Origin of the sequence: Bradyrhizobium sp. 27S5, from assembly GCF_037217225.1 — a bacterium.
Classification (GTDB): Bacteria; Pseudomonadota; Alphaproteobacteria; order Rhizobiales; family Xanthobacteraceae; genus Bradyrhizobium; species Bradyrhizobium septentrionale.
The window spans coordinates 8383372-8839453 of record NZ_CP147714.1; the positions used below are offsets into that span (position 1 = coordinate 8383372).

The following is a 456082-nucleotide window of genomic DNA, read 5'->3' on the forward strand; positions in this document are numbered from 1 at the left end:
TCTACGGCGGCAACGGACAGACCACCTTCGGGCTCCCCAATCTGCAGGGCCGCACCCCGATGCATGTCGGCAACGGCCATGTGCTCGGTGAACTCGGCGGCGAGCAGGCACACACGCTTTCGATTAACGAAATGCCGCAGCACACCCACATCGCGAACGCCACCAACACCAACGGCGCACTTCTGGTGCCGGCCAACAACGTTCTCGGCGCCTTGAACAACGCGTACGCCGCGCCCACGGCGCTGACCGCGCTCGCGCCGGGCAGCATTTCCACGGTCGGCGGCAGCCAGGCGCATCAGAACATGCAACCTTTCCTGACGGTCAATTTCTGCATCGCCCTGCAGGGCGTCTTCCCTTCGCAGAATTGACGGAGACCTCTCATGCCACAACCCTTTATAGGCGAAATCAAAATGTTCGCCGGCAATTTCGCGCCGGCCGGCTGGCAGTTCTGCGACGGCAGCCTGCTGGCGATCTCCGAGAATGACGCGCTGTTCAACCTGATCGGCACCACCTATGGCGGCGATGGCCAGAACACCTTTGCCGTCCCCGACCTGCGTGGCCGGCTGCCACTTCATATGGGCACCAACGCGGGCACCGCGTTCACGATCGGCGAAATCGGCGGCGCCGAGCAAGTCACCCTCACGACGCAGACGATCCCGGCACATACCCATACGATGCAGGCGTCAACGAACACCGGCAGCGGCTCGAATCCGCAAGGCAACGTGCTCGACCAGATGAGCGGCGCGCTGCTGCTCTACAAGGAGCAAACGCCGACCACGCCGCTGAGCCCGGCGGTGATCGGGCCCGCCGGCGGCAGCCAGCCGCACAGCAACATCCAGCCCTTTCTGTGCGTCGGTTTCATTATTTCGCTGTTCGGCATCTTCCCGAGCCAGAGCTAGGAGCGCGACACCATGGCTGACCCCTTCGTCGCCGAGATCCGCATCTTTCCGTTCAACTTCGCCCCCAAGGGCTGGGCGTTCTGCAACGGTCAGCTTGTGCCGCTCTCGCAGAACACGGCGCTGTTCTCGCTGCTCGGCACCACCTATGGCGGCAACGGCACGTCGAACTTCGCGCTTCCGAACATGCAGGGCAACGCGCCACTGGCGCCGGGACAGGGACCCGGCCTCTCGCTGTACGACCTTGGCGAGAACGGCGGCTCCGACACGGTAACTCTACTGCAAACGGAACTCGCCGCGCACCCCCACGACATGATGGCGATCAACCTGCAGGCCGACCAGGCCGCACCGACACCGACCCGAGGCATTGCACGATCATTGAACGGCGCGGCCTATGTCGTCGGCACTCCGACGCCCACGCTGGTGCAGATGAGCACCAACATGATCGGACTGACGGGCTCCGGCCTGCCGCACAATAATCTGATGCCCTACCTCACGCTGAATTTCTGCATTTCGCTGCAAGGCGTCTTCCCACCACGGGGCTGAGGTCGTTTTGGCGCTCCCCGCTTCCCCCACTGACGCACCTGCATTCGGCTGGGCGCGCGCGGCTGAATCCGGTTGCCGGTTTCGCCGCCTGTCGGGGGCCGATCTGCCGTTCCTCGGCCGGCTCTATGCCTCGACCCGCGCCGAGGAACTGGCGCCGGTGCCGTGGAGCGAGGCGGACAAGGCGGCCTTTCTCGAGCAGCAATTCCAGGCCCAGCACGCACACTACCAGCAGTTTTATCCAAATGCCGACTGGCTGGTGATCGCGCGCGACGATGAGGACATCGGCCGGCTCTACATCGAGCGCTGGCCGAGCCAGCACCGCATCATCGACATCGCCTTCATTCCGGCCCATCGCGGCAACGGCTACGGTGAGGCGCTGTTGCGCGACGCGATCGACGAGGCTGCTGCAGCCGGCAAGGATGTCTCGATCCATGTCGAGAAATTCAACCCGGCGATGCGGCTCTACCGCCGGCTCGGCTTCACCACCGAGGAAGACAAGGGCGTGTACGATCTGATGCGCTGGCGCGCCGCAGGAATATCCGGTCGTCAGGTGAAAATGGCCTGATAGCCGTTGCCGTCGGCGACCGGCCCGATCGGCACCAGGAAGATCTCCATCATGCCGAGCGCCGGATGCTGCACGGAGTAGATCGCCTGCGGCAGCCAGGCTCCCTTCGGGCCCGCGAACAGCAGCGAGAACGCGCCGCCCGGCCGGCCGCTGCTGCCCGCGGGCTCGACCTTGGCAAGCTTCAGCGCCACGACGCCTTCCGCCGCCTGCATCTCGAACTCCGCGTCCTGGTGCGGCGTGAAGTCATCAATCTGCAATGCCGCGAGGTCGACGGTGGATGTCATGCGCACGTTCCCAGTTGCATGCGACGTGTAACACGCCGCGCGATATTGCCGTCAAGGTTTCCGTCAGTCATCCAACTCGAAGCTCTCATCGTCATTTCCCGGTGCGCAATTGCGCACCTGAGGGCTCTCGCTTCGCGAGCCCCGGGATGACGTAAGGTGAGCACACTGGCAAGGCTCCCTCCCCCCTTGCGGGGGAGGGTTGGGGAGAGGGGTGGCCCCGGGCTAAACTGTTCGATGAGCGCACCGCCCTCGCAAAATTTCGTTTGCTGTCGCCGTGACAGATACGGAGAGAGCGCGTCGTGTGGCACCCCTCTCCCTAACCCTCTCCCGCAAGGGGAGAGGGAACCCTGCCGCCGATGTGTCCCTCACGCGCGCGTGCCACTGAGTTGCCCGACGGCGCAAGCCCCTTCAGCGAAAATATTTCCGTTTACCGGAACTGCAACTCGGTGTATGGTCCGCCCGTCTCACCCGATCGAGGGGCGCTTCGCGATCGTCACGAACGCGGTGTGGGATGCGGTGGACGCTGATCATGCAAGCGACGAACGCATGTGATGCGGACGGTGAAGTCGTGTGGTCCTGACGCCCTCGCGGCAGGTGTCCTCTCGTAAAGCGCGTAGCGCTTTGCGAAGGCGGTGACAAACAAGCCCAGTCTCGCCGGGGAGAGCGCGAAGTAAGCCGTAACCCATCGCGCAGGGAAAGCCGGAGTGTTTCCGGTTACACCTGTGGTCCTACCCCCGAGCTTTCTACCTTTTGCTCGGGGCCCATGGGTGCGATCGGCACCCGGCTTTCCCTGCGCCCTCTGTCTTAAGAGAGGGCAAGTAAACGCAAGACTCGGACGCAGCGCGCCGCGAGGATGCGGAAGCGCATGCTTTTCGCTGTCGGACACTTGAATCAGCCAATACCGTCATCCTGAGGTGCGAGCCTTGCGGTGCACTTGCACCGCTGGGCGAGCCTCGAAGGGTGCACGGCCCGGCTAGCGGCCGTCGATCCTTCGAGACGCGGCTGGCGCCGCTCCTCAGGATGACGGTTCGCCCACTTTCGCCAGGACGACGCGGTGGATGCGGCGCCTCCGATCGGGCGCCCCGGAGGACCTGATGACGACCCCGATTTCCTCCGCTAACCTCCCCGCAGAGCGCCGCCAGCAAGGCGGAGCATCTTAGGGGAGGACAGGCGCGTGCATCGAGGCCGTGTCGTATTCGGCGCCATGGACGAGGTCGTGTTCGGGCGCCCCGCCGCTGAGGCGATCGTCGAGCAGCTCGACCGGCTGGGCGCACAGCGCGCCTTCCTGATGGTGTCGGGGACGCTGAACCGCGAGACCGACGAGATCGAGAAGGTCCGCCAGACGCTCGGCGGGCGCTGCGTCGGCACCTTCGACAAGATGCCGGCGCACACGCCGCGTGCCGCGGTCATCGCGGCGACGGAACAGGCGCGTGATGCGAAAGCCGATCTGATCGTCACCATCGGCGGCGGCTCGATCACCGACGGCGCCAAGGCGGTGCAGCTTTGCCTCGCCAACAACGTCACGACATCCGACGGCATCGAGGCGATCCGCACCCATGGCGGCGTTTCGCCCGAGATGAAGCCGCCTGTCGTGCGCCAGATCAGCGTGCCGACCACGATCGCCGGCGGCGAGTTCTCCTCGATCGCCGGCGTCACCAACGAGGCCAAGCGGCAGAAGGAGATGCTGCGCCACCCGCTGGTGATGCCGCGCGCGACCATCCTCGATCCTGAACTCTCGGTGCACACGCCGGACTGGCTGTTCCTGTCGACCGGCATCCGCGCCGTCGACCATTGCGTCGAGGGCATCTGCTCGCGCGAGGCGCATCCTTACGGCGACGCGCAGGCGCTGAAGGGACTGGAGATGCTGGCGCAGGGCCTGCCGCGGGTGAAGGCCGACCCGAAGGACATTTCGGCGCGGATGGATTGCCAGATCGGCACCTGGCTCTCGACCGGCCCGCTCGCTTCCGGCGTGCCGATGGGTGCGAGCCACGGCATCGGCTACGTGCTCGGCGCCGAGTTCGACGTGCCGCATGGCTATACGTCATGCGTGATGCTGCCTGCGGTGATGCGCTGGAACAAACGTGACAATGACGACCGGCAGGCGCTGGTCGCGGCTGCGATGGCTCACCCCGGCGCGGACGCCGGCGACGTGCTCGACCGCTTCATCCGCGACCTCGGCATGCCGCGCAGCCTCCACGAGGTCGGCGTCAGCCCCGAGCATTTCGACCGCATCGCGGCGGGCGCAATGCGCACGCCCTGGGTGCCGCGCAATCCGCGCAAGATCGACGGTCCCTCCCAGGTCCGCGAGATTCTGATGATGGCCGCCTGAAGCATGATCACGTCGCGAGTGAGGGGGAAATAAAGTTCGATGTATACCGGCACGCATGCTTACCTGCGCCCGCTGCAACCCGCCTTCATCATGGCCGGGACCGGCGAGATCGTTACCTATCGTGAGCTGGAGGCGCGCTGCAACCGCCTCGCTCATTTGTTCCGCAAGCAGGGCCTGCGACGGCTCGACCACTATTCGATCTTCATGGAGAACAACAACCGCTACCTCGAGGCCTGCGGCGCCGGCGAGCGGTCGGGCCTGTACTTCACCTGCGTCAACTCCTTCCTCACGCCGGGCGAGCTCGCCTACATCCTGACCAACAGCCAGTCGCGGGTCCTGATCACCTCGAGGCTGAAGCTCGACATCGCGCGCGAGGCGCTGAAGGAGTGTCCGCAGGTCGAGCTCTGCGTCGTGGTCGACGGCGACAGTGAAAGCGATCGCATCGTCGGGCTCGCGCAGGCGACGGCCGGCCTGCCGGCAACCCCGATCGCGGACGAGGCGCTGGGCACCGCGATGCTGTATTCGTCCGGCACCACCGGCCGGCCCAAGGGCATCGTGCGGCCGCTGCCGGAAGAGCCGCCGGGGCAAAACCTGCCGCTGTTCGATTTCCTGATCAAGCTCTGGCACTACCGCGAGGGCATGGTCTACCTCTCGCCGGCGCCGCTCTATCACTCCGCGCCGCAGGCCGCGGTCAATCTCACCATCCGCATGGGCGGCACCGTCGTCATCATGGAGAGTTTCGATCCGGAGCGCTATCTCGAGCTGATCGAGAAATGGGGCATCACCCACAGCCAGCTGGTGCCGACCATGTTCTCGCGCATGCTGAAGCTGCCCGAGGAGGTTCGCACCCGGTACGATCTGTCGTCGCTCGAGATCGCGATCCATGCCGCGGCGCCCTGTCCGGCACTGGTCAAGGACGACATGATCAAATGGTGGGGCCCGATCATCCACGAATATTACGGCGCGACCGAAGGTCTCGGCTTCACCGCCTGCAACAGCCAGGAATGGCTCGCGCATCGCGGTACCGTCGGCAAGGTGCTGCTCGGCGACCTGCATATTCTCGACGAGAACATGCAGCCTTGCCCGAAGGGCACGCCCGGCACCGTCTGGTTCAAGACCGGCTCGCCCTTCGAGTATTTCAACGATCCGGCAAAAACCGGCGAAGCCCGCTCGGCGGACGGCAGCATGAGCACGGTCGGCGACGTCGGCTATGTCGATGACGACAACTTCCTCTATCTCACCGACCGCGCCACCTTCATGATCATCTCCGGCGGCGTGAACATTTATCCGCAGGAGTGCGAGAACCTCCTGATCACCCATCCCAAGGTCGCCGACGCCGCGGTGTTCGGGGTGCCCAATGTCGATCTCGGCGAGGAGGTGAAGGCGGTGGTGCAGCCGGCCGACGGCATCGCGCCGGGGCCTGAACTCGCCGAGGAGCTGATCGCATTCTGCGCCGGCGCGCTGTCGCGCCAGAAGGTGCCGCGCTCGGTCGATTTCGAGGCCGAGCTGCCGCGGCTGCCGACCGGAAAGCTCTACAAGCGCCTGCTGCGCGACCGCTACTGGGGCAACAAGACCTCGCGGATCGTCTGAGCGGGCGATGCGGCGGACCGGAGCGATGCTGCGAGGCAGACCGGAGGGCGCAACGGACTCGCCCGTCGCGCGGATTTCGCGCTATGCTCGGTAATCGCAAGCCAGCTTCGCCGGAGGCCGCCATGCCGTCGCCCCAGCCGCGCGAGCCCGAGCCGGTACAGGCCGGAAAGCTCGAATTCACCGCCGCCGAGATCGGTGCTCTCGCCCACCTCTACCGCGGCGAGGTCTACCGCAGCACGGTCTGGCGCACCCGCCTCGACAGCTCGACCAACTGGGCAGTTGTCACGACCGGGATCGCGCTGTCGGCGACCTACAGCAACGCAGAGGCCTCACCCCTGCCGATGGTGCTGGTCGGCCTGCTGGTGACCGTGTTCCTGTTGTTCGAGGCGCGGCGCTACCGCTACTTCAATGTCTGGCGCGCCCGCGCGCGGCTGCTCGAAACCGATTTCTACGCGCCGATGATTCGCGGCGAAGGCCCCTCGCCGAACTCGGCCTGGACCGAGCTGCTGGCCAACGACTATCGTCACCCGAGCTATCATATCAGTTACGCCCGTGCGATCGGCCGGCGGCTGCGCCGGACCTATGGCTGGATCTTCGCGATCCAGGCCATCGCCTATTACGGCAAGCTCGCAATTCACCCGCTGCCACTCAACGCAATGGCGGAGATTTGGGACCGCGCCTCGATCGGTCCGATTCCGGGAACCATCGTCGTTCTGGCCGGCGTCGCTTTCCATTCGAGCTGGGCACTATTCGCCTTCGTCACGCATCGCATGGAGGTCGCCAGGCGGCGCACGCGTCACAACCTGATCGCGATGGGGTGATGTGCCGCGCCTCGCGTTGTCGCTGGCGGGCTTTTCCCCTAACCTCACCACAACAAGAAAAGTCAGGGAGGATGAACCGATGGACGTGATCCCACTGCGTCAGGGGTTTGGAGCCGAACTGCGCGGCGTCACGCTGTCAGATGTTGCCGCCAGCGATGCCGCCTATGCGGCGGTGCGTGCGGCGTTCGAGGAACACTCGGTGCTGGTGTTCCGCGGCCAACAGGTCGACGACGACATCCAGCTCGCCTTCTCGCGCCGCTTCGGCCCGCCCGAGGTGACCAAGGTCGGCTCGATGGGCACCGGCTCGCATTTCGTGATCCTCTCGACCTTCGGGCCCGACGGCAAGGTCGTTCCGTCCGATCACCGGCAGCAGCTGCGCGCCAGGGCCAACCAGCTCTGGCACACCGACTCCTCGTTCAAGCGCGTGCCGGCGCTGACCTCGATCCTGTCCGCGCGCATCATCCCCGAACATGGCGGCGAGACCGAATTCGTCTCGATGCGGCTTGCCTTCGAGCGGCTCGACAAGGACGTGGCGAAGCGGCTGGAGAATTCGTTCGCCTGGCACTCCTACGCGCATTCGCGCAGCAAGGTGGCGACGGGGCTCGCAACGACCGAGGAAACCGATGCGCTGCCGCCGGTATGCTGGCGCATGGTCTGGCGCAATCCCGTCAACGGCCGCGGCGCGCTGTATCTCGCCTCCCACGCCTATGGCGTCGAAGGCATGGATGCCGAGGCCGGCAAGGCGCTGATCGAGCAATTGACGGAGGCTGCGACCGCGCCCGGCGTCAGCTACCTGCACCAATGGAAGCAGGGCGATGTCGTGATGTGGGACAATCGCGCCACCATGCATCGCGGCCGCCCCTGGCCGGCGCATGAGGGCCGCCTGATGATCCGCACCACGATCTCCGCGACCGAGGCCGATGGCGTCGCGAGCGTGAGCCCACCCTCGTCGCAGGCGGCGGAGTGAACGTAATACGTTTCCCCGTCATCCCCGCGCAAAGGCTTCGCCTTTGTCGCTGGAGGTGCGAGCCTTGCGGTGCACTTGCACCGCTGGGCGAGCCTCGAAGGATGAATCGGCCACCAGCGGGGCCGTGCATCCTTCGAGACGCGCGTTCCGCGCTCCTCAGGATGACGGGTCAGCACCGTCATTGGATCGGCGACAAACTGTCGCTGATTGCGGGGCGCTTCACGCTGCGCGCCTCGCCATTAGCGATCAAATTCGAACGGAGATTCGCCGCCACATAGCAAAACAACCTGAGTTCCCCGTAATCACACGCATTATTCCCGGTCCCTGGATATTTTTGATGCTCTGGCGTCATCCGAATTGCCAATCCCTTCGCGAGCCTCGCTGGTTGCCCGGCAGCCTCACCGTGGTATCGTCGATGCCAATCGGCCATTGAGACCGAAATGTGGGAGGGACCATGCGGAGCGTGCAAGCGCTGGCCGTCGCGGTGTTGTCTGTGCTGACCATCAGCGGCGCTTCACTCGCAGCCGAACCGAAATCAGGCGGCATCTTCAGGATCTATCACCGCGACAGTCCCGGCCGTGCCTCGATCCATGAGGGCGCGACCTATTCGCTGAACGTGCCGTTCATGCCGATCTTCAACAATCTCGTCAATTTCGACCAGCACATCGCCCAAAACAGCGCCAGCACGATCCGGCCCGAGCTTGCGGAGAGCTGGGCCTGGAGCGGCGACAACAAGACGCTGACCTTCAAGCTGCGCAAGGACGTGAAATGGCACGACGGCAAGCCATTCACCGCGGCCGACGTCAAATGCACATTCGACATGCTGATGGGCAAGTCGCAGCAAAAATTCCGGCAGAATCCGCGGAAATCCTGGTACGACCAGGTCGACGAGGTCACCACCAACGGTGATCTCGAGGCGTCGTTCAAGCTGAAGCGGCCGCAGCCCGCGCTATTGTCGCTGCTCGCCTCGGGCTATACGCCGATCTATCCCTGCCACGTGTCGCCAGGCGACATGCGAACCAAGCCTGTCGGCACCGGCCCGTTCAAGTTCGTCGAGTTCAAGGCCAACGAATCGATCAAGCTCACCAAGAACCCCGATTACTTCAAGAAGGGCCTGCCCTATCTCGACGGCATCGAGTTCACCATCATCACCAACCGCTCGACGGCGATCCTCGGCTTCGTCTCGGGCAAGTTCGACATGACATTCCCGACCGAGGTCTCGATCCCGCTGCTCAAGGACGTCAAGTCACAGGCGCCCAATGCCGTCTGCGTGGTGGAACCGAACAACGTCTCCACCAACATCATCATCAATTCGAGCGGACCGCCATTCGACAACATCGACATCCGCCGCGCGCTGGCGCTGGCGCTCGACCGCAAGGCGTTCATCCAGATCATGTTCGAGGGCCAAGGCGATATCGGCGGCACCATGGAGCCAGCACCGGACGGCCTGTGGGCGATGCCCAAGGACATGCTTGAATCGATCCCCGGCTACGGCCCCGACATCGAGAAGAACCGCGAGGAAGCCCGCAAGCTGATGCAGAAGGCGGGTTACGGCCCGGACAAGCACCTGCAGATCAAGGTGTCGACCCGCAACATCGCGGTCTACCGCGATCCTGCGATCATCCTGATCGACCAGATCAAGAGCATCTATATCGACGCCGAGCTCGACGTCGTCGACACCGCGCAGTGGTTCCCGAAGATCGCGCGCAAGGACTATTCGCTCGGCCTCAACCTCACCGGCAATGCCGTCGACGAGCCCGATCAGTCCTTCTACGAGAACTATGCCTGCGGCTCGGAGCGGAATTACACCAATTATTGCAACAAGGACATCGAGAAGCTGTTCGACCAGCAGTCGGAAGAGACCAACCTCGACAAGCGCAAGAAGCTGGTCTGGGAGATCGACAAGAAGCTGCAGGAAGACGTCGCGCGTCCAATCATCTTCCATGCCCGCACCGGCACCTGCTGGCAACCCTACGTGAAGAATGTCACGATCATGTCCAACAGCTCCTATAACGGCTATCGTTACGAAGACGTCTGGCTGGACAAGTAGCGCGAAGAAGATTCGAGACCGGGGAGAGAGCCAGGGTGTTTGCCTATATCGTGCGGCGGCTATTCCTGATGCTCGTGACCCTGTTCGGGATCTCGGTCATCATCTTCGTGCTGCTGCGGGTCGTTCCGGGCAACATCGTCGACATCCTGTTCGATGCCGCGGGCTTCGTCGATCCCGCCGACAAGGCCAATCTCGAGCGCGAGCTCGGCCTGAGCCAGCCGATCGTGATCCAGTACCTGCACTGGATCGGCGGCCTGCTGCGCGGCGACCTCGGTTATTCCTATGTCTCGGAAAAACCGGCGCTGGAGGAAATCCTGCCGCGGATTCCGATCACCGCGCGGCTTGCTGGGCTGGCGCTGCTGTTCTCGGCCTCGATCGGCATCCCGCTCGGCGTCATCAGCGCCGTGCACCAGGGTTCAAAGCTCGACTACGCGCTGCGCGTGGTCAGCCTCAGCGGCCTGTCGCTGCCGTCGTTCTGGCTCGGCCTGCTGGTCCTGATGGCCTCGGTCTCGCTGTTCGGCACGATGCCGATCTTCAACCCCAACCCGAAAACCTGGACCGAGGCATTCGCGATCTATGCCGTGCCGGCGATGGCAGTCGCCTTCCGCAGCGCGGCACTGACCATGCGCATCACCCGCTCCTCGATGCTGGAAATCTTGCGCCAGGACTATATCCGCACCGCGCGCGCCAAGGGCGCCTCCGAGGCCTCCGTGAACTATCACCACGCGCTGAAGAACGCCGTGCTGCCGGTCATCACCGTGATCGGCATCGAGGCCGCGTTCCTGATCGGCGGCCTGATCGTGACGGAAACCGTGTTCAACATCCCCGGCATCGCCCGCTTCCTGGTCGAGGCACTGCGCTGGCGCGACTACCCGATCGTGCAGAACCTTGTGATGTTCATCGCGGTGGTCGTGGTTGTGGTGAATTTCATTGTCGACATGCTCTATGCGGCGATCGACCCGCGCATCCGGTTTGGGGACTAGCATGATCCGGAAAAGTGGGAACCGGCTTTCCGATAAGATCATGCTCAAATAGAGAGCCCGATGGCGACGATCAATTTCGAAAGTGAACTGCGACGCGCCGGGGCCAACGCCACCGGCGGCTGGGGGCGGCTTGCCTTCCTCGCGCAGCGCCACGTGCTTGGCACCATCGGCCTGATCATCATGCTGCTGTTCGTGCTGACCGCGATATCAGCCAACGTCATCAGCCGCTACGACCCGCTCAGCGTCGATTCCGCGCACCGGTTGGCCGCGCCCTCCATGCTGCACTGGTTTGGCACCGATTCCTTTGGCCGCGACGTCTGGAGCCGCATCGTCCATGGCGCACGGATTTCGCTCGCGGTCGGCATCGGCTCCACGACCCTGGGCGCCACGCTTGGCGTGATCGTGGGTCTCACCTCCGGCTATCTTTCCGGCTGGGTCGACCTCGTGTTCCAGCGGGTGACCGACATCCTGCAATCGCTGCCGCTGCTGGTGCTCGCGCTTGTCATGACCGCGGCGCTCGGTCCCTCGCTGCCGAACGTGATCCTTGCGATCGCAATCCCCTTGATCCCGACCGTCGCCCGGGTGATCCGCGCCAACACGCTGGCGCTGCGCGAGCAGCCGTTCGTCGAGGCGGCCAAATCGATCGGCATGAGCGAGACGCGGATCGCGTTGCGCCATGTGCTGCCGAACACCATCGCACCGCTGATCGTGCTCGCCACCGCGCAACTCGGCTCGACCATCCTGACCGAGGCGTCGCTGTCATTCCTCGGCCTCGGCATCCCCGAGCCTTATCCCTCCTGGGGTCGCATGCTGTCGGAATCCGCCGCCGAATACGTCCGCACCGCGCCGTGGCTGGTGATCTTTCCTGGCATTGCCATCAGTCTCGCGGTGTTCGGCACCAATCTGTTCGGCGACGCGTTGCGCGATATCCTCGATCCGAGGCAGCGCGGCTGATGAGCGAGGCTGATACGGCAGACACGGTTCTCGATGTGAAGAACCTGCAGACGGTGTTCTTCACCAATTCCGGCCTGTTCCGCGCGGTCGACGACGTCTCGTTCTCGGTCGGCCGTGGCGAGACGCTGGCGATCGTCGGCGAATCCGGCTGCGGCAAGAGCGTCAGCGCGCTCTCGATCATGCGCCTGGTGCCCGATCCGCCCGGTCGCATCGTCGGCGGCTCGGTCACGCTCGAGGGCACCGACCTCTTGAAGCTCGACGATGCCGCGATGCGCGACATCAGGGGCAACCGCATCTCGATGATCTTCCAGGAGCCGATGACGTCGCTCAATCCGGTGATGCGGATCGGCGACCAGATCATCGAGGCGGTGCGCCTGCATCAGAAGGTGAGCAGCAAGGAGGCCTGGAAACAGGCCGTCGACATGCTGCGGCTGGTGCGCATTCCGGAGCCGGAGCGCCGCGCGCAGGAATATCCGCATCAGCTGTCTGGCGGCATGCGCCAGCGCGCCATGATCGCGATGGCGTTGGCGTGCCGGCCGGCGCTGTTGATCGCGGACGAGCCGACCACGGCGCTCGACGTCACCATCCAGGCGCAGATCCTCGCGCTGATCGTCGATCTGCAGAAGCGGCTCGGCACCGGGCTGATCCTGATCACCCATGACCTCGGCGTCGTCGCACAGACCGCGCAGCGCGTGATCGTGATGTATGCCGGCAAGAAGGTCGAGGAGGCTACCGTCGAGGCGCTGTTCGAGACACCGCTGCATCCCTACACGCGCGGCCTGATGGCCTCGATGCCCGCGGTGATCGCGCTCGGCGCGAAGACCGATGCGCGACTGACCGAAATTCCCGGCATGGTGCCGTCGCTGACCAATCTGCCGCCCGGCTGCGCCTTCGCGCCGCGCTGCAAGCTCGCGATCGACCGCTGCCGTCAGGAGTATCCGCCGCTCGATGAAATCAAGAGCAAGCACTGGGCGGCATGCTGGCGCGCCGGCGAGATGGCGGAGGCGTCATGACCGAGCAGCGCCCGCTCCTCGAGGTCACCGATCTCGTCAAGCATTACGCGGTGCGCGGCGGCGTGCTGCGCCGCCAGGTCGGCACCGTGCATGCGGTCGACGGCGTCAGCTTTTCGCTTGGCGCGGGCGAGACGCTTGGCCTGGTCGGCGAATCCGGCTGCGGCAAGTCGACGGTGGCGCGCACCGTGCTACGGCTGGTCGAACCGACCAGCGGCGCGATCAAGCTGGATGGCGAGGACATCGCACCGCTCAGCAAGACCGCGCTGCGGCCATATCGCCGCTCGATGCAGATCGTGTTCCAGGACCCGTTCGCCTCGCTCAACCCGCGCATGACGGCCGGCGACATTGTCGGCGAGCCCCTGATTGTGCATGGCTTGGCGACCGGCGCGAAGAAGCAGGAACGCGTCGCGGAATTGTTCCAGCAGGTCGGCCTGCGGCCCGACCAGATGAAGAATTTCCCGCACCAATTCTCCGGCGGGCAGCGCCAGCGCATCTGCATCGCACGCGCGCTGTCGCTTGGCCCGCGGCTGATCGTCTGCGACGAACCGGTCTCCGCGCTCGACGTTTCGATCCAGGCGCAGGTGATCAATTTGCTGATCGACCTGCAGCGCCAGCAGAATTTTTCCTACCTCTTCATCGCGCACGATCTCGCGGTCGTCGCCCATATCAGCCACCGCGTCGCGGTGATGTATCTCGGCCGCATTGTCGAGATCGCCGACAAGCACGAGTTGTTCGCCAATCCGCGCCATCCCTACACCCAGGCGCTGCTCGCCTCGGTGCCGATCGCCGACCCCAAGGCCAAGCGGCTCGCACCGATGATCGACGGCGACGTGCCGAGCCCGATCAACCCTCCCTCGGGCTGCGCCTTCCACACCCGCTGCCGCTACGCGATCGATCGCTGCAAGACCGAGCGCCCGGTGCTGCAAACGGCGGGCACGGGTCATCAGGTCGCCTGCTGGCTGAATGACGGGACCGGGTGGATTGATCAGTAACTCAGTGTCGTCCCGGCGAAGGTCGGGACCCAGAGCCACAAATGCTAGTTGCTGCAACGAGCTGCGGCCCCAGCGCGCTTTAACAATCAGCATCGGTGGTTATGGGTCCCGGGTCGCGCTCCGCTTGCCCGGGACGACGGACGGTTATGCGGCCGCCTCGATCTCCACCACGATCTTCCCTGACGTCACCTGCTCGCCCTCGGCAACGTCAATCGACGACACCGTGCCCGCGACGCCGGCGGTGTGGACGTGCTCCATCTTCATCGCTTCCAGCGTCATCACCGGCTGGCCGGCCGCGACCTTGTCGCCCGCCTTCACCAGCACCGCGACGACCCGGCCGTTCATGGCGGCGCGGACCTTGCCATCGCCTCCGGCGGCCGACGCGCTCTCCGGCGGGGCGAGCGTGAGATCGCGGGCCGATAGCGTGACGCCACGGTGCAAGATGTAGAGCCGATCGCCCTCGCGCAGGAACTTGGCCTGCTCCATCAAGCCATCGTGATGGAAGCGGATGCTGTCCTGATCGAGCTCATCGATCTCGAAGCTGAAGCGATCGCCGTTGCGGGTCGCGACGTAACCGCCGTCGCGCTCGCGGAAAATCTCGATCTCCTGCGCGCCGTGGCCGAGATCAATCCGCAGGCCAAGCGGGAACGTCGCCGACAGCGACCGGCCACGCTGCCAAGGCGGTGCGTGCGGATTGGTGACGTAGAGCAGCAGCGCCGCCAGCGCGAGGTCGCTGCTCCGATCCGGCCGCGGCGCCAGCAACACATCGCGGTTGTTGCCGATGAAGGCCGTGGTCGCCTCGCCCTTGGCAAAGACCGGATGACGCAGGCAGTCGATCAGGAAACCCTGATTGGTGGTGACGCCGAAGGCCGTGACCTGTTCCAGGGCGCAGATCAGCTTGCCGCGCGCCTCGTCCCGGGTCGCGCCATGGCTGATGACCTTGGCGATCATCGAATCATAGAACGGCGGAATCTCCGAGCCTGATTGCAGCGCGTGCTCGACGCGGATGCCATCGGGCATCTGCCACCGCGCCATCGTGCCGGATTGCGGCACGAAGTCGTGCCCGGCGTCTTCCGAGCACAGCCGCACCTCGATGGCGTGACCGGAGAAGGTGATATCCTCCTGCTTGAGGCCAAGCGGCTCACCGCCGGCGACGCTGAGCTGCAGCTCGACCAGATCGAGCCCGGTGATCGCCTCGGTGACGGGATGCTCGACCTGAAGCCGCGTGTTCATCTCCATGAAGTAGAAATTTCCGGCGCGATCGAGCAGGAATTCCAGCGTGCCGGCGCCCTCATAGCCGATCGCCTTGACCGCCTGCACGGCGACCGCACCCATCCGTGCGCGCAGCTCCGGTGTCACCGCCGGCGACGGCACCTCCTCGATCAGCTTCTGGTGCCGCCGCTGCACCGAGCAATCGCGCTCGCCGAGATGGATGGCGTTGCCATAGCGATCGCCGAACACCTGGATCTCGATGTGGCGGGGATCGACGATCGCGCGCTCCAGGATCACGGTGGGATCGCCGAACGCGCCCTGCGCCTCCGACCGCGCGCTGCGCAGCGCGTCCGGAAATGCCGCGGCGTCCGCGACGAGCCGCATGCCGCGGCCGCCGCCACCGGCGACCGCCTTGATCATGACCGGAAAGCCGATTGCCTTAGCCTCCGCCAGCATCGCGGTATCGCCCTGTTCGGCGCCCTGATAGCCGGGCACGCAGGGCACGCCGGCCTTTTGCATGATCTCCTTGGCGCCGGCCTTGTTGCCCATCGCACGGATCGCTTCCGGCGACGGGCCGATGAACACCAGCCCGGCATCGCGGCAGCCCTGCGCGAAATCCTCGTTTTCGGCGAGGAAGCCGTAGCCGGGATGCACCGCGCCGGCGCCGCTCGCCTTGGCGGCTGCGATGATCGCGTCCATCTTCAGATAGGATTGGGCCGGCAGCGCCTCGCCGATCCGTACCGCTTGGTCGGCCTCGCGCAAATGCAGCGCGTCGCGATCGGCGTCGGAATAGACCGCGACCACGCCATAACCGAGCCGCCGCGCCGTACGCATGATGCGCAGCGCGATCTCGCCGCGGTTCGCGATCAGGATCTTGAAGAACGGTGTCCGCTTCACAATTGCCCCGCTCATGGCCGCGCCACCGAGAACTGCATGCGCTGCGGGGTGCGCGCCTCCGCCTCGCGGCAGATCGCCAGCACCTCGGCGAGCACGCTGCGGGTGTCGCGCGGATCGATCACGCCGTCGTCGAGCACGCGGGCGCTGGTCGAGAACACGTCCATCTGGCCGTCGAATACGCCGGTGATCTGCGCCTTCATCGCCTCCAGCTTCTCCTTCTCGATCGGCTTGCCGCGCCGCGCGGCCGCCGCCTCAGTGACGATCGCCATGGTTTCGGCGGCCTGCTCGCCGCCCATCACCGCGGTCTTGGCGTTGGGCCAAGAGAAGCAAAAGCGCGGATGGAAGCCGCGGCCGCACATGCCGTAATTGCCGGCGCCGAACGAGGCACCGCAATACAGCGTGATCTGCGGCACCGTTGCCGACGTCACCGCCTGGATCATCTTGGAGCCGTGCTTGATCATGCCGGCCTCTTCATAGGCCTTGCCCACCATGTAGCCGGTGGTGTTGTTCATATAGAGGATCGGCGTGCGCGACTGGCAGCAGGCCTGGATGAAATGGGTCGCCTTGTTGGCGCCGGGCACATCGAGCGGGCCGTTGTTGGTGATGATGCCGATCGCCTGCCCTTCGATGCGGGCATGACCGCAGACCGTCGCCGGGCCGTAATTGGCGCTGAATTCGGTGAAATCGGAATCGTCGATGAAGCGCGCGATCGCCTGACGCATGTCGACGGGACGCTTGTGGTCCATCGGCATGATTCCGAGCAGTTCTTCGGCGTCATAGCGCGGCGGCTTGAACGCGCCGGGTTCGGACGCCGGTCGGTCCCAAGGACCATCCCATGGCAGCTTGGCCATGATGTCGCGCGCGATGCGCAGCGCATCGCGGTCGTCCTCAGCGAGATAATCGCCAAGGCCGGAGATCGAGGTGTGCATCTCGGCGCCGCCGAGCTCCTCCTCGGTCGCGATCTCGCCGGTGGCGGCCTTCAGCAAGGGTGGCCCGGCCAGGAAGGCGCGGGTGCGGCCGCGCACCATCACGATGTAATCGGAGAGACCCGTCTGATACGCGCCGCCCGCGGTCGAGGAACCGTGTGTCACCGTGACAACGGGAAGCCCCGCCGCCGACAGCCGCGCGAGATTGCGGAAGATGTTGCCGCCGCGGACGAAATCCTCGACCCGATAACGCAGCAGATTGGCGCCGGCGCTCTCGACGAGTTGCACATAGGGCAGCTTGTTCTCCAGCGCGAGCTCCTGCACCCGCAACGTCTTGTCGAGGCCATAGGGCTGCAGCGCGCCGGCATCGATGCCGGCATCGTTGGCGCTGACCATGCAGCGGATGCCGGAGACGAAGCCGATGCCGGCGACCAGCCCGCCGCCGGGCACGCTCTTGTCGGCGTCAGCCACGTCGAACATGTAGCCGGCGAGCGTCGACAGTTCGAGGAAGGGCGAGCCGGGATCGAGCACCAGCGCAACGCGCTCGCGCGGCAGCAGCTGGCCGCGCTTGTGGAAGCGGTCCTTCGCCGCGGCGGAGGCCGCGCGGGTCCGCTCCTCCAGCCCCCGCATCCGGGCGATCAGCGCCAGCATGCCGTCGCGATTGCCCTGGAAGCCGGCGCTGCCGGTGGCGATGGTGTTCTCGATGATGGCCATCAAACTTGCTCCGTCATTCCGGGGCGATGCGAACGCATCGAACCCGGAATCTCGAGGTCGTTACGCGAGATTCCCCGATGCGCAGTGCGCATCTGTGGTTCGCGCTGCGCGCGCCCCGGAATGACGAGGGTGGGGATAGCCATCATCATGCACTCTTTCCGTCGAAATGCCCGCTGTATTGCTGCCGCAGCTCGACCTTGCGCAGCTTGCCGGTCGCGGTCATCGGCATTTCCTCGAGGATACGCACCAGCTTCGGCACCTGGAAGCCGCCGAGATGCTTTCTGCAATGCGCTTCGATACCGGCCTCGTCAGCCACCGCGCCGGGTTTCAGCTTGACGAAGGCGGAAACCGCCTCGCCCCATTGCGGATGCGGCAGGCCCACCACGGCGGCGTTCTGCACGGCGGGATGCGCGAGCAGCGTCTCCTCGATCTTGACGGAGGCGACATTCTCACCGCCCGACTTGATCATGTCCTTCTTGCGGTCGAGGAACAGCACCTCGCCATTCGCATCGATCAGGGCCAGATCGCCGGTATGGTGCCAGCCGAACTTGCGCGCCTCCTCGGTCGATTTGGGATCCTTGTAATAGCCCATCATCACATTGGGCCCGCGATGCACCAGCTCGCCGATCTCGCCGCGCGGCAGCAGGTTGCCGTTGTCATCCATGATCGCGGTCTCGTTGACAACAAGCGACTCGCCCCAGTAGTTGCCGAAACGGTCGAGCTGCACCTCGGGCCGCGACATCGTCGTTGCCGGATACATCTCGGTCTGGCCGCTGGACAGCACGAAGTTCGGGCACATGTCCGCCATCGCGCGCTCGAGCAGCGGCTTGCCCATCGGCGCCATGGTGTAGATGCAGCAGCGCAAGCCCGACAGGTCGTATTCGCGCCGGCGCGGGTGATCGAGGATCGCCTGGTACATCAGCGACAGGCCGACGAACACGGTGAGCCGGTCGCGAACGATCGCCTCCATGCAGACGACCGGATCGAAGCCGCGCATCAGCGCCATGCGGCCGCCGACCGAGAGGTAGCTGAGCAGCAGCACATGGCCGGCGCAGTGGAACAGCGGAAACTGCCCGGTGATCCCGTCGTCGCGCGAGAGCTGCATCTCGATGCAGTTGCTCATCACGGCCATGACCACGGCGAGGTGGCAATGCATCGCGCCCTTCGGCCGCGAGGTCGTGCCCGACGTGTAGATGATCATCGCAAGATCGCGGTCGTTGATCTCGATCTCGGGCTCGATGTCGGATTGCCCTTCCACGAGCTCGTTGAAGCTTTGCAGTCCGGTCCTGCCGGCATTGCCGGTCAGGTCGATCGCGATCATCTCCATGCCGCGCGCTTCCAGCGCGGCGCGCCGGTCAGCCTGGGCATGGAGATTGTCATCGATGATGGCAAAGCGCACCTCGGCATGGCCGAGGATGTAGTCCATGTCAGACGGCCCGAGCATGGTGTTGATCGGCACCCAGACCAGGCCGGCGCGGTGGATGCCGAACAGCGCTTTGACGAACTCGACGGAATTGTTGCTGATGGTAGAGATCTTTTCGCCCGGCTTCAGCCCGCGCTGCACCAGATGATTGGCAAAGCGATTGGCGTCGCGCTCGAGCTCGGTGAAGGTGACTTGCCTGCCGCCGTCGGTCAGCGCGACGCGATCCGGAAACCGCCGCGCCGCGCGCTTCAGCAGGTCGCCGATCGCGACCCGCCCGATGCGGCCCGGCCCCGTGACGCCGCCGGTTGCTAAGAGGTTGTCCATGTGTTTCCTCCTCCATCGTCATTGCGAGGAGCTCGCGACAAAATTGCAAAGCAATTTTGCGCTGAAGCGACGAGGCAATCCATTCTTCCCGCGCGGCAAGATGGATTTCTTCGCTCCGCTCGCAATGACGGCGGGGTTGACGATTAATGCCTGACCCCAAAAATCTGCCGCGCCTCCGCCGGGCTCGCGATCTCGCGGCCGGCACGGCGCGCACAGGCGGCGAGCCCTTCGACGAGCTGCCCGTTCGAGGTCACCTTGGTCCCGTCGCCGAGATAGAACGTATCCTCCAGCCCGCTGCGCAGATGGCCGCCGAGATCGGCGGCGCGCTGGTGCAGCGGCCAGATCTCGCCGCGGCCGATCGCGGTGACCTGCCAATGCGCGTCCGGCACCTTCAGCTTCAAGAGGATCGGCAACAGCTCCGGATCGGCCGGCATGCCCGAGGCGACACCCATGACGAAATTGTATTCGAGCGGGCCGGAATACATGCCGGTCTGCCGGTACATGCCGACGCAGCGCACGATGCCGACATCGAAGCATTCGAATTCGGGGATGGTGCCGGCGACCTTCATCACGTCGAGATAGTCCTGCACCTTCTCGACCGCGTTATCGAACATCATCGGCGGCCAGGCCCAGGTGTTGTCGGCCTTGACCTTCAGATAGTTCAGCGAGCCGGCGTTGCAGGCGGCGATCTCGGGTTTGGTCTCGCGCACGCAGTCGAGCGCGCCCTGGTAGTTCGGGCCCGAGGTCCCCGTGGTGTGATTGATGATCACGCCCGGGCAGGCCTCGCGGATCGCCTGCTGGATGTCCTTGCTGACATTGACCTCCCATGACGGCAAGTGACCCTTGTTCGGCTCCTGCTGGCGCAGATGGATGTGCATGATGCTGGCGCCGGCGTTGAACGCGGCCCTGGCCTCGCGCGCCATCTGTTCCGGCGTCACCGGGACGTTGTGCTGCTTCGGGTCGGTAAGCACGCCATTCAGCGCGCAGGTGATGACGGCCTTGTCGCTCATGGCGTCTCGCTTGTCCGGGTTGCAGCGCACATGCGCCGTTGGTTTTCCCATGATGAGAAATTTGCCGGCGCGCCATCTTGCGTTGACTGGCTAAGTCGATGTGTCCACGCCGGAATCCGTCGCCAGCTGGTTAACACAAGACGCAGAGCCCGCGTGACGCATAGGCTCTGCTTGCCAAGCAGAAGCGGCACAACAAGCCGGCACCACGGGGAGAACGTCATGGTCTCGATCAACCGGCGCACATGGCTCACCGGCGCAGCAGGCGCTGGCCTTGCCGCAGTCGCGGGCCTGCGGCCTTCGCTCGCCGAAGACACGCCCGGCGTCACCGCGACCGAGATCAGGATCGGCAGCACCACCTCGCTCAGCGGCCCGGTGTCCGCGCTCGGCGTGCAGGCGCGCTGCCAGGAAGCCTACTTCAAGATGCTCAACGAGCAGGGCGGCATCGCCGGCCGGCAGATCAAGTACATCTATTACGACGACGCGTTCAATCCGGCGAAGACGGTCGAGCAGGTGCGCCGCCTGATCGAAAGCGACAATGTCGCCTTCCTGTTCAACATGCTCGGCACCGCGCCGAACTCGTCCGTCGTCAAATACATCAACGCCGCGAAAGTCCCGCATCTGTTCCTGTCGGTGAACGGCGACAAATGGGGCGACTACAAGAGCTATCCCTGGACCATGGGCTTTGCGCCGAGCGCACGGACCGAGGCGCAGGTGTTCGTCAAATACGCGCTGAGCCAGAACAAGGACGCGAAGTTCGCGGTGCTCTACCAGAACGATGATCTCGGCAAGGATTTCGTCGCCGGCGCCAGGGATGTGCTGGGCGAGCGGTTCGCTGCTGCAGCCGTGGTGGCCTCGCACGAGGTCACCGATCCCACGATCGATTCCCAGATCGTGACCCTGCGGGGCGCCAATCCCGATGTGCTGATCTCGGGCACCACGGCAAAGTTCTGCGCGCAGTCGATCCGCAAGATCTACGAGCTCGGCTGGAAGCCGATGCATTTCATCGCCAGCGGCGCTGCCTCGATCTCCTCCACCATCGCTCCGGTTGGTCTGGACAAGTCGCAGGGCACGATCTCGTCGGCCTATGTGAAGGACGTCGCCGATCCAGCCTGGGCCAATGATCCCGGTGTGAAGACTTTCCTCGCCTTCATGGAAAAATACTTCCCCGACGGCAATCCGAAGGAAGGCTACAATCTCTACGCCTACACGGTGGCGCAGGTGTTGAAGATCGTGCTCGAGCAATGCAAGGGCAACTTTAGCCGCGACAACATCATGGCGCAGGCGAACAATCTGAAGGACATCGAGGTCCCGACGCTGTTGCCCGGCATCCGCGTCAACACCAGCCCGACCAATCATCATCCGCTGCAGCAGCTTCAGCTGCAACGGATCGAGGGCCCGGGCTGGCTGCGGTTCGGCGAGGTGATCCAGGGCGCGAACCTCTAGCCGTCGTCCCGGGCTAGTGCGCAATTGCGCACGGGGGCCGGGACCCATAGCCACAGCCGTTCATTGCATCAAGAGATCTCTGCCATCCCGCATCACGGATAGATCACGCGGTATGGGTCCCGGCCTTCGCCGGGACGACAGTCTACGTTAGCGCGCGTTCACTCGCCGCCTGCCCGGTGCGGTAGATCGCGAGATCGCGCGAGCCGGAGAAGATCGCGCGCGGCTTCAGGCCATAGAAGCGGCGGATCGAGTGGCTGAAATGGGTGCTATCGGGATAGCCGATATCCTGCGCAAGATGCGCGAGGTTGATGTCCTGGTTGGCGAAGTGCAGCAGATGCCGCGCACGCTTCCAGGCGCGGAAGGAGCGGAACGAGATCCCGGTCTCCTCCTTGAACAGATGCAGGAAACGCGAGGGCGATAGACCGGCGTCAGTGGCGCAGCCCGCCGCGGTCACCGGCTCGCCGGAGAATTGCCCGATGCGGCCGATCGCGCGCACAACGCGCGGATCGAGCGCGCGCTGCGGCAGCGCGTCGCCGAAGCACATCGTGTCGAACTCGGCATTCGCAATCGCGTCGCGATGCTGCATCTCGGCAAGCGTCGCGTAGGCGGCGCGGATGCGACCCGCGAACAGATGCGAGTCCGATCCTTGCAAGCGGCGGGCGACCGCCTCCAGCGTGCCGTCGGGCACGCTCTCCGGCTCGATCGCGACGCAGATCGCCGAGCGATATTCGCTGGTGATGGTGTGGCGCAGGTTCGGCATCGTCACGGCGAGCTCGCCATGGGACTCGCGGCCTTCGCTGGTCGACAGATGCAACCCGTCGCGGATCGCGACATAGACATGGAATGCGCCGGGACAGCGTTCGCGCGGGCGGCCGAGCAGCCCGGCATAGAACACCCGTTCCGGCGTGATCAGCATCCGGTGGCCGGATTGCTCGCCCTTTGCGTCCACGATCGCGTCCATGGCGGTTCCTCCTCGCGCGGCTCTTTGGGCCGCTGCGGCGGGAGCTACCATAGCGCAAATTCGCAACCTGTCACCGACGCTGAACGTCGTCATTCCGGGGCGATGCGACGCATCGAACCATGGTGCGCCCTTGCGCACCGGGGAATCTCGAGGTTCCACAATGCGCAATTGCGCACTGGGGTTCAACGCGGAGCCTGTCATCGGGCCGCGCTTTGCGCGGACCCGTTGGCATCGCCCCGGAACGACAGAAGGTCAAGGCCGCGCGCGCGGCGCAACGTTCTGTTCCTGCCCGGCTTTTTGCTCCGCCGCCACCGCGCGCTTGTAGCCGTCACGCTGCTGCAGCCGCGCCCAATAGGCCGCGACATTCGGCCCGAAATCCTTGGCAAGGCCGATATTGCCGGCGAGCCGGAGCGCGTAGCCGTTGGCGATGTCGGCGGCGGTGAAGCGTTCCGCGCAGAGGAATTCGGATTTCGCCGCTGCCGCCTCGACCGCGCGCAGCCGGCCAAGGAACCATTTTGCATAGTCGCCCGAGACCTGCGGGTTGCGCCGCTCCTCCGGCTCGAGCTGGCTGTAGCGGAGCACCAGCGTCTGCGGAAATGTCAGCGTCGCATCGGAAAAATACATCCAGTTCAGGAATGCGCCATAGGCCGGCTCGTCGGGGCCTACGATCAGCGGCGTCGGGCCGTATTTGGTGCCGAGGTAATGGCAGATGCCGGACGATTCGGTCATCTTCGTCTCGCCATCGATCATGAACGGGATGGTGCCGAGCGGATTGATGCCGAGATATTCCTTGGCGAACACGCGCGGCGGGAACGGCAGCATCTTCAGCTCATAGGGAAGCCCGAGCTCCTCCAGCATCCACAGCGGACGGAACGAGCGCGCGGCGTCGCAGTGATACAGCGTGATCATCAGGCGTTTCCCTTTTGCTTGAGGCCCGGCAGCGTGCCCATCATCTTGCACAATACCATGAGCATCACCTCGTCGGCGCCGCCGCCGATCGAGGTCAGGCGGCTGTCGCGATAGGCGCGGCTCACCGGCGTCTCGTTGGTGAAACCCATGCCGCCCCAATATTGCAGGCAGGCGTCGGTGAGCTCGCGGCCGAGCCGGCCGGCCTTCAGTTTCGCCATGGTCGCGAGCCGGGTGACGTCCTCGCCGGCGACCAGCGCCTCGCCGGCGCGGTAGATCAGCGAGCGCAGCAGCTCAATCTCGGTCTGCATCTCCGCGAGCTTGAAGTGCACCACCTGGTTGTCGAGGATCGAGCCGCCGAACGCCTTGCGGTTGCGGGTGTAGTCGATGGTCTCGTTGATGATGTACTCATGCGCCTTCAGGCAGGCCGCCGCGCCCCACAGCCGCTCCTCCTGGAACTGGATCATCTGGTAAGTGAAGCCCTGCCCCTCCTCGCCGATCCGGTTGCGCTTCGGCACCCGGACATTGTCGAAGAAGATCTGCGCGGTATCGGACGAGCGCATGCCCAGCTTGTCGAGTTTTCGCGCGACCTGCACACCCTTGGTCTTCATCGGAACGCAGATCAGGGACTTGTTGCGATGGACCGAGCCGTCGCTGGTGTTGGCGAGCAGGCAGATCCAGTCGGCTTGGGTGCCGTTGGTGATCCACATCTTGCCGCCATTGATGACGTAGTCGTCGCCGTCGGAGCGGGCATTGGTCTTGATCGAGGCGACGTCCGAGCCGGCGCCGGGCTCGGAGACGCCGATGCAGGCGACCTGGTCGCCCGCAATCGCCGGCGCCAAAAATTCGCGGCGCACCTCGTCGGAGCCGAACCGCGCCAACGCCGGCGTCGCCATATCGGTCTGTACCCCGATCGCCATCGGCACGCCGCCGCAGGTGATGGCACCCAACTCTTCGGCCATCATCAGCGCGTAGGAATAATCCAGCCCCTGGCCGCCATATTCGACCGGCTTGTTGAGGCCGAGGAAGCCGAGATTGCCGAGCTTCTTGAACAGCTCATGCGCCGGGAAGATATCGGCCTTCTCCCATGCGTCGACATGCGGATTGATCTCGGCCGCGATGAATCTCTGCAAGACCCGGCGCGGTTCGTCATGGTCGGCGGTGAAGAGCATTTTTGCTTCCTGTCATTCCGGGGCGACCGCGCAGCGGGCGAACCCGGAATCTCGATCCATTCAATCTCTGGGTTCCGGGTTCGCGCTGCGCGCGCCCCGGAACGACGGCATGTCACTCACAACCCCATCTGCCGGCTCGCCAGATCCTTCATGATCTCCTCCGTGCCGCCGCCGATGGCGTTGACCTTGACCTCGCGGTAGATGCGCTCGACCTTGACGCCGCGCATGAAGCCGGCGCCGCCGAAGATTTGCACCGCCTCGGAAGCGCAATGCGCCATGGTCTGCGTCGCCTGGTTCTTCATCATGCAGATCTCGGCGACCGGGCTTTCGCCCTGGCCGAGCCGCCACGCCAGCATTTCCAGCATCGCCTGCGAGGCCGCGACCTTCTGCGCCATGTCGACGATCTTGTGCCGGATCACCTGGTGCTGGGCGATCGGCTTGCCGAAGGTCTTGCGCTCCTTGGCATAGGCGATCGCCTCATCGAGGCAGACCCGCGCATAGGCGGTGCAGCTTGCCGCCATGCCCATGCGCTCGCTGTTGAAGTTCTGCATGATGATCTTGAAGCCCTGGCCCTCCTCGCCGATCAGGTTCTCGACCGGCACGCGGCATTCGTCGAAATGAAGTGTCGCGGTATCCGACGCCCACCAGCCCATCTTCTTCAGCCGGGTGCGGGAGAGGCCGGGCGTGTTGCCCTCGATCAAGAGCAGGCTGACGCCGCCCGGGCCCTCGCCACCGGTGCGCACCGCCACCGTCAGATAGTCGGCGCGCATGCCCGAGGTGATGAAGGTCTTCTCGCCAGAGACGACGTAGTGGTCGCCGTCGCGCCGCGCCTTGGTGCGGAGGTTGGCGACGTCGGAGCCGCCGCTCGGCTCGGTGATCGCGAGCGCGGAGATCTTCTTTCCGGCGAGCACCTCCGGCAGCACCCGCGCCTTTACTTCTGGCCGCGCGGCGCGGGCGATCGGCGGCGAGCCGATGGTGTGGCTCATCAGGCTTGAGGAGACGCCGCCGGCGCCGGCCCGCGCCAGCTCCTGCGACGCCACGATCCTCATGAACTGGTCGGCGGCGATCCCGCCATATTCTTCCGGGAAGCCGAGACCGAGCAGCCCGATCTCGGATGCCTTGGCGTAGAGCTCGCGCGGAAACTCGCCTTCCTCGTCCCATTGATGGGCATAAGGCTCGATTTCCCTGGCAACAAAGCGCCGCATCACCTCGCGAAAGGCCTCATGCTCGCTGGTGTAGAACGGGTTTGCCATCCGCTTGCTCCGTTGATTCCCGCCTCCGACGATGTCCGGATTCTTCCCTGTTCACTTGCGTCGAGTGGCTGCCTGCCGGAGCGGCTTTCCATCCCGGCACAAGCCAGCCAGTAAACGCAAGACAGTATCCCAATACGCCCCCTCCACTGCCAATTCATGGCATCAATTGAGCCAGGAACAGGCGGCGCAAGACTGCCGTTCCGGAGGAGGGAATTTTGCCGGTTCGTTACTACGACTGGATCGCGCATCATCGCCGGCGTACGCCGGACAAGATGGCGCTTGTCGATCTCGCAAGCAATCGCCGCTTCAGCTATGCGGAGCTCGACGCCCGGGTGTCGCGGCTCGCGGGCTATCTGCGCGACGCCCTCAAGGTCGCCGGCGGCGACCGCGTCGCGGTGCTGGCGCTGAACACCACCGATACGCTGGAGGTGCAGTTCGCCTGCTTCCGGATCGGCGCGATCTTCCTGCCGCTCAACACCCGCCTCACCGTTCCCGAGCTGCGCTACATCACCGGCGACGCGTCGCCCAAGGTGATGATCCATGACGACGATCTCGCCGAGACCGCGCTTGAGGTCGCGAAACTCTGCAATGTCGCAGCGACCGTGAGGCTCGGCCCCGGCGGCGCCTATGAGGCCGGCATCGCGGCGGCCAAACCGCTCGAGCGGTTCGAGGAGGTCATGCTCGATGACATCTCGACCATCATGTACACCTCGGGCACCACGGGCCAGCCCAAGGGCGCGATCATCACGCATGGGATGACGTTCTGGAATTGCGTCAATCTCGGCGGCCCCGCCTATATCTCGCCGGCGTCCGTACTGCTGACGGTGCTGCCGCTGTTCCACACCGGCGGGTTGAATTGCTACACCAACCCGGTGCTGCATGCCGGCGGCACGGTACTGATCATGCGCGCGTTCGAACCCGGCGAGGCGCTGAAGCTGATCTCTGACCCGGCGCAGGGCGTCAACGTGTTCTTCGGTGTGCCCGCGATCTACCAGTTCATGGCGCAGCATCCGGCCTTCGCGACCGCGGACTTCAGCCGCCTCGTCATCGGCGGCGTCGGCGGCGCGCCGATGCCTGTGCCGCTGCTCAAGACCTGGGAGGCGCGCGGCGTCGCGCTGCAGCAGGGCTACGGCATGACCGAGACCTCGCCGGCGGTGATGGTGCTCGACCGCGAGGATGCCGCGCGCAAGGCGGGCTCGTCCGGCAAGCCGGTGCTGCACACGGAAGTGCGGATCGTGCGGCCCGACGGCAGCGATGCCGCGGTCGGCGAGCTCGGCGAACTCTGGGTCAAGGGCCCGAACATCACGCCGGGCTACTGGAACCGGCCGGACGCCAATGCCGCCTCCTTCACCGACGGCTGGCTGCACACCGGCGACGCCACGCGGATCGACGAGGAGGGCTTCTACTACATCGTCGATCGCTGGAAGGACATGTACATCTCCGGCGGCGAGAACGTCTATCCGGCCGAGGTCGAGAGCGTGCTGCACCAATTGGCGGCCGTGGCCGAGGCCGCTGTGATCGGCATCCCGAGCGAGCAATGGGGCGAGGTCGGGATGGCGATCATTGCCGTGAAACCAGGCCACTCGCTGACGCCGGCCGAGATCCACGCGCATTGCCAGGCCAATCTGGCGCGGTTCAAGTGCCCGCGCCTGATCGAATTCATCGATGCCCTGCCGCGGAACGCGACAGGCAAAATTCATAAGCCGACGCTCCGGCAGCAATTCAGCCAGCCGAAGCCAACCGATACCGCGGCGTGATCTCAAGACGCGCGTGACGCGTTTCTGGTTTCGCCGCGACAACAATTGCCCCATAGCCGTCTGCCGGGACCGGCTGCGGGTTCGTTGCGTAAGTCCCCAATCAAAATCAATCGAGGAAATTGTCTTTATGAAAACAACAAAACTGTCGCTGCTGGCCGCCGCCACGGCGCTCTGCCTGCTCTCCACCCAGGCCGCCTTTGCACAAAAGAAGTATGACACCGGCGCCTCCGACACCGAGATCAAGATCGGCAATGTCGAGGCCTATAGCGGTCCCGCCTCCGCCTACGGCGTCATCGGTAAAACCGAAGAAGCCTATTTCAAGATGATCAACGATCAGGGCGGCATCAACGGCCGCAAGATCAACTGGATCTCCTATGACGACGGCTACTCGCCGCCCAAGACGGTGGAGCAGATCCGCAAGCTGATCGAGAGCGACGAGGTGTTCCTGGTGTTCAACGCGCTGGGCACGCCGACCCAGACCGCGGTGCAGAAGTATCACAACGCCAAGAAGGTGCCGCAGCTCTTCCTCGCCACCGGCGCCAGCAAGTGGAACGATCCGAAGGATTTTCCGTGGACGATGGGCTTCCAGCCGAGCTATCGCGTCGAGGCGCGGATCTTCGGCAAGTACATCCTGAAAGCCAAGCCGGACGCCAAGGTCGCGATCTTCTACGCCAATGACGATTTCGGCAAGGACTACCTGATCGGCCTGAAGGAGGTCCTCGACAAGTCGTCCGCCAAGATCGTCGCCGAGGAGAGCTACGAGACCACCGAGCCGTCGATCGATTCCCACATCGTCAAGCTGAAAGACACCGGCGCCGACGTGTTCGTCAACATCTCGACGCCGAAGTTCGCCGCGCAGGCGATCAAGAAGATCGCCGAGCTCAACTGGAAGCCGATGCACGTGATGACCGACGTCTCGATCTCGATCGGCGCGGTGATGAAGCCCGCCGGGCTGGAAGCCTCGGAAGGCGTGCTGTCGGCCGGCTACCTCAAGGACGCCTCCGATCCGCAGTGGAAGAACGATGAGGGCATGAAGAAGTTCATGGCCTTCGCCGAGAAGTACATGCCGGGCGCCAACCTGTCCGACGCCAATCTGGTCTATGGCTACGCCGCGGCGCAGACCATGGCGCAGGTGCTGAAGCAGGCCGGCGACAACCTGACGCGCGAGAACGTGATGAAGCAGGCCGCGAGCCTGAGGGACTTCACGCCCGACACCCTGATCCCCGGCATCCGGATCAACACCAGCGCGACCGACTTCGCCCCGGTCGAGCAGCTCAAGATGATGCAGTTCAAGAACGGGCAGTGGGAGCTGTTCGGCGACATCATCAGCGCGGAGACCGGCGGCTAGTCGAGTCCGCTCGACGAGTGAACTTTTATCGCGAAGCCGCCCATTCGGGCGGCTTCGTTGTTCTTGCGGAGTGATAGGCTGGATGAAATCCGGCAGGGCGATGCGCGCCCCTATCTCACCGTCACCCTGAGGAGCCGCGAAGCGGCGTCTCGAAGGGTCGACGGCCCCGCCGGTGGCCGTGCATCCTTCGAGGCTCGCAAGAGCTCGCACCTCAGGATGACGGGACTGGTATCCTTGAGTTGGTTAGTTGCGCAGCATTGAGCGCGTGGTGGCATCCGCGCGCGGCGTAACCTGCGACTATCCCGGCAGGAAGATCGCGAACGGCTCATCGATCGTGCGGCGCAGGTGCTCGCGATAGACGGCAAAGTTGGCGTCGTCGGACGACACCCGCCCGACGCTCGGCTTGGGCACGTTCTTCACCGGCAGGAACGCGATCGGCGCGGCGACCGGCGTCAGCAGCGAGCCGCGGCCGGCGAGCAAGGTCGTGATGATGCCGTACATCTCGCCGGAATTACGCGGACGCGAGACCGTGATCACGCGGTGCTGGCCGTGCCGGTTGGTCACGAGATAGACGAAGCCGGATTCGTTGGGCACCGCCACCTCGCCATACTGGGTGTAGTCGGTATCCTGCCGCTCGCCCTCGCGAAAGCCGAGCGATGATGCCGCCTCGTCCCAGGCGATCTCGGTGCGGTAGGCGTAGATCGCGCCCTTCTCGCCGAACGACGGACGCACCGTGATGTAGGTCCCCTCGATCCGCGCCACCGAGCGGCGGGAATAGGATCCGAGGCTGTCGGGCGCGATCCCGCCATTGGCAGGCGCGACCACGCTGATCGCCTCCGGCAGCTTGCGCAAGGACACGCCGAGCGCCTGCTCCAGCCGTACGGTGGTCGCCAGCGTGAACGGGCGGCGACCGCCGAGCACCTTCTCCAGCGTCGACAGGCTGAGCTTCGCCTGCTCGGCCAGCGTCTGCCGCGAGATGCGGCGGCGCGCGATTTCCTCGCGAATGGTCTCCGCGACCTGCTGGCTCTGCTCGGCGGAAAGCTGCTTGTCCGGCGTCGGCATCGTGATTCCTGCCCGATTCCCATGAGTCTGGGCAGTCTAGCAGACCGGACAATCCATCACAAAACCGCACAAACCCGCCTCGGCCGCCGGCGGGCCGCGCCGGACCGCGGCCAATCATTGCCGATCATTCTGCTCGCGCCAAAACCGCCGTTCTCCATGATCGCGAGGCAGCGAAAGCCTCGCTCGGGAGTGACGAAAATGACGATTTACGATGCATGTGAGAGCAGCCCGCAGATCCGCCTGTCGCGCCGGATGCGCATTGTGCTGTTCTTTCTGGTGGAAGGTGTGGCCGCGCTGGTGATCGGCTTTGCGGCGCTGTTGGTGAGTTTCGATCCGGTGTGGTCGGCCGAGCTGCCGCAACAGGCGGTGCTGCGGCCGGGCGATGCACGATCCGGCTCGCTGCTGTTCAAGACCGACGACGGCTATGCCGATGCAACCAGGCTCGGCATCGATGTCGACCTCACGGTGTCGGGCCCGACCGTCCGCGCCCGCGTCACCCAGATCTTCCGCAACCCGACCAAGGACTGGGTGGAAGCGACCTATGTCTATCCGCTGCCGGCGGGCGGCGCGGTCGACACGCTGAAGATGGTCGTCGGCGACCGCATCGTGGTCGGCGACATCAAGGAGCGGCAGCAGGCCCGCGCGATCTACGAGCAGGCCAAACAGAATGGCCAGAAGGCCGCGCTCACCGAGCAGGAGCGGCCGAATATCTTCACCAATTCGGTCGCCAATATCGGCCCCGGCGAAACCGTGCTGGTGCAGATCGAATATCAGGAGCCGGTGCAGCAGAACGGCAACGAATTCTCGCTGCGGGTGCCGATGGTGGTCGGCCCGCGCTACAATCCACGTCCGGTGGTGCAGAGCGTCGACCTCCGCGCCGATGGCAATGGCTGGGGCGCTACCTCGACCGATCCGGTGCCGGACCGCGACCGTATCGCGCGCGAGGTGCTCGATCCCGCCGAGAATGCGCCGGTCAATCCGACCAACATCACGGTGCACCTCAATGCCGGCTTCCCGCTCGGCGAGGTGAAGAGCCACTTCCACCAGGTCAAGCTAGAGAGCCCCGACAGCACGACGCGCATCGTCAAGCTCGCCGAGGGCCCGGTGCCGGCCGATCGCGATTTCGAGCTGACCTGGACGCCGGCCGCCGAAAAGGCGCCGTCGGTCGGGCTGTTCCGCGAGCATGTCGGCAATTCCGACTATCTGCTGGCCTTCGTCACCCCGCCTTCGGTCGAGCAGGCGCAACAAAAGCAGCTCGCCCGCGAAGTGATCTTCGTGATCGACAATTCCGGCTCGATGGGCGGCACCTCGATGATCCAGGCCAAGGCAAGCCTGCTGTATGCGCTCGGCCGCCTGCAGCCGGCGGATCGTTTCAACGTGATCCGCTTCGACGACACGATGGACGTGCTGTTCCCGACGCCGGTCGCCGCCAACAGCGCCAATATCGGCAACGCGACGTCGTTCGTCAGCGCGCTGCAGGCCCGCGGCGGCACCGAGATGGTGCCGGCGATGCGCGCCGCGCTGTCGGACACCAACCATGACGACGCCAACCATGTCCGCCAGGTCGTGTTCCTGACCGACGGCGCGATCGGCAACGAGCAGCAATTGTTCGAGACCATCAGCGCGCTGCGCGGCCGCTCGCGGGTGTTCATGGTCGGCATCGGCTCGGCGCCGAACACCTATCTGATGACGCGCGCCGCCGAACTCGGCCGCGGCACCTTCACCCATATCGGCTCGGTCGAGCAGGTCGACGAGCGCATGCGCGACCTGTTCGCCAAGCTGGAGAATCCCGCGGTGACCAACCTCGCCGCGAAATTCTCCGACGCGACCGCCTACCTGACGCCGTCGGCGCTGCCCGACGTCTATCGCGACGAGCCGCTGGTGCTGGCCGCGAAGCTCGACAAGCTCGCCGGCTCGGTCGAGATCAAGGGCCGCATCGGCGACCGTCCGTGGAGCGTGACGTTGCCGCTCGCCGGCGCCGCCGAAGGCAAGGGCCTCTCAAAACTGTGGGCGCGCCGCAAGATCGCGGATGCCGAGGTCGCGCGCACCACGCGCCAGGAGAGCCCGGAGGATGCCGACAAGACCATCCTTGCACTGGCGCTGGAGCATCAGCTTGTCACCCGGCTGACCAGCCTCGTTGCGGTCGACAAGACGCCGAGCCGTCCCGAAGGCGAGCCGCTGAAGCTCTCCGAGCTGCCGCTCAACCTGCCCGCCGGCTGGGATTTCGCAAAGGTGTTCGGCGAGCGTCCGCGCCTGCCGGCTGCGCCGACCGAACGCCGCGCCGAAGCAGGCGACGGCAAGGTGCAGTTCGCTGTGCTGAAGCGGTCACCGGTCGCGACGCAAGGGCCCGGCACGGTCCAGCTGCCGAAGACCGCAACCGATGCCGAGCTGAAGATGATCGCGGGCGTGATCCTGCTCACGGTCAGCCTTCTCCTTCTGGTGTTCAACCGGCGTCAGACGTCGCCCCAATGACGTCGGATGAAAGGAGGAGGTGCCCCCCGACCTCCTCCTTCAAGAGCGCGCGCGGCCTTCCCACCCGTCCCCCAGGGGCCGCGCGCGCCACCAGACCCGGAATCTCGAGATTCCGGGTTCGCTTCGCGCCACGGAATGACGGAAGGCTCAACAATGCGCCGCTTCCTTCTCCCGCTCGCCTTCGCCCTCATCGGCCTGATCCTGTTCGGCCAGGGCGCCTATATCCACGCCAAGGCGCTGCTCGCGCAGGTGCTGCTGGAGCGCGCCTTCGCGCAGAGCATCGCGACCGGCCAAGTGGTGAAGCCGTGGAGCTGGGCCGATACCTGGCCGGTGGCCCGGATCGAGGTGAAGCGCCTGCACGCCTCCGCGATCGCGCTCGCCGGCAGCAGCGGCCAGGCGCTGGCGTTCGGTCCCGGCCATGTCGAACAGACCATCGATGCCGGCGAGCCGGGCGTCGCGGTCTATTCCGCGCATCGCGACACCCATTTCCGCTTTCTGAGGGATGTCGCAATCGGCGACGAGATCGACGTGACGCGGAGCGACGGCAAGATTTTTCGCTATCGGGCCGACCGCAGCGCGGTGGTCCGCTTCGACCAATCCGGCATCGATCCGCTCACCGACCGCCATGAGCTGGTGCTGTCGACCTGCTGGCCGTTCGACGCGCTGACATCGGGCCCCGAGCGCTATCTGTTGCATGCGACCATGATTGGACCGGATTCGAGCCCGCTCGAATCGGGTTCCTGACAAGCATGAATTTTGCGTGTGCCGGGATATCGCGCGCGATGCCCTGACTTGCGTCAGCGTGAGTTGCTACCCCCTTCCATCAGCCATAAAAACAATGAAAATCGCGGACCTCGCGGTGATCGACCGTGGGCCAAAGGAAACAAGCAGAACAAGGATAAGGGCAGGCTCCATGGAAGCTCTCGCAAGCGCCGCATCTCATACCTCCCAGAAATGGGCGCCGCCCGCTGACGCCAGCGACATCGTCAAGAGCATCCACGCGATGCTGCATCCGCGCAACATCGTGCTGGTCGGCGCCACCGACAAGCCCGGCAACTACGCCGAGCGGATCTGGAACAATCTGATCAAATACGGATATGCCGGCGGCCTGTTTCCGATCAACGCCAAGCGCGAGACGATCTGGGGCGTCACCTGCTACAAGGATTTTGCCAGCCTTCCCAAAAAGCCCGATCATGTGCTGGTGCTGGTGCCGGCGCGCTTTGCCGTGCAGGTGATCCGCGACGCGGCCGCCGCCGGCGCGCGCTCGGCGACCATCGTCACCTCCGGCTTCAGCGAGCTGCAGGATGAGGAGAGCCAGCGGCTCGCGGTCGAGCTGAAACAGGCGATCAAGGAGACCGGGCTTGCGGTCACCGGCCCGAACTGTCTCGGCAATCTCAGCGCCGGCGAGAACCTGTTCACCAATATCGACGACCGCATCGTCACCATGGAGCAGGGTGCGGTGGCGATCGCCGGACAATCCGGCGCGATCGTGATGGCGATCCGCCAGGCACTGGAGGATCGCGGTGTCGGTGTCGGCTACATGGTCACGACCGGCAATGAATCCGGCCTCGAGACGCCGGACCTGATGAGCTATTTCGCCGCCGATCCGAGCATCCGCGTCATCGTGGTTTATCTCGAAGGCGTCAGGAACACCAAAGTGTTCCGCGACGCCTGCAAGGCCGCGCGCGCCGCCGGCAAGCCGGTGATCGCGCTCAAGCTCGGCGCCTCCGAAGGCGGCCGCGCCGCCGCGATGGCGCATACCGGCGCGCTCGCCGGTTCGATCGAGACATTCGATGCGATCTCGACCCGCGAGGGCGTGATCCGCGTGCGCGGGCTGGATGAACTGATCGAGACCACCGAGTGCTTCGTCCACGCCGATCCGCCGAAGGGCAACCGCCTCGCGGCGGTGTCGCTGTCGGGCGGCAAGCGCGGCCTGCTGATCGACGCGTTCTATTCGGCCGGGCTGAATTTTGCGCCGCTGAGTGAGAGCGCATCGGGGCAGCTGGCCAAGATGCTCGGGCCCGGCAGCATCGTCGGCAACCCGCTCGACGCCGGCTTCGCCGCGGTGGTCGATCCCTCCGTCTACATGAAGTCGATCGAGATCATGATCGACGACCCCGATACCGACATCGTCATCATCGATGCCGAGCTGCCGAAGGCGCCGCATGAGCTGCGCGAACGCAATCTGCGCATCGTCAACGAGATGGCGGGCCACGCCAACAAGCCGGTGATCTATATCAGCGCGATGTCGATCGGCTTCACCGAATTCACCAAGGGACTGCGCAAGTCGCTGCCCGATATCGCGGTGATGCAGGGCCTCGACCGCGCGGTCGGCGCGATCAAGTCGCTGATCGAATATGCCGGTCTGCGCAAGGCGGTGCCCGACATCGCGTCGAGCTCGAAGCCGTCCGCGCGCGCGGTGCTGGAGAAGACGCTGAAGGCGGCCAACGGCGCCGCCGCGCTCGACGAGGTTGCCTCGAAGAAGCTGCTCAAGGCCTATGGCATTCCGATCTCCAAGGAAGAGGTCGCGCAGACCGCAGCCGAAGCGGTGAAGATCGCCAAGTCGATCGGCTTTCCGGTGGTCGCCAAGGTGGTCAGCCCCGACATCCTGCACAAGTCCGACATCGGCGGCGTGGTGCTGAACCTCGCCAATGCGGCCGAGGTGAAGAAGGCGTTCAACGACATCACCGCGCGGGTGAAGAAGCTGAAGGGCAAGCCGAAGCTCGAGGGCATCCTGATCGCGCAGCAGGTCAAGGCCGACCTCGAGCTCGTGGTCGGCGCCTCGCTCGACGCCGAGATGGGTCCCGTGGTGCTGTTCGGCACCGGCGGCGTCGATATCGAGCTGATGAAGGACGTAGCCCTGGCCGGCGCGCCGCTCGATGCCGCCGAGGCGAAGGAGCTGATCGCGAAGACGAAGGCCGGCGTCAAGCTGAAGGGCTATCGCGGCAAGCCCGCGCTGCACGAGCCGTCGGCGGTGAAGGCGCTGGTCGGGCTCTCCAACCTGATGGCGGATGCCAACGGCCGCATCGCCTCGATCGATGTCAACCCATTCCTGATCAACAGCAAGCTCGGCGTCGCCGTCGACGGCCTGATCGTGCTGAACAACGCCGCCGCCAACAAGGCGGCGGGGCATTAAGCGAAGTTGGGCTCGTCAACTCTCTCGGCCCGTCATCCTGAGGTGCGAGCCTTGCGGCGCTGGGCGAGCCTCGAAGGATGAATCGGCCACAGTGGGGCCGTGCATCCTTCGAGGCGCGCAAGAGCGCGCACCTCAGGATGACGGGACTGGAGCCGCGCTAAAAGCTCGCGCCCCATTGCCGCGCGGTCTGCATCACCCAATCGCGGTAGAGCGTCAGCGGCGTGACGCCGGTAATGCCGCCGCAGCCGTCGGTACCGTTCGGCCCCGTCGACCAGCTCACCACGCCGACGATCGCTGGCCCGTTTGGCTTGTCCTCGAACACCGGCGCACCGGAATCGCCGGTGCATGCGCCGAGCCCGTCGCGCGCGCCCTGCCCGACCGGATCGACGAGACGAATCTGCAGCGTGCCGGGCTTGCCGCTTGCGATCAGGCCGGCGACACGAATGCTGCCGCCGCTCTTGCCGTCGCCGCGCACGCTGACGCCGACGCCTGCGATGGTGAAACGGCCGCCGACCTGGATCGGAATGTTGGGCATGCCGAGCGTGGCCGGCGCCTTGCCTGCAGCAGGCGCTGCGAGTTGCAGCAGCGCGACATCGGCGGTCGCGACATGGCTGGTCATCGCCTGCATCCGAAAGCCAGGATGGATCGCGACCGTCCTGACGTCCTGCAGCTTCGGTTGTCGGTCCGCACCGTACTCGACGATCTTGTAGTCGGCGCCGGGCTGCACGCAATGCGCAGCCGTCAGCACCACTTTCGGCGCGATCAGCGCACCGGTGCAGAAATTGCCGCGCGAGCCGACGATCGTGACGACGGCGCCCGCCACGCCATCGGTCGACGGCGCGCCGCCACCGACGATGGCGAATGCGGGAGCCGACACCAGCGACACGAGAACCGTGAGGATCAAGCGATATGTCTTCATCGGCGAAGCAATAGCCCGCTCCGCGCGGGCCGCCAAGCACTGGATCAAGCACCGGATCAGGCTGGCCCCGGCCGCCGATCCGTGTTAGCCGCTGCTCAAGCAACGCGTCATTGGGCAGGAAAGTATGATCGAGGCAGTGATCTGGGATTTCGGCGGCGTCTTGACCACCTCGCCGTTCGAGGCATTCGCACGCTATGAGACCGAGCGCGGCCTGCCGATCGACATCATCCGCCGCACCAACGCCGCCAACCATCTCGAGAACGCCTGGGCCAAGTTCGAGCGCGCCGAGATCGATATCGACGCCTTCGACGATCTGTTCGCCACGGAATCGAAAGCACTCGGCGCCGAGGTGCGCGGCAAGGACGTGCTGCCGCTGCTCTCGGGCGACCTGCGCCCCGAGATGGTCGAGGCACTGAAGCGCGTCAAGGCGAAGTTCAAGACCGGCTGCATCACCAACAATCTGCCGGCGAATGCGATCGGCAGCCGCAGCGGGCGCTCACTCTACGTCGCCGAGGTGATGGCACTGTTCGACCACATCATCGAGTCCGCGAAGATCGGCCTGCGCAAGCCCGACCCGCGCATCTACCAGATGATGGTGGAGACGCTGCAGGTGAACCCGAAGAACTGCATCTATCTCGACGATCTCGGCGTCAATCTGAAGCCGGCGCGCGAGATGGGCATGACCACGATCAAGGTCGTGAATTCAGCGCAAGCGATCGCCGAGCTCGAAGCCGCGACCGGCCTTACGCTGAGGTGAAGCGGTTTCCCCCCTATTCACTTCGCAATCAGGCGACAGCTTCTAATCCTCGGCCTCCCCACGGGTCACGGCACGATCGCGAAATCGCACCGTGATCCCTTCCTTGTCCGGACTGCGCTTCTGCGTATTGCGCTCGGCGGAAATATCCCGGGAACCATGCGCTAACCCCATGCCATTACGAGCCAAACGAGCCTTGTGCTTTGCCCGCAACAGGCGCAAAACAGGTCCGAGTTCAAGGCAAATCCGGAGCTGACCCTCGTGGCTGACACCAGGCCCACCGCCTCGATCGAGGCCGTGGAAAGCGGCCTCGCCGCGCAAGGCTATATTGCGAGCCGGCAGATCGCGACCGCGGTCTATCTGTCGCAGCAGATCGAAAAGCCGATCCTGGTCGAAGGCCCCGCCGGCGTCGGCAAGACCGAACTGGCGAAGGCGATCGCCGCGTGGCGCGGCCTGAAGATGATTCGCCTGCAATGCTATGAAGGCCTAGACGAGGCCAAGGCGCTGTATGAGTGGAAATACGCCAAGCAGCTGCTCTACACCCAGATCCTGAAGGACAAGCTCGGCGAGGTGCTCGGCGGCGCGCAGACGCTGGCTGCCGCGCTCGACCAGCTCCACACGTTCGGCGACGTGTTCTTCTCCAAGGAATTCGTCGAGCCGCGCCCGCTGTTGCAGGCGCTGGAGCAGCCGGCCGGCTGCGTGCTGCTGATCGACGAGATCGACAAGTCGGACGCCGAATTCGAATCGCTGCTCTTGGAAATCCTCTCGGACTTCCAGGTCACGATCCCCGAGCTCGGCACGGTTTCGGCGGTGGCGCCGCCGACCGTGATCCTGACCTCGAACAGCGAGCGCGACCTCGGCGACGCCTTGAAGCGGCGCTGCCTGCATCTGCATATCGGTTTCCCCGAGCAGAAGCTGGAAGAGCGCATCGTCGAGAGCCGAGTGCCCGGCATCTCGCAGACGCTGCGCAAGCAGATGGTCGGCTTCATCCACGAGATCCGCACGCTGGACCTGAAGAAGCTGCCCTCGGTCAGCGAGGCGATCGACTGGGCGCGCGTGCTGGTGCTGCTGCAGGCGAGCGAGCTCGACCATGAGATCGTCAAGGACACGCTCAACGTGCTGCTGAAATACGAGGCCGATATCGAGGCCGCGACGCCGCAGATATCGTCCTTCATCGCCAAGGCGTCGCGCCAGGGCGTGTTCAGCTAGACCAAGATGCGCGAGAACCTGCATCGCTTCTTTCGTGCGGCGCGGGGAGCCGGGGTCCGGGTCTCGCCCGCCGAAAGCATCGATGCGATGCGCGCGGTTGCCCAGGTCGGCTTTGCCGACCGCGACATCCTGCGCGACACGTTCCTGCTGACGCTTGCCAAGACGCAGGACGAGAAGCGGGCGCTCGGCGACTGCTTTGACCTGTTCTTCAGCCAGCCCGAGCCGCAGCAGGAGAGCACTGAGCAGAGCAAGACGGACGACAACAGCGAGCAGGGCAGCAATCCGTCCGCCGATGAGCATGGCGACACGGCCGCCGGTGCCGCCAACGAGAATGTCGGGCCGCTGGCGCAGATGCTGCTGTCGCAGGACCGCTCCGCGATATCGACGGCGATCGCCAATGCCTCCGGCGCGGCCTCGCTGCCCGACATCCGCTACTTCACCCAGCGCGGTATCTTCCAGACCCGCATCCTGGATGCGATTGGCATCCAGCGCCTGCGCGACGATATCGACGACCTGACCACGCGCAATCCGGGGCTCGCTGAGCGGCTGCAGGAGGCGCTCAACGGCCTGCGCGGCACCGTGCGCGACACCGTCTCGCAAGCCCTGCTGCTCTACGGCCGTGAAGAAGCGGAGAACCTGCGCAACGAGATCCTGCGCAACGCGCCGCTGGCGCGGATCGAGCCGCGTCAGGTCGAGCAGATGCGCGCGCTGATCCGCCGGATCGCACGCCGGCTGCGCGAGCGTTACTCCAAGCCGCGCAAACGCCAGCGCCGCGGCCATCTCGACGTCCGCCGCACGCTGCGTCGGAACGCAGCCTGGGGCGGCGTGCCGTTCCTCACCGCGTGGAAGCGCAAGCATCGCGATCGGCCCAAGATCGTGGCGCTGTGCGACGTCTCGGGCTCGGTCGCACGCGTCTCGGACTTCTTCCTGCTGCTGATCCACAGCCTGCACGAGGTCGTCGACGACGTCCGCTCATTCGCCTTCTCGGGCCATCTGATGGAGGTCAGCGACATCCTGGAATCGAAATCGCCGGAAGAGGCGATGAAGGAGATCATGTCCAAGGTCGGCTTCGGCTCGTCCGACTACGGCAATTCCTTCGCCGATTTCGAGGACAATTGGATGAGCGCGATCACGCCGCAGACCACGGTAATCGTGCTCGGCGACGCCCGCAGCAACAATCTCGATCCGCGCGCCGACATCCTGCGCCGCATCGGCGAGCGCTCCAAGCGGTTGGTGTGGCTCAACCCCGAGGGCCGCATGGTCTGGGGCTTTGGCGATTCCGAGATGCCGCGCTACGCGACGTTCTGCACCGTGGTGCGCCAATGCGCGACTGCGCAGCAGCTCGAGCGCGCCGTCTCCGACATCGTGGCGACGTATCAATAGGCCGCTGGCGGCCTAAAGCATGCCCCGGAAAAGTGCGACGCGGTTTTCCGGGAAGATCATGCTTGTCGCGCTTTAGAGCGTTTTCGAGCGAAGTGGACACCGGTTCGCGTGAAGAAAACGCGTCAAAACAAAAGGCTAGAGCTTCGGTTCTGATTCAATCAGAACCGAAATGCTCTAGAGACGAAGCGCGTCGCCGTGGAACAGCCACCCGGCGAATGCAATCAGCGTCAGCGCGACCGACGCCGAGATACTGACAAGCTTGATCGTCGTGATCGCCTTCAGGATCGAGGCCGATCGCGCTGCTCCATGCGGATCGCCGCGCAGCAACAGCCAGCCCAGCAGGAAATCCTCGATCAGGTCGCTCAGCAGATAGACCGCCGGGACCACGAGGCCGAGCCACGCCGCCGGCGGGTAGGACAGGTTGAGCCAGTACGATGACGCCGCCCCCATCGCGCCGGCCAGCGCCAGCATGACGGCGAGATCGAGCGGGAACAGGATCGGGAAGACATACTTCATCCGGAGATCGGACTGGACCAGCTCGCCGAGCTGGTCGCCGCTGTAGCTCAACGTCTTCTCGGGAAAGCGGCTGCGGAATCTGTTGGCAAAGACGCGATCGGAATAGCTGCCGACCCACCAGAACAGTCCGAACGCAATCACCACCAGACCCGCGAGAATGACCGTCACGAGAGCTTGATGGCTCATGCCGATCCGCTTCTGTCCATGGTGAGGACGCTGCGCAAAGCCGCAGGCAAGACGATCGCGCGCACCGGTGAAATCCCCGAAAGGGAGAAAATATCGACGCAATACTGTAATGATCAGGAGGCAGATTCCCACCTTTTCCAAAGTGTTGCAATTGAATTCTGCGGATCGTCCTCAAGCGCCAGTATGCAGCTGATGCCAATGGCGGCCAGAGGATTCGGGTTGCGCGGCGGCCGCGTTCACGCCGGGTACACAGAACCGTATTCTATTGGAGATTGAATCTTGCCCGCGTTCTGCCGTACATTGAGGCCGCGGATTTTCACGGCGACCGCGGGGGCAACGGATGCCGAAGGATATTGTGATTTGTTGCGACGGCACCGGCAACGAGATCGGCGCCAATATTTCCAATGTGCTGAAGCTGTTTCGCGTCACCGACAAGAACGAGCGCGAGCGGGTCTATTACCATCCCGGCCTCGGCACGATCGGCCTGCAAAACACCTGGGGCCGCTTCAAGCAGCAGGTGCGCGGCCTGCTTGGGCTGGCCTTTGGCGCCGGTCTCGACAAGGACACGCTCGGTGCCTACCAGTTCCTGTGCCGGACGTGGGAGCCGGGCGACCGGGTCTGGATGTTCGGCTTCAGCCGCGGCGCCTACACCGCGCGCGTGCTGGCTGCCTTCGTTCGCGTGATGGGCCTCTTGCCGGTCGACCAGCTCGACATCGCCGGCTACGCGTTCAACACCTACAAGAAAGCCAGCTCCGACGCCCAGAAGCCGGACGGCACATTCGACGATGCCCCGCTGAAGGAAGCCTGGCACTTCAGCCAGATCGCCGGCGGCCGCAACATCGATATCGAGTTCGTCGGGGTCTGGGACACCGTGGCCTCGATCATCGTGCCGCGGCAGGACAACTTCCTGTTCGATCTGCAGACGCTGCTGTTCACCCGCACCAATTCGAGCGTCAAGCGCTTCCGCCAGGCGATCTCGATCGACGAGCGTAGGCGCATGTTTCGTCTCAACCGCTGGATCGAGCCGCAGAAATTCCGCGCCGATCCGTTCGATCCGTCGACCGCGGTGGAGCAGGACATCCGACAGGTCTGGTTCGCCGGCGTGCATTCCGACGTCGGCGGCGGCTATCCGGAGGACCAGAGCGGGCCGTCAAAATTTCCGCTGATCTGGATGCTCGAGCAGGTCAAGGCCGCCGGGCTAGCTATGGACCAGGCGCTGATCGATCATCTCGCCTGGGGGATGCCGCTGCCGCCGCGCACGCACGCCTATGTGCCGCCGAGCGCGACGGCCCCATTGCACAATTCACTGACGGGCGCCTGGGAAATCCTGGAATGGATCCCGAAGAGCGACAAATGGAAAGAATGGCCCGCGCGCAAATCCTTCCTCGGCTTCTATCTGCCGATGGGCGAACCGCGGCCGATTCCGAACGACTCCACCATCCATGCTTCGGTGCTGGAGCGGATGGAGAAGGATTCGACTTACCGGCCGATCAACATGCCTAAGGCCTACAAGGTCGAGCCGATGACGCCGCCGCCACCTGCTCCGACGGTGTGACGTCGCTGCACGTCGATCGACTGCGCCCGATCCGCTTGCGGCCGCGGCTCGGCCGCTTGCAGGTGACACAGACGTACAGGCGACAGGCAGCCAACGCCTGAATTGAGTTTATCGCAGGAGGGTGTATTAACATGTTCTGTTCCGGAATCGTTCGACCACGGAACTCGAAACACCCTATCTCGGATCATGACTGCCCAGCCCGCCCTCGACCACGCATCCACGCCGCCTCGCGACGCGCGCGCCGTGCTCAGTTCCGTGTTCGGCCTGCCGGGCTTCCGCGGCGCGCAGGAAGAGATCATCGGCCACGTCACCGATGGTGGCAATTGCCTGGTGCTGATGCCGACCGGCGGCGGCAAGTCGCTGTGCTACCAGCTGCCGTCGCTGCTGCGCGACGGCTGCGGCATCGTGGTGTCGCCCCTGATCGCACTGATGCGCGACCAGGTCGCCGGCCTCACCGAAGCCGGCGTCAACGCCGCGGTGCTGAATTCGACGTTGTCCTATCAGGAAGCCTCCGAGGTCGAGCGGCGGCTGCTCGCCGGCGATCTCGATTTGCTCTATGTCGCGCCGGAACGGCTGCTGACGCCGCGCTGCCTCAATCTGCTCGGCCAGGCGCAGATCGCGCTGTTTGCGATCGACGAGGCGCATTGCGTGTCGCAATGGGGCCATGACTTCCGACCGGAATATATCGGGCTGTCGGCGCTGGCCGAGCGCTTCCCCAATGTGCCGCGCATCGCACTCACCGCGACCGCGGATGCGTCGACGCGGAAGGAGATCGCCGAGCGGCTGCAGCTCACCGACGCGCCGCAGTTCGTCGCGAGCTTCGACCGGCCCAACATCCGCTACGAGATCGTCGACAAGCAGAACGCGACCACGCAGCTGAAGAACTTCATCAAGGAGCGGCATGCCGGCGACGCCGGCGTGGTCTATTGCCTGTCCCGCGCCAAGGTCGAGGACGTCGCGGCGTCGCTCAGCGAGGCCGGCATTCCCGCGCTGCCCTATCATGCCGGGCTCGATGCGTCGGTGCGCGCCCGGCATCAGGACCGCTTCCTCAACGAGGACGGCATCGTAATCGTCGCGACCATCGCCTTCGGCATGGGCATCGACAAGCCGGACGTGCGCTTCGTCGCGCATCTCGATTTGCCCAAGAGCATCGAGGCCTATTACCAGGAGACCGGCCGCGCCGGCCGTGACGGCAAGCCCTCGGCTGCGTGGATGGCCTATGGCCTCTCCGACATCGTGCAGCAGCGCCGCATGATCGACGAATCGACCGGCTCCGACGCCTTCAAGCGCGTCTCGATCGGCAAGCTCGATGCGCTGGTCGCGCTGGCTGAGACCGTGCATTGCCGGCGGCAGCGCCTGCTCGGCTATTTTGGCGAGGCGCGCGCGGAGGAAAGCTGCGGCAATTGCGACAACTGCCTGACGCCGCCGCGGGTCCGCGACGGCATGGTGCTCGCGCAGAAGCTGCTCTCCTGCGCCTATCGCACCGGGCAGCGCTTTGGCGCCATGCACCTGATCGACGTGCTGGTCGGACGGCTGACCGAGCGCGTGAAGCAGTTCGGCCACGACCAGTTGTCGGTGTTCGGCATCGGCCGCGAGCTCAACGAGAAGCAATGGCGCGCGGTGCTGCGCCAGCTGGTGGCGATGGGCCATCTGCGCGCCGACAGCGACGCCTTTGGCGCGCTGAAGCTGACGGACAGCGCGCGCGGCGTGCTGAAGGGCGAGACCGCGGTGATGTTGCGCGAGCAGCCGGAAGGCGCACGCAACCGCGCGATCCGCGGCAAGTCGCGCCGCGGCGAGCTGGCGCCGGCTACCGACGGCAAGGGCGCGGCGGCCAACCCCGCGCTCCATGCAGCGCTGCGCGCCTGGCGCTCCGAGGTGGCTCGGCAGCGTGGCGTGCCGGCCTATGTCGTGCTGCACGATTCCACCATCGACGGCATCGCCGCGATGCGGCCGGACACGCTGAATGAGCTGCGCAACATTGCCGGGATTGGCGACAAGAAGCTCGAGCATTATGGCGACGAGCTGATCAGGCTGGTGAAGGCGAACGACGGCTGAACCTTCCTCACGAGGTCTTCTTCGACGTCAGCAGCTTGATAAAATTCCGCTTCGCCTTGTGGCGCGTCATGAGATCGGCGAGGTAGGCCGAATGCTGGGCGGCTCCGTCAAGCCGCCGCATCCGCTTGATCATGGCGTGTGCGTCGCCGTAGTTGCCCTGGCCACCCAGCCGAACCTTGCGCTCTACCAATTGAGCATAGGCCTTCAACGCCTCGGCAGGGAGATCCGCTTCGCTCGCCTTGGCAAGTTCTTCCATCAGAATTTCGCGGCATCCGTGCTTGCCGGCGGCCACCCATGCGTCCGCCAGCAGTCCCTCCGCCATGAGCACTCGAACTAGAACGTCGGCTGCTCCGAATACGCTCCATTCCGATTGCGGGCCCGAGTTCCCAGCCCGGACGCTCAGCGCAGCGATGGCCTTGTCGCGGACGAGGATCTGGGCCTTGTCATCGCCGGCGGCAGATTTCAATCGCAAGTACAGTTCGACGCTGGGTTCCCGACTGAACAGCTTCCAGAGCCGTTCGTTGGCGTCTTCATTTCGTCCGCTGCGCTGAAGCAGATCACAAGCAAAGAGAACCAGATGTTTGTCGGGCTCATCCTCGAATTTCCACAGCCCCTCTTCGGCCCATTTCAGCGCTTCCTGTTCCCGCCCGTTGTCGAGACAGAGCTGAGCAACGCCGAGATAGTGATACGCGGTCGACAGATCATTCGCCCGAATGGCGATGATCCCGTCGACATCATCGTCTCGTTCAGCAAAACGCTCCATCATGGCTCGAAGCGCATATTCTCCGCCGGGCTGGACCTCTGTTCGCCTCCCTCGCCTGGATTTCACCTTCTGCCACGCTTCGGTTGCCAGCCTGCGGTATTCGGCGAGCCCCGCCGCACCGAGGACGTCAGCATAGGTCTCGCTCGCGCCAAAGAAGAACTCCCAGTCGGAATTGACTTCGCGGGCAAACAACACGCGCGCCAATCCGATGGGATCAGGCTTTGCCTGCTCGCAGGCAGCATGATGAATTTCGCAAGCCCGTGCGTAGCAGGCCCCTCCGCCGCCATCGGAATCATCGACCTTGGTCAAGGCCTCGTCCATTCGCGCGAAGAAATGATCCAGCAGCGCAAGGACAAGCAACGCTCTCCCGCCTTCGAGCAGAACCGAAATGCGATCAAGGGCGCCATCAATCTGACGAGCCCAGTCGCGCATATCGCGATATTCGATGTAGCCGCGGACTCGGGTCGCGTCAGTGATGGCTTTCTTGAGTTGCGCGCTCAGCGTGGCATCGTCTGCCGTGTCGAGCGCGGCCAAGAGTTGCAGTTCTTCAAGCAACTTGGGATCGCGCTCAGCGAGCCCAATAACCATCTCGACAAGGCGATCGATACCCTTCGCGCGTAGATGATCACGTATCTTGCCAAGCCGGTTCGAGGCCTGCCCCAGTTCGCCCGGCCCCAGATTATTGACGGTCAAGGCTACCGCTGTCAGATGCTTGCAGAAGCCCCAATCAGCGAAGGCCTGACAAGTACAATCGCCGGAAAAGCTCTTGCCTCGCCCGGTCAGTTCACAGCGATAGATTTCGGTACCAGCCACCCGCGCAACCACGCGGGCCTCGCCGATCGTCATGATCTCCACCCGGCCATCCGCTTGATAAGCGCTGCCGCGAGCAAAGGTTTTGTCACCAGCGATCTCCCGCAACACCGCAAGATCGAATCGGTCGGTCCGAACCACGGCTTCAATGTCGGAGGCGGATCGCTTTCGGGCTTGCGCCATGTGCATGCCTATTGCTCTCAGGAGGTTCGATAGCCCGAATATATCCGACAGCGCCGGCCCCGACGAGATTCGAGGGTCTCCAGATCACAGAGATTGACGACCGTCTCCTGTTCCGCCATCCGTGGCCCATGTCCGCGCAATCCGAGACCGCGTCCGCCGACCTGCTCCGTCACCCGCCACTGCTGCTGTTCGTGGCCTCGCGCAGCTTCTCCGAATTCGCCTACCAGATCGCCACCGTTGCGATCGGCTGGCAGGTCTACGCGCTGACCGGCAGCGCCGTCTATCTCGGCCTCGTCGGGCTGGTGCAGTTCATCCCGAACGCGTTGTTGGTCTTCATCGCAGGCCACGCCGCCGACCGCTACGATCGCCGCCGCGTCGTTCAGGCCTGCCAGATCATCCAGGGGCTGGCCGCCGCCTATCTCGGCTGGCGCAGCTTTGCCGGCGATCTGACGGTGCCGGAAATCTTCTCGGTGCTGATCGCGTTCGGTGTCGCCGGAGCATTCGGGGACCCGGCCGCCTCGGCGCTGCTGCCGGCCGTGGCGCCGGAGGGCCAGCTGCAGCGCACCACCGCGCTGTCGACCGGCGCCTGGCAGGTCGCGATCGTCACGGGTCCGGCGATCGGCGGCCTCACCTACGCGATCTCGCCGGCCGTCCCCTACGCCGTGATGGCGACGTTCTGGCTGCTCGCTGCCGTCTGCTGTGGCGCGATCCGGCTGGAACGGCCGGCGGCCGAGCCGGACCCGCCGTCGCTCGGGCAGTTATTCGCCGGCGTCAAATTCGTTCGCGGCAATCCGGCGATCCTCGGCACCATCTCTCTCGATCTGTTTGCGGTGCTGCTCGGCGGCGCCAGTGCGCTACTGCCGATTTATGCGCGCGACATTCTGCAAGCCGGCCCCTGGGCGCTCGGCGTGATGCGCGCCGCGCCCGCGGTCGGCGCGCTCGTGATGACGGCCGTGCTGACGCGGCATCCGATCGCGCGGCAGGTGGGATTGCGCATGTTCCAGGCGGTGATCGCCTTCGGGCTGGCAATCTGCGTATTCGCGCTGTCGCGGCAGATCTGGCTGTCGACGATGGCGCTCGCCGCGATGGGCGCCGCCGACACGATCAGCGTTGTGATCCGCGTCTCGCTGGTGCAGCTTGCAACCCCGGACGAGATGCGCGGCCGCGTCGGCGCCGTGAACTATCTGTTCGTCAACGCCTCCAACCAGCTCGGCGAGTTCGAGAGCGGCATCACCGCCGCGCTGTTCGGTGCGGTGCCCGCCGCCCTGATCGGCGGCCTCGGCACGGTCGCGGTGGCGCTGCTCTGGATGAAATTGTTCCCCTCGCTGCACAAGGTCGAGCGGCTGGAGTGAACCGGCGCCCGGATACCGCTGCTGTCAACGCAGCGGCATAGGAGCCATACCCGGCGCGGCAACGCATGCGCTTGCGGGCCGCGCCGCGCTCGCCCTAATGTTTGCCTCGCCCGTCCAACGAGGCGCGGCCGAGTCAACGATACAACGACAAGCCATAACGACAAGACATAGGGAAGAGACGGGCCATGGCTCAGGAGAGCACCGCGCGCAAGACTGCGCGCCCTGCCGAAACCGGTTCATTTGATGCCGTGGTAATCGGCGCGGGGTTTGCCGGCATGTACATGCTGCATCGGTTGCGCGGGCTCGGCTTCACGGCCCGGGTGTTCGAGGCCGGCGGCGGCGTCGGCGGCACCTGGTACTGGAATCGCTATCCCGGCGCGCGCTGCGACGTCGAGAGCCTGCAATACTCCTTCTCGTTCTCCGAGGAACTCGATCAGGAGTGGAGCTGGTCGGAGAAGTATTCTCCGCAGCCCGAAATTCTCGCCTACGCCAACCACGTCGCCGACCGCTTCGACCTGCGCAGCCAGATCGTGTTCGACACCCGCGTCACCGCGGCGACCTTCGACGAGACGGCCGGCAGCTGGCTGATCGAGACCGACCGCGGCGACAGCGTCAACGCGAAATTCTGCATCATGGCGGTCGGCTGCCTGTCGGCGCCGAACCGTCCGGCCTTCACCGGGATGGAGGATTTCCGCGGGCCGATCTATCACACCGGCGAATGGCCGCATGAGGGCGTCGACTTCACCGGCTTGCGCGTCGGCGTCATCGGCACCGGCTCGTCCGCAATCCAGTCGATCCCGATCATCGCGCAGCAGGCGTCCGAGCTCACGGTGTTCCAGCGCACCGCGACCTGGTCGGTGCCGGCGTGGAACGAGCGGCTGTCGGCGGAGTATCTGAAGGAGGCCAAGGCGCATTATCCGGAGCTGCGTGCCAAAGCCCGCGCGCGCCCGACCGGCTTCTATTTTCAGTTCAATGCCCAGCCGGCTTTGCAGGCGAGCGAGCAGGAACGCGAGCGGCTCTATGAAGAAGCCTGGCAGCGCGGCGGCCTGCCCTTCCTCGGCGCGTTCGGCGACCTCCTGTTCGAGCAGGCTGCCAACGACACCATCGCCGATTTCACGCGGGAGAAGATCCGCGGCATCGTCAAGGATCCCGCAACAGCCGAACTGCTGTGTCCGCAAAACGTGTTCGGCTGCAAGCGGCTCTGCGTCGATACCAATTATTTCGAGACCTACAATCTGCCGCATGTGAAGCTGGTCGACGTGTCGAAGACACCGATCCAACACATCACGGGCGATGCCATCGTGGTCGACGGCACCGAGTACAGGTGTGATGCGATCGTCTCCGCGACCGGCTTTGCCGCGATGACCGGCTCGTTCGACAAGATCGCGATCACCGGCCGCGGCGGGCAGACGCTCGCCGAGAAATGGCGCGCCGGCCCGCGCGCCTATCTCGGCCTCGCCTCGGAAGGCTTTCCGAACCTGTTCATGATCACCGGACCCGGCAGCCCGTCGGTGCTCGCGAGCATGATCCAGGCGATCGAGCAGCATGTCGACTGGCTGGCGGATTGCATCAGTCATATGCGCGACATCGGCGCCGGCACGATCGAGGCGGTGCGCGACGACGAGGACGCCTGGGTCGCCCATGTCAACGACGTCTCCACGGTTTCGCTGCGCTCGACCTGCAGCTCCTGGTATGTCGGCGCCAACATCCCGGGCCGTCCCCGCGTGTTCATGCCCTATATCGGCGGCTTCCCGATCTATGTGCAGAAATGCAATGAGGTGATGAATTCAGGCTATGACGGCTTCGTGCTGCAGGGCGGCCGCAACGGCAACGCGCCGCCGCAAGTGCGCTTCACCGAGCGCTGGCAGGTGCCGCTCGACATCGAGGTGATCTCGCCGGCCGCGGTCGCCGCCAGGCGCGTTCCCATGGTCTGAGCAGCAGTGGTATCCCCACCGGGATCGCGCATGATAGTGTCGTCCCGGCCCGCGCTTCGCATCGCGGGCCGCACGGGGGACGATGGCCGACACGGCACTGCAGGGATTGGTCGAGCGGATCGGCGCACATCACGTGGTGCGCCGGCTTGCGATCGAGGCCGCGCACGAGAAGCAGCTGTTCGGCCAAGGCACATTGGTGTTCAATGTCGAGAACTGGAATCTGGCGCCGCGGATCGTCACGACCGCGCTCAAGGCGGCTGGACTCTACGGCCGCGCGCGGCGCAACGCCGACCGGGTCGAGGTACGACGCAATCTGGTGACGTCGGCACGCCTGCCTGCAGCCTTTGACGGCTTCACCATCCTTCAGCTCAGCGATCTCCACGCCGACATCAGCGCCGGCGCGATGCAGCATCTCACGGACATCGTGCACACCATCGCCTGCGACATCTGCGTCCTGACCGGCGACTATCGCGGCAAGACGTTTGGCTCGTTCGAGAAAAGCCTCGCGCTGATGAGGGATCTCTGCGCGCGGATCAAGCTGCCGCGCTATGGCATCCTCGGCAATCATGACAGCATCCGCATGACGCCGGCGCTGGAGGCGATGGGCATCAGGATGTTGTTCAACGAGCAGGAGCCGATCACGCGCGACGGCGCGACGATCCATCTCGCCGGGATCGATGACGCGCATTTCTATCGCACCGACGACATTCCGAAGGCCGCAGCGGCGATCCCGCGCGCTGCGTTCTCGATCCTGCTGGCGCACACGCCGGAATCCTATCGCGCGGCGGCGGCGGCCGGCTTCGACCTGATGCTGAGCGGCCATACCCATGGCGGCCAGCTCTGCCTGCCCGGCGGCATCGCGATCAAGCTGGAGGCGCGGCTGCCGCGCCGCATGGGCAGAGGCGCCTGGCGCTTCCATCAGCTTGCCGGATACACATCGGCCGGTGCCGGCACCAGCCTGGCGCCGGTGCGGCTGAACTGCCCGGCCGAGATCACGGTGCACACGCTGCGCCGCCTCGGCGATTGACGCCGCAGAGCGCAGCGCCACCATCAAGGCTTCTTCGCGCCCGCGCTTTGTTCGTTCACCTTGCAAACGATCAGGAGCGTATAGCCGCGCGCGTCCTTTGCGATCTCGGAGGTCTCCCGCTTTGACGCATCATGCCATTCGGCGATCTGGTACTGCACCGCGCTGTTGTCGAGGAAATCGCGCAACGCGCCGGTCTTGATCGCGAAATTGATGTTCTCCGGGATGCTTCCCGTGGCCCGCGCGACCCTGACCGCGTCGAGCTTCGCGGCCACGACGCCGACCACACCGCCGCCGAGATCGAACAGCGGCCCGCCGCTGTTGCCGGGCTGCACCGCGGCGCTGATCTGCAGGAAACGGGTGTCGTTGAGGATGCCGCTCAGCGAAGAGACGATGCCCGTGGTCACGGTGAAATCGGACGTCAGCAGCCCGTGATAGGGGTAACCGATCGCCACGACGCCGTTGCCGACCGGAATGGCATTCTGCCTGATCTTGGCAACGTCCTTGAACGGCGATGGCGCCTGCAGCAGCGCGAGATCGTTGGTTTCATCGCTCGACACCAGCCGCAGCTTGACCGGCGCCTCGCCGCTCAGATTACCCGTAATCTCGCTGCAGCCGTCGATGACATGATGGTTGGTGACGACATGGCCGGTGCTGCTGACCACGAAACCGGTGCCGGTTCCGCCCCTGGCCTGCTTCTGTGGCGGGTTCGGTGCAGACTGCGCCTGTGCGCAGCCTGCGGGGCCGCCACGGGCTTCGCCGCGACCGCGAATTCCCCGGCACTGGCGACGCCGTTCTTCTTCACCGACATGACGCAGTTGAGCAGCGCCGGCAGCAGTTGTCCGGTCTGATTCAGGTTGAACTGAAACAATTGTCCCTGCGCGAATGCCGTCATCTGGCGCGCCTTGCGGAACTGATTGATCAGGTTGGAGTTCACCGGCATCTCGACATTCACGAGCGTGGTGCCGAGCGGCATGCCGTAGACATTGAACGCCGGCTGGCCGTCAAAGGTCAGCGCAAGCGGAAAGGCCTCGCCCGGCGTCAGACGCCAGCTCTCATGGGCAAAGCCCAGCCGCCAGCTGCCATTTTCGGCGATCGCCACCATGAAGAAGATGCCGCTCTGGTAGGTCGACCCCGCCGAGCAATGCGTGAACGCGCCGCTCTTGTCGTCCGTGAAGGCGCCGCCCTTCCAGTTGCCGACCGTGATCGAGCCGTAGGGGCCGCGGGCGCTCGACGGAGCTGCAGACACAAGCAGGCAAGCGGCCGCAACGACCGCCCAGATCACAACTCTCATGATGCGCACTCCCCAGCCACAACCCCATCATAGGAGGCGGAGAAATTCATCCGCAAGTGGTGCGCGGCTTGGTCTTCGGTCCTGCGGCCACGCAATACCGCCGCGGATGCGGCGTTCGCCACACCCTCAGGTTACAGGGCGACATGTTCCTATTTTGTTCCTAAGATGTCAACCCGGACATGATCCAGCGCTGCCAGGGCGGATGCTATTGCGGCTCCCGAACCGAGGACTGCGCCGGCGGATCCGGATCGCTGAACCAGTACCAGGATGCGAGGGCATGCACGCCGACGCCGATCAGGAAGATGCCGGCATAGAGCTCGACCTCGCTGTTCAGCGCCAGCAGGCGGGTGCGCGGCATATAGCCATGGTTCTGGTAGACCCAGAACCAATGTCCCACGGCGACGATGCCAATGCCGAGCGCGGCGATGGCTCGGCCGGCCGCATTCATCATCCTCACGCGAAGGTCTCCCGACTCGCCCGGCACGATGAAACTACCGGGCGAAGCTGACGCGGACCTGACGCGGCAACGCAGGGGGCTTGTAACCCGGATGGAGCCAACGGGTCGCGCGAACGCGCGCCCGATGACAGGATCCGCGAAATCCGGGACGGTATTTCCGCAGAGGGTGCTGTCTTCTCCTTCCCCCTGAAAGGGGGAAGGTCGTGATGGGGGTCAGCCGCGGGCGACGCTACAAGCGGAGAAAGCAGATCCCCACCCACTTTGCTCTGGCGAGCAAAGCGACCTCCCCTTTTCAAGGGGAGGTTTGGAGCAGCGTAGCCGCCTCAGCCGTTCCTGAACGCGTAGGCATAGCCGTTGAGCGCCGGTGCGCCGCCGAGATGGGCGTAGAGCACCTTCGATCCGGCCGGGAAGAAGCCCTTCTGCACCAGATCGATCATGCCCTGCATCGATTTCCCCTCATAGACGGGGTCGGTGATCATGCCTTCGAGCCGCGCGCTGAGGCGAATCGCCGCCTTCGTCTCTTCCGACGGCACGCCGTAGGCGGGATAGGCGTAGTCCTCGATCAGCACGACATCGTCCTCGACGATATCGCGGCCGAGCTCGATAAGCTTCGCGGTGTTCTGCGCGATCGACAGCACCTGCGCCTTGGTCTGCGCGGGCGTGAACGAACCGTCAATGCCGATCACGTTGCGCGCGCGCCCGTCGGCGGCGAAGCCGACCAGCATGCCGGCATGGGTCGAGCCGGTCACCGTGCAGACCACGATGTAGTCGAACTTGACGCCGAGCTGGCGCTCCTGCGCGCGCACCTCTTCGGCGAAGCCGACATAGCCGAGCCCGCCATATTTGTGCACGGAGGCGCCGGCCGGAATGGCGTAGGGCTTGCCGCCCGCGGCCTTCACCTCCTCGATCGCCTGCTCCCAGCTCTTGCGGATGCCGATGTCGAAACCTTCGTCGACCAGACGCACATCGGCGCCCATCACGCGCGAGAGCAGGATGTTGCCGACACGGTCGTAAACCGCGTCCTCGTGCGGCACCCAGCTTTCCTGCACCAGCCGGCACTTCATGCCGATCTTGGCCGCGACGGCGGCAACCATGCGGGTGTGGTTGGACTGCACGCCGCCGATCGAGACAAGCGTGTCGGCGTTGGAGGCGATCGCGTCGGGGATGATGTATTCGAGCTTGCGCAGCTTGTTGCCGCCGAAGGCGAGCCCGGAATTGCAATCCTCGCGCTTGGCATAGAGCTCGACCTTGCCGCCGAGATGCTTTGACAGCCGATCGAGCTTCTCGATGGCGGTCGGTCCGAAGGTGAGCGGATAGCGCGCGAACTTCTCCAGCATACTGGTATCCTCTTTGGTGGTCTGGAACGGCGGCCACACCTATCACCCCAGGCGCGAAAGGTGTTCTCTAACTCAGCCCTCGCAGCTACTGATGATTACTGATTTTCGCGCAGATGCTATGTTTTCTTTCATAAACCAGCCCAATAGTGAGAGATTCTTCCATGTCGGCCCGGCTCGATCGCATTGACCTCAAGATGTTGAGATTGCTGCAGAAGAACGGCCGGCTCAGCAATGCCGAGCTGGCCGATCAGGTCGGCGTCAGCCCCGCCACCTGCCATCGCCGGACGCAAGCGCTGTTCGACGAGGGCTATGTCAGCGGCGTCCGCGCCATGGTGGCGCCGCGCAAGCTCGGTAAGGGCACGCTGGTGATGGTCGGCGTCGTGCTCGACCGCTCGACGCCGGAGAGCTTTGCGAGCTTCGAGCAGGCGGTGGCGAAGCTCAAATGCGTGCTCGACTGCCACCTCGTCGCCGGCGATTTCGACTACTTCCTCAAGATCCGCGCCGGCGACGTCGACGACTTCAAGCGCATCCATGGCGACCAGCTGATCGCACTGCCCGGCGTGCGGCAGACCCGCACCTTCTTCGTGATGAAGGAGGTGGTGGACAATGCGGCGCTGGAGTTTTGAGCCGCTAAAGCGCGATGAGATTGGGTTGAATCGTCATCGCGCTTTAGCTCGCTGTTTGAGCATGATCTCCGCGCAAATGCGTTCCGCGTTTGTCGCGAGGGAAAACCACTTCGCACTTTTCCGGATCATGCTTTAGCTCCGCTCGGCAACTTACTTCGATGCCTTGGCGATCTTGTGCCCGAGATGGCCGGTCTGATGATCTCTGCGGAGTTGGCTCAGCGACGTCTCATTCAGTGCGGCCAGGACATCGCTCAGCTTCTCGGTTTCGGGATAACCCGCCGCGAAACCCGGCCCGTAAACCTTGCGCAGGGTGCGCAGCAGCGTGTCGCCGTGCTTGCCGCTGATTTCGCCGTCCTTGTTGGGATGCCGATTGTCGAGACCTGGCTTGCTCATGCTGCTCTCCCTTGCGCTTTTTGCTGGCAGCATCTGCCTGCGGAGACCAAATGGCAATTGAGGCCGCAAAAACGACCGGGGAACCCCTTCCAACGCCCTCATACAGCCTTCGTCGAAGGCGAGTATTCGGTGGCTATTTGCGGCGTATTCGGTCAATGTGACTTACGTGCTCCTGCGGACTCCGGAGAGGCCTGACGCGGCAATCGTAGCAGCAAGTTGCGTCGATACGGGAAGCCACAGCTCCATTGCGTCACAGCCCAGTCCTGCGTTAGAGCGTTTTCGAGCGAAGTGGACACCGGTTCGCGTGAAGAAAACGCGTCAAAACAAAAAGCTGGAGCTTCGGTTCTGATTTGATCAGAGCCGAAAATGCTCTAGAGCACCCCCTACACTGCAGAGGTGGACAGATGTCATATGCCTACAAGCTGAATGAAGACGTTCACCACCGGGCCCAGGGGCCGCAAGGTCGTGCCGAGGCCGATCAGCCGGCGGTCTACACCATCGTTCAACGCATGCCGATTGAAGCAGACGGGCGGCTTCGATACCGCATCAGGAGCAAAGCAGGCAACATCGAGCGCGTGGTGACGGAAGAGCAGCTGTCGTACTCTCAATAGGCAATGCGCAGCCGTCGAAAATCGGCGCAGGTCGACGGCTTCAAGCGCCTCCATGGCAACCGGTTGAGCGCGCCGTCCGGCGTGCGGCAGACCCGCTCCTTCTTCGTTATGAAGGAGGTGGTGGACCATGCGGCACCGGAGTTTTGAGCCTGACTGATCAATGCCGCAGAGTGGCGGTGAGCTCGGTCGGCCGGGCGGCCCGGGGGGAGTAATCCTCTCATTCGACTTGATGGGCAGCGCAAATCGGCGCAGTCTCACCCGGAATCCCCTCAGGCTGCAGGGGCGCGCGCGGACGCGCGGGGACATCCGCGGATGACGATCATGAACGTCACGGCGATCAGACTGGTGATACCGTTGCTGGCACTTGCCGCCGGCGGCACGGCGGCGCTCGTCTACGGCATCCACCAAACCCAGCAAATCCTCGGCGTGAGCACGCCTTTGATGGCGACGGCGCCATCCGCGCCGGCGGTTCCCGCGCAAGACGAGGACAAGACGCCGCTGGCAAAGGCGCAAACCGAGACCGCGGCGCTCGCCAACGCGCTGGCAGGGCCGCCGCCAGCACCGGGCGGCGATGCGGTGCCGGAGTTCGACGTTGTCAGCATCGAGCCGACCGGCGAGACCGTTGTCGCCGGCAGGGCAGCGCCGGGCGCGACGGTGGAATTGCTGCGCAATGGCGAGGTGCACGATCGCATCGTGGCTGATGCATCCGGCCAGTTCGTCATGGTGCCGCGCCCGCTTCCGCCGGGAAACTATGACCTGACCCTGCGCATCACGCGTGACGGCAAGCAGGTGACTTCCAAGCAGAGCGTGGCCGTGGCGCTCGAGGCTGCGGCAAGGGAGCGGCCGATGGTGGCGCTGATGGCGCCGGACAAACCGATCCGGGTGCTGTCGCAACCTGCGGCCGCGGCGCCTGCGGCCGGAAAGGTGGCTGTCGAGGCCGTCGAGACCGAGCCGGGCGGCAAGCTCCATGTCAGCGGTCGGGCAGCTCCCGGCGCGACCGTCAGGCTCTATCTCAACGACAGCTTGATCACATCCGCCACGGCCGACGAGGCGGGGCACCTCTCGGTCACCATCAACAAGGGCGTAGCGGCCGGCGATTATCGGGTCCGGCTTGACGACGTCGATCCCGGCTCCGGCAAGGTCCGCGCGCGCGCCGAGGTGCCGTTCAACGTTCCCGATGCGACGTCGACCGCGTCGATCCCGGCGCCTGCAGCGTCGTCCGGCCGCGCGGATGTGGCCACACCGCAGCTCGCGGCGGCGACAACCACCGCGGCAGTGAGCTCGCCCTCCGCCGTGATCGTGCCGAAGATCACGACAACGACCGTGGCCCGCGGTGACAGTCTGTGGCGGATCAGCCAGCGCGCACTCGGCGCCGGACAGCGCTACGCGGTGATCTATCGGGCCAACCAGCAGCAGATCCGCAATCCGAACTTGATCTATCCCGGCCAGGTTTTCGTCCTGCCGGCGCGGTGAGATCGGCATTCCGCCGGCGGTCATTTGCCCGGAGATTTCAGGAAGGCCACGATCCCGGCGCGATCCTCCGCCGAACGCACGCCGGTATACGGCTTCATGCCGTTGCCCGACACCACGGCTTCCGAATCCTCGATGAAGCGCAACAGCGTGCGCTCATCCCAGACGATGTCGGATGATTTCATCGCCTCCGAGTAGGGAAAATTCGCCACCGATCCGGCCTTGCGGCCGATGATGTTGTGCAGGTTCGGGCCGGCGCGGTTATCGCCGTCCTTCACCGTGTGGCAGGTGCGGCAGGAATTGTTGAACGCCTGCTCGCCGGACACGCCCGCATCCTGGCCATGGGACCGCCGCAGCGGCAGGAACGCCAGTGCGCAAAGCAGGACGATGAAAAATCTGGGCCGCATCGATCACTCCGTCGGCAATTGCGCAAGCTCGCAACACCGCGTCGCTTGTGCCATGCCGTCAACGCAGAGGCCGCATGAAAGGTCCTCGCGCGCCAAGCCCCTGCATCTGGCGCACGCCCAGCCGCCACACTAGATGTGCTGCCATGCAGCACCCCGCTCTCCAGAATTTCATTGCCAGCCATCAACGCCTGTTTGTCCTGACCGGAGCCGGCTGCAGCACCAATTCCGGGATTCCCGACTATCGCGACAGCGACGGCAACTGGAAGCGGACGCGGCCGGTCACCATCCAGGCATTTTTGGGCGAGGCGGCGACGCGGCAGCGCTATTGGGCGCGCAGCATGGTCGGCTGGCGGCGGTTCGGCCGCGCGATACCGAATGGTGCGCATCGCGCGCTGGCCAAGCTCGAGCAACAGGGCCGCTGCGAGCAGCTCGTGACCCAGAATGTCGATCGTTTGCACCAGGCCGCGGGCAGCCAGCGCGTGATCGACCTGCACGGCCGGCTCGATGTGGTCCGCTGCCTCGGCTGCTCTGCGACGATGCCGCGCGAACAATTTCAGGGCGAACTGGCGCGGCTGAACCCGGCCTGGCTCGCGCTCGATGCCACCGGTGCACCCGACGGTGACGCCGACCTAGAACAGGATTTTTCATCGTTCGTGGTGCCGGCCTGCGAGGCCTGCGGCGGCGTGCTGAAGCCTGATGTGGTGTTCTTTGGCGAGAACGTGCCGGGCGACACGGTCGCTTCGGCGCAGACGCATCTCGAACAGGCCGACGCGCTGCTGATCGTTGGCTCCTCGCTGATGGTCTATTCCGGCTTCCGCTTCGTGCGGATGGCCGAGCAACGCGGGTTGCCGATTGCCGCCGTCAATCTCGGGCGCACCCGCGCCGACGACCTGCTCACGCTCAAGGTCGAGGACCAGTGCGAGACCGCGCTGTCGTTCCTGCTGTAGATCAGCGCTCGCTCGCCGGCGCTCTACGCCCGATGGCGCTGCGATTTGGCCATCGGCATGTTGGCGTTCCAATGCGTCCAGCTCACGCTGGCGAGGCTGCGCTGGTCCGTCGCCAGCGGGCGACGGGTGCGGCGCTCATACTCGGCGATGCAGCGGCCTGACTCGCCGATCTTGCGCTGCAATTCGTCGATCGTCATCTGCGTGGCGCGGCCGCAATTGGCCTTGCCGAGCTGATCGGCCTCGATCGCCTTCAACGCCGCGCGGAGCTTTTTGAGCTGCGCGCGCTGCCAGGCAATATGGCTGTCGCTGTCTGCCGTCATGAGGCCGCCACCATCTTTGATCGTTGCACGCCGTTGGGAACCTCGATGTCGACCTCGAGCATCGAGACGAACTTGCCGCGATCCATCCGGATCACGATCTTGTCGGGATCGAGATCGACATGTTTGGACACCACGCTCAGGATTTCCGAGCGGAGGGTCTCCAGAAGATCGGGCGCACCGCTCCGGCCACGCTCATGCGCGAGCAGGATTTGCAGCCGCTCCCGTGCCACGGGGGCGGACCCTGCACGGCCGCCAAAGAGCCGCATCAGGTTCATCACGCAGCCCTCCGTCGCAGCAGCCGGTCCATGAGCCCCTTTCGCTCGATCGGCACCTTCATTTCGATCTGCTCGCCCATCAGGCGCCGCACCGCGTCGCTATATGCGCGCGCCGGCGCGCTGCCGGCATTGTTCAGCGTCACCGGACAGCCGACATTGGAGGCGCGCAGCACGTCCTGGCTTTCCGGGACAATGCCGAGCAAGGGGGTCGCAAGGATTTCCAGGATATCGTCGATCGACAGCATCTCGCCGCGCGCGGCACGACCGGCATCGTAGCGGGTGACCAGCAGATGCTTCTCGACCCGCTCGCCGCGTTCGGCGCGGGCCGTCTTGGAATCCAGCATGCCGATGATGCGGTCGGAGTCGCGCACCGACGACACTTCGGGATTGGTGACGATGATGGCCTCGTCGGCGTAGCGCATCGCGAGCGTCGCGCCGCGTTCGATGCCGGCCGGGCTGTCGCACAGGATCCAGTCGAACTTGGTCTTGAGGTCGGCGATGACGCGCTTGACGCCCTCTTCCGTCAGGGCGTCCTTGTCGCGGGTCTGCGACGCCGGCAACAGCCAGAGGTTCTCCAGCCGCTTGTCGCGGATCAGGGCCTGCGGCAGTTTCGCAACCCCTTGCACCACGTTGATGAGGTCGAATACGACCCGGCGCTCCGCGCCCATCACCAAATCGAGGTTACGCAGGCCGACGTCGAAGTCGATGACGACGACGTTCTGGCCCATTTGCGCGAGCGCCGCGCCAAGCGCGGCGGTGGAGGTCGTCTTGCCGACTCCTCCCTTCCCAGACGTCACGACCAAAACCTTGGCCATTTCTCTCTCTCCTTGTGGTCGGTCAGTTCAAAGCGGTGATGCGCAGCATTTCGCCCTCGAGCCACGCCTGGGCGGGCCGGTTGCGTAAGCTGTCAGAGATTTCTTCCGCGGTCTGGTAATAGCCGTCGATGGCGAGCAGCTCGGCCTCTATCCTCTGGCAGAAGATTCGAGCCGCCGAATTTCCGTTGATTCCCGCCATCGCGCGGCCGCGCAGCGTGCCGTAGACATGGATCGAGCCGCCAGCGACAACCTCGGCGCCGGAACCGACCGAACCGAGCACGGTGACGTCGCCCTCGGCAAACACGATCGACTGGCCGGAGCGGACCGGGCTCTCCAGCAGCAGCGACGGCAATTTGCTCTTGTCCTTGTTTTTTTCCTGCACCTGCGGCGTCTTCGGTTCGACATGGGTGATCGCGCAGGCCCGGCCGCCGGTCAGAAGCGGCGGCATGTTGGCGGCGAGCTTTGATTCGTCGACACCCTCGATGCCGAGGATGCGGATGTTGCGTTCCCCCAGGCTGCCGACCAGATGCGCGATCGCGGCCTGGCTGAGATCGACGGCCGACAGATCGAGCACGATGGGCTTGCCGGTGAAGAAGCCCGGCGATTTCGCCAGTGTCGCATCAATCTCGGCAAGCCAGGACACGACCGGCACGACGGGCGAGAAAACGAACGCAACATAGGAACGGCCGCGCATGCGGACCTGCTGACGTGCGACCTGTTGAGTTGCGTCCATCGACCCTGACTCGGCTGTCTTTTCGAATGGTTAACAATCGGCCCGCATGGTTAATCAATGGTTAACGAAGCTGGGTGTTTTCACGGATTTGGTTGGGAGGGGCTGACGGGAGGAACCCCCGCGAACGGACCATGACCGGCAACGCCGCGAACGGCCAGCTCTAGCCACTCTCCTCGCAACAGCCGACGGAGGCGGCAGCTCAGTTGCGTGGCGCTATTGGTTTGCCCCGCGCGGCTGCTGCGACATTTGCCGCAGGAAGTCGGCGGTGTCCTTGGTCAGGCCATAGCCTTGCACCTGATTCGGCCTGACGGCAGTTGATGGCGCGGACACTGAAGCCGGAGGGGCCGGCGGGGATGACAGGGCCTGGCTTGCGTGCTGCTGCGGAAACAGCACCAAGACGACGACCAGCCCAACCACCGCGAGAGCGAATACGGCGATGGCCCCGATCACCATTGGATCCGCCTTACGCGGCTCGGCGGCAGCGACGGGGGCCGTTAGCGACGGATCAGGCTCGACCGCGGCTTGCACCGATTCGACGGCGGGAGCGGTAGCAGCCGCAGCGGGCTCCTTGCCCGGCATCGTGCCGGCAACGACCAGCAACACAAAATTTGCAACCCCGACCACCAGTCCGACCGGATTCATCAACGCCATGAACTGATCCGGCGGAAGCTTGTTCGTGATCGCGTAGGCCGCGACCAGGATCGGGATCACCAGCATCGTGCCGAGCATGAATGTTGGACCGATCCAGCCCGGCCACCCGATATCCTTGAACCGCCCTCCAACCACTGCCGCGAGCGCGATGATCACGACGGTATCGATCCCGCCCAACCCACCATTGCTGCCCTTGGTGAGGATAAAGCCCAACGCGAGATGCGCGAGGACCAATGGGACGGCATACAACCAGAAGGTTGGCTGGTCAGTTCGCTCGGGTAGTTTCATCGCCCGCCCCAGATGTCGAGCCGGTTCGGCCACTCACGTTTGCAACCTGTAGGAGACGGGACGAAGCGGGTCAACGCGTCGCTGGATGCGAAGGGCGTTGCTGGAAATATCAAGAAACGCACACGCGACCTTCACGAGGATCGCATGGCTATTCCGCCTTGATATTGGCGGACTTGACGATCGGCCACCATTTCTCGACCTCGGCAGACTGATGGCTGCGCAGCGCCGCGGGGGTCTGCCTGTCCGGCGGCGGGATCTCCTGCCCGAGTTCGGCGAAGCGTTGCCGGACGGCAGGTTCGGCCAGCGCTGACATCACCGCCTTCGACAGCGTCGACACGATCTCGGCGGGCGTGCCGTTCGGCGCCCAGATGCCGTGCCAATAGGCGATATAGAGACCCGGCAATCCGGCTTCATCGACCGTCGGAATCTCCGGCGCCGATGCGAGGCGCGACGACTGGGTCACCGCAAACGCCTTCACGGTCCCGCTCTTCACCTGCGGCAGCGAGTTGGAGGCCTGATCGAACATGATGTCGATATGTCCGGCCATCAAATCGTTCAGCGCCGGACCGGCGCCGCGATACGGCACGAAGGAGAAATTCGTCTCCGTGAGCTGCTGGAAGAACACGCCTGCAACATGCGCGCCCGATCCCGGACCTGCGGTGCCCGATGTCGCCTTGCCGCCATTGGCCTTGAGCCAGCCGATCAACTCCTTCAGATTTTGCGCCGGCAGATCGGGCCGGCCGATCACGAGCTGCGGCCCGCTTGCGATCAGCGCAATCGGCGCGAACTCGCGCACGTCATATTGCAGCTGATAGATCGCGCCGTTGAGGCAATGCGTGCCCCAATGCCCGATCGTGATCGTGGTGCCATCAGGCGCCGCGCGCGACGCGCGCAGCCCCGCCACCGTGCCGGAGGCGCCCGTGACATTCTCGATGATGACGGGATGGCCGAGCGTGTTGCGCATATATTCGGCGAGGATCCGCGCCAGCACATCGGTCGGCCCGCCGGCGGCGAACGGCACGATCATCGTGACCGGGCGCGCAAGCGTTTCCGCGCCTGCGCCGGGCGAAGCAAGCGGCAGCGTCGCCGCGCCGAGTGCGAGTTGCAGCAATGGGCGGCGAGAGATGTTGGGCATGTGCGTTCCCCCTCGTGCTGTCATAGAGCCGGCATCGCCGCACGGTCCAGCCCGAAGACGTCCCTAGAAGCTCCAGCCCTTCGACGTGCCCCAGTCCATCATGAATTGCTCGGTCTCGCGACCGGCATCGGCGAGCCATGCGGTGAAGTCGGCGATCGCGCCGGCGCTTTCATTGTCGGCTAGATAGAACGAGCGGTATTCGCGCTTGCGCAAGCCGAGGCCGCCGAACGGCAGGCAGAGCTGGCCGGCGATCAATTCGTCGATCACGAGGAACAGCGGAAACAGCCCGATGCCGATGCGCTCCAGCGTCGCCTGCAGCGCGAAGAACATCTGCTCGAACCGCAAGGTCTCCTGATCCGCGCTCATCTCGGCGCCGGCCTGGGCCAGCCAGCGCGGCCAGTCGTAGGGCTCGGTCAAATAGGTGATCAGGGTATGGTGCCGCAGGTCGTCGGGAGTGGCGAGCCGCCCGCGCGTCAGCAGATCGACATGGCAGACCGGCGCGATCAGCTCGGTCATGAAGTGCTGCGACATCCAGCCGACCGGCTCGCCGACATTGCCGCGGATCGCGACGTCGAACGAGCGGTCGTTGACGTTGAGCGGCCCGATCGAGGTCAATAACCGTAGCTCGACATCGGCGCGCATGCGCTGGAACGAGGAGATGCGGCGGATCAGCCAGCGCATCGCAAACGTCGGCGGCGCGCTGACGCGCAGCACCGACGGCGAGCCGTACTGCTTCATATCCATCGAGGCGAGCGCAAGCCGATCGAGGATCGCCGTGACCTCGCGATAGTAGATCTGCCCGGCTGCGGTCAGCGTCAGTTGCGAGGGCGCGCGGCGGAACAGCTTGACGCCGAACCACTCCTCGAGAAGCGCGACCTGGCGGCTGACGGCGCCGTGGGTGACGAGCAGCTCTTCGGCGGCCTTGGTGAAGCTCACATGCCGCGCCGCCGCCTCGAATGTTCGCACCGCATTGAGCGGTGGCAACTTTCTCATGATCGTGTCGCGTCTCCGGAAGGCTCAGGAGGATAGCGTGGTGGCGTCCGGATTGTCGAGGGCGCGGACGAACTGAGCGCGGTCGAGGTCGCCTTCCCAGCGCGACACCACCACGGTCGCGACCGCCGTGCCGATGAAGTTGGTCAGCGCCCGCGCTTCGGACATGAAGCGGTCGATGCCGAGCAACAGCGCGATGCTCGCCACCGGAACATGGCCGATCGAGCCCAACGTCGCGGCCAGCACGATGAAGCCGCTGCCCGGCACGGCGGCTGCGCCCTTCGACGTCAAAAGGCAGACCACGACGAGACCGATCTGCTGGACCAGCGACATCGGCGTATCGGTGGCCTGGGCGAGAAACACGCTGGCCATGGTCAAATAGATGCAGGTGCCGTCGAGATTGAAGGTGTAGCCCGTCGGGATCACCAGGCCGACGATGGATTCCGCGCAGCCGGCGGCTTTCATCTTGTCGATGAAACGCGGCATCACCGATTCCGAGCCTGATAGTCCGAGCACCAGCAGCAGCTCTTCCCGGAGATAGCGGATCAGCTTGAAGATGCTGAAGCCCGCAAGGCGCGACACGATGCCGAGCCCGACGATCACGAACAGCAGGCAGGTGAGATAGAACACCAGCATGAAGTGCGACAATGCAACGATCGAGCCGACGCCGTATTTGCCGATGGTGAAGGCCATGGCGCCGAACGCGCCGATCGGCGCAATCCGCATGATCATGCCGATCAGGATGAAGAGGATCTTCGACAGCCGCTCGATCGCCTGCAGCACCGGCTTGCCGCCTTCGCCATAGCGTTGCAGGGCAATGCCGAACAGCACGGCGAAGAACAGCACCTGGAGCGTGTCGCCGCTGGTGAACGCGCCGCCGACGGTCGAGGGAATGATGTTCATCAGGAAGCCGACGACCGTCTGGTCGTGCGACTGGGTGACGTAGGAGGCAACGAGGCGGGAATCCAGCGTATCCGCCGAGACATGCATGCCGACGCCGGGGCGCGCCAGATTGATCACGATCAGGCCGAGGATCAGCGCCGCGGTGGTTGCGATCTCGAAATAGATCAGGGCTTTCACGCCGATCCGTCCGGCCTTGCGCATATCGCCGAGGCTCGCAATGCCGTGCACGACGGTGAGGAAGACGATCGGCGCGATCGCCATCTTGATCATCTTGATCAGCGCGTCGCCGAGCGGCTTCAGCGCTGCGCCGACATCCGGCCAGAGATAGCCGACCAGCGCGCCCAGCGCGATGCCGATCAGCACCTGGACGTAAAGACGCGCATGCCAGGGCGTTGCGACGGCGTCGAGACGGGTGGCGCCGTCATTGGTGATGGTGGACATGGGCGTCGATCCTCGGGACATCTTGATGTTGGCCGCGCGAGTGACTTCATCGGCAAACGCACCGATGCGGCAGCGGCGGGACGTTGGCGGGCGATTGCGTAAAGCGCAAACGAGTTAAGCTCAGGCAGCGTGACCTCAGCTCACAGGCCGGAGTCGGCCTGATTCGAAGGGCGCGCGGCCGACGGCAGGCCGCGTGAGCCTACCTCACGCTCCGTCAGCATTACTCGTTTGCGGGCGCCTCCCCGTTTGACCGACAAGGATGGGGAAGCCGGCCGTCAACCGGCGCAAGGGACGAGGAGCAACAATGAGCAGACTTTCGGTGGCGGTGATCGGCGCCGGCATGGGCGGGCTTGCCTCCGCCGCGGCGCTGACCCGCGCAGGGATCGATGTGACGGTGTACGAACAGGCCCAACGCTTCACGCGGCTCGGCGCCGGCATCCAGATCGGCTGCAACGCCATGAAGGTGATGCGGGCGTGGGACCTGGAGCCGGTACTGCGCCGCGAGGCGTTCTATCCGCGCTCCTGGAACAACAAGGAATACGACACCGGCGCGGTGCGCTTCGACATGGTGTTCGGTCCCGTCGCCGAGGAGCGCTATGACGCACCCTATCTGCTCGGGCATCGCGGCGACCTGCATGCGGCGCTCGCCAGCGCCGTGCCTGACCACCTGATCCGTCTCGACCACAAGCTGACCGCGATCGAACAGCGCGCCGACCGCTCGGTGGCGCTGACCTTCGCCAACGGTCACACCACGACGGTCGACGCCGTGGTGGCCGCAGACGGCGTGCATTCCTTCGTCAAGGAGCGCCTGTTCGGCCGCGACGAGCCAAACTTCACCGGCCGCATCGCCTATCGCACCGTGTTCCCGGCGGCGCTGCTCAACGGCTATCCGATCGACGATTGCACCAAATGGTGGGGGCCGGATCGCCACATCGTCATCTATTACGTCAAGCCTGACCGTAGCGAGGTCTACTTCGTGACCAGCCAGCCGGAGCCCGGCTTCACCGTGGAATCATGGTCGGCCACCGGCGACGTCAGCGAATTGCGCAAGGCGTTCGACGGCTTCCATCCCCAGGTCCGCCATGTGCTCGAGGCCTGCCCGTCGGTACACAAATGGGCGCTGGTCGACCGCGACCCGCTGCCGCGCTGGAGCGACGGCAACATCACGCTGCTCGGCGACGCCTGCCATCCGATGACGCCCTACATGGCGCAGGGCGCGGCGATGGCGATCGAGGATGCGGCGGTGCTGTCGCGCTGCCTGAAGGGCGTCGATCGCGACGGCGTCGCCGAGGCCTTCCGCCGCTTCGAGGCGACGCGCAAGCCCAGGACCTCGCGCGTGCAGTCGAGCTCGCGGACCAACACCTGGCTCAAGAACCCGACCGATCCGGACTGGGTCTACGGCTACGACGCCTGGACCGCGCCACTCGCCGAGCCGGCGCTGGCCTGACCACAGCTCAACAGGAGAAGACGATGACCGACGCAAATCCCCGCGGCGAGAAATTCGAGCGCGGCCTCAAGACCCGCCGCACCGTGCTCGGCGACGCCTATGTCGAGCGATCGCTGAAGGCTGCCGACGATTTCAACTGGCCGATCCAGAAGCTCGCGACCGAATATTGCTGGGACGAGATCTGGAATCGCCCGGATCTCGACAAGCGCGGCCGCAGCCTGCTCAACCTCGGCATGATCGCGGCGCTCAATCGGCCGCACGAGCTCAAGGTACATATCCGCGGCGCGCTCAACAACGGGCTGAGCAAGACCGAGCTGCGCGAGGTGTTCCTGCAGATCGCGGTTTATTGCGGCATGCCCGCCGGGCTCGACAGCTTCCGCATTGCCAAGGATGTCTTCGCGGAGATGGGTCTTGTCGACTGAACCGGCCCCGATCGTAACAGCCGCATGGCAGGGCTTTGTCCGGCTCGATGTGCAGGGCAAAGCCGGACGGCTCAGCGTCCGTGCCGGCGGCCCCGAGCGCGGGGCGCCGGTGCTGCTCTGCCATTCGATCCTGACCAGCAGCGCGATCTGGCATCGGCAGGCGATCGCCCTTGCCGGGCGCGGCTATCGCGTGCTCGCACTGGACAGCCGCGGTCACGGACACTCGGAAGCGCCGCGCGGCCCCTACACCATGGATGATCTGGTGGCGGATGCGGTCGCGGTGCTCGATCACTTCGGCATCCGGCAAGCTCATGTGATCGGCGTCTCGCAGGGCGGCATGACGGCATTCGGTCTCGGCGTGCGTCATCCCGACCGCCTGCTCAGCCTGTGCGCAATCGCCGCACGCGCCGATGCGCCGCCGCCGTTTGCCGCGGCATGGGACGACCGGATCGCGCTGGTGCGCGAGCGCGGCATAGCGCCGCTGGCCGCGCCGACCGCCGAGCGCTGGTTCGGCTCCGCCTTTCTCACGGCGCATCCGACGATCACAGCTGCGCTGCTGAACTGCATCAACGAGACCGATCCCGAAGGCTTCATCGGCTGCGCCCGCGCGATTCAAGACCTCGCCTATCTCGACGGTGTGAAGACGATGCGGCTGCCGCTTACGATGATCGTGGGCGCGCGCGACCAGTTGCTGGTGCAGCCGATGACCGAGCTAGCGGCGATGCTGAGTTGCCGGCTGACGATCATCCCCGGCGCCGGGCATCTGCCCCAGGTGGATCACCCGGACGAGGTCGACGCTGTGATCGACGGGCACTTGCGCGAGCTGGCTCGATTTGCATAGCGCAAAGTAGGAATTCTCAACCCGGTGATAGCTCTTATCGAAATGCGACCGGGCTGGCTGCGCCGCCACCCTGTCGGGCTATCGCTTGGTCCTTTCCATCCGTGGAGGAGATATGTCGGCACCGACTGCTGGCCGTCATCTGCACCTGATTCCCGCATAGCAGGCCTCTGCCAGCCCCTTTGTGGCGGTTCTCGCCCACCGATGACTCCCAACCCGGTGGCGACAGCGTCGTTTCCTCATGCTAGAGTACAGAGAAGGTCACAACGCGCCGGTGTATCGAGCATGGCAGTGCAGACTGACCCTGTCTTGTCCCCTCAAGTGACGCCTCCCTTTGAGCGGGCTTATCGCGCTGTCCTTGCGGCTGATGTGGTTGGTTATACCCGGCTGATGGAAGCGGCCGAGTTCGAAACCCATCAACACCTTCGGACTCTACGTGTCGAAATCACCGATCCGACCATCGTCTCCCATCGCGGTGAAATCGTAAAGAATACCGGTGACGGGTTTCTCGCGGTATTCGAGAGCCCGTTGGATGCGCTGGAGTGCGCGACCGAGTTGCAGCAGGAAATCCCGGTTCGGGAAAGCCAGCATTCTCCCGAGCGTCGCATCGCATTTCGAATTGGTCTTCATTGGGAGCCCGTCATATTCGATCTCGATGACGTCTACGGAAGCGCCGTCAATATCGCCGCGCGCCTTCAGACGGCTGCGCCGGCGGGCGGAATCGTGGTGTCGTCGGCCATGCTCGATAATCTTGATGGCGTCGGAGAACTGAAATTCGACAGTCTTGGCGACCTTCGGCTGAAGAATTTGACGCGGGCCGTCACCGCGTTCTCGTTACGATTGCCGGGGGTGGATCGCGGTGCGGCAGTCGGGTTCGCGGGCTCGCCTTCGAAACGCGCAAGACTGCCCTCGATCGCGGTCCTGCCATTCGTCAGTCTTTCAGACGACGCCGACGACAATTATTTCGCTGAGGGATTCGTCGACGATATCATCGCAACGCTCAGCAATATTCGTCATCTTCTGGTTGTTGCTCGCGGATCGACCATGATGATCGATCGCCGCGCCGTCGATCACGGAACGGTGGCCGGCGAACGGCTTGGCGTGCGATATTTTCTCAGTGGCAAGATCCGGCGCGCCGGCGGTCGAATTCGGCTCTCTGTCGAGCTCGGGGACTTATCGACGGCATCGGTCATATGGGCGGAAAAATACGAGACGGATATCGAGCAGATCTTCGGGGTGCAGGACGAAATCGCCCTCATGATCGTGGGTCGCATCTCGGCGCATGTGCAACAGGCCGAAGTCAAACGCGCGATGCGGAAGCGTCCTCACAATCTGAACTCGTACGATTATTTTCTGCGCGCCCTTGACCTCCTCTACAAGCTGGACTTCGCGAGCTTTTCGCGGGCTCGGACCCTGTTGGAGCGGGCGCGCGAGGAGGACGACGGCTATGCGGCACCATATGCATTTTCTGCGCGTTGGCATATGCTGAACATTGCCGAGGGCCGATCGACCGATCCCGACGCCGAAGTCGCCGAGATCATTCGGCTCTCGAACTGCGCCATCGAACGCGATCCATCCGACGCACTTGCTCTTTCACTGCAAGGGCACGCGCGGAGTGCATTCCATTTTGACTATGACACGGCTTTGGACTGCTTTGATCGTGCGCTTGCGGCGTCGCCAAACAATCCCTGGGCATGGATGTTCAGCAGCGCAACATACGGCTTCATCGGCCAGGCAGCGTCGGGAATTGAGCGGGCCGAACGGGCCATTCGGCTGTCCCCGCTGGATCAACAAGCCTTCGTCAATTATTCACGACTCTGCCAAAATCATTATTTGAACGGCACCTATGAGGAAGCCATTCGCTGGTCGCGAAAGGCACTCAGCCTCAATCCACGGTATGGAAACGCGATCAGGATCGCGGCGGCAAGCCTGGTGGCCGTCGGCCGGGATGAGGACGCCTCGCTGATGGCGAAGCATCATCGGTTGGTCTTGCCGCAGTTCACTGTATCTCACTATGCGCCGCGTTGCCCTTTCAAGGCGGAGCAGGCCTCACTTTACGTGCAAAGACTGGAAGCCGCAGGACTTCCTGCGTGAATTGGAGTGACCCGATTTGACAAAATGATCATTGGAGCTGGGAGGTTGCAATGCAATTTCATTTGCGTGATGGCGGCGGGGACGGTGGCGGCGACGGCGGCGGGGATGGCGGTGGCGGCGGTGGTGGCGGTCAGAGCTATGGTGCAGGCGGAGCCTATGTTGGTTCGCCACCGCCGCAGGGCGCACCTTTCCTGATCTTCGATCCGCTGGGCGGTGAAATCCGTGAGTCGGAATTCAATTTCAATGCGGTTTTCCCTTGGTCGGGGTGGCAACCCGACCTCTTTGGCGTGATCGCCCTGGCGGAGTTCGGCGAGACCAATTGGCGCCGCTATATTCAGCACGATGGTCCGCCAACGGATCATGCAAGAATTGTTGTCGAAATTGATCAGCTGGCCGCCATGGCTCGCGACGAGCGCCCGCGCCTGATCGGGGAAATTCTCGATCAAAATGCGAGACTCCGCGGCTATTTTGCCGAGGTCTTGATGATGTCAGCGTGGTCACATCCCAACACGCTCAAGATCATTGAGATGGCGATCCGGGTCGCTCAAATGGTCGCGATTCACTTCAAGCTCAAATTCAATCGGGCTCGACCGCAACAGATCTGTCCTGCTCTCGTTCCGTTGATCAATTCGCCGGGGCACGCCTCGTTTCCGAGCGCGCATTCGCTCGAAAGCCACCTGATCGCGCTGTCGCTTGCGGAGATCGATCCTCAGCATACCAAAAGGGCACTCGTTGCATTGGCCGATCGCATTGGCCGCAATCGCGAGGTGGCGGGCGTCCATTATCCGAGCGACACGGCTGCGGGGAGGGACATTGCACGCCAGGCGTTCGATATCCTTAAAACTTGTCCGACATTCAAGACGACATTGATCGAGGCCAAACGCGAGCCTGGCGGGGCCGGGACGCTGGCCCTGCCTTCCGGATATCCGACCTCCACAGCGAAACCGGAGGAACGATCGTGACCTCAACAGCAGACGAAACCGTTTCTCTCGTGAACGCAACCTGCGTCCCGATTGAATTGCCTCCGCTCACGCAATCGAGATGGCGGCTGCTCGACTTCAAGAACCTGCAGCAGGAAAAGTCAAACTGGTGCTGGGCCGCGGTCGCGGCCAGCGTCGCCCATTTTTATCGGCCCTCCAGCACAGTAACCCAATGCGACATCGCGAACGGGCAACTCGGCCGGGATGATTGCTGCGTGGGCGGCAAGGAGACATGTAATGTCTACGGCTACCTGATGTCGTCGCTGTTCCGCGTTGGCCATTTCAGCAAATGGACGGCGCGCCGACCCGCGTCCTTTCAAGAGACCCAGGAAGAGATCGGCGGCACCCGCCCGCTATGCATGCGCATCGTCTGGAATGGCGGCGGGGCCCACCTTGTCACGATCAAAGGCTACACCGGTGAATCCGCGCCCGGTGCGCAGCAGCAAGATGACCGCGGCCTGGCGATCGCGGACCCCTGGTGGGGCCTCTCGGACATCGACGCCGAGGAATTCCCGCGCGGTTACATCAACTGCGGCACCTGGACGGACACATACTACACCAAGGGGACAGCGCATGCCGATCTCAGCAGCTGATCTTTCAGATGGGGCCCGCAACGCCGTCCTTGCCGGCATGATCAAGCGAGCATCCACGCGGGGCTTTGCGACGCCCAAGTTAAGCTTCGCGCACAGCGACCATCCCGAAGGCCTCCAGCTTTGCGCACCGCATCGCATTGCACTGCTGCGATTGAACACGTTGCGTCGTCTGATCCGGCCCAACAACGGCGCCAAGGCTCCCGCGTCAATTGAGTTGCCCGCGCTCGATTCCGTAGTGACTATCCTCGGTTGGCGGTTTCTCATCTATGACAGGAACGACGCTCTCGAGCCGATTGCTGCGGCTCATGCTGTGTTGACAGATCACGGAGGTTACCGCCTGGCCGAATTGAACGAGGGGCCATACGTCACCAGCTCTCTCAAAGCGCTTCAGACACCCTCGGTCCGCGAAGCGATCTCGTCCAGCATCGACGATGGCAACTCTTGCGAGCCAATGCTGCTGCTTGCGCCGGCAATTTACTTTGCCGGATTGTGGATCCGATATCAGGACAGCCAAAAAGACTTCATCCTGCCGATGGATTCGAACCTTCTGCCCGCCTTCCGTGACGTGAAGCCCGCACAGCTGCTTGCTGTCCTGTTTCAAGCATCGCTTGCGGTTCCAACCGACAGCGCTTCGGCAGGGTGACACAAATCGGTGCCCCAAACTGCCGGGGCACCCTTCAAAGAAACAGCGGGAGCCCTCAGGCCGATCCTGCTAGCTCCCGCGAATTGCTTCGTTGGTGGCATCGAGGGCGCCAAGCCGCACGATGGATTCTAGCACCAGAGTGTTTTCGAGCGAAGTGGACGCCGGTTCGCGCAAAGAAAACGCGTCAAAACAAGAAGCTAGGGCTTCGGTTCTGATTCAATCAGAACCGAAAGTACTCTAGAGAGCCCGCGCGAAATTGGCGAAGAATTCGTCCGCCATCTTCTTGGCCGTGCCGTTGATGAGCCGCTGCCCCAGCTGCGCGAGCTTGCCGCCGATCTGGGCATCGACGTGATAGCTCAAAAGCGTGCCTCCCTCGCGTTCGACGAGATCGACCTTGGCGCCCCCTTCGCGAAGCCCGCCACACCGCCCTCGCCTTCCCCTGAAATCTTGTAGCCGTTGGGAGGATCGAGATCGCTCAAGGTGACTTTCCCGCGAAATCGAGCCGACACGGGACCAACCTTCATCCGGGCGACGGCGCGAAAGCCCCCCTCGTCGGTTTTCTCCAATTCCTCGCACCCCGGGATGCAGGCCTTCAGGATGTCGGGGTCATTCAGCTTTTCCCAAACCGCCTCCCGAGGCGCCGAAAGTTGAATCTCTCCAGTCATCGTCATCGCCATGGAACGTCTCCGGGCTTTCGGGAATGCATAGCGAGCATCAATTGCGAACCGGCGCGAACACCCGCGCCATGTAGGTGGACAGGTCGTTCGATATCTGCGCGCGCGAGGCGTCGGCGACGCCGGCCAAAGTCTTCGCCAACGTCTTCTTGAACTCGATCTGCATCGAACGGGCGATCTGGATCCGCTGCGCCTGAGGTGATCCCGCGCCGTGCATGGACTCGGTGAGATATCCCACGGCGTTCCTGCCGAGCGTCATATTTTCCACCAGGCGCAGGACCCGGATCCTGTCCTCGGTCGAGACCTCCGGACGTCCCTTGAGATATTTTTCGATCAGGGGGCCGACCGTTTCGTGCCTTAGCTCGCGCTCAGAAGGAAGGGTGACCATCAATCCGCCGGCAAGATCCTGCGCCAGGCGGCCGATCTCGTAGGGAAAACGCGTGACGTGGTGTTTGCACACATTCGCCAGCATCTCGTCCGGAAGATACGCCCCGGACTTCATCGCGATCCCCTGATGGCTCGCGGCGACACCGGTCCCATAGATCGTCTCGTTGAGATGGGTCATCTCGACGAGCTTGTCGCGTACATGCGAGACGTGCTCGACACCGTTGTAATCCGCGACCGCGGCGGCCGCGCCGATCAGCACGTCGCCCACGCCCGTTTTGCACACGTAGCTGCGGCGATGGTAGCAGGTGAAGCGTTCGACCAGCGTGGAGGCAAACTCGAACTCCCCGTCGAGGAAGACGAGTTCATTCGGAATGAACACCTCCTCGAAGACGATTATCGCTTCCTGGCCGGAGAACCGCGCGTTGCCGGCGTCGATGTCGCCCTCCTCGGCGCTGCGCGTATCACAGGATTGCCGGCCATAGATGTAGGTGATGCCGTCGGCGTCCACCGGGATGGCGCCGGCGATCGCGTAGTCTTTGTCGGCAGCCTCCAGCCGCATCGTCGGCATCACGATCAGCCAATGCGAATTCAGGCAGCCCGTCTGATGCGCCTTCGCGCCGCTGACATAGACGCCTTCCGACGTGCGGCGCACGACGTGAAGGAAGAGATCCGGATCAGCCTGCTGCGAGGGCGATCGCCCGCGATCGCCCTTCACATCCGTCATCGCGCCGCCGATGACCAGGTTCGCGCGCTGCACGCGCGCGAGGAACTGCTTGAACCGCGCGTGATAGCCGGTGCTGTGCTTCCCATCCAGATCGTATGTCACCGAATGCAGCGAATTGAGCGCATCCATGCCGACGCAGCGCTGGAAGCACGTACCCGTCAGTTGCCCGAGACGACGCTGCATCTTGTTCTGCATGACGAGATCGCCGGGGCTCGCAGAGATGTGGAGGAAGCGGTTCACGCGGTCCCCGGTCAGAGGCGAGATAGCGGACGCCAGTTCGGGATCCTCGTTGGCGAGGTCGTAGGTCCTCGCGACCGCGTTGATCGACGGCCTGATGATCGGATGGTCGACCGGCTCCTCGACCGCCTCACCCATCAGATAGACCTTCAGCTTCCGCCCTCTCAGGCTCTCGATATATTCGGAGCCGGACCGGATCGGATTGCAGAACTGAGCCGAGCCGCCGGCGACGACGTCCTGATCCATCACGATGCCTCATCGGTGCGGGGCCGCAACGCAACGGCATCGCGGCCCCTGTTATCGATCTGTGTCAACCTTTCTTCACCAGCGGGCATGCGCTGTCCTTGAGCGGACGAAACGCCTGATCGCCGGGAATAACTTCGCGAAGCTTGTAGAAATCCCAATCGCCCTTCGACTCCGACGGCTTCTTGACCTCGTAGACGTACATGTCGTGGACCATGCGGCCGTCCTCCCGGATCCTGCCGTTCCTGGCGAAGAAATCGTTGATCCGCAGCTCGCGCATCTTGCTCATGACGGCCTGCGCATCGTCGGTGCCCGCGGCCTGGACGGCCCGCAGATAGTGCATGGTGGACGAATAGTCGCCGGCGTCGCCCATATGCGGCGGCCGCTTCATGCGCTCGAAGAACCGCTTCGACCACGCCCGCGTCTCGTCGTCGCGGTCCCAGTAGAAGGCGTTTGTCAGCACCAGCCCCTGCGCCGCGCTGAGGCCCAGACTCTTGACGTCGGTGATCCAGACGAGCAGCCCCGCGAGCGACTGTCCGCCGTGCTGGATCCCGAACTCCTGGGCCGACTTGATCGAGTTCACCAGCACGTTGCCGGAGCCGGCCAGCGCAACGACCTGTGCTTTCGACGACTGCGCCTGGAGCAGGAAAGAGGACTGGTCGAACGTCTCGGGCGGATAGCGGGTCGCCCCGACGACTTCGCCGCCCATCGCCTTCACGACCGCCGAGGTATCGGCTTCGAGCGCGTGCCCGAATGCGTAGTCGGCGGTCAGGAAGTACCACGACTTCTTGCCCTCTTTGGCGAGCGCTGTGCCCGTGCCGCGCGCGAGAGCGTAGGTATCGTACGCATAGTGGACGCTATTCGGCGTGCACGCATCCCCGGTCAACCGGGATGATCCGGAGCCGTTGATGATGGCGATCCGGTTCTTCTCCTTCGCCAGTCCGGAGACCGTGAGCGCGATCGAGGAATTGATGAGGTTGCCGATCATGTCGACGTGATCGACGTCGAACCATTTGCGCGCCAGCGCGGATGCGGTGTCGGGCTTGTTCTGGTGGTCGGCGACGACGACCTCGATCGGCTTGCCGAGAACCTTGCCGCCGAAATCCTCGACGGCCATCTTGATCGCCGTAACGGCTCCTTCGCCGGATTCGTGCGAGAACTGTCCGGACATATCCGTCAGCACACCGATTTTCACGCCGCCGTCCGAAATCGCCGCGGTCTGGGCGACGGCGCCGCCATTGATGACCACCAGCGTCGCAACGGATGCGACCAGGACGCTCGCTATTTTCAGGTTCATGACGTTCCTCCCCGGGGTCTCATGCCGCCGATTTCTATATTTCTTTAACTAGCATAACTAGACTTACATTACATGCATAACTAGACTGATTTTTCGGGCGAGTCAATCGCGCCGATGTGCTAGAGGTGCGCTACTTTCGGGGCCGCCGCACTCGCGGTGGCTGCATGGATGGACTTTCCGGAATGCCCGCCGCCGCCAAGATTCAGAGCACCAAAGCCTCGGCCAAACCGAGGTCACCGGCGACTGCGGACCGGACGGCCGCCGGTCGAACCGAACGCAATTGTTCGGTCGCGCGCACGCTGGACATCGTCTCCGATGCCTGGGCATTCCTGATCATCCGCGAAGCATTCTTCGGAACGCAGACGTTTGAAGCGTTCCGCTCGGCGCTCGGCATCCCGCGGGCCACGCTCACCGACCGGCTGAGGAAGCTCACCCAGCTCGCCATCTTCCGCCAGGTCGCGCCCGGCTCCTCGCAACGCAAGGAATACCGGCTGACCAAGATGGGGTTCGATCTCTATCCGAGCTTCATCGCCCTCATGCAGTTCGGCGATCGTTGGCTATCCAAGGGCAAGCCCCCTCCGCTGACGCTGATCCACACCAATTGCGGTTGCGACAGCCACCCCATCGTCACGTGCTCCCATTGCGGCGAAAGCGTCGGCGCGCGCGATGCGACGTACCGGGACGGCCCCGGCGCCGGACGACGCCCTGCCAAGCCGGGCCGCAACACCAGGCGGGCTTCCGACGGGAGCCGGTTCATGCTCGGGCGCCCGAGTTCGGTCTCGCGCGCCCTAGAGATCATCGGCGACAAGTGGAGCTTCATGGTCGTTCGCGAAGGATTCTTCGGTAACCGCCGCTACGACAAGATCCTGACCGAGCTCGCGATCGCGCCGAACATCCTGACCGATCGGCTCAACCGCCTGGTTGCCAACGGCGTCTTCTACCGCCGGCAATACCAGAGCTCCCCCGACCGCTACGAATATCTTCTGACCGAGATGGGCCTGGATCTCTATGGCCCCTTCATCGCGATGCTGCGATGGGGCGACCGCTGGCTTTCCAAAGGCAAGCCCCCGCTGCTGCTCACCCATCTCAAATGCGGACACGACTTCAACGCTTCGGTGGATTGCGACCGCTGCAAACGGCCGATCGTCGCCGCGGATATGCGCTACCGGCTGACCTACGATCCCAAATCGTTCGGCGCTTTGGGGCCGCGATCGGTGGACTGAACGGCGTCCCTCCGTTCACGCCTGGCTCAACGTTTCGACCAGCTTGAAGCGCATGATCTTCCCGGAGCCGGTCCTTGGAATTTCGCCGACGAGATGGGTCGCCTCGGGAATCTTGTAGGCCGACAGATGCGCCCTGCAATGATCCAGCAGCGCAACCACATCGAGTTCGTTGTCCTTCGCAACGACGAAGAGGCAGGGCACCTCTCCCAGCGTCGCATGCTTCACGCCGACCACGGCACAGTCCTTGACCTGGGGATGCCGGACGACGACCTCCTCAATCTCGGCGGGCGCGATGTTCTGACCGCCACGGATGATCAGCTCCTTGATCCGGCCAGTGATCGTCAGATAGCCCGCCGGGTCCGACTTCGCGAGATCACCGGTGTGATACCAGCCCTTGCGCAGCGCAGACGCAGTCTCCGCCGGCTTGTTGTGATAGCCCTGCATCAGGTTCGGTCCGCGGACGATCAACTCGCCCTCCTCGCCGAACGGGACGTCCTCGGCGGACGACGGATCGACGATACGTACGGCGAGCCCGGGCACCGGCAGCCCGCACGATCCCATCGGTCGCGCGCCGTGCAGCCAGTTCATCGTCACCATGGTGGCGGTCTCGGTGATGCCGTATCCGTCGAGCAGCCGCGTCTTGAAGCGATCCTCGAATCCGCGGTTGAGGGTCGCCGGCATGATGGCGCCGGCCGAGATGCAGAGCCGGACCGCGCCGAGGCGCTCGACACCGCTCTCCTGGGCACGCAACAAGAGATAATGGAACATCGTCGGCACGCCCGGCAGCACCGAATACTTTCCCGTCTGCAGCAGGTCGAGCGCCTGCTGAGGCGAAAACTTCTCCATGATGTGCTCGCTCGCGCCCACGGCGAGCACGCCGAGCACGGACAGATTGAGGCCGTAGGAGTGGAACAGCGGCAACGGCGACAGCACGATGTCCTTCTCGTTCAGTTCCGCAATCGGTGTCCAGCACGACGCAGCGATCCAAAGCATGCTGCGTAGCGACAGCAGCACGCCCTTTGCCCGTCCAGTCGTCCCCGACGCGTAGATGATGAACGACGAACGATCGATGTCATTGGGATCGGAGGGCGCTGCGGCATCGTCAGTCGCAAGGCGAGCCAACGAAACGCTTTCCGTTTCGGCATCCGCCCCCGCGAAGATCACATCCGGCGCGATGGAGGAATCGCGGCAGACCTTGTGAATCGTTTCCTTTCTGGCAGGTGTTGTGACGATGAAGCCGCATCCAGCGTCGATCAGCCGATAGCTGATCTCCCCCTCCGCCGCGTCGTAGCTGATGGGGACAACGACCGCGCCGGCACGCAAGGCGGCGAAGCATGCTTCGATCCAATCGACGCCGTTCGGCAGGTAGATCGCGATCCTGTCGCCGTCGCGCAGACCGGCCTTCGTCAGGTTGGCCGCGATCGACGCGGTCCGCCTGGCGAGAGCCGCGTAGGTGACGGACCGCGACGAATCCCAGTACGCTATTTGGCCCGGGCGTTGTTGCGCGTGACGCTCGAGAAGCGTCGCAATCGGCGCGATCAGATCGACGTGAAGCATGCCTCCCTCCCTAGACCATACTGTATCCGCCGTTGACGCTGATCACCTGCCCGGTGATCCAGCTTCCGGCATCGGAGGCGAGCAGGGTGACCAGCGGCGCGACGTCGGAGGGCAGTCCCAGACGACGGATCGCGTAAGCCTTGACCAGCTTCTCGCGGTTCGCATCGACCCAGGTCTTGTCGTGCGCGGTTTCGATCAGGCCGAGCGAAATCGAGTTGGCGGTCACGCCCGAACGGCCCCATTCGCGCGCCAGCGACTTCATCAGCGCGATCGTGCCGGCGCGCGCCGCGGCACCAAGCGCCAAGCCGGATTCGCCGACCCTGGAAGAGTCGCCCATGATCGAGATGATCCGTCCGTGGCCCGACGCCTCGAGCAGAGGGCCTGCGCTGTGGGAACAATTCAGCGCGCCATAGAGGCAGGTGTCGATCTGCTTCTTCCAATCCTCCGGCGTGCTCTCGCTGAACCGTTTGCGGAACACCAGGCCGGCGTTGTTGACCAGGATGTCCAATCCGCCGAAATCGCTCTTGATGTCCGCGATCATCTTCTTGACGATGTCGGCGTCCGCGATGTCGGCCTGGTAGGCCTTCGCCTTGCCGCCGGCCTTCCCGATCTCGGCGACCACCGCTTCGGCATCCGCCTTCGAACTGTGATAGTTGACGGCGACGCTCGCGCCGCGTTCTGCCAGCATCAGGGAGATGGCTGCGCCGACATCCCGTCCGCCTCCAGTCACCAGGGCAACGCGTCCTTTCAAGTCACTCATCTGCTTTTCCTCTCGATTTGAGCTTGGCTTGTTCCATCAGTTTGAAAATGCGCTCCGGCGTCATCGGAAGGATCGCGACACCGACACCGAGCGGCGACAGCGCATCGGCGATCGCGTTGGCGATCGCCGCCGGCGCGCCGATCGTGCCGCCCTCGCCCATGCCCCGGAAGCCGCCCGCCGCGGCGGATTCGCTCTCGACATGAACGACGTCCATGAACGGTATGTCCGGCGCGGAAGGGATCATGTAGTCGACGAGGCTCGCAGTCAGGAGCTGGCCGTCTTCGTCATAGATCAGCTCCTCGAGCAACGCGGCGCCGATGCCCTGCGCGACGCCACCATGCACCTGACCATCGACGATCATCGGGTTGATGAGGCGACCGCAGTCTTCGGCGACGACGAATTTGAGGATTCGCACGAAGCATGTCACCGGATCGACCTCGACCACGGCGATGTGCGTGGCGGCCGCGGTCGTCCCGTTGATCGGATCGTAGGTGTAGGTGGCGCTCAATTCCTCACGTGCATCGACCGGCAGCGTCTTCATGTCGGAATAGACCGCCTTGGCGATCTGCTTGAACGTCACGGTGCGGTCGGTGCCGAGCACAACGGCTTTGCCTTCGCTCACCTCGATGTCGTCAGCGTTGGCTTCGAGAAGATACGAGGCCACCCGCTTGATCTTCTCCTGAAGTATCCTGGAGGCATGCTTCGCGGCACCGCCCCCGAGCACCGCGCTGCGGCTTGCGTAGGTCCCGGTCGACATCGGCACCTCGTCGCTGTCGCCCTGGATGACGCGGACGTCCTCGAACCGGGCTCCGAGATCGTCGGCGACGATCTGGGCCAACGTGGTCTCGAGGCCTTGGCCATGCGAGGCGACGCCAAATGCCGCGGTAATGGCTCCGGTTGAGTCGATCGTGATCTTTGCCGTTTCGGAGCCGGTGTTGATCGGCATGCCCGGCGCCACCGCGATCCTCGACCCGATGCCCGTCAACTCGGCGTAGGAAGCGATACCGATGCCGAACAGGCGCCCTTGCTTGCGCGCGTCGGCCTGTTCCTTGCGAAGCTGATCATAGCCGGCCGCCTCCGCAGCGGCTTCCAGACATTCGATGAAGCCGGTCTTGTCCCAGATAATTCCGGACGCGATCCGGTACGGAAACTCCTCTGCCCGGACCAGATTCCGGCGCCTGATTTCGAGCGGATCAATGCCGAGCGCCGCCGCTCCGAGGTCCATCAGCCGTTCGGCGACGAAGGTCGAGATCGGGCGGCCGACGCCGCGGTAAGGGCCGGTCGGCGGCTTGCAGGTCGCAACGCCGCGCACGGTGCCCCTGTAGGATCCGATCTTGTAGGGCCCCGGAAGGAAACTCACGACCTGAACGGGTTCCAGACCACAGGTCCATGGATAGATCGAGAATGCGCCGACGTCCCCGATCACGTCCGCCTGCAGCGAGGTCGCGATGCCATCCGCGTCGAACCCCATCTGCGCATCGACGATTTCGGCGAACGCCTGGCTGCTGCTGCTGACGTCCTCGAGCCTGTCCGCCGTCCACTTGACCGACCGACGAAGCCTGCGCGCCGCAATGCAGATCAGGAGTTCCTCGGGATAGAGCGATCCCTTCGACCCGAAGCTCCCGCCAACATCAGGTGCGACCACCCGCAGGCGATGCCCCGGCAGGTCCAGCGATTCCGAGATCGCGTCGCGAACGATGCCGGGGATGTTCGACGACGTGTAGAGCGTGATGGCATCACGGCGCTTGTCGTACTCCGCGGCGTAGCTTCGCGGCTCCATCGCCAGCGGCGCCTTGCGCGTCATCTCGAAACGGCCGCCAACCTTGACAGCGGCGGCCTTCAGATCGGCTGCAACATCGCCCTTCTTGAATTCGCGGGCGATCAGCACATTGGTGCCGGCGGCTTCGTGCAGCAGCGGCGCACCATCAGCGATGGCTGATTCAGCCCGAGAGATCGCATCGAGCGGTTCGTACTCGACGTCGATCAATTCGAGCGCGTCCTCGGCCAGGTACCGCGATGTCGCAACGACCGCGACGACGGCCTCCCCGACATAGCGGACCTTCCCGGAAGCAAGTGGCACGATCGGCGTCGCGTAGTAGTTCGGCATCCGCGAGAACGGGATCACCGGCTTGAAATCGCCGGCAATGTCCTCCGCTGTGAGCACAGCGACCACGCCCGGCGCAGCCTGTGCCGCCGCACTATCGATGCGGACGATAAGCGCGTGCGGCTGACCGCTGCGAAGGAACGCCAGATGAAGCGGCCGGTCCGGCTTCCGGTCCGACGTGTATTCGCCGTTCCCGGTCAGAAGACGCGGGTCTTCGGTGCGCTTGATCGGCGCACCGACGTTCCGCGGCCTCAGGACGTCGGAGGGACCTGCGCGCCGATCGCTATTCATAGCCTTCGGATCCCTTGCGCAAGGTCCGCCACTGCGCGTCGTCATGGCCACAGATGATCGTGGCTCCGCTCTTCTCGATTCGCCGGATCTCCTGGAAGGTCTTCAACTGCTGCTCGACGTTCCAGGTATTTCGCGGAGCTTCGTCTGCATCGAGATTCTGCCGCAGACTGACCGCGTCGGACGCCAGTAGAAACCAGCCGTCGCGGTCGAGGCTGACGAGCGCACCGAGCATCCCCGGCGTGTGGCCCGGCAACGGCACCAGCACGACGCTGGAGTCGCCGAACAAATCCTTCTCTCCGCTTACGGGCTCGATCGGCTGTCCGTAGTCCCAGTCGTCCCTGAGATAGCCGACCGCCTCGGCACGCGGCGCGTTAGCGGCTTCGATCTCTTTGGCGTGGGCCAGGATCGTCGCCTTCTTGAAGAACTGGTTGCAGCCGCAATGGTCGGGGTGAAAGTGCGAATTCACGACGATATCGATGTCGCCGGGTTCGAGGCCGCTGCATGCGAGACTCGGCAGCAAGGTCTCGCTTGCGTTCATCGTTGGCTTCATGACTTTGGCAAGCGGTCCCCACCGGCCCTCGGCATCGTCGACCACGGACGGATGACAGCCGGTATCGAACAGCACGTTGCCCTGCTTGTGCCGGATCAACGCGCTGCTGACGGGAAGATCGATGGTTTCGCTGCGGTCGGCGTCCGGCACGTAGATGCTCTTCTTCATACGGAGGCGCCCCGCGGCGAGGAAGTTCAGCTTCATGACGCCTTCTCCGTGCGCTTGGCGGCGGCGCTTCGGATCGCCGCGACGATGTTCTGATATCCGGTGCAACGGCAGAGATTGCCCGAGAGCCCCTCCCGGATATCCTCGTCGGTTAGGAGCGGATACTTCCGGAGCAGGTCTTCGCCGGTCATCAGCATACCCGGCGTACAGAAGCCGCACTGCAGCCCGTGGTGCTCGCGGAACTGAGCCTGCAGCTCATTGAGCTCTTCCGGCGATCCGAGCCCTTCGACCGTAACGATCTCCGCGCCGTTGGCCTGGACGGCCAACATGAGGCAGGATCGCGCGCTGTCGCCGTTCACTAGAACCGTGCAGGCACCGCACACGCCGTGCTCGCATCCGACATGCGTTCCGGTCAGGCCAAGCCGGTCACGCAAGAAATCGGAAAGCAGCATGCGCGGCTCGACATCCGAGACGTCGTAGCTCTCGCCGTTCACGGTCACCGATACGCTGCTTGTCATCCGATCAGCCCCTCATCGCCAACGCCGTCTGCAACGCCCGTTTCGCCAGTTGTGCGAGCAGATGCCTGCGGTAGTCGGCCGATGCATGGAGGTCGTCGTTCGGCGAGACCTGGGAGACGACGATCTCGGAGAAGCGATCGGGCATCCGGTCGTCGAGCTCCAACGCGATGAGTTCCTCCTCCGCCTCTTTCAGCCGCCGCGGCGTATCGGCCACGCCCATCACCGCGACGCGCGCCGCCGCCAATCCGGACGGGCCGCGGAGCACGGAGACGGCGATGCTGGCGAGCGCAAAATCGCCGAACCGGCGCGCGACCTCCTCGAACGCCCAACCGTCCTGCTTCAGGATCGGAAACGCGACCTCCACCACGATCTCTTCCGGCTCAAGACAGTTCGTCAGGGCGTCGACGAAGAATTCCTTTGGGGTGATCCTCCGGCGGCCTGAAGGCCCCTGGACCAGGATCTCGGCGTCGTAGAATGTCGCGAGCATCGGGAGTTCGGCAGCGGGATCCGCATGGGACAGACTGCCACCGATTGTGCCGCGGTTGCGGATCGCAAGATGCGCGACGTGACGCATCGCCGCCGCAATCACCGGCAGCTTCGCGGCGATCAACGGTGAATGTTCCAGCTCGCGATGGCGCGTCAGCGCGCCGATGGCGATGCGGTCGCCGCGGTCCTCAATGTAGGACAATCCCTCGATGCGATTCAGGTCGACGAGCACGGTCGGACGCGCCATCCGGAAGTTCAACAGCGGCATCAGGCTTTGACCGCCGGCCAGCACCTTGCCTTCGCCGTTCGCGGCAACGAGCGCTTCGACGGCGGCTTCCACCGTCGACGGCACGACGTAGTCGAATTGGGCAGGCTTCATTGGGTGCCCTCCAAAGCTGTTTCCCTTCCGGACCTACGCGCCGCGGAACCGCGGCGACCGCTTCTCCGCGAACGCACGGCGGCCTTCCTTGAAGTCCTCGCTGTCGGCGGCTTCGTCGATGAGCCGCTGCGCCGCGGCCGGATCGAGCGCGCCGGCGCCCATCGAAAGCCGGTTCAGCATGTACTTCGCGCCGGCGATCGACAGCGGCGCATTGGCCGCCAACCGCTGCAGAAAGCCCTCCGCCGCGAGGCCTGCGTCTTCGTGCAGTTCGTCGATCAATCCCATCGACAGCGCCTGCTCCGCTGGGTAGCGGTCCGCTGAGTAGAGGATCCGCTTTGCGTTCGAAATTCCCGTCAGGGCCAGCAGGCGTTGCACGCTATGCAGGCCGTAGACGATCGAAAGCCTGGCTGCGGGGATGCCGAACGTCGCGGTTCGATCGCCGAAGCGGAAATCGCACGCCAACGCGAGATGGCAGCCGCCGCCGAGACAATAGCCGGAGATCGCGGCCACCACCGGCTTTCCGAGCACCGCAATCGCACCCGAGCAGGCGTCGACAGCAACCTCGTAGGCGGCGCTTTGATGCCTGTCGTCCCTGATCTCTTCGAATTCGGAAATGTCGGCACCGACCGAGAAATCCTTGCCCGCTCCCCGAAGGACGATGCCGCGAACCTCCCGGTCTCCGGCAAAGCCCGCGAAGATCTCGGCCATTTCGCGCCACATCGCCAACGTCACGGCATTCTTCACGGCAGGCCGATTCAGAATGACGTGAACGATGCCGTCGCGGCGCTCGATGTGGATGTCCTCCGACACGTAACCTCCCCGGCGCCCAGCCGATGAATCCCGGAAACTTTCCGGCGGACAGCCGGTGCTCCCTGTCACTTGCATAAGTAGACTAATTTATTCGGCCGCGTCAAGCCGCAAGAGCTTTTCGACGTTCTTTCCTCGTAAGTGGATGATCGGGAGGCCGGAATCGCCAAGCGAAGCGCGGCCGCGGCGTGCAGCGCCGGCTATCGCTTTCGGGAGCGATCGATCGCAGCGCCGCGGACCATGAGGGCGATCTGGCGGCCGACTTGGTCGACGCTGAGCGGGCCGCCTGCCTTGAACCAGAACACGGTCCAGTTCATGGCGCCGAGCATCGACAGGCGGAAGGCATGCCGGTCGCAGTCGGGATTGAGCGGAAGTTCATCGATCAGGCCCGCGAAGATCTGCTCATACTCGTCGCGCTGACGAACCAGCTTCCGGACGCCTCGAAGATTGTAGTAGCGCGGCGGGGTGAGAATGGCGCGGGTGACGCTGCCGCCGAGCAGGATACGGCAATGCGCGACGATCGCTTCCTCGAGCCGCGCCCACGGATCGGTAACCCCGGCGATCGCAGTTTCGACCTCGCGGCGCATCGCCGTCAGGCTCTCCTGATGCACCGTGAACAGCAGGTCTTCCTTGGAAGGAAAGTGATAATACAGCGAGCCTGACAGCACGCCGGATGCCGCGGCGATCTCCCGGATCGACGTGCCCTCGAATCCCTTGTGGGCGAACAGCCCGGATGCGGCAGCGATGATCTGCCGGCGACGGTCGGGCCCTCTCCGCAGCGATTTCGGCTTCTTCTCGCCGCCCTTCGCGCGCCCTTTGGGCTTCGTCATTCTCTTGTCAGCCGTCAACGGAAACAACCAGCCTCGCCGCTTTCGATTGCCGCCCATCTACACTTTTGAGCACATGTTGTCGAGAATTGTAGCCGGGCGCGACTGGTCCGTTGTGCGGCCTTCCGGACTTCGTAGCCGTCGTCGGCCCGCGGCGTCTTCCCTTGAACCGCAAGCCGGGCTCGCCGAAGGCGATGGCGGAGCAAAGCATCTGGCCCTTCGGCAGATGGTGCTCCTCCGGCGCGTCTTGCCTCCCGGCTCCGGGCGGCCGGGCATCGCGGTCTTCCCGGACAAGTCGTCCCCGATTCGGGTTTCTGACGGAGCATCATCCGCCGACAAATCGCGACGACTTGCTATTCAATCAAGCGAGCGATAGAATAAGAAAATGCGTCGCCAAGCGGCATTCCCCGGAGACTTTCGGCCTCGGGTGAGCTTACGGCGAAAGCGATCGGCAGGACAACGATCCGCCACCAGGAGGAGCGCCGTGAGCCACGGGACCAATCCGGATTTCGGATACGTTTGGCGCGACCTGCGGCGCCAACGGGAGGATGCGGGCCATTCGCCCGGCGCCGATGCCATCAAGGCCGCCGGGTTCGGCCAGGCGACGAACCGGATAACCAATCTCTCGCGGCGCAGAACCTGCTCGCGCAGACCTTCTCCAAATATCTCGCTGCGATGAACCTGCCGGCGCAGGCCAACGCCTTCCAGATCCCCGGAGCGCATCATGTCCGATTTCCTGATCGAGCATACGCCATCAGCCTACAAGTATCCGCTGCTGATCAAGCACCTGTTGCACGCTCCGATGACGCAAGCGGCAGACCAGGAGATCGTCTATCGCGACATCAGTCGCTACACCTATCGCGACCTTCACGAACGGATCGGCCGGCTGGCGGGCGCCCTGACGGCGCAGGGCGTCGTGCGCGGCGACGTTGTCGGCGTGTTGGACTGGGACAGCCCGCGTTATCTGGAGTGCTATTTCGCGATCCCGATGCTGGGCGCGACCTTGCAGACGGTCAACATCCGCCTGTCGCCGGAGCAGGTGCTGTTCACGCTCAACCATGCGCGTCCCAAACTGCTGCTCGTCAATGTCGAGTTTCTGCCGCTTGTCGAGCAGCTGCGCGACAAGCTGGAATCCGTCGAGAGCATCATTCTGATCTCCGATGACGGCAGCTTCCCCGCGGCGGCCGGCAAGGTCGCCGGTCGCTACGAGGAATTGCTGGCGAAGGCGTCGCCGGATTTCGCGTTCCAGGATTTCGACGAGAACACGCGCGCCACGATGTTCTATACGACCGGCACGACCGGCGTTCCGAAAGGCGTCTATTTCAGCCATCGTCAGCTCGTCCTGCACACGCTGATCGACCTGGTCGGCTTCGGCTCGCCGGCCCGGCAAGGCCGCTTCCACCGCGAAGACGTCTACATGCCGATCACGCCGATGTTCCACGTCCATGGCTGGGGGCTGCCCTATGCCGCGACCGCCGCCGGCGTGAAGCAGGTGTATCCGGGCCGCTATCAGCCCGACCTGCTGCTCGATCTCATCAAGACCGAGGGCGTGACCTTCAGCCATTGCGTGCCGACCATCCTCCAGATGCTGCTCTCGGCGCCGAACAGCAACGACGTCGACCTGTCGAAGCTCAAGATGGTGATCGGCGGCTCGGCGCTGTCGAAAGCGCTGGCCAAGGCTGCGATGCAGCGCGGCATCGACATTTTCGCCGGTTACGGCATGTCGGAATCCGGCCCGATCCTGACCATCGCGCAACTGCGCGAGCATGAATTGACCGGCAATCCCGACGCGGAGGCCGAACTGCGGACCAAGACCGGCACGCCCGTCCCGCTGGTCGATCTCCGCGTTGTCGACGACGCGATGAAGGACGTCCCGCACGACGGCAAGACCTCCGGCGAAATCGTGGTCCGCGCGCCCTGGCTGACCATGGGTTACCTCGGCAATCCCTCCGCATCCGAGAAGCTCTGGGAAGGCGGCTATCTTCACACCGGCGACATCGGCACCATGTCGGCCCATGGCGTGGTCCAGATCACCGATCGCATGAAGGACGTCATCAAGACCGGCGGCGAATGGATTTCGTCGATCGAGCTGGAGGATATCCTGATGCATATGCCGGGCCTCAAGGAGGCGGCGATCATCGGCGTCGCCGACCCGAAATGGGGCGAGCGTCCGCTGGCGATCCTGGTGACGGGTTCCGCCGACAGCATCGACAAGAGCGCGGTGCAGGCGCACGTCAAGGGCTACGCCGACAAGGGCGTGATCTCCCGCTTCGCCATTCCGGACCGCATCCTGTTCGTCGACGCGCTCGACAAGACCAGCGTCGGCAAGATCGACAAGAAGGCGCTGCGGGCAAAATACGGCGACGGCTGAGGTCGCAGATCGGCCTGACGCAACGCAGCAAAAACACCGATCGCAAGGAGGGAACAATGGCCGAGAAGACGATCATGGATATGTTTGCCGAGATCGGCAAGCAGTTCAACCTGCCGAAGATCGATTACGACGCCCTGCTGGAGACCCATCGCAAGAACGTCGAGGCGATGCAGGCATCGACGCTCGCGCTCTCGCAGGACGGTCGCGCGCTGCTCGCACTGCAGCAGGACATTCTCACCGACGTGACGCGCCAGAGCCGCGAGCTGATCGCCGAATTCAAGCCTCAAGGGTCTCCGCAAGAGGTTGCGGCCAAGCAAGCCGAGCTCGCGCGGCGCGCCTTCGACGCGGTGGTCAAGAACACCAAGGACATTGCCGAGCTGGTGCAGAAGTCGGGCGCCGGGGCGTCGACCACCATCATGAACCGGATCCGTGAAAGCATCGCCGAGGCGCGCGCGGCGATCGACGGCAAGACCACCTGATTTCTGATCTCAGCGTTCGCGCCAGCCGACGCCGGCGGCTGACCGGATGGACTCAGCGGCAAATCTGGCCGATCTTCGTGCCGGGAAATAAGACAGGAACGCGAGACACGGCCGACACCGACTGACGCACCGGAACTCAGGAACGGACATCACCATGAAAAAGGAAGACGTTCTCAGGCAGTACACCACCCCAACCGGCGCGCCGGCCTTCGTTCCCGGCCCCCATCGCTTCACCTCGCGCGAATATCTCAACATCACCTATCGCACGGACCGCGAAGCACTGGTGAGGCAGGTCCCGGAGCCGCTTGAGGTCGACGAGCCGCTGGTCCGCTTCGAGGTGATGAACATGCCTGACACCACCGGCTACGGCTCCTATGTCGAATGCGGCCAGGCCGCCGTGGTGCGTCACGGTGAGGAGAAGGGCGAGTACATCATCGGCATGTATCTCGACAATCTGCCGGCGATCGCCGCCGGCCGCGAGCTCAGCGCCTTTCCGAAGAAGCTTGGCTCGGCGAAACTGTTCGTCGATTCCGACACGCTGGTCGGCACACTGGATTACGGCGTGCTGAGCGTGGCGCGTGCCACCATGGGCTACAAGCACAAGCCCTACGATTTGGAGAAGGCGCGGCAGGAAATCTGCGTTCCGACCTACATGCTCAAGATCCTGCCGAGCTACACCAAGCGTCCGCGCATTTGCGAACTGGTGCGCACGCAGATCACCAATATCGAGGTCAAGGGCGCGTGGCGGGGCCCGGCGCGCCTGCAGCTGTTCGAGCACGTGCTCGCCCCGCTGGCCGATTTGCCGGTGCGCGAGATCATATCCGCCACCCACATTCTCACTGATCTCACTCTGTCGCCGGCCGCGGTCATCTACGACTATCTGACCGACACTGCGCCAGCCGTGGACAGGGGGTAAGGCCCATGCCCAACTCCCAGCAAGACATCCTCAACCGCTATCGCAAGACGGCGATCATCGGCGCCGGCGTGATCGGCGCGTCCTGGACGGCGGTGTTCCTGGCGCACGGATTGGAGGTCGTCGTCAACGATCCGCGCCCCGACGTCGATGGGTTCGTCCGCGACTATATCCGTAACAATCTGTCGACGCTGGAGGCGCTCGGACTTCCGACCGCGAACCTCGAGGCAAAGCTGCGGTTCGAAGCCGATCTCGACACCGCCGTCGCCGGCGCCGACCTGGTGCAGGAGAACGGCCCGGAGCGGATCGAGTTCAAGCAGGATCTGTGGGCACGCATCAGCAAGGTCGTCGGCGACAAGGCCCTGCTGCTGTCGTCGAGCTCGGCCAAGACCGCGACGGAACAGGCGCTGAAGTGCTCACGGCCGGAGCGGCTATTGGTCGGCCATCCCTTCAATCCGCCGCACCTGATCCCGTTGGTCGAGGTCGTGCCCGGCGAGAAGACCAGCGAGGACGCGGTCGCCGACGCCGTCGCCTTCTACACCGCGCTCGGCAAGGTACCGCGCGTCGTGCGCAAGGAGATGCCGGGCTTTGTCGCCAACCGCCTGCAGCGCGCGATCTTCCGCGAGTGTTGCTATCTCGTGATCCAGGGCGTCGTGAAGGTGGACGAGCTCGACGACATCGTCACCAGTTCGATCGGCCTGCGCTGGGCCGCTGACGGCCCGTTCCGCTCGTTCCACCTCGGTGGCGGCGCCGGCGGCTTCAGGTCGTTCTTCAAGCAGTTCGGCCCCGGCCTCAACGAGGCCTGGAAGAACATGGCGCCTGTCGATCTGAACGAGGCGGCGCAGGACAAGATCATCGCTCAGGCGGAAGCCTCGTTCGCGGCACGCCCGGCGGAGCAGCTGGAAAACGAGCGCGACGCCAAGCAGCTCGCGATCATCCGGGCACTGCGATCGGTCGCGACCGACCAGTAGCGCGCGATGCCATCGCGTCATCCGGGCAAAGCGGGACGTGAACCAGGGGAGGAACGAGATGGGACTTTTGTTCGAAGGCCTCAAGGTGATCGATTGCGGCAGCTTCATCGCGGCGCCGGCGGCGGCCACGGTCCTGTCCGACTTCGGCGCTGATGTCATCAAGATCGAACCGCCCGGTTCAGGCGATCCCTACCGCCATCTCACCAAATTGCCGGGCCATCCGAGGAGCGACCAGAACTATGCGTGGATGCTGGGCTCGCGCAACAAGCGCAGCCTCGCGGTCGACATGGCCAAGCCCGAGGGCCGCGCCGTGATCCAGCGCCTCGCCTCGCAAGCTGACGTCTTCATCACCAACTATCCTGCTTCCGCGCGCAAGAAGCTCGGCATCGGCTACGAGGCCTTGGCGGGGCTGAACGACCGGCTGGTCTACGCCTCGTTTTCCGGGTACGGCGACAAGGGCGCCGAGGCGACCAAGCCCGGCTTCGACGTCACCGCATGGTGGGCGCGTTCCGGCCTGATGGATACGGTGCGCGCCTCGTCGCAATCCGTGCCGGTGCGTCCGGCGAACGGCATGGGCGATCACTCCGCGGGCTTCACGCTGTTCTCCGGCATCGTGATGGCGCTGTACCAGCGCCAGCTCACCGGCAAGGGGACCGAGGTCAGTTCTTCCCTTGTCGCCAACGGCCTGTGGGCCAATGGCTACAACGCGCAAGCCGCGCTGTGCGGCGCGACCTTCACCGACCGCCCCGCGCGCGAAGTCGCCTTCAATGCGCTGACGAATTATTACAGGTGCCGCGACGGCCGCTGGCTGATCCTCACCATCCTCAACGAGGAGAAGCAGTGGCCGGACTTCATGAAGTGCCTCGACCGCGAGGACCTGATCGAAGATCCGCGCTTTGCCAAGAAGGTGGACCGCCTGACCCGCTCGAAGGAGCTGATCGCGCTGCTCGACAAGGAGTTCGAGAAGCACGACCGTGCGGAATTCCGCAAGCGCCTGACCGCAGCCGGCATCGTGTTCGACGTGGTGGCGACGCCCGAGGACATTCCGACCGACCAGCAATTGCTCGACAACGACATCCTGGTGCCGTTCTCCGGAAGCGAGACCCGCACCATCGACAGCCCGATCTCGCTGCGCGGCGTGGACAAGGTGCAGCCGCGGATGCCGCCCTCGGTCGGGCAACACACCGACGACGTGCTGAAGGAAGCCGGATTCGACGCAGCGGCCATCGCGCAGATGCGCGCGGCGGGTGCCGTCGGCTGACGGCCATCGACGCCAGGGACGTTTCAGTTTTCAGGAGCGACGCATGAAGATCGAAGAGCTGTTTTCCGTGAAGGGCAAGATCGCGGTGGTGACCGGCGGCAGCCGCGGCCTGGGGGAGATGATCGCCCGCGCCTATGTCGAGAACGGCGCCAAGGTCTACATCACCGCGCGCAAGGCCGACGCCTGCATGGCGCTGGCCGAGGAACTGTCCAAACATGGCGAATGCATCGCCATTCCGGCCGACCTGTCGCGAATGGACGAGATCGAACGGTTCGCCGCTGAACTGCGCAAGCGTGAAACGAAGCTGGACATCCTCGTCAACAACGCCGGCGCGAGCTGGGGCGCGCAATTCCACGAATTTCCGGAGAACGGCTGGGACAAGGTCATGGACCTCAACGTCAAGTCGGTCTTCTTCCTGACGCAGAAGCTGCTCGATCTGTTGGAGGCGGCAGGATCCGAGAAGGCCTATTCGCGGGTCATCAACATCGGCTCGATCGAGGGCATCCGCACCACGCATCTCGAAGCCTACTCGTATGCCGCGTCGAAGGCCGGGGTCAATCACCTCACCCGCATCATGGCCAAATTCCTCGCGCCGAAGCACATCGCGGTCAATGCGATCGCGCCCGGCTATTTCCCATCCAAGATGACGGATGCGATCGACGAACACGGCTCCCGCCAGGTCGTTGACGACGCTCCGATGAAACGCATGGGGGCGCCGGAGGATATGGCGGGGATCGCGCTGTACCTGGCGTCGCGCGCCAGCAGCTTTGTGTGTGGCGCGGTCATTCCGGTCGACGGTGGGCTCGCCACGACTGCGTAGGGTTTGCCTGACGCAACGCGAAGGGCGGCACACCAGCGGCGTCCGCCCTTGCCGGCGTCAGGACTTATCGTCGGTCGGATCCGCCACCTTGACGATCGCCAGCAGCAGCAGGCCTGAGAGGATATACGCCGCCACGATCAGGTAGGTGCTATAGAGCGAAGAGTCGGTTTCCGCCGTGATGTAGCCGGTCACCGACGGGGCAACTGCCGGACCGAGATTGCCGAGGCTGCTGATCAGCGCGATGCCTCCCGCGGCGCTGGCCTTGGACAGGTACTCGGTGGTCGTGGTGAAAAACAGCGGCGTCGCGGAGACGAAGCCCAGTCCCGCCAAGGTCAGACCGATCACCGAAGCCAGCAGATTGCCGTGGGAGAAGGTGATGGTCATCAGTCCCAGCGCCGCGACCACGACGCAGGCGACGTAATGCCAGCGCCGCTCGCGCGTCTTGTCCGAATGGCGCCCCATCAGCACGGTGCCGATGATGCCCGCGATCTGCGGCAGGGTGGCCAGCAGCCCGACCTGGAACAGGTCGGCGACGCCCCAGCTCTTGATGAGCGAGGGGATCCAGAACACCATCGTATAGGTCGCGCCCAGCAGCAGGAAATAAGTGAACGCCAGGCCGTAGACCTTCGGATCCCTGATCATCTGCCAGAAGTTGGCGTGAGACGAGGACTCGACGTCCTTGTGATCATGGTCGAGTTGGTAGCGGACTTTGGCCTTGTCGTCGGCGGTCAGCCACTTCGCATCCTCGGGTCTGTCAGGAAGATAGAAATAGGCGACGAGGCCGAGGATCGAAGCAGGCAATCCTTGCGAGATGAACAGCCACTGCCAGCCATGCCAGCCATCGATATCATTGAGATACTTCATGGTCGCGCCGGACAGCGGACCGGCGATCACCGAAGCGATCGCCGTCGCGGTCATGAACATCGCGATGATCTGACCGCGACGGGCCGAGGGATACCAGTAGGTCAGGTACAGGATGATACCCGGGAAGAAGCCGGCTTCGAGCACGCCGAGCAGGAAGCGCGCGACATAGAACTGCGTGGGTGTCTGCACGAAGGCCATGGCGACCGCGACGATGCCCCATGTGAACATGATGCGAAGCAGGGTCTTGCGGACGCCGATGCGCTCCAGCAGCAGGTTGCTCGGCACCTCGAACAGGAAGTAGCCGACGAAGAAGATTCCCGCGCCGAAGCCGTAAGTCGCATCGCTGAAGGTCAGCGTCTGCTTCATCTGGAGCTGGGCGTAGCCGATGTTGATGCGGTCGAGAAACGCGACGACGTAGCACAACATCAGGAATGGCAGGATGCGCCAGCCGATCTTCGAATACAGCTGCGCGAGAGCACCGCTCTGCCCCTGGCTGTGAATGCTGTCGACGCTCGTCGTGCCTATGGACATTCGTCACTCCCCTGGTTGGCATTCGCCTGGAGTCTGCGCCCCAGTTGAGAATGGATTTGCCTGGACGTGCGGGTCGACGCCGCTTCCATCGTGTTGCGACGCGGCGGAATTCACATTCTTGTTATTCTAACAGTTGCTTGATTGATTAGCAATCAACGGCTTCAGGCCGGCCGCGCGGCCAGCTCGGCTTGAGCGCGCTGCGCTGCGATGGGCAAAGGCTCGATCAATTCGACCCTTCTGGGCCCCAACCCACCGTTTGAACGACGGCCGGAAAGGTGTGGCTTCGCCTCCGGCGTTTGCGCCTCAATGCCGTGAGGAGTTTTGGGGCTCAAGTTAACCTGGGAATGAAGATCGTTTGCTACACGGTGGGCTCGATCCGGAACCCGACATCGAGTCGCGGCTGATCGTGGCGAGTGCAAAATGATCGAACTTCGCGTTGGAGACAGCCGGGCGTTCTTCGAAGCGCCGTTTCACGCCTATCGCCCCGGCGATGGTTACGTATCTCCGTTACGCGGCGATATCCTGCGCATGCTCGATGCCAAGGCGAACCCGCTCTGGCTTTCGGGCAATCCGTTTCGCTTCTGGACCGCACACCGACAGGGTCGCCCGGTCGGGCGCATCATCGCGCACGTTCATGGCCAATCGAATACGCGACACGGGACCAATCGAGCCCAGTTCGGATTCTTCGACTGCGCCGACGACGCGGAGGCTGCGGCTGCCTTGCTCGACGCGGCCGCCTCGTTTGCCCGCCAGTCAGGCAAGACGGAACTGGTTGGGAATTTCAACCTGACGGCCATGCAACAAGCCGGTGTCGTGACCGACGGGTTCAGTGCGCGCGCCTATACGGACATGGTCGTCAATCCGCCGCACATTCCGGCCTTGCTTGCCGCCAACGGCTTCGAACCGTTCTTTCCGATGACGACCTTCGAACTCGATATGCGGACTGTGGCGCCACAGACGCGCGCGCTCGACCCTTCCGCGGGATTCAGCTTCGCGCCGATCGAACGGCGCAGCTTTCCGGAACGGATGGAGCAGGCGCGTCTGGTGCTCAACGGCGGCTTCGATAAAAATCCCATGTTCGTGCCGCTGACACCGGACGAATTCCAGTTTCAGGCTGGTGAGATGATGTCGATCCTCGATCCCCGTCTGTCTTCGGTGCTCTTGAAGAACGGCCGTCCCGTCGGAACGATCGTGTGCATTCCGGACCTCAACGGCTTGCTTGCCGCCACGCGATCGCGGATCGGCCTGCTGACGCCTTTTCATTATCTGCGCTATCGGTTACGCCGCCGCCGCGCGGTCATCATCTTCTATTCGGTGATCCCCGATCTTCATGGGCAGGGCGTGATGGGCGCGATGCTGGCCCGCACGGTGACGGCCCTGAAGGATGCCGGCTACGAATCGCTTGGCGTCACCTGGATCAGCGACGTCAACGCTGCGAGTCTTCGCCAAATGGAGCGTTTGGGTGCGCGCCCGTTGCAGCGCCTGCACCTGTTTCGCAAGGGATTGTCATGACCCGCGACGATGTGACGGTCTGAACCAGAGCGTTTTCGAGCGAAAGCCTTTCCCGGACTTGATCCGGGATGGCCCCCGGTTCGCGTGAAGAAAACGCGTCAAAACAAAAAGCTAGAGCAGTTTCAGATACTCGATAAGATCGCGCTTGTCGCCTGCATCGAGCTTCTCTCCGAAGCGATGCCCACTATTGTTCCTGCCTGGCGTCGCCGTGTCTATCAAGGCCGGCATCGAAAAAGGTTTGTAACCGCCGGGATAGTTGCCGGTCTCGTCGAGCTTGAGCCCGACTTGCTCGAAATCAAGCGCATGACCGCCGACATTGAATCGCCGGGGTCGCGTATCCGGAGACAGCAGCGAAGTGAGCGTCGGCACCGAACCGTTATGCAGATAGGGCGCTGAGGCCCAGATGCCGGTCAGCGGAGGGGCCGCATAGTTGCCTCCGCGGGCCACCGCGATCTTCGATCCATAGCCGGTCCGGGTGATCGCCGCTGCGAGCGGCTCATCGAATAGTTTGGCGCGCAATCCGTCGGTGCCGACATCGCCGATCCAGTTGGGAAATTCGACTGCGTGGCATAGAGCTGGCGACCGTGTTCGGCACGATCCCTGTCGATGGCGCCGGGGAATGGCTGCGGCCTGTAACTCTTGAGGAAGGCCATCACGTCGACGGCCTCTCCAATATTGCCGAGAGCGGCATCGGGATGGACGCCCATGCTCGGCACGGTAAAGAAAGTCATGATCGTCGCAAGCGACTTCAGATGCGTATCGTCGAGCCCGCTTGCCGTCATCGGCATCTGACGCGCCGGGCCGGGCACGGTATAGGCTCCGTCCGCGAGCAGGCTTGTCCGCCATACCCGACTGCCGAGGTCGGGAATCGAAACGACCCCTGCATCGTCGGCGCCATTGCCGGCGAGGGGAACGCCGAGCGCAAATTTGAGCGCGGCGACGCCATTGGTGCTGCCCGGCGTGCCGTTCGGAAACGGCAGCGGCTTTTCGATGTTGCCGAGATCGGCAATACGCCGCTCGACCAGCGGCAGCACAAACCAGCGCAGGCTTTGTTTTTCGCCCCAGCTCATATCCGGAAAAAGGACGTCGACGGCGGCAATCAACTGTTCGGGGCGTTTGATCGCGTTGCGCGTGGCACGGAAGACCGCGAGCGTGTAGGCCTCGATATCCAGGGAAGTATTGGGCATGCCAAGCCATGTCCGGCGCGGATCAGGCGTTCCGTCCGCTCCGTAGGTGACGCCGGCGTGGCATGCCGCGCAACCGAGATTGGCCACGCGGATTTTTGTCCCAGCAAGCGGAGCCAGATCGCCGTAGGAAAATCCAAGCGGCAATTCACTGGAGCTTTTCGAAACGCCGAGGGGGCGATTGGCGACCTCGGCGCCAGGAAAAAAGCCAAAGCCAGCCAGTGTCGCATCCAGTGTTGATCGAGCCAACGTCGCACTTCTATCGCGCGCCTGGGCGTCGAGCACCAAAGCGGCAGCGACGAGCCGCCAGGGCAACGCATGCGTTCGCAGCGCGTCCAGGCCTATTCCGCCGAAGCCTGCGCCCTCAAATGCCGCAGCGCCTCTTGCCTCCGCGGTAGCGTCGGCCGAAACCGAAGGGCGGGAAAGCGATTCGGTCGTCGTACGCGCCGTCGCCCAAAGCAACGAAGCGCCTGCCAGCGCGACGGCGATAGCTGCGAGGACAAATGAGCGCCGTCTCATGGCCGCATGGCTCCCGTCATGACGTGCCGAGATCAACGAACGCGTCCGGCTGCTCCCATTGCGGATAGTGGCCGCAGCGATCACTCAGCTCAAGCTTGGCTTGGCCCAGTGGCATCATGACCCGTTCGCGATGAAGCGTGGAAAGAACGATCCTGCTTGTCCAAGCTGGTCTGTAGAAAGCGCCCATTTTGGAGGACATCCAGCCGGCTGGCGGAGAGAGTGGGATTCGAACCCACGGTACGGTTTCCCGCACACACGCTTTCCAAGCGTGCGCCTTAAGCCACTCGGCCATCTCTCCGGGAGGCCCTCTCTTGAAGGGCCGGGGCGGATTTTGCAAGGGAGCGCGGGGCCGGAGCGCGAAATTTCCCCAATGGATTGAAAAGATTGGGTAAATTTGCGGTGACGGCAGCCGCGCACCGCGGCCTCACGTGCCTCTGCGAGAGATTTTGGCCGGCTGCGGGTCAAAGACCGGCGCAAATCAATTGATACAGCCGACCGATCCGTCCTCCGTCATTCCGGGGCATGCGAAGCATGAGACCGTAATCTATTTCGCCGCTTGTTCCGTGCTCCGATGGATTCCGGGCTCAACCCTGCGGGCTGCCCTCAGATGCGCAATTGCGCGCCCGGGAATGACGGGTCGATAGAGCCGCAGCCCCCCGCCACTGAGTTGCCCGACGGCGCAAGCCCTTCGCGTAAAAATATTTCGCTTTATCAGAAATGCAACTCAGTGTATGAATCTCCCGTCTCACCCGATCGAGGGGCGCTGCGCATCGTCACGGGTGTTGCGGTGAGATGCGGTGGACGCCGAGCGCGCAGTCGACGAATGCGCGTGAAGCGGACGGTGAAGTCGTGTGGTCCTGACGCCCTAGCGGCCGGTGTCCCCCGCGAGATGCGAAGCATCTTCGCGAGGCGGTGACAAACAAGCCCAGTCTCGCCGGGGAGAGCGCGAAATAAGCCGTAACCCATCGCGCAGGGAAAGCCGGATTGCTCCGGTTACACCTGTGGTCCTACCCCTGTGCTTTTTTGTTGCACAGGGCCCATGGGTGCAATCGGCACCCGGCTTTCCCTGCGCCCTCTGCTCAACGAGAGGGCGGAACGAAATGCAAAGCTCGGGCGGATCATGTCGCGAGAACGTGAAGCTGCGTCCCCACCACAGCCATCATCGCCCGGCTTGACCGGGCGATCCAGTACGCCGCGACCTCTCGGTTCAAGCACCCCTGTCTCTGGAATACTGGATCATCCGCATGCGCGGGTGATGACACCGAACATGCTGTTTGACAGTTGAATCGGACGACGACGATGCACGAGGACGGGCAAGCGCAAACGTGCCCATCCTGCTATGCGATGCGACTAGTGATATCGCGCGGCAAGATCCGCCGTGCGGCGCGGCCACAGGCTCGGTGGCTCAGGCAGCGCCGCGTTTCCCGCACTGTGCGTATCCTGCAGCGCCTCGATGAAGTCCGCGAACCATTGCTGGATGGTGCCGCTGTTGAGCTTCTCCATCATGGCTTCCCAGCGCATCCGCCGCTCGGTCAGCGGCATCGCGAGCGCCGTCGCCAAGGTGCGCGCCATACCGTCGATGTCGTGCGGATTGACCAGCAGCGCAGCGTCGAGTTCGTTCGCCGCGCCGGCGAATTTCGACAGCACCAGCACGCCGGGATCCGCCGGATTTTGGGCTGCGACATATTCCTTGGCGACGAGGTTCATGCCGTCCTGCAGCGGCGTCACCACACCGACCTGCGCGGTGCGGTAGAGGCCTGCGAGCACGCCCTGGCCAAAGCCCTTGTTGAGGTAGCGGATCGGGGTCCAGTCGACCTCGCCATGCTCGCCGTTGACGTCGGTGACGAGCTTTGCCACCTCGCTCTGCAGATTGCCGTAAGCCTCGATCGCGCCGCGCGAGGGCGTTGCGATCTGCAGCAGCGACACCGAGCGCTTCAGCGCCGGGTGCAGCGTCCACATCTTGTCGAACGCCTTGATGCGGTTGACGAGGCCCTTGGAATAGTCGAGCCGGTCAACGCCGATCGCGAGCTTCTCGCCGTTGAGGCTGCGCCGCAGCCGCGTCACGTCGGGATGCATCATCGCCTTGGTCGCCTGCTGCGCGAATTTGCCGGGATCGATGCCGATCGGAAACACCGCGGCGCGGGTGTGGCCGAACGACGAGTTGATGACGCCGTCACGCACCTCGAACGCAAGCTCGTGCTGCACGTAGCTCAGGAAGTTCTCGCAGTCCTCGTCGGTCTGGAAGCCGATCAGGTCGTAGGACAGCATCGCTTCGATCAGCGCGCGATGGTTGGGCACGCCTGCGATCACCGCGCGCGCCGGCCATGGCGTGTGCAGGAAGAAGCCGATCGGCTGCGTGACACCGAGATCGCGCAGCTCGGCGCCGAGCGCGAGGAAATGATAGTCCTGGATCCAGAACACGGAATCGTGCTTGCGGAAGCGCAACAGCGCGCGCGCCATGAACGCGTTCACTTCGCGATAGCTCGTGTAGTCCTCGTGCGAGGCGCGAATCAGATCGGCGCGCGAATGCATCGCAGGCCACAGCGCCGAATTGGCAAAGCCTTCGTAATAGCCGCCATAGTGCGCGGCCGGCAGATCGAGCATCGCCAGCGCGCCCGCACCGAGAGCTTCGACCTCTGCGAAAGGTTCCTTGTGGTTCCCGTCGCGGACACGTCCGCTGGAACCGACCCATATTGCCCCTGTCTTTTCCACCACCGGCAACAAGGCCGCAGCCAGCCCCCCCGTCATGGGTTCATTGGGTTTTCCGCGCGAGACGCGGTTCGATACGACGACGAGGTTCACCAGGTCCCCTCCTGTTGGTCAACTCGCGTATTAACAACCATTCATCAAGATGGTTCCTGATCAAGGAATCTCCCAATTGAAACCAAATTCTGGCGAACGCGCACGGAACTCGCGGGAACTCGCGAAAAGAAAAATTCATGCGAGATGCACGTCACGACGCAAAACAACTGCATTCAGGAGTGCGCGACGCGACGTGCGATGCAGATGATTTGGTTAGGACAGGCTGACGTCCCTATCGTCTTCGAGCAGACGCGCGAGGAATTCGCGCACATCGCTCGGCCGGTCGAAATGTCCGGCGACGCCGGTTGCGCGGCGGCCGACGGAGAATGCGAGACCATTGAAATCGGGCATGATGCCGAACACGGTCTCATCGGTAACGTCGTCGCCGATAAAGAACGGGCGGCGTCCCCTGAACGGCTCATGCGTCATCAGCTCGAGCACACCGGTCGCCTTGGTGAAGCCGGAATTCTTGATCTCGCAGACACTCTTGCCCGGCAGCACCTCGATCGGCGCATTCGGCAGCTCGGCGCGGATCAGCGACACCGCTTCATAGATCGCCTTCTCCGCATGCGGCGCCAGCCGATAGTGCAGCGCCAGCGAATAGCCCTTGTCCTCGAGCAGAATGCCAGGGCTGAGCTTGGCGATCGCGGCGAGACGGCGCTTCAATTCCTTGTCCAGCGGCGGCGCGTGCGCGGCGACCGCCTCGCTGTCCGGCTGCAACCGCATCTCGGCGCCATGGCCGCCGATCGCGGGAAACTGGTCGGGCGCGAAGATCAGGTCGATGTCGTTGAGCGAGCGGCCGCTGACCAGCGCCAGCGCGCCGTTGGTGCGCTCATGCAATCGCTTCAGCGTCGTCGACAACTCCGGCGGTACCCAGACCTCGCGCGGCGTCGGCGCGAAATCGAGCAGCGTGCCGTCGATATCGAGCAGCACCGCGGTCTGTCGCAGCGGCGGGATCAGCGACGCCGGCGCCGGCGCCGGCACGCTGTCGGTCGCGTGGTCAGGGGTGATATCATCATCCACAGGCATTTCGGCCAAATCATGCTTCATCCTAGTCTACTCCACAAATGCCAGTGGTCGCGCGACAGATTCGAGCGATTTTCGCTCGGCCGCGACGGCATAGCGCCACGCGACGGCTGCGGCGACCATCATGAGTGCCGACCCCAGGAGGTAGCCGGCGAACACGCTGCTGCGCGATCCGGTGTCGATCAGCGCGCCGAACAGCGCCGGCCCGATCACGCCGCCGATGCCGGTGCCAACGGCATAGAAGACGGCGATCGCGAGCGCGCGGACCTCCAGCGGAAACGTCTCGCTGACGGTGAGATAGGCGGCGCTCGCCGCCGGCGACGCAAAGAAGAAGATCACCATCCAGGCGATGGTCTGGGTCTGCGCGCTCAACACGCCGATCGAGAACAGATAGCCGGACAACGCAAGCAGCACGCCGGAGATGCCATAGGTCAGCGTGATCATGGTGCGGCGGCCCACCGTATCGAACAGGCGGCCGAGCAGCAGCGGGCCGAGGAAGTTGCCGGCAGCGAAGGGCAGGATGTACCAGCCGACATGGCTGGCGGCGATGCCGAAGAAATCGGTCAGGATCAGTGCGAAAGTGAAGAAGATCGCGTTGTAGAAGAAGGCCTGCGCGGCCATCAGCGTCAGCCCGACCAGCGAGCGCTGCCGATAGGTATAGAACAGCGTCACCGCGACCTCACGCAACGGCGTGTGATCGCGCATCCGAATCTTGATCTTCTCAAAACCCTCGCTCGACTGCTCGTGGCCCAGCGCGGAGGTCTCGATATCGGCCACGATCCTGTGGGCTTCTTCGGGGCGGCCATGGATCATCAGCCAGCGCGGACTTTCTGGAATCCACATCCGCATCAGCAGCACGAAGAGGCCAAGCACCGCGCCGGTGAAATAGGCGATCCGCCAGCCGTGGTCCGGCGCAAGCAATGCGGGATCGAGCAGGACGATCGCGCTCAGCGCGCCGATCGCGGCGCCGATCCAGAAGCTGCCGTTGATGACGAGATCGGTCCAGCCGCGATAGCGCGCCGGCACCAGTTCCTGGATGGTCGAGTTGATCGCGGTGTATTCACCGCCGATGCCGGCACCGGTGAGAAACCGAAACAGCGCGTAGCTCCCGACGTTCCACGACAGCGCGGTCGCAGCGGTCGCCGAGAGGTAAACCGCAAGCGTGATGAAGAACAGCTTCTTGCGCCCGATCCGGTCGGTGAGCCAGCCGAAACCGAGCGCGCCGAGCACGGCGCCGGCGAGATAGGCGCTGCTGGCGAGGCCGACATCGGCGTTGGTGAAGTGCATCGTCGGGCTGTCCTTCAGCGCGCCCGACAACGCACCGGCCAGCGTCACTTCGAGCCCGTCGAGAATCCAGGTGATGCCGAGCGCGAGCACGACGCGGGTGTGGAAGCCGCTCCAGGCGAGATTGTCGAGCCGAAGCGGGATCGAGGTCTCGATGACGCGGTCGTCGCTCTGTGCAACTGGCGACGCAGTCCCGTCCGTCGTTTTCGCAGAGCTCAATTGTGTCCGCTGCAAGTTCATCAGATTGGACCAATGAGAAAAACCCCGGAACGATGTGTTCCAAGGTTCACTCTCCCAGGATTGCGGCAAACGGTGTGCCCGCCACGCGACGTCAACGCCGCAGGCCGGCCAGGGTTCCCGCAATGCGGAAAAGCAAGGAAAACAGCCGCATCGCTGAAAACAGTTCGGGCGGGATTGATTTCGTCTCCCTGGCAGAAGCAATTAATTTCGTCGTCCCGGCGAAGGCCGGGACCCATACGCCGCGGCCATGGCAATGGGCGCGCGGCGAATTGCACGTACAACAATAATGAGTGGTGGTTATGGGTCCCGGCCTGCGCCGGGACGACGATAATTGATAGGCCAGCGCGCTTACGCCGCGCGGATATTCGCCATGAAGCGGTCGAGCTCCTCGCGCAGCCGCGAGCTTTCGACCGACAGCAAGCGTGCCGAGTTCAGCACCTCTTCGGAGGCCGCTCCCGTCTCGGTGGCGCCGCGGTTGACCTGGGTGACGCTCGATGCGGTTTCCTGGGTGCCCTGTGCGACGTTCTGCACGCTGCGCGCGATCTCCTGCGTTGCCGCGCTCTGCTGCTCGACCGAGCTCGCGATGTTGGTCGCGATCCCGGAGATCTGCCCGATGGTGCCGCCGATCTCCTTGATCGCGGCGACCGATTCCTGGGTTGCAGCCTGCATGCCCGAGATGTGGCTGGAGATCTCGTCGGTGGCCCTGGCGGTCTGGCTCGCCAGCGACTTCACCTCGGAGGCGACCACCGCGAAGCCGCGGCCCGCATCGCCCGCGCGGGCGGCCTCGATGGTGGCGTTCAGCGCCAGCAAATTGGTCTGCTCGGCGATCGCCGTGATCAGCTTGACCACGTCGCCGATCTCCTGCGCAGCACGCGAGAGCTTGCCTATCCGCGCATCGGTCTGCTCGGCTTGACGCACGGCGGAATCGGCGATCTGGCTGGATTCCTTAGCGCGGCGGCCGATCTCGTCGACGGATGCGGACAATTCCTCGGTCGCCGAAGCCACCGACTGCATGTTGCTGGAGGCCTCCTCGGAGGAGCCGGCGACCTGGCTGGACAGGTTCTGCGTGGTCTCCGCAGTCCGGGTCAGCGTGCCAGCGGCCGACTCGAGCTGCACGGCGGAAGCCGACACGTTGGAAACGATCGCGCCGACGGCGGATTCGAATTCGTCGGCAAACCGAATCAGCTCGGTGCGCCGCGCCGCGGCGCTCGCCTTGTTCTGCGCTTCCTGGGTCGCGGCATCGCGCTCGGCCTTGGCGACCGCCTGAACCTTGAATTCCTCCACGGCGCCGGCCATCTCGCCGAGCTCGTCACGGCGGCCGAGGCCGGGCAGCACGACATCGAAATTGCCCGCCGCAAGTTCGCGCATCGCCGCACACATCGCCGCGATCGGCCGCGAAATGCCCTTGCCGAGCAGGAACGCCCAGACCAGCCCGAGCACGAAGCTGCCGGCGGCGAGCATCAAGATCAGCTGCTCGGTATCGCCGATCATCGTGTGCGATTCACTTTCAAGCCGCTTCTGGTCGGCAAACAGATCGGACTTCATCGCCGCCGCGCCCTGGCTGATCGCGGCCGCGGATTCCGTCATCTCGATGGTCAATTCGTCGATCGACTTCGCATTGGCGATCAGCTTGGCGAGCGCCTCGCGATATTCTTCGAGCAGCGCAGTGATTTCCTTCACCCCTTGCGTGATCCGCTCGTTCTGCGAGGTGATCCCCTTCACCAGATTGTCGGCGAATTTCAGCCGGGCCAGCGCGCTGGAGGCGACGGTCTTGTCGCCGTTGACGACGAAGGTGTTGACCGCCCCGGTGATCGACTGCAGCTGGTCGGCCACCTTCTTGGCGCCGAACTGGATCGACTGCAGCTCGGAATCATCGGCATTGCTCGGGAGGTCGTCGAGCTTGTAGCGCATCGAGGTCGCGCTGCGGACCAGCCTGTTCTGCGCGGTCTGCGCGCTCTCGTCCTTGATCCGGACGATCTCGGCAAAGATCTTGGTGAAGGCGCGGAATTCACGCTCCAGCTTGGTGATCTGCTCGAGCCGGGCCGGGTAGGTGGTGCCCTTCATCGACGCCATGATGGCGTCCTTCAGGCTGGCTTCGGCGGCGAGCGCCGCCTTGGCGTCGTCCTCCTTGCCGGTCGCGACGTAGTAGCGTGCCAGCGAGCGATAGGAGATCAGTTCGCGGTCGATGTTGCGGGCGAGATCGGCTTCCGCGACGCTCTGGCGATAGGAGCCGACGCCGGCGGAGACCCGCTCGAAGCCCATATAGGCGAAGCCCATGGTGGCGGCCGAGAGCGCCAGCGTGACGGCAAAGCCGAGCATGATCTTGGCGCGGAATCTGAGGGTCGGGAACCTGATCGAGAGCGATCTCTTGAGTCCCGGCATTCCACCCCCCGTCTTCATTCTGAAAACCACGCGGGGTCCGGCAGCAACCCGCCCCAGACCCCGGAGGGCAAAACTAAGGCAGAATCGATAAGGCCCGGTAAATGGGCAACAAGTTCGCCTGAATCGGCACGCTACTACCTTGGTCGGGCCAGGAGGGTGGGCTTGGTGATTGACGCGCGGGACCGGCCCGATAGTTTAGAACCGATCAAACCTGTCCCTGCCCGGGCCAGGAGAACACATCGGGAGGTGTCCCATGTCATCGCGTCGACCGGCGCCGTTGGCGCTTGCGGCGAGCGAAGCTGCCGGCAAAGTCCGGCCAATGACATTCCCCCTCACGACCTAGAATTTATCGGCGGGCCTGACCGCAACCAATCGCGGCATGGCCCGTATGCCCTTACGACCCGCGCTGCCTCAACCGGCCGCGCCAAGAAAAGCAAAAGATTCTGGTCAGGGAGAACGCCTTTGGCGAAGGAGTACGGCAGCGCCACCGACAGCATTGTCGTGGTGCAGGCAAAGACCGACGGGCCGCGGCAAGCAGCCGACGAGATCGCGCGCCAATTGGCGTCAGCTGATCTCGCGATGCTCGTGGTGTTCGTGTCGCCGTTCTATGACCCGCAGGAATTCATTGCCGAACTGTCCCGCCGGATGCCCGACGTTCCGATCTTCGGCTGCACCACAGCCGGCGAATTGTCGCCCGGCGGCTGGGACGAGGACAGCGTCGTCGCGATGGGCTTCAACGCAGCCGATTTCGTCATCGCGGCGCGGCCGCTGTTCGACCTCGCGACCTTCAGGGTCGATCATGGCCGCTCGATCTGCACCGAGTTGCAAAACGAATTCGCGCAACGGACCGAGCATTGCGATCACACCGAGGATTCCTTCGGACTGCTCTTCATCGACGGCATGTGCCAGCGTGAGGAGACCATCATGTCGGCGATCTATGCAGCGCTCGGTGACATTCCGGTGGTCGGCGGCTCCGCCGGCGACGGCCTGCGCTTCGAGAAGTCCTGGGTGTTCCATGGCGGCGAGGCCCATACCGACGCCGCCGTCCTGATCCTGATCCGGACCCGGCTGCCGTTCCGCCTGTTCAAGTGCGACCATTTCGAGCCGACCTCGACCAAGATGGTGGTGACCGAGGCTGATACCGAGCACCGTATCGTCAAGGAATTGAATGCCGAGCCGGCCGCGCTGGAATATTCCCGCGCCGTCGGCCTCAGCGACAGCAAGCTCGAATTGTTCTCCTTTGCCGCGCATCCGGTCCTGGTCCGCGTCGGCGGCGCCTATTACGCGCGGTCGATCCAGCGCACCAATCCGGACGGATCGCTGCAATTCTTCTGCGCCATCGACGAGGGCATGGTGCTGACGGTGGCGCGCGAGCGCGATCCGATCGACGTGACCAGCCGCCTGCTCGAGGAGCTGACCGAGGATCTCGGCGAGGTTTCGATGTTCATCGGCTTCGAATGCGTGCTGCGCCGGCTCGATGTCGAGCAGCGCCAGCTGTCGCGAGAGATGTCGGAGCTCTATCGCCGCAACAAAGTGATTGGCTTTCAGACCTATGGCGAGCAGTATCGCTCCATGCATGTCAACCAGACGCTGACCGGCATCGCCATCGGCAAGCGGGCTGTCGCGCCGCAATGACCGACACCAAGACCACGCGAATTGCGACGCTCGAACGCGAGGCCGAGAAGCTGCGCAAGATCAACGCGGCGCTGATGTCGCGCGTCGAACGCTCGACCGATCAGCAGCTCAACGCGTTCTCGCTGTTCGAGACCGCGATTGCGCTCGATCAGCAGGTCCGCGACCGCACCAAGCAGCTCAAGCAGGCGCTGCAATCGTTGGAAAAGACCAATGGACGCCTGCTGCAGGCCAAGCAGCAGGCCGAGGCGGCAAGCTCGCTGAAATCATCGGTGCTGATTTCGGTGACCCACGACCTGTTGCAGCCGCTGAACGCGGCACGGCTGACGCTGTCTGCGCTCACTGAAATGGCAACCGAGCCCAAGGGCGTCGCGCTGACCGACCAGATCGACCGTTCGCTGGCGACGCTCGAGGACATGCTGCGGACGCTGCTCGACATCTCGAAGCTCGATGCGGGCGTGCTCCGGCCCGAGTTCGGCCCGGTCGCGATCGCCTCGCTGTTCGAGCCGCTGGAGCAGGAATTCGTGGCGACCGCCGCCAAGCGCAACCTCGGCTTCCGGATCATGCCGTCGTCCGCGGTGGTCCGCTCCGATCCGCTGATGCTGCGCCGGATCCTGCAGAACCTTGTGGCCAACGCGCTGCGCTACACCCAGCGCGGCACGGTGCTGATGGGATGCCGTCTCAAGGGCGACGATATCTGCATCGAGGTGCACGACACCGGGCCGGGCATCCCGGAAGCCCAGCGCGAGGCCATCTTCGTCGAGTTTCAGCGCGGCGAAGCCAGTGCCGGCGACAAGGCGGGTATCGGGCTCGGCCTTTCGATCGTGCGGCGGTTTGCCGACCTGCTCGGCCATGACATCAGGCTGAACTCGCGCGCCGGCAAGGGCTCGGTGTTCTCGGTCACCGTGCCGCGCACCCTCGATCCGGTTGCGATCCCGGTGCGCGAGCAGGCCAGCGTCGACTATCGCTATGGCGGCATGGAGGGCGCAAAAATCCTGCTGATCGAGAACGACCTCTCGAGCGCCGAGGGTCTCGCCCACCTGCTGGAGAAATGGGGCTGCGACGTCGCGGTGACGATCTCCAAGACCGAGGCGCTGGAGCGCATCCACGCGCTCGACGGCATTCCCGACGCCATCATCGCCGATCTGCACCTCGACAATGGCGAGACCGGCATCCAGGCCGTCGACGTGATCCGCGGCGAGATCAACGCCAAGGTTCCGGCGATCATCGTGACCGCCGACTACTCGGCCAAGGCCGCCTCCGACGTGTCGGCCTACGGCCATGAGCTGTTGAAGAAGCCGATCAAGCCCGCCGAGATGCGCTCGCTGCTGTCGTTCCTGCTCGCGGCGGAGCAGTCGGCGGCGCGGCTATGAGGAGGCATCGCGCGACGGCGAGGCCGTCACCGGCGCGTGGTCGTGCTTGCCGAAGTCGAGCTTCGACATCGCGATGATCGCCTCGGTCCGGCTCCGCACGCCGAGCTTCCGCAGGATCTCCGAGACATGCACCTTCACGGTGGTCACCGAGATATCGAGCTCATAGGCAATGTGCTTGTTCTGCAGCCCGCGGCAGATCATGTCCAGCACGCGAAGCTGCTGCGCGGTGAACTGGCCGAGATGCTGCATCAGTTCGCGCGTCTCGGCCTGGCCCTTCCGCGCGGCGGCGGTGTCGCGGAAGCGGGTTGGCAGGCACACCGCGCCTTCGAGGATGCCGCGCAACAGCCGCGCCAGCTCGACCTTCGGCGTCGACTTCGGGATGAAGCCGGAAATGCCGAGCGAGATCGCCCCGCCGATGATCCGGGAATCGTCATGCGCCGACACGATCACCAGCGCGCTGCGCGGCGCTGCGGCACGCACCCGGTAGGCGCCGAGCAGGCCCGTGGTCCCGGGCATCGACAGATCGAGCAGGATCAGATCGAGGCCGTCGCGCGCGGCAATCACATCCAGCGCACCGTCGATCGAGGTCGCCTGCAGCACCTCGGCATCGGGAAACTCGGCCCCGATCACGCCGATCAGGGCGGCACGGAACAGCGGGTGATCCTCGACGATCAGCAGTCGAGGGGCACCCGCCTTGCCGAGCGGCGGCTCGTCCGCCAGGGGCGCGGTCGTGGTCAATGCTGCGCCGTCCTCCCTCGGATCGCTGATGACAGCCATTGTGCGCACGAGGTTATCCCAAAGCCGACCGGCAGCCTATAGGGGCGACCTTCAATGCGCGTGCCTCGCAGTGCAGCAAGCCTACTAGGTGGTGTGGACACTTATCGCATCCATAAGACGATGGCTGCGAGAGTGACGACGGCCAGGTAATTTCGGGCGGTCTTTTCGAAGCGGGTTGCAACGCGGCGGAACTGCTTGAGCTTTGAGAAGCAGCATTCGACGAGATGACGCTGGGCATAGAAATGCTTGTCGAGTGGATATTTGAGCGCCCGTGACGGGTTGTTGGGGATCACGGCGAGCGCGCCTTTGGCGGCGATGGCTTGGCGCAAGTGATCGGCGTCATAGGCCGTATCGGCCATGACGACCTCGGCGGATAAGCCTTCGATCAATGCGGCGGCTTGCGGTGCATCGCCCTTCTGACCTGCGGTAAGCGTGAACCGCACCGGACATCCCAAGCCTCGAACGGCCATATGTATCTTGGTGCTCAGGCCGCCGCGCGAGCGGCCGATCGCTTGATCTTCCGCTTGATCTTCAGACCCCCCTTTTTGGCGCCGGCGGCGTGCTGATGCGCCCGAACAATGGTGGAATCGACGATCAGATATTCGAAGTCCGGATCATCGGACATCGCCTCGAAGATCCGCCACCAAACACCCTTGATGCTCCATCGACTGAAGCGCCGGAACACGCTGTTCCAGTCCCCAAACACCTCCGGAAGATCGCGCCAGGGAGACCCCGTACGCACGATCCACAGCACACCTTCCACGAACATCCGGTTGTCGCGCCCGGTGGAGCCCTTCTGATCGGGGCGCCCTATGATCAGCGGCGCTATCCGCTCCCACGCCGCGTCGCTCAATACCAAACGGTCCATCACACCCAAGGCGGCCTCCCCAAAAGCAGCCTTGAATCTGATTTGCTCCTAAAAGGGAATCCTTAGAGTCCACACCACCTAGGGCGCCTTCTCCGCCTTCGTGCCCACGCAGGTGTCGGGGACGGGAAGCGGGATCTTGCCGAGCTCGATGATCGCCTTGTTGCGGCTGAACAGCTTCAGCTTGCGCAGGATCTCGGTCACATGCGCCTTCACGGTGGATTCAGCGAGCTTGAGCTCGGAGGCGATCTCGCGGTTCTGCAGGCCGCGGATGATCAGATGCAGCACGCGAATTTGCTGCGGCGTCAGCTTCTGGATCCGCTCGCGCAGCGTCCGCGCCGTCTCGGATTGGTCCAGCGCGCCGACCGCGACGAAATCCCGCGGCGCCGAGACCGACCCGCTCAGCACCCGCGCGATCGCCTGCGAGAGCTCGCCGAGCGAGGTCGACTTCGGCAGATAGCCGACCGCGCCCATCTCCAGGGCCTCGCGGATGGTGTGCTTGTCCTCCTCGCTCGAGACGATGGCGATCGGCAGCCGCGGATAGCGATCCCGGATCTTCTGGAAGCCGGAGAAGCCGACCACATCGGGCAACAGCAGATCGAGCAGCGCCAGATCGATATTCGGCTCGCTGGCGAGGACGCCGAGCGCCCCCTTGATCGAGGTGGCCTCATAGATCCGGGCATCCGGGTGCGAGATGCGGATGGCATTGCCAAGCGCCTCGCCAAACAGAGGGTGATCGTCGATGATCAGGAACCCCATCATGAGGACCCTCGCACTGCTAGAGCCATTTCCGTTCCGATTGAATCGGAACAGGGCTCTCGATTCATGTTCTGACGCGTTTTCTTCACGCGAACCGGTATCCACTTCGCTCGAAAACGCTCCAATCGCCGATGGCCGCGGCTAGTTCGATCCGCCGGTATCCTGCACGCTCTGCAGATAGGCATATACGTTTCTGAGCTCGTCGTCGCTGAAGACGTCCTTCCAGGCCGGCATGCCCTTGGCTGGCCGCCCGTCATGGACCGTCTTCCAGTAGGTCGATTCCATGTCGTCAGCATAGCGCTTCTTCAGCAGCCTGAGGTCGATCTTCCGCTCGGCCTGCACCGCGTCCGGGCCATGGCAATGGGCGCAGGTGCCGTTGAAGACCTCCCGCCCCGCCGTGGCATCCCCCTTGGCGTCGCCGGCGACAGCCGCGGTCTGAACCGGTTTCTCGGCCGCGGCCGCCTGCCCGACCGTGACGGGTTCGCCCGCCCCGACAGACGACGTCGTCGCCGGGGCCGCCTCGCCGAATTTCACCGGAGCACCGTTCGGCACACCATATTTGGCAAACAGCGCGGAAATCTCCGGCTGCAGCGACGGCAGCACGCCGTCGACCTCATCGCGCAGGGCGCCGGACGCCTTGGCGAAGCCGATCGCGGTCGCCCACACGAGGCCGTCGCCCTCGGTCGCCACGATCTGATATTTGTCGCCATAGCTGGTCTTGTTGAGCCAGCCCGCCACCGGCGCCCAGATGAAGGCGATGTCCACCTTGCCCTGGTCGAGCGCCGCCATGCCCTCCTCCGGGCTCAGCACGGTGACCTTCTGGATATCGTCACGCAGCGCGAGCAGGTTCTGCGGCGTCGACTGATACTGCACCGCAACCCGCAACCCCCTGAGGTCGTCGATGCCGGCCAGCTTGCGATCTTTGGTGCCGACCAGCGCATAGCCTTCATGGGCGATCGGCTTCGAGAAGATCACCGCCGGGCCCATGAAATCGTCGATCAGCGGCAGGCCGACCATGGCGTCGCACTGCTTGCTGAGCAGCGTCTCCCGCACGGTGCGCTTGCCGAAATAGGACTTGTACCAATTGGTGCTCACCGTGCGGCCGAGCTTTTGCGCCACCGCCTGGCCGATCTCGAGATAGAGGCCCGGCTTGCCGGGATCGTCGCTCGAGAACGGCAGATTGGTCGGGTCGGCGCAGAGCCGCAGCGGCGGCCTGGCCTCGTCCGCGCCGGCCGACAAGGCCGGCGCGAGCAGCGCGGTGGAGAGCAGCACGGTCCGGATCGCCTTTCCCAACTGGGCACTGCGCGCACATTTGGGCACTTCGTTCCGATTGATACAGGACACGGACAATGCTGCCTCCCTTGGACGATGCGTTACTGCAGGGCGAACACGAACAGCGAGCCGCCTTCGGGTGCTGCGGCAACCATCTTCTTGCCGATGTCACCGAGGAAGGCCGGCAGCGCCGCGGTGCGGCCGACCACGATCGCGACATACTGCTTGCCGTCGACCGAATAGGTCACCGGACCCGCGCCGATGCCGCTGCCCAGGTTCTTGCTCCACACGACCTTGCCGTTCTTGGCATCGATGGCGCGGAAGTCGCCGTGCAGATTGCCCGAGAAGACGAGATTGCCGCCCGTCGTCAGCGTGCCGCCGTTGAAGGGCAGGTCTTCCTTGATGCCCCACACCTTCTTGTTGGCGACGGGATCCCAGGCCACCAGCTCGCCGAGGAAGCCGCCGGGGCCTTCCTTGGTCGGGAATTCGGCGCCGAGATAGAACACGCCACGCTTGTAGTTCACGTCGCTGACCGACCAGTCCATGCAGACATTGTTGGTCGGGATATAGACCAGGCCAGTCTCCGGGTTGAACGACATCGGCTGCCAGTTCTTGCCGCCGATCAGGTTCGGGCAAATGTCCTTGGCGGGATGGCCGGGGCCCGGACGCTTGTCCGGATCCTCTTCCGCCCGCATCGTGTTGATGTCCCACTTCTTGGCCCAGTTGGCGAAGACATACTTCTCGGCCGAGATCATCTTGCCGGTTTCGCGGTTGGCCACGAAGAAGAAGCCGTTGCGGTCCGCCTTCATCAGAACGGGCGTTTCACTGCCCTTGATCTTCAGGTCGGCGAGCAGCAGCTCGTTGACGCCGTCATAGTCCCAGGCGTCGGCCGGCGTGCCCTGGATGTGCCACTTGATCTTGCCGGTGTTGGGATCGATCGCCAGCGTCGAGGCGGTGTAGAGGTTGGTCAGCTTGCCGAAATTGCCGTCGCCGGTGGAGCGCACCGCGGTATTCCACGGTCCCGGATTGCTGGTACCCCAGTAGACCGTGTCGGACTTGGCGTCGTAGGAGCCGACCAGCCAGGCGGCGCCGCCGCCATGCAGCCCGGTGTCGCCCTTCCAGGTTTCGCTGCCGGGTTCGCCGGGCGCCGGCACCGTGTAGGTCTGCCAGAGCAGCTTGCCGTCCTTGAGCGAGAACGCCTGCAACGAGCCGCGAACGCCGTATTCGCCGCCGCCGAAGCCGGTGATCACCTTGTCGCGAACCACGAGCGGCGGCGAGGTGATGACCGAGCCCTGCTTGTAGTCGACCACCGTCGAGGTCCAGAGCTCCTTGCCGGTCTCGGCGTCGAGCGCGGTCAGCTTGCCGTCGAGCCGGCCGACGAAGATCTTGCCGTCGGCGTAGGACACGCCGCGGCTGTTGACGTCGCAGCAGGCGTATTGAAGCACGTCATCGGGAATATCGGGCTGCCAGGTCCATTTGCGCGCGCCGGTCGCGGCATCGATCGCATAGACGTATTTCGGACCCCACGAGGTCGACACGTACAGTGTCTTGCCGATCACGACCGGCGAAGACTCGTTGGATCGCAGCGAAGCCAGCGACAGCGAGTAGACCAGCTGCAGCTTGCCGGCATTCTCGGAATTGATCTGCTTCAGCGGGCTGAAGCGCGTATTGCCGTAGTCATGGCCGGCGATCGCCCATCCGTTGGGATCGGACGCCGCCTTCACGACGGAATCATTGGCTCTCGACGCACCAATGCCTGCCATCACCATGGCGACCAGCGACACACCGGCAAAGAAAATCCCGCTCCTCAGCTTCATTGGCTTCCTCCAATATGGTTTCGTTGCCGCGATGGATGCATCGCGCGCGCGGATCGCTTCCCAATTTCATGAACCAGCGATCTCTGTCGCTGCGTCGGCGATGAGAATGACAGCAACGCTTTTGCGCCGTTATAGGCGGAAGGTAGTAGCAATCACGGCGACGATTTTCGGCACGTTGCGAGCACCGTCAGCCTGCCGAGAATCGCTTGCGCCGCAGCGCAATTTGATCGCGAAGGAGCGCGTCGCTGGCAGCTTGCAAATTGCTCATTGAACGGCCGCCTGCTAGGATCGAAAACACAGCCCGGCGCCTTCATGACAGGGCCGCGACTACGACTTTGATCGCGGTTACGCCCCACATGAAGCGTGATCTACTGGGCCCATAACGAAGCTATTGGGAGAAACGCGTGTCTACAGTCAAATTGACGGTAAACGGCAAGGCGGTCTCGGTCGACGTTGAGGACCGAACCCTCCTCGTGCACCTCTTGCGCGAAAACCTGAACCTCACCGGCACCCATGTCGGCTGCGATACCAGCCAGTGCGGCGCCTGCGTCGTCCATGTCGATGGACGGGCGGTCAAATCCTGCACCATGCTGGCCGGCCAGGCCGCGGGCTCCAACGTCACCACGATCGAAGGCCTCGCCAAGGGCGACGAACTGCACCCGATGCAGGCGGCGTTCCGCGACAATCACGGCCTGCAGTGCGGCTATTGCACCCCCGGCATGATCATGTCCGCGGTCGATATCGTGCACCGCCATGGTGGCAAGCTCGACGAGGAAACGGTTCGCCACGAGCTAGAAGGCAACATCTGCCGCTGCACCGGCTACCACAACATCGTCAAGGCGGTGCTCGATGCAGCCGGCCGCATGAAGGTCGCGCAGGCCGCCGAATAGCCGGCCCACGCAGCACACACGATCAAGCTCATCACCGCCAGTCTCGATGGAAACGGCGGCAAAACGAATCTCCGGTCGGGAGGACCAGACCATGGGTGTTGAAGGAATTGGCGCACGCGTCGTGCGCAAGGAAGATCGCCGGTTCATTACCGGCCAGGGTCGTTACGTCGACGACGTCAAGATGGTGGGCATGAGCTACGCTCACTTCATCCGCAGCCCGCATGCACATGCCAAGGTCAAGGGCATCGATTCAACCGAGGCCATGAAGATGCCCGGCGTGATCGCGGTGCTGACCGGGCAACAGATCGTCGACGACAAGGTCGGCAATCTGATCTGCGGCTGGGCGATCACCTCGAAGGACGGTTCGCCGATGAAAATGGGCGCGTGGCCGGCGATGGCGCCGGAAACCGTGCGCTTTGTCGGGCAGGCCGTCGCGGTCGTGATCGCCGAGACCAAGAACCAGGCCAAAGACGCCGCCGAAGCTGTCGTCGTCAATTATGAAGAGCTTCCCGCCGCAGCCGACATCAAGGCCGCGATCAAGCCGGGCGCACCCCAACTGCATCCCGAAGCCCCCGGCAATATCATCTATGACTGGCAGATCGGTGACGAAGCCGCGGTCGGCGACGCCTTCAGCAAGGCGGCCAATGTGGTGACGCTGGAACTCACCAACAACCGCCTGGTGCCGAACGCGATGGAGCCCCGCGCGGCGGTCGCGCATTACGATCAGGCCGAAGAGCACTACACGCTCTACACCACGTCCCAGAACCCGCACGTCGCCCGCCTCGTGCTGTCGGCGTTCTACAACATCGCACCGGAACACAAGCTGCGCGTGATCGCCCCCGACGTCGGCGGCGGCTTCGGCTCCAAGATCTACATCTATCCGGAAGAAATGGTGGCGCTGTGGGCCTCGAAGAAGGTCAACCGCCCGGTGAAGTGGACCGGCGACCGCTCCGAAGCCTTCCTCACCGACGCGCATGGCCGCGACCATGTCTCGAAGGCGGAAATGGCGTTTGACAAGGACAACAAGATCCTTGGCCTGCGGGTGAAGACCCATGCCAATTTCGGCGCCTATATGTCGCTGTTCTCTTCGGCGGTCCCGACCTATCTCTACGCGACGCTGCTGTCGGGCCAGTATGTGATTCCGGCGATCTACGCTGAGGTGATCGCCGTCTACACCAATACCACACCGGTCGACGCCTATCGCGGCGCAGGCCGCCCCGAGGCGAGCTTTCTGGTCGAGCGGATGATGGAGACAGCGGCGCGGCAATTGAAGGTCGATCCGACCGAGTTGCGCAAGAAGAACTTCATCACCACGTTCCCGTATCAGACGCCCGTCATCATGGCGTATGACATCGGCGACTTCCACGCCTCGATCGATGCCGCAATGAAGGCGATCGACTATGCCGGCTTCCCGGCCCGCAAGGCCAAGGCGAAAGCCAGTGGCAAGCTGCGCGGCATCGGCGTCTCCTGCTACATCGAGGCCTGCGGCATCGCGCCGTCGAAGGCGGTCGGCAGCCTCGGCGCCGGCGTAGGATTGTGGGAGTCGGCGGAGATCCGCGTCAATCCGGTCGGCACCATCGAGGTGCTCACCGGCTCGCACAGCCACGGTCAGGGCCACGAAACGACGTTCGCGCAGCTGATTTCAGAACGCCTGGGCGTCCCGATCAGCCAGGTCTCGATCGTCCATGGCGACACCGACAAGGTGCAGTTCGGCATGGGCACCTACGGCTCGCGCTCGCTCGCGGTCGGCGGCACGGCGATCGTGAAGGCGATGGAGAAGGTCGAGGCCAAGGCCAAGAAGATCGCGGCTCATGCGCTCGAAGCTTCCGAGAGCGACATCGTGATCGAGAATGGCGAGTTCAAGGTCACCGGCACCGACAAGTCGATCGCGCTGCCGATGGTCGCGCTCGCCGCCTACACCGCGCACAATCTGCCCGATGGCATGGAGCCCGGCCTGAAGGAGACGGCGTTCTATGACCCGACCAACTTCACCTTCCCGGCCGGCGCCTATATCTGCGAGCTCGAGATCGATCCCGGCACCGGCAAGACTTCCTTCGTCAACTTCGTGGCAGCCGACGACTTCGGCCGGCTGATCAACCCGATGATTGTCGAGGGCCAGGTCCATGGTGGCCTCGCGCAGGGCATCGGCCAGGCGCTGCTCGAAGGCGCGGTCTATGACGACACCGGTCAGCTCGTGACCGCGTCGTTCATGGATTACACCATGCCGCGCGCCGACGACCTGCCGTCGTTCCAGCTCTCCCACACCACGACGCTGTGTCCGGGCAACCCGCTCGGCGTCAAGGGCTGCGGCGAAGCCGGCGCGATCGGCGCCTCGGCTGCCGTGATCAACGCGATCACGGACGCCATCGGCAACAACAAGCTGGAAATGCCGGCGACGCCCGATCGCGTCTGGCACGCGATTCACGGTTGAGGGAGGAAGAGCCATGTACGAGACAAACTATCACCGCGCTTCCTCGGTCGCCGACGCCGCAGCCACGTTTGCCAAAGGCACGGAATCAAAATTCCTTGCCGGCGGACAAACTCTGCTTCCTGTGATGAAGCAGCGTCTCGCCGCCCCTTCCGACGTGATCGACGTCTCGAAGGTGCAGGAGATGATCGGCATCGAGGTTTCGGGCGACACTGTCACCATCAAGGCCGCGACGCCGCATTACGACGTCGCGCAAAGCGACGCCGTGCAGAAGGCGATCCCCGCGCTCGCCAATCTGGCGTCGATGATCGGCGATCCCGCCGTGCGCTATCGCGGCACGATCGGCGGCTCGCTCGCCAACAACGACCCGGCGGCGGATTATCCGGCGGCGGTGCTGGCGCTCGGCGCGACCGTCAAGACCAACAAGCGGTCGATATCGGCGGAAGACTTCTTCAAGGGCCTGTTCACGACGGCGCTCGAGGATGGCGAGATCATCACCGCGGTGTCGTTCCCGGTCCCGGCCAAGGCGGGCTATGCCAAGTTTCCGAACCCGGCCTCGCGCTTCGCGCTGACCGGCGTGTTCGTCGCCAAGACCAAGTCGGGTGACGTTCGGGCCACGGCAACCGGTGCGTCGCAAAGCGGCGTCATGCGTGTGGCGCTGATCGAGCAGGCGCTGAAGGCGAACTGGGCGGCCTCGGCGCTCGACAGCGTGACGATCCCGGCGAGCGGCCTGCTCGCCGACATCCATGGCTCTGCCGATTACCGCGCCAATTTGGTCAAGGTGATGGGACAGCGGGCCGTGACCGCGGCCGGCTGATAGCGCTTAAACACAAGTCGAGGGGCGGCGCGCAGCGATGCGCGCCGTTTGCGTTTTACCGGCGCTCCGTTTTACCGGCGTTCCAAGGCAAAAGGGCTTGCCACATCCCGCATTAGGCGAGACAATTTAGCTAATCAGCTAATTAAAAATACCGTCCCACGGACGGCTGGGAGAATGCATGAAGTGCGGCACCAAGCCCGCCGCAACAGCTCAGCCGCTTAACGCCCCACAACCAACGGAACAGCAACGTGCTCGATAAACCTGCCTCCCAGACCGCCGCTCGCGCCTCGGGCCCGCTCGCCGGCTTCCGCATCGTCGAATTCGCCGGCATCGGCCCCGGCCCGTTCGCCTGCATGCTGCTCGCCGACATGGGCGCCGAGATCATCACGCTCGACCGGGTCGGCGCGGGCAAGAATTTGAAGGCGGTGGCCACCCGCGGCCGCAAGGTGATCGAGCTCGACCTCAAGAACAAGGCCGCCATTGCCGAAGTGCTCGACCTGCTCGGCCATGCCGACGCGCTGATCGAAGGCTTTCGTCCCGGCGTGATGGAGCGCCTCGGGCTCGGCCCCGAAATCGTGCTCGCGCGCAATCCCAAGCTGGTCTATGGCCGCATGACCGGCTGGGGCCAGGAAGGCCCGCTGGCGAACGTCGCCGGCCACGACATCAACTACATCTCGATCACCGGCGCGCTGGCTGCGATCGGCACCAAGGAGAAGCCGGTGCCGCCGCTCAACCTGGTCGGCGATTTCGGCGGCGGCGCGCTCTACCTCGTGGTCGGCGTGCTCGCTGCGCTGCTGGAAGCGCAGAAGTCCGGCAAGGGCCAGGTGGTCGATACCGCGATGTGCGACGGCGCGGCGTCGCTGATGTCGATGTTCTACGACATGAGCGCGCAGGGCCGCTGGAGCGGCGGCCGCGACCAGAATTTCCTCGACGGCGGCGCGCATTTCTACGGCGTCTACGAATGCTCCTGCGGCAACTTCATCTCGATCGGCTCGATCGAGCCGCAGTTCTACGCGCTGCTGCGCAAGCATGCCGATCTGACCGACGCCGACTTCGACGCGCAGATGGACCGCAAGGCCTGGCCGGCGCTGAAAGAGAAGCTGGAACTTGTCTTCAAGAGCAAGTCGCGCGCCGACTGGTGCACGATCATGGAAGGCACCGACATCTGCTTCGCGCCGATCCTGACCATGGAGGAAGCCCCGAAGCATCCGCATATGGCGGCCCGCCAGGTGTTCGTCGAGCGCCACGGTGTCACCCAGCCCGCCCCCGCGCCGCGCTTCTCGCGCACGCCGTCTGCGATCCGGGAGCCGGAATTGGCGAGCATTGGGGATGTGACGGCGGCCTGGAAGGCGGGGAAATAATCTCGCTGTCGTCCCGGACAAGCGAGCGTAGCGAGCGCGGATCCGGGACCCACAACCCCGGAACGTCGTGGTGGCGCACGACCGTTCCGCGCGGGACTGCCCCCCGGAATACGCGATCAATTCCGCGGTATGGGTCCCGGCGTTCGCCGGGACGACACTATTGGCTGTGCGCTAGCGTGGCACGCTACGCTGTACCTACGCCGCGTGATCGACCTTCAGCACGCCGCGGCGGATCTGGTCTTCCTCGATCGATTCGAACAGCGCCTTGAAGTTGCCTTCGCCGAATCCGTCGTCGCCCTTGCGCTGGATGAATTCGAAGAAGATCGGCCCGATCGCATTGGCCGAGAAGATCTGCAGCAGCACCTTGGTCTGGCCGCCTTCGACCACGCCCTCGCCGTCGATCAGGATGCCGTTGCTCTGCAATCGCAGGACGTCCTCGCCGTGCTTCGGCAGGCGGGCGTCGATCCGCTCGAAATAGGTCTCGGGCGGCGACGGCATGAACGGCAAGCCGGACGAACGCAGCGTCTCGACCGTCGCATGGATATCGCGCGCGCCGCAGGCGATGTGCTGGATGCCCTCGCCGCGGTAGACGTTGAGATACTCCTCGATCTGCCCGGAATCGCCGGCGTCCTCATTGATCGGAATCCGGATCTTGCCGTCCGGGCTGGTCAGCGCGCGGGAGAACAGGCCGGACGCGCGGCCCTCGATGTCGAAGAAGCGGATCTGGCGGAAGTTGAACAGCTTGGCATAGAAGCCGGTCCAGACATCCATGCGGCCGCGATGGACGTTGTGGGTGAGATGATCGACATAATAGAGACCGGAGCCCGCGGGGCGCGGGTTGGCGGCCCCTAACCATTCGAACTCGGCATCATAGGCCGAGCCCTTGGCGCCGTAGCGATCGACGAAATAGAGCAGGCTGCCACCGATGCCCTTGATCGCGGGCACATCGAGCGTCTTCTCTGCGGATGAAACATCCGCCGGCTCCGCGCCGAGCGTAATCGCGCGCTCATAGGCCTGCTTCGCATCGACCACGCGGAACGCCATCGACGGCGCGCAGGGGCCGTGCGCGGCGACGAAGTTGAAGCCGTGGGTGCCCGGCTCCTCATTGACCAGATAGTTGATGTCGCCCTGGCGATAGACCGTGATCCTCTTGGTCCGGTGGCGAGCCACCGCGACAAAGCCCATCAGCTTGAACAGGGCGTGCAGCTCGCCGGGAATGGGGTGGGCATATTCGACGAACTCGAAGCCGTCGGTGCCCATCGGATTGTCGGCGCTGATCTCGGCTGGCGGCGCATCGTGCGGAAACGGACCCATGACGGTAACTCCCTGATTTGTCTGGAGATCAGTTTCCGTCATCTGCTGCGCAACGTGCGTGCAAAATGACCTTCGTTTTGCTAGGATCGCGCACGATCTGTGCATGAATTGGACATTTCACGCATGCCTGAAGTCGACGCCTTCGACCTCAAAATGCTCGCCGCGCTGCAAGATGACGGCCGGCTGACCAACCAGCAGCTCGCCGACCTGGTCGGGCTCTCAGCCTCGCAATGCTCGCGGCGCCGGATGCGGCTGGAGGAGGAGAAGGTCATCGCTGGCTACCATGCCGACCTCGCCGGCGAGGCGCTCGGCTTCGGCCTGATCGCCTTCATCCACATCACGCTCGCGACCCATTCGCCCGACAATGCCAAGCGGTTTCGCGAGCTGGTCAACCGCGTCGACGACATCCAGGAGGCCTACGCGCTGACCGGCGATGCCGACTACGTGCTCAAGGTGATGCTGCGCGACCTGAAGAGCCTGTCCGACATCGTCAACAACGTGCTGATGCCGCACCAGAGCGTCGCGCATGTGCGCTCCTCGATCGTGCTCGACCGGTTGAAGGAGAGCACCAAGCTGCCGCTCAAATCGCTACAGACGTGATGGCGCAAATCGAGGGAAATACGCCGTTCGCTTCTGTGGCGCGACTTGCGATTATTCCTTCAAAATTGAGCAAGAGAGACGATCATGGCGCTGCAGCTGCGACCGAACTGCGAATATTGCGACAAGGACTTGCCGCCGAGCGCTGTGGACGCGCGGATCTGCTCCTATGAATGCACGTTCTGTGCGGACTGTGCCGAGACCAAGCTCGGCAATGTCTGCCCGAACTGCGGCGGCGGGTTCGCGCCGCGGCCGATCCGCCCCGCCAAGCCGTGGCGGCCAGGCGTTTGCACGGTGAATCAGCCGCCGTCGGACAAGCGGGTGCACCTGAAATACAGCCTCGAGGATGTCGCGGAGAATACTTCACGGTTGAGGGATATCAGGCCCGAGGAGCGGTAAGGCTGCCCTGCTCTCGGGCTCCTTCCCTCTGAAAGGGGGAAGGTGGGATGGGGGTCAGCCGCGGGCGCCGGCGTCCGTGGAGAGAGCAGATCCCCGCCCGGTTTTGCCGCGCAAACCGACCTCCCCTTTTCTAGGGGAGGTGAAGCAGCGCCCGTGCGAATTACTCCGCCGCGACGATCGTTCCTTCGACCTCGCCAAAACCGACGCGATAGCCGTCGCCCTGGCACCAGCCGCGCATCACGAGCGAATCGCCGTTTTCGAGGAACGACCGCGTCACGCCGCTGGCAAGCTCGACCGGCTCGGTGCCGTTCCAGCTGATTTCCAGGAGACTGCCGCGCTGATGCTTTTCGGGACCGGAGATCGTGCCGCTGCCCAAGAGATCGCCGACATTCATCGCACAGCCGCTCGAGGCGTGATGCACCAGCTGCTGCACCGACGACCAGTACATGTATTTGAAGTTGGTGCTGCAGATCGTCTTCGCCTCGTTCATGGCGCCGGCGCGCAGCGCGACGTCGAGCTGCATGTCGTAGTTATTCGGCTGGGTCTGCTTCAGGTAAGCCAGCGGCTCCGGCTGCTGTGCCGGGCCCTGCATGCGGAACGGCTCCAGCGCCTCGCGCGTCACCACCCACGGGCTGATCGAGGTCGCGAACGCCTTGGCCTGGAACGGCCCGAGCGGCACATACTCCCATTGCTGAATGTCGCGCGCGCTCCAGTCGTTGAGGATGACGAAGCCGAAGATCATCTCCTCGGCCTGCTTCTCGGTCAGCATCTCGCCCATCGGCGATGCCTGCCCGACCACCACGCCCATCTCCAGCTCGAAGTCGAGCCGCTTGCACGCGCCGAAGCTCGGCACCTCAGCGGTCGGCGGCTTCAGCTGGCCGCGAGGGCGCCGGACCTTCGTGCCACTCACCACCACCGTCGAGGCGCGGCCGTTGTAGCCGATCGGCATGTGCAGCCAGTTGGGCTGCAGCGCATTGTCCTTGCCGCGGAACATGACGCCGACATTGGTGGCGTGCTCCTTCGACGAATAGAAATCGGTGTAGCCCGAGACGGCAAACGGCATGTACAGCCTGACGTCGGCCATCGGCACCAGCGCCCGCGCCCGCAACTCCCTGTTGTCGCGCAGCTCCGGATGGTCCGAGCGCAACAGCTCGCTGATCCGCGCCCGGGTCGCCGACCACACCTTTGGCCCGAGCGCCATGAAGGCGTTGAGCGAGGGCTGCGAGAACACGCCGAGCGGCCCGACATCGAGCCGGGAATCCTGCTCGAGCTCCCAGAGGTCGAGCACGAAGTCGCCGATCGCGACACCGACGCGCGGCGCGAGGCCGTCCTTCGACGAGAACACGCCGTAAGGCAGGTTCTGGATCGGGAAGTCCGAGGTGGGTGCGACGTCGATGAAGGAGCGGAGTTTTGGGTCGTTGGGGTGGGGCATCGCTTAGGCTCGTCCTTTCTTCCTTCTCCCCTTGTGGGAGAAGGTGGCGAAATCGACCGGAGGGAGATTGCGCCGGATGAGGGGTTTGTATCCGCGGAGACAGACCCCTCACCCGTCTCGAATTCGCTGCGCTCATTCGAGCCACCCTCTCCCACAAGGGGAGAAGGGAAGCGCGCTCGCCTCATCACCCTGGACCCGTCATCCTGAGGTGCGAGCCCTTGCGAGCCTCGAAGGATGCACGGCCCGGCCGGTGGCCGTCGATCCTTCGAGACGCGCTACGCGCTCCTCAGGATGACGGTCGGGCAGCGTGGCCGCGATCAGACCCCCTACTGCGTCTTCGCCACGCGCGGCGGCGCGGCGGTGGTGACGAACGAGGTGGCTTCCAGCATGGCCTGGCCGAGCGGGGTCGGGATCGTCATGCGGAACGGCACCAAAAGGCGGGTGCCCGCGATCGGCACGAAGGCGATCTCGATGTTGCGCTGGGCGGCGAGGTATTTGATGACGGGGCGATCCGGGATGTAGCCCGAGACCGGCACGAAATAGAGCGCGCAGACCAGCGCCGGGCCGTGATAGCCGCGCTCGGCCTTGACGATCTCGACCCGCTTGAAATCGAGCTTGAGGTCGTAGCGCATGCGGCCGTCGAACACGCCGGCGCCGGTGCGGCAGACATCCGGGCTCATCAGTTCGGCATTGCCGGGCGCGCGCAGGAACGAGCCGGTCATCGGATCGAACACGCCCTTCTTCTGCGCATCCGACACCGGCAGGCGGTCGGCATCGACCGGCGGCTCCGGCTCGATGGTGGAGTCCTTGATGGCGCCGTTCGCCAGCACCATCCGGATCGTCTCGGATTTCTTCGCGGTGGTGGTGGTCGCGGTGTACGAACTGGCGACCAGCGACCCATTGACGACGCGGCCCTGCGAGGCGCCCGAGCCGCTGCCGCCGGAAAATGCCTTCAGAAGGCCCGCGGTGCCGCCCTGGGCCGAGGCCGAGAAGCTGTCGTCGCCGATTTCAATGGTCCAGGCGCCCTTGCCGACCGGGATACCGGCCAGCGTCGCCTCATACTGGGCGTCGAGCCGCCCTTGGGCGCTGGCGCGCTCGGCGCAAAACAGCAGGAGGGCACCCGCGCACAGGCCGATGAGCCGGCCGAGCGGGGGCAAAAGGGCAATCGTGGTGGTCACTTACGTACCTGACGGTCCTGCTATCGGCGCTCTGTGCGTTGTCCATCTTTGGCAGTCACATCGGCCGGACAACACGCGCATCTCTTATGGAACCAAGACTTGCAGCCGAATACGCCCTTTATATGGTTGCGATATCCGCCGGTAAGTGGCTGGAACGGCTTATGAACCGCCATTTCCCGCTGCGCCCATGCGGCGATATAATCTTGACGCTTGGGCGATCTGCCCCTATACACCCGCGGTTCCTGGAAAATGGACGCGAATTCAAAACCCCCGCGCGGGCCGCGTGATCGCACGCGCCGCCAGAGGCGGGGATGCAATAAGGATTTTGGTAATGTCCCGGCGCTGCGAACTGACGGCCAAGGGCCCCCAGACGGGCCACAAGGTGAGCCACTCGAACATCAAGACCAAGCGGCGCTTCCTGCCGAACCTGGCCAACGTGACCTTCATCTCGGATGCGCTCGGCCGCAACGTGCGCCTGCGCGTCTCGACCAATGCGCTGAAGAGCGTCGACCACAATGGCGGCCTCGACGCCTATCTGATCAAGGCCAAGGCCGAGGTGCTGTCGCCCCGCGCGCTCGATCTCAAGCGCGCGATCGAGAAGAAGGTCGGCAAGCCGGTGTTCGTGAAGAAGGCGAGCTGAGCTAGCTGCAAGCGCGAAAGCGCGGAGAGAGTTTTGAACGGCCGGGTCGGATGACCCGGCCGTTTTTGTTTTGGGCGAGCTTCCCCAAGAGTTAGTTAGGCCCCAAGGACCTCACCTCCCTCGGCCTCTCTCTTTGCGCTAACTCTTGCAGATCGCTTCTTCGCTGCAGCAGACGGGCTCCCGAGCTTAAGTTGATCGAAGAACACCTTGTTTCTGGTCTCGGCATCGCGAAGCATCTTCCTGTAGGAGATGACCCGTATGTGAGCGTTGTGGGGTGTGGACCAGCCGTAGTACCCATCACCATCTGGCGTTGGATGTTGAGCCAACGATCGTTGGAAGAGCCGTCTAGCTGACGACGTAAGATCGCAGACAATGATGCATTCGAACGGCGTTTGACTGCTAATTTCTGACACAACGGCCCCATCAACGTCACGCACAGTTGAGCCGCGCAAGTCATCTATATATTGGAGCACCTGGTTGACGGGATCCTGGCTCAACTGTTCATCACCTGGTCGCTTAAATTCAACGATGACAATTGGATCATTTGTACCCTCACGTCTAAAGCCCAACGTAACCGGCATGAGGCCTCCACCTCGTCATGGCGCGGTTCGCTTGGGATACAGCCTGGGATGAGCGGATGGGTGGAGGTGAAGCGATGGCAAATGCCATGCTTGATGCCAGGCAGGAAGGTGACTCTTATCGCCGCGTTGAGGTGATCACTGGGGAGCGCCGGCGGCGACGGTGGACGCGCGAGGAGAAGGCCCGGATCGCGGCGGAGAGCTTTGAGGAGGGGACGAACATCTCCGAGGTGGCGCGGCGCAATGGTGTTTCCCGCGGACTGCTCACGGTGTGGCGACGCCAGGTAGCGGCGGCGATGGCCGGCAAAGCCCAGAACTTCGTGCCTATCCAAATTGGCGCCGAGAGCGATGGCGGGAGGGCTGGCGAGTCCGAGTGTATTTCGCCGGGTAAGATGAAGCCCTTGGAGATTGCCGCGCCGCCGGCCAAGGTCTGTGGAGCGGTCGAGATCGAGGTGAACGGGGCGCGCATCCGCGTCGAGCCGGGCGTGGAGCTGGCGACGCTTTCGATGGTGCTATCGGCGCTTCGAGGGATCCGGTGATTGCGCTACGGTCAGACCTCAAGGTGGTGCTGGCGGCCCAGCCGGTCGACTTTCGTAAGTCGGTGCATACGCTGTCGGCGCTGGTGAGCGAAGCACTGCGCGCGAACCCATATTGCGGCGACGTCTTCGTGTTCCGCAGCAAGCGCATGGACAGAGTGAAGCTTCTGGCGTGGGACGGCAGCGGCATGGTGTTGGTAACGAAGTGGTTGCACCAGGGGCGTTTCACCTGGCCACCGATCCGCGACGGCGTTGTGCATCTCAGTGCGACGCAGCTTGCGATGCTACTCGACGGCCTCGAGTGGACGCGTGTGTCGCCCAAGCCTGTGAAGCAGCCGGTCATTGTCGGCTGAGAAGTGAGGATTTCGCTGGAGCGTGGGTCACACGGATGTATCGTCTGATCATGGCGATTCGCCCCGACGCTCTTCCGGCCGATCCAGCAGCTCTGACCGAGATGGTGCTCGCGCTTGACGCTGAGAACGAGAAGCTGCGCGTAGCAATGCAGACGTTCAAGGACATGATCTTCGGGAAGCGCTCGGAGCGGCTTGCCGCGCTCGTGGCCGAGCAGCTCGCACTTGAGCTTGGCGACCTTGAGACCGGCGTCACGCCGCCTGCAGCTGCCAACGACGATGCAGCCGCGGCAAAGCCGCCCGGCAAACCACTGCGGAAGAAGGCGCGCCGCAACATCGGCGCGCTGCCCAAGCACCTGCCGCGCTGCGAGCAGGTGCTGGAGCCGGAGGCGACCGCATGCCCGTGTTGTCAGGGCCAGCTTCACAAGATCGGCGAGGACGTCAGCGAGGTGCTGGACATCATCCCGGCGATCCTGCGGGTGTTGCGGACGGTCCGTCCCAAGTACGGCTGCCGCCGCTGCACCGATGGTGTGATCCAGGCGAAGGTGCTGCCGCGCCTAATCGAGAGCGGCATGGCCTCGACGGCACTCGTGAGCCACGTGGTAGTCTCGAAGTTCGCCTGGTATCTGCCGCTTTACCGACAGGTGCAAATTCTGGCCGGCCAGGGTGTCCATCTCGACCGGGCGACGCTCGCCGGCTGGGTGAAGCGAGCGGCCTGGTGGCTCAGGAGCCTCTATGAGCTCCAGCTGCGCACCATCCAGGCTGCGCCGCGCCTGTTCTGCGACGAGACGCCGATGCCGGTGCTCGATCCCGGACGACATCGCCCGCGCATCTGCCAGTTCTTGGCGCATGCGATGGATGACCGGCCATGGGGCGGCCCCTCGCCGCCGGCGGTGGCCTACGTGTTCGCCGACGGCCGCGGCACGGCGGAGATCGCCAGACAGTTGACGGGCTTTTCCGGCATTCTGCAGGTCGACGGTTATGCAGCCTACAAAGCGCTCGCCCGCGATCATGGCGACGCGATCCAGCTCGCCTTTTGTCTCGCCCACGCCCGACGCAAATTCGTCGACGTGTATAAGACGACCCAGTCGCCGTTCGCTCGCGAAGTGATCGAGCGCCTGCAGGCGGTCTATGCCATCGAAGCAGAGATCCGCGGCAGCAATGCCGAGCAGCGGCTGGCCACCCGCCGCACCAGGTCCGCTCCATTGATGGAGGCGCTCAGGACGCGCCTGACCACAATGGTCGGCCAGCTCTTCTCCCAATCGAAGCTGGCGGAGGCCATCAACTACGCACTCAATCACTGGGACGGGTTGACGCTGTTTCTCCGCGACGGCCGTGTCGAGGTTGACAGCAACACAGTCGAGCGTTCCATGCGCCCGATTGCGATGGGAAGACGCAACTCATTGTTCAGCGGCAGCGAAGGCGGCGCCGAGAGCTGGGCGATCCTGGCGTCGCTCGTGAACACGGCAAAACTCCATGAGCTCGACCCGCAGGCCTACCTGGCCGATGTGCTGGAGCGCATCGTGTCCGGGCGAACCAAGAGCCATCAGCTGCACGAGCTGCTCGCCTGGAACTGGAAGGCGGCGCGCCGGCGCACACCGCAGGCAGCGGCATGAGCCCACGTCGCCATAAAGCAGCATCGTCGATGCCGTCAGCCGCGATGCCGCTTGCGGACCTCGAGCGATGGCTCCAGGCTCGCATCGATCGCCATCCTGCCGCCACTAGCATTCCCATGCTCGACGGCTATGCTGCCGCGATCGTAGCCGGACCGGTCTCGATGAGCCCGCTCGATTGGATCTGCCCGCTGCTCGCGATCGATGCCGACGCGTTCAACCATGGCGGCACGCCGGAGTTCGCCGCGATCTCCGCCGTTGCGCTGCGCCACAACGACATCAGCAACACCCTCTCGACTGCCCCCGATCGGTTCGAGCCGATACACCGGCGCAACCCCAATGGCGACGTCGATCCGCGTCCCTGGTGCCAGGGTTTCCATGCCGCGATGCGGCTCAGGCTGTCGGCGTGGGCGCCGATGCTGGACACCAGCAATGTCAATCACGGCCTGCTTCTGCCCATTCTGTTGCACTGTCGCGACGATCAGGGGCAGCCGATGCTCGGATCCCCCCGAAGCGGCCGCGAGACTGCCGACTTTCTGCGTAACGCCTACGCCGATATTCCAGCGGTCGTCGAGGCCATGCGCCAATATTGGATGCCGATCCGCTACCCACGCGCCCGCTGATCTCCGCAGACGTGGGAGCTCATACCGGTTACAGCCCAACGGATTCACAAATACCAAATCAGGCTCTTTGGCGGATTTTGCGCCTGGAGCAATGGTCCGGATCGGCTTGTCGGAAGAGAAGAACTGATATGTGGCCAGCGAGTCGTCGATCAGCCATAGATTATGGTCAGCATAGTCTCCCGAGCTGTACATCTCGCCCATGGGGCAAATCAGCTCGTGAATAACACGTTCATACCGGTACGCTCGCTTTTCGCTGTCTTCATATTTCAGGAGCAGGTTTGCGAGTTTCAATACCTGGTTGCGCTTAACCACTAGCTCGGCAAGGCGGTGCTTCTCTTGATTTGAAATCTCGCTAAGCACCTCCTCTGCTTGCTTCCTGGCCTCAGGCTCCAGCTTATCTAGGTGATCAAATTCATCGATACGCTTCCTCAACTCCCGTTCGTCACGATAAAGGAGAACAAAGAGATTCTGAGCGATCTGCTCGTCGTCCATACTCGGAGCTAAGCTCGTCACGTAATCGTCGACTTTTGTGATCTGCGTGGCGAGCTGAGGATGTTCCTTAAGCAGAGACTCGACCGTATCTTTTTGCCGACCTCGAAGCTTTCTGATGTGTTCGCCGAGAAAACTCTCGGAGGCTTGAAAGATCGCGTCTTCCAATTTCTCTCGCTGCTCGCGAGTCAGTTTAAAATCAAGCCTCTCTTGGTCCACGCGCTCGTCGAGAAAATCTGAGCTTACAATCGCGACGTAAGCCTTACCATTTGGAAGGTCCTTCAAGGCGTATTTGCGTTCTATTGATATTGGATCACCAACCAAGCGTCCGTGCGCCGTTAGAAGGTATGAATTGCGCAGATTCGTCGAAATAGACGCTTCGACAAACAAGTGATCCACCACGACGTCCGTTTTTCCTTCTCCGAAATCTACCGACACTACTGTCCGCACAGGCTCGTCTACCTGATCGGCAATAAAATCATTCAAGCTCGAAGTCTCGCCCCTGTAGGTAATGCTGATCTTGGGCAGTGTCTTCGCTATGAACTGGGGAAAGAAATGCAGGGCCAAGTCTTTCAAATAAGAAGTGGGCCTGACTCTGCCTCTCTGTTCTGGTCTCAGATCGGACAGTGTGATCTTGGTTTCAAGCGGCGCACCGGGAGCAGATACAACGCGCTTGGCGACGATTGAATTTTGCTTCTCTGGAACGAAGCGAAAGCTCACTCGTTCATTTGATTTTCCCTTCCTATAGACGCTATCGACTTTGATTGTTTCAAACAGCTTGATCCAGATGAATCGGCCTACTCCTTTTCCACCGCGTTGATACTTGAATCGACTATCGCTCGTTTCGAAAGAAGCGAGATTGTCGTCCGTAAAGCCTATTCCATTGTCAGTGACCACAATCGACGAGACGTCGCCCTCGCTGTCAACTTCGATCTCTACGTTCACCCAACCGTTGTCAGCGGCCTTGGCTTCCGTAAACCGATCATTGATTGCATGTATCGAGTTACTGACCGCCTCGTAGACGGAATAGAGCACCGCCGTCTTCCCGTCCGGTAGACGCATATTGTTGATGCGACCCAGTACATCGAACTTCATTCCGTCCCGAGTTTTCACCCGCCTCCAGTTTGACGGCGAGTTGGTCGAACTGCGAGAAATATGTCAATCGGCCTTTCAACCTATGGTTGGCTGCAGCGTAGACGACTGATTTCCCTTTGGTGCCCCCTGTGCCAAAAATCTAATTTCTCCAGAAATTTCAATACGACACACCCTGTCCAGTCCTCGCAGAGAAAATATTCCTCTTCCCCGGCACCCCAACTCAGCACTACAAACAGCGCGTCCCGCCTCCTCTGAGAGGGGCGTATCGCGATCGTCACGGACGTTGGGTGCGGGATGCGGTGGACGCTGTGGGTGCGCTTGACGAGCGCGCCTATCTGCGGACGGTGAAAGCGTGTGGTCCTGACGCCCTAGCGGCCGGTGTCCCCTCGCGAAACGCGCAAGCGTTCTGCGGAGGCGGTGACAAGCAAGCCCAGTCTCGCCGGGGAGAGCACGTATAAGCCGTAACCCATCCGCGCGGGGAACGCCGGGATCGCCCGGCCGTACCTGTGGTCCTACCTCCCGAGCTTTTTGTTGCTCGGGACCCATGGGTGCGTGCTGGCACCCGGCGTTCCCTGCACCCTCTGCTATCGAAGCGAGGGTCACACTGCCGCAAAGCTCGGGCCGATCCGGCCGCGAGGCTGCGTGCGCTCACCCCCTCCTGCTGTTTGACAGGTGAATCGATCCGAACGGCGCGCATCCGTGGCTGCGCGTGAGTGGATTCTTCTTTGTGTGATTGGACGTGGAGTAGAATTATCCATCGCATCGAGTGAGAAGAGATGGATCGCGCTGCCTCGCCAAAACTTCCGCCTTCGCCCAAAGGCTTCGGCGGACAAGACGGCGCGACAAGCCTCGCAATGACGGCGCTGCCAATGGCTGAGAAACGTCCGCTGACAGCTGTTGCCAATGACAGCGGTGTCATCACGCGAATCCATTCTGATGCTTGGAGTGCGCGTGAAGAAAGCCTTAACGCGCCGACGTTAACCGACAAAGAAAGCCTATAAATCACGGCAAAAAGCGGCTTGTCACGCCGAAGCCTTGGCGAAGGCGGATTAATCACAAACTCATTCGCATCATCACGAGCGCATGAGGCGCATGCAAAACGCCACGATCTCTTCCAAGTGTTAGTGTGCAAACAAGCCGTCCGACACGATTGCGATTCGACGCGGCCACGCCGCGCGGGTTTGAAAACCGTGAAGGACATCACGACCGGCACAACTGATTGTGAGGCATGTGCGCCGCACTCTTGGGAACAAGCCAGGCCGTACTTACATCACGTCCAAAGAACGACTCAGTACAAGGAATTGATCAATGCAAGTTCGCGCAGTCGATACGCGCGGAAGACTGGTGCCTGCGCTCGCAACCGCCGCCGTGGCGGTGCTGGCCACCGCCGCCCTCGTCGTCCTCGAATTCCACCCGCCCCGCAATGTGCTGAAGGGCGAACCCGGCATGATCACCTCCGCCGCCGCCAGCCGCGCCGGCGCCACCGTGCTGCCGACCGATCCGATCACGACCGGCAGCGTGCGGTATCGTTGAGCTAGAAGTTCTCCCTCGCCCCGCTCTTGCGGGGAGAGGGTTGGGGTGAGGGGCCTCTCTCCACCAGCGACACTCGCGAACGTACCTGTACCCCCTCACCCGGATCGCATTGCGCTACGCTCCATGCGATCCGACCTCTCCCCGCAAGCGGGGCGAGGTAAGAAGCGCCCGGCACGCGGGGAGAGATTTTGATAGTCATTCCACTTTGCGGCAAACCACCGCACATTGGCTGAGTTTTCCAGCCGACCATCGCGCCCCGCCGCATTTTCGCATCCCTGCCCCGGCGTCTCGCCACAAGCCCAACGGTTGCGGCCTCACGTAAGCTCTCCCCCGAGAACAATAAGAACGCCACAGGGAGGCTCACGATGACATCGAAGGCCATTTGCAAGGCCATCACGGCTCTGGCCGCGCTTGCGCTCGCGACACAGGCGCACGCCGCCGAGAAGAAGTATGGCGCGGGTGCCAGCGACACCGAGATCAAGCTCGGGCAGACCTCGCCATTCTCCGGCGCGGCGTCGGCCTACAGCGTGATCGCGAAGGTGCAGGCGGCCTACTTCAAGATGATCAACGACCAGGGCGGCGTGAACGGGCGCAAGATCACCCTGATCACGCTCGACGACGGCTACTCGCCGCCGAAGACGGTGGAGCAGACCCGCAAGCTGGTCGAGCAAGAAGAGGTCGCCGCGATCCTCAATCCGCTGGGCACGCCGACCGGCCTGGCCGTGCGCAAATATCTCAACGACAAGAAAGTCCCGCAGCTGTTCGTCGGCGCCGGCGCCACGCTGTGGGGCGATTACGCGCATTATCCGTGGTCGATCGGCTTCCAGCCGTCGTACCAGGCCGAGACCGCGGTCTACGCCAAATATGTGCTGACCAACAAGCCGGACGCCAAGATCGCGCTGTTCTACCAGAACGACGACGCCGGCAAGGATTACGGCAACGGCTTCAAAAAGGGCTTGGGCGCGGAGAACACCGCGAAGATGGTGGTGGCGGAAACGACCTATGAATCGACCGATCCGACGGTCGACAGCCAGATCGTGAAGCTGAAATCGTCCGGCGCCAACGTGCTGTTCATGCACGCGATCCCCAAGCAGGCGGCGCAGGCGATCAAGAAGATCGGCGAGATCGGCTGGAAGCCGGACCTGTTCTTCCTCGCGGCGACCTCGACCTCGGTGTCCTCGGTGCTGAAGCCGGCCGGCTTCGACTATTCCAAGGACATCATCTCGTCCTACTCGCTGAAGGATCCCAACGATCCGCAGTGGAAAGACGATAAGGATGTCATCGCCTGGCAGAGCTTCATGAAGAACTACTTCCCCGAAGGCAATCTGCAGGACCAGCTGATCGTCTACGGCTATGTAGTGGCGGAGGCGACGGTGCAGGTGTTGAAGCAATGCGGCGACGACCTCACCCATGAGAACATCATGAAGCAGGCCGCCAACCTCGACATCGCGCTGCCGATGTTCCTGCCCGGCATCAAGGTGAAGACCTCGCCGACCGACTATTTCCCGGTCGAGGCGATGCGGCTGCAGAAGTTCAACGGGGAAACGTGGCAGCTGTTCGGGGACACGATCGGGAATGATTGAGGGGATCTGAGGGGGGAAATTGTAGAGCGCGAAGCCATCCACACCGTCGTCCCGGCGCAGGCCGGGACCCATTACCCCGACTGGATGGTGTGGCGCGACGCTGTGGCCGCAGCCTGCTCCCACAATAAGCTGCGGTGGCTATGGGTCCCGGCCTTCGCCGGGACGACGCGGAGGTTGTTAGGCCGCCGGGACGACGGGAGGTTAGACTCCCCGCTCCAGCAACGCCCGAAAATCCGCCCGCGCGCGCTGCGCCTCCGCCCGCGCGGCCTCCGAGGCATCGCCGAGGCCAAAGTAGCCGTGAATCAGCCCCTCGCCGGCATGATACGTCACCGGCACACCGGCGGCCTGCAACGCCTTCGCATAGGCATGGCCCTCGTCGCGCAGCGGGTCGAACCAGGCGGTGGTCACCACGGCCGGCGCGACACCGGCGAGGGACTTCGCGCGCAGCGGCGAGACCCGCCAGTCGGCGCCATCGGCCGGGTCGGCGAGATAATGTCCGCAGAACCACTGCATCGTCGCACGCGTCAGGAAGTAGCCCTCGGCATTCTCGGCGCGCGACGGAAATCTGGCGTTCTCGGCTGCGTCGGCAAAATTGCCGACCACGTCTGTAACGGGATAGACGAGCAATTGCCCGGCGAGCTTGATGCCGGCATCGCGGCAGGCGAGCGCCGACGCGGCGGCGAGATTGCCGCCCGCGGAATCGCCGGCGACGCCGACGCGGGAGAGGTCGCCGCCGAAGTCAGCGATGCGCGCGACGACGTCGCGAATCGCGGCGAACGCATCCTCGAACGCGCCGGGAAAGCGCGTCTCCGGCGGGCGGCGGTAATCGACCGAGATCACCACCGCGCCGGTCTCGATCACGAGGTTGCGCGCCTGACGGTCATGGGTCTCGAGATCGCCGGCAACCCAGCCGCCGCCGTGGAAGAAGATCACGGTCGGCGCCAGCCCGCTGCCGCTCCGATAGAGCCGCGCGGCGAGCTTCCCCGCGGCGCCCTGCACCTCGATATCCCGCGCGACATCGACCGGCGGCGGCGGCACCGCCTTGCGCGCCTCGGCCAGCGCGCGCAGCGAGTCGCGCGCGCTCTGCGGCGTCATGACCGTAGGATCGCGCAACGGCAGCAGCGGAATGATCTTCTCAATGACGGGATCGAGCGGAAGCGGCATGATCGTGCTTTCTCGGGAGCAGTTGCCGTCTATCTGACAACATGCTCCCGAAAAGCACAACCATCATGCGACGTGTTGCGCGAGCTGCTCCGGCGCAGCCTCGCCCTCCTCGCCGGCGGGCTCGGCCTGCGCGGCGGGCGCAGCGGCCAGTTCCTTGGCCAGCGCGGTGGCGCCGACATAGTCGGTCTTGCCGGTGCCGAGCAGCGGCACCTTGTCGACGACGCGGATGTCGGCGGGCACCGCGAGTTCGGAAGCGCCGATGCTCTTGGCCTGGCGCTGCATCGCGGCGCGATCGGCATCCTTCTGCGTGGTGAGCAGCACGATGCGCTCGCCCTTGCGCTGATCGGGAAGCGTGACCGCAACCGACATCGCCTGCGGCCACAGCGCGGTCGCCATGGTCTCCACCGCCGACAGCGAGACCATCTCGCCTGCGATCTTGGCGAAGCGCTTGGCGCGGCCCTTGATCGCGATAAAACCCTGCGCGTCGACCGTGACGATGTCGCCGGTGTCGTGCCAGCCTTCGGGCAGCGGCTCGAGCACGCCGGGATTTTCGGCGCGGAGGTAGCCGATCATCACGTTCGGGCCCTTCACCGACAGCCGTCCGCCTTCCTCGATGCCGGGGACCGGATCGAGACGGTACTGCATCAGCGGCGAGATGCGGCCGACGGTGCCCTGGCGGTTGGCCATCGGCGTGTTCATCGCGAGCACCGGCGCGGTCTCGGTGACGCCGTAGCCTTCGAGGATGCGGATGCCGTAGCGCTCCATGTAGATCTGCCGCGTGCGCTCCTTCACCGCTTCTGCACCGGCGATGACGAGCCGCAGCGTGCGGAAGTCATAGGCATGCGCCGAGCGGGCGTAGCCGGTGAGGAACGTGTCGGTGCCGAACAGGATGGTCGCACCGGTCTGGTAGATCAGCTCGGGCACGATCCGGTAATGCAGCGGCGACGGATACATGAAAATCGGGATGCCGCCGAGCAGCGGCATCATCATGCCGCCGGTCAGGCCAAACGAGTGGAACACCGGCAGGACGTTGAACACCTTGTCATTGGCATTGGCATCGACCCGTGCCAGCGCCTGCGCTGCGTTGGCGAGGATGTTGCGGTGGGATAGCACGACGCCCTTCGGCGTGCCTTCCGAACCCGAGGTGAACAGGATGACCGCGGGATCGTTGGCGTTGCGGGCAACGCGCGGCGCGATGCCGGCGCGGAAGCCCGCGATCTTGTCGGCGAGGCCGATGCCGGCTCTGACGTCCTCGAGATAGACGACGCGCGCCTGGCCTTCGATCGCCGCGATCAGCTTGTCGAGCTTGCCCTTCTCGATGAAGGCCTTCGAGGTCAGCACGGTCTTGACCTGCGCCGCCTTCATCGCGGCCAGCACGTTGACCGGCCCGGCCGAGAAGTTGAGCATCGCCGGCACGCGACCGACGGTCTGCAGCGCAAAGAAAACGACCGCAACGCCGGCCGAATTCGGCAACAGCACGCCGACATTCTCACCGACCGCAGTGCCCTGCTCGAGCTTGCCGCTCAACACCTGCGCGCCGAGGATCAGCTTGCGATAGGTCAGCTTGGTGCCGAGCGCGTCCTCGATGATCGGCTTGCCGGTGTCGCGGTCGCGATAGGCGTGGCCGAGGCCATCGAACAGCGTCTGGTCGAGCATCGCGTTCTTGACCATGGCGTCGATCATGACGTCCTGCAGCGCGGCACCGGCGGCATTGCGGCGCGCCTTGCCGCGCAGCGACTGGTCGACCGGCAGCTTCACCGGCGGCAGGATCGAGATCGTCACCTTGGGGAACCAGGAGCGCTTGATCTCGCCGTTCTTGAGATAGCTGAGATGCGAACGCTGCGCGCCCTCGATGCGGACCGGGACGACGACCGCATCGGCCTTGTCGGCGATCATCGCAGTGCCGTCATAGACCTTCATCAGCGAACCGGAGACCGTGATGCGTCCTTCCGGGAAGATCACGACCGGCTCGCCGGCGGCCACCAGCTTGATCAGGTCGCGCGCCGCCAGCGGCTTGGACGGGTCCATCGTGTAGTGCTTGATCATCTTCAGGAACGGCTTGGCCCACCACGCCTTGGAGATGCCGGTGTCGACCGCGAAGCTCGCATCGATCGGCAGCGTGGCGTGCAGCAGCGGGCCGTCGACCAGGCTGACATGGTTGGGCGCGATCAGCATGCGCGTGCCCTCGGGCGGCAGGTTCTCCATGCCGCGCACCTCGACCCGGAACAGCGCACGGAACAGCAGCGCGCCGAAGTCGCGCACGCCCTCCTTGCCCCACTTGCTCAGCACGAACCAGACGGTGCCGAAGCTCGCGATGGCGAGGCCGAAGAATATCCAGGCGATCGCAAGCCCCGCGGCCTGCAGCGCGCCGACGAACACCGCGCCGGCGACCATGAAGCCGGCCTGCAAAATGTTGCCGGCGGCGATGATGCGGGCGCGTTCGGACGGCGCGGTCCAGGCCTGCACGGCGGCAAACGAAGGCACCACGAACAGGCCGCCGCCGAAGGCGAACAGGAAGAAGTCGGCCAGCATGCGGAAGCCGCCGAACGAGCTCGCAAACGCAGCCGCGGTGACCTCTTTGCCGAGCGACGTGGTTGCGATCGCCCAGGCGAGGTCGAGGCCGATCACGCCCATCACAATGGCGCCGATCGGCACCAGCGCGAGATTCGGACGAACATGGCTCAGCTGCGCCGCGAACAGCGAGCCGGCGGCGATGCCGATCGCGAACACGGCGAGGCACAGCGTGACCACGCCCTCGGTGCCGCCGACGCCTTCCTTGATCAGCGCAGGCAACAGCGACAGCACGATCGCGCCGACCATCCAGAACCAGGACACGATCACCATGCCGTCCCACAGCCGCGGTTCGGCATAGAGCGACTTCAGCAGGCGCACGGTCGAGGTCCAGGGATTCTTGGTGATCAGCAGATCGGGCGCGGAGGGCTGCGTCAGGGGGATGCGCGACGCGAACGCCCAGGACAGCACGGAGAGGCCGACCACGGCGGCGCAGATCCAGCCCATATGGCTGGCGCCGGCGACGAACATGCCGCCGGCAATGGTACCGATCAGGATCGCCATGAAGGTTGCGCCCTCGACCAGCGCATTGCCGGTTGCAAGCTCGGAAACCGAGAGCTGGTCGGGCAGCACCGCATACTTCACCGGACCGAACAGCGCAGCGACGATGCCGAACAGCGCCAGCGCGATGAACAGCAGCGGGATCGAATGGGTGAAGAAGCCGGCTGCGGCGAACGCCGCGGCGAAAATCTCGAAGAACTTCAGCCGGCGGGCGACGACGGACTTGACGTAGCGGTCGGCGAGCTCGCCGCCGAGCGCCGACAGCACAAAGAACGGCGCGATGAAGACCGCGCCCGCGAGCTGAACCAGCGCCGGCCCCTGCTCGTTGGCGACGCCATAGAGCAGCATGATGACCAGGGCGTTCTTCAGCACATTGTCGTTCAACGCCGAGCAGAACTGCGACCAGAACAGCGGCGCGAAGCGGCGGGACGACATCAATTCCTTGATCATGACCGTTTCCTTGGGTTAGCGCGCGAGGCGCTGGCAGGTCTGCGAGTTCGCGTGGCAGAGAATGGTGAGCGTGGTGAAATGACGGAGATGCCGCAGCCTTTAGTCTTTTCCGCAACGTATCGGTTCGAACCGGCGCACATCCGCTGGCGCCGGAATACCGGGACATTGCCCGCCAGAGATGTACGAGACCTTATCCAGACCTGGGGTTGCTCGGCGCCGAGGCGGGTTCGCGGGGGACATGGTGAGCGCTTTGTTGAGGTTTCGGCGACAATTGCCGCCGGTACGGTTCAGGTCAGTTCACTCAACCCGCTGAACGGCGACCACCGGCAGTGGCGCGGCTTGCACCCGCGGCCGCCCGAGGCCGCCCGGCGCGGCGCGCGCCGGTCCGCGCGCCGCTGCTCCAGGACACCTGCGACGTCGCAGGCACGGGCGATCCGCTCGATCGGCTCCATCGCCGGGGAGAGGATGGCGCGGCCAAAGCCCTTCACGAGCTCGATCGCGTCATCGACAAGGGTGCTGGTCAATTGAAGTGCTAGGGTCTGCATGTGAGTGGCCTCCTTAGCCAACTTGAGCAACGCTCAAATTAGTAGTACGAAAATGAACATTGTTCAAGAAGAATCGCGACGAGATCGAAAAAAACTTCAGCGGCGGACCCTGCTGATCGAGATCGCGCGCCGGTCGATCGCAACTAAGGGATTGAGATCATTGAAGGTTCGAGATGTCGCCGAAGCTGCCGGTTGCTCCATAGGCAGCGTCTATAACGAGTTCGGCGACTTCGACGGCCTGATCCTGACGGTGAACCGGGAGACCGTTGAGGCCCTGACCACACGGCTGAAGGCGATTCCAGCCGACGATCCGCTGCACCAGCTGCACGGGCTCGCCGACGCCTATCTCGGCTTCGCGACCGAGCACGCCAATCTGCTGCGCTCGCTGTTCGAGCACCGGATGGAGGACGACCGGCCATTTCCTGAAGATATCCTCGCGATGGTGATGGACGCGTTCGCGCTGATGCACGCGCCGCTGCTGCGGCTGCTGCCCGATCGCGATCCCGACGACGTTGCGCTGCTGTCGCGGATGATGTTCTCCGCGGTCCACGGCATCATCTCACTGGGCCTCGAGGAGCGCATGGTCGCGGTGCCGCCGGAGCGGCTGCGCGAGCGGCTCGCGCAATTCGTCGACACGCATCTCGCGGGATTGGGCGTAACCCGTAGGCCGTAGTCAGGCTCGCGTGCCCGCGATCATGTTTGATTGCGTGCGACGCGCCCTGAGCGGCCGAGCGTCCAGAGCGGCTCAAGAAATACCACTCCGGTGCCGCCCTCCCGGAAGATCAGCTTGAACTCGATCCGTCCGTCCGCGGTGATGGAGGCCGAATGCAGTCCCGCATTGCCGTCGTATCGCAAGGTGTCGTCCAGGACATGCCCGGTGAAGCCGCCGGAAAAGCCAGGTCCGGGTGTACGGCTGTGCGGCATGGCCGGTCCATTCACGAGATACCCGGTCGCGACACCATCCCGATCGACGCTCGTGACGATCATCATGAACTGGCGGTGCGAGTTGATCCATCCTTCGTCGCTCACCCACACGCCGAGAAAGCGGCGGACACTGTCCGGCACGTCGTTTGCCGGCGCGTGAACGCGAAAGGCCGGAAGCGGCAACTGCTTCTCGACGGCCAGCGCAGTGATCCGTTCGACATCAGGGTTCGGTACAATGCCGTGATCCTGCGGCGCGAACCAGTTCGCCAATTCCGCCAGGGGATGCCGCATCCCGTTTGCGATCGGCGGCACGAATGCGAGTGCGGCGAAGGCGATCACCGACAGGCCGGCGACAAGCAACCGTCGGGGCAACACGGCCAAGCGTCCTGCAACGGCGCGCGGAGCGGATGTCGCGCCCGCGGCATCCCGCGGTGCGTGTTCGTGCGATGCCGAACTCGGCTTAGCATCGAGGCGATAACCCCGGCGCGACACCGTCTTGATGATGCGGTGATCGTCATCCCGCAGTTTCAGGCGCAGCTCGCGGATGCATTGAACGAGCGAATCGTCTGAAACGGCGACGTGGCCCCACACCGCCTCGTGCAGATCCCGCTTGGAGACCAGCCGCCCGGCATTTCTGGCGAGACAGCCGAGCACCGCGAACGACTTCGGCCTGAGATCAAGTTCGACGCCATCCGCGCGCGCGACGCCGCGGGCGAAGTCCAGCTCAAAGGCATCAAATATCAATACGGAATCAGTCGCCGGGTTCATAGAGGTCACTCCATGCCCACAGACGGCACCAATCCGGGAAATTTAGCAGGAAAATCGTCGTTCTGTCACTTCTTCATCAGGACTTCCCCGTGGCGTGGACGATAGTGGCGGACCGGCCCGGCATCATTTCCAGGCACGCGGGAGGTTGACCATGTCGAGGGCACCGTTGGCCGCATTGGTCGGGGGGATTGTTGCGCTCGCGGCGGCGCAATCGGGAAACGCCCAGGCGCAGGAGGTCGTGAAGGTCGGCCTGGTGATGCCGTTGACCGGCGTTCTGGGGCCGGTCGGCAAGCAGGCGGTCGCCGGGGCAAGGCTCTACATGGCGCAACACGGCGACACGGTCGCCGGCCGCAAGATCGAACTGATCGTCCGGGACGACGCGAGCGTGCCCGACAATGCCAAGCGCATTGCGCAGGAGCTGATCGTCAACGACAAGGTCGCGATCCTCGGTGGCGGGCTGACGCCGAGCGTGCTGGCGCTCGCACCGCTGGTCAATGAGAGCAAGACCGCAACCGTCGTCATGGTCTCGGGCACGTCGATCGTGACCGATCGGTCGCCCTACTTCGTGCGTACCAGCTGGACGCACGCGCAGCAGGCCAGCGTACTGGCTGATTGGGCGGCCAAAAACGGATCGAAGCGGGCCACCATCATCGCGTCCGACTGGGCACCCGGGCACGAAGCCGCCGGCGTGTTTGCGGCGAGCTTCACCGCGGCAGGCGGATCGATCGTCGAGGCGTTGAAAGTGCCGCTGGCCAATCCCGACTTCGCACCGTTCCTGCAGCGCGCGCGGGACGGCAATCCCGACACTTTGTTCATTTTCGTTCCGACAAGCCAGGCCGGCATCCTGGCCAAACAGTTTGTCGAGCGCGGGCTCGACAAGAGCGGGATCAAGCTGATCGGCCCCGGCGACATCGCCGACGACGAGGACCTGCCGGGGATGAGCGATGCCATGATCGGCACGATCACGGCGGGGTTCTACTCCGCCTATCATCCGTCGGACCTGAACCGCGACTATGTCGCCGCGTTCCGCAAGGCCAACGCCAATGTCCGCCCGAACTTCATCAGCGTCAGCGCCTATGACGGCATGCATCTGATCTACCAGGCGCTGCAGGTGACCAGCGGCAAGACCAACGGCGACGCGCTGGTCGAGGCCATGAAGGGCATGGCCTGGGAAAGCCCGCGCGGCCCGATGTCGATCGATCCGAAGACCCGCGAAGTCGTCCACAACATCTACATTCGCAAGGTCGAGAAGATCGGAGGCGAGCTCTACAGCGTCGAGCAGGAAACCTTCCAGGCGATCAAGGATCCCACCAAGGTCGCGAACAGGTAACTGGGACGGAACGGCAACCCTTCCGGCGCGGCGTCGCTTCGACGCCTAGACCCGGGTGCGCGCGATCGTGCCGGCGACGATCTGCATGGCGACGCCGAGCACCCAGCCCGCCATGATGGTCGCGGTCCAGGCGATGTCCGGCTCGCTGCGCAGCACGACGACACCGACCGAGAAGAATGCAACCATGGTCGCGAGGAAGGTGCCCACCGCGCTGAGCAGCTCAGCCGCGTCGATCTTGCGCGTCGAATTCGAGTCCTTCGGATGGAAGAGCTTTGGCGGCGTATCGATGCCGACATAGAAGCCGATCGCGCCGCCCAGCATCATGAGCAGCAGGAAGGCCTGCGAGGTCAGCGCCGACACGCTCGAGCCGACATGGATGGCGACGAACAGACCGCTCGCGGCTCCCGCCAAAGCAAGGCCGAAGCGCTCCAGGATATGGGCAAACTTTCTGACGCGGCTGCGCATGGCTTTGCCTCATCAATGAATTGCACCGCCGGCAGGCTAGGCCTTTTCGCAGCATCGCGAAAGCCGCCGCCGCTCACATGGCTGCGACCACGCGACGCTATTGTGCGCCAGTTCACATCTATCGTGGCACGGAATGACTAAACATCGATCCAAAGTAGCAATAGAATCCGCTACTACTACGTTGCGCGATCCGCTTCATTCTTTTCAGCGAGCGTCTTTCAATGCCGAGTCCCAAGATCATCATCCTGTCCGATGGCACCGGCAACGCCGCCTCCAGCGTCTGGCGAACCAATGTCTGGCGGATCTTCCAGTCGCTCGATCTGCAGGGCAACAGCCAGGCCGCCAAGTATGATGACGGCGTCGGCACGTCGTCGTTCGTCCCGCTTGCGCTGCTCGGCGGCGCCTTCGGTTACGGCCTCAAGCGCAATATCCTGGATGCCTACAAGTTCATCTGCCGAAACTACGACCACGAGAACGATTCGAAGATCTACCTGTTCGGATTCAGCCGTGGCGCATTCACCGTGCGCACGCTTGCCGCACTCATCCTCGATCAGGGCCTGATCGTCGCGGACACCGAATCCGAGCTGCATGACGGCGCGGTGAAGGCCTATCGCGCGTACCGGGCCGAGGGCTACCACTCGATATGGCGCATCGAGGTGCTGTTCCGCGCGCTGCGCGACTACATCCTTGTGCCGGTGTGGGATCGCCTCCGCGGCAACAAGTCTTATGCAGAGATCGCCCGGAAGCAGGTCGCCGCGATCGAATTCATCGGCATCTGGGACACCGTCGCAGCCTATGGCCTGCCGATCGACGAGATGACCCGCGGCATCTCCAACTGGGTGTGGCCACTCGAACTGCCGAACCGCATTCTCAGCCCGAGGGTCAAGTGGGCGCGACATGCGCTGGCCCTCGACGACGAACGCACGACATTCCACCCAGTGCTCTGGACCGAGCACGAGCCTGGACAGCCCGCACCCGCCGTGCCCGCGACCATCGATGGCGAACGTCTGGTCCAGGTCTGGTTCGTCGGCATGCATGCCAATGTCGGCGGCGGTTATCCCGACGATGCCGTCGCGTTCGTGCCGCTGGCCTGGCTGGTCGACGAAGCCGTCAAGCGTGGCTTGGTGTTCAAGAGCGCGCCGACTGCCGATCCTGATGCGATCAAGTCTATCAGATCGTCCGAGGACAAGGACGGCCGCCTCTATGATTCGCGCGCGGGCCTCGGCTCCTACTACCGGTATGGACCTCGCAAGGTCGCCGAGCTCTGCAACGATCGTTATGCCCGTGTCAGCGTGCCGACGCCGAAGATCCACGAAAGCGTGTTCGAGCGGATCGACAGCGGCGCCAATGCCTATGCCCCGATCGGACTTCCGCCGAACTACGTCATTGTCTCGCGAAGCGGCCAGATCACGCCGCTGGGCGAGACGACGTTCGAGACGCCGGCGAGCGCACCGGCGCGTTATGCGGCGCAGGAGAAGCTGTGGAATTATGTCTGGATGCGCCGGATCGCCTACTTCGCCACGCTGGCGGCGTCGCTGCATCTGGCCGCGTTCTGGCTGTTCCACAATCAGCACAAGGAGCACGAATTCAGCTCCTGGTTCAGGATGATTTCGGAGCTGGTGCGCTTCGTCCAATCGTTCCTGCCCGATTCGTTTCACTGGTGGACGGATTGGTATGCCGGCAACCCGGAATGGTTCGCCGGCGGCCTCATTGCCGTTTTCCTGCTGATGAGCGTCGGCACCTCGCTCAGCGCCGCGATCAGGGACAGGATGCGGATCATCTGGCGCGACCGCGCGAACCCGACGCCGCTCTCCGGAATCGTTCACAATGCGATCTATCGATTCCGCACCAGCGCGATCTATCAGTGGATCCTCAACTTCGGGAAGCGACACGCCGTTCCGTTCCTGCTGACGGCCTTGCTGGTCTGGTTCAGCGCGACACTGCTCAGCCATTTCCTGTTCAATGCCGCTGACTCGATGGGCGCTTTCTGCACGGGCACCGCGGCCGACAAGCTTGTCGCCGTCGACAAGGGCGTCCCGCAGGACGCAGCCGACTTCGATACCAGCGCGATCTGTGCGCCGACCGGTCTCAAGGTGCGCACCGGGTTCAAGTACGAGATCGCGATCACCATGGCGGAGCCATGGGAGGACGCCGGACGGGCGGTGACACCGGTCGGATACCGCACGTCGACAATCGAGGCCGCAAAACGCTGGCGTGGTTACGCCACGATCTTCCTGCGGCGCGTCCTGTTCCGGCCGTGGTTCAGGCTGATCGCACGGGTCGGACAGACCGGGGTCGACGAGTATTTTCTTGATCCGGCGCCGGCGCCCAACACCGATCCGCAGGTCTACAAGGCGCGGTTCACGGCTGATCGCAGCGGCGAGATCTTCCTCTACGTCAACCAGGCCGTCATCGGCCTGCCCTGGGTCTACAAATGGTTCTACGGCGATCACAAGGGCAAGGCGAAGGTCACGGTGCGGTTGCTGTAGGGGGTCGAGCCGCGCCCACAGGATCGCGACCCGACACGGAGCCGCCCGGCGTGATCCATCTGTGATCCAGCCGACAGTTCGGGTTGTAGATCAGCTGCTATGCTCCCTTTGCTAGATGGGCTGCCAGACGCCTGGAACGATCCGACGCGACCCCACGGATCCCCGGGGAGTGCTGACGCGCCAGTTTCATATCGACCGGCTATTTTTCACCAGCGATTTGGAGGCATCACCATGATTTCCCGAATTCAGGCGTTTCCAACCACAGACGGCATCTTTGTGGTCTGGGAAGTATCGGCAATGATCCCGAACTGTCTGGGCTTCGCGCTGTATCGCCAGCAGCAGGGCAAGACCGCGACCGTGGTCGACACCTGGGTCGGGTTCGAGGATCAGGCGCAGGGCCACAAGTCCGGCGAGCATCGGCCGAGCACCGAATGGCCGGTGCAGAAGACCAACTGGACCGATTTCCTGGCGCCGGCCGATGCGCCGGTCCGCTACGGCGTGGTGCCCGTCCTCAAGGACGGCGATACCAAGGTAAAGCCTGCGGCCAACGCGCCGTCGACGTGGACTGACTACGTCTCCGCCACGCCGTCGGGTCCACTGAAGCCATGGTTCAACCGCGGCACGATCTCGGCGCAATGGCTGTCGCGCGCGATCGGCAAGGACAAGAAGCCGGCGCAGACGCTGGAGAAGGCGATCTCGACCAAGGGCAACAAGATTCGCGACTTCCTCAAGGGACAGCTTGGCGCCCGCCTGCTCGCGTTACTGGCCGATGCCAAGAAGAACAAGCGCGACGTCTATCTCGCGCTTTACGAGCTCAACGATCCCGAACTGATCGCGGCGCTGAGCGCGCTGAAGGGCAAGGCCCATGTCGTGCTCGGCAACAGCACCGGCAAGTCCGACGCCACGGCAAAGGACACCGAGAAGAACGCCGGCGTGCTGAAGAAGGCCGGCGTCGACATCGTTCGCCGCAAGATCGCGCCGAGCCGCTACGCGCACAACAAGTTCGCGGTGTTCTGCGACGGCGCGCAGACACCGAAGGCGGTCTGGACCGGCAGCACCAACTGGACGCGCACCGGACTGTGCACCCAGAACAACAACGGGCTGGAGATCACCGACGACAAGATCGCCGCGGCCTATCACGACCATTGGAAGCTGATCTACGCCGACGGCAGCAAGTCGCCGAAGGCGCTGGCGGTGGCCGGCGATAAGGAATGGCCGTTCACCATCGGCCCGTCGAAGGTCAGCGTCTGGTTCACGCCGACCACCAAGAGCGGCGATCTCAAGGAAGCCACCAAGATGATCGAGGACACCGAGCATGGCGCGGTGTGCCTGATGCTCAATCCCGGCAACAAGGGCCTGCTCGGCCCGATCCTGAAGAAGGCGCAGGACAAGAAGCTCTATGTCCGCGGCGTGCTCAACAATTTCCCGGCGCAGGGCAAGGACAGCCCGATGGATCAGCTGCAACTGCTGGCCGGCGACGGCCAGCAGCAGGTGTTCAAGGGCAAGCAGATCGCCGACGTGATCCGGCCCGCCGGCATCGACAAGACCGCCGACTGGTGGGAGCACGAGATCAAGAACACCGGAAAATTCATGATCGCCGTGCACAGCAAGGTGATCGTGCTGGATCCGGCCGGCAAGAATCCGGTGGTCATGACCGGCTCGCACAATTTCTCTGACCGCGCCAGCACCAAAAACGACGACAATCTCGTCATTATCAGAGGCGATTCGCAGCTCGCGCTAACTTACGCCGCGCGCATCGTCAGCATCTACGGTCAGTATCGCTGGCAGGCCTGGCGCAACACGCCGGAGGGCCAGAAGGACAAGGGGCTGAAGCGCAGCGATGCCTGGCTGAGCAACCGCATCGGCAAGGGTTGGGCGGAAACCGAGACGCGGTTCTGGCTCGGCACGACCTGACTGCCTGATCTCCTATCGGGGGTCATGACATGAAACACAGGGCAGCGTTGCGGCTGCCCCGCGTTCTTCCTCACGCGCTACGCCGCGCGGCCGACCGAGGCGTCGAGATGCTTCAGCCGCGGCAGCACCTCCTGCTTCAGCAGCCGCAGCGAATTGTGCCAAGCCTCGGGCTTGTGCTTGTAGTCGAAGCCGAACACCAGCAGCACGCCGAAGCCGCCGACCTCCTGATAGATCTTCTCGATCTTCTCGGTGACGGTCGCGGGCGAACCGACGATCCAGTTGTTGCGGGCGCAATATTCGACGGTGACGTCGCTGTCAGGCACGTCGGGCGAGGCTTTCAAATAATCCTTGAAACCGAAGTGACCGAGCAAGGGGAGAAAATACTCACCCATCATCCGGCCCATCATGTCGCCGGTCGAGAGCTTCCACGCCTCCGCATCAGTGTCAGCGACGAACACCTCGCGCACCATGCGCCAGTCCTTGCGGCTCGGCTTGCGGCCGGTCTTGGCTGCGCCGGCTTCCACTGAGTCCCAATGGCTGCCGACATAAGCAGGATTGAGGTTGAGGCTCATCGGAATGAAGCCGCGCTCGCCGGCGAGCTTCAGCGTGTCCGAGTTCTTCGACAGGCCTGCAACGCCGATCGGCGGATGCGGCGCTTGCTGCGGCTTGATGTGGGGTTTGAGGAAATCGAACATCGTGTCCGGCTTGGTCACCGTCCAGAACTTGCCCTTGTGGGTCCACGGCGCGGGCTCGGTCCACATTTTCAGGATGATCTCGAGCGCTTCGCGGGTCATGTCGCGGTTCTGGCCCGACATGCCGTCGACATTGAACATCGCCCAGTCGCTCGGCAGCCCCGAGGCGGCGACGCCGAAGTTCAATCGCCCGTTCGAGATGTGATCGAGCATCGCAACGCGGTTCGCGAGTTCAGCGGGGTGATGATAGGGCAAGAGGAAACCGCCGGGGCCGATCCGCAGATTCTTGGTCTGCAGCAGCGCCTGCGCGACCAGCAGATCAGGCGACGGGTGCGGCTCCCACGGTGCGGTGTGATGCTCGCCGATCCAGGCTTCCTGGTAGCCGAGCTCGTCAAGCCAGCGCAGCACCTGCAGGTCCCAGTCGTGGCCCTCCTTCAATCCGCACTCCGGCGGATGCGACGGCATCGCGAAGTATCCGAGTTCCATGGGTTTCCTCTCTTTGTCTGATGCGTGTCTTCCGCACGCGATGGAAGAGTACCCGCCATGGCCGCGGCAGAACAATGGCCTTATCGCACGCAGCCGGGCCGGGATTTATGCGTAGGGCGTATCCTTCAGCATGGCCGCGATCCCCGAAAAGCTTCGCTCCATGATCTGGAGGAAGGCCTCGCGTGACGATGCGGCCGATCTGCGGGCCTTGTGCGCGCGGAGCCCTTCCGCATAGGCGACGGTGATTGCGGACACCACCATCGAAGCTGCCAGCCGGGCATCGGCATCGGCGAGCGGCCGCTTGATCGCACCCGCCAGCACGCTCGCGAGATCGTCGATGAACTCGTCACGCATCTCGCGCGCCCGTGCCGCGAGCGCCGGGCTCTCTGCGACGGTGCGCCAGAATTTCGCCGTTGCATCGGTGAATTTCGCGAACGGATGCGCCCGATCCGCCAGGCTCTGCACCAGCCTGCGCAGGGTCACGAGCGGCGCTTCGCCGGGCGCTCGCCCGGCGAACGCTGCCTTCAGAATCTGGCGGCTTTCCTCTTCGCGGTCGAAGAACAGATCTTCCTTGCGCGGGAAGTAATTGAACACCGTCATCCGGGAGACCTCGGCGGCCTCGGCAATTTCGGCCACCGAAACATTGTCGAAGCCGCGTTCCAAAAACAGCTCGGTGGCGACGTCCGAGATCGCCTGACGCGTCGCCTCCTTCTTCCGCTCCCGCAATCCATCCCGATTTGACATGCGGAAATTTGTACCATACTAAATATTATACTGAGTATAAAAATATGGTGACGGCGTGACGGCGTGACGCGTGAACGAACGGATGTGGTGGTGGTCGGCGCCGGGCCGACCGGACTGCTGCTGGCGATCGAGTTGACCCTTGGCGGCGCCGACGTGGTCGTCATCGAGCGGCTGATGGAGCCCGACCAGACCATCAAGGCCGGCGCGATCGGCGCCCTCGCAGGCGAAGCACTGGAACGCCGCGGTCTTGCCGATGCGATGGATGCGGTCGAACGCGCCATGGCGGAGAGCATGTCGACGCTCATGAAGGGCGCGGACGGCCAGAGCGAACTTCCGTTCAAGAAATTCGGCGGTCACTTCTCCGGCATTTTCCTGATCGACCAGACACGGCAGCACGAGCCGAACCGGCGGCTGCGCGACGTGAACCAGCAAGCCCTGGAGAAGATGCTGGGCGAGCGCGCCCGGGCGCTCGGGATCGAGATCAGGCGCGGCTGCGAGCTGATCGATTTCAGGGATCACGGAGACGGCGTCGTGGCGCGGACGAAGGGCGCGTCCGGCGAGATCGAGCTGCAGGCGGCCTATCTTGTCGGCTGCGACGGCGGACGCAGCGCGGTGCGCAAGCGCGCCGGCTTCGAGTTTCCCGGCACCGACCCGACCCTCACCGGACACCAGGCCATTGTCGACCTGGATCATCCGGATCGGCTGCTGCCAGTCGGCTGGCGGCGAACGCCTGTCGGCATGATGGCGTATGGACCGATTCCCGGCCGGGTGTTCCTCGCCGAGTTCGACGGACCGCCGGCCGATCGCAGCGCGCCCGTGACGCGCGAGGAGATCGAGAGCACCCTGCGCCGGATCAGCGGCGCCGACGTCCGCGTCACCGCCGTCAAGACCGCCACGCGTTTCACCGACAATGCGCGGCAGGCCGCCGACTATCGCAAGGGACGTATCCTGTTGGTGGGCGACGCGGCGCATGTGCACTCGCCGTTCGGCGGACAAGGCTTGAATCTCGGCCTGCTCGATGCAGTCAACCTCGGCTGGAAGCTTGCGGCGGTTGTCTGCGATCGCATGCCGGACAGCTTGCTCGACAGTTACACCGAGGAGCGGCATCCGATCGCGGCGAAAGTGCTCGCCAACACCCGCGCCCAGGTCGCATTGATGCGGCCGGATGTCATGACCGACGCCTTGCGCGACATAGTCGCCGACCTGATGAGCCTCGACGAGGGCACGCGCTACTTCGGCGAAATGATCAGCGGCATCAAGATCCGCTACGACCTCGGCAGCGATCATCCGTTGGTCGGCCGGCTCGCCGGCAATTTCGCACTCGGCGACGAGGGCGCCGAAACGACGCTGTTCGATCAGATGGAGGACGGCAGGGCCGTGCTGGTCGATGCGACCGGCGGAGCTGCGTCAGCGGTCGCAGCTCGCTGGGACATCTTTGTCCGATGCATGCCAAGACGCAGCGGCCCTTCGTTGCTAATCCGGCCGGATGCCTGCATCGCCTGGGCGGCCGACGACACCGACACAGCGGGCCTCGACGCCGCGCTGGTGCGCTGGTTCGGGCCCGCCACGCATCATTGACCTCGCTGGCGAGGCGCGCTGTCAGCGCGCCCCGAACGTGGTCTTGCCGAACAGCGCCTTCTGCGTCGAGGGCTGCGAGCGCCAATATTGCGGCGGCGCGTTCACCTCGCCGCCGAGCTCGGCGGCGGCGTGCCAGCCCCAGCGCGGGTCGTAGAGCATGCCGCGGGCGAGCGCGACCATGTCGGCCTTCCCCGAGGCGACGATCTCCTCCGCCTGCTTCGCTTCCGTGATGAGGCCGACCGCCATCGTGGTGACGCCGGTCGCCTCCCGCACCGCCTGCGCCGCCGGCACCTGATAGCCGGGTGCGAGCGGGATCTTCTGCAGCGCCGAGACGCCGCCGGAGGAGACGTCCATCCAGTCGACCCCGCGCTTCTTCAACTCCTTGGTGAACTCGATGGTCTGCGGGACGTCCCAGCCACCCTCGACCCAATCGGTCGCCGAGACCCGGACGCCGACCGGCTTGCGATCGGGAAACACGGCGCGCACCGCATCGAACACTTCCAGCGGGAAACGCATGCGGTTCTCGAGCGAGCCGCCGTAGCGGTCGGTGCGCTTGTTGGCGAGCGGCGACAGGAACTGGTGCAAGAGATAGCCGTGCGCACTGTGCAGCTCGAGCGCGTCGATGCCGAGCCGGTCGGCGCGCTTCGCCGACGCGACGAAGGCCTCGCGGATGCGCTTCAGGCCGGCCTCGTCGAGTGCCACCGGCGCGGCCTCGCCTTCCTTGTGCGGGACCGCCGACGGCGCAACCGTCTGCCAGCCGCCTTCGGCAATCGGGATCAACTGCCCGCCTTCCCAGGGCCGCTGGCTCGAGGCCTTGCGGCCGGCATGGGCGAGCTGCATCGCGACCGCCGCCTTCGAATGCTTGCGCACCGAGGCCAGGATCGGCTTCAGCGCCGCCTCGTTGGCATCGCTGTAAAGCCCGAGGCAGCCCGGCGTGATCCGCCCGATATCCTCGACATGGGTGGCCTCGATACAGAACATCGCGGCGCCCGACAGCGCCAGCATGTTGATATGGGTGAAGTGCCAGTCGTTGGCGGAGCCGTCGATCGCCGAATATTGGCACATCGGCGCGACCATGATGCGATTGGAGAGTTTCAGACCGCGCAGTTCGATCGGGGAAAACAGGGTGCTCATGTGGACGGTATCCGGGATCGGGGAAAGGGCACGGTTAAGATAGAGGCGGCGGCCGCGATCACCAACCGTCCGGACGGCCACGCGGGCCGGGACGCAGATCAGCAATGCGATAGCGCCGCCCCTTGGGCGCGGCAGATCAGTCCACCAGCGTGAACTGCAGCAACAGGTTGCGCTGGATCAGCGAGAAATTGTCGTCCGAGATCATGGTCAGCACGGTCTCGCCCTCCGCGGTGACATGGGCGTCGATGCCTTCCATGTTGTCGATCTCGTTGCCGAGATCGGCGTTGAAGATCGCAGGGCCGTCGACGACGGCGCCGGGCGCGATGTCGGACAGCACGAGGCGGCGGATGCGGATGCCGACGCCGCCGAGCCAGGAGAACTTCCGCTCCAGGATCAAGAGATCGCCCGACGGCAGCAGCACCGCGTCGCTGATGTCGAAATTCTCGGTGCGGCGCACGCTGAACTGCCCCGGCGTCTTGCCGCCGACCAGGAAGGCGATCAGATTGCCGCCGGCATCGAGCCCGCGCTCCGAGAACGCGATCAGCGTGCCGGCAAGCGGCTGGGCTTTCGGCATCACCTTGGGCACGAAGACCAGCGCCTCCAGTCCCTTGTTGTTGGGAAACTTGCGCGCCGCCGCCGGCAGCGGCACCACCTCGCCGCGCGACCGGGTAAAGCCCTTGGAAAAATCGTAGCGCAGCACCTGGTTGACCCGCTCGAGCCCGACATAAGCGAACGAGCCGTCGAGTGCGAGCGATTCCGAATCGTACCAGCCGCGCGTCGCGGTGATCGGCCTGCCGTCGGCCCCGAGCAGCGGCGCCGCCTCGACATCGTCGAGCCCGGCCATCTCGCGGCCGCGATAGACGATGCGACCGGTGAACCAACTGCCCTGATCGCTGACCGCGATGAAGCGCTCGCCCTTGGGATCGAGCCGCAGCGCGGAGAGGCCGCCGAAGCCGGAAAACGACGAGGTCAGGATCAGCCCGCTGCGATATTCCAGCGCGCCGAACTGCGTGCGCGCACGATCGCGGATGTCGAACGACGGCAGCGGCCGCGCATTGACCTCGACCGCGACAGGTTCGTCGACGCGATGACGGCCCGGCCTGCCGGCCGGTCCCGGCGTCAGCGGCGGCTCGGTGGCGCTCTGTGCCTGCGCGAGACGCGGCAGCGCGGCCGCCGACAGTCCCGCCGCCATATCTCGAAGGAAACGGCGGCGGCTAAGGGGTGAGCGCATGTCTCACGAGTGGAGGCGGCGCCGGGTGCCTTGGGCGGGCGCCGAGCCGTGGGTCTCGCTGAACAGTTCGGCGAGCTTTTCGGTGATGGCGCCACCGAGTTCTTCGGCGTCCACGATGGTGACGGCGCGGCGATAGTAGCGCGTGACGTCGTGACCGATGCCGATCGCGATCAGCTCGACCGGCGAGCGGGTCTCGATCTCGTCGATGATGTGACGCAGGTGCCGCTCCAGATAATTGCCCGGATTGACCGACAGCGTGGAATCGTCGACCGGCGCACCGTCAGAGATCATCATCAGGATGCGGCGCTGCTCGGGACGCGCCAGCAGGCGCTTGTGCGCCCAGTCGAGCGCCTCGCCGTCGATGTTCTCCTTGAGCAGACCCTCGCGCATCATCAGGCCGAGATTTTTCCGCGCGCGACGCCACGGCGCGTCGGCCGACTTGTAGATGATGTGGCGCAGATCGTTGAGGCGGCCAGGATTGGCCGGCTTGCCGGCGGCAAGCCACGCCTCGCGCGACTGCCCGCCCTTCCAGGCGCGGGTGGTGAAGCCGAGGATCTCGACCTTGACGCCGCAACGCTCCAGCGTGCGCGCCAGGATGTCGGCGCAGGTGGCGGCGACCGTGATCGGGCGGCCGCGCATCGAGCCGGAATTATCCAGCAGCAGCGTCACCACGGTGTCGCGGAAGGTCGCCTCCTTCTCGTGCATGAAGGACAGCGGGTGATAGGGATCGGTGACGACGCGCGACAGCCGCGCCGGATCGAGGATGCCCTCTTCGAGATCGAACTCCCAGGCGCGGTTCTGCTGCGCCATCAGGCGGCGCTGCAGGCGGTTGGCGAGCCGCGCCACGATGCCCTGCAGATGCGCAAGCTGCTTGTCGAGATAGGAGCGCAGCCGCTCCAGCTCGTCATGATCGCAGAGATCCTCGGCCGCGATCACCTCGTCGAACTTCGGCGCAAACGCATGATATTCCGGACCGCGCGGCTCGTTCTGGCCGCGCGAATTCGGCCGCGTCGCCTCGCCCGGCGTCTCGTCGTCGCCGAGCTCGCCGTCGTCGAACGTATCGCTGGTGGAGGCCTGCGCGCTCTCCATCGCGCTTTCGCTCATCTCTTCTGCCGTCGTCTGCGCCTGGTCGGCGCTCATCTCCTGCGCGGCATCGGAATCGGGCGAACCCTCGGCACCGGACTGATCGCTCTCGCCGTCCTGGTTCTCGTCCTGGTCCTCGTCATCGTCGGAATCCATGTTGCGGTCGTCGCCGAGATCGAGCGCCGACAGTAGATCATGGACGAGGTCGCCGAACTTGGCCTGGTCCTCGGTGAAGCGGCTGAGCTTGTCGAGCCGCGAGCCGATCTTGTCCTCCAGCGTCGGGCGCCAGAGATCGACCATCTTCTTGGCGGCCGCGGGCGGCGCCATGCCGGTCAGGCGTTCGCGCACCAGCATCGCCAGCGCATCCGACAGCGGCGCATCGGCGCGGTCGGTGATCTCGTCATACTTGCCGCGGTGGAAATGATCGTCGAGCATCGCGGTGAGGTTCTTGGCAACGCCTGACATTCGTCGCGAGCCGATCGCCTCGACGCGCGCCTGCTCGACCGCTTCGAACACGCCGCGCGCCTGCGGATTGCCCGGCATCAGCTTGCGATGCACCTTGGGATCGTGGCAGGCGATCTTCAGCGCGATCGAATCGGCGTGGCCGCGCACGATCGCCGCGTCGCGCTTGGTCATCTTGCGCGCCGGCTCCGGCAGCCGCGCCTTGCCGGGCGCAAGCCCGGGACGTTCGGCGGCGAAGCTGACTTCGAGCTCCGGCTTCTTGGCGATCGCCTTCAGGCACGCCGACACCGAGCGCTTGAACGGCTCGGTCGGTGCTTCCTTCGACCCGGGACGGAATTTGATGTTGGAGGTTGTCATAGTGATTTCGTAAGCCAGTGGCGCGTGACGCCGCCGGGATACCCCTCAATCGAACCGAACTCTTTATATCCGTTGGCGCGGTAGAAGCCCGGCGCCTGGAAGCTCATCGTATCCAGATAGGATCGCGTCGCCCCGAAGCGCCGCGCCTCGTCCTCGATCGCCTTGATCAGCTTCGCGCCAAAACCCTTGTTGCGAAACTTCTGCTCCATCCAGAACAACTGGATGAACAACACCGCGGTCCAGACCTCGCCGACGATGCCGCCGACGATCTCGTCGCCTTGCCGCAGCGAGATGGCGAAGCGCTTGTACTTCTGCTTCCCCATCTTCTCGTTGTTGTAGCGGAGCAATCCGCCGAGCACCGCTTTCTTCGTCTGTGTGACTGTGCGCTCGACGGAGATTTTCGGCATGGACTAGCTGAGCGCCACGTTGACCGAGGATTCCGGCAGCTCGACGTTGAAGCAGCGCTGATAGAACTCGGCGACCAGCGGCCGCTCCAGCTCGTCACACTTGTTGAGGAAGGTGACGCGGAACGCGAAGCCGATGTCGTTGAAGATGTCGGCGTTCTCGGCCCAGGTGATCACCGTGCGCGGGCTCATCACCGTCGACAGGTCGCCATTGGCGAACGCGTTACGGGTGAGGTCCGCAAGCCGCACCATCTTGTTGACGATGTCGCGGCCTTCTTGCGTGCGATAGTGTTTCGCCTTGGCCAGCACGATCTCCACTTCCTCGTCATGGGCGAGGTAGTTCAGCGTGGTGACGATCGACCAGCGGTCCATCTGGCCCTGGTTGATCTGCTGGGTGCCGTGATAGAGGCCGGACGTGTCGCCGAGGCCGACCGTGTTGGCGGTCGAGAACAGGCGGAACGCCGGATGCGGCTTGATCACCTTGTTCTGGTCGAGCAGCGTCAGGCGGCCGGAGACTTCCAGCACGCGCTGAATCACGAACATCACGTCCGGGCGGCCGGCGTCGTATTCGTCAAACACCAGCGCGATGTTGTGCTGCAAGGCCCAGGGCAGGATGCCGTCGCGGAATTCGGTGACCTGCTTGCCCTCCTTGACCACGATGGCATCCTTGCCGACGAGATCGATACGGCTGATGTGGCTGTCGAGGTTGACGCGCACGCAGGGCCAGTTGAGGCGGGCCGCAACCTGCTCGATGTGGGTCGACTTGCCAGTGCCGTGATAGCCGGTGACCATTACGCGGCGGTTCTTGGCGAAGCCGGCGAGGATCGCAAGCGTGGTGGCGCGGTCGAAGCGATAGTCGCTATCGACTTCCGGCACGTGCGGATCGACTTCGGAATAAGCGGGCACTTCCAGATCACTATCGATCCCGAAGACCTGCCGCACCGACACCTTCATGTCGGGCATTCCGACGGGTTCTTGCGCTTTGGTCTGGACGGCGGTCGTCATTCATCCTCCGAGGTCCCGGGCATTCCCGAAACCAGATTAGGTCATTTGGCTGCGGATGGGGTGCTTCGCACAAGCCTAGCAGAGAGCAACGGCCGGCAGAAGCCCGCGGGCAAATCAAAGTTTCGTTGTTCTATCATAAAGATAGGAGTGAAACTCGGTTTTTGGAAGGCTGCCCTGCAAATCCCGCCGTACTTTCGCCGCAGCGCCAATGCGGCCTGCCCGGCCGGGCACTTTTCAGCCCGGCGGGGAGTTGGTAGCTCTCAGATCTATATCACCGCCACATGGGAATTTTGTGACTTCATTCCTTGACCCCTTGATCGCGTTCGTTTCGGCCCATGCCTGGCTTGCCTATCTGACGCTGTTTCTGGCCGCCTTGCTGGAGGCGGTGCCAGTGGTCGGCTCCCTGGTGCCGGGCTCGACCATCATCCTGGCGCTGAGCGCACTGGTGCCGGGCGGCGAATTGAAGCTCTGGCCGGTGCTCGCCGCGGCGGCCGCCGGCGCGATGCTCGGCGACGGCACGGCCTATATGATCGGCCACCGCAGCCAGCGCGAGATCCTCTCGGCCTGGCCACTCTCCAACTACCCGCGCGTGGTCGCGCAGAGCGAGGCGTTCTTCAACCGCTGGGGCGTGCTCGCGGTGTTCTTCGCCCGCTTCGTGCCGCCGATCCGCGCTTTCGTGCCGCTCACGGCCGGAGCGCTCGACATGCCGCCGGCGCGCTTCTACGCCGTCAACATCCCCGCGATCCTGCTCTGGGCGCCGGCGCATGTGCTGCCCGGCGTGCTCGCCGTCACCGCGCTGCACGACTATGCCGGGCTGCCGCATCACGGGCATGTCGGCAAGCATCTCTGGATGTTTGCGGTGGCGGGCGGCGCCGTGATCCTGGCGCTCGCGATCTGGACCATCCGCCGGCGGCATGGCGGCAGCCTGATCGAACCGGCCAAGCCGGCAAAATAGCGACTACAGACTGTTCGTCGTCGTGCTCCGCCCGGGCGCCGGGCCGACATAGCGCGCGCGAGGCCTGATCAGCTTGCCGAGCTGTAGCTGCTCGCTGGCATGCGCGATCCAGCCGACGCTGCGGGCCATCGCAAACAGCGCGAGCTCGCTGCCCGCAGGCATCCGCAGCGCATGCACCAGCACCGCCAGCGCGTAATCGATGTTGACGAATTCGCCGGTCGCCTCCGCAATCCGCTCCGGCACCTCCCGGGTGAATTTGCGCGGCGCGCCGGCCCGGCTCAGCGCCTCGAGCAGCGAGATCGCGCGCGGGTCGCCCTTCTTGTAGACGCCGTGCCCGAAGCCGGCGAACCGCTCGCCCAGCGCGACGCGCTCGCGAACCACCGGCGCAACGTCGTTGTCGATCATTGTCCTGACCAGGCGCGAAGCGAGCACGCCGGCGCCGCCATGCATCGGCCCCTTCAGCGCAACGAGCCCCGCAATCACCGCGTCGTACAGATTGAGCCCGGTCGATGCCGCGCAGCGCGCGGTGAAGGTGGAGGCGTTCAGTTCATGTTCGGCGAGCAGCACCAGCGCGCGGCGGATCAGATCGGGCGCGTGCTTGTTGTCCGATGTCCAGACCCGCGCCACCTGCTCATGCAACAGGTCTGCCGATGGAGCCGCGTTCAGCATGGTCGCGACCAGCAGCCGCAGAATGCGCCCGCCGACCATCGCGCGGCCGTCGGGCGCACGGGTGAAGGCGCCGGGGTCGGCACTTGCCGCCAGCGCCAGCACGGCGACCGTGCGGTCGATCGGCTGGGCGCGGCGCGCGGCCTCCGCGATCGCGCGCATTTCATCGGAGACATGCGGACAATTGTCCGAGGCGAACGGATCGACGCCGGTGACGTCCCAGAGCAGCGTCGCGGTGTGCTCCAGCGTGTCGCGCTCGGCGAGATCGACGCAGTTCACGCCGCGATAGATCGGACCCTGCTCGGTGATGGTGGCGATCGCCGAATCCATCACCGGCAGGTCGGCGTCGAAATTGCGCAACCCGCGCGGCTCCGGCGACGGCACGCGGCGTTCCTTCAAGCCCCTGATGTCCTCGGCCCGGTAACGGTGGCTGCGCGAATCCGGTGACGGCTCGGAGCGGATCAGGCCGCGGCTGACATAGGCGTAGAGCGTCGCCGGCGAGATCGCGAGCTCGGCGGCGGCCTCCCGGGCGGACAGGTAGAGCTCGGCGGATTTTTTCATATTGATTTATATAATCAAGATTGATCAACTCGTCGAGAGGCCCGACCTTGAAGGCGTGAAGCAAGGAGATCGGGCCATGAATGTGCATCTCACCAAGAGTCAGATCGGTCTGGACGGCGTTCCCGCCGCTGAGACCGTGTTGAGCCATGTGGACGGCGAGCGCGGCGAACTAATCATCGCGGGCGAGCACGTCGCCAACCTCGCGGGCAAGTCGAGCTTCGAGGGCGTCACCGCGCGGCTGTGGAACGGCGCCACCGGCAAGTCGCTGAGCGAGGCCAATGTCCGCGCCAGCCTCGGCGCCGCCCGCGAACGCGCCTTTGCGCGGCTAGAGGACCTGCTGCCGGCGACCCGCGGCATGTCGATCGTCGACGGCTTCCGCGCCGCGATCGCAGGATTGCGCGGCGAGAACGGACTGGAGCACGAGGCGACCATCGTCGGCGCCTTCCCGGTGATCGCCGGCGCCCTGGTCCAGCGCGCCCGTGGCAGCGACCCGATCGCGCCCGAGGCGAATGCCAGCCACGCCGCCGACACGCTGCGGATGCTGCTGGGCCGAAAGGCCGCACCGCGCGAGGTCGCCGCGCTCGACGCGTACTTCGTCACCGTCTGCGACCACGGCATGAACGCGTCGACCTTCACCACAAGGGTGATCGCATCGACCCAGGCCGACCTGTTCGCGGCCATCACCGGCGGCTATTGCGCGCTAACCGGTCCGCTGCATGGCGGTGCGCCGGAGCCGGTGCTGGAGATGCTGGATGCGATCGGCACGCGCGAGCGCATCAAGCCCTGGGTCGACGACGCGTTGGCGCGCGGCGAGCGGCTGATGGGGTTCGGCCATCGCGTCTATCGAGTGCGCGACCCGCGTGCCGACGTGCTGAAGGTCGCGATCGAGCGCCTGGAGGCCGACGGCGCCGACCTGCCGTTTGCCGGCGAGGTCGAGGCCTATATCCGCGGGGCATTGCGCAAGAAGAATCCGGAGCGGCCGCTCGAGACCAATGTCGAGTTCTTCACCGCGATCCTGCTCGACGGGCTGAAAATCCCGCGGCAGGCGTTCACGCCGATCTTCGCCGTGGCCCGCGCCGCGGGCTGGACCGCGCACGCGCTGGAGCAGCGGCGCACCGGACGGCTGATCCGGCCGAGTTCGTCCTATGTCGGGGCAGTGCCGAAGGGCTGAGTGCTAACGGGCTACGAGGCTCTTCTCCTTCCCCCTGAAAGGGGGAAGGTCGGGATGGGGGGTCAGCCGCAGACGACACTGTTTGTGGAGGGAACAGATCCCCACCCGCTTTGCTCTCGCGAGCAAAGCGACCTCCCCTTTTCAAGGGGAGGTGCGGAAGCTCCGCATCCTCGCGTAGGAGCGGCGAAGGCCAGAGTTCAGGCCTCGCGCACCACGGTCTTCAGATAATTATACGCCTTGATGATCTCGATCAGGCGATCTTCGGTGGAGCGGTCGCCGCCATTGGCGTCGGGATGGTGCTGCTTCACCAGCGCCTTGTACTTCGCCTTGACGTCTTCCAGCGTCGCGCCGGCGCCGAGCCCCATCACCAGAAGCGCCTTGCGCTCGGCATTCATGACCTTGCGGGTCTCGGGCTTGGGCTCCGCGCCGCCCGGTCCGGGGCGCCAGCGGCCGCGGCCGTTGAGCTCGGAGAAGACGTGGAACGGATCGGAGGCGGCGTCGAGGCCATCGTCGCCCTTCTTGCCGCTGTTGGCGCCCATCTTCCAGGTCGGACGATGGCCGGTCAGCGCGTCCTTCTGGTAGCGCGCGACGTCGTCGGGATTCATGCCCTGGAAGAAATTGTAGGACTGGTTGTACTCGCGGACGTGATCGAGACAGAAGTGCCAGTACTCGCGCGAATTCTCACGGCCCTTCGGGGCGCGGTGCGCACCCTTGTTCTGGCAACCCGCCCATTCGCAGGTCACAGCCTGCTCGCCTGCCTGCGCCGTGCGCTTCGCACTCACCTTGGTCGGCTTGATGCGAATGGAGTCGAAGAATTTTGATGAATCGATCGGCATGTTCTCTTTGACTACGCAATGCACAATTCTTCAAGTCTTGACATTGCGCAGACCTCGTTTCCCGCTTGCACCATTGACGAAAAGCCGACGCGGACCTAACTCCGCCGCCATGAGCACCAAAGACACTATCATAAACAAGTTGCGTGAAGCTTTCTTGCCGGAAAGCCTCGACGTGGTCGATGAGTCACATCTGCATGAGGGCCACGCCGGGCACAGGCCAGGCGGCGAGACGCATTTCCGTGTATATATTGTGTCTCCGGCCTTCGAAGGGAAGAGCCGGATCGAACGCCATCGCATGATAAATGCGACGCTGGCGCAGGAACTCGCCGGCTCGGTGCACGCGCTGGCGATCCATGCACACGCCCTCGGGGAAAAGCCGCGCTAGTTCGCGCTGGCCTCAAGACGCCGCCACAGTTTTCCTTTATTGAGGACGGATACTCGGCGACGGACCTGCACCATATGCGGGCAGGTCAGCGTATCGCATCGCCACCGATCTATGTGGGGCCGTTGATGATCCCTTGCTGGCCACGCCTCCGGTCGATCGCAACCGCCGCCGGCCTGCTCCTGATCTGTGCAATCCGCCCGGCCGCGGCGCTGGATATGCCGAGCCCGTTCGTCCAGGAGGTGCTGATCAAGAGCATCCTGGTGTCGCTCAACGATGCGGTGGCGGCGAATAATTTCTCCGTGTTCCACGCCAAGATCTCAAAACCGTTCCGCGACCAGTTTCCGCCCGACAAGCTGAAGACGATCTTCAAGGACCTGGTCGACAAGCACGCCGTGTTCGACGCCGTGGTCGCCAGGCCGATCGTGCTCGATGAGGACGCCAAGATCGACGACAAGGGCGTGCTGCGGCTGAAGGGCCATTTCGACACCACGCCGAAGCAGGTGAAGTATCAGCTCGGCTTCATCGCCTCCGACGGCGCGTGGAAGTTGTCGGGCATCTCGATCGATATCGAGTAGCCGGCGCGCCTATCAGACCCGTCATCCTGAGGAGCGCGTAGCGCGTCTCGAAGGATGCACGGCCCGGCTGGTGGCCGTCGACCCTTCGAGACGCCGCTTCGCGGCTCCTCAGGGTGACGGGGATAGGCCTGCGTTAGCGGTACCAGGACTAAAACGCCGTCCCCGCCCGCTTCGGCTTCTTCTCGTCGTGCTCGGCCTCGCGCGGGACCGCGACGATGCGCAGTGCCGTGATGCGGTTGCGCTCGCGGCGCAGCACGCGGAAGCGGAAGCCGTGGAAGGTGAAGCTCTGGCCGCGATCGGGAATCGAGCGCGCCTCATGGATCACGAGGCCGGCGACCGTGGTCGCCTCCTCGTCCGGCAGGCGCCAGTCCATCGCGCGGTTGAGATCGCGGATCGGCACCGAGCCGTCGACCACGACCGAGCCGTCCGGCTGCGCACGGACACCGGCGACAACGACGTCGTGCTCGTCGGAGATGTCGCCGACGATCTCCTCCAGGATGTCCTCCAGCGTCACCATGCCTTCGACCTCGCCATACTCGTCGACCACGAGGGCGAAGTGGGTCTTGCGGCGGCGGAACGCCTTCAGCTGCTCGGAGACCGGGCGCATCTCCGGCACGAACCACGGCGGCAGCGCGATCGCGGAGGCGTCGATCGCCGACATGTCGCCCTCATTGGCGCGGATCGCGCGCAGCAGATCCTTGGCGTGCAGCACGCCGACGATGTTCTCCGGCTTCTCACGCCACAGCGGGATGCGGGTGTATTCGCTGGCCAGCACCTCGCGCACCAGCTCCTCGGGCGGCAGGTCGGCGTTGACCATGGTCATCTCGGTGCGGTGGACCATCACGTCGGAGACCTGCAGCTCGCTCAGATCCAGGAGGCCGCCGAGCATGTCGCGGTCCTGCTTCTCGACCTTGCCTTCGTGATGCAGCAGATCGACCGCGCCGCGCAGGCGTTCGGTCGGCGAAAGCACCGCCTGATGCGTCCCGACCTTGATGCCGAGCAGCTTCATCAGCGCCAGCACGATGGTCTCGATGATGGTGAGCAGCGGCCCCAGCACGAAGATCGTCAGCCGCATCGGCCGCGCGACCAGGAGCGAGATGCGGTCGGGCGCGTTGATCGCGATGGTCTTGGGCAGCACCTCGGCGAACACCACGACCATCACGGTCATGACCGCGGTGGCGTAGAGCACGCCGACATCGCCGAACCAGGCGGTGAACACGCCGGTCGCCAGCGCCGAGGCGCCGATATTGGCGATGTTGTTACCGAGCAGCAGCGCGCCGATCATGCGCTCGCGCATGTTGATCAGCTTCGAGACCACGCCGGCATCGCTGTTGCCCTGTTTCGACAGCCGCAGCATGCTGGCGCGCGAGGCGCCGGTCAGCGCCGTCTCGCTCGCCGCGAAGAACGCGGAGATGAAGAGACAGACCAGCACGATCGAGAAGGTTAACCAGCCCACTGGCTTGATCCGTGGTTTAGGCCTTCAGCTTGGCTTGCAGGAAGTCGCGCACCAGCTGTGGCTCGACATTGTTGGCGATCACGGCGCGGCCGACGGCCTCCAGCAGGATGAAGGTGAGCTTGCCGCGCTTGACCTTCTTGTCCTGCGCCATCAGCGCCAGCAGCGCGTCGGCGTCGGCAAGACCTTCCTGCGTGAAGCCTGCGATATCCTGCAGCCGCGTCGGCAATCCTGCCGCGGACAGATGACGCGCGATACGCGTAGCATCGTCGGACGAAATCATGCCGAGCTGCGCCGAGAATTCAGCGGCAAGCACCATGCCGACCGAGACGCCCTCGCCATGGAACAGGCGGTCGGAGAAGCCGGTCGCGGCTTCCAGCGCGTGGCCAAAGGTGTGGCCGAGATTGAGCAGCGCGCGCTCGCCTGTCTCGCGCTCGTCGCGGGAGACGATGGCGGCCTTGGCGCGGCAGGAGGTCGCGATCGCGTGCTCGCGCCCGACGCCGCCTGCGACGATGTCGGCGTGGTTCTTTTCGAGCCAGGCGAAGAAGGCCTCATCGCCGAGAATGCCGTATTTCGCGACCTCGGCGTAGCCGGCGCGGAACTGGCGCGGCGACAGCGTGTCGAGCACCGACGTGTCGGCAATCACCAGCACCGGCTGGTGGAACGCGCCGATCAGGTTCTTGCCCTGCGGCGAGTTGATGCCGGTCTTGCCGCCGACGGAGGAATCGACCTGCGCCAGCAGCGAGGTCGGCACCTGCACGAAATCGACGCCGCGGCGCAGGATCGCGGCCGCAAAGCCGGCGAGATCGCCGACCACGCCGCCGCCGAGCGCGATCACCAGATCGTTGCGCTCGATCTTCGCTGCGACCAGCGCTTCGCTGACCTGCGTCAGGGTGGCATAGCTCTTCGAACTCTCGCCCTCCTCGACGACGATCCGCGACGTCGGCACGCCTGCGGCTTTGAGCGAGGCTTCGGTCGGCTCCAGCCAATGCTTCGCGACGGTGCGGTCGGTGACGATGGCGGTGCGCACGCCGGGCCGCAGCGCCGCGACGCGCTCGCCGAGCGACTGCAGCACGTCGCGGCCGATGACGATGTCATAGGCGCGTCACCGAGCGCAACGTCGACGGTAACGGAGGCGGAATGTTTCACGGGCGCAGTCATGAGGTCGCGTTCAATCCATCAGATGGTGGCTCGTCGGCCGGGCGCACGCCGCACAGATGCGCATGCAGAGCCTCGAGGCATTCGTCGACGATGCGGTCGTGCGGCACGTCGCGCGAGGCAATCGTCAGATCGGCGTTTTGGTAGACCGGCTCGCGCTCGCTGAGCAGCCGGTTGACGGTCGCCTCGGGATCGGCGGTGTGCAGCAGCGGACGATCGGCGCGGCGGCGGACCCGGCGCATGATGATATCACTGTCGGCCTTGAGCCAGATCGAGATCGCGCGGTCGCGAATCCGGTTGCGGGTCTCCTCGCGCATGAAGGCGCCACCGCCGGTCGCAAGCACGATCGGGCCGCTGTCGAGGATGCGGGCGATCACCCGCGCCTCGCCGTCGCGGAAATAAGGCTCGCCATGGGTCTCGAAGATCTCCGGGATCGTCATCCTCGCCGCCGCCTCGATCTCGGTGTCGGCGTCGGCGAACGGCAGCTTGAGCCGCGCCGCCACCCGCCGTCCGATGGTCGACTTGCCGGCCCCCATCATGCCGACCAGCACGATCGACCGCGTCCCCAGCGCGGCCGCAATGTCGGCCTCCAGGGTCGGGTGGGTGGGCGCCGGTACGGCTGCGTCGGACATAAAAAGCTCGGATATCGGGACGAATTGTTCAGAATTCGAGCCACCTATACTACCCCCGGCGACACCGTTACCAGCGACTCTTGCAACGGCGCGGGGAACATGTTGGATGATTTCATTGGTTAATTCGCTCCCTGAGTCGCCTCCATGCCCAGCCTGTTCCGCTTCCTGACGGTCGTCGCCGTGATTTTCGGGATCGGCTACGGCGTCATCTTCGCGCTGGCGAATTTCGTGACCCCGAAGCCGCGGGAAATGTCCGTGACCATCCCGCCGGATAAGTTCCTCAAGAAATAGGCGCTATGAGTCTTGGCATGCCCGCTTCCGCCAAGATCACCAAGACCCCCGCACAGGCTCCGGCCAAGACTGCTCAGCCGAAGTCCTCCGACGCCAAGCTGACCGCGTTGTTCCTCGACATGCTCGCCGCGGAACAGGGCGCCGGCGCCAACACGCTCGACGCCTACCGGCGCGACCTGACCGACTTCTCCGACTACCTCGCCCATGCCGGCACCGATTTCACCGGCGCCGACACCGAGGCGCTGCGCGGCTACCTTGCCGACCTCGATACCAGGGGCTTCAAGTCGTCGAGCGTGGCGCGGCGGCTGTCGGCGATGCGGCATCTCTATCGTTTCCTGCTCAACGAGCGGGTCCGCGGCGACGATCCGGCCGCGATCCTGTCCGGGCCGAAGCGCGGCCGCGGCCTGCCCAAGGTGCTGTCGATCGCCGACGTCGACCGCATGCTGACCCGCGCCAAGGAGCTGACCCAGACCGACGTCTCGCCGGCGCAGCGGCTGCGCGCGCTGCGGCTCTATTGCCTGCTCGAGGTGCTCTACGCCACCGGCCTGCGCGTCTCCGAGCTGGTATCGCTGCCGGTCTCCGCGGCGCGGCGCGATGCGCGGATGATCGTGGTGCGCGGCAAGGGCAACAAGGAGCGGCTGGTGCCGCTGAACGACGCCTCGCGCCAGGCGATGGCGGACTACCTCGCGGCGATCGAGGTGATGCAGCCGAAGGCGAAGAAGGCCGCGCCGTCGAAATGGCTGTTTCCGTCCTCCAGTGAGAGCGGCCATCTGACCCGGCAGCATTTTGCCCGCGACCTCAAGGAGCTCGCCGCCGCCTCCGGACTGGCGCCGCGGCTGGTCTCCCCGCACGTGCTGCGCCACGCCTTCGCCAGCCATTTGCTGCATAATGGCGCGGATCTGCGCATCGTGCAGACCCTGCTCGGCCACACCGACATCTCGACCACCCAGATCTATACCCATGTGGTCGAGGAGCGGCTGAAGAGCCTGGTCCGCGACCTGCATCCGCTGGCCGAGAAATCGTAAGCCGTCCGTAGCCCGGATGCAGCGCAAGCGAAATCCGGGGACGCTCCACCCGCGGGTCGACTTGTCCCGGATTGCGCTTCGCTTCATCCGGGCTTCTGTAACGGGCCTTTGTAAGTCAATCCCTTTTTGCGTGATCCACTCGCCGGGCACTTGCTTCTGTACGGGATCGGCGCGAAGGCCGTCGCCTGATGGGGTGCATTGAGGAGCCGGCCGGCCAATCTACGGAAGCGTGGTTGTGAGCCACTTCCCGGATGGCGGCCTGACCGGATCCATCGTCCCGGCGCAGGGACCTCGCTCAGGGAGAGCCTGGTGTCGTGGCCCGCCCAGAACCGATTGCTGCTCCTTGCTTAGGTTGCCGAGGCCTTGGCCATCGGGTTGAACGGTTTGGCGTCGGCGAGCATGCGATGCAGAACGACGGCGAGCTTGCGTGCGAGCGCCACCTTGGCCTTGCGCAGGCCTGCGCGCCGGGCGATCCGCATCGCCCAGCCTTTCAGCGCCGAGCAGTTCCTGACCGGCTTGGTCAGCATGACGTGAGCCGCCTGATAGAGCGCCTCGCGCACGGAGGCATCGCCAATCTTGCTGATGCGGCCGGTATAGTCGGTTTCGCCCGATTGGTACTTCTTCGGGGTGAGGCCAAAATGCGCTCCCGTCGCCTTCGAGGACCGGAAGCGCTTCGGGTCGTCGACCGCCGCGGCGTAGGTAAGCGCCACGATCGGGCCGACGGACGGTGTCGTCATCAGGAGGCGGGCTTGAGGGTGCGACCTGGCGAGCTTTTGGGTGTGCTTATCCAGGCCATTGAACTCGCGCCGCAGCACGGCGTGGGCTTCGAGCAGCGCCTGTGCCACGATCTCAAGTCCGGGATGGCCCGCTACGAGCTCCCGGATGCGTTCGGCGAACGTGCGCTCGGTGGTCGTGCCGACCTTCAGACCGAAGCCGCGGAGCACGCCGCGCAGGCTGTTCTCGATGTCGCGCAGCTTGGACTGCAGCAGCTTGCGTGCCGTCAGAACCGCCCGCGTCTCCTGCGCTTCGATCGACTTGCAGTGCACCGGCCGGAACCAGCCCAGCCGCATCAGTTGCGCGATCCCGCGGGCATCGTTGCGGTCCGACTTCACCGGCATCGCCTTGAAGGCATCGCGGACGTGCCGCGTCTCCAACAGTTCGACTGCCAGGCCCGCATCCCGCATCGCTGCGTAGAGCCATTGCGACAGCGGACCAGCCTCCAGCCCGATCCGTTCCAGCACCAACCCCAGCGACCGCAACCAGGTGATCAAGGCCTCCGGCTCACTCGCAACCCTCGCCTCGCGCAAAATCTTACCTGTCCCATCGACAAGGCAGACGCTCGAGCATTCCAAAGACACGTCGATTCCTGCATAGTGGTACATGGTCGTCCCTTAATGATGCTTGGAGCGGGCTTGCCCGACTCCGTTTATTGACACCATCAGTTTGAGGGACGACCGCCTTCCAACCAACAGGCCGCTCGCGAGCGCGCTTCCAAATCGCGCCGTAGCGAGCGGGCGGCCGGCCCGTTACCCCATCTACATGGACCGGAGACATCGATACCGTCATCTGATCCGTCTTGACTTCGGCGGCATCTCCGCAGAAAGAGCGTCACCTGCCTGCGATCCCGAAGCGTGCATTCTGCCCGGATGCGCGTTAACCGATTGAAGTTACAAAACTTCTCTTCTCTACGCCGAAACCGCTTCGCCCCTCGCACCCTTCCTCCCTATATTGAGTTGATGCCCGACCCGATGCGCAGCTATCTCGACTTCGAAAAACCTGTCGCCGAGCTTGAATCCAAGATCGACGAGTTGCGCGCGCTTGCCGCAAGCGGCAGCGACATCGGCGACGAGGTCGCACGGATCGAGGACAAGGCGGCGCAGGCGCTCACCGAGCTCTATGCCAACCTGACGCCATGGCAGAAGACGCTGGTGGCGCGGCATCCGCAGCGGCCGCACTTCACCGATTTCATCGGCGGCCTGATCACCGAATTCACGCCGATGGCCGGCGACCGCAAATTCGCCAACGATGAGGCCCTGATCGGCGGCTTCGGCCGCTTCCGCGGCGAGAGCATCTGCGTGGTCGGCCAGGAGAAGGGCGCCACCACCGACAGCCGCATCAAGCACAATTTCGGCATGGCGCGCCCCGAAGGCTACCGCAAGGCGGTGCGCCTGATGGAGATGGCCGACCGCTTCGGCATCCCGGTGCTGTCGATCGTCGATTCCGCCGGCGCCTATCCCGGCATCGGCGCCGAGGAGCGGGGCCAGGCCGAGGCGATCGCGCGCTCGACCGACGCCTGCCTGTCGCTCGGCGTGCCCAATGTCGCGATCGTCACCGGCGAAGGCATGTCGGGCGGCGCCATCGCCATCACCACGGCGAACCGCGTGTTGATGATGGAGCACGCGATCTACAGCGTGATCTCGCCGGAGGCGGCATCCTCGATCCTGTGGCGCGACGGCACCAAGGCGCAGGAAGCCGCCAACAGCATGAAGATCACCGCACAGGACATGCTGCGCTTCGGCGTGATCGACCAGATCCTGAGGGAGCCCTCGGGCGGCGCTCATCGCGACCCCGCCGCGATGATCACGACCACGGGCGACGCCATCGCCCAGGCGCTCAACGACCTACGAAATCTTGATCCGGACGCGATTCGCAAACAGCGGCGCCAGAAGTTCCTCGATATCGGCCGCAAGCTCGGCTGAGGCGCCCAAACCGCCGGATTTTTCGTCCAAATCGCCTGATTTTGCCGTAATTGGGCCCCGAGCAGGGTCTTTAACGTTCCTTGAACCATGCCTGCTACCGTGAGGGCCGTCAGCCCCTGTTCAGGTTGCGAGCTGGGGGTGTCGAAGGCTAATATTTTAGACAATGGCTTCAGGGCATATTCGCCGTGTTGGGGTCGCGAATAACGCCCGGTGGGTGTGGAGCTTCGGACTTGACTCATCGCACGCTCGTACGCGCGCTTCTGACTTCGGCGGTGCTCGCCGCGGGTATCTTGCTCGCCGGTTGTGACAGCGACCAGATCTCGCTCGCGCAGAACGCCAAGGCCAACCAGCCGGTCACGCCAAAACTCCTCGCCGCCATGGTCGAGAAGGACATGGATCTGCAGTCGCCGATGCTGGTCCGCCTGTTCAAGCAGGAGGCCGAGCTCGAGGTCTGGAAGCAGGACCGCTCCGGCCGTATGGCGCTGCTCAAGACCTATCCGATCTGCCGCTGGTCGGGCGATCTCGGTCCGAAGGTCCGCGAAGGCGACCGCCAGGCGCCCGAGGGGTTCTATTCGATCAACCCGAGCCAGATGAACCCGCAGTCGGCCTATTACCTGTCGTTCAACACCGGCTATCCCAACGCCTTCGACAAGGCGCTCGGCCGCACCGGCTCGCAGCTGATGGTGCATGGCGACTGTTCGTCGCGCGGCTGCTACGCGATGACCGACGAGCAGATCGCGGAAATCTATTCGCTCGGCCGCGAGTCGTTCTTCGGCGGCCAGAAGGCGTTCCAGCTGCAGGCCTACCCGTTCCGGATGACGCCGGTGAACATGGCCAAGCACCGCAACAATCCGAACATGCCTTTCTGGAAGATGATCAAGGAAGGCTATGATCATTTCGAAGTGACGAAGCACGAGCCGAAGGTCGACTTCTGCGAGAAGAAGTACGTGTTCGACGCGGTCAAGGCACCGAACGCGACACGAGATCCGGTGTTCGATGCCTCCGCGAAGTGCCCGGCCTATGTGATCCCCGACGAGATCGCCAGCGCCGTGCGCGAGAAGGAGCAGCAGGACGCCGCCGAGACCGCCAAGCTCGTCTCCAAGGGCACGCCGGTGGCGCGCCTCAACACCGGCATCGACGGCGGCATGAACGCGATCTTCGCCTCGAAGATTCCGGAAGGAAACACCGGTCTGTCCGAAGGCGGCGACAGCCAGTCGCTGCAGTCGATGTCGCTGGCACGCGCGCCCGGCACGATCCCCGGCACGGTCAATCCGCCGCGGCCCAATCTGGCGGTCCAGCAGGAACAGCCGGTCGTGGCGACGACGTCGTCGACCACGCCATCGCCCACCACCCGTGTTGCTTCGGCCAACGCGTCCGACAAGTCCGAAGGCTTCTTCTCCAGCTTTGCCCGTAAGGTCGGGATCGGCGGCACCGCTGATGCGACCCCGGCAGCCGCGACCAAGCCGCCGGCTGCAGTCGCTGCCGCGCCGGCCAAGCCGAAGGTCGCCGAGGCCAAGCCGCAATCGGTGGTTCGCGTCGCACCGAAGGCGGAGCCGAAGCAGGCCGCCAAGCCCGCGCCAAAACCGTCGGTCACCGACACTGCCGCAGCCGCGCCGGCCCCCGCAGCCACCGGCACCCAGCTCGCCGGCTCCGCGCCGGTGGTGCAGTCGAACTCGTTCGACACCCGCTTCTCGGCGGTGAAGTAAGCGCGGCGCGACTGCGTCGCGACGCCGGTCGGTACCGATCAACTTTCCAGACAAGACAGTGTCGTCCCGGCGCAGGCCGGGACCCATAACCACAGGATTGAGTTGGTGAGGAAAGCTGTGGCCCCAGCGTCGCAACAATCACCTTCGGTGGCTATGGGTCCCGGCCTGCGCGGGGACGACACCGAATTTGTTGCGCCACTTGTGGCTCACACATGGCTCACACATCCGCATTCTCGCGACATGATTTGTCCGAGTCGTGCTTTTCGTTCCGCCCTCTCTTGAACAGAGGGCGCAGGGAAAGCCGGGTGCCGATCGCACCCGTGGGCCCCGAGCAATGGGTAGAAAGCTCGGGGGTAGGACCACAGGTGTAACCGGAAACACTCCGGCTTTCCCTGCGCGATGGGTTACGGCTTATTTCGTGCTCTCCCCGGCGAGACTGGGCTTGCTTGTCACCGCCTTCGCATCACGCCTTCGCGTGTTGCGACGAGACACCTGCCGCTAGGGCGTCAGGACCACACGACTTCACCGTCCGCTGCGCGTGCTCTCGTCAGTCACACGCTCGGCGTCCACCGCATCTCACCACAACACCCGTGACGATGCGCAGCGCCCCTCGATCGGGTGAGACGGGCAGACCATACATCGAGTTTAATTTCTGATAAAGAGAAATATTTTTGCGGCGAGGGCTTGCGCCGTCGGGCAACTCAGTGATTGGCGCGTCAGGGAAGCACCGGCGGAAGGGTTCCCTCCCCCCTTGCGGGGGAGGGCTAGGGAGAGGGGTGCCACACGACGGACTCTCTCCGAACTCGTCAGGACGATAAGCAAACGCATTTTGCGAGCGCGCCCCCTCATCGCTCATCTCGCCCCGGGGCCACCCCTCTCCCCACCCTCTCCCGCAAGGGGAGAGGGAGCCCGAAAAGCGTGCTCACCTCACTGGCATTCTAGGAGCCACATAGCCGCAACATCGCCGCCCCTCGCCACCACATTCCTCTTGCCTATCGCGCGGAGGCGATCGTGAATGGCACACGAGGCACAGCCGGGAGGTAGCGATGGATGATCGAGCCGTGCGGGCTGCGCTGCAGCGCCATTGGGAGGCGTCGGACGCGAGCGATTTCGCGCGCGAGCATGAGATCTACCACGAGGATGCAGTGCTCGATTATCCGCAATCGGGCGAGCGGATCCGGGGCCGGCGCAACATTCAGGAGAGCCGCACGGTGCAGCCGAACAGGAAGCGCTTCACGATCCAGCGCATGATCGGCGGCGGTGACCTCTGGGTCACCGAATTCGTGCTGACCTATGACGGCATCCCGTCCTATACGGTGAGCATCATGGAATTCCGCGACGGCCAGGTCGTGCACGAAACGCAGTATTTCGCCGACCGGTTTGAGCCGTCGCCATCACGCGCACACCTTGTCGAGCACGTCGGCGGAACACCGTCGCACTAACCTGGCAAGGACATTTGCGACCGCACCGGCCGGTGATCGCTACATGCCGTGGCTTTCAAAGACCTTCTTGCAACTGGAGCTCAAGCTGGCCCGCTTCATCTGCAGACAGTTTTGCACGGCTCCGTCATTGCCGAGGTCCTTGCGGCAGAAGCGCTGCGCATCGCGCGAGCACGCATTCTGTTCCGCCTTGGTGCCGGAATGCTGCGCCAGCGCGACGCCGCTGCTCATCATGGCAACAGCACTAAGGATTACGATCGAAAGATAACGCATGGATGAACTCCTCCCGCTGCCCAACGGCAGCCGGAGCCGTTCGTTCCTGTGGAACCACGGATTCTACGGCGCCAGATACCGCAGCAATTCCGGATCGTTGCGCACCTCGCCCGCCCCGCCCTGCAGCGCGACGCGGCCGCGGTCCAGCACATAGGCATAATCGGCGACGCGCAGCGCGAGGTCGAGATGCTGCTCGACGATCACGACCGAAATGCTCTTGGCGAGTTCGATCAGCCGCTCGGTGATCTCCTCGATCACGCCGATCCAGACGCCTTCGGTCGGCTCGTCCAGCAGCAGCAGTTTTGGATTGCCGAGCATGGCGCGGCTGATCGCCAGCATCTTGCGCTCGCCGCCGGACAGCGTGCCGGCCGGCTGGTCGAGCCGCTGGCCGAGCTTCGGGAAGATCGCGAGCACGCGATCGACCGCGCTGGCATCCGAATTGGTCAGCGAGCCGACCGCGAGGTTGTCGCGCACCGACAGGCGGGCGAACACCGAATGCTCCTGCGGCACATAGCCGATGCCGGAGCGCACCCGCTCCTCGGTGCGGCGCCGCGTGATGTCGCGGCCGTCGAAGAACAATTCGCCCTGCGAGCTCGCGAGCTCGCCGACGATGGTCTTCATCAGCGTGGTCTTGCCGGCGCCGTTGCGGCCGAGCACCGCGACGCCGCCACGCCAGGGAATGCCGATGTTGACATCGAACAGAACCTGGCTGCGGCCATAACCGGCATCGAGATGCCTGATATCGAGGAAGGACTGGTCAGGCACGGCGAAGATAAATCTCCTGGACGCTCTTGTTGGCCTGGATTTCCGCGACGGTGCCCGACGCCAGCACCTTGCCCTGGTCGAGCACGGTGAGGCGGTCGCAGATGTCGCGGATGAAATCGAGGTCGTGTTCGACGATGACGAGCGAGCAATGCTGCTTGATCGGCTGCAACAGCTCGCCGGTGACGCGGCGCTCCTCGAGGCTCATGCCGCCGGTCGGCTCATCCAGCAGCAACAGCCGCGGCTTGCCGGCGAGCGCCATCGCGATCTCGAGCCATTGCTGCTGGCCGTGCGACAGCGCCGCGGCCGCGTCATGCGCGCGATCGGCGAGACGGAACTGGGTCAGCATCGTCATCACCTGATCGTGCAGGCTCTTGCGGGTGCGCGAGAGCACCAGATCGAACAGCGAGGACTGCGCCTGCAGCGCCAGCAGGATGTTATCGTACAGCGTCAGCGTCGGCAGCACCGAGGTGATCTGGAATTTCAGGCTCATGCCGGCGCGGGCGCGCTCGGTCGGCGTGAACGCGGTGATGTCGGTGTTGATGAAGGAGACCTTGCCCGTGGTCGGCACCTCGGCGCCGGCGACGCATTTCATCAGCGTGCTCTTGCCCGAGCCGTTGGGGCCGATCAGGCCGTGAAACTCGTTCTCGCCGACGGTCAAGCCTGCGCCGTCCAGCGCGGTGAGCTTGCCGTACACCTTGCTGATGCCTGACGCCTCAAGGAGCGGCATTGCCGGTCTCCTTTGGCGCCTTGTTTGGTCCCTTGCTTGGCCCTTTGCCGAAACTGCCGACCCGCTCGCGCTCGCCGAGCACGAAGGAGATCAGCCCGAGCGGACGGAACATGATCACGAGCAGTAGCAGCACGCCGAGGATGATCGGCCAGACGTCGCGGTAATTGTCCGACAGCCAGAAGCTGACGCCCTCGATGATCACGGTGCCGATCACGGCGCCGATCAGCGTGCCGGAGCCACCGAACAAGACGTAAAGCACGACCTGGGTCGAGAACACGACGCCCAGCATGTTGGGCCAGACGAACCCCTCGTGGAAGGCATAGAGGCTGCCGGCCAGACCGGCGATGGTGCCGCCGACCGCGAAGATGATCGCCTTCAGGTGCTGCGCCTTGTAGCCGAAGAAGGCGATGCGCTGCTCGTTCTCGCGCAGGCCCGCCAGCGCCAGCCCGAATTGCGAACGGACCAGGAAGCGGCTGAGCAGGTAGACGACGACCAGGATGCCGAGCACCATGTAGTAGTAGACTGGCCCCTCCTCGAACTCGTAGCTGCCGAGTGTGAGCGGCGGGATCGACGGGATGCCGTTCTGGCCGCCGAGATAGTACCAGCCGCGCGCCAGCCGGTCCGCGGCATAGGAGCCGGTCAGAGTGCCGAGCGAGACGAAGATCACGCTCGAGGGATAGCGTCCGAGCAGGAGGAAGCCGCCGAGCAGCAGCGACGCGGTGAGCCCGATCAGCGCGCCCGCCGGCAGGATCAGCAGGATCGACGTGACGTTGAGGTCGCGCGCCATCAGCGCCACGCCGTAGCCGGCGGCACCAAAGAACAGCGCCTGGCCGAAGCTCATGATGCCGGCATAGCCCCACACCAGGTCGAACGACAGCGCGAACAGCGCGAGGATCACCACGCGGGTGGCGAACACCGTGAGATAATCCTGCAGCACCCACGGCAGGACCAGTGCGATCAAAAGCACCAGCCCTTCCACGATCGGCAGGACCTTCCATCCTGCCGATGCCTGTCCCGCCGGCGCGCCTGCGGCCGGTGCACCCTCGCCCGTCACGACATCTGGCTCCTCGCCGAGGCGTGCGACGGCCTGCTTTGCTCTACTCATCGATCGCTCAGCATTCCTTGGGATCAACGAGACCGTTGCTGCGCGCCACGATCTCATAGTTCCCGCCTTTGGCAACAGCCGTGTACATTTTCATCTTGCAGTGACGCTTGCCGGGAACCATCTCGGCGGGGCCGCCGGGCCCTTCGGCGATCTTGGCGTGGTCGAGGGCGGCCGCGACCGAATCGCGGTCGACCTTGCCGGCTTCCTTGACCGCCGCTTCCCACAGCTTGAGGCCGCGATAGGTTCCGGTCGCGGCGCTGCCGGCGGCGAACAGGATGTTGCCGGGAAACTCCTTATCATAGGCCGCCTGGAGCTTGGCGTTGAACGGATCGTCCTTGGTCAGCACCTTGAAATAGTCGAGGCAACTCGCCAGCCCCTCGATCTCGTTGGCCTGATTGATGTTGAGCGTGTTCTCGTCATAGTAGACGCAGGCGAGCCGCCCGCCATTCTTCAGGAAGCCGGCTTCATAGAGCTGCTTGAAGAACGGGCCGACGCCCGGCGGGATCACGGTGTTGAAGACGACGTCGACCTTGTTGGAGACGATGCGGTTGACGGTCGACGAGAAGTCGACCTGGTCGAGCGGGTAGTATTCCTCGAACACGACCTCGCCGCCGTTCTGTTCGATCACCTTGCGGGCGTAGACGTTGAGCGTGTGCGGCCAGACGTAGTTGGCGCTCGGCAGCGCGAACTTCTTGCCGCCGTTCTTGATCAGCCAGGGAATGAACTCGTCGCATTGCTGCGCCGGCGTCGGCCCGGTGCAGAACAGATAGGGCGTGCACTCCTTGCCCTCGTAGAGCTGCGGATAGATGTAGAGCGTCTTGCCGCGCGCCACGATCGGGTCCTTGATCGCGTTGCGCATCGACGAGGTGATGCCGCCCAGCACCATGTCGACCTTGTCGCGCTGGATCAGCTTGCGGACATTGCCGACCGCGACCGATTCGTTCGAGGCGGTGTCCTCGATATAGAGCTCGAGCGGCCGGCCAAGCAGGCCGCCGCCGGCGTTGATCTCCTTGATCACCATCTTGGCGACGTTGGCGTCGGCATTGCCGGCATAGGCGATCGGGCCGGTCAAATCGGTCGCGATGCCGACCTTGATCGGGCCGTCGGCGGCGTTGGCCCAGTCGGGCCTGACCACCCAGCTGCCGACCCCGGTTGCGAGCGCGCCGGTCGCGAAGGCAAAGTTGCTCATGAAGCGGCGGCGGGTGAGATTGGTGCGGTCGATGGACATCTGTCTAAACCCCTTTTCCAGCAATGAGGCCCTGCGGCCGGAATTTGATGAAGGCAATCGCGAGCACGAAGACGAGGACGTCGGCGACGACGGGCGACATCACCCATGGCAGCGCCGCGCTGAGCGTGCCGATCAGACCGGCGCCGGCGACCGGACCGATGAAGGAGCCGACCCCGCCGACCATCACGGCGACGAAACCCTGGATCAGGAATCGTATGCCGAGATCGGCAAAGAGGCTAAACACCGGCACGATCAGCGCGCCGGCAAGCCCGGCCAGCGCCGCGCCGAACGCGAAGGTCGCGCCGTAGATCAGGGGCGTCGAGATGCCCGAGGCGCGCGCCAGCGCCGGGTTCTCCAACGTGGCGCGGACCCGCAGCCCGAAGCTGGTGCGCGCCAGCAGTAGATAGCAGCCACCCATCACCAGGAGCGTGATCACAATGATGGTGAAGCGCCAGGCCGAGATGTGGATCGAGCCGAGGTCGATCGAACCGCCGATCGGCTCCGGCACCGTGAGATAGAAGCCGCCGATCAGGCCGCGCACGCTTTCGCGGATGATCAGACCAAGCGCATAGGTGCCAAGCATCGCCACGATCGGCGCCGCATAGAACCGCCGGATGATCAGCGCCTCCAGCACGAAGCCGAGCGCACCGACCACGAAGGGCGCGGCGATCATGCCGGCCCAGACCGGCGCCCCGTGGGCGTAGGCCAGATAGGTCACATAGGCTCCGAGCAGGACGAATTCGCCCTGCGCGAAGTTGAAGATGCCCATCATGCTGGCGATGATGCCGAGCCCGAGCACGACCAGAACGATGATCGCGCCGAAGCTGATGATCTCGAACGCCGCGGCGAAGCTAGTGGCCATGGCGTCCGATCCGTACCCTGTGCGTCTGCGACAAGCGGTGCCTCACATCTTCTTCCAGTCGCCGGCCTGCTCGAAGGCGTGCGCGGCGCGGTAGATGGTCTGCTCCTCGAACATCCGGCCGACCAGCATCAGGCCGACCGGCAGCCCGTCGACCATGCCGCAGGGCAGCGACATCGCCGGGTGATGGGTGATGTCGAACGGCGCGGTGTTGGAGATCATCTCGAGCGCGCGGGCGACATATTCCTCGCGGCTGGCATTGGCCTCGGGCAACTTCGTCGCCTTCATCGGCGTGGTCGGCATCAGCAGCAGATCGTAGTCCTTGAACGCCTTGTCGTAGGCCGCGGCCAGCCGGCGGGAGATGTTGAGCGCCTTGCCGTAGAAGCGCGGACCGAAATTGTTGTTGATGTAGGTGCCGAGCATCATGAACAGCTTCGTGGTCTCGGACAGGGAATCCGCCTGACGGCGCCAGCCGCGATGGAAATCCATCAGCGAGGTCGAATAAAGGTCGGAGCGGCTGAGGCCATAGCCGTCGCCGAACATCATGGTCTGGGTCAGGCCTTCGGTGCCGATCGGAGTCCAGATCGCGCCGCCGGCCATGTGCATCGGGATCGACACGGTCTCGACCGACGCGCCGAGATCCTTGAAGCGCTTGGCCGCCTCGCGGACACTTTCGTTGACCGCGGCCTCAGCGGTCGGCTGCTCAAAGCCTTCCTTCAGGATGCCGATCTTCATGCCCTTGACGCCGGCCCCGAGCGCCTTGGTGTATTGCTCGACCTTCGGCGCCTTGATGCGCGGGTCGTAGCCGTCGTCGCCAGCGATCACTTCCAGCAGCAGCGCATTGTCTTCCACAGTCGCGGTCATCGGGCCGGTGTGGTCGACGTAGATCTCGATCGGCATGATGCCGGTATAGGGCACGAGGCCCCAGGTCGGCTTCATACCGTAGGTGCCGCAGAACGAGGACGGCATGCGGATCGAGCCGCCCTGGTCGCCGCCGATCGCCATGTCGACCTCGCCGAGCGCGACCACGACGCCGGAACCCGACGACGAGCCGCCGGCCGAATAGCCCATCTTGTGCGGATTGTGCACCGGCCCGTAGGAGCCGGTGTGGCTGCCGCCGGACAGGCAGAAATGTTCGCAGTGCACCTTGCCGGCGATCTCGGCGCCGGCGTCGAGCATGCGCGTGACGATGGTGGCGTCGAAATCGGGCATATAGCCTTCCAGCGTCGACGAACCGTTGGTCATCGGCACGCCGGCCAGCATGATATTGTCCTTCAGCGCCACCGTCTTGCCCTTGAGCTTGCCGGAACTCGCGCCCTTCACGGTCGACTTGCGGTACCAGGCGTTGCGCGGGTTTTCCTCCGGGCTCGGGCGATAGCCCGGCGTGCGCGGATATTTCACCACCGGCAGTTCGTCCGGCATCGCGGCCACGACGTTGTAGGCGTCGATCGAGCCCTGCATCAGGCCGCGGAACGAGGCCACGTCCTCATCGGTCAGGGACAGGCCACACTGCTCGGCGACGGCACGAAGTTGCGTTGGCGTGGGAAGGACGACGGTCACGGCGCTCTCCTGAAGCTTTTGATCTTTGGAATTGATCCAAGGGCAGCAGCGTCGCGTTGGCACGCGAACTGCTCACCCCGTCGCTGTATTCAAAACGGAAATATTTTCCTTTTCAAGTATTATTTCGCAAAACTGTCTGACGAGGCTGCCGCACCCCGCCTCAGATCGCCCTGACCACCCTGAAGTCGAGGCCGTCTGCTTCGGCAAGATACATCGGCATCCTGGCATGGCCACTGCGAACCGTCACGGGCCCGCGCGGGCCGCGATAGACGAGGTTGTCAGCTGCCGCGAGCAGCGGCCGCATCTCCAGCGTGCCGGCGCGGCTGGCGGCCGCCTCGAGCAGGCAGAATCCTTCATAGGCGGACTCGCTGCACGACCCGACCGGCGGCGCGAACGGACCGAACATCGCGCGATAGCGGTCCCTGAAATCGTCGCCGGCCTGCGAGCCGACGCCGGGGAAATAGCCGGAGGCGCAGAACAGGTTCTCGGTCTTGTCGGCGCCGATGCCGAGCAGCGCCGTTTCGTCGAAACAGGTGGCAAAGCGCAACGTGGTGGCGGCGAGCCCGGCATCGGCGAAGGCGCGGTTGAAGGTCACGCTGTCGGTGCCGATCAGCGAGATCAGCACCACATCGGGCTTCGCCGCACGGATGCGCGCCAGATGCGCCTCGTGATTGTCCTCGCCGACCGGCACGAACTCCTCGCCGACAACCTCGCCGCCGGTCTCCTTGATGTAGCGCTTCACCGCGCGATGCGACTGCCACGGCCAGACATAATCGCTGCCGATCAGGTACCAGCGCGAGGCGCGCTTCGCCTCGGCCAGCCAGTGGATCGACGGCCGGCTCTGCCAGCGCGGCGTCTCGCCGATCGCGATGACGCCCGGCGTCCGCTCGCCGCCTTCATAGACCGGCGTGTAGATGTAGGGGATCCGGCTGCTTGTGATGAGGTCGCGCAACGCGACGCGCACCGCACTGGTGTGCAAGCCCATGATGAGATCGACTTCGTCGGACGCGATCGCCTGCTCGGCGCGGTCGAGCACGTCGTCGAGCGGCCCGCCGGCGTCGTAGACCGAGAACTCGATCTCGCGGCCGAGGATGCCGCCGCGCCGGTTGATGTCGGCGACCGCAAGCTGCGCGATCGAGGTGGCAGCTGGACCCCACATCCCGGGCGAGCCGGTGCAGCAGACGAAGCCGCCGATCCGCAGCCGGTTCCGCGCACCGCGCGGACCGAAACCACCGCGATCCATTGGCGCAAACACGCGATCTGACGCCCCCGACGCCAGGTTCCTGAACAGCAGGGATGGCGGGAACGGGAGGCCTCCACCCCTGTAATTCAAGGTTCTTGCCATGACGTTGAGCCTCGAATGCACACCTGCTCCTGTCTGGCACCGGCCCGCCGCAGCGACGCGGCATCGCCCTCACCGGCGACGGTACCATTCTAGATCGTCTTGATCACATTGAAGTCGAGACCGTCGGCTTCGGCAAGATAGATCGGCATTTCGGCGCGGCCGTCGCGAATGGTGACGGTGCCGCGTGCGCCGCTGTAGACGACGTTGCGCCCCGCAGCGAGCAAGGGCCCCAGCGACAGCGAGCGGGCGTGGCTGGCCGCCGCCTCGAGGAAGCGCATGCCCTCGTAATTGGACTGCCCGACCGAGCCGATCGGCGGCGCGTGCGCCCCGAACATCGCACGGTAGCTGGTCCGGAAGTCGTCATTGGCGCGCGAATCGACGCAGCCGAAATAGCCGGAGGCGCAGAACAGGTTCTCGGTCGCGTCGGGGCCGATGCCGAGCATCACAGTCTCGTCCATCGCGCCCGCATAGCGCAGCGTGGTGGCGGCGAGCCCGGCGTCGGCAAAGGCGCGGTTGAAGGTGATGCTGTCGGTCCCGATCAGGGTGATCAGCACGACATCGGGCCTGGCGGCGCGGATCCGCGCCAGATGCGGCTCGTGATTGTCCTCGCCGAGCGGAACGAATTCCTCACCGACCACCTGGCCGCCGGCTTCCTTGATGTAACGCTTCACCGCGCGATGCGACTGCCAGGGCCAGACATAGTCGCTGCCGATCAGGTACCAGCGCTGCGCCTTCTTGACCTCGGTGAGCCAGTGGATTGCGGGCCGGCTTTCGGCGCGCGGCGTCTCGCCGATCGCCATCACGCCGTGCGTCCGCTCGCCGCCCTCATAGACCGGCGTGTAGACATAGGGGATACGGCCGCGTGTGACCTTGCGCAGCGCGAGGCGGACCGCGCTGATATGCGAGCCCATGATCACGTCGATCTCGTCGAAGGCGATCGCCCGCTCGGCGCGGCGCACCACCTCCTCGATCGGACCGCCGGCGTCGTACATCGACAATTCGACCTCGCGGCCGCGGATGCCGCCGCGCTTGTTGATCTCGGCGATCGCCAGCATGACGCTGTTGGCCGAGATCGGGCCCCAGATTCCGGGCGCGCCCGAGAAGGTTATGAAATTGCCGATCCGGAGCTTGCCGTCGGTACCGCGCCGGCGCGAGGAGCCCGGCCGGACGGTCAAAGCAAGATCGGCCGCGCTGGATGACGGGCTTCGAAACAGGTGCGGCGGCGCGACGGGCATGCCGCCATACGCCTGGAAAGAGACCGTCGAGAGCACGCCAACTCCTGTCTGGGAAGCAGTACGCAACGCAGCCAGCGGGCGGTCGCGGCATCCGCCCCTTGGTTGGGGGAATATTCTAGGGGAAAATATTGAATATTCAACAATTGAAGTGCATATAGAAACGGCATGCGTTGCCGGACATTCATTCACCGGGTCAGGAACCAGGTCTCACGCCGTGGCTAAACCGCCGAAAGAAAATTCCCCGATCACCGAACATCTCGCCTACCTGCTGGCGCAGGCCAACCGGGAGATCAACCGGCAGTTGGAGACGCGGCTCGCCAAGGAAGGCGTGCCGGTCGAGCAGTGGCGCATCCTTAAAGTGCTGTCCGATGGCAACGGCCACTCGATGGGCGAGCTTGCCGACGCGGTGCTGCTCAACCATCCGACGCTGACCAAGATGATCGACCGCATGGTGTCGGACGCCCTGGTCTATCGCGTCCAGGACCCCAAGGATCGCCGCAAGGTGCTGATGTTCGTGTCCGACCGCGGCAAGGCGCTGTGCCGCCGGCTGAACTCGCTCGCGGTGAGCCAGGAAGAGCACATCGTCGAGAGCTATGGCGACAAGTCGACCACCGAGCTCAAGCGCCTGCTGGAAAGCCTGATCGGCAGCGCCAACTGACGCCGCGCCGGGCTTGACGCGCCGACTTGGCGTGCCGCTCTCGAACCTTCAAAAAAGACCGGCTGCAAATGTCGGGACGCGGCGATCTGCTGCGTCCTTTGGGCGCGCCCGCAGCGCAGCCTTCGCGCCCGAGCGCTTGAGGTCCACCCGATCCACAGATAGCGAGGACACCCCGTCATGCCTTCGATCACGCCGTTCCTCTGGCTCGACAACAACGTCCGCGATGCGGTCGCGTTCTACAAATCGGTGTTTCCGAACGCCGAGATCGAGACCGTCAGCGACTTCATGGCGAGTTTTGAGCTCGAGGGGCAGCGGTTCTACGCGCTCAATGGCGGGCCACAGCACAAGTTCAACGAGGCGGTGTCGTTCTTCCTCAGCGTCGAGACCCAGGAGCAGGTGGACTACTTCTGGGAGAAGCTCACCGATGGCGGCCAGGAATCACGCTGCGGCTGGCTCAAGGACCGCTTCGGCCTGTCCTGGCAGGTGATCCCGACAGCATTGAGCCGCTACCTCAGCGACCCCGACCGCATCAGGGCCGACCGCGTCATGCAGGCGATGCTGAAGATGCAGAAGATCGTGATCGCCGACCTCGACAAGGCTTACGCGGGCTGAGGGCAATACGCGTTCGACGGGCGGGCAGATCGCCCGCCGCGTCTGTGCTTGCGGCGGCTTACGCGTAGCGGCCGTGGCAGTGCTTGTACTTCTTGCCTGAGCCGCAGGGGCAGTCCTCGTTGCGGCCGACCTTGCCCCAGCTTGTGGGGTTGTTCGGATCACGGTCGGCGGCGGACATTGCCGGCGCCAGCGAGGCCTGGGCGTAGGTGGCTTCGGTCAGGCGGGCCTGGGCGAACTCGTCCTCGCCGGTGTTGGGGTCGAGCTTGTGCGCTTCCATCGGCGGCAGCGGCTGCGGCGGCTCCTCCGGCGGGACGATCTCGACCCGCATCAATTGCGCGGTGACCGCCTCGCGCAGGTGCGCGCTCATCTCCTGGAACAGGTTGAAGGCTTCGGTCTTGTACTCCTGCAACGGATCGCGCTGACCGTAGCCGCGCAGGCCGATCACCTGGCGCAGATGGTCGAGCATGATCAGGTGCTCGCGCCAGAGATGGTCCAGCGTCTGCAGCAGGATGGTCTTCTCGACGTAGCGCATCACGTCGGGCCCCCATTGCGCGACCTTCGCCGCCATGCGCTCGTCGACATGGTTCTCGATGCGGTTGAGCAGCTCCTCGTCGGCGATGCCCTCTTCCTTGGCCCATTCGTCGACCGGCAGGTCGACATCGAGCACGCGCTTGAGCTCTTCCTTGAGGCCCGCGGTGTCCCACTGCTCGGCATAGGCGTGCTCGGGGATATGCTTGGTGACCACGTCCTCGACGAAGGCGTGGCGCATGTCGGTCACGGTCTCGACCACGCTGTCGTCCTTCATCAGGTCGATGCGCTGATCGAAGATCACCTTGCGCTGGTCGTTCTGGACGTTGTCGAACTTCAGCAGATTCTTGCGGATGTCGAAGTTGCGCGCCTCGACCTTCTGCTGCGCCTTCTCGAGCGCTTTGTTGATCCAGGGATGGATGATGGCCTCGCCTTCCTGCAGGCCGAGCCGCTGCAGCATGCTGTCGAGCCGGTCGGAGCCGAAGATGCGCATCAGATCGTCTTCCAGCGACAGGAAGAATTTCGAGCGGCCGGGATCACCCTGACGGCCGGAACGGCCGCGCAGCTGGTTGTCGATGCGGCGGGATTCGTGACGCTCGGAGCCGATGATGTAGAGGCCGCCCGGCTTCTTGACGGTCTTGGCGGGCTTGTTGCCCTTGGCGGGCTCGACCTCGAAATCCTCTTCCGCCTTCAGCACGAGCTCGCGGAAGCGTTCGATGTCGGCCTTGATTAGCTCGATCTTCTTGGCCTTCTCGGCCTCGTCGGTGATTCCTACGGTCTCCTGCTGGATCCGCATCTCGAGCGAGCCGCCGAGCTTGATGTCGGTGCCGCGGCCGGCCATGTTGGTCGCGATCGTGATCGCGCCGGGCACGCCGGCTTCCGCGACGATATAGGCTTCCTGCTCGTGGAAGCGCGCGTTCAGCACCGCGAACAGTTTTGCCGGCTTGCCCGCGCGCGCCGCGGCGTAAAGCTTCTCCATGCCGGATTCGGCGCCGAAGTCGATCTGCTTGTAGCCGTGCTTCTTGAGATACTCGGCCAGCACTTCCGATTTCTCGATCGACGCCGTGCCGACCAGCACCGGCTGCAGCCGCTTGTTGGCGCGCTCGATCTCGGCAAGGATTGCGGCGTATTTCTCGTTCTGGGTGCGGTAGACCTCGTCGTCCTCGTCGAGACGCGCCACCGGCAGGTTGGTCGGGATCTCGACGACCTCGAGCTTGTAGATGTCGAACAGTTCGTCGGCTTCGGTCAGCGCCGTGCCGGTCATGCCGGACAGCTTCTGGTACATCCGGAAATAGTTCTGGAAGGTGATCGAGGCCAGCGTCTGGTTCTCGGGCTGGACCGTGACGTGCTCCTTGGCCTCCAGCGCCTGGTGCAGGCCTTCCGAATAGCGGCGGCCCTGCATCATGCGTCCGGTGAACTCGTCGATGATGACGACCTCGTCGTCGCGGACGATGTAGTCCTTGTCGCGGGTGAACAGCGTGTGCGCACGCAGCGCCTGGTTGACGTGATGCACGACGGAGACGTTCTCGACGTCGTACAGCGACTCGCCCTTGAGCTGGCCGGCGTCGCGCAGCAAGTTCTCGAGCTTCTCCATGCCGCCTTCGGTCAGCGTCACCGTGCGCTGCTTCTCGTCGACCTCGAAATCGGCGACCTTGGTCAGCAGCGGCATGAAGGTGTCGATGGTGTTGTAGAAATCCGACCGGTCGTCGAGCGGACCGGAGATGATCAGCGGCGTGCGCGCCTCGTCGATCAGGATGGAGTCGACTTCGTCGACGATCGCGTAGAAGTGCTCGCGCTGGACCATGTCCTCCAGGCGGTACTTCATGTTGTCGCGCAGATAGTCGAAGCCGTATTCGTTGTTGGTGCCGTAGGTGATGTCGCAGGCATAGGCCGCCTTGCGCTCGGCATCGTCGAGGCCGTGCACGATCACGCCGGTGGTCAGCCCCAGGAACGAGTAGATCTGGCCCATCCAGCCGGAGTCGCGGCGGGCGAGGTAGTCGTTGACGGTGACGACATGGACGCCCTTGCCGGCGAGCGCGTTGAGGTAGACCGCGAGGGTTGCGACCAGCGTCTTGCCTTCACCGGTCTTCATCTCGGCGATGTCGCCCTCGTGCAGCACCATGCCGCCGATCAGCTGAACGTCGAAATGGCGCTGGCCGAGCGTCCGCTTGGCCGCCTCCCGCACCGTGGCGAAGGCCGGAACCAGGAGGTCGTCGAGCGTCTTGCCGCCGGCGAGCTGCTGCTTGAATTCGGCGGTGCGCGCCTTGAGCTCATCGTCGGTGAGTTTGACCAACTCGGGCTCGAGCGCGTTGATGGCGTTGACGCGGGACTGATACCCCTTGACCCGACGGTCGTTGGATGAGCCGAAAAACTTGCGGGCGAGCGCGCCGATCATGCGAAATTCCTGTTCTTCGGTCTTGAGTTAGGTCTCGAATTTAGGTCTTGGATTACAGCCTGAGATGGTCCGCCAGATCGCCTATCAACTCACCGTGACGCGCTCCGGTTCGAGCCCCGACCCGGGGCTCCTCCGCCAATTGAGTGGGAAACAGGCCATCCTGGGTTCAACGGCGAAAAACGCAGCAAAATAAGCGCTCTCACCGCCGACACGGTTGGCCAGAGATATGGCCCGCTTGGGGGGTTGTCAACGCTGGCAAGATGTCAAGGAATTCATCATTTTGACAAGACTTTCGCGTTGCCAATGTAACACGATTGGGCGAGTGTCCGCCCCGCTCGAGCTCCCCCCCTTTGAGACAAGGATTTTGCATGACCACCTCGCCTCCGGAAACCAAAACCGGCCTGCGCCTCGGCCTCGCCACCCTGGCCGCCACGGGCTGTCTTGTCGCAGTGCTGGCTGCCGGCCTTCCGGTCCGCGCCGCGGAATCCGACCCGGTGCTGGCGAAGGTGAACGGTTCCGAGATCCATGCCAGCGACGTGGCGCTCGCCGAGGAGGAACTCGGCCCGAGCCTGGCCCAGATGGACCCCGCGACCAAGAAGGACAACGTGCTGTCGTTCCTGATCGACATGAAGATCGTGTCCAAGGCCGCCGAGGACAAGAAGATCGAGAACAATGACGACTTCAAGAAGCGCCTCGCCTTTACCCGCAACCGCCTGTTGATGGACAGCCTGCTTGCCAGCGAGGGCAAGGCGGCGACTACCGACGACGCCATGAAGAAGGTCTATGACGAGGCCGCCAAGCAGATCACCGGCGAGCAGGAGGTGCGCGCCCGCCACATCCTGGTCGAGACCGAGGACGAGGCCAAGGCGATCAAGGCCGAGCTCGACAAGGGCGCCGACTTCGCCGAGCTCGCCAAGAAGAAGTCCAAGGACCCCGGCGCCTCCGACGGCGGCGACCTCGGCTTCTTCACCAAGGAGCAGATGGTGCCGGAATTCTCCGCGGTCGCCTTCTCGCTCGAGCCGGGCAAGATCTCCGATCCGGTCAAGTCGCAGTTCGGCTGGCACATCATCAAGGTCGAGGAAAAGCGCAGCCGCAAGGCGCCCGACTTCGAGCAGGTGAAGGCCCAGATCGAGACCTATGTGACCCGCAAGGCCCAGGCCGACTACGTCGCCAAGCTGCGCGAGGCCGCCAAGGTCGAGCGCCTGGACAAGCCGGCCGACGCGGCGACCCCGCCCGCGGATGCGGCCAAGGACGCGCCGAAGCCAGCCGACAACAAGATGGCGCCGGCGAAGAAGTAAGCTTCGCTAAGCCGACAGTTTCAATGTGCGATGGCCGGGCATGTCCCGGCCATTTGCGTTTTGGGATGCACTCGGCTGATCGCGTCGTCCCGGCCTAGTGCGCAATTGCGCACGGGGGCCGGGACCCATAATCCGCGGCGGAGCCTTTCTTGCCGTGGCAGCAGTTTCTTGAACAATTGATGACGGTGGCTATGGGTCCCGGCTTTCGCCGGGACGACGCCGTTATGCGTTCGCGCCCGAGCCCTCTCCCGCTTCTCACGGCGAGATGTTATGCAGCGCTTCCCTCCCCGTAGCCGGAAGCTTGCCGATGTCCACCGCCGTCTCCCCCCTCGCCCCACCAGACGTTCCCGAGATGCCCGTGATCGCGGGTGTGCGGCTTGCGACCGCTGCCGCCGGCATCCGCTACAAGCGGCGTACCGACGTGCTGCTCGCGCTGCTGGACAAGGGCACCACGGTGGCCGGCGTCTTCACCAAGTCGAAATGCCCGTCGGCGCCGGTCGAATGGTGCCGTGCCAAGCTGAAGGGCGGGAATGCACGCGCGCTGGTGGTCAATTCCGGCAACGCCAACGCCTTCACCGGCAAGACCGGCAAGGCGTCCACCACGCTGACCGCGCAGATCGCGGCGAAGGCGGTCGGCTGTTCGACGTCGGAGGTGTTCCTGGCCTCGACCGGCGTGATCGGCGAGCCGCTCGACGCCACCAAGTTCGACGGCGTGCTGGCGCAGCTCACGGAGGCCGCGACGGCCGATCGCTGGATGGACGCCGCCAAGGCGATCATGACCACCGACACCTTCCCGAAGGTCGCGACCGCGACCGTGAAGCTCGGCAAGGCCAAGGTGACGATCAACGGCATGGCCAAGGGCGCCGGCATGATCATGCCCGACATGGCGACCATGCTGTCGTTCATCTTCACCGACGCGCCGCTGTCGGCCTCGGTGCTGCAATCGCTGCTCAAGGCCGGCGTCGAGGACACCTTCAATGCGCTGACCATCGACGGCGACACCTCGACCTCGGACACGCTGCTGGCGTTTGCGACCGGCACTGCCGCCGCCAACGGCGCGCCAAAAATCTCGCGCGCCAGCGACCCGCGCCTGAAGGCCTTCACCAAGGCGTTCCAGCAGGTCCTCGCCAATTTGTCCGAGCAGGTGGCGCGCGACGGCGAAGGCGCGCGCAAGCTGGTCGAGGTCGTAGTCGAGGGCGCGACGACAAAACCGTCGGCGCGCAAGATCGCGATGTCGATCGCCAATTCGCCGCTGGTGAAGACCGCGATCGCCGGCGAGGACGCCAATTGGGGCCGCGTGGTGATGGCGGTCGGCAAGGCCGGCGAGCCCGCCAACCGCGACAAGCTCTCGATCTCGTTCAACGGCATCCGCGTCGCCAAGAGCGGCGCGCGCGATCCGTCCTACAACGAGAAAGAGGTGTCGGAGGCGATGAAGGCGCCGAAGATCCAGATCAAGGTCGCGCTCGGCCTCGGCAAGGCTAGAGACCGCGTGCTGACCTGCGACCTCACCAAGGAGTACGTCGCGATCAACGGCGATTACAGGTCGTAAACATCGCCGTCATCGCGAGGAGCTCGCGACAAGCTTGCAAAGCAATTTTACGCTGAAGCGACGACCTGTCCGCCGTAGCTTTAGCGAAGGCGGAAGCAATCCATCTGTCCGCGCGTGCAGGCAGAGAGATGGATTGCTTCGCTTCGCTCGCAATGACAGAATCTCCGCCAACACCGCATCTGGACCTTGGCCCCGCATGGCTGACATCAAGCTGACCCTCGTCGTCGCCTGCGCGCTGGTCGATGCCGACAAGCGCGTGCTGCTGGCGCAACGCCCTGCAGGCAAGGCGCTGGCCGGCCTGTGGGAATTCCCGGGCGGCAAGATCGAGCCCGGCGAGCGGCCGGAACAGACGCTGATCCGCGAGCTGCACGAGGAGATCGGCATCACCGTGAGCGAGCCGTGCCTCGCGCCGCTGACCTTCGCCAGCCATGCCTACGAGGCCTTCCATCTGCTGATGCCGCTTTACATCTGCCGGCGCTGGGAGGGCATGGTTGTGGCGCGCGAGGGCCAGAGCCTCGCCTGGGTGCGCGCCAACAAGCTGCGCGACTACCCGATGCCGCCCGCGGACATCCCGCTGCTGCCGCATCTGATCGATTTGTTGCTGTGATCTTCTTCGCCTCTCCCGCTTGCGGGGGAGGCGCGCTGCCAAAATATCGAAAACAACCCCATGCAAAGTAGCCGGCGGTGGCCGGCATTCGACCAAGCGACTTGACACGTCGGGCAACTCAGCGGTATTCTTCTAATATTCCGAAATCGCGTGGCCGCACGCTCGCCCCCGGCGTCCCTAACGCTTCACCTGCTTCACCGCCGCTTCCAGACTGGCCTTCGCCGAGCCCGGCCGCAGCGGTTTCGGCTGGCTGTCATGCGGTGCCCAGCCGGACAGCCAGACGATGTCGAAGGTGGCGCGGATGCGGCCGTCGGGATCGGCGAAGCGTTCGCCATAGATTTGCGCCATCCGCAGCATGGTGGCGCGGCGGGTCGGGGTGTGACGGCGCTCGCGCAGCACATTGGTCGCGCCCATGCGCCTGAGATCAGCCATCAGCGCGAACGCGCTGGCGTAGCGCACCACGACGCGGTCGACGTCGGTGACCGGCAGCGCGAAGCCGGCCCGCTGCAACAGCGCGCCGATATCGCGCAGATCGGCGAACGGCGCGACGCGCGGCGACAGCCCGCCCTCGCATTCCACTTCCGCCGCGGCAAAACTCTGCCTGAGCTCGGTCAGCGTGTCGCCGCCGAGCATCGCGGCGAGCAAGAGCCCGTCCGGCTTCAGCGCGCGGCGGATCTGCGCCAGCACGCCCGGCAGGTCGTTGACGAACTGGAAGGCCAGCGCGGAGACCGCGAGATCGCGCGACTCCGGCGGCAGGCCGAGCGACTCCGCCTCAGCAAAACCGATCTCATCAACCGAGGTGACCCGCCCGCGCAAGGCGTCCGCGAGCCCGTCGCCCGGCGTCCAGACGTCGACGCCTGAGGAAAAGCTGCGCGACACCGCCTGCAAGCGGTCCGCCATGTCCTCCGTGGCGCGCTCGAGCAGAAATGTCACCGCCCCCTCGCGCCGCGCGCGCGCAAGCCGCGCACCGAGCAAGGCGCGATCGAACAGAATGGGGGCAGTTGCCGGGGTCGGTGCCATGCCCGCTCGTTACGCCGGACCGCGGTCGCAGGCAATGCGTTGCTTGAGGCCCGCAGGGCTAGCGGCTAGGCTCGCTTGGCCGATATGCAACAATCGGCCATCCGCTACGGAAGGATAACGGATTTCGCCATGCTCGCGATTCACCTCCGGGACATCAACGCTGGCGTGGTCGAGGCTTGGGAGCTTGCCTTCGCCGACCTACCCGAGGTGCGCGTATCCCGTGACGACATCTTCGAACACAAGGCGGACGCCATCGTCAGTCCAGCGAACAGCTTTGGCTTCATGGATGGCGGCATCGACCTTCTGTACTCGAAGTTCTTCGGATGGACGCTGCAGACAGACCTGCAGGCCGCGATTGCGAAACATCACTATGGCGAACTACCGGTCGGGCAGGCGGCCATCCTTGCCACCGGCAACGACTTCATTCCATTTCTGGTCAGCGCACCGACCATGCGGGTCCCCTCGGACATCAGCACGACAGTCAATGTTTATCTTGCGTTTCGGGCGGCGCTGATTGCCGTGCTGGCCCACAATGCTCGCACAAAACCGCCTATCCGGACCCTGCTAGCGCCGGGACTCGGGACGGGAATCGGCGCCGTCACGCCCGCGGCGGCTGCCCGCCAGATGCGCCTTGCCTATGATGCGATCATCACAGGCCAAGGCGTCGAGAATCGTGGCGCGCGAGCAATATTGCGCCAACACCACGACATGCTGTCCTGAATCGGCGACATCTTTGCGCCTTGAGCCTCATCGGCCTCGGCGCTAGCCTCGCCTTCCATGGACGCCGAGGCATCCCCCCCACGCTCCATTACCGGTCACGTCCAACGCGCGCTCGGCGCGGTCGGGCGCGCGTGGCTGCGCACCGCGCGGCTCGCGCTCGACATCGCGCTGCCGACGCTGTGCGTGTCCTGCCGCGAGCCGGTTCACGGCGAGGGCGTCTGCGCGGCGTGCTGGGCCAAATTGTCGTTCATCGCGCCGCCGTTCTGCCCGCGGCTCGGCATTCCCTTCGTCTACGATCCCGGGCCCGAATTGCTGTCGATGGAGGCGATCGCCAATCCGCCGTCCTACCAGCGTGCCCGCGCCGCGGTGCGCTATGACGACGTCGCGCGCACGCTGGTGCACGCGTTGAAATACCAGGATCGCACCGATCTGGCGCCGACAATGGGCCGCTGGATGGCGCGTGCGGGGAAGGAATTGCTGGAGGAGGCCGATATGCTGGTGCCGGTTCCCCTGCACTGGCGGCGCGGCTGGAGCCGGCGCTACAACCAGTCCGGCGCGCTCGCCAAGGTGATCGCGCGCCAGAGCGGCGTCAAAATGGTCTCCGAGGCGCTGCGGCGCGTCCGCGCCACCGAGCAGCAGATCGGGCTGTCGCGCAAGGACCGCGCCAGTAATGTGCAGGGCGCATTCGGGGTCGCCGCCGAACGCAAGGCTGACATCCAGGGCCGCCGCGTGATCCTGGTCGACGACGTCCTGACCTCGGGCGCGACCGTCGATGCCTGCGCGCGGGCGCTGCTGCGGGCCAAGGCGGCGCATGTCGACGTGCTGGTGTTCGCCCGGGTTGTCGATACCCACCGCGCTCCCATATAATCTCGTATTCTGGTTCAACCGAGCGCACCATGACCGCCGACATCGAAATCTACACCCGTCCGGGTTGCGGTTATTGCACCGCGGCCAAATCGCTTTTGACGCGCAAGAACGCCGCGTTCACCGAATTGAGCGTCGCCAGCAACCCGGCCTACCGCGACGAGATGTACGACCGCGCCGGGGCAGGCTCGACCTTCCCGCAGATCTTCATCGACAAGACCCATGTCGGCGGCTGCGACGAGCTCTACGCGCTCGACCGCGAGGGCAAGCTCGACGGCCTGCTCAGCAACGGAGGCGGCGCCTGATGGCCGACAGCACCACTTTCACCGCCGCCATGGTGCAGATGCGCACCGGGCTGCTGCCGGAGCCGAGCCTGGAGCAAGGCACGCGGCTGATCCGCGAAGCGGCGGCGCAGGGCGCCAACTACGTGCTGACGCCCGAGGTCAGCAACATGATGCAGCTGAACCGCAAGGCGCTGTTCGAGCATCTGGCCAGCGAAGAGGACGACAAGTCGCTGAAGGCCTATCGCGCGCTCGCCGCCGAATTGAAGATCCATCTGCATATCGGCTCGCTGGCGCTGCGCTACTCGCCGGAGAAGGCGGTCAACCGTTCGTTCCTGATCGGGCCCGAGGGCAATCAGCTCGCGAGCTACGACAAGATCCACATGTTCGATATCGATCTGCCGGGCGGCGAGAGCTATCGCGAATCGGCCAATTACCAGCCCGGCGAAACCGCCGTGATCTCCGACCTGCCCTGGGGCCGGATCGGGCTGACGATCTGCTACGACGTGCGTTTCCCGGCGCTCTATCGCGCGCTGGCCGAGGCCGGTGCCTCCTTCCTCACGGTGCCCTCCGCCTTCACCCGCAAGACCGGCGAGGCGCATTGGCACACGCTGCTGCGCGCCCGTGCCATCGAGACCGGATGCTTCGTGTTCGCCGCGGCGCAGGCCGGCCTGCATGAGAACAAGCGCGAGACCTTCGGGCATTCGCTGATCATCGACCCCTGGGGCGAGATCCTCGCCGAGGGCGGCGTCGAGCCGGGCGTGTTCCTGGCCGAGATCGATCCCGCCAAGGTCGAGACCGCGCGAAAGACCATCCCCTCGCTGCAGCACGGCAGGCGTTTCGGCATCGCCGACCCCAAGGCCGGCCCGGAACATCTGCACCTGGTCCGGGGTTCGGCATGATCCGCTACACGCTGCGCTGCGAGCACGGCCATCAGTTCGAGAGCTGGTTCCAGAGCTCGTCGGCCTATGAATCGCAGGAGCGGCGTCACTTGATCGATTGCCCGGCCTGCGGGTCGAGCAAGGTCGAGCGCGCGATCATGGCGCCGCAGATCATCGGCAAGAAGGGCCGCGAGAAGGCTCAGCCAGCCCCCGCAGCGGCGCCTGCCCCCGCCGAGGCACCCGCCGGCGAATCGACGTCGCTGATGATGGCGCAGGAGCGCGAGTTGCGCGCCAAGCTGAAGGAGCTGCGCGACCACATCGTCAAGAACGCCGACAATGTCGGCGAGCGCTTCCCCAACGAGGCGCGCAAGATGCATTACGGCGATATCGAGCATCGGCCGATCTATGGCGAGGCCTCGCCCGAAGAGGCGCGCGCGCTGATCGACGAAGGCGTCGAGGTCTCGCCGCTGCCGACCCTGCCGGAAGATCGGAATTGACCTCGACCTGGCAGGTCTGGGCGTTTCTCTCGGCCATCTTCGCGGCGCTGACCGCGATCTTCGCCAAGGTCGGCGTCGAAGGCATCAATTCCGATCTTGCCACGCTGATCCGCACTGTGATCGTGCTGATCACGCTGTCGGCGATCCTGTTCGCGACCGGGCAGTTCACCCAGGCCGGACCGATCTCGGCCAAAAGCTGGCTGTTCCTGCTGCTGTCCGGGCTCGGCACCGGCGCGTCATGGATCTGCTATTTCCGCGCGCTCAAGCTCGGCCCGGCGACGCTCGTGGCGCCGATCGACAAGCTCAGCGTGGTGCTGGTGGCGCTGTTCGGCGCCGTCTTCCTCGGCGAGCGCCCTTCGGCCTATGGCTGGCTCGGGATCGCGCTGATCTCGGGCGGCGCGGTGCTGGTGCCGTCAAAGGCTGATCCATAGCGTTTTCGAGCGAAGTGGCTTACCGGTTCGCGTGAAGAAAACGCGTCAAACAAGAGTCTACGCCGCGATCAGCAGCGCGACGCCGATCACGATCAGGACAATGCCGAACACCTCACGCAGCGAGAACGGCTGCTTGAGCGAGAAATACGCCACGCCCTGCGCGAACAGCACCTCGATCAGCGCCAGCGTGCGCACATTGGCGGCCGCCGTCAGCGCGAACGCCAAGAACCAGAATTGCGAGGAGAACGCGCCCATGAAGCCCGCGAACATCGAGGGCCGCCACAGGCCGAGGATTTTCCGCAGCACGTCGGGTGCGCGCAGCAACAGATAGACCGACAGGATCAGCGTCTGCACGAACAGGCTCCACATCAGCGTGTAGGAGGCCGCCGTCACAAACGAGACGCCAGGCACGGCAATGATCGCGCCGCGAAAACTCACCGCCGAGATCGCGAACACCGCGGCGGCGCCGAGGCCGAGCACGGTCGGGCGCAGATCCGCAAAGCTCTTCTGCCCGCCGGGCCGCAGCGCGGTGATGACGACGCCGATGGTGGCGATCACGATCGCGATCACCTTAGGCGTCGTGAGATGATCGCCGAGGAAGATGAAGCCGAAGATCGCGGTCTGGATCGCCTCGGTCTTCATGTAGGCCGTGGTCACCACAAAGGAGCGGTCGTTCATCGCCAGCAGCATGAAGCCGGTGCCGACGATCTGGCTGAGCGCGCCGGACAGCAGCCACGGCCAGAATGACGACGCCGGCCACGGCACGGCATCGCCGGTCAGCAGCACCGCCAGCGCGAAGAACACCACCGAGAACGGCAGGCCGAACAGGAAGCGGATATTGGTCGCGCCCCAGGTGCCGAGCGGCCCGGTCAGATGCCGCTGCATCGCATTGCGCGCCACCTGCCCGAACGCAGCGACGATGGTGAAGGGGATCCAGAGCGAGGCGATCGTGAGCATGCGGGATAAGGGAAGTGTGCCGGGGCGGGAGTACGCGCGTAGCGTGCCCGGCGCGGCGCATGCGGTCAACTGACGCGCCGCATGACAGGGCTGCGCCTTAACTCCCTCGCCCCGCTCTTGCGGGGAGAGGGCTGGGGTGAGGGGCGACTTCCGCAAACTCGATGAGCAAAGCGCGCGGAGAGTCCCCCTCACCCGGATTGCTCCGGACGATGCTTCGCATCGCCGAGCGCAATCCGACCTCTCCCCGCAAGCGGGGCGAGGTGACAGGCAGCTCACACCTCCTCCGCCACCACCATGTAGTTCACGTCCATGTCGGACGAGACGCTCCATTTGTCGGCGATCGGGTTGTAGACCACGCCGGCCTGCTCGGTGACGGCGAGGTTGACGTCGCCGAGATAACGTTCGAGTTCGGCGGGGGTGACGAACTTGCTCCAGTCATGGGTGCCGCGCGGCAGCCAGCGCAGCACGTATTCAGCGCCGACGATCGCCAGCGCAAAACTCTTCCAGTTGCGGTTCAGGGTGGAGACGACCATCAGCCCGCCGGGCTTGAGCATCGCCGCACAGCGCTTGATGAAGGCGCCGACATCGACGACATGCTCGACGACCTCCATCGCCAGCACGATGTCGAAGCGCTCGCGCACGTCCATGTCCTCGATCGTGGTGCAGCGGTAGTCGATCGACAGATGGCCCTTGTCGGCGTGCAGCTTGGCCGCTGATATGTTGGTGGCGGATGGATCGATCCCGATCACCTGGGCGCCGAGCCGGGTGAACGGCTCGCACAGCAACCCGGCGCCGCAGCCGATGTCGAGCAGGCGCAGACCGGACAGGCAGTTCAGGCTCCTGGCGTTGCGCTCGAACTTGCGGCAGGCGGCGTCGCGGATATAGGTCAGGCGCAGCGGATTGATCTTGTGCAGCGGCGCCATCTTGCCGCGCGGATCCCACCATTCATCCGACAGTTTCGAGAACTTCGCGACCTCGGCCGGATCGACCGAGTTGGCGGAGGCATTGGAGAGCGTTGTGGCCATGATTGCGCGCGCCCCTATCGCGCGGTGATCGAATTGCGGAACGATAGCGGCGAGGCGATGGTCTTGATGGTCTCGATGCCCTCGCCGACGCCGCGAATGGTGACGTCGCCATAATTGAGCAGCCGCCCCATGATGCTCTGGTTGACGTCGACGCTCTCGACCTTGTCGAGGCTCATTTCGAAGGTGCGCCGCTTGATGAAGCCGCTCTTGTGCACCACGCGGAAATTGGTGACGTCCGTTTCCGTGGTCCAGCGATGGAACCAGGCCGTGACGCTCCAGTAGAGTGCCGCAACCGCGACCACGGCCGCGGCCGCGAGGCAAGCCAGCGTGAGGCCGTCGACCGCCGTCATCCGCGACAGGATCAGCAGCACCAGCACCACGATCCAGGCCCCGATCGCCGGCAGATAGAACATCCAGTGCGCGTTGGTGGAATACAGCACCTTCTCGCCAGGCTGCAGGATTTCGTCGATGTAACGCCCCATCCGATCCGCCTTCGAATTACCCTTGCGTTACCCTCGCGCAACAGCCCGCCCGCAACCGGTAAAAACACCCCAAAAGACCCTCCAGGGACCCCCAGGAAGCGGCTTGCCCCCGGGCGCGGCGCTATGTATACGCGCCTTTCGGTCCCCGCGCTTGCGGTTTTCGGCGTGGGTTAACCTACTTATCCTCTTAAAGGAATAGACGCGTCGTCATGGGCCGCCTCGTGATGAAATTCGGCGGTACGTCCGTCGCCAATATCGATCGCATCCGCAATGTCGCGCAGCATGTGAAGCGCGAGGTCGACGCGGGCCACGAGGTCGCCGTCGTCGTCTCCGCGATGTCCGGCAAGACCAACGAACTGGTCGGCTGGTGCACCGACGCCTCGCCGATGCACGACGCCCGCGAATATGACGCGGTGGTCGCCTCCGGCGAGCAGGTCACCTCCGGGCTGCTCGCGATCGTGCTGCAGGGTATCGGCATCCAGGCGCGCTCCTGGCAGGGCTGGCAGATCCCGATCAAGACCTCGGACGCGCATGCTTCGGCGCGCATCCTCGATATCGACGGCACCGAGATCATCACCCGCTTCAAGGAGCGCCAGGAGGTCGCCGTGATCGCCGGCTTCCAGGGCATCAACCCGCAGACCGGCCGCATCACCACGCTCGGCCGCGGCGGTTCGGACACCTCGGCAGTGGCGATCGCGGCCGCGCTGCGCGCCGACCGCTGCGACATCTACACCGATGTCGACGGCGTCTACACCACCGATCCCCGCGTGGTGCCGAAGGCGCGCCGGCTCGACAAAATCGCGTTCGAGGACATGCTGGAGCTGGCCTCGCAGGGCGCCAAGGTGCTGCAGGTTCGCTCGGTGGAGCTCGGCATGGTGCACAACATGCCGATCTTCGTGCGCTCCAGCTTCGACAAGCCTGAGGATATCGACCCGCACGGCACGCCGCCGGGCACGCTGATCTGCAGCGAGGAGGAAATCATGGAAATGCACGTCGTCACCGGCATCGCCTTCTCCAAGGACGAAGCCCAGATTTCCGTGCGCCAGATCGAGGACAAGCCCGGCGTGGCCGCGGCGATCTTCGGGCCGCTCGCGGATGCCAATATCAATGTCGACATGATCGTGCAGAACGTGTCCGAGGACGGCAAGACCACCGACCTCACCTTCACCGTTCCGGCCGCCGACTATAATCGCGCCAAGGACACGATTACCTCCGCCAAGGCCAAGATCGGCTACATCAGGCTCGACACCGCGACCGACGTCGCCAAGGTCTCGGTGATCGGCAGCGGCATGCGCAGCCACGCCGGCGTCGCGGCGAAGGCGTTCAAGGCACTGGCCGAGCGCAACATCAATATCCGCGCCATCACCACCTCCGAGATCAAGTTCTCGGTCCTGATCGACGCCGCCTACACCGAACTCGCGGTGCGCACGCTGCACACCCTGTACGGGCTGGATCAGGCGTAGGGGTTACCGCGGACCGGCGGCGGACGGAGCTCCATCCGCTGTCATTTCCCGGTGCGCAATTGCGCACCTGAGGGCGTGCGGAGCACGAGCCCGGAATCCATCGGGACGCGGATTCCGTGGGAAAATTGATTCCGGGCTCTCGCTTCGCGAGCCCCGGGGAATGACGGGGGTAGAGAGCACGGGATACCCTCCAGTACCCCCATCCCGGAGTTAGAATTTCTCTTAGCGGGCGCAGCATTGAGCTGACGCAGACGTTATTTGCTACTGGCAGGCGTTTTGCTTGGCAAAGCGAGCCTCGATTGGCTATACGGCCAGTCAGGTGGGCTGTCGCAAACTGTGGCACAGTTTCAGCGATCCCGAATCGGCGGGAACTGGCGCGAGCGGCGACGCCGAATGACTAAAATTGTTGGTTTTGACGAGTTTTGCGCCAGCGGCCGGCCGGCCCGGTGCGCCGGCCTCGTGGGGAGGGACTGAAGCATATGCGGAGCGCGTCGGGAGGCCCCCGCATCCTGTTGAGACGGCTCCGCGAAACCATGGCGGAGCAAGTCTCCGCCCAGGAGCGCCTCGACAAGATCGTGGTGCTGATCGCGGCCAACATGGTGGCCGAGGTCTGCTCCTGCTACGTGCTGCGCGTCGACAACACGCTCGAACTCTACGCCACCGAAGGTCTGAACCGCGACGCCGTGCACCGCACCGTGATGAGCGCGCATGAGGGCCTGGTCGGCCTCGTCGCCAGCGAGGCGACGCCGCTCAATTTGTCCGACGCGCAAAGCCATCCGGCCTTCGCCTACCGCCCGGAAACCGGCGAAGAGGCCTACCACTCGTTCCTCGGCGTGCCGATCCTGCGTGCCGGCAACACGCTCGGCGTGCTGGTGGTGCAGAACCGCGCCAAGCGCACCTATGTCGAGGAAGAGGTCGAGGCGCTGCAGACCACCGCCATGGTGCTGGCGGAGATGATCGCCTCCGGCGAGCTTGCTGCGCTGGCCCAGCCCGGCGCCGAGCCCGCCGCACGGCACTCGCTGCACAAGACCGGCGCGGTGCTCTCCGACGGCATCGCGCTCGGCCATGTCGTGCTGCACGAGCCGCGCGTCGTCATCACCAACTACATCGCCGAGGACCTGCCGAAGGAGGTCAAGCGGCTCGACACCGCGCTAGCCAATCTGCGCGCCGATCTCGACCGCATGCTGGAGCGCGGCGACGTCGCCGAGGGCGGCGAGCACCGCGAGGTGCTGGAAGCCTACCGCATGTTCGCCAACGACCAGGGCTGGTCGCACAAGCTGCACGAGGCGGTCGCCACCGGCCTCACCGCGGAGGCCGCCGTCGAACGCGTGCAGTCCGACACCCGCGCCCGCATGCTGCGCTCGACCGATCCCTATCTGCGCGACCGGCTGCACGACCTCGAGGATCTCGGCCATCGCCTGATGCGGCAGCTGGTCGGCCAGGACCATGCGCCGTCGCGCGAGCAATTGCCCGACAACGCCATCCTGATCGCCCGTGCGATGGGTCCCGCGGCGCTGCTCGACTACGACCGCAAGCGGCTGCGCGGCCTGGTGCTGGAGGAAGGCACCGCGAATTCCCACGTCTCGATCGTGGCGCGCGCGCTCGGCATTCCCGCGGTCGGCGAGGTGCCGAACGCGCCCGGCATCGCCGATCCGGGCGACGCCATCATCGTCGACGGCATTTCCGGCGAGATTTATGTCCGTCCCTCCGCCGAGATCGAATCGGCCTACGCCGAGCGCGTCCGCTTCCGGGCCCGGCGGCAGGCGCAATATTCGGCGCTGCGCGACAAGGCGTGCGTGACCAAGGACGGCCAGCCGATCGAGCTTCTGATCAATGCCGGCCTGACCATCGACCTGCCGCATATCGACGACACCGGCAGCGCCGGCATCGGCCTGTTCCGCACCGAATTGCAGTTCATGGTGAGCCCGAGCCTGCCGCGCTCGAGCGACCAGCTCGCGCTGTACCGCACCGTGCTCGACGCCGCCGGCACCAAGCCCGTCACTTTCCGCACGCTCGACATCGGTGGCGACAAGGCGCTGCCCTACATGGAGACCGTGGTCGAGGAAAATCCCGCGCTCGGCTGGCGCGCGATCCGGCTCGGCCTCGACCGCCCCGGCCTGCTGCGCGGCCAGATCCGCGCGCTGCTGCGCGCCGGCGGCGGCCGCGCGCTGAAGATCATGTTCCCGATGATCTCCGAGATCGCCGAGTTCGACCAGGCCAAGGCAATCGTCGAGCGCGAGCTGACCTATCTGCGCCAGCATGGCCATTCGCTGCCCGAGCGTATCGATATCGGCACCATGTTGGAAGTGCCGGCCCTGCTCTACCAGCTCGACGAGTTGCTGAAGAAGGTCGACTTCGTCTCGGTCGGCTCCAACGACCTGTTCCAGTTCCTGTTTGCGGTCGACCGCGGCAATGCCAAGGTCTCCGAGCGCTTCGACATCCTGTCGGCGCCGATCCTGCGCGCGCTGCGCGACATCGTGCGCAAGGCCAAAATTGCGAAGAAAGCCGCCTCGCTGTGCGGCGAGATGGCCTCGAAACCGATCGGCGCGCTGGCGCTGATCGCGCTCGGCTACCGTTCGCTGTCACTGTCGGCGACCGCGCACGGCCCAGTCAAGGCGCTGATCCTCGACCTCGACGCCAAGAAGGCCGAGGCGATGCTCAATCCGCTGCTGGACGCGCCGGTCGGCAGCGTCTCGATCCGCGCGGCGCTGACGAAATTTGCGGAAACCGAGGGGCTGGCCTTGTAGCGACGCTGTCGCCGCCGCCCCCCCTTCGCGCCTTCCGCAATTCGAGACTCCATCATGCTACCCGAAGCCAAACTCGACGTCCTGCTCGCCCATCACGCCTCGCTCGAGGCCGAGCTGCTCGGCCAGGTCAATTCCGAGCGCTATGTGCAGATCACGCGCGAGCTCGCCGAGCTCAATCCGCTGATCGACGCAGTGAAGCTCTATCGCGCCGCCCGCTCGGAGCTTGCCGATACCGAGGCAATGCTGGCGGATGCGGGGACCGATGGCGAGATGCGCAGCATGGCGGAAGCCGAGCTGGAAACGCTGCAGGCGCGCATCGGCGAGCTCGAGCAGAATATCCGGATCGCGCTGTTGCCCAAGGACGCGATGGACGACCGCAACGTGGTGCTGGAAATCCGCGCCGGCACCGGCGGCGACGAGGCCTCGCTGTTCGCCGGCGACCTGTTCCGGATGTATGAGCGCTTCGCCGGCCTGCAGGGCTGGAAGGTCGAGGTGATCTCGGCGAGCGAAGGCACCGTCGGCGGCTACAAGGAAATCATCGCCGAGGTGCAGGGCCGCGGCGCGTTCGCCAAGCTGAAATTCGAATCCGGCGTGCACCGTGTGCAGCGCGTGCCCGACACCGAGACGCAGGGCCGCATCCACACCTCGGCTGCGACCGTCGCGGTGCTGCCGGAGGTCGAGGACGTCGACGTCGACATCAAGAACGACGATCTGAGGATCGAGACCATGCGCGCGGGCGGCGCCGGCGGTCAGCACGTCAACAAGACCGAATCGGCGATCCGCATCACCCATCTTCCGACCGGCATCGTGGTGATGATGCAGGACAGCCGCTCGCAGCACAAAAACCGGGCATCGGCGATGAACATCCTGCGTTCGCGCATTTATGACGCCGAGCGCCAGCGCGTCGAAGCCGCGCGCTCCGCCGACCGCAAGGAGAAGGTCGGCTCCGGCGACCGCTCGGAGCGCATCCGCACCTATAACTTCCCGCAAGGGAGAGTCACCGACCACCGCATCAATCTGACGCTCTACAAGCTGCCGCAGGTGATCGCGGGCGAGGCGCTCGGCGAGCTGATCGATGCACTGACCACCGAGCACCAGGCCGCGCAGCTCGCGGCGCAGGGCGCGGCGGCGTGAGCGCCAGCGCGTTTTCGAGCGAAGTGGATACCGGTTCGCGTGAAGAAAACGCGTCAAAACAAGAAGCTAGAGCTTCGGTTCTGATTCAATCAGAACCGAAAATGCTCTAGCGTTTTTGCGACTGCCTGAAGTGGCGCAGGATCTTGCCGAGCGCCGGACCGGCCGTGGTCAGCTCCTCGAGATGAATCTTCGACAGCGCTTGCAGCTTGCGCTCGCCCTGCGCCGTCAGCGTCACCAGAACACGCCGGCCGTCGGCGGCATCGACCGCCCGCGTCAGCAGCCCGAGCTTGGTCATCCGGTTGACCAGCTCGACCGCGGTGTGATGTCGGATCAGCAAATAGCGGGCGAGATCGCCGACAGTGGTTGGCTCTTCGCCGGAGAATCCTTTGATGGCGAGCAGCGCCTGATGCTGCTGCGGCGTCAACCCGGCCTGCTGGGCCGCCTGTTCGCTGAACGCAAGGAAGCTGCGCAGCTGGTGGCGAAACCGCGCCAGCGCCGGGTAATCGACCGTCGCAGCCGCGGCGCTGCGCTTTGCGGTCGCGGCCGGCGCGCGCCGCTGCTTCGATTGAGGCATTCGCTGGTCCTGCTCCAGGCTCGCTCCGCCGGACGGCAGGAGCCGTGCGACGCTATCAAGCCCGGGCCCGGCGGACCATCCTACCTCACGCCTTTGCACTCATGTTTTCAACGGTTTGACGGTCGAGCAGCGCGGCCGGGCGGCATCACGGCTGCGGCCAGTGATCGTAGCTCGAACTCAAGATCTTCAGCAGCACGATCTGGAAGGCGACCGGAATCCGCGGGCTCCGGCGGCGGATCGACTTCTCCAGCGCCTCGGTGATCTCGCTCTTGGTGAGATGCCCGGCCGAGGCACGCTCGACCAGATCGCCCCAGACCTCCGACAGCGATTTGCCGGTATGATGCGGCGCCGGGATCGATATCCCGCGCGTCTCGGCCCAATCGATGATCTCACGCATGGTTTGCTGTCCGCAGTTTCGCGCGGTCGCAAGATGGCGCGCCGTGAGCAGGCGAAGCAGATCGTCCGGCGGCGTCCAGCCCAGCTTTGGCGGCACTTCGTCGAGCAGCTCGGCCGACAACTCCTTCAGAACGTTGATCGCGCGGATGCTCAGGCCGCTCGACTGCTCAGCGCCGCCGTCCTCGGTCACGGCGCGCTCTCCGGGATTTCCGGTGCGACTTGAAGGCTCGTGGATCATCGCCTCTCACTACAGGACCCGCACCCGGGCGGTAAACCCAGATATATCGTATTCCGACATTAATTCCATCGTAGACCGATATGATTCGACGAAAGGCGACATTGACTAAATATGCCGGTGGGGAATTGTAGCTGCGACGGGCTGCTCCATCGCAGCCGGCGCATCCAGCCGCCGATCGATCCGATCCGGCGGCCAGTGAGCATGCGCGCCAAAAATCATACAATTGGAGGATAGTGAGCGATGAGCACCAAGGATTTCCTGCCGCGCAGAGCACTGAACGTCTCGCGTCGCACCCTGCTGCAGGCCGGCGCCGGCCTGATCGGCGGCACCGTGCTGCCGGCCTCGATCGCGTCGCGGGCATTCGCCGAGGATCATCCGGCGATCGGGACATTTCCCGCCGGCTCGTCCGGCTCCTCGGCCTTCATCGGCATCTCGGTCCCGCGCACCGGCACCTATGCGGTGCAGGGCGAGGATGAGCTCAAGGGCTATCAGCTCGCGATCGAGCACATCAACAGCGGTCACGAACTGATCAAGAAGATCTCGCCGAAGACCTCAAAGGGCGTGCTCGGCAAGGAACTGAAGTTCGGCGTAGCGGATTCCGCGGCGAAGCCGAACGAGGCCGTGCAGGCGCAGCAGCGCTTCATCACCGAGAACAAGGCGGTGATGATCACCGGCGGCACGTCGAGTGCGGTCGCGGTCGCGCTGAACAAGCTGGCGCAGCGCGAGAAGGTGATCTTCGTTTGCGGCATCTCCGGATCGAACGACACCACCGGCAAGGATTGCGTGCGCTACGGCTTCCGCCAGAACTTCTATGGTCAGACCGCTGCCGCTGCTATCGCGCCGGTGCTGATCAAGCAGTTCGGCAAGAACAAGAAGGCCGCCTATCTGACGCCCGACTACACCTATGGCCACACGGTGACCAAGTCGATGCAGGACCGCCTCGCCGAGGCGGGCTGGACAACCACCACCAACCAGGTGTCGCCGCTCGGCGCGCCCGACTATTCGTCATATCTGCTCAATGTCGCGAATTCCGGCGCCGACGTGCTGATCAACGTCAACTGGGGCCACGACGCCGTGCTGTCGACGCAGCAGGCCAAGCAGTTCGGCGTGCTCGACAGGATGAAGCTCGTGGTGCCCTACCAGGTGCCGTTCATCGCCCGCGAGACCGGCGGCCTGATGCAGGGCGTCTACGCCGCGACCGACTATTGGTGGACCATCGAGGACAAGTATCCGCTGGCCAAGATGTTCAACGAGACCTTCGAGAAGAAGTTCGGATACAAGCCGGAATGGGGCGCCGAGAACGCCTATGTCAGCTTCGCGCACTGGGCCCGCATGGTCGAGGAAGCCGGCAGCTTCTATCCGCCCGACGTCATCAAGGCCTACGAGAAGGGCGAGACCGTCCCCTCGCTGGTCGGCGACGTGCATTATCGCCCCGAAGATCACCAATGCGTCCGCCCCGTCTTCATCGTCCGCGGCAAGATGGAAAAGGAGATGAAGAACAAGGAGGACTATTACGAGGTGATCGAGATCGTCGCCGGCGACGGCTTGATGCAGAAGCCGGATGCGTTCGGCTGCCATCTCGGCGACTACACCTGATCAACGTGGGACAACTCGGCGCCGTGGGCGGGGCGACCCGACCCGCGGCGCCGCTTTGTGTCGAGACGCTCCTCCATTGACCGGGCCAAGTGAAGGCTGAGTGAACGCACGCCATGATCAACTGGCCAAATTTCGTTTCACAACTTTTCAACGGACTGGCGCTCGGCGCACTGCTTGCGCTGATCAGCTCCGGACTGACGATCATCTACGGCACGCTCGGGGTGCTCAATCTCGCCCACGGCGCCATGTTCATGATCGGCGGCTACGCCGGATACGTGACCTATTCCTACACCGGCTCGTTCATTCTCGCCGTGATCGCGGGATCGCTGTTCGTGATGGCGCTGGGCGTCGCGATGGAGCGGATCATCATCCGCCACTTCTACCATCGCCCGCATGAGGACCAGCTGCTGGTCACGTTCGGCCTCGGCATCTGTTTCGTGGAGATCGTGCGGCTGATCTTCACCAGCCAGTCGCAGGTGGTGCCGCCGCCGGCGCTGCTGCAGGGCATCACCTCGATGGGCTTCCTGTTCTACCCGACCTACCGGCTCGCCGTCGTCGGCATCGTCGCGGTCGCGCTCGGCGCGCTGTTCCTGATCCTGTACCGCACCCGGCTCGGCATGATCGTGCGCGCCGGCATCGAGGATTCGGTGATGGTCGATTCGCTCGGCATCAACGTCTACCGCGTCTTCATGATCGTGTTCGGCATCGGCGCGATGGCCGCAGGCTTCGCCGGCATCATCAACGCGCCCGTGGTGTCGCTGACGCCCGGCGTCGGCGACGACATCCTGGTCGAGACCTTCGTGGTGGTGGTGATCGGCGGCGTCGGTTCGTTTCCTGGCGCGATCCTCGGCGGACTGATCGCCGGCGAGATCATCAGCATCACCTCGATGTTCAACCCCGGTTACGCCTACGTCATGCTGTTCGCGGCGATGACGCTCGTGCTCGTGCTCAGACCGCACGGCCTGCTCGGCACGCAGGGCCGCGAATGACAACGGATTCGCAATGCTGAAACAACGCCCATACCTGATCGAGTTTCTGACGGCCGCCGGCCTGATCGCCGCGCCCTTCGTGCTGCCGTGGCTCGGCTTCGCACCCAACACGGTGAACCGGATCCTGGTCTGGGGCCTGTTCGGGCTCGGCTTCGACATCCTGTTCGGCTTCACCGGCCTGCTGTCGTTCGGCCAATCGGCCTTTTACGGCACCGGCGGCTTCGTCGCCGCCTGGCTGCTGACCCGCGCCGGCTTCCCGAACGTCGTCCTCGCGCTCGTCATCGGCATGATCGCGGCCGCCGCGGCGGGCTATCTGATCGGCCTGATCGCGCTGCGCCGCACCGGCATCTACTTCGCCATGATCACGGTGGCGATCGCGGAGGTGTTCTTCTTCGTCGAGTTTAATCCGCTGTCGGACTTCACCGGCGGCGAGAACGGGCTGCCGGGCGTGCCGACCCCGAGCTTCAATCTCGGCTTCACCACGCTGCACTTCACCACCGGCTGGTCGCTCTACCAATTCCTGGCGCTGTGCTACTTCATCGGCGTCGTGATTGCGCTGCGCATCGTGCGTTCGCCGGTCGGCGCCGTGTTCAGCGCGATCAGGGACAATCCGCTGCGCGCGACCGCGGTCGGCCACAACATCCATGGCTACAAGCTGACCGCCTTCGTGATCGCCGCCGCCTATGCCGGCTTTGCCGGTGGCCTGCTCGGCGTGCTGCAGGCCTTCATGCCGCCCGACGCGTTCACTTTCGACACCTCTGGGCAGCTCGTGATGCAGACGGCGATCGGCGGCCGCGGCACGCTGTTCGGGCCATTGGTCGGCGCCGCGGTCTGGCTGTCGCTGCAGGACTTCCTGCAGGCGGCGCTCGGGCTCGGCGCGGCCTGGAAGCTCGTGCTCGGCATCGTGTTCGTGCTGCTGGTCTGCTTCCTGCGCCGCGGCATCATCGGCGGCCTCGCCGATCTCTACCGGCTCGTGACCGGACCGCGCCGCACGAGCGAGCCGGACGAGCGCGCGCCGGAGACTGTCGCTGTGGCAAGCGAGCGGCACGCCGCGGCCGCCGCCGCACCGATCCCCGCCCCACCTCGCACGGACAGCAATCCGTCCGGTCCGATCCTCCAGGCCCGGGGCCTGACCAAGCGCTATGGTGGCCTGCTCGCCAACAGCGATATCGACTTCACCGTCAACCATGGTGAGCTGCGCGGCATCATCGGCCCGAACGGCGCCGGCAAATCGACCTTCTTCAAGATGCTGACCTGCGAGGTCCACCCGACCTCGGGCACCATCGTGTTTGGCGGCCGCGACATCACCGGGATGAACGTCACCGACGTCTGTCAGCTCGGCCTGACCAAAAGCTACCAGGTCAACCAGCTGTTCGCCGGCCTGACGGTGCGCGAGAACCTGGTGATCGCGGCGCTTTCGGGGCTTCGCGGCAAGTTCAAGCTCGATCTGTTCCGCAGCATCGACAGTATCCCAGGCCTGTCCGAGCGCGTGCAGCAGACGCTCGAGCTGGTCAATCTGACCTCGAGGCCCGATACGCCGGTGTCGGAGCTCGCCTATGGCGAGAAGCGACGGCTCGAGATCGGGCTGGCGCTGGCAACGTCGCCGAGCCTGTTGCTGCTCGACGAGCCCTTGGCCGGCATGAGCCCACGCGAACGCGTCGAGACCGTCAAGCTTCTAAAGTCGATCAGCCAGGGCCGCACCATGATCATCATCGATCACGACATGGATGCGCTGTTCGAGCTCGCCGAGCGCGTCACCGTGCTGCAGGAGGGCCGCGTGCTGGTCGAGGGAACGCCGGAAGAGATCAAGAACAATTCGACCGTCCAGGAAGCCTATCTTGGCGGCGTGCATGGAGTGCTCGCCGCATGAGCCTGCTCGAGGTCAATGGACTGAACAGCTATTACGGGGATTCCCACATCCTGTTCGACGTCTCGATGCGGGTCGAGCGCAACGAGGTGGTGGCGCTGCTCGGCCGCAACGGCGCCGGCAAGAGCACGACGCTGAAGAGCCTGATGGGCGTGGTGACCCCGCGCCGCGGCTCGGTGATGTTCGACGGTGTCGAGATATCCGGGAGGAAGAGCCACAAGATCGCGCAGGCCGGCATGCAGCTGGTCCATGAGGAGCGCCGCATCTTCGGCAGCCTGAGCGTCGAGGAGAACCTCGTGATCGCCGGCCTGACCGCCTCGCAGCGCTGGCCGCTCGACCGCGTCTACGAGATGTTCCCGCGGCTCCGGGAGCGGCGGAGCAATCGCGGCACTGACCTGTCGGGCGGCGAGCAGCAGATGCTGGCGATCGCGCGCGCATTGGTGCGCGATCCGAAGATCATCCTGCTCGACGAGCCGTTCGAGGGACTGGCGCCGGTGATCGTGCGCGACCTGATGAAGGCGTGCCGCGATCTGGCCGAGGCCGGACAGACCATCGTGCTGGTGGAGCAGAACCTCGCCGCAACGCTCGCGCTGGCGCAGCGCATTTACATCATCAACAATGGACACATCGTCCATGAAGGGCCCGCGCAGGAGATCAAGGCGCAGCCCGAGGTCCTGCAGCGCTATCTCGGGGTCTAGGGCATTTCGGTTCTGACTGAATCAGAGCCGAAGCTCCAGCTTATTGTTTTTGACACGCGTTTTCTCACGCGAACCGGCGTCCACTTCGCTCGAAGACGCTCCGGCCCAACAATTCAGCCTGCAAGCGCCGCGATCATGCGTTTGGCATGATCGGCGAGCACAGCCATCTCCTCCTTGCGGGTCTGCGCGGGCAGCAGCGCGACGCCGGCCTTCACCGGCATCACGTGCATATGCAAATGCAGAACGACCTGACCGCTGGCGGGTTCGCTAAATTGCTGGATGATGATGCCGTCGGCGGAGAACGCCTTCATCGCGGCGACGGCGATGCGCTTCGCCGACCGCGCGACGGCGGCAAGATCGTCTTCCGCGATGTCCAGGATTCCGCGCGCGGGCGCTTTCGGAATGACCAGCGTATGTCCGGGCGACCGCGGCATGATGTCGAGAAAGGCAAAGGTCCGGTCGGTTTCATGGACCTTGAAACTCGGCACCTCGCCCCGCAGGATCCTGGCGAAGATGTTCTGGTCGTCATAGCCCGTCATGGTCGTGCGTTCCGGATCGTTTTAGGCGTCGACCGTGCGCGCCGGCCGTGCGGGGTGCAAGTGATATCGACGCCGCATCGACCATCGGCTAACAACGCGCGATGAGCGCATCAGCAGGACATGGCAGCCAGACCGTCGAGAGCGCCCGGCGCGCGCTCGCCGCGCGCCTCAAGGCGGCCGGCGGCGAGTCCGCCGAACTCGATGCGCGGCTCTTGGTCGGCGCTGCGCTGGGGCTCGATCTGACCGGCATGATCACGGCAGCGAAGCGCGCGCTGACCCCTGACGAATCGGATCGCCTCGAGAGCCTCGCTGTGCGCCGCCTCGCCGGCGAGCCGGTCGCGCGCATTCTCGGCAGCAAGGAATTTTGGGGACTGCCGCTGCAGCTCTCCGCCGCGACGCTGGTGCCGCGGCCCGATACCGAGACCGTGGTTGAGCGCGCGCTCGAATTGCTGCGCGCCGACGGCACCGCCGGCCGCGCCTTGCGGATCGCCGATCTCGGCACCGGGTCGGGCGCGATCCTGCTGGCGCTGCTCTCGGAACTGCCCAACGCGCTTGGCTTCGCCACCGACATCTCGGCGGAGGCATTGCAGACGGCGGGCCGGAACGCCGTCGAGCTCGGACTTGCCGATCGCGCGACATGGATCAAATGCGATTACGGCAGCGGGCTGACCGGCGCGTTCGACCTGATCGTGTCCAATCCGCCTTACATCCCCTCCGCCGACATCGCCGGCCTCGACATCGAGGTGCGCGAGCATGATCCCCGCGCGGCGCTCGATGGCGGTGCCGACGGGCTCGACGCCTACCGCACGCTGATTTCGCATTCTGCGGGTCTTTTGGCATCGAACGGACTTTTGGTTGTGGAGGTCGGGCAGGGCCAGAGCGGCGACGTTGAAGCCATGATGACGGCGTCCGGGTTATCCCCAACGGGGCCGCCCAGGGCCGATCTGGGGGGCGTTCCGAGGGCCGTTTCCGCCCGCCGGCTGCCCCGATAAAGTCCTATTGGAACGCAAAAAAACCTCTTGGAATATCCCCCGGGAACGACTACGTTCCGGGCACAACATCGGTGCTGGCCCCGTAATCGTTACGGGTGATGACCAGGGTTCAGCAGAGCCCGCCGATCGAAAGGTTCCAGGAACGCAGGTCACATTGAGCGCAATAGCTGAAAGCTGTGCTGCTCTCGACCGCCAAGCGAACGAAAGCCTGTTATTGCGCTTGAAGACTTACGCACGAGAACTGGGCCTGTCTCAACGGGCGCAATAATTTGGTCGCTAGCGAGATCCGCTGGCGGCGGTTGGGGAACGCGTCTTTGCTGAACGCGACTTTGCTGAACGAGATGGTCGGCGAGATCGAAGCCACTTCGGACGGTATCGCGATTCCGTGCGCCTAGGCGCGCGCCGAATCGGACTCTGAGAATCGGACTGTGGACTGCAATAACTTCAGGGCTGGAATAAAAGGCGACAGATGAGAAACGGTCAGAACAACAAGCGGATGCGCAACCGGAATAACAACAATAATAATAACAACAACAACAACCGGCGCGGCCAGAATCCCCTGACACGGGTATACGAATCGAACGGACCCGACATCAAGATCCGTGGCACGGCCTCCCACGTGGCCGAGAAATACGTCCAGCTGGCGCGCGATGCGCGCTCCTCCGGCGACCCGGTGGCAGCAGAAAACTACTACCAGCACGCCGAGCACTACTACCGGATCATCGCAGCGGCGCAGGAGCAGTTTAGGCAGAATCAGCAGCAGCCGCGCCCCGACGCCGAGCCGATCGCGACCGACGACAGCGACGACGACAGCGACGGCTATTCGAGCTTCGGCCAGGAGCCGGGCTTCGTGCCGCAGCAGCAACAGCCCTTCATCCGCGAGAACGGCCAGCCGCCGTACCAGCGCGAGCAGCCGCCGCGCGAGCGTGAGCAGCAGCCACGCGAGCACCGCGAGCGTGAGCATCGTCCGCAGCCGCAATATCAGCCGCAGCCGCCGAACCAGCCGCAGCCCGTGCTGGCCGATGCCGGCGGCGTCGATCGCCTGCCCTCGTTCATCACCGGTGGCGCGCAGCCGCAGGTCAATGGCGCCTATGAAGGCAATGGCGGCGCAGAACGCGGCGAACGCAGCGAGCGCTTCCCGCGCCGCCGCCGCCGCCCGCACGGCCCGCGCTCCGACATCGCGGCGCAGCCCGCACCGAGCGACGACTTCAATCCGGGCAACGAATAACCCTGAAGATCTCCCACCCTCCCTTCGCGGGGAGGGTGAATAAATCGCGTCACTGGAGCTTCGGTTCTGATTCAATCAGAACCGAAGCTCTAGCTTTTTGTTTTGACGCGTTTTCTTCACGCGAACCGGCATCCACTTCGCTCGAAAACGCTCTATTCCGGGTGAATGGATTTGCGCGTCGCCGTCGATGACGGCACCAGCACCGGCCGCAATGACGGGATCAGCTGCGTGCGCTCGCGGCGGGCGGGGATCGCGCGATAGACCTGCTTGCTCGCTTCCACGATATGCACGCCGGCGAACGGCATCGACAGCGCGGCGCCGACCCGCTCCCACGCCATCGCCGAGCGCAGAAACCAGCTGCCCTGAACCGGCGGCATGAACAACGCCTCGCCCCACGCCGTCGGCGTGAACCAGGTCTGCCGCAACAGCTGCGTGATCTGCGCCCGCGAATAGGGCCGGCCATGGCCGAACGGCGTCGCGTCGGTGCGCGTCCAGACGCCGCGCCTGTTCGGGATGATCGCGATCAGCCGCCCCGACGGCGACAGCACCCGCCACACCTCGCGCAGCAGCCGCTCCGGATCATCAGACATCTCCAGCGCATGCACCAGCAGCACGCGGTCGACCGCGGCATCCGGCAGCGGCATCGAGAATTCGTCGATCAGGGTCGCCAGCGCCGGCCGCCCGGTCGGCCATTTCAGCACGCCTTGGGCCGCCGGCATGAAGGCGATGCAGCGCTCGCAGGACTCACGGAACAGGCCGAGATAGGGCGTCGGATAGCCGAGGCCGAGCACACGCAGGCCTTCGGCATTCGGCCAGCGCGCGCGGAGGCCGCGGTTGATCAGCTGCCGCGCCACGATGCCGAGGCGCTGCGAATAGAAGTCGCGCAGGTCGATGACGTCCATGGCCGCTAGCCTAACATGCCCCCTGCTGCCGGGGAGCGCGGAAATTTGCGTTGCCGCCGGAGCGTTAACGCCATATTTCACCCCTATACTGGACGCGTTAAAAGCATGATCCGAAAGCGTGGGCACCAGCTTTTTCGAAGCATCAGGTTCTGACGTGTCCGTCCCGTTTGCTCGTGGAGATATCATGACCGCCGAAATTCGCACCTTCAGCTGCCTCACCGACAATTTCGGGTACCTGATCCACGATCCCGCGACCGGGGCGACGGCGTCGATCGACGCGCCGGAGGCCGGCCCGATCATCAAGGCGCTGGAGCGCGAAGGCTGGACGCTGACCGACATCCTGATCACCCATCACCATGGCGACCATGTCGGCGGTGTCGCCGAGCTGAAGCAGAAATATGGCTGCCGCGTCGTCGCCCCGCACGATAAGTCGGCGAAGATCGCCAATGTCGACCTGCGCGCCGCCAATGCCGACGTGATCAAGGTCGGCAGCCTGCTCGCGCGCGTGGTCGAGACGCCCGGCCATACGCTCGACCATATCTCCTATGTGTTCGACGGCGAGAAGGCGGTGTTCGCCGCCGACACGCTGTTCTCGATCGGATGCGGGCGGGTGTTCGAAGGCAGCTATCCGATGATGTGGGATTCGCTTTTGAAGCTGCGCTCGCTACCGGACGATTTTCGTCTGTATTGCGGCCATGAATACACCGCCTCGAATGTGAAGTTCGCGCTCACCATCGAGCCCGACAACGCAGCCTTGCAGGCGCGTGCGGAGGAAGTGACGCGGCTGCGCGCCGAGAACAAGCCGACGATACCCGTGCTGCTCGGCGACGAGAAGAAGGCCAACGTGTTCCTGCGCGCCGACGAGCCGGTGGTCGCGGCCAAGCTGCACATGAAGGGCGCCGAGGCGGCCCAGGTGTTCGGCGAGCTCCGCGAGCGCAAGAACAAGTCGTGATGGCCGACCTTGATGTCTAAGTTCTCGGCTGACGACATCGTCGCCCGGCTCGAACTGACGCCGCACCCGGAAGGCGGGCACTATCGCGAGACGTTTCGCGACGAGAATTGTGACGCCAATGGGCGCGCCCGGTCGACCGCAATCTACTTCCTGCTGGCGCGCGGCGAACGCTCGCACTGGCACCGCATCGACGCGGTCGAGATGTGGCACTATTACGCCGGCGCGCCGCTGACCCTGCGGATCGCGCAGGATGGCGCGCCGCCGCATGCGATCACGCTCGGGCCTGACGTCATCAGCGGCGAACAACCGCAGGCGATCGTACCGGCCGGCGCCTGGCAGGCCGCCGAAAGCAGCGGCGACTGGACGCTGGTCGGCTGCACCGTCGCGCCGGGATTTGAATTTGCGACATTCGAGCTGGCGCCGAAGGGCTGGGAGCCGGCTCGCTAGCTTTGTAGGATGGGTGGAGCCGCAGCGATACCCATCAACTTTTATGCACGCGGCGAGATGATGGGTTTCGCTGCGCTCTACCCATCCTACGGTCCACGCTCCTCGTCATCCCCGCGCAAAGGCTGCGCCTTTGTCGCTGGAGGTGCGAGCGGAGCGAGCCTCGAAGGATGCACGGCCCCAGTTGGGCCGTCGCCCTTCGAGACGGCCGCGTTGCGGCCTCCTCAGGGTGACGGTGAAACAGGCTTCGCTTTGCTCACCCTACTTTCTCAGCACCATGTCTTTCGCCGCGATCAAGCCGCCGCCGGCGATCAGGATCGCGGCAATCGCAATGTTGGCGCTGGGCCTGGCAAAACCCGCGAGGATCAAGAACGCGGTCGAGAGCAGCGGCGTGGCGTAGGATGCGGCGCCGAGCACGCGGATGTCGCCGCGCTTCATGCCGATGTCCCAGGCAAAGAACGCAGCCCCCACCGGACCGATGCCGAGCGCCACAACGGCAAGCCATTGCAGCGGCGTTGCCGGCCACACCGTGGTCTCCACCATCATGTGCACGAGCGCGGCAAGCACCGCGGTCGCAAGGCAGAAGCCCGCCACCGCATCGGTCGGCACCGCCTTGAGCCGGCGCGACATCACCGAATAGGCGGCCCAGACGAACGCTGCGACAAAGGCCGCCGCGAAGCCTGGAATCTGCTCTGCTGTGAAGGCGCCGGTATTACCCGCGAACAGCAGCACGGTGCCGACAAGACCAAGCAGCGCGCCGACGATATGATGGATCGCAAGCCGCTCGCCCGGCAGCAGCGAGGAGAACAGCACGATCAACAGCGGCCAGAGATAATTCAGCAGACCTGCCTCGGCCGGTGGCGCAAAACGCAGCGCCAGAAAATACAGCGCGTGATAGCCGAACAGCCCGCCGACACCGACGACCCACGCGAGCAGCGGCTGCTTCAAGGCGCCGAAGGCTGCGGGACGGAACAGGAAGCTTGCGAACGCAACCGCGGCGCCGATCGCGAAGGTCATGGCGGCGAGCTGGAACGCCGGGATCTTGCCGGTCGCAACCGTCATGACCGACAGCAGCGACCACATCAAAATGGCGGTCAGTCCGACAAGGGTGGCAGTTCGGGTCGTCATCTTGCTCGGGAGGTCTCTTCGTCATGGCCGGGCATAGCCGTCCGAAGGACGGCGTCGCTTCCGCTCGCCTACGTCCCGGCCATCCACGTCTTCCTGGCCGCGAGCTACAAGACGTGGATGCCCGGGACAAGCCCGGGCATGACGACTTCATTGATAGAGCGCCTGCGACGCGACGACGCTTGTCGCGTCAGGCGTGATACTGGCCGCCATTGATGGTCAGCGTCGAGCCGGTGATGAAACCGGCATCGTCGGCGGCGAGGAACACCACGGCGCGCGCGATCTCCTCGGGTTCGCCGAGCCGGTTGACCGGGATCTGCGGGATGACGCTCTTCTCGAGCACGTCCTTCGGCACCGCCTGCACCATCTCGGTGTTGATATAGCCCGGGCAGATCACGTTGACGGTGATGCCGCCCTTGGCGTTCTCCAGCGCCAGCGCCTTGGTGAAGCCGATATCGCCGGCCTTTGCCGCGGAGTAGTTGACTTGGCCGAACTGGCCCTTCTGGCCATTGATCGAGGAGATCGAGATGACGCGGCCGAACTTGCGGGCGCGCATGCCCTCGATCACCTGGCGCGTCATGTTGAACAGCGAGCCGAGGTTGGTGTTGATAACGGCATTCCACTGCTCCAGCGTCATCTTGTGGAATGCGGTATCCTTGGTGATGCCGGCATTGTTGACGAGCACGTCGACCGGGCCGAGATCGGCCTCGACCTGCTTCACGCCGGCCGCGCAAGCGTCGAACGATGAGACATCCCACTTGTAGACGGGAATGCCGCTCTCCGCCTTGAACTTCTCCGCCGCGGCGTCATTGCCGGCGTAGCTCGCCGCCACCTTGTAGCCCGCCGCTTTCAGCGCCTTGCTGATCGCAGCTCCAATGCCCCGCGTTCCGCCCGTCACCAATGCAACACGTGCCATGTCCGTTTCCTCCTTGGCCGTCTTTTATAACCGGATCGCTCCGGTCTTCGCACTCACTCAACAAAGCGCGATGAGATTAGGTTGAATTGTCATCGCGCTTTAGCTCCCTTTTTTGAGCATGATCTTTTCGGAAAACCGCTTCACACTTTTCCGGATCATGCTCTCGAAACAAAAATGCCCGGCACAAAGCCGGGCATCATGTTTATCAGCTCGCGCCGCGGTTGACAGATGATCTTTTCATCACCTAACCGACCTCGCTGCCTTTTGTTCAGTCGCGTGCAACGCACATAGCGATGCCCATGCCGCCGCCGATGCACAGCGTCGCGAGGCCCTTCTTGGCGTCGCGCTTCTGCATCTCGTGCAGCAGCGTCACCAGCACGCGCGCGCCGGACGCGCCGACCGGATGGCCGATCGCGATCGCGCCGCCATTGACGTTGACCTTGGCGGGATCCCAGCCGAGGTCCTTGTTGACGGCGCAGGCCTGCGCGGCGAACGCCTCGTTGGCCTCGATCAGGTCGAGATCGGCGATGTTCCAGCCGGCCCTCTTCAGCGCGGTGCGCGAGGCCGGGATCGGCCCGGTGCCCATGATCTTGGGATCGACGCCGGCCTGGCCCCACGAGACGATGCGGGCAAGCACCTTCTTGCCCTGCTTGGCGGCTTCCTTGGCGGTCATCAGCACGACGGCGGCGGCGCCGTCATTGATGCCCGAGGCGTTGCCGGCGGTGACGGTGCCGTCCTTCTCGAAGGCCGCGCGGAGCTTGGCCATCGCATCGATCGTGGCGCCATGACGCGGATATTCGTCGGTGTCGACCACGATATCGCCCTTGCGGCTCTTGATCGTGACCGGGACGATCTCGTCCTTGAACCTGCCGGCTTTCTGCGCCGCCTCGGCCTTGTTCTGCGAGCCGACCGCGAACTCGTCCTGTTGCGAGCGGGTGATCTGGTACTGCTTGGCGACGTTCTCGGCGGTGTTGCCCATGTGGTAGCCGTTGAAGGCATCCCACAGCCCGTCCTTGATCATGGTGTCGATCAGCTCGAGGCCGCCCATCTTGACGCCGCCGCGCAGATATTGCGCGTGCGGGGCCATGCTCATGGATTCCTGGCCGCCGGCGACGACAACAGAGGAATCGCCGTTCAGCAGCGCCTGGTAGCCGAGCGCCACCGTGCGCAGGCCCGAGCCGCAGAGCTGGTTGACGCCCCAGGCCGGGCTTTCCACCGGGATGCCGGCCGCGATCGAGGCCTGCCGGGCCGGGTTCTGGCCTTGGGCGGCGGTGAGGATCTGGCCCATGATGACTTCGGAGACCTGACCGGCCTCGACGCCGGCACGCTCAAGCGCCGCCTTGATGGCGATCGCGCCGAGGTCGTGGGCCGGCGTGGTGGCGAACGCGCCGTTGAAGCTGCCGACGGGGGTGCGGGCGGCGCTGACGATGACGACATCGTCTGACATGGACATCTCCTATTGGTTGTAGCTGGGTTTCTCGACGGCGGGCGGCCGGTCTGGCGGGCCTGTCTCTTGACGGCTATCCTGTAAACCTCGTTGGGACATGTCAATCGAACTGTCACGCAAATCGCGCCGCGACGCACTCAAAATGACGCTCTTGGCACTTTCCTGAGCAATCCCTTTGCTTTGAGATTAACCGTGCCGCACAAAACGGTAGCCGAACCGCTTTGAAAATGCTTACCTTTGCTGCGATGCGTTGCATTTAGCCCAGCGGCGATGCCGTTCGGGTTCCAGGTTCTTCGGTGTTGAAGTGAGAGCCCATGGCAAAATCTGAACAACCGACCACGATCAAGAAATACGCGAACCGGCGGCTCTATAATACCGGTACGAGCACCTATGTGACGCTCGAGGATCTCGCGGCGATGGTGAAGGAGGGCGAGGATTTCCTCGTCTATGACGCCAAGACCGGCGACGACATCACCCGCTCCGTGCTCGCGCAAATCATCTTCGAGCAGGAAAACAAGGCCGGGCAGAACCTGCTGCCGACCACGTTCCTGCGCCAGCTGATCCGCTTCTACGGCGACAGCATGCAGATGGTGGTGCCGAGATATCTCGAGCAGTCGATCGATCAGCTGACCCGGGAACAGGAGAGATTTCGCAAGCAGATCGCGGGCGCCCTGAGCGGTACGCCGTTTGCTCCGCTGGAAGAACAGGTCCGCCGCAACATGGAGCTGTTCCAGCAGACCTTCTCGATGTTCAAGCCGTTCGTGCCGCAGCGCGCTGGCGAGGCCGAGAAGGTGCCGGAACCGTCGCCCGACAACGGCAACATCGACGACCTGCGCCGCCAGATGAAGGACATGCAGGAACGCCTCGAGCGCATGTCGCAGCCGACGAAGAAGGACGAGTAGGTCCTTATCGCCGATCGGCCGGACGGCCTCATCGCACCGCGGATCTGATGGCGGCGAACCCGGCGTCAGGCGCCGCTGACCTCTCTTCAGCCCGCGTTCGCTGCGTCTATGCAGGCCGGCGGCAGACGAGATCGATTTCGATCAACGCACCATAGGCTAGACCGGTCACGCCAACGCAGGTGCGGGCCGGCAGGCGATCGGACGGGAAGTAGCCGCGATAGATCTCGTTCATCGCCGCATAATCGTCCTCGAAGCGCGTCAGATAGATGCGCGACATCACGATATGCTCGAAGCCGAGATCCAGGCCCGCAAGCACCACGCGCAAATTCTCCATCACCGCGCGAGTCTGCGCCACAATACCCTCGGGCAATACGCCGGGTGCAGCCGGCGTATCCGGCATCTGGCCGGTGACGAAGACGAAGCCGTCGGTCTCGACCGCGTGGCTGAACGGCGCGACCGGCCTCGGGCCGCCGGATATCATGTGAAACTGCAACGACGTCTCCTCGCCTGCTCTTTGATCGTTAGGTTTGCGGCGCGTGATCGAAGACGCGCTTGCTGAGGATGGCATGGACGCCCCAATTGCCGTCCACCACCTGCGTCACGCCGAAATCCACCGCCACCGACATCAGCGCGATCGCCTCGTCCTCGGTGAGGCCTTTGATGTTCATCAGGAAGCGGCGCATCTTGCGAAACGCATCCTTCATCGCGAGATCGAGCGACGAGGTCGCATAGACCTCGCTCTGCCCGTTGGCGCCGAATTCGGCGAGATAGTTGGGATGACTGAAGCCCATCAGCACCCAGTCGGCTTCAGTCTCGATCAGCGGATAGGTAAGATCGGCGAATGGCTGATTGGTAAACTCGTTCTTTTTGTGCAGGATGACCCGGAATGTGCCGGTCATCGAACATTCGATGGCGGTGCCGCCGAGTTCGCCGTCGCCCTGTGCAGCATGGGGATCGCCGACCGACAGCAGCGCGCCCGGCACCGACACCGGCAGATAGACCGTCGAGCCCTTGCCGAGCCGCCAGTTGTCGAGATTGCCGCCGAAATATGCGGGCGGGACGGAATCGACAAGTTCGGCCTCGCGCGGCGCCAGCGCGATGACTCCGAAATGCGGACGCAGCGGAATGCGGATGCCGTCGAGCACGTCGTGGCGGCGCCGCACCGATGATGGCGGGATCGGAATGCCCGGATAGTCATAAGTCTTGTGCAGCGTCCCGAAAGGATCGGTCTGCGGTTCCCAGCGATAGGAATACAGCGCACGTGCATGCGGCGCGTCATCGTCGTCGACGATCTCGTAGATCGTCACCGCCTCATGGGCGTTCTGCTCGGCGAGGAACTCCTTGTAGTGATAGCCCCACCAGGCCGCGACGCTGCTGCCGAACACGCGGCCCTCGAAGTCCGGATTGCGGCTCGCGCGCGGCGCGATGTCGAGGATGCGGATTTCCAGTACGTCGCCTGGCTCCGCGTCCTTCACGGCCACCGGCCCGGTGCAAATGTGCACGCCGAATCCCTCGCCGGCGCCGCGGCCATAGATCGAGGCATCGAGCGGGCCGGCGCCGCGACGATCGACGTTCTTCCGATCGCGCGTCCAGTGGAACACACTTTCGGCGCCTGGATCGCCCTTGATCATGCGCTCGGGATCGTCGGAGGCATGCTGGGTCAGCGTCTCAATGGTGATGGTGTCGCCGGAGCCGATCTCGACCTGCGGTGGCAACGAATGGCTGAAATAGCCCCAATGCACGCGCGAAGCGTCCGCGGCGAGATGGTGATGGCGCGGCGCGTCCGCGATCTCCACGTCATGGGCGTTAAAGGGTGCAGCGGTCTTGCGCACCAGCGCGACATGCCGGCTGCGCAGTTGCGCCAGGGCTTGTTGGGGCCAGCCGCGTTGGCCGGCTGTGGCTGTCGATGCGGTTTGGCGCTCAGCTTCATGCTGGCGGAATTCGCGCGGCGATAGACCGAAGCGCTGGCGAAAGGCGCGGCTGAAATGCGCGGAGTCGTTGAAGCCGACGCGGAAGGCGATCTCGGAGATCGAGTGATGCGCCTCGGCGGGGTTGGACAGATCGGCCCAGGTGCGCTGCAGCCTGCGTTCACGCAGGTAATGCGTGAAACTGGTGCCGGCGCCCTCGAACAGTTTTTGCAGATAGCGTTCGGAAATGCCCTCAGCGCCGGCGATTTTCGCCGGCGTCAGATCGGGATCGTCGAGGCAGCGTTCAACGGTCTCGCACAGGCGATGCAGCGTCGCCGCCTTGGAGGCGCTGCTGCCGCCGAGATCGCTTGCTGTATCGCTGTGCTGACACATGAATGTCGGCAGCAGATCGGCGAGACTTCGCGCGAGCGCGGTCCATTCGACATCGGACAGCGCTTCGAGATCGCGCGCGGCGAGTTCCATCATCTGCGCAAATACGCTGCCAAAGCCACCGGGTGGAAGCACACGCATCTCGCCGTCTTGCGGCGTGGCACGGCGGCAATACGTCGGTTCGGAAGCCACCGACAGCACCACCGCGCGCATCTCGCGCTGGAACGACACGCTCCAGTCTCCCGCGCGCGGCAGCAGCAGAAGATGTCCCGCCGCGACGATCTGATAACCGGCCGCCGTTTTCAGTGCCACCCCGTCTTCGATCGGCAGGAGCACCAGCGGATGATCGGCCACAACATCGGTGCGCGACGACACCGATTGTGGCCCTGCCGAAAGCCTGGCCAGCGTCACGCCCTGAAAATTGCGCCGCACCGCGGTGGCATGGCCGGCATGAGTGGTTGTGGCGGCCGTCGGCTGCAAGCCGACCGACGCCAGGACGTCCCGCCAGGCCTCGGGGCGGTCGCCTTCGGAGTAGGATTCACTCGTGAACGGACGCGGCCTCATGCATCGACCTTCGGAGCCGAAGCCAAGCAATCTCCATGCCAGTCCAAAGGATGACGCGTCCTGCCCTGTGGCCGGCGCGTGATCAGTCACACCGGAACACGTTCTTGCGGATGGTCCCATGCACGCCCCAATTGGCATCGACCACCTGCGTCACGCCGAAATCCGCGCCCACCGACATCAGCGAGATCGCCTCGTCCTCGCTGAGCTTGTGCACCGTCATCAGGAAGCGACGCATCTTGCGGAAGGCGTCGCGCATTGCGCGGTCGAGGCTGGAATGATCGGCGATTTCGAGCTGCGCATTGACGCCGAGCTCGGCGAGATAGTTCGGATAGGTGAAGCCGTAGACCGACCAGGCGTCGGGAGTTTCCAGCATCGGATGCGTCAGGCCTTCGAGCTGTGTGCCGGCGAGATCGCGATGCTTGTGCAGGATGAACTCGAAATCGCCGGTGAGCGAGGTCTCGATCGCCGTGCCGCCAAGCTCGCTGTCGCCCTGCGCGGCATGGGGATCACCGACCGAGAAGAACGCACCGGGCACCGCGACCGGATAGAACATCTTGGCACCCTTGCCGACGCGCCAGTCGTCGATATTGCCGCCAGTATAGCTCGGCGGGATCGAGGACACGAAATCCTGCTCTGACGGCGCGAGCCCCATGGTGCCGAAATGCAGCCGCGCGGGCACACGGACATTGCTCAGAATATTCTCGCGCTTGACGATGGTGGCGTGATCAACGCGCACGCCGGGATAGTCGATGGTCGAATGCACGATGCCGTCGGGATCGGTCTGCGGCGTCCAGACATAATTGTAGACCGCCTTGGCGAAGGGTTCGCCCAACGTGTCGAGCTCGAAGATCGTCACCACCTCGCGCGGCTTCGGCGCTTCGATCAAGTCGTGATAGTGAAAGCCCCAATTGGCCGCGACATTGGAGCCGAAGCATTTGCCGGCATGGCAGGCCTTGCAGGCCGGCCTTGGACGCACGTCGAGAATGCGCACCTCCAGCACGTCGCCTGGCTCGGCGCCTTCGATCGCCACCGGGCCGGTGAGCAGATGCACGCCGACGCCTTCGCCGGAGCCGCGGATGAACGGGCCTTCGGTAGGCCCCGAGCCGCGCCGCGCCACCGCCTTGTGCTCGCGCGTCCATTTGAACACGCTCTCGGCGCCGGGATCGCCCTCGATCATGCGCTCGTAATCGTCATTGGCGTGATGCGTCAGCGTCTCGATGGTGGCGCGGTCGCCAGACTTCAGCGTCAGCGCCGGCGCAACGACCTTGCTGAAATAGCCCCAATGCACGGTCTTCGCAGATACCGACAACAGATGATGTTTCACGCAAAGGCCCTCACGCGGATGGAAGCGGACTGATTTCTGTTCATGCGATTTCGGCCTCCATGGCATTGAGGAAACGCTGCGCTACCGGATTGCGCGGATTGCCCAACACCTCATTGGCCGGGCCCTCCTCGATGATCGCGCCGCCCGCCAGCAACACCACGCGATCGGCGACTTCACTGGCGAAGCGCAGTTGATGAGTTGAAATGATCATGGTGAGGCCGTCTTCCACCGCGAGGCGACGGATGACTTCAAGCACCTCATTGACGAGTTCGGGGTCGAGCGCGGAAGTCGGTTCATCGAGCAACAGCACGCTGGGATTCGGCGCGATCGCACGGGCGATGGCGACGCGCTGCTGCTGGCCACCGGAGAGATGCCGCGGCAGTGCATCGGCGCGGTGGCTGAGGCCAACGCGCGCGAGCAATTCGGTCGCCCGGCGATCCGCATCGGGGCGCGACACGCCATGCACCCAGCGCAGCGGCCCCGCGATATTCTCCTTCGCGGTGAGGTGGCCGAACAGGTTGAACTGCTGGAACACCATGCCGACGCCGACTTCGGCACGCGCCTGCGCCAGCAGTCGCGGCGACAGCGCCTTGCCGTGATCGTTGAAGCCGAGCCGGCGACCGCCGACCTTGATGCTGCCGTCGTTCCAGGGCTCGAGATTGTTGATGCAGCGGAGCAGCGTGCTCTTGCCGGAGCCGGACGGCCCGAGCAGCGCGATCACCTCGCCGATCCGCACCGTGAGATCGACGCCGGCGAGCACCACCTGATTGTCATAGCTCTTGCGCAGCGCAGCGATATCGACGGCCACGTTGTTTCGCGCCAGCATCTCGGTGCGTTTGGCGCGATCGATACGCCCGGACTGCGAGCGCGGCGGCGGCAATTCGGCGACGCCGGCATCGGGCAGTATCTCAGGCGGCGTCTCGTCCGCCGCGGTCAGCGGATCATCGAGCCCCTGCGCCCGATACCACGGCATCATCCGCATCAGCCTGATCTGCTTCGACGCGCGGTCGAGATCGAACAGCCATTCGAGGAACAACTGGATGCCGGCGATCGCCGCAGTGAGGAACAGATAGATCAGGCCGGAGGCGAAGAAGATCGAGAAGAAATCGAAAGTTGCCGACGCCATCTGGGTCGAACGCAACGTCAGCTCCTGCACGGCGATCACCGACGCCAGCGACGAATTCTTCAGCGCGCTGACGGTCTCGTTGCCGAAGGCGGGGATCATCGAGCGGATCGCCTGCGGCGCGATGATCCGGCGCATCAGGACGCCGGGCGTCATGCCGAGCGCCTGCCCGGCCAGCACCTGGCCGCGATCGACGCCGAGCACGCCGGAGCGCAGCATCTCGGCGATGAACGGAGCTTCGTTGCAGGCCAGCGCGAGGCCGGCGGCGAGAATGGCAGGGAGCTTGATGCCGATCTGCGGCAGGGCGTTATAGGCGAACACCATCTGCAGGATCAGTGGCGTGCCGCGAAAGATCACGGTGTAGACCCGGGCGAATGACGCCAGCGCTTTGAAGCGGCTGAGTTGCATCCACGCCAGGATCACACCGAGGACGAGGCCGCCGAGTAGACCGAGGGCAGTGACTTGCAAGGTCGCCTGAATGCCCTCGATCATATACGGCATGGTCAAATAGTGGAGGAACAGCTCCATCGAGCATGGCGTCCTTTTGCCAGTGCTGAACCTACTTGACCGTCAGCAGACCAGGCGCCATCAGGTTCTCCGGATCGAGATTCCACTTCTTCAGCAGCGCGAGCTGATCGCCCGACTTGTAGATCTCGGTCAGCGCCGCCTTCACGGCATCGCGGAAGGCCGGCTTGTCCTTGGGCACGCCGATGCCGACCTTATACGGGATTGTCACCGCGACAGCTTTTTCGAGCTTGTCCGGATAGGCCTTCACCGCATTGTCGACGGTGTTGACGTCGTTGACATAAGTGTCGGCGCGTCCGGCCAGGATCGCCTGAATGCAGTTGGCGTTGTTGTCGTAGAGCTGAATGGTCGGCTCAGGCTTGCCCTCCTTCTTGCACTCCGGCACGAGCGCCTGGATCAGCGGAACTTCAACGTAGCCTGTGTTCTCGGCCGCTGCCGCGCCGCACATCGAGGTATTGATGCCGGAGATCTTCTTCGGATTGCCCTTGGCGACCAATACGCCGTCGAACACCTTCGAATAGGTGATGAAGTCGGCCGCCTTGGCACGCTCTTCCGTGGCGTAGATGTCAGAGATCACAATGTCGGCCTGACCACTGGCCAGCGTGGTCAGGAGTGCGGCGAAGGTAACCGCCTTGTAGGTCAGCTTGAAGCCGAGGCATTCACCAATCTGCTCGCCGAGATCAATATCGAAGCCGACATATTTGCTCGGGTCCTTCGGATCGATCGACTCGTAGCCTGGCGTATGCGGATTGATAGCGTTGACGAGGGTCTTGCCCTTCCAGTCCGGATATTTTGCCTGTAGCTCCGCACAGGCGGCCGGCGCAGCTGCCCTAGCGCTGGTTGGAGCACCGACGCCCACAACCAGCAGTGCCCCCAGCGCCGCGATATGCATGAGTTTGTACGTGCGCGGAAAAGATAACGTGACCATTCGATCCTCTTTCGACGTTGTCATGGCGCAAGCCACGGTCCAAACCTCGAAGAAGTAAACGGCGGTCGCCGCTGGAAAACTTGTCTGGGAACGCACAATAAATTGGATGAACTCCCGCCAAACCTTGGGCACGACGCGCTCATATTTTGAGCACCCCCTGTCGAGAACGGAGCGGGAGCGCGGTAATCAGCCGATCATCGCGCGTCAGCCCGCGGCAGGGACGGCCTTCTCGGCCGGCGCGTTCCACGGCCGGTCCGGCGAGGCGAGGCCGATCAGGCGGCCCTGGATGAAGTCGCAGCCCCACTCGCGCAGCATCACAGCGGCCTCTTCGTCCTGCACCCATTCGGCAACCGTCTTGATCTCAAGACGGCGCGCGAGATCGATCAGCGTCTGCACGAAGGCGCGGTCGTCGGCCGAGCGCACGATGTTCTGCACGAAGGCGCCGTCGATTTTGACAATATCGACGCCGAGCTTGCGCAAGTTTCGGAACGAGGTGTAGCCGGCGCCGAAATCGTCGATCGCGATCCGGCTGCCGAAATTCTTCAGCCGCGTGACGAAGCCGCGGACGTCGTCGATGTCCTGGATCGCGACCGTCTCGGTGATCTCGACGATCAGCCGCTCGCCGACGCCGGGATGCGCCCGCATCAGCGATTCGATGGTGGCCCACCAGTCCGGGTCCATCGTGGTGTCGGGCGAGATGTTGAGGCTGAGCTCGACATCAGGCGCGGCGGCAAGCTCCGCGACGGCTAGCTCCAGCACGCGGTGATCGACCATCCGGATCAGGCCGAGCCGCTCGGCGACCGGCACGATGTCGGGCGCGAGCAACGCGCGGCCGTCGTCCTGCTCCATGCGGACCAGGCACTCGTAGAACGAAGGCTGCCGCGAACGCGCATCGACCACCGGCTCGAAGCCGATCACGATACGGCGCTCGTTCAGCGCGGTGACGATCTCGTCGGTGACGCGGATGTTGACGCGGCGCTGGGCGTCGCGCTCGACATTCGGTTTCCACAGCACGAACGATCCGGCGCGGCGGCTCTTGGCGGCGTCCAGCGTCTCCTGGGCGCGATTGACTGCCTCCTCCGCCGACTTGGCATGGCGCGGGATGGTGACGGCGCCGATCGAGACGGTCACCGACACCGGGCCGGATTTGGTCGGCACCACCTCGTCGCGGACTGCGGCAAGGAAGCGCTCGGCCGCGACGTTGGTGTCATCGACGGTGCAGTTGCGCAGGATCAGGCCGAACTTGTTGCCGGAGAAGCGGCCGAGCATGTCGCCGCTGCGCAGCCGGGCGCGGATCCGCTTCGCAACCTCGGCGATGACGGCGTCCGCGACATCGAAGCCGAAGGCATCATTGACCCGCGCCAGGTGATCGATGCCGATCAGCATGAAGGCGCAGGAGGTGCGGAAGCGCGCGCACTCCTCGATCGTTTCGGCGAGCGAGGCGATCAGATAGGTGCGGTTGAGCTCGTTGGTCAGCGGATCGTGCCGCGACAGCTTCATGAGCTGCTCGTCGCGGGCATGCCGTTCATTGTTGATGCGGACGACGCCCTGCACCAGCGCCGGCCTGCCGTCGGCGCCGGCAAACCAGCAGCCGGTCTCCTCGATCCAGATCACCGGCGCCGAGGTGACGGCGCGCACGCCATATTCGATCCGGTAGGGAACGCCCTCCCCGCTGCGCACAGTCGCGGCCTGGCCGAGCGCATCTGATCGAACCGAACGCAATGGCTCGATCAGCTTGGCGAGCTCGGCGCCGCTCGCGAGCGCCGCGACGGGGATATCCGGAAAGACCGTCGCCGCATTGTCGCTCCAGGCGATCGCATCGCTCGCCAGGTCCCAGGCGAATGTTGCCTGGCCGAGCGAGGCGAGGATGCTGGCAGCTGGCGGGACAGGTGGCATCGAACATGTCTCGATTTGGGACGGCGCCCGGTGATTCTGCACGCCCTCAAGATAGTGGTTCCGGCGAATCCAACGCTAGGAGAAGTTGATAAATAATCTGGAAACCACGTTTGCGACTGCCCGGGAACGAACTGGGGATGGCGGGCATGACCCTTGCCACGGGGGTGTTGCGGAGGGACGCAACGTCCCAAAGTATGACGGTCAACGGGTCTGCGTGCGATGCCTGATATCGATCAATCGGAAATCCTGGACGGCGAGGTTACAGGCGAACCTGCAGCCCCCTGCACCGCCTTGGTGCCGCTGGCCACGACCACCCATTGGGCGCCCAAGATCCCGCTACCCCACGCCGATCCGTCGTTCGTGGCCCAGCTGATCGCAACCGCCGCCCACGAACCGCAGACGTGCGAGCTGCGGCGTGGGTCATTGGCCGATGCGCAAAGCGCCTACGGCCCGCACATCGACGAACGCCGCAGCGTCGCACGGCGCACCCGGCAGATCATCTAGATTCCAGAAGAGTATCAGCGCTGCGGCGCGTCCGACGGCGGCTGGCCGCCCGGCTGCAAATCCGGCGAGGTCACCGTCGGCTTTGGCGCGGACTGATCGAGCAGCACGGATTCCGCGACCGACGTCGCCGGAGGAACGGTTGCAGCCGGCGGCGGCGCGGCGGGCGCCGGCGTAACGACAGGTGCGGGCTCGGGCCGCGCGGCGGGCTGCGCGACAGGCGCGGGCTGCGGCACCTCGGGCTGCGACTTGCTGACGCTCTGCGCCGGTGCCGCGACCACCGCACGGCGGCGGGTGCGCAGCGCAATTCCGGAAATGAAATCGACCAGCGCCAGCAGCGTGAGCAGGCCATAGGTCGAATTGCCGAATTTCGGCCAGAGCACGAATTCGGCGGCGGCCGCGCCGAACACGATCAGCGACAGCAGATGGTCGGTGAGAAATTTCGCGCCGGGCCGAGCGCCCTTGATGACCTCGAGCAGCAACAGCAGCACGCCGGCGGCGAGCAGCATGTCGCTGAGCGTGATCTGCCACTGCTCGCCCGAGAGCAATGTCAGCCTGATCAGCGGGTCCGTGAAGGACACGCCAGGCATCAGGAAGGCGATGATGTTGTAGACCGCGAGCGGAACCAGCAGCAGCGGAAAACCGACCATCGGGGCTTGCGCCTTATTCCAGGGAGAACCAGCATGCGGCGATGCCTACGCTTCGCCGCGGACGCGCCCGTTTTGACCGGCCTCGTTGGCCGAATTCGGGCGCAGCGCCGTTTTGTTCGGAGCATGATCTTATCGGAAAACCGCTAGACGCTTTTCCGGATCATGCTCTGCGGCGCGACAGCCGAATGTCCGATCAGGACTCTTTCTTGGCCTTCAGGACCTGGCGGCCCTTGTACATGCCGGTCTTCAGGTCGAGGTGGTGCGGGCGGCGCAGTTCGCCGGAGTCCTTGTCCTCGACATAGGTCGGGGTCTTGATCGCGTCAGCCGAACGGCGCATGCCACGGCGCGACGGCGAGGTTTTTCTTCTGGGAACGGCCATAACGGTGTCCTCTAGGGGTGTTGCGGAGGCATCGTCCGAAATGGGGACGAGCGCACAGCGCTTCAAAGCGCCAGCTGCGATGCCGGTAAGGCCGCGCTTATAGAGGAAGGCACTGCGTAAATCTAGGGTCCGATACGGTAAAATCCGCCCGAAATCAGCCTCAGGAGCCGCGATTTTCGCGCCAGCAGCGCTCCACCGCATTGCCCCTCGCCATATAGGTCCCGGACAGCCTGCGCACCCCCGGACCCGGGTTCCGGGCGCTCCGTTTGACCGGATTGGGCAGGATCGAAGCCAAAAGCGCGGCCTCGCGAGTTGACAGCCCGGCTGCCGACCGGCCGAAGGCATATTGGGCCCCGGCCTCGGCGCCAAACTGCCCGGATGGGCCCATTTCGGCGATGTTGAGGTAGATTTCGAGGATTCGCTGCTTGGGCAGCACGAAATCGATCCAGAGCGCCAGCGGCAGTTCCAACCCCTTCCGGATCATGCTGCGGCCGGGCCACAGGAACAGGTTCTTGGCCACCTGCTGGGTGATGGTCGAGCCGCCGCGCGCCGCCTCACCATCCCCGGCATCGTCGATCACCTCGCGCAGCGCGCCCCAGTCGACGCCCCGGTGCTTGCAGAAATGGGCGTCTTCCGCGCCGACCACGGACCGCGGCAGATACGGCGACATGGCGCCGAAATCGATCCAATGCCGCGTCACCGGGGCCCCTCGCAGGGTCCGCCACGCCATCAGGGCCGAGACCGGGTGGCCGGTGCGGTAGAACGGCGTCACCAGATACGGCAGCACCAGCAGGGCCAGCAAAAGCAGCAATAAAATTCGGACGATGCGCAAAACGAGGGTTTCCGGGGAGAACCTCTCCAGGAAGGATTTGGGCCCCGCCCGCCAGGAACGGCCGGCGCTGTCAGACGTCTGTGGGATAATTCACGGTTTTTCCAGCACTTTTAAGGCGCGAATCCGTCGCAGGGTGGAATTGACGAAGCCGATGCCATCAACGATTGTCCGGCCGAAAATCGATCTGGAGCAATTCTTAATGACGACCGGTACTGCAGAGTTTTCCAAGCGGCTGGACCAGACCGCGGAGGATACCGAAGCCCTGCTCGCGAAACTTTTGTCCGACGCGACCGAAACCGACGAAATCGTGCGCCCGAAGCGGCTGATCGAGGCGATGCGCTATTCGAGCCTCGGCGGCGGCAAGCGGCTGCGGCCGTTCCTCGTGGTCGAGAGCGCGGCGGTGTTCGGCATCCCGCGCGAAGCCGCCCTGCTGGTGGGCGCTGCGCTTGAATGCATCCACTGCTATTCGCTGATCCACGACGATCTGCCGTCGATGGACAATTCCGATCTGCGCCGCGGCCGCCCGACCCTGCACAAGGCCTATGACGAGGCGACCGCGATCCTGGCCGGCGACGCGCTACTGACGATCGCCTTCGACATCATCACCCGTGATGCGATCCACAAGGACGCCCAAGTGCGCCTGCTGTTGACCCGCGCGCTGGCGCGCGCCTCCGGGATCGGCGGTATGGCCGGCGGCCAGATCCTCGACCTCGCCGGCGAAGGCCGCTTCGGCGACCGCGAGCCGGTCGATGTCGCGCGCCTGCAGCAGATGAAGACCGGCGCGCTGCTCCGCTTCGGTTGCATCGCCGGCGCGATCCTCGGCCAGTCCTCCGAGAGCGAGTATCGGGCGCTCGACGATTACGGCAAAGCGCTCGGTGAAGCCTTCCAGATCGCCGACGATCTGCTCGATGTCGAGGGCGACGCCGCTGCACTCGGCAAGCCGGCCGGTGCCGACGCCGCGCTCGGCAAGACCACCTTCGTCACCCAGCTCGGCATCGATGGCGCCAAGCAGCGCGTGCGCGACCTGCTGGCGCGCGCCGATGCCGCGCTGTCGGTGTTCGGCGATAGGGGCGACGTCCTGCGCGCAGCAGCCCGCTTCGTCGCCGAGCGCAAGAACTAACCGAAAGCAAAGCGCGAAATGAGCAAGGAGCCCGACGACCGCCTTGTTCGTTTCCGCAAGCTGCCGATGCCGGTCCGCGTCGTCGTGGGCCGGCCGCGCACCTTCGTCTCGCTTGGGGTCGGCATCCTGGCTGCCCTGCTGGTGCCGGGAGCGCCGCGCCTCGTCACGCGCCTGCTCGCCGGATGGGACGCCTTCGCCGCGCTGTATCTGGTGCTTGCCTATGCGATGATGCTGCGCTGTGGCGTCGCTTATATCAAGCGCAGCGCCATATTGCAGGACGATGGCCGGTTCCTGATCCTGCTGGTAACCGCGTTCGGCGCGCTGGCGAGCCTCGCAGCCATCGTGTTTGAACTCGGCGCAGCCAAGGGCAGCCCGGCCGGACTGGCGGCGGCGATCGTCACCATCACGCTGTCATGGACCATGGTTCACACCGCGTTCGCGCTGCACTACGCCCATGAGTTCTACCGCGGCAAGACACCCGGCGGATTGCAATTTCCGAGCGGCGACGAGCATGTCGACGCCGATTACTGGGACTTCATCTATTTCTCGTTCGTGATCGGCATGACCGCGCAGGTCTCCGACGTCGGCATCACCGACAAGATCATCCGCCGCACCGCGACCGTGCACGGCGTCATCTCGTTCGCGTTCAACACCGCGCTGCTGGCGCTGATGGTGAACATCGCAGCGAGCGCGATCTAGCTGCTCACTAGAGCGTTTTCGAGCGAAGTGGCTACCGGTTCGCGTGAAGAAAACGCGTCAAAACAAGAATCTAGAGCCCCGTTCCGATTCCATCGGAACGGGGAAGGCTCTCGTTGCAGACTCGACATTGCCGCCGCCGAGACCGGGGCAGCCGCCGTTCAATTTCAAGAACCAGACCCGTTCATGGCGACACTGCAGAAGGGACCTGCGGTTCGGATTTGGCTCGTCACGACATTTCGGGCACGATCGTGGGAACGAGAATAAAGCCACGGAGGACGTCATGCAGGGCACCAGCGCACCGGTTCGATCCGGCACGATCGGCCGCATGGCCAGAAACCTTGTCGCCCTCGCGCTGCTTGCCGGCTGCACCGCGGGCTGCGGCATGGTCGACGCCGTGTTCGACGGCTTCAAGCACGCCAAGGCTGTGGAGGAAGACCTCCTTGCGGCGGTCGGGGTCAAACCACAGGTCGGCTTCAACTGGCGCAATGGCCGGCTCACATCGGTGACCGTCACCTTCCCCAGCCTGCTGCAGGACAAGCCGCTGCAGGAGCTCTCCGACGCGGCGCGCAACGCGGTCGGCAAGGAGTTCAAGCAGCGCGCCGACAATGTCGTGCTCGCCTTCGCGTTGGGGCCGTCCAAGACTACCTCGGCACAAGCGGACCAGCCTCAGGGCAAGAACTGACCTCGCGCTGATTTATTCCGCGCCTTTGGTCACGTGCCCCTGATATTGCGGCAGGTCGTCCAATATCGCGTACCACGGCGCCTTGGAGCCGACGAAGATATGCGCGGTCGGCCGGATCGCCGGCACATCGCGCAGCGTTCCCATCGTGACATGGACATAGGCGCCGTCGCGGACCAGCGAATAGAGCAGCGAGCCGCAGCGGCCGCAATGCGCGTCGTGGGTCAGCTCATCGCCGTAGATCAGCAGACGATCGGCGCCGCTGACGATGGCGAATTTTTCGCGCGCGATTCCCGCGAACGGCTTGAACGCCGAACCCGTGGTGCGGCGGCAGTTCGAGCAGTGACAATTCAGCGCATAGCCGAACGCGTCGGCCACCTCGTAGCGCACGTCGCGGCAGAAGCATTCGCCCGTCAGGATGCGATCGTTCGAATTTGCAGATGCGGTCACGGCTTTCTCCTCACGCGGAATTTTGCCGACGGCCATGGCGCAATCCGGCGGTTCATGGCTAAATCCTAGCAGACGAAAACCTGCCGGGAGGACCAACCAATGAGCCAAGATCGATCCAGCGTCGAAAATGTCGTGCAAACCTATTTCGACGGTCTCTACGAGGGCGACGCCGACAAGCTTGCCGCGGCCTTTCATCCAAGCGCCGACTTGCGCTGGGTGGAGAAGGGCGAGCTGAAGGTCCTGACCGTGCCGGACTGGCTTGCCTGGGTGCGCAAGCGGCCGTCGGGGAAGGCCGAGGGCAAGGCCCGCGAAGATTTCATCGTCACCATCGACCGCTCCGACGACAACACCGCCTTCATCAAGGTGCGCTGCCAGCTGCCGCCGCGCTACTTCACCGACTACCTGGTGGCGATGAAGCTCGCCGATGGCTGGCAGATCGTCTCGAAGTCGTACCGCTACGACCTGCGGGACTGACCGGCGGGCCCGCCGCATCCCCACGACGGCTTTGTGGCATGCCCCAGCGGTCCGGCTCCGGCCGGACCGCATTGACTGCCGGTGGTTTCCGGGCGAATTGAGCCCATTATGGAAGCCAAGTTTCAGATTTTTCTCACCCTGCTCGGCGTACTGGCGGGAACCGCGCTGGTGGCGCGGCGGACCGACATCGCGCCGGCCATCCTGCTGCTGCTGACCGGCGTCGTGCTCGCCTTCGTGCCGGGCATGCCGTCGCTGGAACTGCCGCCGGAGCTCGTGCTTCTGGTGGTGCTGCCGCCGCTGATCTATTCGGCGAGCGTCGCGATGAGCTGGCGCGAGTTCAAAGCCAATCTGCGGCCGATCATCCTGCTGTCGGTCGGCTGCGTGATCTTCACCGCCTTCATGGTCGCGGCGGCGACCCACTATTTGATAGGCCTGCCCTGGAGCGTCGGCTTCCTGCTCGGGGCGATCGTCGCGCCGCCGGACGTGGTCGCGCCGCTCGCGATCGCGCGCAAGCTCGGCCTGCCCCGCCGCGTCCTGGTGGTGCTCGAGGGCGAAGGGCTCGCCAATGACGCGACCGCGCTGATCCTCTACCGCTTCGCGCTGGCCGCCATCACCACCGGGCTGTTCTCGCTGCCGAAGGCGACTGGCACCTTCCTCGTCATCGTCGCCGGCGAGATCGCGTTCGGCACGGCGATCGGCTGGCTCAGCCTGCGCGCCCGCCGCAGAGCCCGCGATCCGCAGGTCGAGATCACGCTGTCGCTGATCACGCCCTATCTCGCCTACTGGATCCCGGAGCATTTCGGCGGCAGCGGCGTGATCGCAACCGTTGCCTGCGGTCTCTACATGAGCTGGAACGGACCGCTGTTGATCTCGGCCGCGACGCGCCTGCAGGGCATCTTCTTCTGGGACCTGGTCATCTTTCTGATCGAGGGTCTGCTGTTCCTGATGACCGGCTTCCAGATGCGCTCGCTGTACGAGAAGTCGAAGTCGTTCCCGCTGCACGAGATCCTCACCGCCACCGTGCTGGTCGCCGCCATCGTGATCGTCGCGCGTTTCCTCTGGGTGTTTCCCGGCACCTATCTGCCGCGCTGGATCAGCCGGAGCATGCGCGACCGCGATCCGCTGCCGTCGTGGCGGGCGGTGTTCGTGGTCGCCTTCACCGGCGTGCGCGGCGCGGTGTCGCTCGCCGCCGCGCTGGCGCTGCCTTTGACATTACCTGGCGGAGACGCCTTCCCGTATCGCGACCTGATCCTGTTCGTCGCCTTCGGCGTGATCTTCGTGACACTGGTCGGGCTCGGCCTCGGCCTGCCGCCGGTGGTGCGCTGGCTCGGCCTCGCCCGGGACGGCCGCAGCGAGCATATTGCCGAGCACGAGCAGGAAATCGCGGCGCGGCGTGAGGCGCTGAATGCCGCGCTGAAGTCGCTCGATGCCATCACCGACGACCGCGAGCTTTCCGACGAGGTGGTGAAGCTCTTGCGCTCGCGGCACGAGATCCGCTTCAACCAGCTGCCCGATACGCTCGACCCCGAGAAGCACGACGTCTCCGCCGCCGGCACCGCGCTGACGCGGGAGCTGATCTCCTCCGAGCGCAAGTTCATTCATATGCTGCTGCGCGACGGCAAGATCACCGACGAAACCAGGCGGCGCATCGAGCGCGACCTTGATCTCGAGGAAGCGAGCCTCTCCAACCGGGAGTATCGCAGGATACCGTTGTAGGATTGGGTCGTCCCGGCCAAGCGAAGCGCGAGCCGGGACCCATAACCACCAATGATCATTGGTGTGCGACGCTGTGGCCACGGCTCGCTCGAACAACGCAGCCCTGTGGTCATGGGTCCCTGCTTTCGCAGGGACGACAGCAAGGATTATTCCGCCGCCGCGTTCTGCCCGGGGCCGCCGACGAAGCCTGTGGGATCGCCGAACCGTTCGACCATCACGGCGGTGAGGTCCTTGGTCTTGCTGGTCACGCAGGCGCCGGAGCGCACGGTGTAGCGATCCTGGTGCGCCGCATGCGGCGGCGCCTCGCCCTTCTGCAGCGCGCGGGCCGCCTCCATCACCAGCTTGCGGAAATGCATGATACCGAGATCGGTCGGGCCAAGATGCTCGCGGGTGCGGTCGGCGATCGGGCCCTGGCTGTCCTGCACCGCGGCGTCCTGCTCGGAGACGCCCTTGATGCCGGTATAGCTCTTGGTCCGCTGCAGCTTGCGGTCGATCAGATAGTCGTTCGCCTTGTTGCGCAGCGGCACGTAGTTCTCGTCGACCACCGCCATCACGCCGTTGCCATTGGCGTAGCCCTCACGCTCGGCGTCTGTCAGCGGGCGGTCGGGATTCCACGCATAGGTGTAGATCCAGCAACTGGTGTCGCTGACCGGCACGAAGGTCTGGCCGAACATGTTCTCGCCCGGCATGGAGCTCGGTGCGTAACTGTGGAACGGCATCAGGAACTGGGCGATGCGCCAGTAGATGTTGTCGCTGCCGGTCAGCCGTCCGCCCGCGACCGTCAGCCCGGCCTCATGCGGATTGATCTTGATGACGGGGCGCGGATCCTCGGCGATCCAGCGCATGTGGTCGGTCGCGACCCGCGTCAACGGGTTCACGAAATGCTTCTTGATGTCGAGTATCTCGTTCTCCTCCTTCTCGAAGGAGAGGTGCGCGAAGGTGAAATGCGCGGTGTCGATCGAGCCTTCCACCGCCTGCACCCAGTTGCAGTCCTGCCACTTCTTGGTGACGAAGCGGTGCGAGGCCGGTAGCAGCGCCATCTCCAGCGCCGGCAATTCGGGCATCGCCTCGACAGGGCCCATATAGGCCCAGATCATCTCGCCCCATTCGCGCACCGGATAGGACTTGATGCGGATCAGGTCCTTGGCATTGAGGTCCGGATAGGATGTCGGCATGTCGACGCAGCGGCCGTCGGTGTCGAACTTCCAGCCGTGATAGACGCAGCGGATGCCGCATTCCTCGTTGCGGCCGAGCCAGAGATTGGCGCCGCGATGCGGGCAGTATTGATCGATGACGCCGACCACGCCTCTGCTATCGCGGAAGGCCAGCAGCTCCTCGCCCATCACCACGATCTTCTTCGGATCGCTGCCCGGCTCCGGCAGCTCTTCCGACAGCAGCACCGGAATCCAGAACCGGCGCAGGAGCTCGCCCATTCCCGTCCCCGCACCGGACTCGGTGAGGAATTTGTTGTCTTCGGCGCGAAGCATGGACGACCTCCCGATTTGTTTTTTGTTTCAATTCGTAGGATGGGTAGAGCGAAGCGAAACCCATCACTTGCATCCGCGCGGTGAGGCGATGGGTTTCGCTGCGCTCTACCCATCCTACGCACCACGCTCATCCTCACACCGGCCGTTCCCCCTTCACCGTTACGCGGGTGCCGGAGCGGGTGTGCGGCCAGTAATCCCACATCGCGCGGTGCTGGGCGCAGCGATTGTCCCAGAACGCGATCGCGTTCTCGGTCCAGCGGAAGCGGCACTGGAACAGCGGATTCTCGGCGTGCTGGTAGAGATAGGCCAGCATGGCGTCGCTCTCGTCGCGCGGGATGCCGACGATGAAGCGGGTGAAGCCGCGGTTGACGTAGAGCGACTTCTTGCCCGTCACCGGATGGGTGCGGACGACAGGATGCTCGGCGCGCGGATATTCCCGTTTGTCGGCGACGCCATAGTTGGCGTAGAGCCCGCGATAAGTCTGCTCGCCGTCATGCAGCGCCGTGAGCCCGTCGAGATAGGCCTTCATGCGGTCCGACAGCGCCTCATAGGCGGCGTACATGTTGGCGAACAGCGTGTCGCCGCCGCGCGGCGGGCACTGCTTGATGTAGAGGATCGAACCCATCGGCGGCTCGAGGTCGCAGGACACGTCGGTGTGCCAGCCTTCGCCGTTGGCGCGCGGTGAATCCTTGTCGGCATGGATCTTCATCAGCGCCGGATCGCCCTCGTTGGGCGCGGCGGGATGCACATGCAGCTCACCGAACTTGCGGCCGAAGGCGAGATGCTGGTCGGGGCTGATGTGCTGGTCGCGAAAGAAGATGACGAGGTTTTCGGCGAGCGCGCGATGGATCTCGTCCATCTGGCGGTTGGAGCGCGCATCGTCGGAGACCAGCTTGCCGATATCGACGCCGGAGATTTCCGCGCCGATGATCGGCGTCAGCTTCTCGACGCCGATGGTCTCATAGGGCTCGGATTGGTCGGCGAGGTGGCGATAGCGCGGACCCTGCTTGCCGGACAGTGAGCTCATGGGCCTTCTCCCGATCGTTCTTGATTGGGAGACATGGTAACGCGCGTCGGTGGAAGCGCAATCTGCACCGCAAACATATCTGTCGTCCCGGACAGGCGCAGCGCAGATCCGGGACCATAACCACAGGATTGTGTTTTGCGAAGATTCGTAACCCGCATCTCGCGCCACAACCACCGCCTGGGGTTATGGGTCCCTGCTCCCGTGCGCAATTGCGCACTAGGCAGGGACGACGGCTTGTGTGGGTCACGAGCGGAGTGAAGCTACTCCGCGGCGCCGGCCTGCTCCGGCACCTTGGCGCCCGCGCCGTACTTCTGATCGATGTAGTCGATCACCAGCGCCTTGAAGTCGGCGGCGATGCCCGGACCGCGCAGGGTGCGGAACTTCTTGCCGTCGACGAAGACCGGCGCGGCCGGCGCTTCGCCGGTGCCGGGCAGCGAGATGCCGATATTGGCGTGCTTGGATTCGCCGGGGCCGTTGACGATGCAGCCCATCACGGCGACGTTGAGCTCTTCGACGCCCGGATACTTGGTCTTCCAGGCCGGCATCTCGTCGCGGATGAAATCCTGGATCGAGCGCGCCAGCTCCTGGAACGTGGTCGAGGTGGTGCGGCCGCAACCGGGGCACGCAGCGACCAGCGGCACGAAGGTGCGGAAGCCCATGGTCTGCAGCAATTCCTGCGCGACCTGCACTTCCAGCGTGCGGTCGCCGCCGGGCTCCGGCGTCAGCGAGATGCGGATGGTGTCGCCGATGCCCTGCTGCAAGAGGATGCCGAGCGCGGCCGAGGACGCGACGATACCCTTCGAGCCCATGCCGGCCTCGGTGAGGCCGAGATGGATCGCGTAATCCGAGCGGCGCACGACTTCCTGATAGACCGCGATCAGATCCTGCACGGCGGACACTTTTGCCGACAGGATGATCTTGTTCTTCGGCATGCCGAGCTCTTGGGCACGCGCGGCCGACAGCAGCGCCGACTGGACCATCGCTTCGCGCGTCACCGCGCGGGCATCGCGCGGATTCGGCAAGGCGATGTTCTCGTCCATCAGCTTGGTGAGCAGCTCCTGGTCGAGCGAGCCCCAATTGGCGCCGATGCGCACCGGCTTGTCGTTCTTGTTGGCGATCTCGATGATGTCGGCGAACTGGGTGTCGCGCTTGTTCTTGAAGCCGACATTGCCGGGATTGATGCGGTACTTGTCGAGCGCCTCGGCGCAGGCCGGATACTCGGCGAGCAGCTTGTGGCCGATATAGTGGAAGTCGCCGATCAGCGGCGTGGTGATGCCCATCTTGCGCAGGCCGTCGCGGATGCGCGGCACGGCGGCTGCGGCCTCCTCGCGATCGACGGTGATGCGCACCATCTCGGAGCCGGCGCGGGTCAATGCCGCGACCTGGGCGATGGTGCCCTCGATGTCGGCGGTGTCGGTGTTCGTCATCGACTGCACGACGATCGGCGCACCGCCGCCGACGGCGACGTTGCCGACCATGACTTGCGTGGTTTGGTGCCGCGGCGCGGGGCCGGCGACGTCGTCGTCTTGCGGCAAAATCTCAGGCTTGTTCATGGCGTCTCGAATATCAGGTTTTGGTGACATTCACCAAGGGGGCGATAGGCCACGCGCGCGGCAGGCCAAACGGTCATGTTTCGGAGTGAATTCAACAGCTTATGGCGCCGATTGAGGCCAAAGGCAAGCCATGCAGCGGCGTCCTGCATGCCCAGCTATATTGGGCCGAATTGGGGTGAATCAAAGGGCAAACGACAGCTTTTCATGTGACTTGGAGCATCTTAGCATCCTGTTAAGAGCACACCGGGAGGGCGCGACATGGCCGGCCATAGCGAGCTGATCAGCACGGCGGAACTCGCCGACATCCTGACCCGACCGGATCTCCGCCTGTTCGACTGCACGACCTATCTGGAGCCGGCGCCCGCCGGCAGCGGCGTTCCCTATATTGTCGTCTCGGGCCGCCAGACGTTCGAGGCCGGCCACATCCCCGGCGCGAATTTCCTCGATTTGCAGGCCGAATTCTCCGATGCCCGTACCGAGCTGCGCTTCATGATGCCGCCGACAGCCCAGCTCGAGGCCGCGTTCGGCCGCCATGGCATCTCGGCCAACAGCCGCGTGGTGCTGTATTCGATCGGCACCGCGATGTGGGCGACGCGGTTCTGGTGGATGCTGCACTCGCTCGGCTTCGAGGGGGCCGCGGTGCTCGACGGCGGCATCGACAAATGGACCGCCGAGGGACGCGACATCGAGACCGGGCTCGCCGGCGGCTATCCGCCGGCCACGTTCTCGGCGCGGCCGAAGGACGGCATGTTCGTCGACAAGCATGACGTGCTCGCCGCGACCACGGAGAGCGACACCGTCATCGTCAACGCGCTCGGCCCGCAATTCTACAAGGGCCTGGAGCCGAGCCGCTACGGCAGGCCCGGCCGCATCCCCGGCAGCGTCAGCGTGCCGGCCGCAAGCTTGATCGATCCCAAGCACAAGACGTTCGTGCCGCTGACGGAGGCCGAAGCGACATTCGCCGCGCAGGGCATCAGCAAGGACAAGCGCGTCGTCGCCTATTGCGGCGGCGGCATCTCCGCGACCATCGACCTGTTCCAGCTGCATCGGCTCGGCTACGACAATCTCACGCTCTATGACGGCTCGATGGGCGAATGGGCGAAGGATGCGTCGCTGCCGATCGAGGTGGGGTAGTGGGGAAGCACAAGACTCTCTCCCACCGTCGTCCCGGCGAAGGCCGGGACAACACTGAGTTTGTTGCGCCACTTGTGAGTCACACAACTTGCTGAGTTGCCCGTCGGGTTGTTTTGTCGCAGGGCGCAGCGGGACTGCCCAGCAATCACGCTGACTTCTTGACGATCTCGAAGCCTCGGGCCGCCAATTCCTTCAGGATGTTCTTTGCCAGATGGGAGCACTCATCCGGCTTGATCCAGCAGGCACTCCGCCAATCCGGATCATCCTCCTTGGAATATGCGGTGAACGCGGACCGGATTCCGGCTTCGATTGCATCGGTGGCATCGACTGGCATAAGCGCGCCTCCACGGCATCCCTCGCATGGGAGACTTCACGTTAGTGGCGGCGTTGACGTAGATCAACACCGTCCGGACTGGCTACCCCTCGGCCTGGTGCCATTGCGCCTGAAGGCTGCAATTGCGCCCGTCGACAATAGAGAAACGTAAATCTTCACCGCTAGGCTGCCGCCGTCTGCCCGGAGATGGTCATGCATGCCACCGCGTCGATCGCCACCTGCTTCAGGAAATTCGCCGATTTCAGCGGCCGGGCGCCGCGCGCCGAGTTCTGGTGGTTCTTCGGCTTTTGCCTGCTGGTTCTGCTCGCGGCCCATCAGTTCGACAGCGCGATCTACGTCGCCATTGCGATGGCGCTGCCGCTGTTGGCGGTGACGGCCCGGCGCTTCCACGACAGCGGCCTGACCACTGGGCTCGCGGTGTTCTTCGCGGTCGCGCCGTTCGCGATCTTCTACTTCTTTGCCGCGATCCAGGATCGCGTCGAGGCCTGGTTCGGCGTTCACGTGCCGTATGGCCTGATCACCGCCATCCCGGCGACCTGCGCCTTTGCCTTCTCTGGCTTCTGTTTCCTCGCCGCGCTCGCAAGGCGAAGCCAGCCGACCGCTTCGACGGCACCATCGGGAGCCGTTCCGCCTGATGCGGCGGTGGTCGCGAGGCAAGAGGCGGAACGCAAGGTCTCCGGTTTTTCCAAAGCCGTCATGGCCGTATTCGCCATCCCGCCGGATGGCGGGACGCAGGCCGTCGCGGACAAGGCCGACCCTAGCGTCACCGCCGCCTGCGACATCGTCGTCGATCTCTGCGCGCGTTACGGACACGGCATCTCCTCGCCGCCTTTCGACGCGCTGTTGTCAGGGACCGGAGCGCGACTTGAAGCCGCCGGCTGGCGCGTCATGGCGGACGGCGGCCCCGCGATCGACCTGAACCGTCGGGCAAGCGTCAGCGTCGTGAGCAAGCACGCGGCCGACCTCCGCAAGCAGGCCGGACCAATCGACGTCGACAGCCTCCTGCAGCAGGAGGGAGCGCAGTTGCAGGCGACCGAAACGGCCACGCCGGAGCAGGATCGAACGGCGGCCTACTACACACTCCACGGAGCGGATGCGGATGCATTCATCGCGATCGAGAAGCAGTGCCAGGGCTACAACACCTATTTCAGGATACGCCTTGGCCTTGCCGAACGGCATGAGCGGGCGGCGATGGAGGCATTGCGCTCGTCGACGCTCTACCAGGCGTTCCGCCACGCGTTCTCCGATGGCCCGCCGACCTACCCGGCGTTCGGCCAGAGGATCATCAAGGGCTATCAGCCGATCCTGTACCGGGATGGGCTCGGCACTTCACTTGACGTCACCGATCTCGGCGCCGGCAGCGCGAAGATGCTGTCCGACCGCGGCCTGCATCACCCGGCCGTCTATGTCGGTTTCGAGATGCATGAGCGGATGATGTAGCGAGCTGCGGCATTAACCATCCGCGCCAGTTCCATGCCGGAACACCGTACTGATCCGGATTCCTGGCGAGCCAGGACGGTCGTAATACAATCTCTGCCGGCACGACGGTAATTTGCAGAGCATTTTTCACGTTTGGGTTTTTACAGGGCCTATTTCAACCGGCAGAAAAGGACCGTCCATGTGACGGTCCTTTTCGATTCAGCACCCCGTCGGCGCCCTACGGTATCTCGACTTCACGCCGGCACATTCGGGTCCGGCGTCACCTTCGGGTCGGGTTTGTTGACGAGATAGAGGCCGGCGATCACCAGCAGCGCGGCAACGCCGAACACCGGCGTCAGCGTGTCGTGCATGATGAAATAGGCCGCGACCACGCCGAACAGCGGCGTGATGAAGGTGAAGGCCGAGAGCTTGCTCGCGGAATAGGTCTTCACCATCGCAAACCAGATCACGAAGGTGCAGCCCACCACCCAGACGGCCTGATAGGCGAGCAGCGAGAGCGACAGCGCGCTTGGCATATGGTCGATGCGCTCGCCCGCGATCCAGGCGGCAAACCCGAGGATCGGAATCGAGATCGCGACCTGGTAGCCGAGCGCCTTTTCCGGCGCAGCCTGGCGCAGGCGCGTGCCCTTGGCGACCAGCGTGGTCGCGGCCCACAGCGCGCCGCCGCCGACCACCATGAGATCGCCGAGCAGCACCTTGGCGTCGACATTCGGTTGCGGCACGCCGATCGCGAGCGCGACGCCGGCAAAGCTCAGCGCAAGGCCGCTCCACTGCACGGTGGAGAGACGCTCGCCGAGGAACTGGTGCGAGCCGAGCGCGACGAAGAACGGCGCAGTGTAGAGAAACACCGAGGCTCGCGACGCCGAGGTGAAGACCAGCCCGGTGAAGATCAGCACGAATTCGCAGCCGAACATCAGCCCGGCGATCACGCCGGGCACCAGCGAGCCGTCGCGCTCGAAGAATCTGACGCCGCGCAGCCAGCCCACGATCAGCATCACCGGCAGCGCGCCTGAGGAGCGGATCATCGCCTGCAGCATCGGCGGCACATCGGGCAGCGCAAGCTTGACCGCGAGCTGGTTGAAGCCCCAGCTGACGCACAGCATCAGCATCACGGCGATGGCGCCGGGCGGCAGCCCATGGCCGACGCTGACGGGCCTCGTGACGTGGGCTGTGATCGCTTGGGTCGACATGTTTCCTCGCGGGCCGGCCTATCGGCCTGTTGTTATTCTATTGAGATGAGTGGCTCAGGCGCTCATCGTTGCCCCACCTCTCCCGCTTGCGGGGGAGGTCGCATCGCATCGTAGATGCGATGCGGGTGGGGGCTCTCTCAGCAAAACGACTCGCGGTAACACCCCCACCCCGGCCCTCCCCCGCAAGCGGGGGAGGGAGCAGAGCATCTTCGCGGCAATCGTTTGCCTCAATCGCATCCGCGCATCACGTCTTCTGGCAATGCGCGCAGGTGCCGGCGATCTCGACGACGGACAGTTTCGGGATGAAGCCCGAGGCCCGCGCCGCAGCCGTCAGGCTTTGCGCGACCGGTGCGGCCGGGATCTCGCCGACCGAGCCGCAATGGTCGCAGATCAGGAACGCCACCATCGAGGCCTCGTCATGGTCGTGCGCGCAGGCGAGGAAGGCGTTGCGGCTCTCGATGCGGTGCACGAGGCCGTTCTCCATCAGGAAGTCGAGCGCGCGGTAAACGGTAATCGGTGCCGGCCGCGGCATCGTCTTGGCCAGCTCGTCGATCACCTCATAGGCGCCGAGCGGGCGATGGCTCGACAGCAGCGCCTGCAGCACCTGACGCCGGATCGGGGTGAATTTCTGGCCGCGGCGCGCACACACCTGCTCGGCATGCGCCATCGCGTCCGCGGCGCAGCGGCCGTGGTCGTGATCGGGGGCAGGAAAGGTCGGCTTGGCGAGGCTCATACCGCCTGAAGATAGCATTCCAACCCGCGTTCCCAAAGCCCGCCGCTTTGCCGGCCCGCAGCCATGTGCGCAATGCGGGGCAGCCCCCCGTTAACCTGGCATGCAGAATTCATAAGCAAGCTTATTATATCCAAAGCTTATGGAGGCAGGATTTATGCGCGGTTCCGTGGATACGGACTTCTTGTTTACGCTCGGCGAGGTGTTCCGCCTGATCCGCGTCTATGCCGACAAGGAGGCCGCCCGCTACAGCATCACCCGCGCGCAATGGGCCGTGCTGTCCAAAGTGGAGCGCCAGGAAGGGCTGAAGCAGACCGAGCTCGCCGAGCTGCTCGAGATGCAGCCGATCACGCTGACGCGGCTGATCGACAAGCTCTGCGACAATGGCTGGATCGAGCGCCGCAGCGACGACAGCGACCGCCGCGTCAACCGCCTCTATCTCAAGAAGGCCGCCCGCCCGCTGCTCGGCAAGCTGGCCGGCCTGCGCTCCGAACTCACCGCGACCGCACTCGAGGGCATCAGCCCGGCCGACGCGCACCGCCTGCTCACTCAACTGGAATCGATCAAGGAAAACGTTCGCAATGCCATCCAAAGCCCAGCCGGCGAACCCTCCCGAAAGGAACAGCGCTATGGCTGAACCCGTGCTCAAGCTGGCACCCGAGCAGAAGAGCAATCCGAAAACGCCCGCGCCGTCGGGCAAGGCCAGCCGCGCGCCGCGCCGTCGCCTGATGGCGGGCCTGCGGCGCTATCGGCGGGTGCTGCTGCTGGTCGTGCTGCCGACCGTCGCCGCGATCGGCGGCATCGTGTTCTATCTCAATGGCGGCCGCTATGTCGGCACCGACGACGCCTATGTCGGCGCCCAGAAGGTGCTGATCACGCCGGAGATCTCCGGCAAGATCGACAAGATCGTCGTCAAGGAAGGCCAGCACGTCAGGAAGGGCGACGAGCTGTTCGAGATCGATCCGGTGCCGTTCCGCCTCGCGGTCGCGCAGGCCAAGGCCGCGCTCGACCAGACCAGGACCAGCTATGACAATCTGGTCGACAACATCAAGATCAACAGCAGGATGCTCGAATTCGCCCAGCAGAGCATCGAATTGAAGAAGAAGGACGTCGACCGCAAGTCGACGCTCGCCAAGCAGAATTTTGGCTCGCAGCTCGACCTCGACAACGCGGCGAATGCGCAAGTGACGGCCGAGAGCCTCGCGCAATACATCCGCCAGCAGATCTCCAACGCCAAGACGCAGCTGCTCGGCGATGTCGATTTGCCGATCGAGCAGTTCCCGCCCTACGCCCAGGCCAAGGCCAAGCTCGACGACGCCCAGCGCAATCTCGATCACACCGTGCTGCGCGCGCCGATGGACGGCGTCGCAACCCAGGTCGACCAGATCCAGCTCGGCCGCTTCGTCGCCGCCGGTGCGCCGGTGTTTTCCGTGATCGACGTCGACCATCCCTGGGTCGACGCCAACCCGAAGGAAAGCGACTTTACTTACGTGGCGGTCGGCCAGCCGGTCGAACTCGACGTCGACGCGTTCCCGAACCATCGGTTCAAGGGCAAGATCGGCTCGCTGTCGCCCGGCACCGGCGCGCAGTTCGCAATCCTGCCGCCGCAAAACGCCACCGGCAATTTCGTCAAGGTGGTGCAGCGCGTGCCGGTGCGGATCTATTTCGACGAGAACGATCCGTTCGTGAAGAAACTGAAGGCCGGCATGAGCGTCTACGCGACGATCGACACCAACCACCGCCGCACGCTGGCCGGCCTGCTCGGGCTGTCGCCGGCCTCGGCGCACCCGGACCACCAGGACTAACGATCGAATTGGGTTTTGGTCGAGTTGTCGACCGCAGAGACAGTGCGCCCCCTCTCCCGCTTGCGGGGGAGGGTCGGGGTGGGGGTTCTCTCCACGAGTCTCTCTGTGGAGAGAGCCTCCACCCGGCGCTACGCGCCGACCTCCCCCGCAAGCGGGAGAGGTGATTTCGATCGCTCGAACAGGACTGACCTGAATGAATGCACCGTCACCATCCGCCGTACCCGGCATGCGCCGGAACATGGTGACGATCTGCGCGATGACCGCGACGATCATGCAGGCGCTGGACACGACCATCGCCAACGTCGCGCTGCCCTATATGCAGGGTTCGCTGTCGGCCTCGCAGGACCAGATTAACTGGGTGCTGACCTCCTACATCGTCGCGGCCGCGATCATGACCGCGCCGGTGGGCTGGATCGCCAACCGCTTTGGCCGCAAGCGCATCTTCATCATCTGCTCGGCCGGCTTCACCTTCGCGTCTGTGCTGTGCGGCGTGGCACAGGACATCAACCAGATGGTGCTGTTCCGCCTGCTGCAGGGCGTGTTCGGTGCGGCGCTGGTGCCGCTGTCGCAGGCCGTGATGCTCGATTCCTACGCGCTGCATGAGCGCGCCAAAGCGATGTCGATCTGGGGCATGGGCGTGATGATGGGCCCGATCATGGGGCCATCATTGGGGGCCTGGCTGACCGAGACCTATTCCTGGCACTGGGTGTTCTTCGTCAATCTGCCGTTCGGCGCCTTCACGGTGCTCGGCCTTGCAATCTTCATGGACGAGACCAAGCAGGACCACAATCTGCGCTTCGACTGGTTCGGCTTTGGCGCGCTCGCGGTCGCGATCGGCGCGCTGCAGCTCGCGCTCGACCGCGGCGAGCAGCTCGGCTGGCTGGAGTCCAACGAGATCATGATCGAGTTCATCGTCGCGGCGGTCGGCTGCTACTTCTTCTTCGCCCATTCGTTGACCACCGACAGGCCGTTCATCCAGTTCGCGATCTTCAAGGACCGGAATTTTCTCGGCGGCGTCGTGTTCATGACGGTGATGGGCCTCGTGCTGTATTCGACCATGGCGCTGTCCTCGCCCTATCTGCAGAACGTGGTCGGCTATCCGATCATTACCGCCGGCCTGCTGCTGGCGACCCGCGGCGCCGGCACCTTCGTCGCGATGATGCTGGTCGGCCGCATGATGCGCTACATCGAGGCGCGCACGCTGATCATCTCCGGCCTGGCGCTGACCGCGGCCTCGCTGTTCCAGATGACCGGCTGGACCGACATGACCCAGGCGAACGAGATCATCATCGTCAGCGTGGTCCAGGGCTTTGGCTTCGGCCTCGTCTTCGTGCCGCTCTCGACGGTGGCGTTCCTGACCTTGCCGAACCATCTGCGCACCGACGGCACCTCGATGCTGACGCTGTTCCGCAACGTCGCGAGCTCGGTCGGCATCTCGATCGTGATCGCCCAGCTGACCGAGGGCGGGCGGCGGATCTACGCAAAACTCTCGGAGCAGATCAATCCGTTCAACCATGCGCTGCAGATGCCCGACATATCCGGCATGATGAACCTCAACACCGATACCGGCCGCGCGATGGCCGACAGGATGGTGGCCGCGCAGTCGCAGATCATCGCCTTTTCGCACGACTACCAGCTGGTGATGCTGTTCATCCTGGTCTCGATCCCGCTCGCGATGATGATCGGCTCGACCAAGGCCGCGCTGCGCGCGCAATCGGCGCCATCGGACCATGCCGCGGTGATGGAGTAGCTTCAGCGACTCTGCGTCCAATAGCGCCTTAAACGCTTTATCGGTGTCATCGCCCGCGCAGGCGGGCGATCCAGTACGCCGCGGCTTATCTGCTCAAGCACTGCAGCCTCTGGAATACTGGGTCGCCCGGTCAAGCCGGGCGATGACAGTGTGGACCGCGACACCCTCCGAAAGCGCAAGGCCCCGCGCCCGCAATCGCGTTGACTTTCCGACCTCGCCTCCCAATACTCCCTGGAAAACAAGCAATACCCGTCACGTCGATGACGGCTTCAGGGGAGGACGCGATGCCGACTTCACGCAGGACGCTGCTGAAGACTTCAGCGGCTGCCGCCGCTGCTTTCAGCTTCGATTGGACACGGGCGCAGGCGCAGGCCGAAACGGTGCGGATCGGCGTGATCTACGACCTGACCGGCCCGTTCGCCGCCGGCGGCTCGGTCGCCTCCTCGATCGGCACCCAGATTGCCATCGATCTCGTCAACGAGAAGGGCGGCGTCGGCGGCAAGTACAAGATCGCGCCGGTCAATGTCGATTCCCAGAGCAAGCCCGATGTGGCGATCAACGAGGCCAATCGGCTGATCGACCAGGAGAAGGTCGACATCCTCAACGGCGTGTTCGCGAGCTCGCACGCGGTGCCGCTCGCCGCCAAGGTCGAGCAGCAGAAGCGCATCCTCTGGATCACCACCGCGGTCTCCACCGCCGTGTTCAAGGACAAGAACCTGCAATATGTGTTCCGCGCGCAGATCCATTCCGACCAATACGGCCAGGCCTTTGGCGGCTTCCTCGCCGAGCACGCCAAGGCCAAGCTCGGCATGGACCCGAAGGACGTCAAGGTCGCGCTGATCCATGAGGACGGCCCCTATGGCGTCGGCGTCGCCGCCGCCGACGAAACGTTCGCGAAGGAAGCCGGGCTCCAGGTCGTGCTCAAGGAAGGCTATTCGGCCTCGGCGCCCGACCTCTCGGTGCTGGTGACCAAACTGAAGCGCGCCAAGGCCGACATCATCTCGCATGCCGGCTACAACCCCGACATCACGCTGTTCCTGCGCCAGGCGCGCGAGAGCGGGCTGAAATTCAAGATGCTATTCGGCGCCGGCGCCGGCTACAGCCAGCTCGACAAGCTGCGCACGGCGTTCGGCGCCGACATCGACAATTTCTGCAACATCGACCCCGTTCCGGCGCAGCTGCTCGATCCGGCCAAGCTGGCGCCGGGGGTCGGCGACCTCACCAAGACCATGGTTGCGCGCTATCGCGAGAAGACCAGCGCCACCGAAGTGCCGCCGCACTGCTCGATGGGTTTTAACCAGACCTGGGTGCTGCTCAACAATGTGCTGCCGGTCGCCAAGGAGAAATATGGCGGCTTCGATCCCGAGGCGATCCGCAAGGCGGCGCTCGACGTCGACATCCCGCCGGGCGGCACCATCCAGGGCTATGGCGTGAAATTCTATCCGCCGGGCACGCCGATGTCCGGCCAGAACGAGCGCTCGACCCCGGTCGTGATGCAGAACGCCGGTGAGCGCATCACCGTGGTGTGGCCGACCAATATCAGGACGCAGGACCCGGTGTTTCCGCTGCCGAAGGGATCGGTGTACGGGGCGTAAGGGGTCGATTGTTTACCGCGGCTTGTTGGGAACACCCCCGTCATCCTGAGGTGCGAGCCTCTTCGGCGAGCCTCGAAGGATGCACGGCCCCACTCTGGCCGATTCATCCTTCGAGGCTCGCCCAGCGGCGCAAGTGCGCCGCAAGGCTCGCACCTCAGGATGACGGGGCTGGCACAGGGATCAGTGAAACGAAGGCAATCACGCTGCCGCCCCCGCGCCCGACCAGTCGCAATGCACGTATCTACAACACCACCCGCCTGCCCTCGTCCGCCGCCCAGTAGCCGGCGTAGTTCACCTTCGTCGTCTCATACGCCAGCGCCAGGTCGGCGAGCGGTTGCCGGCCGGTTGAGACGCATTCCATGAAATCCTGGATCTCCTGCAGATAGCCGCGGGTCCATTCCTCCTCGAGGCAAACATATTGCCAGCCGGTTTTGCGATCGACCTTCTCGGTGATGTAGACCGAGGCGAGCTTCTCCTCTGACGTCTGGTAGCTCGTCAGATGGGTGTTCGGCGTGATGTTGGCGAACAATGAGCCGCCCGAGGTATAGGTCTCAATCAGGTTGCGTACGCCGCCCATGATCATGTCGCCGGAAAACACCGTGGCCTTGGTGCCGTCGGAGAAGGTCGCGGTCAGCGTGCCCCAATCCTCGACGTCGACCGGATTGACCTTGATGAAGGCGCGCTCCTCGGGCTTGAGGCCGGCCGTGACATTGCCGACGTCGCAAGTAACGCTGGCAACATTGATGATCTCGCCGCGGGCTTTCGCCTCGACCTGCTTGAGATAGAGCACCGCCGACAGCGGATGGCAGCCCATCCGGATCAGCGAGCCGCCGCCGGTCATCGCCCACTCTGCAGCGTGCGCGGCATGCGAGCCGGAATGGCTCTCCTCGCCCTTCATGAAGAGGATCTTGTCGCCTGTGGCGCGGATGATCTCCGCGGTCTTGGTCACCGCCGGCGCGTAGATCCAGTCTTCGGCATACATAAAGAGTTTTCCGCTGCGCTCGATCGCGGCGCGGGTCTTTTCCATCTCCTCCATCACGCGCTGATACATCAGCGCCTTCGGCACGTGCCTGCCGATCGGCGCCTTGTCGCCGGGCTGTCCGAAATAGCCGCTGAACGGCTTTTCGCAGATCACGTGCTTGCCTCGCTGCATCGCCTCCACGATCATCGCGGTATGCAGGTTCGGCGGCGTGCAGATGTCGATGACGTCAAGCTCGCGATCGGCAACCAGCTCGGCAAAGCTGCGATAGGCGTTCGGGATTCCGTGCTTGCGGGCGAACTCATTGACATGATCGCCGCGCGCCGCGACCGCCCTCACCTCGATATCGACGCCGTAGACGCGCCGATACGCATACATATGCAGCTCCGACACAAAGCCGCAGCCGGCCAGACCGATCCTGATTTTTGTCATTCAATGTCTCCGCCCTTCAGGCGGATGCAGAGTAGCGCGCAGCCATCACGGCGTCGAATGCATTTGCCATCGCGCCATGCGGCGGCGTCAATCCCGTGAATAGCTTGAACGCATCCACCGATGCGTTGATCGCGAGATCGCGTCCGGTCAGCACGTTTGCGCCTTTGGCCTTTGCCGCCGTCAGCAGCGGCGTCCATAGCGGCGTGTAGACCACGTCGGCGACCCACATCGAGGGACGCAGCAGCGCATCCGGCACCGGCGTGTCGCGGCTCGGCAGCATGCCGACCGGCGTTGCGTTGACGAGACCTGCGGCGCCGTCCACCACGGCCGCGACACTGGCGGCGCGAACCGCATGATCCGCCAACTGGGCCGCAAGCTGCGCGGCCTTGGCGGCATCGGCATCGAAGATACGAAGCTCGGTAACGCCGAGGCCGGCGAGCGCAAACGCGATCGCCTTGCCGACGCCACCGGCGCCAATCAGCGCGATCGGGCCGCGCGGCGCGAGAGCGAGCAGCGGTTCGATCGCGCGCGCAAAGCCTGTTGCGTCCGTGTTATGCCCGACGAGCCGCGCGCCATCGACGACGATGGTGTTGACCGCGCCGATCGCGCGTGCATCCGGCGCGAGGTCATCGAGCAGTTCGACGACCGCTTCCTTGTAGGGAAAGGTGACGTTGACGCCGGCAAAGCCGAGCCGCCTGATACCCCCCAACATCGCGCGCAGATCGTCGCGCCCGGCGCCCTTGACCTCGATCAGCTGGTAGTGACAACGAGCGCCGAGCGCTGCGGCCGCCTGCTCGTGCATCGCAGGCGCCGCCGAATGCGCGATCGGATATCCGATCAGGCCGGTCAGGAAACGGTCGCGCATTGTCCCTCACGTCAGTCGCGCTCAGCTCATGCGGTCGAGCCGAGCATAGCTGTCTTCCATGCCGCGCTCCATGCCGGTCGCGAGCATCGCCGCACGCGTCTCCGCATCCGGCAGCGTCATCCGCAAGGTCATGAGGGTGCCAGTGCCGTCCGGCGCGAACGTGGTCTCGACATGATTGTCCGGCGTCGGATCCGGCAGATGCATGCGCCCGACATGCACGATGCGGCTGAACGGTTCGAGCGCGAGATATTCGCCGGTCTGATGGAAGCCGCGGCCCTTGCCGTCGGTCCATTCGAATCGGATCTTGCCGCCAGGCCGGAGCTCGCTGATGCAGACCGGCATGGTCCAGCCGTCCGGACCGAGCAGCCATTTTTGCAGCAGCTCCGGCTCGGTGTGCGCGCGGTACACCGCCTCGGGCGGCGCAACGAAGCGCCTGGTGACGACGACATGGCGGTCGCCTTCGGTCTTCAGCGTCAGCTTGCTCGTCAACTCGCTCATGGGGCACCTTTCACGTCTCGGGCTTCATCGCGGCCAGCACGCCGTCCAGCCGGTCGTAATTGGTCTCCAGCGCTCGCCGCAGCATGCCGAGCCATTGATCGATCTCGGCGACCGCCGTCGGTGCCAGCCGGCACGGGCGCTTGGTGCCCTCGATCCGCTTCACGATCAGGCCCGCGCCCTCGAGCACCTTGAGATGGCGGGAAATCGCGGGCTGGGTCATCTCGAACGGCTCGACCAGCTCCATCACGGTCGCCTCGCCGAGAGCGAGCCGCGCCAGGATCGCCCGGCGGGTCGGATCGGCGAGCGCGGAGAAGGCGGCATCGAGGTTGGCCATGCTTGATCTCGTCCCGGTTATATAAATTGATTGTTATATAACTAATCATGCATAGTCAACGAAATCCGCTGCGGCGAAGGCGCGCAGCGGATTTGTCAGTCTTTTCAATGCTGGATTTGCGCGCCGCCGACGGCGCGCCGCAGCCTCTAGACGTCGAAGAACACCGTCTCGTTGTCGCCCTGCAGATGGACGTCGAACGTGTAGACGCTGCCCGCACCGGCCTTGCGCTTGGCGATCAAGGTGGCGCGGCGATCGGCGGGCACGAGCGCCAGCACGGAATCGGCGGCGTTGCCGGCCTCGTCGTCGAAATAGATCCGCGTGTAGAGATGCAAGAGCATGCCGCGCGCGAACACCGCGAGCGCGATATGCGGCGCCTGCGGCTTGCCGTCGGCATCCGGCACCACGCCCGGCTTGACGGTGTCGAACGAATAGCCGCCGCTCTTGTCGGTGCCGCAGCGGCCAAAACCCTTGAACGACGAGTTCGGCAGCGCGCGCGCATCCTGCGGATCGGAGAAGCGGCCCTGGCTATCGGCCTGCCAGATCTCCAGCATGCAATCCGGGATCAAAGCGCCGTCGCCGTCATAGACCTTGCCCTCGACGCGGATGCGTTCGCCCGAGACGTCAGGCGTCAAGAGGTTGCTCGTGAAGGCGTCGTTCCATTCGTATTCGCCGTTCGGCGTCAGGCCGTACTTGAAATAGGGGCCGACGGTCTGCGAGGGCGTGATTCCATCAGGACGCGGGTTCGACACTTACTTGGTCTCCATCGGCGTGGCGTTGCGGCCGCGCAGCACGATATCGAAGCGGTAGCAGAGCGCCCATTCCGGCTTGGTGTTGTCGAGATCGAACGACGAGATCATCCGCGCCCGCGCCTTTTCATCGGTCACCGAGTTGAAGATCGGATCGAACGGAAACAGGGGATCGCCGGGGAAATACATCTGCGTCACCAGACGCGAGACGAAGGAATGGCCGAACACCGAGAAGTGGATATGCGCCGGCCGCCAGGCATTGTGGTGATTGCCCCATGGGTACGCGCCGGGCTTGATGGTGATGAACTTATAGTAGCCCTTGGCGTCGGATTGCGTGCGGCCGGCGCCCGTGAAGTTCGGATCGAGCGGCGCCGGGTGCTGATCGACGACATGGATGTAGCGGCCGCAGGCATTGGCCTGCCACAACTCGACCAGCGTGTTGGGCACGCCGCGGCCGTCTTCGTCCAGCACATGGCCGTGCACGATGATGCGCTCGCCGAGCGGCTCGCCCTTTGCCTGGATGGTGAGGTCGTTGTCGTGCTCGCGCACGGTCTCGTGACCATAGACCGGCCCGGTCAGTTCGGAGAGCGTGTGCCGCATCGGGATCAGCGGCTTTTGCGGCGAACGCTTCACGGTGGAGCGATAGTCCGGCGACAGCCGCGCCGGATGGGCCGCAAGCGATTGCAGCGGATACACTAGGGTCATGGCGAATTCCTCCGCGGCCCACGCGCCCCGTGAGCTCACCTCAGATCATTATATTGCATAACCAAATTGGGGAAGGGCTGTTTTCAGCCCTTCCAAGCTATTAGATTAGTTCAGCTTTTCGATAGCGACCGCGACGCCCTGGCCGACCCCGACGCACATAGTTGCCAAGGCAAGCTTCCCGCCCCGCTTCTCCATGCCGTGCACGGCGGTCAAGACCAGCCGCGCGCCGCTCATGCCGAGCGGATGGCCGAGCGCGATCGCGCCGCCATGCGGATTGACGAAATCAGCATCTTCCTGGACGCCGAGCTGACGCAGGACGGCGATGCCTTGCGAGGCGAAGGCCTCGTTGAGTTCGATCAAATCAAAATCCGACACCTTGATGCCGAGACGCTCGACCAGCTTCCTCGTCGCCGGCACCGGGCCGATGCCCATGATGCGCGGCGGCACCGCGGCCGAGGCGAGGCCGAGGATTTTTGCGCGCGGGGTCAGGCCGTGCTTCTTCACCGCGGCTTCGGAAGCGAGGATCATCGCGGCGGCGCCGTCATTGACGCCGGATGCGTTGCCCGCGGTCACAGTGCCCGGATTGCGCACGATCGGCTTCAACTTGGCGAGACCTTCGAGCGTGGTCTCGGGCCGCGGATGCTCGTCCTTGTCGACGGTGATGGGGCCGGCCTTGCCGCCGGGCACCCGGATCGGGACGATCTCTTCGGCGAAATAGCCCGACGCGATTGCCGCACCCGCGCGCTGCTGCGAACGGATCGCCATCGCGTCCTGATCGGCGCGCGACACCTGGAATTCCTCGGCGACGTTCTCGCCGGTCTCCGGCATCGCGTCGACGCCGTACTGCGCCTTCATCAGCGGATTGATGAAGCGCCAGCCGATCGTGGTGTCGTAGATTTCGGCCGAACGCGCGAAGGCTTCCGGCGCCTTGCCCATCACGAACGGCGCGCGCGTCATCGATTCGACGCCGCCCGCGATCGCGAAATCGATCTCGCCGGCACGGATGGCGCGACCCGCGGCGCCGACCGCATCGAGGCCAGAGGCGCAGAGCCGGTTCAGGGTCTGGCCGGGAACCGACTCGGGCATGCCGGCGAGCAGCAGCGCCATGCGCGCGACGTTGCGGTTGTCTTCGCCGGCCTGGTTGGCGCAGCCGAAATAGACCTCGTCGACCTGATTCCAGTCGAGCGTCGGATGCTTGGCCATCAGCGCCTTGATCGGGGCCGCCGCGAGATCGTCGGCGCGCACCTTGGCGAGCGAGCCGCCGAAACGGCCGATCGGGGTCCGGACGGCATCGCAAATGAACACATCACGCATTGAATCTCTCCCTGAATGCCGCGACTTAGGCGCTGGATCGGTTGGAACTTGAGGTGGGTTTTAGGAGCGTGCCCGCGGCAGGTCAATTGACGCCGCTGCGTGGCATTAGCGCGTTGCCGTGATGCCTTGTCATATCTCGGGTCGTGGACAGGGTGGAAAACCCCTTCTTCTTGGATAGGAGCGCACGACGAAATTTTGTAGTTTCCGCTTCCTCATGACCATCCAGCAACCCATTCCCGCTCCGCCTGAACCCACTCCCGCCGAGGCGCCGTCGCGCGTCACGCCGATGATGGAACAGTATCTGGAGATCAAGGCGGCCCATCCCGGCCTCTTGCTGTTCTACCGGATGGGCGATTTCTACGAGCTGTTCTTCGAGGACGCCGAGATCGCCTCCAAGACGCTTGGCATCGTGCTGACCAAGCGCGGCAAGCATCAGGGCATGGACATCCCGATGTGCGGCGTGCCGGTCGAACGCTCCGAGGATTATCTGCATCGCCTGATCGGCGCCGGGCATCGCGTCGCGGTGTGCGAGCAGACCGAAAATCCCGCCGAGGCAAAAGCCCGCGGCAACAAGAGCGTGGTTCGCCGCGGCGTGGTGCGGCTGGTGACGCCGGGCACGCTGACCGACGACACACTGCTCGACGCCCGCACCAACAATTATCTGATCGCGATCGCGCGCGCCCGCGGCTCGGCCGGCGCGGATCGTCTTGGCCTTGCCTGGATCGACATCTCGACCTCGGAATTCATGGTGACGGAATGTTCGACCGCGGAGCTCGCGGCGACGCTGGCGCGCATCAATCCGAACGAGGCCATCGTCACCGACGCGCTCTATAGCGACAACGAGCTCGCGCCGACCTTGCGCGAATTGCCGTCGGTGACGCCGCTGACCCGCGACGTGTTCGACGGCGCCACCGCCGAACGGCGGCTGTGCGACTACTTTGCAGTCGCGACCATGGACGGCCTGTCCGCGATGTCGCGGCTGGAGGCGACGGCTGCGGCCGCGGCCGTCACCTATATCGACCGCACCCAGGTCGGCAAACGTCCACCGCTGTCGCCGCCGGCGCGCGAGGCCGCCGGCACCACGATGGCGATCGATCCGGCGACCCGCGCCAACCTCGAACTGACGCGGACGTTGGCGGGCGAACGCCGCGGTTCGCTGCTCGATGCGATCGACTGCACCGTGACCGCGGCGGGCTCGCGGCTGCTGGCGCAGCGCCTTGCCGCGCCGCTGACCGATGTTGCTGTGATCGCGCGTCGGCTCGACGCCGTCACGGCCTTCGTCGCGGATTCGGCGGCGCGCGAGGACGTCAGAACCGTGCTGCGCGCGGCGCCCGACATGTCGCGCGCGCTGGCGCGGCTCTCGGTCGGCCGCGGCGGTCCGCGCGATCTCGCGAGCCTGCGCGACGGCATCCTTGCCGCCGACCAGGCGCTGGAGCTGCTGGCGCAGCTTGCCAATCCGCCGGCCGAAGTGTCGGCCGTGATGGCGGCGTTGCAGCGCCCGTCGCGCGATCTGGCGCGGGAATTTTCCCGCGCGCTCTCCGAACAGCTTCCGCTGATCAAGCGCGACGGCGGCTTCGTCCGCGAGGGCTACGAGGCCGCGCTCGACGAGAGCCGCAATCTGCGCGACGCCTCGCGCCTCGTCGTCGCCGCGATGCAGGCGCGCTATGCCGAGGACACCGGCATCAAGACGCTGAAGATCCGGCACAACAATGTGCTCGGCTATTTCGTCGAGGTCACCGCGCAGCACGGCGACAAGCTGTTCGCGCCGCCGCTGAATGCGACCTTCATCCATCGCCAGACGCTGGCCGGGCAGGTTCGTTTCACGACGGCCGAACTCGGCGAGACCGAGGCCAAGATCGCCAACGCCGGCGAGCGTGCACTCAATCTCGAGCTCGAAATCTTCGAACGCCTGAGCGCGATGGCGCTCGCCGCCAGCGACGATCTGCGCAACGCCGCGCATGCCTTTGCAATGCTCGATGTCGCGACCGCACTGGCAAAGCTTGCGATCGACGACCATTACGTGCGGCCTGATGTCGACGGCTCGCTCGGCTTTGCGATCGAAGGCGGCCGCCACCCCGTGGTCGAGCAGGCGCTGAAGCGCGACGGCCAGCCGTTCATCGCCAATGCCTGCGATCTGTCGCCGGCGCCTGGGCAGAAGTCCGGCCAGCTCTGGCTGATCACCGGTCCGAACATGGCCGGCAAATCGACCTTCCTGCGGCAGAATGCGCTGATCGCGCTGCTGGCGCAGATCGGCTCTTACGTGCCGGCGTCGCGGGCGCGGCTCGGCATCGTCGACCGGCTGTTCTCGCGCGTCGGCGCGGCCGACGATCTCGCGCGCGGACGCTCGACCTTCATGGTCGAGATGGTCGAGACCGCCGTGATCCTCAACCAGGCCAGCGAACGGTCGCTCGTCATCCTCGACGAGATCGGCCGCGGCACCGCGACCTTCGACGGGCTGTCGATCGCCTGGGCCGCGATCGAGCATCTGCATGAGAGCAACCGCTGCCGCACCCTCTTTGCCACCCACTACCACGAGCTGACCGCGCTCTCGGCCAAGCTGCCGCGGATGTTCAACGCCACGGTGCGGGTCAAGGAATGGCAGGGCGACGTCGTGTTCCTGCACGAGGTGCTGCCCGGCTCGGCCGACCGCTCCTACGGCATCCAGGTCGCAAAACTCGCCGGCCTGCCGCCCGCCGTGATCACGCGCGCCAAATCGGTGCTGGCGAAACTCGAGGCCCAGGACCGCGGCCAGACCGCGCGCGCCTTGGTCGACGACCTGCCGCTGTTCGCAGTCCCCTCGCGCGCCGCCAGTGAGGACAAGCCGCCGAGCGAGACGGACTTGCTGGTCGAGGCCGTGAAGGCGCTGCACCCCGACGAGATGTCGCCGCGCGAGGCACTGGATGCGCTCTATGCGCTGAGGGCGAAGCTGCCGAAGGGATGACGTCTGCCGTCATTCCGGGGCGATGCGCAGCATCGAACCCGGAATCTCGAGATTCCGGGTCTGGTGCTTACGCACCATCCCGGAATGACGGCTTCAACCTTTCAGCTTCCTCCGCCCGAGCCACCACAGCACCAGATTCCACACGATGCAGGTGGCGAGCGCGCAGCTCAGCCCAATCGGCGAGCCGAACTGCGCCACCGCGACATGCAGCACGGCGACGCCGAGGCCGAAGCCCATCAGGCCCCAGGCGCTGTTGGCGAGCACGGCTGCGGTCGCAGGTCCACCGATGCGCGGATGCAGGATCAGCATCATCGAGGAGAACACGATCGGGAACAGCGCCATCACGCCGGTGACGCGCGGGCCGACCCAGCCTGATGCCGTGACAACCGTGCCGACCAGGCTTGCAACCAGCGCGGCGCGCAGCGGAATGTCGTACCAGCGCCGCGCGATCAGCGGCATTTTGGCGACGTGGCGGTAGGGCCTGAGCAGCGGAATGCAGATCGCAAAGGTGATGGCGTTGACGAGCAGCCCGCCGGTGAGCGACCAGCCGAACTGGCGGATGATGGTGGCCAGCACCAGCCACACCGCGATCGCAGATCCCGCGCTGATCCACATGCTGCGGCGCTGCGCCAGCACGGCGTAGGTCAGGCCCATATAGATCGTGGCCGCGTTGACCGGCAGGCTCGCCAGCGCGCCCTCGGCGATGAAGGCGGCGTCATGGTCGAGCGCGAGGAAGGTGTAGGACGGCCCGGCCGAGATCGGTAGCGTCGCGATCAGCGCGCCGATCACCGGCCCCGAACGCTCCGTGATGATGGACGCACTGACCACGAACGCCGCGGCCACCGCCATACGCAGCACGAGGATCAGGACGAAGTGGAGTTCGGGGGACATCCTGTGTCGTCCCGGCGCAGGCCGGGACCCATAACCACAACTATACGTGGGGAACGAAAGCCGTCGCACGGCGCGGCTTGAATCGAGAAGACACGGCGTATGGGTCCCGGCTCCCGTGCGCAATTGCGCACTAGGCCGGGACGACACCGAGCTACACCCGCTGCATCGACACCGAAACCTTCGGGCCGTTCTTGATGGTCTGATAGACCACGCAATAACGCTCGGTGAGTTTCAGCAGCAGATCGAGCTTGTCCTGCGGCGCGTCGGTGCCGATCTCGAAGCTCAGGCGGATTTCGCGGAAGCCGACCGGGGTCTCCTTGTCGACGCCGAGTGTGCCACGGAAGTCGAGATCGCCTTCGGCGAACACATTGCCGACTTTCAGCGGCACCTCGACGGCGGTGGCGACCGATTTCAAGGTGACGCCGGCGCAGGCGACCAGCGCCTCCAAGAGCATGTCGCCGGAGCAAAGCTCGAGCCCGGAGCCGCCGGTGGCGGGATGCAGGCCGGCGACCGCGAGTGCGCGGCCGGTCTCGACCTTGCAGGAGATGCTCTCATTGTCGATCGAGCCCTTGGCCTTCAGCGTGATCACGGCGGCTTGGGGGTCGGTCTTGTAGCGCTCCTTGATCGGAGCCTGCATTGCGCGGAGTTCGGCGGAGTCCATGGTTCTGCTCCCGGCTGTTCTTTCTAAAGCGCGATGAGATCACGTTGAATCGTCATCGCGCTTTAGATTCTTGTTTTAGCATGATCTTTTCGGAAAACCGCTTCGCACTTTTCCGGATCATGCTCTAGCCGATGTAAGGCCTTAACGCGCCGATGTCACCACCACATCGCCTCGCCGGCGCTCGATTTGTCCGTGACGTCACGCACCTGCCGGTCCAGCGAGCGGTCGAGCGCGGTCAGCACGCGGCGCTTGAAGGTGTCGAACAGCTCCGATTTGCGGTCGCGCGGCCGCGCCAGATTGATGGTGATCTGCTCGAACAGGCGGCCCGGCCGCGGCCGCATCACCAGCACGCGATCGGCCAGCACCACGGCCTCGTCGACGTCATGGGTGACCAGGATCAGGGTCGGCCTTGTGTCGGCCCAGAGATCGAGCAGATGGTCCTGCAGGTCACGCCGGGTGAAGGCATCGAGCGCCGAGAACGGCTCGTCGAGCAGCAGCACTTCCGGCTGCGGCACCAGCGCGCGTGCGATCGCGACCCGCTGCGCCTGCCCGCCGGACAATTCGCGCGGCCACGCTGCGGCCTTGTCGGCGAGGCCGACGCGGGCCAGCGCCGTCGCGACCCGCTCGCGCCTCGCATCAGTCGGGAGATCGGCGAGGCCGAAGCCGATATTGTCGGCGACGCTGAGCCACGGCAACAGCCGCGGCTCCTGGAAGATGATGCCGATCTTGGCGTGCGGCGAGGTGATCACGGCATTGTCGAGTATCACGCTGCCGGTGCTGGCGCGATCGAGGCCGGCGATGGCGCGCAGCAGCGTCGACTTGCCGCAACCGGAGCCGCCGATGATGGCGATGATCTCGCCGGGCTGTATCTCGGCCGAGAAGCGTTCCAGCGCGTGGACGCCGTTCGGATAGGTCTTGCCGACGTCCCTCAGCGCAAGCATCACTGCCCTCCTCGCGCGCCGAACGCATCCTGCCAACGGAGCAACGGCGCGGTGGCGATTTCGATCAGCCAGTCGGTCAGCTTGCCGAGGATCGCGAAGATCACGATCGCGGCGAGGATCTGCGCCGGCTTGCCGAGCTGCTGGCCGTCGATCAGGAGATAGCCGAGCCCTTCGGACGCGCCCATGAATTCGGCGGCGACCACGAACATCCAGCCCAGGCCGAGCCCGACCCGCAGCGACACCACATAGGCCGGCAGCACGGCGGGCAAAAGGATGCGGCGGATCATCGCAAAGCCGGACAGGCGGAACACGCGGCCGACCTCGACGACCTTGCGATCGACCGACAGGATCGCGCCCATCACCCCGAGATAGACCGGAAAGAACACGCCGACCGCGATCAGCGCGATCTTCGAGGTCTCGAAGATGCCGAGCCACAGGATGAACAGCGGCACCCAGGCGATCGAGGGAATCGCGCGCAGCGCTTGTACCGTCGGGTCAAGAAGTCGGCGCGCCAGGCCCCAATAGCCGGAGATCGCACCGAGGATGGTGCCGCCCGCGACGCCGAGCGCAAAGCCCGCGCCGACCCGCCACAGCGTCGCAAGGATATGGCGCGACAGCTCGCCGTTCCGGGCGAGCGCAACGATGGTTTCAAATACTTTCGACGGCGGCGGCACCAGGCGGCCGTTGGAGTAGCCGAGCGCGACGACCAGTTCCCAGCCCAGCGCCAGCGCGACCGGCAGTGCGAGCCCGAGCACCGGCCGCGCATGACGCGACCACCGCGCCGGCGCCGCACGCGGCGCGGCCGTCTGTTCCAGCGCGGGCAGGTCAACGGTCATGGCCATAGCAAGAACTATTCTTCAGGCGGGATTGCAAGGTGGGTGATCGCGCAACTCCATCCCCGTCGTCCCGGCCTAGTGCGCAATTGCGCACGGGAGCCGGGACCCATAACCACCGAATGTGGTGGTTAAGCGAGCTGGGGCCACAGCGTCATCTAACGACAAAGCCTTGTGGTTATGGGTCCCGGATCGCGCTTCGCTTGTCCGGGACGACGGTGGTTAGTTGGTGGGCAGCGGGACCTGGTCGTCGATCAGGCTGTCGAGCGCGGCCTTGACGTCGGTCTTGGCGTCGATCACGCCGGCCTGCTGCAGCGCGAGACCAGCCGCGAGAATTGATTCGCGCTGCGGGGCGCCAATCCGGCTGTGGGTCAGCTCGGTGCGCTCCTTGAGCTGCTTGTCGACCACGGCGTCCGGCAGCTTGGTGACGGCGATGAAGGTCTTCTTCAGCTCGTCATAGTTGGCCAGCGAATATTTCCGCGCCTCCTCGTAAGCTGCGAGCACGCGGCGGACGATATCCGGATGATCCTTCAAGAACTGCTCGCGCACATTGAGGATGCCCCAGGTGTTGGCGTCGGCCTTGCGATAGAACAGTTTTGCGCCGTCCTCGACCTCGGCCTGCGCCATCATCGGGTCGAGGCCGGCCCAGGCGTCGACGTCGCCGCGGATCAGCGCGGTCTTGCCGTCGGCGTGCTGCAGCAGCACCGGCGTGATGTCCTTCTCGGTAAGGCCGGCGCCGAGCAGCGCGCGGACCAGGAAGATGTGCGGATCGGTCCCGCGGGTCACCGCGACGCGCTTGCCCTTCAGGTCGGCGACGGAGGCGATCTTGGAATCCTTGCCGGTGACCAGCGCGGTCCATTCGGGACGCGAATAGACATAGATCGACTTGATCGGGTTGCCGTTGATCCTGGCGACCAAGGCGGCCGAGCCCGCGGTCGAGCCGAGATCGATCGAACCGGCGTTGAGGAATTCGAGCGCCTTGTTGGAGCCGGCCGACTGCACCCAGACGATGCTGATGCCGTCCTTGGCGAACTCCTTCTCCAGGAGGCCCTTCTGCTTCAGCACCATCGACACCGGATTGTAGGTCGCCCAGTCGATCCGGATCTCCTTCAGCGCGTCGGCGGCAAGCGCCGCGCCGGGCAACAATGTCGAGACCGCGAGCAGCGCAGCGAAGGCGCGCCGGGAAAATTTCTGCATTCGTCGATCTCCTCGATACGATTAAGAAACAATCTTTTATTTCAATGAGTTAGCCTTGCGGTCAACGAGAAAATCTCTACCCTTTACGCGATGGCGCGAGAACGATCTTGCCCGCAGCGCCGTTGAGAGAGCATGGAGCTGCTGTCGTTATACTTTGGTCAGTGACAGCAACAGCTTCGTCCGATATCGGATGGACGTATGGACAGCATCGTAGCCGACGACCGCGCTGAAGCGGATGATCGTTTCGAGACCGTGCGGATCACCGCGGCGGTCAACGCGCTCGCCGAGCAGCATGCCGGCCGCGAGGACCAGTTCCGCGCCGCGATGGCGCAGCTGCTCAAGGCCGAACTGATCGCGGCGCGCGCCACGGCGCAGGCGCTGCTCTTGAAGGATCGCCACGGCCGCCGCTGCGCCGAACGGCTCTGCTTCGTGCAGGACGAGATCATCCGCATCCTCTACGCCGCGGCGACCCGGCATCTCTACCACTCACCAATCCCATCGGGCGCCGAGCGCATGGCCGTGGTCGCGACCGGCGGTTATGGCCGCGGGCTGATGGCGCCGGAATCCGACATCGATCTGTTGTTCATCCTGCCCTACAAGCAGACCGCCTGGGGCGAGCAGGTCGCCGAAGCCATTCTCTATTGCCTTTGGGACATGGGGCTGAAGGTCGGCCACGCCACCCGCTCGGTCGATGAATCGATCCGCCAGGCGCGCGGCGACATGACGATCCGCACCGCGATCCTGGAGACGCGCTTCCTGACCGGCGACCAGCCGCTCTATGACGAGCTGGTCGAGCGCTTCGACAAGGAAGTGGTGCAGGGCACCGCGTCGGAATTCGTCACCGCCAAACTCGCCGAGCGCGAGGAGCGGCATCGCCGCGGCGGCCAGTCGCGCTATCTGGTCGAGCCCAACGTCAAGGACGGCAAGGGCGGCCTGCGCGACCTGCACACGCTGTTCTGGATCGCCAAATACGTCTACCGCGTGCGCGAGACCGATGAGCTGCTGGAACGCGGCGTGTTCGACGCACAGGAGTACCGCACCTTCCGCCGCTGCGCCGATTTCCTGTGGTCGGTGCGCTGCAACCTGCACTTCTTCGCCGGACGCGCCGAGGAGCGGCTGTCGTTCGACATGCAGCGCGAGATCGCGGTCCGCCTCGGCTATACCTCGCATCCCGGCATGCAGGACGTCGAGCGCTTCATGAAGCACTACTTCCTGATCGCCAAAGACGTCGGCGACCTCACCGCGATCCTGTGCGCCAAGCTCGAGGAGGAGCACAACAAGCCGGCGCCGGTGCTGAGCCGGATGGTGGCGCGCTTCCGGCCCGGCACCAAGCGGCGGCGGGTGGCGGGCAGCGACGATTTCATCGTCGACAACAACCGCATCAACCTCGCCGCCCCCGACGTCTTCAAGCACGATCCGGTCAATCTCATCCGGATCTTCCGCCTCGCGCAGCAGAACAGCCTCGCCTTCCATCCCGACGCGATGCGCACGGTGACGCGCTCGCTGAAGCTGATCAACACCCAGCTGCGCGAGAACGACGAAGCCAACCGCCTGTTCATGGAGATCCTGACCTCCGACAATGCGGAGACCGTGCTGCGGCGGATGAACGAGACCGGCGTGCTCGGCCATTTCATCCGCGCCTTCGGCAAGATCGTGTCGATGATGCAGTTCAACATGTACCACCACTACACGGTGGACGAGCATCTGATCCGCTGCATCGGCTTCCTTCAGGACATCGAGCGCGGCGGCAACGAGGAGTTCACGGTCGCCAGCGACCTGTTCCGCAAGATCCAGCCCGAGCACCGCCCGGTGATCTATATCGCGACCTTGCTGCACGACATCGCCAAGGGCCGCCCCGAGGATCATTCGATCGCCGGCGCCAAGGTGGCGCGGCGGCTGTGCCCGCGGCTCGGCTTCTCGGCGGCCGACACCGAGTTGGTGGCATGGCTGATCGAGGAGCACCTGACGATGTCGACGGTGGCGCAATCGCGCGACCTGTCGGACCGCAAGACCATCGAGAATTTCGCCGCCGTGGTGCAGTCGGTCGAGCAGATGAAGCTGCTCACGATCCTGACCACCGCCGACATCCGCGGCGTCGGCCCCGGCGTCTGGAACGGCTGGAAGGCGCAGCTGTTGCGCACGCTGTATTACGAGACCGAGCCGGTGCTGACCGGCGGCTTCTCGGAGGTCAACCGCGCCCAGCGCATCGCGGTGGCGCAAGCCGAATTCCGCCGCGCCTTCACCGAATGGCCGGAGGCCGAGCTCAACGCCTATATCGGCCGGCACTACCCGGCCTACTGGCTCAAGGTTGAGCTGCCACGCAAGATCCGCCAGGCACGCTTCATCCGCGCCAGCGAGCAGGCCGGCCACAAGCTCGCGATCAATGTCGGCTTCGACGAGATCCGCGCCGTCACCGAGCTCACGATTCTCGCGACCGACCATCCCTGGCTGCTGTCGATCATCGCCGGCGCCTGTGCGTCTGCCGGCGCCAACATCGTCGACGCGCAGATCTACACCACGACCGACGGCCGCGCGCTCGACACCATCTCGATCTCACGCGAATACGACCGCGACGAGGATGAAGGCCGCCGCGCGACGCGGATCGGCGAGATGATCGAGCACGTGCTGGAAGGCAAGCTGCGGCTGCCCGAGGCCGTGGCGAAGCGCGCGGTGCGCAGCAAGGCGCGTCCGTTCATCGTCGAGCCTGAAGTCACCATCAACAACCAGTGGTCCGACCGCTATACCGTGATCGAGGTCTCCGGCCTCGACCGCCCCGGCCTGCTCTATCAGCTCACCACCGCGATCTCGAAGCTCAACCTCAACATCGCCTCCGCCCATGTCGCGACTTTCGGCGAACGCGCGCGCGACGTGTTCTATGTCACCGACCTGCTCGGCGCCCAGATCACGGCGCCGACCCGGCAGGCCGCGATCAAGAGCGCGCTGCTGCATCTGCTCGCGAGCGAGGACCAGGCGGCGAAGCCGGCGGCGTGAGAGCACGCTCTCTCCATCCGTCATTCCGGGGCAGCCCGCAGGGCTGAACCCGGAATCCATCGGGCCGCGTTGTTGCTTTGAAATGGATTCCGGGTTCTCGCTTCGCGAGCCCGGAATGACGATGTATGGAACTGAGCCCGGAATCCATCAGGGCCGGGGCTAGTCGGGGAATGGATTCCGGGCTCTCACGGAGGCTGTTATCGGACCCGTTTTGCGCGACCCAGGCGTGAGCAGCCAGCGCGTCGGTCCCGGCAGCCTGCCGGACTTAGAGTCTAGGGCGGGCAACCGCCCTGGATCTCACATGTCTGATTGCGGCTGCAGCGCCGCCAGGCTCGCCCCCAGCAAGGCCAGGTAGCTGGCATGACAGACCACAACGCCAAAATCGAAGACGTCGAGCAGATCGATCCAATCGTTGGCCCAAGGGTTGTCGGCCGGCACGCTCGCTGCTTGCTTGCCACCGTCGATCACGGCAGGCTGGAAGCTGCGGTCGCGTCTCTGACCCCGCGTCTCGTGCGCGATGTCATCGGAGCAAAGGATCAAATGCAGGCGAGCGTTCGGCAATTTCAACCTCCAGATCTCTGATCGGCGACTGCTGAATCCGGGATGCCTACTGTTATCGAGTTACCCAATGAGCGTAGTCGCCGGGAGGAAACACGCCATTGAACGGAGGTTGATCCGGCCGTTACATTGGGATGGGGACAACATACTTAGGTTTAGCCGCAACCTGAACCTGAGCGTATCGGGTGGTTTCGCTTTCCGCGCGACTCCACGCGCGCGGGCGGATTGCCACAGGCCCGCATGATCTCGTCCGGACGACGAGAAAGCTGCTAAGGTCCGGCCTGTTGGGAGGGCGACGTTGTCGCCGCTGATGATAGCGGTCACCTAGCGACGCAGCGCGGCCCATGATGGCCAAGTGCTGGACGGCCAACTGCTGGTGCTGCCGATGATGCGCAATCCGACCACGAAGCCCTGGTCGACCGAGCAATGGCTGCTCGGCGGCATGGTGCTGGCTTGGGCGGGAACCTGCGCTGGGCTGTTGCTTGGTCCGGAGCCTGCGGCGACCGCTCATCTGGCTGCCCTGGCGGCGCTCATCGCCGCGCTCGCCGCTGCATTGCTGATGATGCGTGTGGTGGGCCGCACCCAAAGGCAGATGGAAGCCGCGTTGCGCGGCCGGGCCAGCAGCGAAGAGCGGGCGATCGAGGCGCTGCGCAACAGCGAAGCGCAATGGAAGGAGGTGTTCGAGCACAACCCGGTCATGTACTTCATGGTTGACGCAACGGGCCTCGTCCTGTCGGTCAACACGTTCGGCGCGGCACAACTCGGCTACACCGTCGACGAATTGCTCGGACAATCCGTGCTGCGGGTCTTTGCGGCCGAAGACCGAGATATGGTTCAGCGCAACGTCGCGGCATGCCTCGACAACATCGGCCAAACCCAAGGCTGGGAAATCCGGAAGGTCCGCAAGGACGGTTCAAGGCTTTGGGTTCGTGAGAATGCCAAGGCCGTGCGGCGGCTGGGCGATCAGTTGATCGTCCTGATCGCATGCGAGGATATTACCGAGCGCAAGCAGGCTGAGAATGCGCTGCAGCAGAGTGAAATGTACCTGACCGAAGCCCAGCGATTGAGTCACACCGGCAGCTTTGGCTGGCACGTCGCCAACGGCGAGATGATCTGGTCGGAAGAAACGTTCAGGATCTTCGAATTCGACAAGGCTCCTTGCATCAAGCATGGCACGGTCCTGCAACGCGTCCATCCGGACGATCGCGCCCGCGTGCAACGGACCATCGACCGTGCCTCGGTCGACGGCAAGGACTTCGAGCACGGCTACCGATTGCTGATGCCCAATGGGGCGATCAAATATGTCCACGCCCGGGCGCATGCGGTGACCAACATCTCGGGCGACACCGAATTCATCGGAGCGGTCACCGACGTGACGGCCCGCAAGCGGGCCGAGTCGGAACTGCATGAAGCGCAGATGAACCTCGCGCACGTCACGCGCGTGACGGCGCTCGGCGAGCTCGCGGCATCGATCGCCCATGAAGTGAACCAGCCGCTTGCCGCCGTGGTCACCAATGCCGCGGCATGCCTGCGGTGGCTCAACCGGGCGGCTCCCGATCTGAACGAAGCCCGCGGGGCGGTCAGGTCGATCATCAGCGACGGCAACCGGGCGGGCGAGGTCATCCAGCGCGTCCGCGCCCTGGTGAACAAGACGACCGATCAGAAGGCGCCGCTCGACATCAATGCAGCCATCAACGAGGTGATCGGCCTGGTGCAGCATGAACTGCAGAGCCACCTGATTTCCCTGCAGCTGGATCTCGCTCCCGCGCTCCCGCCTGTTATCGCCGACCGTATCCAACTGCAGCAAGTCATCCTCAACCTGGTCCTCAACGGCATCGAGGCGATGCAGCCGGTCACGGACCGGCCGCGCGAACTCGTGATCCGCACACGCATCGACCCCGCCAAGCATGACGATGCCGGGCAAATCCTGGTCACGGTCACCGACTGTGGCGTCGGGATAACAACCGAGAATGCCGACCGGCTGTTCGACGCCTTCTACACCACCAAGGCCAGCGGCATGGGAATGGGCTTGTCGATCTGCCGCTCGATCGTCGAAGCTCACCGGGGTCGCCTGTCCGTGGCCGGAAATACCGGCCCCGGCGCGGCATTCCAGTTCACCTTGCCATTGCGTGAAGAGGATCATGCATGGTGACCGGACCCGCGGCATCACCTCCCACTCACGCAAGCGCCGGGGATCCGGCCGTCTTCGTCGTCGACGACGACCCGTCGGTGCGGGACTCGCTGAGCAATCTTTTCCGGTCGGTCGGGCTGCGGACCGAAGTGTTCGGATCGGCCCATGAATTTCTCCAGCACAAGCCGCCGGATGTCCCGAGCTGCCTGATCCTGGACATCAGGCTGCCCCGGCTGAGCGGCCTCGACTTTCAGGCCGAGCTGGCCAAGGCCGACATCCATATCCCGATCATCTTCATGACCGGCCATGGCGATATCCCGATGACGGTCAGGGCCATGAAGGCCGGAGCGGTCGACTTCCTGACCAAGCCGTTCCGCGACCAGGACATGCTGGATGCCGTCACGACAGCGATCGAGCGCGACCGAAATCGTCGCGATGAGGCCAAGGCCCTTGCACACCTGCGCGCAGCCTTCGCGACCTTGACCGCCCGCGAGCGCCAGATCATGACCCTCGTCACCGCAGGGCTGATGAACAAGCAGGTCGCCGCCGAAATCGGGGTGGCGGAGATCACGGTGAAGATACACCGCGGCCACATCATGCGGAAAATGGCGGCGAAATCGCTGCCGGATCTGGTCAAAATGGCGCAGATCCTCCGGATCGGACCGGCATCCGGCGGGCCGCAAACCTAAGTATGATTCTCCGATCCCGACTGGCGACGCACTGTGCCCCGGCGTCCGCGCACAGACCAAAGCCCGTTCTGGCCGTCCCCAGGAAGGACCTCCTTGTCCCACCCGCCAATGATATCCATCATCGACGACGACATGTCGGTTCGCACCGCGACCCACAATCTCGTCAGGTCGCTCGGCTACGCAGTCGAGACCTACGCGTCGGCTGAGGAATTCCTGCACTCGCCCCACCTGAATGAGACATCCTGTGTGATAGCGGACGTCCGGATGCCGGCCATGAGCGGGCTCGACCTGCAGAGCCATTTGATCGCCAGCGGACGGCGCTTTCCGTTCATTTTCGTCACCGCCTTCTCCGTCGAAAGCGATCGCGCCCGGGCCCTGAGGGCGGGAGCGATCTGCTTTCTGAGCAAGCCCTTCGACGGCGACGTCCTGATCAAATGCCTCGATACGGCCCTGGCGCAGAACGGAAGCGCACCCGGCGAATGAGTTCACATCAGACATACGCAAGGATGATGCCGCCAAACATCAGGACAAGTTGCGCCTGGACGATGGTGGCGCGAGATTGCGCACCGTCGTCCTTCGCGAAGATCGACGGCCAGGACAGCATCAGAGACAGCATCAGACATTCTGATTGGCAAATGGCAATTCCTCGGAAGGAGGTCGCCATGCGAGCGGAACCGCGCTGCGCCCAGTGTGACAGCGAAGAGCCCAAGATCATCAGTTTGCGAAACCCGGCGGGCGAACGCTACTGCGGACGCCTCTGCCTGCACAAAGCTCAGGAGGAATTCACTCGCTGGCTTTGGCGTGCGAATGCGGAGGCCGCGTCATGACCGGCCGTTGCGGGAATCCGGGGTGCAGGCGCCCGTTCGGGCTGATCCGGCACAGCTGGCATTTCGAGCAGTTCTGCTCCGTGAAGTGCCGCGAGATCTACAAACAGCAATTGGAGCGCAACAAGGCCTATTGGAAGTGGCTCTATCCCTTCTCCGGCAGCCGCGGCCCGGCGAGGAAATTGGTCTGACGGCGAGAATTAACGACGCTCAAAGGAGGCCCCATGACGACAGTCGATGCGATGCTGGTAGGAGCGATACTCGCATGGGTGCCCTCGCTCATTGTCTTCCTCTACATCGTGCGCGATCTGCGAAACATGCCGAGCGAAGATCTCGATTGATCGCCTCAGGCGGCTGATGAAATTCGTCCATTGACCACGGCGAAGTTTGCTCCGTGCTTAGTCCGCAGCTACACGGACCGTCCCAGGCGAAGAAGGAAGCACTGATTTAGTCGGATTGGCGCACGATCAGCCGACTGGCTCATCGACGCAGAGTAACCCCTCCCCGTCATCCTGAGGAGGCCGCGGAGCGGCCGTCTCGAAGGATCAACAGCCACGCTCCCGCCGCGAGAGAATCGGAGCGCGCCGAGATATGCGGGCCGTGCATCCTTCGAGACGCGCTTCGCGCTCCTCCAGCGACAAAGGCGAAGCCTTTGCGCGGGGATGACGGGACAGGGTCCGCTGGACGACGAACTATCCGCGAACGTACGCCGCTATATCTCCACGCCCTCGTGCCGCAGCAGCCAGCGCTTGCGCTCCAGCCCACCGCCATATTTGACCAGTGAGCCGTTGGCGCCGATCAGGCGGTGGCAGGGCACGACGACGCTGATCGGGTTCGAGCCGTTGGCGTGGCCGACCGCACGCATCGCGTTCGGCACTTTCAGTTTCGCCGCCAGCGCGCCGTAGCTCATGGTGGTGCCCGGCGCAATTTTCGGCAGCGCGTGCCACACCTTCTGCTGGAACGGCGTGCCGGCGACGCGCCATTCGACATCCGCGAGCCGATCGAGATCGCCCTTGAAGTAATCGGCTAGCGCCTCGCGCATCGCGGCCGGCGCGCGGCCGTCCCGCAGCGTCACCGCGCCATAATGCAGCCGCAGCAGGTCGAGCATGCGTCCTTCATAGTCGTCCCAGTCGAGCGCGCGCAGCACGCCGTCGTCATCGGTCACCAGCAGCGCGGTACCGATCGGGGTCTTGAGGCGGTCGAGGTTGAAGCTCTGTGCAGTCTTGCGGTCGGCCATGGTCATCGCTCGGAAACAGGTCGCTCGGCATACAATTCACCGCCCGCGTGCTAGCGTCCACCCGAATTCCGGTTAAGGGGGACCGCATCATGCTTTGGCTTGGCAATGTTCTGGTCGCGGTGGTGGCCATGCTGCACATCTATTTCCTTGTGCTCGAGATGTTCCTGTGGACCAAGCCGGTGGGCTTGAAGACCTTTCGCAACTCGATCGAGAAGGCGACCGACTCGGCCGTGCTCGCCGCCAATCAGGGGCTCTATAACGGCTTCCTCGCCGCCGGACTGATCTGGGGCCTGGTGCACGGCAATCCGGCCTTCGCGTTCCAGATCAAGACATTCTTCCTGCTCTGCGTGATCGTCGCCGGCGTCTACGGCGCCGCCACCGTGAGCCGGCGTATCCTTTATGTGCAGGCGACACCTGCGGCGCTGGCGCTGATCCAGCTCTGGCTCGCTTAAGGCGCGGGCGCGCTTTTGTTTTCTTGAGCATGATCCCCTCGGAAAACCGCTTCACGCTTTTCCGGATCATGCTCAAACGCGACACTGCGCGCAGGGCGCATCGCCTTGCAATGCAACCACGCTTCCTCCATCATCCCTGATAACGGTGACATCCGCCGGCTCGAGGCTTGCGGACAAGATCACCGGCAACATGGGAGGTCACGGACATGAGGAGCGTGCAATTGCTCGCTGCGACAGCGCTTGCCATCGCGTTGTCGGTTACATCGGCCGCCGCGCAGAAGAAATACGACATCGGCGCGACCGACACCGAGATCAAGATCGGCCAGACCGTGCCGTTCTCGGGCCCCGCATCCGCCTATGCCGGCATCGGCAAGACCCAGGCGGCCTACCTCAAGATGATCAACGATCAGGGCGGCATCAACGGCCGCAAGCTCAACCTGATCCAGTATGACGATGCCTATTCGCCGCCGAAGGCGGTCGAGCAGGTGCGCAAGCTGGTCGAGGGCGACGAGGTGCTGTTCACCTTCCAGATCATCGGCACGCCCTCAAATGCCGCCGTGCAGAAATATCTGAATACCAAGAAGGTGCCACAGCTGCTCGCCTCCACCGGCGCCTCGCGCTTCTCCGATCCGCAGAATGCGCCGTGGACCATCGCGTTCAACCCGAACTACCAGTCCGAGGGACGCATCTACGCCAAATACATCCTGGCCAATCACCCCAACGCCAAGATCGGTATCTTCTACCAGAACGACGATCTCGGCCGCGACTACATCACCGGCCTGAAGAGCGGGCTCGGCGACAAGGCCGCCAGCATGATCGTCGCCGAGGTCTCCTATGAGCTGACCGACCCGACGGTGGATTCCCAGATCGTCAAGCTGAGGGCCTCCGGCGCCGATCTGATCTATGACCCCTCGACGCCGAAATTCGCGGCGCAAGCGATCCGCAAGATCGCCGACCTCAACTGGACCCCGGTGCACATCCTCGACATCAATGCGAGCCCGGTGTCGGCGACGCTGAAGCCCGCGGGCCTCGACATCTCCAAGGGCATCATCTCGACCAACTACGGCAAGGACCCCGCCGATCCGCAGTGGAAGGACGATCCCGGCGTGAAGGCCTATTTCGCCTTCATGGACAAGTATTATCCGGAGGGCGACAAGCTCAACACCGTCAACACCTACGGCTACTCGACGGCCGAGCTTTTGATCCAGGTGCTGAAACAGTGCGGCGACGACCTCACCCGCGAGAACCTGATGAAGCAGGTGACCAGCCTGAAGAAGTTCGTGCCGAGCCTCGCGCTGCCGGGCATGTCGATCACGACCGGACCGAACGACTATCGCATCAACAAGCAGATGCAGATGATGAAGTTTAACGGCGAGCGCTGGGAGCTGTTCGGCCCGATCATCGAGGACACCGGACCGGCGGGTTAGGTCGCGCCGCATCGAGGCTCCACTCCCTCTCCCGCTTGCGGGGGAGGGTTGGGGTGGGGGTCTCTCCACGAGTCACGTGGCGGAGAGAGCCCCCACCCGGATTGCATCTTCGATGCAATCCGACCTCCCCCGCAAGCGGGAGAGGTAAGCAAGAGACCGGACAAAAGCCGGCGCAGCGCTTCTCCGCGGCCCACCCGCCTTTCCGCATCGCCCCCTACTTTCGTTGACTGAAATCGCTCACCTTTTCGGCGCCGCTCGTCTTGCGTTGCAGCAAGCGTTCCGCCAGTATCCGGCGCAAGCGATGGCGACCGCGGGACTTGAACCCGCGGACAAGATCATCGGCCAACCATCAGTCACGTGAGGGAAACAGCATGATGAGGAACGGTATTTTACGTCTGGTCACGGGAACGGCGCTTGCAGTCGCGCTGTCTGTAACGTCGGCCTCCGCGCAGAAGAAATACGACACCGGCGCGAGCGATACCGAGATCAAGGTCGGCCAGACCGTACCCTTCAGTGGCCCGGCCTCTGCCTACGCCACCATCGGCAAGGCCCAGGCCGCCTACATCAAGATGATCAACGACCAGGGCGGCGTGAACGGCCGCAAGATCAACCTGATCCAGTATGACGACGCCTATTCGCCGCCGAAAGCGGTCGAGCAGGTGCGCAAGCTCGTCGAGAGCGACGAGGTGCTGCTGACCTTCCAGATCATCGGCACGCCGTCGAACGCCGCCGTACAGAAATATCTCAACGGCAAGAAGGTGCCGCAGCTGTTCGCCGCCACCGGCGCCTCGAAGTTCACCGACCCGAAGAACTTCCCCTGGACGCTCGGCTTCAACCCGAACTATTTCAGCGAAGGCCGCATCTACGGCCAGTACATCCTGAAGGAGTATCCGAACGCCAAGATCGGCGTGCTCTATCAGAACGACGACCTCGGCAAGGACTATCTGAACGGCATCAAGGCCGGCCTCGGCGACAAGGCGGCGAAGATGATCGTGGCCGAAGCCTCCTATGAGGTCTCCGACCCGACCATCGATTCGCAGATCCTCAAGATCAAGGATGCCGGCGCGGACCTGTTCTTCTCGGCCTCGACGCCGAAGCAGGCGGCGCAGGCGATCAAGAAGATCGCCGAACTCGGCTGGAAGCCGGTGCACATTCTCGACATCAACGCCACATCGGTCGGCGCGGTGATGAAGCCGGCCGGACTCGAGGCCTCCAAGGGCGTGATCAGCGTCAGCTACGGCAAGGACCCGCTCGATCCGACCTGGAAGGACGATCCGGGCATGAAGCGCTACTTCGACATGATGGCGAAATACTATCCGGACGGCGATAAGGATTCGAGCTTCAACGGCTACGGCTATTCCACTGCGCAGCTGTTGGTTCACGTGCTCAAGCAGTGCGGCGACGACCTGACCCGCGAGAACGTGCTGAAGCAGGCGACCAACCTGAAGAATGTCGAGCTCGACCTCGCGCTGCCCGGTATCAAGGGCAACACCACGCCAGACGACTACCGCGTCAACAAGCAGCTGCAGATGATGAAGTTCAACGGCGAGCGCTGGGAGCTGTTCGGCCCGATCCTCGAGGACGCCGGCCCAACGGGCTAACGCTTCGCGCAGGTTCGAGATGCAATCGGCGGCCTCCGGGCCGCCGATTTTGTTGTTCGTTCCGTACCATCTCTCCCCGTCACCCTGAGGAGCGCGCTCTTGCGCGCGTCTCGAAGGGTCGACGGCCACCAGTGAGGCCGTGCATCCTTCGAGGCTCGCCCAGCGGTGCAAGCGCACCGCAAGGCTCGCGCCTCAGGATGACGGGGCTTCCATTGCGCTTCGCTGCGCTACTTCGGAATCTCGCCAAACGTCTTCCCGACCGGCAGCATCGCGTGGCGGATCAGCCGCGAATCCTCGACGCCGGCCTGGCGGTGCTTCACCGCCTCGCGATAGACGGGGTCGCGGATCATTTCGACGAAGGCTTCGACGCTTGGGTATTCGGCGATGAAGCAATGATCCCAGCGCTCCTCCTGCGGACCGATCAGCATCAGCTCGAAGCGGCCCTGCCAGACGATGCGGCCGCCGAGCCGTTCGAACACCGGGCCGCTCTCGCGACCATAGGCGGCATAGGCTTCGGCGCCGGTCGCCTTGCGGCCGTCGGGATAGGCGGCCCATTCACGCAGGCGCACCAGATTGAGCATGTGGATCGGGCCCGGCCGGTTGTTGTCCCGGAATTGCGCAAACACTTCTTTGGTCGGATCGATATGGCCCATGCGGTGCTCCCTGTTTCTTTGTTCCATCCTTATTTAGCAACGCGCCGCCTCACCTCCTAATCCCCCGTTAAGCTTTGCGTAACCGCCCCTTAAACCGGGAACGCTAGCGTGCCCGCGGTCAGGGTGTGAGCGTTGCGGATGGCGTGGGGACGTAAAAAAGGCGGTGCGCGCAAGGAGCCGCTGTTCGGGCTTCCGGCCGCGCTTGCCGACCTCAGACTGTCGCCGTCCGATCGCATTCCCGGCGGCGGCGACGACAAACCCGCCAAATCCAAGTCCAAGAGCGGTGACAAGAGCGGCGATTCCGGTAGCGAGAAGCCGCGCCCGTCGCGCAGCGGCAGCAAGCGGCGGAGCAAGTCGCGCGGCTTCGGCATCGGCAGGCTGTTCTATTGGACCGCGGTGCTCGGCTTGTGGGCCGGCATTGCGGTGATCGGTGTCGTGGTGTGGGTCGGCGCGCATCTGCCGCCGATCCAGTCACTGGAAATTCCCAAGCGCCCGCCGACCATCCAGATCGTCGGCATCGACGGCTCAGTGCTGGCTCAGCGCGGCGAAATGGCCGGCGCCAACATCGCGTTGAAGGATCTGCCGCCCTATCTGCCGAAGGCGTTCATCGCCATTGAAGATCGCCGCTTCTATTCGCATTACGGCGTGGACCCGGTCGGCATCCTGCGCGCCGCGGTGACCAACATCCTGCATCGTGGCGTCTCGCAGGGCGGCTCGACCTTGACGCAGCAGCTCGCCAAGAACCTGTTCCTGACCCAGGAGCGCACCATGCAGCGCAAGCTGCAGGAGGCCGAGCTCGCGCTGTGGCTCGAACGCAAGCATTCCAAGAACGAGATCCTCGAGCTCTACCTCAACCGCGTCTATTTCGGTTCCGGCGCCTATGGTGTCGAGGCCGCCGCGCAGCGCTATTTCGGCAAGTCGGCGAAGAACGTGACGCTGCCGGAAGCCGCGATGCTCGCGGGCCTCGTCAAGTCGCCGTCGCGACTGGCGCCGAACCGCAACCCTGAGGGCGCGGAGCAGCGCGCGCAAATCGTGCTCGCGGCGATGGCCGACGCCAAGTTCATCACCGAAGCGCAAGCCAAGGCCTCGATCGGCCAGCCCTCGATCGCGGTGAAGCCGGCCGGTGCCGGCACCGTGAACTACGTCGCCGACTGGATCGGCGAAGTGCTCGACGATCTGGTCGGCCAGATCGACCAGGACATCGTGGTGCAGACCACGATCGATCCGAAGCTGCAGAACGTGGCGGAAGCCGCCGTCATCGACGAACTCGCCGCCAAGAGCGTTAAGTTCAATGTCAGCCAGGGCGCGCTGGTGGCGATGACGCCCGACGGCGCGGTGCGCGCCATGGTCGGCGGCCGGAACTATGCCGAGAGCCAGTACAATCGCGCGGTCACCGCGAAGCGGCAGCCGGGCTCGGCGTTCAAGCCGTTCGTCTATCTCACCGCGGTCGAAGCAGGGCTGACGCCGGACACGATCCGCACCGACGCGCCGCTCGACATCAAGGGCTGGAAGCCGGAGAACTACACCCACGAATATTTCGGCTCGGTGACGTTGACCCAGGCGCTGGCGATGTCGCTGAACACGGTCGCAGTGCGGCTCGGCGTCGAGGTCGGCGCCAAGAACGTGGTGCGCACCGCGCACCGGCTTGGCATCTCCTCGAAGCTCGAGCCCAACGTCTCGATCGCGCTCGGCACTTCGGAAGTGTCCGTGATCGAGCTGGTCGGCGCCTATGCGCCGTTCGCCAATGGCGGCTACAGCGTCTCGCCGCATGTGGTGACCAAGATCCGCACCAGCACGGGCAAGCTGCTCTATGACCGCCCGGCCGATCCGCCCAACCAGGTGATCGAGCCGCGCTATGATGCAATGATGAACAGCATGATGCGTGAGACGCTGATCTCAGGCACTGCGCGCAAGGCGGAGATCCCCGGCTGGACCGCCGCCGGCAAGACCGGCACCAGCCAGGATTACCGCGACGCCTGGTTCATCGGCTACACCGCCAAGCTCGTCACCGGCGTCTGGCTCGGCAATGACGACAATTCGCCGACCAAGAAGGCAACCGGCGGCGGCCTGCCGGTCGAAGTGTGGACCCGCTTCATGAAATCAGCGCTTCAGGGCGTGCCGGTCGCGGCAATCCCGAACTCGCAAGGCAGTTGGGCGCCGGCGAACCTGATGCAGATTTCGTCGCAGATCACCGCGCCGTCGGGACCGATGCAGATCCAACCGCAGACGCAGGCACCGCCGCCCGCGCCGGTCCCATCCGGCGGCGGCTATTATCGCCCGCCCCCGCCGACGCCGGCACGCGCGTCAGTGCCACCCAACCCGAACGCGCGGCCGGAGGCTGCGGCGGGACTGGATGGCTGGCTGGCCGATCGGTTGTTTCGATAGGTGCAACCACGTCATTGCCGCGTAGATGGGGTAACGGGCCGGCCGCCCCCAACTTCAACTGTCATCCCCGCGAATGCGGGGATCCAGTACGCCGCGGCCTATCGGCTCAATGACAAATGCCTCTGGAATACTGGATCGCCCGCTCGCGGGCGATGACAGCAAAGGTGGCGGAGACAGCGTCGCCTACTCCTGAATCCCGTAGCGGTGCAGGTCGTTGCCGTGGGTGTCGAGCCAGTTCTTGGCGCGCGTGACCGAGGCGCAGACTTTGTCGACCACCCGCCAGAACCGCGCCGAGTGGTTCATCTCGACGAGATGGGCGACCTCGTGCGCGGCGAGGTAATCGAGCACGAAGGGCGGTGCCAGAATCAGCCGCCACGAGAACGACAGCGAACCGGCCGAGGTGCACGAGCCCCAGCGGCTGGACTGATCGCGGATCGAGATCCGGCGGACCCGCACGCCGAGTTCCGCGGCGTGCAGCTGCGCTGACTTCTGCAGATCCTTGCGCGCCTCGCGCTTGAGGAAGTCATGCACCCGGCGATCCATGTGCTCGACGCCGCCGGCGACGCACAGGATCTTCTCTCCGCTGTCGCGCGTCTCGGTCCACACCGTGCCGCGCTCGCCCGAGCGATGCACCAGCCGATGCGGCACGCCGCGCAGCGGCACCACCGTGCCGGGCTGGAACGGTGCGGCCTTCGGCAAGCGGCCGAGACGGGCGGCGATCCAGCCGCCATGGAGATTGGCGAACTCCTTGGCTTCGACAATCGTGCCGCGCGGCGGCATCGTCAGGATCGCTTCACGATCGGTCGGATGTATCCTGAGCGTATAGCGGCGCGCGCGCCTGTGCCGTCGCAGCCTGACGGTGAAGAACTGGGAGCCGTGTCTGACCAATACGGTCGCGGGTTCGGCAGGCCGCCGATAAAGGAGCGCGCGAGTAGCCATTTCTGAGAGTCCGGGGAGCAGGAGTTCGCCCGAACTTTGCCATATCCGCCGCCAGGGAAAGCGCTCGGCGCAAAAACAAATCATTTGCCCAATATACAGGGGCTGGCCGTTAATTGACCTCTACCGGCAGGGGTCGGAACCGGAATTTTTCTGATGAATCAGGCTCGCAAGCAAGGCCCATAGGATGAAACCATATTCATCCCTTGAGCCACGCCTGATTTGAGATTCTTTTAGTTAAATCAGTGACTTGCGCGACCGCGAAAATCGCGGCCGGGGCGATACCTATTCGGCCGCGGCGACCAAAGAAAGCCGCGTATTGGCCGCCGAAACCATGAAATCGGAGATCCGCGGCACGATTTCGGAGCGGAAACGCGAGCCGTTGAACACGCCGTAGTGCCCGACGCCCTTCTGCACATAGTGCACGCGGCGATGGTTCGGGATGGCGGTGCAGAGCGCGTGCGTCGCTTCGGTCTGGCCGAGGCCGGAGATGTCGTCCTTCTCGCCTTCCACCGTCATCAGCGCGACGCGGCGGATCTTCGAGGGATCGACCGGCTTGCCGCGATGGGTCATCTCGCCCTTCGGCAGCGCGTGCTTGACGAACACGAGGTCGACGGTCTGCAGGTAATACTCCGCTGTGAGGTCCATCACGGCGAGATATTCGTCATAGAATTCGCGGTGCTTGTCGACGAGGTCGCCGTCACCCTTCACCAGATTGGCGAACAGCGCTTTGTGCGCGTCCATGTGCCGATCCAGGTTCATGCTGATGAAGCCGTTGAGCTGCAGGAAGCCCGGATAGACGTCGCGCATCACGCCGGGATGCGGGAACGGCACCTTGGTGATGACATTGTTGCGGAACCATTCGATGCCGCGCTCTTCGGCGAGGTTGTTGACCGCGGTCGGATTGCGCCTGGTGTCGATCGGGCCGCCCATCAGTGTCATCGACAACGGCACGAACGGATCGTGGTTGGCTTCCATGACGGAGACGGCCGCAACGACCGGCACCGAGGGCTGGCACACCGCAATCACGTGCATGTTGCCGCCGAGCGCGTGCAGCATCTCGATCAGGTAATCGACGTAGTCGTCGAGATCGAACCGGCCGGCCGCAAGCGGCACCATGCGCGCGTCCGCCCAGTCGGTGATGTAAACCTCATGCGTCGGCAGGAACGCCTCGACCGTGCCACGCAGCAACGTCGCATAATGGCCCGACATCGGCGCCACGATCAGCACGCGCGGCTGCGGCGAGCGCAGCGGACGCGTCAGCTTGCGATCGAAATGCAGCAGGCGGCAGAACGGCTTCTCCCAGATCGAGCGAACCTCGACCGGCGTGCGGATGCCGTTGACCTCGGTCGTCGGCAGGTTCCAGTCGGGCTTGCCGTAGCGGCGCGTGGTGCGCTCGAACAGCTCACAGCTGGCCGCGATCGATTTGCCGAGCTGGGTGTGGGTCCACGGATTGAGCGGGTTCTGAAACAGGATCTTGGTGGCGTCGGTCACCGCGCGCGCCGGATTGAGCGACGCCTGTGCCATTTCGTACATCCAGTACAGCGGCGTCGTGAGAGCCGGACCGCCTTCCGCCACTAGTGGCGGGGCACCGCCAAATTCACCGATGGGCATAATATTTCCAGACCCCTGTTTTGCGCCGCAGCATCCTGACGAATGCGTAACAATGCGTCAATCCGCCGCTCACGGAATTTAGGGGCACTATCCGGCTAATACACCGAGATTCCTCGGGAAAGTGACATTTATTCACCACCTGACAGCAGCGATCCGTTGTGCTTGGCGCTCTGCAAAAGGGCAAGGAAGGTCGCAAAAGAGGCAGCGAACAGCATCGCGTTGATGACCAGCGCCCACGCCATCAGGTCGGCGCGGAAGACGTGATCGATCAAGAGCGAGCGCATGCCTTCGAACACATAGGTCGGCGGCAACGTCCAGGCGACGACTTGCAGCCAGCCCGGCAGCACCTCGACCGGATAGTAGATGCAGGCCAGCGGCATCACCGCGAACATCAGCGTCCAGACGATGCTTTCCGCGCCGAGCCCGTTGCGCAGCACGAGGCCGGAGGCGAACACGCCGACCGACCAGCTGGTGAAGATCAGGTTGCAGAAGAACGCGATCAGCGGCAGCCCGATGGCGTAGAAGTTGAAGCCGAAGAAGAACAGCGCCAGCAGCGTCATCGGGATCACGCCGATGGCGAGCCGGATCAGGCTCATGATCATCAGCGAGAGCAGGAATTCGATCGGCTTCAGCGGGCTCATCATCAGGTTGCCGAGATTGCGCGCCCACATCTCCTCCAGGAACGAGATGGAGAAACCGAGCTGGCCGCGGAACAGGATGTCCCACAGGATCACGGCGCCGATCAGCGTGCCGCCGGCCTTGGCGAAGAAGCCGGATGACTGCGAGATGTAATTCTGCAGGAAGCCCCAGGTGATGATCTGCAATGCCGGCCAGTAGACCAGCTCCAGCAGCCGCGGCCATGACGACATCAACAGATACCAATAGCGCAGCACCATCGCATTGATGCGTTGCAATGAAATCCCGCGCTGGTGATGGCTGACGAGTTCGCTCATGGCGCGCCCTCCCGGACCCGGCCGCGCGCGACGTCGAGGAACACCTCTTCCAGCGTGTCGCGGTTGTAGCGCGCCATGATCCTGTCGGGGCTGTCGTCGTCCTGGATCTTGCCGCGTTTCATGATGATGACGCGGTCGCAGAGACGCTCGACCTCCAGCATGTTGTGCGACGCCAGCAGGATGGTCGCGTTATGGGTCTTGCGGTAGGTCTCGAGATGCTGCCGCACCCAGTCGGCGGTATCCGGGTCGAGCGAGGCGGTCGGCTCGTCAAGCAGCAAGAGGTCAGGCTCATTGATCAGCGCCTTGGCCAGCGCGACGCGGGTCTTCTGCCCGGCGGACAGCTTGCCGTTGGAACGGTCGAGGAATTCGGTGAGATCAAGATCGGCGGCGAGCTGGTCGATCCGCTCGCGCAAATGCTTCACGGCATAGAGGCGCCCGAAGATGGTCAGGTTCTGCCGCACCGTGAGCCGCATCGGCATGTCGACATAGGGGCTCTCGAAATTCATCCGGCCCAGCACGTCATAGCGCTGCTCGGGAATTTTCGCGCCGAGCACTTCGACGCTGCCCGAGGTTGGCAGCACCAGCCCCATGATCATCGCGATCGTCGTGGTCTTGCCGGCGCCGTTGCCGCCGAGCAGGCCGGTGATGCTGCCGCGCGTGATGCGGAAGGAAATGCCGTCGACCGCGCGGGTGGTCTTGTAGACCTTGACCAGATGCGCGACCTCGATCGCGGCCGATCTGCCCTGTTCAGCCGCGGGCGCTTCATGAGCCGTGGGCGGTTGCCCCTGACTTGTCTCGCTCTGTTGCATCTGGCCGTTCATTGAGCCATTGCGACAATAAGCGCAAGGCTTGCCCCGCGTCGTTGCGCTAAGTCGCGAATTTGTGCGCCGCCCACGGCACAGCTAAGGTCCCGAGATGACCGACTTCGCTTCCGATTTCCGCCAGCCTCGCCGCTATGTCCGCCTCGATACGATCCTGCGGCTGCGCTGGCTCGCCGCGCTCGGCCAGCTGGTCGCGATCTTCATCGTCGCCCAGGGACTGGAATTCGACGTTCCGATCGTCCCCTGCGTCACCATCGTGACATTCTCGGCGCTGCTCAATCTGGCGCTGCAGATCGCGTTCAACCCGATGCAGCGGCTGGAGCCGGCCTATGCCGCGGCCCTGCTCGCCTTCAACATCGTCGAGCTCGGTGGGCTCCTGTACTTCACCGGCGGGCTGCAGAACCCGTTCTCGTTCCTGTTCCTGGCCCCGGTCCTGATCTCGGCCACGGTGCTGCCGATCCGGCTGACGATCGCGCTCGGCTGCCTTGCGGTCGCCTGTGCCTCGGCGCTGTTCTTCTACCATCTGCCATTGCCTTGGGATGGCGACGATCCGCTGGTGCTGCCGCCGATCTATCTGATCGGCGTCTGGCTCTCGATCCTGCTCGCGATCGGCGTCACCAGCCTTTACGCGTTCCAGGTGACCGAGGAAGCGCGCCAGCTCTCCGATGCGCTCGCCGCGACCGAACTGGTGCTGACGCGCGAGCAGCATCTGACCCAGCTCGACGGCCTCGCCGCAGCAGCGGCCCACGAGCTCGGCACGCCGCTGTCGACGATCTTCCTGATCTCGCGCGAGCTCGAGAAGACGGTGCATGACCCGGCCATCACCGGCGACCTGAAGACGGTGCGGGAACAGGCGCAGCGCTGCCGCGACATCCTGAGCAAGATCGCGCAACTCTCCTCGAGCGGCGCGCCGTTCGACACCATGAAGCTGTCGACCCTGATCGAGGAGGCGGTGGCACCGCATCGCGATTTTGGCATCAACATCAAGGTGCGGCTTGCTGTCGCAGCAACGAGTGAACCGGTCGCGGCACGCAATCCCGCGATCCTCTATGGCGTCGGAAACATTCTCGAAAATGCGGTCGATTTCGCGCACCAGACCGTCGAGGTGAACGCGTGGTGGAACGCTGAAACCATCGAGATCGTCGTTTCCGACGACGGCCCCGGCATCGCGCCTGATATGCTGAAGCGGATCGGCGAGCCGTATTTGTCACGCCGCCGGGGCGCAGATGAGGCCCAAAACGCCCGTGGAGGCTTGGGTCTGGGCGTTTTCATCGCAAGGACGCTGCTGGAACGGACCGGCGCCAAGGTGTCGTTTACCAATCGCACCTTCCCCGATCACGGCGCCGTGGTGCAGATCGTCTGGCCCCGCGAGCGCTTCGAGGAAGCCGCGCCTGGTGACGAAGACGCAGCTTAAGAACGATTCTTAACCGCAACTCTGGCATACCGGATGCAGCCGACGCGACTTTCGGCTGCCTTGGCAGCGCCGCAGTAGGAGCCCATATATTGGGGGTCTGCCACAGGGAAAAATGGACCGTGAACGCCATCACTGAACTGAATGACCATGCTGACCGCTCGCTCCTCATCGTCGAGGACGACAAGCCGTTCCTGGAGCGCCTGTCGCGCGCGATGGAGACGCGCGGCTTTGCGGTGAAGTCATGCGACACGGTGTCTGATGGTCTCGCCGAGATCGGCCGCGCCGCGCCCGCTTTCGCGGTCGTCGATCTCAGGCTTGGCGACGGCAACGGCCTCGACGTCGTCTCGGCGTTGAAGCGCAAGCGTCCCGACGCGCGCGCGATCGTGCTGACCGGCTACGGCAACATCGCCACCGCCGTCACCGCGGTGAAGATGGGCGCCGTCGATTATCTCTCGAAGCCCGCCGACGCCGACGACGTCGTTGCAGCCCTGCTCGCAACCGGCACCGAGAAGTCCGAGCTGCCGGCCAATCCGATGTCGGCGGACCGGGTGCGCTGGGAGCACATCCAGCGCATCTACGAGATGTGCAACCGCAACGTCTCGGAGACCGCGCGCCGCCTCAACATGCACCGCCGCACGCTGCAGCGGATCCTCGCCAAGCGCGCACCGCGCTAAGCGGTTGCTTCACATGCTTTCGCGATGGCCGGGCTCGTCCCGGCCATTTGCTTTTGTAGTGTGGGTAGAGCGAAGCGAAACCCACCAACTCCGCGCCGCGGGGACAAGCGATGGGTTTCGCTTCGCTCTACCCAATCCAGTAAGCTTCGCCGATTGCCGAGGTTTATCACCGTCACCCTGAGGAGCGCGCTCTGCGCGCGTCTCGAAGGGTCGACGGCCACCAGCCGGGCCGATTCATCCTTCGAGGCTCGCTCCGCTCGCGCCTCAGGATGACGGATTAAGATCGTACTCGTCCCTAAAACTCATGCCCCTGCGGATCGACCAGCCGGTTGATGCGCTGCGCCGCGGCCATGGCAAAGCGCACCGTCATCGCCTTGCGCGTGGCGGCCGGCAGGCGGTGCTCCGGCGCCTCGCAATGCTGATGCGCGCCGTAGGCGTCGGCGATGATCAGGCCGGTGTCCACGGGGAAGATCTCACACGGCAGATCCTGCGTGAAGGCGAAGAACAGCCGGTCGCAATGCATCCGGTAGTCCTGCCATTTCTGGTCGGCGCGCAAATCCTCGACCGACGACTTGATCTCGACGATCCAGATCTCACCGCGCTCGTTCAGCGCGACCAGATCGGCGCGGCGGCCGGACGGCAGCGGCAATTCGCTGATGCAGGAAAATCCTAGCGATCTCAGAAGCCTCGCCGTGCCGTGCGCGATCGCAAGCGCGGTGTCCGACTGGCGTCGGTCGGGCGCGGGCACAAGCGCGATCTGGCGGGCGGGCGAGTCCATCTGCCGAGAGTAGCCGATTCCACCGGCCGGCGGCAGCGCCGGAATCGGCCGCAAATTCGCACCCAGGCCGCCGCGATTTCGGCCTCAAGCCACCGCGAAGTCGGTGGAACCTTGGTTCCGAGGGACGAAACCACTGGAGGAGAGACCCATGCGGTCACGCATCTCGCTTCGCTCGCTCGTCTTCGCTCTCGCAACCCTTCCGCTGTCCGCCGGACTGTCCTCGGCCATCGCCAAGCCGGTGGTCGAGGTCGCCTTCGTGCTCGATACCACCGGCTCGATGGGCGGATTGATCGAGGGCGCCAAGCGCAAGATCTGGTCGATCGCCACTGCGATCGTCGATTCCAATCCCGATGCCGACATCCGGATGGGCCTGATCGCCTATCGCGACATCGGCGATGAGTATGTGACCAGGAAGGTCGAGCTGACGCGCGACATCCAGGATCTCTACGCCAATCTGCTGGAATTGAAGGCGCGCGGTGGCGGCGACTGGCCGGAGAGCGTCAACGAAGCGCTCGACGTCGCCGTCAACAAGATGCAATGGACGCAAGGCCGCGACAGCACCCGCATCGTGTTCCTGGTCGGCGACGCCCCGCCGCACATGGACTATGCACGGGACACCAAATACCCGGTCACGCTCGCGGTCGCCAAGCAACGCGACATCATCGTCAACGCCGTGCTCGCCGGCAACGCGCAGGACACCGAACGGGTGTGGCGCGATATCGCGCAGAACGGCAACGGCGAATTCATCCCGATCCCGCAGGATGGCGGCCAGATCGTCACCATCGAGACGCCGTTCGACGAGGACATCATCATCCTGCAGCGCGAGATCAACCGCACTGTGATCCCCTACGGCCCGCGCGCGCTGCAGAAGCGTACCGAATCCAAGACCCAGCAGCTGTCGAGCGTCGCCGCAGCTTCGCCGGCGCGCGCCTCGGAGATGGCGAGCTTCATCAACAAGCGGTCGAAGGCGACCTCGGAGGCGGTCACCGGCGATGGCGACCTGGTCGCCGACGTCGCGGCCGGCCGCAACGATGTGGCGAAGGTCAAGGAGGAGGAGCTGCCCGACAATCTCCGCGCCATGAAACCCGAAGCGCGCAGCGCCGAGATCGACAAGCAGATCACCCAGCGCAAGGCGCTGAACGAGAAGCTCGCCGCGCTGGTCGCCAAGCGCGACAAATACGTCGCCGAGCACCGCAAGAGCGCGCCAAAGGCGTCATCGTTCGATCGCGTGGTCGAGGACACGTTGAAGGCGCAGATCAAGCGGTAGGGCTGGCCATACTCTATCCATTCCCTGCCCCGCTTGCGGGGGAGGGAATGGGTGGGGACTTTCGCCGCGGTGGGAGCGGCGATTGTTTAGGAGGAATATTTCGCGCCCGCGAAGCCAACCGAAGTGTTCGCGATCGACCGTCGAGAGCCCCGTTGCGGAGCGACCCCCACCCCACCCTCCCCCGCAAGCGGGAGAGGGAGCCAGCGAGTGTGCTCACCTCACGAAGGCTACGCGAGATCCAACGGCAACCCCAGGATCACGCCTTCATTCGCGCGCAGCTCGAGCACGCCTTCGACCGTCTCGCCCTGCCGGTCCATCAAGGTCGAGAGCAGGACCTCGTTGTTGAAGCCGATCGCGCTTGAGGAGATCGACGCGGGGGCCGCGCCGAAATTCAGCGCGATCACCGCCACGCCCTCCGCGCTGCGCCGCCGGTAGAGCAGGACATCGCCCTGCGCCGCCGCCGGCTCATAGCTGCCATGGACGAGCTGCGGCAGCGTTCGCCGCAGCGCGATCAGCGCCTTGTAAAGGTTGAGGATCGACGCCGGCTCCGCCTCGAGGCTTGCGACATTGTCGCGGGCGAAATCCTGCGCGAGCGGCAGCCAAGGCCTCGCCGTCGAGAAACCGGCATGGCGCTCAGCGTTCCACTGCATCGGCGTGCGACAGCCGTCGCGGCCGACGCCGATGTCGGGCACGTTCTTCTCGAAGGGATCGCGCACCTGATCCGGCGCGATCGCAACCTGGCGCATGCCGATCTCGTCGCCGTAATAGAGCGTCGGCGTGCCGCGCAAGGTCAGCAGCAGCATCGCCGCGACCGGGGCCTGCGCCGGCCCCACCCGGCTCGCCACCCGCGGCCGGTCGTGATTGCCGAGCACCCAGTTCGGCCACGCGCCCGGCGGCAGCGCCTTCTCGTAATCGGCGATGATCTGCTCGACCGAGCGCGCGCTCCACAAGGTCGACAGCAGTGCGAAATTGAACGGCATCTGCGCGCCGCGCAGATCGTTGCCGTAATAGGCGACCAGCCGGTGCAGCGGCAGATAGATCTCGCCGATCAGCACGCGATTGTCGAACTCATCGGTGACGCGGCGCATCTCGGTGATAACCGCGTGCACCTCGGGCTGATCGGTCGAATACTGCGTCAGCAGTTTCTCGTGCGGCGGCCGGCCCTCGCGATAATGCGGGTTCGGCGGGTTGTCGCGGAATTCGGCGTCCTTGATCAGGTGCCAGATCACGTCAACACGAAAGCCGTCGACGCCCTTGCGCAGCCAGAAGCGCATCACGTCGTAGATCGCGTCCCTGACCTCGCGATTGCGCCAATTGAGATCGGGCTGCTGGGCGAGGAAGGCGTGGTAGTAATATTGGCTAGAGGCCTCGTCATACGCCCAGGCGCTGCCGCCGAACTCCGACAGCCAGTTGTTGGGCACGCCGCCATCCGGCGCCGGATCGCGCCAGATGTACCAGTCGCGCTTCGGATTATCGCGCGAGCTCTTCGCCTCGATGAACCAGGGATGCTGGTCGGAGGTGTGGTTGGGCACCAAATCGAGGATCAGCCTGAGGCCGCAATCGTGCGCGGCCGCGACCAGCGCGTCGAAATCCTCGATGCTGCCGAACAGCGGGTCGATGCCGGTGTAGTCGGAGATGTCGTAGCCGAAATCGGCCATCGGCGACGGGAAGACCGGCGACAGCCAGATCGCGTCGACGCCAAGCCGCGTCAGGTAGGGCAGCCGCGCGATGATCCCCCTGAGATCGCCGACGCCATCGCCGTCGCTATCCCCGAACGAGCGCGGATAGATCTGATAGAAAATGCCGCGTCGCCACCAGTCCCTGTGGTCCTGACCCATCCCGGCCCCCCTCGCTCGTGGTCCGGCCCCGTGTCCCCGGGCCGCCCATCGGTTCAGGGATGACGCACAATTCAGTACGGAAAAATGGCGCTGCAGCGCGTCAGTGCCGGGCGACGGCGAGCTGATAGATCGTGATCAGCACCTCGAACAGGATCAGGAAGACGATGATCAGCTCCAGCCGCAGCGAGCGGCTGGTATCGATGATATCGGTCAGCACCTGCGCGGTCTCGGCAACCACCGCAAGCTTGCGGTTGAGCGATTCCGCCCGCTCCTTCAGTTCATACTCGTCCTCGAGCCGGGCATAGAGCCGCTCGAGCTGCGGCTTGTCCCAGAGGATGTCGGGCTTCTCCGACACTTCGACCGGTCCGGCCACGCGATGCCGCACCAACAGCGCGTTGCCGATGTGCTTGAGGATCGCGACGCGGCCGCGATGGACCCGCCCGCCCTTGGCGAGCTCGCGCGCCAACGGCTCGGTCGTGTCGAAGACGGCCCGGACCTCGCGCTCATGCCGCGCCAGCACCACGCTCTTGGCCAGCGCCTCGCCGACCAGGATCAGACGCTCCGGCGACAGGCTTTGCAGATAGATCGGGCCGCCCGGCGGAATCTGATCCTCCTTCTCGGCGGCGAGCTCGATGATCGCGATTTCCTCCTCGCGCCGCGTGAAGGGGCCGGTCATGCGCGACTGCAGGCTGCGCAGGAATTCATCCTCCTCCAGCGCATTGAGGCCGATCAGGACGACGACGCCGTAGCGGAACAGGATCGCCACACCATTGTCATTGACGCGAAATGCCAAGGGCGTGGTGGCCAGCACATCGCCACGTTCGAGGCCGGACGTGTTGATGCGGTCCGCGACGAAGAAGGCGCGGGCGGTGGTCCGGGGTCCGCCGAGCGGCGAGTTGGGAGCCTGGGTCATGGAGTTCCGGACGGCGAGGACTTAACTCATGCGCGAGAGCAGCCGCATACCGGCCTGCTCTCGATGTGTGCTGCTGGAGGCGACCTTATCACGGTCCATTTTGGGATCACACGCCGGAGCAGACGCATTTCCGGTGCGTGTTGACGGCGTTTCCCGGTAGCCTATGGTGCCCCCATGACCGAGACAACCGAGACCAAACCGAAAGCCGGCGCGATCATCGTGCCGGTGACGCTGTTCGAGCAGAACTGCACCATCATCTGGCACGAGCCGACCAAGAAGGCCGTGGTGATCGACCCCGGCGGCGACGTGCCGAAGATCCAGGCAGCTATCAAGCAGACCGGCGTGACGGTCGAGAAGATCTGGCTGACCCACGGCCACATCGACCATGTCGGCGGCGCCGCAGACTTGCGCGATGCGCTGCAGGTCAAGATCGAGGGCCCGCACATCGCCGACAAATATCTGCTCGACAATGTGGTCTCGAGCGGCGAGCGCTTCGGCATCACCGGGGTGCGCAATTTCGGTCCGGATCGCTGGCTCGACGAGGGCGATCAGGTCTCGATTGGCGATCTCACTTTCGATATCCTGCACTGCCCCGGCCATTCGCCGGGCAGCGTGGTGTTCTTCAACAAGGAGTTGCGCTTCGCCCATGTCGGCGACGTGCTGTTTGCCGGCTCGGTCGGGCGCACCGACCTCCCCGGCGGCAGCCATCCGACGCTGATCCAGTCGATCAAGGAGAAGCTGCTGCCGCTCGGCGACGATGTCGGATTCATCTGCGGCCACGGCGCGGGATCGAGCATCGGCCAGGAGCGGATGACGAACCCGTTCCTGACCGGCGAGATGTAGGCGCGAGGCGCGGATATCTCAGGGCTGTTTCATCAGCCCCGCAGCCGTCAGCGCCCGGGTGATGACGGCGCCGACGTCAACGCTCTTGCCGCTCCGCTTACGCGGCCGGTCGCTCTTGCGGCCGGATGCGACCTCGGGCGCTTCGGCAGGCACCGGTATCGTCATCGAGATCGTGTCGGCGCGTTCAAGCGGGATTCCGGTCGGCGCGATATGCGGCTGACGGACCTTGTCGGTCAGGCCGAAGAAGCTCGCGATGTGATAGGACGAGGAGATCCCGGCCTCGATCAGGAACGCGCCTTCCACGCCATAGCGCTCGTCATTGTCGGCGAGCCCGAGCGGCGTGCCATGCGCCATGTCGGTGATGCTGAAGTACTCGACCAGCGTCTCGCCATCGGCGTTCCACCAGACCTCGCGGGGATGACCGTCGACATCCGATTTCGACATCGCAGCCAACGGCAGGCCGTGCACGTCGAGCCACTGCCGGACGATCGCATCGGCATTGGCAGGACTGACGGTACGGTCGGCGCTGCCGTGCCACACCGAAATCTTCGGCCAGGCGCCGCTATGCGTGGACGCGTTGCGGACGAGACCGCCGAGCTCGGGCGCGGACAGCGCGCTCGCATGCATCATCGCATGCAGCGCCTCGCGCAGATCGGTGGCGACGCCGTACGGCAGGCCGGCAATGATGGCGCCGCCTGCGAACACATCCGGATAGGTCGCGAGCATGACCGAGGCCATCGCGCCGCCGGCGGACAGTCCCGTCACATAGATGCGACGCGGGTCGATCTGATGCGCGCCGACCATATGCGCGACCATCTGCCCGATCGAAGAGGCCTCGCCCTGCCCGCGCGCGATGTCCTGCGGATTGAACCAGTTGAAGCAAGTGTTGCCGTTGTTGGTGGCCTGCTGCTCCGGCATCAGCAGCGCAAAGCCGTAATGCGCCGCCAGCGCCGACCAGCCGGCACCGAGATCGTAGGACGCGGCGGTCTGGCCGCAGCCATGGAGCACCACGACGAGCGCGGGCGACCGCGCGAGCTGCGCGGGCACGAACGAGTACATCTTGAGATCGCCGGGGTTGACGCCGAATTCGGTCGTCTCGACGAGCGCCGTCGGCACGGCCGGCGCGAGCGCGCCGAGACCGCTGAACGCGTTCATCTTCGGCAGATGACGCAAGAATTCGACGTTGTTGACCAAAGACAACAGCAACTCCTGAGGTGATTTATCCTTCTGGATCACCCGACCAGATAATTGCTGCAGTGCGAAACGAAAAGGCCGTGTGCTGTCTTTCCCTGCGGAAATGTGAGAATTGGCGTTAACGCGTGATCAGATGGTGAAGCGCGATGAATAGTTGCCCTAGCACCTTGTTTGAGCATGAACTTTTTGAAAGAACGCGCCAAACCTTCGCGGATTCATGCTGTCGCGCGGCGCATCCATGACAGAAATGCGGCTGAAATAATGATCGACAGCACAAACAATGCGCACGCCGCAAACAGCGCCAGACGTGCTGATGTCGCGCTCTCGACGGCGAAGAAGACCGCACCGATCGCGGCGACGCCGGCCGCGTTGCCGATCTGCGTCGTCGTGCCGTACATGCCGGAGCCGGCACCGGCGCTTGCGGGCTTCACGCTCGACAGCACCGCACTCGACAGCGGCGCCATCACCAGCCCCTGACCGTAGCCGAAGATCATCAGCACCAGCGCGAGCAGCAGAGACGGTGGTGCGGCGAGCACCTGAACCGTCGCGACGAGCACGGCAAGTCCCACGATCTGCACGGCGCAGCCCTCGATCAGCACCAGCGTGCCGCGATGCTTGGCGCGCGCCCCGCTGTGACGCGAGGCAACGACGAAGGTCAGCGCCAGCGGCACGAACACCAACCCCGCCTGCAACGGCGGAATCTTCAAGCCCTTCTGCATGAACATGGTCATGACCAGATAGAAGGAGAGATTTGCGAAGAAGAAGAAAAACACCGCGACCAGGCCGCGCATGAAAGCACCATCCGACAGCAGCGACAGATCGATCAGAGGCATGCCGCCACGGCGCGCGATGCTACGCTCGAGCCGCACGAAGGCCGCGATCACAGCGACGCCCGCCGCGATCACCAGCCACAGCCACGCCGTCCAGTTCAGATCGTGACCGAACAACAGCGGGCCGATCAGGCATAGCAGGCCCACAAACAGCACGACCGCGCCGGGAATATCCAGCCGGGTGCCGGCGCGGCGCGGCGCGATCGGCATGATCTTCAGCGCGGCCGCGATGATGACGGCGCCGAACGGCACATTGACGAAGAACACCGCGCGCCAGCCGAGGCCCGCGAGATCGAGCGTCACCAGCGCGCCGCCGAGCGCGAATCCGGTCACGCCGGCAAGCCCCAGCACGATGCCGTAGATGCCGAAGGCCCGCGCGCGGGCGGCGTCGGAGAACAACAGATGCAGCGTCGCCAGCACCTGCGGCACCATCAGCGCTGCGGTGGCGCCCTGCGCGAGCCGGGCAAGGATCAGCTCCGGCCCGGATTGCGCGAGGCCGCACCACAGCGAGGTCACCGAGAAGCCCGCGACGCCGGCGATGAACACGTCCCTCGCGCCGTAGATGTCGCCGAGCCGGCCGCCGGTGACCACCAGCGTGGCGTAGGCGATCAAATAGATCGCGATCACCGCCTCGATCTGCGCCGGCGTTGCATGCAGCTCGGCCGCAATCGTCGGGATCGCGACGTTGACGATGAAGGCATCGACGCCGAACAGGAATTGCGCTGACACCACGATCGCAAGCACCCACCAGCGGCGGGATGTCTCCGCGCGCGTCTCGACGATCTGGTGCATGTGGTGCAGTCCTGCCCGAAATGAGGTTGCGGCCAACATCAGCAAATTTTGGTCATCCCTTCGATTACCTCCGAGGTAAGCAACCGTTCACGAGCGGTCGATCTGGCCGTGAACGCGATCGCATCTGGATGCGACCAAGCGGCATCGCTCTCGTTGCAGAGCCTTGGTGCAGAACCTTGGCGCAGAGGATTTGACATGTCTGTCTGCTTTCGGCTGCTGGCCCCGTCGGCCGCGGTCTCGCTCATTCTCGTCTCGTCGTGTTCGATCGCTCTCGCCAAGCCGTCGAAGGCGCGCGAACGCGCCACACCGGCCAAAGTGTCCAACCAGACGCCGCCCGCACCACCGCCGCGCCAATACTTTCCGGACAAACCGATTCAGCCGCTGACGCCGGAGATCGAGGCGCAGCTGCGGCCAATGGACAGCTTCAAGGAATGCACCAGCTGTCCCGAAATGGTGGTGGTGCCTGCGGGCTCGTTCATGATGGGGACGCCGGCCAATGAGCCCGATCGCTTCAAGGGCGAGGACCCGATCCATCGCGTGACCTTCGCAAAGCCGTTCGCAGTCGGCCGCTTCGCCATCAGCTTCGACGATTGGGACGCCTGCCTCGCCGATGGCGGCTGCGGCGGCATCAAGGGTGACGACAAGTTCGGCCGCGGCCGGCTGCCCGCGCAGGGCATCAGTTTCAATGCGGCCAAGCTCTATCTGGCCTGGCTGTCGAAGAAGGTCGGCCGCAGCTACCGGCTGCCGAGCGAATCCGAGCGCGAATATTTCACCCGCGCCGGCACCACGACGCCGTTCTGGTTCGGCAACACGATCACGGCGCAGAACGCCAATTATCAGGCGTCGACACCTTACGGTGGCGGCCCGCATGGGCCTGACAGCAAGGGACCTGCGGTGGTCGATTCCTATCCGCCCAATCCGTTCGGGCTCTACCAGGTGCACGGCAACGTGTTCGAATGGACTGAGGACTGCTTCAACAAGCGCTACAATGAGGACACGCCGACCGACGGCGCGCCCTGGCTCGAAGGCGATTGCAACAGACGCATGGCGCGCGGCGGGAGATGGGACTGGTCCGCCAACATGGTGCGCTCCGGCTATCGCGAGGACGGCCTCGTCGACGGCTACGGCTACAGCTTCCGCGTCGTACGGACGCTGAACGTGCCCTAGACCCGCAGCCTGTTCCATTGCCGCCGGCCGCGTTGCGTAGCCGACGCCAATTTGCGTTGATGCGCTGGGAAACATTCCGGATGGCGGCAATCGCCGCCGATTTGCGCAACAACCATGCAGGCGCCGCAGCCCCGGAGCATTGCCTTGCCCGGGGCCACCCCGTAGGTTGGCGGAAAGCCCCCGATAACAATAGTCCGGAGAGAACGACCTATGGCGCGCCTCAAATTCGGAGCCTTCCTCGCCCCGCATCACCCGATCGGCGAGCATCCGATGCTGCAATTCCGCCGCGACCTCGATTTCGTCGAACAGCTCGACGCGCTCGGTTACGACGAATTCTGGTGCGGCGAGCACCATTCCTCGGGCTGGGAGACGATCGCCTCGCCGGAAATGTTTTTGGCCGCCGCCGGCGAACGCACCAAGCGCATCAAGCTCGGCACCGGCGTGATCTCGCTGCCCTACCATCATCCCTTCAACGTCGCGCAGCGCATGGTGCAGCTCGACCACATGACCGGCGGCCGCGCCATCTTCGGCTCCGGCCCGGGCGCGCTGGCCTCCGACGCGCATACGCTCGGCATCGACCCGATGACCCAGCGCGACCGCCAGGACGAGGCGATCGCGGTGATCCGCCGCCTGTTCAACGGCGAGCGCGTCACCGCCAAGACCGACTGGTTCGAGATGCATGACGCCGCGCTGCAGATCCTGCCGCTGCAGGAGGACATGCCGTTCGTGGTCGCCTCGCAGATCTCGCCGTCGGGCATGACGCTCGCCGGCAAGTACGGCATCGGCATCATCTCGCTGGGCTCGATGTCGACCCAGGGTCTGATGGCGCTGCCACAGCAATGGCAGTTCGCCGAGGACGCCGCCGCGAAGGCCGGCACCACGGTGAGCCGCGCCAACTGGCGCGTGCTGCTGTCGTGGCACATCGCCGAGACCCGCGAGCAGGCGCGGCGCGAGGCCGGCGCCGGCCTGATGCGCTGGCACAACGAATATAATGTCGGCACCTTGATGCGGCCGGGCCTGACCGCGTTCGCCTCGCCGGATGAGGCGGTCGACAAGACCGCCTTCGTCGAGGGTGCCGCGTCCGCCATCGGCACGCCGGATGATCTCGTGAAGATGATCAAGAATCTGGTCGATGTCTCCGGCGGCGTCGGCACCATCGTCGGCTTCGCCCACGACTGGGCCAATCCGGAAAACACCCGCCGCAGCTGGGACATGGTCGCACGCTATGTCGTGCCGGAGATCAACGGCTATATCGACGGCTTGCGCAAGTCGCGCCAATTCCTGATCGACAACCGCGCCGTGTTCGAGCGCGCCGGCCAGGCAGTGATGGCCAAGATCATGCAGAACGACAAGGCCGCCGCCGCCCTTCAGCATACCGGCACCGGCCGCGTCGCGATTCCGGCCGTCAATGCGCCCGATCTCGCGAAGGCCGCGGCGAAGCAGAAGGCGTGAACGCACGGGTTGGCTCTGCGCGACGCGGGAAGGATTGGGCGTCCCGCCCTCACCGCGTCGTCCTGGCGAAAGCCGGGACCCATAACCACAGGCGATAGTTGTGAAAGGGGTCGCGGCCCCAGCGTCGCGCAATAGCGAGCGGCTGGGGTAATGGGTCCTGGCTTTCGCCAGGACGACGATGAGGATGGTTCTCGATTTCGACCTGTCAAACAGCTTGTTCGGTGTCATCGCCCGGCTTGACCGGGCGATCCAGTATTCCAGAGACGTTAGTGCGTGAGCCGAGGGGCCGCGGCGTACTGGATCGCCCGGTCGAGCCGGGCGATGATAGTGTGGGTGGGGGACACAACATCGCGTTCTCGCGACATGAATCGTCCGAGCTTTGCATCTCGTTCCGCCCTCTCCTCAAGCAGAGGGCGCAGGGAAAGCCGGGTGCCGATCGCACCCATGGGCCCCGAGCAAAGGGTAGAAAGCTCGGGGGTAGGACCACAGGTGTAACCGGAGCAATCCGGCTTTCCCTGCGCGATGGGTTACGGCTTACTTCGTACTCTCCCCGGCGAGACTGGGCTTGCTTGTCACCGCCCCCGCATCACGCCTTCGCGTGTTGCGACGAGACACCTGCCGCTAGGGCGTCAGGACCACACGACTTCACCGTCCGCGTTGCGCACGCTCGTCAGTCATACGCTCGGCGTCCACCGCATCCCACACCGCGTTCGTGACGATCGCGAAGCGCCCCTCGATCGGGTGAGACGGGCATATTGAACATCTGAGTTGGGTGAAACGCGAAGCGGAAATTTGCCCGTCGGGTTAATTTGTCGCAGCCGGATACCCTGGCGACGCTAGCCTATTTTGTCTTGTGACCCCGGGGCGGCAGTTGACCGAACAATTGGACGAAACCGGGGGTACCGCCCACGCACTCACTTCCACGCAACGCGGCGTGTTGACCTAGATCAATATCGACTTCCGTTCTTCTGCATCAAGTTCGGTTAGCGGCGCATTCCACTGTTTCGGCCACGCGATAACCCGATCTTTGTTCTTCCTCGGCGCGACGGCCCAACCGGAAGAAGGCTCGTATGGCGATGCTTGGCGAAATAAGCCATACCACCACCTACCGATACGCTACGCCTGTCACCTTCGGTACCCATCGAGCTATGTTCCTACCGCGACGCGGCGCCTCCGCGCGGTTGCTGAGCTGGTCGGTAGAGACCAGCGTGCCCTCAACGATCCGCTGGGTTACCGACTCCCGGACCAACGCCATAACGGTGATGGATTTCAGTGAGCCGGCCCGCGAACTCAAAATTGCGTTCCAGGTTCGGGGAGTCTATCTCGGCGTAAAGGGAGTCGAGGCGTTTCCACTCGAGTCTCGGGCCGATGAGGTGCCCGTACAATACACCCCGGATGAGTGGACTGACCTCGCTGGCTATCTGCGTCCTCATGCCGAGGATCCCGACGGCAGCGTGGCGGCATGGACCAAGAATTTCGTTGCAGGTGATCAGGATCAAACCATCGATGTTTTGCAGCGCATGCTCAGCTCGTTTCGCGACTCCTTCAGCTATTGCGCGAGGGATACTGAAGGGACGCAATCGCCTTCCGATACTCTCCACAAAAGGTCTGGCACCTGCCGGGACTTTGCCTGGCTGATGATCGAGACCTTGCGCCGGCTCGGGTTCGCGGCGCGCTTCGTCAGCGGCTACCTCTATGATGCAGCCTTGGATGGCGGCGCCGTTGGCATGACCGGCTCCGGCGCAACGCATGCTTGGCTGCAGGTGTTTCTTCCCGGTGCCGGTTGGCTGGATTACGATCCGACCAACAGCATCAGTGCCGGATTTGATCTGATCCCGGTGGCGATCGCCCGCCATCCAGGCCAGGCGATCCCGCTGGCTGGTTCGTGGTTTGGCGATGCGAAGGACTATCTGGGGATGTCGATCGACGTCGCAGTCCGCAAAGTCGGCGAGTTCCGCGATCCTTCCGAGGGGTAGCGGCCAGCCGCGAGGCATTGATCGCCGGCCCGTATCGACGACCACCGATGGCCAGTCAATCAAGCGCGCCCTTGGCGGCCCGTCACGAGGCCGTAAAGAACCAGCAGAATGATTGCACCGACAACAGCACCGATGAAGCCTGTGCTCTCCCCGGGCCCGTACCATCCAACGGCCTGGCCAAGGTAGGTCGCGACGAACGCGCCGACAATTCCCAGAACGGCCGTGAGGATGAAGCCCTTGGGCTCCGACTTGTCGCCAGGCATGATGAACTTGGCGATCACTCCGACAATAAAACCAATAATAATCGTCCAGATAACGCTCATGGATTTACCCCGCAGCTTCAGCAACAGACTGTCGGAATTGACCGGCGCCAGTTTTTCCCGCGTTGATCTACATCAAGCTTGGTCATTTGGAGTGGCCACAGGAAAGTTGGGCAAGGTGCCGGGCGGCCGGCAGGTTCGACCACGAACATCACTGCAAACGCCGGATCGTCATAGCCTGTGGAGGCGACAAGCGTGTCAGCACTGGGAGCGCAGGCTGAGGGCTCTCCTCGAACGCCGCTTTCTCGATTTCGGACTGCAATGCGCCATTTGTATTGTGGACGCAGCGCCAATTCGCGTCTCTTTCTCTATGCGCTCCTGGTCTTTGATTTGGTCTCACTTCTGTTCATCATCGGCACATCGTTCCTGCCGCGCAGCGAATTGGTGCGGGGCCTCGATGTTACTTTTGGTGTCGCCTTTCTCATCGAGTTGATTTTGCGCATGGCAGGAAGTCGTCGGGTGAGCCGCGAACTGCTCAGCATCACGACCTGGACCGACGTCGCTGCGATTGTATCCTTGCTGGCGGCAACAGCGAGCGAAGCCGCCGGCTTCTTGCGCGTACTCCGCACGTTTCGGCTGTTGCGAACGTACCGCGTGGTACAATTCCTCCGTGAGGACAGCGTCTTCTTTCGTCGCAACGAAGAACTTTTGATCGCAATCATCAATTTGTCCGTCTTCGTTTTCATTATGACGGGCGTGGTTTACGAAACGCAACGAGGCGTGAACCCCGGCATCAAGAACTACGCAGACGCACTTTATTTCACGATTACCGCGCTCACGACCACGGGCTTTGGCGATATCACTTTACCGGGAACGCCGGGTCGCATGATTACGGTCGTGATCATGATCTTCGGCGTCACGCTCTTCCTGAATCTGGCAAAGGTATTGTTCAGCCCAAGCAAGGTGCGGTTCAGATGCCCTTCCTGCGGCCTTCTTCGTCACGACATCGATGCCGTCCACTGCAAGGCGTGCGGCACCGTGCTGAATATTCCCGACGAGGGCGCCGTTTAGGAGGCGAAAGGCTATGCCGCCGCGCCGATCCCGACGACGTCGATGCCGTCGACGCGGCCGCGGATCGGGAGCCGGCCGAGATCGTGCACGGGAAACGGCGGCGCGGCGGCGAAGCGCGCCATCGCCGTGCGCGAGGCGAGAAAGCCGCCATCGACCTTGCGGCTCAACTCCTCCAGCCGCGCCGCGGTGTTCATGACGTCGCCGTTGAACACGATGGCCGGCTTGACGTCGCCGATCTCGCCACGATCACGGGTCCGAAATGCAGGCTGCCGCGGATCTGCGGCGCTGCGCCGAACTCGCGCTCGAATTGTGACGCCGCCCTTTGCAGCGCGGCGCGCATCGCCACAAAACAGCGCAGCGGCCGGCAATCGACCGCGCCAAGGCGTTCCGGCCAGGTCACGATGATCTCGTCGCCGACATAGTTCAGCACCTCGCCGCGATAATCGACGACCGATCCCGTGAGCAGGCGAAAGGTGCGATCGAGAAAACGATGAATGCCGATGCCGCCGAGCCGCTCGGCAAGCCCGGTCGAGCCTGCGATATCGACGAACAGCACGAAGCGGTTCTCCTCGACCGGGGAGTGGTAGCGGCCGGAGACGAAATTCATGAAGACGCGCGGACCGATCAGATTGGCGATGCTGAAGCCGAGGTTCAGGAGCACCGAGACTGCGGCGGAATAGGCGATGCTGACTCCAAAATCCGCGATCGAGGTTTGCAGCGGAAACCCGGCAACCCGCTCACCGACCTGGAGCAATTGAATGACGATGATGATCCCGGCGTAGATCGCGCTGCGTACAGCAAGAAGTCCAATGAAGGACAGGCGATTGAGTCGCTCCATCATCGGGCCCCGAAGGATGAACAGTTCGACCCCTCCGATCGCCACGCAGGTGACGAGGGCATAAGCGAAGCCCGCCATCAGCGGCCCAATTGTGTGACGGCCTTGCACGAGATTGATTCCGATGCTCGCCACCGCGCCCGCGACAATGATCGCGGCGAGATAGCGCAGCCGGCTTTCAAGCTTCGCGTTCATGCGAAACATGGCCAACAGGAGATCGCAATTGCGTATGCCATCGTGTGCTCTCCCCGCGTCATTGCGAGGAGCCACCCGGTCGGCGCAAAGCGCCGCCGGATGACAGGCTCCGCGACGAAGCAATCCATTCCTCAGCTAGCGGCACCATGGATTGCTTCGCTCCGCTCGCAATGACGGAACCTACCGAACTATCCCGCCCCCTGATCGAACGCCTTGCGCAGCGTGACGTAGCCTGCCTGCTGCTGGCTCCAGTTGCGGCCGCCGGTGATGGCGCCGTCGACGACGAGGTCATGGCCGTTGATGAAGCTCGATTCGTCGCTGGCCAGAAACACCGCGGCATGCGCGATGTCGTCGGGCAGGCCCGCGCGCGGGATCGGCTGCGCTGCCTTGTAGACCTCGCGCATCACAGCCGCGGTCTGCTCGGCGGCTTCGGTCGACAGGCCGAGCGCCTTGCCGAAAATGCCGGTGGCGATCGCCCCGGGCGAGATCGAGTTGACGCGGATGCCGGACTCGCCGAGCTCCATCGCCACGCATTTGGTGAAATGAATGACCGCGGCCTTCGCCGCGCCATAGACCATCGACGAGGAGAAGCCGGCGAGCCGCCCCGCGATGCTGCCATTGTTGATGATGCTGCCGGAACCCTGTTTGCGCATGATGGGCGCGACATGCTTCATGCCGAGCATGACGCTGCGCACCAGGGTGGCCATCGCGGCATCGAACCGCTCGACGTCGAGGCCCTCGATGCCGCCAGTCTGCGCCGGGCCGCCGGCATTGTTGAACAGGCAGTCGATCCGGCCGAATTTCTCGACCGCCAACGCGATCAGCGCCTGCATCTGTTCCTCGACCGTGACATCGGTCTGACGAAACACGCAGGCGCCGCCGAGCTGTCGCGCCAGCGCCTCGCCTTCCGGCGCGCGGCGGCCGGCGATCACGATCTTCGCGCCTTCCGCGACAAAGACTTCCGCCGTGCGCAACCCGATGCCGCTGGTCGCCCCGGTAATCACCGCGACCTTGCCGTCCAGCCGTCCCATGCCGATCCCCCAACTGACGTATGATGTTGCAGATATTCCCCAGCCACTTCGGACAACGCAAGCACAGCCCCGCTTGCGGGTTTGCGAGGTCCGCCTGTGGCCAGAAGGCCACAACTGCGGTTTTTCGGTCGCAGCGGCCTTATTTTGGGTCGCCTGTTCACGTGAACTGGAACGAGCGATGGCGAAGTGGATCGACGAATTCAGGGCGGGTTGGCGGGGCGATTCCCAGCCGTCGACGCTGCTTGCGGGCACCTTCGCGGTGCTTTGTCTCGTTTTGGCCACGGCCGCGCGCTTCGGGCTCGCCCAGATCAGGCCGGACGTGTTCTTCACGCCTTATTTCCCGGCGGTGTTCTTTGCGACCGCCCTGGGCGGTTTCCGGATCGGGATTGCGACCGCGCTGGCCAGCGGCCTGCTCGGCGTTGTCCTCAATTTCAGCGGCGCGACCGCCGACCCGGCGCGCTTTGCGTTGCTGATGATCTTCTGGGTGGTGTGCGGCATCGCGATCTGGGGCGTCGAGCACTACCGTTCCCTGGTCGCGCAGCAGCGCGAGGTCTCGAAGCAACTGATCGAGGAGGAACAGTACCGCAAGATCGTGGTCGACGAATTGCAGCACCGGCTGAAGAACAAGTCCTCGACCATTCACGCCGTGCTGCACCAGGCGCTGCAGGACCGGCCCGAGGTCTGGCAGCGCATCGACCATCGCATCCGCGCGCTCTCGGCAACCGACGATCTGATCGCGCGGGTCGACGGCTATGGTTGCGATATCAAGGATTTGCTGCGCTCGGAGCTCGGGCCTTACGGCCATGTGCGGTTCAATCTGAACGGCGAGCAGCTGTTCCTGCCCGCCAAGCTCGCGGTCTCGCTGGCGCTGATCTTCCACGAGCTCGCAACCAACGCAGGAAAGTATGGCGCCTTCTCCTCGCCGCGCGGGTTTCTGCAGGTATCGTGGTCGGTGGACGATGGACGTCTCAACGTGATCTGGGACGAAACCGAGGGACCCGTGGTCGAGGCGATCGGCGAAGCCGGCTTCGGCACCAAGCTGCTGAAGTCGGCACTGCGGCCGTTCGACGGTAAGACCGAGATCAGTTACCTGAAGACCGGTGTTCACTGCACGATGCAGTGCAAGCTGCCCAACTGTTGAAAAGTAGGCTTTCCGGCACACGCGCATTTTTTGCTCGTGCCGATGCAACCGCGCGGTCCGCAATCGCTTTCGCTGGCGGTCGAAGCCGCCATTGATACTCTATTAATGACGATTGCCGCGACGGCTTGCGAAAGCCGCCGCGGTCTCATTCTGTCACGGCATTTCGCAAGTCCGCTTAACCAAAACTACAACGGACTTTGCCAAGGTCGGCACATGCACAGTTTCACCAGGAACGATTTTCAGGCGGGCGCGGCAGCGACAGGCCAGGACGACATTTCCAACAATGAATTGCGCATCCTGCGCGATCTCCTCCAGCTGCTGCCGGCGGGCGTGACCGTCCAGGACGAGCACGGCCAGTTCATCTTGGTGAACGAAGCCGCCGCAACCCAGTTGCAGCTCGCCGCCAGCGCGAACCAGACCTCGCCGGTTGATGAACGCCACGCCGCCAATCTGGACCTGCTGCGCAGCGGCCGCCCGGTGGTACTCGAGGAAGTCCTTTCCTGCGGCGCCTCCAAATACGTGTTCCTCACCTCGCACCGGCCGGTCCAGATCGCCGGACGCAATCTCCTGATCTCGACCTCGACCGACATCAGCGAGCAGAAGGCCTTCGAGGACCAGCTGTTCCGCTCGGCCTATTACGATGAACTCACCGGCCTGCCGACCCGCCGGGTGATCGAGCATCGCGTCAACGGCCTGATCCGCGACTCCTCGCAGAGCGATTTCGCGCTCGCCTTCCTCGATGTCGACAACTTCAAGCACATCAACGATTATTACGGCCACGCGATCGGCGATGCGCTGCTGGTCGAACTGTCCAAGCGGCTCGGCCACGCGCTGCGCGCCACCGATATCCTGTCGCGCATCTCCGGCGACGAATTCCTGCTGCTGTTGAACCCGATCAGCGGCAATGACGAGGTTGCCGAATTCATCGATGTCATGCAGGAGCGGCTGAAGGCGCCGTTCTTCATCGAGGAATCCGAGATCTTCGCCTCGACCTCGATCGGCGTCAGCCTCTACCCGATGCATGGCGGGAGCTACGAGGCGCTGCGCCAGAATGCCGACATCGCGATGTACCGCGTCAAGAACAACGGCAAGGGCGCGACCGCGTTCTTCGACAACAGCATGGAGCGCGAGGCGCTGGCGCGGATGAAGATCGAGCAGTCGCTGCGGCTGGCGATCCTGGAAAAGCGCTTCTGCTGCGCGTTCCAGCCCAAGGTCGATATCCGCAGCCTGGAGGTCACGGGCATCGAGGCGCTGGTGCGGCTGCGCGACGACGAGGGCGTGATCCAGGCGCCGGGCACCTTCATCAACCTCGCCGTTGAGCTCGGACTGATCGACGAGCTGACATTCCTGGTGCTGGCGGAGATCGTCAAGTCGATCGACCTGATCAACGACACGTTCGGCCCCACCGCGACGATCAGCATCAACGTCGCCGCCAAGCAGGCCTCCAACGTCGAATTCATGCGCCGCTTCGCACGCGCGATCGAGGAGACCGGCTTCCCGAAACGCTTCATGATCGAGGTGACCGAGGACGCGTTCGTGACCCGGTCGCATTTCCAGGACCAGATCCTGCCGATCCTGCGCGGCATCGGCGTCGGCATCTCGATCGACGATTTCGGCATCGGCTATTCGTCGCTGTCGGCGCTGGCTGATATCACCGCCGACGAGATCAAGATCGACCGCTCCTTCATCACCGACATCCATCAACGGCCGCGCAGCCAGGGCATCCTGCGCGCGATCGAATCGCTGAGCGATGCGCTCGGCATGACCGTGATCGCCGAGGGCATCGAGTCCTACGAGGAGCTCACCTATCTGCAGGCGGCGACCAAGATCCGCTATGCCCAAGGCTATTACTTCGCCAGGCCGATCTTCCTCGAGGACCTCAAGCCGGCGACGCCCGTCGCCAGCGAGACGCGCGCCAGCATGTCAGCGCGCCCGTCGCAAGAGAACCGCCAGAGCTATTCGCGCGCCAGCGGTTTTCGGCGGTAGGGCGAGTCAGAGGGCAACCGCGAGGGGACTGCACTCCCTCTCCCGCTTGCGGGGGAGGGTCGGGGTGGGGGTCTACCCGCGAGTCGTTCCGTGGAGAGAGCCCCCACCCGCATCGCATCTTCGATGCGATGCGACCTCCCCCGCAAGCGGGAGAGGTAAGGCAGACAGCGCGAAAGCCCTACTTCTCCAACACCGGCAGCGGCGGAACGCTGTCGTTCGCGGAGCCGGCCTGCATCGCGATCAGCGTCATCGAGACCATGTCGTAGTAGCCCATGATGCCGATGATATCCAAAATGCCGCGTTCGCCGAACTTCTCCAGCGCGGCCTTGTAGACGGCATCATTGACCTTCTTGTCGCGATAGAGCGCGATGCCGAGATCGTAGAGCGCGGCCTCGTCGTCCTTCATGGCTTCGGGCCGCATGCCCCTGGCGATCGCATCCGCGATCTTCGGATCGAGCCCACCCTTCATCGCCAGCGGATAGTGAGCGGACCATTCATATTGCGCGGTCCAGTGCCGCGCCGTGATCAGGATCGCCATTTCGCTGAGCCGCGCCGGCAGCGAGGTGTTCCAGCGCAGATACTCCGACAGGTTCGACAGTTTTGGCGCCAGATCGGGATTGCGGAGATAGGCGCGGTAGGGCGGCGCAGTGAATTTGGCGTTGCGCGGCGGCGCGCTGATCATGTCGACCCAGGCCTTTTGCGCCGGCGACAGCTCCTCGGCCTTGAGCGGCGGGAAGCGGGTGGCCTCCTCAGCTGGCGCGGCCTGCGTGCTCAATGCCAGCAGCAACGCCAGAAGTCCTGCCCCGAGCATTCTCATCTGAAGTCTTTTTCTCATTGTTGCTCTCCCTTACACCGCCTTGCCGGCCGCGGGAGCTTAATTGCGATCAAGGGAGATGCAACGAAACGAGGGTTATCTACAGCGCCTCAGCCGCAGCGCAGCTCACGGGTCTGCTCGCGGCTTGCGCCCCGCCGCCGGTTGCGCGCTTGGGCCACACCTACCGCCACACCGGACATCAGCCTATATTGGAGACATTCGAAGCGGCGCCGAGGTGTCAGTCATGCAGCCTGTGTCTATCCTCCTGAACATCCTCTGGATTCTGATCGGTGGCGCATGGATGGCATTCGGCTGGCTGGTCGCCGCCGTGATCATGGCCATCACCATCGTCGGGCTGCCCTGGGCGCGCGCCGCCTTCAACATCGCGGTCTACACGCTATTGCCGTTCGGCTCGCGTGCGGTGCGCCGCGACGAAGTCACCGGCATGTCCGACATCGGAACCGGGCCGCTAGGGGTGATCGGCAATCTGATCTGGTTCATCCTGGCCGGCTGGTGGCTCGCGATCGGCCACGTCATCACCGCGATCCTGCTCGCGGTGACCATCATCGGCATCCCGTTCGCCTGGGCGCATCTCAAGCTTGCGGGCATCGCGCTGTGGCCGATCGGCAAGGTGATCGTCCCTGCGTGACGCGGCCGTAGCCGCTCAGAACCGAAGCTCTACAGCCAATCCCGCGTCGTCTGGCTGCAAGCCTGGTAGTCGCGCCGCCAGATGAATCCACGGCCGCCGCACGGGGGAGTTGGGCGCGAGGTGGCGGGGCACTCGTTCCTGACCCGCGCGCTGGTGCCCCAGCCGTCAACCACGCAAGCGCCTCGTGAGGTCCTGTGGCAACCGTCGCCACAGCCCTCCGCAGCATTGGCCGCCGTCAAGCCAAGGAATGTACCGGCCGCCAGAACCACGAGCAAACGTAACCTCATGATGTCCTCCATTGCGTCGTCGGTCGTGATGCTCCATTCACATAGCGGTATGAGCGTAAGCGATATCAAACGCGCTCGCCACCGGGCCCACGCACACATTCCGGTGTGTGCGGGGCTTCAGCGCGCCGCCTCGCAGCCGGGGATGTCGAACACCGCGGTGAGGCCGCAGGGCGAGTTGAGCATCTTGCCGCCCTCATGGCCGACGCCGGGCACATCCCAAAGCCGGTGGTTCGGCGTGCCGCCGTCGCGCGCCTGCATCGCGGCGAAATAGGAATGCCCGCGCGCGTAGCGATACGGTCCCTCGGCTTCCGCCATGCAGGATTTGTCGAGCGCGGGATGATCGGGATTGGTGTCGAGCGTGCCCAAGAGATAGATGACGCGGCGCGCGACATAGGCTTGCTCCAGCGCCGTCGGCGAAGGCTCGGCGAGATAGGGCGGACGGTCGTCCATACCGAACTTCCATTTGTTGTAGCCATGGCAGCTCGCCGCAATCGCGGGAAGCGGCCGCTCCTTGGTGAAATAGGCGTAGGAGGACGGATTGGCGACCACGTAGCGCACACCGATGCCTTCGCGCAGCAGCACCTGCTCGCCCTTCACCGCGATCGCATAGCGCTGCACCACCTGGCCGCCGCCGGAATGCCCGAACACGACAACCTCTTTCAGGTTCGGAAACAGTCTGCGGTCGCCGAGCTTGGCCAAAATGGCGTCGAGCGCCTCGAACGAGCTCGCAGGACCAGGCGCGATCGCAGGCTCGCCGCCCTGCCAGCCATAGAGGCTCCAGCGCAGCGTCTCCGCCGGCAGCTTGAACGCCTCAACGTCTGGCTCGATCAGGAATTGCGGTGCGATCATCAGCGTCGCCTTGCCGGCATCGCCGGCCGCGGCCTGCGCGCTCAGCGCCGCGCGGAAATAATCGTCGGCATTGCGCAGCACGCCGTGCAGCACGAGGACCGCGCGGGTGACGTCCGGCAGCGGATTGGACCAGTCGGCCGACAAATAGAGCGGAAAGGTCGCGCTGCCGACGGCAACGCGTCCGCTGGCGATTTCCTTGACCGGCTTCTGGTCGCGCTCGGTCTGCGCCTGCGTCGCCGACGCGATCGGCGCGTGAGCTGCCGTCATGACAAGCAGCGCCAATGCCGCAAGCCAGGCCCGATGATGCATGGTTCAACTCCGTGGTGCCGCTAGCGGCGATGCGATGAAGCTTGATCATGGCGCGTCAGGCGCCGATTCACCCATGAATTTTCGGAAAGCTTCGGGACTGCGCCTCAGGCCGCGAGCCGTCCGCGATTGTTGGCGGCGAGGATCGGGCGGATCAGGCGGCCGAACCGTTCGGCCTCCTCGTCATGCAGATAGCCGGACAGGCAGAAGGAGTGGCAGCCGGCGTCGATGAACTGCTGCAACGTCGCGGCGCATTGCGCGGGATTGCCGACCACCGCGATGCCGGCGCCGGGCCGCACCTTGGTGATGCCGGTCCACAGATGCGGCATCAACAGATCGCCGTAGTCGCGCGCGAGCTGCTGCACGCGCTGGTTGGCCTCGGAGCGAGTGTACAGCGTCTTCATCTCCTGCTTCTGCCGCTCGGTGGCGTGACGCACCAGCTGGTCGGCCGCCTCCCAGGCATCGGCCTCGTTCTCGCGGCAGATCACCTGCAGCCGCATACCGAAACCGATCGCCTCCTCGCGATCATGCGCCCGCGCCATCCGCCGGATCTCGGCGATATTCTCCGCGATACGCTCGGGCAAATCGCCCCAGAACAGATGGACGTCGGAATGCTTCGCGGAGACTTCCCAGGCCTGCCGCGAGCCGCCGCCGAGATAGAATTTTGGAAACGGCTGCTGCAGCGGACGCGGCCTGATATGCGCGCCCGAGATCGTGTGAAACTTGCCCTGGAAGTGCACCGGGCCGCGCGTCGTCCACAGCGCTTTCAGGATCGAAACCTCCTCCTCCATCAGCGCGTAGCGCTCCTCCTTGGGCTGACGCACGCCTTCGGCCTCGACCTCGCTCTCGTTCTGGCCGGCGATCAGATTGATGCAGATCCGCCCGCCGGACATCTGGTCGAAGGTCGAGATCATCTTGGCCATCAGCACCGGGTTGATGTAGCCAGGCCTTGCTGCGATCAGCGGCTTGATCCGCTCCGAGCGCGCCGCCATGAAGGCGCCCGAGATCCAGGCCTCCCAGCACACCGAGCCGACCGGGATCAGGAGGTAGTCAAACCCGGCGGCCTCGGCGGCCTTGACCACCCGCTCGCAGAGTTCCGGCGACCCCGCGACCTGCGCCTCCATCAGCCCATAGGCCGTGGTGTCGCCATGCGTGGGCAGATACCAGCCGAATTCCAGCGGACGCATGGGCAAACTCCCTCGAAAGACGGCCTTTTTCGGCAGCCTGTCATATTGGCAGCGGCAGTTTACAGCCCTTAATCGGCCGGACAACGCCGTTGCCGACCTTGGGGCAATCAGCTAAATGAACCCCTGCACGCACCCGTAGCTCAGCTGGATAGAGCGTTGCCCTCCGAAGGCAAGGAAGGCGCAACTGAACGGTCGGCAATGGTTTGAAAGGAAGTCTGTTTTCAAAAGGTTAGGAGTAAGAGTAAGTTTAGGATCAGGTTGGGGGTCGCCCGTTGCAACCACATTGCAACCAACAGGCCGAGAGCTCCAGCGTTGACCCGCGTAGGCACGACGAGTAGTTCCGCGATTAAGCACCCGTAGCTCAGCTGGATAGAGCGCTACCCTCCGAAGGTAGAGGTCACACGTTCGAATCGTGTCGGGTGCGCCATCGCCGCGATATATCGCGGATGCACTCCATATTCGCCCAACCACCCAATGCGCGTTCACGCGGCGCCCGATAAGGTGCACGAGGGGAACTGTGGGGAGCGAAAATGGGGACGGCAAAACTAATACCACGCGTGCCGCAAAGCCACCTGTCCGTCCGAGTGCCATGGCATGATGCCGGTTGGGACGGAACAGTCTGCCGTGCGCCGGGACAGAACTCGAGTTGCTTGGCGCTCAATCGCATCGGTGCCGCAAAGAGGGACGAGATCGAAGAGCCGCATGCGGGCCAGTTCCTCGACTCGGTGCCACACGAGGAAGCGCCGCCATGCTTTTCGGAGCGCGTTAGCTTCCTGTCGGCCAGACCCCAGCATCGTCTTGCCCGCCATGCCTATGCGCGAACCAGCGATGATCATGGACATATCCGCGACACCCTCTTTCTTCATCCCGCCTTTTCAGCGGCCGCCACTCCCTTCGGCTGGCTTCTGAAGGACCGGGCATGGGGTGAAAAATGGAAGAAGGGCTCGATCGACGCAAACGCTCTGGCCGAGCGCTGGGGCATCGACTCACATCCCGAATATGAACCTGACGCTCCCGCCTGGCTTCACGATCGGCCTTGGATCCAAGGCCATCGCAACCAGCAGGGCCTGCTAGACGCCTTCTTCTCGGCGATTAAGCCGAAGGAGAGCCTCGTCTTCTTCTACGCCAAGCGAACGCCTCTGCTCGACGACGATCAGTGGATCATTGTTGGGGCCGCCAAGGTGACGTCGATCGGCGACTTGCGCGAGTGGGATTATGAGAGCGGCGCCACAAGCCAGATCCGCTCTTATTTGTGGGAGCGAAGCGTCTGTCATAGTTTGCGCCCCGACGGATCGGGCGGCGTTCTCCTACCTTTGCACGAGATGCTTAAGCTGTCAGAGGCCGACCCAGCGCTCGACATAAGCGACTGCACCGCCTTCGTGCCGCCCGAATATCGGCCGGAATTCTCCTACGCGAGCGAGTTGGTCTCGCAGGGCACTGCGATCTCAGCGCTGCTGGCGATGAAAGATGCGCTCACGGCCTTCGGCCGTCGCTTTGGCGGCGCTTGGGGATCACAACTGAAATGGATAGACGAACGACTCGGTGAGCTCTGGGAGCTTCGCGGGCCGTATCCGGGACTGGGCTCGCTTCTCACAGCGCTCGGCGTGCCGCACGGCCACCAGCTCGCTCAGCATGCGTGGTCGATCGCCGGCAAAAACGGCGACACCTGGATCGCGCTTGGCAAACTTGTTGCGGCTCCGGCCACGGCGCCGCGCGATCTGGCACCGCAGCTTGCCGCGCTTAAGGACATCTGGAACTATCTGCACTCAAACGCAGGCGGCAAACGCCGGACGCTGGCCAAGCTACTGGCCCGCGTCAATCTATCATCGGAGCAGGCCGCGCGCTGGTGGGACCCAGCGGAGCGCAGCGCTGCGGAATTGAGCTATCTCGGCAAGCCGATTCTGGACGATGAGATCGTCACCAATCCGTATTTCCTGTTCGAATGCGACCGAGGCCAGGTCGACCCGATTGCCTTTCGCACAGTGGATCAGGCGGTTTTCCCTCAGGCCGCCGTGCTCGATGCCCATCCGGTCTCGGCGCCATCGGCTATGATAGGACCAGTCGACGGCAGGCGTCTGCGTGCAGCGACCATCTCAGTGCTCGAAGATGCCGCCAACGACGGGCATACGCTCCTGGGTCGCGACATGGTCCTCGCCGCGGTTAAGGCCCTCGCGATCGAGCCTCCACTCGCAGCGACAACCGATCATTTCGAGATTCACGGCGAGGCGCTCAAGCCGCAGATCGAACACTGTACGCTTGCTGATGGCGCCCCCGCATTCCAGCTTGACCGCCTCGCGGCGACGCGAACGCTTATTGAGCGAACGGTCATCAAGCGCGTACGACAAGGCAAACGCCTTGACGTTCCCGTCGATTGGCGCGCCACGCTTGACAACAATCTGCCAGGTTCCGCGCCCAAGGGGTCGCTTGAGGACCAAGGCCGCAACGAGAAGGCGGCCGCGCTTCGTGAGCTTGCGGCGTCCCGGCTATCGGTCCTGATCGGCGCCGCCGGCACCGGAAAAACCACTCTGCTCCGGTTTCTCTGCCAGGCGGATCCGATCAAGAACGCGGGCGTGCTGTTACTCGCCCCGACAGGCAAAGCGCGCGTCAGGCTTCAGACGCAAACCGGGATTTCGGCCAAGACCCTCGCCCAATTTCTGCGGCCACGGCGATATCGCGAGGCAACACAAAGCTACCACGTGATTGGTGATCTGGAGCGCTCTTCAGGGCACAAGACGGTGATCGTCGATGAGGCGTCGATGTTGACCGAAGAGCAGTTTGCCGCGCTCATCGACGCGTTGAGCTCAGTCGACCGTATTATATTAGTCGGCGATCCCAGCCAGTTACCGCCAATCGGCGCGGGTCGACCGTTCGTGGATATCGTTTCATTACTCGCCCCGGAAACCGTCGCCCCAGGAACGCCAAGGGTTGCGCCCGGCTACGCGGAGCTAACCGTCGGTAGCCGACAACGTGGCGCCGATCGCAAGGACCTGGAGCTTGCCGACTTGTTCAGCGGGCGCGCGTCGGGACCCGCGAGCGACGAGATCATTTCGCACCTTTACACCGGGTATAACGGAGACCATCTACGCCTCTGCCTGTGGTCGTCCCCCTCTGACCTCGCATCACTCCTTCCTCAGATCATGGCGGAGGAACTCTGCATCGACCCGGCCGATCGTGAGGCGTCTTTCTCCGAGCTTGCACTCGGAGGCACGCGCAGCGGCGCGCATGTCTATTTCAACTTTTGGTCCTCCGGGCCCGCCGCCGACAAATGGCAGATCTTGTCACCGCTGCGCGGCGACGCCGCTGGCACACTGCTGACCAACCGACTCGTGCAGAAATACTTTCGTGGCGAAATCCGGAAGGCCGCCGAACTGGCCGATCGTCGCTACGCGAAGGTCTCACCACCGATGGGCAATGACGGGATCATCTATGGAGACAAGGTGATCAACCTTGGGAACCATAGAAGGACCTCGGTCTATCCAGAGGCGGACTCGGAAGGGAACGCTCCGCTTTGCTACGTCGCAAACGGCGAGATTGGCATCGCGACGGGCCCCTTTAGAAAGAAGGGTAAAAAGACAAACCTAAACAACGTCCACGTCACTTTCTCCTCGCAGCCCGGCTTCGAATATACCTATTGGCCGAGCGATCTCGGCGAAGACGGCAGCCTGCTCGAGCTGGCTTACGCACTGACCGTCCACAAGGCGCAGGGCAGCGAGTTCGACACTGTGTTCGTGGTTCTACCCAATCCTTGCAGGATTCTCTCCCGAGAGCTTCTCTACACGGCGCTGACCCGTCAAAGTCGACGGCTCGTAATCCTGTGCCAGGGCGATCCGCACCGGCTCGTCGACTTCCGGCACCTGTCCGACGCGGCGCGTCGTCTTACCAATCTGTTCGGGCCGCCGCGACCGATCGTGGTTGGCACGCAGATTTTCGATGGCAAACATATTCACCGCTCACGCCGCGGCGAACTGATGATCTCGAAATCCGAAGTGATCATCGCCAACGAGTTGCAAACCGCCGGTCTTGAATACGCCTATGAGCGCCCGCTCGTCGTCTCGGACGGCAGCCGACGATATCCGGATTTCACCATCGAGGACGCTGAGACCGGCAACGTCTGGTACTGGGAACATCTCGGCATGAAAGGGGACGCCGAATATGACCGGAAGTGGGCGCTGAAACTCCAATGGTATCGCAAAAACGGCATTCTGCTGGAGCATGAAGGGGGCGGTCCGAACGGGATCCTCATTACGACCGAGGAGTTTGGGGGAATTCAGACCGACCAGATCACGGCGCTCATTACGAAGATAAAGGACGGTGTCTAGCCCCTCAAGCATGGCCTGCGGGCTCGCGCACACTCTTCGCGATCTCGAAGCCATATTTCGTCCGGTGCCACGCAAGATTCTCTTGATGCGCTTCGGTAAGACCGCTGAGCTTTGCGCCAAATTGCAAATTGAGGGCGCCGGCCGCGACGGCAGTAAGGCGTGGCGACGCAATCACCTCCCCATCATTGCCGAAGCTGACCAGCCCTGCATCAAATGCGGCGTCCCATAGAGCAGATAGGAGAAGGCCGTTGCGCACATCGAGCCGTTCGGCGTCGCTTCCGCACTCACTCCAAGGGATGATGTGTGAGGCGCGCAGAAGGTCCGGGTCGGAAATTCCAGTGAGGGGGCAGCGCCCCTGCCAATAGTCCATCAGGCGGGTGCGAAAGATGTCCTGACCAATCCTCTGGATGACCAGCCGCTCAACTTCGGTCGCCCGGGGCAACCCGGCGACCCGCTCCTCGAACTCCCGTAGCGGTGCATCCGGCAAGCTGATCGCAAGTTCATAGACGCGGTGCAGCGCCGAATAGAGCGCGCCGAGGCCATCGAAGACATGACGAATACGTCCGGGGCCTGACACGTCGGCCGAAGGCAGGCCAAGTTCCGCGATGACACCGGTATGGTCCAACGCAAGGAGCCACGGCCCTTGCATCCCTTTGGCGGCGATATGAATTGTACCCTGCGCGGTAGTTGAGCCAAAGGCTGCCCAGCCTGCCTCTTCTCCCAGAACGCGGCGAAAGCCGTTCTGCGAAGCGGCCTTCTCACATTCCTCGCGGACTATGAAGGACTGGGGAGCCTCAACCATCGCATCCCCGCTGCCTGTGCATGGTCAGAGATCCATTCCGAAGAGCCGCATTGCCGCTGGCGTCGAGCTCATTTGAAGTCTGACATGCCCGTCGGTCTGCAGCTCAAGGGGTGGAGCTGTCGTTGTGGTGACGATGTATTGGAAGCAAGGCGTTTCCACGCTCTTCTCCCATTGATGCAGCAGGCCGAAGAGGCGTTCGTAGAGTTGCCCATCCAAGTCGGCCTCACGCGGGCTGTCGTGGACGAGGAATGCGGGCAGATCGGCCTTCTCTTCGACGGCCATGTGCAAGGCGGCGAGGTCGAAGGCAACAATTTTGAGGGAGTCCAAAGCCGCCGTCGAAACCTCGCCTCGTCCCGCGAATTGGGCGTCGACCCTCAACCCGTTGCCATCGAGCTTGACGGTCCCCTCGATCCCATCGGGGAGCCAAGCGGCCATGATCCCCTGGTATCTCTCCTCCAAAGTCCGAATCGCCGCGCGAGCTCGTGAACGCCCCGCCTCGAGTTGCGCGCGAACCGCGTCAAGCGCAGCGGTAGCTGGAGGCGCGGGCTTTGCGGCTGCCTCCACTTCGCGAAGCGATCGCACATCGTCGAGTACGCGCCTTGCCCGATAAATCCGATCCTGGACATCTTTCGCCGCGGCTTGAGCTGCGCGACTGGCCGTATCAGCGTTCCTCGCCTCCGCCTCGAGTGCTTGTTGACGAGGACTGAGCTGATTGATCAGCGCTTCGTACCTCTTTGCCTCCTGCGCGGCTCTATCCGCTTCTCCGGCTAACTGCGTTGCTTTGGCGACTTTGTCGGCAATCGCCGCCTTGACCGCAGCCAGATCGCACCGTTCAAGTGAGATCCCGCAACCCTTGGCCAGTGTCTCGTCCAGGCTCACCCTGCAGATTGGGCAGACTCTTACTCCTCCCTGCGTGATGTCGATCTCGCCCAGACTCGCTTCTGCACGATAGCGCTCTGCTTCTCCCCGCTTGACGTCCGCCACCTTCGCAGACCCCTGTTGGCTTGTTTCTAATGCTCGGCGTTCGTCGTTAAGCGCGTTCAGTCGAGCGAATATCGAGCCAACATCGGGCGGTTTTGGCAAATCGGCACGCATCGCCTGGGTCAGTGCCACCTCCGCCAGCGAAACCAGTCCTTTCTGATCGATGGTGTCATCGAAGCCCAGGTCCTCGCCGGCATTCAATGCTGCCCGTACGACCTTCAGCCCATCAAGATATCGCTGTTGCTGGTAAGCTTGGCGCCGCCGCTCATCTTCTGCGGCGGCCACGAGCCCCCGTTCGCGGAGGGCGGCCGTCTGTTCCTCTGCGTCAAGCGCACGCAATGCGAGGCGCACTATAGTCAGCTTGGCTGTTTCACCCAGCACCTGCGCGCGGGAACGAGATTGCGTCTGCGGTGACCGCCACGCCAAAATGTCGGCAAGGCGGCACTCCTGATCGCGCGTCAACCAGGCCCGAAGGACATCCCAGACCTGCTCGCGGCTGACTTCGGGGGGCGTGGCTCCCGCAATCATCGGAAAAAAGGCTTCGATCACCAAGGGGTCAATGAATGCTTGATCGCCGTCACGACGCCCCCGCGCGATGGCATCTTCGATAGACGCGACTTGAACGACGAACTCACCGCCCGGAAGCCCCAAGGGACGAATAGCGACCCAGCACACGCCATCGATCAGAAGCTCGGCCGCAATCAAGCCGTTCGGAAGCCGCGCAAAGATGCGCGATCGCTGAGCGTCCGTCGCGTAGGCGGGCTCCCCGAGGCAAGCTCGAAGCAGACGACAGAAGGTTGTCTTGCCGCTGCCGTGAGCCAAAGCCCGGCTTCCGCTGCTCGACATATCCGGCGTCCAGACGATGTTGAGGCCGGGTTTCAACGACACGTCGCGGATGATGGTGCTCGGATCGCTGAAAATGGCCAGGCGACGGGCCCAAAGGCGAGGACCGGCCCGGCCTGCCGGTGCCTCCGGCAGGTGCATTGCCGGAGCGAACAGATCAGCCGGCATGTCCGAACCTCGCCCAAATGACGTTGTCCTCCTGCCCAACGGCCGCGGCTAGGGTGCCAATATCGATGCCCCGGATGGCGTGGATCGCAAACGCGGTGCGCTGGGCATCGGCAGACTGCGCCTGCAATCCGGCAGGGTTGAAATGCTGCCCCCGCGTCCACGCCCCGTCGGCCCGCTCCTCCAGTTGGCCTGAAGTTATCAGTGTCTCGAACATCGATCGCCACGCCGCATTGATGGCCGGGCGTAGCCGGATCGCGCCTTGCGTCGGTTGCGCCTCCGGGCCGACGAGCCTGATCCACTGACTCCGGTCGCTAGTCGCCAACAGAGGCGTGAGCAGTGTCGGCTCCGCAAGACTGGCGATTACGAAGCGCGCGCGTGTGCCGTCGCTCGCCGGATCCATCTGCGAAATTGCGTACTGGGCTGCGTAACGGAGTCGGTCTCGAGGTTGAATGCTTGCCGGCCATGCCCATGCACCATCTGACAGATCTACGAGAGGGGGTAGCGCGATGGGTGCAGGTAGCGTATCGGACGGCTGATCCGCGTCCATTTGCTTCCACGCCTTCAGCACTAGGCGTTCTGTGCGGTATTCGTCGAACTGGCGGATCTCTCTTTCCTTCAGCACTCTGAAAGTTTCCGACGGATAGCCTGGGCCCTTGGCCTTGGCCGGGTCCAGAACATATTGTAGCTCTTCTTCGGTCAGGCCGTACTTCCTGGCAAAGAAGACATCAAGTTCGGCGCGCAATCCGCCCCGGCGATCCTCGTTCCAAGTGAACGGAGCGCCTGAATATCCCAGATCCTCCGCCCATAGCTTCAGGGCGCGGCTGGTATAGGTCAGTTCGAGCACGCGAGTACGAACGAATTCTAAGTCGTTCTCCGAAAAGACGGACGGCGGCAGAACAGGAAGTTGCTGAGCTATAAAGAAATTGAGATGGGTGCCGCCGATCTTGTGCCGGGCGGTAAAATCGAAGGTCATGCTCGTAAGCATTCCAACGAAAGCGGCTGCTTGCCTTGCGTTGATGTAATGCCCCGGATACCAAATTGGCAAATTGTTCCCGATACCCACTTTCGGGAAAACAGCGCCTATCACCGTGCGCTCGACACTCCGGAGCGCAATATCCCGCCAACCCAATAGCCAACGAGGTTGTTTGGCGACAATCAGTTGTTCGGCAAGAGCGAGCGCATCGTTCGGCCCTTCGGCGAGAAGGGCGAGATCAGACGCTGTCAGCGGCATCTCACGCTGCATCTCAACGCCGCCTGCTAGCGTCTTGGGATCGAGCAGGAAGCGTTCGGGTGACGCCTTCAACGAGCCGCGCCAGTCCTGACCACGACCGAGAAAGCGAAACAGATCCAGCTCCCGCGCAGGTCGTCCCTCGACAGAGGGAATGGCACCGGCAATCCAAGTGGCCAGCGCTTTGAGCGCAGCCGAACGGCTGTTCTCCTCAAGATCACCGTCCGCCGTGCGCCGTCGCCTCCCGCTTTCACGCGACTGTCTGACAGCACTTTTCAGCGCCGAGGGCACGCGAGCGGCGCGCAAGGCTACCTCTTCTTCGGGAACCCAATAACGCGGCGATGGCTCAAAATCCGAGTTCTGCTTTTCAGCGAGCGTGCAGTCGCGGGCACTCTCTTCATCGTCGCTGGTGCCAACACCATAGGTTGCCCAACGGTGATCGAAGTGGTGAATCATCTTGGCTTCATAGAGCGGAACGCGGCGTTCGATGCCCGCAGCGGTCTTTCGGGCCCAATCTACTCCCTCGCAGCGCCAGCCCTCACCCTCCATCTGCGCCGGCGTGCGGAAGAACCCGGAGTCGCTAGACATGTGGAACATCGTCTGGAAAGCGATACCCCATGGATTGATGTTGCCGCCCTCTTCTTCAGATCGTTCCTCGATCATTACCGGCGCGCGGGAATAGAGCTTCGCCGTCAGCTCTGCATCGGCGCGGGAGCGAAAAACCGGCGCGGTTTTCGTGTTGGGGTTTATGCGCGCGATTTCGTTTTCCGTGAGTTCGAACACGCGCTCATAGTGATCGATTTCCGCAATATCTTTGATATCGAAACAGAATGTTGCCGCTTTCGCCTCACCACCCACGCAAATTATGCAGAATGACTTTCTGTCATCCGTGCCTTTGAACCATCCCCTAATTTCATAGAAGCTGAACAGAGATTGAAGCTTTCGGCCTTTAACCAGATGGCCGAAGAATTCGGATGTGGAAGAGTCGGTTGCTATCCCTGTTGGTACGACCACTCCGGCTCGGCCAGTGGGTCTCGCGAGGTTCGAAAAAAGCTCCGCGAAAAGCGCGTAGGTGTTGACGTCGCCCCGGCCTGTAAGCGGATAGCGGCCCGAAGAACGCGCGAATTCGCTCGCCGCTTCCGCCGTGCGTTTGGCGAAGACGAAATCCCGCCACAGGCGACCGTCCGCGCTGCCGAAGTCGGCCTTCTCTAGGGCATTGATCAGCTTCTGACGTTCCGCTTTGTTGGGGGCGCTGGCGATCGCTGGCGAGCTAGCGGCGAAGAACTCCTGCTCTTGAAGCTTGATCCGCTCCCATGGCGGGTTGCCGACGACAACATCGAAGCCGCCATCGCGCTCCATGATTTCGGGAAATTCGATGAACCAATGGAAGGCGTTTACTTTCTCAGACGTCAGTCTTGCGCCTTGTTGCAGATGCTCGGCAGGCGCATTGCCGCCGGCGGCTTGCCACACATGTTCGGTAAGCGGCATGGAGTCCGTGCCGCCGGCGCTGGCGGCCTTCGGCATGAAGAATGCCGCCATGTAAAAATTAGCCGAGATATAAAGATCGCTGGCGATCTTCAGACTCTGCCAATCGTCCGATGCGCGCATGTCTGCAAAGCCAAGTGCCTTTGCCTCAACGCTCGCCAGATCGTCCTGCGCCATCTCCCTCAGCCTGTGATCCCGCTCAGTCAGAATTTCAGGCGGCGACCAGTTCCGGAACAGTTGCGGATGACCTTTTGCCCGATCCCGCTGCTCCTTGTTTAGGCGGGAGTAGCGGCGGGAGAGTTCCTTATCGTCGCCGGTCAGCGGCTTGTAGGCCTCGTCAGGTAATCCCACCCGCAGCATCGATCGGCCAAAGACGCCGATCAAACTGTCGCCGCAGCGGATCTGTGCGTCGAAGAAAGCGAGCGGGCGACCCGGTTCCAGAGCTTCGATCCAGAGCGCCACCTTGGTCAGCTCGACCGCCATGGGGTTGCGGTCCACGCCATAAAGGCAGCGGCAGGCCACCTCGCGCAACGCATGGCGGAAATCGGCGGCCGAAGGAATTCCACCGGCACGGTGCCGGGCGACACGGGTGGCGATGCGCCGCGCCGCCGCAAGCAGGAAATGGCCCGACCCGCAGGCGGGATCGATTACGGTCAGCTTCAGAAGCTCTTCGGCCGGATCGGCCGCTTGGGCTTCCCGCTCGTCCAGCACCGGGTTGAGAGTGGTATCGAGCAATAGCTGCACCAGGCTATCCGGTGTGTAGTAAGAGCCCGTCGTCTTGCGCTGGTTGCCCCGCTGCTCGGCGACTTCAGAAGCGAAGAGGAGGGTCTTACCGTCGTCACCCAGTTGCGGCTGGAGTTCGAGCAGGGATTCGTAGACCGATCCCAGCTCCTCGGTTTCCATCGCGCGCCAGTTCACCGGAACCACGCCGGCTTTGTCGGAGAGCCACGCCAGCCGATAGAGCGCCTCCATGAAGGCGCGATTGCGCAGGCGGGCGGTTTCCAGATGCGGCAGGACGTCGCTGCTGAAGAGCCCGCCGAGGGCCGGGAGGCCGAGCACGTCCTGACCGTGGGCAAGAGCTTGGAAGACGACCTTAATGCCTTCGTAGCGGTCGTGGTGCTTGTCCCAAGTGGTCGCACGGACGCACTGCGCACGCAGTGCAGTGAGGCTGTAGCCTTCGACGTAAAGCTTGCGCGACTCCGGCTTCGCCGTCTCGGGATGGAGGAGGTTCCGATCCTCAGCCACCATGATGAAGATCAGCCGATAGACTAGGCGTAGAAGCTCATTGAACCATTGGGTCAGGTTCACCTCGCCGGATTTCAGCCGGGTAGCGAGATCGGGGTTGGCTTCGAGAAAACCAGAGCCGAGCAGTTTGAGCGCCGTCTCGACCTGGGCCGCCAGCCGGTCGCGGACAGCCTCCCCTTCGCGTGAGCCGGCCTCGCGCCAGCGTTCGAGCGCGCAGTCGGTCACAGGGGTGCCAGCAGCGCCGAACCGAGTCCGGTGAATCAACGACCAGAGAACGGCGAAAGAAGCCGCGTCATCATTTGTGAAAATTTGCGCGAGATCGGCTTCAACATATGCCGGCCGGGTCAACGAGGCATTGTCGCGCATAAGGCGAATAACGGCCCCGTTCGTCACTAGGCCCCACAGCGCGTGGTCGCTGTCGTTGAGATAGTCCTGAAGCGCGAAAGCCGCGGAGCGCGAACGATCGGTAGAGAGCGTCGGGCTGCGCCTATCGAGCTTTTCGTCGGAAGGCGGCACGACGACGATAGGGACACAGCCGCCGGCAAGGAAAGAGACAACTCCGTCAGCCGGGCCCAGATCGTCGAAGCCAAAAGTTTCCTTGAGGAAATCACGCACAAAGCGACGGGTTGCTTCAACGGAGGGCTTTTCAAACTTTGCGAACCCGTCGAAATGGGACTGGCCGACGCGGAAGGCAGTCGAGATCTCCTCGCGGATCGTCAGTCCCTTGCGGATCCGGTAGTCTTCCTCCGTCTGCTCGGAGGCTTGTCTGCGGTCGATACTCGCGACCATCGCCGGTGCGATGAGGTTGCCTTCGAGCGTGAGCGAAGGCCAGGCGGATACGTCGGTGACGGGCTTGCGCGCCATGGCTCAGGCCTCACCCGGCATCAGCGCGAACAGGCCGATCACATCGGGCGGCAGCACGGCCTCCACAGTAACGCGCGATGCGGAACCCGACGCGGCGCGGAGCCGTGCATGGTCTCCCATTAGCTCTTGCTCGCGCAATCGGACGAATTCGGCGATCGGTCCTTCCAGCACTCTGGGCAGATCCTCCTTCGCCTTCGCGATGAACCTGTCGCGTGCGACGGGCGCCAAATCGGCCATCGCCGGTGCGTTCAGCAGTTCCCGGGCGGCCTCGTCAATCGCTACGATCCGACCGCCCTCGATCGCGACGAGCGCTGCCTCTTCCGCCAGCAGCAACCGTTCCTTGCGGGCATGGACGGTCAGCTTGAAGCGGACACGGAGCAGGGCAACACGAGTCATTTGCTGCACGGCGGCGGTTGGCCAAGCGCCGACCCGGCCGATGCCGAGACCTGACAGGGTGTCGGGATCAAGCGAAGCCTCGACCAGTGCTTCGGCAAGCGTGGCGGTCAGGGGATGTGTCCTGGTCAGAAGCGCCGCGCCCGAGGGTGCCGGCTCGAGTGCTGCCAGACGCACAGATCCAGTCAGATTGTGCTCGGCCAGCCGCTCACGCAAGCCGGGCTCAAGCGCATTGACGTGAGCCACGAGCACGGTTTTCCGAGTTTCGAGCGGCACACCAAAGCGTGCCATCGCCCGTTCGACGAAGAGCCTCGCATCCGCCGGAGAACCCAGCAGCGTGCGGACTTTCTCCCATTCCGGGGCGACCTCTTGCGGCTTCATTGCGTTCTGGGCGAACCGCGCGCGGGATTTCTTCTCGCTCTCCGCGGCGTCGCGCCACTGCGTCTCCATAATCCTGACGCCGTCGTCGAGGCGCAGATCGAGCGTAAGCTGGCGGGGCGCTCCCCGGCGCAACATCATCGACGCCATCAGCGCGTCCGTCACGGGCCCCCGTTCATCGGGAAGCGGAACGGTCACGCCCGTCGCCTTGCGGATTTCCTCGGCCTTGCGAAGGATGACATCGAGCACGGCGCCGTCGATCGCGCTGTCCGGCGAAAACATCATGATCGAGCGGACAAGCTCCGCCGGTTGGCCGAAACGATCGACCCGGCCTTCGCGCTGCTGATGTCGGGTCGGATTCCACGACAGGTCGTAATGGACAACCATATCGAAGAGCTGCTGCAGGTTGATCCCTTCGGATAGGCAGTCGGTGGCTACGAGGATGCGCTGGACCTGCTTTTCCTCATCCGCCAACGCCATGTCGGCCACGCGGTCGCGGCGTTCGTCAGGCGTAAGAACCCCCGTCACGGCTTCGACGATCAGCTTTGGGAAGGCCTTGCGCAGGCCGTCGCGGACATGTTCAGCGGTCGCCAGATAGCGACAGAAGACGACGGGATTGGCGCCTTTCTTGATGAGAGGGGTCAGGGCATCGACCAAAGCGGTCAGCTTCGGATCGAGTTTGCGGGCCAGTTCCTCTGCGCGCTTGACCAAGGCAAGAAGCGCCGGATCGACGTCGAAGGCTGTACCCGGTTCGATATCAACCGCGTCCTCGTCGTCGCCGTCGTCGTCATAGATATGCGGCTCGAGGCGGTCGCTCTCGTTGGACATACGGTTCCGGAGCGCGCTCATAGCCGCCGCCGGCGAAGAGCCGACACAACGCATCAGGGCCAGCGTGCCCCAGAAGGCCAGGCGTCGCTCCCGCTGTCCGGATACTGCTCGGGAAACGATGCCAAGGCAGTAGTCGAGTGCAGTTTCCTGGAATTCGAGGTGTGCCGAAGAAAGACGATAAGGAAATTCCGTTGTCTCGTGCTTCGGGAAGGCGCGGTCTTCGTTCCAATCGCCCGAGACGAGATCGATCCGGCGCCGCTGGACGAAGTGCCGCGCCAGACGCTCCCGGTAGCGAGCGTCCTCGAAGGTCATCGACGTGAATGATGGTTCGACCAGGGAGAGAAGGCGCGCGAAGGCGTCTTCATCCCCGGAATGCGGCGTCGCGGTCACAAGGATCAACCGCCGATCCGGATTCCGGGCGAGCCCCGAAAGAAGCTCAAAGCGTTGCTGCCGACCCTTGTGCGTGCCTACGCAGGCATGCGCCTCATCGACGATAACGAAATCTGGGCAGGCCCGTGCGAAGCTCTCCCGGCGCTTCTCTGCCTTGATGTAATCGAGGCTGACGACGGTGAAGGGATAAGCATTGAACAAGGTCTGAGCGAGCGGCAGGCCACGTTCCAGCCTGCTCGCCGTACCCGACGTGACCGCCACAGCTTCGATCCCGAAGCGCGCTTTCAGCTCTCCCACCCATTGTTCGACCAGATGCGGCGGGCAGAGCACCGAGAACGCATCCACCTCGCCCCGATCCATCAGCTCGCGCAGGATCAGGCCGGCCTCAATCGTCTTGCCGATGCCAACGTCGTCCGCGATGAGCAGGCGAGGCACCGCCAGGCGAAGGGCCATCAGCAACGGGACAAGCTGGTATGTCCGAGGCTCGAAGGCGAGCTGTGCGGCAGACCGGAAAGGACCCGCGCCACGGCGCAGTGTCAGACGCATCGCATCCGCGAGGAGCGCGGCCTTCGCTTGAACGGTTGTGGCGGCGTTGGCAGGCAGATCGAATCTTGCAGGCTCGACCGGGAGGATCTCAAGCGCCGGGTCGAGGACAACCGCGTCGTTCTCAGCACCCGAGAGTGGGCGGAGAGCCAGAACGCCGTCTTGCGGGGACGGCAGAGCCACCCATTCGCGCCCGCGGGCGCGCACCAGATCTCCGGGAGCAAAATTCACTGTCATCAGGTCATCCCCCGAACATCGAGATCAACGCATGGGGCACACCCGCAGTAACCGTTCCCGGCAACTCGAACAGCGTCCAGCCCTTGGCTTCCGCCGCCTCGCGTGTTGCCTCGGTCAGAGGCGTGAGGCAAGCGGCGACGAAATGACTGCGCCAGGCGAAGCTCATCTCCTGATTAGAGAAGCTGACAGTGCAGGCGTCGGGAGCCGGAAGCCCCATCTCCTTGAAGGCGCTCGCCCACCCACCACCTTCGGCCGACCGGCCAGGCGCGACCGCGAGCACCACCTCGCCCCGCGCCAGATCGATCAGCATCTGCTTCGCTTCATCGCTCGTTCGGTCGATCAGCTCATGATCAGGCTGGTTGAAATAAGAGAGCAGGCAGCGATAGCACCCGCGGACGCAGGCTTCCCCATCGTGGGTGACAAGCAGCTTGGCATCTCCCGCCGAGATCGCTTCGTCGACCTTCTCGAAATGCATGAGGATCAGCGCTTCTCGGGCGATTCTACCGAGGGCCTGCGGATCCTCGATCAGACGGTTCAGCACCCCGGCGCCACCCTCTGCGGCTTCGTAGGCCAGGACAGCGCGGCGGTTGTCGCGGGCAGGCAATGGCTCGCCAAGTATCTCGCCCTCTTCCAGTTGGAAGACGACAGCGATCCCCCTCATGAGGGCATGCTGAACCGTCGCAATGGTCTTCGGCGCGTAGGCCGTAGGCTCGTTGAAACGGAAGAGAAGCGCGTTCTTGTGGTCGCGGACAATGGGGACGATCCGAACCGGCCTGAGGACATCCGGCGGCACATCGACATCTGGATCTTCGTCTTCGGACTTCGACCAGTAGCCGCTGCGCGGGTCGATATAGAAACCAAACTTGGTCTGTTGCGCCCGGCGCTTCAGCCCTTTGTTGATCCGGCTGATCTCGGCGCTGTTGGCATATTGCAGCTTAAGGATCGAGGTGTCTTCGCAACGAAAGTCGGCTTCGGTGATCTGGACCTGTCCGTCCCGCTTCGGCCAGGAGAAGACGGTCTGAATCTCAAAGCCCTGCCGGACGCGCTCTTCGTCATTTGCCGTGATCCGCTCTGTGGGCGCGGCTTCCACGTTGTCGATCCGGAGCGTCCTCTGCACTGGCATCTCGCCCGCCATCGGGGCATTGCACGCGTGGCAGCGCTCGACCTCGCCGTCATGACAGGCGCCGCAGTTCGAGCAGATGAAGATGTCTCGGGTGGCGAGCTCCGACCCGTCTCCCGTTCGGACTTCCGGCGGCAGCTTCGCCTTCATGACTCTGTAAGCGCGGCCTTCGTGATAGATCAGGCTGCGCGGCCCGAACTCCGAGATAGCCAGGAAGCGGGCGCGCTGGAGGAACGAGCCAGTTTTTCCGTCTCCGGGGATGAAGGCATACAGCGGCAGCCGAGGGAAATTATATCCCGGTAGGAAGCCCTCCGTCGCGAGATAGCGGTAGGAGTAAAAGTCCGAGCCATTCGTGGCCTTGCCCTGCTCCAGGATGGTGATCTGGTCGCTCGCCTGCATCTGCGCAGCTTTGATTCGACGACGGTCCGCGCCCGAGAGGCCCGTGATCTCGGAGCGAGCATTGGCCTCCATCAGCTGCATTCGTGCTGAGTTATACAGTTCCCGCCAGCGACCAAACGCGCGATCGAATTCCTGCGGCGCGCGCTGGGCGACCGCGGAGACGAAGTCATCTGGCTCACTCATCCAGACCGGTTTCCGGCCAGCCACCGAGCCGAGAATCTGATCTAGAACGCGCTTCATCGGGAAATGCGCCGCAACCACCAACTCAGGCCGGTCGATGACGTTGTGGATCTCTTGCTTCAGCGGAGAGCCCGGCTGCGCCAAGTCTAGGATGTCGGGGATGTCAGGAGACAGAGCGAGCTTCGCTTCGGCAAGCCAGACGGCATGCAGATGTGAGCGCACGAGTTCTTCGTTGGTGATGTCGAGCGCCGGGGGGCGAACAACACCAGCCACCATCTCATTGCGCCGTTCGAAGAAATACTGGTCGTGCGGCGATTGAGCGGCGCAATAGGTCACAATGACTGCGGCCTGCCCGGAACGGCCCGCACGGCCGGCGCGCTGGGCATAATTCGCCGGCGTCGGCGGCACGTTTCTTAGATAGACGGCATTAAGCGCCGAGATGTCGACGCCGAGCTCCATGGTCGGCGAACAGAATAAGGCCGGCAGAAACTGCTCCGACTCTCCTGCCGCTTTGAGATCGGCGGCACTCTTCGTCAGATTCTCCCGGTCTTCCTTCTCAAATCGGAAGCGCCACTCGCGCCATTCGCGCTGTCTCTGGGAAACCTGGGCTGTATGTTCGCGGCCTTCGAGTCCCCAATAGCTGCTATGGCCTGCCTTCAGATGGGCAGCGATCTCATTGTAGAGATCGTGAAAATAGCGGTTGCCCTGCGCCGCTCCTGTCGTGATGGCTTCCCCGGGAACGATCCGAACCGCTGAAGGTGACAGACGCCAACCTTGCAGGTCGGCCTCGATGTCGACGCGCGACACCAACCCCTCGCGAGCCAGAAGTTCCATCAGGCCCGTCATGACTGTCAGGTAGTCTGTCTTACTAAGCTTGGTCCCAATGATACTTTTTCGATTGATGAGGCGTCCGATACGGGAATTATGCCCAGCGCGGACGATCGTCTGTTCTTCCCGTAGCCCAACCCGGTCCTTGCCCGGAGCTTGCAGAAATAGGGTCGTGCGGCTTCTCGGCGTCTCTTTCGCGTCGATGGCCCAGGGGACGCGCAGGAGATTTCGGGATTTTTGAGCAACGGTGTCGAGGACGGTCAGATCGAGCGCTTCCGTCCCAACGGCCAAGCCGTCGAGCATGGCGCCGAGGAGCCGCTTCAGCATCGCCTTGCGCGCTGGCGCAACGAGCGTCCCGAAATCCGGCAAGATAGCCGTGAGGCGCTCTGTATCTTCCGCGATGTCATCGAGCCCAACGAACGCAACGTCGATGAGCTTGAGGACGGAGAGGCTCGGGTTGGTGTAACGCCATCCCCGACGCAGATCCGTCCAGAGCCGATGGGCGAGAACCTTCGCGAGAGAGCGTTGGGCGTCCTCACGAACTACAGCGCCCGCCTCGGGATCCAACATCCAATGGACCCGCGCGACCTTATTGCCCGCCGTAAATCCGAGCGCCTTCACGACCCGCAGACCGAATTCGTCTTCGGCTAGGCCATCGTCGCCAGCGTCCAGCACCGCTCGCAGGATCGCGCCACGCAGTAGGCTGACGAACAAATAGTCGTTGAAGTGGCCAGCCTGGAGGGCGGCGTCCTGCCGGTTGTCCGTGAAACCTAGGAGTTTGCGTTTCTCTTTGGGAACGCCGCTGTTGTTCCCGTTCATCCATTCCAGGGCGGTCGAAACGAGGAGTGTCGTTGCCGAGCTGCGGCCCTCACCCGACAACCCGGTGAGCTTGGTGCGCTCGCGCATGTTGGGATGCGGCTGGTCGAGACAGCACGGGCAGAAACCAAACTTACCCGGTATGAACCAAAAGCTTTTCCCCGCTGAATCGCAGCGCCCGTCCGGGGCCACCGTGATCATCTGGGGCACCCTGCGTTTCCTGTTCGCTCGGAGTCGCTCGACGCCGTTGCGCTCTTCGCGCCAGTCCTCGGGGTACGTTTCGATCTCGCCTGTAAAGACGTACTCGGGATCGCTGTCGCCCGTGGTGGTCAGGTAGCCTGCCGTTTCTCCCTCTTGATCGTCGAGCGGCGCATCATCGATGCTCCTGGGCAGAAACAGGGTGCCTTTGGCATCCTCGGTCTTCGTAATAACGTGAACCTCATGTCCGCATTCTCGACAGAAGCGGGTGGGATATAGGCGGTGGCCCGGGGCACTTGGATCTTCGAGTTGACCTTCGAACAGCACATTCCTGGGTTGGCCAGTCAGCGTAGTGAAAATCTCGCCAGCGCCCGAGATGAATTGATGGAGCTTGAACGCCAAGAATGCGCCGGTTCCCGAGCCGCCACGCTCAGTTTCCGGGAGGCTGACGCGCGTCAGGAATGCCTCGAGCCCGCTTCGGCAGGTTTCGACGTCGACGCCACTGTCTTTTGAAAGCAGCGCTACGGCCTTTTCAAAAGGGATCGGCTTCTTGCGCTTGAGCTCCTGTGCGTCCTCCAGGCCAATCGCCAGTTCGGTCCAAACCGCCAGCGGGTGTTCTTTCAGAACCTCATCTGTCAGCTCCGCTGGAAGTACGGATGTCAGGACAGGCGCAAGCTTCCGCCGCACATCGTCGAGCTTCCGCCGATCATCCGTCGCCCGTCGAAGCGACTCGTCTATGACGGATTCCGGCCCGATGGGGGTCCCGAAAAGGCGCGACGCAACATTCGCCACGGCCTCAGCGCGATTGATATCGGATCCTTCGCTTGCCATCGTGGCCGAGGTTCCGATGCAGATAGGTGCCTTGTCTGGTGTACATCGGTTGCGAAGACGACGAACGAGGATCGCGACATCGGCGCCCTGGCGGCCCCGATAGGTGTGCAGTTCGTCAAGAACGATGAAATTCAGTCCATTCGCATTCTCTATAACCTTTGTATCGAGCGGGTCCTGCCGCGTAAGCAGAAGTTCGGCCATCATGAAGTTGGTCAGCAGAATGTCCGGCGGGGCGTCTGCAATTCGCTGCCGATCCTCCTGGCTTTCCTGGCCGGTGTAGCGACGCACAACCGGCTTAAGCTCGGTCGGCAGGCCCGACTGCGCGATGAATTTCTCGATCTCGTTGATCTGGCTGTTAGCCAGAGCATTCATCGGATAAACGAAGATAGCACTGGTTCTGCGCGGTTTCCCGGCCTTGCGGGCGCGAACGATCGCATCGACTACGGGTACGAAAAAGCAAAGCGACTTGCCCGAGCCTGTCCCCGTCGTAACCACGTAACTCTGACCCGCCTGCGCCTTGGCAATGGACTGGGCCTGATGGCGATGGAACCGCAGGGGCTCTGACCCGAGCCGGAATATTCTGCCCGTCGCTTCATCGAGATCGCCCGAGGCGACCAGATCATCGACGGTTGGACCCTCGAGAAACTTTGGGTTGAGAGACAGCATAGCATCAGGCCAGAAACGCCCGGCATCGTACTGGCGATCAACTTCAGACTTCAGGTCATCAGATCGAATAGTGCTGAACGACCGCGAGAAACGAGCGTAAGCATCGATAAGACGGTGATCAAATTCAAACGCCTTCATTGCCAGTCTCGCCCCCCATATTTCTTATTATGCCACAATTGCCATTCCGGTTGGCCTGCCTGATTAGTCGCGCGGGAGGCGCAAGACCCCTATCGGGAAGGCGTTGCCCGCCTGAAATGAACTCGGTTGCCAACCGGCTCCTCGTTCGCAGTGCATCTCCGTGCCGACCCATAGCGCTCACCCCCACAAACACGACATTGGGGCCGCCGCCAGCTTGTCGCCGAATGGCACGACATCGGTGCTGTCGTAGAGGACGACGCCAAAGGCAAAGCGGTCCCCGCAAGCCTCGGCCAATGCCCGCAGGCCGGCGAAGTCGCCGGCCTTGACCGTGGCGCTCGCCTTCACCTCGATCCCCACGATCATCCCGTCATCGCGCTGCAGCACGATGTCCACCTCACGCATGTCCCGATCCCGGAAATGATGAGGCGTCAGCCGCAGGTCCGAGGCCGTCATGAGCTTCAGAGCCTCGGAGAACACGAAGCTCTCCAGCAGCGCGCCGAACGTCCCACGATCCGCCTTGACCCGGTCGAAGGTGAGCCCGCGCACGGTCGCCAGCAGGCCGGAATCGAGGAAATGGAGCTTAGGCGTCTTGACGATCCGCTTCAGCGAATTGGTGAACCACGGCTGCACGGTCGCAATCAGGAACACCTGTTCGAGCAGCCCCACATAACGCTGCCCGGTCTTGTGGCTGACGTTGATGCCGCCTCCGAACTGCGAATAGTTGACCAATTGTCCGGAGTGTTCGGCCAGTAGCCGCACAAACTTCGGAAGCTCAGTCAGTTTCTCCACCTCGGCGATGTCCCGCAGATCGCGGGTCAGGATTGAGGTGAGATAGGATCGCAGCCAATCTTGCCGCCGCCGCTCGCTTTCGCGGCTGATCGCCTCGGGAAAGCCTCCGAGCAGGACGAGTTGGACAAGATCATCGCCGACGATCGCGTCTCGCTGGCTCTGGATCTTCCCCTCGAAGAGGCGCTCCAGGAAGGTCGGTGTCCGGCCTTCGATCTCAGTCCTGGCCAGCGGCAGCATCTGGATGGTTTCCATCCGGCCGGCCAGGCTGTCGGCGATTCGCGGCAGGGTCAGCACATTCGCCGAGCCGGTGAGCAGAAATCGACCCGGGCGATAGTCCTCATCGATTGTCTTTTTGACCGCCAGGAGCAGGTCGGGCGCGCGCTGGATCTCGTCGATGATGGCTCGGTCCAAGCCCCGAATGAAGCCGGCCGGATCGGATTGGGCGGCCTCAAGCACCGTCTGATCGTCGAGCGTGATATAGGTTCGACCGGCTTCCCCCATCTTTCGGACGAGCGTGGTCTTGCCAGCCCGGCGCGGTCCCACGATCAGGACCACCGGGGTGTCCGAAAGGGCTTCCTCGGCCCGCCGCTCCACAAACCGTTCGAACATGCCCACCCCAATTCCCGGACGATTGGAACTATAGGTCCCGGCTAATTGGAAGTCAACGGCCCGCTTAATGGAAGTTTCTGGGCCGCGATCTGGAAGCATAGATGGGGAAGGCCTTCCCCCGCGGTCGAGCCAAGGTCTCGGCCGCCGCCTTCTGCGGGGACACCCCACAACGCCCCGAGAGTGAGAGTGCGGACCGGATTCGCCGTGACGGGTTGAGGACTGGAGGAGAGGCCTCCGGCGCCCGTCGCGGAGATCCGCGATGTCCAGCAAGACCGCTTCAGCGCGCCCCGGCCATGACCGGGCGAACCTCTATGATGAAATCACCAGCAAGATCGTCGCCGAGCTGGAGGCCGGCCGCGTACCCTGGGTCCAGCCCTGGGGGACGGCGGCGGCGAAGGCGCCGCTCGCCATGCCGAAGAATGCCGCCACCGGCCGGCAGTATTCGGGGATCAACGTCCTGATCCTCTGGGGCGCCGTGATCGAGCATGGCTTCCCCGCCCAGAGCTGGCTGACCTTCCGCCAGGCGCTCTCGCTCGGCGGCAATGTGCGCAAGGGCGAGCACGGCACAACCGTCGTCTATGCCGACCGCTTTGTGCCGGATGACGAGAAGCGACGCGCCCGCGAGACCGGCGAGGAAGCGGCCGCAATCCCGTTCCTCAAACGGTTCACCGTCTTCAACGCCGCCCAATGCGAAAACCTTCCGGACGAGGTTGCGGCCGTCGCGCCACCGCCGCTGCCCGGCTTGATCGAGCCCAGGGTCGAGGCGCTGATCCGGGCGACCGGAATCGACTTCCGCATCGGCGGCAACCGCGCCTTCTACGCACCGGGCCCCGACTTCGTGATGGTCCCGCCGCCGCAGGCCTATTTCGAACCGATCAACTGGCACCGCACAGCCCTGCACGAGTTGGGACACGCCAGCGGCCATCCGTCCCGTCTCGGCCGCGATCTCGGGGGCACATTCGGCAGCAAGAAATATGCGTTCGAGGAGTTGGTAGCTGAGATGAATGCAGCCTTCTGCTGCGCCTCGCTCGGCATCGTCCCGACCGTGCGTCATGCGGACTACATCGGCTCCTGGCTCGAGGTGCTGCGCGAGGACAACCGCGCTGTCGTGCGCGCCGCCTCACAGGCTAGCAAGGCTGCGGACTGGATACTGGGCTTCCTGCCTGAAACTGCGAGCGCCGCTGCCCACGCCGCCACCCGCCCCACAGCGCAGGAGGCCGCGTGATCTGCGGAGTGCGAACTCCCTGAAATCCGGAAAAGCGGGAAGGCGGGCTTCCGGCTTCGTGCCTTTCTGGTTCGTCGGCTTTGCGGCGCGGTCCTCCGAGAGGAAGAGGGCTGCGCCGGTTTTCGCGGCGGGTTGGAGGTCGAGAGAGAGTCTCTTGGCCGCCCGCCGCGGAGACTACCCCCATGGCTACTGCCATTCAGAAGATAACCCTGTCGTCCTCGCGCGACATTCCGTTCAACAAGCTGGTGCTCAGCCAGTCGAACGTCCGGCGCGTGAAGGCCGGCGTCTCGATCGAGGAGCTGGCCGAGGACATCGCCCGGCGCACGCTGCTCCAGGGCCTGAATGTCCGGCCGGTCCTCGACGCCGAGGGCGCCGAGACCGGCATGTTCGAGATCCCGGCCGGCGGCCGGCGCTACCGCGCGCTCGAGCTGCTGGTGAAGCAGAAGCGCCTGGCCAAGACCGCGCCGGTTCCGTGCGTGGTCCGCGATCCCGCGACCGACATTCTCGGTGAGGACGACTCGCTGGCCGAAAACATCCAGCGTGCCCCGCTGCATCCGCTCGACCAGTTCCGCGCCTTCCTGGCCTTGCGCGAGAAGGGGCGCTCCGAGGAGGACATCGCTGCGGCGTTCTTCGTCGGTGTGAATGTCGTGAAGCAGCGCCTGCGCCTGGCGTCGGTCGCGCCAACCCTACTCGATATCTATGCCGAGGATGGCATGTCGCTCGAGCAGCTCATGGCCTTCACCGTCACGGCAGACCATGCCCGCCAGGAGCAGGTCTGGCAGGCGATCTCCGGTTCCTGGCAGAAGGAGCCCTATCAGATCCGCCGCATGCTGACCGAGAAGACGGTGCGCGCCTCCGACCGGCGGGCGGTGTTCGTCGGTCTCGACGCCTATGAGGCTGCCGGCGGCGTGGTGCTGCGCGACCTGTTCCAGTCCGATGATGGCGGCTGGCTCGAAGACATCGCGCTGCTGGACGGCCTGGTCGCCGAGAAGCTGAAGACCGAGGCGGAGACGATCGCCGCCGAGGGCTGGAAATGGATCGAGGTCGCCATCGACTTCCCCTACGGCCACACCCACGGCCTGCGCGAACTGGAGGGCGTCACCATCGATCTCACCAGCGAGGAGCAGGCGACGATCGATGCGCTGAACGCCGAATACGCCAAGCTGGAGGAGGAGTATGACGGCGCCGACGAGCTGCCGGACGAAGTGGACGAACGCCTCGGCGAGATTGAGGCGGCGCTGGCCGCCTTCGACGATCGGCCCGTCACCTATGATCCGGCCGCCATCGCCCGCGCCGGCGTCTTCGTCAGCATCGACGCCGAAGGAGCGCTGTCGGTCGATCGTGGCTACGTCCGGCCGCAGGACGAGGCGCCCGCAGGCGAGCCGGAGCAGGACGGCGAGACCGATCCCGCGACGGCTGGAGCGCACGGCGTCGATCCCGACGCGCCCCTGGTTCAGCGCGCCGTCATCACCATCGGCGGACAGGTCGCCGGACCGGAGGATGAGGATGACGAGGACCTGAAGCCGCTTCCCGACCGCCTCGTGACCGAGCTGACCGCGGAGCGGACGCTGGCGCTCCGCGAAAAGCTGGCGAAAACGCCCGCCGTCGCGTTCCAGGCCGTGCTGCACAAGTTTTGTCTCGACGTCTTCTCCCGTTACTTCTCCTACGGCACGGCGATGGAGGTGTCCGTGCGCAGCGCCAGCTTCCCGGTCCAGGCCCAGGGGCTGAAGGACACCCCTGCGGCGAAGGCGATCGACGTGCGTCACAAGGCCTGGGAAGACCGGCTGCCCAAAGACAAGGCCGATCTCTGGGACTGGCTCACGACCCTCACCGGCGACGAGCAGGCGACGCTCTTCGCCCATTGCGCGTCCTTCGGCGTCAACGCGCTCTACGAGAAGGGCGACCGCTACGGCGCCGGCGTCTCGTCCCACACCGTCGAACAGCGGATTGCCGAGGCCGATCGCTTGGCCCAGGCCGTCGATCTCGACATGGTGCAGGCCGGCTGGCGTCCGACTGTCGAGAACTATCTCGGCCGGGTGCCCAAGCGCCGCATCCTCGAGGCGGTGCAGGAAGGCGCCAGCGAACGGGCGGCGCAGCTCATCGACCACCTGAAAAAGGCCGACATGGCCAAGGAGGCCGAACGGCTCCTGGCCGACACCGGCTGGCTGCCGGAGCCGCTGCGCATCGCCACCGCGGACGACGCGGCTGTCGAGACCGCCGAAGCCGAGGACGACGGCGAGGCGCTGCCGGAATTCCTCGCCGGCGACGACGAGGAAGCCGAGGCCGAGGCGCGGCAGGTCATCGCGGCCGAGTAGCTCGCGCGGGGCGGCTTCGGCCGTCCCGCGTCGCTTTTCCTTCAACCGACCCGACTGCCCGGCCTTCGCGCCGGGCTTTTTGCATTTCAGGAGGACCGCATGCCCATGTTCACCATTGAAACGACCTACCGCCTGCCGGTCTACCGGCAGCGTAGCTATGAGGCGGAAACCCTCGCCGCCGCCTGTGCGCTCGCCATTGCGGACGAGGGCTGGGACGACGAGAAATCCGACGTCGAGACTTCCGGCCACACCTATGTCACCGGCGCCTGGGACGGGCGCGACGCCGCCTATCGCAGCAGGGCGCTCGGCATCCCGTCGCAGTTCGGCGAACAGGTCCAGCGCAGGGCCGACCATTTCGAGGTGCTGCTCGGCCTGCTCAAGGTCTTCGCGCACGCGTCAAACGCGGAACCGGCCGACGGTCCGTTCTGGCGTCAGCGCCTGGATGCGGCGATCGCCAAAGGCGAGGCAATTCTTGCGGACGAACCTGATCCTCAAGCGGCGGGAGGCGCGTCATGACCGAGCATGTCGTGAAGATAGGCTTCTGGCTGCGCGCCTACGACAGCGTCACGGTAGAGGCGGATGCCGACGCCGAAGCGATCGAGAAAGCCAAGATCGCTGCGACGACGGCCATGACGTGGGCCGCACACCCCGAGCATGTCGAGTTTGACGAGCGACGCGAGGGCGTCATCGCCTTTATCGACCGGGTCAATCCGGACGGCCGCGAACCTGTGGTCGAGGATGTCGCGTTCGACGACGATCGCATCCATCCGGACGGCGCGCCCTCTCGGGCCGATAAGGAGACACAGCCCCGCCGCGTCGTCTTCGCCTACCGCGTGCCAGTCCACGTCGAGGTCGAGGACGGGCTGGTCTCGCGCGCCACCGTCATCGATGAGACGCCGGTCGCCGATCCTACTGTCGTCGAAGGCGACGCCGGCTACCTCGCCGAAGCGGTCGCTGCTGCGGACGACGGCCAGGCCTGGCCTGGCCCTCCTGGGCGTTCGGCTAGTCCCTGCGGAAGGCGTCACCCTTGGTTGAACGCGCGAGCGCGATTTCGACAATCCGGTCGACGATGCGCTCGCGATCCTTCCACTTCATGACCAACTTGCCTGGGTCCATGCCGAATTGGGCGACGACATCGAGCAAGCGTTCGACATCGAGGCCGTCGAGCTTCGCACGGAGTTCACCTTCGCCATGTCTGGCGAGATCGACGGGATCGAGCAGAGCAGCCGCGCGCCGCCCGCCCTTCCGCTTTTCGTCGGCGGGCAACTTGCCGAAGATCTTGGGGTCGGAGGCTTTGACACCCAAAGCCTCCTCCAGACGTGAACGGAACGCTGGATTGTGCGCCGCCTCGTCGGCGACGATGGTGGCGACCGCAGTCAGGGTGCGCTTGAGGTTCATGCCTCGATCTCCAGTTTGTCGAGCAACTCCTTGGCCAGTTCGATGTAGCGCACGGCAAGATCGCCATAGCCGTATTTCTGTTTCAGCGTGCGCCGCCCGCTCTGCAGTTCGGCCGCTGCGGCGATCTGATTGGCCTGCCGGATGACGGTCTCGAACACCGGCGGGTCATCCTGGCGGCGCAGGTCCTTCGACACGTTGACGTGGATGGTCGAGCTTTCCTGGTACTTGGTGATCACGATCCCCAGCGGCTCGATATCTTCGGCGATTTCCTTGGAGAAATTGGTCACGCGCTTGATGATCTGCGGAATACCGTAGGTGGACAGCACGTCCGGCACGGTGGGAATGATGTAACCCTCCGATATCCGCAGGCCGTTCAGGGTGATGATTCCGAGGTTAGGCGGGCAATCGATCAGCACGAGGTCGTAATCGTCGAGGATCGACTTGACTGCCAGGCGCAACAGGTCGATCGGCGTTACCGAATAGAACTGCCCGGTCGGCGCGCTCGCCAGCTTGTCCTGCACATCGATCAGGTCGAGGCTTGACGGAAGCAGATCTACCTTTTCCGCGCCCTGCACATCGGAGACCTTCTTCTGAAGCGTCTTCTTCAGATCGAAGGCCTTGTTGTTGGGCTCCAGTGCATCCCTGAACAGGGTCGCGAGCGTCCACCCCTTCTCGTTGATCTCTTTCCAGCGTTTTTCGCCGATAAGCATCGTCGTGGCGTTGGTTTGCGGATCGAGATCGATGACCAGGATTCGCTTGCCGAACTGCGAAGCCAGGGTTTCCGCAAGGGCGACCGTCGTCGTGGTCTTGGCGACGCCACCTTTTAGATTGATGAGTGACACAACGCGGGCCATGGGCACCTTCCTCTTTCTGAGCCAAGCTCTTACCTGACGGGCTCTGAACACGGGGCCTGCCTTGAGTTCCGTCAACGGCTTGGGAAAGTCGGGAAACCGCACGCGCCAGTTGGCGACCGCTTGGCGCGATACGCCGGCGATGTCGGCGATCTCATTGATCCCGATCAGATCGTCTTCTGCGAGCGGCACCGGATCTCCTTGTGACCGTTGTTCACGGAATCTGTTTACATCGTTCACAGTCGTGTGGCAAGCTGTCTTTCTGAACACCACAGGAGGACAGCATGAAACGAACAGGCAGCGACGGTAAGCCGATCGAAATTCCGACCGGCGCGACCAGTCGGCAGGGCTCCGACGGCCATGTCGTCGCGATCCGCAAAGGTTACACCTCGCGAGAAGGCCAAGACGGGCGCGTGGTCGCGATCCCGCCGGGCGGAACGTCGCGGCAAGGTGCCGATGGTCGCGTCGTTGCGATCCCCAAGGGTTATACATCCCGGCAGGGAAGTGATGGCCGTGTCACTGCCATTCCCCCAGGCGGCACGTCTCGTCAGGGGGCGGACGGTCGTGTCGTCGCGATTCCGAAGGGATGCTCATCCAAGCAGGACGCTAATGGCCGTGTGAAGGTGGTGCGGCCCAAATAGCGATGGCGCGGCGTCACGCCCGCCGCGTGAGAGGAAGAGGCCGGCCGGGAAGGGTTTGAGCCGGTGCGGTCCAAGAGAGAGCGCCGGCCGGCTCGCCCGTTCACGCTCTCCCGAGGCTCCCTTCATGAACGACCTTTCTCCAATCGCGGCCAGCCAGGCCGCGCCTCTTTCGCCTGTCCGTCATCCCGACGCCCCCGGCGCGATCATCGTCGCCGCCCAGCGACTCCTCCCGCATCTGGAGCGCGGCCAGCGGATCGACGCCACGATCCTGCGCACCGCCATGGAAGCGGCTTTCGGCGCCTCCGACGCCTCGGGTGCCTGGGACTGGAAGACGGCCTATGACGCGTGCGAGGCCGCGACCGTCCTCTTCCTCCGCAAATACGGAAAAGCGCTGTTCCGCAAAGCCGACTCTCCGGCTTCCCGGCTTTCCGCCTTGACCAAGATCGCCGGGCTTCTCCCCACACACACCCGCCGCTCCGCCGAGAGCGAGGCCTTCCAGCAATTCTCCACGCCAACCCCGCTCGGCTTGGCTGCCCTGACCGCAGCCGCCACGGTGCCTGCGGATCGCGTGCTGGAGCCTTCGGCCGGGACCGGCCTTCTCGCCATCCTGGCCGAGATCGCCGGCGGCGCGCTCGTGCTGAACGAGCTGGCCGAGGCCCGCTCGGCGCTGCTCACCTCCCTCTATCCGGCCGTTCCCGTCACGCCTTCGACGCCGCCCAGATCGACGATCACCTCGATCCCGTCGTCGTCCCGAGCATCGTGCTGATGAACCCGCCCTTCTCGGCGATGGCGAACGTCGCCGGCCGCATGGCCGACACCGCTTATCACCACATCGCCTCGGCGCTCGCGCGTCTCGCCGACGGCGGGCGGCTTGTAGCGATCACCGGCGCGAACTTCGGGCCGGATACCCCGGCCTGGCGCGACGCCTTCGTTCGGCTGCAGGAGCGCGGCCGCATCGTGTTCACCGCCGCGATCGACGGCGCGGTCTATGCCAAGCACGGCACCACGATCGACACGCGGCTCATCGTCATCGACAAGGCGCCCGCCGAGGATCCGGCGACGCTGGCGGAATCGCGGGGCGTTGCGCCCGACGTTGCGACCTTGCTCGGCTGGATCGCGGAGCATGTTCCGGCGCGTCTGGCGCTCGCGCCAAGCCTCGCGATCCCCGTCTCGGCCGCCGCACCCCGAATGGTGCGGGGCTATCTCGCCCGCGCCGCTGCGGCGGGGTCGATCAAACCTTTCGTCCTTGATCCGGAGGCGGTAGATCTCGCCTATGAGACCATCGACTGGACGCCGCCCGAAGGCGCGCATCTCAGCGATGCGATCTATGAGGAATACCGGCTCCAATCGATCCGGATTCAAAGCGCCCAGGCGCATCCCACCAAACTGGTGCAGTCCGCTGCGATGGCCTCGGTCGCGCCGCCGAAGCCGAGCTATCGGCCGCGCCTGCCGGCCAGCCTCGTCAGCGACGCGCTCCTGTCCGATGCCCAGCTCGAGACGGTGATCTATGCCGGCGAGGCGCATGGCGACTATCTCGCCGGCGCCTGGACAGTGGACGAGACCTTCGATCTGGTCACCGCCGCGCGTGACGATGCGCCGAACGCCGTCCGCTTTCGCCGGGGCTTCATGCTCGGAGACGGCACCGGCGCCGGCAAGGGCCGCCAGGCGGCCGCCATCATCCTCGACAACTGGCTCAAGGGCCGGCGCAAAGCGGTCTGGATCTCGAAGTCCGACAAGCTGCTCGAGGACGCCCAGCGTGACTGGTCGGCGCTCGGCATGGAGCGCCTGCTCATCACGCCGCTCTCGCGCTTCGCGCAGGGCAAGCCGATCCGGCTGACCGAAGGCGTCCTATTTTTAACCTACGCTACGCTGCGGTCCGACGACCGCGGCGAGAAGCTTTCCCGCGTCCGCCAGATCGTCGAATGGTTGGGCTCCGACTTCGACGGAGCGATCATTTTCGACGAGAGCCACGCCATGCAGAACGCCGGTGGCGGCAAAGGAGAACGCGGCGATGTTGCGCCCTCGCAGCAGGGCCGCGCGGGCTTGCGCTTGCAGCACGCCCTGCCGGACGCCCGCGTCGTCTATGTCTCGGCCACCGGTGCGACGACCGTCCACAATCTCGCCTACGCCCAGCGGCTCGGCCTCTGGGGCGGCGAAGACTTTCCGTTCGTCACCCGCGCCGAGTTCGTCGAGGCGATCGAGGATGGCGGTGTCGCGGCGATGGAGGTGCTCGCCCGCGATCTCCGGTCGCTCGGTCTCTACACCGCCCGTTCGCTCTCCTATGACGGCGTCGAATACGAGTTGGTCGAACACGCGCTCACCGACGAGCAGCGGCGCATCTACGACGCCTATGCCAAGGCGTTCTCGATCATCCACAATCACCTCGATGCGGCGATGCAGGCCGCCAACATCACCGGCGAGAGCGGCACGCTGAACGCCCAGGCGAAGTCGGCCGCACGCTCAGCCTTCGAATCCGCCAAGCAGCGCTTCTTCGGCCATCTGCTGACCTCGATGAAGACTCCCACCCTGATCCGCAGGATCGATCAGGACCTCTCCGATGGCCATACCGCCGTCATCCAGATCGTTTCGACCGGCGAGGCGCTTATGGAGCGGCGGCTCGCCGAGATCCCGACCGAGGAATGGAACGACGTCCGCGTCGACATCACGCCGCGCGAGTATGTTCTCGACTACCTCGCCCATTCCTTCCCGGTGCAGCTCTACGAGCCGTTCACCGATAGCGAGGGCAACCTTTCGTCCCGGCCCGTCTTCCGCGACGGCCAGCCAGTCGAAAGCCGCGAGGCCGTCGCCCGCCGCAATGAGCTGATCGAGCGGCTGGCTTCGCTGCCGCCCGTTCCAGGCGCGCTCGACCAGATCGTCCAGCGCTTCGGCACAGACCTCGTCGCCGAAGTGACCGGACGCTCGCGCCGCGTGGTGCGGAAAGGCGACCGTCTCGTTGTCGAGAACCGCACCGCCTCCGCCAACCTCGCCGAGACCGCTGCCTTCATGGATGATCTGAAGCGCATCCTCGTGTTCTCGGAGGCGGGCGGGACGGGCCGCAGTTACCACGCCGAACTGTCGGCGCGGAACTGCAGGCTGCGCGTCCACTATCTGCTCGAACCCGGCTGGAAGGCCGACGCCGCGATCCAGGGTCTGGGGCGGACCAACCGCACCAACCAGGCGCAGCCGCCGCTCTTCCGGCCGATCGCCACGGACGTGAAGGCCGAGAAACGCTTCCTCTCGACCATCGCCCGCCGCCTCGACACGCTCGGCGCCATCACGCGCGGTCAGCGCCAGACTGGCGGCCAAGGGTTGTTCAGGCCAGAGGACAATCTGGAATCGCACTACGCCCGTGACGCGCTGCGCCAGCTCTACATGCTGCTCGTCCGCGGCAAGATCGGCGGCTGCTCGCTCCAGATGTTCGAGGCCGCGACGGGCCTCAAGCTCATGGACGCGAACGGCATCAAGGACGAACTGCCGCCCATCACGACTTTCCTCAACCGCCTGCTGGCGCTCACCATCGAATTGCAGGGCGTACTGTTCACGGCGTTCGAGCAGTTGCTGAACGCCAAGGTCGAGGGCGCCATCGCCAGCGGCGTCTATGACGTCGGACTGGAGACGCTGCGCGCCGAGAGCTTCGTCGTCACCGATCGCCGGGCTATCTACACCCATCCCGCGACGGGCGCGGAGACCCGGCTACTCACCATCACCGAGCGCCGGCGCAATCGCCCGGTGACGCTCGATGAGGCGCTGGACCAATTCGCCGATCCCCGTGCCGCGCTTCTAGTCAACGACCGCTCGGGCCGCGCCGCCGTGCAGATCCCGGCGCCGAGCGTGATGCTCGACGATGGCGAGATCGAACGCCGCGTGCGGCTGATCCGGCCGATGGAGCACCACCACGCCTCGCTGAGGATGATGGACGAGAGCCACTGGCAGGGGGCGGATCGAGAGGCTTTCGCCGCCGCGTGGCTTCGCGAAGTGGCCGAGGTGCCGGAGTTCGCCGACAGCACGATCCATATCGTCGCCGGCTTGCTGCTGCCGATCTGGAAACGCCTGCCGAATGAGTCGACCCGGGTCTATCGACTCCAGACCGATGCGGGCGAGCGCGTCATCGGCCGCAGGGTCTCGCCGGCCTGGGCAGCGAACGCCTCGTTGACCGGCGCTGCCACCCTGACACCGGACGCGGCTTTCGCAGCGCTGATCGAGGGCAAGACCGTCCTCGACCTGGCTGAGGGCCTGCAGCTCCATCGGGTACGCGTCATGGGCGCCCACCGCATCGAGCTGTCCGGCTTCGCCGACACGATGCGGGACCGCCTGCGCGCCTACGGCCTCTTCAGCGAGATCATCTCGTGGAAGCTGCGCATGTTCGTGCCTACTGATGCGAACGGCGCCGGCGTGCTGGCGAAAGTCCTCGACCACTATCCGGTCGCGCGCATCGGCGAGCGGGAAGCCGCGTGATGGCCCGCCACGACGCATCCGAACTGGCACACCGTCTCGCGCGCGATGCCGAGGCGGTGTGCTGCCGCTATCTCTCCGCCGGCCGCCGCGAAGGTGGTTACTGGCTGGTGGGGGACGTGCGAAATGCGCCGGGCCGCTCAATGTTCGTCCGTCTCAAAGAATCGGTCAAAGGGCCGGCCGGCAAGTGGACCGACGCCGCCACAGGCGAGCATGGCGATCTGCTCGACGTGATCCGGGAAAGCTGCGGTCTGGTCGACTTCAAGGACGTTGCCGATGAGGCACGTTCGTTCCTCAGCCTGCCGCACCCCGAGCCTGCGCCCGACCGCACCCGCTCGCGCAAACCCAGCGCACCGGCAGGATCGCCGGAGGCCGCGCGGCGACTGTTCGCCATGTCGCAGCCGATCGAACGCACTCTCGTAGAAGCGTATTTGCGGAATCGCGGCATTACGACTTTGCACGGAACCGGAGCGCTCCGGTTCCATCCGCACTGCTACTACCGGCCCGACGACCACAGCCCGACAGAGACGTGGCCGGCGATGATCGCCGCCGTCACCGATCTTGCAGGGCATCTGACCGGGGCGCATCGCACCTGGCTCGATCCCGGCGGCTTCACTGAGGCGAGGCTCGGCAAGGCGCCGATCGACACGCCGAGACGGGCGATGGGCGACCTTCTCGGAAATGCCGTTCGATTTGGCGTGGCGGGCGAAGTGATGGCGGCCGGCGAGGGCATCGAGACGATTCTGTCGCTCCGATGCGTCCTTCCCACCCTGCCGATGGTCGCGGCGCTCTCGGCCGCACATCTCTCCGCCATCCTGTTCCCGGACACGCTGCGGCGACTCTGCATCGCCCGCGACGACGATCCGGCCGGCGACGGCGCGATGGCGACGCTGATCGACCGGGCGCAGGAGGACGGAATCGAGGCGATCGTGATCTCGCCACGGCTTGGCGACTTCAACGAGGATCTCCGCCTGCTCGGGATTGACGCGCTTCGGGCCGCGAGCCGGGTGCAGATCGCGGCGAAGGATGTCGCCCGCTTCATGGAGCTGGCGGCCTAGCCGGAACGGGATGAGGGGCGGTTCGCCAGCGTCGTCGGCACAGGGTCGGCGGTCATGCTTTCCCTCAGCGCCGGAGAGGACCACGCCCACGGCCTTCTGAGAGGGCGATCGGGCAGCAAGCGGCCCGGACCGGCAACCTTGTGGGCCGACTATTTTCCGTCGGCGGCAGAGCCGCCTTTACATCGCGAGACAAAATAGTCGGCCCCCTTCGGTCCTCCGCCGAGGCTTCGGCCCTCCGCAGCGCTGCGGGTGCAAGTCCGTTCCGCCCGCCGCCTTCGTCGCCATGAAGGCCGCGATGGGCGCGGCCGATCCGACAAGGAAAGCCGCGATGACCACCGACCATGACGACGAATTCGAACCGCACCACAGCTCATCCCCGACCGACCAGGTCCTCCACGAACTCCAGCTCTATGGCTACCGTCCCTTCAGCGACGAGCCCGATCCCCGGCCGCTTCCAGAAGCGAACATCCTCGCGGGCAGCATCTCCGACATCTTCGACGCCCTCGTGGTGGCGCTTGCTGATACTCGCCTCGAACCCGACCTTGAGAACCTGCTCTGGTCGACTGTGAACGTCTTTCATCGGGCCATCGAGCGGATCGAGCGCGAACTCGACGACAACGAGCTGGCCCAGCAGCGCTCGCAACGGGAACAGGATGGCAGCGAGGTCAAATCCGTCGAGCTGGAACGACTGACGGCGGAAGGCCTGACGCTCATCGAACGTCGCAACGCCTTCGAGCTGATGCGCGACCAGGCCGCCGAACAGTTCGAGCACCACACCCGTTCAACCTGGCGGCCGCGCAACGGGTCGAAGGTCAACCATCGCAATCTGACCTCCGCGATGATCGACAGCCGCGACTTCCTCAGCGCCAAGAAGCGCGCGGACAACCAGGTCCTCCTGCCCCCGGGTCCGAAGGTCGGACTCACCGGCGGGCTCGACTTCAACGACCACCGGCAGATCTGGGCGAAGCTCGATCAGGTCCACGCCAAGCACCCTGACATGGTGCTGTTACACGGCGGGTCGCCCAAGGGCGCCGAGCTGATCGCCGCCAAATGGGCCGACAATCGCAAGGTGCCGCAGATCGCCTTCAAACCCGACTGGACAAAACACGCCAAGGCCGCCCCGTTCAAGCGCAACGACGCCATGCTCGACGTGCTGCCGATCGGCGTGATGCACTTCCCTGGCACCGGCATCCAGGACAACCTCGCCGACAAGGCGAAGAAGCTCGGCATCCCGGTCTGGAAGTTCGGCGGCGCGTGAGCGCCGCCGAACTTCGCGAAAACTACCTCTCCAAGACAAATGCCACGTCGTACAAACCGGGGTTCGCTTCGCCGAGGTTCTTGTGATCAAGAAGTCCAGCGTCTCGCAGCCGACCGATGACACTCCGTGCCGCATCGAGGCTTTCCGTTTGCGCATAGTTCACGACGCGCGTCCCGTCCTGGCTTCGATGCAGGCTGGCAGATAGCCATCCTGGCGTGCCGCTTGCGAAGCGCGCTGACTCGGCAAGATGATCGATGAGCGCTTGTTGGCGCCCTTCCGGCACCGTGAAGACGTTGATCTGAGTGACGATGCCAGAGTTGGCACGAATGATAGGCATGTGCTTCCTTTCTTTGAGAAGCGCAGCCCACCGACGGTGTGGCACATGCGAAGACTCCATCTGACGCGCCAAGCCGCCGGCGCTGCTGCGCCAGTTGCTTGTCGCGGGTTCGCCAAACCAGGCGACACGGAGCTTCCTCGCGGAAGGGGGCGGGCTTACCTATGCCGCTCCAGGTCCTTTTCGACCCTCAAACTCTAGCATTTGAGCATCCCCATTTCAAATCGGACTAGCTCAGTGCCTACGGCATGCTGAGCCCAAGCTCGACTCGCCTCTTTTTCGACAGGCCCAGCGAAACGATAACGTGGGATCGGCGGATGTAATCCTGCAGTTCGCCATCGGACAGCCCGGGCCTCGAGAAGTGCTGGATCCACTTCATGCCGCGCGATGCGAGATACGGAGCCGGACGAAGGCCCGGCTGTTCCTTCAGCATCTCATAGGCGATGTCGCTCACCTTGAACGTGAAACTCGGTTCGTCGTCGTTCCATCCACCGATCGCGAACACCTTCCCGCCGACCTTCCAGACATGCGATCCTCCCCACTGGACCACGTAGCTCGTCGCCGGCAGCGCAGCACAGAAGGCGTTGTATTCCTCATACGTCATGAACCCATCCCAATCAGGCGTAGACCAGCCGGCTCATCAGGCCGCGTCGCCAACAGGTCCGTAAGCTCGTCGAAGGCGGACTCAACGCCCGTCTCCTACCTCCTCGAGCACCATCCCGCGTCCTTGCGCTGATCCTTGGTCCAGCCAAGGGCCTGATGCCATCAACCCGCAAGGGGTCGGCTTACGCGAAGCGTGCCGCCGCTGCGTCTTCGTCTGCGCGGTGATCGCGGCCCTCGGCCGAACGCATCGGGCGCCTGTCGCGCGGGGATGGTCCCCGCCTCAGCACAGGAGCCGGATCGATGTCTCAATCGCTCGCTTTCGCCAACGCCTGGAACCTCGCCACTACCCTCATGGTCTGCGTCGTCATCTTCCACGCCGGCACCAGCGGCTATGGCGTAATGCCGTCCACTGAATATGACGGCGATCCAGGCGCCGTCATCCACGAATTCGACCCCTTTCAACCATGAAGGGGCACGTCGCCACCCAAGCTCGGCTGAGGAGCGCCAGCGGGATTTGCCCTCCCGCTGGCGCCTGTTTGCAGCTATACTCATGCTCGCGCCGTGGTGGTGGTGGAAGGCGCGACCGTCAGACCTTTATCTCACGGAGCACACCGCCATGATCATCTTCGGACCACTGCTCATCATCGTCGGCATCGGCTTCTTCTGCTGGCTGCTGTTCACTGCCGTCTTCGCGCTGCCCTTCTTCGTCGGCCTCACGATCGGCATATGGGCCTTCCACAGCGGGGCCGGTGTGCTCGGTGGTATCGCCGTCGGCCTCGTGGCTGGCGGCGTAACCTTTGGCATTGGCCAGCTCGCGCTCGCCTTCGTGCCATGGCCGTGGCTTCGCCTGCTGATCATCCTGCTCTATGTCGCACCTGCCACTGCTGCCGGTTACAGCGCCACGCACGGAATCGCCCAAATGGCGATGCCTTCACCCACCTGGCAGACGATCTTCGCCGTCATCGGCGCGGTCGCTGTCAGCGTCACGGCGTTCGTCCGCTTCACCGGAATGGCCGCGCCCGGACCAGCCGGACAGGGCTTAGCGCGGGGCTGACATCATCACGTCGACGACCGTTGGGGCGGGACCAGATCACGCATTCCGTATGCTCGCGATCCTCGTCGTGGAACGCGGAGTGAGGGCCGACCGGCGTCGAAGCTCACCCGATCATCGCAGAGTACCGGGCGTCGTGGCGGGTTGTTGAGGCGACATGGCCGAGGTGGCGACGTCTTACAGATATGGCCAACGAAGCGCGTGACGGGGCGCGCAGCCGGAGCTTGGTCTCCGAAGCAAGAGATCCGTTGGTGGCCAGGACGGGGCGCGGATTACTGTCGAATTCACTCGTCAGCCTCCGCGGTGACTCGAAAGTCGCCAAGTTCCCCTTGATGTCAGCTCCGTCAGGCCGAGCGCACCGAACGGCCTCTTCGATGGATTGATCTGGCCGAAGGCCGGCTGAAGCCTCGACCGCCTATGGCGCAACAGCGGCGTCAAAACTTTCTTCCCCTGCCGGCTGCGCCGTCATTCCTCGCGAGACAAGAAAGCCCCTCCTTTGCTGTCGAGCCCCTTCGGGGTGCGCCGTCGATCGCCTCCGGCCCCTCGATCACCATCGAGGCCGCAATGGTGCGGGCTCGGAAACAGAGATCAAGGAGAACTACCATGGCGACCATCGGCACCTTCAAGAAGACGGGCTCGAACGAATTCACCGGCGAAATCGTCACCCTCTCGGTCCAGGCCAGGAATGTCCGGATCGTCCCCGAAACTACCCGCTCCGGCGACAACAGCCCCAGCCACCGCGTCTATGTCGGCCGAGTCGAGATCGGCGCCGCCTGGGCCAAGCGCTCCAACGAGGGCCGCGACTATCTGGGCCTCAAGCTCGACGATCCGAGCTTCACCGCCCCGATCTTCGCCAACCTCTTCGACGACGAAGAGGGCGAAGGCTACAGCCTGATCTGGTCCCGCCCCAACGGCCGCCGGAGCGACTGACCCCGCCTACAATGCCCCGTCCGACTGGTCCGGGCGGGGCATCGCCTTATGCTCCAAGAGCGACCGCCAACCTTGAACGGGCGGAATACCTAGTTTACTAGGTGGCAGTATATTAGGTGGCACGGCGATCTCACCGCATGAGCTTGCGGGAGATCGTCGCCACGAATCTGCGAAGACTGAGACATGCCAAAAGCATGTCGCAGGAGGAGCTTGCCGACCGTGCGGGCATCAATCGTAACTATGTTGGCATGCTGGAGCGCGAACAGCACTCCGCGACCGTCGACATGCTGGAGAAGCTCGCCGAGGTCCTTGAAGCCGACCCTGTCGAATTCTTCCGGCGCGAGACGTGAGCCGCAGTCGTTACAGAAACTAAGGCTCGACCGCCGCCTTTTTCCGCGCCTTCACGGGCACGGCGCGCACCAGTTCGGTTGCTTCCACCTCGAGCGCCTCCGCGATCCGGCCGAGCACCGTCACGCTCGCCGAGACGTCGGCGCGTTCGATCCCTCCGACGTACCGGGCGCTCAACCCGGCCCTTTCGGCCAATTCCTCTTGCGTCATCCCTTTCGCATGACGCAACCGACGCAGATTGACCGCCATGACCTCCTTAAGATCCATGGCGATGATGGAGCCGATATAGGAACTATCGTTCCAGGAATGATCGTTCCGATTCGTACATGCCTTTGCTATTCATCGACGCTCCGGAGGCCTCGGTTTGCCATTTCCGCGAGCAACGTGATGCGCCCCAAGCATCGCGGCGTAAGTATTCGCGGCGCAAATCTTGCAAAAATTCGCGGTAAATGAATGGCTAAGACATTGCTTTGATCTCAAGGGGGTAGATCGCAATGACTCAGGTGCCTTTCCAGGACCGGCCGCCGCACACCGACCGCTTGAACGCCTATGACGAGCAACATCTGGCGATCTATCTTCGATTGCTGATGGCCGACGAAGAGGGCGCTGACTGGCGCGAAGTCGTCCAGGTGATCTTCGGCCTCAACCCGGCCCAGGAGCCCGCCCGTGCCAAAACGGTTCATGACAGCCACCTGGCGCGCGCCCGCTGGATGACTGAGACGGGCTATCGGCACTTGCTTGAACCCCGGATGCAGTGAACCGGCACCCCGCATTCCCACGGCTCGCGGCCATACGCGATGCAACCTTAAGGACTACTTTTGTGGGCGAATTTTCCGGATCGTGGCGACCCTCATTGAGAGAGGACAAACGAGAGGAAACGCCATGCCCACGGAGTATTGGCGCTCGCCGGAGACGATTGATCGCCTGAACCGCCTCGAACGTCCCGGCTTTGCCGCCGAATTTCTGCGCCGCAACCCTGATTACCGCCGCGACTTCGTCCGCACGCAGCGCCAGATTGCGCGCGCTTCCGTCGACGCCGAGACTGCCCGCGTCAGTCTCGCTCGGCGATGGGGGTTGCGCTTTCGCCCATGACCCCGCGTCTCCAGTCGGACTCGAACCCGTCATCTGGCTGCCGGAAGTTTCGCCGGCCACGCTGATCCTGGAACCGGCGCCAACCGGGTTCGAGGCCGCTTCATCCTTCGATCCCAGCTCCTTCGGTCCGGCGCTCGTCGAGCGCGCGGACGCCGATGGACGTGAACTGGTGATCGTCGACGGCTCGGACGAACTCCATATCCGCTTGCAAGACGACCAAGCCACGCGACGGCCGGCCGTGCTTCTGCCGCTCGACAGCATGTTCGAGCTCCGGCTCGACGTCGCGCTACGCTTCGCCCGCCGACTCAGCGGCCAGCGCATCAACTTTCTCCCGACCGCCCTGCGGCTCACGTCTTTCCAGAAACGGCGATTGATTCAACTCCTCCACGCCTTCGACGTTCACGATGCCGGCGGTGGCCCGCGCGACATCGCCGCGGAAGTACTCAGCTCCGACCACGCCCAGCTTCCCGCTGTCGAGTGGAAGGATTCCCACGCGCGGCGCAAGGCCAACCGCCTGATCCACGATTCGATCGCTCTCGTCGAAAGGGGCTACCTGAAGCTCCTGCGCGGTCTCTGACGCGCGCCTCCATCCATCCCCCCGCATCGCTATCACCACACCGGCCATGGGCCACTGGCCTCGTCTGCGACGTTTCCGTTCGCCCCGTCGCAAACGGGGGGACACACGCCAACGAAAATATTCGTCCACCCCCAACGCCCGAACTCTCCGCCACCGTCACCCCGACATGCCGCGACTTGGCCGCGGCGCTTCGAGGCAAGACGGAGGCACATCATGCCCGACAGGGCCGCGCAACTCGCCACGCGTTACGTCCGCACACATGAAGCGGCGCGCATCCTCGGCATCTCGCCGCGGACGCTGGAGAAATACCGCTGCCACGGTAGCGGCCCGACCTTCCGCAAGCTCGGCGGGCGTGTCGTCTACGCGATCGACGACCTCGAAGCCTGGGCCGACCAGGCCGCGTGCAGCTCGACGTCCGATCCCCGATACGTCGAGGCCCGCGCCGCCGGCCACGCGCATCGCTGAAGCGGCGCTCGTCGATGTCGTCGCGCCGCCTCATCACAGCCAGCGAACGGAGCAAGCTCGATCCGTTCATCGTCGCCACCGGCGACGCAAGTCCGCGCGACCAGCGCGACTTGATGGAGCGGCCCTTCTTCTCGCTCGCCAAAGCTAGGCGCACGGCGCCGATCCTCTACGAAGCCGCCGGTGTTCGGGTCGAGGTCTACGCCGTGCCCGAGCATGGCATGGCGACCATCTGGGACGCCGACGTGTTAATCTGGGCGGCGAGCCAGATCGTTGAGGCCGAGAACCTCGGCTTCAAGACCTCTCGTTTCCTTCGCTTCACGCCCTACCAGCTTCTGACCGCGATCGGTCGGCAGACAGGCGCACGCGATTACAAGCTCCTCAAGGGCGCGCTCGCCCGCCTGCAATCGACCGTCATCCGCACGACCATCCGCAACGGCGAACATTGGCGCCGTCACCAGTTCTCCTGGATCAATGAGTGGGAGGAATGCACGACGCGCGACGGCCGCGTCGAGGGTATGGAGTTCGTACTCCCCGACTGGTTCTACCGCGGCGTCATCGACCGCTCGCTCGTCCTGGCTATCGATCCGGCCTACTTCCGGCTGACCGGCGGCATCGAGCGCTGGCTCTATCGCGTCGCTCGCAAGCACGCCGGCCGCCAGCCCAAGGGCTGGCTGTTCGAGATAGCGCATCTTCACGAGAAGTCCGGAAGCCTAGTGCGCGTCTCCGATTTCGCGCTGCAGATCCGACGCATCGCCGCGCGCCAGCCGCTGCCCGGCTATCGGCTGCGCGTCGAGTGGCAGGGCCGGCGCGAGCTGCTGCGCATCCTGCCGGCCCACTTATCCACAGTCCCTGTGGATGGCGCTGTGGAAACGCTCGGGACTTCGCACGCAAACGCTATCGGGACTCCGCACGCAGCCCTATCGGGACTTCGCACGCACGAACCGCAACTAACGCTTTGGCCCGAAACGGCGATTCCCGACCTTAACTTAGAGTCTAACTCAGAATCTAACTCTTGTAGTTGGCCCGCGCGATCTGCGGATAAGCGCGCTACCCCCGCCGCGCAGACCTCCGAACCACCGGCACGACAGCCGTCGCTGCCCTTCGGTCGCAAGCCGGGAGGGAAGCGATGATCGTCGCCCTGCTCAACCAGAAAGGCGGCGTCGGCAAGACGACGCTTGCGCTTCATCTCTCCGGCGAGCTGGCGCTGCATGGCAAGCGCGTCACGCTGATCGACGCAGACCCACAGGGCTCGGCGCTCGACTGGTCGCAGCAGCGGGCGCGGGAGAACGTGTCTCGGCTGTTCGGTGTGGTCGGTCTCGCGCGCGACACGCTCCATCGCGAAGCGCCGGAGATTGCGCGCACCGCCGATCATGTCGTCATCGACGGACCGCCGCGTGTCGCCGGCTTAATGCGCTCGGCTCTGCTGGCCGCCGACCTCGTGTTGATCCCGGTGCAACCATCGCCCTTCGATGGCTGGGCCTCGGCCGAGATGCTGGGCCTGCTGCGCGAGGCCCGCATCTATCGCCCGCAACTCGCCGCGCGCTTCGTGCTGAATCGCTGCGGCGCGCGCACGGTCATCGCCCGCGAGACCGCCGAAACGCTCGCCGATCACGATCCGCCGGTGCTCACCAGCACCATCGGCCAGCGCGTCATCTTCGCCGACGCCGCACAGACCGGCCGGCTTGTGTTCGAGCTCGCCGAGCAGAGCACCGCGGCGCGCGAGATCGCAGCGCTCGCCGCTGAAGTCTCGAGGATTGCGCCGTGAGCGCGCGTGGTGCCCGACGCGGCTTCGCCGCCCGGCCCGGCGACGCCGAGAGCTGGATCAAGACGCCTGACGCCTCAAGCCGTCGCGGTGACGAGCCCTCCGCCTTCACCGCGCGCCTGACGATCGACGTTACGCCGGCGCTGCGCGGCCGCATCAAGGTCGTCGCGTTCCAGCGCGGGATCACCGTTGCCGACATGCTGCGCGACCTCTTCGCGCGCGAATTCCCCGCCGATCCCGGAGAGTCCTCATGAACGACAACGAGCCGTCGCCGCCGCGTGTCGTGCCGCCATCGCTTCGGCGCACCGTCGCACTCACCCATGTCGAACTGACCTGGATCGAGAAGAAGATCGAGCACTGGCTACGCTTCGGCCGGCGTGCCGAGGAGAAGATCCTCGATCGCCGCCGCAGCATCTCGAGCTTCAAGCCAGGCAGCGTCTTCGCGTTCGTGCGCTGGGCGTCGAACGACTTCGGCACCGTCATCTCGCGCATGGACATCGTGCGCACGGTCGAGCCTGGCGCACGTTTCCAGACGCTGCCTTTCGTGCGCCCTGGCGGCGAGATCCTGCTCCGAGTCGATAGCTGGCCCAAGGTCGAGCGCGTGCTGCAGGCGATCGACGCCGTCGAGACACTCGACATCGATCCCGCCGACGCCGCGCCGGAATACTGGCGCCACCTCCACAACCGTCTCGCCGCCGGCCATGAGCCGCGCTCCTACACGCGCGACCAGCACGCCGCCTGGCTCAAGCGCAGGAGCGTCACGCTATGACCCGCTTCGGCTACGTCATGACGACGTATTTCGCCATGCTCGTCTTCATCGGCTTGGCTTTCGTCCATCCGGCCCCGCGTCTGATCTGGAACGCCACGGCGAGCACGCCGACCGGGCTTTATGCGCTCCGCCCGGCCGGACAGCTCCGCGCGCTCGAACTGGTCGCCGTGCGTGCGCCCGAACCGATCGCCAGCTACCTGGCCGATGGCGGCTTCCTGCCCAAGGGCGTGCCGCTGCTGAAGCGTGTGATGGCGCTGCCTGGGCAGACCGTGTGCCGCGCAGGCGACGCCATCACGGTCGATCACATCGCAGTCGGCGCGGCGCGTGAGCGCGATCACCTCGGCCGCCCGCTGCCGCGCTGGAGCGGCTGCCACACGCTCGGCCCCAGCGAAGTCTTCCTCATGAACCCGACCGTCCCGGACAGCTTGGACGGACGCTATTTCGGCCCGCTTCCCACCACCGCGATCGTCGCCCGCGCGGTCCCCTTGTGGACCGACGAGGCCGGTGACGGCCGCTTCGCATGGCGTGCCGCCACCGATTGACCCGCTTCTCAACCCGCCAACAACGGAGGTTTCCCATGGCGCAGATTGGTCAGTTCACCCGCGACAAGTCCGGCTTCACCGGGCGCATCCAGACGCTCTTCTTCTACCGTGACCTTTCCCTCGTTCCGGCCGAATCCTCCGATGCCGAGAATGCGCCCGACTATCGGGTCCACTTGGGCGACGGCGATGGCCCGGAGATCGGTGCGGGCTGGAAGCGCACGGGCGAGAAGGCCGGCGAGTATGTCTCACTCGTCATCGACGATCCCACACTCGCGCAGCCGATCCGCGCCAACCTCTTCCAGTCGGGCGACGACAAGTCGGCTTGGGTGCTGAACTGGAACCGTCCGCCGAAGCGTGGCGATCGGTGCTGATCACATGCGGCGCGCGCTTCTTCTGCTCGCCAGCGTGACGGCGTTCGGTATGCCCGTCGTCGCCGTTCACGCTCAGGCGACGCCCATCGCGGTGCAGGCTTCGAGCGATTCCTACGCCGCTCTCGTTGCCGAAGCCGCGCAACGCTTCGGCATCCCCGCAGCATGGATTCGGGCGATCATGCGGATCGAGAGCCGTGGCGATCGGCGCGCCATCTCACCCAAGGGCGCGATGGGGCTGATGCAGCTCATGCCCGAAACCTGGGCTGCCTTGCGTGCCCGCTACGGCCTCGGGCACGACGCGTTCGATCCGCACGACAACATCCTGGCGGGCGCGGCTTTCCTGCGTGAGATGCACGACCGCTACGGCTCGCCGGGATTCCTCGCGGCGTATAATGCCGGGCCTGGGCGATACGAAGATTATCGCGACCGGCATCGTCCGCTGCCACCGGAAACCGTCGCTTACGTCGCGGCGCTTGTCCCTTTTGTCGGGGACGGCGCGACCGATGGGCCTGTCCTCATGGCGGCCTTCGATCCGTCGTCCTGGACACAAGCGCCGCTGTTCATCGTGCGATCGGCAAGCGATGAACCTGTCGATCGCGCGACAGCCAAGCCGCCGTCGAACGTCTCGCCACCTGCCGTCGCGGTGCGCGACCTATCGGCCATCGCACCGCAATCCGTTGGGCTGTTCGTCCACGTTTCCGCAGCGGGGTCGAAGCCGTGATCGCGCCGCTCTTCCATCGACGTGCCGCTACATCGCCCCGGTCAGCTCGCGCTTTCCCTATCGACTCGGCGGCGTTTGACGTTTCAAGGGGCTGCATCGCCTCTGCAGAGCGCGATCTCGTAGGCAGGCGCGGCACAGCGTTCTTCCGGGAAGAAGGAAGGGCGGACAGGGGAGGAGCGCAGAAACCAACCGACCGAGGGCGAGATAAAAGGCCGCAACGTGCGGCTCGGTCGGTCGGTTGTTTTTGTTGGGATTTTTCAGCGATCCGGCAATGTGCGGCCATGGGGCGCAAGGTGCGCTTGACCCGCAACGCTTTGCCGGAACTGACTTTTCCGCACATTGCCGGGGCCGGCGATGGCTGAAGAGAATGACTTCCAGCCCCGACCTGGCAGCATCCGTTCTTCGCGGAGCCAACGGGTCAAGCCCTTCGTCGCCCAGGCGCTCGCCGCCGCCCAGCATGCCGGCGGCGGCGTGTCGCGGCAGGGCATGCTCAGAACTGGGAAGCGCTCGACCTTCGGCCGCGGCCGGGTCGCCAGCGTGCAGGCGAACCGTCTGCTCACCGGCCGCTCGCGTCTGGTGACGATCAAAACCCGCGTCGTCCGTCATACGGCGAGATCAGCGCCGCTCTCGGCCCACCTCGGCTATCTCCGGCGCGAGGGTGTCACCCGGGACGGGGAGAAGGCGAGGCTGTTCGGACCGGAGACGGAGGATGCCGATCCCAAGGCCTTCGCCGAGCGGTCTCATGATGATCGCCACCATTTCCGATTCATCGTCTCACCCGAGGATGCCGCCGAGCTGTCCGACCTCAAGGGCTACGCCCGTGAGCTGGTCGGGCAGATGGAGACGGACCTCGGCACCAAGCTCGATTGGGTGGGCGTCGATCACTGGAACACCCAGCATCCCCACGTTCACATCATCGTGCGCGGCGTCGCAGACGACGGCCAAGACCTCGTCATCTCGCGCGATTACATCAAGGAGGGCATGCGCGCCCGTGCTCAGGATCTGGTCACTCAGGAACTTGGGCCGCGCACAGATATCGACATCCGCCGCGCGCTCGAGCGCCAGGTCGATGCCGAGCACTGGACTCAGCTCGACCGGCAGCTCGTCCGGGATGCCGATCAGCACGGCGTCATCGACGTCGCGCCGGACGCGGGACGCCAGCCTGATCCATTCGAAGCGCTCAAGGTCGGGCGATTGCGGCGTCTGGAGAGTCTTGGCCTCGCGCACCAGCTCGGGCCAGGTCAGTGGACGATGGACTCGGCCGCGGAGACGACCTTGCGTGAGCTCGGCGAACGCGGCGACATCATCAAGCGCATCCACCGCAGCCTGACCGAGCGCGGCATCGAGCGCGCCGCGGCCAGCTATGTGCTCGCTGGCGAGAGCCTGGATGTCCCGATCATCGGCCGCTTGGTCGATCGCGGTCTCGACGATGAGCTGAAGGGCACGGCCTACGCTGTGGTCGATGGCGTCGACGGGCGGACCCACCACATCAAGCTTCCCGATCTCGACGCCGCCGGCGACAGCGCGCCGGGCTCGATCGTCGAGCTGCGCAAATTCGACGATGCGCAAGGCCGGCGGCGCGTCGGCATTGCGGTGCGTTCCGACCTCGCCATCGAAGACCAGGTGACGGCCAGCGGCGCAACCTGGCTCGATCGCCAGGCGATCGCCCGCGACCCTGTGGCGCTCGGCCAGGCCGGCTTCGGCGCCGAGGTCCGCGAGGCGATGCATCGCAGGGCGGATCAGCTCGTCGAGCGGGGCCTCGCCGACCGACAAGCGCGGGGGATCGTGTTCGCCTCCGGCCTGATCGGAACGCTTCGACGGCGGGAGGTGGAGGCGCTGGGTGAGCGGCTTGCCGCCGAAACCGGCCAGCCGTTCAGTGGCGCGGCGACGGGCGAGTATGTCGCCGGGACCTATCGGCAGCGCTTCGCGCTCGCCTCCGGTCGCTTCGCCATGATCGACGACGGCCTTGGCTTCCGACTCGTGCCCTGGACGCCGTCCCTGGAAAAGCAGCTCGGCCGCCACGTCTCCGGCGTCACCCGCGCGGACGGCGGGATTGACTGGGGCTTCGGCCGCAACCGAGGGCTCGGCCTGTGAGCGATCCCACCCATCAACGCCTGCAAGAAAGGACCTCCGCTGTGTCCGCGACCAAGATTCTCTGGGGCCAGGTCATCACCGTCTTCGCCATCGTCCTGCTGGCGATCTGGACGGCGACGGAGTGGACCGCTTGGCGCCTCGGCTTCCAGCCGGAGCTGGGGCGGCCGTGGTTCGAGCTGCTGCATTTCCCCTTCTACCTTCCGCCGGCCTTCTTCTGGTGGTGGTATGCTTACGACGCCTATGCGCCTGACATCTTCATCGAAGGCGCTTACATCGCCGCATCCGGCGGCATCATCGCCGCCGCCGTCGCGATCGGCATGTCCGTCTGGCGCGCGCGTGAAGCGAAGAACGCCGAAACCTATGGCTCCGCCCGATGGGCGCAGCCGCAGGAGATCGAACAGGCTGGCCTGCTGGGGCCCGACGGCGTCGTGCTTGGCCGCCACCAGCGAAGTTATCTACGCCACGATGGTCCAGAGCATGTGCTGTGCTTCGCCCCGACCCGGAGCGGCAAGGGCGTGGGCCTCGTCATACCCTCGCTGCTCACTTGGCCGGGCTCGGCGATTGTCCACGACATCAAAGGCGAGAACTGGCAGCTCACCGCCGGCTTCCGCGCGCAGCACGGCCGTGTGCTACTGTTCGATCCGACCAACGCCAAATCGTCGGCCTACAATCCGCTGCTCGAGGTTCGGCGCGGCGAGTGGGAGGTCCGCGACGTGCAGAACATCGCCGACATCTTGGTCGACCCGGAAGGCAGCCTAGAGAAGCGCAATCACTGGGAGAAGACCAGCCACGCGTTGCTCGTCGGCGCGATCCTGCATGTCCTTTATGCCGAGGAGGACAAGACGCTCGCCGGCGTCGCCGCCTTCCTGTCCGATCCCAAGCGTCCCATCGAGTCGACGCTGTCCGCCATGATGCGAACTGCCCATCTCGGCGAGGCTGGCGTCCATCCAGTCGTCGCATCGGCTGCCCGCGAGCTCCTGAACAAGTCGGGCAACGAACGGTCCGGCGTGCTGAGCACAGCCATGTCGTTCCTCGGCCTCTATCGCGATCCGGTGGTCGCCGAGGTAACGCGGCGTTGCGACTGGCGGATCGGCGACATCGTGGCCGGCGAGCGGCCGACGACGCTCTACCTCGTGGTGCCGCCCTCTGACATCAACCGCACCAAGCCGCTCATCCGCCTGATCCTCAACCAGATCGGCAGACGTCTGACCGAGGACCTGCAGGCCAAGGCCGGCCGCCGCCGTCTTCTCCTGATGCTCGACGAGTTCCCCGCCTTGGGGCGGCTCGACTTCTTCGAGTCTGCGCTGGCCTTCATGGCAGGCTACGGGATCAAATCCTTTTTGATCGCGCAGTCGCTGAACCAGATCGAGAAGGCCTACGGCCCCAACAATTCGATCCTCGACAACTGCCATGTGCGGGTCAGCTTCGCCACCAACGACGAGCGCACGGCCAAGCGCGTGAGCGACGCCCTCGGCACGGCGACCGAAATGAAGGCCATGAAGAACTACGCTGGCAGTCGCCTCTCGCCTTGGCTTGGCCACCTCATGGTCTCGCGCTCGGAAACCGCGAGGCCGCTGCTGACCCCCGGGGAGATAATGCAGCTTCCGCCGACAGAAGAGATCGTCATGGTCTCCGGTCTCCATCCAATCCGCGCCAAGAAGGCGCGCTATTACGAGGACGCGCGTCTGCAGGAGCGCATTCTAGCCCCACCATCGCCGGCTCGGCCGAAAGAGAGTCGTGCCGACGATTGGAGTTCGCGGCCATTGCCACCACGTCCGACCGCGCCGGTCCTGCAGGATGGCGAGGAGGACGATGACGAGGATCCGAAGAACGTCGACCGGCGCCGCCAACCGGAATTGAATCAGGAGATGGTCGAAAAGCGTGAGCCAATCGAAAACGAATTTATGCCCGACCGGATCGACGAAACCGAGGAGGACACGCCCCGCATCGGTCGGATGAACGACATCATGCAGGGCATCGCGCGCCAAGCGTCACTCGACCCTGGCGATGACCTCGGACTGTGAGGCAGGCATGCCAGCTGTAAAGAAGAAAGCTCAGATCTCCGTCTACCTCGACCCGGACGTGATGCGAGCCCTCTCGGCTTATGCCGCTCGGCGGGATCAGTCGATGTCGCTCATCGCCGAAGCGGCGATCGCGTCGTTCCTCTCACCAGATGCCGACGAGCGACGTGAGGCTGCCATTGCCAAACGCCTCGACCAGCAGGATCGACGCCTTGCGCGCGTCGAACGGGACGTCGGCGTCGCCGTCGAGACGCTGGCCCTCTTCATCCGCTTCTGGCTCACGACGACGCCACCGCTGCCGGAGCCGGCCGCTAAGGCGGCGCGCGCACAGGCGGGAGCGCGATACGACAACTTCGTCGCGGCGCTGGGACGACGCCTCAGCCAAGGGCCGAAACTCAGGCAGGAGATCCCAGATGACATGATTGAGCGGAACGCCAACGAATAGACCGTTCCATTATCGCTTCCGTTGATGAAGCCTGATCGGCTCTTGCCGCGTTTCGCCCCGAATAACTTGCCGCCGACCGTTGCTAGCCGGTCCCGCCAAAAGAGCGTCCAGTTTATCCGCCGTCTGATCAGCCGTGAGTGGCGTATACGCAGGCAAGACGCCGGTCGGCCGTGTGGGAAAACCCGAGGATGTCGCTCAGGCTATCTCCTTTCTGGTGACAAACGGTTTCATGAGCGGCCACAATATTCTCTGCGATGGCGGCCTGCGGTGGACTGCTTAGCGTGCCGCTGTACACGAACGGAGTGCGTCAAGCTCGGAAAGCCGTCAGATTCACTTTTGCTCGGAGCGGATGACAAAAGTCTCTAGGCCGTCCAAGACGGCAGCAAGCTGGTCGGCGCCCACGAGACGGGCGTAATCGTTCTCCAGTTTCGTCATGACTTGCAAACTATCGAGCATCAGGCGCATCCCGTTCTCCGTCAGATGCAGCACGCGAGCGCGGGCATCGGTTGGGTCACTTCGTACCGTGATGTAGCCAGCGTCCTCCAGTTCGGACGCCAATCGGCCCATCGCTTGTTTGGTGATGCCAGCACGCTCGGCGGCCGCCGTCACGGTGCTTCCCGCCAAGTCGATGTTCGAAAGCAATGTCGTATGCGTGGAGCGTAGGTTGGCGTACCCGCAAGCGTGAAGCCCCTCGACCACGTGCCGATTCACGATGCGAGCCGTGCGCAACAGCAATTGGCGCATATTTCGCCGACGTTGGTCCTCAACCGAGGCCAGATCCATGTCGCCCTCTACACCCCGACGTTGACTCATATGGGAACCTTAGGTTACTGTAAACTGGTAACCTAAGATTACCAGTCCGTGCGGGAGGTTAGCAATGCCGGAGCAGACATTCACGAGTAGCGAGTTCGGCGAGTGGGTGAAGATTGATTTCCTGCCTGGTGTTGAGCTTATGCCGCTGGCGCAACCGGTGCCCGATGGGTCCATCCACCGCGCGCGCCTCAGCGCGGGAACGGCCATTCCCGTGCATACCCATCCTGCGGACGAGTACGTGTTCGTGATTTCTGGAACAATTAAAACCGGAGGGAGGCGGTGCGAGCAGGGAGACTTTTGGATCACTCCGGCCGGCACGCGGCAGGGACCTCACATCGCGGTGACGGACGTCGATTTGCTGACGGTGCGCCTGGGAGCCATGGGGCCATTTGGCGAAAACGTCGGATAATCGCGGACATGCGGTTATTGGCACTCAACTTATGAGTAAGCCTCGAAATGTCCGTCGAAATTCGAGATTTGCGATGGGCCATCGTTGCAGCTCAGCACCGAAGTCTTCGACAAGCGGCAGAAGCGTTGCATATTCGACAATCAACACTCAGCCGCCGGCTGCGGGACCTCGAATATCAGTTAGGTGCAACCCTCTTCGAACGCACTAACGGGGGCACACGGCCCACAGTAATTGGCCAGGAATTCCTCGAGGCCGCACGGCGCATCGTTGATGAAACGGAAGCGATCACGGCTCGCCTCAAAACCCGCTCGCGGGGTGAGAGTGGCCGATTGACCATCGGTGTCCACGCTTCACTGTCGGCCGGCAACCTTCGGGCGACGCTCGTCGAACACCGACGCAGCTTTCCGAGTGTCGAGATCAACTTGGTCGATGGATCGAGCGACCACCTCATCTCAGATCTCGCCAGCTCCGCGATCGACATTGCCTTCGTAGCCGAGGGCAACTCAAGGTGGGATGACAAGTCACTGTCCGTGTGGAGCGAACGGGTTATCGTCGCTCTTCCGGACGATCATCCGCTGTGCGGCCGCGATGTCGTCCACTGGGACGAATTGCGGTGTGAGCTGCTGTTGTTGCCGCAGCGTGGCCCTGGCCCCGAATTCCTCAAATTACTTATCAGTAGAATCGGATGTCCCGACCCCCATCGGGTTCTTCGGCAGGACGTAGGACTCGACCGACTCCTCACCATGGTCGGCGCGGGCTGGGGCATTTTGCTGGCTCTCGAAGGCGCGACGGGGGCGGCCTATCCCGGTGTCGCCTTCCGCGAGGTGCATGACGCTGAGGGCGCGACCCGCGTCAACTTTCGCGCCTACTGGCGGCAAGTGAACGACAATCCGTCCCTGCGAACATTCCTCGACATGTTTCGGCAGCGCTATCCGGATCTCTCCGCTCCGCCATCACCTGACTGATTCGCGCCTTAGCAGAGCTCGTTCGATCGCTATCCAGACAAACAAGATACTCTAACACCCAAGGCTGATTCCGCACCCAGCAAGTCTTTTTTCTCTGCTTTACGCTGGCCCGCTACGCCGCCTGAATACTTGTTGATCCGCCGCAATTCCTTCCTCTTCTAATCGTCCCCGTCGCTAATCGCGCGTCGCGATTGGCCAATGACGGGGACGATCGTGGCGGTCACACCACTTCATTCCGAGGCCTTCTCCCGCGGTGCGCGCATGCTGCGCACCGCGCTCGGTCCCGCGATCGCCGGCTTCCTCGAAGACCCCTCGATCGTTGAGGTGATGCTCAACCCCGACGGCCGTCTCTGGATCGACCGGCTGTCGGGCGGTCTGGAGGATAGTGGCCGGACGATGTCCGCCGTCGACGGCGAGCGGATCGTGCGCCTGGTCGCGCACCATGTCGGCGCTGAGGTCCATGCCGACAAACCGCGTGTCTCGGCCGAACTGCCCGAAACGGGAGAGCGGTTCGAGGGACTTCTGCCGCCGGTGGTGGCCGCCCCGGCTTTCGCGATCCGCAAGCCCGCCGTCGCCGTTTTCACCCTCGACGACTATGTAGGCGCCGGCATCATGCTGGCCGGCCAGGCCGCGGCGCTCCGCGCAGCCGTTGCAGATCGCAAGAATATCCTGGTTGCCGGCGGCACATCGACCGGCAAGACCACGCTCACCAACGCCCTCCTGGCTGAGATCGCCGGCACCACCGACCGGGTGGTGGTGATCGAGGACACCCGCGAGCTGCAGTGCCGCGCCCCCAACCTGGTGGCCCTACGCACCAAGGATGGCGTTGCCTCGCTCTCCGATCTCGTCCGCTCCTCCCTGCGCCTGCGACCCGACCGCATCCCGATCGGCGAGGTGCGCGGCGCCGAGGCGCTGGACCTGCTGAAGGCGTGGGGCACCGGACATCCCGGCGGCATCGGCACGATCCACGCCGGCACCGCGCTCGGTGCGCTACGGCGTCTCGAACAGCTCATTCAGGAAGCCGTCGTCACCGTCCCGAGGACGCTGATCGCCGAGACCATCGATCTCGTCGCGGTGCTGCGCGGCCGCGGCAGCGAACGCCGTCTCTCTGAACTCGCCTTCGTCGCCGGTCTCGATCCCGCCACCGGCGACTACCGCGTCCAGTCCGCCGGGGCGGGCGGCGACACCTTGCCCCTTGGAGACCCATCATGATCCGCGTTCTCGCTTTTGCTCGCTCTTCGCGTCGCCGCCTGGCCGAGCTGCTCACACTCGCCACCCTGACGTTCGCTTTCGCTCCGGCGGCTTATGCCTCCGGCTCTTCCATGCCGTGGGAGACGCCGCTCAACTCCATCCTGGAGTCGGTGCAGGGGCCCGTCGCCAAGATCATCTCGGTGATCATCATCACCGTGACCGGCCTGACGCTCGCTTTCGGCGACACCTCGGGCGGCTTCCGCCGGCTCATCCAGATCGTGTTCGGTCTGTCGATCGCCTTCGCCGCATCCAGCTTCTTCCTGTCTTTCTTCTCGTTCTCCGGCGGAGCCCTGGTCTGATGGCCGCGATCGTCGACCCCGACGTGCCCGGCTTCTTCGCGCCCGTCCATCGCGCGCTCACCGACCCAATTCTGATGGGCGGCGCGCCACGGACCGTGGCGATCGCCAACGGCACGCTCGCGGCGGCAATCGCCCTCGGCCTCCGCCTCTGGATTCCCGGTGCCCTGATCTGGGCGGTGGGACACGCCGCCGCCGTCTGGGCGGCGAAGCGCGATCCGCAGTTCGTCGACGTCGTGCGCCGCCACCTTCGCTACCCGGCCCATCTCGGCGTTTGAGGCTCCCATGCTGAACCTTGCCGAATACCGCAGCCGCCCTGCCACGCTCGCAGACTTCCTGCCCTGGGCGGCGCTGGTCGAAGAGGGCGTCGTTCTTAACAAGGACGGCTCGTTCCAGCGCACCGCGCGCTTTCGCGGACCGGACCTCGACAGCGCCACGCCCGCTGAGCTGGTCGGCGTCACCGCTCGCCTCAACAACGCGCTGCGACGCCTCGGCTCCGGCTGGGCCATCTTTGTCGAGGCGCAGCGGATCGCCGCCCAGACCTATCCGCACTCGACCTTTCCCGATCCGGCGTCGGCGTTGGTCGATCTCGAGCGGCAGGACGCCTTTGAGGAAGCCGGCGCGCATTTCGAGAGCCGCTACTACCTGACCTTCGTCTGGCTACCGCCCGCCGAGGATGCCTCGCGTGTCGAGGGCTGGCTCTATGAGGGGCGTGCGCAGACCGGTGTCGATCCTTGGGAGCTGCTGCGTGGCTTCGTCGATCGCACCAACCGGGTCATCCAACTGGTCGAGGGCTTCATGCCGGAAGTCGCCTGGCTCGACGACGGCGACACGCTGACCTATCTGCACTCAACCATCTCGACGAGGGCGCAGCACATCCGCGTGCCCGAGACGCCAATGCACCTCGATGCGTTGCTCGCCGACGAGCCGCTCGCCGGCGGCCTCGAGCCGCGCCTCGGCGCCCACCATCTTCGCACGCTCACCGTCGTTGGATTCCCGACCGCGACCCACGCAGGCATCCTCGATGAGCTGAACCGGCTCGCCTTCCCGTACCGCTGGTCCACCCGCGCGATCCTGCTCGACAAGACCGAAGCGGTGAAGCTGCTCACCAAGATCCGGCGGCAGTGGTTCGCCAAGCGCAAGTCGATCGCCGCCATCGTCAAGGAGGTGATGACCAACGAGGCTTCGACGCTCGTGGATTCCGACGCCGCCAACAAGGCGGCCGACGCGGACATGGCCCTGCAGGAACTGGGCTCGGACGATGTCGGCCAGGCCTATGTCACCGCGACCGTCACCGTCTGGGACGAGGACCCCGGCCTCGCGGCGGAGAAGCTCCGCCTCGTCGAGAAGGTGATCCAGGGCCGCGATTTCACCTGTATGCCGGAAGGGGTGAATGCGCTGGAGGCCTGGCTCGGGTCCATTCCGGGCCACGCTTACGCCAACGTCCGCCAGCCTCCGGTCTCGACGTTGAATCTGGCGCACATGATTCCGCTCTCAGCGGTCTGGGCCGGCCCGGCAAGAGACGAGCATTTCCAGGCGCCGCCCCTGCTCTACGGCAAGACCGAAGGTTCGACGCCGTTTCGGCTCAGTCTCCATGTCGGCGACGTCGGCCACACGCTGATCGTGGGCCCGACCGGCGCGGGCAAATCGGTGCTGCTGGCGCTGATGGCGATGCAGTTTCGCCGCTATCGGAACAACCAGATCTTCGCCTTCGACTTTGGCGGCTCGATCCGCACGGCGGCGATCGCCATGGGCGGCGACTGGCACGATCTCGGCGGCAGCCTGTCCGCCGGCTCGGAGCATTCGGTGTCGCTCCAACCGCTGGCCCAAATCGACGGTCCCGCCGAGCGCGCCTGGGCGGCGGAGTGGGTGGCCGCGATCCTGGCGAAGGAAGGCGTCACCATCGATCCGACCGCGAAGGAACACGTCTGGTCGGCGCTGACCTCGCTGGCGTCCTCGCCGGTGCAGGAGCGCACGATCACCGGGCTCGCGGTGCTGCTGCAATCGACGGCGCTGAAGCAGGCGCTGCAGCCCTATTGCGTCGGCGGCGCTTCTGGCCGGCTGCTCGACGCCGAGACCGAGCAGCTTGGCTCCGCACCTGTCCAAGCCTTCGAGACCGAGGGGCTGATCGGGGCCGGCGCGGCGCCCGCCGTCCTGACCTATCTCTTCCATCGCATCGAGGGCCGCCTCGACGGCCGGCCGACGCTCCTCATCATCGACGAGGGCTGGCTTGTGCTCGACGACCCCGCCTTCGCGCAGCAGCTCCGCGAATGGCTGAAGACGCTACGCAAGAAAAACGCCTCGGTGGTCTTCGCCACGCAATCGCTGTCTGACATCGACGGCAGCAACATCGCGCCCGCCATCGTCGAGAGTTGCCCGACGCGCATCTTCCTCCCGAACGAGCGCGCAATCGAGCCGCAGATCACCACGATCTATCGCCGCTTCGGCCTCAACGATCGCCAGATCGAGATCCTCGCGCGCGCCACGCCGAAGCGCGACTATTACTGCCAATCGCGACGCGGCAATCGCCTGTTCGAGCTGGGCCTCGGCCCGGTCGCGCTCGCCTTCTGTGCTGCATCCTCCAAGGCCGACCACGCGGCGATAGAACGTGTCGTTGCCGAGTACGGCCGCGATGCCTTCACGCCCGCTTGGCTTGCGGACCACGAGCTCCTGTGGGCCGCCGATCTCATCCCTGACCTGAACAACCTGGAGACACCATCATGATCAAGCTGCGCCATCTGGCGGCGGCAAGCGCCGTCGTACTCACCCTGGCCGCCGCCGCACCGCCCGCCTCGGCGCAGTGGATCGTCTACGACCCGACCAACTTCAGCCAAAACATCCTGACCGCCGCGCGCGAGCTGCAGCAGATCAACAATCAAATCCAGATGTTGACCAATCAGGCGACAAGCTTGGTCAACCAGGCGCGCAATCTCGCCAATTTGCCGATGTCGACGCTATCCCAACTTCAGTCGTCGATCGCCCAGACCCAATCGCTGCTTGGCCAGGCGCAGAACATCGCCTTCAACGTCCAGCGCATCCAGCAGGCCTATTCGACGAGCTACGGTTCGGCCGCAGGCTCCGGTTCGACCGCCACTATGGTCGCCAATGCCCAGACGCGCTGGCAGAACTCGGTCGGCGCGTTTGAGGACAGCCTGAAGGTTCAGGCGGGCGTTGTCGGCAACATCCCGACCAACTCCAGCGCCATGACCTCGCTGGTCTCCGCAAGCCAGAACGCCACGGGCGCCTTGCAGGCCGCCCAGGCCGGCAACCAGCTTCTCGCGCTGCAGTCCCAGCAGCTCTCCGACCTGGTGGCGGTGCTGTCCGCCAAGGGGCGGGCCGATGCGCTGGAGCAGGCGCGTAGCGCCGCCGCCGAAGCGCAAGGCCAGCAGAACTACAAGACCTTCTCGACGCGCACCGGCTATCAGCCCGGCAACGTCACCATGTTCACCGGCAACTGAGGCGCCGCGATGCTGGGACGGTCGGAGATCTTCCGCGCGGCCGCGATCGTCGCCCTCGTCGCGGTGTTCATCGCGACTCTCGTCGCGGTCAACCGGCGTCCCTCGGCGCCTCTCGTCGAGACGTCTCCGATCATCAATCCAGCATCCGACGACCTCTCGGCCGAGCTGCGCCGTTGCAGCGCGCTCGGTCCTCAGGATGCCGAAGACCCGCATTGCGTCGCGGTGTGGGAGGAGAACCGCCAGCGCTTCTTCGGCAGGCCGGCGCGGCCGCTGTCGCCACAAACGCCCCCAGGCGCTGCCGCGCCGGCCACCCCTTCCAACGGAGACGCGCGATGAACAATGTCGGCGTCATCGACACCTTCCTCAACACCTTCACCACCTACATCGATTCCGGCTTCGGCCTGATCAAGGGTGAGGTCGGCTACCTATCGTCCACGCTGATCGTGATCGACATCACGCTCGCCGGCCTGTTCTGGGCCTGGGGCGCCGACGAGGACATCCTCCAGCGGTTGGTGAAGAAGACCCTCTACATCGGCTTCTTCGCTTTCATCATCAACAACTTCAACAATCTCTCGGCCATCGTCTTCAACAGCTTCGCCGGCATCGGTTTGAAGGCGGGCGGCTCGTCAATTGGTACTGCCGACTTCCTGCGGCCCGGCAAGCTCGCCCAAGTCGGGCTAGACGCCGGCCAGCCACTCCTCGACGCGGCCAACCAGATGATGGGCTTCACCAGCTTCTTCGCGAACTTCGTGCAGATCGCGGTGCTGATGATCTCGTGGGTCCTGGTGCTGATCGCCTTCTTCATCCTGGCGGTGCAGCTCTTCGTCACCTTGATCGAGTTCAAGCTGACGACGCTCGCCGGCTTCATCCTCATTCCCTTCGCGCTCTTCAACAAGACCGCGTTCCTCGCCGAAAAGGTGCTCGGCAACATCGTCGCCTCGGGCGTGAAGGTGATGGTGCTGGCGGTCATCGTCGGCATCGGCACCGGCCTTTTCTCGCAGTTCACCCAGACCTACGCCGGCGGCCAGCCGACCGTCGAGCAGGCCCTCTCCGTCGTGCTCGCGGCGCTCGCAATGCTGGGCCTCGGAATCTTCGGCCCCGGCATTGCAACGGGCCTGGTCTCCGGCGCGCCCCAGCTCGGCGCGGGCGCCGCTGTCGGCACAGGTCTCGCCGTCGCTGGCACGGCGATGGCCGGCGCCGGTGCGCTCGGCCTGGCCGGGAGGGGGGCGATGGCAGCCGCTTCCGGTACGGCCGCCGCCGCGCGCGGCGGTGCGGCGATGGCCGGTGGCGCATCCTCGGCCTACAGCCTGGCTTCGGCCGGACGGTCCGGCGCGTCCGGCGTCGCGTCCGGACTCGGCGGGGTGGGCCGGGCCGCGGCTTCGGCCGCAACAGGCTCGGTGCGCCGCGCCGCGGCTTCAGCCTCCAACTCCATGCGCCAAAGCTTCGCCGCCGGCGCCCGGTCGAGCTTCGCCGCCACGGGAGGGTCATCGACCGCGGGAACGTTCGGCGGCAATCCGCCAAGGGGATCCGCACCAGCTGGGGGCGGGTCAGCCGACTCCGGCCCACCGGCCTGGGCCCAGCGTATGAAGCGCAACCAGTCGATGGTCCACGGAGTCCAGACGGCCGCGCAGGTCCTCAAGTCCGGCGACAGCCATGGCGGCGGCCATTCCGTCGATCTCTCAGGAGGAGAATAAGAGATGGTGCTGTTTCGCCGCCCCACGGTTCGCTATGGCCGGACGCCCGAGCCCGAGACCCCCTATCAGCGCGCCGCCCAGGTTTGGGATGACCGCATCGGCTCGGCCCGGGTGCAGGCCAAGAACTGGCGGCTGATGGCCTTCGGCTCACTGGCGCTCTCCATGGGACTCGCCGGCGGCCTCGTTTGGCAGTCGACCCACGGCAGCATCGTCCCCTGGGTCGTACAGGTCGACAAGCTCGGCCAGGCGCAGGCTGTCGCCCCCGCTGGCGCCGACTACACGCCAAGCGACCCGCAAATCGCCTGGTATCTCGCCCACTTCATCCAGATCGTCCGCGCGCTGCCTGCCGATCCGATCATCGTGCGGCAGAACTGGCTGCAGGCCTACGATTTCACCACCACCTCGGGCTCGCAGGCGCTCAACGACTACGCCCGCGCCAACGACCCCTTCGCCAAGCTCGGCAAACAGCAGATCGCGATCGACGTCTCGAGCGTGATCCGCGCCTCGCCATCGAGCTTCCGGGTCGAATGGGTCGAGCATCGCTATCAGGACGGCGCGCTCGCCGACAACACCCGTTGGACCGCGATCCTCACCATCGCGATCCAAACGCCAACCTCCGCCGACGTTCTCCGCAAGAACCCGCTCGGCATCTATGTCACCGCAATCAACTGGTCGAAGGAGCTGGGACAATGACCCCGCCGATTTCTAAGGAAGCCGGCGGTCCGGCTTCGCGTTTCTCCGTCATTCAGCAATGCCGGAAAGGAGCAAATGCGGCTTTCCGTAACGTCGGCCTGACGGCTTTGATGATGTCCGTGACCGCACTCGGCGGCTGCGCGCACAACTTCATTCCGCCTGACATCAACTACGACAGTGCTGCGCCAGCGAAGCTCACCGTCGAACCGCCGGCGCCCATCAAGATCGTGGAGTTGCCGAAGCCTTTGCCACTCCCGGGGCAACTGAAACCGATCGACGGTGGAAAACCGACACCGGAAGCCGCGGACCCGACCGTGCGCGTCAACCAGGCCAACGCCGCCGCGCGGATCCAGCCTGTTCGTAATGGCTTCATCAACGCAGTTCAGGTCTATCCGTTCTCGGGCGGAGCGCTCTACCAAGTCTATACCGCGCCCGGCGAGATAACGGACGTCGCGCTGCAGGACGGCGAGCAGCTCGTGGGTTCCGGCCCCGTCGCCGCCGGCGACACCGTGCGCTGGATCATCGGCGACACGGAAAGCGGCGCGGGCGCCACCAAGAAGGTCCACATCCTCGTCAAGCCGACGAGACCGGAGCTGCTCACGAATCTGGTGATCAACACGGATCGGCGCACCTATCTCCTTGAACTGCGCTCGACCGAGAAGACCTACATGGCCTCGGTCTCCTGGCAGTATCCCGAAGACCAGCTCATCGCGCTTCGGCGGCAGAATCAGGAGGCAGACGCAGCGGCGCCCATCGCCAGCGGCGTCGATCTTGCCTCGATCAACTTCCGCTACGCGATCCAAGGCGACAATCCCGCTTGGCGGCCGCTGCGCGCCTTCGACGACGGGCACAAGGTCTACATCGAGTTCCCGAGCGGCATCGCCCAGGGCGAAATGCCGCCACTCTTCGTCATCGGTCCGGCCGGCGGCTCCGAGCTGGTGAATTACCGGGTGAACCGCAACTACTACATCGTCGACCGCCTGTTCGCCGCTGCCGAATTGCGGCTCGGCGATAAGGACAGCGAGCGGCGCGTGCGCATCGTGCGCACCGACGGAAGGCCGCGGTCATGACGGTGGAAGGTCCCGAAGAACAACCGCAGTCGCCGACGCCCGTCGTGGCGCCCGACCTGCGGCTTCGCGGTGAACGACCGCGCGTCACGCGCTTGTCGCGCAGGGTGCTCGTTGGCTTGGGCGCGGTTTCGGCGCTCGCCGTTGCCGGCGCGCTCGGCTATGCGCTCCAGACGCGCAATGCGGCGCAGAGCGGCCAGGAGCTGCTCTCTACGCAGAACCGGCCCTCCGCCGAGGGACTCGTCGGTCTGCCGAAGGACTACACCGGCCTGCCGCGCCAGGCGCCCCCGCTCGGGCCGCCGCTGCCCGGCGATCTCGGCAAGCCGATCCTCAACGCAGGGGCGGCCCCGACCACAGTGACGTCCGGAACGACGCCTGATCCGGAGGCGCAGCGCAGGGCCCAGGAGATCGAGGCGGCGCGACTGAGCCGTCTCTTTGCCCAGACCAATCAGCAGCCCCAGCCGGTCGGGCTCGCCCCGCCGGTCGCTACGGGGACCACGGCGGGCCCGACGCCCTCACCGCCGGCCGATGCCGGTGCGGCGCAGAACATGCAGGACCGCAAGACGGCCTTCCTTAACGCTTCGACGGACAAGCGCACGGTCAGTCCGGATCGGCTAGAAGCCAAAGCCTCGCCTTATGTCGTGCAGGCCGGCACGGTGATCCCGGCCGCGCTCATCACGGGCATTCGCTCCGATCTGCCGGGCCAGATTACCGCTCAGGTAACGGAAGCGGTCTATGATAGCCCGACCGGCAAATATCTTCTGATCCCGCAGGGCGCCAAGCTGATCGGCCAATACGATAGCTCCGTCGCCTTCGGTCAGTCGCGCGTCCTCCTGGTCTGGACTCGAATCATCATGCCGGATGGCGGATCGATCGTGCTGGAGCGCCAGCCGGGCGCCGACACGCAGGGCTATGCCGGCCTCGAGGACGAGGTCGACAACCATTGGGGCATGCTGTTCAAGGCCGCCGTCCTCTCGACTCTGCTCAGCGTGGGCGCAGAGGCGGGCACGAGTCAGGACGAGAACAACCTCGTTCAAGCGATCCGCAGCGGCGCTTCCAACAGCATCAGCCAGACCGGCCAGCAGATCGTCCAGCGGCAGCTCAACATTCAGCCGACACTGACCATTCGGCCCGGCTTTCCGGTCCGCGTCATCGTCACGCGAGACCTCGTGCTCGAAAAGTATCGTGGTTGAGGAGACCAAGAATGGCGAAGCTGAAGCTCGGCGCGATCGAGGACGACAAGCCGGTAAAACTCAGCATCGAATTGCCGGCGCAGATCCATCGCGACCTGCTCGCTTACGCGCAAGCGCTTGGCCGAGAGACCGGCCAACCGACGATCGAGCCCGCGAAACTTATTCCACCAATGCTCACACGCTTCATGGCGACAGACAGAGCGTTTGCAAAAGAGCGCCGGGCGCGCACGACGTCCCCGTCGAAGGAATAACACAGGCTGGCTCGCTACCGCGCCTGTGCATCCGCGCAAGCTTCGCTTTCCCAATTCGGCATTGCTGATCGAGATCGCAGAACCAAACTCGTTCCAGCAACCACTGCGGCCACACAAGCTTACCGTCGCAAGGACCTATGCCGATGCTCCGCCTCTTTTATTCCCCAGGCACGTGTTCGCTCGCCCCTCACATCGTCCTTGAGGAAATCGGGTTGCCCTATGAGGTCGAACTCGTTTCGGCATCCGGGCCTGACGCAGGCGAGATGACATCTTCTGCGGAATGGAAAGCCCTCAATCCCAAGGCGCGTGTTCCGGCATTAAGCGATGTACCTGGTCGGATCGGAGGACGAGCCAATGTTCTGACCGAGGCGCCAGCAATCCTGTTCTATCTCGCGCGGCCGCAGCCCTCTGCCGGTTTGTTGCCAAGTGAACCAGCAGGAGAGGCGCGCTGCTTGGAATGGATGAACTTTCTCTCCAGCAGCGCCCACGCGACGGCCTTCAGCCAGATCTGGCGACCCATGCGGTTCGTCGGCGACGAGAAAGATGCATCCGCGGTCAGGGCCAAGGGCAAGCAATGCATCCGCGAGCAATACGATTACATCGAAAGCCTCATCGCCGATGGACGCGATTGGGCGGTGCCGGGAGGCTATTCCATTGTCGACCCCTATCTCCTTGTTTTCTTCCGCTGGGGCCGGCGGATCGGGATCGAGATGGCGTCCCTTTTTCCGGCCTGGACGCGGCTAAGCAATCGCGTCGCGATCCGGCCCGCGGTCCAGCGCGTGTTCGAGCATGAGGGGATCGACCTTGGCTGACGCCGTGCGCGGCCGAACCCACAGCTGAATCATGCCTTGCGGGGGCCAACGGTTCGCCCGCGCGCGGCGGCTTCCTTATGGCGTCTGCCCTCAAGGAGGGCCCGTTCGGATGCAAGCGCGATCACAAGGAAATCCATGACAGCGCGGATGCGAGCTGTGCGCTTCAAGTCGCTGTGTGTGAGCAGCCAGAGGGCGGACTTTACGTCCGTACCAGAAACGGGCGGAGCACGGTGCAATCGGCTCTCCTCGTCGCCCAGATAACAAGGCAGAAGCGCCAGGCCAACGCCGGCCAACGCTGCATCCTTCAAGGCGGGCAGCGAATCGACCCGCAGGCCGATCTGGGCGTCTCGAATGTTCTCGCGCATCCAACGGCCGATTACCGTCGTCGCCAGCGTGTCATCAAGCCCGATCCACTTGAGATCGGCTGGGTCGCCGTCATGGTCAGACAGATAGTTTGGAGAACAGTAGACCGCGTGCGCGATATTGGCGACCCGACGTCCAACGAGCGTTTCGGGCGGTTCGGGCGTGGGCCTGATCGCGACGTCTGCCTCGCGCCGGGTGAGGTTCGCCATCGCGTTCGAAACCGTAATCTCGAGCAATATCTCCGGGTGCGCTGCGCGGAGCGCCGGTACGTGCCGCATCAGCATCGCTGAGATCGTATCGGTTGTGGTGATACGGACCGTACCGGACGGACGCAAATCCTGACCGGATAGGCGTCGCTCCAACGCTACGAAATCATCCGCGAACCTAGCCGCCAGCGCGGCCACAGTCTCGCCGGCAACCGTCGCCGAATAGCCATCGCGAAAACGCTCGAATAGCCGAACGCCCAGACCTTCCTCGATCGTCCCCAATCGCCGGAACACCGTCGAATGCGTTACGCGCAAATGCCGCGCCGCACCGGAAAGAGTCCCCTCCCGGGCGATGGCAAGCACGAGGCGTAAATCGTCCCAGTTCATCGCTGTCTATTTCTGCAAACGGCGCTTTCCTAATTATAGAATGGCTGTTCTTTTAAGAACAGTGAAAATCCGGCGATGACAAGCGCCGGAGGCAAACATGCAGGTTCAGGCAAACCAACGAGCGACAATCCCGCTGGCCGACCAGCCGGTCGGGGATCCGCAGCGATGGTTGGCTCTTCCAATCCTGCTCATCGGGGCATTCCTGCCGGTCCTCGACTTCAACGTGGTCAACCTGGCGCTACCCGCTATCCGCCAGGACCTCGGCGCTTCATCGACTGAGATCGAGTTCGTCATCTCGGCCTATGCGGCCACCTACGCTGTGTTCCTTATCACTGGGGGACGCCTGGGCGACCTGTTCGGCCGCAAGCGGCTGTTCATGGTCGGTGTCGCTGGCTTCACTCTGACCTCCCTGCTGTGCGGCATCGCGTGGTCCCCAACTGTGCTCATTGCGGGCCGCATCCTTCAGGGACTGACCGCTACGGCGATGGCCCCCCAGGTGCTCGCCTCAATCCGTGTCCTCTTCCCCGCCGCCGAGCAGGCGCGGGCACTGGCGTTCTATGGTGCCACCTTCGGGCTCGCCAACATCTGCGGGCAAGTGCTGGGAGGCGTGCTCATCTCGACGCACCCGTTCGGCCTCGCCTGGCAAGCGATCTTCCTTATCAATCTGCCGATCGGCATGGTCGCGCTTTTTGGCAGCTCGGTCGTGCTCCGCGACTCACGAGCCGAGCACGCGCAAAAGCTCGACCTCGGTGGCGTCGGTCTCCTTTCGCTGACACTCGCGCTGCTGGTGTATCCGCTCGTCGAAGGGCGCGAAGCCGGCTGGCCCGCGTGGATGATCGCCATGCTGGTTGCATGTCCGATTGTTCTGATGGCCTTTGTGCGCTTCGAGGCTCGGCTTTCCACGCGCGGCGGAGATCCGCTGGTCGCCTTGTCGCTGTTCCGCAACAGCGGATTCGTGGCCGGCCTCATAATGGCGCTGGCTTTCTACATGCAGTCTTCGTTCTACCTGACCTTCGCGGTCTATCTGCAGAGCGGCCTTCATAAATCCCCTATTGAGGCCGGAATCGCTACGCTGCCCTTCGCCGTCGGCTATTTCGTCAGCTCGCTTTTCTCGTCGACAGTCATGCAGCGCCTGGGCATCCGAGCTCTGACGCTCGGCTTCGCCCTCGAAATCCTCGGATTCGGAGCGACCCTCCTCGCCGTCGACCACGTGCTGTCTCACGAACTCGAGCCCGGCCTCGTGGTTGCCGGCCTCGGCTTTGGCATCGTGATGCCTTCGGTGATCAAGGCGGTGCTCGGCGGCGTCGATCAGCGCCACGCGGGGCTCGCATCCGGACTGGTGATCTCGACCCTGCAGATCGGTGCGGCGCTCGGCGTCGCTATCATCGGCGGTGTTTTTTATCACGCGCTAGGAACCGAACAGACGATCAGCGCATACGCACACGCCTTCGCGCTCGCCCTCGGCTGCAACATCGCGCTCATCGCGCTTGCAGCGCTCCTCTCACTCTGGCTCGCGGCCCACCAATCCGCCGTCGCGCGCGCCGTATCCGCGCCCAAGCCCCTTTAGCTTCAATCCATCTCGCTCGTGAGGCTCACATGACAACTTACATGCACTACGCGACGCTGACTGAGGCCGCCGCCGCGATTCGATCTCGAAAAGTATCCGCGGTCGAGCTGACACGCGGCATGCTGGATCGAATTGCCAAAATCGATCCGTCGCTTCATTCGTACGCCACCGTGACGCCGGAGCTCGCTTTGACGCAAGCCGAGGCAGTCGATGCCGAGATCACCGCCGGGAATTATCGCGGCCCGCTGCACGGCGTTCCGATCGCCGTGAAGGACATCTGCAACACGGCCGGCATAGTCACCGCGGCGGGCATGACGATCCACGCCGACAACGTGCCCGATCACGACGCGACCGTGGTGAGGCGTCTGCGCGACGCGGGAGCGGTGCTGCTGGGAAAGCTTCAAAATACCGAGGGCGCCTTCGTCAACCATCATCCGAAGATCACGCCACCGCGCAACCCCTGGAACGCAGATTACTATGCGGGGGCTTCCTCGAGTGGCTCCGGCGTCGCAACAGCAGCGGGGTTGTGCTTCGCCTCGCTCGGGAGCGATACGGGCGGCTCGATTCGATTTCCCTCTGCCGCCAACGGCGTCACCGGCCTCAAGCCAACCTGGGGCCGGGTCAGCCGCCACGGCGTCTTCGCCCTCGCGGAAAGCTTGGACCATATCGGTCCGATGACGCGCTCCGCGGCGGATGCCGGCGCCATGCTCGGCGCGATTGCCGGTCGCGATCCCAATGATCCCACGACATTGATCGCGCCCGTTCCGGACTATCTCGCCGAACTCGATGGAGGCATCCGCGCTGTTCGGATCGGAATCGACACTTCCTACAATGAGACGGACTGCGATTCCGCGACCGTGGGAACACTGCGTGAAGCCCGAAAGGTCTTCGAAGCCCTCGGTGCCGCCATTAAAGAGGTGAGGCTACCAGACCCCAGTGGAGTGATGGTCACGACGGCTTGGGGATCTATCTGCGCCGTAGAGACCGCCATCGCACACAAGGCGACCTACCCCGCGCGCTCTTCCGAATATGGCGGCCTTGCAAACCTCATTGAAGCAGGAAGCGCGATCTCCGGCATCGAGGTCATGGAGGCGCATCATGAGCGCCTAGCCTTCACAGGCGGCCTTTCAGCCCTGTTTGCCGACATCGACTTGCTGCTGATCCCGACACAGCCATGCGCCGATTTTACCATCGCGCAGGAGCAAGAGCTGTTCGCCACGGCAGAAGGTCTCTCGCGATTTGTTCGTTTTGCCACGCCTTTCGATATGTCCGGCAACCCGACAATTACTCTCCCGGGCGGCTTCACCGCCAGGGGTTTGCCGCTCTCATTTCAACTCGTGGGCCGGCATCTCGAGGAAGCGCTGCTCGTACGGGCCGGTCATGCTTACCAGCAAGTCACGGACTGGCATCATCACCATCCCAACCCCTGACTTGGAAGACTTCAACAAACAAGGCGCGGCCCGATGAAGCTGATGATCAATGGAGTCTGGCGAGGTGATGTCGATCCAACGCCCGAGTTGGAGGCACAGCGGATGATTCATACAGGGAGCTTCCGTGATCGCATCACATCGGACGGATCGTCCGGCTTCGCCGCCGAACCGGGCCGCTATCACCTCTATGTCTCCCATGCGTGTCCGTTCTCTCACCGAATCACAGTCGTACATGCGATGAAAAGGCTAGAGGGCACAATCGGCCTCTCGGTGGCCCATGCGATCTGGGATACCCCCGACGGGTGGCGTTTTGGAGAAACGGACTTATCGACACCCGACCATGGCGGGAACGGCTTCACACGCCTCCACGAGGCCTATCGGGTGTCGCAATCCGACTACACGGGAAAGATCTTGGTCCCGGTTTTGTGGGACCGAACATCGCGCCGGATCGTGAATAACGAGTCTCTCGAGATTTGCTTGATGCTGAACCAGGCGTTCGATGAGGTCGGCGGCGACTCGCGAGTCGATCTCTACCCTGCGGCTCTCTGCTCAGAAATCGACCTGCTTGGTTCTCGAATCAACCGCTCTCTCGCAACGGGCGTCTATGAGGTCGCGGCCGCGAGCAACCAAGCCGAATATGATCGCGCGGTATCTGAGTTGTTTGGTTTTCTCGACGAGTGCGAGGCCGCGCTAGCCGACGACCGCTGCTTCCTTTTCGGTGAGCGAACTACGCTGGCCGACGTCCTTATATTCACGCCTCTGGTTCGATTTGACGCGGTTTACAACCCGCTGTTCCGTGCCAGCAAAAAGCGCCTAGTCGACTATCCACGGCTTACCGCACTCGTAAAACGAATCCATGACCTTCCTGGGGTAGCGGCCACTGTGCGGCTAGATCATATCCTGACCCACTACTACGATGGTGACTGGGCGGTGGCGAACCGCCGAGGGATCGTCCCGCACATGCATGCCGTAAGCTGGATCACTTCCGGGCCCGGGGCGTAACAGTTCGACGCTACATCGGAGCGCCTCGACTATTCGACTGGAGGGATTTCGATCTCCCTAGCCAGCGCAGCTGCTACTGAGGGGCGTGCGCCGATCCGCTCGACATAGGCCGCGATCTGCGGCCAGCGGCCAAGGTCTATGTCGAAGGCCTTCATCCAACCGAGCACTGTGAAGAGATATGCGTCGGCTACCGTGAAGCTTTCGCCCATAAGGTGCTTTTGCGTCGCGAGGTGCGTTTCGATGAGATCGAGGCGCCGGAACAATCGCGCCTTGAAAATGTCCTTCACTTCCGCCGGCACCTCCTTGTTGAAGAGCGGGCTTGATCCCGCATGGATCTCGCTGGTGATGAAATTGAGCCATTCCTGAAGCCGCACACGCTCCAGTGTGCCATTCGCGGGAGCCAGGCTTGAGCCGGGCTTCAGGTCGACAAGATATTGGACGATTGCCGGGCCTTCCGTCAGCACTTCGCCGCCGCCGATCGAGAGGGCTGCCACATAACCCTTAGGATTGACGGCAAGGAAATCGCCGCCCTCCGAGGTGCGTTTCGTCCGGTTGTTGACCCGAACGAGATCGTAGGACAGCCCCAATTCCTGAAGGACAATGTGCGGCGAGAGTGAGCACGTTTCAGGCGCAAAATAGAGTTTCATGGGTATCGCTCGGCGATCGTGGCGGATGTCGCACGCCACGTTGACGTAGGCCGGGATAGAATGAAAATTATCGCTTCAGAATTCTGGTATAAGATTTTCTACTATGAACCTCACCCAACTTCGCAGCCTGATCGCAGTCGCCGAGACGGGAAGTTTCACCGCCGCCGCCGGGATCGCCGGGCTCACGCAATCGGCTATGAGCCAGGCACTCGCCGCTATGGAGGAAAGCCTGGGGGTGAAGTTGCTGGTTCGCCACCGTCGCGGTGTTGAGCTTACGGCTTTCGGAGAGCAGGCGCTGGACCACGCCCGAGCGGCATTCGCTCATCTGGAGGCGATCCGCAAGGAAGCGGCCGCAGCGACCGGCGAGGAGTTAGGATCGGTCCGGCTCGCAGCTTTTCCCAGCGTCTTTGCTACGGTGATGCCGTTGCTTCTCCGGCGCTTTCGCACTCTCCATCCGGGCATCCAGCTAGTCGCGCTCGAAACGGACGATCGGGAAGTCGAAGCTTGGCTTGCGGCCGGAACCGTGGACCTCGGTGTTGTTCTCAACCCTTCAGCCGACAGCGGAGCCGTTTTGGTCGGACAGGATGAATGGATAGCCGTCTTGCCGGCAGCGTACCCTTTGGGGCGCCAATCCGCCCTCTCTTTCGCTGAACTTGCTGCCGAGCCTTTCGTGCTCGCGACAGGGGGATGCCATGTCAATGCACGCTCACTCGCGGAGGATGCCGGCATCTCGCTCACGGACGTTCGGATGGAAGTGCGCGACTGGTTGAGCGCAACCGCGCTCGTCCGGGAGGGCGTGGGCGTTAGCCTGGTGCCCGAATCGACGCTACCTGAAAGCAGGATGGGCTTAAGGACGGTCCGACTCAAGCAGCCGCTATCTCGTCGCTTCGGCTTGATGGCCACGCCTGTTCGGCAGCGCACACGGGCGGCGCGCTTGTTGATTGAGCTGGCGGAGCGGCATTTGAAGGCGGGCCCGCCGCCTTGAGGAACGGATGTGTTCCGCCCGCCGGCTATCGCCGTAGGCGAGGTTGCAAGGTCTTGGTTCCACTATCTCTCAGAAGAGAGATGACGCTCCCGACAGAGCTAGAAACTCTGACCTTCCGCATCGGAGAGATCGATCAGCGTCATGCGCCTCGAGCGATGGCGACCGGCCTGACTTTCGCAACCAGCGCATCCAGGAACGCGGCCGGAGCCGTCATGAAGGCGAAATGGCCCGCATCTGGAATCACGATCATGTCCTTGTACGGCGCTACGACACAGTCGAAATAGGCCTTTGCGTCCTTGGTCGGCGTGATCACGTCCTCGCGTCCCTGGATCACGAAGAAGGCTGTGGCAATTCGATTGGCTGTCTCCGGAAGATCGGCCTTCATCTGGTCAGGCACGACCCTTTCGGCACTGAATTGGAAGCCGTCCATGAAGTCCTTGAAGTTCTTGGGATCGGCCGCCTGCTGGCGAGGGATGTCGGCACGAAGGGCTTTGACCCAAGCTACATCGGACGGAGGCCAGAGCGGGAAGACGCTATCGTTGAAGGCGAAGACGGCCTTGGCATCGGCAGGATCGGGTGGACCGCGAGTTTCAAGCGTCATGACGGTCGCCCGGTCTCCGTCTGCGCGGGCCTTCGCAAGTACTAGGTCGAATTTCACTTTCAGCGCACCCGTCCAACTCCCGACCTGACCAGTGCCCACATACGCGGCGAACAGTTCGGGGCGGCGTTGGATCATTGTGACCGCGACCATTGAGCCCCAGGAATGGCCGAGGACGATAATTTCCTTCTTGGCCAGAGTCCGGCAGAGATACGCCGCGAGTTCGACCCCGTCGTTGCCGATCCGGTCGAGCGTCATCTCGGGCGTTTCTGGGCCATAACGGCCATAGGTGTGGCCGGCGCCGCGTTGGTCCCATTGCACAACGGTGAAACGGCTTTCCCAAGGTCGGTAGTGCGCCGCCACAGGCCATTGAGCCTCGCCTGGTCCGCCGTGGACGACCAGCAGCACAGGGTTGCGCCGGTCGCCGCCCCGAATGTCGATCCATTGATCGATCCCGCCAATCGACACGAAGCGGGACTCAGCGATCGGGCCGACCGCGGGCTCAGCCGCACCGCGCGCAGAAGAAGTCATTCCGAGCGTCAAGAAGCTCGCCATCATTAGGACCTCCCGGCGGTCCGCGCTTCCACGCATCGAAATCTTCCTCCCTTTTGCTTCTTTCGCGAGTGCTACGCCGAACCTCGATGGCGCTGATACTTGCGCGAATGGCCGTCGACCGCGCGCTACCGGTGCAGTCATGTTGTCCTCAATGAATCCGCAGCGAAAAGCGTTGATTCAACACTGCCGCGTCAACGGTATCTGCCATCGCCTGGTAGCCTAGGTCGTTGGGATGAAGGCGATCCATGGACGCGAAGCGAGCGAGTAGGCAAGCAGGATGCTCCGGGTCGCGAAGTATAGAATCGAAGTCCATGACTGCGTCGAACGCGCCACTCGAGCGGATCCACCCGTTGACGGCCTGACGAGTCGCCTCACGTTCCACACTGTAGAAGTCGGCGACGGAGAGCCATCCTCACGCCCCCCAACGAATCGAACCCAACAGCTCGGCCATCAGCGCTGGTAGGGGACTTCAAGGGTGGCATGGTCGAGCGCAGTGGCATGGACCACGAAGCTGACCATCGCGCCTGGCGCATTCGCGTTCAGCGGGAAGTCGCCGGTGGTGAGATCAGCGACGGACAAGGCATAGACTGTAAACTGATATCGGTGGACGCCGCCGCCTGCTGGCGGACAGGCGCCGCCATAGCCGGCGATACCGAAATCGGTGCGGCTTTGGACGGCGCCTTGCGGGAGCGTGCCGTTGCGGCTGGCGTCGCTTGAGACTCTGTCGACCGAGGCAGGAATGTTGAACGCAACCCAATGCCACCAGCCCGAGCCGGTCGGCGCGTCCGGATCGAAGGCCAGGATCGCGAAGCTCTTTGTGCCTTGCGGCGCGCCCGACCAGATCAACTCCGGGGAGACGTTGGCGCCTTTACATCCGAACTGGTTGAACACCTGCGCGTTCGCCATGGACTGACCCGGGGCTAAATCCTTGGACATGAGCTTCATCTCGGCGTGCGCCGGCGGAGTGCCCAGGACGAGGAGGGCGGCGACGGTGGTCAGCAGGAATCGCATGGTGATGGCTTTCGTCAGAGTGCGGTTGAATTGGGTAGGCGGCCCAAGCCTTGGTCACGCGGGCGGCGGCGAGGGCGCGTTGTCCGAACAGGGCTCGCCGGCCGTCTCTATTGCGGACATGCGGATCGGTTGGTTCTTCTTCGGCGAGAGCGCTGACCGACGGCGAGACATTCAGCCTCAGGCCAGCCCGCCATGTCCGTCTGGCAACACCCTATTCTGCGGCCACCAACCGCGCCCGATCGACATCGGGGCTGCGATAGGCGGCCTCTGGGATTTCGGCCAGACGTGACGGATGCACCTGCCCATCGGCCAGGCCATAGAACTTCTGGAAGCTCATCATCAGGGGCCGCCACTTGTCGGGGTCGATCCGGTTCTCGTGCCCGTCCATCAAGACCTCGGGATGGGCGTGAACCCGCTGGATCCGCACTTCGAAAGCGATTGTGCCGCCCTTCCAGGGACCATCGTCCCCTATGCCATGCTGTGCAGCGACGACCGCTTCCATCTGGATCGGGCACTCTAGCGCGCGTAGCGGCGCGACCGTTTCGGAAGCGATCGGCGTCAGGCCCGCGATTTCGAACTTGCGGGCTTCATGCCGATAGTTGCGTTCCAGCTTTTTCGCCGGCACCGGGTTAGACCCGGTCAGGCGGGCCAGGCGATCTACCGCCGCGACTTCAGCGACGGACGGCAGGTTCAATACACATTCGCCGGTCCGGATCAGATTTTCCGTTGTCTTGGACGAAGCACCTAGGCCGAGCAGACAGCGCCATCCGAGCCAGAACGCTGACGACATCGGCGCCAGATTGTCGCTCCCGTCCTCGTTTTTCGTACTGATCAGAACAACAGGAGTGCCAACATAAAGAATAGCGGGCTCGATCGACAGGGGGTTACTGGGCATGAGGGGCTTACCTTGTTTCGCGGAATGACGTTGATCTTGTCGTCGCCGCGCACCCCACGCACTCCGCTTCTTGCGCTGGAATCACATTCGCCCGGCCCGCTCACGCCGCGGCTTCCCGTTCGAGCAGCTCCCGCTTGCGGTCCACGCCCCAGGCATAGCCGGAGATCGACCCATCGTTACGCACTACCCGGTGGCAGGGAATCGCGACCGCGATGTTGTTGGCGGCGCAGGCCCCCGCCACCGCGCGCACCGCCTTGGGGGACCCGATCGCCTGGGCGACGTCGGCATAGCTTACGGTGCGGCCCGGCGGGATATCACGGAGTGCTTGCCACACGCGCTGTTGAAAGGCAGTGCCTCGAACATCGAGCGGCAGGTCCAAGCCAATCTGCGGCGCTTCAATCATACCTACGACCTGGGCCACGAGCTGTTCATACTCCGCGTCGGCGCCCAACAGTCGCGCCCGTGGGAAGCGATCCTGCAGATCCCGCAACAGCGCGTCGGGGTCCTCACCTATCAGGATCGCGGCAACGCCCTTCGTGCTCGACGCGACCAGAATCGCACCCAGCGAGGACTGACCTACGGCGAAGCGGATGTCCTCGCCGACACCGCCTGACCGGTACTTGCTGGGCGTCATTCCCAGCATGTCGTTGGCGTCCGCGTAGAAGCGGCCACTGGAGTTGAAGCCGGCGTCGTAGATGGCCGCCGTCACAGACTGGCCGCGCGCCAGTTGCTCGCGGACCCGTTCGGCTTGGCGCGCCTTGGCATAGGCTTTGGGCGTCAGACCGATGATCGCCTTGAATAGCCGGTGAAAGTAGCCTGGACTGAGATCGACCGCGTCCGCCAGTTCAGTGAGAGAAGGGACAGTTTCGCTCTGTTCGATCAGCCGGCAGGCTTGCGCCACCTTCACCGCGTTCTCAGCGTCCAGTGACGCCCCGTCCGGATTGCAGCGTTTACAGGCCCGGAAACCCGAAGCCTGCGCCTGGGCGAAGGTGTCGTAGAGGATGACGTTCTTGGGGTTGGCGGCCCGCGAGGGGCAGGACGGGCGACAGTAGATACCTGTGGTCGCCACCGCGTACCAGAACTGTCCGTCCGCCGTCCGGTCCCGCGCCACGATGCGGGCCCAGCGGGGATCTTCCGCTGTGGCGAGCGACTTTCCTGCCGTGGGTGCAAGAACATTCATCTGCAAATCCTCAACATCGGTAGCCCCGATCCTGCCCGGATGCGAGGCGTGACGCACTCCGGGTCTTGCTCTCGAATTCAAATGGCGTCCGCAAGCCGCCGGTGGGCTGCGGATCCGATACCGCGGCAAGAAGCGGAGTTCGCCTCGCCCAGACCCGCCGTATCCCTTCGCCGCCTCGCCGACTCCGGCCGAGGGTTGATTCAACCATCACAAAGAGGGCTCTCATGAGTTTGCAAGACGAGAACAAGGCTGTTGTGGGCCGCTGGTTCACCGATTTCTGGGGCGAGACCTGCAATCTGGACGTGGTCGACGCCGTCGCCGCGCCGGACATGCTGCTGCGCTACTCGTTGCATGAGCCGCGCAATGGCCATGCGGACATCAAGGCCTTCATGACGGACTTCCGCGCTGCATTCCCCGACCTAAAGTTCTGGGGCGTGGCCGATCTGATCGCCGAGGGCGACTACGTCGTCGGCCAGTGGGAAGGTGGCGGGACCCACACGGGCCCGGCGTTCAGCGACTTTCTCGCCGGGAGCCTGCCCGCGAACAGCGGCCGCAAGATGCACTTCACCGGCACCACCGTGCTGAAGCTGAAGGACGGCAAGATCGTCCAGGAGATCGGCCTGGACGACGGCGTCGCCTGCCTGACCCAACTCGGGCTGCTTCGCGCCGCGTGATCGGCCGCACCGCGACACGAGCAGAGCGCCGGGTGCACCCGGCGCTCTCTTTGGTGCCCAGACATCTTCCATCCTTCGAAAGAGCACTTCGCATGAAAATCCTGATGGTCCTGACCACCCACGACGAGCTCGGCGCCTCGGGCAAAAAGACTGGCTTTTGGCTCGATGAGTTCGCATCGCCCTACTACGCATTCTTAGACGCCGGCGCCGATGTCACCCTGGCCTCGCCGCGGGGCGGCCAGCCGCCGATCGATCCTCGCAGCGACACCTCGGACTTCCAGACCGAGGACACGCGCCGCTTCCGCGCCGACGCCGTCGCAGAAACCCGGCTCGCCCGCACCGTCAGACTCTCCGAGATCTCGGCCGAGCACTTCGACGCGGTCTTTTATGCTGGCGGCCACGGCGCGATGTTCGACTTGGCGGAGGAGCCGGCTTCTATCGCCCTGGCCGAATCTCTGTTCGCGGCGGGCAAGCCCGTGTCGGCGGTATGCCACGGCTCGGCAGTGTTCCGGAACACCAAGGGACCGGACGGCACGCCGCTGGTGTGCGGCAAGAAGGTCGCCGGCTTCGCCAACGCTGAGGAAGCCGCGGTCGGTCTCACCGACGCGGTGCCGTACCTCGTGGAAGACATGCTACCACGGTGTGGCCAACGAAGGTCGAGGTGAAGATGATCGATCCACCGCCACGGGCTTGCAAGGCAGGGATCTGATGCTTGGCGCCGATGAAGGCGCCGGTCAGGTTGATGTCGAGGGTCTCGCGCCAGCCATCAACGGATATTTTGGACGCTGGGCTCATCTCGCCGAGGGCGCCGGCATTGTTGAAGGCGATGTCCAGCCCGCCGAAATGCTCATTGGCGGTGCGCACCGCATTGATCGCCGTCTGTTCGTCCCGGACGTCGCCCGGCACGGCGACCGCTTGGCCACCGTTGTCCTTTATCGCCGCCACCAGATCAGTAAGCTCGGCCTCTCGGCGTGCGGACACCACGACCTTGGCGCCGAGTTGGGCGAACAGCTTGGCCGTCGCATAACCGATGCCAGAGCTGGCGCCAGTAACAATAGCGATCTTGTCTTTGAGCTGCATGGCGCGTCCTTTTCGACTTGAAGGGCGCGAGGGTCCCACGACCGGTGCGGCCCCGCGATCCGGATCCTGCAGTCAAATTGAAAAGAACGCCGGCGCGGCGGGCCGCAAGGAACGCTGGGCGTGCGGCCGCGCCTTGTCAGCGCCTTTTGTTCGATTGCACATGGTACTGGCCGGTGCAGCTCTTACTGCTGCCGTTAAATTTGGTCTGGCTGGCAAATGGCACGCTTCGCCGCTTCCTCGTGCAGGAAGTCGGCGAGATCGATCAGACCGTGGCGCCGCAGGCTCTCCTCAGCCGTGAGGCCGTCCTCCGCGCCCTTGATGCTCGGATCGGCACCGTGATCCAGCAGGAAGGCTGCCATGTCCATGGCTGCGTCTTCGTCCGCCGGCAGCAGGAACAGCGGTGTACAGCCGCTGCGGGCATGGCGCGCGTTCATGAGGCCCGGATCGTCGGCGAACAGTTCGGCGAGCCGGTCTATGAATCCAAGGTAGGTCAGGTTGTGCACGTCATGGCTCAACGGCGCCAGAAAGGCCGCAATCTCGCGACGATCGAAATGAGCGGAATAGCCCATCGCGCCGCCGCCGACCGTCGTTGTCGGCCGGTCAATGTCGGCGCCATGAGCCACCAGCAACTTGACCACCTCCAGCGACCCACCCGCGACCGCGACTTGAAGCCCGCGCTGCTCGATCGCATCGGCGACATCGACGTCCACCCCCAGCTCCAGCAGGAGGGTCACGACATCGGCACGGCCGGCGCGGGCCGCCGTCAGCATCGGCTCCGGGTCGTGGAGATATCCCGGCTGGTTCGCCGCGATCGCGTGCGCCGCGTCGCGGTCAAGGCTCATGCAGGCGGCCCGAAAAGCGGACGGGCCCTCCAGCGTCGTGGTTTCGGCGCCGAAGCGCTCGAGCAGCTTGGCCATCTCGACGTGGCCGTGGATCAGCGCCTCCTCACGCTGAGGTCTTCTGGAATAGGCGTGCAGACTATTGGGGTCCGCGCCATGCGCCAGCAGCCACTCCGCTCGCCTGAGGTGATTGAAGGCCGTGGCGTTGCCGAGGAGGTAGTCGAGCGCGCTGAGCGGGACGCTGCCCCCGATGGCCGGCTTCCCAGGAACATTCTCCCGCCAAGCCTTTAGTCGTCCATGTCGCTCCGACTGGGTCCAAAGAAAGTCCAGCCAATCGGTATCGTCGCGAGTAATGGAGGTGTTGTAGAGCGCCTGCGGGTCAAAGGGGTCGGCCCCACGTTCGATAAGCAGGGCGGCGAGGTCCCTCGCCTGGGGGTGCGGCGGCTGATCGCCTTGGCCGATCAGGCCGGTCAGGACGGTGAAGGCCGGCTCGCCCCAGGGGCCGATCCAGAAAGCGTTGGGATCGGCGCCATGGTCAAGCAGCCGCCGAGCGATCTCGAGGCCGTGCGCCTCGCTGCCGGGCAGATTCGAATAGGCCAGATAGAGCAGAGGTTCACGCTCAAGTGGACCGCCCTTGCGGTTCGCGCTGCCGGGATCGGCGGCCAGCCGCCGCTCGACCTCCGCTAGGTCGCCTGTAGCCGCGGCGGCGTAGAGGCTGTCCCGGCCGACCTCCGGCCAACGAGCCAGGAGGCGTGCGCCGGCGGTGTGGTCACCCGCCCAGTCGGCCGACCGCAAGACGAGCTCGACGCGGTCGGCGTGAGAGCGGCGCGTGTCCTCCAGCGCCTGGCATAGCGCCGCCCACCCGGGCAGTCCGTATTCGCGCGCCAGGGCCAACTGGACGTCGCGCAGGCCCGGCTCGATTGGAGCCGCCGGCGTGACGGCGAGCAGTCGGCCGCGCGCTTCCGCATCGCCGGCCTGCAGCGCCTTCAACCAGCGCTTGGCTTCTTTCTTGAGGGTTTCGAGAGTCGAACGGGCGGTGAGCTTACGGCTCATGACAACCTTCCTTCCGTATCGCCTGGTGTCCGCTGAAACAGGCCGGAAGAAGGAGCGTGAAACGATCATATCATTTCAGGATGGGCGGGAGCCAGCTCCCTTGCCGCGGACCGGGGGCGCCCCATAGCGCACTCTTCACAGCTTCGAACAACACAACGAAGCTGTCAACGCTGGCGGTCGCGAGCAGCATGTAGCGGTACGGCTTCGCAAAGAGCGTAGTTGCGAGGGCGGGTTTTGAAGACGCTCGACCTAGTGCTTGCGCCCTACGGGCAAGGAGGAAAGCCATGACGAAGCTCAAGCTCGGACCGCCGATGACAAACCGATGAAAGTCACCGTCGAACCGCCTGCGGCCGTGAATCGGGATCTGGTCGCTTAAGCGGAAGTGTTGGAGCGGGAGAGCAGTAACGAGAGCCTTGGCTCGACACGCCCTTATTTTTGTCGCCTCAGGCATAGTGATGAAGAACGGCTGCTTTCGTCCAATATGCGTCGACCTTACTGGCGATCTTGGGCTGGCTATCTAAAATGCTGATCAGCTCCCAATACCGCGTCACCCGCGAGTCGTGTCGCGCCATCTGCTCGCGCATTCTTTGGCGGGCAGGCTTGTCAAACTCGCCGTCCCCTCTCGCCGCCACAAGAGCAGCCCCGTAATAGCGCCGCCACGAGACGCCGTGGCACGAATTGGCGCGCCGCGCCGCGAACAGAACGCTACTTCTGCGATAAGAGCAATTCGTCGATTGCCTTGTCCCTCGGGTCAGGCGGTCTCGATCTGCGGTGAAGGCCTCCTCGCACATCATGATTCAATGGCGGCTCGGTCTGAGCGAAACCCATTGACGCAACTTGATATGTAATATAGTAATTACATTATGACTGAAGATGAGATGGACGAGGTTTTCCACGCCTTGGCGCACAGGATCCGCCGCCGCGTGCTCGATCTGGTCGGCGCGGAGCCCGGCATCACGATCGGTCGTCTCGCGCAGAATTTCGACGTTAGCCGGATCGCGATCATGAACCATCTGGGAGTGCTGGAGCGGGCGAACCTGATCGTTAGCGAGCGAGCGGGCACCGCCCGCCGCTTGTTCCTCAACGTCACGCCCATCCGCATGATCTACGAACGCTGGGCCACCGAATTCAGCGGCTATTGGGCCGGCCATCTGCTCCGCATCAAACAGGCGGCCGAAGCCGCCGTCGCCAGAAAGACAGACGATGACTGAGCGCGCACGACAGATCTGGAAGGTGACGATCGCGGCCCCCATCGAGGTCGTTTGGAATACACTCGTCCAGACCGGCGAGGTCTTGCCCTTCCTGTTCGGCGGCGTTTGCGACACCGAGGATGGTTTAAAGCCCGGCCGTCCAATGCGGATGCTGTCGAAGGACGGCAAGTATGTGATGGCCTATGGCGAGGTACTCGAATTTTCGCCGCCCTATCGCTTCAGCCATGCGATCAACTTCGCGATGGCCGCGAACGAACCGCCCGGGCGGACCACTTACGAGTTGAAGGAAGTGCCCGGCGGCACCGAACTCACCCTGACGTCCGAGGCGCTTGAGGGCACGCAAACCGCCAAGATGGCGAAGAGCGGGCAGTTCATCGTCGACAACCTCAAGCGCTGGACCGAGCAGCGGCGCCCGACCTTCGGCGGCCGGATGGTCATGCTGATGAGCCCGCTGATGGGACTGTTCACGCCCGCGCGGTGCCGCGCCGAGAACTGGCCGCTTTCGCGCGTGCCGCTCCATAGCGGCGAGGCTGCCTGAAGGAGAATGCTCATTCCATATCGACAGGAGACTTTGCCGTGACCCAGGTCCGCTTTGACACGATCCTTACGCAGACCGGCGAGAAGACCACCGGCATCGTCGTGCCGCCCGATGTGATGACACAGCTCGGCGGCGGCGCGCGTCCGGCGCTTCTGGTGGTGGTCAACGACTACAGCTACCGCACCACGGTCGGCATCATGGGAGGCAAGTCGATGCTGCCATTCAGCGCGCAGCACCGCGAGGCCTCCGGCATCAAGGGCGGCGATCCGATCACGGTCACGCTCTCGATCGATCGGGCTCCGCGCACGGTCGAGATACCCGACGATCTCGATCGCGCGCTGGCTGCCACGCCAGGACTTCGCGACGCGTTTCTCAAGCAGGCTCCGAGCCGACAGAAAGCGGACGTGGAGAACGTCATCGGAGCGAAGGCGGCCGAGACCCGCGCGCGGCGCGTCGCCGCCATCGTCGCGCGGCTCAGCGCTTAGGGCGCCCAGCAGCCCAAGTCTATCCATGCCGCAAATGTCGCCACGACGAACTCGCTGATGGGGCAGGCTCCCCTGTTTCCCCGCCCAGCGGCATTGCCTGACCATAATCGGCGTGCGCGACATAAACCCGGACCGCTCTTCGGATAGCCGGACCCGCTTAGCTCGCCAAAGCCAGATGTTGGGTTCCCGTATTTGCTCTAATGCGACCGCGCGGCACGAATTGCACCACGGTCGAAGGCGGTGCCTCGCCCCGCATCAGCATCCCGATGTGCTCCGCCACGCGGTTGGCCGCGTCGATCAAAAGCACATCAACCCGCTTGAGGATGTAGCCGCCCGTGACGCCACCGACGCGATGACCGAGCAGTGCCGCGATCGTCGGGATTGTCGCCCCGAGCTGCTCGGCGACTCCGGCGTAGCTGTGCCGCAGGCTATGCAGCGTGACGCCATCGAGCGGCCCACCAGCGGGCGCTGGTTCGCCACGCTCGACCGCGGCCGCCTCGGCCGCAAGGCGGGCCGTTTTCTGCACGGTGCGCCATAGGCCAGGCAAGCCCTGATAGCCTTCGGCGTCGGGTCCGGCAGGAAAGACGTAGTCGGCGATCGCATCCTGGGCATCGACGACCGCGAAGGCCGCACGGCTGAGCGGTCGCAGCGAAGGCCCGGTCTTCGTTTCCCCGAGGGCCAGGCAAGTGCCGTTGGCATCGACCTCGTCCCATTTGAGGCTTGTGCATTCGCCACGTCGAACGCCCGTCAGGGCGATGAAGCGAATGGCCGCCAGACCAACCAGGCTGTGCATCGGTTGGTCATTGCGATCTCGCCTGTCGGCCAGTTCGTTGAGGGTCTGGGCCAGTGCACCATATTGCTCGCCGGACAGCATCGCCTTTTTCTGCGCGTCGGCGAATCGTTTGACGCCTCGGACCGGGTTTTGTTCGACGTAGCCGTTATCCTGACCCCATGCGAACACGGCCCCGAGCAGCCCCAAAGTGCGGGTGAGCGCACCCTTGCCGCCTCGCACGATCGATCGACGACGCGGCCCTAGTTTCTCATCCCGCGCCGTCTTTCCGGTCACAACGCCGGTCTTGAAGCCCTCGATATCCGTTCGCGTCACTTCGCTGGCTTTGAGCTGGCCCAGCAGCGGCTTCACATGAGCGTCGATCCGGGAGCGATCGGTGGAAAGCGTGCGCGGCTTCTTGGGCGTGCCTTTCCGTCCTAGGACCAAGCCTGCCTCGGCGGCCGTCATGTACAGGTCGCACAGCTGGGCGACGGTCACTGCCGCACGAAGCTGGTCCCGCGCATCCGCCGGATCTTCGCCGTCGACCACGCGAGCCAGCTCCAACTTGGCCTTTTCACGTGCCTTCTCAGCCGTCAGAGCGCCGAACGCCCCGATCTTGAGCCAGCGCTGCCGACCACCGCGGGTTCGGAACTTGACGACGAACGTCTTCACGCCCGTCGGGAAAACGCGCACGCCGAAGCCTTTAAGCTCGCTATCCCAGAACAGCGTTCCATGCTTCGATCCGTCGGACTGCAATCCCTCGATGACGCGCTTGGTCAATTTCGTCATGGAAATCTGCCTTTTCCCTGCCTCCTTGGTGCAACCACATTGCAACCACACGGGAGCAAGTCGGAGGCGTTTTCAGCGGAAATCAGCGTAGCCTAAATGAGGCTGGAAGCCAAGTAATATATTGATATTTCGAGGTTTATCGCGTTCCAGCGTAAATGCGCGAAGACGGGAAAGGAGCGATCCGTTGCCCTCCGAAGGCAAAGGTCACACGTTCGAATCGTGTCGGGTGCGCCACTTGCGTACAAAACCACGAACATTTCCGTTCTCAGTCTGTTTGCCGGCGACGGCAGCCAGGAGGATATCCTCGGCGCCTTCACCCCTCTCGCTCTGCAGGTGATGAAACGCCTCGCGCGCTGCCGAACGCCAGCCGCTCCGCCAGCACGGCGGCCTGGGTGCGCGATCCCACCCCGAGCTTGCGCAGGATGGTCGAGACATGGCCCTTGACGGTTTGCTCGGCGATGCCGATTTCGGCCGCGATCTGCTTGTTGAGCCTGCCTTCGACGATCATCGCCAGGATGCGCAGTTGCTGCGGCGACAGCGAGGCCGCGCGCGCCGCCAGCTCCACGTCCTCGCTCTGGATCGAGCCCCGGCCGCCGATGTTCGGCGGCATCCAGATTTCGCCACCGAGGATGCGCGTGATGGCGTCCGCCATCGCCGGCAGGCCGAGCGATTTCGGGATATAGCCGGAGGCGCCATAGGCGATGGCGCGGCGGATCGTGGCCGCATCCTGCCGCGCCGAGATGATCGCAACCGGCACCGTCGGAAACTGTGCGAGCAGGACGAAGAGCGCCGCAAACCCCTGGATGCCCGGCATCGTCAGGTCGAGCAGGATCAGGTCGATCTCCTCGATGCGGCCGGGCACCGCCGCCAATACCTCGTCGAGCGACTGGCAGGGAATGATCTCGAGATCGGGAAGCACGGCCGACAGTGCGCTCTGCAGCGCGGCCTGCACCAGCGGATGGTCGTCGCCAATGACGATGCGTGTGGTCATGCCGGGTGACGGTCCTCATGGGTGGCGAGCCGACGGGTCAAGGCCTCGCCGCTCAGGAAACGTCGCAGCGCAGCCGGCTTGACCGGCTTGAGCAGGATCTCGCAGCCGCGCGCCTTCGCCGCGCTGCGAACCTCCTCGCTGCGATTGCCGGTGATCAGCAGCGCGCGCACCTTGTACGCCGATGCGCGCCTGAGATCGTCGAGAAAATCAAGACCGCTGCGGCCGCCGTCAAGGTGGTGGTCGAGCAGCACGACATCGGGCGGCCCGGCGGTTGCTGCCGCCATCGCCGCGGCCGGGTCTGTCGCGGTCACGACATGATGGCCCCAGCCCCCGAGCAGCGCCGTGAGCCCCCGCAGGATCGTCGCATCGTTGTCGAGGCACAGGATCGTCAGCGGTTGCTCGGCCGGCAGCGGCGCAGCTGCAGCGCGCGCGCGGCGCAGCGTCGCACCGGGACCGGACGCCAGGGGTAAGGTGACCGCAAAACAGGAACCGTGGCCGGGACGCGAGCGCACGTTAACCGTGTGTCCGAGCAGGCGCGAGATGCGGTCGACGATTGCAAGCCCGAGGCCGAGCCCCTTGTCGGACGCGGGCACGAGCCGCTGGAACTCCTCGAATATCCGGTCGCGGTCAGCCTCGGCGATGCCGATACCGGTGTCCCAGACCTCGATCCGGAGCGCGCCGGCCTTGCGCCGGCATCCGAGCAGGATACGGCCTTTCGGCGTGTAGCGCACCGCGTTCGACAACAAGTTCTGCAGGATTCTGCGCAGCAGATGCGGATCGCTCCGCACCACACAGGCGCAATCAACGACGTGCAAGGACAGGCCGCGCTCACGCGCCATGGCATCGAACTCGACGCTGAGCTGCGCCAGGAGATCGGCGATCGGTAAATCGACCGGCTCGGCGCGCACCGCACCGGAATCATAGGAGGAGATGTCGAGCAGCGTGTCGAGCATATGCTCGGTCGAGCGCAGCGCCGTGATCGCGCTACCGGCCAGCCTCCGGTCCTTGTCACCGGCGCTCGGCTGTACGCGCAAGCTTTCGTCAAGCGCCGACAGGAATAGCCGCGCCGCGTTCAGCGGCTGCAGCAGGTCATGGCTGGCGGCTGCGAGGAAGCGCGTCTTGCCGAGATTCGCGTGCTCGGCGTCCGCCTTGGCGCGCTCCAGCGCTTCGGTCCGCTCACGCACGCGCAACTCCAGATCCTCATTGACCCGGCGCAGCGCCTCGGCGGCGCGATGCCGTTCGGTGACGTCGGTATAGGTCGAGACGTAGCCGCCGCCGGCGATGCGGTCATAGACGATTTCGAGCACGGTGCCGTCCGGGCGTTTGCGCTCGTAGACATAGGGCCACACTTGCGTCGCGACGTCGCGATTGACCAACAGCGCGGAGAACTCGGCCGCCGCGTATTCGCCGCGGTCGACGTTGAAGGCAATCAGATCGGCGAGCGGCAGGCCGACGCGCACGAGATCGCGCGGCAGATCGAGCAACTCGATGAAGCGGCCGTTCCATGCCGAGATGTTGAAGTCGGCGTCGAAGGCGCAGATGCCCTGCGGCACGCTCTCCAGCGTGCTCTGCAAGAGATGGCGGTTGAAGCGCAGCGCTTCGGAGGCCTCGTCCAGCATCGCCATCGCCGCGCGCCGCGACAGCGAATGGCCCTCGAGCGAGGCTGCGATCACCACGCGCGCCGACGCCGCGCCGATGGCGCCGGCGAGCAGGTTTTCCGTGAAGCGGATCGAATCGAGATCGACAAGGCCCGACGGGTCGAGCGCCGGCGCGTGACCGGCGCGGCGCGCGGCGAGATAGGCGTCGAAGGCGGCCACGCCGCGTTCGCTGCCGACAAAGCGGATCGCGAGCGCGCGCAGATCATCGAGCCGGACCAGGACGCGCGACGACAATGGCGAGGCGGTCCCACGCGCTGCGCCTTGCGTGAAAGCCGCGGCCTGATTGCGCTCGATGGTCGATTGCCGTCCGAGCAGCGAGAACAGCACGAAGCAGGCGATATTGACGCCGAGGCTCCACAGCGTGGCATGCGAGATCGGATCGAGCCCCTCGAGACCGAACAGCGCGCCCGGCTTGAGCCATGGCAACAATCCATCGCGCGCGATCGGCGCGAGCGCCGGCCATAACAGCCCGGTGGACGGCAGCAGCAGCGTATAGGCCCAGATCACGAAGCCGACCGCGATCCCGACCGAGGCGCCGGCCTTGTTGGCGCGCGGCCAGAACAGGCCGCCGATGAAGGCCGGCCCGAACTGCGCCACCGCCACGAACGACAACAGGCCGATCACCGTCAGCGGATAGCCGTGATTGACCAGACGGTGCATCAGATAGGCCAGCAGGAGGATGCCGACGATCGAGAACCGGCGCACCGCCATCAGCGTGCGCGATACCGACCAGTTCGCCGCGCGCCGGCCGAGGAAGCGCCAGCGCAACAGCAGCGGCATGATGACGTCGTTGCAGAGCATCGTACTCAGCGCCACCGCGGTCATGATCACCATGCCGGTCGCGGCCGACAGCCCGCCCAGGAACGCGATCAGGCTGACGGTCCTGGCATCGGAGGCGATCGGCAGCGAGATCACGTATGTGTCGGGATCCATCATGCCGCCGAACCGCGCCAGGCCCGTGGCGGCAATCGGCAGGATCAGCAGGCTGAACGCCGCAAGATAGAGCGGATAGAGCCACGCAGCGGTGCGGGTATGCGCGGGCTGTTCGTTCTCGACGATCGCGACATGGAACGCCTGCGGCAGGCACAGGAAGGCGATCGCCGAGATAATGATGGTCGCCGGCCAGACCGGCTGGCCGATATCGAGCGACAGGACCTGCGCGAGCTCTGGATCGAGACGAACCTGCGACAGCAGCTCGCCCGGTCCGCCGGCGATGCCGAACAGCACGAACAGCGCCACGATCAGGAACGCGACCAGCTTGACCACGCTCTCGAACGCGATCGCCAACATCAATCCGCGATGATGCTCGCTGGCATGAACATGGCGGACGCCGAAGATGATCGCGAACAGCGCCATCGATGCGGCGACGCCAAAGGCGGAGTCCTGCCAGAACTGCAACGCCGCGCCGCCGGCCCGTTCCGGCTGCAGGATGAGATAGTCAAAACTCTTGCCGACCGCCTTCAGCTGGAGCGCGATATAGGGCAGCACGCCGAGCAGCGAGGCCAGGGTGACCAGCGCGGCCAGCGACTGGCTCTTGCCGTAGCGCGCGGCGATGAAATCGGCGATCGAGGTCACGTTCTGCGCCTTGGCGATCGCGATCACCTTGACGAGCAGCGGCTGGGCGAACAGCAGCACCAGCGTCGGGCCGAGATAGATAGTGACGAAGTCGAGCCCGCTGGTCGCGGCCCGGCCGACCGACCCGTAGAAGCTCCAGGAGGTGTTGTAGACCGCGAGCGTCAGGCAATAGCTGACCGCGGCCGTCCACGATGTCGGCGACACCAGCGGACCGTCGACGCTGCGCCGGTCGCCCCACCAGGCGATCAGGAACAGCGCGGTCACATAGGCCGCCGAGATTGCGAGAACGAACCAGCCCTGCAAGGACACCTCACGCACGAGATCGGCCCGCGACAGGTCGCGGGCCGCCGATACTAGAGCGTTTTCCAGCGAAGTGGACACCGGTTGGCGTGAACAAAGCGCGTCAAGACAAGAACCGAGGGCATCGACGGCTGGATTCGAGACCCGGCCGTCGATCGAGCCGTTGGCTTAGGCCGCTTCGCTGGCCGGGCGCGGCTGCGACAGCCCCTTGAGCGCCAGGTTGACCACGACCGCCACCACCACATTGGCCGCGAGGGCGATGAGGCCGGTGTAGATGGCAACCTTTCCCGCGCCGAAGTCGATGCTGTGCAGCGGCTTCAGACCGTCCGACCAGGCGAGCAGCGAACCGCCGACCAGACCGACCGCCCAGCCGACCAGCAGCGACGTGCTCGAGAACCAGTTCAGGTAGAGCCCGAACACCAGCGCCGGCAGGGTCTGCAGGATCCAGAGGCCGCCGAGCAGCTGCAGGTCGAGCGCGAACTGCGTCGGCATCAACAGGATCGCAAGCAGCGCGCCGACCTTCACCAGCATCGAGGTGATCTTGGCGACCTTGGCCTCGCCCGCCGGCGTGACGGCCGGGTTGATCCAGACCTTCCAGAAATTGCGCGTGAACAAATTGGCGGCGCCGATGCTCATCACCGCCGCCGGCACCAGCGCGCCGATCGCGATCGCGGAGAAGGCAAAGCCCGCGAACCAGCCCGGGAACAGGATCTTGAACAACGCCGGCACGACGTCATTGTTGCTGGCGAGCTTCAGTCCGGCCGCGTGGCCCATATAGCCGAGCAGCGCCAGCAGGCCGAGCAGCAGCGTGTAGGCCGGCAGCAGCACCGCGTTCTTGCGGATGGTGTTGCCTCCCGATGACGCGAAAATGCCGGTCAGCGTGTGCGGATACATGAAGGCCGCGAGCGCCGAACCCAGCGCCAACGAAGCATAGGGCAACACTTGCGCCGGTGCCAGCAGGATGCCCCCGGAGCCTTTGGCCTTGAAGGCAGCATCCGCCGCGGTGAAGATCTCGCCATAGCCGCCGAGCTTCGACGGCACGATCGCGATTGCGGCGATCACTACGATATAGATCATGATGTCCTTGACGAAGGCGATCAGCGCCGGTGCGCGCAGGCCCGACGAGTAGGTGTAGAGCGCGAGCACCAGGAAGGCGAGCACGAGCGGAATCTCGCCGTGCAGGCCGAGCGCCTTGATCGCGACCTCCATGCCGATCAGTTGCAGCGCGATGTAGGGCATCGTCGCCAGCACGCCCGTGGCGGCCACGGCAAGCTCGAGGCTACGTGAATTGTAGCGGCCACGCACCACGTCGCCGGCGGTAACGTAACCGTTGTCTTTCGCGACCTTCCACAACACTGGCATCACCGCGAACACGAAGGGATAGACGATGATGGTGTAGGGCAAGGCAAAGAAGCCGTAGGCGCCGACCGCATAGACCAGCGCCGGAACAGCGATCACGGTATAGGCGGTGTAGAAATCGCCACCGACCAGGAACCAGGTGATCCAAGTCCCGAACTTGCGGCCACCGAGGCCCCATTCGTCGAGATGGGCGAGCGTCTCCGGCTTGCGCCAGCGCGAGGCGACGAAGCCCATGCCGGTGACGAGCACAAACAAAGCGATGAAAACGGCGAGCGCCGCGCTGTCGACATCATTCAACATTGCGCACGCTCCTGTAGACGATCCAGGTGAGGAGCGAGGTCAGCGGCACCCAGGCAAGCTGATACCAATAGAAGAACGGGAAACCGAACAGCATCGGCTCCCTGATGTTGTAGAAGGGCACGATCATCAACCCGATGAACGGCAGCAGCAATAGCAGGCGTATCAAGCTCTCCTCCCCTGTCGTGAGAATGATGCGCGCTTCGCTGCGCGCGACTTGCGCACGCTATAGCGCCGATCGTGCTTTTTTCTGCCCCCTACATTCGCTCCGCGGCACCCCCATACTTTCGTATCGTCGGGCAGAAGTCCGCCGCGCCCACGCGCGACGACGAGCGGGGGCTGTGCCGGCTGTTACGACAATGATGATCGGCTCAACCCGCACCCGGATGAGCCGAGCGGTGCTCGCCACCCGGGCGACTCCTGTCCTACCTCTGTTGTGGCATCCGTATTGGTGCGCCGGGGGCCAGATCAAACGGCGGATGTGGCCGAGCCAACCCGGTCGTACCCGGTGGCGCCTCATTGCTGGCCACGCGCGTATTGACGTTCTCGAACGTCGTAAAAGTCGCTGCGATAAGCGCAATCGCGAACGCGAACGCAAATATGACCAGAGCAGTTCGGTGATTGGTCATCGCATGCACTCCAACACAACCCGACTCAACGTCATCAGCTGTAGTCGAGTTCCAATCGGCCTTCTCTGGCGTAGCCTATTTGAGCCATGCCATTTGCATGGAAGTGTGTAGGCTCGAAGCCATCTGCTTTTCTTAACCGCCGCGTGGGGGATTTCGGTGAAAGGATTGTTGTTGGCGATAGCCGTTCTTGTGGTTCTTTACATAGCGGATCAGCAGTTCGCCCAAGGCAAATACACCTACGCCGTCCAGCGCATGGCGGCTCAGATGAGGCACTCGTTCGGAATTTGATGCCGCTGGGCCCGCGCAGGCGTGGGAGCGAGCCGGGAACGACCTGTTCGCGTGAAAAAACACCAGCGCCGAAAGCGCTGGTGCTGAAGTTCTGGGGACGTGTAGCGTTCGTCCCGTGCGGATTTTCTCGCAAAATTTACCTTCGTAAGGCAACCCGCAATTCGTCTGATCGCAATTAGCATTAACGACGCTGAATATCGATCGTTCGGGGACCCGCCGTCGGCATGTCGGCTTGGAGAGCGATAAGCCACGGATGTGGACCGGCGACCCCTAAAAGGTTCGCTGAGCACTTCATCCAAACAGAAGAGCGCCCACGCCGGTGATGAAGGATAGCAGCGCTAAACCTATGAGGCTGTACTCGACGCTATCCATCTTGATCAACTCAGAATGGGGTCCTCGGCCTGCGCCTTGAGGTGCGGGTCTGAGGGACGCGGCGAGCCCCAACTCAGGGGTGAGCTGGGGCTGCCGGGGCTAGGAGGCTGAGCGGCCAGCCTCCACTCGTGAAGTTACGGCTTTCCCGAATTTGGTCTACCAAGATCCGCACTTGCTGCGGCGCGCTACTACCATTGCCCCACGTAGGCCCCTGCCAAGCCCAGCAATCATTACTCGGTGATACGCTGAAGAGATCATATTTTTCTCATACAGCGCACCGATGCCTCGCACGCCGCGGGCCGCGATGCGGCCATGTAGTCCATTTGGATCAGGCCCATTGGCACAGAGTGTATGACGTAAATGGGCTACGGCTACATTGGATATGCGTTGAGGCCCATCAACGAAGTCGCTCACCGCCAGGCTTGAGATCGCTCGGATTGCCTTCTGCAACAGTGCCAACCTCAGGCACCGCGGCCTCGGTGAATTCAATGATGAGCTTTCGTCTTTGGGGATCTCTAATCTTCGAGAACGCTCTGATTAACCTCAAGGTCTCGATCTCCTCGCGGTTTTCGCTCATGACAATGCTCGATTCTCATCGAAGCGCGCCAATGCTGCTTCGATGATCTCGACTTCCCCGCGGAGGATATCGCTCACGACAGACGGTCCGAAGCCGGGGACGTCGTGCGTTTGAACATCATCCAACAGCTGCCGCCGATGATGTTTGAGCTTCTCCAGCGCCTGACGATCCTTCAACGACACGAAGCCGGCGACGATTTGCTCGATGGCTTTCACTAAGAACAACTCTGCAAAATGATTAACGTAGTGCAATCGCACGAATTAAGCGGCCGAGCCGTTTCCTGACAAGGGCTAGGCTCCCATGCAGTACTAACAGCGTTAATGCTCAGCCCGCAAAAACCACGGGGCGCTTAAGATCGCTGGGCCGTTGACTCCAAAGCGTGTGCTGAAGCGAAAATCATCACAGCGCATGCGGACGCAGATGTCCTCGAGTCGTTCGAGTTGATGCGATGACAGTCGGAATTTATTGGCTGGAGCCTCGGGACCTGCTGCGCTTCAGACGAGCGATCCGTTTGTAGTCAATCCACAACTCGATGAACTCGTGCGCGTCGAGATAATCCTCGGCTTGCCGCCTCGCCTCTTCGTCGTTGCTGCAACGAAGTTCGTACGTTGCGCGTGCGACCCCGGCAGGATCGACTCCGAATGCCACATATGGTTTGAGTCCTTCAATCATTTTTGTCTCCGTGACCTAATGCAGTACGATCGACGCTGCCTGGCGTCGGACGATCTGATTGCAATCAATGTATGTTAATGAAGAGGCCGCTGGCGCTGGACAGCGGCCTCTTGGACCTCATCTCAAATGAACGTCTTGGAAATGAAAACGCCGCCGAAGGTCCGCCACCATTTGACCGCGAATTCGCAACGCCGTGGAGTCCGGAGATGCTTATCCACAACCGGAACTCATGCCACGTTGCGAGCACGACACAGTTTTCCGTCGCGCGAACTCACCAAATTGCGGCGCCGCTGGGGGGTGTACCGCCACCGGTTTGAACCGTGTCGAACAACGGCGAGACATAGACTTAGGCAGTCCCCGACCTTTTGCAGGAGCCTCGTCGTGGCGTGTACGGAACCGGAGATCACTCCTTGGCCCGACCGGGTCCGGCGCACGGGCGAGCTAAAGGTATTCCCCGGGGCGAGTTTCACCCCGAGTGTCTGGGTGAATGATCTCGATACAGCGATCACGACGATCAACGACCTTCTCAAGCAGAATGGCGTCTATCTCGCCTTTAAGAAGGCTGACAGGGCGGCTGGCAGCCCGATCGTTGCCGAGACCTATCCGGGTTCCGGCCTCCACGGCAGCGCCGTGCAGACCATCATCGACTCACGCAGCGGCCCTTCGATGGATTCAGTGAAGTTGCGGGTGCCCGCAACTCCGAAAGTGGGCCGGGTTGACGCTGGGCAGGCCATGCGTCTCCACATCCTGGTGCACGAACTCGTCCACTGCATCGGCCTCTCGAATTGCGCACACAGCAACGATGACGTTTTCGTGGGTACGTTAGTGATCGACAGCAGCGGCTCGGTCCCGCCCCCGAAACTGGGCGGGCACACGATCTCGAGAATTAAGAAGGCATGGCCCGAGACGTGGGTCAGCGTGCAGGGCGGCGCTCTCGCCAAACAGTCGGCCGATGAATTGAGAAAGTCGATGGAAGGAATAAAACTGTAGAGTCGATAGGGTGGCTCTACATTCCCAGCGCGCGCGATCTGCCCGGCGGCAAGCCTCCGGGGCGCTGCCCCTTCCGGCGATGCGAATCCCGGGCGTCCGGCGATGGAGTGATTGCGCCGCCAGGGTTTGGCCGCCTACACCGCCGTGCGGCCGTTTCGGTCCGGCTGCGGAGTGCCGCCAGCTTCGACATTGCGCCAATCCGAGCGCGCGTCTTCCGCGCTTTCGAAGATGTGCGCGGCGACGCCGCGCCTTTCCAGCGCTTCGCCGAGCTTGATGCGCAGGAAGCCCGACGTGGTGTAACGGGAGACGCCGGAATAAAAACGGTCGGTCAAGCCTTGCACCATCGCCGAATATTCGTCGAGCAATTCGGGAACAATCGAGAAGTTGTCGTAATTGACGATCGCATAGACGCGGCGATCGAGGCGGCCGAGCCTGGCTTCGACGGCGTGCGCGATCGCATCGATGTCACTCCTGCTGCGCAGCGCGAAGCGTTCCAGGTTGACGAAGAACAGGTTCTGCTGCTGGTCTAGGGTGAAGCGCCGATCGAGCGGAATCGTCAGCAGATCGCTGCGCAGATCCATTGGGCCGTCCCGGAAGATCCGCGCGTCCATCAACGGCGGATCGCGCGGGATCAGCGGCCTGAAATCCATCAGGCGGAGGATGTCGCGCTCGATATCGATGCCGGGCGCCACCTCGATCAGCTCGAGCCCCCCTTCGGTCAGCGCCAGCACGCAGCGCTCGGTGACATAGTGCACGGTCTGCCCGCGCTTGGCGGCGAAGGCGCCGCTGAAGGTGACATGCTCGACTGTCTCGACGAATTTGCGGGCTTTGGCTTCCTCGGCGATGACCAGCCTGCCGTCGGTCACGCCAATGCGCTGGCGGCCCGCACCGAACGTGCCGACGAAAATCACCTTCTTGGCGTTCTGGCTGATGTTGATGAAGCCGCCCGCACCGGCGAGCTTGGGACCAAACTTGCTGACATTGAGATCGCCGGCGCGATCGACCTGGGCGAGACCCAGGAACGCGGCGTCGAGACCGCCGCCGTCATAGAAATCGAACTGATAGGGCTGGTCGATCACCGCCTGCGTGTTGACGGCGGCACCGAAATCGATCCCGCTCGCCGGCACGCCGCCGATCACGCCGGGCTCGGCCGTCAGCGTGATCAGGTCGATCACCCGCTCCTCATTGGCAACCGAGGCGATGCCTTCGGGCATGCCGATGCCGAGATTGACGACACTGTTGGCCTTGAGCTCGAACGCGGCCCGGCGCGCGATGATCTTGCGCTCGCTCATCGGCATCGGCGGCAGCGAGCCGGCGTGCAGCCTGATCTCGCCGCTATAGGCCGGGTTGTAATGCGTGCCAAAGGTCTGCCAGTGGTTTTCCGGTTTGGCCACCACGACGCAGTCGACGAGGACACCGGGGATTTTCACCTGGCGCGGATTGAGGCTGCCGCTTTCTGCGACGCGCTCGACCTGAGCGATGACAATGCCGCCGGAATTATGCGCCGCCATGGCGATCGCCAGCGCTTCCAGCGTCAACGCCTCCTTCTCCATCGTGAGATTTCCGTCGGCGTCGCCGGTGGTGGCACGGATAATCCCGACGTCGATGGGAAAGGTCTTGTAAAACAGGCACTCCTCGCCACCGAGCGTGACCAGCTCGACCAACTCCTCGATGGTGCGGGCGTTGAGCTTGCCACCGCCCTGGCGCGGATCGACGAAGGTGCCGATGCCGACGCGCGAGATGTGGCCGGGACGCCGCGCGGCGATGTCGCGGAACAGATGGGTGATGACGCCCTGCGGCAGATTATAGGCCTCGATCTGATTTGCGATCGCAAGCTGCTGCAATTTGGGCGCAAGCCCCCAGTGGCCGCCGATCACGCGCCTGACCAGGCCCTCGTGTGCGAAATGGTTGAGGCCGCGGTGCTTGCCGTCTCCCTGTCCCGCCGCATAGACCAGCGTGAGGTTGCGAGGCTTGCCCTGCGCGTAGGGAGCGTCGGTTTCGTTGGCGAGATAGAGCTCCTCCAGCGCGAGGGCGATCTCTTCGGCAAAGCCGATGCCGACAAAGCCGCCGGTCGCGACCGTGTCGCCATCGCGGATCAAGCGCACCGCTTCGGCGGCCGTGACGATCTTGCCCTTCTCCGTCGTGCGCAGATAGGACAGGGCCGGATGCTGGCTCACGTCATTCCTCCCAATTAATCGTTAGATCCTGGAGCCCCGTTCCGATTCAATCAGAACCGGCTCTAGACCAACCCGGTGACGTAATAGACCGCGATCACGAAGAACACCGCCAGCGTCTTCAGGCAGGTCACCGCAAGCAGGGTAATGACGGCGCCGTTGTGCGGCAATGTGTCCATGCCGCCGCTCGCCATCGACGCGACGCGGTGAAGCACCTCGGGCGGGATGTGCGCCGCCTCCGCCATGGCGATGAAATCCTTTGCCATGGCGGCGAGCGCAATCGACATGCCGCCCGAGGCCGAACCGGTGATGCCGGCGAGCGAGGTGACGGTGATGGCTTCGTTGACGAGCGGATTGGGGATCGTCTTCAGCGCATCCTTGATGACGATGAAGCCGGGAAGCGCCGCGATCACGCCGCCGAAGCCATATTCGGACGCGGTGTTCATCGCCGCCAGCAGCGCGCCGCCGACCGCGGCCTTGCTACCCTCGGCGAAGGTCTTTCTCAATTTTGGAAACGCGAATGCGAACACGGTGATAATGCCCGCGATCAGTGCGCCCTCCACGGCCCAGATCGCCTTGATGCTGGCGATCGGCGTCGCAATCGAATGGTCGAGCGCGAGCGTCAGATCGTAGCTCGCGCCATAGACACGCTCGATCAGGCCGCCGAACACGCCGGGAAAGCCACCGAGCAGCAGGTTGACCACAAACACCACGATCAACGGCAGAAAGGCAACGAACGCCGGCGCCAGTTCCTTGGTATCGACCGGCGGCGGCTCGTTGCTGTGCCCCTCACCATAGCCCTCGCCGGCGGCCGCCGCCTGGCGGCGGCGGCATTCGAGATAGAGCAGGCCGAACACGAAGATGAAGATCGCACCGATCGTGCCGAGGATCGGCGCCGCGCCGTTGGTGGTCTTGAAATAGGTGGTCAGAATGATGTTCTGGATCTGCGGGCTGAACGGCAGCGAATCCATCGTGAACGAAAAGGCGCCGAGCGCGATCGTGCCGGGAATCAGACGCTTTGGGATGTTGCCGGCCCGGAACATCTCGGCAGCGAACGGATAGGCGGCGAACACCACGACGAACAGGGAGACCCCGCCATAGGTGAGCACCGCGCAGACCAGCACGATCGCCAGCATCGCGCGCTGGCTGCCGACGAGGCCGATCACCGCCGCCACGATCGATTTGGAGAAGCCGGAGAGCTCGATCACCTTGCCGAACACCGCGCCCAGCAGGAACACCGGGAAATACAGCTTCGCGAAGCCGACCATCTTGTCCATGAAGAGACCGGTGAAGGCGGCCGGCACCGCGCCGGGGTCGGTCAGCAGGACCGCGCCCATTGCTGCGACCGGCGCGAACAGGATGACGCTGAAGCCGCGATAGGCGACGAACATCAGGAAAACGAGCGCGGCCAGTGCGACCAGAAAGCTCATCTGTTTCTCTCCCGGGGTGTTGTTCTTTTCGGACTCTTCTTGCGCATTCGAGATGCGTCATCCCACGAGCAGAGCAAGCTCCAGGCCAGATGCCTCGCGATGGTGCAAAATGCTTGAAATTCCGGCAATTCGGCCGGCAGCCGGGAGGTCAGGGCTGTGAGTTGCCTGTCAACTTTCCGAGACTCGCGACAGTTTCAGTCTCGATCGTCAGACAGGCGAGGAGTCCGATGCGGCCAGTCCGAACTTGGCGAGCTTCTTGTAGAACGTCGCCCGCGAAATACGCAGCATCCGGGCCGCTTCCGCAATCTGCCCGTTAGCGGCCGCGAGCGCGCCTTCAAGCGTCCGTTTCTCGAATGCAGCCTCGGCCTGGGCATAAGGGACGACTGCGCCCGCCGCCTGCGGCGCGACGCCCTTGCCCTCGGCGCCGACGGACAGGATACGGGCGAAGTCATCCCCGGCGAGGCGGCCCGAGTCACTGAGAATGAGCGCGCGCTCCAGCACGTTGCGCAGCTCACGGACGTTTCCAGGCCAGTCATAGCAGGCGAGCGCGGCGAGGCCCGACGGCGTGATCTTGGCGTTGAGGTAGTCACCGGACCGGACGATGTCGTCCAACAGCCTTGCGCAGATGTCCGGAAGATCGCCGGCGCAATCGCGCAACGGCGGCAGCGCGATCGTCAGCACGTTGAGGCGGTAGAACAGGTCGGCCCGGAAAGTGCCTTCGTTGACGCGCTTCTGGAGGTCGACGTTGGTCGCAGCGATGACGCGGACGTCGACTTTCGTGACCTTGTCGGACCCGACCGGCTCGATTTCCCGCTCCTGCAACACCCGCAGCAGTTTGCTCTGCAGTTGCAGCGGCATTTCACCGATCTCGTCGAGGAACAGCGTGCCGCTATCGGCGCTCCTGAACTTGCCGTCCCGACCCTTGCGGTCGGCGCCGGTATAGGCCCCCGGCACTGTCCCGAAGAACTCGGACTCGATCAGCGTATCGGGATAGCGGCGACATTGACGCTGACGAAGGGTCTTTCGGCGCGCGCCGAAGCGTTGTGGATGGCTTGCGCCAGCAGCTCCTTGCCGGTTCCGGTTTCTCCGGTCAGCAGAACCGTCACATTTTGGCGCGCCGCCCGGCGGGCGAGTTCCTTGGCTCGGCCGATGCGCTCCGTCTTGCCGACATAATCATCGAAGGTAAACCGCGCGCTGCGCGGTTGCGACAATTGCCGTTTCGCCAGCCTGAGGTCGCTTTCGAGTTGACCCATCCGCGCGATCAGCGGCTTCAAATTGTCGAGACGGTCTGACAGCACGAAGCCGATCGCGCCGATGACGTTCCTGTTCTCGTCCTCGATCGGCATGCGCGTCACCACAAGCTGCTCGCCGCCGAGTTCCATGATATCCAGAAGGATCGGCTCGCCGGTGTCGGCCACGCGGCGCATCAGACTGTTCGGGATGATCTCCTCGATGGGGCGTCCGATCGCCTCGGAGACGCGTCCAAGGCGAAGCGAGTGAAGATATTTTTCATTGACGTAAACGACGCGCCCGTCGCGATCGATCGCGATGGCGCCTTCGCAGAGATCATCCAGGCGCTCAAACAGCGTTTCCATGGCGCGTGCGCGGATGGTCGCGGGATCGCTGACGATGGGCTGGCGATCGGACATCGGTTGCGAATGGCCCTTCAACAATGAGCGAACGCGGATGGTGACCCATGCGCCCCGTCCCACGCTCCACTTGTCTCCAGAAGGGGCTGGACCTGCGAAGCTGACTGGTTTGCGGCAAATCTAGCAGGAGATTGCATGATTTCACATCAGCGCGGGACAAAACTTCGCGGCCGGCGCAGCGCCGCAACTGCATCGTCCGTACGATAATAGCATCGCAATTTCAATGATATAGATGTTCGATATTCTGTTCGGAGCGGCGTGCCATTCAAATCGGTGATTTGGTCAGCAACGCGTGCGAAACGCGCCGTCAAGCCAACACATCGGCCGCATCGCTGATGCCGGTGTAGATCTCATTGAGATCCGCCTCGGTGACGCAGTAAGGCGGCATCACGTAGATCGTATTGCCGAGCGGCCGCGGCAGATAGCTGGCCGATGCGAGCCGGCTGAAGCCATTCAGCTTCGGCTCAGCAGCTGCCAGGTCGATGTCGCATGCGCGATCGGCTCGCCGGTTGCGTTGGATGCCTGCGACTGCACGAAGAAGGTCTTCCGGCCCTTCTTCAGAAAGCTCGCATGGCAGGTCACGCGCCCTTCGCGGACAGCGCCGAGGTACTGCACCTTCATCTCGAGCGTGGTGCCGGGGCCCGTGACGTGGTTGACGAGATGCCCCATCGAGATGTCGAGCGCCGTCGCGAGAACCCCGCCGTGCAGCGTGCCCTGCGGATTGAACAGCGGCCTCTCGACGTCGAAGGACACGATGCAGGTCTCGCCCTGGTAGGCGATATCAAGTCCGAACAAGCGGGACAGGAAGAACGACCCGAATTCCTGCCGCTCATCCTCGACGGCGCGACGCAACATCTGCTCGGCGATATCTCTCATGGCGATGCTCTCATGACGACGCTCTCCTGGGCGATCGCACGAAGTTCCGTCCAAACTCTCCGAACGCACCTTCGGCCGCGAATCTCTCCAGCCGATCGTCGGTCCAGCCGAGCCATTCCGCAAGCACCTCACTTGTATGTTCGCCGAGCATCGGCGGCGGCGTGGATGGCGCCGGCGGTTCGTCGCCGAACCGGGTCGGCCTGGCGATGAATCTGACGTCCCCCGCGGCCGGATGGCTGACGGTCTGGACCATTCCCCGCTGCGTGAGTTGCGGCGTCTCGCAGACTTCGCCGACCGACTTGATCGCGCCGCAGGGAATGCCGGCGGCACCGAGCGCCCGCAGCCAATCGGCGCGGGTCCTGCCGGCGAAGATCGGTGAGAGGATCGCGACGAGCTCGTTTCGGCTCGCCGCGCGTTTCGGGGCGGTTGCGAAGCTAACGTCTTCGATGAGGTCCGGACGGCCGATGACGTCGCAAAAGGCCGTCCAGAACTTGTCGTTGGCGACCCCGACATTGATCCAGCCATCGCTGGTCTCGAACGGCTCGTACGGGCTGATGGTCGGATGGACATTGCCCCTGCGCTTCGGACTTTCTCCCGAGGCGAAGTACATGCCGGCGTTGAACGTCAGCAGCGACGCCATGGCGTCTAGCATCGAGACGTCGACCCGCCCGCCCTCGCCAGTGCGGCTCTTCCGCATCAGGGCCGCCAGCACCGACTGCGAGGCGTACAGGCCGGTGACGAGATCGGCGATCGAGGTGCCGACCTTGGTCGGCGGTCCGTCCGGATCGCCGGTGATGTCCATGACACCGGATTCGCCCTGGAGAATCAGATCGTAGCCGGGACGCCCGGCGTCTGCGCCGGTGCGGCCGAACCCCGAGATGCTGCACAGGATGATGTCGCCCTTGCGGGCACGCAGCGCTTCGAAGCCGAGCCCCCACTTGTCCAGCGTACCCGGGCGGAAGTTCTCGATGACGACGTCCGCCACGGAGGCAAGTTCGAGCACCGCGTCGCGCCCTGCCGGCGACTTCAGATCGATGGCGCAACTTCGCTTGTTGCGGTTCACCGAAAGGAAGTACGCGCTCTCGCCGGCGATGAAGGGCGGGCCGTAGCGGCGGCTTTCGTCGCCCTGCCTTGGATCCTCGATCTTGACGATGTCGGCGCCGAGATCGCCGAGTTGCATCGTGGCGAAGGGCCCGGAGACCACCCGGCAGAGGTCGAGAACCCTGATGCCCGACAGCGGCTCGCGATCAGACGATCGCATCGGCGAGGTCCTTCATCGTCGGCACCAGGATGTCGGGCTGGTGCGGCGTGATGCCGAACGGGCGGCTGCGCCGGTCGATGAAGGCCGTCCGCATGCCGGCGGACTTGGCGCCGATGCAGTCGAAGGCATGATTGGCGACGAACAGCACTTGCTCGGGCTTCACGCCCATGATCTCGGCCGCCTTGGTGTAGGTCGCGACATGCGGCTTGAACGAATTGGCCTCAGACACCGAGATCACGCGGTCGAACGGGACCTTGTGATACCGCTTTGCGGTTTCGAGCATGTCCGGATCGCCGTTCGAGAGCACCACCAGTTTGTATTTGGCTTGCAGCCGCGCGAGCGCTTCCGGCACCTCCGGAAACGGCACCAGCTTCTCGATCCCACCGACGAGGTAGCGCACATCGTCCATCGTGTAGTCGATTCCGGCGCGGTCCATGACGTGGGACACCGCGCGGTGCCCGATCTCGCGATAGGGCGTGTGCTCGCGATGCAGCAGCGCATCGATCATCGAATTCTCGAAATGGGTGCGGCGCCACCACGTGACGAAGGAATTCGGATCGCCTTTCCAACCCTTCTTCTCAAGGAACGGCGCCGCGATCCTGGTCAGGCCGCCCTGCATGTCGACGACCGTGCCGTACTGATCGAACATGCAGATCTTCACGTCGCGCTTGATTGTCTCAAAGCTCATGGATGCCTCCTTGGTTCAGACCCACTGATACGCGCGGGATCATCATGGATGAAATGGATTTGTGATCTCTCACTATTCACGATATGAATGACGCATGAACCTTCGATCCATCGACCTCAACCTGCTCGTCGCATTGGACGCGCTGCTGACCGAGCGTCACGTCACCAAGGCGGCCGATCGTGTCGGCCTCAGTCAACCGGCGATGAGCAACGCGCTCAACCGGTTGCGCGCGATGTTCGAGGACGAACTGCTGGTGCGGACGACGACCGGGATGCAGCCCACGCCGCGCGCGACCGAATTGGCGGAACCCTTGCGCCAGGTGCTTCGCCAGGTCGAGCGCGTGATGGCGAGCGATGCCGGGTTCGACCCGCACCGGACCGAACGCACCTTCACGATCAGGATGTCGGATATTCTCGCGTGCCTGCTGCTGCCGAGACTCGCCGCGGCGCGGCCGCCGGAGGCGCGGATCTCCTACAACACGATCCATCTGTCGCCTGCCCTGACGATCGATGCGCTCGAGCGCGACGAGATCGACGTCGCGGTCAGCATGGGTCTCGAGCACTCCGCATCGATCCGTTCGGAGACGCTGCTGCGCGACCGCATGGTCTGTCTGATGCGGCGCGGTCACGAGATCAAGCGCGGGCGGTTGACCTTCGAGCGCTTCATCGCGCAGGAGCACATGAAGGTTTCGATGAGTCCGACTGATCTGCGTTTCGTCGACGATGTGCTCGCCGAACGCGGCCATCGAAGACGTATCGCCCTGAACGTACCGCATTGGCTGGTCGTACCCCACGTTCTGAAGAAGACTGACCTGCTCGCGGTGATGCCGCGGCACCTCGCCGCCGTGCTGATGGACGATGAACTGCGAATGGAGGACCTGCCGTTCGAGTCCGCGCCATTCGACTGGATGTTGTACTGGCATCGCAGATACGACCAGAGCAATGCCAACGGTTGGCTCCGCGGCCGGCTCAGGGCGGCCTGCTCCGATCTAGGTTAGGCGTTGATGTCCGCCGGTCTCCGCGCGATCGACGGCTGACTTCCTGCGTCAGCGTCCGCGATCGCTGACGCATCCTCCAACGATCGTCCCTTGGTTTCGAAACCGAACATAAGGAAGACCACGGCCTGGAAGACGAGGATGCCGGCCAACGTCGTCAGCACGCCGGTCAAGCCTTGCCAGGCGAAGATCGCGACCACGACGTATTGAACCAGCGCGGTTGCGATGCGTCCGGACGTGGCGCAGATCGCCGTGCCGCGCAGCCGATAGCGCGTCGGGAACAGTTCCGGGACGTGCATCGCGAACCCGGTCGCCAGCATGACGTAGATCGCGGTGATGAGCAGGAAGCCGACGCCCGCGAGCGCAACGCCGTCCGGCATGGTGGGATAGGCGATACCGAGCGCCGCTGCCGCAATCGACGAGCAGACGATCGACAGCCGGCGCCCGAGCCGGTCCGCCAGCACGAGGCCGATCAGCGACCCGACCGGCCCACCGAGCGCCATCACCGTGGTGTAGCCCAGCGAGGAGACCACGCTGTGACCGCCCTTGACCATGAAGGTCGGCAGCCAGCCGATGAACCCATAGAGGCTGAAGCCGACGACGATGTGCAACAGGCTGCCGAGCAGCGTGCGGCTGAGATATGGCGGCTGGAACAGGCGCCACACCGGGCCGGGAGGCTGCTGCTCCGTCGCGCCGACGGCGACCGGAGCGAGCGCGCCCTTGCGCGCGGCCTCCGCCTCGATTGCCGCGAGAATTTTCTCGGCTTCATCGGCGCGGCCGTTGGCGGCGAGCCAGCGCGGCGATTCCGGCATCGACTTGCGCAGGACCCAGACGATCATCGCGAGGACGCCGACGAGGCCGAACATGTAGCGCCATCCAAGCGTCGGGATCACCCACAGGCCGATCATCGACGACGCGAACAGCGAGAAGTTGGTGATCACGGCCAGCAGCCCGATCCAGCGTCCACGTGACGAGGCCGGCACGAACTCCGTCAAGGTCGCATAGCCAACCACGATTTCCGCGCCGAGCCCGATGCCGATGACGAAACGCAGGCCGATCAGGACGATCATGCTGGGTGCGAAGGCGGCCGCGATCGACGCGAGACCGAAGATCGCCAGGTTCATCTGGTAGGAGAAGCGGCGACCGAAGCGGTCGCCAAGAATGCCAGAGAACCAGGCACCGATCGTCATGCCGACGAAGGTCGCTGAGACGAAGGCGGCGTTGAACTCGAGCGTCGACCAGCCTTCCTTGAGCACCGCCCCGAGCACGCCGCCGGCCAGATAGATGTCGAATGCATCGAGGAACATGCCGGCGCCGATCAGGGCGAGGATGCGCCAGTGGAATCCACAGATCGGCAGCCTGTCGAGGCGTGCGCCCGCGTTGATGTCGATGTCGGCGGATCGCGCCATGCCAAACCTCCCTGCCCGGCCTTTCGGGAGCCGGATGCTCCAATCATCGATTGATGACGCGCAGGGGGTGGTCGTCCAATTCAAATCGAAAATTCGACTATTTGGCGCAGTGATGAAGTTGACGCGCGATAGTGCGCGGCGATCTCACTGATGTTGGCGACTGCAGACGCAAGACGCGTCAGGCCAACTCGTCAGCCGCAGCCCCGATGCCGGCGTAGATCTCATTGAGATCCGCCTCGGTGACGCAGTAGGGCGGCATCACGTAGATCGTGTTGCCGAGCGGTCGCAGCAGCAGGTTTCGCCGTTCGAAGAAGGCCAGAAGTTTTGGGCCAATGCCTGCGAGATAGCCCGCATCGTTTGCCTTGAGGTCGAGTGCGGTGATGGTGCCGGTGCGGCGGACGTTTTCGAAGCGCGGATCGGCGCGGAACGGTGCGATCAGGCGCTCCTGCATCGCGGCGAGCGACGTGACGCGCTCGTGGGCGCCGTGTTGCCAGAGCTCGAGATTCGCTTTTGCCGCGGCGCAGGCAACCGGGTTCGCGGTGTAGGAACTGGAATGGAAGAACATCCGCGAACGATCGCTGGAATAGTGCGCATCGTAGATGTCCGCGCGGCACAGCGTCACCGCGAGCGGCAGCGATCCGCCGGTGAGGCCCTTTGAATAACAGGCGATATCCGGCGTGACATCCGCCTGCTCGCACGCGAACAAGGTGCCGGTCCGGCCCCAGCCGGTCATCACCTCGTCGGCGATGAACAGCACGCCAGCGGCCTCGCAGATGCGCTTCATTTCCTTCAGCACCCAGGCGGGATACATCAGCATCCCGCCGGCGCCCAGAATCAGCGGCTCGACGATGAACGCGGCCGCGTTTTCCTTGCTGCATGCGGCTTCCAGCGCATCGAGCGTCGCCTGCTCATGCCCGGTGGCAGGAAACGGGATCGAGGCAACGTCGAACAGCAGCGGTTCGTAGGCCGCATTGAACACGCCGCGCGCGCCGACCGACATCGTGCCCACGGTGTCGCCATGATAGGAGTGCTGCATGACGATGATGCGCGTGCGCGGCACGCCGATATTGTGCCAATAGCCGAGCGCCACTTTCAGCGCCACTTCGACGCTGGTCGAGCCAGAGTCGGAGAAGAACACATAGTCTAACCCATCAGGCGCAAGCTTCAGGAGCTGCGCGGCAACCGCTTCGGCCGGATCGTGGGTATGGCCGGCAAAGATGATCTGGTTGAGCTGCTCCGCCTGGCTCTGGATCGCGCGCACGATATGCGGATGGCAGTGGCCGTGGGTCACGACCCACCAGGATGCGATCGCATCGATGATCCGGCGGTCATCCGCGGTGTAGAGATAGGCGCCCTCGCCGCGCACGATCCTGGTCATCGGGCCGTGGAGCGCGTGCTGGGTGAAGGGGTGCCAGATCGGCGATTTCCGGGGAGATGTCATGGATTGATATCGTCGCGGCGGAACGATGCCTTGAACGCGGCTTGCAGCGTGTCTGCCGCAAGCGGTGCGAGCCAGGGCAATCGGCCGAGCCGACGCACCTGCCCGATCTCGCAAATGGCGCGCTCGCTCTCCGGATTGGTGTCACCGATGAACGCGATGCCGCGAAGATCGATCCGGCGTTTGCGCAGCGCCTCGATCGACAGCAGCGAGTGATTGATGGTGCCGAGCGCGGTGCGGGCGCAGAGGACGACCGGAAGCCGCCATCGCTCGAAGATGTCGATATAAAGCGTATCGCCATTCAGCGGCACCATCAGCCCGCCGGCGCCTTCGATCACCAGCGGCCGGTCACAGGTCGCGGGCAAATCGAGCGCAGCCGGATCGATGCGCACGCCGTCGATTTCGGCAGACTGATGCGGCGACGCCGGTGTTCGCAACCGGTAGCGCTCGGGCACGATGCGATCGGGCGCAAGACCGCCGAGCCGTGCCACCATTTGCGCATCGGTCTCTTCTTCAAGGCCGGACTGCACCGGTTTCCAGTAGTTCGCGCCGAGGAAGCCGGCGAGGCCTGCGGAGAAGATCGTCTTTCCGATCCCGGTATCGGTGCCGGTCACCACGATCCGGCTGGTCATTGCGACCAGCCCCGCGTCTCCTCGACCAGCGCATCGAGCAGTGCGCGCACGTCGTCCTCGTCGACATTGAGGGTCAGTGCAATGCGCAGCCGCGCGGTTCCCGCCGGCACTGTCGGAGGCCTGATGCCGCGGATGTCGAAGCCACGCGCCTGCAATGCTGACGCGAGTTGCATCGCGCGCGCATTGTCGCCGACGATATAGGGCACGATCTGCGAGCGCGACGGACTTTGCCAACCGCGCAGATCGAGTTCGCGATGCGTGAACGCGACCAATTTTGCGAGGCGCTGCTGATGCTCGGGCTCCTCCTGCAGGATCAGAAGCGCCTCGCGCACGGCAACAGCCACAAGCGGTGACGGCGCGGTGGCGAAGATGAACGGGCGGCAGCGATTGACCATGAAGTCGCGCAGCACGGCGGACGCGGTGACCAGCGCGCCGGCGGCACCCAGCGCCTTGCCGCAGGTATGAACGATCACGAGGTTGTCGCGCCCCTCATAGGGCGCCGTCAGCCCGCGTCCCTGCGCGCCAAAGACTCCCGTGCCATGCGCCTCGTCGACCATCAGGAATGCGTCGAGCCGATCGGCGATGGCGACGAGGTCGTCGAGCGGCGCGACATCGCCGTCCATGCTGTAGACGCTTTCGACCACGATCCAGACCCGGCCGGTCCCGCCCTGGGCGCGCCAGCTGCGAATGGTGTCTTCGACCGACCCGGGATCATTGTGTTCACTGAACCGGAATTCGGCCCGGCCGGCCCGCGCGCCTTCATGGATGCTGGCATGCACGAGGGAATCGAGCACCAGCAGGTCGCCGCGTTGCGGCAGCGTGGTCAACACGGCGAAATTGGCGACGTAGCCGCCGCCAAAGAACAGCGCGGTCTCGGCGCGGAAGAACCTGGCGGCCTCGGCCTCTAACCGTTCGTGCTCCTCGCAATTGCCGCGCAGCAGCCGCGAGCCGCCGGCGCCGATCGGCGTGCCGGCCTCGAGCGCGGCCGCAACCGCCTGCTTGATTCGCGGCGCGCTCGCCAGCGCCAGGTAGTCGTTCGATACGAAATCGATGCCCGCGCGCGGCTTGAGGCCGCGCAGCCGATCGTCCTTGCTCAGGGCATGCAAGGCCGCGGCGTAATCAGCGACCTTGGCCGCATGGATTGCGCTCATGCTTCACTCACAGGAAGATTGTGGATTGCGCGCAACCAGCGTTGCGCGCCCACCGGAGATGGCGGTCAGGCGAGACGGGACGTGATGCCGAGCCGGTCAAGCAGATCGGCATCGCGATCGCGCTGCGGGTTCTTGGTGGTCAGCAGCACATCGCCGATGAAGATCGAATTGGCGCCGGCGAGGAAGCACATGGCCTGCAGCTCATCGGTCATGTATTGCCGCCCGGCCGACAACCGGACCACGCTGTTCGGCATCATGATCCGCGCGGTGGCGACCAGCCGCACCAGCGCGATCGGATCGGGCCGCTCCGCGGTGTCGTTGACCGGGACGCCCTTGACCTCGTTCCACAGATTGATCGGCACGCTCTCCGGATGGCTGGGGAGATTGGCGAGCAGTATCAGCATGCCGAGCCGGTCTTCAACCTGCTCGCCCATGCCTATAATGCCGCCGCAGCAGACCTTGATGCCGGCGTCGCGCACATGCGCCAGCGTATCGATGCGATCCTGCAAGGTGCGGGTGGTGATGATCTTGTCGTAGAACTCCGGCGAGGTATCGACATTGTGGTTGTAGAAATCGAGCCCGGCTTCGGAGAGCCGTTCGGCCTGATCAGGCGTCAGCATGCCGAGCGTGACGCAGGTCTCCATGCCCAGCCCCTTCACCGCGCTGACCATGTCGCAGACCTGATCGAGATCGCGGTCCTTGGGACTGCGCCAGGCCGCGGCCATGCAGAAGCGGCTTGCGCCGGCGTCCTTGGCGCGCTGCGCGACGGCGACCACCTCATCCCGCGGCATCAGGCGGGTCGCCTTCAGGCCGGTGTCGTAATGCGCGCTCTGCGAGCAGTAGCCGCAATCTTCCGGACAGCCGCCGGTCTTGATGCTGAGCAGGCTCGCGGTTTCGACGTGGTTCGGATTGAAGTTGGCGCGGTGAACGCCTTGCGCCTGAAACATCAGGTCGGCGAACGGCAAATTGTAGAGCGCTTCGGCCTCGGCGCGCTCCCAGCTTTTGCGCAACGGGGCGCTGCTGCTTCTGTCGGTCCGTTCGATTTCCACCACATCAACCATCGGGCTTGCCTTCTCGTTTGCGATGGATCATAGATAAAATGAGCTATTATCTATGATCGTTGATTTAGAATGATGCTAGCCGAGGTCGAGCGGATGCGCATCCGTTTTTGCGATAGATAATCTATGGTCAGCGAAGCAGAGAACACGACCACCGCCGGGCGCATCGCCGGCGCGATCGGCGAACGCATCATCAGCGGCGAATTGCTGCCCGACGCCCCGCTCCGGCAGGATCATGTCGCGCGGGAATTCCATTCCAGCCACGTCCCGGTGCGCGAGGCCTTCAGGCAATTGGAGGCGCAGCACCTTGTCGTTGCCGTGCCGCGTCGCGGCGTGCGGGTTGCTCCACTCGACACCAAATCGGTGAAGGAGATCGCCGAGATGCGCGCCGCGCTCGAGGTGGTCGCGCTCCGCAATGCCGCCCCGAGGTTCACGTCGGCGCATCTGGCGCGGATCGAGCTCGCCTTGATCGAAGGCGACAATGCCGAGACGGTTCAGGATTTCGAGATGGCCAATCGCGCCTTTCATCACGCGCTGGTGGCGCCGTGCGCGATGCCGCGGCTGCTCGCCAGCCTCGACGGATTGCAGCTGGCCAATTCGCGGCTCGTGTTCGCGATGGCGCGCAACGCCGGCTGGCGGCCGCGGCCCAGCCAGGATCATCGCATGATCCTGCAGGCCGTACGTGCGCGCAACATCGAGCAAGCCTGCAGCCTGCTCGCGCGGCATATTCAAACGATCGAGCGACTTGCGCTGCCGGCGGCGTGATCTGGGATTTGCAATCGCTTGCGGGTCGCGAGGCGGCTAGGCGATCGCCACGATCTCCAGCTCCTGATCGCCCGACCCGACGATATCGCCCACGGCTTTGCCCATCAGCGATCTCGCCACCGGCGCGACAAAGGAAATCGAGCCGGCCTTCGGATCGGCTTCGTCCTCGCCGACAATGCGATAGGTCTGCACCCGCCCATCGGCGCGGCTGAACGTCACGGTGCTTCCGAACGCGACGGTTTCGGTCGAAGCGGGATTGGGGACCACCTGCGCCGTGCGGAGCCGTTCCGTGAGATAGCGCGTGTCGCGCAACGGAACGGCCGACTGCCGTCGCCGTTCGTTGACGTCGTCCAGCTGCTGCGCGATCTCCAAGGCCTCGCGTGCCTCCTGGAGCTGGCGCTCCAGCGCCTTGCGTCCTGCCTCGGTCACCAGATTGGGATGCGGCGAAATGGGACGGTCCGGCAACAGCGTCTCAGACGCGGTCTCGGCACTTTCTTCCTTGGTGAAGGCAACGCTCAATCCAGAACTCCGTCAATGAGGCAGGCAGTATAGCCCCGCCTTATCAGCGCCGCTAATGCGCGATGGGATTAGGTTGGATCTAATGCGCCGCGGGTTGTTCCGTCTTGCCCCTACGACCAAAACGGTTCTTGGCAGCCTCGCGCCAGCCCTGGATGGTGACGTAGAGCATCGGCACCAGAAAGATGCCGATCGAGCTCGCGGCGAGCATGCCGCCGAACACCGCGGTGCCGACCGCACGGCGGCTGATTTCCGCGGCGCCGGTTGCGACCACCAGCGGCACCAGGCCGAGGATGAAGGCGATCGAGGTCATCATGACCGCGCGGAAGCGCATTTGCGCCCCCATCATCGCAGCCTCCGCGATCGGCCTGCCGGCCTCGCGCTGCTCCTTGGCGAATTCGACGATCAGAATGCCGTTCTTGGCGGCGAGCGCGATCAGCACCACGAGGCCGATCTGGCCGTAGAGATCGAGGTTTAGTCCTGCGAGCTTGATGCCGAGATAGGAACCGAGCACGCCGACCGTGACCGACAGCAGCACGGGAATCGGAATCGTCCAGCTCTCATACAGCGCCACCAGGAACAGATAGGCAAACAGCACCGCGAGCCCGAGGATGATGCCGGTCTGGCCGGAGGCCGCCTGCTCCTGATAGGCGGTGCCGGTCCATTCGTAGGAATAGCCCGCCGGCAGCGTCGTCTTCGAGAGTTCAGCCATCGCCGCGATCGCGGTGCCCGACGACACGCCCGCCGCCGGTCCGCCATTGACGGTGACCGAGCGATAATTGTTGTAGCGCGTGATCACCTGCGGCCCGGTGACGATCCGCAAGGATGCGATCGAGCGGATCGGCACCATCTCGCCGCCGCTGTTGCGCACGTAGATCTGCCAGATGTCGGGGATGTCGGCGCGGTTGGCCGCGTCGCCCTGCACATTGACCTGCCAGGTGCGGCCAAACAGATTGAAATTGTTGACGTAGATGCCGCCGAGCGTGGCCTGCAGCGCGGTGAACACGTCGGCCATGTTGAGGCCGAGCGCCTGCGCCTTGGCACGATCGATATCGAGGAAAATCGATGGGTTGGTCGCGGTGAAGGTCGAGAACACGCGGGTCAGCCGCGGATCGCGGTTCGCCGCGGCGATGAGCCCGCCCATCACGCTGCCGAGCGCGGCCGGGTCCTGCCCCTCGAGCGCCTCAAGCTGATATTCGAAGCCGCCGGAGGTCGAGAGCCCGATGATCGGCGGCAGGTTAAACGGCAGCACCGAGGCCGAACGGATCTGCGATCCCGCGATGAAGGTCTGCCGGATCGCGGCCTGCACCGAATCGGTGACCGCCTTGCGATCCTCGAACGGTTTCATGCGCGCCACCATGAAGGCGGAATTGGGCTCGTTGCCGCCGTCGAGCAGCGAGAAGCCGATGATCGACAGCACGTGGTCGATCGCCGGGTTCTTCTTCAGCAGCGCCTCGACCTGCTTGGTGACCTCGCTGGTGCGCGCCACCGAGGCGCCATCAGGTAGCTGCACCGCGATGAAAAACGCGCCCTGGTCCTCCTCGGGCAGGAAGCCGGTCGGCGTGATCTTCGACACGCCGAACACCGCCCCGGCGAACACCAGCACCGCGACCAGCGACAGCACCGCCACGCGGACCAGCCGTTGCACCACGCCGGCATAGCGGTCGCGCACCCAGTCGATGCCGCCGAGCACCCGTCCTATGATGCCGCGCCGCGGCCCGCCATGGCGCAGGAACACCGCGCACAGCGCCGGCGACAGCGTCAACGCATTCAGCGCCGAGATCACCATCGCCGCACTGATCGTCACCGCGAACTGGCGGAACAGCGTGCCGGATATGCCGGGGATGAACGCAATCGGCACGAACACCGAGAGCAGCACCAGCGAGATCGCGATGATCGGCGCGGTGATCTGCGTCATCGCCTTCTTGGTGGCGTCGGCCGGCGACAGCTCCGGCTCCTCTTCCATGACGCGCTCGACGTTCTCGACCACGACGATGGCGTCGTCGACCACGATGCCGATCGCAAGCACCATCGCCAGCAGCGAGACCGTGTTGGCGGAATAGCCGAGCGCCAGCAGCACCGCGAAGGCGCCGATCAGGCTGACCGGAACCGCGACCGCCGGGATCACCGTGGCGCGCAGATTGCCGAGGAACAGGAACACCACGATCACGACGAGCACAAAGGCCTCGCCGAGCGTCTTGATCACCTCCTTGATCGTATCGGAGACGAAGGTCGTGGAGTCGTATTGCACGAGATAGCTCAGGCCGGGAGGAAACCGCTCCGAGAGCCGCGCAAGCGTCGCCTGCACGGCCTTGGCCGTGGTCACGGCGTTGGCGCCCGGCGCGAGATAGATGCCCATCGGCACGCCGGGATTGCCGTCGATCCGCGATTCCGAGTCCATGTTCTGCGCGCCGATCTCGACGCGGGCGACGTCCTTGATCCGCAGCACCGATCCGTCCGGATTGGCCCGCAGCACGATGTTGCCGAACTGCGTCGAGGTGGTCAGGCGGCCCTGGGTCTGCACGTTGAACTGGAATTGCTGGTCGTTCGCGATTGGACGCGCGCCGATGCGGCCGACCGGCGCCTGCACGCTCTGGGCCCGGATCGCGGCGATCACATCCGACGGCGCCAGATTGAGGCTGGTCAGGCGCTGGGTGTCGAACCAGATCCGCATCGAATAGTTCAGCTTGGCGAACAGCGATGCCTGCCCGACGCCCGGCGTGCGCGAGATCGCGTCCAGCACATTGATGATGGCGTAGTTGGTGATGAACAGCGGGTCCTGCTCGCCGCTCTTGCTGTACAGCACGATGAACTGCAGCACCGCAGAGGATTTCTTCTGCACGGTCAGGCCCTGCGCCTGCACCTCGGTCGGCAATTGCGCGAGCGCGCTCTGCACCCGGTTGTTGACGTTGACAGTGTTGATGTCAGGGTCGGTGCCGAGCGCGAACGAGACCGTCAGCGTGTAGCTGCCGTCATTGCCGCTGGTCGACTTCATGTAGAGCATCTTGTCGACGCCGACGACCTGCGCTTCCAGCGGCTGGGCAACGCTGGATTCGACGACCTCGGCCGAAGCGCCGGGGAACACGGCCGAGACCGTCACCTGCGGCGGCACGATGTCCGGAAACTGGGCGACCGGGATCTGCATCATCGCCAGCACGCCGGCGATCGTGATCACGAACGCGATGACGATCGCAAGCCGCGGACGATCTACGAAGACAGCGGAAATCATGGATTGTTGCCCGTCGATTTCGGCGTGCTGCTTGCGCTGCCGTCCGCCGAGACCTTCATGCTCGACTGGATCAGCGCGCTGGCGGGACCCGGCGCGACCACTTCGCCCGGCCTGACCTTCTGCAATCCCTCGACGACGACCTTGTCGCCGAGCGCGATGCCGCTCGTCACCGCCGCAATCGTCGAGGTCGATTGCCCAAGCTGGATCCGCTTTTGCTCGGCCTTGTTGTCGGCGCCGACGACGTAGACATATTCGCCCTGCTGATCCGACAGCACCGCCGAGCGCGGGATCGCCAGCACCTCGACCGGCTGCACGCCTTCCAGCAGCACGGTCACGAACTCATTGTCGGTGAGCTCACGGACCGCACCGCCGGCTGCGACGGATGTGTACGTCGACGGGTTCGGAATGGTACCGCGCAACGAGATAGTGTCGGTGTTCTGCGCGATCGTGTTGTTGACGAAATTCAGCTCGCCAACCTGGTTGTAGAGCCGGCCGTTTGTCAGACGCACGCGGATGATAACGGCCTTGAAGCCGCCGCGGGTCGCGTAGCGGTCGCGCAGATCGAGCGCCTCGCGCACCGGCACGGGAAAGGTGACATACATCGGGTCCTGGCTGACGATGGTCGTCAGCGTTCCCGAATTCGGCGTCACGACATTGCCCTCGGTGACCGCGGTGCGCCCGATCCTGCCGTCGATCGGCGAGTGGATCTCGGTGTAGTCGAGATTGATCTGGGACAGGTCGACCTGGGCCTGCGCGGCCTGCACCTGCGCCTCGAGGCTCTGCTGGTTGGCGACCGCCGCATCGACGCTCGATTGCTGGCCGGCCGGCCCGCCGAGCAGGGACTTGGCGCGATCGGTGGTCAGCTTGGCGTTGACCAAGGTCGCCTGCAGTTGGGCGACCTGCGCCTTCTTCGATGCAAGGTCGGCCTCGAACGGGCCACGCTCGAGTTGATACAGCAGGTCGCCGGCCTTGACTTCGGAGCCTTCGACGAAGTTCCGCTTCTCCAGGAAGGCGGTCACGCGTGCCACCACGTTGACGCGGTTGGGGGCCTCGATGCGTCCCAGAAATTCGTTGGTTTCGGTGATCGGCCGCTTCACCGCCTCGAACACGCCGACGGCAGGAGGCCCGGGTGGGCCCGCCTGAGCATGCGCCGCCGAAATCCCGATAGCCGCCAATCCCGCCGATACCAGGAGCCCTGCCAATCCCCCAAGCATTCGTTCCGGACCACTCATGCTGTCCAACCCTTCGGCTACCAACAAGCTCTATCAGACGTCGAGTTCCCTCAGACCGGGAAGGTCAGGATGGGCAAGGTGCGTTGCAGGAGATCATAACGCGCCTAATCCGACAATCCTGGAACCGGATCGCCCCGTTGCGGTGATCCCGACGACACGCCACTGTGAGAAAGCGCCGCGACGCTGCAATGACACGCCGATCACGGCCACACCGACAGGCCCGGTGCGGGCGCCGGACACCGGAAGCTCCCGTCAACGTGATGACGTGCGCGCGACCTCAACGCTCGAGGTCCGGTATTGATGCCTGGAGGATGCCGGCAGACGATTGCTGCGGACAGTTGCCCAATGCTCGCGCATGTTCGACGGCGAATTGAAGGGCGAGGCGTCGCCCATTCCGCTCACAACGCGATGGCGTTCTTCAAACGGGACGTCTCTTGATAAGCGGGCGACTCCAGATGTTGGTACAGCCATGGCCGCGCGCGCTCGCCGCTGGCCTCGTGCACGCCGTCGAAGATGGCCATCTCGATCGCATGCGGGTGATCAGATGATGCGTAGACCGACTGCATTTCCGCGAACTTCTCATCCCGCCCCAGTTCCGCCGCGTTGGCGCTGTCGCGGCTGCCGATCTCGACGAACAGCGGACACGGGCAAATCAGGTACGCCAGCTCTGCGCCTGTGTACCTGGCGCGGCTGCTGCTGAAATGGATGTAGGTCGCAAGTTCGACGCCGAGATTCCTGCTGATGACGGACGACATCAGAAGCTTCTTCTCGTCGCGCATATAGCCGGAGACGACGGTGGGCCGCATCCGCCCCGTGGCGGCTTCCAGATGGAGCACGAGAAACGCGCCCCACGACACCCCGTACACGCCGACGTTCAAGCCGGACGCTCCGGTCAGCTTCCTGCAGACGATTTCGCCGGCGTCGATCGATGCGCATGACACGTTGTGCGCGGAGACGCCATGGGATGCCAGCATCGCGGCGATGTTGTTCTGACTTGCCTGGTCTCCGATCTGGACGATGTAAGGACACCAGACGACATAGCCGTCCCGGCACAGGCTCTTGCCGAGCGCGTTCATGTAGTCGTTGTCGGCATCATCGAAGCAGCGCTCCGGCGTGCTCGCCATGCCGTGGCCGAGCAGGATCAATCCCTTGAACTCTCCGTCGGGAATCCCAAGGCATCCGCGCACCGGTACGCCGCACTCCAGATCGAACTCGACCTTCACGACCGAGAATCCGTCCGCCGGCGCGCGCCAGAGAATCCGGATCTCGTCGCGCGACGGCCGATAAAGCCGCGGTCCCTGGAAAAGAGACCGCATCTCGCGTCGAATTTCCGGGCCGGTTGCGACCGCGCGCAGCTTGCCGCTTGTCGCGATATCGAAGAACGACCGGCAGAACTTGTCGTAGCCAAGCGTCGGCAAATCGATATTCGCGCATGATCCCCTGCAATGACTCAGCGCCAGCGTGTTATTGCCGGCAACCGACGAGGGGCCGACCAGCGTCATCAACAATCCGGAAAGAGCCCTGCGGCTGATCATCGGCCCTCCCCGAGCCCGCTTGCGGCCCGATCGAATGAGACAAGGTGGCCCTAGCTGGCGCCACAGATCGCGCGGACACAAATTAAAGGATGTTCATCGTCGAATGATCGCGCGCGGCGTTGCAATCCCGCCACGCTGGAAGGCCCGGCACAGCGACAATTCACGCCGAATACGTTTCGAGACACTTCGGGGTATTTCTGACTGTCACGCAGCTTCAATTCCGCCATACAAGGCGGAGGCGCCATCGCCGGACTTCGATTGTCGGGTCTTGATCGTCAGGTCTTGCTTGTCGGGTTTTGGGCTTGACCTCAGCGACTTTTGGCCGGCCGCGGACCATGCCGCAGCCAAGCGAGCAAGGCCCGGCACATCTGCGCGAAGGTCGCAAACAAGACCGGCGAAACGCTCGTGATGCGGCGAAGTGCCCCGGAATAGCCCGGACTCGTGGGCTAGGCCGAATTGCTCTACGCAATATTTCCGAGGTCGAAGGGTTTATCTATTGGTTAACAAGTTTTCCGGGATGGCCGATGACGAACGACCTGCACGAGCGTCTGATTGAACTGGCCTATGAGGCCGCCGTCCTCCCCGAGTTGTGGCCGAACGTCCTGCATCAGGTCGGCGAGATCGCGCGTGCGCGCGGCACCGTGCTGCTGACGGCGGCTCCGCATGACGTCCGATGGATCGCATCCCCCGACATGCACGACGACACGGCGGCCTATGTCGAAGGCGGCTGGCACCAGCGCAACGGGCGGTTGCCGCGCCTGCTCGCGGCCAACCATGCCGGCTTCCTGCGCGACATCGACGTGTTCGATACGCCCGAGGAGGTGCAGCAGGATTTCCAGATCCGCGAATTCTTCCGGCCGCGTGGGCTCGGCTGGGGTGCCGGCACCGCAATCCCGGTGCCGAGCGGCGACATGCTGATCTACAGCGTCGAGCGCGAATACCAGCACGGGCCGATCGAGCGGGAAGCGATCGAGCAGCTCGACGCGCTGCGCCCGCATCTGGCGCGTGCCGCATTGCTGTCGGCCCGGCTCGGGATGGAGCGCGCCAGGGCGGCAACCGAGTCGCTGGCGATACTCGGACTGCCCGCGGCCGTGCTGCGGCGCGGCGGCCGCCTGATGGCGGCCAACACGCTGTTCGACCGTCTGGTGCCCGACGTGATGCAGGATCGCGCCGAGCGCCTGGCGCTGGCGGCGCCCGCCGCCGACGCGCTGTTCGCCCAGGCACTTGCAGCGCTCGATCAGGGGCTGATCAGCGTCGAGGTCCGCTCGGTGCCGATCGCGGCACAGGGCGATCGCCCGCCGCTGATCGTGCATCTGGTCCCGATCCACGGTTCGGCGCGCGACCTGTTCGATCGCGCGCTGGCGATCGTGATCGTGACGCCGGTGGTGCCGGCCGAGGTGCCGACCGCGGAGGTGTTGCAGGGCCTGTTCGACCTGACGCCGGCGGAAGCGCGGGTCGCGCGCGGCATCGGCGAGGGACGAACCGTCGAGGCGATCGCCGTCGCCTTCGGCATCTCCCGCGAAACCGTGCGCAACCAGCTCAAGGCCGTGCTGGCGAAGACCGGGCTCGGCCGGCAGGTGGAGCTGGCCGGACTGCTCGCCGGCGCGAAGGTGCCGCCGGGTCCGGCTGCGGACTAAACAAAGTCCCGCGCAGCTCCCGTATCCAGGGCGATCAGGACTCAAGCCACGTTCAGGCGCGCTTGGAAAAAGCTGGCAACACGACCGACGGCATCGGCCGTCATCGGATCATTGTCCGCGAAGTCGAAACCGTGCGCCTTGCCCGGGTATCGGACGATCTCCGCCGCGGCACCGACCGACTTGCCGATCCCGACAAGCTCCTCGCCCTTGGCGAGCGGCACGTTGCGGTCGGCCTCGCCGTGCAACTCGATCATCGGCGGCAGATGCTTGACCTCTGGCACAACCTTGTCGGGCATGCCGCCATACAGCACGGCCAGCGCAGCCACCCGTTCGTCGCGGGCCGCCGCTACCGCGGCAACGTAGCCGCCGAGCGAGAAGCCGAGCAGCCCGATCCGGCCGGAACTGTCCGCGCCCGCCAGCACCGCGGTCACTACGGACGAGACCCGCGCGGCCCAGGCGTCGAAGCGCCCGGTCTCGTAGGCCTCACGGATCACGTGCGTGCGCATCGTCTCGAACGCTTGCTCGTCGGCCGGCGTGTAATAGCGAACGAAATAGGCGTCGATGCCGTCCGCGGTCAGCGCATTGGCATAGCGTTCATAGGCCCGCGGCCTGAGATCGAAGCCGCGCGAGCCGTGCAGGACAAGCACGGCCGGCCGCTTGCCGGTGCGCCCGGAAGCAAAATGGTTGAGCGCGACGCGGCCCTCACTGGCATCGACGCTCAGCGTCTCGGCCGGCACCGCCGCAAGCGAGGGCGATGCGGCCAGCAGGGCAACGCCGCCAAGCAGGCTCCTTCGGCTGATTGCGTGCATCGAAACCTCGATTGGACTGCGCCGCCCCTCGTCAGGCCGCGCCGCTATATCATGCCGAACGGCGCGCCCGATAGCCTGGCCGGTGATGCCGGCATGGTCGCAGCAGACGGTGGCGGCATCCGCCGGCGATCGCTAAAGGAGCAGATGTTCAAACGGCGCCGGTTGCGCTAGTGATAGCTCCCCTCCCTCCGTGCGCCCGCCCGGCGCCTGCCCAGTCAATGAGTGCATCTGAATGGCCGAAGCCGACCTCGACGCCGTGATCCGGCAAACCGCAAGAGCGCAGACCAAAGCCGTGATGGCGGCCGCGAAAAAGCGCCAGGCCGTCTGGGTCGCGCGCGCGGCCAAGGCCAAGGACAAGGAGACCAAGGCGCGCTTCCGCTACCTCGCCAAGAGCACGATCCTGAACGCCACCGCGACCGCCAAGCGGTTGCAGAATTCGGCGGAGAACGCAGCCGACGCCTATGCCCGCGCCATGAAGAAGGCGATGGAAGAGCCGGCGCCGGCCAAGAAGCCCGAGAAGAAGCCCGAGAAGAAGCCTGAGAACAAATCTGAGGCGAAATCTGAGAAGAAGCCCGCGAAGAAGAAAGCGGCCGCCTGATAAGGAGCACGCATGCTCACCGTCCACCATCTCGGCAAGTCGCAATCGGAACGGATCGTCTGGCTGTGCGAAGAGCTGGAGATCCCCTATGAGCTGAAGTGCTACGCGCGCGATCCCGTCACGATGCTGGCGCCGGCCGACTACAAGGCGCTGCACCCGATCGGCACCGCGCCCGTCATCACCGAGGGCGAGTTGGTGCTGGCCGAGTCCGGTGCGGTGGTCGAATACATCCTCGCCAAATATGGCAACGGGCGGCTGACGCTGAAGCCCAGCGATCCCGACTTCGCCCAATTCCTGTACTGGTTTCACTTCGCCAATGGCACGCTGCAGGCGCAGATGGGCCGCAGCATGATCCTGAACCGCCTCAACCTCGCGGCCGACAATCCGATGCTGGTGGCGACCAAAGCGCGGGTCGACCGCTCGTTCGATCTGATCGAGGCGCGGGTCGGTGGCGCGCGCTATCTCGCGGGCGACGAATTCACGACGGCCGACATCATGATCGGCTTCTCGCTCACGACCATGCGCTATTTCCTGCCCTACGACCTCGGCCGCTGCCCCAACATCAGGGACTATCTCGGCCGCATTGCCGCGCGCCCGGCCTATCAGCGCGCGATGCAGAAGGGTGATCCCGGCATGGCGCTGCTGCTGACGTGAGGCCGTGATGCCGCGTTACGTCGCCCTGTTGCGCGCAGTCAATGTCGGCGGCACCGGCAAGCTGCCGATGACCGAATTGAAGGCGATGTGCGTCGACGCGGGGTTTGCCGACGTGCAGACCTATATCGCCAGCGGCAATGTCGTGTTTTCCTCGAAGCTCGCAGCTGCAAAGGTCAAGGCCGCGCTGGAGAAGCGGCTGCAGGCCTATGCCGGCAAGCCGGTCGGCGTCGTGGTGCGGAGCGCCGACGAGATCGCCGCGGTGCTGCAGGCCAATCCGTTTCCGAACGAGCCGCCGAACCATACGGTGGCGATCTTCCTCGACGAGCCGCCGGCCAGGAACGCCCTGAAGGACGTCAAGGGCCAGCAGGACGAACAGATGCGGCTCGGCAAGCGCGAGATCTATGTCGCCTATGGCAGCGGCATGGGCCGCTCGAAGCTGAAGATCCCCGCCGCCGTCCAGGGCACCGCGCGGAATATCAACACGATCGCGAAGCTCGCCGAGTTGGCGGCGGGGGACTAGTCAAGGAGAACCGTCATCCTGAGGAGCGCGCTCTTGCGCGCATCTCGAAGGATCGACGGCCCCCTGGTGGCCGATTCATCCTTCGAGGCTCGCTCCGCTCGCACCTCAGGATGACGGGTTGGGTGCTTCAAACTCGCGGATGGGTATCGCGTCGCTAGCTCTCCCGCACCGCGAATCCTTCGGCGCTGAGCCTTGCCAGCACCTCTTCCAGATGGGCGCGGTCGCGGGTTTCGATCACGAGCTCGAGCAGCGTCGCCTTGGCCGGCAGATCGGAGAAGGTGCGCTGGTGCGAGACCTCGATGATGTTGGCGCCGGCGTCCGCAAGCAGGATCGACACCGCCGCCAGCTGGCCGGGCCGGTCGACGATGTCGAGCGCCAGTTGCGTCAGCCGTCCCTCGCGGGCGAGTTCGCGGGTCAGGACCGAGGCGATCAGCCTGGTGTCAATATTGCCGCCGGTCAGCACGAGGCCGACTGAGCTGCCGGCGAAGCGCTCCGGTGCAGAGAGCACCGCCGCGAGGCCGGCGGCGCCGGCGCCCTCGACCACCGTCTTCTCGATCGAGATCAGGGTCGCGACCGCGCGCTCGATCTGGTCCTCGCTGACCAGGATGATGTCGTCGACGAGCTCGCGGACGATTTTGGTGGTGATCTGCCCGGGCGACTTGACCGCGATGCCCTCGGCGAGCGTGTCGCCGCGCATCGGCAACTGCTCGCCTTTGACGGCATTATACATCGATGGATAGAGCTGCGCCTGCACACCGACGATCTGCACCGACGGCTTCAGCGCCTTGGCGGCCGTGGCGATGCCCGAGATCAGCCCGCCGCCGCCGATCGGCACCACCAGGATATCGAGCTCCGGCACCGCCGCGAGCATTTCGAGCCCGATCGTGCCCTGGCCGGCAATGATCAGGGGATCGTCATAGGGGTGGACCAGGATGAGGCCGTGCTGCGCGGCATGCGAGCTGACGAACGCAGAGCACTCTTCGAGCGTCTGCCCGGTGATGATGACCTCGGCGCCGTGCCGCCTGGTGTTCTCGATCTTTACCATCGGAGTGCCGATCGGCATCACAATGGTGGCGGGAATGCCGAGCCGCTTGGCGTGATACGCCACGCCCTGGGCATGATTGCCGGCCGACATCGCGATCACCCCACGCTTGCGCTCCTCTGGCGAAAGCGCGTGCAGGCGATTGAGCGCACCGCGCTCCTTGAAGGTCGCGGTGAACTGCAAATTCTCGAATTTGAGGAACAGGCGGCAGCCGCAGATTTCGCCCAGCGTGCGGCTCTCGTTGCACGCCGTGACCATGACCGCGCCCTTGATGATTTCGGCGGCGCGGCGCACGTCGGCGAGAGTTACGCTAGCGCCGGTTACGGCGGTGGTATCGGAAGGATGCGGCATCGGGGTTCGCTTTGGACCGTTTCGTCAGACGGAACCTAGCGGGTTTCGGCGCCGAAAACGACCGCCCTATCGTGCGGTCAACACCTGTTCCTGCGGCCTGACCGGCCCGGCCAGCTCGATCTCATCGCATTTCAGGCATACCAACGCGGTGCGGAAATGCCTGTCGAGCACAATGGTGCGCGTCCTGCCGCACCGGCAGCGCATCGGCTTGTCCATGGGAGATCGGCCCGGGTTCGAGATACAAGGAAAGCGTGCGCTTGGCTATCCCGATCCGGTTAACCCAATGTGACGTACCGCCGGAAAATTCGTCGGGTTGTTAGAAGAAGCCCGCGCTGAGATCGAGGCCATAGCTTGCCCGCAACGCCGCGACGAACAACACCGCCAAGACGAACAGCAGAGCATGCCGGGCGATGCTGCTCCGAAGCGAATTGGCCGCAAACGCGCGAGCAATCGATTGAGCCAAAGCAGTCATTTGCGACCTCCAGAGCCACGCCCCGAGATTAGGTCGCGCGCAACGCGGCGAGGTTCAATGCGGCTCGCGGAACGGCCGGCAGCGTGGCGATACGCCCTGCTCGGGATCGCGCTGCGTTCGCATTCGATTCTTGAAGCGGTGACCGACCACAATCAGCGTGCCCTCTGCACGGATTGCGCTCTCGTCCGTCGGCGCGGGCGACAGATTGTACAGATTGTCTTGCGTCACGGCCTCCAGCGCCTGCAGGAACTCGCGTCCGGCCGATGTGATCTGCCAGCCTTCGACGTCACGCAGCACATAGAAGCTGCTGAAGATATCGAGCTCGGGAACCCGCGACGCCAGCCGCTTGATCCGCGCATGCCAATCGTCGCCGCTTGACGAGAGAATGGCGAGGTCGTGCTTGAGTGAATCGAGTGTGGCCCTGCCGCTGACGTGACTGGCCAATATTTTCAGAATCGCAACCTGGATGCTCAACTCGACGCCTCGACCGCCACGGTTCTTTTTGTTCTGCGCAGCCGATCCGGAAATTATCGCGCTGATGACTCCAAGGTCCAGTCACCAGCGCCAGTTATCCAGACCCGGCGCAACGGTATCGACTTACGCTGCACGCGATGTCCCGACGCGGCGCTCGGGCCGCTGCGACGACATCGATTCCTCTTCCATATCCTGTGGCGCGCCCCAAAATTCCTGCACCGTCGGCCCTTTCTTCAGCCTTTTGTCGCGCAGGAAGCCGAGAATTTCGTGCGGCCAGACCCGGCGCCCCATCTGCGTGTACCAGCGCATCGCATGGCGAAGTCCGGCATCGCGATGAAACAGCACGCGGAGCAGGGCCTTCGGGCGGCTTTGCAGCACCATCTCGGTGAACTTGAACCAGAGCAGCACGCGCCACGGCGGCATGTGCCGTGTCGCAAGCACCTGATGCTTGTAATCCCAGAGCCGGCGATCGGTCTGAATCACACGCCGCTCGGCCGCGAGACGGAAATACGGCGTCCAGCGATGCGGCGTGACGTAGAGCATCTGGATCTGATCGGGGTCGTAGGACAGAAGCTGCCGCAGCCCGCGCCAATGATCGCGATCGGTCTCTTCCTCGAAGCCGACCACCCAGGTTGCCATCGACAGGATGCCGTGCTGACGCATCAGGCGGATCGCCTCGCGATCGATCGTGGTGGTCGCGCCCTTGCGGATCAGCTCCAGCGTCTTCTCGTCGGTGTTCTCCATGCCGAGCAGGAAGCGCTGCCAGCCCGCCTTCTTGTAGAGATGCAGGATGTCGGCATCGCGCACGATGTCGTCGGCGCGAGTCGAGCCGACCAGGATCAGGTCGACATTCTCCGCGATCAGAGCCTCGAGGAAGGTCCGCCAGGCCTTCTTCGAGACGGTCGGATTCTCGTCGGCGAAGTTGACCACCCTGACGCCGTGCTCGCGATGAAGTCGCACCAGCTCTTTGGCGAAACGCACGGGATCGCGATGGCGCCATCGCGTCCAGAAACCGCGCTGACCGCAATAATTGCAGAGATGCGGGCAGCCGCGCGAGAACTGCACGACGACGGCGCGCAGGCCGCCCCAATAGCTGTAGCTGTTATGATCGATCAATTCCCAGCCGACGCGATAGGCGTCGAGATCGCGGATCACAGGCGCAGGCGGTGTCACGCGCGGCCCATAGTCATCGCGGAATGCGATGCCGTTGATGATGCGCAGATCGCCGCCGGTCTCCAGCGCCCGCATCAGACGCCGCGCGGTCTCTTCGCCCTCGCCGCGCACGATCGCGGTGACGTAGCGCTCCTCGCGCAGGATCTCGCGCCAATGATAGGTTGGAAACACCCCGCCATAGACGATCCGCACATTGGGCACGGCCTTGACGACGGCCTGCGCGACCTCGGCGATGACAGGATGGCCCGACGTCGAGCCGGAATGACCGAACAGGACGGCATCCGGCGAAAACCGCGATGCCTCCGCCACGATGGCTTCGACCGGCATCGGCCCGAACTCGGCATCGAGCAGACGAACGTCGTGTCCGTCGTCGATCAATGGCCCGCCGATCGATAGCAGGCCGAGCGGCGGCAAATGGTCGTCCGGAATCCGGCGGCCGATCGCAGGGTGAGGCACGTTGACGAGAAGAATGCGCATGGATGATCGCTCCCGCTTTGGTTGGCGTGATCGTTCGTCCCCGCATCGTGTGGTAGGAGAGCCCAACCTCCGGCCGGGCTTGAGAAGAGAGAAGGCGCGGCTTGGCGCGCTAGGACTTGGTGCGCTAGAGGTTCGGCACCTCCGCCGGCGCGATCGCGGTCAGCCCGCCGAAGCGGCGCTCGCGGCGATGGAAGGAGGCGAGTGCGTCGGCGAGGTCGTCGGCGTCGAATTCGGGCCACATCCGCTCGGTGAAGTGCAGTTCGGCATAGGCACCTTCCCAAAGCAGGAAATCCGACAGCCGCCTCTCGCCCGAGGTGCGGATGATCAGGTCGACGTCGCGCAAGCCGGCCTCGCCGGTGATCAGATCGGCGAAGGTTTCGCGGCTCAACTGACCGACACCGGCGGCGCGCGCGGCCGCGTTCAGGATCGCATCGCGCGCCGAATAGTCGATGGCGATGCGCAGATGCAGCGTGGTGCCGTCGGAGGTTGCGGCCTCGGCGCGCGTGATCGCGGTCGCGATGCCGTCGGGCAGCCGGTCACGGCGGCCGATCACGGTGAGGCGGACGCCGTTGCGCACCAGGGCTGCGATCTCGTTGGCGAGGTAGAACCGCAACAGCCCCATCAGCGCCGTGACTTCAGCCTTCGGACGGCGCCAATTGTCGCTCGAGAATGCATAGAGCGTCAGCGTGCCGACGCCCTGGTCCGGCGCGGCCTCGACGATGCGGCGGATCGCCTCGACGCCTGCCTCATGGCCGCGCAGCCGCGACAGGCCGCGCCGCGTCGCCCAGCGGCCGTTGCCGTCCATGATGATGCCGACGTGGAGCCGCATGGCGACCTCCGGCTCGAGCGCGACGTTGCTTCGCATTACAAAGTCTCCGGACAAAAAATGGGATGATCAAACCGGCTGGATACCGAGGCGGCCAGACGCGCCTTCGTCCTTGCCGGCGGCTTTGGCCGCATCGCGCACCAACTGCTCAAGCACGGCGAGATAATCGAGGAAGCGGCGGCGGCCGCTCTTGGTCAGGCGGCAGGTGGTGTGCGGGCGATTGCCTTCATAGCCCTTGATGACGTCGACGAGGCCGGCTTCCTGCAGCACCTGCAGATGCCGGCTGAGATTGCCGTCGGTCAGGCCGCAGAGCAGCTTGAGATCGGCGAAGGCGAGCCCTTTCGGATGCGCCATCAGCGAGGTCAGCAATCCTAGCCGCGCCTTCTCGTGGATGACGCGGTCGAGGCCATCATAGGCGAATGGCGCGCTGGTCATGTCAGTCTTCGGCATCATGGCCTCCGGAAGCGAAATACAACAGTGCTGCGATCAGCAACTGGCCGATCGCGAAGGGCAGTCCCATGGTCCAGGGCGACAGCGCGTGGCTCTGGCTTGCGATCAGCAGCACCGTGAAGCCGGACAGGAAATACCAGGCGCCGCCGAACGCGATGGTGCGCGGCAGCAGGCGGACCGAGGCGAACACGCCGAGGCTGACCAGCACCTGCCACAGGCCGGGCAGCATCCACAGCGTCTCAGGCGCGAACTTCCATTGCAGGATCGCCAGCAACACGCCGGCAATCGCCGCCGGAACGAACTGCTCGATCGCCTGCTGCACCATCGCGTCGGCGAGGCCGGAATGATGCCGCCGCGAGCGCGCCTGCATCTCGGTCCAGATCAACCCCGCGGACAGCAGCGCGGCCGCCGCCCAGCCGGCGAGGAACGCGATCGGATGCCCGGTCGGATCATCGAGCCAGAGATATTGCGCAAGCGCCGTGACGAGCGCGATGCCGCTGGTGGCCGCAACCGTCGCCGGCCCGTAGCCGCGGAATGCGGTTCCGGCCGCAATCTGGTTGCGGATCGCGAGAATGTCGGCCAAGGCCTTGTCGAGGTCGCGCATGATTCGCCAGAACTTTGTATTGCAAAGTATACGGGATCACCAAGTAAACGCAAGCGGCATCGCGCCGCCTGCCGATCGGCATGTTTAACGGCCGGTTACCGCACCGATTGCGGCGAATGTGCGCCGCCTCACACCTTCACGAGGCTCGCAAAGCCGCCATAGATCATCCGCTTGGCATCGAACGGCACATCGCCCTTGCCCATCGACGCCAGGCGCGGATCGGCCATCACCTTGGCGTTGATCCTGTCGCGCTGGGCGCGCGACTTGTAGGTGATCCAGGCGAACACGACGGTTTCGCCGGTCTTCAGTTTCACGCTTTGCGGAAACGACGTCCATTTGCCGGGCTTGACGTCATCGGCGACCCATTCGCGATAGTCCAGCGCACCATATTCGCGCCAGACCTTGCCGGCCTTCTTCGAGAGCTGCGCATAGGCTTTGAGTTTCTTCTTCGGCACGGCGACGACGAAACCATCGACGTAGGGCATTGGCGCTTCCTGCTGTTTGATGTCGTCATTCCGGGGCACGCGGAGCGTGTACCTCAGGCGCGCAACTGCGCGCCGGGGAATCTCGAGATCCCCCGATGCGCAATTGCGCATCTGAGGTTCGATGCTTCGCATCGCCCCGGGATGACGAACGCCAACGCTGCGCGTCAGCGTTCGTCAGCTATGACAGCAGGATGCCTGAACCGGCGCCGGTTGGTACTGGTCACGTAGCCGCACCCAATCCATCGGATAGGGCAAGCCCTCCTCATGACGGCCGAGCGGCGTGAGGTCGAGATAGTGATAGGCCGCATTCATCATGTCGAGGCCGCGCGCGAAGGTGGAATAGGTGTGGAACACGGCGCCGGTCTCGTCGCGGAAGAAGACGCTGATTCCCGGTAGCTCGGGCCCGTAGAGCGGGGTCGTGCCATAATTGTATTGCGCGTTCCCTGCGTCGATCTGCTGACGCGTGAACGAGACGCCATAGTCATAGTTGAAATCATTGTCGCCGGACGAGATCCAGTCGAAGGTCCAGCCCATCCGCTTCTTGAACGCCTCGAGCTTGGCGAGCGGCGCCAACGAGACCGCGATCATCGTGGTGTCGCGTGCGGCGAGATGCGGAACCATGCGTTCGAAGCCGTCGACCCAGAACGAGCAGCTCTTGCACGCTTCGTCCCAGTCCGGCGCGAACATCACGTGCTGCACCACAAGCTGCGGCCTGCCCTTGAAGAGATCGCCGAGCGTCAACTTGCCATCGGGTCCGTCGAACACATAATCCTTGTCGACCTTGACCCAGGGCAGTTCGCGGCGCTGCCGGCTCAGCGCTTCGCGGGCTTGCGTCAGCTCCTTCTCGCGCGCCATCAGCGCCTTGCGGGCCGCAATCCATTCCTCGCGCGACACGATGTTGTGCTGTTGCATGGGGTTCTCCTTGGGATGCTCCCTATTCAGGCGTCGACGAAGCGTTCGAGATTGCCGAGGAATTCGGTCCAGCCACGCTGATGGTTGTCGCGGGCGGTCTCATCGACGAACTGCGCGTGATGGAAGGTAAGCAACGTGCCCCCGGCATCCGGCTTGATCGACACCGTCACCTCGGACTCGCGCTCCGGGGTCGAATGCCAGGCCCAGCTGAACACGAGCTTTTCGTTCGGCACCACCTCGCGATAGACGCCGCCGACCTCGTGATATTCGCCGTTGGTGCCGGTGAACTTGATCCGGTAGCGCCCGCCGACGCGGACATCGAGCTCGGCCTGGGTCGTGCCGGGCGTGACCTGTCCCGGACCGAACCACCGCGCTAGGTTTTCCGGCTCGGTCCACGCGGCGTAGACTTTTTCCGGCCGCGCGCGGAGCCGCCGCGTGAGGGTAAGGCTTGGACGCGCTGCGAGGCCGGCGTCAGCGGCGACTGCGGACTTGTTGGCCGATTTATTGACCATGGGTCTTCCTCCACAAAAGCGGCAAGGCGGTCGAGATTGTCGGACCAGAATTGCGCATAGCGATTGAGCCAGTTCATCGCCTGCTCCATCGGCCTGGCGGTGAGCCGGCAGGCCACCGTCCGGCCGGTCTTTTCGCGCGTGACCAGGCCTGCATCCGTGAGCACGTCGAGATGCTTCATGATCGCCGGCAATGACATCGCGAATGGCTGCGCCAGTTCGCTCACCGACAGGCTGTCCTGCTCGCCGAGCCGCGCCAGCAGCGCCCGGCGGGTGGGATCGGAAAGCGCCGCGAAGGTGCGGTCCAGCGTTTCGTCTTTAAACTTAACCATGTGGTTTAGTATAGACGCAAACGGCGCGGCGTCAAGCGCCCGCCTTCACGATCGCGTCAAGGCCGGGGCATCATCACGCGAGGTGGCTGCGCCCTCGGATCAGGCGGCTATTGCCGATGGTGCCGATGCCGGTGCCAGCGACGGTGCGGCCGCGGCTCCGCTTGCAATTGCGGGCGAAACAGGAAGCGCGGATTTTCTCCGCAGGCGAGATAGCGTCCGGAGACGCTCGCGAGGCACTGATCATAGGTCTGATAGGCGCATTCGCCGGGATAGCCGAGGCTCGGGCCCTGCGCGCACCACGGATAGTCATAGGGATCGGCGGAGGCAGGCGTGACCCTCGCCGCGCCGGCAAGCGTCATCGTTGCAAGGACAAGCACTGCCAATTGCGATCTGCGCACGATCCGAATCACTCCGACTTCCCGAGATGCCGCAGTTAGTGAAGTGCGGCGTCTCGGGCAAGCGTCCTCAACGAAATCCTAGCGCCTCCGGGCGTGCGAGGCCTATTCGACCTTGAGGCCGGCGAACTCGACCACCTTCTTCCACTTGTCGGTCTCGGCCTTGATGTCGTTGCCGAAGGCGTCCGGCGCCTGGATCAGCGAATCGCCGCCGAGCTCGACCAGACGCTTGCGCATGTCGGGTTCGGCGAGAACGGCGTTGATCTCGCTGTTGAGCTTGGCGATCAGTTCCTTCGGCGTGTTCTTCGGCGCACCCATGCCGAACAGCGCGCTCGCCTCGTAGCCCTTCACGGTGTCGGCAATCGCCGGCACGTCGGGCAGTTGCGAGGAGCGCTCCGTCGTCGTCACGCCAAGCGCGCGCAGCGAACCGGAGCGGATGTGCTGGATGATCGAAGGCATGTTGTCGAAGATCACCTGCACCTGGCCGCCGAGCATGTCGGTGATCGCGGGCGCGGCGCCGCGGTACGGCACGTGCTGCATCTTGCAGCCGGTCATCGACATGAACATCTCGCCGGATAGATGCACCGAGGTGCCGTTGCCGGACGAGGCCATGTTGACCTTTCCGGGATTGGCCTTCACGTATTCGATGAATTCGGCGACGTTCTTCGCCGGCACGTCCTTGTTGACAGTCATCACGTTCGGCACGCGGTTGAAGGAAGCGACCGGCGCGACGTCGCGCACGAAGTTGAACTTCAGATTGGCGTAGAGCGAGGCGTTGATGTAGTTCGCCGGATTGACCAGCAGCACGGTGTAGCCGTCCGGCTCGGCGTTGATCGCAGCCTCGGTGCCGATATTGTTGCCGGCGCCCGGCTTGTTCTCGATCACGAATTGCTGGCCGAGCTTTTCCGACAGCCGCTGCCCGATCAGCCGCGCGATGATGTCGGTGGCGCCGCCCGGCGGATAGCCCACGATCCAGCGCACCGGCCGCGCCGGATAGTCGGCGGCGGACGCGCGGCCGATCGCGAATGTCGAAATCCCCGACCCGATCAGGCCCAGCGCGGTACGGCGTGAAATCATGAAGTTTCTCCCGATCCAGCAGGGTTTGGCGCCCTGCCCGTTTCTGTTGCGTTGCGTGCGGCGCGGTTTTAACAAACAATGTCTGAAGCGGCCAGTGCGACACGTGCGCCACCGACCGCGACGAAAGGCTAAGCTTCGGCTCTGGTTGCATCAGAACCGAAGCGCTGAATTCTTGCATTGAGGCTCTGGACCGAAAAGGATCGCGCATGTCCGTCAAGGTGAATGGGCTCGACCATCTCGTGATCAACGTCACCGATGTCGTGCGCTCGGTTGCCTGGTACAGCAGGATCCTCGGCATGGAGGTGAAGGTGTTCGACCCCGGCAACGGCAAGACACCGCGCACCTCGCTGGTGTTCGGTAACCAGAAGATCAATGTGCGGCCGCGCGATGCCGACAAGGTGGACTGGTTCACCGCCGATCATGAAGCCGCGGGCAGCGACGATCTCTGCTTCCTGACCTCAAGCACGCCGGAGGAAGTGGTCGCGCATCTGAAGGCCAATGGCGTCAAGATCGAGGAAGGCCCGGTGGCCAAGCAGGGCGCGCGCGGCACGCTGCGCTCGGTCTATTGCCGCGACCCCGACGGCAGCCTGATCGAGATCTCGTCGTATCAGGACTGACGCGTAAGGCCGTTATCCGGGGCGAGGATGTGAAGCATCGAACCATGACGCGCAATTGCGCGCCTGAGGTTCGCGCTGTTGCGTCTTGCGGAATAACATCTGCATTTGCCCGCAGCCAAGCACGGTGGCAAAAGGGCACCCGACAAGAGCAAGCAAGCAGCCGCTGAAGCGGCGCGCGGGAGGACATATGACCAATGCAAAGCCAGTGCCGGGCGTCGTGGGACCGTTTGCGGGGCTCGATGTGCCGTGGCTGCTCCGGATGCGCGCCGAGGTGCGCCACGATCATCCGTTCCTGATCTGGGCCCCGTTCGATGCGCCGGCGCGGCGCTGGAGCTACGGCGAATTCCACGAACGCGTCGGCGCACTGGCCGCGGGCCTCGCCAGGCGCGGCATCAGGCAGGGCGACTATGTCCTGATCCATCTCGATAATTGCATCGAGGCGATCATGTCGTGGTTCGCCTGCGTCGAGCTCGGCGCCATCGCCGTCACCACCAACACCCGCTCGGCCGCCGCCGAGATCGAATATTTTGCCGGCCATTGCGGCGCGGTCGCCGCGATCACCCAGCCGGCCTATGCCGAACTGCTTGCCACGAACTGCAAGGGCCTGCGCTGGATCGCAGTGACCTCGCATGATGCGGGGCAAGCGCCGGCACAGGCGCCATCACGCGGCGACAGTTTTGAAGCGCTGTTTGCCGACAGCGCCGACCGTCCGCAACGTCCGACCGATCCGCTCGCCCCCTGCAGCGTGCAATACACCTCCGGCACGACATCGCGGCCGAAGGCGGTGCTCTGGACCCATGCCAACGCATTGTGGGGCGCCAAGATCAATGCCGCGCATCAGGACCTGCACGCAACAGACGTGCACCAGACCTATTTGCCGCTGTTTCACACCAACGCGCTGGCCTATTCGATGCTGGCGAGCCTGTGGGTCGGCTCGACCTGCCTGATCCAGCCGCGCTTCTCGGCGAGCCGGTTCTGGCCGGTGGCGCTCGAGCACGGCGCGACCTGGACCTCGACGATCCCGTTCTGCATGAAGGCGCTGCTCGAGCAGGAGGTCCCCAAGAATCACAAGTTCAGGCTTTGGGGCACCGCGGTGAACGAGCCGCCCGCATTCGCGGTGTTCGGCGTCAAGATCATCGGCTGGTGGGGCATGACCGAGACCATCACCCACGGCATCATCGGCGAGGTCGACCAGCCGAACATTCCGATGTCGATCGGCCGCGCCGCGCCGGAATACGAAATCCGCATCACCAATGATGACGGCACGCCGACCGGCGTCGGCGAGACCGGCAATCTCCTGATCAAGGGCATTCCCGGCCTGTCGCTGTTCGCCGAATATCTGCACAATGAGAAGGCCACGCGCGAGAGCTTTGGCGAGCACGGCTATTTCATCACCGGCGACCGCGTCACGCTGCTCGAGCGCGGCTACATCAGGTTCGGCGATCGCTCCAAGGACATGCTGAAGGTCGGCGGCGAGAATGTCGCGGCCTCCGAGATCGAGCAGGTGATCGCCGTGGTACCGGGCGTGCGCGAAGCCGCTGTCGTGGCGAAGAAGCACCCGATGCTGGACGAGGTGCCGGTCGCCTTCATCATCCCGCAGGCCGGCGTCGCGGCGCTACCCGCCAACCTGCACGACAAGGTGATGGCCTCGTGCCGCGCGGCGCTCGCCGACTTCAAGCTGCCCCGGGAAATCCGCTTCGTCGACGAAATGCCGCGCTCGACGCTGGAGAAGGTCGCGAAGGCTGAGCTGAGGAAGATGCTGGAGTGACCCGGCCTTCGCCGCGTCACTTCACCTCGAACCGGATCGGCAGCTTCTTCGGGCCGTTGACAAAATAGGCCTGCGTCATCTTCACCTCGCCGTCGAGCGACAGCGATTTCAGATGCGGCAGCAGCTCCTCGAACAGGATGCGCATCTCGAGCTTGGCGAGATACTGGCCGAGGCAGAGATGTGCGCCATAGCCGAAAGCGACATGGCGGTTGGGTTTGCGGTCGCTGCGGAAGCGATAGGGTTCCTCGAACACCTCCTCGTCGCGATTGCCCGAGGCGTAGCACAGCATCAGCCAGTCGCCTTTTGCGATCTTGCGGCCGCCGAGCTCGGTGTCGGCGGTGGCCGAGCGCATGAAGTGCTTGACCGGCGTCATCCAGCGGATCGCCTCGTCGACCAGGCCCGGAATCAATTCCGGATTGGCCTTCACCCTGGCGAATTCCGCGGGATCGTTCGCCAGCGCCCAGATCGCGCCCGCGGTCGAGGATGAGGTGGTGTCGTGGCCCGCCGTCGCGACGATCATGTAATAGCTGGTCTGATCGTGCTCGGGCATGTAGTCGCCGCCGATCTTCGCGTTGGCGATGACGGTGGCGAGATCTTCGCGCGGATTCTGGCGGCGATTTTCGGTGATCGTGCGGAAGTAAGCTGAGAAGTCGGCGATGATCGCCTGCAACATCACGGAGACTTGTTCCGCGCTTAGCGCGTCGCGGACGCGCGCGGTGTCGGGATCCTGCGGGCCGAACAGCTCCTGCGTCAGCTTGAGCATGCGGGGCTCGTCCGCCTCGGGCACGCCGAGGATCTCCATGATGACGTGCAGCGGATAGCCGAGCGCGACGTCCTCGACGAAATCGCAGACGCCGCCGCGGTCGAGCATGCGCTGCACCGTGGCCCGCGCGATCTCGCGGACGCGGCCTTCGAACTTGCCGAGATTGGCCGGCATGAACCAGCCCTGCGTCAGCGCGCGGTATTTCGGATGGTCGGGCGCGTCCATCTGCACCAGCGAGCGCACCAGATTGGGCCCGCCGGTGATCTTGCGAACGCGTTCCTCGAGCGCCAGGTTGGTCAGCGTGGTCGGCCGGTCGGCATTGTGGAACAGATCGTTCTGGCGGCTGATCGCCTGGATATGCGCGTGCTTGGTCACCACCCAGAACGGATCAAATTTCTCCGGCCGGGCGATGCCGAGCGGATTGTTGGCGCGCAGCCAGCGATAGGCGTCGTGGATGCGATCGTCGGCATAGGCGACCGGATCGACGAGGGTTGCCGCGATGTCTGCGGGGATGTCGAGATCCCCGGTCGTTGCCGTATCCATGAATCGTCCTCACCCGCCAAAGCATCGGTCGCGCCGATGATCACCGGAATCTAGGCGGAGGTAAGGACGAGGACTTGCGTTGATTGGCTAGTGTCAAACACGTCATTCCGGGGCAACGCGCAGCGTTGAACCCGGAATCTCGAGATTCCGGGTTCGATGCTCGCGCATCGCCCCGGAATGACATGAGCTCAATAATGCCCGAACGCCACCGGGCGGAAAGCCTGCAGCAATTGCTGGTCGAGCTTGCCGCCCATCTCCTCCATCATGGAGAACGCCTTGGCGTGGGTGAACTGCAGCCGGTAGGCGCGCTTCTCGACCAGGGCGGCATAGACATCGACGATCGTGGTGACGCGGACGATGTCGCTGATCTGGTTGCCGCTGAGGCCGTTGGGATAGCCGGTGCCGTCGAGGAACTCGTGATGGTGCAGGATCACGTCGAGCATTTCCGGCGGGAAGCCGCCCTGCGCGGACAGCGCTTCATAGCCGCGGCGCGGATGCTCGCGCATCTCGGCCATTTCCTCGACCGTCAGCGCGCTTGGCTTGTCGAGCAGCGCAACCGGAACGAAGGCCTTGCCGACATCGTGCAGCAGCGCGGCGCGGGCGAGCCGGCGCTGGTCGTCCTCGCGCATGCCGAGATGCTGCGAGAACGCCACCGCAAAGCCGGTCACGAACAGGCAATGGCGATAGGTCTCCTGGTGGTGGCAGCCGACCGTCGTCAGCCATTCGCGCAGCGAATTGTGCTTGATCGCCTTGAGGATCTTGTTCTCGGCGGCAACGATGTCCTCGAACTTGAGCGGCTCGCCGGCGCGCATCCGCTCGAACATCTTGACCATCACGCCGTGCGCCGCCTCGACGCCGCGGTTGAGCGCCTTGCCGCGGTCGGTCTCGTCATAGCCGCCGTTGTCGGGGAATGCGGCGCGGATGCGCTGCAGGATGCCGCGCGCATCGAACGGCCGCGAGATCGTGTCGGTGGCGCCGAGCGCCCAGGCCTGCATCGAGGCGTGATGCAGCGCATCCGCCAGCACGAACAGCCGCGGCATCTCGCGATAGGCGTCGGCCTGCAGCTTGGCGCGAACCAGCTGCACGGCTTCGGGCGATCGCAGGTTGATATCGACGACGATGCCGGAGAGATCGCGGGCCGGCTGCTCGGGAATATCAGAGGTCGGAACGGTATCGACCTCGCCCACCGAGCGCAGGATGCTGGCGAGTTCGTTGCTCTGATCGCTTCGATCTGACGCCAGCAGGAGACGGCGCTTCGAAGTCTGGTTATTGGCCAAGGCAGTCATGACATCCCCGTCGCGGTAACGACCGACGCCGGACGCTACCTGACGATGCGTTCCCTCCGACTTAATGGGGATGCTGAACGGCGGCTAAGCACAATGGATACAATTTGAGCGACCGCAAGATCCGCCAGCGAAATCAGGCCGGCCGGAAATGAAGCCAGCCGGGAGTACCGCCGGCGGATCGTGAATTTTTGCGGCGTCGGGCGCAAAAAAAACGCCGGAGAGCTGTCGCGCTCTCCGGCGCCTTCATTCGTTCAGGCCATCAAGCCTTCTTCATCGCAGACTTCACGGCCTCCGCGGTGATCGGCAGACCGCGGACGCGGGCGCCGACCGCGTTGAAGACGGCGTTGCCGATCGCCGGCGCCACCACCGTCACCGCAGGCTCGCCGACGCCGGTCGCCTTCTCGCCATTGGCGATGACGTTGACCGCGACTTCCGGCAGCTGGCTCATCCGAAGCGGCGTGTAGGTGTCGAAGTTGGTCTGCTCGATGCCGCCGTCCTTCAACGTCGCCTTCTCGAACAGCGCAAGCGACATGCCCCACAGCGCCGCGCCCTCGACCTGGGCGCGGATGCCATCGGGATTCACCTGCGTACCAACGTCGGTCGCCACCGTCAGCTTCTTCACCGTCACCTCGCCCGATGGCGCAACCGCGACATGGGCGACGCAGGCGGTCCAGCTCGCCGTGGCGCGCTCCTGCGACGACACGCAGGCCACGCCCATGCCTTCACCCTTCGGCAGCTGCTTGGTGCCGTAGCCGGCAAGTCCCATCGCAGCGAGCAAGGTGTTGCGGAGACGCTGCGCGCCGCCGTCATTCTTGCCCTTGCCGTCGAGCAACGAGATGCGCAGCTGTGCCGGGTCCTTGCCGGTCGCATGCGCGATCTCGTCGATCATGCTTTCGACCGCCCAGAACGTCCAGCCCGGCGCCACCGAACGGAGCTGACCCGACGGGGTGGCGTTGTGCGCCATCTCGTTCTTGATCGCCCGCACATAGTGGTTGGGCACGGTGTAGAAGAAGTCCGCCCCGTTCACGGTGAACGAGTCGAGCGGGCCCTTCTTGTCGACCGAGGGCGTGAGGAAATCGGGGATTCCCCAACGCTGGGTCGGCCAGGCCGAGACCACGTCATGGCTCAGCGCGACGATCTTGCCGTCGCCGTCCATGCCGGCCTTTATCTTCTGCAAGGTCAGCGGACGCGAGAAGTCCATCGTCATGTCGTTCTCGCGCGAGTAGATGACCTTGACCGGCTTGCCGACGGCCTTGGCCGCCTGCACCGCCGGCACCATCATATCGGCGTCGAGACGCCGGCCAAAGCCGCCGCCCAGCCACATCTGGTGCATCACCACGAACTTGGGATCGATCCCGGCGGCGCCGGCTGCGATCGCACCGGAGCGCGTCGCGAACTGGTTGCCGGAATAGATGTGCAGGATGTCGCCCTTGAACTCCGCGGTGGCGTTCATCGGCTCCATCGGCGCGTGGATGTTGATGTTGGTGGTGTATTCCGCCTCCAGCACCTTGGCCGCCGTGCCGAACGCCGCGTTCGGATCGCCGTCCTTGACGAAGAACTCGCCGGAATCGCTCAGCCCCTGCAGCCGCTTGGCCTCGGTGAACAGCGATTCGCTCGACAGTTTTGCGTTCGGGCCGCTGTCATAGCTGATCTTCAGCGCCTCGGCCGCCTTCTTCGCCTGCGCGAAGGTATTGGCGACCGCGACGACCCAACCGGTCGTGGTTGCGGTCTTGTCGTCGAGGGTGACGGCCTTGATGAAGCCCGGCAGCTTCTTGGCCGCGCTATCGTCGACCGACTTCACGGTGGCGCCGTAACGCACCGGCGGAGTGACCAGCGCGCCGTAGACCATGCCCGGCACCATCACGTCGATGCCGTATTTGGCCGTGCCGTTGACCTTCAACGGAATGTCGATCTGCGGCACCGAGACGCCGATCATGGTGTACTGATCGGGCGTCTTCAGCTTGAGCGCCTTCAGGTCATCCGCCGTGAAGGTCTTGGTCGCCTTGCCGCTCTTCACCACGTCGGCAAACGACATCGACTTCTTCGACTTCGGATGGCTGATCGTCGATGCGCGTACCACCAGCTCACCGGCCGGCACGCCCATCGCGGCCGCCGCCGCCTCGGTCAATGCGATCCGGCCGGCAGCGCCGGCGCGGCTCATGGCGTCGAAGTTCATCATCGTCGACCAGCTGCCGCCGGTGATCTGCGCGCCCAGCACGGGATCGTTGAACTTCGGATCGTTGGAGGCGAGCTGGACCCGCATGTCCTTCCAGTTCGCGCCGAGCTCTTCGGCCACGATCTGCGCCATGGTCGAGGCGACGTGCTGACCCATATCGGCCTTGCCGCAGGTCACGGTGACGAGACCGTCGGGCGCGATCGAGTACCAGACGCTCGGCTCGAAAGTGGCGGGTGCGGGCGCCGCGAGCGCCTGGTCGATGCCGGGCACGGCGGCGTAGCCGAGCACGAGGCCGGCTGCAGCGGTGCCGACCAGGAAGGAGCGGCGGCTGAGATCGGTCGTCTCGGGAGCGAGGCTTTTCACGTGCTTGTTCATGTGGCCCTCCGCTCGGATCCGGTGGCCGATGCGGTGCGCATGTCGGACGCAGCACGCATGATCGCCTTCTGGATTCGTGAATAGGTCATGCAACGGCAGAGATTGCCGTCCATATGCGCGACCACTTCCTCTTTCGTCGGGTTGGTGTTCTTCGACAGCAGCGCCGCCGCCTGCATGATCTGCCCGGACTGGCAGTAGCCGCATTGCGGCACCTGCTCGGCGACCCAGGCCTTCTGCAAGGGATGATCGCCCTTGGCGGAGAGTCCTTCGATGGTGGTGATCTTCTTGCCGACGGCGTCGGCGACGGAGGTCTGGCAGGACCGCACCGCTTCGCCGTTGACGTGAACCGTGCAGGCGCCACAGAGACCGGCGCCGCAACCGAATTTGGTGCCCGTCATCTGCAATTGCTCGCGGATGACCCAAAGCAGCGGCGTGTCATTGGCCGCTTCGACGGACATATTCCGTCCGTTGATATTGAGATTTGGCATCTCTCTCCCCTTCCGGTGTCGGAAGCCGCTTACGGCGGCTACTCACTGTTGGGTCACGCCTGGCGCCCACCGGGTAAGCGACAGTTGCCGAAACAATGATCCGGTTCCCGGCTGGAGGCAATCCAATTTGGAATTGATCGAAAAGAATAAATATCGAAAACTGCCTGTTGTGCGATGCGGCAACGGCATGAAGCTTTTGAAATGCCAGTATTGATGCCGTATCGATGCCTCCTACCAAGGTCGGTAGCGCTGCCGGACCTGAGATCGACAACAGAAGGAGCCCGTCAATGGCCAAGCTCAACCGCAGCGGTGTCGATATCTATTACGAGATCCACGGCAACGGCCCGCCCCTGATCCTCACCCACGGCTATTCGTCGACCTCGACGATGTGGCAGGGCCAGATCGAGGCGCTGTCGAAGCGGCACAAGCTCATATTGTGGGACATGCGCGGGCACGGGCTATCAGACTATCCCGACGATCCGGATGCCTACAGCGAGGCGGCGACAGTCGGCGACATCGCCGCCCTGCTCGACGCCGCCGGCGCCGATAAGGCGATCGTCGGCGGCCTGTCGCTCGGCGGCTACATGTCGCTGGCCTTTCATCGCGCCCATCCGGAGCGGGTGGGCGCGCTATTGATCATCGACACCGGCCCTGGATTCAAGAAGGACGACGCCCGCGAGGTCTGGAACCAGCGCGCCCGCGACACCGGCGACCGCTTCGATCGCGAAGGGCTCGAGGTGCTGAAATCGCTGAGCGCCGAGCGCGCCTTGGTCACGCATCGCAACGCCCGGGGCCTCGCACTCGCCGCGCGCGGCATGCTGGCACAGCGCGATGCGCGGGTGATCGAATCATTGCCCGGGATCAAGGTGCCTTCGCTCGTCGTGGTCGGCGCCGACGACACGCCGTTCCTGGCCGCCTCCGACTACATGGCGGCGAAAATCCCTGGCGCGCAGAAGGCGGTGATTCCGAATGCCGGCCACGCCGTCAACATCGACCAGCCGCAGGCCTTCATTGCCGCGGTGTTGCCGTTCCTGGATAGCCTTGAGGCCGGCGTGCCGGGAAAGGCCACGTGAAGAACCTGTGAAGGACAAGCCATGAAATCGATCGCCATCGCCCTGCTGCTCGTGGCGGCCGCAACCGACGCGAGCGCCGAGAAGCTGCCGCCGTTCGGCGGCCCGGCCACGCCGACCTTCACCGCGACACTATCGAACACCACACCGCTGGTGTTCGGCATGGGCGTCGCGGACGCGCAACGCGCGCTCGGCACCCCCTTCACCTATGTCCGCGGACGGCCCGGCAACGAGATTTTCCTGACCTTCCGCGATATCGGCGGCAGCGGACTGTTCCCGCACCATGACCGTCTCTATCTGCAATTCCGCAAGGGCCGGCTCGCCGGTTGGAAAGGCGACTGGGGCGAGAACTGGATGTGGCGCTAGAGCTTCGAACGCGTCACCAAGACCTTCATGCAACCCCCAACATGACAAGGATGGACCATGGGACAAGATATCAAACTGAAAGCGTCAGATGGATTTGAACTCGGCGCCTATCGCGCCGATCCGGCCGGCGCGCCGACAGGCGCGATCGTCGTGATCCAGGAGATTTTTGGCGTCAATCACCACATCCGCTCGGTCTGCGACCGGCTGGCGAAGGAAGGCTATGTCGCGGTCGCGCCATCGATCTTCGACCGCATCACGCCGAACTTCCAGAGCGGATATTCCGCCGATGAGGTCGCCGAAGCGCGCAAATTCGTCGCCAACCCGGACTTTGCCGAGATGCTGCGCGACAGCCAGGCGGCGATCGATGCGGTGAAACCGGTCGGACCGGTCGGCATCATCGGCTTCTGCCTCGGCGGCAGCATCGCCTATGCAGCCGCCACCAAGCTCACCGGCCTCTCGGCCGCGATCGGCTATTACGGCGGCGCCGTCGTGCGCTTCGCCGACGACAAGCCGAGCGTGCCGACGCAACTGCATTTCGGCGAGAAGGACGCCGGCATTCCCTTGAGCGATGTCGAGACCATCAAGTCGAAGCGGCCGGAGGTCGAAATCTTCATCTATCCCGGCGCGCAGCACGGCTTCCATTGCGACGAGCGTGCGAGCTACGACAAGGCAAGCGCCGACATCGCCTGGCCGCGCAGCATGGAGTTCTTTGCGAAGCATCTGAAGAAGTAGCGTCAGTCATTGGCAGGCATAGCCATCCGAAGGACGGCGTCGCTTCCGCTCGCCTATGCCCGACAATCCATCAAGCGAATTTCTTGAAGATGGATGGCCGGGTCGAGCCCGGCCATGACGACGTCTAGAACCAGCGCTCGCCGACGAACACCGTATCGCCCGGGCTCATCGGCGTGCCCAGCGGCACCACGAAGCGGCCGGAGCCGGACGCGTCCGTATGCGTCAGCGTCACGCTGTCGCGCCGGGCGCGCGGCGAGAAGCCGCCGGCAATCGCGACCGCGCTTTCGACGGTCATGTTCGGAACATAGGGATACTGGCCGGGAGCGGCGACTTCGCCGAGAATGAAGAACGGCCGATAGGACTCGATCTCGACCGCCACCGAGGGTTCGCGGATGAAGCCGTTGCGCAGCCGTGCCGAGATCTCACCGGCAAGCCCCGCAGGCGTGCGGCCGCGCGCCGGCACCGAGCCGATCAGCGGCATCGTGATCGCGCCCGCGGCGTCGATCGCATAGGAGTTGGTCAGGCCTTCCTGGCCATAGACCACGACGCGGAGCTTGTCGCCCGGGCCGAGATGATAGCCATTGTCGTAACCGGCGGGCCCACCCGGTGCGGCGGCCAAGACGATCGGGGCGGCGACCGGCGCGGCATATCCATAAGCGGGGGGAGCGCTGGCGAAGGCCGAGCGCAATGCGCTGATCGCACCACCGCCGCCAGCATCGGCAACCGGAGCGGGTGCGTAGGCCGGGCCGTAGCTGACTGCATCGACACCTTGCGGGCCGACCGCAACCGGTCCGGACGTGCTCATGCAGCCAGACAACGCGAGCGCGGCCATAACGGCAGTGATCGGCAATCGTAACGCGCGTGCAACCGGCACCGGACTTATCCCTCAACGGCGAGACAAGCCCAGTCTTGCACCACTTATGGTTAATAAAGGGTTTTCGAGGATCGAGCGGGAAGCCGGAAAACCCGGCCTCCCATCGATTTGCAGCATCAGGACCGCGCTCAGGCGGCGCTGACGCCGACGCCGATCGGGCACGAAACGCCGGTGCCGCCGAGCCCGCAATAGCCCGCTGGATTCTTGGCGAGATACTGCTGGTGATAGTCCTCGGCGAAGTAGAATTCGCCTGATGGCGCGATTTCGGTGGTGATCGCGCCGAGGCCCTTGGCGGCAAGCGCCTTCTGATACATCGCCTGCGACTCGTCCGCCGCTTTGCGCTGCGCGTCGCTGAACGTGTAGATCGCGGAGCGATATTGCGTGCCGATGTCGTTGCCCTGGCGCATGCCCTGCGTCGGGTTGTGGTTCTCCCAGAACGTCTTCAAGAGCTTCGCGTAGGAGATCTTGTTCGGGTCGAACACGACCAGCACCACTTCGGTGTGGCCGGTGCGCCCCGAGCACACCTCCTCATAGGTCGGGTTCGGCGTATGGCCGCCGGCATAGCCAACCGCGGTGGTGTAGATGCCGTCGCCGAGTTCCCAGAACTTGCGCTCCGCGCCCCAGAAGCAGCCGAGCCCGAACACTGCCTGTTCGAGACCTTGCGGATAGGGCGGCGTCAACTTGCTGCCATTGACGAAATGGGTGGTCGCAGTCGGGATCGGCGTCGCGCGGCCCGGCAGCGCCTCGGTGGCGCTCGGCAACGCGGTGGTCTTGCGCATGAACAACATGGATACCTCCGGGCGGGACATCGGCCGACGCGGCAACGGCCTGCGGGCCGGCTGTCACCTATATATGTCCTTACGCAGATGATGGCAGCCCCGTTACTGAGGGCTGCGGCCAAGAGGGGCTGCAGCCCAGTCAGTCCCGCGCGTAGCCGATCAAGGGCTTGCGCGGCCGGAACAGGATCATCAGCAGGATGCCGGCAATGCCGAACACCGCGAACACCGGCTGCTCCAGAAGCAGGCGGATCACGTCGTTCCAGATCCAGGGCCCGAAGCGATCCACCCAGGCATGAAACGCCTGCTGGCTCGACTGATGGATATCGTTCCAGAACTGGCCGAACTGGGTGAACCGCAGGCTCTGGTCAGCGACGTAGCGCGCCCCGTCATAGACCATGAAGATGAAGCTGCCAGCCAGCAGCAATAGGCCGATCAGACGGAAAAAACCGCGGATCATGCGTCACCCTAACTCCTTGTCGCGCCCGGAGCGCCGTCAGGCCTTATCGGGCGTTCCCCGGAAATTCAACCTCTTCAGCGGCTTATCCGCCCCCCGCAGGCCCGATTTCCGGCCCTTTTTGGGCTCCGAAAGCGTTGACGCTTGAGCCTGCGCCATCTATAAGACCGGCCGATGGCGGCGGGCGCAATCCTGCCGCCGCTGTTCTTTGGACAGTGCCGCATGCGGGGGCAGCATTATGCGCCTTGGCATGGCCGCCTCAAGGACACCTTGGACAAATACATCAGAGTTGAGATTTGAACCGGCCGGTGCGCGCAAGCCCGACCACGAGCGATCACCGCCGAAGGACAGTTAGAGAACCATGGCCAACACCACTTCCGCCAAGAAGGCGACCCGCAAGATTGCCCGCCGCACCATCGTCAACAAGTCGCGTCGTACGCAGATGCGTGGCGCGGTGCGCACCGTCGAGGAAGCGATCAAGAGCGGCGACCGCGAGGCAGCGCTGAAGGCGATGAGCAAGGCCGAGCCCGAACTGATGAAGGCAGCGCAGCGCAACATCATTCACAAGAACCTCGCGAGCCGGAAGGTGTCGCGTCTCACGCAGAGCATCGCCAAGCTCGCCAAGTGAGCTGACGAGCGAGCTGACGAAGCAAGCTGACTGAAGAACACATTTGTCACGAAGCCCGGCTCACGCCGGGCTTTTTGTTTTTGTCTCGACTTTTGTCGTGGAAGTTTCATTGCGCGAGAACAATGCGCATTGCTGCGCAACGAACTGCGTGTCATGTTTCGTCGTGTCCGTAGTTCTACCGGCTCGGTATGCTTAACGCATCGCACTCGCGCAGATTGTTCGACGCTAAGCGCGATAAATGGAATAGCGCGCAGCATCGCGCGTTGAAAATGCGAGCGGGGTTACCCTGCAAAAGCAATCGAGAAAAATGACGTCTCGCGAGTTACTTATGCACATAGCGCTGAGCAGCGATTGGAAAAATGACCGGCGCGAGACCAAATGTAAATTTTCTATGAAAAATTTTTGGTATTGCACCGTCCTTTGTGACACGCGCGATTCTGTGCGCTGATTCAAAAACTTGCTTTCGCAACTCCGCATCCGCAACGCCGCAACAGTCGCGAAGAGTCGCGGTCCCCGTCGAATCCACGGATTGTCAGAAAATGCGCTTGGTGTATTTATTTGTTGTTCGCGACGCCCACGGCTCTCCAGATCAGCGCGGTTTGAGACCCAAGGGCGGACGTGCAAATCGGCGGCGGTGTGCGCGTTAGCGACGCTTTCCAAGCGAAGCTAGATTGATAACTCATAGCAATATGAGGACGGTTGGCCTGTGTCAAAATTTCTCCGGCGATGTCCCCGGCAATTTGGGGGATCGAACAAGAGAGACCAGGACAGTCGTCGGAATCCGGCATCGGGAACGCGGAGTAAGTGAACGAATTGACGGCGACACGCGGCGGCGAAGCGCCGGACATTTTTAGTGTTCGGTAGCGGCAGTTCGAAACTAAGACACTAGCAAGCTGACAACTTGCCGCGATACGTCGCGGCAGGAGGGGGAGGACTTATGCCTTACGGTATCATCACTGCAGTCGATCCAACGACAGCCGAAGCGCAAATCTCCAGTGGTGCCGTAATCAACCCCTCGGACGCCAGCTCTCACCCCAAGAGACCGTCGAGTACGCGCTGACCTCGCGGGACGCATCTTCTCCAAACAGCTGATCTGTCCGGTGGCGCATGGTCGCCACACGGGAGAGCTTTGTCCGGAGCAGACCGCGCCCGCTGGAGGTCGCGTCGTGGCAGGAAACCTGCACGGCGTTTTCGCAACAATTTTCTCTCAGACTTGGAAGTACGAAGGCTATGACGAATACGGAACAGGATCGCTGGTCGCGGGTGAAGGGACGTCTGCGGACGAGCGTTGGCGAGGACGTTTACACGAGCTGGTTCGCACGGATGGATCTGGAGAGCGTGCACGACGAGAGCGTGCACCTGTCGGTTCCGACCCGGTTCCTCAAGAGCTGGATCCAGGCGCACTACGCCGACCGCGTGCTCTCGTGCTGGCAGGCCGAGATGCCGGAAGTGCACAAGATCGACCTCACCGTGCGCTCCGCGATCCGCGCGATGGCCCCGGCGAAGGAGCCGGTTGCGCCCGTCGAAGCGCGCCGCGTCGAGCGCACCGACGGCCGCCCCGTGCCTGAACTGCGCTCGTTCGCGACCGCGCCGGTGTCCGCAAGCCATGACGCGCTCGGCGGCTCGCCGCTCGATCCGCGCCTGACCTTTGCAAGCTTCGTCGTCGGCCGCTCCAACACGCTGGCCCACGCGGCGGCGCGCCAGGTGGCGGAAGGACGCCGCGGCGATCCGGTGATGTTCAACCCGCTCTACATCCATGCCGGCGTCGGCCTCGGCAAGACGCATCTGCTGCAGGCAGTGACCTGGGCCGGCAATTCCGGCGGCGAGCGCAAGGTGCTGTATCTCACCGCCGAGAAGTTCATGTACGGCTTCGTCGCAGCGCTGAAGACGCAGACGGCGCTGGCGTTCAAGGAAGCGCTGCGCGGCATCGACGTGCTGGTGATCGACGATCTGCAGTTCCTGCAGGGCAAGTCGACGCAGGCCGAGTTCTGCCACACGCTGAACGCGCTGATCGACGCCGGCCGCCAGGTCGTGATCGCGGCCGACCGTCCGCCGTCGGATCTGGAAAGCCTCGACGACCGCGTGCGCTCGCGACTCGCCGGCGGTCTGGTGGTCGAGATGGCTTCGCTCGGCGAGGAACTGCGGCTCGGCATCCTCAAGTCGCGCGTCGCCGCGGCCCGCGTCCACCACGCGAGCTTCGAGGTGCCGGAGGAAGTGCTGGACTATCTGGCGCGCACCATCACCCACAATGGCCGCGACCTCGAAGGCGCGATCAACCGCCTCTTGGCGCACTCCAAGCTCAACAACCAGCCGGTGACGCTGGAGATGGCCGAGCGCGAGGTGCGCGACCTGATCCGCCCGCAGGAGCCGAAGCGGATCAAGATCGAGGACATCCAGCGCGTGGTCGCCCGGCAGTACAATGTCAGCCGCTCCGACCTCTTGTCGTCCCGCCGTACCGCCAATGTGGTGCGCCCGCGCCAGGTTGCGATGTATCTGGCGAAGACGCTGACGTTGCGCTCGCTGCCGGAGATCGGCCGGCGCTTCGGCGGCCGCGACCACACCACGGTGCTGCACGCCGTGCGCAAGATTGAGGCACTGGTCGCCAAGGACACGACGCTGTCGGAGGAAGTCGAATCGCTGAAGCGTCAGCTGCAGGAATAAGGCCGTCGCGTCAGGCTGAAGCGTTTTCGAGCGAAGTGGGTACCGGTTCGCGTCAAGAAAACGCGTCAAAACCAGAATCAAGAGCCTCGTTCCAATTCAATCGGAACGGGGCTCTTGCTCGTTCCATAGCCCTCCCCGTTTCAAGAGGGGAGGGCTAAACTTTTTTCCGGCCCAAAACGTGGGGAACGGGGCCGGTTTGGCGCCCGTTTCCCTTGCACCGGCCGCCCATCCGCGCCACCTTGCGGTCCCCCCGTGGGTTTGATCAAATCCGGTATCGATCCGGCTTTTCGGGTTTCCAATGCCGCGGTGCTGCCCTGAACGGCCGCCCGGCTTTTCCATCTGAGGGATCTGGCGGGTATTGCAATGAAGGTCACCGTCGAGCGCGCGCAACTGCTGAAATCGCTGGGTCACGTTCACCGCGTGGTCGAGCGCCGCAACACCATCCCGATCCTCGGCAACGTGTTGATCCGCGCCGAGGGCGCCAAATTGTCGCTGAAGGCGACCGACCTCGACCTCGAGGTAACGGAGACGCTGGCCGCCGAGACCGGAACCGCCGGCTCGACCACGGTGCCGGCGCACATGTTCTACGACATCGTGCGCAAGCTGCCCGACGGCTCGCAGATCGTGCTGGAAGCCGACGGCGACCGCTCGGTGCTCGCGGTGAAGGCCGGGCGCTCGCGCTTCACGCTGCAGACGCTGCCCGAGAGCGACTTCCCCGGCCTTGCCGCCGGCGACATGACGCACTCGTTCTCGCTGCCGGCCTCCGACATCAAGCGCCTGATCGACCGCACGCAGTTTGCGATCTCGACCGAGGAGACCCGCTACTACCTCAACGGCATCTATCTGCATGCCGCCGGCAGCGCCAAGGCGGCAACCCTGCGCGGGGTTGCGACCGACGGCCATCGCCTGGCCCAGATCGACCTCGCGCTGCCCAAGGGCGCGACCGGCATGCCGGGCGTGATCGTCCCGCGCAAGACGGTCGGCGAGGTGCAGCGGCTGATCGAGGGCGACGACGCCGAGATCTCGATCGAGCTGTCGGACGGTAAGATCCGCTTCACGCTCGGCAATGTGGTGCTGACCTCGAAGCTGATCGACGGCACCTTCCCGGACTATGGCCGCGTCATTCCGCAGAACAACGACAAGGAACTGGTCGTCGACAAGAAGGATTTCGAGGCCGCAGTCGACCGCGTCTCGACCATCTCCAGCGAACGCGGCCGCGCCGTGAAGCTCGCTTTGTCCGCCGGCAAGCTGGTGCTCTCGGTGACCAATCCGGATTCCGGCAGCGCCACCGAAGAGCTCGAGGTCGAATACGCCTCCGACGCGCTCGATATCGGCTTCAACTCGCGCTACCTGCTCGACATCGCGGCCCAGATCGAGGGCGAAGTCGCGGTGCTCAAGCTCGCCGATCCCGGCTCGCCGACCCTGGTGCAGGACAAGGACAGCAAGGGCGCACTCTACGTGCTGATGCCGATGCGGGTGTGATTTTGCTCACCACGCGGACAACTGCACCCTCTCCCCTTGTGGGAGAGGGTGGCGCCGAAGGCGCCGGGTGAGGGGTTGGTGCCGCGAACGCCGCACCATCGCCCGACCGATGAACGCCTCCGCAGTTTCGCAAGGAGGATGCGTCGTGAGCCGACCGACGCAGAGGCCAAGATGTGGCGCCTGCTGCGCGATCGCCGGCTCTCGCACCTGAAGTTTCGAAGACAGGTACCCTTTCAGAACTACATTCTCGACTTCGCGTGCTTCGAAAAGCGCGTCATCATCGAAATCGACGGAGGTCAGCACGCTTCGTCGCAACGAGATGCATCCAGGACTGACGCCCTCGCGGCGGAAGGCTTTCAGGTCTTGCGCTACTGGAACAATGACGTATTGCGGGCGCCCGGGGCAGTGCTGGAAGACATTGTCGCCAAGCTTGCCGAGCTGTGAGATACCCCTCACCCGTCGCCTCACTTCGTGAGGCGCCACCCTCTCCCACAGGGGGAGAGGGGAAGGAAGATAGATGACCCCGTCCCGCATTCATCGCCTGTCGCTGACGCATTTCCGCAATTACCGGACGGCGACGCTGCAGGTCGCGGGCGACATGGTGGTGCTGGTCGGGCCGAACGGCGCCGGCAAGACCAATTGCATGGAGGCGATCTCGTTCCTGTCGCCGGGCCGCGGCCTGCGCCGCGCGACCTTGGAGGACATCGCCGACAATCAGGGCGACGGCTCCTGGGCGGTCTCGGCCGAGGTCGAGGGCGCGCTCGGGCTCGCCACGCTCGGCACCGGCATCGATCCGCCGACCGCCGAGGCGGGCAACACACGGCGCTGCCGGATCGATCGCGAACCGGTGGGTTCCGCAACCGCGTTCGGCGATCATCTGCGCATGGTGTGGCTGACGCCCGCGATGGACGGCCTGTTCATGGGCGCCGCGTCCGAACGGCGGCGCTTCTTCGACCGCCTGGTGCTGGCGATCGATTCCGAGCATTCCAGCCGCGTCTCGGCGCTGGAGCGTTCGCTGCGCTCGCGCAACCGCCTGCTCGAGGTGCGCAACTACGACGACCATTGGTGTGACGCGATCGAGCGCGAGACCGCGGAGCTTGCGGTTGCGGTCGCCGCATCGCGCGGCCAGACCGCCGCCAAGCTCGCCGTGATGCTGCGCGAGCGCGGCGCGGCCTCGGCCTTTCCGTCCGCCGAGATCATGCTCGACGGCTGGATGGAGAATGCGCTGCTTCAGGAGCCTGCGACCGCAGTGGAGGACCGCTACCGCGAGATCCTGCGCGCCAGCCGGTCGCGCGACGCCGCCGCCGGACGCACGCTCGACGGCCCGCATCTGACCGATCTACAGGTGGTCTACGCGCCGAAGAACATGCCGGCCCGCGACGCCTCGACTGGCGAGCAGAAGGCGCTGCTGATCGGGCTGGTGCTGGCGCATGCCACGATGGTCGCGGAGATGACCGGCATCGTGCCGTTGCTCTTGCTCGACGAGGTCGTCGCCCATCTCGATCCCAACAGGCGCAAGGCATTGTTCGAAGAGCTCGCCAAGCTCGGCGCGCAGGTCTGGATGACCGGCGCGGACCCTGCCGCCTTCATCGACATCGGCCCAACAGGGGAGATTTTCGACGTCGAATCCGGCCGCGCCACACGGCGCGGCTGAGGCGCCGAATCAGCCTCCATGAAGGGTCCGAATCTGGCGCCGAATCGGGCTTTTCAGAGCCTCCGGAATCGGCCTTTGAAGACCTTGAAAAAGGCCTAAAAAATCCCATCTATTCAATAGTTTGTGGACAGAGACTTTGCGCTAGGCGCAACTCCTCTTTCATGGCACAAATAGCATGATCAGCGCCCCATATTGCGCCGCTGATTCGGGACATCCTCGAAGGCCTCACATGACAGAACCTGCCCGGCAGACCCCTGCCGAATCTGAGCATCCCATTCCGGCCGAATACGGCGCGGAATCGATCCGGGTGCTGAAGGGCCTCGACGCCGTCCGCAAGCGGCCCGGCATGTATATCGGCGATACCGACGACGGGTCCGGCCTGCACCACATGGTCTACGAGGTCGTCGACAACGCGATCGACGAAGCACTCGCGGGCCATGCCAGCCGCGTCCTGGTCACTCTCAACGCCGACAATTCCGTCACCGTATACGACGATGGCCGCGGCATTCCGGTCGACATCCACAAGGGCGAGGGCGTCTCGGCGGCCGAGGTCATCATGACCCAGCTCCATGCCGGCGGCAAATTCGACCAGAATTCCTACAAGGTGTCCGGCGGACTGCACGGCGTCGGCGTCTCCGTGGTCAACGCGCTCTCCAGCAAGCTGGGCTTGCGGATCTGGCGCGACGACAAGGAGCACTACATCGAATTCGCCCACGGTGATGCCGTGGCGCCCCTCAAGGTGGTCGGCGATGCCCCGGGCAAGCGCGGCACCGAGGTCACTTTCCTCGCCTCCCCCGAGACCTTCAAGAACATCGAATATGATTTCGCGACGCTCGAGCACCGGCTGCGCGAGCTCGCCTTCCTCAATTCCGGCGTCAACATCGTGCTCTCCGACATGCGTCACGCGGTCGAGAAGCGCGAGGAGATGCACTATTCCGGCGGCGTCGAGGAATTCGTCAAATATCTCGACCGCAACAAGAAGGCGATCGTGCCGGCGCCGATCATGGTGCGCTCGGAAGCCAACGGCATCGGCGTCGAAGCCGCGCTGTGGTGGAACGACAGCTACCACGAGAACGTGCTGTGCTTCACCAACAACATCCCGCAGCGCGACGGCGGCACCCATCTGGCCGGCTTCCGCGGCGCGCTGACGCGCCAAGTCAACGGCTATGCCGAGGCCAACGCGAAGAAGGAAAAGATCGCGCTGACCGGCGACGATTGCCGCGAAGGCCTCACCGCGGTGCTGTCGGTGAAGGTGCCCGATCCGAAATTCTCGTCGCAGACCAAGGACAAGCTGGTGTCCTCGGAGGTTCGACCGGTGGTCGAGAACGTCCTGAACGAGGCGCTTGCCGCCTGGTTCGAGGAGAATCCGAAGGAAGCCAAGGAAATCGTCGGCAAGGTGATCCAGGCCGCCGCGGCCCGCGAGGCTGCGCGAAAAGCCCGCGAGCTGACGCGCAAGAGCCCGCTCAGCGTCTCCTCGCTGCCCGGCAAGCTCGCCGACTGCCAGGAGAAGGATCCGGCCAAATCCGAATTGTTCATCGTCGAGGGCGATTCGGCCGGCGGCAGCGCCAAGCAGGGCCGCAACCGCGAATTCCAGGCGGTGCTGCCGCTGCGCGGCAAGATCCTCAATGTCGAGCGCGTGCGTCCCGACAAGATGCTGTCGTCCGAGCAGATCGGCACGCTGATCACCGCGCTCGGCACCGGCATCAGCGACGATTTCTCGGTCGACAAGCTGCGCTATCACAAGATCATCGTGATGACCGACGCCGACGTCGACGGCGCCCATATCCGCACGCTGCTGCTGACTTTCTTCTATCGCCAGATGCGCTCGATCATCGATGGCGGCTATCTCTATATCGCCCAGCCGCCGCTCTATAAGGTCTCGCGCGGCAAGTCCGAGCAATATCTGAAGGACGAGCGCGCGCTGGAGGATTATCTGATCGCGACCGGGCTCGACGAATGCGTGTTCAAGCCGGCCTCCGGCGACGACCGCTCGGGCCGCGATTTGCGATCGCTGGTCGAGGACGCAAGGGTGATCCGCTCGGTGCTGCGCAACCTGCACAGCCGCTACAATCGCGCGGTGATCGAGCAGGCCGCAATCGCGGGCGTGCTGACCCCCAGGATCACCGGCGATATCGAGACCGCCAACTCCGCGGCTGATTACATCGCCAAGCGGCTCGACGCAGTTGCCGACGAAGTGGAGCGCGGCTGGGTCGGCACCTTCACCGAAGGCCAGGGCTTCCAGTTCGAGCGCACCGTGCGCGGCGTCAAGGAAGTGGCCGTGATCGACGACGCCTTTCTCGGCTCGGCGGATGCACGCAAGCTCGACGAATATGCGACCAGGCTGCAAGAGATTTACGTGCGGGCGGGCAAGCTCCGGCGCAAGGATATCGAGCAAATCATCCACGGCCCGATCGACCTGTTCGAGGCCGTGACCGATGCCGCCCGCAAAGGCGTCTCGCTGCAGCGCTACAAAGGCCTTGGCGAAATGAATCCAGAGCAGCTCTGGGAGACCACGCTGGACAAAGAGGCGCGCTCGCTGCTGCAGGTGAAGATCAAGGAAGTCGACGAGGCCGACGACATCTTCACCAAGCTGATGGGCGACGTGGTCGAACCGCGCCGCGAGTTCATCCAGGACAATTCGCTCAGCGCCACCATCGACATCTAAAGGCCTGCGCCCCGACCAAATGACGCATCCGTGACGGCGCGATCGGCGCTGTCGCACGGCTACCTTTCGGGTGGATGCTGCATCGGAAACTGTGTTACGGTGCCGAACCGCCATTGATTCCGTTGTGGAATTTTGAATGGCCGAGTCCGAATCCAAGTCTGCATGATGCGTTAGGGGACATTCCGCGTGCCGCCGATCCAATACATCGTCGAAGGCGGCCGCCGCCTTTCGGGCACCATTGAGCCGTCGGGTAACAAGAACTCCGCGCTGCCGATCATCGCCGCGGCGCTGTTGACCGAGCATCCGGTCACGCTGACCAACGTGCCGCGCATCCGCGATACCGAAACGCTGGTCGAGCTGTGCCGTTCGGTCGGCGCCGCCGCCGAATGGACCGAGCGCAACACGCTGCAGATCCATGCCAAGGAGATCCGCGCCGCCGATCTCGACCCGGCGCTGTGCGCGCGCATCCGCGCCTCGATCCTGCTCGCGGGTCCACTGCTCGCCCGTTGCGGTGAGGTCGCACTGCCACCGCCCGGCGGCGACGTGATCGGCCGCCGCCGGCTCGACACGCACTTCCTGGCCTTCGAGCAGCTCGGAGCCACCGTGACCGCGACGCACCGGCTCGAATTCCGCGCCCCGCGGCTGAAGGGCGCCGACGTGTTCCTCGACGAGCCCAGCGTCACCGCGACGGAGAACGCGCTGGTCGCCGCCGTCGCCGCCCGCGGCACCACCTATCTGCGCAACGCGGCCTCCGAGCCGCATGTGCAGGACCTCGCGAATTTCCTGGTCGCGCTCGGCGCCAAGATCGAAGGCATCGGCACCAACACCATCACCGTGCACGGGTCGGCGACGCTCGGCGGCACGACCTACGCGATCCAGCCCGACCATATCGAGGTCGGCTCGCTGATCGGGCTTGCCGCGGTGACCCGCTCGCCGCTGCGCATCGCGCGCGCCGGTGTCGAGCATCTGCGCTCGATCCGGATGGGCTTTGAGCGGCTCGGCATCGTCTGCGGCGTCGAGGGCGACGACCTCGTCGTGCCGTCGAACCAGACCATGAAGATCCAGGATGATTTCGGCGGCCATGTGCCGAAGCTCGAGGACCAGCCCTGGCCGGCGTTCCCGGCCGACCTGATGTCGATCGCGATCGTCACCGCGACGCAGTGCGACGGTGTCATCCTGATGCACGAGAAGATGTTCGAGTCGCGGATGTTCTTCGTCGACAATCTGATCGCGATGGGCGGCCGCATCGTATTGTGCGACCCGCATCGCGCGATCGTCGCCGGCCCCAGCCGGCTGCGCGGCGCGCCGATGAGCTCGCCCGACATCCGCGCCGGCATGGCGATGCTGCTTGCCGCGGTTTGCGCCGAGGGCACCTCCACCATCAACAACGCCGACCAGATCGAGCGCGGTTATGAGCGGATCGAGGAGCGGCTCAACGCGCTCGGCGCCAGGATCAAGCGGATCCCGGCACGATCGTGATCCGGGCATGATCCGGAAGCCCGTGAAGCGGCTTTCCCGTCGGATCATGCTCAACCAATAACTCAGGGCACGACGACCTCTGCGTGAGATCGTCGCGTCTGGGCAGCTTGGCCATCCTTCTGGCCGGTTTGCCGTGCTAGGCGTGCCATCATGACCTGCATCGACAAGATCGACCCGGCCGCGTCGCGCGCGGCCGTCGTCCCCTCTCGCAAGCTGCTCACGGCCGAGCTCGCGGAAACGCTGAAGCTCGCGGTGCCGCTTGCGCTGACGCAGCTCGGGCAGATCGCGATGATGACGACCGATCTCGCCTTCATCGGCCGGCTCGGCAGCGAGAACGTCGCCGCCGCGGCGCTGGCGCACACCGTGTACTTCGTCAGTTTCACCATCGGCATGGGCATGATGTCGGCGGTCTCGCCGCTGGCGGCGCAGGCGTTCGGCGCGCGCAACCCGCGCGTGATGCGGCGCGCGCTGCGGGTCGGGCTGTGGGCCGCCTTCTTCATGGTGCTGCCGCTGATGGCGCTGCCGTTCCAGGGCGAGCGCATCCTGCTCGCGCTCGGCCAGAGCCCGGGCACCGCGCATCTGGCGCAGCAATATCTGTTCGGGCTGGCCTGGGGCATCCTGCCGGCGCTGTGGTTCATCGCGCTCCGCGGCTTCATGAGCGCGGTGAACCGGCCCGAGCCGGTGCTGTGGATCACGCTCGCCGCGATCCCGGCCAACGCGCTGATGGTCTACCTTTTGCTCTACGGCAAATGGGGCATGCCCGAGCTCGGCATGTTCGGCGCCGGACTTGCGACCACGATCGTCAATCTCGCCACCTTCCTCGCCGGCGTGTGGTTCGCGGCGCGCCGCCGCCCGTTCCGCAGGTACCACGTCTTCAGCCGCGTCTGGCGCATCGACTGGCCGTTGATGGGCAAGCTGGTCGCGGTCGGCGCGCCGATCTCGATCGCCTTCCTGCTGGAGTACGGCCTGTTCGGTGCGGCCGGCCTGTTGATGGGGCTGATCAGCACCACGGCGCTGGCCGCACACCAGATCGCGCTGCAGATCGCGGCGATCCTGTTCATGGTGCCGTTCGGCGTCAGCATGGCCGCCACGGTGCGGGTCGGCCAGGCCGTCGGCCGCCGCGACACCGAGGCGGTGCAACGCGCCGGCTTTGTCGCGGTCGCGCTCGCCGGCGTGTTCATGAGCGTCATGACGCTCGCGGTGATCCTGGCCCGCTTCGAGATCGCGGCGCTGTTTCTCGGCGAGGCCTCCGACGCCACCGCGCAGCTCACCGCGGCGCTGCTCCTGATCGGCGCCACCTTCTTCATTGCCGACGGTGTGCAGACCACCACCGCCGGCGCGCTGCGCGGCATGAACGACACCCAGGTGCCGCTGCTGTTCGCCGTCATCAGCTATTGGCTGGTGGGATTCGCATCGGCCTCCGCGCTTGCCTTCTGGGCGAAGCTCGACGCCGCCGGCGTCTGGATCGGGCTGTCGCTCGGGACTGCTGTCTATGCGACCCTCCTGATCTTGCGTTTCCGCCTGCTGGCACGCAGACTGGTTGGATGAAGGTTGCCCGATGAAGGTTGACGAGGTCACGCCGAACGTGGATCCCGCCGCGCTGCTCGCCGGCGCGCAGTTCATCGATGCGTTCAGGATCGCGACCACGCGTCGCGATCTCGATGCCCGGCACGCCGCTGAGGCCATGGTGGCGCGGCAGCCGCGCTGGATCGAATGGCTGGTCGCCTTGCGCAATCTCCTGGTCGCGCCGCTCGGCCTGAAGACCTCGGGCGCAGCCGACGGCGTAGTGCGCGACATGATCGGGATATTCCCGGTGGTCAGCGAAACGCCGGAGCGGCTGGTCGCGGGCTTCAACGACAAGCATCTCGACTTCCGGCTCGTCGTCGACGTCGCGCCCGAAGGACCCGCGCGCTGCATCACCGCGACCACGCTGGTGCTCACCCACAACAGGATCGGGCGCGCCTATCTCGCGGTGATCCTGCCGTTCCACCGCCTGATCGTGCCGGCGATGCTGCGCAAGGCCGGAGGCTAGCGCATGACCCTGTCGGTCGACCTGTTCTTCTCGTTTCGCAGCCCGTACAGCTATCTGGCGCTGCCGAAGACGCTGCAGATGGTCACCGACTATGACGTCGCGGTGAATTTGCGGCCGGTCTATCCGCTCGCGGTGCGGGTGCCCGGCTTCTTCAAGAGGACCGATCCGCGCTTCGCCCGCTATGTCGTGCTCGATTCCAGCCGGGTCGCCAAGCACGAGAACATCCCGTTCCGCTTTCCGCGCCCGGACCCGATCGTGCAGGACATGACGACGCTCGACGTCGCCGAACATCAGCCCTACATCCACCGCCTGACCCGGCTCGGCGCCGCAGCCCAGCTCGAGGGACGCTCGCTTGACTTTACCGCCGCCATCAGCCGGGTGCTGTGGGACGGCTCGGTGAAGGGCTGGAACGAGGGCGATCACCTGGCTGTGGCCGCGACCGCCGCCGGCTTCGATCTCGCCGCGATGGACGCGGCCATCGTGGCCGATCCCGATCGCTACGAGCAGGTCATCAAGGGCAACGAGGACGCGCACGCAGCGTCCGGCCATTGGGGCGTGCCGACCTTCGTATTCGCCGACGAACCGTTCTTCGGTCAGGACCGTATCGACCTCCTGATCTGGCGCATGGAGAGCAAGGGCCTGACGCGCCGCACGGCGTAGTCCGCGATCATGCCGCGCTCTTCTCCGGTGTATCAGCGACGATCTTCTCGGAAGCCTCCTCGTTCGTGCACCAATTGCCGTGACAGCGCTTGAGGTCGTTGAGGTTCTGTCGCATCTGCTCGAGCGAGAAGCCGAGCGCGTAGAAGCGTTCGGCGGCGTCGACCGGCAGGCCGCGGATCAGGCCGTCCCTGCGGACCGCGCCAACCTCCTCGGTGTAGGCGTGCAGCGCGTCGTCGACCGGCGCCATGTCGGCCGGGCCGCTGCCGGCGCGCAAGGCGGTCGCGACCGCGACCATATAGGTGACGATCGCCTTGCTGACGTCGGCGAGCGGCCGCGCCAGCCTGGCCTGGATATCGGCCGGCAGCGGCACCACGCAGGCCCGCCCGATCATCACCACGTCATGTCGCAGCCGCTGGATCGTGCGCAGCAGCGGCCCGGTATCCGGCCCCGACGACAGATGCATGGAGCGCTCGCGCTCGGCCTCGAGGCCGGTCGCGTGCAGATTGGTCACCGCGGTGCCGATGCCGTCCTGGATCCGGTGCAGCGCGTCGTTGTCGAGACCGCGGGTCAGGCCGGCGAGCAATTCGGCGAACGCCGCCGAGAGCAGTTCCAGCAGCTTTGACGCATTGACCCTGATCTGGCTGACCGCACGCGACGGCAGCACCAGGAACGAGATCGCCAGCCCGGTGAGCGCGCCGACCGTGACCTCGAGGACGCGGTCGATCGCCGAATCCAGCGGGTTGGAGTGATGCATCGTCGGCAGCAGCAGCACGATCACCGCCGTCACCGTCGCCGAGTTCAGGCTGGGATTGAGTGCGGCGATGAAGGCGAGCGGCACGATCGCCAATACCAGCAGCGCCAGCAGGCTGCCCTCGCCGGAATGCGGGATCAGGACCGCGATCGCGCCACCATAGATCGCGCCGCCAATGGTGCCGAGCATGTAGTCGCGGGTCGCCTTCAGCGAACGACCGACGCTCATTTGCGTCACGATCAGCGAGGTCAGCACCGCCCATAGCGGCAGCATCAGGTTCAGCGCCAGCGCGATGGTATAGGCCGCGACGCCCGCGGACGCGATCCGGACCGCCAGCGCCAGCTGCGTCTTGCGGGTCCAAAGCTGGTCGTACATGCGTTTTGCGAAGGTCCTCATGCACCCTGATCCGCAATCAATGGAAAGGCCCGTGTTACATGATTTGAAGCCAGGCGAGTTGGAGCATGGCTGCTGCCCGCGGCGGCAAGGTGGCTTGAAAGGCCAAACCCGTCCGCCTACCCTGCGCCGCAAAATTGAGGAAACACGATGGCCCACGAAACCGCAACGCTCGCCGCCTACATCGCCGACCTGAAATATGGCGACATCCCGCCGGAGGTGCTGGAGCGCGCCAAGGTTTTGACGCTGGACTTCCTGGGCAGCGCGATCCGCGCCCGCCGCGACGCGGAATCGACGCCCTCGCTGATGAAGATGCTGGAGGCGCTGGCGCTCGACGGCAAGGGCGAGGCCACCGTGTTCGGCGACACCAAGACCTGGACGCCGGCGGTCGCGGCGCTGCTCAACGGCGCGCTCGGCCATTCGCTCGACTTCGACGACACCCACGCCGATTCCTCGCTGCATCCGAGCGCGCCGGTGGTGCCCGCTGCGTTTGCGGTCGGCGAGATGGTCGGCGCCTCC

The 456082-nt window shown here is 64.4% G+C and carries 408 protein-coding genes, 3 tRNA genes and 12 pseudogenes (2 of these 423 running past the window's edge); 212 read left to right on the plus strand and 211 right to left on the minus strand.

What is annotated here, in order from left to right; genetic code table 11:
• The 4 genes in view from WDM24_RS39390 to WDM24_RS39405 are tightly spaced (at most 12 nt apart) and all read left to right on the plus strand, a layout consistent with a single transcriptional unit that may run on beyond the window.
• On the plus strand, window positions 1-368 hold the 3' portion of the coding sequence (locus tag WDM24_RS39390; RefSeq protein WP_338692988.1) for a phage tail protein. The gene continues 130 nt to the left of window position 1, outside the view; 368 of the gene's 498 nt are visible here — the last part of the coding sequence; its start codon lies off the left edge, out of view; the stop codon is at window positions 366-368.
• Between the two features lie 12 nt (window positions 369-380).
• Window positions 381-899: a phage tail protein gene (locus WDM24_RS39395; RefSeq protein WP_029080446.1), complete on the plus strand. Its 519-nt coding sequence runs from the start codon at window positions 381-383 to the stop codon at window positions 897-899.
• Between the two features lie 12 nt (window positions 900-911).
• Window positions 912-1442: a phage tail protein gene (locus WDM24_RS39400; RefSeq protein ID WP_029080447.1), complete on the plus strand. Its 531-nt coding sequence runs from the start codon at window positions 912-914 to the stop codon at window positions 1440-1442.
• A 7-nt stretch (window positions 1443-1449) separates the two neighbouring features.
• On the plus strand, window positions 1450-2007 hold the full coding sequence (locus WDM24_RS39405) for a GNAT family N-acetyltransferase (RefSeq protein WP_338829534.1): 558 nt from the start codon (window positions 1450-1452) through the stop codon (window positions 2005-2007).
• Here WDM24_RS39405 and WDM24_RS39410 read toward each other — a convergent pair.
• Entirely contained in the window at window positions 1989-2291 is a 303-nt protein-coding gene (locus WDM24_RS39410; RefSeq protein ID WP_245284638.1) for a DUF6916 family protein, read from the minus strand. The two genes, WDM24_RS39405 and WDM24_RS39410, sit on opposite strands and share 19 nt — an antisense overlap.
• A 1174-nt stretch (window positions 2292-3465) precedes the next feature.
• Between WDM24_RS39410 and WDM24_RS39415 the strand changes: the two genes are divergently transcribed.
• The 9 genes from WDM24_RS39415 to WDM24_RS39455 all read left to right on the plus strand — a co-directional run bounded on the left by WDM24_RS39415 (window position 3466) and on the right by WDM24_RS39455 (window position 13990).
• Entirely contained in the window at window positions 3466-4620 is a 1155-nt protein-coding gene (locus tag WDM24_RS39415) for an iron-containing alcohol dehydrogenase (protein WP_338829535.1), read from the plus strand.
• A 39-nt stretch (window positions 4621-4659) separates the two neighbouring features.
• On the plus strand, window positions 4660-6210 hold the full coding sequence (locus WDM24_RS39420) for an AMP-binding protein (RefSeq protein ID WP_338829536.1): 1551 nt from the start codon (window positions 4660-4662) through the stop codon (window positions 6208-6210).
• 122 nt (window positions 6211-6332) lie between these two features.
• Window positions 6333-7031: a DUF2270 domain-containing protein gene (locus WDM24_RS39425; protein ID WP_338829537.1), complete on the plus strand. Its 699-nt coding sequence runs from the start codon at window positions 6333-6335 to the stop codon at window positions 7029-7031.
• Window positions 7032-7110: 79 nt separating this feature from the next.
• A complete protein-coding gene (locus WDM24_RS39430) occupies window positions 7111-7998 on the plus strand; it encodes a TauD/TfdA family dioxygenase (RefSeq protein ID WP_338829538.1) in 888 nt (295 codons plus the stop codon).
• A gap of 454 nt (window positions 7999-8452) precedes the next feature.
• Window positions 8453-10048, plus strand: a complete 1596-nt coding sequence (locus WDM24_RS39435) for an ABC transporter substrate-binding protein (RefSeq protein WP_338829539.1) — start codon at window positions 8453-8455, stop codon at window positions 10046-10048.
• Window positions 10049-10083: 35 nt separating this feature from the next.
• Entirely contained in the window at window positions 10084-11031 is a 948-nt protein-coding gene (locus tag WDM24_RS39440) for an ABC transporter permease (protein ID WP_338829540.1), read from the plus strand.
• Window positions 11032-11091: 60 nt separating this feature from the next.
• Window positions 11092-11985, plus strand: a complete 894-nt coding sequence (locus WDM24_RS39445; protein WP_338829541.1) for an ABC transporter permease — start codon at window positions 11092-11094, stop codon at window positions 11983-11985.
• Window positions 11985-12998, plus strand: coding sequence for an ABC transporter ATP-binding protein (locus tag WDM24_RS39450; RefSeq protein WP_338829542.1), 1014 nt, complete (start codon window positions 11985-11987; stop codon window positions 12996-12998). Before WDM24_RS39445 ends, WDM24_RS39450 begins: the two co-directional genes overlap by 1 nt.
• Window positions 12995-13990: a dipeptide ABC transporter ATP-binding protein gene (locus WDM24_RS39455; RefSeq protein ID WP_338829543.1), complete on the plus strand. Its 996-nt coding sequence runs from the start codon at window positions 12995-12997 to the stop codon at window positions 13988-13990. The genes WDM24_RS39450 and WDM24_RS39455 overlap by 4 nt, the downstream gene beginning before the upstream one ends.
• Before the next feature lie 144 nt (window positions 13991-14134).
• Here WDM24_RS39455 and WDM24_RS39460 read toward each other — a convergent pair whose 3' ends face one another.
• From WDM24_RS39460 to WDM24_RS39475, 4 genes are all read right to left on the minus strand, one after another.
• Window positions 14135-16114 (minus strand): acetyl-CoA carboxylase biotin carboxylase subunit, encoded by a 1980-nt coding sequence (locus WDM24_RS39460; RefSeq protein WP_338829544.1) that lies wholly within the window; start codon window positions 16112-16114, stop codon window positions 14135-14137.
• Window positions 16111-17739 carry an acyl-CoA carboxylase subunit beta gene (locus tag WDM24_RS39465; RefSeq protein ID WP_338829545.1) on the minus strand — a complete coding sequence of 543 codons (1629 nt, stop codon included), beginning with the start codon at window positions 17737-17739 and terminating at the stop codon, window positions 16111-16113. The genes WDM24_RS39460 and WDM24_RS39465 overlap by 4 nt, the downstream gene beginning before the upstream one ends.
• 145 nt (window positions 17740-17884) lie before the next feature.
• On the minus strand, window positions 17885-19486 hold the full coding sequence (locus WDM24_RS39470) for an AMP-binding protein (RefSeq protein ID WP_338829546.1): 1602 nt from the start codon (window positions 19484-19486) through the stop codon (window positions 17885-17887).
• A gap of 143 nt (window positions 19487-19629) precedes the next feature.
• Window positions 19630-20496: a 3-keto-5-aminohexanoate cleavage protein gene (locus WDM24_RS39475; protein ID WP_338829547.1), complete on the minus strand. Its 867-nt coding sequence runs from the start codon at window positions 20494-20496 to the stop codon at window positions 19630-19632.
• A 219-nt stretch (window positions 20497-20715) separates the two neighbouring features.
• On the opposite strand from WDM24_RS39475, the gene WDM24_RS39480 reads away from it, so the two are divergent.
• Complete coding sequence (locus tag WDM24_RS39480) at window positions 20716-21939, plus strand: ABC transporter substrate-binding protein (RefSeq protein WP_338693026.1); 1224 nt, start codon at window positions 20716-20718, stop codon at window positions 21937-21939.
• Window positions 21940-22081: 142 nt separating this feature from the next.
• On the opposite strand, the gene WDM24_RS39485 is transcribed toward WDM24_RS39480, so the two are convergent.
• The 4 genes from WDM24_RS39485 to WDM24_RS39500 form a co-directional block, all read right to left on the minus strand.
• Complete coding sequence (locus WDM24_RS39485) at window positions 22082-22900, minus strand: helix-turn-helix domain-containing protein (protein WP_338829548.1); 819 nt, start codon at window positions 22898-22900, stop codon at window positions 22082-22084.
• 252 nt (window positions 22901-23152) lie between these two features.
• On the minus strand, window positions 23153-23809 hold the full coding sequence (locus WDM24_RS39490) for a glutathione S-transferase family protein (RefSeq protein ID WP_338829549.1): 657 nt from the start codon (window positions 23807-23809) through the stop codon (window positions 23153-23155).
• Window positions 23809-24978: an acyl-CoA dehydrogenase family protein gene (locus WDM24_RS39495; RefSeq protein ID WP_338829550.1), complete on the minus strand. Its 1170-nt coding sequence runs from the start codon at window positions 24976-24978 to the stop codon at window positions 23809-23811. Before WDM24_RS39495 ends, WDM24_RS39490 begins: the two co-directional genes overlap by 1 nt.
• 116 nt (window positions 24979-25094) lie before the next feature.
• A complete protein-coding gene (locus tag WDM24_RS39500) occupies window positions 25095-26231 on the minus strand; it encodes an acyl-CoA dehydrogenase family protein (protein WP_338829551.1) in 1137 nt (378 codons plus the stop codon).
• A gap of 215 nt (window positions 26232-26446) precedes the next feature.
• On the opposite strand from WDM24_RS39500, the gene WDM24_RS39505 reads away from it, so the two are divergent.
• On the plus strand, window positions 26447-27988 hold the full coding sequence (locus tag WDM24_RS39505; RefSeq protein ID WP_338829552.1) for a long-chain fatty acid--CoA ligase: 1542 nt from the start codon (window positions 26447-26449) through the stop codon (window positions 27986-27988).
• A gap of 127 nt (window positions 27989-28115) precedes the next feature.
• Window positions 28116-29336, plus strand: coding sequence for an ABC transporter substrate-binding protein (locus tag WDM24_RS39510; protein WP_338693039.1), 1221 nt, complete (start codon window positions 28116-28118; stop codon window positions 29334-29336).
• A gap of 297 nt (window positions 29337-29633) precedes the next feature.
• Here the strand turns inward: WDM24_RS39510 and WDM24_RS39515 are convergent, their stop codons facing one another.
• A complete protein-coding gene (locus tag WDM24_RS39515; RefSeq protein ID WP_338829553.1) occupies window positions 29634-30398 on the minus strand; it encodes a helix-turn-helix transcriptional regulator in 765 nt (254 codons plus the stop codon).
• Between the two features lie 252 nt (window positions 30399-30650).
• On the opposite strand from WDM24_RS39515, the gene WDM24_RS39520 reads away from it, so the two are divergent.
• The 3 genes from WDM24_RS39520 (at window position 30651) to WDM24_RS39530 (ending at window position 36006) form a co-directional block, all read left to right on the plus strand.
• Window positions 30651-32870, plus strand: coding sequence for a marine proteobacterial sortase target protein (locus tag WDM24_RS39520; RefSeq protein ID WP_414645790.1), 2220 nt, complete (start codon window positions 30651-30653; stop codon window positions 32868-32870).
• Window positions 32871-33023: 153 nt separating this feature from the next.
• Window positions 33024-33614 carry a class GN sortase gene (locus tag WDM24_RS39525; protein WP_338829555.1) on the plus strand — a complete coding sequence of 197 codons (591 nt, stop codon included), beginning with the start codon at window positions 33024-33026 and terminating at the stop codon, window positions 33612-33614.
• A 169-nt stretch (window positions 33615-33783) separates the two neighbouring features.
• The gene (locus WDM24_RS39530; protein WP_338829556.1) at window positions 33784-36006 is read left to right on the plus strand and encodes an acetate--CoA ligase family protein; all 2223 of its coding nucleotides are present in this window, start codon (window positions 33784-33786) and stop codon (window positions 36004-36006) included.
• A gap of 157 nt (window positions 36007-36163) precedes the next feature.
• Here WDM24_RS39530 and WDM24_RS39535 read toward each other — a convergent pair whose 3' ends face one another.
• The gene (locus tag WDM24_RS39535) at window positions 36164-36925 is read right to left on the minus strand and encodes a S1 family peptidase (protein WP_338829557.1); all 762 of its coding nucleotides are present in this window, start codon (window positions 36923-36925) and stop codon (window positions 36164-36166) included.
• 124 nt (window positions 36926-37049) lie between these two features.
• Between WDM24_RS39535 and WDM24_RS39540 the strand changes: the two genes are divergently transcribed.
• The 3 genes from WDM24_RS39540 (at window position 37050) to WDM24_RS39550 (ending at window position 40271) form a co-directional block, all read left to right on the plus strand.
• Window positions 37050-37682: an HAD-IA family hydrolase gene (locus tag WDM24_RS39540; protein ID WP_338829558.1), complete on the plus strand. Its 633-nt coding sequence runs from the start codon at window positions 37050-37052 to the stop codon at window positions 37680-37682.
• 258 nt (window positions 37683-37940) lie between these two features.
• Window positions 37941-38888 (plus strand): AAA family ATPase, encoded by a 948-nt coding sequence (locus WDM24_RS39545; RefSeq protein WP_166213419.1) that lies wholly within the window; start codon window positions 37941-37943, stop codon window positions 38886-38888.
• A 6-nt stretch (window positions 38889-38894) separates the two neighbouring features.
• Window positions 38895-40271, plus strand: coding sequence for a VWA domain-containing protein (locus tag WDM24_RS39550; RefSeq protein ID WP_338829559.1), 1377 nt, complete (start codon window positions 38895-38897; stop codon window positions 40269-40271).
• 174 nt (window positions 40272-40445) lie between these two features.
• Here the strand turns inward: WDM24_RS39550 and WDM24_RS39555 are convergent, their stop codons facing one another.
• A complete protein-coding gene (locus tag WDM24_RS39555) occupies window positions 40446-40973 on the minus strand; it encodes a hypothetical protein (protein WP_175619403.1) in 528 nt (175 codons plus the stop codon).
• Here WDM24_RS39555 and WDM24_RS39560 point away from each other — a divergent pair.
• The 3 genes from WDM24_RS39560 (at window position 40965) to recQ (ending at window position 44583) form a co-directional block, all read left to right on the plus strand.
• Window positions 40965-41249: a hypothetical protein gene (locus WDM24_RS39560; RefSeq protein ID WP_338829560.1), complete on the plus strand. Its 285-nt coding sequence runs from the start codon at window positions 40965-40967 to the stop codon at window positions 41247-41249. The two genes, WDM24_RS39555 and WDM24_RS39560, sit on opposite strands and share 9 nt — an antisense overlap.
• Before the next feature lie 64 nt (window positions 41250-41313).
• Window positions 41314-42528: a DUF2235 domain-containing protein gene (locus WDM24_RS39565; RefSeq protein WP_338829561.1), complete on the plus strand. Its 1215-nt coding sequence runs from the start codon at window positions 41314-41316 to the stop codon at window positions 42526-42528.
• A gap of 186 nt (window positions 42529-42714) precedes the next feature.
• Window positions 42715-44583, plus strand: coding sequence for a DNA helicase RecQ (gene recQ / locus WDM24_RS39570; RefSeq protein ID WP_338829562.1), 1869 nt, complete (start codon window positions 42715-42717; stop codon window positions 44581-44583).
• Window positions 44584-44590: 7 nt separating this feature from the next.
• On the opposite strand, the gene WDM24_RS39575 is transcribed toward recQ, so the two are convergent.
• Window positions 44591-46345, minus strand: coding sequence for an SWIM zinc finger family protein (locus tag WDM24_RS39575; protein WP_338829563.1), 1755 nt, complete (start codon window positions 46343-46345; stop codon window positions 44591-44593).
• A gap of 122 nt (window positions 46346-46467) precedes the next feature.
• On the opposite strand from WDM24_RS39575, the gene WDM24_RS39580 reads away from it, so the two are divergent.
• The 3 genes from WDM24_RS39580 to WDM24_RS39590 all read left to right on the plus strand — a co-directional run bounded on the left by WDM24_RS39580 (window position 46468) and on the right by WDM24_RS39590 (window position 50652).
• Complete coding sequence (locus tag WDM24_RS39580) at window positions 46468-47691, plus strand: MFS transporter (RefSeq protein ID WP_338829564.1); 1224 nt, start codon at window positions 46468-46470, stop codon at window positions 47689-47691.
• Window positions 47692-47876: 185 nt separating this feature from the next.
• Entirely contained in the window at window positions 47877-49625 is a 1749-nt protein-coding gene (locus WDM24_RS39585; protein WP_338829565.1) for an NAD(P)/FAD-dependent oxidoreductase, read from the plus strand.
• 82 nt (window positions 49626-49707) lie between these two features.
• Window positions 49708-50652 carry a metallophosphoesterase gene (locus WDM24_RS39590; protein WP_338693069.1) on the plus strand — a complete coding sequence of 315 codons (945 nt, stop codon included), beginning with the start codon at window positions 49708-49710 and terminating at the stop codon, window positions 50650-50652.
• A 23-nt stretch (window positions 50653-50675) separates the two neighbouring features.
• Here the strand turns inward: WDM24_RS39590 and WDM24_RS39595 are convergent, their stop codons facing one another.
• The 4 genes from WDM24_RS39595 to WDM24_RS39610 all read right to left on the minus strand — a co-directional run bounded on the left by WDM24_RS39595 (window position 50676) and on the right by WDM24_RS39610 (window position 53737).
• Window positions 50676-51314, minus strand: coding sequence for a S1C family serine protease (locus WDM24_RS39595; RefSeq protein WP_338829566.1), 639 nt, complete (start codon window positions 51312-51314; stop codon window positions 50676-50678).
• On the minus strand, window positions 51239-51943 hold the full coding sequence (locus WDM24_RS39600; RefSeq protein WP_338829567.1) for a hypothetical protein: 705 nt from the start codon (window positions 51941-51943) through the stop codon (window positions 51239-51241). The genes WDM24_RS39595 and WDM24_RS39600 overlap by 76 nt, the downstream gene beginning before the upstream one ends.
• A 205-nt stretch (window positions 51944-52148) precedes the next feature.
• Window positions 52149-52394 (minus strand): hypothetical protein, encoded by a 246-nt coding sequence (locus tag WDM24_RS39605; protein WP_338701709.1) that lies wholly within the window; start codon window positions 52392-52394, stop codon window positions 52149-52151.
• 329 nt (window positions 52395-52723) lie between these two features.
• Window positions 52724-53737 carry a 1-aminocyclopropane-1-carboxylate deaminase gene (locus WDM24_RS39610; RefSeq protein ID WP_338693073.1) on the minus strand — a complete coding sequence of 338 codons (1014 nt, stop codon included), beginning with the start codon at window positions 53735-53737 and terminating at the stop codon, window positions 52724-52726.
• A 161-nt stretch (window positions 53738-53898) separates the two neighbouring features.
• Here WDM24_RS39610 and WDM24_RS39615 point away from each other — a divergent pair, with 161 nt between their 5' ends.
• Entirely contained in the window at window positions 53899-54363 is a 465-nt protein-coding gene (locus WDM24_RS39615; protein WP_166213409.1) for an Lrp/AsnC family transcriptional regulator, read from the plus strand.
• 150 nt (window positions 54364-54513) lie between these two features.
• Here WDM24_RS39615 and WDM24_RS39620 read toward each other — a convergent pair whose 3' ends face one another.
• Window positions 54514-54756, minus strand: coding sequence for a hypothetical protein (locus tag WDM24_RS39620; RefSeq protein ID WP_166213408.1), 243 nt, complete (start codon window positions 54754-54756; stop codon window positions 54514-54516).
• Window positions 54757-55160: 404 nt separating this feature from the next.
• On the opposite strand from WDM24_RS39620, the gene WDM24_RS39625 reads away from it, so the two are divergent.
• From WDM24_RS39625 to WDM24_RS39635, 3 genes and pseudogenes are all read left to right on the plus strand, one after another.
• Window positions 55161-55367: a hypothetical protein gene (locus tag WDM24_RS39625; protein ID WP_029080494.1), complete on the plus strand. Its 207-nt coding sequence runs from the start codon at window positions 55161-55163 to the stop codon at window positions 55365-55367.
• 39 nt (window positions 55368-55406) lie between these two features.
• Window positions 55407-55514: pseudogene (locus WDM24_RS39630) on the plus strand (AsnC family transcriptional regulator); the annotation flags it as partial.
• A gap of 165 nt (window positions 55515-55679) precedes the next feature.
• The gene (locus WDM24_RS39635; RefSeq protein WP_166299800.1) at window positions 55680-56840 is read left to right on the plus strand and encodes a LysM peptidoglycan-binding domain-containing protein; all 1161 of its coding nucleotides are present in this window, start codon (window positions 55680-55682) and stop codon (window positions 56838-56840) included.
• Window positions 56841-56860: 20 nt separating this feature from the next.
• On the opposite strand, the gene WDM24_RS39640 is transcribed toward WDM24_RS39635, so the two are convergent.
• Window positions 56861-57244, minus strand: a complete 384-nt coding sequence (locus tag WDM24_RS39640) for a c-type cytochrome (RefSeq protein WP_166299802.1) — start codon at window positions 57242-57244, stop codon at window positions 56861-56863.
• A 143-nt stretch (window positions 57245-57387) separates the two neighbouring features.
• Here WDM24_RS39640 and WDM24_RS39645 point away from each other — a divergent pair, with 143 nt between their 5' ends.
• Window positions 57388-58191: an NAD-dependent protein deacetylase gene (locus tag WDM24_RS39645; RefSeq protein WP_338829568.1), complete on the plus strand. Its 804-nt coding sequence runs from the start codon at window positions 57388-57390 to the stop codon at window positions 58189-58191.
• A gap of 23 nt (window positions 58192-58214) precedes the next feature.
• On the opposite strand, the gene WDM24_RS39650 is transcribed toward WDM24_RS39645, so the two are convergent.
• The 8 genes from WDM24_RS39650 to dctA all read right to left on the minus strand — a co-directional run bounded on the left by WDM24_RS39650 (window position 58215) and on the right by dctA (window position 64742).
• The gene (locus WDM24_RS39650; RefSeq protein WP_166213405.1) at window positions 58215-58511 is read right to left on the minus strand and encodes a hypothetical protein; all 297 of its coding nucleotides are present in this window, start codon (window positions 58509-58511) and stop codon (window positions 58215-58217) included.
• Window positions 58508-58786, minus strand: a complete 279-nt coding sequence (gene minE / locus WDM24_RS39655) for a cell division topological specificity factor MinE (protein WP_029080499.1) — start codon at window positions 58784-58786, stop codon at window positions 58508-58510. Before minE ends, WDM24_RS39650 begins: the two co-directional genes overlap by 4 nt.
• On the minus strand, window positions 58786-59601 hold the full coding sequence (minD, locus tag WDM24_RS39660; protein ID WP_338829569.1) for a septum site-determining protein MinD: 816 nt from the start codon (window positions 59599-59601) through the stop codon (window positions 58786-58788). Before minD ends, minE begins: the two co-directional genes overlap by 1 nt.
• Before the next feature lie 22 nt (window positions 59602-59623).
• Window positions 59624-60334, minus strand: a complete 711-nt coding sequence (gene minC, locus WDM24_RS39665) for a septum site-determining protein MinC (RefSeq protein ID WP_338829570.1) — start codon at window positions 60332-60334, stop codon at window positions 59624-59626.
• Between the two features lie 213 nt (window positions 60335-60547).
• Complete coding sequence (locus tag WDM24_RS39670) at window positions 60548-61273, minus strand: hypothetical protein (protein WP_338829571.1); 726 nt, start codon at window positions 61271-61273, stop codon at window positions 60548-60550.
• 148 nt (window positions 61274-61421) lie between these two features.
• Window positions 61422-62408 carry a tripartite tricarboxylate transporter substrate-binding protein gene (locus WDM24_RS39675; protein WP_338693088.1) on the minus strand — a complete coding sequence of 329 codons (987 nt, stop codon included), beginning with the start codon at window positions 62406-62408 and terminating at the stop codon, window positions 61422-61424.
• Window positions 62409-62471: 63 nt separating this feature from the next.
• Complete coding sequence (locus WDM24_RS39680) at window positions 62472-63401, minus strand: LysR substrate-binding domain-containing protein (protein WP_338829572.1); 930 nt, start codon at window positions 63399-63401, stop codon at window positions 62472-62474.
• A 24-nt stretch (window positions 63402-63425) separates the two neighbouring features.
• Window positions 63426-64742: a C4-dicarboxylate transporter DctA gene (dctA, locus tag WDM24_RS39685; RefSeq protein WP_338829573.1), complete on the minus strand. Its 1317-nt coding sequence runs from the start codon at window positions 64740-64742 to the stop codon at window positions 63426-63428.
• 304 nt (window positions 64743-65046) lie between these two features.
• On the opposite strand from dctA, the gene WDM24_RS39690 reads away from it, so the two are divergent.
• The 7 genes from WDM24_RS39690 (at window position 65047) to WDM24_RS39720 (ending at window position 71759) form a co-directional block, all read left to right on the plus strand.
• Window positions 65047-66189, plus strand: coding sequence for an FAD-dependent monooxygenase (locus WDM24_RS39690; RefSeq protein WP_338829574.1), 1143 nt, complete (start codon window positions 65047-65049; stop codon window positions 66187-66189).
• Between the two features lie 23 nt (window positions 66190-66212).
• Complete coding sequence (locus WDM24_RS39695) at window positions 66213-66611, plus strand: carboxymuconolactone decarboxylase family protein (protein WP_166299818.1); 399 nt, start codon at window positions 66213-66215, stop codon at window positions 66609-66611.
• Window positions 66601-67452 carry an alpha/beta hydrolase gene (locus WDM24_RS39700; protein ID WP_338829575.1) on the plus strand — a complete coding sequence of 284 codons (852 nt, stop codon included), beginning with the start codon at window positions 66601-66603 and terminating at the stop codon, window positions 67450-67452. Before WDM24_RS39695 ends, WDM24_RS39700 begins: the two co-directional genes overlap by 11 nt.
• Window positions 67453-67734: 282 nt before the next feature.
• Entirely contained in the window at window positions 67735-69543 is a 1809-nt protein-coding gene (locus WDM24_RS39705) for an adenylate/guanylate cyclase domain-containing protein (protein ID WP_338829576.1), read from the plus strand.
• Window positions 69544-69593: 50 nt separating this feature from the next.
• Window positions 69594-70505: a phosphatase PAP2 family protein gene (locus tag WDM24_RS39710; protein ID WP_338829577.1), complete on the plus strand. Its 912-nt coding sequence runs from the start codon at window positions 69594-69596 to the stop codon at window positions 70503-70505.
• On the plus strand, window positions 70502-71116 hold the full coding sequence (locus tag WDM24_RS39715) for a papain-like cysteine protease family protein (protein ID WP_338829579.1): 615 nt from the start codon (window positions 70502-70504) through the stop codon (window positions 71114-71116). Before WDM24_RS39710 ends, WDM24_RS39715 begins: the two co-directional genes overlap by 4 nt.
• Window positions 71097-71759, plus strand: coding sequence for a hypothetical protein (locus WDM24_RS39720; protein ID WP_338829580.1), 663 nt, complete (start codon window positions 71097-71099; stop codon window positions 71757-71759). The genes WDM24_RS39715 and WDM24_RS39720 overlap by 20 nt, the downstream gene beginning before the upstream one ends.
• A 237-nt stretch (window positions 71760-71996) precedes the next feature.
• Here the strand turns inward: WDM24_RS39720 and WDM24_RS39725 are convergent.
• From WDM24_RS39725 to WDM24_RS39735, 3 genes and pseudogenes are all read right to left on the minus strand, one after another.
• Window positions 71997-72436: pseudogene (locus WDM24_RS39725) on the minus strand (SRPBCC family protein).
• A gap of 37 nt (window positions 72437-72473) precedes the next feature.
• Window positions 72474-74027 carry a 4-hydroxyphenylacetate 3-hydroxylase family protein gene (locus WDM24_RS39730; RefSeq protein WP_338829581.1) on the minus strand — a complete coding sequence of 518 codons (1554 nt, stop codon included), beginning with the start codon at window positions 74025-74027 and terminating at the stop codon, window positions 72474-72476.
• A gap of 64 nt (window positions 74028-74091) precedes the next feature.
• Window positions 74092-75321: an ABC transporter substrate-binding protein gene (locus WDM24_RS39735; protein WP_338829582.1), complete on the minus strand. Its 1230-nt coding sequence runs from the start codon at window positions 75319-75321 to the stop codon at window positions 74092-74094.
• Between the two features lie 164 nt (window positions 75322-75485).
• Between WDM24_RS39735 and WDM24_RS39740 the strand changes: the two genes are divergently transcribed.
• Window positions 75486-76544 (plus strand): helix-turn-helix domain-containing protein, encoded by a 1059-nt coding sequence (locus tag WDM24_RS39740; protein WP_338829583.1) that lies wholly within the window; start codon window positions 75486-75488, stop codon window positions 76542-76544.
• A 15-nt stretch (window positions 76545-76559) separates the two neighbouring features.
• Here the strand turns inward: WDM24_RS39740 and WDM24_RS39745 are convergent, their stop codons facing one another.
• From WDM24_RS39745 to WDM24_RS39785, 9 genes are all read right to left on the minus strand, one after another.
• Window positions 76560-78101, minus strand: coding sequence for a class I adenylate-forming enzyme family protein (locus WDM24_RS39745; RefSeq protein ID WP_338829584.1), 1542 nt, complete (start codon window positions 78099-78101; stop codon window positions 76560-76562).
• A gap of 10 nt (window positions 78102-78111) precedes the next feature.
• Entirely contained in the window at window positions 78112-78861 is a 750-nt protein-coding gene (locus WDM24_RS39750; protein ID WP_166299838.1) for an SDR family NAD(P)-dependent oxidoreductase, read from the minus strand.
• Window positions 78854-81256: a xanthine dehydrogenase family protein molybdopterin-binding subunit gene (locus tag WDM24_RS39755; protein WP_338829585.1), complete on the minus strand. Its 2403-nt coding sequence runs from the start codon at window positions 81254-81256 to the stop codon at window positions 78854-78856. Before WDM24_RS39755 ends, WDM24_RS39750 begins: the two co-directional genes overlap by 8 nt.
• Window positions 81249-82010, minus strand: coding sequence for an N-acyl homoserine lactonase family protein (locus WDM24_RS39760; RefSeq protein WP_338829586.1), 762 nt, complete (start codon window positions 82008-82010; stop codon window positions 81249-81251). Before WDM24_RS39760 ends, WDM24_RS39755 begins: the two co-directional genes overlap by 8 nt.
• On the minus strand, window positions 82007-82489 hold the full coding sequence (locus WDM24_RS39765) for a (2Fe-2S)-binding protein (RefSeq protein ID WP_166299844.1): 483 nt from the start codon (window positions 82487-82489) through the stop codon (window positions 82007-82009). Before WDM24_RS39765 ends, WDM24_RS39760 begins: the two co-directional genes overlap by 4 nt.
• Before the next feature lie 4 nt (window positions 82490-82493).
• Window positions 82494-83354: an FAD binding domain-containing protein gene (locus WDM24_RS39770; RefSeq protein WP_166299846.1), complete on the minus strand. Its 861-nt coding sequence runs from the start codon at window positions 83352-83354 to the stop codon at window positions 82494-82496.
• Window positions 83355-83387: 33 nt separating this feature from the next.
• A complete protein-coding gene (locus WDM24_RS39775) occupies window positions 83388-84164 on the minus strand; it encodes an enoyl-CoA hydratase-related protein (RefSeq protein ID WP_338693121.1) in 777 nt (258 codons plus the stop codon).
• Window positions 84165-84361: 197 nt separating this feature from the next.
• Window positions 84362-84991, minus strand: coding sequence for a TetR/AcrR family transcriptional regulator (locus WDM24_RS39780; protein ID WP_051346175.1), 630 nt, complete (start codon window positions 84989-84991; stop codon window positions 84362-84364).
• Between the two features lie 354 nt (window positions 84992-85345).
• On the minus strand, window positions 85346-85714 hold the full coding sequence (locus WDM24_RS39785) for a hypothetical protein (RefSeq protein WP_338829587.1): 369 nt from the start codon (window positions 85712-85714) through the stop codon (window positions 85346-85348).
• On the opposite strand from WDM24_RS39785, the gene WDM24_RS39790 reads away from it, so the two are divergent.
• From WDM24_RS39790 to WDM24_RS39815, 6 genes are all read left to right on the plus strand, one after another.
• Complete coding sequence (locus WDM24_RS39790) at window positions 85713-87359, plus strand: fatty acid--CoA ligase (protein ID WP_338693127.1); 1647 nt, start codon at window positions 85713-85715, stop codon at window positions 87357-87359. The two genes, WDM24_RS39785 and WDM24_RS39790, sit on opposite strands and share 2 nt — an antisense overlap.
• 56 nt (window positions 87360-87415) lie before the next feature.
• Window positions 87416-87838 (plus strand): TIGR01841 family phasin, encoded by a 423-nt coding sequence (locus WDM24_RS39795; protein ID WP_338829588.1) that lies wholly within the window; start codon window positions 87416-87418, stop codon window positions 87836-87838.
• Between the two features lie 154 nt (window positions 87839-87992).
• The gene (locus WDM24_RS39800; RefSeq protein ID WP_338693133.1) at window positions 87993-88754 is read left to right on the plus strand and encodes an acetoacetate decarboxylase; all 762 of its coding nucleotides are present in this window, start codon (window positions 87993-87995) and stop codon (window positions 88752-88754) included.
• A 5-nt stretch (window positions 88755-88759) separates the two neighbouring features.
• The gene (locus WDM24_RS39805; RefSeq protein WP_338829589.1) at window positions 88760-89722 is read left to right on the plus strand and encodes a 3-hydroxyacyl-CoA dehydrogenase NAD-binding domain-containing protein; all 963 of its coding nucleotides are present in this window, start codon (window positions 88760-88762) and stop codon (window positions 89720-89722) included.
• Window positions 89723-89780: 58 nt separating this feature from the next.
• Window positions 89781-90983 (plus strand): CoA transferase, encoded by a 1203-nt coding sequence (locus tag WDM24_RS39810; RefSeq protein ID WP_338693138.1) that lies wholly within the window; start codon window positions 89781-89783, stop codon window positions 90981-90983.
• 43 nt (window positions 90984-91026) lie between these two features.
• Window positions 91027-91803 carry an SDR family oxidoreductase gene (locus WDM24_RS39815; protein WP_338693140.1) on the plus strand — a complete coding sequence of 259 codons (777 nt, stop codon included), beginning with the start codon at window positions 91027-91029 and terminating at the stop codon, window positions 91801-91803.
• 57 nt (window positions 91804-91860) lie between these two features.
• Here WDM24_RS39815 and WDM24_RS39820 read toward each other — a convergent pair whose 3' ends face one another.
• Window positions 91861-93198: an MFS transporter gene (locus WDM24_RS39820; RefSeq protein ID WP_338829590.1), complete on the minus strand. Its 1338-nt coding sequence runs from the start codon at window positions 93196-93198 to the stop codon at window positions 91861-91863.
• Window positions 93199-93618: 420 nt separating this feature from the next.
• Here WDM24_RS39820 and WDM24_RS39825 point away from each other — a divergent pair, with 420 nt between their 5' ends.
• Entirely contained in the window at window positions 93619-94710 is a 1092-nt protein-coding gene (locus WDM24_RS39825) for a GNAT family protein (RefSeq protein ID WP_338693144.1), read from the plus strand.
• 111 nt (window positions 94711-94821) lie between these two features.
• On the opposite strand, the gene WDM24_RS39830 is transcribed toward WDM24_RS39825, so the two are convergent.
• The 6 genes from WDM24_RS39830 to WDM24_RS39855 form a co-directional block, all read right to left on the minus strand.
• Window positions 94822-95157 (minus strand): hypothetical protein, encoded by a 336-nt coding sequence (locus tag WDM24_RS39830; RefSeq protein ID WP_338829591.1) that lies wholly within the window; start codon window positions 95155-95157, stop codon window positions 94822-94824.
• Entirely contained in the window at window positions 95121-96413 is a 1293-nt protein-coding gene (locus WDM24_RS39835) for a hypothetical protein (protein WP_338829592.1), read from the minus strand. Before WDM24_RS39835 ends, WDM24_RS39830 begins: the two co-directional genes overlap by 37 nt.
• A 208-nt stretch (window positions 96414-96621) precedes the next feature.
• A tRNA-Ser gene (locus WDM24_RS39840) sits at window positions 96622-96711 on the minus strand.
• A gap of 1052 nt (window positions 96712-97763) precedes the next feature.
• Complete coding sequence (otsA, locus tag WDM24_RS39845) at window positions 97764-99215, minus strand: alpha,alpha-trehalose-phosphate synthase (UDP-forming) (protein ID WP_338829593.1); 1452 nt, start codon at window positions 99213-99215, stop codon at window positions 97764-97766.
• A 213-nt stretch (window positions 99216-99428) separates the two neighbouring features.
• On the minus strand, window positions 99429-100265 hold the full coding sequence (gene otsB / locus WDM24_RS39850) for a trehalose-phosphatase (protein ID WP_338829594.1): 837 nt from the start codon (window positions 100263-100265) through the stop codon (window positions 99429-99431).
• A gap of 6 nt (window positions 100266-100271) precedes the next feature.
• The gene (locus tag WDM24_RS39855; protein ID WP_338829595.1) at window positions 100272-101765 is read right to left on the minus strand and encodes an MFS transporter; all 1494 of its coding nucleotides are present in this window, start codon (window positions 101763-101765) and stop codon (window positions 100272-100274) included.
• Window positions 101766-101887: 122 nt separating this feature from the next.
• Between WDM24_RS39855 and WDM24_RS39860 the strand changes: the two genes are divergently transcribed.
• Window positions 101888-102052 (plus strand): hypothetical protein, encoded by a 165-nt coding sequence (locus WDM24_RS39860; protein ID WP_338829596.1) that lies wholly within the window; start codon window positions 101888-101890, stop codon window positions 102050-102052.
• Between the two features lie 61 nt (window positions 102053-102113).
• Here the strand turns inward: WDM24_RS39860 and WDM24_RS39865 are convergent, their stop codons facing one another.
• Window positions 102114-104147 carry a methyl-accepting chemotaxis protein gene (locus tag WDM24_RS39865; RefSeq protein ID WP_338829597.1) on the minus strand — a complete coding sequence of 678 codons (2034 nt, stop codon included), beginning with the start codon at window positions 104145-104147 and terminating at the stop codon, window positions 102114-102116.
• A 462-nt stretch (window positions 104148-104609) separates the two neighbouring features.
• Here WDM24_RS39865 and WDM24_RS39870 point away from each other — a divergent pair, with 462 nt between their 5' ends.
• Together WDM24_RS39870 and WDM24_RS39875 are read left to right on the plus strand one after the other, a co-directional pair.
• Window positions 104610-105782 carry an FIST N-terminal domain-containing protein gene (locus WDM24_RS39870; protein ID WP_338829598.1) on the plus strand — a complete coding sequence of 391 codons (1173 nt, stop codon included), beginning with the start codon at window positions 104610-104612 and terminating at the stop codon, window positions 105780-105782.
• Window positions 105779-107152 carry a hybrid sensor histidine kinase/response regulator gene (locus WDM24_RS39875; RefSeq protein ID WP_338829599.1) on the plus strand — a complete coding sequence of 458 codons (1374 nt, stop codon included), beginning with the start codon at window positions 105779-105781 and terminating at the stop codon, window positions 107150-107152. The genes WDM24_RS39870 and WDM24_RS39875 overlap by 4 nt, the downstream gene beginning before the upstream one ends.
• Here the strand turns inward: WDM24_RS39875 and WDM24_RS39880 are convergent.
• The 5 genes and pseudogenes from WDM24_RS39880 to WDM24_RS39900 form a co-directional block, all read right to left on the minus strand.
• A complete protein-coding gene (locus tag WDM24_RS39880) occupies window positions 107147-107929 on the minus strand; it encodes a response regulator transcription factor (protein WP_338829600.1) in 783 nt (260 codons plus the stop codon). The genes WDM24_RS39875 and WDM24_RS39880 overlap by 6 nt on opposite strands.
• Window positions 107930-108030: 101 nt before the next feature.
• A pseudogene (locus WDM24_RS39885) lies at window positions 108031-108806 on the minus strand (IS5 family transposase).
• 69 nt (window positions 108807-108875) lie between these two features.
• Window positions 108876-109556 carry a response regulator transcription factor gene (locus WDM24_RS39890; RefSeq protein ID WP_338829601.1) on the minus strand — a complete coding sequence of 227 codons (681 nt, stop codon included), beginning with the start codon at window positions 109554-109556 and terminating at the stop codon, window positions 108876-108878.
• 138 nt (window positions 109557-109694) lie between these two features.
• Window positions 109695-110846 carry a c-type cytochrome gene (locus WDM24_RS39895; protein ID WP_338829602.1) on the minus strand — a complete coding sequence of 384 codons (1152 nt, stop codon included), beginning with the start codon at window positions 110844-110846 and terminating at the stop codon, window positions 109695-109697.
• Between the two features lie 80 nt (window positions 110847-110926).
• Window positions 110927-112594, minus strand: a complete 1668-nt coding sequence (locus tag WDM24_RS39900; protein WP_338832527.1) for a PQQ-dependent dehydrogenase, methanol/ethanol family — start codon at window positions 112592-112594, stop codon at window positions 110927-110929.
• On the opposite strand from WDM24_RS39900, the gene WDM24_RS39905 reads away from it, so the two are divergent.
• From WDM24_RS39905 to WDM24_RS39925, 5 genes are all read left to right on the plus strand, one after another.
• Complete coding sequence (locus WDM24_RS39905) at window positions 112578-112913, plus strand: hypothetical protein (RefSeq protein WP_338832588.1); 336 nt, start codon at window positions 112578-112580, stop codon at window positions 112911-112913. The genes WDM24_RS39900 and WDM24_RS39905 overlap by 17 nt on opposite strands.
• A gap of 133 nt (window positions 112914-113046) precedes the next feature.
• Window positions 113047-113532 (plus strand): (2Fe-2S)-binding protein, encoded by a 486-nt coding sequence (locus WDM24_RS39910; RefSeq protein ID WP_024583646.1) that lies wholly within the window; start codon window positions 113047-113049, stop codon window positions 113530-113532.
• 91 nt (window positions 113533-113623) lie between these two features.
• Window positions 113624-115963, plus strand: coding sequence for a xanthine dehydrogenase family protein molybdopterin-binding subunit (locus WDM24_RS39915; protein WP_338829604.1), 2340 nt, complete (start codon window positions 113624-113626; stop codon window positions 115961-115963).
• A 13-nt stretch (window positions 115964-115976) separates the two neighbouring features.
• Entirely contained in the window at window positions 115977-116777 is an 801-nt protein-coding gene (locus WDM24_RS39920; RefSeq protein ID WP_338829605.1) for a xanthine dehydrogenase family protein subunit M, read from the plus strand.
• Window positions 116778-117025: 248 nt separating this feature from the next.
• A complete protein-coding gene (locus WDM24_RS39925) occupies window positions 117026-118138 on the plus strand; it encodes a CaiB/BaiF CoA-transferase family protein (RefSeq protein ID WP_338829606.1) in 1113 nt (370 codons plus the stop codon).
• Window positions 118139-118333: 195 nt separating this feature from the next.
• Here the strand turns inward: WDM24_RS39925 and hppD are convergent, their stop codons facing one another.
• The gene (gene hppD / locus WDM24_RS39930) at window positions 118334-119452 is read right to left on the minus strand and encodes a 4-hydroxyphenylpyruvate dioxygenase (RefSeq protein ID WP_338829607.1); all 1119 of its coding nucleotides are present in this window, start codon (window positions 119450-119452) and stop codon (window positions 118334-118336) included.
• 123 nt (window positions 119453-119575) lie between these two features.
• Here hppD and WDM24_RS39935 point away from each other — a divergent pair, with 123 nt between their 5' ends.
• Window positions 119576-120052 carry an Lrp/AsnC family transcriptional regulator gene (locus tag WDM24_RS39935; RefSeq protein ID WP_166213366.1) on the plus strand — a complete coding sequence of 159 codons (477 nt, stop codon included), beginning with the start codon at window positions 119576-119578 and terminating at the stop codon, window positions 120050-120052.
• Window positions 120053-120136: 84 nt separating this feature from the next.
• The gene (locus WDM24_RS39940) at window positions 120137-120448 is read left to right on the plus strand and encodes a DUF1272 domain-containing protein (protein ID WP_338829608.1); all 312 of its coding nucleotides are present in this window, start codon (window positions 120137-120139) and stop codon (window positions 120446-120448) included.
• Window positions 120449-120608: 160 nt separating this feature from the next.
• Here WDM24_RS39940 and fahA read toward each other — a convergent pair whose 3' ends face one another.
• A complete protein-coding gene (gene fahA / locus WDM24_RS39945; RefSeq protein WP_338829609.1) occupies window positions 120609-121880 on the minus strand; it encodes a fumarylacetoacetase in 1272 nt (423 codons plus the stop codon).
• A gap of 326 nt (window positions 121881-122206) precedes the next feature.
• On the minus strand, window positions 122207-123037 hold the full coding sequence (locus WDM24_RS39950; RefSeq protein WP_414645791.1) for a DUF3108 domain-containing protein: 831 nt from the start codon (window positions 123035-123037) through the stop codon (window positions 122207-122209).
• A gap of 352 nt (window positions 123038-123389) precedes the next feature.
• On the opposite strand from WDM24_RS39950, the gene rpmB reads away from it, so the two are divergent.
• From rpmB to WDM24_RS39975, 5 genes are all read left to right on the plus strand, one after another.
• Entirely contained in the window at window positions 123390-123698 is a 309-nt protein-coding gene (gene rpmB / locus WDM24_RS39955) for a 50S ribosomal protein L28 (protein WP_092120029.1), read from the plus strand.
• A gap of 655 nt (window positions 123699-124353) precedes the next feature.
• Window positions 124354-124815, plus strand: a complete 462-nt coding sequence (gene tnpA / locus WDM24_RS44570; RefSeq protein ID WP_166208700.1) for an IS66-like element accessory protein TnpA — start codon at window positions 124354-124356, stop codon at window positions 124813-124815.
• A complete protein-coding gene (gene tnpB / locus WDM24_RS39965; RefSeq protein ID WP_166208697.1) occupies window positions 124812-125165 on the plus strand; it encodes an IS66 family insertion sequence element accessory protein TnpB in 354 nt (117 codons plus the stop codon). The genes tnpA and tnpB overlap by 4 nt, the downstream gene beginning before the upstream one ends.
• 50 nt (window positions 125166-125215) lie before the next feature.
• On the plus strand, window positions 125216-126778 hold the full coding sequence (gene tnpC, locus WDM24_RS39970) for an IS66 family transposase (RefSeq protein WP_166213760.1): 1563 nt from the start codon (window positions 125216-125218) through the stop codon (window positions 126776-126778).
• Window positions 126779-126822: 44 nt separating this feature from the next.
• A complete protein-coding gene (locus WDM24_RS39975; protein WP_224497083.1) occupies window positions 126823-127398 on the plus strand; it encodes a YecA family protein in 576 nt (191 codons plus the stop codon).
• Window positions 127399-128634: 1236 nt separating this feature from the next.
• Here WDM24_RS39975 and WDM24_RS39980 read toward each other — a convergent pair.
• Window positions 128635-128982, minus strand: a pseudogene (locus tag WDM24_RS39980) (ATP-binding protein); the annotation flags it as partial.
• A 776-nt stretch (window positions 128983-129758) separates the two neighbouring features.
• Between WDM24_RS39980 and WDM24_RS39985 the strand changes: the two are divergent.
• From WDM24_RS39985 to WDM24_RS39995, 3 genes are all read left to right on the plus strand, one after another.
• On the plus strand, window positions 129759-129983 hold the full coding sequence (locus WDM24_RS39985; protein WP_338694743.1) for a hypothetical protein: 225 nt from the start codon (window positions 129759-129761) through the stop codon (window positions 129981-129983).
• A gap of 307 nt (window positions 129984-130290) precedes the next feature.
• Window positions 130291-130515 carry a hypothetical protein gene (locus WDM24_RS39990; protein WP_166301675.1) on the plus strand — a complete coding sequence of 75 codons (225 nt, stop codon included), beginning with the start codon at window positions 130291-130293 and terminating at the stop codon, window positions 130513-130515.
• A gap of 365 nt (window positions 130516-130880) precedes the next feature.
• The gene (locus tag WDM24_RS39995; RefSeq protein ID WP_338694740.1) at window positions 130881-132098 is read left to right on the plus strand and encodes an ABC transporter substrate-binding protein; all 1218 of its coding nucleotides are present in this window, start codon (window positions 130881-130883) and stop codon (window positions 132096-132098) included.
• 201 nt (window positions 132099-132299) lie between these two features.
• Here the strand turns inward: WDM24_RS39995 and WDM24_RS40000 are convergent, their stop codons facing one another.
• The 3 genes from WDM24_RS40000 to WDM24_RS40010 form a co-directional block, all read right to left on the minus strand.
• Entirely contained in the window at window positions 132300-133262 is a 963-nt protein-coding gene (locus WDM24_RS40000; RefSeq protein ID WP_338829610.1) for an alpha/beta hydrolase, read from the minus strand.
• A gap of 63 nt (window positions 133263-133325) precedes the next feature.
• Window positions 133326-136784 carry an acyl-[ACP]--phospholipid O-acyltransferase gene (locus WDM24_RS40005; protein WP_338829611.1) on the minus strand — a complete coding sequence of 1153 codons (3459 nt, stop codon included), beginning with the start codon at window positions 136782-136784 and terminating at the stop codon, window positions 133326-133328.
• A gap of 287 nt (window positions 136785-137071) precedes the next feature.
• Window positions 137072-137329 carry a hypothetical protein gene (locus WDM24_RS40010; RefSeq protein ID WP_338829612.1) on the minus strand — a complete coding sequence of 86 codons (258 nt, stop codon included), beginning with the start codon at window positions 137327-137329 and terminating at the stop codon, window positions 137072-137074.
• Window positions 137330-137489: 160 nt separating this feature from the next.
• Between WDM24_RS40010 and WDM24_RS40015 the strand changes: the two genes are divergently transcribed.
• On the plus strand, window positions 137490-138002 hold the full coding sequence (locus WDM24_RS40015) for a TetR/AcrR family transcriptional regulator (RefSeq protein ID WP_414645654.1): 513 nt from the start codon (window positions 137490-137492) through the stop codon (window positions 138000-138002).
• 20 nt (window positions 138003-138022) lie between these two features.
• On the opposite strand, the gene WDM24_RS40020 is transcribed toward WDM24_RS40015, so the two are convergent.
• Window positions 138023-139021 carry a winged helix-turn-helix domain-containing protein gene (locus WDM24_RS40020; RefSeq protein WP_338829614.1) on the minus strand — a complete coding sequence of 333 codons (999 nt, stop codon included), beginning with the start codon at window positions 139019-139021 and terminating at the stop codon, window positions 138023-138025.
• A gap of 151 nt (window positions 139022-139172) precedes the next feature.
• Between WDM24_RS40020 and WDM24_RS40025 the strand changes: the two genes are divergently transcribed.
• Window positions 139173-140351, plus strand: a complete 1179-nt coding sequence (locus tag WDM24_RS40025; protein WP_338829615.1) for an ABC transporter substrate-binding protein — start codon at window positions 139173-139175, stop codon at window positions 140349-140351.
• 45 nt (window positions 140352-140396) lie between these two features.
• Here the strand turns inward: WDM24_RS40025 and WDM24_RS40030 are convergent, their stop codons facing one another.
• Window positions 140397-140816 carry a hypothetical protein gene (locus WDM24_RS40030; RefSeq protein ID WP_029079606.1) on the minus strand — a complete coding sequence of 140 codons (420 nt, stop codon included), beginning with the start codon at window positions 140814-140816 and terminating at the stop codon, window positions 140397-140399.
• Between the two features lie 221 nt (window positions 140817-141037).
• On the opposite strand from WDM24_RS40030, the gene WDM24_RS40035 reads away from it, so the two are divergent.
• On the plus strand, window positions 141038-143305 hold the full coding sequence (locus WDM24_RS40035; RefSeq protein WP_338829616.1) for a DUF2235 domain-containing protein: 2268 nt from the start codon (window positions 141038-141040) through the stop codon (window positions 143303-143305).
• A gap of 231 nt (window positions 143306-143536) precedes the next feature.
• Window positions 143537-145219, plus strand: a complete 1683-nt coding sequence (locus WDM24_RS40040; RefSeq protein WP_338829617.1) for a phospholipase D-like domain-containing protein — start codon at window positions 143537-143539, stop codon at window positions 145217-145219.
• 77 nt (window positions 145220-145296) lie between these two features.
• On the opposite strand, the gene WDM24_RS40045 is transcribed toward WDM24_RS40040, so the two are convergent.
• Together WDM24_RS40045 and WDM24_RS40050 are read right to left on the minus strand one after the other, a co-directional pair.
• Window positions 145297-146397 (minus strand): LLM class flavin-dependent oxidoreductase, encoded by a 1101-nt coding sequence (locus tag WDM24_RS40045; RefSeq protein WP_338829618.1) that lies wholly within the window; start codon window positions 146395-146397, stop codon window positions 145297-145299.
• Between the two features lie 105 nt (window positions 146398-146502).
• Complete coding sequence (locus WDM24_RS40050; RefSeq protein ID WP_338829619.1) at window positions 146503-147141, minus strand: TetR/AcrR family transcriptional regulator; 639 nt, start codon at window positions 147139-147141, stop codon at window positions 146503-146505.
• Between the two features lie 63 nt (window positions 147142-147204).
• On the opposite strand from WDM24_RS40050, the gene WDM24_RS40055 reads away from it, so the two are divergent.
• Entirely contained in the window at window positions 147205-148719 is a 1515-nt protein-coding gene (locus tag WDM24_RS40055) for an FAD-dependent oxidoreductase (protein ID WP_338829620.1), read from the plus strand.
• A 21-nt stretch (window positions 148720-148740) separates the two neighbouring features.
• On the opposite strand, the gene WDM24_RS40060 is transcribed toward WDM24_RS40055, so the two are convergent.
• From WDM24_RS40060 to cobS, 5 genes are all read right to left on the minus strand, one after another.
• Window positions 148741-149853, minus strand: coding sequence for an NADH:flavin oxidoreductase/NADH oxidase (locus WDM24_RS40060; protein ID WP_338829621.1), 1113 nt, complete (start codon window positions 149851-149853; stop codon window positions 148741-148743).
• A 136-nt stretch (window positions 149854-149989) separates the two neighbouring features.
• Window positions 149990-151084, minus strand: coding sequence for an esterase-like activity of phytase family protein (locus WDM24_RS40065; protein ID WP_338829622.1), 1095 nt, complete (start codon window positions 151082-151084; stop codon window positions 149990-149992).
• 3 nt (window positions 151085-151087) lie between these two features.
• Window positions 151088-152986 carry a cobaltochelatase subunit CobT gene (gene cobT / locus WDM24_RS40070; RefSeq protein ID WP_166301639.1) on the minus strand — a complete coding sequence of 633 codons (1899 nt, stop codon included), beginning with the start codon at window positions 152984-152986 and terminating at the stop codon, window positions 151088-151090.
• Entirely contained in the window at window positions 152983-153393 is a 411-nt protein-coding gene (locus tag WDM24_RS40075; protein WP_338694711.1) for a GNAT family N-acetyltransferase, read from the minus strand. The genes cobT and WDM24_RS40075 overlap by 4 nt, the downstream gene beginning before the upstream one ends.
• Window positions 153394-153396: 3 nt before the next feature.
• Window positions 153397-154395 (minus strand): cobaltochelatase subunit CobS, encoded by a 999-nt coding sequence (cobS, locus tag WDM24_RS40080; protein ID WP_166301633.1) that lies wholly within the window; start codon window positions 154393-154395, stop codon window positions 153397-153399.
• Between the two features lie 292 nt (window positions 154396-154687).
• On the opposite strand from cobS, the gene WDM24_RS40085 reads away from it, so the two are divergent.
• Window positions 154688-155350 carry a DedA family protein gene (locus WDM24_RS40085; protein WP_338829623.1) on the plus strand — a complete coding sequence of 221 codons (663 nt, stop codon included), beginning with the start codon at window positions 154688-154690 and terminating at the stop codon, window positions 155348-155350.
• Between the two features lie 3 nt (window positions 155351-155353).
• On the opposite strand, the gene WDM24_RS40090 is transcribed toward WDM24_RS40085, so the two are convergent.
• Window positions 155354-156577: a citrate synthase family protein gene (locus tag WDM24_RS40090; protein WP_338829625.1), complete on the minus strand. Its 1224-nt coding sequence runs from the start codon at window positions 156575-156577 to the stop codon at window positions 155354-155356.
• Window positions 156578-156653: 76 nt separating this feature from the next.
• Here WDM24_RS40090 and WDM24_RS40095 point away from each other — a divergent pair, with 76 nt between their 5' ends.
• The gene (locus WDM24_RS40095; RefSeq protein ID WP_338829626.1) at window positions 156654-157748 is read left to right on the plus strand and encodes a citrate synthase/methylcitrate synthase; all 1095 of its coding nucleotides are present in this window, start codon (window positions 156654-156656) and stop codon (window positions 157746-157748) included.
• Window positions 157749-157945: 197 nt separating this feature from the next.
• Here WDM24_RS40095 and WDM24_RS40100 read toward each other — a convergent pair whose 3' ends face one another.
• Entirely contained in the window at window positions 157946-158584 is a 639-nt protein-coding gene (locus WDM24_RS40100; RefSeq protein ID WP_029079593.1) for a J domain-containing protein, read from the minus strand.
• Between the two features lie 109 nt (window positions 158585-158693).
• Between WDM24_RS40100 and WDM24_RS40105 the strand changes: the two genes are divergently transcribed.
• Together WDM24_RS40105 and WDM24_RS40110 are read left to right on the plus strand one after the other, a co-directional pair.
• The gene (locus WDM24_RS40105; RefSeq protein ID WP_029079592.1) at window positions 158694-158969 is read left to right on the plus strand and encodes a BolA family protein; all 276 of its coding nucleotides are present in this window, start codon (window positions 158694-158696) and stop codon (window positions 158967-158969) included.
• A gap of 125 nt (window positions 158970-159094) precedes the next feature.
• Window positions 159095-159544, plus strand: a complete 450-nt coding sequence (locus WDM24_RS40110) for a hypothetical protein (RefSeq protein ID WP_338694702.1) — start codon at window positions 159095-159097, stop codon at window positions 159542-159544.
• A 148-nt stretch (window positions 159545-159692) separates the two neighbouring features.
• On the opposite strand, the gene WDM24_RS40115 is transcribed toward WDM24_RS40110, so the two are convergent.
• From WDM24_RS40115 to WDM24_RS40125, 3 genes and pseudogenes are all read right to left on the minus strand, one after another.
• Entirely contained in the window at window positions 159693-161000 is a 1308-nt protein-coding gene (locus WDM24_RS40115) for an HlyC/CorC family transporter (RefSeq protein ID WP_166301621.1), read from the minus strand.
• A gap of 16 nt (window positions 161001-161016) precedes the next feature.
• Window positions 161017-162158: pseudogene (gene aroB / locus WDM24_RS40120) on the minus strand (3-dehydroquinate synthase).
• Window positions 162155-162787: a shikimate kinase gene (locus WDM24_RS40125; RefSeq protein ID WP_338829627.1), complete on the minus strand. Its 633-nt coding sequence runs from the start codon at window positions 162785-162787 to the stop codon at window positions 162155-162157. The pseudogene aroB and the gene WDM24_RS40125 overlap by 4 nt, the downstream one beginning before the upstream one ends.
• A gap of 144 nt (window positions 162788-162931) precedes the next feature.
• Here WDM24_RS40125 and WDM24_RS40130 point away from each other — a divergent pair, with 144 nt between their 5' ends.
• Window positions 162932-163078 (plus strand): histidine kinase, encoded by a 147-nt coding sequence (locus WDM24_RS40130; protein ID WP_166301615.1) that lies wholly within the window; start codon window positions 162932-162934, stop codon window positions 163076-163078.
• A 119-nt stretch (window positions 163079-163197) separates the two neighbouring features.
• On the plus strand, window positions 163198-164103 hold the full coding sequence (xerD, locus tag WDM24_RS40135) for a site-specific tyrosine recombinase XerD (protein ID WP_414645792.1): 906 nt from the start codon (window positions 163198-163200) through the stop codon (window positions 164101-164103).
• 347 nt (window positions 164104-164450) lie between these two features.
• Here the strand turns inward: xerD and WDM24_RS40140 are convergent, their stop codons facing one another.
• Window positions 164451-165485, minus strand: a complete 1035-nt coding sequence (locus tag WDM24_RS40140; protein WP_338826979.1) for an IS110 family transposase — start codon at window positions 165483-165485, stop codon at window positions 164451-164453.
• A gap of 354 nt (window positions 165486-165839) precedes the next feature.
• On the opposite strand from WDM24_RS40140, the gene WDM24_RS40145 reads away from it, so the two are divergent.
• From WDM24_RS40145 to WDM24_RS40155, 3 genes are all read left to right on the plus strand, one after another.
• On the plus strand, window positions 165840-166802 hold the full coding sequence (locus WDM24_RS40145) for an acetyl-CoA carboxylase carboxyltransferase subunit alpha (RefSeq protein WP_029079586.1): 963 nt from the start codon (window positions 165840-165842) through the stop codon (window positions 166800-166802).
• Between the two features lie 230 nt (window positions 166803-167032).
• Window positions 167033-168508, plus strand: a complete 1476-nt coding sequence (locus WDM24_RS40150) for a murein L,D-transpeptidase family protein (RefSeq protein WP_338829628.1) — start codon at window positions 167033-167035, stop codon at window positions 168506-168508.
• A gap of 1046 nt (window positions 168509-169554) precedes the next feature.
• On the plus strand, window positions 169555-169950 hold the full coding sequence (locus tag WDM24_RS40155; RefSeq protein WP_338829630.1) for a nuclear transport factor 2 family protein: 396 nt from the start codon (window positions 169555-169557) through the stop codon (window positions 169948-169950).
• A 39-nt stretch (window positions 169951-169989) separates the two neighbouring features.
• Here the strand turns inward: WDM24_RS40155 and WDM24_RS40160 are convergent, their stop codons facing one another.
• From WDM24_RS40160 to WDM24_RS40200, 9 genes are all read right to left on the minus strand, one after another.
• Window positions 169990-170220: a hypothetical protein gene (locus WDM24_RS40160; protein WP_166301603.1), complete on the minus strand. Its 231-nt coding sequence runs from the start codon at window positions 170218-170220 to the stop codon at window positions 169990-169992.
• A gap of 63 nt (window positions 170221-170283) precedes the next feature.
• Window positions 170284-170985: an ABC transporter ATP-binding protein gene (locus WDM24_RS40165; protein ID WP_338829631.1), complete on the minus strand. Its 702-nt coding sequence runs from the start codon at window positions 170983-170985 to the stop codon at window positions 170284-170286.
• Window positions 170978-171712: an ABC transporter ATP-binding protein gene (locus WDM24_RS40170; RefSeq protein ID WP_338829632.1), complete on the minus strand. Its 735-nt coding sequence runs from the start codon at window positions 171710-171712 to the stop codon at window positions 170978-170980. The genes WDM24_RS40165 and WDM24_RS40170 overlap by 8 nt, the downstream gene beginning before the upstream one ends.
• Window positions 171699-172817 (minus strand): branched-chain amino acid ABC transporter permease, encoded by a 1119-nt coding sequence (locus tag WDM24_RS40175; RefSeq protein WP_338829633.1) that lies wholly within the window; start codon window positions 172815-172817, stop codon window positions 171699-171701. Before WDM24_RS40175 ends, WDM24_RS40170 begins: the two co-directional genes overlap by 14 nt.
• A 7-nt stretch (window positions 172818-172824) precedes the next feature.
• Window positions 172825-174045, minus strand: coding sequence for a substrate-binding protein (locus WDM24_RS40180; protein WP_029079579.1), 1221 nt, complete (start codon window positions 174043-174045; stop codon window positions 172825-172827).
• Between the two features lie 4 nt (window positions 174046-174049).
• Window positions 174050-174907 (minus strand): branched-chain amino acid ABC transporter permease, encoded by an 858-nt coding sequence (locus tag WDM24_RS40185; RefSeq protein ID WP_029079578.1) that lies wholly within the window; start codon window positions 174905-174907, stop codon window positions 174050-174052.
• Window positions 174908-174949: 42 nt separating this feature from the next.
• A complete protein-coding gene (locus tag WDM24_RS40190; RefSeq protein ID WP_338829634.1) occupies window positions 174950-176464 on the minus strand; it encodes an amidase in 1515 nt (504 codons plus the stop codon).
• Between the two features lie 160 nt (window positions 176465-176624).
• Window positions 176625-177809 carry a substrate-binding domain-containing protein gene (locus WDM24_RS40195; protein ID WP_338829635.1) on the minus strand — a complete coding sequence of 395 codons (1185 nt, stop codon included), beginning with the start codon at window positions 177807-177809 and terminating at the stop codon, window positions 176625-176627.
• Window positions 177810-177898: 89 nt separating this feature from the next.
• Window positions 177899-179080 (minus strand): substrate-binding domain-containing protein, encoded by a 1182-nt coding sequence (locus WDM24_RS40200; RefSeq protein WP_338829636.1) that lies wholly within the window; start codon window positions 179078-179080, stop codon window positions 177899-177901.
• A 178-nt stretch (window positions 179081-179258) separates the two neighbouring features.
• Between WDM24_RS40200 and WDM24_RS40205 the strand changes: the two genes are divergently transcribed.
• The gene (locus tag WDM24_RS40205; RefSeq protein ID WP_016847408.1) at window positions 179259-179702 is read left to right on the plus strand and encodes a MarR family winged helix-turn-helix transcriptional regulator; all 444 of its coding nucleotides are present in this window, start codon (window positions 179259-179261) and stop codon (window positions 179700-179702) included.
• Window positions 179703-179879: 177 nt separating this feature from the next.
• Window positions 179880-180314 (plus strand): VOC family protein, encoded by a 435-nt coding sequence (locus WDM24_RS40210; RefSeq protein ID WP_338829637.1) that lies wholly within the window; start codon window positions 179880-179882, stop codon window positions 180312-180314.
• A gap of 58 nt (window positions 180315-180372) precedes the next feature.
• Here the strand turns inward: WDM24_RS40210 and secA are convergent, their stop codons facing one another.
• Window positions 180373-183237, minus strand: coding sequence for a preprotein translocase subunit SecA (secA, locus tag WDM24_RS40215; RefSeq protein WP_338829638.1), 2865 nt, complete (start codon window positions 183235-183237; stop codon window positions 180373-180375).
• A gap of 368 nt (window positions 183238-183605) precedes the next feature.
• On the opposite strand from secA, the gene WDM24_RS40220 reads away from it, so the two are divergent.
• The 3 genes from WDM24_RS40220 (at window position 183606) to WDM24_RS40230 (ending at window position 186691) form a co-directional block, all read left to right on the plus strand.
• Complete coding sequence (locus WDM24_RS40220; protein WP_166212088.1) at window positions 183606-184535, plus strand: peptidylprolyl isomerase; 930 nt, start codon at window positions 183606-183608, stop codon at window positions 184533-184535.
• Window positions 184536-184842: 307 nt separating this feature from the next.
• Entirely contained in the window at window positions 184843-186084 is a 1242-nt protein-coding gene (argJ, locus tag WDM24_RS40225; RefSeq protein ID WP_338829640.1) for a bifunctional glutamate N-acetyltransferase/amino-acid acetyltransferase ArgJ, read from the plus strand.
• A gap of 196 nt (window positions 186085-186280) precedes the next feature.
• Window positions 186281-186691: a (deoxy)nucleoside triphosphate pyrophosphohydrolase gene (locus WDM24_RS40230; protein ID WP_338829641.1), complete on the plus strand. Its 411-nt coding sequence runs from the start codon at window positions 186281-186283 to the stop codon at window positions 186689-186691.
• 177 nt (window positions 186692-186868) lie between these two features.
• On the opposite strand, the gene WDM24_RS40235 is transcribed toward WDM24_RS40230, so the two are convergent.
• The gene (locus tag WDM24_RS40235) at window positions 186869-187711 is read right to left on the minus strand and encodes a methyltransferase domain-containing protein (RefSeq protein ID WP_338829642.1); all 843 of its coding nucleotides are present in this window, start codon (window positions 187709-187711) and stop codon (window positions 186869-186871) included.
• An 84-nt stretch (window positions 187712-187795) separates the two neighbouring features.
• Here WDM24_RS40235 and WDM24_RS40240 point away from each other — a divergent pair, with 84 nt between their 5' ends.
• The 6 genes from WDM24_RS40240 to WDM24_RS40265 are packed head-to-tail and all read left to right on the plus strand — an operon-like array spanning window position 187796 to window position 191385.
• A complete protein-coding gene (locus WDM24_RS40240; protein WP_338832529.1) occupies window positions 187796-188431 on the plus strand; it encodes a macro domain-containing protein in 636 nt (211 codons plus the stop codon).
• A 57-nt stretch (window positions 188432-188488) separates the two neighbouring features.
• The gene (locus WDM24_RS40245) at window positions 188489-189298 is read left to right on the plus strand and encodes a ComF family protein (RefSeq protein ID WP_338829643.1); all 810 of its coding nucleotides are present in this window, start codon (window positions 188489-188491) and stop codon (window positions 189296-189298) included.
• Between the two features lie 29 nt (window positions 189299-189327).
• Complete coding sequence (grxC, locus tag WDM24_RS40250) at window positions 189328-189600, plus strand: glutaredoxin 3 (RefSeq protein WP_338829644.1); 273 nt, start codon at window positions 189328-189330, stop codon at window positions 189598-189600.
• On the plus strand, window positions 189600-190478 hold the full coding sequence (locus WDM24_RS40255) for a carbon-nitrogen hydrolase family protein (RefSeq protein ID WP_029079566.1): 879 nt from the start codon (window positions 189600-189602) through the stop codon (window positions 190476-190478). The genes grxC and WDM24_RS40255 overlap by 1 nt, the downstream gene beginning before the upstream one ends.
• Window positions 190475-190954 carry a DUF1178 family protein gene (locus WDM24_RS40260; protein WP_338829645.1) on the plus strand — a complete coding sequence of 160 codons (480 nt, stop codon included), beginning with the start codon at window positions 190475-190477 and terminating at the stop codon, window positions 190952-190954. Before WDM24_RS40255 ends, WDM24_RS40260 begins: the two co-directional genes overlap by 4 nt.
• Complete coding sequence (locus WDM24_RS40265; protein WP_338829646.1) at window positions 190951-191385, plus strand: EamA family transporter; 435 nt, start codon at window positions 190951-190953, stop codon at window positions 191383-191385. Before WDM24_RS40260 ends, WDM24_RS40265 begins: the two co-directional genes overlap by 4 nt.
• Before the next feature lie 57 nt (window positions 191386-191442).
• Here WDM24_RS40265 and WDM24_RS40270 read toward each other — a convergent pair whose 3' ends face one another.
• From WDM24_RS40270 to WDM24_RS40280, 3 genes are all read right to left on the minus strand, one after another.
• Window positions 191443-192342 (minus strand): DMT family transporter, encoded by a 900-nt coding sequence (locus WDM24_RS40270; protein WP_338829647.1) that lies wholly within the window; start codon window positions 192340-192342, stop codon window positions 191443-191445.
• 272 nt (window positions 192343-192614) lie between these two features.
• Entirely contained in the window at window positions 192615-193367 is a 753-nt protein-coding gene (ubiG, locus tag WDM24_RS40275) for a bifunctional 2-polyprenyl-6-hydroxyphenol methylase/3-demethylubiquinol 3-O-methyltransferase UbiG (protein WP_338829648.1), read from the minus strand.
• Window positions 193368-193381: 14 nt separating this feature from the next.
• Window positions 193382-193849, minus strand: coding sequence for a PH domain-containing protein (locus WDM24_RS40280; protein ID WP_029079562.1), 468 nt, complete (start codon window positions 193847-193849; stop codon window positions 193382-193384).
• Between the two features lie 209 nt (window positions 193850-194058).
• On the opposite strand from WDM24_RS40280, the gene WDM24_RS40285 reads away from it, so the two are divergent.
• The 3 genes from WDM24_RS40285 (at window position 194059) to prfA (ending at window position 199193) form a co-directional block, all read left to right on the plus strand.
• A complete protein-coding gene (locus WDM24_RS40285) occupies window positions 194059-195312 on the plus strand; it encodes an aspartate kinase (RefSeq protein WP_338829649.1) in 1254 nt (417 codons plus the stop codon).
• Between the two features lie 479 nt (window positions 195313-195791).
• Complete coding sequence (gene ptsP, locus WDM24_RS40290; RefSeq protein WP_338829650.1) at window positions 195792-198059, plus strand: phosphoenolpyruvate--protein phosphotransferase; 2268 nt, start codon at window positions 195792-195794, stop codon at window positions 198057-198059.
• A gap of 54 nt (window positions 198060-198113) precedes the next feature.
• On the plus strand, window positions 198114-199193 hold the full coding sequence (prfA, locus tag WDM24_RS40295) for a peptide chain release factor 1 (RefSeq protein WP_338829651.1): 1080 nt from the start codon (window positions 198114-198116) through the stop codon (window positions 199191-199193).
• 106 nt (window positions 199194-199299) lie between these two features.
• Here the strand turns inward: prfA and WDM24_RS40300 are convergent, their stop codons facing one another.
• Both WDM24_RS40300 and WDM24_RS40305 read right to left on the minus strand, forming a co-directional pair.
• Window positions 199300-199767 (minus strand): helix-turn-helix domain-containing protein, encoded by a 468-nt coding sequence (locus tag WDM24_RS40300; RefSeq protein ID WP_338694643.1) that lies wholly within the window; start codon window positions 199765-199767, stop codon window positions 199300-199302.
• 145 nt (window positions 199768-199912) lie between these two features.
• Complete coding sequence (locus tag WDM24_RS40305; RefSeq protein WP_338694641.1) at window positions 199913-200353, minus strand: hypothetical protein; 441 nt, start codon at window positions 200351-200353, stop codon at window positions 199913-199915.
• A 288-nt stretch (window positions 200354-200641) separates the two neighbouring features.
• Here WDM24_RS40305 and WDM24_RS40310 point away from each other — a divergent pair, with 288 nt between their 5' ends.
• The 4 genes from WDM24_RS40310 to WDM24_RS40325 all read left to right on the plus strand — a co-directional run bounded on the left by WDM24_RS40310 (window position 200642) and on the right by WDM24_RS40325 (window position 205551).
• On the plus strand, window positions 200642-201997 hold the full coding sequence (locus tag WDM24_RS40310; RefSeq protein ID WP_338829652.1) for a substrate-binding protein: 1356 nt from the start codon (window positions 200642-200644) through the stop codon (window positions 201995-201997).
• Between the two features lie 113 nt (window positions 201998-202110).
• Complete coding sequence (locus tag WDM24_RS40315; RefSeq protein WP_029079556.1) at window positions 202111-202986, plus strand: branched-chain amino acid ABC transporter permease; 876 nt, start codon at window positions 202111-202113, stop codon at window positions 202984-202986.
• A 13-nt stretch (window positions 202987-202999) separates the two neighbouring features.
• On the plus strand, window positions 203000-204856 hold the full coding sequence (locus tag WDM24_RS40320; RefSeq protein ID WP_338829653.1) for a branched-chain amino acid ABC transporter ATP-binding protein/permease: 1857 nt from the start codon (window positions 203000-203002) through the stop codon (window positions 204854-204856).
• Window positions 204853-205551, plus strand: coding sequence for an ABC transporter ATP-binding protein (locus WDM24_RS40325; RefSeq protein WP_338829654.1), 699 nt, complete (start codon window positions 204853-204855; stop codon window positions 205549-205551). Before WDM24_RS40320 ends, WDM24_RS40325 begins: the two co-directional genes overlap by 4 nt.
• Window positions 205552-205664: 113 nt before the next feature.
• Here the strand turns inward: WDM24_RS40325 and WDM24_RS40330 are convergent, their stop codons facing one another.
• Window positions 205665-206090 carry an HIT family protein gene (locus WDM24_RS40330; protein WP_338829655.1) on the minus strand — a complete coding sequence of 142 codons (426 nt, stop codon included), beginning with the start codon at window positions 206088-206090 and terminating at the stop codon, window positions 205665-205667.
• Between the two features lie 101 nt (window positions 206091-206191).
• Here WDM24_RS40330 and prmC point away from each other — a divergent pair, with 101 nt between their 5' ends.
• A complete protein-coding gene (prmC, locus tag WDM24_RS40335) occupies window positions 206192-207082 on the plus strand; it encodes a peptide chain release factor N(5)-glutamine methyltransferase (RefSeq protein ID WP_338829656.1) in 891 nt (296 codons plus the stop codon).
• 469 nt (window positions 207083-207551) lie between these two features.
• Window positions 207552-208310, plus strand: coding sequence for a DUF4167 domain-containing protein (locus WDM24_RS40340; RefSeq protein WP_338829657.1), 759 nt, complete (start codon window positions 207552-207554; stop codon window positions 208308-208310).
• A gap of 152 nt (window positions 208311-208462) precedes the next feature.
• Here the strand turns inward: WDM24_RS40340 and WDM24_RS40345 are convergent, their stop codons facing one another.
• Entirely contained in the window at window positions 208463-209212 is a 750-nt protein-coding gene (locus WDM24_RS40345; RefSeq protein ID WP_338694624.1) for a class I SAM-dependent methyltransferase, read from the minus strand.
• Window positions 209213-209396: 184 nt separating this feature from the next.
• On the opposite strand from WDM24_RS40345, the gene gloB reads away from it, so the two are divergent.
• Window positions 209397-210164: a hydroxyacylglutathione hydrolase gene (gloB, locus tag WDM24_RS40350; RefSeq protein ID WP_338829658.1), complete on the plus strand. Its 768-nt coding sequence runs from the start codon at window positions 209397-209399 to the stop codon at window positions 210162-210164.
• Between the two features lie 12 nt (window positions 210165-210176).
• The gene (locus tag WDM24_RS40355) at window positions 210177-210611 is read left to right on the plus strand and encodes a cupin domain-containing protein (protein ID WP_338829659.1); all 435 of its coding nucleotides are present in this window, start codon (window positions 210177-210179) and stop codon (window positions 210609-210611) included.
• A 258-nt stretch (window positions 210612-210869) separates the two neighbouring features.
• On the opposite strand, the gene WDM24_RS40360 is transcribed toward WDM24_RS40355, so the two are convergent.
• The 3 genes from WDM24_RS40360 to WDM24_RS40370 all read right to left on the minus strand — a co-directional run bounded on the left by WDM24_RS40360 (window position 210870) and on the right by WDM24_RS40370 (window position 214096).
• Window positions 210870-211736, minus strand: coding sequence for a DMT family transporter (locus WDM24_RS40360; RefSeq protein WP_338829660.1), 867 nt, complete (start codon window positions 211734-211736; stop codon window positions 210870-210872).
• Between the two features lie 187 nt (window positions 211737-211923).
• Window positions 211924-212649: an acetoacetyl-CoA reductase gene (gene phbB, locus WDM24_RS40365; protein WP_166301333.1), complete on the minus strand. Its 726-nt coding sequence runs from the start codon at window positions 212647-212649 to the stop codon at window positions 211924-211926.
• A 268-nt stretch (window positions 212650-212917) separates the two neighbouring features.
• The gene (locus WDM24_RS40370) at window positions 212918-214096 is read right to left on the minus strand and encodes an acetyl-CoA C-acetyltransferase (RefSeq protein WP_166301330.1); all 1179 of its coding nucleotides are present in this window, start codon (window positions 214094-214096) and stop codon (window positions 212918-212920) included.
• 314 nt (window positions 214097-214410) lie between these two features.
• Here WDM24_RS40370 and phaR point away from each other — a divergent pair, with 314 nt between their 5' ends.
• On the plus strand, window positions 214411-214998 hold the full coding sequence (gene phaR, locus WDM24_RS40375) for a polyhydroxyalkanoate synthesis repressor PhaR (RefSeq protein WP_166301327.1): 588 nt from the start codon (window positions 214411-214413) through the stop codon (window positions 214996-214998).
• A 106-nt stretch (window positions 214999-215104) separates the two neighbouring features.
• On the opposite strand, the gene WDM24_RS40380 is transcribed toward phaR, so the two are convergent.
• From WDM24_RS40380 to WDM24_RS40405, 6 genes are all read right to left on the minus strand, one after another.
• A complete protein-coding gene (locus tag WDM24_RS40380; RefSeq protein WP_338829661.1) occupies window positions 215105-215491 on the minus strand; it encodes a RidA family protein in 387 nt (128 codons plus the stop codon).
• Between the two features lie 28 nt (window positions 215492-215519).
• Entirely contained in the window at window positions 215520-217859 is a 2340-nt protein-coding gene (locus tag WDM24_RS40385) for an acetamidase/formamidase family protein (protein ID WP_338829662.1), read from the minus strand.
• Between the two features lie 82 nt (window positions 217860-217941).
• Window positions 217942-219183: an acetamidase/formamidase family protein gene (locus tag WDM24_RS40390; protein WP_338694608.1), complete on the minus strand. Its 1242-nt coding sequence runs from the start codon at window positions 219181-219183 to the stop codon at window positions 217942-217944.
• Window positions 219184-219223: 40 nt separating this feature from the next.
• A complete protein-coding gene (locus WDM24_RS40395; RefSeq protein ID WP_338829663.1) occupies window positions 219224-220834 on the minus strand; it encodes an amino acid ABC transporter permease/ATP-binding protein in 1611 nt (536 codons plus the stop codon).
• Window positions 220835-220865: 31 nt separating this feature from the next.
• The gene (locus WDM24_RS40400; protein WP_414645655.1) at window positions 220866-221759 is read right to left on the minus strand and encodes an ABC transporter substrate-binding protein; all 894 of its coding nucleotides are present in this window, start codon (window positions 221757-221759) and stop codon (window positions 220866-220868) included.
• A gap of 204 nt (window positions 221760-221963) precedes the next feature.
• Entirely contained in the window at window positions 221964-223655 is a 1692-nt protein-coding gene (locus WDM24_RS40405) for a bifunctional diguanylate cyclase/phosphodiesterase (RefSeq protein WP_338829664.1), read from the minus strand.
• Between the two features lie 219 nt (window positions 223656-223874).
• On the opposite strand from WDM24_RS40405, the gene WDM24_RS40410 reads away from it, so the two are divergent.
• Window positions 223875-224159, plus strand: coding sequence for a hypothetical protein (locus WDM24_RS40410; protein ID WP_166301313.1), 285 nt, complete (start codon window positions 223875-223877; stop codon window positions 224157-224159).
• Between the two features lie 14 nt (window positions 224160-224173).
• Here the strand turns inward: WDM24_RS40410 and WDM24_RS40415 are convergent, their stop codons facing one another.
• From WDM24_RS40415 to mtgA, 3 genes are all read right to left on the minus strand, one after another.
• A complete protein-coding gene (locus WDM24_RS40415) occupies window positions 224174-224806 on the minus strand; it encodes a hypothetical protein (protein WP_166301311.1) in 633 nt (210 codons plus the stop codon).
• A gap of 193 nt (window positions 224807-224999) precedes the next feature.
• Window positions 225000-225185 carry a 50S ribosomal protein L32 gene (gene rpmF, locus WDM24_RS40420; RefSeq protein ID WP_021077536.1) on the minus strand — a complete coding sequence of 62 codons (186 nt, stop codon included), beginning with the start codon at window positions 225183-225185 and terminating at the stop codon, window positions 225000-225002.
• Between the two features lie 160 nt (window positions 225186-225345).
• The gene (gene mtgA, locus WDM24_RS40425) at window positions 225346-226017 is read right to left on the minus strand and encodes a monofunctional biosynthetic peptidoglycan transglycosylase (RefSeq protein ID WP_338694580.1); all 672 of its coding nucleotides are present in this window, start codon (window positions 226015-226017) and stop codon (window positions 225346-225348) included.
• A 199-nt stretch (window positions 226018-226216) separates the two neighbouring features.
• On the opposite strand from mtgA, the gene WDM24_RS40430 reads away from it, so the two are divergent.
• The 3 genes from WDM24_RS40430 (at window position 226217) to WDM24_RS40440 (ending at window position 228518) form a co-directional block, all read left to right on the plus strand.
• The gene (locus WDM24_RS40430) at window positions 226217-227137 is read left to right on the plus strand and encodes a polyprenyl synthetase family protein (protein WP_166301307.1); all 921 of its coding nucleotides are present in this window, start codon (window positions 226217-226219) and stop codon (window positions 227135-227137) included.
• An 18-nt stretch (window positions 227138-227155) separates the two neighbouring features.
• Window positions 227156-227836: a DUF1345 domain-containing protein gene (locus tag WDM24_RS40435; RefSeq protein WP_338829665.1), complete on the plus strand. Its 681-nt coding sequence runs from the start codon at window positions 227156-227158 to the stop codon at window positions 227834-227836.
• 280 nt (window positions 227837-228116) lie between these two features.
• On the plus strand, window positions 228117-228518 hold the full coding sequence (locus tag WDM24_RS40440) for a hypothetical protein (RefSeq protein ID WP_338829666.1): 402 nt from the start codon (window positions 228117-228119) through the stop codon (window positions 228516-228518).
• A 12-nt stretch (window positions 228519-228530) separates the two neighbouring features.
• On the opposite strand, the gene WDM24_RS40445 is transcribed toward WDM24_RS40440, so the two are convergent.
• Window positions 228531-228965 carry a GFA family protein gene (locus tag WDM24_RS40445; protein WP_338829667.1) on the minus strand — a complete coding sequence of 145 codons (435 nt, stop codon included), beginning with the start codon at window positions 228963-228965 and terminating at the stop codon, window positions 228531-228533.
• A gap of 99 nt (window positions 228966-229064) precedes the next feature.
• On the opposite strand from WDM24_RS40445, the gene WDM24_RS40450 reads away from it, so the two are divergent.
• Window positions 229065-229439 carry a nuclear transport factor 2 family protein gene (locus tag WDM24_RS40450; RefSeq protein WP_029079533.1) on the plus strand — a complete coding sequence of 125 codons (375 nt, stop codon included), beginning with the start codon at window positions 229065-229067 and terminating at the stop codon, window positions 229437-229439.
• 108 nt (window positions 229440-229547) lie between these two features.
• The gene (locus tag WDM24_RS40455; RefSeq protein ID WP_338829668.1) at window positions 229548-231155 is read left to right on the plus strand and encodes a Na+/H+ antiporter; all 1608 of its coding nucleotides are present in this window, start codon (window positions 229548-229550) and stop codon (window positions 231153-231155) included.
• A 146-nt stretch (window positions 231156-231301) separates the two neighbouring features.
• Here the strand turns inward: WDM24_RS40455 and WDM24_RS40460 are convergent, their stop codons facing one another.
• The 3 genes from WDM24_RS40460 to ispG all read right to left on the minus strand — a co-directional run bounded on the left by WDM24_RS40460 (window position 231302) and on the right by ispG (window position 235222).
• A complete protein-coding gene (locus WDM24_RS40460; protein ID WP_338829669.1) occupies window positions 231302-232642 on the minus strand; it encodes a Rieske 2Fe-2S domain-containing protein in 1341 nt (446 codons plus the stop codon).
• A 133-nt stretch (window positions 232643-232775) separates the two neighbouring features.
• Window positions 232776-233669 carry a TauD/TfdA dioxygenase family protein gene (locus tag WDM24_RS40465; protein ID WP_338829670.1) on the minus strand — a complete coding sequence of 298 codons (894 nt, stop codon included), beginning with the start codon at window positions 233667-233669 and terminating at the stop codon, window positions 232776-232778.
• Window positions 233670-233929: 260 nt separating this feature from the next.
• Window positions 233930-235222, minus strand: coding sequence for a flavodoxin-dependent (E)-4-hydroxy-3-methylbut-2-enyl-diphosphate synthase (gene ispG, locus WDM24_RS40470; RefSeq protein ID WP_338829671.1), 1293 nt, complete (start codon window positions 235220-235222; stop codon window positions 233930-233932).
• Between the two features lie 258 nt (window positions 235223-235480).
• Between ispG and WDM24_RS40475 the strand changes: the two genes are divergently transcribed.
• Window positions 235481-236356 carry a sulfurtransferase gene (locus WDM24_RS40475; protein ID WP_338829672.1) on the plus strand — a complete coding sequence of 292 codons (876 nt, stop codon included), beginning with the start codon at window positions 235481-235483 and terminating at the stop codon, window positions 236354-236356.
• 145 nt (window positions 236357-236501) lie between these two features.
• On the opposite strand, the gene WDM24_RS40480 is transcribed toward WDM24_RS40475, so the two are convergent.
• Complete coding sequence (locus WDM24_RS40480; protein WP_029079527.1) at window positions 236502-236690, minus strand: hypothetical protein; 189 nt, start codon at window positions 236688-236690, stop codon at window positions 236502-236504.
• 192 nt (window positions 236691-236882) lie between these two features.
• Between WDM24_RS40480 and WDM24_RS40485 the strand changes: the two genes are divergently transcribed.
• Window positions 236883-238130 carry a DUF805 domain-containing protein gene (locus WDM24_RS40485; protein WP_338829673.1) on the plus strand — a complete coding sequence of 416 codons (1248 nt, stop codon included), beginning with the start codon at window positions 236883-236885 and terminating at the stop codon, window positions 238128-238130.
• A gap of 233 nt (window positions 238131-238363) precedes the next feature.
• Here WDM24_RS40485 and WDM24_RS40490 read toward each other — a convergent pair whose 3' ends face one another.
• Window positions 238364-239239: a DMT family transporter gene (locus tag WDM24_RS40490; RefSeq protein ID WP_414645793.1), complete on the minus strand. Its 876-nt coding sequence runs from the start codon at window positions 239237-239239 to the stop codon at window positions 238364-238366.
• A gap of 325 nt (window positions 239240-239564) precedes the next feature.
• Complete coding sequence (locus tag WDM24_RS40495) at window positions 239565-240053, minus strand: Fur family transcriptional regulator (protein ID WP_165126866.1); 489 nt, start codon at window positions 240051-240053, stop codon at window positions 239565-239567.
• A 154-nt stretch (window positions 240054-240207) separates the two neighbouring features.
• Here WDM24_RS40495 and WDM24_RS40500 point away from each other — a divergent pair, with 154 nt between their 5' ends.
• The 4 genes from WDM24_RS40500 (at window position 240208) to WDM24_RS40515 (ending at window position 245200) form a co-directional block, all read left to right on the plus strand.
• The gene (locus WDM24_RS40500) at window positions 240208-240687 is read left to right on the plus strand and encodes a MarR family winged helix-turn-helix transcriptional regulator (protein WP_156928453.1); all 480 of its coding nucleotides are present in this window, start codon (window positions 240208-240210) and stop codon (window positions 240685-240687) included.
• Window positions 240632-241855, plus strand: coding sequence for an HlyD family secretion protein (locus WDM24_RS40505; RefSeq protein ID WP_338829675.1), 1224 nt, complete (start codon window positions 240632-240634; stop codon window positions 241853-241855). The genes WDM24_RS40500 and WDM24_RS40505 overlap by 56 nt, the downstream gene beginning before the upstream one ends.
• Before the next feature lie 193 nt (window positions 241856-242048).
• Complete coding sequence (locus tag WDM24_RS40510) at window positions 242049-243605, plus strand: MDR family MFS transporter (protein WP_338829676.1); 1557 nt, start codon at window positions 242049-242051, stop codon at window positions 243603-243605.
• A 284-nt stretch (window positions 243606-243889) separates the two neighbouring features.
• Complete coding sequence (locus tag WDM24_RS40515) at window positions 243890-245200, plus strand: ABC transporter substrate-binding protein (protein ID WP_338829677.1); 1311 nt, start codon at window positions 243890-243892, stop codon at window positions 245198-245200.
• Between the two features lie 241 nt (window positions 245201-245441).
• Here the strand turns inward: WDM24_RS40515 and WDM24_RS40520 are convergent, their stop codons facing one another.
• From WDM24_RS40520 to pcaF, 7 genes are all read right to left on the minus strand, one after another.
• Window positions 245442-246611 (minus strand): Gfo/Idh/MocA family oxidoreductase, encoded by a 1170-nt coding sequence (locus WDM24_RS40520; protein ID WP_338829678.1) that lies wholly within the window; start codon window positions 246609-246611, stop codon window positions 245442-245444.
• A gap of 16 nt (window positions 246612-246627) precedes the next feature.
• Window positions 246628-247476 carry a shikimate dehydrogenase gene (locus tag WDM24_RS40525; RefSeq protein WP_338829679.1) on the minus strand — a complete coding sequence of 283 codons (849 nt, stop codon included), beginning with the start codon at window positions 247474-247476 and terminating at the stop codon, window positions 246628-246630.
• 21 nt (window positions 247477-247497) lie between these two features.
• Window positions 247498-247974: an SRPBCC domain-containing protein gene (locus tag WDM24_RS40530; RefSeq protein WP_338694540.1), complete on the minus strand. Its 477-nt coding sequence runs from the start codon at window positions 247972-247974 to the stop codon at window positions 247498-247500.
• 10 nt (window positions 247975-247984) lie between these two features.
• Window positions 247985-248308 (minus strand): ArsR/SmtB family transcription factor, encoded by a 324-nt coding sequence (locus tag WDM24_RS40535; protein ID WP_029079517.1) that lies wholly within the window; start codon window positions 248306-248308, stop codon window positions 247985-247987.
• Window positions 248309-248454: 146 nt separating this feature from the next.
• Window positions 248455-249057 (minus strand): protocatechuate 3,4-dioxygenase subunit alpha, encoded by a 603-nt coding sequence (gene pcaG, locus WDM24_RS40540; protein WP_338829680.1) that lies wholly within the window; start codon window positions 249055-249057, stop codon window positions 248455-248457.
• Window positions 249058-249759: a protocatechuate 3,4-dioxygenase subunit beta gene (pcaH, locus tag WDM24_RS40545; protein ID WP_338829681.1), complete on the minus strand. Its 702-nt coding sequence runs from the start codon at window positions 249757-249759 to the stop codon at window positions 249058-249060.
• Between the two features lie 105 nt (window positions 249760-249864).
• Entirely contained in the window at window positions 249865-251073 is a 1209-nt protein-coding gene (pcaF, locus tag WDM24_RS40550; protein ID WP_338829682.1) for a 3-oxoadipyl-CoA thiolase, read from the minus strand.
• 214 nt (window positions 251074-251287) lie between these two features.
• Here pcaF and mutS point away from each other — a divergent pair, with 214 nt between their 5' ends.
• A complete protein-coding gene (gene mutS, locus WDM24_RS40555; RefSeq protein WP_338829683.1) occupies window positions 251288-254014 on the plus strand; it encodes a DNA mismatch repair protein MutS in 2727 nt (908 codons plus the stop codon).
• A gap of 93 nt (window positions 254015-254107) precedes the next feature.
• Here the strand turns inward: mutS and WDM24_RS40560 are convergent, their stop codons facing one another.
• From WDM24_RS40560 to WDM24_RS40580, 5 genes are all read right to left on the minus strand, one after another.
• Window positions 254108-254905 carry a hypothetical protein gene (locus WDM24_RS40560; RefSeq protein ID WP_338829684.1) on the minus strand — a complete coding sequence of 266 codons (798 nt, stop codon included), beginning with the start codon at window positions 254903-254905 and terminating at the stop codon, window positions 254108-254110.
• A gap of 151 nt (window positions 254906-255056) precedes the next feature.
• A complete protein-coding gene (locus tag WDM24_RS40565) occupies window positions 255057-255566 on the minus strand; it encodes an OsmC family protein (protein ID WP_338829685.1) in 510 nt (169 codons plus the stop codon).
• 155 nt (window positions 255567-255721) lie between these two features.
• Window positions 255722-256507 carry an ABC transporter ATP-binding protein gene (locus tag WDM24_RS40570; RefSeq protein WP_338829686.1) on the minus strand — a complete coding sequence of 262 codons (786 nt, stop codon included), beginning with the start codon at window positions 256505-256507 and terminating at the stop codon, window positions 255722-255724.
• Window positions 256507-257343, minus strand: a complete 837-nt coding sequence (locus WDM24_RS40575) for an ABC transporter permease (protein ID WP_338832531.1) — start codon at window positions 257341-257343, stop codon at window positions 256507-256509. Before WDM24_RS40575 ends, WDM24_RS40570 begins: the two co-directional genes overlap by 1 nt.
• Window positions 257344-257562: 219 nt before the next feature.
• Complete coding sequence (locus WDM24_RS40580; protein WP_166301244.1) at window positions 257563-258537, minus strand: aliphatic sulfonate ABC transporter substrate-binding protein; 975 nt, start codon at window positions 258535-258537, stop codon at window positions 257563-257565.
• A gap of 198 nt (window positions 258538-258735) precedes the next feature.
• On the opposite strand from WDM24_RS40580, the gene WDM24_RS40585 reads away from it, so the two are divergent.
• Entirely contained in the window at window positions 258736-261528 is a 2793-nt protein-coding gene (locus tag WDM24_RS40585) for a [protein-PII] uridylyltransferase (protein WP_166301241.1), read from the plus strand.
• A 297-nt stretch (window positions 261529-261825) separates the two neighbouring features.
• On the opposite strand, the gene WDM24_RS40590 is transcribed toward WDM24_RS40585, so the two are convergent.
• Window positions 261826-262089, minus strand: coding sequence for a hypothetical protein (locus tag WDM24_RS40590; RefSeq protein WP_338694521.1), 264 nt, complete (start codon window positions 262087-262089; stop codon window positions 261826-261828).
• Window positions 262090-262441: 352 nt separating this feature from the next.
• Between WDM24_RS40590 and WDM24_RS40595 the strand changes: the two genes are divergently transcribed.
• The 3 genes from WDM24_RS40595 to WDM24_RS40605 all read left to right on the plus strand — a co-directional run bounded on the left by WDM24_RS40595 (window position 262442) and on the right by WDM24_RS40605 (window position 265389).
• The gene (locus WDM24_RS40595) at window positions 262442-264238 is read left to right on the plus strand and encodes a PAS domain S-box protein (protein WP_338829687.1); all 1797 of its coding nucleotides are present in this window, start codon (window positions 262442-262444) and stop codon (window positions 264236-264238) included.
• Window positions 264232-264906 (plus strand): response regulator transcription factor, encoded by a 675-nt coding sequence (locus WDM24_RS40600; RefSeq protein WP_166301235.1) that lies wholly within the window; start codon window positions 264232-264234, stop codon window positions 264904-264906. The genes WDM24_RS40595 and WDM24_RS40600 overlap by 7 nt, the downstream gene beginning before the upstream one ends.
• A gap of 132 nt (window positions 264907-265038) precedes the next feature.
• Window positions 265039-265389 carry a response regulator transcription factor gene (locus WDM24_RS40605; protein ID WP_414645794.1) on the plus strand — a complete coding sequence of 117 codons (351 nt, stop codon included), beginning with the start codon at window positions 265039-265041 and terminating at the stop codon, window positions 265387-265389.
• Window positions 265390-265396: 7 nt separating this feature from the next.
• Here the strand turns inward: WDM24_RS40605 and WDM24_RS40610 are convergent, their stop codons facing one another.
• Window positions 265397-265522: a hypothetical protein gene (locus WDM24_RS40610; protein WP_275949047.1), complete on the minus strand. Its 126-nt coding sequence runs from the start codon at window positions 265520-265522 to the stop codon at window positions 265397-265399.
• Window positions 265523-265729: 207 nt separating this feature from the next.
• On the opposite strand from WDM24_RS40610, the gene WDM24_RS40615 reads away from it, so the two are divergent.
• Window positions 265730-265921, plus strand: a complete 192-nt coding sequence (locus WDM24_RS40615; RefSeq protein WP_338829688.1) for a hypothetical protein — start codon at window positions 265730-265732, stop codon at window positions 265919-265921.
• Between the two features lie 521 nt (window positions 265922-266442).
• Here WDM24_RS40615 and WDM24_RS40620 read toward each other — a convergent pair.
• Window positions 266443-266967 (minus strand): methylated-DNA--[protein]-cysteine S-methyltransferase, encoded by a 525-nt coding sequence (locus WDM24_RS40620; RefSeq protein ID WP_338694512.1) that lies wholly within the window; start codon window positions 266965-266967, stop codon window positions 266443-266445.
• 89 nt (window positions 266968-267056) lie between these two features.
• On the opposite strand from WDM24_RS40620, the gene WDM24_RS40625 reads away from it, so the two are divergent.
• The 3 genes from WDM24_RS40625 (at window position 267057) to WDM24_RS40635 (ending at window position 270447) form a co-directional block, all read left to right on the plus strand.
• Window positions 267057-267419, plus strand: coding sequence for a DUF1304 domain-containing protein (locus WDM24_RS40625; protein WP_338694510.1), 363 nt, complete (start codon window positions 267057-267059; stop codon window positions 267417-267419).
• Window positions 267420-267625: 206 nt separating this feature from the next.
• Window positions 267626-268846: an ABC transporter substrate-binding protein gene (locus WDM24_RS40630; protein WP_338829689.1), complete on the plus strand. Its 1221-nt coding sequence runs from the start codon at window positions 267626-267628 to the stop codon at window positions 268844-268846.
• Window positions 268847-269220: 374 nt separating this feature from the next.
• Window positions 269221-270447: an ABC transporter substrate-binding protein gene (locus WDM24_RS40635; protein ID WP_338832532.1), complete on the plus strand. Its 1227-nt coding sequence runs from the start codon at window positions 269221-269223 to the stop codon at window positions 270445-270447.
• Window positions 270448-270674: 227 nt separating this feature from the next.
• On the opposite strand, the gene WDM24_RS40640 is transcribed toward WDM24_RS40635, so the two are convergent.
• Complete coding sequence (locus WDM24_RS40640) at window positions 270675-271100, minus strand: DUF1330 domain-containing protein (protein ID WP_029079497.1); 426 nt, start codon at window positions 271098-271100, stop codon at window positions 270675-270677.
• A gap of 138 nt (window positions 271101-271238) precedes the next feature.
• On the opposite strand from WDM24_RS40640, the gene WDM24_RS40645 reads away from it, so the two are divergent.
• Entirely contained in the window at window positions 271239-273485 is a 2247-nt protein-coding gene (locus WDM24_RS40645) for a penicillin-binding protein 1A (RefSeq protein ID WP_338829690.1), read from the plus strand.
• 183 nt (window positions 273486-273668) lie between these two features.
• Here WDM24_RS40645 and WDM24_RS40650 read toward each other — a convergent pair whose 3' ends face one another.
• From WDM24_RS40650 to WDM24_RS40665, 4 genes are all read right to left on the minus strand, one after another.
• On the minus strand, window positions 273669-274508 hold the full coding sequence (locus WDM24_RS40650) for a M48 family metallopeptidase (protein WP_166301208.1): 840 nt from the start codon (window positions 274506-274508) through the stop codon (window positions 273669-273671).
• A 198-nt stretch (window positions 274509-274706) separates the two neighbouring features.
• Entirely contained in the window at window positions 274707-276035 is a 1329-nt protein-coding gene (locus WDM24_RS40655) for a polyhydroxyalkanoate depolymerase (protein WP_338694502.1), read from the minus strand.
• Window positions 276036-276163: 128 nt separating this feature from the next.
• Entirely contained in the window at window positions 276164-276988 is an 825-nt protein-coding gene (locus tag WDM24_RS40660; protein ID WP_338694500.1) for an ABC transporter permease, read from the minus strand.
• A complete protein-coding gene (locus WDM24_RS40665; protein WP_338829692.1) occupies window positions 276985-277797 on the minus strand; it encodes an ABC transporter ATP-binding protein in 813 nt (270 codons plus the stop codon). The genes WDM24_RS40660 and WDM24_RS40665 overlap by 4 nt, the downstream gene beginning before the upstream one ends.
• Window positions 277798-277903: 106 nt before the next feature.
• Between WDM24_RS40665 and WDM24_RS40670 the strand changes: the two genes are divergently transcribed.
• Both WDM24_RS40670 and WDM24_RS40675 read left to right on the plus strand, forming a co-directional pair.
• The gene (locus WDM24_RS40670; RefSeq protein ID WP_338829693.1) at window positions 277904-279223 is read left to right on the plus strand and encodes an ActS/PrrB/RegB family redox-sensitive histidine kinase; all 1320 of its coding nucleotides are present in this window, start codon (window positions 277904-277906) and stop codon (window positions 279221-279223) included.
• A 119-nt stretch (window positions 279224-279342) separates the two neighbouring features.
• On the plus strand, window positions 279343-279897 hold the full coding sequence (locus tag WDM24_RS40675; protein ID WP_029079490.1) for an ActR/PrrA/RegA family redox response regulator transcription factor: 555 nt from the start codon (window positions 279343-279345) through the stop codon (window positions 279895-279897).
• Between the two features lie 295 nt (window positions 279898-280192).
• On the opposite strand, the gene WDM24_RS40680 is transcribed toward WDM24_RS40675, so the two are convergent.
• Window positions 280193-280675, minus strand: coding sequence for an MmcB family DNA repair protein (locus WDM24_RS40680; protein WP_338832533.1), 483 nt, complete (start codon window positions 280673-280675; stop codon window positions 280193-280195).
• Between the two features lie 148 nt (window positions 280676-280823).
• On the opposite strand from WDM24_RS40680, the gene WDM24_RS40685 reads away from it, so the two are divergent.
• The gene (locus WDM24_RS40685) at window positions 280824-281942 is read left to right on the plus strand and encodes a vWA domain-containing protein (RefSeq protein WP_166301199.1); all 1119 of its coding nucleotides are present in this window, start codon (window positions 280824-280826) and stop codon (window positions 281940-281942) included.
• A 227-nt stretch (window positions 281943-282169) separates the two neighbouring features.
• On the opposite strand, the gene WDM24_RS40690 is transcribed toward WDM24_RS40685, so the two are convergent.
• A complete protein-coding gene (locus tag WDM24_RS40690; RefSeq protein ID WP_338829694.1) occupies window positions 282170-283780 on the minus strand; it encodes an alpha-amylase family glycosyl hydrolase in 1611 nt (536 codons plus the stop codon).
• Window positions 283781-283880: 100 nt separating this feature from the next.
• The gene (locus tag WDM24_RS40695; RefSeq protein WP_338694490.1) at window positions 283881-284693 is read right to left on the minus strand and encodes an RMD1 family protein; all 813 of its coding nucleotides are present in this window, start codon (window positions 284691-284693) and stop codon (window positions 283881-283883) included.
• A 174-nt stretch (window positions 284694-284867) separates the two neighbouring features.
• Here WDM24_RS40695 and WDM24_RS40700 point away from each other — a divergent pair, with 174 nt between their 5' ends.
• Window positions 284868-285536, plus strand: coding sequence for an MBL fold metallo-hydrolase (locus tag WDM24_RS40700; RefSeq protein WP_166301189.1), 669 nt, complete (start codon window positions 284868-284870; stop codon window positions 285534-285536).
• 18 nt (window positions 285537-285554) lie between these two features.
• On the opposite strand, the gene WDM24_RS40705 is transcribed toward WDM24_RS40700, so the two are convergent.
• On the minus strand, window positions 285555-286736 hold the full coding sequence (locus WDM24_RS40705; protein ID WP_338829695.1) for a PHB depolymerase family esterase: 1182 nt from the start codon (window positions 286734-286736) through the stop codon (window positions 285555-285557).
• Between the two features lie 209 nt (window positions 286737-286945).
• Complete coding sequence (locus WDM24_RS40710) at window positions 286946-288352, minus strand: MFS transporter (protein ID WP_338829696.1); 1407 nt, start codon at window positions 288350-288352, stop codon at window positions 286946-286948.
• A gap of 195 nt (window positions 288353-288547) precedes the next feature.
• On the opposite strand from WDM24_RS40710, the gene WDM24_RS40715 reads away from it, so the two are divergent.
• The 3 genes from WDM24_RS40715 (at window position 288548) to WDM24_RS40725 (ending at window position 292947) form a co-directional block, all read left to right on the plus strand.
• The gene (locus WDM24_RS40715) at window positions 288548-289519 is read left to right on the plus strand and encodes a formylglycine-generating enzyme family protein (protein WP_338694484.1); all 972 of its coding nucleotides are present in this window, start codon (window positions 288548-288550) and stop codon (window positions 289517-289519) included.
• A 210-nt stretch (window positions 289520-289729) separates the two neighbouring features.
• Window positions 289730-290971 carry an LLM class flavin-dependent oxidoreductase gene (locus WDM24_RS40720; protein WP_338829697.1) on the plus strand — a complete coding sequence of 414 codons (1242 nt, stop codon included), beginning with the start codon at window positions 289730-289732 and terminating at the stop codon, window positions 290969-290971.
• Between the two features lie 1070 nt (window positions 290972-292041).
• Window positions 292042-292947 carry a transglutaminase family protein gene (locus tag WDM24_RS40725; RefSeq protein WP_338829698.1) on the plus strand — a complete coding sequence of 302 codons (906 nt, stop codon included), beginning with the start codon at window positions 292042-292044 and terminating at the stop codon, window positions 292945-292947.
• 59 nt (window positions 292948-293006) lie between these two features.
• On the opposite strand, the gene WDM24_RS40730 is transcribed toward WDM24_RS40725, so the two are convergent.
• Window positions 293007-293270, minus strand: coding sequence for a GlsB/YeaQ/YmgE family stress response membrane protein (locus WDM24_RS40730; protein WP_029079475.1), 264 nt, complete (start codon window positions 293268-293270; stop codon window positions 293007-293009).
• A gap of 258 nt (window positions 293271-293528) precedes the next feature.
• Between WDM24_RS40730 and WDM24_RS40735 the strand changes: the two genes are divergently transcribed.
• The gene (locus WDM24_RS40735) at window positions 293529-294278 is read left to right on the plus strand and encodes an ion transporter (RefSeq protein WP_338832534.1); all 750 of its coding nucleotides are present in this window, start codon (window positions 293529-293531) and stop codon (window positions 294276-294278) included.
• Window positions 294279-294289: 11 nt separating this feature from the next.
• Here the strand turns inward: WDM24_RS40735 and WDM24_RS40740 are convergent, their stop codons facing one another.
• The 3 genes from WDM24_RS40740 to WDM24_RS40750 form a co-directional block, all read right to left on the minus strand.
• On the minus strand, window positions 294290-294472 hold the full coding sequence (locus tag WDM24_RS40740; RefSeq protein WP_338829699.1) for a hypothetical protein: 183 nt from the start codon (window positions 294470-294472) through the stop codon (window positions 294290-294292).
• Window positions 294469-295308 carry an adenylate/guanylate cyclase domain-containing protein gene (locus tag WDM24_RS40745; RefSeq protein WP_338829700.1) on the minus strand — a complete coding sequence of 280 codons (840 nt, stop codon included), beginning with the start codon at window positions 295306-295308 and terminating at the stop codon, window positions 294469-294471. Before WDM24_RS40745 ends, WDM24_RS40740 begins: the two co-directional genes overlap by 4 nt.
• A 188-nt stretch (window positions 295309-295496) precedes the next feature.
• Window positions 295497-296339 (minus strand): SDR family NAD(P)-dependent oxidoreductase, encoded by an 843-nt coding sequence (locus WDM24_RS40750; protein ID WP_166301168.1) that lies wholly within the window; start codon window positions 296337-296339, stop codon window positions 295497-295499.
• Window positions 296340-296517: 178 nt separating this feature from the next.
• Between WDM24_RS40750 and WDM24_RS40755 the strand changes: the two genes are divergently transcribed.
• Both WDM24_RS40755 and WDM24_RS40760 read left to right on the plus strand, forming a co-directional pair.
• On the plus strand, window positions 296518-297480 hold the full coding sequence (locus tag WDM24_RS40755; protein ID WP_166301165.1) for a sensor histidine kinase: 963 nt from the start codon (window positions 296518-296520) through the stop codon (window positions 297478-297480).
• 213 nt (window positions 297481-297693) lie between these two features.
• Window positions 297694-299466 (plus strand): putative bifunctional diguanylate cyclase/phosphodiesterase, encoded by a 1773-nt coding sequence (locus tag WDM24_RS40760; RefSeq protein ID WP_338829701.1) that lies wholly within the window; start codon window positions 297694-297696, stop codon window positions 299464-299466.
• Between the two features lie 178 nt (window positions 299467-299644).
• On the opposite strand, the gene WDM24_RS40765 is transcribed toward WDM24_RS40760, so the two are convergent.
• On the minus strand, window positions 299645-300301 hold the full coding sequence (locus WDM24_RS40765) for a carboxymuconolactone decarboxylase (RefSeq protein WP_338829702.1): 657 nt from the start codon (window positions 300299-300301) through the stop codon (window positions 299645-299647).
• A gap of 223 nt (window positions 300302-300524) precedes the next feature.
• Between WDM24_RS40765 and WDM24_RS40770 the strand changes: the two genes are divergently transcribed.
• Window positions 300525-300929: a YccF domain-containing protein gene (locus tag WDM24_RS40770; protein WP_338829703.1), complete on the plus strand. Its 405-nt coding sequence runs from the start codon at window positions 300525-300527 to the stop codon at window positions 300927-300929.
• A 29-nt stretch (window positions 300930-300958) separates the two neighbouring features.
• Here WDM24_RS40770 and WDM24_RS44575 read toward each other — a convergent pair whose 3' ends face one another.
• The 3 genes from WDM24_RS44575 to WDM24_RS40780 form a co-directional block, all read right to left on the minus strand.
• Entirely contained in the window at window positions 300959-301216 is a 258-nt protein-coding gene (locus WDM24_RS44575) for a GCG_CRPN prefix-to-repeats domain-containing protein (RefSeq protein ID WP_414645656.1), read from the minus strand.
• 117 nt (window positions 301217-301333) lie between these two features.
• Window positions 301334-302374 (minus strand): alpha/beta hydrolase, encoded by a 1041-nt coding sequence (locus WDM24_RS40775; protein WP_338829704.1) that lies wholly within the window; start codon window positions 302372-302374, stop codon window positions 301334-301336.
• 104 nt (window positions 302375-302478) lie between these two features.
• A complete protein-coding gene (locus WDM24_RS40780) occupies window positions 302479-303558 on the minus strand; it encodes an LLM class flavin-dependent oxidoreductase (RefSeq protein ID WP_338829705.1) in 1080 nt (359 codons plus the stop codon).
• A gap of 128 nt (window positions 303559-303686) precedes the next feature.
• Here WDM24_RS40780 and WDM24_RS40785 point away from each other — a divergent pair.
• The 3 genes from WDM24_RS40785 to WDM24_RS40795 all read left to right on the plus strand — a co-directional run bounded on the left by WDM24_RS40785 (window position 303687) and on the right by WDM24_RS40795 (window position 307877).
• A tRNA-Arg gene (locus WDM24_RS40785) sits at window positions 303687-303839 on the plus strand.
• Between the two features lie 69 nt (window positions 303840-303908).
• A tRNA-Arg gene (locus WDM24_RS40790) sits at window positions 303909-303985 on the plus strand.
• A gap of 223 nt (window positions 303986-304208) precedes the next feature.
• Window positions 304209-307877 carry an AAA family ATPase gene (locus WDM24_RS40795; protein WP_338829706.1) on the plus strand — a complete coding sequence of 1223 codons (3669 nt, stop codon included), beginning with the start codon at window positions 304209-304211 and terminating at the stop codon, window positions 307875-307877.
• A 4-nt stretch (window positions 307878-307881) separates the two neighbouring features.
• Here WDM24_RS40795 and WDM24_RS40800 read toward each other — a convergent pair whose 3' ends face one another.
• From WDM24_RS40800 to WDM24_RS40825, 6 genes are all read right to left on the minus strand, one after another.
• The gene (locus WDM24_RS40800; RefSeq protein WP_338829707.1) at window positions 307882-308679 is read right to left on the minus strand and encodes an HNH endonuclease signature motif containing protein; all 798 of its coding nucleotides are present in this window, start codon (window positions 308677-308679) and stop codon (window positions 307882-307884) included.
• Between the two features lie 24 nt (window positions 308680-308703).
• The gene (locus WDM24_RS40805; RefSeq protein ID WP_338829708.1) at window positions 308704-310671 is read right to left on the minus strand and encodes a hypothetical protein; all 1968 of its coding nucleotides are present in this window, start codon (window positions 310669-310671) and stop codon (window positions 308704-308706) included.
• The gene (locus tag WDM24_RS40810) at window positions 310661-315493 is read right to left on the minus strand and encodes an Eco57I restriction-modification methylase domain-containing protein (RefSeq protein WP_338829709.1); all 4833 of its coding nucleotides are present in this window, start codon (window positions 315491-315493) and stop codon (window positions 310661-310663) included. The genes WDM24_RS40805 and WDM24_RS40810 overlap by 11 nt, the downstream gene beginning before the upstream one ends.
• Window positions 315494-315496: 3 nt before the next feature.
• A complete protein-coding gene (locus tag WDM24_RS40815) occupies window positions 315497-318262 on the minus strand; it encodes a DEAD/DEAH box helicase (RefSeq protein ID WP_338829710.1) in 2766 nt (921 codons plus the stop codon).
• A 4-nt stretch (window positions 318263-318266) separates the two neighbouring features.
• On the minus strand, window positions 318267-323438 hold the full coding sequence (locus WDM24_RS40820; RefSeq protein WP_338829711.1) for a DEAD/DEAH box helicase: 5172 nt from the start codon (window positions 323436-323438) through the stop codon (window positions 318267-318269).
• A 177-nt stretch (window positions 323439-323615) separates the two neighbouring features.
• Complete coding sequence (locus tag WDM24_RS40825; RefSeq protein WP_338829712.1) at window positions 323616-324836, minus strand: ATP-binding protein; 1221 nt, start codon at window positions 324834-324836, stop codon at window positions 323616-323618.
• 259 nt (window positions 324837-325095) lie between these two features.
• Here WDM24_RS40825 and WDM24_RS40830 point away from each other — a divergent pair, with 259 nt between their 5' ends.
• The 4 genes and pseudogenes from WDM24_RS40830 to WDM24_RS40845 form a co-directional block, all read left to right on the plus strand.
• Window positions 325096-326061 carry an ArdC family protein gene (locus WDM24_RS40830; protein ID WP_338829713.1) on the plus strand — a complete coding sequence of 322 codons (966 nt, stop codon included), beginning with the start codon at window positions 325096-325098 and terminating at the stop codon, window positions 326059-326061.
• A 182-nt stretch (window positions 326062-326243) separates the two neighbouring features.
• On the plus strand, window positions 326244-328376 hold the full coding sequence (locus tag WDM24_RS40835) for a ParB/RepB/Spo0J family partition protein (RefSeq protein WP_338829714.1): 2133 nt from the start codon (window positions 326244-326246) through the stop codon (window positions 328374-328376).
• A gap of 99 nt (window positions 328377-328475) precedes the next feature.
• A complete protein-coding gene (locus WDM24_RS40840) occupies window positions 328476-328892 on the plus strand; it encodes a hypothetical protein (RefSeq protein WP_338829715.1) in 417 nt (138 codons plus the stop codon).
• A gap of 245 nt (window positions 328893-329137) precedes the next feature.
• Window positions 329138-329359: pseudogene (locus WDM24_RS40845) on the plus strand (hypothetical protein); the annotation flags it as partial.
• Between the two features lie 19 nt (window positions 329360-329378).
• On the opposite strand, the gene WDM24_RS40850 reads toward WDM24_RS40845, so the two are convergent.
• Together WDM24_RS40850 and WDM24_RS40855 are read right to left on the minus strand one after the other, a co-directional pair.
• Window positions 329379-329774, minus strand: a complete 396-nt coding sequence (locus WDM24_RS40850; RefSeq protein ID WP_338829716.1) for a hypothetical protein — start codon at window positions 329772-329774, stop codon at window positions 329379-329381.
• Window positions 329771-330817, minus strand: coding sequence for a ParA family protein (locus WDM24_RS40855; protein ID WP_338829717.1), 1047 nt, complete (start codon window positions 330815-330817; stop codon window positions 329771-329773). Before WDM24_RS40855 ends, WDM24_RS40850 begins: the two co-directional genes overlap by 4 nt.
• Before the next feature lie 92 nt (window positions 330818-330909).
• Between WDM24_RS40855 and WDM24_RS40860 the strand changes: the two genes are divergently transcribed.
• The 4 genes and pseudogenes from WDM24_RS40860 (at window position 330910) to WDM24_RS40875 (ending at window position 338034) form a co-directional block, all read left to right on the plus strand.
• Window positions 330910-331266 (plus strand): hypothetical protein, encoded by a 357-nt coding sequence (locus WDM24_RS40860; protein WP_338829718.1) that lies wholly within the window; start codon window positions 330910-330912, stop codon window positions 331264-331266.
• A 124-nt stretch (window positions 331267-331390) separates the two neighbouring features.
• Window positions 331391-335721, plus strand: a pseudogene (locus tag WDM24_RS40865) (strawberry notch-like NTP hydrolase domain-containing protein).
• Window positions 335721-336776 carry a DUF7146 domain-containing protein gene (locus WDM24_RS40870; protein WP_338829719.1) on the plus strand — a complete coding sequence of 352 codons (1056 nt, stop codon included), beginning with the start codon at window positions 335721-335723 and terminating at the stop codon, window positions 336774-336776. Before WDM24_RS40865 ends, WDM24_RS40870 begins: the two are co-directional and overlap by 1 nt.
• Before the next feature lie 328 nt (window positions 336777-337104).
• Window positions 337105-338034, plus strand: coding sequence for a DUF2493 domain-containing protein (locus WDM24_RS40875; protein ID WP_338829720.1), 930 nt, complete (start codon window positions 337105-337107; stop codon window positions 338032-338034).
• A 22-nt stretch (window positions 338035-338056) separates the two neighbouring features.
• On the opposite strand, the gene WDM24_RS40880 is transcribed toward WDM24_RS40875, so the two are convergent.
• Together WDM24_RS40880 and WDM24_RS40885 are read right to left on the minus strand one after the other, a co-directional pair.
• The gene (locus tag WDM24_RS40880; RefSeq protein WP_338829721.1) at window positions 338057-338371 is read right to left on the minus strand and encodes an antibiotic biosynthesis monooxygenase family protein; all 315 of its coding nucleotides are present in this window, start codon (window positions 338369-338371) and stop codon (window positions 338057-338059) included.
• Window positions 338372-338609: 238 nt separating this feature from the next.
• On the minus strand, window positions 338610-338972 hold the full coding sequence (locus WDM24_RS40885) for an MmcQ/YjbR family DNA-binding protein (protein ID WP_338829722.1): 363 nt from the start codon (window positions 338970-338972) through the stop codon (window positions 338610-338612).
• Window positions 338973-339271: 299 nt separating this feature from the next.
• Between WDM24_RS40885 and WDM24_RS40890 the strand changes: the two genes are divergently transcribed.
• The 4 genes from WDM24_RS40890 (at window position 339272) to WDM24_RS40905 (ending at window position 341302) form a co-directional block, all read left to right on the plus strand.
• Entirely contained in the window at window positions 339272-339439 is a 168-nt protein-coding gene (locus tag WDM24_RS40890) for a hypothetical protein (protein WP_338829723.1), read from the plus strand.
• A 148-nt stretch (window positions 339440-339587) separates the two neighbouring features.
• Window positions 339588-340025 (plus strand): hypothetical protein, encoded by a 438-nt coding sequence (locus WDM24_RS40895; RefSeq protein WP_338829724.1) that lies wholly within the window; start codon window positions 339588-339590, stop codon window positions 340023-340025.
• A 600-nt stretch (window positions 340026-340625) separates the two neighbouring features.
• Window positions 340626-340952, plus strand: coding sequence for a DUF736 domain-containing protein (locus tag WDM24_RS40900; protein WP_338829725.1), 327 nt, complete (start codon window positions 340626-340628; stop codon window positions 340950-340952).
• Between the two features lie 137 nt (window positions 340953-341089).
• The gene (locus WDM24_RS40905; RefSeq protein WP_067732649.1) at window positions 341090-341302 is read left to right on the plus strand and encodes a helix-turn-helix domain-containing protein; all 213 of its coding nucleotides are present in this window, start codon (window positions 341090-341092) and stop codon (window positions 341300-341302) included.
• 19 nt (window positions 341303-341321) lie between these two features.
• On the opposite strand, the gene WDM24_RS40910 is transcribed toward WDM24_RS40905, so the two are convergent.
• A complete protein-coding gene (locus tag WDM24_RS40910) occupies window positions 341322-341567 on the minus strand; it encodes a helix-turn-helix domain-containing protein (protein ID WP_267211246.1) in 246 nt (81 codons plus the stop codon).
• Window positions 341568-341794: 227 nt separating this feature from the next.
• Between WDM24_RS40910 and WDM24_RS40915 the strand changes: the two genes are divergently transcribed.
• The 15 genes and pseudogenes from WDM24_RS40915 to WDM24_RS40985 all read left to right on the plus strand — a co-directional run.
• The gene (locus WDM24_RS40915; protein WP_338829727.1) at window positions 341795-342058 is read left to right on the plus strand and encodes a DNA -binding domain-containing protein; all 264 of its coding nucleotides are present in this window, start codon (window positions 341795-341797) and stop codon (window positions 342056-342058) included.
• A 124-nt stretch (window positions 342059-342182) separates the two neighbouring features.
• Complete coding sequence (locus WDM24_RS40920; protein ID WP_067732652.1) at window positions 342183-342392, plus strand: transcriptional regulator domain-containing protein; 210 nt, start codon at window positions 342183-342185, stop codon at window positions 342390-342392.
• The gene (locus tag WDM24_RS40925) at window positions 342316-342969 is read left to right on the plus strand and encodes a DUF2285 domain-containing protein (protein WP_338829728.1); all 654 of its coding nucleotides are present in this window, start codon (window positions 342316-342318) and stop codon (window positions 342967-342969) included. The genes WDM24_RS40920 and WDM24_RS40925 overlap by 77 nt, the downstream gene beginning before the upstream one ends.
• A gap of 213 nt (window positions 342970-343182) precedes the next feature.
• Window positions 343183-343434, plus strand: coding sequence for a helix-turn-helix transcriptional regulator (locus WDM24_RS40930; protein ID WP_002718036.1), 252 nt, complete (start codon window positions 343183-343185; stop codon window positions 343432-343434).
• A gap of 14 nt (window positions 343435-343448) precedes the next feature.
• A complete protein-coding gene (locus tag WDM24_RS40935) occupies window positions 343449-344564 on the plus strand; it encodes a replication initiator protein A (RefSeq protein ID WP_338829729.1) in 1116 nt (371 codons plus the stop codon).
• Window positions 344561-345199 (plus strand): ParA family partition ATPase, encoded by a 639-nt coding sequence (gene parA / locus WDM24_RS40940; RefSeq protein ID WP_338829730.1) that lies wholly within the window; start codon window positions 344561-344563, stop codon window positions 345197-345199. The genes WDM24_RS40935 and parA overlap by 4 nt, the downstream gene beginning before the upstream one ends.
• On the plus strand, window positions 345196-345450 hold the full coding sequence (locus WDM24_RS40945; RefSeq protein ID WP_338829731.1) for a hypothetical protein: 255 nt from the start codon (window positions 345196-345198) through the stop codon (window positions 345448-345450). The genes parA and WDM24_RS40945 overlap by 4 nt, the downstream gene beginning before the upstream one ends.
• On the plus strand, window positions 345447-345965 hold the full coding sequence (locus WDM24_RS40950; protein WP_338829732.1) for a DUF2840 domain-containing protein: 519 nt from the start codon (window positions 345447-345449) through the stop codon (window positions 345963-345965). Before WDM24_RS40945 ends, WDM24_RS40950 begins: the two co-directional genes overlap by 4 nt.
• The gene (locus WDM24_RS40955; protein WP_338829733.1) at window positions 345962-346507 is read left to right on the plus strand and encodes a S26 family signal peptidase; all 546 of its coding nucleotides are present in this window, start codon (window positions 345962-345964) and stop codon (window positions 346505-346507) included. The genes WDM24_RS40950 and WDM24_RS40955 overlap by 4 nt, the downstream gene beginning before the upstream one ends.
• 35 nt (window positions 346508-346542) lie before the next feature.
• A complete protein-coding gene (locus WDM24_RS40960; protein ID WP_338829734.1) occupies window positions 346543-346878 on the plus strand; it encodes a DUF736 domain-containing protein in 336 nt (111 codons plus the stop codon).
• A 4-nt stretch (window positions 346879-346882) separates the two neighbouring features.
• Entirely contained in the window at window positions 346883-347599 is a 717-nt protein-coding gene (locus WDM24_RS40965) for a lytic transglycosylase domain-containing protein (RefSeq protein ID WP_338829735.1), read from the plus strand.
• 354 nt (window positions 347600-347953) lie between these two features.
• Complete coding sequence (locus WDM24_RS40970) at window positions 347954-349693, plus strand: relaxase/mobilization nuclease domain-containing protein (RefSeq protein ID WP_338832535.1); 1740 nt, start codon at window positions 347954-347956, stop codon at window positions 349691-349693.
• A gap of 41 nt (window positions 349694-349734) precedes the next feature.
• Entirely contained in the window at window positions 349735-351717 is a 1983-nt protein-coding gene (locus tag WDM24_RS40975; RefSeq protein WP_338829736.1) for a conjugal transfer protein TraG, read from the plus strand.
• Between the two features lie 7 nt (window positions 351718-351724).
• Window positions 351725-352159, plus strand: a complete 435-nt coding sequence (locus WDM24_RS40980; protein WP_338829737.1) for a CopG family transcriptional regulator — start codon at window positions 351725-351727, stop codon at window positions 352157-352159.
• Window positions 352160-352304: 145 nt separating this feature from the next.
• Window positions 352305-352439: pseudogene (locus WDM24_RS40985) on the plus strand (SDR family oxidoreductase); the annotation flags it as partial.
• A 50-nt stretch (window positions 352440-352489) separates the two neighbouring features.
• On the opposite strand, the gene WDM24_RS40990 reads toward WDM24_RS40985, so the two are convergent.
• A complete protein-coding gene (locus tag WDM24_RS40990; protein ID WP_338829738.1) occupies window positions 352490-352942 on the minus strand; it encodes a MarR family winged helix-turn-helix transcriptional regulator in 453 nt (150 codons plus the stop codon).
• A 94-nt stretch (window positions 352943-353036) separates the two neighbouring features.
• Here WDM24_RS40990 and WDM24_RS40995 point away from each other — a divergent pair, with 94 nt between their 5' ends.
• The 14 genes from WDM24_RS40995 to WDM24_RS41060 all read left to right on the plus strand — a co-directional run bounded on the left by WDM24_RS40995 (window position 353037) and on the right by WDM24_RS41060 (window position 365061).
• Complete coding sequence (locus WDM24_RS40995; RefSeq protein WP_338829739.1) at window positions 353037-353381, plus strand: cupin domain-containing protein; 345 nt, start codon at window positions 353037-353039, stop codon at window positions 353379-353381.
• Window positions 353382-353428: 47 nt separating this feature from the next.
• Window positions 353429-354346 (plus strand): LysR family transcriptional regulator, encoded by a 918-nt coding sequence (locus WDM24_RS41000; RefSeq protein ID WP_338829740.1) that lies wholly within the window; start codon window positions 353429-353431, stop codon window positions 354344-354346.
• 198 nt (window positions 354347-354544) lie between these two features.
• Window positions 354545-355558: a P-type conjugative transfer ATPase TrbB gene (gene trbB / locus WDM24_RS41005; protein ID WP_338829741.1), complete on the plus strand. Its 1014-nt coding sequence runs from the start codon at window positions 354545-354547 to the stop codon at window positions 355556-355558.
• The gene (locus WDM24_RS41010) at window positions 355555-355896 is read left to right on the plus strand and encodes a TrbC/VirB2 family protein (RefSeq protein WP_338829742.1); all 342 of its coding nucleotides are present in this window, start codon (window positions 355555-355557) and stop codon (window positions 355894-355896) included. The genes trbB and WDM24_RS41010 overlap by 4 nt, the downstream gene beginning before the upstream one ends.
• On the plus strand, window positions 355896-356171 hold the full coding sequence (locus WDM24_RS41015; protein ID WP_012554597.1) for a VirB3 family type IV secretion system protein: 276 nt from the start codon (window positions 355896-355898) through the stop codon (window positions 356169-356171). The genes WDM24_RS41010 and WDM24_RS41015 overlap by 1 nt, the downstream gene beginning before the upstream one ends.
• A gap of 7 nt (window positions 356172-356178) precedes the next feature.
• Window positions 356179-358617, plus strand: coding sequence for a conjugal transfer protein TrbE (gene trbE / locus WDM24_RS41020; RefSeq protein ID WP_338829743.1), 2439 nt, complete (start codon window positions 356179-356181; stop codon window positions 358615-358617).
• Window positions 358614-359351, plus strand: a complete 738-nt coding sequence (trbJ, locus tag WDM24_RS41025; protein WP_338829744.1) for a P-type conjugative transfer protein TrbJ — start codon at window positions 358614-358616, stop codon at window positions 359349-359351. Before trbE ends, trbJ begins: the two co-directional genes overlap by 4 nt.
• Before the next feature lie 9 nt (window positions 359352-359360).
• Window positions 359361-359687, plus strand: a complete 327-nt coding sequence (gene trbK-alt, locus WDM24_RS41030) for a putative entry exclusion protein TrbK-alt (RefSeq protein WP_338829745.1) — start codon at window positions 359361-359363, stop codon at window positions 359685-359687.
• Window positions 359684-361045: a P-type conjugative transfer protein TrbL gene (gene trbL, locus WDM24_RS41035; RefSeq protein WP_338829746.1), complete on the plus strand. Its 1362-nt coding sequence runs from the start codon at window positions 359684-359686 to the stop codon at window positions 361043-361045. The genes trbK-alt and trbL overlap by 4 nt, the downstream gene beginning before the upstream one ends.
• A gap of 3 nt (window positions 361046-361048) precedes the next feature.
• The gene (trbF, locus tag WDM24_RS41040; protein WP_338829747.1) at window positions 361049-361738 is read left to right on the plus strand and encodes a conjugal transfer protein TrbF; all 690 of its coding nucleotides are present in this window, start codon (window positions 361049-361051) and stop codon (window positions 361736-361738) included.
• Entirely contained in the window at window positions 361735-362808 is a 1074-nt protein-coding gene (gene trbG, locus WDM24_RS41045; protein WP_338829748.1) for a P-type conjugative transfer protein TrbG, read from the plus strand. The genes trbF and trbG overlap by 4 nt, the downstream gene beginning before the upstream one ends.
• Window positions 362805-363998, plus strand: coding sequence for a TrbI/VirB10 family protein (locus WDM24_RS41050; RefSeq protein WP_338829749.1), 1194 nt, complete (start codon window positions 362805-362807; stop codon window positions 363996-363998). Before trbG ends, WDM24_RS41050 begins: the two co-directional genes overlap by 4 nt.
• An 11-nt stretch (window positions 363999-364009) precedes the next feature.
• Entirely contained in the window at window positions 364010-364249 is a 240-nt protein-coding gene (locus WDM24_RS41055) for a DUF2274 domain-containing protein (protein WP_338829751.1), read from the plus strand.
• A 143-nt stretch (window positions 364250-364392) separates the two neighbouring features.
• Window positions 364393-365061 (plus strand): glutathione S-transferase, encoded by a 669-nt coding sequence (locus WDM24_RS41060; RefSeq protein ID WP_338829752.1) that lies wholly within the window; start codon window positions 364393-364395, stop codon window positions 365059-365061.
• Window positions 365062-365090: 29 nt separating this feature from the next.
• On the opposite strand, the gene WDM24_RS41065 is transcribed toward WDM24_RS41060, so the two are convergent.
• The gene (locus WDM24_RS41065) at window positions 365091-366017 is read right to left on the minus strand and encodes a LysR family transcriptional regulator (protein WP_338829753.1); all 927 of its coding nucleotides are present in this window, start codon (window positions 366015-366017) and stop codon (window positions 365091-365093) included.
• Window positions 366018-366114: 97 nt separating this feature from the next.
• On the opposite strand from WDM24_RS41065, the gene WDM24_RS41070 reads away from it, so the two are divergent.
• Genes WDM24_RS41070 through WDM24_RS41080 form a run of 3 tightly spaced genes read left to right on the plus strand, consistent with a single transcriptional unit; the run spans window position 366115 to window position 370016 of the window.
• A complete protein-coding gene (locus WDM24_RS41070; protein WP_338829754.1) occupies window positions 366115-367584 on the plus strand; it encodes an MFS transporter in 1470 nt (489 codons plus the stop codon).
• A gap of 29 nt (window positions 367585-367613) precedes the next feature.
• Window positions 367614-369014 carry an amidase gene (locus tag WDM24_RS41075; protein ID WP_338829756.1) on the plus strand — a complete coding sequence of 467 codons (1401 nt, stop codon included), beginning with the start codon at window positions 367614-367616 and terminating at the stop codon, window positions 369012-369014.
• 33 nt (window positions 369015-369047) lie between these two features.
• The gene (locus tag WDM24_RS41080; protein WP_338829757.1) at window positions 369048-370016 is read left to right on the plus strand and encodes a glutathione S-transferase C-terminal domain-containing protein; all 969 of its coding nucleotides are present in this window, start codon (window positions 369048-369050) and stop codon (window positions 370014-370016) included.
• A 29-nt stretch (window positions 370017-370045) separates the two neighbouring features.
• Here the strand turns inward: WDM24_RS41080 and gstA are convergent, their stop codons facing one another.
• Window positions 370046-370663 (minus strand): glutathione transferase GstA, encoded by a 618-nt coding sequence (gene gstA, locus WDM24_RS41085; protein ID WP_338829758.1) that lies wholly within the window; start codon window positions 370661-370663, stop codon window positions 370046-370048.
• 103 nt (window positions 370664-370766) lie between these two features.
• On the opposite strand from gstA, the gene WDM24_RS41090 reads away from it, so the two are divergent.
• Complete coding sequence (locus WDM24_RS41090) at window positions 370767-371648, plus strand: LysR family transcriptional regulator (protein WP_338829759.1); 882 nt, start codon at window positions 370767-370769, stop codon at window positions 371646-371648.
• A 139-nt stretch (window positions 371649-371787) separates the two neighbouring features.
• Here the strand turns inward: WDM24_RS41090 and WDM24_RS41095 are convergent, their stop codons facing one another.
• From WDM24_RS41095 to ada, 4 genes are all read right to left on the minus strand, one after another.
• Window positions 371788-372804 carry an alpha/beta hydrolase gene (locus WDM24_RS41095; RefSeq protein ID WP_338829760.1) on the minus strand — a complete coding sequence of 339 codons (1017 nt, stop codon included), beginning with the start codon at window positions 372802-372804 and terminating at the stop codon, window positions 371788-371790.
• A 447-nt stretch (window positions 372805-373251) separates the two neighbouring features.
• Window positions 373252-373812, minus strand: coding sequence for a YbhB/YbcL family Raf kinase inhibitor-like protein (locus WDM24_RS41100; RefSeq protein WP_338829761.1), 561 nt, complete (start codon window positions 373810-373812; stop codon window positions 373252-373254).
• A gap of 211 nt (window positions 373813-374023) precedes the next feature.
• Complete coding sequence (locus tag WDM24_RS41105) at window positions 374024-374707, minus strand: flavin reductase family protein (protein ID WP_338829762.1); 684 nt, start codon at window positions 374705-374707, stop codon at window positions 374024-374026.
• A 100-nt stretch (window positions 374708-374807) separates the two neighbouring features.
• Window positions 374808-375887, minus strand: a complete 1080-nt coding sequence (gene ada / locus WDM24_RS41110) for a bifunctional DNA-binding transcriptional regulator/O6-methylguanine-DNA methyltransferase Ada (RefSeq protein WP_338829763.1) — start codon at window positions 375885-375887, stop codon at window positions 374808-374810.
• 224 nt (window positions 375888-376111) lie between these two features.
• On the opposite strand from ada, the gene WDM24_RS41115 reads away from it, so the two are divergent.
• Together WDM24_RS41115 and WDM24_RS41120 are read left to right on the plus strand one after the other, a co-directional pair.
• Entirely contained in the window at window positions 376112-376561 is a 450-nt protein-coding gene (locus WDM24_RS41115; protein ID WP_338829764.1) for an ester cyclase, read from the plus strand.
• Window positions 376562-376653: 92 nt separating this feature from the next.
• Window positions 376654-377208: pseudogene (locus tag WDM24_RS41120) on the plus strand (type 1 glutamine amidotransferase domain-containing protein); the annotation flags it as partial.
• Here WDM24_RS41120 and WDM24_RS41125 read toward each other — a convergent pair.
• A pseudogene (locus WDM24_RS41125) lies at window positions 377201-377641 on the minus strand (SDR family NAD(P)-dependent oxidoreductase); the annotation flags it as partial. The pseudogenes WDM24_RS41120 and WDM24_RS41125 overlap by 8 nt on opposite strands.
• A 194-nt stretch (window positions 377642-377835) precedes the next feature.
• Window positions 377836-379533, minus strand: coding sequence for an ankyrin repeat domain-containing protein (locus tag WDM24_RS41130; RefSeq protein ID WP_338829765.1), 1698 nt, complete (start codon window positions 379531-379533; stop codon window positions 377836-377838).
• A gap of 923 nt (window positions 379534-380456) precedes the next feature.
• Between WDM24_RS41130 and WDM24_RS41140 the strand changes: the two genes are divergently transcribed.
• From WDM24_RS41140 to WDM24_RS41150, 3 genes are read left to right on the plus strand one after another with little or no spacing between them, the layout of a single operon-like run.
• Complete coding sequence (locus tag WDM24_RS41140) at window positions 380457-380744, plus strand: helix-turn-helix transcriptional regulator (RefSeq protein ID WP_338829766.1); 288 nt, start codon at window positions 380457-380459, stop codon at window positions 380742-380744.
• The gene (locus WDM24_RS41145; protein ID WP_338829767.1) at window positions 380737-381282 is read left to right on the plus strand and encodes an SRPBCC domain-containing protein; all 546 of its coding nucleotides are present in this window, start codon (window positions 380737-380739) and stop codon (window positions 381280-381282) included. Before WDM24_RS41140 ends, WDM24_RS41145 begins: the two co-directional genes overlap by 8 nt.
• Window positions 381283-381320: 38 nt before the next feature.
• Window positions 381321-381767 carry a YdeI/OmpD-associated family protein gene (locus WDM24_RS41150; RefSeq protein WP_338829768.1) on the plus strand — a complete coding sequence of 149 codons (447 nt, stop codon included), beginning with the start codon at window positions 381321-381323 and terminating at the stop codon, window positions 381765-381767.
• A gap of 157 nt (window positions 381768-381924) precedes the next feature.
• Here the strand turns inward: WDM24_RS41150 and WDM24_RS41155 are convergent, their stop codons facing one another.
• The 8 genes from WDM24_RS41155 to WDM24_RS41190 all read right to left on the minus strand — a co-directional run bounded on the left by WDM24_RS41155 (window position 381925) and on the right by WDM24_RS41190 (window position 392043).
• Window positions 381925-383325, minus strand: coding sequence for an integrase family protein (locus WDM24_RS41155; protein WP_338829769.1), 1401 nt, complete (start codon window positions 383323-383325; stop codon window positions 381925-381927).
• Window positions 383326-383638: 313 nt separating this feature from the next.
• Window positions 383639-384316 carry a response regulator transcription factor gene (locus WDM24_RS41160; protein WP_166301064.1) on the minus strand — a complete coding sequence of 226 codons (678 nt, stop codon included), beginning with the start codon at window positions 384314-384316 and terminating at the stop codon, window positions 383639-383641.
• The gene (locus tag WDM24_RS41165; protein WP_338829770.1) at window positions 384313-387852 is read right to left on the minus strand and encodes a PAS domain-containing hybrid sensor histidine kinase/response regulator; all 3540 of its coding nucleotides are present in this window, start codon (window positions 387850-387852) and stop codon (window positions 384313-384315) included. Before WDM24_RS41165 ends, WDM24_RS41160 begins: the two co-directional genes overlap by 4 nt.
• 165 nt (window positions 387853-388017) lie before the next feature.
• Window positions 388018-389508, minus strand: coding sequence for a monocarboxylate uptake permease MctP (gene mctP / locus WDM24_RS41170; protein ID WP_338829771.1), 1491 nt, complete (start codon window positions 389506-389508; stop codon window positions 388018-388020).
• Window positions 389498-389674 (minus strand): DUF3311 domain-containing protein, encoded by a 177-nt coding sequence (locus tag WDM24_RS41175; protein ID WP_166301058.1) that lies wholly within the window; start codon window positions 389672-389674, stop codon window positions 389498-389500. Before WDM24_RS41175 ends, mctP begins: the two co-directional genes overlap by 11 nt.
• Window positions 389675-391191: 1517 nt before the next feature.
• On the minus strand, window positions 391192-391371 hold the full coding sequence (locus tag WDM24_RS41180) for a hypothetical protein (RefSeq protein WP_338694457.1): 180 nt from the start codon (window positions 391369-391371) through the stop codon (window positions 391192-391194).
• Complete coding sequence (locus WDM24_RS41185; protein WP_166301053.1) at window positions 391368-391586, minus strand: hypothetical protein; 219 nt, start codon at window positions 391584-391586, stop codon at window positions 391368-391370. The genes WDM24_RS41180 and WDM24_RS41185 overlap by 4 nt, the downstream gene beginning before the upstream one ends.
• Before the next feature lie 247 nt (window positions 391587-391833).
• The gene (locus tag WDM24_RS41190) at window positions 391834-392043 is read right to left on the minus strand and encodes a hypothetical protein (RefSeq protein WP_029079461.1); all 210 of its coding nucleotides are present in this window, start codon (window positions 392041-392043) and stop codon (window positions 391834-391836) included.
• Between the two features lie 483 nt (window positions 392044-392526).
• Here WDM24_RS41190 and WDM24_RS41195 point away from each other — a divergent pair, with 483 nt between their 5' ends.
• On the plus strand, window positions 392527-393033 hold the full coding sequence (locus tag WDM24_RS41195; RefSeq protein ID WP_338829772.1) for a hypothetical protein: 507 nt from the start codon (window positions 392527-392529) through the stop codon (window positions 393031-393033).
• A gap of 134 nt (window positions 393034-393167) precedes the next feature.
• Here WDM24_RS41195 and WDM24_RS41200 read toward each other — a convergent pair whose 3' ends face one another.
• From WDM24_RS41200 to WDM24_RS41230, 7 genes and pseudogenes are all read right to left on the minus strand, one after another.
• On the minus strand, window positions 393168-395210 hold the full coding sequence (locus tag WDM24_RS41200) for an acyl CoA:acetate/3-ketoacid CoA transferase (RefSeq protein WP_338829773.1): 2043 nt from the start codon (window positions 395208-395210) through the stop codon (window positions 393168-393170).
• Between the two features lie 62 nt (window positions 395211-395272).
• Window positions 395273-396637, minus strand: coding sequence for a GntP family permease (locus WDM24_RS41205; protein WP_338829774.1), 1365 nt, complete (start codon window positions 396635-396637; stop codon window positions 395273-395275).
• 207 nt (window positions 396638-396844) lie between these two features.
• Complete coding sequence (locus WDM24_RS44580) at window positions 396845-397138, minus strand: helix-turn-helix domain-containing protein (RefSeq protein ID WP_414645795.1); 294 nt, start codon at window positions 397136-397138, stop codon at window positions 396845-396847.
• 176 nt (window positions 397139-397314) lie between these two features.
• Window positions 397315-398286: pseudogene (locus tag WDM24_RS41215) on the minus strand (sigma-54 interaction domain-containing protein); the annotation flags it as partial.
• Between the two features lie 453 nt (window positions 398287-398739).
• A complete protein-coding gene (locus WDM24_RS41220) occupies window positions 398740-399162 on the minus strand; it encodes a PaaI family thioesterase (protein ID WP_338694445.1) in 423 nt (140 codons plus the stop codon).
• A gap of 10 nt (window positions 399163-399172) precedes the next feature.
• Complete coding sequence (locus tag WDM24_RS41225) at window positions 399173-400423, minus strand: CoA transferase (RefSeq protein ID WP_338829777.1); 1251 nt, start codon at window positions 400421-400423, stop codon at window positions 399173-399175.
• Window positions 400410-401111, minus strand: a complete 702-nt coding sequence (locus WDM24_RS41230) for a haloacid dehalogenase type II (protein ID WP_338829778.1) — start codon at window positions 401109-401111, stop codon at window positions 400410-400412. The genes WDM24_RS41225 and WDM24_RS41230 overlap by 14 nt, the downstream gene beginning before the upstream one ends.
• Window positions 401112-401205: 94 nt before the next feature.
• On the opposite strand from WDM24_RS41230, the gene WDM24_RS41235 reads away from it, so the two are divergent.
• Window positions 401206-402108: a LysR family transcriptional regulator gene (locus WDM24_RS41235; RefSeq protein WP_166301036.1), complete on the plus strand. Its 903-nt coding sequence runs from the start codon at window positions 401206-401208 to the stop codon at window positions 402106-402108.
• On the opposite strand, the gene WDM24_RS41240 is transcribed toward WDM24_RS41235, so the two are convergent.
• From WDM24_RS41240 to bioB, 5 genes are all read right to left on the minus strand, one after another.
• Complete coding sequence (locus WDM24_RS41240; protein ID WP_338829779.1) at window positions 402105-403514, minus strand: MFS transporter; 1410 nt, start codon at window positions 403512-403514, stop codon at window positions 402105-402107. The two genes, WDM24_RS41235 and WDM24_RS41240, sit on opposite strands and share 4 nt — an antisense overlap.
• Window positions 403515-403692: 178 nt before the next feature.
• Window positions 403693-404955 carry an adenosylmethionine--8-amino-7-oxononanoate transaminase gene (locus tag WDM24_RS41245; protein WP_338829780.1) on the minus strand — a complete coding sequence of 421 codons (1263 nt, stop codon included), beginning with the start codon at window positions 404953-404955 and terminating at the stop codon, window positions 403693-403695.
• Window positions 404952-405584 carry a dethiobiotin synthase gene (gene bioD, locus WDM24_RS41250; RefSeq protein ID WP_338829781.1) on the minus strand — a complete coding sequence of 211 codons (633 nt, stop codon included), beginning with the start codon at window positions 405582-405584 and terminating at the stop codon, window positions 404952-404954. Before bioD ends, WDM24_RS41245 begins: the two co-directional genes overlap by 4 nt.
• Window positions 405581-406735, minus strand: coding sequence for an 8-amino-7-oxononanoate synthase (locus tag WDM24_RS41255; protein WP_338829782.1), 1155 nt, complete (start codon window positions 406733-406735; stop codon window positions 405581-405583). The genes bioD and WDM24_RS41255 overlap by 4 nt, the downstream gene beginning before the upstream one ends.
• Window positions 406736-406800: 65 nt before the next feature.
• A complete protein-coding gene (gene bioB / locus WDM24_RS41260) occupies window positions 406801-407796 on the minus strand; it encodes a biotin synthase BioB (RefSeq protein WP_338829783.1) in 996 nt (331 codons plus the stop codon).
• Window positions 407797-407919: 123 nt separating this feature from the next.
• Between bioB and WDM24_RS41265 the strand changes: the two genes are divergently transcribed.
• Window positions 407920-408558, plus strand: a complete 639-nt coding sequence (locus tag WDM24_RS41265) for a GntR family transcriptional regulator (protein WP_166301018.1) — start codon at window positions 407920-407922, stop codon at window positions 408556-408558.
• 36 nt (window positions 408559-408594) lie between these two features.
• Here the strand turns inward: WDM24_RS41265 and greA are convergent, their stop codons facing one another.
• From greA to WDM24_RS41285, 4 genes are all read right to left on the minus strand, one after another.
• A complete protein-coding gene (gene greA, locus WDM24_RS41270; RefSeq protein ID WP_338829784.1) occupies window positions 408595-409077 on the minus strand; it encodes a transcription elongation factor GreA in 483 nt (160 codons plus the stop codon).
• Window positions 409078-409156: 79 nt separating this feature from the next.
• Window positions 409157-412303: a multidrug efflux RND transporter permease subunit gene (locus WDM24_RS41275; protein ID WP_338829785.1), complete on the minus strand. Its 3147-nt coding sequence runs from the start codon at window positions 412301-412303 to the stop codon at window positions 409157-409159.
• Complete coding sequence (locus tag WDM24_RS41280) at window positions 412300-413535, minus strand: efflux RND transporter periplasmic adaptor subunit (protein WP_338829786.1); 1236 nt, start codon at window positions 413533-413535, stop codon at window positions 412300-412302. Before WDM24_RS41280 ends, WDM24_RS41275 begins: the two co-directional genes overlap by 4 nt.
• Before the next feature lie 398 nt (window positions 413536-413933).
• The gene (locus WDM24_RS41285) at window positions 413934-415037 is read right to left on the minus strand and encodes a hypothetical protein (RefSeq protein ID WP_338829787.1); all 1104 of its coding nucleotides are present in this window, start codon (window positions 415035-415037) and stop codon (window positions 413934-413936) included.
• 557 nt (window positions 415038-415594) lie between these two features.
• Here WDM24_RS41285 and WDM24_RS41290 point away from each other — a divergent pair.
• Window positions 415595-416707 carry a helix-turn-helix transcriptional regulator gene (locus tag WDM24_RS41290; protein WP_338829788.1) on the plus strand — a complete coding sequence of 371 codons (1113 nt, stop codon included), beginning with the start codon at window positions 415595-415597 and terminating at the stop codon, window positions 416705-416707.
• Between the two features lie 41 nt (window positions 416708-416748).
• On the opposite strand, the gene WDM24_RS41295 is transcribed toward WDM24_RS41290, so the two are convergent.
• Window positions 416749-417516: a dienelactone hydrolase family protein gene (locus WDM24_RS41295; RefSeq protein WP_338829789.1), complete on the minus strand. Its 768-nt coding sequence runs from the start codon at window positions 417514-417516 to the stop codon at window positions 416749-416751.
• Between the two features lie 232 nt (window positions 417517-417748).
• On the opposite strand from WDM24_RS41295, the gene WDM24_RS41300 reads away from it, so the two are divergent.
• From WDM24_RS41300 to WDM24_RS41310, 3 genes are read left to right on the plus strand one after another with little or no spacing between them, the layout of a single operon-like run.
• Window positions 417749-418114 carry a hypothetical protein gene (locus tag WDM24_RS41300; RefSeq protein WP_338829790.1) on the plus strand — a complete coding sequence of 122 codons (366 nt, stop codon included), beginning with the start codon at window positions 417749-417751 and terminating at the stop codon, window positions 418112-418114.
• Between the two features lie 12 nt (window positions 418115-418126).
• A complete protein-coding gene (locus tag WDM24_RS41305; RefSeq protein ID WP_338829791.1) occupies window positions 418127-418768 on the plus strand; it encodes a glutathione S-transferase in 642 nt (213 codons plus the stop codon).
• A gap of 7 nt (window positions 418769-418775) precedes the next feature.
• Window positions 418776-419288, plus strand: a complete 513-nt coding sequence (locus WDM24_RS41310) for a DUF1697 domain-containing protein (protein ID WP_166300989.1) — start codon at window positions 418776-418778, stop codon at window positions 419286-419288.
• A 154-nt stretch (window positions 419289-419442) separates the two neighbouring features.
• Here WDM24_RS41310 and WDM24_RS41315 read toward each other — a convergent pair whose 3' ends face one another.
• The 14 genes and pseudogenes from WDM24_RS41315 to WDM24_RS41380 all read right to left on the minus strand — a co-directional run bounded on the left by WDM24_RS41315 (window position 419443) and on the right by WDM24_RS41380 (window position 428867).
• Complete coding sequence (locus tag WDM24_RS41315) at window positions 419443-420681, minus strand: threonine ammonia-lyase (protein WP_338829792.1); 1239 nt, start codon at window positions 420679-420681, stop codon at window positions 419443-419445.
• 66 nt (window positions 420682-420747) lie between these two features.
• A complete protein-coding gene (locus WDM24_RS41320; protein ID WP_338829793.1) occupies window positions 420748-420897 on the minus strand; it encodes a hypothetical protein in 150 nt (49 codons plus the stop codon).
• Window positions 420898-420997: 100 nt separating this feature from the next.
• Entirely contained in the window at window positions 420998-421153 is a 156-nt protein-coding gene (locus WDM24_RS41325) for a response regulator (protein ID WP_166300983.1), read from the minus strand.
• Window positions 421154-421207: 54 nt separating this feature from the next.
• Window positions 421208-421627, minus strand: a complete 420-nt coding sequence (locus WDM24_RS41330) for an aminoacyl-tRNA deacylase (RefSeq protein WP_338829794.1) — start codon at window positions 421625-421627, stop codon at window positions 421208-421210.
• Window positions 421628-421750: 123 nt separating this feature from the next.
• Window positions 421751-423277: a magnesium-protoporphyrin IX monomethyl ester anaerobic oxidative cyclase gene (bchE, locus tag WDM24_RS41335; RefSeq protein ID WP_338829795.1), complete on the minus strand. Its 1527-nt coding sequence runs from the start codon at window positions 423275-423277 to the stop codon at window positions 421751-421753.
• A gap of 124 nt (window positions 423278-423401) precedes the next feature.
• The gene (locus WDM24_RS41340) at window positions 423402-424142 is read right to left on the minus strand and encodes a di-trans,poly-cis-decaprenylcistransferase (protein WP_338829796.1); all 741 of its coding nucleotides are present in this window, start codon (window positions 424140-424142) and stop codon (window positions 423402-423404) included.
• A gap of 30 nt (window positions 424143-424172) precedes the next feature.
• Window positions 424173-424553 carry a transcriptional regulator gene (locus WDM24_RS41345; protein WP_338829797.1) on the minus strand — a complete coding sequence of 127 codons (381 nt, stop codon included), beginning with the start codon at window positions 424551-424553 and terminating at the stop codon, window positions 424173-424175.
• The gene (locus WDM24_RS41350) at window positions 424540-425157 is read right to left on the minus strand and encodes a hypothetical protein (protein ID WP_166212509.1); all 618 of its coding nucleotides are present in this window, start codon (window positions 425155-425157) and stop codon (window positions 424540-424542) included. The genes WDM24_RS41345 and WDM24_RS41350 overlap by 14 nt, the downstream gene beginning before the upstream one ends.
• Before the next feature lie 128 nt (window positions 425158-425285).
• Window positions 425286-425642: a DUF1428 domain-containing protein gene (locus WDM24_RS41355; protein ID WP_338694394.1), complete on the minus strand. Its 357-nt coding sequence runs from the start codon at window positions 425640-425642 to the stop codon at window positions 425286-425288.
• Between the two features lie 174 nt (window positions 425643-425816).
• Entirely contained in the window at window positions 425817-426554 is a 738-nt protein-coding gene (locus WDM24_RS41360) for a thioredoxin family protein (RefSeq protein WP_338829798.1), read from the minus strand.
• A 26-nt stretch (window positions 426555-426580) separates the two neighbouring features.
• Window positions 426581-426943 (minus strand): annotated as a pseudogene (locus tag WDM24_RS41365) (SRPBCC family protein); the annotation flags it as partial.
• Window positions 426928-427395, minus strand: a complete 468-nt coding sequence (locus WDM24_RS41370; RefSeq protein ID WP_338829799.1) for a metalloregulator ArsR/SmtB family transcription factor — start codon at window positions 427393-427395, stop codon at window positions 426928-426930. The pseudogene WDM24_RS41365 and the gene WDM24_RS41370, both read right to left, overlap by 16 nt.
• A 107-nt stretch (window positions 427396-427502) precedes the next feature.
• Window positions 427503-427772: a DUF3551 domain-containing protein gene (locus WDM24_RS41375; RefSeq protein WP_414645796.1), complete on the minus strand. Its 270-nt coding sequence runs from the start codon at window positions 427770-427772 to the stop codon at window positions 427503-427505.
• 123 nt (window positions 427773-427895) lie between these two features.
• Entirely contained in the window at window positions 427896-428867 is a 972-nt protein-coding gene (locus tag WDM24_RS41380; RefSeq protein ID WP_338829800.1) for a tripartite tricarboxylate transporter substrate binding protein, read from the minus strand.
• A gap of 206 nt (window positions 428868-429073) precedes the next feature.
• Between WDM24_RS41380 and WDM24_RS41385 the strand changes: the two genes are divergently transcribed.
• Together WDM24_RS41385 and WDM24_RS41390 are read left to right on the plus strand one after the other, a co-directional pair.
• Window positions 429074-429484, plus strand: coding sequence for a VOC family protein (locus WDM24_RS41385; RefSeq protein ID WP_029079428.1), 411 nt, complete (start codon window positions 429074-429076; stop codon window positions 429482-429484).
• A gap of 187 nt (window positions 429485-429671) precedes the next feature.
• Window positions 429672-431252 carry an AMP-binding protein gene (locus WDM24_RS41390; protein WP_338829801.1) on the plus strand — a complete coding sequence of 527 codons (1581 nt, stop codon included), beginning with the start codon at window positions 429672-429674 and terminating at the stop codon, window positions 431250-431252.
• 16 nt (window positions 431253-431268) lie between these two features.
• Here WDM24_RS41390 and WDM24_RS41395 read toward each other — a convergent pair whose 3' ends face one another.
• The 4 genes from WDM24_RS41395 to WDM24_RS41410 all read right to left on the minus strand — a co-directional run bounded on the left by WDM24_RS41395 (window position 431269) and on the right by WDM24_RS41410 (window position 436883).
• Window positions 431269-432558: a cytochrome P450 gene (locus tag WDM24_RS41395; protein WP_338829802.1), complete on the minus strand. Its 1290-nt coding sequence runs from the start codon at window positions 432556-432558 to the stop codon at window positions 431269-431271.
• A 188-nt stretch (window positions 432559-432746) separates the two neighbouring features.
• A complete protein-coding gene (locus WDM24_RS41400; protein ID WP_166300954.1) occupies window positions 432747-433844 on the minus strand; it encodes an HD-GYP domain-containing protein in 1098 nt (365 codons plus the stop codon).
• Between the two features lie 259 nt (window positions 433845-434103).
• Window positions 434104-436395 carry a xanthine dehydrogenase family protein molybdopterin-binding subunit gene (locus WDM24_RS41405; protein ID WP_338829804.1) on the minus strand — a complete coding sequence of 764 codons (2292 nt, stop codon included), beginning with the start codon at window positions 436393-436395 and terminating at the stop codon, window positions 434104-434106.
• Window positions 436392-436883, minus strand: coding sequence for a (2Fe-2S)-binding protein (locus tag WDM24_RS41410; RefSeq protein ID WP_026192016.1), 492 nt, complete (start codon window positions 436881-436883; stop codon window positions 436392-436394). The genes WDM24_RS41405 and WDM24_RS41410 overlap by 4 nt, the downstream gene beginning before the upstream one ends.
• 287 nt (window positions 436884-437170) lie before the next feature.
• Between WDM24_RS41410 and WDM24_RS41415 the strand changes: the two genes are divergently transcribed.
• The 3 genes from WDM24_RS41415 to WDM24_RS41425 are packed head-to-tail and all read left to right on the plus strand — an operon-like array spanning window position 437171 to window position 439051.
• On the plus strand, window positions 437171-437956 hold the full coding sequence (locus WDM24_RS41415) for an alpha/beta fold hydrolase (protein WP_338829806.1): 786 nt from the start codon (window positions 437171-437173) through the stop codon (window positions 437954-437956).
• Window positions 437957-437977: 21 nt separating this feature from the next.
• Entirely contained in the window at window positions 437978-438319 is a 342-nt protein-coding gene (locus WDM24_RS41420) for a hypothetical protein (protein ID WP_338694376.1), read from the plus strand.
• Window positions 438320-438376: 57 nt separating this feature from the next.
• Complete coding sequence (locus WDM24_RS41425) at window positions 438377-439051, plus strand: dienelactone hydrolase family protein (RefSeq protein WP_338829808.1); 675 nt, start codon at window positions 438377-438379, stop codon at window positions 439049-439051.
• A gap of 124 nt (window positions 439052-439175) precedes the next feature.
• On the opposite strand, the gene WDM24_RS41430 is transcribed toward WDM24_RS41425, so the two are convergent.
• From WDM24_RS41430 to WDM24_RS41440, 3 genes are all read right to left on the minus strand, one after another.
• On the minus strand, window positions 439176-439925 hold the full coding sequence (locus tag WDM24_RS41430; protein ID WP_166300937.1) for a polysaccharide biosynthesis/export family protein: 750 nt from the start codon (window positions 439923-439925) through the stop codon (window positions 439176-439178).
• Between the two features lie 128 nt (window positions 439926-440053).
• Window positions 440054-440713, minus strand: coding sequence for a peptide-methionine (S)-S-oxide reductase MsrA (gene msrA / locus WDM24_RS41435; RefSeq protein WP_338829809.1), 660 nt, complete (start codon window positions 440711-440713; stop codon window positions 440054-440056).
• A 130-nt stretch (window positions 440714-440843) separates the two neighbouring features.
• The gene (locus tag WDM24_RS41440; protein ID WP_338829810.1) at window positions 440844-441161 is read right to left on the minus strand and encodes a hypothetical protein; all 318 of its coding nucleotides are present in this window, start codon (window positions 441159-441161) and stop codon (window positions 440844-440846) included.
• Window positions 441162-441519: 358 nt separating this feature from the next.
• On the opposite strand from WDM24_RS41440, the gene rpsT reads away from it, so the two are divergent.
• From rpsT to WDM24_RS41490, 10 genes are all read left to right on the plus strand, one after another.
• Window positions 441520-441786 carry a 30S ribosomal protein S20 gene (rpsT, locus tag WDM24_RS41445; RefSeq protein ID WP_029079417.1) on the plus strand — a complete coding sequence of 89 codons (267 nt, stop codon included), beginning with the start codon at window positions 441520-441522 and terminating at the stop codon, window positions 441784-441786.
• A gap of 1230 nt (window positions 441787-443016) precedes the next feature.
• Window positions 443017-444447, plus strand: coding sequence for a chromosomal replication initiator protein DnaA (dnaA, locus tag WDM24_RS41450; RefSeq protein WP_166300928.1), 1431 nt, complete (start codon window positions 443017-443019; stop codon window positions 444445-444447).
• Window positions 444448-444810: 363 nt separating this feature from the next.
• Entirely contained in the window at window positions 444811-445929 is a 1119-nt protein-coding gene (gene dnaN, locus WDM24_RS41455) for a DNA polymerase III subunit beta (RefSeq protein ID WP_029079415.1), read from the plus strand.
• Window positions 445930-446007: 78 nt separating this feature from the next.
• Window positions 446008-446373: an endonuclease domain-containing protein gene (locus WDM24_RS41460; RefSeq protein ID WP_338701774.1), complete on the plus strand. Its 366-nt coding sequence runs from the start codon at window positions 446008-446010 to the stop codon at window positions 446371-446373.
• A gap of 73 nt (window positions 446374-446446) precedes the next feature.
• Window positions 446447-447583: a DNA replication/repair protein RecF gene (gene recF / locus WDM24_RS41465; protein ID WP_338829811.1), complete on the plus strand. Its 1137-nt coding sequence runs from the start codon at window positions 446447-446449 to the stop codon at window positions 447581-447583.
• A gap of 229 nt (window positions 447584-447812) precedes the next feature.
• Window positions 447813-450248, plus strand: a complete 2436-nt coding sequence (gyrB, locus tag WDM24_RS41470) for a DNA topoisomerase (ATP-hydrolyzing) subunit B (RefSeq protein ID WP_166300920.1) — start codon at window positions 447813-447815, stop codon at window positions 450246-450248.
• A 186-nt stretch (window positions 450249-450434) separates the two neighbouring features.
• Window positions 450435-451727 (plus strand): UDP-N-acetylglucosamine 1-carboxyvinyltransferase, encoded by a 1293-nt coding sequence (murA, locus tag WDM24_RS41475; protein ID WP_338829812.1) that lies wholly within the window; start codon window positions 450435-450437, stop codon window positions 451725-451727.
• 150 nt (window positions 451728-451877) lie between these two features.
• Window positions 451878-453275, plus strand: a complete 1398-nt coding sequence (locus tag WDM24_RS41480) for an MATE family efflux transporter (RefSeq protein WP_338829813.1) — start codon at window positions 451878-451880, stop codon at window positions 453273-453275.
• A gap of 10 nt (window positions 453276-453285) precedes the next feature.
• Window positions 453286-453759: a DUF2867 domain-containing protein gene (locus WDM24_RS41485; RefSeq protein WP_338829815.1), complete on the plus strand. Its 474-nt coding sequence runs from the start codon at window positions 453286-453288 to the stop codon at window positions 453757-453759.
• A 3-nt stretch (window positions 453760-453762) separates the two neighbouring features.
• Window positions 453763-454419 carry a 2-hydroxychromene-2-carboxylate isomerase gene (locus WDM24_RS41490; RefSeq protein ID WP_338829816.1) on the plus strand — a complete coding sequence of 219 codons (657 nt, stop codon included), beginning with the start codon at window positions 453763-453765 and terminating at the stop codon, window positions 454417-454419.
• A gap of 7 nt (window positions 454420-454426) precedes the next feature.
• Here WDM24_RS41490 and WDM24_RS41495 read toward each other — a convergent pair whose 3' ends face one another.
• Window positions 454427-455566 (minus strand): FUSC family protein, encoded by a 1140-nt coding sequence (locus WDM24_RS41495; RefSeq protein WP_166300905.1) that lies wholly within the window; start codon window positions 455564-455566, stop codon window positions 454427-454429.
• 147 nt (window positions 455567-455713) lie between these two features.
• Between WDM24_RS41495 and WDM24_RS41500 the strand changes: the two genes are divergently transcribed.
• Window positions 455714-456082 carry the start of an MmgE/PrpD family protein gene (locus WDM24_RS41500; RefSeq protein ID WP_338829817.1) on the plus strand. Its footprint extends 1002 nt past the window's final position, so the window shows 369 of its 1371 coding nt (coding positions 1-369); it begins with the start codon at window positions 455714-455716; the stop codon falls past the right edge of the window.

Bases quoted from the DNA above. Each gene is read 5' to 3' on its own strand.
- WDM24_RS39395 (WP_029080446.1), top strand. From the start codon at position 381: ATGCCACAACCCTTTATAGGCGAAATCAAAATGTTCGCCGGCAATTTC.
- WDM24_RS39400 (WP_029080447.1), top strand. From the start codon at position 912: ATGGCTGACCCCTTCGTCGCCGAGATCCGCATCTTTCCGTTCAACTTC.
- WDM24_RS39410 (WP_245284638.1), bottom strand. From the start codon at position 2,291: ATGACATCCACCGTCGACCTCGCGGCATTGCAGATTGATGACTTCACG.
- WDM24_RS39420 (WP_338829536.1), top strand. From the start codon at position 4,660: ATGTATACCGGCACGCATGCTTACCTGCGCCCGCTGCAACCCGCCTTC.
- WDM24_RS39425 (WP_338829537.1), top strand. From the start codon at position 6,333: ATGCCGTCGCCCCAGCCGCGCGAGCCCGAGCCGGTACAGGCCGGAAAG.
- WDM24_RS39430 (WP_338829538.1), top strand. From the start codon at position 7,111: ATGGACGTGATCCCACTGCGTCAGGGGTTTGGAGCCGAACTGCGCGGC.
- WDM24_RS39435 (WP_338829539.1), top strand. From the start codon at position 8,453: ATGCGGAGCGTGCAAGCGCTGGCCGTCGCGGTGTTGTCTGTGCTGACC.
- WDM24_RS39445 (WP_338829541.1), top strand. From the start codon at position 11,092: ATGGCGACGATCAATTTCGAAAGTGAACTGCGACGCGCCGGGGCCAAC.
- WDM24_RS39450 (WP_338829542.1), top strand. From the start codon at position 11,985: ATGAGCGAGGCTGATACGGCAGACACGGTTCTCGATGTGAAGAACCTG.
- WDM24_RS39455 (WP_338829543.1), top strand. From the start codon at position 12,995: ATGACCGAGCAGCGCCCGCTCCTCGAGGTCACCGATCTCGTCAAGCAT.
- WDM24_RS39460 (WP_338829544.1), bottom strand. From the start codon at position 16,114: ATGAGCGGGGCAATTGTGAAGCGGACACCGTTCTTCAAGATCCTGATC.
- WDM24_RS39465 (WP_338829545.1), bottom strand. From the start codon at position 17,739: ATGGCCATCATCGAGAACACCATCGCCACCGGCAGCGCCGGCTTCCAG.
- WDM24_RS39470 (WP_338829546.1), bottom strand. From the start codon at position 19,486: ATGGACAACCTCTTAGCAACCGGCGGCGTCACGGGGCCGGGCCGCATC.
- WDM24_RS39475 (WP_338829547.1), bottom strand. From the start codon at position 20,496: ATGAGCGACAAGGCCGTCATCACCTGCGCGCTGAATGGCGTGCTTACC.
- WDM24_RS39480 (WP_338693026.1), top strand. From the start codon at position 20,716: ATGGTCTCGATCAACCGGCGCACATGGCTCACCGGCGCAGCAGGCGCT.
- WDM24_RS39485 (WP_338829548.1), bottom strand. From the start codon at position 22,900: ATGGACGCGATCGTGGACGCAAAGGGCGAGCAATCCGGCCACCGGATG.
- WDM24_RS39490 (WP_338829549.1), bottom strand. From the start codon at position 23,809: ATGATCACGCTGTATCACTGCGACGCCGCGCGCTCGTTCCGTCCGCTG.
- WDM24_RS39495 (WP_338829550.1), bottom strand. From the start codon at position 24,978: ATGCTCTTCACCGCCGACCATGACGAACCGCGCCGGGTCTTGCAGAGA.
- WDM24_RS39500 (WP_338829551.1), bottom strand. From the start codon at position 26,231: ATGGCAAACCCGTTCTACACCAGCGAGCATGAGGCCTTTCGCGAGGTG.
- WDM24_RS39510 (WP_338693039.1), top strand. From the start codon at position 28,116: ATGAAAACAACAAAACTGTCGCTGCTGGCCGCCGCCACGGCGCTCTGC.
- WDM24_RS39515 (WP_338829553.1), bottom strand. From the start codon at position 30,398: ATGCCGACGCCGGACAAGCAGCTTTCCGCCGAGCAGAGCCAGCAGGTC.
- WDM24_RS39520 (WP_414645790.1), top strand. From the start codon at position 30,651: ATGCGCATTGTGCTGTTCTTTCTGGTGGAAGGTGTGGCCGCGCTGGTG.
- WDM24_RS39525 (WP_338829555.1), top strand. From the start codon at position 33,024: ATGCGCCGCTTCCTTCTCCCGCTCGCCTTCGCCCTCATCGGCCTGATC.
- WDM24_RS39530 (WP_338829556.1), top strand. From the start codon at position 33,784: ATGGAAGCTCTCGCAAGCGCCGCATCTCATACCTCCCAGAAATGGGCG.
- WDM24_RS39535 (WP_338829557.1), bottom strand. From the start codon at position 36,925: ATGAAGACATATCGCTTGATCCTCACGGTTCTCGTGTCGCTGGTGTCG.
- WDM24_RS39540 (WP_338829558.1), top strand. From the start codon at position 37,050: ATGATCGAGGCAGTGATCTGGGATTTCGGCGGCGTCTTGACCACCTCG.
- WDM24_RS39550 (WP_338829559.1), top strand. From the start codon at position 38,895: ATGCGCGAGAACCTGCATCGCTTCTTTCGTGCGGCGCGGGGAGCCGGG.
- WDM24_RS39560 (WP_338829560.1), top strand. From the start codon at position 40,965: ATGGCTCATGCCGATCCGCTTCTGTCCATGGTGAGGACGCTGCGCAAA.
- WDM24_RS39555 (WP_175619403.1), bottom strand. From the start codon at position 40,973: ATGAGCCATCAAGCTCTCGTGACGGTCATTCTCGCGGGTCTGGTGGTG.
- WDM24_RS39565 (WP_338829561.1), top strand. From the start codon at position 41,314: ATGCCGAAGGATATTGTGATTTGTTGCGACGGCACCGGCAACGAGATC.
- recQ (WP_338829562.1), top strand. From the start codon at position 42,715: ATGACTGCCCAGCCCGCCCTCGACCACGCATCCACGCCGCCTCGCGAC.
- WDM24_RS39575 (WP_338829563.1), bottom strand. From the start codon at position 46,345: ATGCACATGGCGCAAGCCCGAAAGCGATCCGCCTCCGACATTGAAGCC.
- WDM24_RS39580 (WP_338829564.1), top strand. From the start codon at position 46,468: ATGTCCGCGCAATCCGAGACCGCGTCCGCCGACCTGCTCCGTCACCCG.
- WDM24_RS39585 (WP_338829565.1), top strand. From the start codon at position 47,877: ATGGCTCAGGAGAGCACCGCGCGCAAGACTGCGCGCCCTGCCGAAACC.
- WDM24_RS39590 (WP_338693069.1), top strand. From the start codon at position 49,708: ATGGCCGACACGGCACTGCAGGGATTGGTCGAGCGGATCGGCGCACAT.
- WDM24_RS39600 (WP_338829567.1), bottom strand. From the start codon at position 51,943: ATGAGAGTTGTGATCTGGGCGGTCGTTGCGGCCGCTTGCCTGCTTGTG.
- WDM24_RS39605 (WP_338701709.1), bottom strand. From the start codon at position 52,394: ATGATGAATGCGGCCGGCCGAGCCATCGCCGCGCTCGGCATTGGCATC.
- WDM24_RS39610 (WP_338693073.1), bottom strand. From the start codon at position 53,737: ATGCTGGAGAAGTTCGCGCGCTATCCGCTCACCTTCGGACCGACCGCC.
- WDM24_RS39615 (WP_166213409.1), top strand. From the start codon at position 53,899: ATGTCGGCCCGGCTCGATCGCATTGACCTCAAGATGTTGAGATTGCTG.
- WDM24_RS39620 (WP_166213408.1), bottom strand. From the start codon at position 54,756: ATGAGCAAGCCAGGTCTCGACAATCGGCATCCCAACAAGGACGGCGAA.
- WDM24_RS39625 (WP_029080494.1), top strand. From the start codon at position 55,161: ATGTCATATGCCTACAAGCTGAATGAAGACGTTCACCACCGGGCCCAG.
- WDM24_RS39635 (WP_166299800.1), top strand. From the start codon at position 55,680: ATGACGATCATGAACGTCACGGCGATCAGACTGGTGATACCGTTGCTG.
- WDM24_RS39640 (WP_166299802.1), bottom strand. From the start codon at position 57,244: ATGCGGCCCAGATTTTTCATCGTCCTGCTTTGCGCACTGGCGTTCCTG.
- WDM24_RS39645 (WP_338829568.1), top strand. From the start codon at position 57,388: ATGCAGCACCCCGCTCTCCAGAATTTCATTGCCAGCCATCAACGCCTG.
- WDM24_RS39650 (WP_166213405.1), bottom strand. From the start codon at position 58,511: ATGACGGCAGACAGCGACAGCCATATTGCCTGGCAGCGCGCGCAGCTC.
- minE (WP_029080499.1), bottom strand. From the start codon at position 58,786: ATGAACCTGATGCGGCTCTTTGGCGGCCGTGCAGGGTCCGCCCCCGTG.
- minD (WP_338829569.1), bottom strand. From the start codon at position 59,601: ATGGCCAAGGTTTTGGTCGTGACGTCTGGGAAGGGAGGAGTCGGCAAG.
- minC (WP_338829570.1), bottom strand. From the start codon at position 60,334: ATGGACGCAACTCAACAGGTCGCACGTCAGCAGGTCCGCATGCGCGGC.
- WDM24_RS39670 (WP_338829571.1), bottom strand. From the start codon at position 61,273: ATGAAACTACCCGAGCGAACTGACCAGCCAACCTTCTGGTTGTATGCC.
- WDM24_RS39675 (WP_338693088.1), bottom strand. From the start codon at position 62,408: ATGCCCAACATCTCTCGCCGCCCATTGCTGCAACTCGCACTCGGCGCG.
- WDM24_RS39680 (WP_338829572.1), bottom strand. From the start codon at position 63,401: ATGAGAAAGTTGCCACCGCTCAATGCGGTGCGAACATTCGAGGCGGCG.
- dctA (WP_338829573.1), bottom strand. From the start codon at position 64,742: ATGTCCACCATCACCAATGACGGCGCCACCCGTCTCGACGCCGTCGCA.
- WDM24_RS39690 (WP_338829574.1), top strand. From the start codon at position 65,047: ATGAGCAGACTTTCGGTGGCGGTGATCGGCGCCGGCATGGGCGGGCTT.
- WDM24_RS39695 (WP_166299818.1), top strand. From the start codon at position 66,213: ATGACCGACGCAAATCCCCGCGGCGAGAAATTCGAGCGCGGCCTCAAG.
- WDM24_RS39705 (WP_338829576.1), top strand. From the start codon at position 67,735: ATGGCAGTGCAGACTGACCCTGTCTTGTCCCCTCAAGTGACGCCTCCC.
- WDM24_RS39710 (WP_338829577.1), top strand. From the start codon at position 69,594: ATGCAATTTCATTTGCGTGATGGCGGCGGGGACGGTGGCGGCGACGGC.
- WDM24_RS39720 (WP_338829580.1), top strand. From the start codon at position 71,097: ATGCCGATCTCAGCAGCTGATCTTTCAGATGGGGCCCGCAACGCCGTC.
- WDM24_RS39730 (WP_338829581.1), bottom strand. From the start codon at position 74,027: ATGGATCAGGACGTCGTCGCCGGCGGCTCGGCTCAGTTCTGCAATCCG.
- WDM24_RS39735 (WP_338829582.1), bottom strand. From the start codon at position 75,321: ATGAACCTGAAAATAGCGAGCGTCCTGGTCGCATCCGTTGCGACGCTG.
- WDM24_RS39740 (WP_338829583.1), top strand. From the start codon at position 75,486: ATGGATGGACTTTCCGGAATGCCCGCCGCCGCCAAGATTCAGAGCACC.
- WDM24_RS39745 (WP_338829584.1), bottom strand. From the start codon at position 78,101: ATGCTTCACGTCGATCTGATCGCGCCGATTGCGACGCTTCTCGAGCGT.
- WDM24_RS39750 (WP_166299838.1), bottom strand. From the start codon at position 78,861: ATGAGTGACTTGAAAGGACGCGTTGCCCTGGTGACTGGAGGCGGACGG.
- WDM24_RS39755 (WP_338829585.1), bottom strand. From the start codon at position 81,256: ATGAATAGCGATCGGCGCGCAGGTCCCTCCGACGTCCTGAGGCCGCGG.
- WDM24_RS39760 (WP_338829586.1), bottom strand. From the start codon at position 82,010: ATGAAGCTGAACTTCCTCGCCGCGGGGCGCCTCCGTATGAAGAAGAGC.
- WDM24_RS39765 (WP_166299844.1), bottom strand. From the start codon at position 82,489: ATGACAAGCAGCGTATCGGTGACCGTGAACGGCGAGAGCTACGACGTC.
- WDM24_RS39770 (WP_166299846.1), bottom strand. From the start codon at position 83,354: ATGAAGCCTGCCCAATTCGACTACGTCGTGCCGTCGACGGTGGAAGCC.
- WDM24_RS39780 (WP_051346175.1), bottom strand. From the start codon at position 84,991: ATGACGAAGCCCAAAGGGCGCGCGAAGGGCGGCGAGAAGAAGCCGAAA.
- WDM24_RS39790 (WP_338693127.1), top strand. From the start codon at position 85,713: ATGTCCGATTTCCTGATCGAGCATACGCCATCAGCCTACAAGTATCCG.
- WDM24_RS39785 (WP_338829587.1), bottom strand. From the start codon at position 85,714: ATGATGCGCTCCGGGGATCTGGAAGGCGTTGGCCTGCGCCGGCAGGTT.
- WDM24_RS39795 (WP_338829588.1), top strand. From the start codon at position 87,416: ATGGCCGAGAAGACGATCATGGATATGTTTGCCGAGATCGGCAAGCAG.
- WDM24_RS39800 (WP_338693133.1), top strand. From the start codon at position 87,993: ATGAAAAAGGAAGACGTTCTCAGGCAGTACACCACCCCAACCGGCGCG.
- WDM24_RS39805 (WP_338829589.1), top strand. From the start codon at position 88,760: ATGCCCAACTCCCAGCAAGACATCCTCAACCGCTATCGCAAGACGGCG.
- WDM24_RS39810 (WP_338693138.1), top strand. From the start codon at position 89,781: ATGGGACTTTTGTTCGAAGGCCTCAAGGTGATCGATTGCGGCAGCTTC.
- WDM24_RS39815 (WP_338693140.1), top strand. From the start codon at position 91,027: ATGAAGATCGAAGAGCTGTTTTCCGTGAAGGGCAAGATCGCGGTGGTG.
- WDM24_RS39820 (WP_338829590.1), bottom strand. From the start codon at position 93,198: ATGTCCATAGGCACGACGAGCGTCGACAGCATTCACAGCCAGGGGCAG.
- WDM24_RS39825 (WP_338693144.1), top strand. From the start codon at position 93,619: ATGATCGAACTTCGCGTTGGAGACAGCCGGGCGTTCTTCGAAGCGCCG.
- WDM24_RS39835 (WP_338829592.1), bottom strand. From the start codon at position 96,413: ATGAGACGGCGCTCATTTGTCCTCGCAGCTATCGCCGTCGCGCTGGCA.
- otsB (WP_338829594.1), bottom strand. From the start codon at position 100,265: ATGAAGCATGATTTGGCCGAAATGCCTGTGGATGATGATATCACCCCT.
- WDM24_RS39855 (WP_338829595.1), bottom strand. From the start codon at position 101,765: ATGAACTTGCAGCGGACACAATTGAGCTCTGCGAAAACGACGGACGGG.
- WDM24_RS39860 (WP_338829596.1), top strand. From the start codon at position 101,888: ATGCGGAAAAGCAAGGAAAACAGCCGCATCGCTGAAAACAGTTCGGGC.
- WDM24_RS39865 (WP_338829597.1), bottom strand. From the start codon at position 104,147: ATGCCGGGACTCAAGAGATCGCTCTCGATCAGGTTCCCGACCCTCAGA.
- WDM24_RS39875 (WP_338829599.1), top strand. From the start codon at position 105,779: ATGACCGACACCAAGACCACGCGAATTGCGACGCTCGAACGCGAGGCC.
- WDM24_RS39880 (WP_338829600.1), bottom strand. From the start codon at position 107,929: ATGGCTGTCATCAGCGATCCGAGGGAGGACGGCGCAGCATTGACCACG.
- WDM24_RS39890 (WP_338829601.1), bottom strand. From the start codon at position 109,556: ATGATGGGGTTCCTGATCATCGACGATCACCCTCTGTTTGGCGAGGCG.
- WDM24_RS39905 (WP_338832588.1), top strand. From the start codon at position 112,578: ATGCCTGCCATCACCATGGCGACCAGCGACACACCGGCAAAGAAAATC.
- WDM24_RS39900 (WP_338832527.1), bottom strand. From the start codon at position 112,594: ATGGTGATGGCAGGCATTGGTGCGTCGAGAGCCAATGATTCCGTCGTG.
- WDM24_RS39915 (WP_338829604.1), top strand. From the start codon at position 113,624: ATGGGTGTTGAAGGAATTGGCGCACGCGTCGTGCGCAAGGAAGATCGC.
- WDM24_RS39920 (WP_338829605.1), top strand. From the start codon at position 115,977: ATGTACGAGACAAACTATCACCGCGCTTCCTCGGTCGCCGACGCCGCA.
- hppD (WP_338829607.1), bottom strand. From the start codon at position 119,452: ATGGGTCCGTTTCCGCACGATGCGCCGCCAGCCGAGATCAGCGCCGAC.
- WDM24_RS39935 (WP_166213366.1), top strand. From the start codon at position 119,576: ATGCCTGAAGTCGACGCCTTCGACCTCAAAATGCTCGCCGCGCTGCAA.
- WDM24_RS39940 (WP_338829608.1), top strand. From the start codon at position 120,137: ATGGCGCTGCAGCTGCGACCGAACTGCGAATATTGCGACAAGGACTTG.
- fahA (WP_338829609.1), bottom strand. From the start codon at position 121,880: ATGCCCCACCCCAACGACCCAAAACTCCGCTCCTTCATCGACGTCGCA.
- rpmB (WP_092120029.1), top strand. From the start codon at position 123,390: ATGTCCCGGCGCTGCGAACTGACGGCCAAGGGCCCCCAGACGGGCCAC.
- tnpA (WP_166208700.1), top strand. From the start codon at position 124,354: ATGGCAAATGCCATGCTTGATGCCAGGCAGGAAGGTGACTCTTATCGC.
- tnpC (WP_166213760.1), top strand. From the start codon at position 125,216: ATGGCGATTCGCCCCGACGCTCTTCCGGCCGATCCAGCAGCTCTGACC.
- WDM24_RS39975 (WP_224497083.1), top strand. From the start codon at position 126,823: ATGCCGCTTGCGGACCTCGAGCGATGGCTCCAGGCTCGCATCGATCGC.
- WDM24_RS39985 (WP_338694743.1), top strand. From the start codon at position 129,759: ATGGATCGCGCTGCCTCGCCAAAACTTCCGCCTTCGCCCAAAGGCTTC.
- WDM24_RS39990 (WP_166301675.1), top strand. From the start codon at position 130,291: ATGCAAGTTCGCGCAGTCGATACGCGCGGAAGACTGGTGCCTGCGCTC.
- WDM24_RS39995 (WP_338694740.1), top strand. From the start codon at position 130,881: ATGACATCGAAGGCCATTTGCAAGGCCATCACGGCTCTGGCCGCGCTT.
- WDM24_RS40000 (WP_338829610.1), bottom strand. From the start codon at position 133,262: ATGCCGCTTCCGCTCGATCCCGTCATTGAGAAGATCATTCCGCTGCTG.
- WDM24_RS40005 (WP_338829611.1), bottom strand. From the start codon at position 136,784: ATGATCAAGGAATTGATGTCGTCCCGCCGCTTCGCGCCGCTGTTCTGG.
- WDM24_RS40010 (WP_338829612.1), bottom strand. From the start codon at position 137,329: ATGCAGACCCTAGCACTTCAATTGACCAGCACCCTTGTCGATGACGCG.
- WDM24_RS40020 (WP_338829614.1), bottom strand. From the start codon at position 139,021: ATGAACCCGGCGACTGATTCCGTATTGATATTTGATGCCTTTGAGCTG.
- WDM24_RS40025 (WP_338829615.1), top strand. From the start codon at position 139,173: ATGTCGAGGGCACCGTTGGCCGCATTGGTCGGGGGGATTGTTGCGCTC.
- WDM24_RS40030 (WP_029079606.1), bottom strand. From the start codon at position 140,816: ATGCGCAGCCGCGTCAGAAAGTTTGCCCATATCCTGGAGCGCTTCGGC.
- WDM24_RS40035 (WP_338829616.1), top strand. From the start codon at position 141,038: ATGCCGAGTCCCAAGATCATCATCCTGTCCGATGGCACCGGCAACGCC.
- WDM24_RS40040 (WP_338829617.1), top strand. From the start codon at position 143,537: ATGATTTCCCGAATTCAGGCGTTTCCAACCACAGACGGCATCTTTGTG.
- WDM24_RS40045 (WP_338829618.1), bottom strand. From the start codon at position 146,397: ATGGAACTCGGATACTTCGCGATGCCGTCGCATCCGCCGGAGTGCGGA.
- WDM24_RS40050 (WP_338829619.1), bottom strand. From the start codon at position 147,141: ATGTCAAATCGGGATGGATTGCGGGAGCGGAAGAAGGAGGCGACGCGT.
- WDM24_RS40060 (WP_338829621.1), bottom strand. From the start codon at position 149,853: ATGAGCACCCTGTTTTCCCCGATCGAACTGCGCGGTCTGAAACTCTCC.
- WDM24_RS40065 (WP_338829622.1), bottom strand. From the start codon at position 151,084: ATGCGCTCACCCCTTAGCCGCCGCCGTTTCCTTCGAGATATGGCGGCG.
- cobT (WP_166301639.1), bottom strand. From the start codon at position 152,986: ATGACAACCTCCAACATCAAATTCCGTCCCGGGTCGAAGGAAGCACCG.
- WDM24_RS40075 (WP_338694711.1), bottom strand. From the start codon at position 153,393: ATGCCGAAAATCTCCGTCGAGCGCACAGTCACACAGACGAAGAAAGCG.
- cobS (WP_166301633.1), bottom strand. From the start codon at position 154,395: ATGACGACCGCCGTCCAGACCAAAGCGCAAGAACCCGTCGGAATGCCC.
- WDM24_RS40090 (WP_338829625.1), bottom strand. From the start codon at position 156,577: ATGAAAAAATCCGCCGAGCTCTACCTGTCCGCCCGGGAGGCCGCCGCC.
- WDM24_RS40095 (WP_338829626.1), top strand. From the start codon at position 156,654: ATGAATGTGCATCTCACCAAGAGTCAGATCGGTCTGGACGGCGTTCCC.
- WDM24_RS40100 (WP_029079593.1), bottom strand. From the start codon at position 158,584: ATGCCGATCGATTCATCAAAATTCTTCGACTCCATTCGCATCAAGCCG.
- WDM24_RS40105 (WP_029079592.1), top strand. From the start codon at position 158,694: ATGAGCACCAAAGACACTATCATAAACAAGTTGCGTGAAGCTTTCTTG.
- WDM24_RS40110 (WP_338694702.1), top strand. From the start codon at position 159,095: ATGATCCCTTGCTGGCCACGCCTCCGGTCGATCGCAACCGCCGCCGGC.
- WDM24_RS40125 (WP_338829627.1), bottom strand. From the start codon at position 162,787: ATGTCCGACGCAGCCGTACCGGCGCCCACCCACCCGACCCTGGAGGCC.
- WDM24_RS40130 (WP_166301615.1), top strand. From the start codon at position 162,932: ATGCCCAGCCTGTTCCGCTTCCTGACGGTCGTCGCCGTGATTTTCGGG.
- xerD (WP_414645792.1), top strand. From the start codon at position 163,198: ATGCTCGCCGCGGAACAGGGCGCCGGCGCCAACACGCTCGACGCCTAC.
- WDM24_RS40140 (WP_338826979.1), bottom strand. From the start codon at position 165,485: ATGTACCACTATGCAGGAATCGACGTGTCTTTGGAATGCTCGAGCGTC.
- WDM24_RS40145 (WP_029079586.1), top strand. From the start codon at position 165,840: ATGCCCGACCCGATGCGCAGCTATCTCGACTTCGAAAAACCTGTCGCC.
- WDM24_RS40155 (WP_338829630.1), top strand. From the start codon at position 169,555: ATGGATGATCGAGCCGTGCGGGCTGCGCTGCAGCGCCATTGGGAGGCG.
- WDM24_RS40160 (WP_166301603.1), bottom strand. From the start codon at position 170,220: ATGCGTTATCTTTCGATCGTAATCCTTAGTGCTGTTGCCATGATGAGC.
- WDM24_RS40170 (WP_338829632.1), bottom strand. From the start codon at position 171,712: ATGCCGCTCCTTGAGGCGTCAGGCATCAGCAAGGTGTACGGCAAGCTC.
- WDM24_RS40175 (WP_338829633.1), bottom strand. From the start codon at position 172,817: ATGAGTAGAGCAAAGCAGGCCGTCGCACGCCTCGGCGAGGAGCCAGAT.
- WDM24_RS40180 (WP_029079579.1), bottom strand. From the start codon at position 174,045: ATGTCCATCGACCGCACCAATCTCACCCGCCGCCGCTTCATGAGCAAC.
- WDM24_RS40185 (WP_029079578.1), bottom strand. From the start codon at position 174,907: ATGGCCACTAGCTTCGCCGCGGCGTTCGAGATCATCAGCTTCGGCGCG.
- WDM24_RS40195 (WP_338829635.1), bottom strand. From the start codon at position 177,809: ATGGCAAGAACCTTGAATTACAGGGGTGGAGGCCTCCCGTTCCCGCCA.
- WDM24_RS40210 (WP_338829637.1), top strand. From the start codon at position 179,880: ATGCCTTCGATCACGCCGTTCCTCTGGCTCGACAACAACGTCCGCGAT.
- secA (WP_338829638.1), bottom strand. From the start codon at position 183,237: ATGATCGGCGCGCTCGCCCGCAAGTTTTTCGGCTCATCCAACGACCGT.
- WDM24_RS40220 (WP_166212088.1), top strand. From the start codon at position 183,606: ATGACCACCTCGCCTCCGGAAACCAAAACCGGCCTGCGCCTCGGCCTC.
- argJ (WP_338829640.1), top strand. From the start codon at position 184,843: ATGTCCACCGCCGTCTCCCCCCTCGCCCCACCAGACGTTCCCGAGATG.
- WDM24_RS40230 (WP_338829641.1), top strand. From the start codon at position 186,281: ATGGCTGACATCAAGCTGACCCTCGTCGTCGCCTGCGCGCTGGTCGAT.
- WDM24_RS40235 (WP_338829642.1), bottom strand. From the start codon at position 187,711: ATGGCACCGACCCCGGCAACTGCCCCCATTCTGTTCGATCGCGCCTTG.
- WDM24_RS40240 (WP_338832529.1), top strand. From the start codon at position 187,796: ATGCAACAATCGGCCATCCGCTACGGAAGGATAACGGATTTCGCCATG.
- WDM24_RS40245 (WP_338829643.1), top strand. From the start codon at position 188,489: ATGGACGCCGAGGCATCCCCCCCACGCTCCATTACCGGTCACGTCCAA.
- grxC (WP_338829644.1), top strand. From the start codon at position 189,328: ATGACCGCCGACATCGAAATCTACACCCGTCCGGGTTGCGGTTATTGC.
- WDM24_RS40255 (WP_029079566.1), top strand. From the start codon at position 189,600: ATGGCCGACAGCACCACTTTCACCGCCGCCATGGTGCAGATGCGCACC.
- WDM24_RS40260 (WP_338829645.1), top strand. From the start codon at position 190,475: ATGATCCGCTACACGCTGCGCTGCGAGCACGGCCATCAGTTCGAGAGC.
- WDM24_RS40270 (WP_338829647.1), bottom strand. From the start codon at position 192,342: ATGCTCACGATCGCCTCGCTCTGGATCCCCTTCACCATCGTCGCTGCG.
- ubiG (WP_338829648.1), bottom strand. From the start codon at position 193,367: ATGGCCACAACGCTCTCCAATGCCTCCGCCAACTCGGTCGATCCGGCC.
- WDM24_RS40280 (WP_029079562.1), bottom strand. From the start codon at position 193,849: ATGGGGCGTTACATCGACGAAATCCTGCAGCCTGGCGAGAAGGTGCTG.
- WDM24_RS40285 (WP_338829649.1), top strand. From the start codon at position 194,059: ATGGGCCGCCTCGTGATGAAATTCGGCGGTACGTCCGTCGCCAATATC.
- ptsP (WP_338829650.1), top strand. From the start codon at position 195,792: ATGCGGAGCGCGTCGGGAGGCCCCCGCATCCTGTTGAGACGGCTCCGC.
- prfA (WP_338829651.1), top strand. From the start codon at position 198,114: ATGCTACCCGAAGCCAAACTCGACGTCCTGCTCGCCCATCACGCCTCG.
- WDM24_RS40300 (WP_338694643.1), bottom strand. From the start codon at position 199,767: ATGCCTCAATCGAAGCAGCGGCGCGCGCCGGCCGCGACCGCAAAGCGC.
- WDM24_RS40310 (WP_338829652.1), top strand. From the start codon at position 200,642: ATGAGCACCAAGGATTTCCTGCCGCGCAGAGCACTGAACGTCTCGCGT.
- WDM24_RS40315 (WP_029079556.1), top strand. From the start codon at position 202,111: ATGATCAACTGGCCAAATTTCGTTTCACAACTTTTCAACGGACTGGCG.
- WDM24_RS40320 (WP_338829653.1), top strand. From the start codon at position 203,000: ATGCTGAAACAACGCCCATACCTGATCGAGTTTCTGACGGCCGCCGGC.
- WDM24_RS40325 (WP_338829654.1), top strand. From the start codon at position 204,853: ATGAGCCTGCTCGAGGTCAATGGACTGAACAGCTATTACGGGGATTCC.
- WDM24_RS40330 (WP_338829655.1), bottom strand. From the start codon at position 206,090: ATGACGGGCTATGACGACCAGAACATCTTCGCCAGGATCCTGCGGGGC.
- prmC (WP_338829656.1), top strand. From the start codon at position 206,192: ATGAGCGCATCAGCAGGACATGGCAGCCAGACCGTCGAGAGCGCCCGG.
- WDM24_RS40340 (WP_338829657.1), top strand. From the start codon at position 207,552: ATGAGAAACGGTCAGAACAACAAGCGGATGCGCAACCGGAATAACAAC.
- WDM24_RS40345 (WP_338694624.1), bottom strand. From the start codon at position 209,212: ATGGACGTCATCGACCTGCGCGACTTCTATTCGCAGCGCCTCGGCATC.
- gloB (WP_338829658.1), top strand. From the start codon at position 209,397: ATGACCGCCGAAATTCGCACCTTCAGCTGCCTCACCGACAATTTCGGG.
- WDM24_RS40355 (WP_338829659.1), top strand. From the start codon at position 210,177: ATGTCTAAGTTCTCGGCTGACGACATCGTCGCCCGGCTCGAACTGACG.
- WDM24_RS40360 (WP_338829660.1), bottom strand. From the start codon at position 211,736: ATGACGACCCGAACTGCCACCCTTGTCGGACTGACCGCCATTTTGATG.
- phbB (WP_166301333.1), bottom strand. From the start codon at position 212,649: ATGGCACGTGTTGCATTGGTGACGGGCGGAACGCGGGGCATTGGAGCT.
- WDM24_RS40370 (WP_166301330.1), bottom strand. From the start codon at position 214,096: ATGTCAGACGATGTCGTCATCGTCAGCGCCGCCCGCACCCCCGTCGGC.
- phaR (WP_166301327.1), top strand. From the start codon at position 214,411: ATGGCAAAATCTGAACAACCGACCACGATCAAGAAATACGCGAACCGG.
- WDM24_RS40385 (WP_338829662.1), bottom strand. From the start codon at position 217,859: ATGAGGCCGCGTCCGTTCACGAGTGAATCCTACTCCGAAGGCGACCGC.
- WDM24_RS40395 (WP_338829663.1), bottom strand. From the start codon at position 220,834: ATGGAGCTGTTCCTCCACTATTTGACCATGCCGTATATGATCGAGGGC.
- WDM24_RS40400 (WP_414645655.1), bottom strand. From the start codon at position 221,759: ATGGTCACGTTATCTTTTCCGCGCACGTACAAACTCATGCATATCGCG.
- WDM24_RS40405 (WP_338829664.1), bottom strand. From the start codon at position 223,655: ATGCCACCTGTCCCGCCAGCTGCCAGCATCCTCGCCTCGCTCGGCCAG.
- WDM24_RS40410 (WP_166301313.1), top strand. From the start codon at position 223,875: ATGCCTGATATCGATCAATCGGAAATCCTGGACGGCGAGGTTACAGGC.
- WDM24_RS40415 (WP_166301311.1), bottom strand. From the start codon at position 224,806: ATGGTCGGTTTTCCGCTGCTGCTGGTTCCGCTCGCGGTCTACAACATC.
- rpmF (WP_021077536.1), bottom strand. From the start codon at position 225,185: ATGGCCGTTCCCAGAAGAAAAACCTCGCCGTCGCGCCGTGGCATGCGC.
- WDM24_RS40430 (WP_166301307.1), top strand. From the start codon at position 226,217: ATGACGACCGGTACTGCAGAGTTTTCCAAGCGGCTGGACCAGACCGCG.
- WDM24_RS40435 (WP_338829665.1), top strand. From the start codon at position 227,156: ATGAGCAAGGAGCCCGACGACCGCCTTGTTCGTTTCCGCAAGCTGCCG.
- WDM24_RS40440 (WP_338829666.1), top strand. From the start codon at position 228,117: ATGCAGGGCACCAGCGCACCGGTTCGATCCGGCACGATCGGCCGCATG.
- WDM24_RS40450 (WP_029079533.1), top strand. From the start codon at position 229,065: ATGAGCCAAGATCGATCCAGCGTCGAAAATGTCGTGCAAACCTATTTC.
- WDM24_RS40455 (WP_338829668.1), top strand. From the start codon at position 229,548: ATGGAAGCCAAGTTTCAGATTTTTCTCACCCTGCTCGGCGTACTGGCG.
- WDM24_RS40460 (WP_338829669.1), bottom strand. From the start codon at position 232,642: ATGCTTCGCGCCGAAGACAACAAATTCCTCACCGAGTCCGGTGCGGGG.
- WDM24_RS40465 (WP_338829670.1), bottom strand. From the start codon at position 233,669: ATGAGCTCACTGTCCGGCAAGCAGGGTCCGCGCTATCGCCACCTCGCC.
- ispG (WP_338829671.1), bottom strand. From the start codon at position 235,222: ATGAACAAGCCTGAGATTTTGCCGCAAGACGACGACGTCGCCGGCCCC.
- WDM24_RS40475 (WP_338829672.1), top strand. From the start codon at position 235,481: ATGGCCGGCCATAGCGAGCTGATCAGCACGGCGGAACTCGCCGACATC.
- WDM24_RS40480 (WP_029079527.1), bottom strand. From the start codon at position 236,690: ATGCCAGTCGATGCCACCGATGCAATCGAAGCCGGAATCCGGTCCGCG.
- WDM24_RS40485 (WP_338829673.1), top strand. From the start codon at position 236,883: ATGCATGCCACCGCGTCGATCGCCACCTGCTTCAGGAAATTCGCCGAT.
- WDM24_RS40490 (WP_414645793.1), bottom strand. From the start codon at position 239,239: ATGCTGATGCTGTGCGTCAGCTGGGGCTTCAACCAGCTCGCGGTCAAG.
- WDM24_RS40495 (WP_165126866.1), bottom strand. From the start codon at position 240,053: ATGAGCCTCGCCAAGCCGACCTTTCCTGCCCCCGATCACGACCACGGC.
- WDM24_RS40500 (WP_156928453.1), top strand. From the start codon at position 240,208: ATGCGCGGTTCCGTGGATACGGACTTCTTGTTTACGCTCGGCGAGGTG.
- WDM24_RS40505 (WP_338829675.1), top strand. From the start codon at position 240,632: ATGCCATCCAAAGCCCAGCCGGCGAACCCTCCCGAAAGGAACAGCGCT.
- WDM24_RS40510 (WP_338829676.1), top strand. From the start codon at position 242,049: ATGAATGCACCGTCACCATCCGCCGTACCCGGCATGCGCCGGAACATG.
- WDM24_RS40515 (WP_338829677.1), top strand. From the start codon at position 243,890: ATGCCGACTTCACGCAGGACGCTGCTGAAGACTTCAGCGGCTGCCGCC.
- WDM24_RS40520 (WP_338829678.1), bottom strand. From the start codon at position 246,611: ATGACAAAAATCAGGATCGGTCTGGCCGGCTGCGGCTTTGTGTCGGAG.
- WDM24_RS40525 (WP_338829679.1), bottom strand. From the start codon at position 247,476: ATGCGCGACCGTTTCCTGACCGGCCTGATCGGATATCCGATCGCGCAT.
- WDM24_RS40530 (WP_338694540.1), bottom strand. From the start codon at position 247,974: ATGAGCGAGTTGACGAGCAAGCTGACGCTGAAGACCGAAGGCGACCGC.
- WDM24_RS40535 (WP_029079517.1), bottom strand. From the start codon at position 248,308: ATGGCCAACCTCGATGCCGCCTTCTCCGCGCTCGCCGATCCGACCCGC.
- pcaH (WP_338829681.1), bottom strand. From the start codon at position 249,759: ATGACCCTAGTGTATCCGCTGCAATCGCTTGCGGCCCATCCGGCGCGG.
- pcaF (WP_338829682.1), bottom strand. From the start codon at position 251,073: ATGCGTGATGTGTTCATTTGCGATGCCGTCCGGACCCCGATCGGCCGT.
- mutS (WP_338829683.1), top strand. From the start codon at position 251,288: ATGACCATCCAGCAACCCATTCCCGCTCCGCCTGAACCCACTCCCGCC.
- WDM24_RS40560 (WP_338829684.1), bottom strand. From the start codon at position 254,905: ATGTCCCCCGAACTCCACTTCGTCCTGATCCTCGTGCTGCGTATGGCG.
- WDM24_RS40565 (WP_338829685.1), bottom strand. From the start codon at position 255,566: ATGGACTCCGCCGAACTCCGCGCAATGCAGGCTCCGATCAAGGAGCGC.
- WDM24_RS40570 (WP_338829686.1), bottom strand. From the start codon at position 256,507: ATGCTTGCGCTGAGGGACGTCGGCAAGACCTATCCGAACGGCGTCCAC.
- WDM24_RS40575 (WP_338832531.1), bottom strand. From the start codon at position 257,343: ATGACCGTTGACCTGCCCGCGCTGGAACAGACGGCCGCGCCGCGTGCG.
- WDM24_RS40580 (WP_166301244.1), bottom strand. From the start codon at position 258,537: ATGCAGAAATTTTCCCGGCGCGCCTTCGCTGCGCTGCTCGCGGTCTCG.
- WDM24_RS40585 (WP_166301241.1), top strand. From the start codon at position 258,736: ATGGACAGCATCGTAGCCGACGACCGCGCTGAAGCGGATGATCGTTTC.
- WDM24_RS40600 (WP_166301235.1), top strand. From the start codon at position 264,232: ATGGTGACCGGACCCGCGGCATCACCTCCCACTCACGCAAGCGCCGGG.
- WDM24_RS40605 (WP_414645794.1), top strand. From the start codon at position 265,039: ATGTCGGTTCGCACCGCGACCCACAATCTCGTCAGGTCGCTCGGCTAC.
- WDM24_RS40610 (WP_275949047.1), bottom strand. From the start codon at position 265,522: ATGCTGTCTCTGATGCTGTCCTGGCCGTCGATCTTCGCGAAGGACGAC.
- WDM24_RS40615 (WP_338829688.1), top strand. From the start codon at position 265,730: ATGACCGGCCGTTGCGGGAATCCGGGGTGCAGGCGCCCGTTCGGGCTG.
- WDM24_RS40620 (WP_338694512.1), bottom strand. From the start codon at position 266,967: ATGGCCGACCGCAAGACTGCACAGAGCTTCAACCTCGACCGCCTCAAG.
- WDM24_RS40625 (WP_338694510.1), top strand. From the start codon at position 267,057: ATGCTTTGGCTTGGCAATGTTCTGGTCGCGGTGGTGGCCATGCTGCAC.
- WDM24_RS40630 (WP_338829689.1), top strand. From the start codon at position 267,626: ATGAGGAGCGTGCAATTGCTCGCTGCGACAGCGCTTGCCATCGCGTTG.
- WDM24_RS40635 (WP_338832532.1), top strand. From the start codon at position 269,221: ATGAGGAACGGTATTTTACGTCTGGTCACGGGAACGGCGCTTGCAGTC.
- WDM24_RS40640 (WP_029079497.1), bottom strand. From the start codon at position 271,100: ATGGGCCATATCGATCCGACCAAAGAAGTGTTTGCGCAATTCCGGGAC.
- WDM24_RS40645 (WP_338829690.1), top strand. From the start codon at position 271,239: ATGGCGTGGGGACGTAAAAAAGGCGGTGCGCGCAAGGAGCCGCTGTTC.
- WDM24_RS40650 (WP_166301208.1), bottom strand. From the start codon at position 274,508: ATGATTTGTTTTTGCGCCGAGCGCTTTCCCTGGCGGCGGATATGGCAA.
- WDM24_RS40655 (WP_338694502.1), bottom strand. From the start codon at position 276,035: ATGCCCATCGGTGAATTTGGCGGTGCCCCGCCACTAGTGGCGGAAGGC.
- WDM24_RS40660 (WP_338694500.1), bottom strand. From the start codon at position 276,988: ATGAGCGAACTCGTCAGCCATCACCAGCGCGGGATTTCATTGCAACGC.
- WDM24_RS40665 (WP_338829692.1), bottom strand. From the start codon at position 277,797: ATGCAACAGAGCGAGACAAGTCAGGGGCAACCGCCCACGGCTCATGAA.
- WDM24_RS40670 (WP_338829693.1), top strand. From the start codon at position 277,904: ATGACCGACTTCGCTTCCGATTTCCGCCAGCCTCGCCGCTATGTCCGC.
- WDM24_RS40680 (WP_338832533.1), bottom strand. From the start codon at position 280,675: ATGGACTCGCCCGCCCGCCAGATCGCGCTTGTGCCCGCGCCCGACCGA.
- WDM24_RS40685 (WP_166301199.1), top strand. From the start codon at position 280,824: ATGCGGTCACGCATCTCGCTTCGCTCGCTCGTCTTCGCTCTCGCAACC.
- WDM24_RS40690 (WP_338829694.1), bottom strand. From the start codon at position 283,780: ATGGGTCAGGACCACAGGGACTGGTGGCGACGCGGCATTTTCTATCAG.
- WDM24_RS40695 (WP_338694490.1), bottom strand. From the start codon at position 284,693: ATGACCCAGGCTCCCAACTCGCCGCTCGGCGGACCCCGGACCACCGCC.
- WDM24_RS40700 (WP_166301189.1), top strand. From the start codon at position 284,868: ATGACCGAGACAACCGAGACCAAACCGAAAGCCGGCGCGATCATCGTG.
- WDM24_RS40710 (WP_338829696.1), bottom strand. From the start codon at position 288,352: ATGCACCAGATCGTCGAGACGCGCGCGGAGACATCCCGCCGCTGGTGG.
- WDM24_RS40715 (WP_338694484.1), top strand. From the start codon at position 288,548: ATGTCTGTCTGCTTTCGGCTGCTGGCCCCGTCGGCCGCGGTCTCGCTC.
- WDM24_RS40720 (WP_338829697.1), top strand. From the start codon at position 289,730: ATGGCGCGCCTCAAATTCGGAGCCTTCCTCGCCCCGCATCACCCGATC.
- WDM24_RS40725 (WP_338829698.1), top strand. From the start codon at position 292,042: ATGGCGATGCTTGGCGAAATAAGCCATACCACCACCTACCGATACGCT.
- WDM24_RS40730 (WP_029079475.1), bottom strand. From the start codon at position 293,270: ATGAGCGTTATCTGGACGATTATTATTGGTTTTATTGTCGGAGTGATC.
- WDM24_RS40735 (WP_338832534.1), top strand. From the start codon at position 293,529: ATGCGCCATTTGTATTGTGGACGCAGCGCCAATTCGCGTCTCTTTCTC.
- WDM24_RS40740 (WP_338829699.1), bottom strand. From the start codon at position 294,472: ATGAACACCGCGGCGCGGCTGGAGGAGTTGAGCCGCAAGGTCGATGGC.
- WDM24_RS40745 (WP_338829700.1), bottom strand. From the start codon at position 295,308: ATGAACGCGAAGCTTGAAAGCCGGCTGCGCTATCTCGCCGCGATCATT.
- WDM24_RS40750 (WP_166301168.1), bottom strand. From the start codon at position 296,339: ATGGGACGGCTGGACGGCAAGGTCGCGGTGATTACCGGGGCGACCAGC.
- WDM24_RS40755 (WP_166301165.1), top strand. From the start codon at position 296,518: ATGGCGAAGTGGATCGACGAATTCAGGGCGGGTTGGCGGGGCGATTCC.
- WDM24_RS40760 (WP_338829701.1), top strand. From the start codon at position 297,694: ATGCACAGTTTCACCAGGAACGATTTTCAGGCGGGCGCGGCAGCGACA.
- WDM24_RS40765 (WP_338829702.1), bottom strand. From the start codon at position 300,301: ATGAGAAAAAGACTTCAGATGAGAATGCTCGGGGCAGGACTTCTGGCG.
- WDM24_RS40770 (WP_338829703.1), top strand. From the start codon at position 300,525: ATGCAGCCTGTGTCTATCCTCCTGAACATCCTCTGGATTCTGATCGGT.
- WDM24_RS44575 (WP_414645656.1), bottom strand. From the start codon at position 301,216: ATGAGGTTACGTTTGCTCGTGGTTCTGGCGGCCGGTACATTCCTTGGC.
- WDM24_RS40775 (WP_338829704.1), bottom strand. From the start codon at position 302,374: ATGCATCATCGGGCCTGGCTTGCGGCATTGGCGCTGCTTGTCATGACG.
- WDM24_RS40780 (WP_338829705.1), bottom strand. From the start codon at position 303,558: ATGCGTCCGCTGGAATTCGGCTGGTATCTGCCCACGCATGGCGACACC.
- WDM24_RS40800 (WP_338829707.1), bottom strand. From the start codon at position 308,679: ATGGTTGAGGCTCCCCAGTCCTTCATAGTCCGCGAGGAATGTGAGAAG.
- WDM24_RS40805 (WP_338829708.1), bottom strand. From the start codon at position 310,671: ATGCCGGCTGATCTGTTCGCTCCGGCAATGCACCTGCCGGAGGCACCG.
- WDM24_RS40810 (WP_338829709.1), bottom strand. From the start codon at position 315,493: ATGGCGCGCAAGCCCGTCACCGACGTATCCGCCTGGCCTTCGCTCACG.
- WDM24_RS40815 (WP_338829710.1), bottom strand. From the start codon at position 318,262: ATGACAGTGAATTTTGCTCCCGGAGATCTGGTGCGCGCCCGCGGGCGC.
- WDM24_RS40820 (WP_338829711.1), bottom strand. From the start codon at position 323,438: ATGAAGGCGTTTGAATTTGATCACCGTCTTATCGATGCTTACGCTCGT.
- WDM24_RS40825 (WP_338829712.1), bottom strand. From the start codon at position 324,836: ATGTTCGAACGGTTTGTGGAGCGGCGGGCCGAGGAAGCCCTTTCGGAC.
- WDM24_RS40830 (WP_338829713.1), top strand. From the start codon at position 325,096: ATGTCCAGCAAGACCGCTTCAGCGCGCCCCGGCCATGACCGGGCGAAC.
- WDM24_RS40835 (WP_338829714.1), top strand. From the start codon at position 326,244: ATGGCTACTGCCATTCAGAAGATAACCCTGTCGTCCTCGCGCGACATT.
- WDM24_RS40840 (WP_338829715.1), top strand. From the start codon at position 328,476: ATGCCCATGTTCACCATTGAAACGACCTACCGCCTGCCGGTCTACCGG.
- WDM24_RS40850 (WP_338829716.1), bottom strand. From the start codon at position 329,774: ATGAACCTCAAGCGCACCCTGACTGCGGTCGCCACCATCGTCGCCGAC.
- WDM24_RS40860 (WP_338829718.1), top strand. From the start codon at position 330,910: ATGAAACGAACAGGCAGCGACGGTAAGCCGATCGAAATTCCGACCGGC.
- WDM24_RS40870 (WP_338829719.1), top strand. From the start codon at position 335,721: ATGGCCCGCCACGACGCATCCGAACTGGCACACCGTCTCGCGCGCGAT.
- WDM24_RS40875 (WP_338829720.1), top strand. From the start codon at position 337,105: ATGACCACCGACCATGACGACGAATTCGAACCGCACCACAGCTCATCC.
- WDM24_RS40880 (WP_338829721.1), bottom strand. From the start codon at position 338,371: ATGCCTATCATTCGTGCCAACTCTGGCATCGTCACTCAGATCAACGTC.
- WDM24_RS40885 (WP_338829722.1), bottom strand. From the start codon at position 338,972: ATGACGTATGAGGAATACAACGCCTTCTGTGCTGCGCTGCCGGCGACG.
- WDM24_RS40890 (WP_338829723.1), top strand. From the start codon at position 339,272: ATGTCTCAATCGCTCGCTTTCGCCAACGCCTGGAACCTCGCCACTACC.
- WDM24_RS40895 (WP_338829724.1), top strand. From the start codon at position 339,588: ATGATCATCTTCGGACCACTGCTCATCATCGTCGGCATCGGCTTCTTC.
- WDM24_RS40900 (WP_338829725.1), top strand. From the start codon at position 340,626: ATGGCGACCATCGGCACCTTCAAGAAGACGGGCTCGAACGAATTCACC.
- WDM24_RS40905 (WP_067732649.1), top strand. From the start codon at position 341,090: ATGAGCTTGCGGGAGATCGTCGCCACGAATCTGCGAAGACTGAGACAT.
- WDM24_RS40910 (WP_267211246.1), bottom strand. From the start codon at position 341,567: ATGGATCTTAAGGAGGTCATGGCGGTCAATCTGCGTCGGTTGCGTCAT.
- WDM24_RS40915 (WP_338829727.1), top strand. From the start codon at position 341,795: ATGACTCAGGTGCCTTTCCAGGACCGGCCGCCGCACACCGACCGCTTG.
- WDM24_RS40920 (WP_067732652.1), top strand. From the start codon at position 342,183: ATGCCCACGGAGTATTGGCGCTCGCCGGAGACGATTGATCGCCTGAAC.
- WDM24_RS40930 (WP_002718036.1), top strand. From the start codon at position 343,183: ATGCCCGACAGGGCCGCGCAACTCGCCACGCGTTACGTCCGCACACAT.
- WDM24_RS40935 (WP_338829729.1), top strand. From the start codon at position 343,449: ATGTCGTCGCGCCGCCTCATCACAGCCAGCGAACGGAGCAAGCTCGAT.
- parA (WP_338829730.1), top strand. From the start codon at position 344,561: ATGATCGTCGCCCTGCTCAACCAGAAAGGCGGCGTCGGCAAGACGACG.
- WDM24_RS40950 (WP_338829732.1), top strand. From the start codon at position 345,447: ATGAACGACAACGAGCCGTCGCCGCCGCGTGTCGTGCCGCCATCGCTT.
- WDM24_RS40955 (WP_338829733.1), top strand. From the start codon at position 345,962: ATGACCCGCTTCGGCTACGTCATGACGACGTATTTCGCCATGCTCGTC.
- WDM24_RS40960 (WP_338829734.1), top strand. From the start codon at position 346,543: ATGGCGCAGATTGGTCAGTTCACCCGCGACAAGTCCGGCTTCACCGGG.
- WDM24_RS40965 (WP_338829735.1), top strand. From the start codon at position 346,883: ATGCGGCGCGCGCTTCTTCTGCTCGCCAGCGTGACGGCGTTCGGTATG.
- WDM24_RS40970 (WP_338832535.1), top strand. From the start codon at position 347,954: ATGGCTGAAGAGAATGACTTCCAGCCCCGACCTGGCAGCATCCGTTCT.
- WDM24_RS40980 (WP_338829737.1), top strand. From the start codon at position 351,725: ATGCCAGCTGTAAAGAAGAAAGCTCAGATCTCCGTCTACCTCGACCCG.
- WDM24_RS40990 (WP_338829738.1), bottom strand. From the start codon at position 352,942: ATGGATCTGGCCTCGGTTGAGGACCAACGTCGGCGAAATATGCGCCAA.
- WDM24_RS40995 (WP_338829739.1), top strand. From the start codon at position 353,037: ATGCCGGAGCAGACATTCACGAGTAGCGAGTTCGGCGAGTGGGTGAAG.
- WDM24_RS41000 (WP_338829740.1), top strand. From the start codon at position 353,429: ATGTCCGTCGAAATTCGAGATTTGCGATGGGCCATCGTTGCAGCTCAG.
- trbB (WP_338829741.1), top strand. From the start codon at position 354,545: ATGACGGGGACGATCGTGGCGGTCACACCACTTCATTCCGAGGCCTTC.
- WDM24_RS41010 (WP_338829742.1), top strand. From the start codon at position 355,555: ATGATCCGCGTTCTCGCTTTTGCTCGCTCTTCGCGTCGCCGCCTGGCC.
- WDM24_RS41015 (WP_012554597.1), top strand. From the start codon at position 355,896: ATGGCCGCGATCGTCGACCCCGACGTGCCCGGCTTCTTCGCGCCCGTC.
- trbE (WP_338829743.1), top strand. From the start codon at position 356,179: ATGCTGAACCTTGCCGAATACCGCAGCCGCCCTGCCACGCTCGCAGAC.
- trbJ (WP_338829744.1), top strand. From the start codon at position 358,614: ATGATCAAGCTGCGCCATCTGGCGGCGGCAAGCGCCGTCGTACTCACC.
- trbK-alt (WP_338829745.1), top strand. From the start codon at position 359,361: ATGCTGGGACGGTCGGAGATCTTCCGCGCGGCCGCGATCGTCGCCCTC.
- trbL (WP_338829746.1), top strand. From the start codon at position 359,684: ATGAACAATGTCGGCGTCATCGACACCTTCCTCAACACCTTCACCACC.
- trbF (WP_338829747.1), top strand. From the start codon at position 361,049: ATGGTGCTGTTTCGCCGCCCCACGGTTCGCTATGGCCGGACGCCCGAG.
- trbG (WP_338829748.1), top strand. From the start codon at position 361,735: ATGACCCCGCCGATTTCTAAGGAAGCCGGCGGTCCGGCTTCGCGTTTC.
- WDM24_RS41050 (WP_338829749.1), top strand. From the start codon at position 362,805: ATGACGGTGGAAGGTCCCGAAGAACAACCGCAGTCGCCGACGCCCGTC.
- WDM24_RS41055 (WP_338829751.1), top strand. From the start codon at position 364,010: ATGGCGAAGCTGAAGCTCGGCGCGATCGAGGACGACAAGCCGGTAAAA.
- WDM24_RS41060 (WP_338829752.1), top strand. From the start codon at position 364,393: ATGCTCCGCCTCTTTTATTCCCCAGGCACGTGTTCGCTCGCCCCTCAC.
- WDM24_RS41065 (WP_338829753.1), bottom strand. From the start codon at position 366,017: ATGAACTGGGACGATTTACGCCTCGTGCTTGCCATCGCCCGGGAGGGG.
- WDM24_RS41070 (WP_338829754.1), top strand. From the start codon at position 366,115: ATGCAGGTTCAGGCAAACCAACGAGCGACAATCCCGCTGGCCGACCAG.
- WDM24_RS41075 (WP_338829756.1), top strand. From the start codon at position 367,614: ATGACAACTTACATGCACTACGCGACGCTGACTGAGGCCGCCGCCGCG.
- WDM24_RS41080 (WP_338829757.1), top strand. From the start codon at position 369,048: ATGAAGCTGATGATCAATGGAGTCTGGCGAGGTGATGTCGATCCAACG.
- gstA (WP_338829758.1), bottom strand. From the start codon at position 370,663: ATGAAACTCTATTTTGCGCCTGAAACGTGCTCACTCTCGCCGCACATT.
- WDM24_RS41090 (WP_338829759.1), top strand. From the start codon at position 370,767: ATGAACCTCACCCAACTTCGCAGCCTGATCGCAGTCGCCGAGACGGGA.
- WDM24_RS41095 (WP_338829760.1), bottom strand. From the start codon at position 372,804: ATGATGGCGAGCTTCTTGACGCTCGGAATGACTTCTTCTGCGCGCGGT.
- WDM24_RS41100 (WP_338829761.1), bottom strand. From the start codon at position 373,812: ATGCGATTCCTGCTGACCACCGTCGCCGCCCTCCTCGTCCTGGGCACT.
- WDM24_RS41105 (WP_338829762.1), bottom strand. From the start codon at position 374,707: ATGCCCAGTAACCCCCTGTCGATCGAGCCCGCTATTCTTTATGTTGGC.
- ada (WP_338829763.1), bottom strand. From the start codon at position 375,887: ATGAATGTTCTTGCACCCACGGCAGGAAAGTCGCTCGCCACAGCGGAA.
- WDM24_RS41115 (WP_338829764.1), top strand. From the start codon at position 376,112: ATGAGTTTGCAAGACGAGAACAAGGCTGTTGTGGGCCGCTGGTTCACC.
- WDM24_RS41130 (WP_338829765.1), bottom strand. From the start codon at position 379,533: ATGAGCCGTAAGCTCACCGCCCGTTCGACTCTCGAAACCCTCAAGAAA.
- WDM24_RS41145 (WP_338829767.1), top strand. From the start codon at position 380,737: ATGACTGAGCGCGCACGACAGATCTGGAAGGTGACGATCGCGGCCCCC.
- WDM24_RS41155 (WP_338829769.1), bottom strand. From the start codon at position 383,325: ATGACGAAATTGACCAAGCGCGTCATCGAGGGATTGCAGTCCGACGGA.
- WDM24_RS41160 (WP_166301064.1), bottom strand. From the start codon at position 384,316: ATGACCACACGCATCGTCATTGGCGACGACCATCCGCTGGTGCAGGCC.
- mctP (WP_338829771.1), bottom strand. From the start codon at position 389,508: ATGTTGAATGATGTCGACAGCGCGGCGCTCGCCGTTTTCATCGCTTTG.
- WDM24_RS41180 (WP_338694457.1), bottom strand. From the start codon at position 391,371: ATGAGCGAAAACCGCGAGGAGATCGAGACCTTGAGGTTAATCAGAGCG.
- WDM24_RS41190 (WP_029079461.1), bottom strand. From the start codon at position 392,043: ATGATTGAAGGACTCAAACCATATGTGGCATTCGGAGTCGATCCTGCC.
- WDM24_RS41205 (WP_338829774.1), bottom strand. From the start codon at position 396,637: ATGAGCTTTCTGGTCGCACTGGCCGCGCTCGTTTTCCTGATGTTCGTC.
- WDM24_RS41220 (WP_338694445.1), bottom strand. From the start codon at position 399,162: ATGAGAGATATCGCCGAGCAGATGTTGCGTCGCGCCGTCGAGGATGAG.
- WDM24_RS41225 (WP_338829777.1), bottom strand. From the start codon at position 400,423: ATGCGATCGTCTGATCGCGAGCCGCTGTCGGGCATCAGGGTTCTCGAC.
- WDM24_RS41230 (WP_338829778.1), bottom strand. From the start codon at position 401,111: ATGAGCTTTGAGACAATCAAGCGCGACGTGAAGATCTGCATGTTCGAT.
- WDM24_RS41235 (WP_166301036.1), top strand. From the start codon at position 401,206: ATGAACCTTCGATCCATCGACCTCAACCTGCTCGTCGCATTGGACGCG.
- WDM24_RS41240 (WP_338829779.1), bottom strand. From the start codon at position 403,514: ATGGCGCGATCCGCCGACATCGACATCAACGCGGGCGCACGCCTCGAC.
- WDM24_RS41245 (WP_338829780.1), bottom strand. From the start codon at position 404,955: ATGACATCTCCCCGGAAATCGCCGATCTGGCACCCCTTCACCCAGCAC.
- bioD (WP_338829781.1), bottom strand. From the start codon at position 405,584: ATGACCAGCCGGATCGTGGTGACCGGCACCGATACCGGGATCGGAAAG.
- WDM24_RS41255 (WP_338829782.1), bottom strand. From the start codon at position 406,735: ATGAGCGCAATCCATGCGGCCAAGGTCGCTGATTACGCCGCGGCCTTG.
- bioB (WP_338829783.1), bottom strand. From the start codon at position 407,796: ATGGTTGATGTGGTGGAAATCGAACGGACCGACAGAAGCAGCAGCGCC.
- WDM24_RS41265 (WP_166301018.1), top strand. From the start codon at position 407,920: ATGGTCAGCGAAGCAGAGAACACGACCACCGCCGGGCGCATCGCCGGC.
- WDM24_RS41275 (WP_338829785.1), bottom strand. From the start codon at position 412,303: ATGATTTCCGCTGTCTTCGTAGATCGTCCGCGGCTTGCGATCGTCATC.
- WDM24_RS41280 (WP_338829786.1), bottom strand. From the start codon at position 413,535: ATGAGTGGTCCGGAACGAATGCTTGGGGGATTGGCAGGGCTCCTGGTA.
- WDM24_RS41285 (WP_338829787.1), bottom strand. From the start codon at position 415,037: ATGACGCTGGTCGGCCCCTCGTCGGTTGCCGGCAATAACACGCTGGCG.
- WDM24_RS41290 (WP_338829788.1), top strand. From the start codon at position 415,595: ATGACGAACGACCTGCACGAGCGTCTGATTGAACTGGCCTATGAGGCC.
- WDM24_RS41295 (WP_338829789.1), bottom strand. From the start codon at position 417,516: ATGCACGCAATCAGCCGAAGGAGCCTGCTTGGCGGCGTTGCCCTGCTG.
- WDM24_RS41300 (WP_338829790.1), top strand. From the start codon at position 417,749: ATGGCCGAAGCCGACCTCGACGCCGTGATCCGGCAAACCGCAAGAGCG.
- WDM24_RS41305 (WP_338829791.1), top strand. From the start codon at position 418,127: ATGCTCACCGTCCACCATCTCGGCAAGTCGCAATCGGAACGGATCGTC.
- WDM24_RS41310 (WP_166300989.1), top strand. From the start codon at position 418,776: ATGCCGCGTTACGTCGCCCTGTTGCGCGCAGTCAATGTCGGCGGCACC.
- WDM24_RS41315 (WP_338829792.1), bottom strand. From the start codon at position 420,681: ATGCCGCATCCTTCCGATACCACCGCCGTAACCGGCGCTAGCGTAACT.
- WDM24_RS41320 (WP_338829793.1), bottom strand. From the start codon at position 420,897: ATGGACAAGCCGATGCGCTGCCGGTGCGGCAGGACGCGCACCATTGTG.
- WDM24_RS41325 (WP_166300983.1), bottom strand. From the start codon at position 421,153: ATGACTGCTTTGGCTCAATCGATTGCTCGCGCGTTTGCGGCCAATTCG.
- bchE (WP_338829795.1), bottom strand. From the start codon at position 423,277: ATGCGCATTCTTCTCGTCAACGTGCCTCACCCTGCGATCGGCCGCCGG.
- WDM24_RS41340 (WP_338829796.1), bottom strand. From the start codon at position 424,142: ATGCGAAGCAACGTCGCGCTCGAGCCGGAGGTCGCCATGCGGCTCCAC.
- WDM24_RS41345 (WP_338829797.1), bottom strand. From the start codon at position 424,553: ATGCCGAAGACTGACATGACCAGCGCGCCATTCGCCTATGATGGCCTC.
- WDM24_RS41350 (WP_166212509.1), bottom strand. From the start codon at position 425,157: ATGCGCGACCTCGACAAGGCCTTGGCCGACATTCTCGCGATCCGCAAC.
- WDM24_RS41355 (WP_338694394.1), bottom strand. From the start codon at position 425,642: ATGCCCTACGTCGATGGTTTCGTCGTCGCCGTGCCGAAGAAGAAACTC.
- WDM24_RS41360 (WP_338829798.1), bottom strand. From the start codon at position 426,554: ATGCAACAGCACAACATCGTGTCGCGCGAGGAATGGATTGCGGCCCGC.
- WDM24_RS41370 (WP_338829799.1), bottom strand. From the start codon at position 427,395: ATGGTTAAGTTTAAAGACGAAACGCTGGACCGCACCTTCGCGGCGCTT.
- WDM24_RS41380 (WP_338829800.1), bottom strand. From the start codon at position 428,867: ATGATTTCACGCCGTACCGCGCTGGGCCTGATCGGGTCGGGGATTTCG.
- WDM24_RS41385 (WP_029079428.1), top strand. From the start codon at position 429,074: ATGTCCGTCAAGGTGAATGGGCTCGACCATCTCGTGATCAACGTCACC.
- WDM24_RS41390 (WP_338829801.1), top strand. From the start codon at position 429,672: ATGACCAATGCAAAGCCAGTGCCGGGCGTCGTGGGACCGTTTGCGGGG.
- WDM24_RS41395 (WP_338829802.1), bottom strand. From the start codon at position 432,558: ATGGATACGGCAACGACCGGGGATCTCGACATCCCCGCAGACATCGCG.
- WDM24_RS41400 (WP_166300954.1), bottom strand. From the start codon at position 433,844: ATGACTGCCTTGGCCAATAACCAGACTTCGAAGCGCCGTCTCCTGCTG.
- WDM24_RS41405 (WP_338829804.1), bottom strand. From the start codon at position 436,395: ATGAACAAGCACGTGAAAAGCCTCGCTCCCGAGACGACCGATCTCAGC.
- WDM24_RS41410 (WP_026192016.1), bottom strand. From the start codon at position 436,883: ATGCCAAATCTCAATATCAACGGACGGAATATGTCCGTCGAAGCGGCC.
- WDM24_RS41415 (WP_338829806.1), top strand. From the start codon at position 437,171: ATGGCCAAGCTCAACCGCAGCGGTGTCGATATCTATTACGAGATCCAC.
- WDM24_RS41420 (WP_338694376.1), top strand. From the start codon at position 437,978: ATGAAATCGATCGCCATCGCCCTGCTGCTCGTGGCGGCCGCAACCGAC.
- WDM24_RS41425 (WP_338829808.1), top strand. From the start codon at position 438,377: ATGGGACAAGATATCAAACTGAAAGCGTCAGATGGATTTGAACTCGGC.
- msrA (WP_338829809.1), bottom strand. From the start codon at position 440,713: ATGTTGTTCATGCGCAAGACCACCGCGTTGCCGAGCGCCACCGAGGCG.
- WDM24_RS41440 (WP_338829810.1), bottom strand. From the start codon at position 441,161: ATGATCCGCGGTTTTTTCCGTCTGATCGGCCTATTGCTGCTGGCTGGC.
- rpsT (WP_029079417.1), top strand. From the start codon at position 441,520: ATGGCCAACACCACTTCCGCCAAGAAGGCGACCCGCAAGATTGCCCGC.
- dnaA (WP_166300928.1), top strand. From the start codon at position 443,017: ATGACGAATACGGAACAGGATCGCTGGTCGCGGGTGAAGGGACGTCTG.
- dnaN (WP_029079415.1), top strand. From the start codon at position 444,811: ATGAAGGTCACCGTCGAGCGCGCGCAACTGCTGAAATCGCTGGGTCAC.
- recF (WP_338829811.1), top strand. From the start codon at position 446,447: ATGACCCCGTCCCGCATTCATCGCCTGTCGCTGACGCATTTCCGCAAT.
- gyrB (WP_166300920.1), top strand. From the start codon at position 447,813: ATGACAGAACCTGCCCGGCAGACCCCTGCCGAATCTGAGCATCCCATT.
- WDM24_RS41480 (WP_338829813.1), top strand. From the start codon at position 451,878: ATGACCTGCATCGACAAGATCGACCCGGCCGCGTCGCGCGCGGCCGTC.
- WDM24_RS41485 (WP_338829815.1), top strand. From the start codon at position 453,286: ATGAAGGTTGACGAGGTCACGCCGAACGTGGATCCCGCCGCGCTGCTC.
- WDM24_RS41490 (WP_338829816.1), top strand. From the start codon at position 453,763: ATGACCCTGTCGGTCGACCTGTTCTTCTCGTTTCGCAGCCCGTACAGC.
- WDM24_RS41495 (WP_166300905.1), bottom strand. From the start codon at position 455,566: ATGAGGACCTTCGCAAAACGCATGTACGACCAGCTTTGGACCCGCAAG.